Annotated in this window: 364 protein-coding genes, 15 pseudogenes, 1 riboswitch and 3 other annotated features (2 of these 383 running past the window's edge); of the genes and pseudogenes, 194 read left to right on the top strand and 185 right to left on the bottom strand. The window is 55.1% G+C overall.

Annotated elements, in window-relative coordinates; translation table 11 throughout:
- From ACP26L_RS18475 to ACP26L_RS18465, 3 genes are all read left to right on the top strand, one after another.
- Nucleotides 1-1,025, top strand: the end of a protein-coding gene (locus ACP26L_RS18475) for a rhamnogalacturonan lyase (RefSeq protein ID WP_426454729.1). The gene continues 1,249 nt to the left of window position 1, outside the view; only the last 1,025 of its 2,274 coding nucleotides appear in the window; its start codon lies beyond the left edge, outside the window; the stop codon is at nucleotides 1,023-1,025.
- Nucleotides 1,026-1,491: 466 nt separating this feature from the next.
- The gene (locus ACP26L_RS18470) at nucleotides 1,492-1,863 is read left to right on the top strand and encodes a VOC family protein (protein ID WP_426454727.1); all 372 of its coding nucleotides are present in this window, start codon (nucleotides 1,492-1,494) and stop codon (nucleotides 1,861-1,863) included.
- Between the two features lie 331 nt (nucleotides 1,864-2,194).
- The gene (locus ACP26L_RS18465) at nucleotides 2,195-3,427 is read left to right on the top strand and encodes a multidrug effflux MFS transporter (protein ID WP_426454725.1); all 1,233 of its coding nucleotides are present in this window, start codon (nucleotides 2,195-2,197) and stop codon (nucleotides 3,425-3,427) included.
- A 71-nt stretch (nucleotides 3,428-3,498) separates the two neighbouring features.
- Here the strand turns inward: ACP26L_RS18465 and ACP26L_RS18460 are convergent, their stop codons facing one another.
- Nucleotides 3,499-3,660 carry a hypothetical protein gene (locus ACP26L_RS18460; RefSeq protein WP_426454724.1) on the bottom strand — a complete coding sequence of 54 codons (162 nt, stop codon included), beginning with the start codon at nucleotides 3,658-3,660 and terminating at the stop codon, nucleotides 3,499-3,501.
- A gap of 267 nt (nucleotides 3,661-3,927) precedes the next feature.
- Here ACP26L_RS18460 and ACP26L_RS18455 point away from each other — a divergent pair, with 267 nt between their 5' ends.
- From ACP26L_RS18455 to ACP26L_RS18425, 7 genes and pseudogenes are all read left to right on the top strand, one after another.
- A complete protein-coding gene (locus tag ACP26L_RS18455; RefSeq protein WP_426454723.1) occupies nucleotides 3,928-4,092 on the top strand; it encodes a hypothetical protein in 165 nt (54 codons plus the stop codon).
- Nucleotides 4,093-4,541: 449 nt separating this feature from the next.
- Nucleotides 4,542-5,060 carry a cyclase family protein gene (locus ACP26L_RS18450; RefSeq protein WP_426454995.1) on the top strand — a complete coding sequence of 173 codons (519 nt, stop codon included), beginning with the start codon at nucleotides 4,542-4,544 and terminating at the stop codon, nucleotides 5,058-5,060.
- Between the two features lie 50 nt (nucleotides 5,061-5,110).
- Nucleotides 5,111-5,819 (top strand): annotated as a pseudogene (locus tag ACP26L_RS18445) (DNA alkylation repair protein).
- Nucleotides 5,820-5,891: 72 nt separating this feature from the next.
- Nucleotides 5,892-6,185 carry a hypothetical protein gene (locus ACP26L_RS18440; RefSeq protein ID WP_426454721.1) on the top strand — a complete coding sequence of 98 codons (294 nt, stop codon included), beginning with the start codon at nucleotides 5,892-5,894 and terminating at the stop codon, nucleotides 6,183-6,185.
- A 541-nt stretch (nucleotides 6,186-6,726) separates the two neighbouring features.
- Nucleotides 6,727-6,825 carry a YjcZ family sporulation protein gene (locus tag ACP26L_RS18435; protein ID WP_014651926.1) on the top strand — a complete coding sequence of 33 codons (99 nt, stop codon included), beginning with the start codon at nucleotides 6,727-6,729 and terminating at the stop codon, nucleotides 6,823-6,825.
- Nucleotides 6,826-7,001: 176 nt separating this feature from the next.
- The gene (locus ACP26L_RS18430; protein WP_426454719.1) at nucleotides 7,002-7,361 is read left to right on the top strand and encodes a carboxymuconolactone decarboxylase family protein; all 360 of its coding nucleotides are present in this window, start codon (nucleotides 7,002-7,004) and stop codon (nucleotides 7,359-7,361) included.
- 25 nt (nucleotides 7,362-7,386) lie between these two features.
- On the top strand, nucleotides 7,387-7,785 hold the full coding sequence (locus ACP26L_RS18425; protein WP_426454718.1) for a MerR family transcriptional regulator: 399 nt from the start codon (nucleotides 7,387-7,389) through the stop codon (nucleotides 7,783-7,785).
- Nucleotides 7,786-7,915: 130 nt separating this feature from the next.
- On the opposite strand, the gene ACP26L_RS18420 is transcribed toward ACP26L_RS18425, so the two are convergent.
- A complete protein-coding gene (locus tag ACP26L_RS18420; protein WP_426454717.1) occupies nucleotides 7,916-10,390 on the bottom strand; it encodes an S-layer homology domain-containing protein in 2,475 nt (824 codons plus the stop codon).
- A 354-nt stretch (nucleotides 10,391-10,744) separates the two neighbouring features.
- On the opposite strand from ACP26L_RS18420, the gene ACP26L_RS18415 reads away from it, so the two are divergent.
- From ACP26L_RS18415 to ACP26L_RS18380, 8 genes are all read left to right on the top strand, one after another.
- Entirely contained in the window at nucleotides 10,745-11,878 is a 1,134-nt protein-coding gene (locus ACP26L_RS18415) for an ABC transporter substrate-binding protein (RefSeq protein ID WP_426454716.1), read from the top strand.
- Nucleotides 11,879-11,950: 72 nt separating this feature from the next.
- Nucleotides 11,951-12,805, top strand: a complete 855-nt coding sequence (locus ACP26L_RS18410) for an ABC transporter permease (protein ID WP_426454715.1) — start codon at nucleotides 11,951-11,953, stop codon at nucleotides 12,803-12,805.
- Entirely contained in the window at nucleotides 12,802-13,608 is an 807-nt protein-coding gene (locus ACP26L_RS18405) for an ABC transporter permease (protein ID WP_426454713.1), read from the top strand. Before ACP26L_RS18410 ends, ACP26L_RS18405 begins: the two co-directional genes overlap by 4 nt.
- Entirely contained in the window at nucleotides 13,605-14,651 is a 1,047-nt protein-coding gene (locus ACP26L_RS18400) for an ABC transporter ATP-binding protein (RefSeq protein ID WP_426454711.1), read from the top strand. The genes ACP26L_RS18405 and ACP26L_RS18400 overlap by 4 nt, the downstream gene beginning before the upstream one ends.
- Nucleotides 14,652-15,461: a DeoR/GlpR family DNA-binding transcription regulator gene (locus ACP26L_RS18395; protein WP_426454709.1), complete on the top strand. Its 810-nt coding sequence runs from the start codon at nucleotides 14,652-14,654 to the stop codon at nucleotides 15,459-15,461.
- Nucleotides 15,458-15,601 carry a hypothetical protein gene (locus ACP26L_RS18390; protein ID WP_426454707.1) on the top strand — a complete coding sequence of 48 codons (144 nt, stop codon included), beginning with the start codon at nucleotides 15,458-15,460 and terminating at the stop codon, nucleotides 15,599-15,601. The genes ACP26L_RS18395 and ACP26L_RS18390 overlap by 4 nt, the downstream gene beginning before the upstream one ends.
- Nucleotides 15,602-15,607: 6 nt before the next feature.
- Nucleotides 15,608-16,453 carry a PHP domain-containing protein gene (locus ACP26L_RS18385; protein ID WP_426454705.1) on the top strand — a complete coding sequence of 282 codons (846 nt, stop codon included), beginning with the start codon at nucleotides 15,608-15,610 and terminating at the stop codon, nucleotides 16,451-16,453.
- Between the two features lie 130 nt (nucleotides 16,454-16,583).
- Nucleotides 16,584-17,045, top strand: coding sequence for a phage tail protein (locus ACP26L_RS18380; protein WP_426454703.1), 462 nt, complete (start codon nucleotides 16,584-16,586; stop codon nucleotides 17,043-17,045).
- Nucleotides 17,046-17,172: 127 nt separating this feature from the next.
- Here ACP26L_RS18380 and ACP26L_RS18375 read toward each other — a convergent pair whose 3' ends face one another.
- Nucleotides 17,173-18,123 carry a substrate-binding domain-containing protein gene (locus tag ACP26L_RS18375; protein ID WP_426454702.1) on the bottom strand — a complete coding sequence of 317 codons (951 nt, stop codon included), beginning with the start codon at nucleotides 18,121-18,123 and terminating at the stop codon, nucleotides 17,173-17,175.
- A gap of 283 nt (nucleotides 18,124-18,406) precedes the next feature.
- On the opposite strand from ACP26L_RS18375, the gene modA reads away from it, so the two are divergent.
- From modA to ACP26L_RS18350, 5 genes are all read left to right on the top strand, one after another.
- Entirely contained in the window at nucleotides 18,407-19,258 is an 852-nt protein-coding gene (gene modA / locus ACP26L_RS18370) for a molybdate ABC transporter substrate-binding protein (protein ID WP_426454700.1), read from the top strand.
- Between the two features lie 11 nt (nucleotides 19,259-19,269).
- The gene (gene modB / locus ACP26L_RS18365; protein ID WP_426454699.1) at nucleotides 19,270-19,932 is read left to right on the top strand and encodes a molybdate ABC transporter permease subunit; all 663 of its coding nucleotides are present in this window, start codon (nucleotides 19,270-19,272) and stop codon (nucleotides 19,930-19,932) included.
- Between the two features lie 132 nt (nucleotides 19,933-20,064).
- Nucleotides 20,065-20,649, top strand: a complete 585-nt coding sequence (locus ACP26L_RS18360) for a TetR/AcrR family transcriptional regulator (protein ID WP_426454698.1) — start codon at nucleotides 20,065-20,067, stop codon at nucleotides 20,647-20,649.
- A gap of 63 nt (nucleotides 20,650-20,712) precedes the next feature.
- On the top strand, nucleotides 20,713-22,101 hold the full coding sequence (locus ACP26L_RS18355) for an MFS transporter (protein ID WP_426454696.1): 1,389 nt from the start codon (nucleotides 20,713-20,715) through the stop codon (nucleotides 22,099-22,101).
- Nucleotides 22,102-22,108: 7 nt separating this feature from the next.
- Entirely contained in the window at nucleotides 22,109-22,432 is a 324-nt protein-coding gene (locus ACP26L_RS18350) for a luciferase family protein (RefSeq protein ID WP_426454694.1), read from the top strand.
- An 86-nt stretch (nucleotides 22,433-22,518) separates the two neighbouring features.
- Here ACP26L_RS18350 and ACP26L_RS18345 read toward each other — a convergent pair whose 3' ends face one another.
- On the bottom strand, nucleotides 22,519-23,013 hold the full coding sequence (locus ACP26L_RS18345; RefSeq protein ID WP_426454692.1) for a CBO0543 family protein: 495 nt from the start codon (nucleotides 23,011-23,013) through the stop codon (nucleotides 22,519-22,521).
- 255 nt (nucleotides 23,014-23,268) lie between these two features.
- Here ACP26L_RS18345 and ACP26L_RS18340 point away from each other — a divergent pair, with 255 nt between their 5' ends.
- Both ACP26L_RS18340 and ACP26L_RS18335 read left to right on the top strand, forming a co-directional pair.
- Nucleotides 23,269-24,588 carry an IS4 family transposase gene (locus ACP26L_RS18340; RefSeq protein WP_426454690.1) on the top strand — a complete coding sequence of 440 codons (1,320 nt, stop codon included), beginning with the start codon at nucleotides 23,269-23,271 and terminating at the stop codon, nucleotides 24,586-24,588.
- A gap of 436 nt (nucleotides 24,589-25,024) precedes the next feature.
- Nucleotides 25,025-26,881 (top strand): S-layer homology domain-containing protein, encoded by a 1,857-nt coding sequence (locus tag ACP26L_RS18335; protein ID WP_426454688.1) that lies wholly within the window; start codon nucleotides 25,025-25,027, stop codon nucleotides 26,879-26,881.
- A gap of 117 nt (nucleotides 26,882-26,998) precedes the next feature.
- On the opposite strand, the pseudogene ACP26L_RS18330 reads toward ACP26L_RS18335, so the two are convergent.
- Nucleotides 26,999-27,422: pseudogene (locus tag ACP26L_RS18330) on the bottom strand (WYL domain-containing protein); the annotation flags it as partial.
- A 237-nt stretch (nucleotides 27,423-27,659) separates the two neighbouring features.
- Between ACP26L_RS18330 and ACP26L_RS18325 the strand changes: the two are divergent.
- Both ACP26L_RS18325 and ACP26L_RS18320 read left to right on the top strand, forming a co-directional pair.
- Nucleotides 27,660-27,800: a DUF4236 domain-containing protein gene (locus ACP26L_RS18325; protein WP_426454687.1), complete on the top strand. Its 141-nt coding sequence runs from the start codon at nucleotides 27,660-27,662 to the stop codon at nucleotides 27,798-27,800.
- A gap of 302 nt (nucleotides 27,801-28,102) precedes the next feature.
- On the top strand, nucleotides 28,103-30,208 hold the full coding sequence (locus ACP26L_RS18320; protein WP_426454685.1) for a methyl-accepting chemotaxis protein: 2,106 nt from the start codon (nucleotides 28,103-28,105) through the stop codon (nucleotides 30,206-30,208).
- Nucleotides 30,209-31,001: 793 nt separating this feature from the next.
- Here the strand turns inward: ACP26L_RS18320 and ACP26L_RS18315 are convergent.
- Genes ACP26L_RS18315 through ACP26L_RS18305 form a run of 3 tightly spaced genes read right to left on the bottom strand, consistent with a single transcriptional unit; the run spans nucleotide 31,002 to nucleotide 34,347 of the window.
- Nucleotides 31,002-32,507 carry a glycoside hydrolase family 30 protein gene (locus tag ACP26L_RS18315; RefSeq protein WP_426454683.1) on the bottom strand — a complete coding sequence of 502 codons (1,506 nt, stop codon included), beginning with the start codon at nucleotides 32,505-32,507 and terminating at the stop codon, nucleotides 31,002-31,004.
- Nucleotides 32,508-32,557: 50 nt separating this feature from the next.
- Complete coding sequence (locus ACP26L_RS18310) at nucleotides 32,558-33,430, bottom strand: carbohydrate ABC transporter permease (protein ID WP_426454682.1); 873 nt, start codon at nucleotides 33,428-33,430, stop codon at nucleotides 32,558-32,560.
- A 59-nt stretch (nucleotides 33,431-33,489) separates the two neighbouring features.
- A complete protein-coding gene (locus ACP26L_RS18305; RefSeq protein ID WP_426454994.1) occupies nucleotides 33,490-34,347 on the bottom strand; it encodes an ABC transporter permease in 858 nt (285 codons plus the stop codon).
- Nucleotides 34,348-34,673: 326 nt separating this feature from the next.
- Here ACP26L_RS18305 and ACP26L_RS18300 point away from each other — a divergent pair, with 326 nt between their 5' ends.
- From ACP26L_RS18300 to ACP26L_RS18275, 6 genes are all read left to right on the top strand, one after another.
- The gene (locus tag ACP26L_RS18300; protein ID WP_426454680.1) at nucleotides 34,674-36,821 is read left to right on the top strand and encodes a sensor histidine kinase; all 2,148 of its coding nucleotides are present in this window, start codon (nucleotides 34,674-34,676) and stop codon (nucleotides 36,819-36,821) included.
- Entirely contained in the window at nucleotides 36,796-38,451 is a 1,656-nt protein-coding gene (locus ACP26L_RS18295) for a response regulator transcription factor (RefSeq protein ID WP_426454678.1), read from the top strand. Before ACP26L_RS18300 ends, ACP26L_RS18295 begins: the two co-directional genes overlap by 26 nt.
- A 166-nt stretch (nucleotides 38,452-38,617) precedes the next feature.
- Complete coding sequence (locus tag ACP26L_RS18290) at nucleotides 38,618-40,306, top strand: ABC transporter substrate-binding protein (protein ID WP_426454677.1); 1,689 nt, start codon at nucleotides 38,618-38,620, stop codon at nucleotides 40,304-40,306.
- Nucleotides 40,307-40,383: 77 nt separating this feature from the next.
- Nucleotides 40,384-40,659 (top strand): hypothetical protein, encoded by a 276-nt coding sequence (locus ACP26L_RS18285; protein WP_426454675.1) that lies wholly within the window; start codon nucleotides 40,384-40,386, stop codon nucleotides 40,657-40,659.
- Nucleotides 40,660-40,894: 235 nt separating this feature from the next.
- Nucleotides 40,895-43,366 (top strand): carbohydrate-binding protein, encoded by a 2,472-nt coding sequence (locus ACP26L_RS18280; RefSeq protein ID WP_426454673.1) that lies wholly within the window; start codon nucleotides 40,895-40,897, stop codon nucleotides 43,364-43,366.
- 152 nt (nucleotides 43,367-43,518) lie between these two features.
- The gene (locus ACP26L_RS18275) at nucleotides 43,519-44,301 is read left to right on the top strand and encodes a fibronectin type III domain-containing protein (protein ID WP_426454672.1); all 783 of its coding nucleotides are present in this window, start codon (nucleotides 43,519-43,521) and stop codon (nucleotides 44,299-44,301) included.
- A gap of 414 nt (nucleotides 44,302-44,715) precedes the next feature.
- On the opposite strand, the gene ACP26L_RS18270 is transcribed toward ACP26L_RS18275, so the two are convergent.
- Nucleotides 44,716-45,480 carry a DeoR/GlpR family DNA-binding transcription regulator gene (locus ACP26L_RS18270; protein WP_426454670.1) on the bottom strand — a complete coding sequence of 255 codons (765 nt, stop codon included), beginning with the start codon at nucleotides 45,478-45,480 and terminating at the stop codon, nucleotides 44,716-44,718.
- Between the two features lie 239 nt (nucleotides 45,481-45,719).
- Here ACP26L_RS18270 and ACP26L_RS18265 point away from each other — a divergent pair, with 239 nt between their 5' ends.
- The 7 genes from ACP26L_RS18265 (at nucleotide 45,720) to ACP26L_RS18235 (ending at nucleotide 50,865) form a co-directional block, all read left to right on the top strand.
- Nucleotides 45,720-46,763, top strand: coding sequence for an oxidoreductase (locus ACP26L_RS18265; protein ID WP_426454669.1), 1,044 nt, complete (start codon nucleotides 45,720-45,722; stop codon nucleotides 46,761-46,763).
- A 31-nt stretch (nucleotides 46,764-46,794) separates the two neighbouring features.
- A complete protein-coding gene (locus ACP26L_RS18260; protein ID WP_426454667.1) occupies nucleotides 46,795-47,271 on the top strand; it encodes a heme-degrading domain-containing protein in 477 nt (158 codons plus the stop codon).
- A 216-nt stretch (nucleotides 47,272-47,487) separates the two neighbouring features.
- Entirely contained in the window at nucleotides 47,488-47,697 is a 210-nt protein-coding gene (locus tag ACP26L_RS18255; protein WP_426454666.1) for a hypothetical protein, read from the top strand.
- 52 nt (nucleotides 47,698-47,749) lie between these two features.
- Nucleotides 47,750-48,025, top strand: coding sequence for a hypothetical protein (locus tag ACP26L_RS18250; protein WP_426454664.1), 276 nt, complete (start codon nucleotides 47,750-47,752; stop codon nucleotides 48,023-48,025).
- 337 nt (nucleotides 48,026-48,362) lie between these two features.
- Nucleotides 48,363-48,842 carry a PH domain-containing protein gene (locus ACP26L_RS18245; protein ID WP_426454662.1) on the top strand — a complete coding sequence of 160 codons (480 nt, stop codon included), beginning with the start codon at nucleotides 48,363-48,365 and terminating at the stop codon, nucleotides 48,840-48,842.
- Entirely contained in the window at nucleotides 48,835-50,370 is a 1,536-nt protein-coding gene (locus tag ACP26L_RS18240; protein WP_426454660.1) for a PH domain-containing protein, read from the top strand. The genes ACP26L_RS18245 and ACP26L_RS18240 overlap by 8 nt, the downstream gene beginning before the upstream one ends.
- Nucleotides 50,371-50,403: 33 nt before the next feature.
- On the top strand, nucleotides 50,404-50,865 hold the full coding sequence (locus tag ACP26L_RS18235; protein WP_426454658.1) for a hypothetical protein: 462 nt from the start codon (nucleotides 50,404-50,406) through the stop codon (nucleotides 50,863-50,865).
- Between the two features lie 660 nt (nucleotides 50,866-51,525).
- Here ACP26L_RS18235 and ACP26L_RS18230 read toward each other — a convergent pair.
- Nucleotides 51,526-52,362: pseudogene (locus ACP26L_RS18230) on the bottom strand (Rpn family recombination-promoting nuclease/putative transposase).
- Between the two features lie 1,275 nt (nucleotides 52,363-53,637).
- Here ACP26L_RS18230 and ACP26L_RS18225 point away from each other — a divergent pair.
- From ACP26L_RS18225 to ACP26L_RS18210, 4 genes are all read left to right on the top strand, one after another.
- Nucleotides 53,638-54,454, top strand: a protein-coding gene (locus ACP26L_RS18225; protein ID WP_426454656.1) for an IS5 family transposase whose coding sequence is annotated in 2 segments (ribosomal slippage) — nucleotides 53,638-54,036 and nucleotides 54,038-54,454 — 816 coding nt in all. Because the reading frame shifts where the segments join, the coding sequence is not laid out codon by codon here.
- The gene (locus tag ACP26L_RS18220; RefSeq protein WP_426454654.1) at nucleotides 54,375-54,944 is read left to right on the top strand and encodes a DUF3298 domain-containing protein; all 570 of its coding nucleotides are present in this window, start codon (nucleotides 54,375-54,377) and stop codon (nucleotides 54,942-54,944) included. Before ACP26L_RS18225 ends, ACP26L_RS18220 begins: the two co-directional genes overlap by 80 nt.
- Before the next feature lie 58 nt (nucleotides 54,945-55,002).
- Nucleotides 55,003-55,602 (top strand): TetR family transcriptional regulator C-terminal domain-containing protein, encoded by a 600-nt coding sequence (locus tag ACP26L_RS18215; RefSeq protein ID WP_426454652.1) that lies wholly within the window; start codon nucleotides 55,003-55,005, stop codon nucleotides 55,600-55,602.
- 65 nt (nucleotides 55,603-55,667) lie between these two features.
- Complete coding sequence (locus ACP26L_RS18210) at nucleotides 55,668-56,876, top strand: MFS transporter (protein WP_426454651.1); 1,209 nt, start codon at nucleotides 55,668-55,670, stop codon at nucleotides 56,874-56,876.
- 176 nt (nucleotides 56,877-57,052) lie between these two features.
- Here the strand turns inward: ACP26L_RS18210 and ACP26L_RS18205 are convergent, their stop codons facing one another.
- On the bottom strand, nucleotides 57,053-57,874 hold the full coding sequence (locus tag ACP26L_RS18205) for a helix-turn-helix domain-containing protein (RefSeq protein WP_426454649.1): 822 nt from the start codon (nucleotides 57,872-57,874) through the stop codon (nucleotides 57,053-57,055).
- A 122-nt stretch (nucleotides 57,875-57,996) separates the two neighbouring features.
- Here ACP26L_RS18205 and ACP26L_RS18200 point away from each other — a divergent pair, with 122 nt between their 5' ends.
- The 7 genes from ACP26L_RS18200 (at nucleotide 57,997) to ACP26L_RS18170 (ending at nucleotide 76,752) form a co-directional block, all read left to right on the top strand.
- On the top strand, nucleotides 57,997-59,283 hold the full coding sequence (locus ACP26L_RS18200) for a hypothetical protein (protein WP_426454647.1): 1,287 nt from the start codon (nucleotides 57,997-57,999) through the stop codon (nucleotides 59,281-59,283).
- A complete protein-coding gene (locus tag ACP26L_RS18195; RefSeq protein WP_426454646.1) occupies nucleotides 59,234-60,166 on the top strand; it encodes a sugar phosphate isomerase/epimerase family protein in 933 nt (310 codons plus the stop codon). The genes ACP26L_RS18200 and ACP26L_RS18195 overlap by 50 nt, the downstream gene beginning before the upstream one ends.
- Nucleotides 60,167-60,316: 150 nt before the next feature.
- Nucleotides 60,317-61,750: a dienelactone hydrolase family protein gene (locus ACP26L_RS18190; RefSeq protein ID WP_426454645.1), complete on the top strand. Its 1,434-nt coding sequence runs from the start codon at nucleotides 60,317-60,319 to the stop codon at nucleotides 61,748-61,750.
- 201 nt (nucleotides 61,751-61,951) lie between these two features.
- Complete coding sequence (locus tag ACP26L_RS18185; RefSeq protein WP_426454644.1) at nucleotides 61,952-68,398, top strand: amino acid adenylation domain-containing protein; 6,447 nt, start codon at nucleotides 61,952-61,954, stop codon at nucleotides 68,396-68,398.
- A 32-nt stretch (nucleotides 68,399-68,430) separates the two neighbouring features.
- A complete protein-coding gene (locus ACP26L_RS18180) occupies nucleotides 68,431-71,097 on the top strand; it encodes a type I polyketide synthase (RefSeq protein WP_426454642.1) in 2,667 nt (888 codons plus the stop codon).
- A complete protein-coding gene (locus ACP26L_RS18175; RefSeq protein WP_426454640.1) occupies nucleotides 71,097-75,848 on the top strand; it encodes an amino acid adenylation domain-containing protein in 4,752 nt (1,583 codons plus the stop codon). Before ACP26L_RS18180 ends, ACP26L_RS18175 begins: the two co-directional genes overlap by 1 nt.
- A 247-nt stretch (nucleotides 75,849-76,095) precedes the next feature.
- Nucleotides 76,096-76,752, top strand: coding sequence for a DUF4085 family protein (locus tag ACP26L_RS18170; protein WP_426454638.1), 657 nt, complete (start codon nucleotides 76,096-76,098; stop codon nucleotides 76,750-76,752).
- Nucleotides 76,753-77,079: 327 nt separating this feature from the next.
- Here ACP26L_RS18170 and ACP26L_RS18165 read toward each other — a convergent pair whose 3' ends face one another.
- Complete coding sequence (locus tag ACP26L_RS18165) at nucleotides 77,080-77,547, bottom strand: MarR family winged helix-turn-helix transcriptional regulator (protein ID WP_426454636.1); 468 nt, start codon at nucleotides 77,545-77,547, stop codon at nucleotides 77,080-77,082.
- Between the two features lie 643 nt (nucleotides 77,548-78,190).
- Between ACP26L_RS18165 and ACP26L_RS18160 the strand changes: the two genes are divergently transcribed.
- The 4 genes from ACP26L_RS18160 to ACP26L_RS18145 all read left to right on the top strand — a co-directional run bounded on the left by ACP26L_RS18160 (nucleotide 78,191) and on the right by ACP26L_RS18145 (nucleotide 81,902).
- Nucleotides 78,191-79,318, top strand: coding sequence for an acyl-CoA dehydrogenase family protein (locus tag ACP26L_RS18160; protein ID WP_426454635.1), 1,128 nt, complete (start codon nucleotides 78,191-78,193; stop codon nucleotides 79,316-79,318).
- A gap of 22 nt (nucleotides 79,319-79,340) precedes the next feature.
- The gene (locus ACP26L_RS18155) at nucleotides 79,341-80,159 is read left to right on the top strand and encodes a phosphate/phosphite/phosphonate ABC transporter substrate-binding protein (RefSeq protein ID WP_426454634.1); all 819 of its coding nucleotides are present in this window, start codon (nucleotides 79,341-79,343) and stop codon (nucleotides 80,157-80,159) included.
- Nucleotides 80,160-80,236: 77 nt separating this feature from the next.
- On the top strand, nucleotides 80,237-81,430 hold the full coding sequence (locus ACP26L_RS18150) for a cobalamin-independent methionine synthase II family protein (protein WP_426454632.1): 1,194 nt from the start codon (nucleotides 80,237-80,239) through the stop codon (nucleotides 81,428-81,430).
- Nucleotides 81,414-81,902 (top strand): hypothetical protein, encoded by a 489-nt coding sequence (locus ACP26L_RS18145; RefSeq protein WP_426454630.1) that lies wholly within the window; start codon nucleotides 81,414-81,416, stop codon nucleotides 81,900-81,902. Before ACP26L_RS18150 ends, ACP26L_RS18145 begins: the two co-directional genes overlap by 17 nt.
- A gap of 60 nt (nucleotides 81,903-81,962) precedes the next feature.
- Here ACP26L_RS18145 and ACP26L_RS18140 read toward each other — a convergent pair whose 3' ends face one another.
- Together ACP26L_RS18140 and ACP26L_RS18135 are read right to left on the bottom strand one after the other, a co-directional pair.
- The gene (locus ACP26L_RS18140) at nucleotides 81,963-82,820 is read right to left on the bottom strand and encodes a selenium metabolism-associated LysR family transcriptional regulator (RefSeq protein ID WP_426454629.1); all 858 of its coding nucleotides are present in this window, start codon (nucleotides 82,818-82,820) and stop codon (nucleotides 81,963-81,965) included.
- Nucleotides 82,821-82,959: 139 nt separating this feature from the next.
- Nucleotides 82,960-83,820 (bottom strand): SDR family NAD(P)-dependent oxidoreductase, encoded by an 861-nt coding sequence (locus tag ACP26L_RS18135; protein ID WP_426454627.1) that lies wholly within the window; start codon nucleotides 83,818-83,820, stop codon nucleotides 82,960-82,962.
- Between the two features lie 173 nt (nucleotides 83,821-83,993).
- On the opposite strand from ACP26L_RS18135, the gene ACP26L_RS18130 reads away from it, so the two are divergent.
- Nucleotides 83,994-84,500 carry a MerR family transcriptional regulator gene (locus ACP26L_RS18130; protein ID WP_426454625.1) on the top strand — a complete coding sequence of 169 codons (507 nt, stop codon included), beginning with the start codon at nucleotides 83,994-83,996 and terminating at the stop codon, nucleotides 84,498-84,500.
- Nucleotides 84,501-84,626: 126 nt separating this feature from the next.
- Here ACP26L_RS18130 and ACP26L_RS18125 read toward each other — a convergent pair whose 3' ends face one another.
- On the bottom strand, nucleotides 84,627-84,944 hold the full coding sequence (locus tag ACP26L_RS18125; protein WP_426454624.1) for a hypothetical protein: 318 nt from the start codon (nucleotides 84,942-84,944) through the stop codon (nucleotides 84,627-84,629).
- A 3-nt stretch (nucleotides 84,945-84,947) separates the two neighbouring features.
- Complete coding sequence (locus tag ACP26L_RS18120; RefSeq protein ID WP_426454622.1) at nucleotides 84,948-85,214, bottom strand: hypothetical protein; 267 nt, start codon at nucleotides 85,212-85,214, stop codon at nucleotides 84,948-84,950.
- Between the two features lie 157 nt (nucleotides 85,215-85,371).
- On the opposite strand from ACP26L_RS18120, the pseudogene ACP26L_RS18115 reads away from it, so the two are divergent.
- From ACP26L_RS18115 to ACP26L_RS18055, 13 genes and pseudogenes are all read left to right on the top strand, one after another.
- Nucleotides 85,372-87,647, top strand: a pseudogene (locus tag ACP26L_RS18115) (DEAD/DEAH box helicase).
- A gap of 336 nt (nucleotides 87,648-87,983) precedes the next feature.
- Nucleotides 87,984-88,607 carry a hypothetical protein gene (locus ACP26L_RS18110; RefSeq protein WP_426454621.1) on the top strand — a complete coding sequence of 208 codons (624 nt, stop codon included), beginning with the start codon at nucleotides 87,984-87,986 and terminating at the stop codon, nucleotides 88,605-88,607.
- A 225-nt stretch (nucleotides 88,608-88,832) separates the two neighbouring features.
- Nucleotides 88,833-89,456: a hypothetical protein gene (locus tag ACP26L_RS18105; RefSeq protein ID WP_426454619.1), complete on the top strand. Its 624-nt coding sequence runs from the start codon at nucleotides 88,833-88,835 to the stop codon at nucleotides 89,454-89,456.
- 16 nt (nucleotides 89,457-89,472) lie between these two features.
- Entirely contained in the window at nucleotides 89,473-90,249 is a 777-nt protein-coding gene (locus tag ACP26L_RS18100) for a hypothetical protein (protein WP_426454618.1), read from the top strand.
- A gap of 190 nt (nucleotides 90,250-90,439) precedes the next feature.
- On the top strand, nucleotides 90,440-91,042 hold the full coding sequence (locus ACP26L_RS18095; protein ID WP_426454616.1) for a hypothetical protein: 603 nt from the start codon (nucleotides 90,440-90,442) through the stop codon (nucleotides 91,040-91,042).
- A 666-nt stretch (nucleotides 91,043-91,708) separates the two neighbouring features.
- The gene (locus tag ACP26L_RS18090; RefSeq protein ID WP_426454614.1) at nucleotides 91,709-92,725 is read left to right on the top strand and encodes an FAD-dependent oxidoreductase; all 1,017 of its coding nucleotides are present in this window, start codon (nucleotides 91,709-91,711) and stop codon (nucleotides 92,723-92,725) included.
- Nucleotides 92,688-92,906 carry a hypothetical protein gene (locus ACP26L_RS18085; RefSeq protein ID WP_426454992.1) on the top strand — a complete coding sequence of 73 codons (219 nt, stop codon included), beginning with the start codon at nucleotides 92,688-92,690 and terminating at the stop codon, nucleotides 92,904-92,906. Before ACP26L_RS18090 ends, ACP26L_RS18085 begins: the two co-directional genes overlap by 38 nt.
- A gap of 69 nt (nucleotides 92,907-92,975) precedes the next feature.
- Entirely contained in the window at nucleotides 92,976-93,557 is a 582-nt protein-coding gene (locus ACP26L_RS18080; protein WP_426454612.1) for a TetR/AcrR family transcriptional regulator, read from the top strand.
- 69 nt (nucleotides 93,558-93,626) lie between these two features.
- Nucleotides 93,627-93,761: an NAD(P)H-dependent oxidoreductase gene (locus ACP26L_RS18075; RefSeq protein ID WP_426454610.1), complete on the top strand. Its 135-nt coding sequence runs from the start codon at nucleotides 93,627-93,629 to the stop codon at nucleotides 93,759-93,761.
- 60 nt (nucleotides 93,762-93,821) lie between these two features.
- The gene (locus tag ACP26L_RS18070; RefSeq protein ID WP_426454608.1) at nucleotides 93,822-95,471 is read left to right on the top strand and encodes a catalase; all 1,650 of its coding nucleotides are present in this window, start codon (nucleotides 93,822-93,824) and stop codon (nucleotides 95,469-95,471) included.
- Nucleotides 95,472-95,626: 155 nt separating this feature from the next.
- Nucleotides 95,627-95,864, top strand: a binding site (T-box leader).
- 59 nt (nucleotides 95,865-95,923) lie between these two features.
- On the top strand, nucleotides 95,924-97,096 hold the full coding sequence (locus tag ACP26L_RS18065) for an aminotransferase class I/II-fold pyridoxal phosphate-dependent enzyme (protein WP_426454606.1): 1,173 nt from the start codon (nucleotides 95,924-95,926) through the stop codon (nucleotides 97,094-97,096).
- Between the two features lie 281 nt (nucleotides 97,097-97,377).
- A pseudogene (locus ACP26L_RS18060) lies at nucleotides 97,378-97,727 on the top strand (YciI family protein).
- A 322-nt stretch (nucleotides 97,728-98,049) separates the two neighbouring features.
- Nucleotides 98,050-98,508: a hypothetical protein gene (locus ACP26L_RS18055; protein ID WP_426454604.1), complete on the top strand. Its 459-nt coding sequence runs from the start codon at nucleotides 98,050-98,052 to the stop codon at nucleotides 98,506-98,508.
- Between the two features lie 176 nt (nucleotides 98,509-98,684).
- Here the strand turns inward: ACP26L_RS18055 and ACP26L_RS18050 are convergent, their stop codons facing one another.
- Nucleotides 98,685-100,580 carry a carbohydrate-binding protein gene (locus ACP26L_RS18050; RefSeq protein ID WP_426454602.1) on the bottom strand — a complete coding sequence of 632 codons (1,896 nt, stop codon included), beginning with the start codon at nucleotides 100,578-100,580 and terminating at the stop codon, nucleotides 98,685-98,687.
- A gap of 447 nt (nucleotides 100,581-101,027) precedes the next feature.
- Between ACP26L_RS18050 and ACP26L_RS18045 the strand changes: the two genes are divergently transcribed.
- From ACP26L_RS18045 to ACP26L_RS18000, 10 genes are all read left to right on the top strand, one after another.
- Nucleotides 101,028-102,611, top strand: a complete 1,584-nt coding sequence (locus ACP26L_RS18045; RefSeq protein WP_426454600.1) for an extracellular solute-binding protein — start codon at nucleotides 101,028-101,030, stop codon at nucleotides 102,609-102,611.
- A 60-nt stretch (nucleotides 102,612-102,671) separates the two neighbouring features.
- Nucleotides 102,672-104,435, top strand: a complete 1,764-nt coding sequence (locus ACP26L_RS18040) for a sensor histidine kinase (RefSeq protein ID WP_426454598.1) — start codon at nucleotides 102,672-102,674, stop codon at nucleotides 104,433-104,435.
- Nucleotides 104,410-106,041: a response regulator transcription factor gene (locus ACP26L_RS18035; protein WP_426454596.1), complete on the top strand. Its 1,632-nt coding sequence runs from the start codon at nucleotides 104,410-104,412 to the stop codon at nucleotides 106,039-106,041. Before ACP26L_RS18040 ends, ACP26L_RS18035 begins: the two co-directional genes overlap by 26 nt.
- Before the next feature lie 21 nt (nucleotides 106,042-106,062).
- Nucleotides 106,063-107,667, top strand: coding sequence for a response regulator transcription factor (locus tag ACP26L_RS18030; RefSeq protein ID WP_426454595.1), 1,605 nt, complete (start codon nucleotides 106,063-106,065; stop codon nucleotides 107,665-107,667).
- Nucleotides 107,639-109,441, top strand: a complete 1,803-nt coding sequence (locus ACP26L_RS18025; RefSeq protein ID WP_426454593.1) for a cache domain-containing sensor histidine kinase — start codon at nucleotides 107,639-107,641, stop codon at nucleotides 109,439-109,441. Before ACP26L_RS18030 ends, ACP26L_RS18025 begins: the two co-directional genes overlap by 29 nt.
- A 2-nt stretch (nucleotides 109,442-109,443) precedes the next feature.
- Nucleotides 109,444-111,018: a response regulator transcription factor gene (locus tag ACP26L_RS18020; protein ID WP_426454591.1), complete on the top strand. Its 1,575-nt coding sequence runs from the start codon at nucleotides 109,444-109,446 to the stop codon at nucleotides 111,016-111,018.
- 98 nt (nucleotides 111,019-111,116) lie between these two features.
- Entirely contained in the window at nucleotides 111,117-112,766 is a 1,650-nt protein-coding gene (locus ACP26L_RS18015) for an ABC transporter substrate-binding protein (protein ID WP_426454589.1), read from the top strand.
- A gap of 105 nt (nucleotides 112,767-112,871) precedes the next feature.
- On the top strand, nucleotides 112,872-113,843 hold the full coding sequence (locus tag ACP26L_RS18010; protein ID WP_426454588.1) for an ABC transporter permease: 972 nt from the start codon (nucleotides 112,872-112,874) through the stop codon (nucleotides 113,841-113,843).
- A 13-nt stretch (nucleotides 113,844-113,856) separates the two neighbouring features.
- Nucleotides 113,857-114,759 (top strand): carbohydrate ABC transporter permease, encoded by a 903-nt coding sequence (locus ACP26L_RS18005; protein ID WP_426454586.1) that lies wholly within the window; start codon nucleotides 113,857-113,859, stop codon nucleotides 114,757-114,759.
- Nucleotides 114,760-114,816: 57 nt separating this feature from the next.
- Nucleotides 114,817-117,060 (top strand): endo-1,4-beta-xylanase, encoded by a 2,244-nt coding sequence (locus tag ACP26L_RS18000; RefSeq protein WP_426454584.1) that lies wholly within the window; start codon nucleotides 114,817-114,819, stop codon nucleotides 117,058-117,060.
- Nucleotides 117,061-117,239: 179 nt separating this feature from the next.
- Here the strand turns inward: ACP26L_RS18000 and ACP26L_RS17995 are convergent, their stop codons facing one another.
- Together ACP26L_RS17995 and ACP26L_RS17990 are read right to left on the bottom strand one after the other, a co-directional pair.
- Nucleotides 117,240-117,674: a MarR family winged helix-turn-helix transcriptional regulator gene (locus tag ACP26L_RS17995; protein WP_426454582.1), complete on the bottom strand. Its 435-nt coding sequence runs from the start codon at nucleotides 117,672-117,674 to the stop codon at nucleotides 117,240-117,242.
- Between the two features lie 6 nt (nucleotides 117,675-117,680).
- Complete coding sequence (locus ACP26L_RS17990) at nucleotides 117,681-118,637, bottom strand: quinone oxidoreductase family protein (protein ID WP_426454581.1); 957 nt, start codon at nucleotides 118,635-118,637, stop codon at nucleotides 117,681-117,683.
- A gap of 350 nt (nucleotides 118,638-118,987) precedes the next feature.
- Between ACP26L_RS17990 and ACP26L_RS17985 the strand changes: the two genes are divergently transcribed.
- Both ACP26L_RS17985 and ACP26L_RS17980 read left to right on the top strand, forming a co-directional pair.
- A complete protein-coding gene (locus ACP26L_RS17985; protein WP_426454579.1) occupies nucleotides 118,988-134,527 on the top strand; it encodes an amino acid adenylation domain-containing protein in 15,540 nt (5,179 codons plus the stop codon).
- 100 nt (nucleotides 134,528-134,627) lie between these two features.
- A complete protein-coding gene (locus tag ACP26L_RS17980; RefSeq protein WP_426454578.1) occupies nucleotides 134,628-146,738 on the top strand; it encodes an amino acid adenylation domain-containing protein in 12,111 nt (4,036 codons plus the stop codon).
- 152 nt (nucleotides 146,739-146,890) lie between these two features.
- Here ACP26L_RS17980 and ACP26L_RS17975 read toward each other — a convergent pair whose 3' ends face one another.
- Nucleotides 146,891-147,931, bottom strand: a complete 1,041-nt coding sequence (locus ACP26L_RS17975; protein WP_426454576.1) for a hypothetical protein — start codon at nucleotides 147,929-147,931, stop codon at nucleotides 146,891-146,893.
- A 427-nt stretch (nucleotides 147,932-148,358) separates the two neighbouring features.
- On the opposite strand from ACP26L_RS17975, the gene ACP26L_RS17970 reads away from it, so the two are divergent.
- The 6 genes from ACP26L_RS17970 to ACP26L_RS17945 all read left to right on the top strand — a co-directional run bounded on the left by ACP26L_RS17970 (nucleotide 148,359) and on the right by ACP26L_RS17945 (nucleotide 157,282).
- Nucleotides 148,359-150,068 (top strand): extracellular solute-binding protein, encoded by a 1,710-nt coding sequence (locus ACP26L_RS17970; RefSeq protein WP_426454575.1) that lies wholly within the window; start codon nucleotides 148,359-148,361, stop codon nucleotides 150,066-150,068.
- Between the two features lie 112 nt (nucleotides 150,069-150,180).
- Nucleotides 150,181-151,041: an ABC transporter permease gene (locus ACP26L_RS17965; RefSeq protein ID WP_426454990.1), complete on the top strand. Its 861-nt coding sequence runs from the start codon at nucleotides 150,181-150,183 to the stop codon at nucleotides 151,039-151,041.
- Nucleotides 151,042-151,056: 15 nt separating this feature from the next.
- Nucleotides 151,057-151,971, top strand: a complete 915-nt coding sequence (locus ACP26L_RS17960) for a carbohydrate ABC transporter permease (protein WP_426454573.1) — start codon at nucleotides 151,057-151,059, stop codon at nucleotides 151,969-151,971.
- Nucleotides 151,972-152,039: 68 nt separating this feature from the next.
- Nucleotides 152,040-153,797, top strand: a complete 1,758-nt coding sequence (locus ACP26L_RS17955) for a histidine kinase (RefSeq protein WP_426454571.1) — start codon at nucleotides 152,040-152,042, stop codon at nucleotides 153,795-153,797.
- Entirely contained in the window at nucleotides 153,790-155,394 is a 1,605-nt protein-coding gene (locus ACP26L_RS17950) for a response regulator transcription factor (protein ID WP_426454569.1), read from the top strand. The genes ACP26L_RS17955 and ACP26L_RS17950 overlap by 8 nt, the downstream gene beginning before the upstream one ends.
- 22 nt (nucleotides 155,395-155,416) lie before the next feature.
- On the top strand, nucleotides 155,417-157,282 hold the full coding sequence (locus tag ACP26L_RS17945) for a sugar-binding protein (RefSeq protein ID WP_426454567.1): 1,866 nt from the start codon (nucleotides 155,417-155,419) through the stop codon (nucleotides 157,280-157,282).
- A gap of 615 nt (nucleotides 157,283-157,897) precedes the next feature.
- Here ACP26L_RS17945 and ACP26L_RS17940 read toward each other — a convergent pair.
- Nucleotides 157,898-158,101 (bottom strand): annotated as a pseudogene (locus ACP26L_RS17940) (TetR-like C-terminal domain-containing protein); the annotation flags it as partial.
- Between the two features lie 150 nt (nucleotides 158,102-158,251).
- On the opposite strand from ACP26L_RS17940, the gene ACP26L_RS17935 reads away from it, so the two are divergent.
- The 34 genes and pseudogenes from ACP26L_RS17935 to ACP26L_RS17770 all read left to right on the top strand — a co-directional run bounded on the left by ACP26L_RS17935 (nucleotide 158,252) and on the right by ACP26L_RS17770 (nucleotide 222,099).
- Nucleotides 158,252-159,463: an efflux RND transporter periplasmic adaptor subunit gene (locus tag ACP26L_RS17935; protein WP_426454565.1), complete on the top strand. Its 1,212-nt coding sequence runs from the start codon at nucleotides 158,252-158,254 to the stop codon at nucleotides 159,461-159,463.
- Nucleotides 159,464-159,483: 20 nt separating this feature from the next.
- The gene (locus tag ACP26L_RS17930; protein ID WP_426454563.1) at nucleotides 159,484-160,104 is read left to right on the top strand and encodes a TetR/AcrR family transcriptional regulator; all 621 of its coding nucleotides are present in this window, start codon (nucleotides 159,484-159,486) and stop codon (nucleotides 160,102-160,104) included.
- A 19-nt stretch (nucleotides 160,105-160,123) separates the two neighbouring features.
- Nucleotides 160,124-163,246, top strand: a complete 3,123-nt coding sequence (locus tag ACP26L_RS17925) for an efflux RND transporter permease subunit (protein ID WP_426454561.1) — start codon at nucleotides 160,124-160,126, stop codon at nucleotides 163,244-163,246.
- A 153-nt stretch (nucleotides 163,247-163,399) separates the two neighbouring features.
- Nucleotides 163,400-164,245 carry an STM4015 family protein gene (locus ACP26L_RS17920; protein ID WP_426454559.1) on the top strand — a complete coding sequence of 282 codons (846 nt, stop codon included), beginning with the start codon at nucleotides 163,400-163,402 and terminating at the stop codon, nucleotides 164,243-164,245.
- Between the two features lie 2 nt (nucleotides 164,246-164,247).
- Entirely contained in the window at nucleotides 164,248-165,465 is a 1,218-nt protein-coding gene (locus ACP26L_RS17915; RefSeq protein ID WP_426454558.1) for an STM4014 family protein, read from the top strand.
- A gap of 19 nt (nucleotides 165,466-165,484) precedes the next feature.
- Nucleotides 165,485-166,270, top strand: a complete 786-nt coding sequence (locus ACP26L_RS17910) for an STM4013/SEN3800 family hydrolase (RefSeq protein WP_426454555.1) — start codon at nucleotides 165,485-165,487, stop codon at nucleotides 166,268-166,270.
- A 19-nt stretch (nucleotides 166,271-166,289) separates the two neighbouring features.
- Complete coding sequence (locus ACP26L_RS17905; protein WP_426454554.1) at nucleotides 166,290-167,666, top strand: STM4012 family radical SAM protein; 1,377 nt, start codon at nucleotides 166,290-166,292, stop codon at nucleotides 167,664-167,666.
- Nucleotides 167,663-168,520 carry an STM4011 family radical SAM protein gene (locus ACP26L_RS17900; protein ID WP_426454552.1) on the top strand — a complete coding sequence of 286 codons (858 nt, stop codon included), beginning with the start codon at nucleotides 167,663-167,665 and terminating at the stop codon, nucleotides 168,518-168,520. The genes ACP26L_RS17905 and ACP26L_RS17900 overlap by 4 nt, the downstream gene beginning before the upstream one ends.
- Before the next feature lie 15 nt (nucleotides 168,521-168,535).
- On the top strand, nucleotides 168,536-169,093 hold the full coding sequence (gene cysC, locus ACP26L_RS17895) for an adenylyl-sulfate kinase (protein WP_426454550.1): 558 nt from the start codon (nucleotides 168,536-168,538) through the stop codon (nucleotides 169,091-169,093).
- A 221-nt stretch (nucleotides 169,094-169,314) separates the two neighbouring features.
- Nucleotides 169,315-169,425 (top strand): annotated as a pseudogene (locus tag ACP26L_RS17890) (FAD-dependent oxidoreductase); the annotation flags it as partial.
- Nucleotides 169,426-169,588: 163 nt separating this feature from the next.
- A complete protein-coding gene (locus tag ACP26L_RS17885; RefSeq protein WP_426454548.1) occupies nucleotides 169,589-169,759 on the top strand; it encodes an SRPBCC domain-containing protein in 171 nt (56 codons plus the stop codon).
- 472 nt (nucleotides 169,760-170,231) lie between these two features.
- Nucleotides 170,232-172,547: a helix-turn-helix domain-containing protein gene (locus ACP26L_RS17880; RefSeq protein WP_426454547.1), complete on the top strand. Its 2,316-nt coding sequence runs from the start codon at nucleotides 170,232-170,234 to the stop codon at nucleotides 172,545-172,547.
- Nucleotides 172,548-172,879: 332 nt separating this feature from the next.
- On the top strand, nucleotides 172,880-173,734 hold the full coding sequence (locus tag ACP26L_RS17875) for an ABC transporter permease (RefSeq protein WP_426454546.1): 855 nt from the start codon (nucleotides 172,880-172,882) through the stop codon (nucleotides 173,732-173,734).
- A gap of 25 nt (nucleotides 173,735-173,759) precedes the next feature.
- The gene (locus ACP26L_RS17870) at nucleotides 173,760-174,689 is read left to right on the top strand and encodes a carbohydrate ABC transporter permease (protein WP_426454544.1); all 930 of its coding nucleotides are present in this window, start codon (nucleotides 173,760-173,762) and stop codon (nucleotides 174,687-174,689) included.
- Nucleotides 174,690-174,795: 106 nt separating this feature from the next.
- On the top strand, nucleotides 174,796-176,451 hold the full coding sequence (locus tag ACP26L_RS17865; protein ID WP_426454542.1) for an ABC transporter substrate-binding protein: 1,656 nt from the start codon (nucleotides 174,796-174,798) through the stop codon (nucleotides 176,449-176,451).
- A gap of 98 nt (nucleotides 176,452-176,549) precedes the next feature.
- Nucleotides 176,550-178,946 (top strand): glycoside hydrolase family 95 protein, encoded by a 2,397-nt coding sequence (locus ACP26L_RS17860; protein WP_426454540.1) that lies wholly within the window; start codon nucleotides 176,550-176,552, stop codon nucleotides 178,944-178,946.
- A gap of 455 nt (nucleotides 178,947-179,401) precedes the next feature.
- The gene (locus tag ACP26L_RS17855) at nucleotides 179,402-179,641 is read left to right on the top strand and encodes an acyl-CoA dehydrogenase family protein (RefSeq protein ID WP_426454538.1); all 240 of its coding nucleotides are present in this window, start codon (nucleotides 179,402-179,404) and stop codon (nucleotides 179,639-179,641) included.
- Nucleotides 179,601-179,849: a hypothetical protein gene (locus ACP26L_RS17850; protein ID WP_426454536.1), complete on the top strand. Its 249-nt coding sequence runs from the start codon at nucleotides 179,601-179,603 to the stop codon at nucleotides 179,847-179,849. The genes ACP26L_RS17855 and ACP26L_RS17850 overlap by 41 nt, the downstream gene beginning before the upstream one ends.
- A gap of 19 nt (nucleotides 179,850-179,868) precedes the next feature.
- The gene (locus tag ACP26L_RS17845; protein WP_426454535.1) at nucleotides 179,869-180,486 is read left to right on the top strand and encodes a hypothetical protein; all 618 of its coding nucleotides are present in this window, start codon (nucleotides 179,869-179,871) and stop codon (nucleotides 180,484-180,486) included.
- Between the two features lie 41 nt (nucleotides 180,487-180,527).
- Nucleotides 180,528-181,094, top strand: coding sequence for a hypothetical protein (locus tag ACP26L_RS17840; protein ID WP_426454533.1), 567 nt, complete (start codon nucleotides 180,528-180,530; stop codon nucleotides 181,092-181,094).
- Nucleotides 181,095-181,230: 136 nt separating this feature from the next.
- Nucleotides 181,231-181,761, top strand: a complete 531-nt coding sequence (locus ACP26L_RS17835) for a dihydrofolate reductase family protein (protein WP_426454531.1) — start codon at nucleotides 181,231-181,233, stop codon at nucleotides 181,759-181,761.
- Nucleotides 181,762-182,262: 501 nt separating this feature from the next.
- On the top strand, nucleotides 182,263-194,604 hold the full coding sequence (locus tag ACP26L_RS17830) for an amino acid adenylation domain-containing protein (RefSeq protein WP_426454529.1): 12,342 nt from the start codon (nucleotides 182,263-182,265) through the stop codon (nucleotides 194,602-194,604).
- 3 nt (nucleotides 194,605-194,607) lie between these two features.
- Nucleotides 194,608-199,029, top strand: coding sequence for a beta-ketoacyl synthase N-terminal-like domain-containing protein (locus ACP26L_RS17825; RefSeq protein ID WP_426454527.1), 4,422 nt, complete (start codon nucleotides 194,608-194,610; stop codon nucleotides 199,027-199,029).
- 41 nt (nucleotides 199,030-199,070) lie between these two features.
- The gene (locus ACP26L_RS17820) at nucleotides 199,071-212,852 is read left to right on the top strand and encodes an amino acid adenylation domain-containing protein (RefSeq protein WP_426454525.1); all 13,782 of its coding nucleotides are present in this window, start codon (nucleotides 199,071-199,073) and stop codon (nucleotides 212,850-212,852) included.
- A 307-nt stretch (nucleotides 212,853-213,159) separates the two neighbouring features.
- Complete coding sequence (locus ACP26L_RS17815) at nucleotides 213,160-213,972, top strand: DUF2262 domain-containing protein (protein ID WP_426454523.1); 813 nt, start codon at nucleotides 213,160-213,162, stop codon at nucleotides 213,970-213,972.
- A 24-nt stretch (nucleotides 213,973-213,996) separates the two neighbouring features.
- Nucleotides 213,997-214,506, top strand: a pseudogene (gene ribD, locus ACP26L_RS17810) (bifunctional diaminohydroxyphosphoribosylaminopyrimidine deaminase/5-amino-6-(5-phosphoribosylamino)uracil reductase RibD); the annotation flags it as partial.
- Between the two features lie 258 nt (nucleotides 214,507-214,764).
- Nucleotides 214,765-215,319: a MarR family winged helix-turn-helix transcriptional regulator gene (locus ACP26L_RS17805; RefSeq protein ID WP_426454521.1), complete on the top strand. Its 555-nt coding sequence runs from the start codon at nucleotides 214,765-214,767 to the stop codon at nucleotides 215,317-215,319.
- Nucleotides 215,320-215,406: 87 nt separating this feature from the next.
- The gene (locus ACP26L_RS17800; protein ID WP_426454520.1) at nucleotides 215,407-216,636 is read left to right on the top strand and encodes an MFS transporter; all 1,230 of its coding nucleotides are present in this window, start codon (nucleotides 215,407-215,409) and stop codon (nucleotides 216,634-216,636) included.
- A 367-nt stretch (nucleotides 216,637-217,003) separates the two neighbouring features.
- Entirely contained in the window at nucleotides 217,004-217,315 is a 312-nt protein-coding gene (locus tag ACP26L_RS17795) for a PadR family transcriptional regulator (RefSeq protein WP_426454518.1), read from the top strand.
- 42 nt (nucleotides 217,316-217,357) lie between these two features.
- Nucleotides 217,358-217,966 carry a DUF2812 domain-containing protein gene (locus ACP26L_RS17790; RefSeq protein ID WP_426454517.1) on the top strand — a complete coding sequence of 203 codons (609 nt, stop codon included), beginning with the start codon at nucleotides 217,358-217,360 and terminating at the stop codon, nucleotides 217,964-217,966.
- Between the two features lie 34 nt (nucleotides 217,967-218,000).
- Entirely contained in the window at nucleotides 218,001-218,426 is a 426-nt protein-coding gene (locus tag ACP26L_RS17785; protein WP_426454516.1) for a VOC family protein, read from the top strand.
- Complete coding sequence (locus ACP26L_RS17780; protein WP_426454515.1) at nucleotides 218,413-219,030, top strand: TetR/AcrR family transcriptional regulator; 618 nt, start codon at nucleotides 218,413-218,415, stop codon at nucleotides 219,028-219,030. Before ACP26L_RS17785 ends, ACP26L_RS17780 begins: the two co-directional genes overlap by 14 nt.
- 145 nt (nucleotides 219,031-219,175) lie before the next feature.
- Entirely contained in the window at nucleotides 219,176-219,598 is a 423-nt protein-coding gene (locus ACP26L_RS17775; RefSeq protein ID WP_426454514.1) for a tetratricopeptide repeat protein, read from the top strand.
- Between the two features lie 542 nt (nucleotides 219,599-220,140).
- Nucleotides 220,141-222,099 (top strand): hypothetical protein, encoded by a 1,959-nt coding sequence (locus tag ACP26L_RS17770; protein WP_426454512.1) that lies wholly within the window; start codon nucleotides 220,141-220,143, stop codon nucleotides 222,097-222,099.
- A gap of 62 nt (nucleotides 222,100-222,161) precedes the next feature.
- Here ACP26L_RS17770 and ACP26L_RS17765 read toward each other — a convergent pair whose 3' ends face one another.
- Entirely contained in the window at nucleotides 222,162-222,398 is a 237-nt protein-coding gene (locus ACP26L_RS17765) for a hypothetical protein (protein WP_426454510.1), read from the bottom strand.
- A gap of 22 nt (nucleotides 222,399-222,420) precedes the next feature.
- Entirely contained in the window at nucleotides 222,421-223,209 is a 789-nt protein-coding gene (locus tag ACP26L_RS17760) for an SDR family NAD(P)-dependent oxidoreductase (protein WP_426454509.1), read from the bottom strand.
- Nucleotides 223,210-223,438: 229 nt separating this feature from the next.
- On the opposite strand from ACP26L_RS17760, the gene ACP26L_RS17755 reads away from it, so the two are divergent.
- Entirely contained in the window at nucleotides 223,439-223,822 is a 384-nt protein-coding gene (locus ACP26L_RS17755; protein WP_426454508.1) for a MerR family transcriptional regulator, read from the top strand.
- 96 nt (nucleotides 223,823-223,918) lie between these two features.
- On the opposite strand, the gene ACP26L_RS17750 is transcribed toward ACP26L_RS17755, so the two are convergent.
- Nucleotides 223,919-224,770, bottom strand: coding sequence for an aldo/keto reductase (locus ACP26L_RS17750; RefSeq protein WP_426454507.1), 852 nt, complete (start codon nucleotides 224,768-224,770; stop codon nucleotides 223,919-223,921).
- Between the two features lie 173 nt (nucleotides 224,771-224,943).
- Between ACP26L_RS17750 and ACP26L_RS17745 the strand changes: the two genes are divergently transcribed.
- Complete coding sequence (locus tag ACP26L_RS17745) at nucleotides 224,944-225,393, top strand: MerR family transcriptional regulator (protein ID WP_426454506.1); 450 nt, start codon at nucleotides 224,944-224,946, stop codon at nucleotides 225,391-225,393.
- A gap of 202 nt (nucleotides 225,394-225,595) precedes the next feature.
- Complete coding sequence (locus tag ACP26L_RS17740) at nucleotides 225,596-226,138, top strand: stalk domain-containing protein (RefSeq protein ID WP_426454505.1); 543 nt, start codon at nucleotides 225,596-225,598, stop codon at nucleotides 226,136-226,138.
- A gap of 203 nt (nucleotides 226,139-226,341) precedes the next feature.
- Here ACP26L_RS17740 and ACP26L_RS17735 read toward each other — a convergent pair whose 3' ends face one another.
- Entirely contained in the window at nucleotides 226,342-226,980 is a 639-nt protein-coding gene (locus tag ACP26L_RS17735; RefSeq protein WP_426454504.1) for an AlkZ-related protein, read from the bottom strand.
- 260 nt (nucleotides 226,981-227,240) lie between these two features.
- On the opposite strand from ACP26L_RS17735, the gene ACP26L_RS17730 reads away from it, so the two are divergent.
- The gene (locus tag ACP26L_RS17730) at nucleotides 227,241-228,182 is read left to right on the top strand and encodes a YiiG family protein (protein ID WP_426454989.1); all 942 of its coding nucleotides are present in this window, start codon (nucleotides 227,241-227,243) and stop codon (nucleotides 228,180-228,182) included.
- 673 nt (nucleotides 228,183-228,855) lie between these two features.
- Here ACP26L_RS17730 and ACP26L_RS17725 read toward each other — a convergent pair.
- Nucleotides 228,856-229,092 carry a hypothetical protein gene (locus ACP26L_RS17725; RefSeq protein WP_426454502.1) on the bottom strand — a complete coding sequence of 79 codons (237 nt, stop codon included), beginning with the start codon at nucleotides 229,090-229,092 and terminating at the stop codon, nucleotides 228,856-228,858.
- A 50-nt stretch (nucleotides 229,093-229,142) separates the two neighbouring features.
- On the opposite strand from ACP26L_RS17725, the gene ACP26L_RS17720 reads away from it, so the two are divergent.
- The gene (locus ACP26L_RS17720; RefSeq protein WP_426454501.1) at nucleotides 229,143-230,336 is read left to right on the top strand and encodes a winged helix-turn-helix domain-containing protein; all 1,194 of its coding nucleotides are present in this window, start codon (nucleotides 229,143-229,145) and stop codon (nucleotides 230,334-230,336) included.
- Between the two features lie 1,069 nt (nucleotides 230,337-231,405).
- Nucleotides 231,406-232,794 (top strand): YebC/PmpR family DNA-binding transcriptional regulator, encoded by a 1,389-nt coding sequence (locus ACP26L_RS17715; RefSeq protein ID WP_426454499.1) that lies wholly within the window; start codon nucleotides 231,406-231,408, stop codon nucleotides 232,792-232,794.
- Nucleotides 232,795-232,986: 192 nt separating this feature from the next.
- Here the strand turns inward: ACP26L_RS17715 and ACP26L_RS17710 are convergent.
- A pseudogene (locus ACP26L_RS17710) lies at nucleotides 232,987-233,255 on the bottom strand (IS110 family transposase); the annotation flags it as partial.
- Between the two features lie 211 nt (nucleotides 233,256-233,466).
- Here ACP26L_RS17710 and ACP26L_RS17705 point away from each other — a divergent pair.
- Complete coding sequence (locus ACP26L_RS17705) at nucleotides 233,467-233,619, top strand: hypothetical protein (protein ID WP_426454497.1); 153 nt, start codon at nucleotides 233,467-233,469, stop codon at nucleotides 233,617-233,619.
- A gap of 374 nt (nucleotides 233,620-233,993) precedes the next feature.
- On the opposite strand, the gene ACP26L_RS17700 is transcribed toward ACP26L_RS17705, so the two are convergent.
- The 6 genes from ACP26L_RS17700 to ACP26L_RS17675 form a co-directional block, all read right to left on the bottom strand.
- Complete coding sequence (locus ACP26L_RS17700; protein WP_426454496.1) at nucleotides 233,994-235,715, bottom strand: recombinase family protein; 1,722 nt, start codon at nucleotides 235,713-235,715, stop codon at nucleotides 233,994-233,996.
- A 54-nt stretch (nucleotides 235,716-235,769) separates the two neighbouring features.
- Entirely contained in the window at nucleotides 235,770-236,237 is a 468-nt protein-coding gene (locus ACP26L_RS17695; protein WP_426454494.1) for a recombinase family protein, read from the bottom strand.
- Nucleotides 236,238-236,239: 2 nt separating this feature from the next.
- Nucleotides 236,240-236,407 (bottom strand): hypothetical protein, encoded by a 168-nt coding sequence (locus ACP26L_RS17690; protein ID WP_426454493.1) that lies wholly within the window; start codon nucleotides 236,405-236,407, stop codon nucleotides 236,240-236,242.
- Nucleotides 236,408-236,596: 189 nt separating this feature from the next.
- Complete coding sequence (locus ACP26L_RS17685; protein ID WP_426454491.1) at nucleotides 236,597-236,986, bottom strand: hypothetical protein; 390 nt, start codon at nucleotides 236,984-236,986, stop codon at nucleotides 236,597-236,599.
- A gap of 454 nt (nucleotides 236,987-237,440) precedes the next feature.
- Complete coding sequence (locus ACP26L_RS17680) at nucleotides 237,441-237,791, bottom strand: hypothetical protein (RefSeq protein WP_426454490.1); 351 nt, start codon at nucleotides 237,789-237,791, stop codon at nucleotides 237,441-237,443.
- Between the two features lie 13 nt (nucleotides 237,792-237,804).
- Nucleotides 237,805-238,182, bottom strand: coding sequence for a YgiT-type zinc finger protein (locus ACP26L_RS17675; RefSeq protein ID WP_426454488.1), 378 nt, complete (start codon nucleotides 238,180-238,182; stop codon nucleotides 237,805-237,807).
- A gap of 340 nt (nucleotides 238,183-238,522) precedes the next feature.
- Between ACP26L_RS17675 and ACP26L_RS17670 the strand changes: the two genes are divergently transcribed.
- The 10 genes from ACP26L_RS17670 to ACP26L_RS17625 all read left to right on the top strand — a co-directional run bounded on the left by ACP26L_RS17670 (nucleotide 238,523) and on the right by ACP26L_RS17625 (nucleotide 251,765).
- Nucleotides 238,523-239,041, top strand: a complete 519-nt coding sequence (locus tag ACP26L_RS17670; RefSeq protein ID WP_426454486.1) for a hypothetical protein — start codon at nucleotides 238,523-238,525, stop codon at nucleotides 239,039-239,041.
- Entirely contained in the window at nucleotides 239,028-239,783 is a 756-nt protein-coding gene (locus ACP26L_RS17665) for a hypothetical protein (RefSeq protein ID WP_426454484.1), read from the top strand. Before ACP26L_RS17670 ends, ACP26L_RS17665 begins: the two co-directional genes overlap by 14 nt.
- Before the next feature lie 852 nt (nucleotides 239,784-240,635).
- On the top strand, nucleotides 240,636-241,088 hold the full coding sequence (locus ACP26L_RS17660) for a hypothetical protein (RefSeq protein WP_426454482.1): 453 nt from the start codon (nucleotides 240,636-240,638) through the stop codon (nucleotides 241,086-241,088).
- 45 nt (nucleotides 241,089-241,133) lie between these two features.
- Nucleotides 241,134-241,475: a hypothetical protein gene (locus ACP26L_RS17655; RefSeq protein WP_426454481.1), complete on the top strand. Its 342-nt coding sequence runs from the start codon at nucleotides 241,134-241,136 to the stop codon at nucleotides 241,473-241,475.
- A 1,035-nt stretch (nucleotides 241,476-242,510) separates the two neighbouring features.
- The gene (locus ACP26L_RS17650) at nucleotides 242,511-242,882 is read left to right on the top strand and encodes a DUF6075 family protein (protein ID WP_426454479.1); all 372 of its coding nucleotides are present in this window, start codon (nucleotides 242,511-242,513) and stop codon (nucleotides 242,880-242,882) included.
- Nucleotides 242,883-243,180: 298 nt separating this feature from the next.
- Nucleotides 243,181-244,413 carry a DNA cytosine methyltransferase gene (locus ACP26L_RS17645; RefSeq protein WP_426454478.1) on the top strand — a complete coding sequence of 411 codons (1,233 nt, stop codon included), beginning with the start codon at nucleotides 243,181-243,183 and terminating at the stop codon, nucleotides 244,411-244,413.
- A gap of 146 nt (nucleotides 244,414-244,559) precedes the next feature.
- Nucleotides 244,560-246,038 carry an ATP-binding protein gene (locus tag ACP26L_RS17640; protein ID WP_426454476.1) on the top strand — a complete coding sequence of 493 codons (1,479 nt, stop codon included), beginning with the start codon at nucleotides 244,560-244,562 and terminating at the stop codon, nucleotides 246,036-246,038.
- The gene (locus tag ACP26L_RS17635; RefSeq protein ID WP_426454474.1) at nucleotides 246,031-248,736 is read left to right on the top strand and encodes a Z1 domain-containing protein; all 2,706 of its coding nucleotides are present in this window, start codon (nucleotides 246,031-246,033) and stop codon (nucleotides 248,734-248,736) included. Before ACP26L_RS17640 ends, ACP26L_RS17635 begins: the two co-directional genes overlap by 8 nt.
- The gene (locus tag ACP26L_RS17630; RefSeq protein ID WP_426454473.1) at nucleotides 248,736-249,683 is read left to right on the top strand and encodes a PD-(D/E)XK motif protein; all 948 of its coding nucleotides are present in this window, start codon (nucleotides 248,736-248,738) and stop codon (nucleotides 249,681-249,683) included. Before ACP26L_RS17635 ends, ACP26L_RS17630 begins: the two co-directional genes overlap by 1 nt.
- Complete coding sequence (locus ACP26L_RS17625) at nucleotides 249,684-251,765, top strand: AIPR family protein (RefSeq protein WP_426454471.1); 2,082 nt, start codon at nucleotides 249,684-249,686, stop codon at nucleotides 251,763-251,765.
- Nucleotides 251,766-252,403: 638 nt separating this feature from the next.
- On the opposite strand, the gene ACP26L_RS17620 is transcribed toward ACP26L_RS17625, so the two are convergent.
- From ACP26L_RS17620 to ACP26L_RS17575, 10 genes are all read right to left on the bottom strand, one after another.
- The gene (locus ACP26L_RS17620) at nucleotides 252,404-253,210 is read right to left on the bottom strand and encodes an SGNH/GDSL hydrolase family protein (RefSeq protein WP_426454469.1); all 807 of its coding nucleotides are present in this window, start codon (nucleotides 253,208-253,210) and stop codon (nucleotides 252,404-252,406) included.
- A gap of 269 nt (nucleotides 253,211-253,479) precedes the next feature.
- A complete protein-coding gene (locus ACP26L_RS17615; protein ID WP_426454467.1) occupies nucleotides 253,480-254,907 on the bottom strand; it encodes a DUF4179 domain-containing protein in 1,428 nt (475 codons plus the stop codon).
- 5 nt (nucleotides 254,908-254,912) lie between these two features.
- A complete protein-coding gene (locus tag ACP26L_RS17610) occupies nucleotides 254,913-255,431 on the bottom strand; it encodes a sigma-70 family RNA polymerase sigma factor (RefSeq protein WP_426454466.1) in 519 nt (172 codons plus the stop codon).
- Between the two features lie 205 nt (nucleotides 255,432-255,636).
- A complete protein-coding gene (locus ACP26L_RS17605) occupies nucleotides 255,637-255,819 on the bottom strand; it encodes a hypothetical protein (protein WP_426454464.1) in 183 nt (60 codons plus the stop codon).
- Nucleotides 255,820-256,045: 226 nt separating this feature from the next.
- A complete protein-coding gene (locus ACP26L_RS17600; protein ID WP_426454462.1) occupies nucleotides 256,046-256,735 on the bottom strand; it encodes a class I SAM-dependent methyltransferase in 690 nt (229 codons plus the stop codon).
- A gap of 174 nt (nucleotides 256,736-256,909) precedes the next feature.
- Entirely contained in the window at nucleotides 256,910-257,440 is a 531-nt protein-coding gene (locus ACP26L_RS17595) for a DUF420 domain-containing protein (RefSeq protein ID WP_426454460.1), read from the bottom strand.
- A 170-nt stretch (nucleotides 257,441-257,610) separates the two neighbouring features.
- Nucleotides 257,611-257,820, bottom strand: a complete 210-nt coding sequence (locus ACP26L_RS17590) for a CLC_0170 family protein (protein WP_426454458.1) — start codon at nucleotides 257,818-257,820, stop codon at nucleotides 257,611-257,613.
- A 34-nt stretch (nucleotides 257,821-257,854) separates the two neighbouring features.
- Nucleotides 257,855-259,084 carry a Ger(x)C family spore germination protein gene (locus tag ACP26L_RS17585; RefSeq protein ID WP_426454456.1) on the bottom strand — a complete coding sequence of 410 codons (1,230 nt, stop codon included), beginning with the start codon at nucleotides 259,082-259,084 and terminating at the stop codon, nucleotides 257,855-257,857.
- On the bottom strand, nucleotides 259,059-260,174 hold the full coding sequence (locus tag ACP26L_RS17580) for a GerAB/ArcD/ProY family transporter (protein WP_426454455.1): 1,116 nt from the start codon (nucleotides 260,172-260,174) through the stop codon (nucleotides 259,059-259,061). The genes ACP26L_RS17585 and ACP26L_RS17580 overlap by 26 nt, the downstream gene beginning before the upstream one ends.
- Entirely contained in the window at nucleotides 260,122-261,834 is a 1,713-nt protein-coding gene (locus ACP26L_RS17575) for a spore germination protein (RefSeq protein ID WP_426454453.1), read from the bottom strand. Before ACP26L_RS17575 ends, ACP26L_RS17580 begins: the two co-directional genes overlap by 53 nt.
- 230 nt (nucleotides 261,835-262,064) lie before the next feature.
- Here ACP26L_RS17575 and ACP26L_RS17570 point away from each other — a divergent pair.
- Nucleotides 262,065-262,271 (top strand): annotated as a pseudogene (locus ACP26L_RS17570) (diadenylate cyclase); the annotation flags it as partial.
- 145 nt (nucleotides 262,272-262,416) lie between these two features.
- Entirely contained in the window at nucleotides 262,417-262,590 is a 174-nt protein-coding gene (locus ACP26L_RS17565; RefSeq protein WP_426455257.1) for a hypothetical protein, read from the top strand.
- A 586-nt stretch (nucleotides 262,591-263,176) separates the two neighbouring features.
- Here ACP26L_RS17565 and ACP26L_RS17560 read toward each other — a convergent pair.
- The 3 genes from ACP26L_RS17560 to ACP26L_RS17550 all read right to left on the bottom strand — a co-directional run bounded on the left by ACP26L_RS17560 (nucleotide 263,177) and on the right by ACP26L_RS17550 (nucleotide 265,931).
- Nucleotides 263,177-263,332 carry a hypothetical protein gene (locus ACP26L_RS17560; RefSeq protein WP_426454451.1) on the bottom strand — a complete coding sequence of 52 codons (156 nt, stop codon included), beginning with the start codon at nucleotides 263,330-263,332 and terminating at the stop codon, nucleotides 263,177-263,179.
- A gap of 68 nt (nucleotides 263,333-263,400) precedes the next feature.
- Nucleotides 263,401-264,384, bottom strand: coding sequence for a carbohydrate kinase family protein (locus tag ACP26L_RS17555; RefSeq protein ID WP_426454450.1), 984 nt, complete (start codon nucleotides 264,382-264,384; stop codon nucleotides 263,401-263,403).
- 239 nt (nucleotides 264,385-264,623) lie between these two features.
- Complete coding sequence (locus ACP26L_RS17550; RefSeq protein WP_426454987.1) at nucleotides 264,624-265,931, bottom strand: ABC transporter substrate-binding protein; 1,308 nt, start codon at nucleotides 265,929-265,931, stop codon at nucleotides 264,624-264,626.
- A 381-nt stretch (nucleotides 265,932-266,312) separates the two neighbouring features.
- Between ACP26L_RS17550 and ACP26L_RS17545 the strand changes: the two genes are divergently transcribed.
- Complete coding sequence (locus tag ACP26L_RS17545; RefSeq protein ID WP_426454448.1) at nucleotides 266,313-266,774, top strand: c-type cytochrome; 462 nt, start codon at nucleotides 266,313-266,315, stop codon at nucleotides 266,772-266,774.
- 138 nt (nucleotides 266,775-266,912) lie between these two features.
- On the opposite strand, the gene ACP26L_RS17540 is transcribed toward ACP26L_RS17545, so the two are convergent.
- The 5 genes from ACP26L_RS17540 to ACP26L_RS17520 all read right to left on the bottom strand — a co-directional run bounded on the left by ACP26L_RS17540 (nucleotide 266,913) and on the right by ACP26L_RS17520 (nucleotide 273,202).
- Nucleotides 266,913-268,037 carry a carbohydrate ABC transporter permease gene (locus ACP26L_RS17540; protein ID WP_426454446.1) on the bottom strand — a complete coding sequence of 375 codons (1,125 nt, stop codon included), beginning with the start codon at nucleotides 268,035-268,037 and terminating at the stop codon, nucleotides 266,913-266,915.
- Nucleotides 268,037-269,158 (bottom strand): carbohydrate ABC transporter permease, encoded by a 1,122-nt coding sequence (locus tag ACP26L_RS17535; protein WP_426454444.1) that lies wholly within the window; start codon nucleotides 269,156-269,158, stop codon nucleotides 268,037-268,039. The genes ACP26L_RS17540 and ACP26L_RS17535 overlap by 1 nt, the downstream gene beginning before the upstream one ends.
- 12 nt (nucleotides 269,159-269,170) lie before the next feature.
- Entirely contained in the window at nucleotides 269,171-270,583 is a 1,413-nt protein-coding gene (locus tag ACP26L_RS17530; RefSeq protein WP_426454443.1) for an ABC transporter substrate-binding protein, read from the bottom strand.
- Nucleotides 270,584-271,118: 535 nt separating this feature from the next.
- Nucleotides 271,119-272,141 (bottom strand): LacI family DNA-binding transcriptional regulator, encoded by a 1,023-nt coding sequence (locus ACP26L_RS17525; protein ID WP_426454441.1) that lies wholly within the window; start codon nucleotides 272,139-272,141, stop codon nucleotides 271,119-271,121.
- Nucleotides 272,142-272,299: 158 nt separating this feature from the next.
- Nucleotides 272,300-273,202: an NAD(P)/FAD-dependent oxidoreductase gene (locus ACP26L_RS17520; protein WP_426454440.1), complete on the bottom strand. Its 903-nt coding sequence runs from the start codon at nucleotides 273,200-273,202 to the stop codon at nucleotides 272,300-272,302.
- Nucleotides 273,203-273,409: 207 nt separating this feature from the next.
- On the opposite strand from ACP26L_RS17520, the gene ACP26L_RS17515 reads away from it, so the two are divergent.
- Both ACP26L_RS17515 and ACP26L_RS17510 read left to right on the top strand, forming a co-directional pair.
- Complete coding sequence (locus ACP26L_RS17515; protein ID WP_426454439.1) at nucleotides 273,410-274,507, top strand: citrate/2-methylcitrate synthase; 1,098 nt, start codon at nucleotides 273,410-273,412, stop codon at nucleotides 274,505-274,507.
- A 268-nt stretch (nucleotides 274,508-274,775) separates the two neighbouring features.
- Nucleotides 274,776-274,922: pseudogene (locus tag ACP26L_RS17510) on the top strand (hypothetical protein); the annotation flags it as partial.
- Between the two features lie 1,135 nt (nucleotides 274,923-276,057).
- On the opposite strand, the gene ACP26L_RS17505 reads toward ACP26L_RS17510, so the two are convergent.
- Nucleotides 276,058-276,972, bottom strand: a complete 915-nt coding sequence (locus ACP26L_RS17505; protein ID WP_426454437.1) for a DUF4097 family beta strand repeat-containing protein — start codon at nucleotides 276,970-276,972, stop codon at nucleotides 276,058-276,060.
- 1,480 nt (nucleotides 276,973-278,452) lie between these two features.
- Here ACP26L_RS17505 and xerS point away from each other — a divergent pair.
- Nucleotides 278,453-279,532, top strand: a complete 1,080-nt coding sequence (xerS, locus tag ACP26L_RS17500) for a tyrosine recombinase XerS (protein ID WP_426454436.1) — start codon at nucleotides 278,453-278,455, stop codon at nucleotides 279,530-279,532.
- Nucleotides 279,533-280,807: 1,275 nt separating this feature from the next.
- Here the strand turns inward: xerS and ACP26L_RS17495 are convergent.
- On the bottom strand, nucleotides 280,808-282,202 hold the full coding sequence (locus ACP26L_RS17495) for a PASTA domain-containing protein (protein ID WP_426454434.1): 1,395 nt from the start codon (nucleotides 282,200-282,202) through the stop codon (nucleotides 280,808-280,810).
- A gap of 137 nt (nucleotides 282,203-282,339) precedes the next feature.
- On the bottom strand, nucleotides 282,340-283,875 hold the full coding sequence (locus ACP26L_RS17490; protein WP_426454433.1) for an NAD(P)H-hydrate dehydratase: 1,536 nt from the start codon (nucleotides 283,873-283,875) through the stop codon (nucleotides 282,340-282,342).
- A 359-nt stretch (nucleotides 283,876-284,234) separates the two neighbouring features.
- On the opposite strand from ACP26L_RS17490, the gene ACP26L_RS17485 reads away from it, so the two are divergent.
- Nucleotides 284,235-285,176 (top strand): aldo/keto reductase family protein, encoded by a 942-nt coding sequence (locus tag ACP26L_RS17485; RefSeq protein ID WP_426454431.1) that lies wholly within the window; start codon nucleotides 284,235-284,237, stop codon nucleotides 285,174-285,176.
- Nucleotides 285,177-285,330: 154 nt separating this feature from the next.
- Here the strand turns inward: ACP26L_RS17485 and ACP26L_RS17480 are convergent, their stop codons facing one another.
- The 13 genes from ACP26L_RS17480 to ACP26L_RS17420 all read right to left on the bottom strand — a co-directional run bounded on the left by ACP26L_RS17480 (nucleotide 285,331) and on the right by ACP26L_RS17420 (nucleotide 297,078).
- A complete protein-coding gene (locus ACP26L_RS17480; RefSeq protein WP_426454430.1) occupies nucleotides 285,331-285,480 on the bottom strand; it encodes a GNAT family N-acetyltransferase in 150 nt (49 codons plus the stop codon).
- Nucleotides 285,481-285,760: 280 nt separating this feature from the next.
- The gene (locus tag ACP26L_RS17475; RefSeq protein ID WP_426454428.1) at nucleotides 285,761-287,224 is read right to left on the bottom strand and encodes an amidase family protein; all 1,464 of its coding nucleotides are present in this window, start codon (nucleotides 287,222-287,224) and stop codon (nucleotides 285,761-285,763) included.
- A 132-nt stretch (nucleotides 287,225-287,356) separates the two neighbouring features.
- Complete coding sequence (locus tag ACP26L_RS17470; RefSeq protein ID WP_426454426.1) at nucleotides 287,357-287,839, bottom strand: hypothetical protein; 483 nt, start codon at nucleotides 287,837-287,839, stop codon at nucleotides 287,357-287,359.
- Between the two features lie 46 nt (nucleotides 287,840-287,885).
- Complete coding sequence (locus tag ACP26L_RS17465) at nucleotides 287,886-288,215, bottom strand: low molecular weight protein tyrosine phosphatase family protein (protein WP_426454986.1); 330 nt, start codon at nucleotides 288,213-288,215, stop codon at nucleotides 287,886-287,888.
- A gap of 16 nt (nucleotides 288,216-288,231) precedes the next feature.
- The gene (locus ACP26L_RS17460; RefSeq protein WP_426454425.1) at nucleotides 288,232-288,696 is read right to left on the bottom strand and encodes a hypothetical protein; all 465 of its coding nucleotides are present in this window, start codon (nucleotides 288,694-288,696) and stop codon (nucleotides 288,232-288,234) included.
- A gap of 46 nt (nucleotides 288,697-288,742) precedes the next feature.
- Nucleotides 288,743-289,051 (bottom strand): hypothetical protein, encoded by a 309-nt coding sequence (locus ACP26L_RS17455; protein WP_426454423.1) that lies wholly within the window; start codon nucleotides 289,049-289,051, stop codon nucleotides 288,743-288,745.
- A 372-nt stretch (nucleotides 289,052-289,423) separates the two neighbouring features.
- Nucleotides 289,424-289,750: a hypothetical protein gene (locus ACP26L_RS17450; RefSeq protein ID WP_426454421.1), complete on the bottom strand. Its 327-nt coding sequence runs from the start codon at nucleotides 289,748-289,750 to the stop codon at nucleotides 289,424-289,426.
- A gap of 137 nt (nucleotides 289,751-289,887) precedes the next feature.
- Nucleotides 289,888-290,052, bottom strand: coding sequence for a hypothetical protein (locus ACP26L_RS17445; RefSeq protein ID WP_426454420.1), 165 nt, complete (start codon nucleotides 290,050-290,052; stop codon nucleotides 289,888-289,890).
- A 187-nt stretch (nucleotides 290,053-290,239) separates the two neighbouring features.
- Nucleotides 290,240-291,079: a hypothetical protein gene (locus tag ACP26L_RS17440; RefSeq protein ID WP_426454418.1), complete on the bottom strand. Its 840-nt coding sequence runs from the start codon at nucleotides 291,077-291,079 to the stop codon at nucleotides 290,240-290,242.
- 451 nt (nucleotides 291,080-291,530) lie between these two features.
- Nucleotides 291,531-292,208, bottom strand: a complete 678-nt coding sequence (locus ACP26L_RS17435; protein ID WP_426454416.1) for an SOS response-associated peptidase — start codon at nucleotides 292,206-292,208, stop codon at nucleotides 291,531-291,533.
- Nucleotides 292,209-292,287: 79 nt separating this feature from the next.
- Nucleotides 292,288-295,401: a glycoside hydrolase family 2 TIM barrel-domain containing protein gene (locus ACP26L_RS17430; RefSeq protein ID WP_426454414.1), complete on the bottom strand. Its 3,114-nt coding sequence runs from the start codon at nucleotides 295,399-295,401 to the stop codon at nucleotides 292,288-292,290.
- Nucleotides 295,402-295,524: 123 nt separating this feature from the next.
- Nucleotides 295,525-296,196, bottom strand: a complete 672-nt coding sequence (rpiA, locus tag ACP26L_RS17425) for a ribose-5-phosphate isomerase RpiA (protein ID WP_426454412.1) — start codon at nucleotides 296,194-296,196, stop codon at nucleotides 295,525-295,527.
- 192 nt (nucleotides 296,197-296,388) lie between these two features.
- Nucleotides 296,389-297,078 (bottom strand): metal-dependent hydrolase, encoded by a 690-nt coding sequence (locus tag ACP26L_RS17420; RefSeq protein WP_426454410.1) that lies wholly within the window; start codon nucleotides 297,076-297,078, stop codon nucleotides 296,389-296,391.
- 346 nt (nucleotides 297,079-297,424) lie between these two features.
- Between ACP26L_RS17420 and ACP26L_RS17415 the strand changes: the two genes are divergently transcribed.
- Complete coding sequence (locus ACP26L_RS17415; protein ID WP_426454409.1) at nucleotides 297,425-299,059, top strand: glycosyltransferase; 1,635 nt, start codon at nucleotides 297,425-297,427, stop codon at nucleotides 299,057-299,059.
- A gap of 149 nt (nucleotides 299,060-299,208) precedes the next feature.
- Nucleotides 299,209-300,834 carry a glycosyltransferase gene (locus ACP26L_RS17410; protein ID WP_426454407.1) on the top strand — a complete coding sequence of 542 codons (1,626 nt, stop codon included), beginning with the start codon at nucleotides 299,209-299,211 and terminating at the stop codon, nucleotides 300,832-300,834.
- An 18-nt stretch (nucleotides 300,835-300,852) separates the two neighbouring features.
- On the opposite strand, the gene ACP26L_RS17405 is transcribed toward ACP26L_RS17410, so the two are convergent.
- Entirely contained in the window at nucleotides 300,853-301,662 is an 810-nt protein-coding gene (locus tag ACP26L_RS17405; protein WP_426454405.1) for a WcbI family polysaccharide biosynthesis putative acetyltransferase, read from the bottom strand.
- A gap of 254 nt (nucleotides 301,663-301,916) precedes the next feature.
- Here ACP26L_RS17405 and ACP26L_RS17400 point away from each other — a divergent pair, with 254 nt between their 5' ends.
- The 4 genes from ACP26L_RS17400 to ACP26L_RS17385 all read left to right on the top strand — a co-directional run bounded on the left by ACP26L_RS17400 (nucleotide 301,917) and on the right by ACP26L_RS17385 (nucleotide 304,678).
- On the top strand, nucleotides 301,917-302,543 hold the full coding sequence (locus ACP26L_RS17400) for an acetyltransferase (RefSeq protein WP_426454403.1): 627 nt from the start codon (nucleotides 301,917-301,919) through the stop codon (nucleotides 302,541-302,543).
- A 17-nt stretch (nucleotides 302,544-302,560) separates the two neighbouring features.
- On the top strand, nucleotides 302,561-303,685 hold the full coding sequence (locus ACP26L_RS17395) for a DegT/DnrJ/EryC1/StrS family aminotransferase (protein ID WP_426454402.1): 1,125 nt from the start codon (nucleotides 302,561-302,563) through the stop codon (nucleotides 303,683-303,685).
- 69 nt (nucleotides 303,686-303,754) lie between these two features.
- Nucleotides 303,755-303,940 carry a hypothetical protein gene (locus ACP26L_RS17390; RefSeq protein ID WP_426454400.1) on the top strand — a complete coding sequence of 62 codons (186 nt, stop codon included), beginning with the start codon at nucleotides 303,755-303,757 and terminating at the stop codon, nucleotides 303,938-303,940.
- A 117-nt stretch (nucleotides 303,941-304,057) separates the two neighbouring features.
- Nucleotides 304,058-304,678 carry a hypothetical protein gene (locus tag ACP26L_RS17385; RefSeq protein ID WP_426454398.1) on the top strand — a complete coding sequence of 207 codons (621 nt, stop codon included), beginning with the start codon at nucleotides 304,058-304,060 and terminating at the stop codon, nucleotides 304,676-304,678.
- A 38-nt stretch (nucleotides 304,679-304,716) separates the two neighbouring features.
- On the opposite strand, the gene ACP26L_RS17380 is transcribed toward ACP26L_RS17385, so the two are convergent.
- The 3 genes from ACP26L_RS17380 to ACP26L_RS17370 form a co-directional block, all read right to left on the bottom strand.
- The gene (locus tag ACP26L_RS17380; protein ID WP_426454396.1) at nucleotides 304,717-306,435 is read right to left on the bottom strand and encodes a glycosyltransferase; all 1,719 of its coding nucleotides are present in this window, start codon (nucleotides 306,433-306,435) and stop codon (nucleotides 304,717-304,719) included.
- A 310-nt stretch (nucleotides 306,436-306,745) separates the two neighbouring features.
- Entirely contained in the window at nucleotides 306,746-307,696 is a 951-nt protein-coding gene (locus ACP26L_RS17375) for a GDP-mannose 4,6-dehydratase (RefSeq protein ID WP_426454394.1), read from the bottom strand.
- A complete protein-coding gene (locus tag ACP26L_RS17370) occupies nucleotides 307,696-308,742 on the bottom strand; it encodes a mannose-1-phosphate guanylyltransferase (RefSeq protein WP_426454392.1) in 1,047 nt (348 codons plus the stop codon). The genes ACP26L_RS17375 and ACP26L_RS17370 overlap by 1 nt, the downstream gene beginning before the upstream one ends.
- A gap of 636 nt (nucleotides 308,743-309,378) precedes the next feature.
- Here ACP26L_RS17370 and ACP26L_RS17365 point away from each other — a divergent pair.
- Entirely contained in the window at nucleotides 309,379-310,449 is a 1,071-nt protein-coding gene (locus ACP26L_RS17365; RefSeq protein WP_426454390.1) for a glycosyltransferase family 4 protein, read from the top strand.
- 174 nt (nucleotides 310,450-310,623) lie between these two features.
- On the opposite strand, the gene ACP26L_RS17360 is transcribed toward ACP26L_RS17365, so the two are convergent.
- From ACP26L_RS17360 to ACP26L_RS17340, 5 genes are all read right to left on the bottom strand, one after another.
- Nucleotides 310,624-311,391 carry a metallophosphoesterase gene (locus ACP26L_RS17360; protein ID WP_426454388.1) on the bottom strand — a complete coding sequence of 256 codons (768 nt, stop codon included), beginning with the start codon at nucleotides 311,389-311,391 and terminating at the stop codon, nucleotides 310,624-310,626.
- A gap of 170 nt (nucleotides 311,392-311,561) precedes the next feature.
- Nucleotides 311,562-312,296 carry a sigma factor gene (locus tag ACP26L_RS17355; protein WP_426454387.1) on the bottom strand — a complete coding sequence of 245 codons (735 nt, stop codon included), beginning with the start codon at nucleotides 312,294-312,296 and terminating at the stop codon, nucleotides 311,562-311,564.
- Entirely contained in the window at nucleotides 312,293-312,610 is a 318-nt protein-coding gene (locus ACP26L_RS17350) for a ribose-5-phosphate isomerase A (protein WP_426454385.1), read from the bottom strand. The genes ACP26L_RS17355 and ACP26L_RS17350 overlap by 4 nt, the downstream gene beginning before the upstream one ends.
- 63 nt (nucleotides 312,611-312,673) lie before the next feature.
- Nucleotides 312,674-314,047 carry a sensor histidine kinase gene (locus ACP26L_RS17345; protein ID WP_426454383.1) on the bottom strand — a complete coding sequence of 458 codons (1,374 nt, stop codon included), beginning with the start codon at nucleotides 314,045-314,047 and terminating at the stop codon, nucleotides 312,674-312,676.
- A complete protein-coding gene (locus tag ACP26L_RS17340) occupies nucleotides 314,044-314,730 on the bottom strand; it encodes a response regulator transcription factor (RefSeq protein WP_426454381.1) in 687 nt (228 codons plus the stop codon). The genes ACP26L_RS17345 and ACP26L_RS17340 overlap by 4 nt, the downstream gene beginning before the upstream one ends.
- 217 nt (nucleotides 314,731-314,947) lie before the next feature.
- Between ACP26L_RS17340 and ACP26L_RS17335 the strand changes: the two genes are divergently transcribed.
- Nucleotides 314,948-315,361, top strand: a complete 414-nt coding sequence (locus ACP26L_RS17335; protein WP_426454379.1) for a DUF6223 family protein — start codon at nucleotides 314,948-314,950, stop codon at nucleotides 315,359-315,361.
- Nucleotides 315,362-315,679: 318 nt separating this feature from the next.
- On the opposite strand, the gene ACP26L_RS17330 is transcribed toward ACP26L_RS17335, so the two are convergent.
- The 9 genes from ACP26L_RS17330 to ACP26L_RS17290 form a co-directional block, all read right to left on the bottom strand.
- Entirely contained in the window at nucleotides 315,680-316,195 is a 516-nt protein-coding gene (locus tag ACP26L_RS17330; RefSeq protein ID WP_426454377.1) for an FtsW/RodA/SpoVE family cell cycle protein, read from the bottom strand.
- Nucleotides 316,196-316,249: 54 nt separating this feature from the next.
- Nucleotides 316,250-316,372, bottom strand: coding sequence for a hypothetical protein (locus ACP26L_RS17325; RefSeq protein WP_426454375.1), 123 nt, complete (start codon nucleotides 316,370-316,372; stop codon nucleotides 316,250-316,252).
- 7 nt (nucleotides 316,373-316,379) lie between these two features.
- Nucleotides 316,380-316,730, bottom strand: coding sequence for a hypothetical protein (locus tag ACP26L_RS17320; RefSeq protein WP_426454374.1), 351 nt, complete (start codon nucleotides 316,728-316,730; stop codon nucleotides 316,380-316,382).
- Complete coding sequence (locus tag ACP26L_RS17315) at nucleotides 316,715-316,993, bottom strand: permease prefix domain 1-containing protein (RefSeq protein ID WP_426454372.1); 279 nt, start codon at nucleotides 316,991-316,993, stop codon at nucleotides 316,715-316,717. The genes ACP26L_RS17320 and ACP26L_RS17315 overlap by 16 nt, the downstream gene beginning before the upstream one ends.
- Entirely contained in the window at nucleotides 316,990-317,325 is a 336-nt protein-coding gene (locus ACP26L_RS17310; protein ID WP_426454370.1) for a PadR family transcriptional regulator, read from the bottom strand. Before ACP26L_RS17310 ends, ACP26L_RS17315 begins: the two co-directional genes overlap by 4 nt.
- A gap of 294 nt (nucleotides 317,326-317,619) precedes the next feature.
- Nucleotides 317,620-318,081, bottom strand: a complete 462-nt coding sequence (locus ACP26L_RS17305; protein ID WP_426454368.1) for a hypothetical protein — start codon at nucleotides 318,079-318,081, stop codon at nucleotides 317,620-317,622.
- A gap of 16 nt (nucleotides 318,082-318,097) precedes the next feature.
- Nucleotides 318,098-318,580 carry a GNAT family N-acetyltransferase gene (locus tag ACP26L_RS17300; RefSeq protein WP_426454985.1) on the bottom strand — a complete coding sequence of 161 codons (483 nt, stop codon included), beginning with the start codon at nucleotides 318,578-318,580 and terminating at the stop codon, nucleotides 318,098-318,100.
- Between the two features lie 44 nt (nucleotides 318,581-318,624).
- On the bottom strand, nucleotides 318,625-319,371 hold the full coding sequence (locus ACP26L_RS17295) for a hypothetical protein (RefSeq protein ID WP_426454366.1): 747 nt from the start codon (nucleotides 319,369-319,371) through the stop codon (nucleotides 318,625-318,627).
- A 607-nt stretch (nucleotides 319,372-319,978) separates the two neighbouring features.
- The gene (locus ACP26L_RS17290) at nucleotides 319,979-320,293 is read right to left on the bottom strand and encodes a DUF1904 family protein (RefSeq protein ID WP_426454365.1); all 315 of its coding nucleotides are present in this window, start codon (nucleotides 320,291-320,293) and stop codon (nucleotides 319,979-319,981) included.
- A 309-nt stretch (nucleotides 320,294-320,602) separates the two neighbouring features.
- Between ACP26L_RS17290 and ACP26L_RS17285 the strand changes: the two genes are divergently transcribed.
- The 3 genes from ACP26L_RS17285 to ACP26L_RS17275 all read left to right on the top strand — a co-directional run bounded on the left by ACP26L_RS17285 (nucleotide 320,603) and on the right by ACP26L_RS17275 (nucleotide 323,761).
- Nucleotides 320,603-321,205, top strand: coding sequence for a nitroreductase family protein (locus tag ACP26L_RS17285; RefSeq protein ID WP_426454363.1), 603 nt, complete (start codon nucleotides 320,603-320,605; stop codon nucleotides 321,203-321,205).
- Nucleotides 321,206-321,394: 189 nt separating this feature from the next.
- A complete protein-coding gene (locus ACP26L_RS17280; RefSeq protein WP_426454361.1) occupies nucleotides 321,395-322,267 on the top strand; it encodes an aldose epimerase in 873 nt (290 codons plus the stop codon).
- A gap of 237 nt (nucleotides 322,268-322,504) precedes the next feature.
- Entirely contained in the window at nucleotides 322,505-323,761 is a 1,257-nt protein-coding gene (locus ACP26L_RS17275) for a DUF445 domain-containing protein (RefSeq protein ID WP_426454359.1), read from the top strand.
- A gap of 394 nt (nucleotides 323,762-324,155) precedes the next feature.
- Here the strand turns inward: ACP26L_RS17275 and ACP26L_RS17270 are convergent, their stop codons facing one another.
- A complete protein-coding gene (locus tag ACP26L_RS17270) occupies nucleotides 324,156-324,797 on the bottom strand; it encodes an NUDIX hydrolase (RefSeq protein WP_426454357.1) in 642 nt (213 codons plus the stop codon).
- 147 nt (nucleotides 324,798-324,944) lie between these two features.
- Between ACP26L_RS17270 and ACP26L_RS17265 the strand changes: the two genes are divergently transcribed.
- Nucleotides 324,945-325,202: a YpbS family protein gene (locus ACP26L_RS17265; RefSeq protein ID WP_426454355.1), complete on the top strand. Its 258-nt coding sequence runs from the start codon at nucleotides 324,945-324,947 to the stop codon at nucleotides 325,200-325,202.
- A 454-nt stretch (nucleotides 325,203-325,656) separates the two neighbouring features.
- Here the strand turns inward: ACP26L_RS17265 and ileS are convergent, their stop codons facing one another.
- Nucleotides 325,657-328,737: an isoleucine--tRNA ligase gene (gene ileS / locus ACP26L_RS17260; RefSeq protein ID WP_426454354.1), complete on the bottom strand. Its 3,081-nt coding sequence runs from the start codon at nucleotides 328,735-328,737 to the stop codon at nucleotides 325,657-325,659.
- 65 nt (nucleotides 328,738-328,802) lie between these two features.
- Nucleotides 328,803-329,057, bottom strand: a binding site (T-box leader).
- Nucleotides 329,058-329,180: 123 nt separating this feature from the next.
- On the bottom strand, nucleotides 329,181-330,038 hold the full coding sequence (locus tag ACP26L_RS17255) for an arylamine N-acetyltransferase family protein (RefSeq protein WP_426454352.1): 858 nt from the start codon (nucleotides 330,036-330,038) through the stop codon (nucleotides 329,181-329,183).
- A 225-nt stretch (nucleotides 330,039-330,263) separates the two neighbouring features.
- Here ACP26L_RS17255 and ACP26L_RS17250 point away from each other — a divergent pair, with 225 nt between their 5' ends.
- On the top strand, nucleotides 330,264-330,506 hold the full coding sequence (locus ACP26L_RS17250; RefSeq protein ID WP_426454351.1) for a hypothetical protein: 243 nt from the start codon (nucleotides 330,264-330,266) through the stop codon (nucleotides 330,504-330,506).
- Between the two features lie 91 nt (nucleotides 330,507-330,597).
- Here ACP26L_RS17250 and ACP26L_RS17245 read toward each other — a convergent pair whose 3' ends face one another.
- Together ACP26L_RS17245 and ACP26L_RS17240 are read right to left on the bottom strand one after the other, a co-directional pair.
- Nucleotides 330,598-331,353: a class I SAM-dependent methyltransferase gene (locus ACP26L_RS17245; RefSeq protein WP_426454349.1), complete on the bottom strand. Its 756-nt coding sequence runs from the start codon at nucleotides 331,351-331,353 to the stop codon at nucleotides 330,598-330,600.
- A gap of 366 nt (nucleotides 331,354-331,719) precedes the next feature.
- Nucleotides 331,720-333,135: an amino acid permease gene (locus ACP26L_RS17240; RefSeq protein ID WP_426454348.1), complete on the bottom strand. Its 1,416-nt coding sequence runs from the start codon at nucleotides 333,133-333,135 to the stop codon at nucleotides 331,720-331,722.
- A gap of 243 nt (nucleotides 333,136-333,378) precedes the next feature.
- Here ACP26L_RS17240 and ACP26L_RS17235 point away from each other — a divergent pair, with 243 nt between their 5' ends.
- The 3 genes from ACP26L_RS17235 (at nucleotide 333,379) to alr (ending at nucleotide 337,173) form a co-directional block, all read left to right on the top strand.
- Entirely contained in the window at nucleotides 333,379-334,623 is a 1,245-nt protein-coding gene (locus ACP26L_RS17235; RefSeq protein WP_426454346.1) for a PucR family transcriptional regulator, read from the top strand.
- A gap of 123 nt (nucleotides 334,624-334,746) precedes the next feature.
- Nucleotides 334,747-335,880, top strand: a complete 1,134-nt coding sequence (gene ald / locus ACP26L_RS17230; protein ID WP_426454344.1) for an alanine dehydrogenase — start codon at nucleotides 334,747-334,749, stop codon at nucleotides 335,878-335,880.
- 126 nt (nucleotides 335,881-336,006) lie between these two features.
- Nucleotides 336,007-337,173, top strand: a complete 1,167-nt coding sequence (gene alr, locus ACP26L_RS17225; RefSeq protein ID WP_426454343.1) for an alanine racemase — start codon at nucleotides 336,007-336,009, stop codon at nucleotides 337,171-337,173.
- A 1,053-nt stretch (nucleotides 337,174-338,226) separates the two neighbouring features.
- Here alr and ACP26L_RS17220 read toward each other — a convergent pair.
- The 4 genes from ACP26L_RS17220 to ACP26L_RS17205 form a co-directional block, all read right to left on the bottom strand.
- Entirely contained in the window at nucleotides 338,227-339,348 is a 1,122-nt protein-coding gene (locus ACP26L_RS17220) for an IS110 family transposase (RefSeq protein WP_426448395.1), read from the bottom strand.
- A gap of 346 nt (nucleotides 339,349-339,694) precedes the next feature.
- Entirely contained in the window at nucleotides 339,695-339,817 is a 123-nt protein-coding gene (locus ACP26L_RS17215; RefSeq protein ID WP_426454341.1) for a hypothetical protein, read from the bottom strand.
- Nucleotides 339,818-340,230: 413 nt separating this feature from the next.
- Nucleotides 340,231-340,950: a DsbA family oxidoreductase gene (locus tag ACP26L_RS17210; RefSeq protein WP_426454339.1), complete on the bottom strand. Its 720-nt coding sequence runs from the start codon at nucleotides 340,948-340,950 to the stop codon at nucleotides 340,231-340,233.
- A gap of 1 nt (nucleotide 340,951) precedes the next feature.
- Nucleotides 340,952-341,821: an SDR family oxidoreductase gene (locus ACP26L_RS17205; protein ID WP_426454337.1), complete on the bottom strand. Its 870-nt coding sequence runs from the start codon at nucleotides 341,819-341,821 to the stop codon at nucleotides 340,952-340,954.
- Nucleotides 341,822-342,200: 379 nt separating this feature from the next.
- On the opposite strand from ACP26L_RS17205, the gene ACP26L_RS17200 reads away from it, so the two are divergent.
- On the top strand, nucleotides 342,201-342,737 hold the full coding sequence (locus tag ACP26L_RS17200) for a CBO0543 family protein (RefSeq protein ID WP_426454335.1): 537 nt from the start codon (nucleotides 342,201-342,203) through the stop codon (nucleotides 342,735-342,737).
- A gap of 50 nt (nucleotides 342,738-342,787) precedes the next feature.
- Here the strand turns inward: ACP26L_RS17200 and ACP26L_RS17195 are convergent, their stop codons facing one another.
- Nucleotides 342,788-343,999, bottom strand: coding sequence for an MFS transporter (locus ACP26L_RS17195; RefSeq protein WP_426454333.1), 1,212 nt, complete (start codon nucleotides 343,997-343,999; stop codon nucleotides 342,788-342,790).
- Nucleotides 344,000-344,225: 226 nt separating this feature from the next.
- A complete protein-coding gene (locus ACP26L_RS17190) occupies nucleotides 344,226-344,804 on the bottom strand; it encodes a hypothetical protein (RefSeq protein ID WP_426454331.1) in 579 nt (192 codons plus the stop codon).
- Nucleotides 344,805-344,871: 67 nt separating this feature from the next.
- Between ACP26L_RS17190 and ACP26L_RS17185 the strand changes: the two genes are divergently transcribed.
- Nucleotides 344,872-345,438 (top strand): hypothetical protein, encoded by a 567-nt coding sequence (locus tag ACP26L_RS17185; protein WP_426454330.1) that lies wholly within the window; start codon nucleotides 344,872-344,874, stop codon nucleotides 345,436-345,438.
- A 75-nt stretch (nucleotides 345,439-345,513) separates the two neighbouring features.
- Here the strand turns inward: ACP26L_RS17185 and ACP26L_RS17180 are convergent, their stop codons facing one another.
- From ACP26L_RS17180 to ACP26L_RS17165, 4 genes are all read right to left on the bottom strand, one after another.
- Nucleotides 345,514-346,302: an SDR family NAD(P)-dependent oxidoreductase gene (locus ACP26L_RS17180; RefSeq protein ID WP_426454328.1), complete on the bottom strand. Its 789-nt coding sequence runs from the start codon at nucleotides 346,300-346,302 to the stop codon at nucleotides 345,514-345,516.
- A gap of 81 nt (nucleotides 346,303-346,383) precedes the next feature.
- Complete coding sequence (locus ACP26L_RS17175) at nucleotides 346,384-346,908, bottom strand: ADP-heptose synthase (protein ID WP_426454326.1); 525 nt, start codon at nucleotides 346,906-346,908, stop codon at nucleotides 346,384-346,386.
- A gap of 136 nt (nucleotides 346,909-347,044) precedes the next feature.
- Nucleotides 347,045-347,239 (bottom strand): hypothetical protein, encoded by a 195-nt coding sequence (locus ACP26L_RS17170; protein ID WP_426454324.1) that lies wholly within the window; start codon nucleotides 347,237-347,239, stop codon nucleotides 347,045-347,047.
- 25 nt (nucleotides 347,240-347,264) lie between these two features.
- Nucleotides 347,265-347,939, bottom strand: coding sequence for a SanA/YdcF family protein (locus ACP26L_RS17165; RefSeq protein WP_426454322.1), 675 nt, complete (start codon nucleotides 347,937-347,939; stop codon nucleotides 347,265-347,267).
- 168 nt (nucleotides 347,940-348,107) lie between these two features.
- On the opposite strand from ACP26L_RS17165, the gene ACP26L_RS17160 reads away from it, so the two are divergent.
- On the top strand, nucleotides 348,108-348,878 hold the full coding sequence (locus ACP26L_RS17160; protein ID WP_426454321.1) for a thioesterase II family protein: 771 nt from the start codon (nucleotides 348,108-348,110) through the stop codon (nucleotides 348,876-348,878).
- Nucleotides 348,879-349,083: 205 nt separating this feature from the next.
- On the opposite strand, the gene ACP26L_RS17155 is transcribed toward ACP26L_RS17160, so the two are convergent.
- The 5 genes from ACP26L_RS17155 to ACP26L_RS17135 form a co-directional block, all read right to left on the bottom strand.
- A complete protein-coding gene (locus ACP26L_RS17155; protein WP_426454319.1) occupies nucleotides 349,084-349,269 on the bottom strand; it encodes a hypothetical protein in 186 nt (61 codons plus the stop codon).
- Nucleotides 349,270-349,327: 58 nt separating this feature from the next.
- Complete coding sequence (locus ACP26L_RS17150) at nucleotides 349,328-350,311, bottom strand: AMP-binding protein (protein ID WP_426454318.1); 984 nt, start codon at nucleotides 350,309-350,311, stop codon at nucleotides 349,328-349,330.
- Between the two features lie 69 nt (nucleotides 350,312-350,380).
- Nucleotides 350,381-351,019, bottom strand: coding sequence for a hypothetical protein (locus ACP26L_RS17145; protein ID WP_426454316.1), 639 nt, complete (start codon nucleotides 351,017-351,019; stop codon nucleotides 350,381-350,383).
- Nucleotides 351,020-351,383: 364 nt separating this feature from the next.
- Entirely contained in the window at nucleotides 351,384-352,058 is a 675-nt protein-coding gene (locus ACP26L_RS17140) for a winged helix-turn-helix domain-containing protein (RefSeq protein ID WP_426454315.1), read from the bottom strand.
- A gap of 52 nt (nucleotides 352,059-352,110) precedes the next feature.
- Complete coding sequence (locus ACP26L_RS17135) at nucleotides 352,111-352,824, bottom strand: 4'-phosphopantetheinyl transferase family protein (protein ID WP_426454313.1); 714 nt, start codon at nucleotides 352,822-352,824, stop codon at nucleotides 352,111-352,113.
- A gap of 226 nt (nucleotides 352,825-353,050) precedes the next feature.
- Here ACP26L_RS17135 and ACP26L_RS17130 point away from each other — a divergent pair, with 226 nt between their 5' ends.
- Both ACP26L_RS17130 and ACP26L_RS17125 read left to right on the top strand, forming a co-directional pair.
- Nucleotides 353,051-353,986 (top strand): DMT family transporter, encoded by a 936-nt coding sequence (locus tag ACP26L_RS17130; protein ID WP_426454311.1) that lies wholly within the window; start codon nucleotides 353,051-353,053, stop codon nucleotides 353,984-353,986.
- Nucleotides 353,983-354,903, top strand: coding sequence for a DMT family transporter (locus tag ACP26L_RS17125; protein ID WP_426454310.1), 921 nt, complete (start codon nucleotides 353,983-353,985; stop codon nucleotides 354,901-354,903). Before ACP26L_RS17130 ends, ACP26L_RS17125 begins: the two co-directional genes overlap by 4 nt.
- Nucleotides 354,904-355,348: 445 nt before the next feature.
- Here the strand turns inward: ACP26L_RS17125 and ACP26L_RS17120 are convergent, their stop codons facing one another.
- A complete protein-coding gene (locus ACP26L_RS17120; protein WP_426454308.1) occupies nucleotides 355,349-356,194 on the bottom strand; it encodes a DegV family protein in 846 nt (281 codons plus the stop codon).
- A gap of 208 nt (nucleotides 356,195-356,402) precedes the next feature.
- Between ACP26L_RS17120 and ACP26L_RS17115 the strand changes: the two genes are divergently transcribed.
- Together ACP26L_RS17115 and ACP26L_RS17110 are read left to right on the top strand one after the other, a co-directional pair.
- The gene (locus ACP26L_RS17115) at nucleotides 356,403-356,882 is read left to right on the top strand and encodes a GAF domain-containing protein (protein ID WP_426454306.1); all 480 of its coding nucleotides are present in this window, start codon (nucleotides 356,403-356,405) and stop codon (nucleotides 356,880-356,882) included.
- A gap of 86 nt (nucleotides 356,883-356,968) precedes the next feature.
- A riboswitch (FMN riboswitch) is annotated at nucleotides 356,969-357,127 on the top strand.
- Nucleotides 357,128-357,262: 135 nt separating this feature from the next.
- Nucleotides 357,263-358,249, top strand: coding sequence for a DMT family transporter (locus ACP26L_RS17110; protein WP_426454304.1), 987 nt, complete (start codon nucleotides 357,263-357,265; stop codon nucleotides 358,247-358,249).
- 159 nt (nucleotides 358,250-358,408) lie between these two features.
- On the opposite strand, the gene ACP26L_RS17105 is transcribed toward ACP26L_RS17110, so the two are convergent.
- The 5 genes from ACP26L_RS17105 to ACP26L_RS17085 all read right to left on the bottom strand — a co-directional run bounded on the left by ACP26L_RS17105 (nucleotide 358,409) and on the right by ACP26L_RS17085 (nucleotide 362,501).
- Nucleotides 358,409-359,497: a YhgE/Pip domain-containing protein gene (locus ACP26L_RS17105; protein ID WP_426454302.1), complete on the bottom strand. Its 1,089-nt coding sequence runs from the start codon at nucleotides 359,495-359,497 to the stop codon at nucleotides 358,409-358,411.
- A 33-nt stretch (nucleotides 359,498-359,530) separates the two neighbouring features.
- Nucleotides 359,531-359,962, bottom strand: coding sequence for a MarR family winged helix-turn-helix transcriptional regulator (locus ACP26L_RS17100; RefSeq protein WP_426454300.1), 432 nt, complete (start codon nucleotides 359,960-359,962; stop codon nucleotides 359,531-359,533).
- 163 nt (nucleotides 359,963-360,125) lie between these two features.
- Nucleotides 360,126-360,971, bottom strand: a complete 846-nt coding sequence (locus ACP26L_RS17095) for an oxidoreductase (RefSeq protein WP_426454298.1) — start codon at nucleotides 360,969-360,971, stop codon at nucleotides 360,126-360,128.
- Nucleotides 360,972-361,088: 117 nt separating this feature from the next.
- Complete coding sequence (locus ACP26L_RS17090; RefSeq protein ID WP_426454296.1) at nucleotides 361,089-361,961, bottom strand: helix-turn-helix domain-containing protein; 873 nt, start codon at nucleotides 361,959-361,961, stop codon at nucleotides 361,089-361,091.
- Nucleotides 361,962-362,024: 63 nt separating this feature from the next.
- Nucleotides 362,025-362,501 carry a GNAT family N-acetyltransferase gene (locus ACP26L_RS17085; RefSeq protein WP_426454983.1) on the bottom strand — a complete coding sequence of 159 codons (477 nt, stop codon included), beginning with the start codon at nucleotides 362,499-362,501 and terminating at the stop codon, nucleotides 362,025-362,027.
- Nucleotides 362,502-363,028: 527 nt separating this feature from the next.
- Here ACP26L_RS17085 and ACP26L_RS17080 point away from each other — a divergent pair.
- Nucleotides 363,029-363,436: a DoxX family protein gene (locus ACP26L_RS17080; RefSeq protein WP_426454294.1), complete on the top strand. Its 408-nt coding sequence runs from the start codon at nucleotides 363,029-363,031 to the stop codon at nucleotides 363,434-363,436.
- 120 nt (nucleotides 363,437-363,556) lie between these two features.
- Here the strand turns inward: ACP26L_RS17080 and ACP26L_RS17075 are convergent, their stop codons facing one another.
- The 6 genes from ACP26L_RS17075 to ACP26L_RS17050 all read right to left on the bottom strand — a co-directional run bounded on the left by ACP26L_RS17075 (nucleotide 363,557) and on the right by ACP26L_RS17050 (nucleotide 369,527).
- A complete protein-coding gene (locus tag ACP26L_RS17075; RefSeq protein WP_426454292.1) occupies nucleotides 363,557-364,084 on the bottom strand; it encodes a hypothetical protein in 528 nt (175 codons plus the stop codon).
- Between the two features lie 23 nt (nucleotides 364,085-364,107).
- Complete coding sequence (locus ACP26L_RS17070; protein ID WP_426454291.1) at nucleotides 364,108-364,419, bottom strand: hypothetical protein; 312 nt, start codon at nucleotides 364,417-364,419, stop codon at nucleotides 364,108-364,110.
- Between the two features lie 121 nt (nucleotides 364,420-364,540).
- Nucleotides 364,541-366,844 (bottom strand): thiamine pyrophosphate-dependent enzyme, encoded by a 2,304-nt coding sequence (locus ACP26L_RS17065; protein WP_426454289.1) that lies wholly within the window; start codon nucleotides 366,842-366,844, stop codon nucleotides 364,541-364,543.
- A gap of 118 nt (nucleotides 366,845-366,962) precedes the next feature.
- The gene (locus ACP26L_RS17060) at nucleotides 366,963-367,976 is read right to left on the bottom strand and encodes a 2-oxoacid:acceptor oxidoreductase family protein (protein WP_426454287.1); all 1,014 of its coding nucleotides are present in this window, start codon (nucleotides 367,974-367,976) and stop codon (nucleotides 366,963-366,965) included.
- 604 nt (nucleotides 367,977-368,580) lie between these two features.
- A complete protein-coding gene (locus tag ACP26L_RS17055; protein WP_426454286.1) occupies nucleotides 368,581-368,784 on the bottom strand; it encodes a stalk domain-containing protein in 204 nt (67 codons plus the stop codon).
- Nucleotides 368,785-368,960: 176 nt separating this feature from the next.
- Nucleotides 368,961-369,527 (bottom strand): PadR family transcriptional regulator, encoded by a 567-nt coding sequence (locus ACP26L_RS17050; RefSeq protein WP_426454284.1) that lies wholly within the window; start codon nucleotides 369,525-369,527, stop codon nucleotides 368,961-368,963.
- 172 nt (nucleotides 369,528-369,699) lie between these two features.
- Between ACP26L_RS17050 and ACP26L_RS17045 the strand changes: the two genes are divergently transcribed.
- Nucleotides 369,700-370,311, top strand: coding sequence for a VC0807 family protein (locus tag ACP26L_RS17045; RefSeq protein WP_426454282.1), 612 nt, complete (start codon nucleotides 369,700-369,702; stop codon nucleotides 370,309-370,311).
- Between the two features lie 208 nt (nucleotides 370,312-370,519).
- Here the strand turns inward: ACP26L_RS17045 and ACP26L_RS17040 are convergent, their stop codons facing one another.
- From ACP26L_RS17040 to ACP26L_RS16965, 16 genes and pseudogenes are all read right to left on the bottom strand, one after another.
- Nucleotides 370,520-371,068 (bottom strand): chromate transporter, encoded by a 549-nt coding sequence (locus tag ACP26L_RS17040; RefSeq protein ID WP_426454281.1) that lies wholly within the window; start codon nucleotides 371,066-371,068, stop codon nucleotides 370,520-370,522.
- Nucleotides 371,069-371,127: 59 nt separating this feature from the next.
- Nucleotides 371,128-372,723 (bottom strand): gamma-glutamyltransferase, encoded by a 1,596-nt coding sequence (gene ggt / locus ACP26L_RS17035; protein WP_426454279.1) that lies wholly within the window; start codon nucleotides 372,721-372,723, stop codon nucleotides 371,128-371,130.
- A complete protein-coding gene (locus ACP26L_RS17030) occupies nucleotides 372,716-373,975 on the bottom strand; it encodes a pyridoxal-phosphate-dependent aminotransferase family protein (RefSeq protein WP_426454277.1) in 1,260 nt (419 codons plus the stop codon). The genes ggt and ACP26L_RS17030 overlap by 8 nt, the downstream gene beginning before the upstream one ends.
- The gene (locus tag ACP26L_RS17025; RefSeq protein WP_426454276.1) at nucleotides 373,959-375,287 is read right to left on the bottom strand and encodes a Zn-dependent hydrolase; all 1,329 of its coding nucleotides are present in this window, start codon (nucleotides 375,285-375,287) and stop codon (nucleotides 373,959-373,961) included. The genes ACP26L_RS17030 and ACP26L_RS17025 overlap by 17 nt, the downstream gene beginning before the upstream one ends.
- A 69-nt stretch (nucleotides 375,288-375,356) precedes the next feature.
- A complete protein-coding gene (gene allB, locus ACP26L_RS17020; RefSeq protein WP_426454274.1) occupies nucleotides 375,357-376,847 on the bottom strand; it encodes an allantoinase AllB in 1,491 nt (496 codons plus the stop codon).
- A gap of 133 nt (nucleotides 376,848-376,980) precedes the next feature.
- Nucleotides 376,981-377,346, bottom strand: a complete 366-nt coding sequence (gene uraH / locus ACP26L_RS17015; RefSeq protein ID WP_426454272.1) for a hydroxyisourate hydrolase — start codon at nucleotides 377,344-377,346, stop codon at nucleotides 376,981-376,983.
- Complete coding sequence (pucL, locus tag ACP26L_RS17010) at nucleotides 377,343-378,377, bottom strand: factor-independent urate hydroxylase (RefSeq protein WP_426454271.1); 1,035 nt, start codon at nucleotides 378,375-378,377, stop codon at nucleotides 377,343-377,345. Before pucL ends, uraH begins: the two co-directional genes overlap by 4 nt.
- A 143-nt stretch (nucleotides 378,378-378,520) precedes the next feature.
- Complete coding sequence (gene uraD, locus ACP26L_RS17005; protein ID WP_426454269.1) at nucleotides 378,521-379,027, bottom strand: 2-oxo-4-hydroxy-4-carboxy-5-ureidoimidazoline decarboxylase; 507 nt, start codon at nucleotides 379,025-379,027, stop codon at nucleotides 378,521-378,523.
- Nucleotides 379,024-380,328, bottom strand: coding sequence for an amidohydrolase family protein (locus ACP26L_RS17000; RefSeq protein ID WP_426454267.1), 1,305 nt, complete (start codon nucleotides 380,326-380,328; stop codon nucleotides 379,024-379,026). The genes uraD and ACP26L_RS17000 overlap by 4 nt, the downstream gene beginning before the upstream one ends.
- Before the next feature lie 94 nt (nucleotides 380,329-380,422).
- Entirely contained in the window at nucleotides 380,423-381,481 is a 1,059-nt protein-coding gene (locus ACP26L_RS16995; protein WP_426454266.1) for an ABC transporter substrate-binding protein, read from the bottom strand.
- Between the two features lie 95 nt (nucleotides 381,482-381,576).
- Nucleotides 381,577-382,313 (bottom strand): annotated as a pseudogene (wrbA, locus tag ACP26L_RS16990) (NAD(P)H:quinone oxidoreductase type IV).
- A gap of 100 nt (nucleotides 382,314-382,413) precedes the next feature.
- Entirely contained in the window at nucleotides 382,414-383,787 is a 1,374-nt protein-coding gene (locus tag ACP26L_RS16985) for an amidohydrolase family protein (protein WP_426454264.1), read from the bottom strand.
- Between the two features lie 60 nt (nucleotides 383,788-383,847).
- Nucleotides 383,848-384,765, bottom strand: coding sequence for an ABC transporter permease (locus tag ACP26L_RS16980; protein ID WP_426454262.1), 918 nt, complete (start codon nucleotides 384,763-384,765; stop codon nucleotides 383,848-383,850).
- Nucleotides 384,752-386,116: an FAD-binding oxidoreductase gene (locus ACP26L_RS16975; protein ID WP_426454261.1), complete on the bottom strand. Its 1,365-nt coding sequence runs from the start codon at nucleotides 386,114-386,116 to the stop codon at nucleotides 384,752-384,754. Before ACP26L_RS16975 ends, ACP26L_RS16980 begins: the two co-directional genes overlap by 14 nt.
- A 125-nt stretch (nucleotides 386,117-386,241) precedes the next feature.
- A complete protein-coding gene (locus ACP26L_RS16970; RefSeq protein WP_426454260.1) occupies nucleotides 386,242-387,108 on the bottom strand; it encodes an ABC transporter ATP-binding protein in 867 nt (288 codons plus the stop codon).
- The gene (locus tag ACP26L_RS16965) at nucleotides 387,105-387,980 is read right to left on the bottom strand and encodes a creatininase family protein (RefSeq protein WP_426454258.1); all 876 of its coding nucleotides are present in this window, start codon (nucleotides 387,978-387,980) and stop codon (nucleotides 387,105-387,107) included. Before ACP26L_RS16965 ends, ACP26L_RS16970 begins: the two co-directional genes overlap by 4 nt.
- A gap of 226 nt (nucleotides 387,981-388,206) precedes the next feature.
- Here ACP26L_RS16965 and ACP26L_RS16960 point away from each other — a divergent pair, with 226 nt between their 5' ends.
- Nucleotides 388,207-388,569 carry a response regulator gene (locus ACP26L_RS16960; RefSeq protein WP_426454257.1) on the top strand — a complete coding sequence of 121 codons (363 nt, stop codon included), beginning with the start codon at nucleotides 388,207-388,209 and terminating at the stop codon, nucleotides 388,567-388,569.
- A gap of 454 nt (nucleotides 388,570-389,023) precedes the next feature.
- Here ACP26L_RS16960 and ACP26L_RS16955 read toward each other — a convergent pair whose 3' ends face one another.
- From ACP26L_RS16955 to ACP26L_RS16925, 7 genes are all read right to left on the bottom strand, one after another.
- Entirely contained in the window at nucleotides 389,024-389,512 is a 489-nt protein-coding gene (locus tag ACP26L_RS16955; protein WP_426454256.1) for a (2Fe-2S)-binding protein, read from the bottom strand.
- A complete protein-coding gene (pucD, locus tag ACP26L_RS16950) occupies nucleotides 389,503-391,917 on the bottom strand; it encodes a xanthine dehydrogenase subunit D (RefSeq protein WP_426454255.1) in 2,415 nt (804 codons plus the stop codon). Before pucD ends, ACP26L_RS16955 begins: the two co-directional genes overlap by 10 nt.
- Nucleotides 391,904-392,887 carry an FAD binding domain-containing protein gene (locus ACP26L_RS16945; protein ID WP_426454253.1) on the bottom strand — a complete coding sequence of 328 codons (984 nt, stop codon included), beginning with the start codon at nucleotides 392,885-392,887 and terminating at the stop codon, nucleotides 391,904-391,906. Before ACP26L_RS16945 ends, pucD begins: the two co-directional genes overlap by 14 nt.
- Before the next feature lie 410 nt (nucleotides 392,888-393,297).
- Nucleotides 393,298-393,897: a nucleotidyltransferase family protein gene (locus ACP26L_RS16940; RefSeq protein ID WP_426454252.1), complete on the bottom strand. Its 600-nt coding sequence runs from the start codon at nucleotides 393,895-393,897 to the stop codon at nucleotides 393,298-393,300.
- A complete protein-coding gene (locus ACP26L_RS16935; RefSeq protein WP_426454250.1) occupies nucleotides 393,833-394,918 on the bottom strand; it encodes an XdhC family protein in 1,086 nt (361 codons plus the stop codon). The genes ACP26L_RS16940 and ACP26L_RS16935 overlap by 65 nt, the downstream gene beginning before the upstream one ends.
- A gap of 28 nt (nucleotides 394,919-394,946) precedes the next feature.
- The gene (locus tag ACP26L_RS16930; protein ID WP_426454249.1) at nucleotides 394,947-396,572 is read right to left on the bottom strand and encodes a PucR family transcriptional regulator; all 1,626 of its coding nucleotides are present in this window, start codon (nucleotides 396,570-396,572) and stop codon (nucleotides 394,947-394,949) included.
- Nucleotides 396,573-396,839: 267 nt separating this feature from the next.
- Nucleotides 396,840-398,573, bottom strand: coding sequence for an FAD-dependent oxidoreductase (locus ACP26L_RS16925; protein ID WP_426454247.1), 1,734 nt, complete (start codon nucleotides 398,571-398,573; stop codon nucleotides 396,840-396,842).
- A 203-nt stretch (nucleotides 398,574-398,776) separates the two neighbouring features.
- Between ACP26L_RS16925 and ACP26L_RS16920 the strand changes: the two genes are divergently transcribed.
- Nucleotides 398,777-398,908 (top strand): hypothetical protein, encoded by a 132-nt coding sequence (locus ACP26L_RS16920; RefSeq protein WP_426454245.1) that lies wholly within the window; start codon nucleotides 398,777-398,779, stop codon nucleotides 398,906-398,908.
- A 214-nt stretch (nucleotides 398,909-399,122) separates the two neighbouring features.
- On the opposite strand, the gene ACP26L_RS16915 is transcribed toward ACP26L_RS16920, so the two are convergent.
- From ACP26L_RS16915 to ACP26L_RS16895, 5 genes are all read right to left on the bottom strand, one after another.
- Nucleotides 399,123-399,302, bottom strand: coding sequence for a hypothetical protein (locus ACP26L_RS16915; RefSeq protein WP_426454244.1), 180 nt, complete (start codon nucleotides 399,300-399,302; stop codon nucleotides 399,123-399,125).
- Nucleotides 399,303-399,528: 226 nt separating this feature from the next.
- Nucleotides 399,529-401,106 (bottom strand): tetratricopeptide repeat protein, encoded by a 1,578-nt coding sequence (locus ACP26L_RS16910; RefSeq protein ID WP_426454242.1) that lies wholly within the window; start codon nucleotides 401,104-401,106, stop codon nucleotides 399,529-399,531.
- Between the two features lie 74 nt (nucleotides 401,107-401,180).
- Complete coding sequence (locus ACP26L_RS16905; protein WP_426454241.1) at nucleotides 401,181-401,585, bottom strand: MmcQ/YjbR family DNA-binding protein; 405 nt, start codon at nucleotides 401,583-401,585, stop codon at nucleotides 401,181-401,183.
- A gap of 65 nt (nucleotides 401,586-401,650) precedes the next feature.
- Entirely contained in the window at nucleotides 401,651-402,010 is a 360-nt protein-coding gene (locus ACP26L_RS16900) for an NIPSNAP family protein (RefSeq protein ID WP_426454239.1), read from the bottom strand.
- Nucleotides 402,011-402,205: 195 nt separating this feature from the next.
- Complete coding sequence (locus ACP26L_RS16895; RefSeq protein WP_426454237.1) at nucleotides 402,206-402,400, bottom strand: hypothetical protein; 195 nt, start codon at nucleotides 402,398-402,400, stop codon at nucleotides 402,206-402,208.
- Between the two features lie 321 nt (nucleotides 402,401-402,721).
- Here ACP26L_RS16895 and ACP26L_RS16890 point away from each other — a divergent pair, with 321 nt between their 5' ends.
- Nucleotides 402,722-403,084, top strand: coding sequence for a winged helix-turn-helix transcriptional regulator (locus ACP26L_RS16890; protein WP_426454236.1), 363 nt, complete (start codon nucleotides 402,722-402,724; stop codon nucleotides 403,082-403,084).
- 14 nt (nucleotides 403,085-403,098) lie between these two features.
- Here ACP26L_RS16890 and ACP26L_RS16885 read toward each other — a convergent pair whose 3' ends face one another.
- Together ACP26L_RS16885 and ACP26L_RS16880 are read right to left on the bottom strand one after the other, a co-directional pair.
- Nucleotides 403,099-404,499, bottom strand: coding sequence for a hypothetical protein (locus tag ACP26L_RS16885; protein WP_426454234.1), 1,401 nt, complete (start codon nucleotides 404,497-404,499; stop codon nucleotides 403,099-403,101).
- A 1,003-nt stretch (nucleotides 404,500-405,502) separates the two neighbouring features.
- Complete coding sequence (locus ACP26L_RS16880; protein ID WP_426454232.1) at nucleotides 405,503-407,290, bottom strand: PAS domain S-box protein; 1,788 nt, start codon at nucleotides 407,288-407,290, stop codon at nucleotides 405,503-405,505.
- Between the two features lie 171 nt (nucleotides 407,291-407,461).
- Between ACP26L_RS16880 and ACP26L_RS16875 the strand changes: the two genes are divergently transcribed.
- Both ACP26L_RS16875 and ACP26L_RS16870 read left to right on the top strand, forming a co-directional pair.
- A complete protein-coding gene (locus ACP26L_RS16875; RefSeq protein WP_426454231.1) occupies nucleotides 407,462-408,502 on the top strand; it encodes a hypothetical protein in 1,041 nt (346 codons plus the stop codon).
- Nucleotides 408,503-409,013: 511 nt separating this feature from the next.
- Nucleotides 409,014-410,333 carry an IS4 family transposase gene (locus ACP26L_RS16870; RefSeq protein WP_426454229.1) on the top strand — a complete coding sequence of 440 codons (1,320 nt, stop codon included), beginning with the start codon at nucleotides 409,014-409,016 and terminating at the stop codon, nucleotides 410,331-410,333.
- Nucleotides 410,334-410,540: 207 nt separating this feature from the next.
- Here the strand turns inward: ACP26L_RS16870 and ACP26L_RS16865 are convergent, their stop codons facing one another.
- Complete coding sequence (locus ACP26L_RS16865; RefSeq protein WP_426454227.1) at nucleotides 410,541-411,302, bottom strand: sugar phosphate isomerase/epimerase family protein; 762 nt, start codon at nucleotides 411,300-411,302, stop codon at nucleotides 410,541-410,543.
- A gap of 14 nt (nucleotides 411,303-411,316) precedes the next feature.
- A complete protein-coding gene (locus ACP26L_RS16860; protein ID WP_426454225.1) occupies nucleotides 411,317-412,480 on the bottom strand; it encodes a Gfo/Idh/MocA family protein in 1,164 nt (387 codons plus the stop codon).
- A 150-nt stretch (nucleotides 412,481-412,630) separates the two neighbouring features.
- Between ACP26L_RS16860 and ACP26L_RS16855 the strand changes: the two genes are divergently transcribed.
- A complete protein-coding gene (locus tag ACP26L_RS16855) occupies nucleotides 412,631-413,503 on the top strand; it encodes an AraC family transcriptional regulator (RefSeq protein WP_426454223.1) in 873 nt (290 codons plus the stop codon).
- A gap of 130 nt (nucleotides 413,504-413,633) precedes the next feature.
- On the opposite strand, the gene ACP26L_RS16850 is transcribed toward ACP26L_RS16855, so the two are convergent.
- The 3 genes from ACP26L_RS16850 to ACP26L_RS16840 form a co-directional block, all read right to left on the bottom strand.
- Entirely contained in the window at nucleotides 413,634-413,924 is a 291-nt protein-coding gene (locus ACP26L_RS16850; RefSeq protein WP_426454222.1) for a hypothetical protein, read from the bottom strand.
- 140 nt (nucleotides 413,925-414,064) lie between these two features.
- Nucleotides 414,065-414,589 carry a GNAT family N-acetyltransferase gene (locus ACP26L_RS16845; protein WP_426454220.1) on the bottom strand — a complete coding sequence of 175 codons (525 nt, stop codon included), beginning with the start codon at nucleotides 414,587-414,589 and terminating at the stop codon, nucleotides 414,065-414,067.
- Between the two features lie 154 nt (nucleotides 414,590-414,743).
- Nucleotides 414,744-415,322 carry a TetR/AcrR family transcriptional regulator gene (locus ACP26L_RS16840; RefSeq protein WP_426454219.1) on the bottom strand — a complete coding sequence of 193 codons (579 nt, stop codon included), beginning with the start codon at nucleotides 415,320-415,322 and terminating at the stop codon, nucleotides 414,744-414,746.
- 177 nt (nucleotides 415,323-415,499) lie between these two features.
- Here ACP26L_RS16840 and ACP26L_RS16835 point away from each other — a divergent pair, with 177 nt between their 5' ends.
- The 3 genes from ACP26L_RS16835 (at nucleotide 415,500) to ACP26L_RS16825 (ending at nucleotide 417,734) form a co-directional block, all read left to right on the top strand.
- Entirely contained in the window at nucleotides 415,500-416,726 is a 1,227-nt protein-coding gene (locus ACP26L_RS16835) for an MFS transporter (RefSeq protein ID WP_426454217.1), read from the top strand.
- 169 nt (nucleotides 416,727-416,895) lie between these two features.
- Entirely contained in the window at nucleotides 416,896-417,213 is a 318-nt protein-coding gene (locus tag ACP26L_RS16830) for a putative quinol monooxygenase (RefSeq protein ID WP_426454215.1), read from the top strand.
- Between the two features lie 281 nt (nucleotides 417,214-417,494).
- Nucleotides 417,495-417,734 carry an LLM class flavin-dependent oxidoreductase gene (locus ACP26L_RS16825; protein WP_426454213.1) on the top strand — a complete coding sequence of 80 codons (240 nt, stop codon included), beginning with the start codon at nucleotides 417,495-417,497 and terminating at the stop codon, nucleotides 417,732-417,734.
- Nucleotides 417,735-418,159: 425 nt separating this feature from the next.
- Here ACP26L_RS16825 and ACP26L_RS16820 read toward each other — a convergent pair whose 3' ends face one another.
- Complete coding sequence (locus tag ACP26L_RS16820; protein ID WP_426454212.1) at nucleotides 418,160-420,208, bottom strand: family 78 glycoside hydrolase catalytic domain; 2,049 nt, start codon at nucleotides 420,206-420,208, stop codon at nucleotides 418,160-418,162.
- Between the two features lie 293 nt (nucleotides 420,209-420,501).
- Here ACP26L_RS16820 and ACP26L_RS16815 point away from each other — a divergent pair, with 293 nt between their 5' ends.
- A complete protein-coding gene (locus ACP26L_RS16815; RefSeq protein WP_426454211.1) occupies nucleotides 420,502-421,389 on the top strand; it encodes an AraC family transcriptional regulator in 888 nt (295 codons plus the stop codon).
- 70 nt (nucleotides 421,390-421,459) lie between these two features.
- On the opposite strand, the gene ACP26L_RS16810 is transcribed toward ACP26L_RS16815, so the two are convergent.
- The 3 genes and pseudogenes from ACP26L_RS16810 to ACP26L_RS16800 all read right to left on the bottom strand — a co-directional run bounded on the left by ACP26L_RS16810 (nucleotide 421,460) and on the right by ACP26L_RS16800 (nucleotide 424,985).
- Nucleotides 421,460-422,755, bottom strand: coding sequence for an MFS transporter (locus ACP26L_RS16810; RefSeq protein ID WP_426454981.1), 1,296 nt, complete (start codon nucleotides 422,753-422,755; stop codon nucleotides 421,460-421,462).
- Nucleotides 422,756-422,862: 107 nt separating this feature from the next.
- Nucleotides 422,863-424,251, bottom strand: a pseudogene (locus tag ACP26L_RS16805) (PLP-dependent aminotransferase family protein).
- A gap of 80 nt (nucleotides 424,252-424,331) precedes the next feature.
- Nucleotides 424,332-424,985, bottom strand: coding sequence for a FusB/FusC family EF-G-binding protein (locus ACP26L_RS16800; protein ID WP_426454210.1), 654 nt, complete (start codon nucleotides 424,983-424,985; stop codon nucleotides 424,332-424,334).
- A gap of 341 nt (nucleotides 424,986-425,326) precedes the next feature.
- Here ACP26L_RS16800 and ACP26L_RS16795 point away from each other — a divergent pair, with 341 nt between their 5' ends.
- Genes ACP26L_RS16795 through ACP26L_RS16785 form a run of 3 tightly spaced genes read left to right on the top strand, consistent with a single transcriptional unit; the run spans nucleotide 425,327 to nucleotide 427,136 of the window.
- Nucleotides 425,327-426,310: an AraC family transcriptional regulator gene (locus ACP26L_RS16795; RefSeq protein WP_426454208.1), complete on the top strand. Its 984-nt coding sequence runs from the start codon at nucleotides 425,327-425,329 to the stop codon at nucleotides 426,308-426,310.
- A gap of 30 nt (nucleotides 426,311-426,340) precedes the next feature.
- The gene (locus ACP26L_RS16790) at nucleotides 426,341-426,712 is read left to right on the top strand and encodes a VOC family protein (protein ID WP_426454207.1); all 372 of its coding nucleotides are present in this window, start codon (nucleotides 426,341-426,343) and stop codon (nucleotides 426,710-426,712) included.
- 40 nt (nucleotides 426,713-426,752) lie between these two features.
- The gene (locus ACP26L_RS16785) at nucleotides 426,753-427,136 is read left to right on the top strand and encodes a VOC family protein (RefSeq protein ID WP_426454205.1); all 384 of its coding nucleotides are present in this window, start codon (nucleotides 426,753-426,755) and stop codon (nucleotides 427,134-427,136) included.
- A gap of 231 nt (nucleotides 427,137-427,367) precedes the next feature.
- On the opposite strand, the gene ACP26L_RS16780 is transcribed toward ACP26L_RS16785, so the two are convergent.
- The 7 genes from ACP26L_RS16780 to ACP26L_RS16750 form a co-directional block, all read right to left on the bottom strand.
- Nucleotides 427,368-427,589, bottom strand: coding sequence for a hypothetical protein (locus ACP26L_RS16780; protein WP_426454203.1), 222 nt, complete (start codon nucleotides 427,587-427,589; stop codon nucleotides 427,368-427,370).
- 102 nt (nucleotides 427,590-427,691) lie between these two features.
- The gene (locus ACP26L_RS16775) at nucleotides 427,692-428,093 is read right to left on the bottom strand and encodes a cache domain-containing protein (protein WP_426454201.1); all 402 of its coding nucleotides are present in this window, start codon (nucleotides 428,091-428,093) and stop codon (nucleotides 427,692-427,694) included.
- Between the two features lie 97 nt (nucleotides 428,094-428,190).
- A complete protein-coding gene (locus ACP26L_RS16770) occupies nucleotides 428,191-428,958 on the bottom strand; it encodes an ABC transporter ATP-binding protein (RefSeq protein ID WP_426454200.1) in 768 nt (255 codons plus the stop codon).
- A 98-nt stretch (nucleotides 428,959-429,056) separates the two neighbouring features.
- Complete coding sequence (locus ACP26L_RS16765) at nucleotides 429,057-429,887, bottom strand: ABC transporter permease (protein WP_426454198.1); 831 nt, start codon at nucleotides 429,885-429,887, stop codon at nucleotides 429,057-429,059.
- A gap of 1 nt (nucleotide 429,888) precedes the next feature.
- Entirely contained in the window at nucleotides 429,889-431,046 is a 1,158-nt protein-coding gene (locus ACP26L_RS16760) for an ABC transporter substrate-binding protein (protein ID WP_426454196.1), read from the bottom strand.
- 78 nt (nucleotides 431,047-431,124) lie between these two features.
- Complete coding sequence (locus ACP26L_RS16755; protein ID WP_013916896.1) at nucleotides 431,125-431,358, bottom strand: 4Fe-4S dicluster domain-containing protein; 234 nt, start codon at nucleotides 431,356-431,358, stop codon at nucleotides 431,125-431,127.
- Nucleotides 431,342-433,075, bottom strand: a complete 1,734-nt coding sequence (locus ACP26L_RS16750) for a fumarate reductase/succinate dehydrogenase flavoprotein subunit (protein ID WP_426454194.1) — start codon at nucleotides 433,073-433,075, stop codon at nucleotides 431,342-431,344. The genes ACP26L_RS16755 and ACP26L_RS16750 overlap by 17 nt, the downstream gene beginning before the upstream one ends.
- A 354-nt stretch (nucleotides 433,076-433,429) precedes the next feature.
- On the opposite strand from ACP26L_RS16750, the gene ACP26L_RS16745 reads away from it, so the two are divergent.
- On the top strand, nucleotides 433,430-434,647 hold the full coding sequence (locus ACP26L_RS16745) for a helix-turn-helix domain-containing protein (RefSeq protein ID WP_426454193.1): 1,218 nt from the start codon (nucleotides 433,430-433,432) through the stop codon (nucleotides 434,645-434,647).
- A gap of 76 nt (nucleotides 434,648-434,723) precedes the next feature.
- Here ACP26L_RS16745 and ACP26L_RS16740 read toward each other — a convergent pair whose 3' ends face one another.
- The 8 genes from ACP26L_RS16740 to ACP26L_RS16705 form a co-directional block, all read right to left on the bottom strand.
- A complete protein-coding gene (locus tag ACP26L_RS16740) occupies nucleotides 434,724-434,897 on the bottom strand; it encodes a hypothetical protein (protein WP_426454191.1) in 174 nt (57 codons plus the stop codon).
- Nucleotides 434,894-435,805 (bottom strand): ATP-grasp domain-containing protein, encoded by a 912-nt coding sequence (locus ACP26L_RS16735; RefSeq protein WP_426454189.1) that lies wholly within the window; start codon nucleotides 435,803-435,805, stop codon nucleotides 434,894-434,896. The genes ACP26L_RS16740 and ACP26L_RS16735 overlap by 4 nt, the downstream gene beginning before the upstream one ends.
- Before the next feature lie 34 nt (nucleotides 435,806-435,839).
- Complete coding sequence (locus ACP26L_RS16730; protein ID WP_426454187.1) at nucleotides 435,840-437,018, bottom strand: DUF4272 domain-containing protein; 1,179 nt, start codon at nucleotides 437,016-437,018, stop codon at nucleotides 435,840-435,842.
- A gap of 89 nt (nucleotides 437,019-437,107) precedes the next feature.
- Nucleotides 437,108-437,434: a hypothetical protein gene (locus ACP26L_RS16725; protein WP_426454980.1), complete on the bottom strand. Its 327-nt coding sequence runs from the start codon at nucleotides 437,432-437,434 to the stop codon at nucleotides 437,108-437,110.
- Nucleotides 437,435-437,439: 5 nt separating this feature from the next.
- Nucleotides 437,440-437,907, bottom strand: coding sequence for a DinB family protein (locus ACP26L_RS16720; RefSeq protein WP_426454186.1), 468 nt, complete (start codon nucleotides 437,905-437,907; stop codon nucleotides 437,440-437,442).
- A gap of 74 nt (nucleotides 437,908-437,981) precedes the next feature.
- Nucleotides 437,982-438,893 (bottom strand): ornithine carbamoyltransferase, encoded by a 912-nt coding sequence (locus ACP26L_RS16715; RefSeq protein ID WP_426454185.1) that lies wholly within the window; start codon nucleotides 438,891-438,893, stop codon nucleotides 437,982-437,984.
- 179 nt (nucleotides 438,894-439,072) lie between these two features.
- A complete protein-coding gene (locus ACP26L_RS16710; RefSeq protein ID WP_426454183.1) occupies nucleotides 439,073-439,585 on the bottom strand; it encodes a DinB family protein in 513 nt (170 codons plus the stop codon).
- Nucleotides 439,586-439,717: 132 nt separating this feature from the next.
- Nucleotides 439,718-440,260 carry a histidine phosphatase family protein gene (locus ACP26L_RS16705; RefSeq protein WP_426454978.1) on the bottom strand — a complete coding sequence of 181 codons (543 nt, stop codon included), beginning with the start codon at nucleotides 440,258-440,260 and terminating at the stop codon, nucleotides 439,718-439,720.
- Nucleotides 440,261-440,662: 402 nt separating this feature from the next.
- Here ACP26L_RS16705 and ACP26L_RS16700 point away from each other — a divergent pair, with 402 nt between their 5' ends.
- The 4 genes from ACP26L_RS16700 (at nucleotide 440,663) to sstT (ending at nucleotide 443,658) form a co-directional block, all read left to right on the top strand.
- Nucleotides 440,663-441,082 (top strand): MarR family winged helix-turn-helix transcriptional regulator, encoded by a 420-nt coding sequence (locus tag ACP26L_RS16700; protein WP_426454181.1) that lies wholly within the window; start codon nucleotides 440,663-440,665, stop codon nucleotides 441,080-441,082.
- A 27-nt stretch (nucleotides 441,083-441,109) separates the two neighbouring features.
- On the top strand, nucleotides 441,110-441,748 hold the full coding sequence (locus tag ACP26L_RS16695) for a nitroreductase family protein (protein ID WP_426454179.1): 639 nt from the start codon (nucleotides 441,110-441,112) through the stop codon (nucleotides 441,746-441,748).
- Nucleotides 441,749-441,782: 34 nt separating this feature from the next.
- Entirely contained in the window at nucleotides 441,783-442,079 is a 297-nt protein-coding gene (locus tag ACP26L_RS16690; RefSeq protein WP_426454177.1) for a putative quinol monooxygenase, read from the top strand.
- 358 nt (nucleotides 442,080-442,437) lie between these two features.
- The gene (sstT, locus tag ACP26L_RS16685; protein WP_426454175.1) at nucleotides 442,438-443,658 is read left to right on the top strand and encodes a serine/threonine transporter SstT; all 1,221 of its coding nucleotides are present in this window, start codon (nucleotides 442,438-442,440) and stop codon (nucleotides 443,656-443,658) included.
- Between the two features lie 389 nt (nucleotides 443,659-444,047).
- Here the strand turns inward: sstT and ACP26L_RS16680 are convergent, their stop codons facing one another.
- From ACP26L_RS16680 to ACP26L_RS16655, 6 genes are all read right to left on the bottom strand, one after another.
- Entirely contained in the window at nucleotides 444,048-444,320 is a 273-nt protein-coding gene (locus tag ACP26L_RS16680; protein WP_426454173.1) for a CPBP family intramembrane glutamic endopeptidase, read from the bottom strand.
- 144 nt (nucleotides 444,321-444,464) lie between these two features.
- Nucleotides 444,465-444,740, bottom strand: coding sequence for a hypothetical protein (locus ACP26L_RS16675; protein WP_426454171.1), 276 nt, complete (start codon nucleotides 444,738-444,740; stop codon nucleotides 444,465-444,467).
- Nucleotides 444,741-444,829: 89 nt separating this feature from the next.
- Nucleotides 444,830-445,021, bottom strand: coding sequence for a hypothetical protein (locus ACP26L_RS16670; protein ID WP_426454169.1), 192 nt, complete (start codon nucleotides 445,019-445,021; stop codon nucleotides 444,830-444,832).
- 221 nt (nucleotides 445,022-445,242) lie between these two features.
- On the bottom strand, nucleotides 445,243-446,280 hold the full coding sequence (locus ACP26L_RS16665; RefSeq protein ID WP_426454168.1) for an aminoglycoside phosphotransferase family protein: 1,038 nt from the start codon (nucleotides 446,278-446,280) through the stop codon (nucleotides 445,243-445,245).
- 238 nt (nucleotides 446,281-446,518) lie between these two features.
- A complete protein-coding gene (locus ACP26L_RS16660; protein WP_426454167.1) occupies nucleotides 446,519-448,120 on the bottom strand; it encodes a hypothetical protein in 1,602 nt (533 codons plus the stop codon).
- 214 nt (nucleotides 448,121-448,334) lie between these two features.
- Entirely contained in the window at nucleotides 448,335-448,814 is a 480-nt protein-coding gene (locus ACP26L_RS16655) for a DUF4982 domain-containing protein (protein ID WP_426454165.1), read from the bottom strand.
- Between the two features lie 183 nt (nucleotides 448,815-448,997).
- Here ACP26L_RS16655 and ACP26L_RS16650 point away from each other — a divergent pair, with 183 nt between their 5' ends.
- A complete protein-coding gene (locus tag ACP26L_RS16650) occupies nucleotides 448,998-449,558 on the top strand; it encodes a hypothetical protein (RefSeq protein WP_426454163.1) in 561 nt (186 codons plus the stop codon).
- Nucleotides 449,559-449,606: 48 nt separating this feature from the next.
- Here the strand turns inward: ACP26L_RS16650 and ACP26L_RS16645 are convergent, their stop codons facing one another.
- Nucleotides 449,607-450,776, bottom strand: a complete 1,170-nt coding sequence (locus ACP26L_RS16645) for a DUF4317 domain-containing protein (protein ID WP_426454162.1) — start codon at nucleotides 450,774-450,776, stop codon at nucleotides 449,607-449,609.
- Nucleotides 450,777-451,036: 260 nt separating this feature from the next.
- Between ACP26L_RS16645 and ACP26L_RS16640 the strand changes: the two genes are divergently transcribed.
- Both ACP26L_RS16640 and ACP26L_RS16635 read left to right on the top strand, forming a co-directional pair.
- Nucleotides 451,037-451,405: a hypothetical protein gene (locus ACP26L_RS16640; protein WP_426454161.1), complete on the top strand. Its 369-nt coding sequence runs from the start codon at nucleotides 451,037-451,039 to the stop codon at nucleotides 451,403-451,405.
- On the top strand, nucleotides 451,402-451,857 hold the full coding sequence (locus ACP26L_RS16635) for a methyl-accepting chemotaxis protein (protein WP_426454159.1): 456 nt from the start codon (nucleotides 451,402-451,404) through the stop codon (nucleotides 451,855-451,857). Before ACP26L_RS16640 ends, ACP26L_RS16635 begins: the two co-directional genes overlap by 4 nt.
- Before the next feature lie 152 nt (nucleotides 451,858-452,009).
- On the opposite strand, the gene ACP26L_RS16630 is transcribed toward ACP26L_RS16635, so the two are convergent.
- The 3 genes and pseudogenes from ACP26L_RS16630 to ACP26L_RS16620 form a co-directional block, all read right to left on the bottom strand.
- Complete coding sequence (locus ACP26L_RS16630; protein ID WP_426454157.1) at nucleotides 452,010-452,252, bottom strand: YciI family protein; 243 nt, start codon at nucleotides 452,250-452,252, stop codon at nucleotides 452,010-452,012.
- Between the two features lie 288 nt (nucleotides 452,253-452,540).
- Nucleotides 452,541-453,874 (bottom strand): annotated as a pseudogene (locus tag ACP26L_RS16625) (OmpL47-type beta-barrel domain-containing protein); the annotation flags it as partial.
- Complete coding sequence (locus tag ACP26L_RS16620; RefSeq protein WP_426454156.1) at nucleotides 453,816-454,046, bottom strand: hypothetical protein; 231 nt, start codon at nucleotides 454,044-454,046, stop codon at nucleotides 453,816-453,818. The pseudogene ACP26L_RS16625 and the gene ACP26L_RS16620, both read right to left, overlap by 59 nt.
- 511 nt (nucleotides 454,047-454,557) lie before the next feature.
- Here ACP26L_RS16620 and ACP26L_RS16615 point away from each other — a divergent pair.
- Entirely contained in the window at nucleotides 454,558-455,943 is a 1,386-nt protein-coding gene (locus tag ACP26L_RS16615; RefSeq protein ID WP_426454155.1) for a calcium-binding protein, read from the top strand.
- A 109-nt stretch (nucleotides 455,944-456,052) separates the two neighbouring features.
- Here the strand turns inward: ACP26L_RS16615 and ACP26L_RS16610 are convergent, their stop codons facing one another.
- Nucleotides 456,053-456,859, bottom strand: a complete 807-nt coding sequence (locus tag ACP26L_RS16610) for a class I SAM-dependent methyltransferase (protein ID WP_426454153.1) — start codon at nucleotides 456,857-456,859, stop codon at nucleotides 456,053-456,055.
- 65 nt (nucleotides 456,860-456,924) lie between these two features.
- Nucleotides 456,925-457,151, bottom strand: a binding site (T-box leader).
- 240 nt (nucleotides 457,152-457,391) lie between these two features.
- Here ACP26L_RS16610 and ACP26L_RS16605 point away from each other — a divergent pair.
- Nucleotides 457,392-457,550 carry a hypothetical protein gene (locus ACP26L_RS16605; protein ID WP_426454151.1) on the top strand — a complete coding sequence of 53 codons (159 nt, stop codon included), beginning with the start codon at nucleotides 457,392-457,394 and terminating at the stop codon, nucleotides 457,548-457,550.
- Nucleotides 457,551-457,869: 319 nt separating this feature from the next.
- On the opposite strand, the gene ACP26L_RS16600 is transcribed toward ACP26L_RS16605, so the two are convergent.
- The 3 genes from ACP26L_RS16600 to ACP26L_RS16590 are packed head-to-tail and all read right to left on the bottom strand — an operon-like array spanning nucleotide 457,870 to nucleotide 460,894.
- Entirely contained in the window at nucleotides 457,870-458,874 is a 1,005-nt protein-coding gene (locus ACP26L_RS16600; protein WP_426454149.1) for a tripartite tricarboxylate transporter substrate binding protein, read from the bottom strand.
- Between the two features lie 22 nt (nucleotides 458,875-458,896).
- The gene (locus ACP26L_RS16595; protein ID WP_426454147.1) at nucleotides 458,897-460,414 is read right to left on the bottom strand and encodes a tripartite tricarboxylate transporter permease; all 1,518 of its coding nucleotides are present in this window, start codon (nucleotides 460,412-460,414) and stop codon (nucleotides 458,897-458,899) included.
- A gap of 12 nt (nucleotides 460,415-460,426) precedes the next feature.
- Complete coding sequence (locus ACP26L_RS16590) at nucleotides 460,427-460,894, bottom strand: tripartite tricarboxylate transporter TctB family protein (protein ID WP_426454146.1); 468 nt, start codon at nucleotides 460,892-460,894, stop codon at nucleotides 460,427-460,429.
- 319 nt (nucleotides 460,895-461,213) lie between these two features.
- On the opposite strand from ACP26L_RS16590, the pseudogene ACP26L_RS16585 reads away from it, so the two are divergent.
- Nucleotides 461,214-461,373, top strand: a pseudogene (locus ACP26L_RS16585) (family 16 glycosylhydrolase); it runs 437 nt beyond the window's last position.

The following is a 461,373-nucleotide window of genomic DNA, read 5'->3' as shown; positions in this document are numbered from 1 at the left end:
CTTATTCCTGGGATGGATCGGCCCTGAACGAGCACTGGTTTGTGGACAGCGGCTGGTTAACGATGAATAACCCATTTGGTGACACGCTTCGTCTGGAAGATGGCCGCAGCGAGAGCTTCGGCGGCCTGGCCAAGCAGGGGGCGCATTCCTTAAGCGCAGCGGACGTGGACGGTGACGGCTGCCATGAAATCATCTATGGGGCGGCAACCATCGATCATGACGGAACCCTTCTGTACAGTTCCCGGGGGATGATGCCCCCTGAGAGCAAGACGCCTGGCAAAATGGCCAAGCTGGGTCACGGCGATGCCCTTCACGCAGCGAACATCGATCCGGATCGGCCGGGACTGGAGATTTTCATGGTTCACGAAAGCGGTGCCTGGGGACCCTACGGGTATACTCTTCGTGATGCGGCGACGGGCGAGGTATTGTACGGCGGCTTTGCGGAAGGGGACGTGGGGCGCGGTTTGATAGGGCAGGTGGATCCGACCCGCCGCGGTCTCCAAATGTGGTGCAGCGAAGAATACGAAGGCGATGAATCCTTCGGCCTGAGAACGGCCAAAGGGGAGAAGATAGCGAAGGGGATTCCGGGAACGAACATGAGCATTAAGTGGTCGGCCGACATGACCACCCAGATCATCAGCGGCCGGTTCGATGAACCAGTATCGATCGACGATTGGAACCGGGGCCGGCTGCTTACAGCGGAAGGAACCGTGTCCAACAACGGAACCAAGGGCAATCCGTGCCTTGTCGCAGATGTATTCGGAGATTGGAGGGAAGAGCTGCTGGTTCGAACGGCGGACAGCTCGGCGATTCGGATCTACCTGAGCACCGAAGTAACCGACCGCAAATTGTATACGCTCATGCACGATGCTCAGTATCGAACAGGGATTGCATGGCAGAACGTCGTATACAATCAGCCCTGCTATACCAGCTATTACTTTGCATCCGACATCGATTGGGCTCAAGTTCCGATTCCCCATCTGCATTTGCCCCGTGTAGACGCTATGGGTCATCATCGTAAGTGACTTTGAAGCTGCGATGGCAGCCGGACCGGCTGCCATGTTTGCTTTTACACGCCGTGGTGATTAAGAGTTTTTCTGTACCGGGCTTTTTCCCTGATCGCTCGGATTGTTAGAACGCGATGTCGTATGCTTTGGATTGTTTTTGTCAGGATTGGTTTTTGTGCTCATGTTGGTAGTTCACCTCCTGTCATCCTTCGTAAAAAGTATTTCTCAAAACCACAAACCTTATTAGAACCTGTTGGTCTGGCACTTGGGCTTAAAACTAGCGAATAGGGGGAATCACCAGTAAAAACTGCGTAAAGTTTACATAGTATTTAATATGTAAGCTATGCACCCTTTAATCATCAAACAACCGCATCCACCTGGCTGTTAGGTCACGGTGCTATTTGATGTTCTCGCTTCAAATCGGTTACAATCGCAGTAGGCTGTCGTCGATAGCCGGATCTCATTGCGTTGGAGGGAACTGAGGATGATGGAGAGCAAACCGGGCAAGGCAGCTTGGACGGATTTGACGATCGGCGGCACGGAGAACGTTCGTGATTTCTACAAGGCAGTTATAGGATGGACGCATCAGGATCTCAGCATGGGAGAGTACAGCGATTATGTCATGAGTACCGGTGAAGGCGAGCCGGCCGCCGGCATATGCCATCCGCGGGGCGGCAATGCGAAGCTTCCGCCGGTTTGGCTCGTTTATTTCGGCGTGGAGGATTTGGCCGCCAGCCTGGAGCAGTGCCGCACTAGGGGCGGCAAAGTACTGGCCGGGCCGAAAGGCCAGGGAAAAGGCAGCTACGCAGTAATCGAAGATCCGTCCGGTGCCGTCTGCGCGCTGAGCCAGGTTTAGTCGACGCTCCATTCCGCCTTCCGGCTGATTCAGATCGGCCGCCAGACCCAATCCTTATCCATCATATACCCGCATCCGCCTGACTTCCAGGTGGGTGCTTTTTGCGTTCACCTAACAAGCAGGTTAATGGTTAGAATTCCTTTCCATGCATTCTCATGATGGGGGAAGAGATAAGGAGCCGTATTGATAATAGGCAATTATTGATGATTTGTTGAGTAATCCACACTGCCCGAGGAATTGACTATTGCAGCCTGTTTGTTTCTGTTTACAATGATAAACATGTATTGATTACATAATCCATTCGTAGAGCACGCAATGAGGAGCTATCTAAATGAATGTAAAGACCCATAACCATCCTGTCCTGTTTGCCCTGGTGTTATCCGCCTTTTCTGCCTTAGGGCCATTTACGGTCGATATGTACCTTTCATCGCTTCCGCAGATGATGAATGATTTTGGTACGAATGCATCGATGATCCAGATGAGCTTAACTACCAGCTTGTTAGGATTAGGTTTAGGGCAGCTAGTCACAGGCCCGTTAAGCGATGTTTATGGCAGACGAAAACCTTTGTTCATCTCCATGGTTCTGTATTTGCTTGCTTCTATGGCTTGTGCCTTTTCGCCGAACATCGGTATTTTCATTGCCCTGCGCTTCCTCCAGGGATTCGTCGCTTCCGCAGGACTTGTCATCTCCCGTGCGATTGTTCGTGACCGGTACAGCGGAATAGAAATGGTCAAATTCATTGCACTACTGACGATGATCAGTAACGTCGCTCCTTTGATTTCACCTACTGCCGGAAGCGTGGTAACTACGTTCACTTCATGGATCGGCGTGTTTATCTTTTTAGGGTTTTTAGGGCTTTTTCTAACGTGTATGACCATCTGGGGGATGAAAGAAAGCTTGCCTGCAGATCGGCGTGTTCCGGGCAGCGTTATGGAAGTGGTAAGGAACTATGGCACCTTGCTGCGGGATCGGGGCTTTATGGGGTATGCTCTGGTCAATGGCATTTTGTTCTCTGGTGTATTCGCTTATGTTGCCGGCACTCCGTTTATTTATCAAACTATGTATGAGATCTCACCTCAACGGTTTTCGGTGCTGTTTGCCTTAAATGGCCTCGGTATTATTTTAGGATCACAGCTTGTCAAACAGCTGGCCGGACGGATGGACGAACGCCGTATATTTCGGATCGGACTGCTGTTGGCTTTTATCACCACTGCAGCCATCCTGGTTGTTGTTTTATCACATGGACCATTCCTTCCTTTGTTTATTTCGATCTTCTTGTTTGCCGTATCGATTGGAATCATCGGCCCCGTTTCATTTACATTGGCTATGGAGTCACAAGGGCATATTGCAGGGAGTGCAGCCGCCGTATTAGGCACTTTGCAATTTGGACTCGGAGCTGTGACTTCTCCCCTCGTAGGGATCGCAGGAGAAAACTCCGCACTGCCTTTCGGAATCACGATATTCATGACAAGTATACTGGCTGTCATCTCCTACTTAATCTTGGTTAGAAGGCCGGCTCCAGCTTCGCATTTAATCGAACAACGTAAGGGTGACCCATCTTAGGACAGGCGTAGACCAATGCTCAGGCATGGAATCCCCAAAACCCGCTTCAGTTCAATGACTGAAGCGGGTTTTTATATTCCTTGATTTTTGAGCCCCTTGAGGTAGAAAGGAACAAGATTACCGGACATACCGAGTGATATGCCGCATACCTTCATTCCATTCTGCAATGCTTTTGCCGCCAGAGCTTCACCAATCCCGCTTGAGGTCCCTGTAAACAAATAGTAGATCTTCATGGATTCTCCTCCTCCAATCAGGCTCTCTTAGCATTCAACCGTCCCAGGTTACATTCGCTCACCTAACTACAGGCACTGGGAGGCCTGCTGCAATACGTTTCCAATCTACTATAAGCTTGTTCCCATCAGGAATGGTTAACCCCACATCAATTGAACGTGAAACATTCGTAAAAGGGCACAGTAGACAGGGCTGAAACAGAAACGGGTTGGGCTGAGGTTCCGGCCATCTATACATATCAGGAGGACATTGGAGGGAGGGGAATTCTTATGGAAACCGAATTCGAACTGGATTTCTCTCAAGAAAAAGAACCCCAACCAGTGAATATAGTTGGGGTTCTTTACAATCCCTTTATTGGACCCATCCTCTATAGTAGCAAACGGAAGAAGCATCACTCCCACTGCCGTAAAACTGTTTTCTTATTAGAGGGATGAATCCTTTTCCAAGAGCGCCGCTATAATAAGCCATTGGCAAACAATAAGTTCCACTGTGTCTTTTCGTTATTTCTGCGTAACCGGATGCTGAAGCAGAACTAGAAATACTAAATGCAGCTATTGTGCAAAACACCAGAAACAAACCTTTTTTCATCAAGACTATTACCTCCATTAAAGGTTATAAATTCCAATTTTAATATACCATATGTATTTTAGTTATTTTACTAAATTACTGTAAATTATGAACATACTCAGCTCAGGCGATCTTCTACCACAGAGAGCAGATGTAGTAACTGCATCTATATTAACAAGTGAGTTGAGGGTGATATGATGATTATTAGATACGGCAGACACTCTGGTGGTATAATGGCTAAAAAATAACTAAGCATACTTCACGCTGCAGTGGTGTGGACAATGAACTTGCAGGAAGGGAGTCATCTGAGTTGAAAGTGATCGATTTGTCGCTGCAGATTTCGGACTGCATGCCTGTTTATCCTGGTGACCCCGAGGTAAAAGTCAAGGTAGCTCATACTTACGAGTGTCACACTTGGGAACTGCGGCAGCTTTCGATGGGTACCCATACCGGAACACACGTAGACGCGCCATCGCACATGCACCCCGGAGCTGCGACATTGGATGAGCTTCCATTGGAGAGATTTTTCGGAGCATCGCGCTTAGTACGGATGGAAGACCCGGCTTGGCCGGAAGGCCGGGGATTGTTTTTCGCCGAACCCGCAGGTCTGGAATGCTTTGACCGACTCGCTTTGCTGCGGCCAAAGTTCGTTGGCGGCGAATTGTCAGAAGAACTGGAGCGTGCGCTGCTGGGTATCGGAATGGTTACATATACGGGGCTGCAGGGTTTGGACCGTCTTCCCGCTGGAGTCGACTTTATGTTCTACGGATTTCCTTTACGCATCGTGTGCGGCGATGGGTCCCCGGTTCGTGCCGTCGCGGTGGTGGAGGCTTAACCCGGCCAGGCGGTTTCTTAACATTCCAAGTAGGAAAGGAAGTGTGATAAATGAATGTAGAAATGGTTATGCAGGAGCTCGAAGCTCTTGCCAAGGAACGACTCAAGAACATGTACATGTCCAATGGCGCGCGAGAGCCGCTATTCGGCGTAGCGACAGGCGAGATGAAGCCGATCTTCAAGAAAACCAAGCTCAATCAGTCTTTGGCGGAACAGCTTTATGCCACTGGAAATTACGACGCGATGTACTTTGCCGGCATCATTGCCGAACCGAACGCAATGACCGCGGTTGGATTATGATCGTTGGATGGACTCCGCGTATTTTTATATGCTGTCCGATTATGTGGTGGCTGTCACTTTGTCGGAAGCAGAGATTGCGCAAGAGGTTGCCGACAAGTGGATTGGAAGCGGCGAAGAGTTAAGAATGTCAGCAGGCTGGAGTTGTTATTGCTGGCTGTTGGGCAGCCGTCCGGACAGTGAATTTGTAGAAACCAAGCTCGCCAAGCTGCTTGAGCAAGCCGAAAATACGATTCACGATGCTCCTGAACGAACGAAATATGCCATGAATAACTTTATATACACAGTGGCGACTTCCTATTTGCCGCTCCATGATAAAGCAGTCGCAGCTGCGAAGGCAGTAGGCCCTGTAGAGATCAAAAAAGACAAGGGAAAAAGCAAGTTTCTAAACGCTTTCGAAAATATTCAAAAGGCAGAAGCCAGAGGGCAGCTTGGTTTCAAACGCAAACATGTAAGGTGTTAACCTAAAACAAGGAATAAGCTCTACGGAAAGAGAACACTATTTGCGTGTGAGATCGTACATAGGGGTGCTAATTTGATAACAGCAGAAGTGTATTCGATACAGAGTGATGTACCAACTGAAGAGGGAAAGGAAGAATTGGTTCGAATCTTTTGTAAAGCGGAAGAAGAAGATTTTGAAAGTTATGCTCTGAAAATCTACCAGGCTATCATGGAGCAAACCTCTTATGAGATCAAGTTGATTTATAGAGCCCATACATCCAGGCTTGTTATTTCAATTAAGACTGCTTATATTCAGTCATTAGAACCCAAGAATGTTCGGGAGTGCATTATCTACCAGTTCAAGCAGCTCATGAAACATAATGAGTGATAACGTATGACACTGGGTTTGCTCGAAACCCAACCCATAAAGAAAGCGCAATCAATATGAAATGAAAGCAATCTGACGCACAAAACGCACAAGCCCCAAATATATTCGAACATGGAACCATGACACAACGGCGGCCGGCCAGACGAACGGCGGCCGCTTCCCAGGATGGAGTTCGATAGGGCCTGAGCGCTGCACCGGCATCACGGGCATCAACATAGGTGAGCCCCACGCGCGGTAAGCGGCTGGAAGACCATCTTCCCGCGTGTAGGGATTTGGGGGATCGTTAGGGTAAGATGCGGCTTCGTTTATCATCAAAAAACACGGAAGAGACGGTGCTTACACAACCGTCCCTTCCAGAAGGCCTGCCTATGGGTTGCTGTGGACCGGCGGTGATCCGACAACACTACAATATATGAAAATCTAGTAAAAGCAGAATGTGCGAGAGACGGAGTACAAAGACACATTTTCAAGTACTGTCCAAACCGGACAAGCGGAGAATCCCATACACTGCAGTAAGCTAACCAGGAAGGAGGCGGCTGCTATGGGTTATGGTGCAGGTTGCGGCGGATTTACGAGTACAGGGGTTATCCTGGTACTTTTCATCCTGCTTGTCATTGTCTCTACTGCATTTGTCATCTAAGTAACTTAAAGGGCGCCCAAGTTGGGCGCCTTTTTACTACATACAGAAGCTGGTGCGCGCCATTTGTCTAACTACGAATCGTCCACATGAGAAGGAGGATGAAATAGGTCTTGCTTTAGAGCGCGCTCTAACGTTTAGAATGAGATTCAGTTACAACATAAGGAGCTGATGATCATATGAAAAATCGGTATGAATTTGGAATGGAAATGTTGAAGAAGGTGGACGGGCATGCAGGCGAAGCGGTTGTGGCCCCTTTGGGCGATCTAGGGAACATTCTCGTCGAATGGTTTGGCGATATTTACGGCCGCGAGAGGTTAACGCTGAGGGAACGGGAAATTGCAACGATAGCGATGTTGACGGTGTTGAATAGGGAGCCGCAGCTAAGGGTACATCTCGAGGCCGGATCAAACGTAGGGCTGACTCGGCAGGAAATGGAGGAGGTTATCATTCATTCGGTGCTTTACGGGGGATTCCCGACGGCCATTAACGCAATGAACTCCCTTAACAGCATGACTCTGCCGGGGGAAGCGAAATAACGCCGCATTCTGATATAATGATAGGATGAACACGACATATTCCATTCAAGAAGTAACGAAGTTGACCGGTCTATCAGCTCATACGCTGCGTTATTACGAGAGGGTCAGTCTCATCCGAGCCATTGGAAGAGAAAATAACGGCTACCGCTATTATTCCGAAAAGGACGTGGAATGGCTCCGGTTCCTCATCCGCCTGCGCGATACCGGTATGCCCATCCGCGACATGCTGCATTTCGCCAAGCTGCGCTACCTCGGAGACGAGACGGTCGCTGAGCGCAGACGGATGCTCGAGGACCATAAACAACAGATCCGGGAGCAGATCGACCAGCTTATCGTAAACTTAGAGGCCTTGAACGAGAAAACCGATTATTACAAAGCGTTGGAGCGGGAGATGGAAGAGCGGAGAGGAACAGAGCCGAACTGAATTTTCCTTTGAACTTGCGAAAAACGACAGCTGAATAAAGAAGAGACGATTCCGAAATTATGGAATCGTCTCTTCGTCTTATGCCGGTAAGTGCAGCACTCGAATAAAATAACGTTGATTGTAAAACGGATCAATCATTCAGAGTTACATAGCACCAGGACTTCTGGTCGGACGGCGTGAATAGCTGGATGCCAAAGCTTTGCAGGTTCCGCTTCGAATAATCGAAGGTTCCATCGGCATGCTTGGCGTGGGGCTCATAATGGAGCCGCATCCCATCGTCGATCCAGATTTTATCTTGGATTGCTTCGTCCTTCACGCTCCACTTCGCCTGATACTTGTCGTCTGTGTCGATAACGGCTTTTACTTTCAGCACGTCATTGGCTTTTGTGAGGTCCAATATCTTGTTGTCGCTGGTATTCTGGTATTTATTGCCGAATTGGTCGGTGGTTTGAATAAAGTATTTGAAGAAATTGCTCTCGTCTTTCGTGTCCAGGCCGTTAAAATCGCAGAATCGGAGGAACTCCCAAATCGTAGGCTGACCGGCCAGATAGTCCGAGCCTTTGATCTCTTCAACGGTTCCGTCCAGCTTGCGGATCTTGTAGTTGGTACTCAGACTGAAGCTAAGCACCGGATTTTTGACGGCTACCGCTCTTGCCACCGGTTCACCATAGACGACTTCGATCTTGGTTTTCTGCAGTGTCTTGATGCCGCCGGGGGTGTAGAAAGAAACATTGAGATCGAACAGATCGGACGAAGGCCCAATCCCGTAGGCTCTGTAGACGGGAATTCCATTTGAATTGATGCCGGGGGCTCCCAGGAGTACGCCATCTGTGGAAGCTGCTATTTGCTGCACCACGGATGCCGGATTACCGGAGTCATCCCGCACTACTTTCGATAGATCAATTCTGCGGTTTTTATTGTCGGTGGCGATGATGCTGACTTCTTTCCCGTAGTATGAATAATTGGCATTCACCGCGTCAATATCCGCTCGGCTGTCAATCAGCTTGCGTTCGGACAAGTACCGGCCGGCTGCGAAATGCGTTGAAAGCATGTCGACCTTGTACTCCAAGAGGGGATCAAGGTCCTTCCAATTGTGCACTTCCACATGGGCCGCGGCCGAAGCCAGCTCCTGGGAGGTATCCTGGTTGATGACGGCAGCCGATAGGGAATACTCAGAGCCTTCCGGGCCTACCGGAGTAAGATTGGATTTGATCATAAATTTGTAGAAGTCTCCGCTCTTTTCGATCGGGAGCTGCCACGTTTGCGTATGATTCGGGTCTGCAGCATTGGCGGAAGTCCGTTCTTCCCACGACCTATCGAACACTCCGCCTGCACTTTGCAGACTCGGCAGGCCGGACAGCCGCTCCAGCTTATAATGGATGGTGTAGCGGCTGGTATCCTGCGAGGACGGCGCTTTAAATACTTTACCGTACTGATCCTTGACCGTAAAAGTGAAGCCTTGCGGCTGCTCATTCTCTGCTAACAGGATCAAATCCTTGGAGCTGACCTCGATGCTTGCCGGAACCCGCATGGACGCTGCCTGAAACGTATGGCTTGCTGCCGCGTTCCCGGCTTGAGCGTAGGGCAGCTTCACCGCGATGGTGACGTCTCCCTCGGACTGCACTTCCTTGATGACAATCTTGCCGAGCCCGCCGTCGCTCTGTCCGATCACCGGGTTGTCGAGCACGATACCGCCCGCGGCGGCGGCCGCAATAAACCCGCTGCTGTATAAGGTTTCGATCTGACTAGGCGTAAACTCGTAATTGTCCGGACCCGTCACGATCAGGGGAATGACCGGCTGCTGTCCCGTAGTCGTGATTGTCCCATCGGCGTCGTAGTACGTATCCCCTGCACTTAGATGTACGCCATCGCCATCGATCTCAATCCCTGTAGGTGCCACCGGGATGCCGGCTGGCAGCGCAGGGGGCATAGCGCTTCCGCTGCCACTAACTGCCCCGCCAGCCGCAGCCTGCTTCGCGTTATAGCTGGTGAGCGCAAGCATAAGACGGGTGGCCTCGGTCCTGCCTCCGAAGCTTCCATTCGGCAGACCGTCCATAAGCTTCTTATCCATCGCATACGCAGCGTAACCGTTGGCCCAATCATCAACGGTGGGGTCGGCGATGGGGGCCGCGCTGTTGGCGTTGGTTTCCCACTTAAGCCCGCGGATGAAGAAGGCAGCCAGCTCTTGCCTGGTTACGGTACCCGATGGGTTGTAGTGTTTACCTTCCGCATCGACGCCGTTCGTGAGCCCGGCTGTTCTAAGCGCTTCAATGTAAGGCAGGGCATAGCCGTTGACCGGATCGTCCGCGCTTACATCGGCAAAGGAAGATTGCGAAAGCGATGGGTCGACAGGGAGCGAGAAAATGAGGGCCGCGACTTTGGCGAACTGGGCTCGGTTCATTAGGGCATCCACACCAAACACGTCATCCGTGGTCCCGTCAAACACGCCGTCGTGAAGCAGGGCGTCCAATTTACCTTTTACATCTTGCGGCAGGCTTTCGACATCCTTGAAATCGGACGAGGATTGCGCTGCGGCCGCCTCGGTTTGGCCCGATGTGGGGAAGACGACGGCTGTGCCTGCCAGAGAGAAGACCATAAGAATCATGGAACATATCGAGGATAACCGCTTCATTGCCGTGAACACCCTCCATCATACGAGATTCGAATTCATTTGCGACTGCGACCTAAGGAAAGACTGGACCTTCCGCCTCCTTTCCTGAACGATTCAGCATGAAACGCAAACAAGTATACCGAACCTTATGCCCATTCATGTAAGCGGTATCATTCATCTTCATAGGGGAATTGTACTCTTTCTGATACCGTCAGGAGGTCGGCTTTTACTTAAACTTCAAATGAATCTCAATCAGCGATAATAAATGGAGCATATGATGACTTAGACAACAAACGGCAGAAAATCACAACAAACCACAAAAGTAAAAAAATCGGAGGTAGCAAGAGAATGAACCGCAGAGCAATCAGCCTGATGGTAGTACCTGCGCTGCTCAGTGTGCTCACCGCATGCGGCGCGACGGATTCGAAGACGGCGGGCACTACGGCCACGCCTGCAGCATCGACGACCCCCGCAGCTGCGGAGGACGCCAACAAGACCTTGACGCTGGACCAAATTACGGAGAAAGCCAAGCAGGAAGGCAAGGTCGTAAGCGTGGGCATGCCTGATACTTGGGCGAATTGGAAAGACACTTGGAACGAGCTCTCAACCAAGTATGGGATCCAGCATACCGATACCGACATGTCGAGCGCCGAAGAGATCGCCAAGTTCGAAGCAGAGAAGGACAAGCCTACTGCGGATATCGGCGACGTGGGAATGGCCTTCACATCAGTTGCTGTCGAGAAGGGTGTAGTTCAACCGTACAAGCCCAGCACTTGGGACAAAATCCCGGAATGGGCGAAGGACAAAGACGGCAACTGGGTTGTCGGCTATCAAGGTACCATAGCGATCATGACGAATACGAAGCTGGTCAAGAATCCACCGAAAAGCTTCGACGATATTTTGAAAGGCGATTACAAAGTAGCCATCGGTGATGTAGCCAAAGCATCCCAGGCACAGACGGCTATTTTGGCAGCTGCGATGGCTTTTGGCGGCGACGAGAAGAACATTCAGCCGGGCATCGACTTCTTCGAGAAGCTGTCCAAACAGAAGCGCATTTCCTTATCTGAAGTCAAAGTAGCCAACTTCGAGAAGGGTGAAGTCGAGGTTGCACTCGTATGGGACTTCAATGCTCTCGGCTACAAAGACCAGCTGAAATCGAATGATTACGATATCCTCATCCCCAAAGAGGCCAGCGTCATTGGAGGCTATGCGACCATTATCAACAAATACGCTCCGCATCCGAACGCTGCGAAGCTGACAAGAGAATACATCCTTAGCGATGCCGGTCAGATTAACCTCGCCAAAGGCTTCGCCCGCCCGATCCGCGACGATGTCAAGCTCCCTGACGATGTAGCCAGTAAGATGATCCCTATCGATCAGTATAAAAACGCCCGGCCGATCAAGGACTTCAAAGCTTGGGACACCACCTCGAAAGCCATTCCTCAGATGTGGGAAGAAAAAGTACTGGTTAACTTAAATTAATGAACGTCAACCGGCAGTTACCTTCTCTCGCTGGAAGAAGGTAGCTGTTTTTTCTAAGGAGCTGTGCCGTTTATGAATCATCGACAAATAAGTCCAATCACATTGGTTATCGCGCTTCTACCACTCTTGTTACTGATTCTTTTGTTCGAGATGCTCCCGGCAGCCGCTATGATCCTGAACAGCTTTCGGTCAGACGACGGCACTGCCTTCACTTTGCAGCAGTATGTTACTGCTACCACGAATCCATTCTATGTGAAGGCGATTACGAACAGCCTCTTGATCTCGTTCTACTCCAGTACGGTCGGCATTGCCGCTTCCTTGCTGTTGGCCTACGCCATTGCGAGGTCGTCGGACACGACAAGAAACACCGTTCTTACGATTTCGAATATGACCTCTAACTTCGCCGGGCTGCCGCTTGCTTTCGCGTATATTATTTTGCTTGGAAATAACGGGGTTATTACGATTTTGCTGAAAACCTGGGGCTGGTCCGTATTCGAGGGGTTTGATCTCTACTCGTGGACGGGACTTGCGCTGGTCTACGTCTATTTTCAAGTGCCGCTGGGCGCGCTGCTGTTATATCCCTCCTTCTATGGCATCCACGAGCAGTGGAAGGAGGCCGCTTCCCTGCTCGGAGCCGGTCGTTTTTCGTTCTGGCGGCGAATTGCGCTCCCGATTCTGCTTCCGGGCATTGCCGGAACATTTACGATCTTGTTCGCCAATGCGATGGGGGCCTATGCGACGGCTTACGCCCTAGTGGGAGGGAATTATAATTTGCTTGCGATCCGCATCGGGGCTCTGGTTGCCGGTAACGTCGTAACTAGGCCAGCCTTAGGCTGTGCCCTTGCTGTGCTGCTCGGGGCCATGATGGTGCTTGCGATGTGGGCGAACGAGATGTTCATGCGCCGGGTAAGGAGGGATCTGCAATGAGGAGCAGCCGAAGGTGGCCGCATTTCATTTTACTTATCGCAATCATCTATTTATTCATACCGCTCCTGGCGACATTGCTTTATTCGATCTCGGGGCAATGGCAAACGACCGTGCTGCCCGAGACGTGGACTCTTAGGTGGTATGTCGATTTGTTTCATGATGCCCGGTTCGGACAGGCGCTGCTGCGCACGCTATGGATCTGCTTTGCCAGTATAGCGGTATGCCTGCTTGTCATGCTGCCTGCTGTGTTTGTGGTATCGGTTTATGCACCCCGCTGGGAGCGCCTGCTGCAAATGCTCGTTCTCCTTCCTTATGCGGTACCCGGGGTCGTCGCCGCCGTCGGATTAATCAAGCTGTATTCTTCGGGGCCTGTTGCCATATCCGGCACTGTATGGATCCTCATGGGCGCTTATTTTGTGGCTATTCTCCCATACATGTATCAGGGTATCCGTAACAGTCTGCGTACCGTGAATTCACTGGAGCTCATGGAGGCGGCTGAACTGCTTGGGGCGAATACGTCGACCGCCTTCCGGCGTATTATTCTACCTGCGATCCTGCCCGGTGTCAGTGTATCCGCATTGCTGTCCCTGTCGGTGCTGTTCGGGGAATTCGTACTCGCGAATCTGTTGATCGGAGGCCAATTCGAGACCATTCAAATTTACTTGTACCGCCGTTTGAACGAGAGCGGCCACTTGGCCAGTGCTGTCGTCATGGCATATTTTCTCATCATTTTGCTCCTGTCCGTGCTATGGATTCGCCTTAGTAAGCGACTGTTCGGAGCCAGCGGAGGGAACGTCTCGTGAGCTATTTACGTTTAGAGGGCATTTCACATCAGTTCAAAACAACAACAGTCCTGCACGAACTAAATCTCCATGTGGAGCAAGGGGAGCTGCTAACGCTGCTTGGAGCGAGCGGCTGCGGCAAAAGTACGCTGCTCCGGTGCATCTCCGGCCTGCTGCCGATGGAGCAGGGGGAAATCTACCTGGACCAGCGGCGCATAACCACTCTGATGCCCAAGCAGCGCGAGGTCGGGATGGTGTTTCAATCGTATGCCCTGTTCCCCAATATGACGGTCTATGAGAACATTGCGTTCGGCCTGCTCATGAAAAGAAAATCAAAAGCGGACATTCAGCGCCGGGTGGAAGAGATGGCGCGGATCGTCGGGCTGGAGGATCGGGCTGCATCGTATCCCTATGAGCTGTCCGGCGGCCAGCAGCAGCGGGTGGCGCTCGCCAGGTCTCTGGCGGTCGAGCCTAAGCTCATGCTGATGGATGAACCCTTCAGCGCGCTGGATGCCCAAATCCGGAAGCAGGTACGCTCCGAATTTCGCCGGATTCAGAGGGAGCTCGGGATGACGACGATTTTCGTAACGCATGATCAGGAGGAAGCGCTGACCCTCTCGGACCGCGTCTGCATCATGAGCAAGGGGCGTATCGTGCAGCTCGGCTCTCCAGAGCAGGTCTACACCCATCCGCAGAACGAATTCGTCGCTCGTTTCATCGGCCATTACAATATCCTGACCCCAGCGCAGCTGCATTCCTGGCGGGGCGGGGAAGCGAAGAGGGGCAGCCAATCGCTGGCCATCCGTCCCGAAGCGATTCGAATTTCTCCTGCGGCGGCCGAGGAGCCTACATCCCGCATAGATACTGATCTGCACACAGAGGGCCATATTGAGGAGCTGGCTGTACTTGGCAATATTATTCGATACACCGTACAGGTGAACGGTACTCCCGTAACCGTGGATACATTAAACGGGAGCCAGAGAACATGGCTGGAGACAGGCACCGCCGTCCATCTTCAGATTCATTTGGCGGACTGCCAGCCGCTGGAATTGGGTGACGCGTAAGTGTCCCTCCTAGCGGAAGAGCGGAAGCAGTATATCTTAGACTGGCTGGAGAGGGAAGGAAAAGCGATAGTCGTCGGGCTCGCGGCTCAATTGGAGGTCTCCACCGAGACGGTGCGGCGCGATATGGCCGCGCTGGAGAATGAAGGGAAGTTAAAACGGGTGTACTGCGGAGCGATCAAGCCGGCCTTTCACAACAGTGAAGCCCCTTATGAGCTGAGACAAAAGGTCCACCGTGCGGGCAAAGAAGCCATCGGCCGGGCTGCGGCGGAGCTTGTTGAAGACGGCAGCACCATTGCCATTGAAGCCGGAACGACCCCGCTTGAGCTCGCCAGAGCGATCCGGGGGAGAATGAGGCTGACCGTGCTCACGAACAGCCTGCCGGTCGCGGCAGGCCTCATGGAGCAGGGGGGCCAAGAACGATTTTCGGGCAAAGTGATTCTGCTCGGAGGAGAGCTAAAGCCGGAGCAGCAGGCGGTCAACGGTCCGATCTGTGAACAGATGGCCCGGCAGTTCCGTGTCGACCAAGCGTTCTTGTCGGTTGGCGGGATTTCCCTTACCCATGGCGTCACTGACTTCGACCCTAACGAGGCATCCATGTCACGCCCTTTCGCCGAAATCGCACAGGAGGTCATTGTCTTGGCCGACCATTCCAAGCTTGGCATCAATACGTTTGCCTATATCGTGCCGCTGGAGAAAGTCGATGTGATCGTCACGGATGCTCCGTGTCCTGCTGAGTGGGCGGGAGAGCTGGCCCGGAAACATGTTCAGTGGGTGCGAGCGATGGATAAAGAAGAGGAGGAATGGGTATGAAGGTTGATTTTCATTTCCACTTGGAGGAAGGGCCGTATTCCTTCGGCTGGCTGAAACGTACGGCACATGCAATTCAAGCAACATCGGCTGACAATGGCCAGCCTGCAGCGCTGCATACGAAGGAATGGCTGGATCACTAATTCCAAATGCTCCAAGTACGGCTTCAAACCGGTTGTTTCAGCAAGGAATGGCTGGACAGATATATCCGATTGGGATGTGCACGGGGCATTGAGCAATTCGGCGTAGTGGACCACTTATACCGGTTTAAGGAGTGCAGGGAATACTATGAGGGGCACATGCTGCTGGACGACAGTCCTTTGGGCCGACTGCAGCGTGCCTGGTTGGATCAGGTGTGTACGTATTCCATTCACGACTATTTGGAAGGCATGTACAAGGCGGCTTTGACCGTACCCGGGCTTGCTGTTGGGCTGGAAGTCGACTACTTCCCGGGTGGGGAAAAGCAGCTCGGGGCCTTGTTGGACCGTTGGCCGCTCGATTTTGTGATCGGTTCCGTGCATTTTCACCAAGGCTGGGGCTTCGATAACCCGGATGTGCAGCAGCGGTTTCAGGATTACGATTTGTCCGAACTCTACAAGAATCATTTTGCCGTCGTGAAGGGGGCCATTGCCAGCGGGTTGTTCGATATCATCGCCCATCGCGACAATCTGAAAGTATTCGGTTATCGCCCGGATGAAGCGGAATTACTTGGGAGCTACCGGGAGGTGGCGGCAGCATTGAAGGCTCATGACGCTGCGACGGAGATCAACACCGGATTGCTTTACCGCTACCCGGTTAAAGAAATGTGTCCCAGCCCGTCCTTCCTTCAGATTTTGTTCGAGCATGGCGTGCCCATCACCCTATCCTCGGATGCCCATTTTCCAGATGATATCGGCATGCATCTGAATACCGCGATGCAGGCTGCACAGCGAGCCGGGTATAAGAAAGTTGTGTATTATAAGGGCCGGGTCAGGCATACGATTCCATTGTGTTGACAAGACACCAAAAGGTGTCATATAATAAATCCGACACCAAAAAGTGTCGAATAGGATATGTCAGGGAAAACCATAGGGGACTTGGATTTTTGGATTTTCAGTACACGACAAGATACAAGGAGGAATGAACATGTCATCTATCGTTGATTTTAATCATGTGTCTGCGGTTGGTTTAGAGTCTTCACCCGCGGCAGAGGCGCTTGCCGGTTTACGCGCCAATGAAGCACGTTACTTTATGAACAAATACAAGCATCCATTTACGGTGGTACCAGCCGGTGAAAGTCAGGATACCCTTGATTATGTAAACCGGATACTGAAAGAACGTGATATTGAATTTGCGGCCAAACCTTTAGAAACATCGCGTTTTCAAGTGGAGAACATCCAATTTGCCTATGTCTTTTATGAGGACGGACTCTCGGTCAACGTCATGTATACAGTGGATGACCCTAAGAAGCGGGCCGTTGGCTTTAAGCTTTCCGAAGGGATGGAGGTACCGCAGGAATTAGAAGGGAAGTTTAAGTTTGCCAAGCAGAAGTCCGCACTAGCTGGAACCATTCGGGGCTCGTTTTTTGTGATTAAAGGAGAATATTAAGGTTGTAGGTCGCTCAATGAACGTAGGGGAAAAGGTAAAGGCCTCATCTTGCTTTCTTGGCAAGATGAGGTTTTTGGCGTTATAAACTCCACTGGGGGCGAAGCCACCAAGTGGGGTCTGGACGTGCTCAAGTTTCAAACAAAATTTCACCCGTACGGGATAAGTCATACCCAGAAATCGCCTGAAGCTCTTTTTTAAAAGCGTCGGACTGCAGGATTTGCCTAAGGGCAGGGAGCCAAGTCTGGTTCGCCGGGGTTTTAAGCATCACCAAATCATACCGCTCCCGGATCAAAGGTATGAAATCAATTTGTCCGACGATGGAGGCAGTTTTTTCAATTCCAACACCAACGTCGGCTTCGCCGGACGCTACTTTCGTTGCCACACCAAGATGATTGGTTTGTTCATTGTCATACCCATGAAGCTGTGCGGGTTTGATTCCGTGAAGACGAAGCTGCTCGTCCAGCAGTACTCTGGCGCCCGATCCTTTTTCCCGATTCACAAATCGCAGACCCGGGCGTCCTAGATCGGACCATTGTTTAAGTCCGAATGGATTTCCTTGTTTGACATACAAGCCTGCATTTCTGGACAGCAGATTCACTACTACATAGGATGATCCAACGAGCAGCTTTCGAATATAAGGGAGGTTGTATTCTCCGGTATCTCCATCCAAGAGGTGGGTGCTAACGATGTCAGACTCCCCTTTGTACATGGAAATTAAGCTGTCGAGACTGCCGACAAACGAACGCAAGGGCCGAATGCCGGGAATTCCCTTTTCCATGTGCTTCGCCAAAATATCCAAGCCAATGTCATGCCCGGTTATTACGATGGAGCGATTCGTACTAGTGGTGGTCGATGGTTGGATCTGTGCAGGCGAATGGGACTCTGTAGGATGATCCGGAATCACGACCATTCTGGCACGTTGTTTGTACGCCTCCAGATCCGTGGCATCGACTCGCATTTGCTTGCCGACCCGATAGGAAGGCAGCTCCCCTTTTTTGATCAGATCATAGACGGTGAGCTTTGATATTTTTAAGAGTTTGGCGAGTTCTTCCGTTGTATAAGACACGTCGTTGGACATAGTATAATCCTCCCGATCCATTGCAATTGCCGCTTGGAACTAAACCTAATTATAACACAATCGAACGAAATGAAGCCGGGAACGGTTACGATAACCCGCGATTATTCATGAAACTGTTCTAATTGACAAAAGAAAAGCCGCGAAGTTAATCGTTTATTGAATAAGAATGGCCTTATCTAATAAAGTTTAAATATAATTATGGAATTGTGTTTAACATGAAATTCCACTAAAATCATATTAGTTATATCAAAATATAATGAAACAACACTTCGGAGGGGGATTTATGCTTAAAAAACGAAAGATTAGCATGGTTTTGTTGATTGTTTTATCCTTGATGTTAGTATCAGCAGGCTGTGGTACGGCACCAAACTCGGCGACCAGCAGCAGCGCCGGTACGCAAGCTCCAAGATCTGATGCGTTAAGCCCTGCAGCGACGGAAAGTGTTGAATTGACGATATCTGCTGCAGCGAGCATGACGGATGCTCTTAAGGAAATTCAAACGGCATACGAAAAACAACATCCGAATATCAAATTGAATTTTAACTTCGGCGCATCCGGCGCACTGCAGCAGCAGATTGAGCAGGGAGCCCCCGCTGACTTGTTCCTTTCCGCGGCTGCCAAGAATATGAAAGCGCTCGTGGATAAACAACTCATCGATGCAAACCAACAAAAACATGTGTTGAGTAACGAGTTGGTCGCTGTCGTTGCGGCGGATGGAAAAGCATCGATAGCAGGCGCTGCGGATTTGTCCAAGCCTGATGTGAAGAACATAGCGATCGGCATTCCCGAGAGTGTACCGGCGGGAACCTATGCTAAAGAAGCGCTCACCAACACGAAGCTCTGGGATTCTCTACAGTCCAAGATGGTTCAGGGGAAAGATGTAAGGCAAGTTCTTCAATACGTAGAAACCGCAAATGCAGATGTGGGGTTCGTCTACAAAACCGACGCTTTAACCTCGCAACAAGTAAAAGTAGCCTTTACTGTAGATTCCACAACGTATACGCCAGTACAATACCCGATCGGAATTGTAAAGGCAACGAAGCACAGCAAAGAGGCTGAAGGATTTTACAGCTACTTGCAGTCCAAAGAAGCACTTGATATTTTTGTGAAATATGGATTCTCCGTCCTGAAGTGATAGAGTCTAGTATGAATTGGCGTGAATTTTGGACTCCGATCAAACTGTCGCTGCAAGTATCGATTCTATCCAGTCTAATCGTTGTCATCCTTGGTGTGGCGATAGCCTGGTGGATGTCCCGAGCATCGTTTAAAGGCAAAACGATTCTTGAAACAGCTTTTATGCTGCCGTTAGTGCTTCCGCCAACCGTGGTTGGATTTATACTGTTAGTCATACTTGGCCGAAAAAGCTGGTTTGGAAAATGGATGGAATGGCTTTTTGACGCACCGATCATATTCACCTGGTGGGCTGCCGTGATCGCATCGGTCGTGGTGGCCTTCCCGCTGGTATACCAGACGATGAAGGTTGGATTTTCTTCCGTAGACCAGGATATGGAAGGCGCCGCGCGCTCAACGGGAGCCAGTGAGTGGCAGGTCTTCAGGTACATAACACTTCCACTGACTTTTCGTTCACTCGTTACTGCCTATATTCTTGGATTTGCCCGCGGCCTTGGTGAATTCGGGGCGACGCTAATGATAGCGGGGAATATACCTGGAAAAACGCAGACCCTTCCTACTGCCATCTTCGTGGCGGTGGATGCGGGCAATACGACGATGGCGTGGGCATGGACGGGGGCTATAATTGGGATCTCATTTATCTTGCTGCTCCTTACGAGACAAAATACGAATCCATAATGAAAGTCGCTCCGAAGCGACTTTTTTATGTTCAACAAAGGGCTGTGACACTTCGTGCTTGACAGCGTGATTCCTATTGTGGATAATCAGATGTAAGTAAGTACTTACAAAACAAAGGGGCAGGAACGACTCGTGAACCAAGCGGTAAGCACCGGCGACAAACTGATACTGGCGGCGATCGATCTGATCGCGGAACAAGGGTACGACGGGACGACGACGAAGGAGATCGCCGCGGCGGCCGGAGTCAGCGAAGTGACGCTGTTTCGGCATTTCGGCAGCAAACAGGCGCTGCTCATTGCCTCGTTCGAACGGTACCATTACGCCGGCGAAATGACGAGGCTGTTCAACGAGCGGCTGGCGTGGGACGTGCGGACGGATTTGCTGTTAATCGGGCGGACGTACCATGCGATCATGAACCGCAACCGGAAGCTGCTCGATATAGCGCGTAAGGGCGGCAGCCGGCTGCCCGAGGAAGTGCAACAGCATGCTTCCCAGCATCCGGTCCAACTGAAGAAGCTGCTGACGGACTATTTCTCGACGCTTCTTGAACAAGGGAAAATCGCCCCGATCGATCCGGAAATTACGGCTATGTCATTCATGTGGATGAACTTGGGGGCTTTCAGCAGCAACCTGCTGGAGTCGTCTAATTCGAATGTTACGCTCGACACGTTTATCGAGCGGAGCGTTGATCTTTTTGCTAGGGCGCTTGCACCCTAGTTTTTTCTTGCCCCAAATGTTAGTAAGTACTTACGTACATTGAGATGAAAGGATGTTGTCCTTATGGAGATTTCATCCGAGGAACTCGCCGGTCGGCGCATGATGCGCGTCATGCTGTTCACCGCCGTCTTCAGCGCGATGAGCGTATTCACATTTAACATCGTGCTGCCGGAACTGAGAGCGGAATTCGGGATCGACTTATCGCAGGCCAGCTGGCTTTCCTCCGGCTATCTTCTCGTTTATGCGATCGGAAGCGTCATTTATGGAAAGCTGGCGAACCGATACCGCCTGAAAAATTTGCTGACGTTCGGGCTGATCGCGTTCGCCGTCGGCTCGCTGGTCGGCTTCGCGTCGACGGCGTTCTGGCAGGCGTTGGCCGGCCGTCTACTGCAGGCGGCCGGCGCGGCGGTCGTTCCGGCGGCGGCGATGCTCATTCCAATCCGTTACTTTCCGCCGGAGCGGCGCGGCGGGGCGATGAGCATGACTGCCGCCGGCTTGGCGCTCGGCACAGCGATCGGACCCGCCGTGGCCGCATTGGTGCTTGCTGCCCTGGAGTGGCGCTGGTTGTTCGTTCCGCCCGTCCTCGTATTGGCGTTGGTGCCGTTTTTCCGAAAATACGTGAACGACGATCCCGCACCGAATCCTGGGAAGATCGATTGGCCCGGCGCCGCGCTGCTGGCCGCGACGGTCACGTTCGCGCTGCTCGGCACGACGTATTTGTCGGGATGGCTGTTCGCGGCGGCGGCCCTGATGCTGTGCCTTCTCGCTTGGCGGCTTGCGACCGCGTCCGATCCGTTCGTACAGCCGGCGTTGTTCCGGAACCGGAGCTACTCGAGCGGTCTGGCGATGGTGGCCCTGATTTCCTGCATCGCGAGCGGTATGGCCTTATTGCCGCCCGTGCTGCTCGCCGACGTCTACGGCCTCGACTCCGGATGGATCGGCTTTGCGCTCGTGCCGGCTGCAGCCGCTTCGTCTGCACTGAGCCGCATGGGCGGGAAGCTGGCGGACCGGAAGGGGGACTCTAGCTTGTACACACTCGCATCCGGGCTGCTGATGCTCTGTTTCACGCTGCTCGCCGTGTTTTCCGGCGCGGCCCCCGTTTGGACGATTGCTTCGTTCCTGATTTTCGGCAGCGTTGGCCAGACCTTCCTCCAAGTCTCCTTCTCCATCTCGCTCTCCAAGACGCTGTCGAAAGAGCAAGCCGGCGTCGGCATGGGGCTGATGACGATGACGAATTTTATCGTCGGCGGCATGGCCGCGAGCGTCTACGGCTTGCTGCTCGATATGGATACGCACGGCTGGAATCCGCTCGCCGCCGGTAAGAACGCCGGGATGTTCGCCAATGTATTTGGGGGCTTCCTCATCCTTCACGCAGGATTGCTAGCGTATTACCGGATGCGGTTACGGCCGGGCCGGCTGACAAAGCGGCCGCTGCCGGCCGAAGGGAGGTGAAGGCGCCATGGCGATAACGAACGGAACAGAGCTGGTCGAAGCGGTTCGTCACTGGCCCGGCGTGTCGCTTCAGCCGCATCGCTTCGGCAGCACGGAATTCGTCGTGAACGGGAAGGAGATCGGACACATGCACGGCGTATCGCTCGTAGATCTGATGCTGTCGAAGGCTGCGCGCGACGAAGCGCTCAGGCTCGGCAAAGCGGCTCCGCACCATGTTCTCCCGGAATCGAACTGGGTATCGGTTCATCTGCGCACGGAAACGGACATCCGCTGCGCGCTCGAACTGCTTCGACTCAGGTATGACCAATTGGTTTCTTCGGAGAGAACGTGAGACGGTTCGGATACGCTAAGAAATAAAACGGGCGCCAATCTTAAAAGAAGAGAGGGGATAACTCAGCGCCTGTAACAAATGGGATATCAGTCGAAGAGGGAGATATCGAATACGGCCATCAGGAAAGAGGTATAGGCAATACTGAAGCACCAAGCCGCAATTGCCCTTGTTTGGTGGAGGCGAACAGCTAAAAACATTGCAAAATAGAATAGGAGGGACCAATACAAATTCCATCCATGCTCGTATTGGATGTGTCCACCTAAGTGCCATGTGTACTCGACTGCAGTGTAAACAGCAATCCAACCCAGGTAATAAAGCTGCTTATAATTGTTCTGCGGATAGAAATGCAGATAGAGTATGGTGGTCCCAGGAAGAAGGATCAACGTATCTAACATTTCAATAGCCTTATGGCTCAATAAGCTGTCCTCATAGGACCAGGGGAGTTTGTCTGCACAGAGCGTATTATAAAGGCCATTGACCATTGGGACGAATAGAAGGGTGGAATAATACACTTTCCATTTCCGAATGACCTTGGTTATTAGTGTAAGGAAAAGCAGGATCACGTTGGTTAATAAAATCACGGGTAAGCACTCCACTTTGGTTTTTGCTTACCAACAAAATGGATGCAGTACCGGCACAATTCCGATTTACAATCGACAAAAGGCTGCCTTCGGGCCAATGTCATTAAGTTAAAGCGTGTGCCCCATATTCAAAAGCAAGAGCAGGTTATCGAATAGATAGCCCGCTCTTTTTTGTACCCCAAAAGACAAATAAGCCTTGACAAGCAGTTGGAAATGTGTGGCGAAGCCCCTTGAAAAAACGAGGAGGTTTCGCCCATGCATGCTTACGCGAGTTCACTAAAAGAAACGCTGACAACTCTCATTCGAGAGATGTCAGCGGCACCAGCGCCTTATGTCAAAAACCCTGAAAAAGACTTTACCCGGAAGAAAAAGCTGTCCTTCGAAACGATGATGCAACTTCTGATCTCTATGGGCGGAAACAGCATATACAAGGAGCTCTTGGAATCGCAAGGTTATAACGTAAACACGGCAACAACTTCCGCTTTTGTCCAACAACGCAATAAAATTTTGCCGTCTGCTGTAGAATGCTTATTTCACAAATTCACTCAAACGTATAAGGATATTAAGGATTACCGCTGGTATCGATTACTTGCCATTGACGGTTCGGATTTACATATCGCAACGGATCCGGCTGAGAAGAACAGCTACTTTCAAAGTCAACCCAACACGAAAGGCTATAACCTTCTGCATTTGAACGCAGCGTACGACCTATGCAACAGACTTTACGTGGATGCTCTTGTCCAGCCAAAAAGGCTAATTAACGAGGGAAGGGCGCTAGCAACCATGGTTGATCGTTCACCCATCAAGAGCAAAACCATTGTGATTGCGGACAGAGGCTATGAAAGCTACAACAATTTCGCGCATATTGAACGTATTGGGTGGAACTACGTCATTCGGGTAAAGGATTTGGATTCCAGTGGTATTCTGTCTAGCTTACGTTTGCCCGCTAGCGGAGAGTTTGATCGGGACATTCATCTGACACTTACCAGAAAACAAACCAAAGCGTTCAAAGCTTATCCGGGGTACAAATTCCTTCCATCCAATTCCACATTTGATTTTTTGGATGCTCATGAGAACATGATTTACCCGCTATCTTTTCGGGTTGTTCGTTTCGTCCTGCCTGACGGCGCCTATGAAACCGTCATTACGAATCTTTCTGCCGCGGACTTCCCGCCCGATGAACTCAGGTCCCTTTATCGCATGCGATGGGGTATTGAAACCTCGTTTAGGGCATTAAAATACACGGTTGGTCTGACGAGTTTCCACGCAAAGAAGCAAGCGTTCATCACCCAAGAGATTTATGCAAGAATGATTCTCTACAACTTCGCTGAAATGATGACCTCGCACGTCGTCATTTCGCAAATGGATAAACGGCATCAATATCAAGTCAATTTCACGGTTGCCGTTCACGTTTGTAGACAATTCTTGCGCTCCGGAGGTGATGAACCCCCGCTCGATGTTGAAGCGCTGATTCGCAAAAACATTTTGCCGATTCGACCCATTCGCCCGGGACAAAAGAACACGCGCAAAATCCGCTATAAATCAGCTGTCAGCTTCGTCTACAGAGTAGCATAATTCGATTCATATGAACATTTTTTTAGCGGATCGTCATCCGTTTGTTTGCTGTACCATTTTTCAGTCTTGTAACAAAAGACAAACGGCACAGGGCTTTTCCCATGCCGTTTCAGATTCATTTTCCGATCTTGTCTTTGAGATTAACTTAATGACATTGGCCTTCGGGCAGCCTTTTTGACGTGTCACCAGCCATTCAAAAAAGGAAGAAATATTCCGCATTTCCAACATTATATTCATTTTTCGACATCATATGTCGATAAAACGATGATATGCTGCCTAACATCATTTTATTATAGGGAGGATAGCGCACTGGTAAGCTGACCGGGTACCCACAGGATGTTATTGATCCGGGGTGTGGTCGTATTACGAAGAACTAGGACAGTGAACTGACTCCGCGAATAGGGGATCGGCACTATAAATAGTGAAGGAGAACCGCATGAATATGTTTTTAAAGTGTAAAAAGCAAGTAAACACTCTGCTCACAGCAGCACTAATTCTTACTTCTGCATCAGCAGCTTATGCAGAAACAACTACATCTTCCGCAGCACCTACTAGCACTTCAATCATCCTTACAAGCAAAGGGAGTCCATCTTTAGAAGGAGAACCTGCTGTATTTATGGTGAGAGTATCTCCTCATACTTATGGTGAGTTAACAGGTACAGTGACATTTAAGGAAGGAGACACTGTATTAGGTACGGCTTCGATAAGTGGGGATCCAGGCCATTTTAATGAAGCATATTTCGCGGCAAAAGGCATGACGGTCGGAGACCATCAAATTACAGCTGAATATAGTGGGAATAGCATGTTCGGCCCTAGTGCATCGGAAGCCTTAACCCAAACCGTATCTACAGATGTGGCCCCGATTACAGCCAAACCAACTGTGACTACGGTAACCAGTTACAGTAACCCCTCCAAATTCGGGCAATCTGTAACCATTAGTGTGAGAACAGAAACAAATCCCCGGTTGTATGGAGAAATGGCTGGAGCGGTCATTCTTATGGATGGCGACACCGAATTAGCTACGCTTGCTCTGGAGCCGAAAGGTGTTTCTAACGGATACGCGATCGCCAATTTCCAAACAAGCGATCTAAGTGTCGGGGATCATCCGCTGACAGCTATATATTTCGGAGACAGAACCTATGGTTCGGCCAATAGTATCTCCGAGGTCTACGTTCATACTGTAGAAGGAGCTGCCGGTCAAACGACGGGTACGGTAACAGGCCGTGTCTATGGGGAAGTATCCGGGTGGGTCGATGGGGCTATTGTTACCATCGGCCAGAAGAAAACTACAACCAATGCGCTGGGCGAATTTACAATAAAGAGTGTTCCATCAGGAGCTCAGACCGTTACAGCGAGCGCTTATGGGTATGTTGACAGCTCCAAGAGTGTGACGGTACCTGCAGGTCAAAGCTTCGATGCCGGAACCATTGCGCTGTATGTTAACGGCAGCCAGCCGGTAACGAAGAAGAAGAAAAAAAGATCGTCAGGGGGTCCGGCTGCTGTTCCTACTGAAGTCACCCCTAAAGACACCAAGGCAGAAGAGGACAAGAAACCAGCAGAAGCTAAACCATCTAAACCGGAGCAAGCGGGCGAGTATCAGGATCCTAACGATATTTTTAGAAGTCGGGTTGTTAACGCGGACAGTAATGTTATCGCAGGTGTGGGGACTAGAACGGCTGACATCCTGAAAAAAGGTGCTGACCTTGTTACGCTGAAGTATGATGATACGGACCGGCACTGGTCTCTGCCTTCTGTTGAAAAACTAACGAAGCTTGGCGTTCTGAACGGTTACCCGGATGGAGGATTCGAGCCGGATGATCAGATCACACGTGCAGAATTTGCAGCGATGATCGACCGCGCTTTTGTTGACATGGCATCGCGAGAAGTAACCCTTCATGAGGAAGATTTCACAGGATTCCGTGATATTAACGATCATTGGTCTACCAATAACCTCAAAAAGCTTGTAGCTGTTGGCGTATTGACCGGTTATGAGGACGGTACGATCCGGCCTGAAAAAACCATTTCACGTCAGGAAATGGCCCTCATGATCACTCGTGTTCTAAATGCATATATCCTTTATCAAGATACATCGAAGGTTCCATTTACGGATTTGAATGGATCCTACGGTGCGGATGCAATCAAAAAGACGGCTGCTTTGGGCATCTTCGACGGCAAGACCGATCAGACGTTCGATCCGAACAGCGGAGCAACTCGTGCAGAAGCCATCGAAACCATTATTAAGACGTATAGCTTAAGTCCTTCGATCAAAGAAGCATTGCAGAATTTGAACTAACTCTTTGCTGTGGCAGCACAGGCAAAAAAACTCGTCCCTAGGGCCAACAAATACCTTGTTTGAAACAGGGTGTGTGGATGCTTTGTTCTTATGGTGGTAATTGTCCTTCTAAAAAATGTAGTGGTGCTTATACAAGAAAGGCTCCAGGGCGTGCTGCCGGCTTGCGAGCGCAGGAGATGCTTCTTGAGCTCGTCGCGCAGCAGATAGCCTTGAAGGGAGGGGATCTGCGTCTTCGCCATGACATCCACGAAGTCGTACAGATCCAGCAGCTCCTCTCCGTCAAGCCCCGCACCAAGTCGTCCTGCATGCGGTAGCGGTAGGGATGGGGGCCCGGCTCTCTGCGGATGAAGCCGACTTCCTCGAGGTATTTGAGGTCGGAGCGGATGGTTTTCTCATCCGGCTGGGGAAGCCTCGCGCGCAGGCTGCTGCTACAGTGGTGGAGCAGTTCCATCGCCGTGAGCGTCTGGCCGTTCAGGGCGCCGAGAAGCAGGGAGATGCGCTGGCTTTCGGATTCCTTCAGGGACTTGGTAAACATCAAAAACGTGCTTGACGTTGGTGGGATTCGCATTCCCGCACAGTTGCTATCACCAAGCAGTCTGCCACAAGGAAATAACGCTTCTGGCCCATAACAGGGCGTCTGCGCTTTCGTCCATCGAAGCGCGGGCGCCTTGTTTGCTTTTGTAAAGGACATGCCAATGCCTCATTTGCTAAAGTCATAAATTCAAATGATTAACAATTGATATATCCCTTATTATAGCTATATATCTTATGAGTAAACGTGGGAACAAAGGGACTTCGCTATAGTGTGAATTCACGTACAGGAAGTCGCTTAACCGCTTCTATTCCCGGAACTGGATTATCATATACAACGAGTGGTTCAACGAGAACTAGGGGTTACAATAGCCAGCATATCGTTTGAGAACCGAACTTGCTCGCCGTGAAAAAGAAATCCGGAAGCTTCAAGAACTCGAGAAAAATCACCTTGAGATGATCAAATCCATACATAGGAATGAGATCAACAGCTAGATTGGGAGTATATCCGCCAGGCTCCTCTACCGTTTCAAAAGGGTCAGATCGGACCAGCAGAAGCAGCTGCTCGACAAGCATTTGAAAATTACAAGCCAGGACTAATAACTAGCCACACGATATGAGAAATTGGCCTTATATTTCTTAGGGCTGAATCCGATATATTAATTCAGACCCTACATCAAGGAGGACATCATGATTTTTTTCAAACCGGTCATACTTCTAATGAATCGACTTCGATATCTTCAGAAGTTTGCTTTAATTGCTGGAATCTTAGCCATTCCCTTAGCCTTAATGGCTTGGAACCTGATTGGGAACAAAACTGATGAAGTAAACAAATTGCAGTTGCGTCAAAAAGGGGCCAAGTACGATTCGCTTCTAAAAGACGTCCTGCAAGATGTACAGCAGCATCGGGCCTTATCTGTTAGTGTATTAAATGGAGATGTCACTGCAAAAGCCAATATGCAGAAAAAACAAGAAGAGATCGAAAAGGATTTTGAAACCATAAAAAACTATGAAGTGGAGATCGAAGGTGCTCTAAATACTAAATCAACTTTAGAGTCCCTTTACACTGCATGGAAGTCTCTTGCTTCTGAGGTAAATGGATTGACAGCAGAACAGGCGACTGCCAAGCATATCAGTTATATAGCCGAACTTCTTAAATTCATGCAGCACGTAACCGATGATTCTAATCTTCTGTTAGCCAGATCTGTTCAGAATTATTATCTTATCGAAAATGTGACAAAGAATCTGCCACTCTTAACGGAACAGTTGGGGCAGATACGCGCAGTGGGTATGAATACAGCAGCAAAAAAGGCAATAACTGAACAGCAGATTTTCCAATTAATCGTCCTCACTAATTCAGCTTCAGACAAGCTACAATCAGTTAAACATGCAACGGAAGTACTGGAAATGAAGAATCCAGCTCTATTCGCGGAAATTAAGGAATCCTTTCAAGCTATGAATTCCGAAGTAAATCAAATGCTTGAATTTGTACAAACCAACTTTATCGCAAGTCCTCCTGTGAATGTAAATACAGACGCGTATTACAAAATGGCGACTTCCGTCATTGACAAAACATTTGAATTGTATGATAAGGAAAACAGCGCGATGGTTGCGGTCATAATGACACAGACAAATGATGAGCAGGTAATGAAAAGAAATCTGATTATCTTGCTTGTCGCTTTATTTGCCGTCATTTTGTATAGTTTTTTGGGCTTTTATTTCGCTATCCGTACTACAGTTAACCAGTTGACCTCGGCTACAAAGATCGTAGCTGATGGAGATTTGACCCAGACCCTATCTCTTCAAACCAAGGATGAAATGAGCAAAGTCGAAGCTTCGTTCAATGAGATGGTCTCCAACCTTCGACATCTGGTACAAGAGATAACGAAGAGTTCGGAACTCCTGGCATCTTCAAGTGAAGAACTTACCGCCAGCGCAGAGCAGACGGGACACACAACGGAACAAATCGTAATGACGGTTCAGGAAGTAGCCACCGGAACTAATGATCAGCTGCAGCAAGTAGAAGATATTACTTCGAAAATTACCAACCTTGCGTCAGGCGTACAGGGGATAGCTGAGGGCGGAGAGATAATCAATGCTTCCGTCGCCGAAACCCTTCAGAAGGCCGTGGAAGGCAGCCAGAATGTTCGATTGGCTATTCAGCAGATGGGTGCAATAAGCAGTAAATTTGAGGGTCTCTCCGAATCGGTTACGGTTCTTGGTCAACGTTCAGATGAGATTAGTGAAATCGTCAAAGTGATTACGAGTATATCTGCACAAACCAACCTTTTGGCATTAAACGCAGCAATTGAAGCCGCAAGAGCAGGAGAACAAGGCAGGGGCTTCGCTGTAGTTGCAGGTGAAGTAAGAAAACTTGCGGAACAGTCTTCCGAATCCGCTGCTCAAATCGCTAATTTAATTACCGCAATTCAAGATGTAACAAAGAGTACGGTATCGTCTATGGATGATACGGCTAAGGAAGTCGCTCAAGGTATTGGTGTTGTAAACGCTACCGAAGTTTCATTTGAAGATATCCAGAAGGCAGTAAATCAGGTGGTGCAGCAAACGAAAGAAGTGTCGGCGACAACACAAAAGATCTCTAATTCGGCTGAACAAGTAGCTGCGGCAGCAACACAAATTCATATGGTTGCAGAAGCAGCGGCTGCCGGGACCCAGAATATATCCGCTGCGACGGAGGAGCAATTAGCCTCTATGGAAGAAATCTCAGCATCTTCCTCCTCACTCTCACACATGGCGGAAGAACTTCAGTTGCTGGTGAAGAGATTTAAAGTTTAATTTTTAGGCTCCGGAAATGACCGGGGGCCTAGCGGCCTAATATATGGGTGGATTCGTACTGGGTATTTCCCTAGCATTTCCTAAGATTGGTTTAGCTATACACTGGTGAAAGCGCCGAGACTGCAGAAAGAGCACGATCGGAAATCGTGCAGGCGTCATAAGTGTCTCGAGGGTTCGAATCCCTCTCCCTCTGGTTACCGCGGCGAAAGCCGGGTGAATAAGTGTGTGGTGGAATGGCAGACACACTATCTTGAGGGGGAGTGGGTTTACGCCCGTTGAGGTTCGAGTCCTCTCAACCACATATCGAAGGCAGCTCTGCTGAGAGCCCCAGATGGGGCTCCTTCGCGTATATTAAGGTGCTTGAATGGGTTATCCTTAATGAAGTCAATGGAAAGCTCCTAGACGGCCAATGTGCGGGTTCTAACGACCCGCTACTGGCGAGGTAGGGGGAAATACCGGGAAGCTGCCCTCATTTGATTTTAATATAATTGATGCTGCCCGTTTAGATATCGTATAATGGAGATGGCATACGACAGCCTTTCTTTGCAACGTGGCCACCCTTCCGCAAGGTGGTCATACATAGCGCCTCACAAAACCTCCTGGATCAGGAGGTTTGATTTTTTTCTAGAGCTTTTTTAAAAAACCTACATTGGTAGGCGATGCAGAAAAAATAGAAGCAGGCTGCCGATGAGGCAGCCCTGTCTATGTGGGAGGGTCGGGGGCGCCCACTCCAATAGCCACCGCAACCTCATATCGTGAGCCGACAAGTTTATCCTCGAGTGCAGCCGCAGCCTCACTCCGCCTGCCACACCAGCGTCGCTGCGGCTTCGCCGTCCAGCGCGTACTCGACCGCCTGCCCATCGCAGGTGACCCGAAGCCGTTTGACCGTGTCCGTACGGTTGGACACGATTAGCACGCGGGATCCGTCCGGGTTCTCGAAGGCGGCGCTCTCCAGGTCGTCCTCGCAGGTATCGGATGCAATGCGCACGGCCCCGGTGTCGACGAACTTGGAGATATGGCCGAGGGTGTAGTAGTCGGCATTGTAGGTGACTTCGCCGGTTTCCTGGTGGACGGTGATCAGCCCGCGGCAGGTGGAGCGGCGGTTCAGGTGCTGGACGTAGTAGTAGTCCGGCCCGTTGTGTTCATCGAGCGCGACGTTCCACCAGATGACGGAGCGGCACCAGTGGCGCGGCAGGCGGATCACCTGCTTCATCTCCTCGAGGAAGCCGTCGCGCCAGTGCTTGACCGGGTTCCACTCGCCGCCCGAGCCCTCGGTGAACCAGATCCCCTTGTCCGGGTAGCGCTCGTGAATCTCGCTCATGACCGATTCCGTGCCGCCGTACCAGTGCCAGGCCGAACCCGCGACGTGCGGAGAGACCTCCGAATCGTCGTAGACCGCCTGCACGTAGTCTGCGCCGAGATCCCAGTTATGATCGAAGCAGTGAATCTGTGCATCAATCCCATACCTGCGGAAGGCGGGCACCAGGCTCGACTTGATGAACTGCGCTTCCTCCGGACCGGTAAAATACATCCCTGGCCAGCCGTTCGAGTCGTGCAGCGGCTCGTTCTGTATCGAGGTCGCATATACCGGAATACCTTCATCCCGGTACGCCAGGATGAACTTCGAGATGTACGCGGCGTAAGCATCGTAGTGCTCGGGGAGCAGCGTCCCGCGGATGCCGTCCTTCAGGCCGAGCTCGGAGCCGTTCGCCTTCATCCACGCGGGCGGGCTCCAGGTGGCGCAGGTGACGCGGATCCGGCCGGGATGCACGGCCAGCGACTCCTGCAGCACCGGCAGCACCCACCGCCGGTCATGCTCAATGGAGAAGCCGGGCAGGTCGGCCGGCTGAGGCTCATCCGCGTAGCTGTAAGGCCCGAGGACGAAGTCGCACGAGCCGATCGGCTGGCGCAGCAGGGACAGGCCGATGCCCTGCTCCTTGTCGAACAGCCGAAGGATCACTTCGCGGCGTGCCTCGGGTGTCAGCCGCTCCATGAGCAGGTAGGCGCTCGCTTCCGTGAAGGAAGCCCCGGCGCCGTCCATCACCTGGAAGCGCTGCGCAGGATCGACCGCGATCCGGCAGACCGGCACGCTCCTCTCGGCGCCCGCGCTAATGCTCCCCTCGGCCGATGCGGCGGACTCTGCCTGCTGACCGCGGACGGCTTCATTTTTCGCAGCATGAACCGATGCCTCTCCTCCAGCTTCTTCCCACGGAAGGGGGGGCTCCTCGCGAAGCCCGTATTCCATCCCCGTATTGTCCGCGTTTACTTTCGATGTCCAGATGCGTACCGGTGGTTTCATTGTCCTCTTCTCTCCTTTAGCTATAAGTAACTATTACCCGGATATACCGGCTATTCTTTCACAGCCCCAAGCACCATTCCCTTGACAAAGAACCGCTGCAGGAACGGATACACGAGCATGATCGGCAGGGCCCCGACGAAGATCTGGGCGGCCTTCAGCGTCCGCTGCGAGAAGTTCTGGAAATCCTCCACGCCGAGCGTCCGGAAATCCTGCTGCACGATAATCGTCTGCAGGTAAGAGGCGAGCGGGTAGTTGACCTTGTCCTTGATGTAGATCAGCCCGTCAAAGTAAGCGTTCCAGTGGCCGACCATCGTAAACAGCGAGATGGTGGCGATGGCGGGCAGCGAGATCGGGAGGAAGATTGACCAGAATGTACGGAAGTGTCCCGCACCGTCCATCAGAGCGGATTCTTCCAATTCGGCGGGCACGGTGCGGAAGAAGTTCAGAAGCAGGATGACGTTGTAGACCGACACGGCGCCAGGCAGGATAAGGGCCCAGAGCGTATCCATCAGGCCGAGCTTCGAGACCAGGATGTAGTTCGGGATAAGGCCGCCGTTAAACAGCATCGTGAACACGAAGTACCACAGATACACGGAGCGGCCCTTTAGTGCACGCGAGTCCTTCGACAGCGAATAGGCGGCGAGCAGCATCACGAACATCGAGAAGGCGGTGCCGAGCACGGTCCGCTGAACCGACACCCACAGCGACGAGGCGAACTGGGCGTTCATGACCGACTTCTGATAAGCATAGAGCGTGAACTCCTGCGGCCAAAATGTCACGAGGCCCGCCCCCGCCTTGGCGGCGGAGCTCAGTGAGACGGCGAGCAGGTGGAGCATCGGCAGAATGCAGAGCAGGGCGAGCAGCCCGAGCAGCACGTGGTTGAAGAGGCTGAAGAGCCGGTAACCGCGCGTTTTGTAGTACATGGGGGAGCCTCCTTTGGGTGGTTGCGTAACGGCTTCGCCGTAGTTTGAAGCTGTCGGGCTTAGAAGATCCGGTAGTTCGCCAGCTTGTAAGCGAGCCGGTACGAGAGAATGATAAGCACAAGCGAGACGACGGACTTGAACAGGCCGACGGCGGTGCCGAAGGAGAACTTGCCGGTGAGCAGCCCCTGCCGGTAGACGAACGTGTCGATAATGTCTCCCTGCTCATAGACGAGCGGATTGTACAGGTTAAAAATCTGATCGAAGTTTGCATTGAATACACCGCCCATAGCCAGCGTGGTGACCACGACGGTGATGGGGATCAGCGAGGGAAGCGTGATGTGCAGCGTCTGCTTCCAGCGTGAGGCGCCGTCGACTTCGGCCGCTTCGTATAGCGACGGGTTGATGCCGGTCAAGGCGGCCAGGAAGATGATGGCGCCGAAGCCGAAGTCCTTCCACACATCGCTGACAATCACGGTGAAGCGGAACCAGCTGCCGTCCCCGAGGAACAGGATCGGATTGATGCCGAGGCAGGTGCCGAGCCCCTTGTTAACGATCCCCTTGTCGCTCAGCATATCGATGAGAATGCCCGCCAAGGTCACCCAGGACAGAAAGTGCGGGAGATATACGAGTGTCTGGATACCCCGCTTGTAGGCGCTGCGCCTCACCTCGTTCAGGAGCAGGGCGAACAGGAAGGGCACGACGAGGTTCAGCACAATCTTCGAAACCGCAAAGATCAAAGTATTGCGCGTGACATTCAGGAACGTATCGTACCCGAACATGAACCTGAAGTGCTTCAGCCCGACCCAGTCGGAGCCGAAGAGGCCCTTGGCAGGCTTGAAATCCTGGAAGGCGATCAGGATGCCAGCCATGGGAATGTAGTTGAAAATGAAGACAAGCAGAACGGCCGGCAGCAGCATCAGGTGGAGGGTGAGGCCTCCGCTGCCCCTGCGCCTCTTGCGGGCAGACGTTGGGGCGGCCGCCGCAGGTTCCGCAGCCGGCGTGCCGGCGGGATGGGTGGGTAGTGTAGACACGGTCGTCACCTCGTTCGGGTTCGATGGTTGCTGCATTTCTCATTCTAGAGAGGGGAGGCGGCCGCGGATATAAAACGATGGCGAGGAGGATAGCAATCTGTTAGGCATTTTGGCTCGGGGGGCCCGCCAGGGAGGCGGAGGTGGTATGATGGGGAGGCGAAGGTAAGCGGTATCATACACACCAATGACAACAGCAAAGGGAGAGGGATCGCTTGGGAGTCCGGTTCAGTTTTTTTACCAAAATCAATCTGCTCATTCTGCTCCTGGCCCTGCCGGTGCTCGGGCTCTATACGTATTCCAGCCACGTGAGCACGGAGGTCGTGACGCGGGAGCTCAAGGGTGCCAGCGCCGGGCAGCTCAGCCTGCTGCTCGAACAGCTCGAGTCCCGCGTCGAACAGACGATGTTCTTCTCGCTGACGATGCTCCAGGACCCGACAGTGAAGCGGTTCAAGGGGATTGCGATGATCGATTCGCCCTATGATCTCATGGAGACGAAGCAGGCCATCCTGGACAAGCTCAACCTTCAGAATCTGCAGCGCGAGTGGGTGACGAATTATTCCGTCTTCACGACGGACAACCGGCAGGCGGTATCGAACGTCTCCGGTGTGGGATATGACCGGAAGCGGATCGACCGGGCGCATACGGGCCGCTGGGAATACAGGCCGGCGGGCGCTGCACTGGAGGGTCAGAGCGCCGGCGGGCCGTATGCCGGAGCTCCCGCAGCCGTCACAGCGGCGGCCGAGCGAGCGGTAGTGAGCACTGCTGCGGACGCTGCGCCGGCTGACCGTGCGGGTGCGACCACCGCTGCAGACTCCCCACCGGCCGAGCGAGCGGTAGTGACGACCGCCGTAGACTCCGCTCCGGCTGATCGCGCGGTCGCGACGTCCGCCGCCGGCCTCGCGCCGGAGACCGGCGGCTGGACGCTGCCAGGGAACACGGCCGGCCGCCCCGCGAATCCGGCTTCCTCCAGCGGCGGCAAGGGCGAGCCCGCCTTTTATTACTACACGCACGATCTCAGCGAATACCGGAAGAGCCCGGCGCTCGCCAACGTGATCATCGAAGCGAGCATCCCGGAGGGCAACATCCGGCGGATGCTTGACGAGTTCAAGAAGCAGGGACAGGGCGATCCGTTCTTTTTCCGTGAGGGGGAGGGCCTCATCGCCAACTCGACGGCCAACCGGGCCTTGATGGACGAGATGCTGGCCGGGCTGCGCGGGATGCCGCTTGGGAGCCGTTTGACCCAGACGCTGCGCATCGGCAGGGAGGATTATCTCGTGACAGTGCTGGAGTCGCCGGCGCTGGGCTGGTATCTCGTCGACTACGTGCCTTTGAAGCAGGTGCTCGCCCCGATCACATTGTCGCGCCGGCTGTTCTACACGTCGATCGGACTGCTTGCGGTGCTCTCGCTGGTCGCTTCCATGCTCTTGTACCGGAATGTACAGGTGCCGATCAAACGGCTCATTCACAGCGTGCAGAATGTGAAGCGTGGTAATTACGGCGTGCGGCTGGCTCCCATAGGCAGCTATGAATTCACGTATCTCTTCGATAAGTTCAATGAGATGTCAAGCCAGATCGAGGAGCTTATAGACAACGTCTACAAGCAGCAGCTGCGGGTCCGGGAGGCGGGGCTAAAGCAGCTTCAGTCGCAGATCAACCCCCATTTTCTGTACAACTGCCTCGGGTTCATCATCAATATGGCAGAGATGAAGCGCGGGGAAGCGGTCGTCACCATGGCCCACAACCTCAGCGATTATTACCGGTATACGACCCGGCTGGAGAAAATGACCGCAACCGTGGATGAAGAGCTTCGGCTGATCGGGAACTATCTGGAGATTCAGCGGCTGCGTACGCCGCGCATCGAATATGAGATCCAGGTGCCGCGGGAGCTTCGAAGCACCAAGATTCCGCGCCTGCTCCTCCAGCCGCTGGTGGAGAATGCGATCCTGCACGGCATCTCGAAGTCGCTGGACTCCGGACTGATCCGGGTGACGGGAGGCGCGGACGGCACTTCCCGCTGGATATCGGTGGAGGACGACGGTGCCGGACTGACGGACGAAGCGCGGGAGGCGCTGCAGCATGTGCTGGGGCAGGAGATGGGCGGGAGCCTGGGCTTCGGCCTGTGGAACGTGCACCAGCGGGCGGGCTACCACTGGAATGCGGAAGCGGGGCTCCGGCTTGAGTCCTCCGAGCTTGGCGGGCTTCGCGTGACCCTGCAGTGGTCCGAGCCGCAGCGTGAAGTGGGGCCAGAAGAACAGTCAGAAGAAAATAACAGAAGAAATGACAGAAAAGTGACAGTAGAAACGAAACAATCCATAGAGAGAGGAAGAACAGACCATGCTGCAGCTGCTTCTGGTAGATGACGAGGCCCATTGGGTAGACAACATGGCGGAGACGAAGCCCTGGCATGAGCTTGGCATCAGCACGGTGCACAAAGCTTACTCGGGTGCGGAAGCACTGGAGAAGATCGACCTGCATACGATCGATATTGTGATCACGGATCTGGTCATGCCAGGGATGACGGGCATTGAGCTCATCGGAAGGATTCAGGCGGAACGGCAGGGCATCAAATGCATCGTGCTCTCCGGCTACGCGGAATTCGAGTATGCCCAGCAGGCGATGAAGCTGCAGGCGTTCGACTACCTGCTGAAGCCGGTGCGGACGGAGGAGCTCATGGCCGCGGTCCGGAAGGCGGCTGAGGAGCTCCGCGAGGAATGGGAGGCGGTGGTCTCCCGGGAGCGGACGCTCTATGCCCTGCGGGAGAACCTGCCGCACATCCGCAGCAGGCTGCTGCTTCAGTTTCTCGCGGGCCGCATGCTGCCGGAAGGAACGTGGGCGGCGAAGGCGGAGGCATACCGTCTCGGCTTCCGGCACGGCGATGCTTGCGCCCTGCTGCTGATCCGCATGGAAGGCGCCTTCGCCTCCCTGGAGCGCGGAGAGCTGGAGCTCATGGAATATGCCGTGACAAACATCGCCGGGGAGCTGCTCCAGCCGGGCTTCGAGCTGTGGCCGTGCCGCGAGGAGCATGACTATCTGGTCGTACTCGTGCGTCCGGCGGTCGGCGGGGAAGAAGCGCGCGGCTTCATGCCGCAGCTCGAGCAGACCGCGCTGCGCATCCAGCAGAAAGTGAAGCTGTACCTGCGCGGGGACGTTTCGATCCTGATGAGCGGCGTGGGGCGCTTCCCGGTGGAGCTGCCGGCGATGTACGAGCAGGCGCTGTTCGCCTTCCGCCAGCGGGTGGGCGCCGAGCAGGGCATCCTCGCCATGGCCGGGGAGCGCACCGGCAGCCCGGCCGGTGTGCTGGCTGGACTCTACAGCCCGCCGACCCTGCTGCAGCTGCTCGAAGCGGGCCGCTGGGAGACGGCGGAGGAGAAGCTGGCCGCCTCCCTCGGCGAGCTGTCGGAGCGGTGGAGCACGTCGCTCGAGCACCTGCTCGAAGCCGGATACCACATTGCGGGAGCCTACACGCATATCGCGCACAAGAACGGCCGCCAGCTGCAGGAGATTATCGGTGGGCGCTTCCGGGAGCTCGCCGAAGGGCAGGTATTCCGCACCATCGCCCGTCTGCAGGAATGGTCGCTGGCCGTGCTCCGGTCGCTGCGGGACGAGTCGTCACAGGAAATCCGGGCCTCCCGCACCTCGGTGATTCGGCAGGTGCAGGATTATATCGATTCGCATCTCGGACAGGGTGTGTCGCTGCGGGAGATTTCGGATCATGTGCATGTCCACCCGACCCACCTGTCGAAGATCTACAAGCTGGAGACCGGCGAGGGAATTTCCGACTACATCTACCGTATCCGCATGGAGCGCTCGGATTACCTGCTGCTCCGTACGGACAAGAAGATCTATGAGATCGGAGCGGAGCTAGGGTACCCCAATGCGCATTATTTTATCAAGGTGTTCAAAAAGCGCTTCGGCCTCACCCCCCAGGAATACCGGGATGCGCACCGCAAAGCCTGGAGCGCGGAGGAGACCGCGACCGGCGTACACTAGTTTGAGACGGAGTCTGCGAGCGTAAATTCGGGTGCGGGAACGCCATACAAACGCATAATAAAGTGCTATGCCTCTCTTTACATTGCTATAGCTGGGGGCTTCCGCCCGCTGGTAGGATGAGGATGTGACACAGACACGTACAGGAATGAAAGGGGACCAGCATCCGATGAAATCCAACTATCTAACCGCCCTTAGAACAGGCCTTGCGGCCGCCATCGGCGTGACTTCGCTGCTCGCCGGCTGCAGCAGCCAGGGCGAAGCGCCGGAGAACACGCAGGCAGCCGCACCGCAGGGAGAAGTGAAGCCGCTGGGCAAGTTCGACCCGCCGATAGAGGTTACTGCGATTGCGAATGCGGATGAGCAGAAGTTTTTTGACGGGGATACGCTCCAGAACAACCCTCACACGCGTTGGGCGCTCGAGAAGTTCGGGATGAAGATCAACTATTCGATCCAGCCGGCGAGCGGCGACCAGCTGAAGCAGAAGCTGCAGCTCATGCTCGCCTCGGGGGAGAAGCTGCCGGACATCATCAATTACTACAACGATCCGGTCATGGTCGGCCAGCTCATCGATTCCGGCCAATTCATCGAGGTGGAGGAGCTTTACAACCAGTACGCGGGGAGGATCTACAAGGACCACGCGGAGCAGCACCCCGAGTTCTGGTACCCGTTCATGAAGGACGGCAAGAAGTACGGCATCCCGCTGCTCGAGTACCAGCGCAATAATGAGCCGGTACTGTGGCTGCGGGAAGACTGGATGAAGAAGCTGAATCTGCCCGCGCCGAAGACTCTGGTGGACCTCGAAGCGGTGATGGACAAGTTCAAGAACGAGAACCCGGATGGCATTCCGGCGGGCGAGGTTACGCCGCTGGTCATCGCTCTGAAGAACGGCGGACACGGCTGGATGGCGACCGTCGACTGGCTGTTCGGGGCTTACGGCAGCGTACACGAGCAGTGGAACAAGAAGAGCGACGGCACCCTGGAGTACGGCTCCGTCCATCCGGGTGCAAAGAAAGCGCTGGGCAAGCTGAGCGAGTGGATGGGCAAAGGCTACATCTCCAGGGACGCCGGCATGATGGAGGAGGTGAAGGCGTCCGAGCTCATCATCGCGGGCAAGTCAGGTGTCGTCGTCGGGCCGAACTGGATGCCGGACTGGCCGTTCCCGGATGTGTTGAAGAACGCGCCGCAGGCGGAGTGGAAAGCGTACCCGATCCCGGCGGGACCGGACGGGACGATCGGCACGCTCGGCGATGACGCGGGCTCGAACGGCGTCATTCTGATCAACAAGGACTTCAAGCACCCGGAAGCCTTCTGGCTGTACTACAACTACCTCCTCGATCATTATGCGAACCCTCAGTCGGGGGGCGAGTTTGAGCACGGCTTTGCCAAGGGCTACGACTGGGACATCCTTGACGGCCAGCCGACCAACGACAAGAGCAAGCTGCCGAAGGCGACAACGAATTTCAACTTCCTTACGGGTATCTCGCGCAACCCGGCCCGGATTCCATCCTTATACTTTGATACGCTCGTGAAGCTGGCGGAGGGCAAGGAAGCCGTAACGCCGTACGAGAAGCTGACGAAGCAGACGCGCAAGCCCGAGAACTGGCACGCGGCCAAGGTGGTGCTGGACCAGAAGGACATCCGCAAGCCGAACTACTTTAATGGGGCGCCAACGGAGACGATGCGGGAGAAGTGGGACCTGCTCATGCAATCGGAGCTCGAGACGTTCAACAAAATCATCTACGGCAAGGAATCCGAAGCGGCCTTCGACGCCTTCGTCGAGAAGTGGAAGAAGAACGGCGGTGACCAGATCACGAAGGAGGTCAATGAGTGGTACCGGTCCGTGAGCGGGAAGTAAGGAGGGCTGCGAGGAATGGATGGTCGCGGTGAAGGAACTACCCGTACGCGTACTCCCCGTCGAAGGAGGCGCTAAATATGTTCTCGCAGCCGCTGCACCGGCATCTGCAAGCAAGAGACATTGCCGTCTATGCGGTTCATCCCGGCTGGATCCGGACGGATATGGGCGGAGAGCAGGCGCCTGGGGATCCGGAGGCATCGGCCCCCGGCATTTCGGATCGTATCGAATGCAGGACGGTTCCGGCTCCGGGACGGTTTGTTTTATCGATTATCGAGGAGAAACCATGCCCATTTGACGCATCGGGCATTTTGACGACCTTGGCCAAGCCCAGCTTGGTTCAAGGTCTTTTTTAAAATACTGGAATTTATATCTCGCCAGAGCTCGATCCCGTAATCTTGTATTTCTTATAAACGCGCATCGTCCTATAAAGGACGGCGAAGCCGTTTATCTTGTTTTCCGTGCCGCCTCACAAGAAATACATAACAAAGTGTCATGCCATCCGCCACATTGTTATAGATGAATCGCTTTCATCTCGGTAGGATAAGGGGGAATCGATCTACAAGTCCAGCTACAGAAAAGGAGAACCCTATGCCAACCTATGCAGTCCGAACCTGGTTAGTTATCGCGCTTGCTACCGCCGTCGGCTGGTCGTCGTCAGCCGCGGCAGCCGTGAAGCCTGTCTCCGCATCCGCCACAGCCGAACGCAACACCGGCCAGCCGGTGGAAGTGTACATGACCACCTGGGACGGGGCCAAGCGATTGTCCCAAGAAGCCGGGGTGAGCTTCAGGCCTGACCGCAACCCTCACCCGTATACGATCCATGTCGACGAGTCCAGGACGTACCAGACGATGGACGGCTACGGAGCGTCGCTGACCGATTCCTCCGCCTATGTTATCTACCATCATCTCGATGAGAAGAAGCGCACGGAGTTGATGCGTCAGCTGTTTGACCCGGTTCAGGGGCTCGGCCTCAGCTACCTGCGGCTGCCCATGGGAGCGAGTGATTTTGCTCTCAACGATTATACGTATGATGACATGCCTGAGGGGCAGGTTGACCCCGATCTGGAGCACTTCTCCATTGAGCATGACCGGGCCTACATCCTGCCGGTGCTGAAGCAGGCGCTGAAGATCAACCCGCAGCTAAAGGTGATGGGAACGCCATGGAGCGCTCCGGCCTGGATGAAATCCACCGGCCGGCTGCAGAAGGGCAAGCTCCTGACCGAATACTATGGCGCCTACGCCCAGTACTTCGTGAAGTTCATCCGGGCTTATGCGGCCGAAGGCGTGCCGATCCACGCGGTGACGCTGCAGAATGAGCCGCAGTATGAGCCCAGCGGCTATCCCGGGATGACGATGGAGCCGGAGGATCAGGCGGAGTTCGTGAAGAACCACCTCGGTCCCGCTTTCCGGGAAGCGGGCATCAAGACGGAGATCATCGTCTGGGACCATAACTGGGATCATCCCGAGTATCCGATCGAGGTGCTGAACGATGAAGAGGCGAAGCCGTATATCGCCGGATCGGCGTTCCACAGCTACGGAGGAGCGGTAGAGAACCAGGCCCAGGTGCACGACGAGCATCCGGACAAGGGGATTTACTTTACGGAGAGCTCGGGAGTGACGGAGTACCCTGTCTTCGGCGACAATGTCAACTGGGACCTCTCGAACCTGCTCATCCGCTCCACGCGGTATTGGGCGAAGACGGTCCTCAAGTGGAATCTGGCGCTCGACGAGAACAACGGCCCGCTCAACGGAGGCTGCTCCACGTGCAGAGGGGTGGTCACCGTTACATCCGACGGCAGCGTGACGCTCAATGAAGAATATTATGCCTTCGGCCATGCCTCCAAGTTCGTTCAGCCGGGCGCAGTTCGCATCGCCTCGAACACGTTCGGTCCCGGCAGCCTCGAGACCGCAGCCTTCCGCAACCCCGACGGTTCCAAGGCGCTGATCGTCTTGAACGGCGCCGGCGAGGAGCGGGAATTCCAGGTGAGATGGGGGAATGCCAGCTATACATACAAGCTTCCGGCCAAAGCGGCGGCAACCTTCAAGTGGAACGGTCGGACCGGAGCCGGTACGGATGGTATCAATCCGTACAGCCGCGTGGAAGCGGAGGAAGCCGCCGAGCTTCGCGGCGTCAGGGCCGGCATCGCACGGGACACGGCAGGCGGCGGCTTGGTTGGCTCGGACAGCGGGGCCGGCGGTTATATCGCCTTTAAGGATGTGGAAGTGGTCAGCGGCACGGCCAGTGCGGACATCCGGTATGCATCCGCGCAGGATGTCCGGATCGAGCTGCGGCTCGGCAGCCCGAACGGAGCCTATGTCGGTGAGCTCGATACCGGGGCGACCGGAGGAGACCAGATGTGGGCCACGAAACGCATCCCTGTCGAAATCCCTCCGGGAACGCATAAGCTGTTCCTCGTGTTCAAGAGCCCGGTGAACCTGAACTGGTTTCAGTTCGGCTTCACCTCCGCCAAGGAGCTCCACAATTATGCGGCCCGGAATGGGAGCTTCGAGGATGGCGCTCCGGGTCCATGGCAGGGCTGGTCGCCTGAGGGCCAGGCGTCGGCGCAGAAGGTCGAGTCCGGGGATGCGCACAGCGGCGAATACAAACTGATCCACTGGTCCGCCGGGCCTTACATGCAGGGAACGTCCCGTACCATCGAGGTTCCGAACGGCACTTACCAGGCTTCCGTGTGGGTGAAAAAAGGGGACGGCATCGAAACGCGGCTCACCATCAGGAATTATGGCGGACCCGAGATGAGTGCAGAGGCGGGAAACGGGGGGATCTCATATTGGAAACAGCTCACCACGGGGCCGTTCCTGGTCACAAGCGGCAGAGTGGAGCTTGAACTGCACTCTGAAGCAGCCAAGAGTGAGTGGGCGGCCTTCGACGACGTCGAGCTGAAGCCCGTCCCCACGGCGGCACCCGCCGCTCCGACGGCTCACGGTGCCCCACCGGCTCCGCGGCAGGTCACAGCCAGCGTGGTTGGGGAAGGGCAGTCGATCCGGCTGAGCTGGGAAGGGGCAAAAGGAGCGGCGCATACAAAATCTACCGTTCCATAACGGAGGATTCGGACCGCAGGGACCCAAAGAGAGGAGGTGCGGAGCTTGCGCTTCACGATTACCAGGAGATTGGAGCGGTTCCGTCCGGAACAACCTGGTATGTCGACCAGGGTCTACGGGGCAAAACCCGCTACTATTACCGGGTCACGGCCGTGAACCCGTCCGGGGAATCCCAGGCATCGCAAGCGGTCAAGACGAACACCAGACCGGGGAACGACGAAGCGGCCCCTCCGGCTCCCGGAGGACTGACGGCTGAGGCCGGAGCCGAGCAGGTAACCCTGCGCTGGATGCCCAGCCTGGAGAGCGACTTCCTGAAGTACAGCGTCTACGTGGACGGGATCCGCAGGGCGTCGGTGGATCCCGTAACGGAGTCGCAGCTTACGCTGGAGGGGCTGACCCCTGGCCGGTCGTACAGCTTCACCGTGACTGCGGTGGACCGGAGCGGCAACGAGTCCGTGCACAGTGCTCCGGAAGCTGCCGTCCCGCAGGCTAAGCCGGTGCAGGTAGCGATCGAGAACGGCGGCTTCGAGCTGGGGGATTTCAGCGGCTGGAAGGAATGGCACCCCGAGGGACAGGCGGCCGCCCAGTTCATCGACTCGGACAGCCCAAGGGGAGCATATAAGCTCACCCACTGGGCCGGATCTGATTACCGGCAGTCGACTTACCGGACCTTGGAAGTACCGGATGGCCGATATAAGGTCCAGGTGTGGGCCCGCACGGGCGGCGGGCAGAATACCTTCCGTCTGGAAGTGAAGCCGTACGGCGGACCGGAGCTCGTGAAGGACATGAAGGGAGCGTCCGGCGGGAGCTGGACCCCCTACGTGATCGATGGAATCGAAGTAAGAGGAGGACGTCTCGAGATCGGCGTTTTCTCTGACGCCAAAGCTGGGAACTGGGCGGCGGTAGATGATTTCGAACTGTACCGTTACCCCTGAGTGGATGATGCTTTCACCGAGGCTGCCGGTCTAACCGGCGGCCTGTTTGGCGTCTCCCGGGTAAGAAGGCTGTCCGCCGTGAGGAGGGAGCAGAGCATAGCTGCAGGTGAGGGCCCAGTTCTGGTTCCTATGGTACGTGTGCAGCATGTAGAGATGGGAAGCGGACCACTGGCGTAAATATTATCTTGCCTGGGGCTCTCAGCAAAGGCACTTTCGATATGCGGTTGAGAGGACTCCCCCCCCCCTCAATATAGCGTGTCTGCCATTTCACCACAACCGCTTATTATGTAATGCGGCCACCTGATCCAAGTACGCCAGGGCTTATAGAAGCGCTATTAACCAATATTGCTCTCCTTGTTCAATATCCGTTTCAAGTCTTGATTGGTGTACTGATTATTGTTCAGATGATAGATTTCAAAGAGAAGTTGACGCAACTACCATTTCAATATCAAATTCGTTAAAAATTTTGACAAATGGTGCCTTCGGTTCGGCATCGGTTATAAGCATGTCGATCGCATCGAATGGACAAACGCGGTGAAAGAGATTTTTCTCGAATTTGGACGAATCTGCTAGCAGAATGACTTGGTTCGCACGCTTGATCATCTCTCGCTTCAAGTAGGCTTCCTCAACAGTTGGGGCGAATAAGCCTTCGGCAGTAATGCCGCATGTGCCCAGGAACAGCTTATCCACCCTGATTTCACTCAGCATCTCAATCGTACGAGGGCCAAAGGCGTAGCGGTGCCAGGTGTTGACGACACCGCCGAGCAGATGGGTTGTTGTCTGCGACTTGTCACAGAGTACGGCTGCGATGTCGATGGAATTAGTGACAACTACATTATCCGTAGTGGTCATGAACTCCGCTATATACTGTGTGGTCGTTCCGGTATCCAGCATCAAATAATCGCCGTCTTGGATGAGTGACGCTGCTGCGACAGCTATGGAACGTTTGTTTCCGGAATCAGTCAGTCGTTCCTTATAGCTGCTAATGTGCTTAGTCATGGAAGGCAAGATCGCGCCGCCACGCACGCGGACGATGAGGCCGTCCGTTTCCATTTTGACCATGTCGCGCCTGGCTGTATCATAAGAAACCTCGTATAATGCGCAAATCTCTTCCATGCTTATTTTTTGATTTATTTTCAAATAGTCCACGATCGACTTGATACGTTCCTCTTGATTCATCCTCTTGCCCACCTTATCTGCATTCTATTCCTCATTATACGCATTCGACTGATTTGAATACAAGTGTAATCCGAAAAACGCGCGGTTTATGCTTATTTTTTTATGCATATTAGTGCAAGTAATAAGTTATAAACTTGTTCTAGTAAGTAAATTAACTATCCATGTATTGAAAAGTTGCAAATCATCACTTATACTAGGGTTGCAAATGCGTTAGATAAATAGGAGAAGGAGAGAACGCTATGAACAAGGTTAAAGTGGGGATCGTCGGTTTTGGATTATCGGGACAGGTTTTTCACGCTCCAATTATTCAAGCTGTAGATGGAATGGAGATCGTGAAGGTAGTCTCCGGTAATCCGCAAAAGGTAAAACAGCAGCTGCCGGACACCGAGGTGGTCGGTACGATCGACGACCTGCTACTGGATGAGGCCATTGATCTTGTCGTTATCACGTCGCCGAATCAAACGCATTATCCGTATGCGAAGCAAGCGCTGCAAGCAGGCAAGCATGTTGTGGTAGAGAAGCCCTTCGTCATCCACTCGGAGGAGGCACGCGATCTGATTGAGACGGCAAGCCGGCACAAAAAGCTGCTCAGTGTCTATCAAAATCGGAGGTGGGACAACGACTTTCTTACTTTGAAGCAAACGATAGAATCCGGTGTTATGGGGGAGATTGCTCACTATGAGGCGCATTTTGACCGCTACCGTCCGCAAGTAACGGACAGATGGAGAGAGCAGGAAGGTCCGGGCTCCGGCATGCTGTATGATTTGGGCGCGCACTTGATTGACCAAGCGCTGCATCTGTTCGGAAAGCCGATCAGCGTATATGCCGATGTGTTCCCGCAGCGGGCAGGCTCCAAGGTCGACGATTATTTTCATCTCGTGCTCAATTACGACAAGATGCGGGTTATTCTACATAGCGGCTCGCTCGTTACCCAGCACAGTCCGAGGTTTCAAGTGCATGGCAGCCAAGGCAGCTTTATCAAATACGGACTGGATTCGCAGGAGGATATGCTTCGTCAAGGCGGCTTGCCAGGTCAGCCAGGCTGGGGCGCGGACAGAGAGGAATGGTACGGTGAGTTGACGTTAGCATCCTATGGGTCGATTCAAACGGAGAAGGTGAAGACGCTGCAAGGCGGCTATGAGCGGTTCTATCAGGGCATGTTTGCTGCCATTACGGATCATGCGCCTGTACCGGTTCAGGCTGAGGATGCCATGGATACGATGAAGGTCATCGAGTTAGCGATACAAAGTAATGCAGAGAAAAGAACAGTACCTTTCAGGTAATGGATGCTGCTGAAGAATAGGAGGTCAGACATTGAACGAGCTTTCAAGTTTGCTGGATGAATTGAAGCTTGAAGAAGAGAACATTCAGTTCGAGCATTTTAACAATCGCACGGCTTATGAATTAGGCACGGCGATGACGGACGAAGCTTATCGTAGAGGCTTACCGATTATCATCGACATTAGCAAGGTCGAGCAGCGCCTTTTTCACCATGCTTTGCCTGGCACCTCGAAGGACAACGAGGAATGGGTCCAGCGTAAGAACCGCGTTGTACGTCATTTTCTGCACAGTTCATTTTATATGGGGACGTATTATAAGCTGCACAATACCGATATTCTGCAAAAATCCGGTCTAGATCCGGCACAGTATGCCACCCACGGCGGCGCATTTCCAATTATTGTCCGCAATTCCGGCGTCGTAGGCACGGTTACCGTCTCCGGCTTGCCGCAAAGGGAAGATCATGAGTTCGTGGTCAGCATGCTTCGGCGGTTTTTGAATATGGAGCTGTAATTGAAAGCATACACCGATGGAGTGGGGATGTCCGCAGCACGAGAGGGCGCAGACTGGGTAACCCGCTTCGATTGGATCTGACCGGTGGCGCATGAAGAGTAGGTTCTGACCGACCACGTCGCTTACGATACCAAACGTTCTTCGCCGCCTAAAGGACCAATCCCCTATTTCGGTCAAGTAAGAAAAACATCTGAAAGCGGTAAAGGAGGACTTTTTATGGATAAAATTAATAGGATTGAACCCGCTAATGATAAAGAAATAGAATTCAATGAAAAGAATAATCCTGATATTAGTTTTTTTATGGAAATGATAAATGAACCGGATGAACTTCTCATTGGTAGATATCAATTTACTTATAAAGATCGCGTTCATTCTAACTCTGAAGCAAGAAGATTTATCAACTTTTTAAAATGCATTAATAATTGATACACAATAAATGGTGTGGTGTATTAAAAGACTGCAGACATTTGCACAAAAGATGGATTTTTATACATATGCATCGGATGGGCGATATAAGGTCCAGGTGTGGGCCCGCACGGGCGGCGGGCAGAATACCTTCCGTCTGGAAGTGAAGCCGTACGGCGGACCGGAGCTCGTGAAGGACATGAAGGGAGCATCCGGCGGGAGCTGGACCCCCTACGTGATCGATGGAATCAAAGTAAGGGGAGGACGTCTCGAGATCGGCGTCTTCTCTGATGCCAAAGCCGGGAACTGGGCGACGGTAGATGATTTCGAACTGTACCGTTACCCCTGAGGGGACGATGCTTTCACCGAGGCTGCCGGTCTAACCGGCGGCCTGTTTGGCGTCTCCCGGGTAAGAAGGGCTGTCCGCCGTGAGCAGGGAACAGAGCATTGCTGAAGGTGAGGGCTCAGTATTTATTTCCGGTTTCAGCACGAGGGTGATTACGAGCGCGACAACCGCGAAGTTCACGAGGAGGGCTCCATTACCACCACCTTCTAATTTTGATTCATTTCCAGTTTAAGCCATTTCGCAGCCCTCACTGCAGCATTACTAGGGCAAGAATGAAACCTTTTGAAGTGGGGAGGCGTATAGGAATTAACTGGTAAAATTAGCAAGGAGTGATGGTCTTTTGATATCCCATCTGCCTCAAAGGCTGCATCCCGACTCGGTGAAGGTTTCCCGGATCTCTGCCATTATTGTGAACTCTGTACTCATCACACTGTCCATTTTGTATTGTCTACTCGCTTACTTGTTTGGCTGGAGTTTCCTCCCCGGATGGATCGCCCTCGGCCTGTTTGCCCTAAGCTTCGTTCTCTTCGTATGTTTTGTGCCGAAAGCAGAGGTCCGCTGGTTCTCCTTTGACATTCGAGAGGAGGAACTTGAGCTTCAATCAGGAGCTCTGTTCATCAGTTCTGTTCTGGTTCCAATGATACGCGTGCAGCATGTAGAGATGGGAAGCGGTCCACTGATGCGCAAATACGACCTTGCGGAGGTCAAGATCGTAACAGCTGCTACAACGCATAAGATTAGCGGATTGAAACGGGAGGATGCAGAGCGGATCAAGCAGCAGATCAGCAGGCTGGCCAGGGTGGTGGAACCAGATGAATAACGAGAAGCAGCTGCATCCCGTATTCCTGCTCTTCACGTTCTATGAATGGATTAAGGGGCTCATTCCCATCATTGTGATTCTATATTTGCGAAGGGGTCAAGTTCTGGAGGATCTGTATGGATGGGGAATATTAGCCGCTTTGCTGCTAATTCTGCTTATTGGTTGGGGGGTACTCAGCTGGAAACGGTTCGTTTATATGCTTGAAGATGACCGTCTGGTCATCCGGCGCGGTGTACTACTGAAAGATGAGAAGAACCTTTATTTCGGCCGGATCCACTCGGTCAGCATGGAGCAGCCGTTGCTCCAGCGTCTTCTCGGCGTGGTGCAGGTTCGGATCGAGACACCGGGTGGGGGGCCAAAATCGGATGGGCTACTGCCAGCCGTGTCCTTGGAGGAGGCCCAGTTCCTGCAGCAGTGGCTTCGTCAGCGACAGCATGCAGCCCAGGGAACAGGTATGATAGGGACCTATGGTGCAGATGTTGCAGGGACCGCTCTGGCAGAAAAAGACCTGGGCAGAGAAGCAGGTGCAGAAGGGATATCTGCGCCGGAACATAGTCTGCCGCAAACAGCCCCGCTGCTGAAATTATCGTCGAGTGAGGTGGCCAAGGCCGCCTTCTCCTCCATGAATATCGGGATGGTTGTAGCCTTCACCGGCGGGGTATACTCGTTGCTGAACGACTTCCTGGAGGACAACATCTATGAACGGCTCTTCAAGGAGTCAGCGGCCCATCTTCATGGGGGATTCGCCATTCTAACGGCATCGAGTGTTCTGCTGCTGTTTGCCTGGCTGCTCTCCTCAGTGCTGTTCATTCTAAGGTTCGGGGAATTCACCGTTAGCCGGGACGGGGAGCAGCTCGTGGTTGCTCACGGCCTCCTCGAACGCAGGAAGACCGTGTTCTCTCCGAGGCGTGTGCAGGCTGTTATTGTAAAAGAAGGGTTGCTGCGCCAGCTGCTCGGATACGCTGAGATTGAGCTGCGTGTCATTGCATCATGCAAGCAGGAAAAGCTGGTGCTTCACCCCTGGGTGCGAACGAAGGACATTCCTGCGCTGCTCAGTGAGGTGGTTCCTCAGTTCACCGTGAAGCCGGTGACCGCAAGAGCCCCGCGGCAGGCCTTCCTTTATTACCTTCGCTTCAAAATGCTCGTTGTCACATTGATGTGTGCCGTGGCGATCTTGTACTTTCATTTGCCGGGCCTGTGGGCTCTAATACTATATCCGCTAACGTGGTTCTGGTCGCTGCATTGCTATAAGGACGCGGGAATGCACTTATCAGGAGGAGAACTGACGCTGCGCAGACGCTTACTGTCGCGAGAAACATGCTATGTACTACGGCCTCAGATCCTTACGGTGACAGCGAGCGGCAGCCTTGCACAGCGGAAGAGGAAGCTGCTGTCTCTGAGGGTGAACATCATGGGAGGACTTGGGGGGAGCTCCTTCGAGGTGCACTACCTGGATGAGGGGGACGTGCAGACCGCTTGGCGCTGGTTCAGCCGCAGTGGAACAGGATTTATTCAGCGCTCGCGGTAGAGGGAGGAGTTCGAACAGATTAAACATAGTGAGGTGATCATTGTGAGGTTTCACTTTAAATTAATCCATTTAGAAGGCACAGAACTTCCGGAGTTTATGATGTATAAGCCGAATGCAGGGGCTATCGAAGCCCCTGCATTCTTAAGTGTAGTAGAGTATTTGAAAGAAAGCTATGGCGAGAATGCTATCGGAGAGTGGAATTATACTGAGAGAGATAAGAAGGGAGAAGTCATCTTTAAAAACTATGCCGATGGAATGGTTGTAACCTTTAAAATTAGGAAGGAAAAGAGCCTAGAAGTGTGGATATCGGATAATTCTTATGCACTAGGTGATAAAGTTTGGTTCAAAGGATCAGAAGAATTGCGGGCTGAGTTCGTTCAGATCGTAGAAAAGTCGGGGGAGCTATACAAGGGTGTAAGAGAGTATGAGGTAAAGGTTCTTGCAACAGGGAAGGTAATCAAAAATGTACTCCCTGACCAGTTAAGGAAGGAATAAATAGGTATTCTAGATATGCTCTTTGTCACTTTGCGAGTGGGGCGGTCCTATTTCCAGGATCGTAAGGGTTACTGCTCCTATGACAATCGTTGCTGCGCAGAGAACTTATAATTTTGATTTCCGAAATACACATATATAATGTATGACACTAACCCCTAGCGGAAGCCGGGTAGGCATGGTCTCCTTGGGGCAGGGGGTAGTGGGATTCAATGAGATTGATAAACTCCTTGTTGGAAATCGTATAGGCTTCACAAGCGTCTCCAAGGATCAAATTCCTCTCTCCCTTTGGCCAGGCGTAAGCACCTTAAATGAGCGGTTGTGATGGAATGGCAGACACTTTAGGGGGGAGTGGGCTTTACGCGTGGAGATTCGAGTCCTCTGAACGAATATCGAATACAGTGATGAGGAACTGAAAGCAGCCGGTACGATGCTGCAGGAATGGCAGAAGCATCTTCCTGTGGCGGAGGACGAGACGAAGGGGAACACAAGGAAAGTCGAGGGGCGGTGTGATGCGTAATTCCTTATTGCATTCTAACAGCATCTTCTGGGTAAGGCTCTCTCAGCTTTAGTAACCATTAGTACTCCTCAACTGCCAATCAGGCTGGGAATGAGCAGTAACAAAGAAAAAGCTGCCAAGGAGTATTCCATGACAGCAGTTTGTTAATGGGCTTGAGGTAATTTTTTCAATTCTTCGATTGATATTCCTGTGAACTCTGAAATTGACTCTAAATCCATACCTTTTGCGAGCATTTTTGATGCAACCTCAAGCTTGCCCTTCTTTTCACCTTCTTCACGTGCACCCTCCATGGAAGAAGCCTCGTCATGCAGAGCCTTCTGTCTCATTTCATAAAGCCGGCGTGTCTCTGCGTCTTGACTAAGAAATTCTAGAACGGTCATCGCTTTGCCGAGTTCAGGTTCCTGCATTTTTAACACCTCCCAATTATCTGTATTGTCACTTTTGAGAAAAAGTAACCAGTTCAACAAACCGCCAGATGTGGTTATCTGTTGATACTGCAACTTTGAAAGTTCCAGAAAATGTATTTCAAGATCGTCGGTTAATGATATGCCTCTACGGTCTTCTCGTAAATGAAATACATTATGATATCTGTCGTTTGGCAGTATGGAGAAGTTAAGTATGTTGATGGTGACACACTTCTTCAGAGTCTTATATGGCTGTCCTTCTTCAAGTTGGCTAGCGTATTACTTACTCCAATAATATAATGTTCGCTTCTCATTGTCATAGCGGTTAAACAACTGCATTTCGATATTAATTAATTTGCCTTCAGCAGTTCTAGCTTGGATATCAAATATGGACTGCTTATCTTGAGGCGAGTCTTTATCCGTGTATGGGTTCATGAGTACAATTTCGGTAAGAGGCGGTTCTCCGGCTTCTTGGAAAGTACGGTTAAGAAATGCCAGCAGCACATCCTTATTCTCTTCACTTCCGAATATCCGTTTAAAAACAAAATCATTCTTTGGATCAAGTAAATCTTTCATGAAATCAATTCCAATTCTTATTCTATTATATCATGAGGCTTCAGAGAGATGCATTATTTGTCAGGCAAGAGCTGTTAGGTAATTATTATTATGGCATTTAAAAACTCCATAGATATTAATTTTGAATGTATAGGTTTGCCAACAAAACTTTATTGAAGGGATTGATTCTGGATACTTTTGAACTGTCAGTCAAAACATTTGGTTGACTTAACAGTATGGGGATTTTTCTTGTTGTCCAGCTTATGCGAGCCAAGATTTCTGATTCAGCATATCGATGATACCTGGATCCAAGTTATAGGTCTGCTTTTACGGTTGACAGTGAGTAGCAGCCTCGCTCATCGGCAGCTCTATCCTTTAAGGTGAGCATCATGGGGGAATGGGAAGGCAGTTCCTTCAAAGTGCACTGCTTGGATGAGGGGGATATTCTGGCCATATGGAGCTGGTTCAGCCTTAGTGGAGCAGGACCTCGCTGCGGCTTCACCGATCCGTAGCGAGGTCACACATTTGTATGGTAGGGCAGCCTTCATTCAGCCCGCGCCTCACCATCATAGTCATAAGTATAGCGACTACACTTGAGACTATGTTGGTATGATGGGCTAAATGTCTAGCATAAGGGACGTTTAAGTTTATATAGTCGCTATATGCCAACCCTTGAGTCTAATGGTTTTTTGGCACACTTTGAATCATAGTCGCTATTTAATGGGGAGTACTTTTGCAAGGCTGCAACCAGTACCAGAGAATTTTATTCCTGAGACTCCCACTGCTAAATCGTAAGCCGACATTTTCTGTATAAGTGAGATTCTTGGTGGTAGTCGAAATTGCATTTAGGCTAACCGTATTTCCCGCAAGTTCGGTACTGACTCATCAGCCCATCCGAAGACAGTGCATGTAGCATCTCGGGCTGGTAGATTTATCGCTCCAACCCGATAACGATAGGTGATCCCTATCGTTATTTCCGTTAAGTATAAAAGGACATCCTTTCATGAAGAAAGGAAAGGCTTCCGCACGAACGGTCAATAACATCATGGATTGCCTCTTGCCAATGCAGGCAGATGCACCTGACTTCTCACCGGTACTTACTAAAGCGAGTGACAGCTATGCAGGCGGACACTGGTTCTTACGGTAACAGTAGCCTCGCATAGTTGCAGCGGGAGCTAGTGTTTTATGATGGTGAACATCATGAGGGATTAGGGGGAGCAGCTCCTTCAAGGTCCTTGAGAAGACTAAGAGCTTATCCCGAAATAGTGGGTAATAAAGGGTACGAGGTGAGCGAAGATGCGAACAAAACCCTGGACCCTATCCGATGAATTTTGGGAAAAAATCAAAGATGAAATTCCGAAACGAAAACGAGATGCGAAACGCGAGTACCAGAGAAAGCCAGGCGGGGGCAGAAAACCGACCGAACCACGTAAGGTTCTGGAAGGGATTCTGTATGTCCTTCGCACCGGGTGTCAGAGGAACGCAGTTCCGCGCGAATATGGTTCGTCCAGCAGCCTGCATCGGCATTTTCAATTTTGGACAGAAGAAGGATTTTTTGAGCGAATCTGGGTACTCGGCCTACAAGAGTACGATGAGATGGAAGGAATCGGCTGGGAATGGCAAAGCATTGACGGCAGTTTAGTCAAAGCTCCTCTTGCGCTTGAAGCATCCGGGAACAACCCGACGGATCGGGGAAAAAAAGGGGACGAAACGAAGTGTACTCGTGGATCAAAATGGACTGCCACTAGCCGTAGTAATCGACGGGGCGAACCGGCATGACGTAAAGCTGCTGGAACAGTCGCTGGATGCTCTTGTCCTCAAACCGCAGCAAGACAAGGAGCAGTCGAGCTTGCATTTATGTGCCGATGCTGGTTATACCGGCAAGAAAGCCCGTCAGAATGTCATCGACCGTGGCTATATCCCGCACATACGATCCCGCGGGGAGGAAAAGCAAGAAAAGCAGGAGGGCAAGAGTCCCCGCCGATGGGTCGTTGAAGTGCTTTTCTCTTGGCTTAACCGCTTCCGGGAGTTGCTTGTTCGTTTTGAGAAAAAGGCGTGTAACTACCTTGCTTTACTTCATTTCGCCTGCTCGATTATTGTCTGGAGGAAATGATCAAGGTCCACTCCCGCTAATTTATTTCGGGATAAGTTCTTATACGGTAACCTCCAATGAACAGGGAAAATTGAGCTTGTACGTGGATCATTACCAGTATACGGGCGGGGCGCATGGTGGGATTGCCCGCCGCGGTTATACGTTCGATCTGAAGACAGGGAAGCTGCTCACGCTGAAGGCAGCCGCGGCGGATCACCCGGATTATGTCACTATCATCAACCGCACGATCCAGGAACAAATCAAGGATACGGATCTTCCTCTCATTACGCCGTTCGACACGATTAAGCCGGACCGCGATTATTATTTGAGCCATGAAGGCGTCGTAATCTATTTCCAGCCGTATGAATATACCGCCTATGCCGCCGGCATGCCGGAATTCAGGGACTACGAGGAACACGTCTGTATGTATTCACTTGATGGTGTGGCTGGTCTGAGCAGGGCCTTTTCGCATTTGATTGTCCCGCACTTTATAGGTTATAATACTGAATAATTGTTCAGTATTATTTTCATCTTGCAGAATCTGTCATCCAGAAAGTGGTGAAGTGCATTTGAATAAAAAGAAACAGCAAACGGAGCATACGAAGAAAAAGATCGCCGATGCGGCAAAAGCTTTATTTGCCCAAAAAGGCTATAAAGCAACATCCATTGAAAACATTGTGAAAGCTGCCGGGTGCAGTGCCGGTAACATTTATTACCATTTCAAGAACAAGGAAGGACTTTTTTTATACTTACTTGAAGATTGGAACAGGGAATGGGATGAGACATGGCTGGCCAAGGAAAAACTGTATCCTACAACGATCGAAAAATTATATGGCATGGCCGAATTCCTGGCGCTCGATCAACTGAGTCATCCGCTGACCAAGGCTGCCGATGAGTTTTTCAACAATGCCGAGAAAACCCCGGAAGTGGAGAAGCGAATCAACGAGATGGTCGAAGGGTACATCGCTTTTAATCAGCAGCTGCTGCAAAGGGGAATCGCTAACCATGAATTCGAAATCACCAATGTTTCTGGTCTCGCCATTATTCTTGATAGCCTGCTGCTCGGATTAAGTCAACACAGCCGGAGGATGGAACGGGAAGAAGCGCTGGCGGCATATCGGTTGGCTATGGATGTGTTTTTGCATGGCATTGTCAAGCCGGCTCAATAGCCCCTTTTTTTTTGCACATATTCTGAATAAAAATTCAGTATTCATTGATAATGGAGGATGTAAGAATGGCTTTATTGACAAAACAGCGGGGAGCCTTGCTGATACTCATGTTCAATCTGCTGCTGGTCTTCTCGGGGATCGGCCTTGTCATTCCCATCATGCCTAAGTTCATGGAGAGCCTGGGCATTACCGGGGGGACGGTCGGCTTGTTGGTAGCCGCCTTCTCGCTGACACAGTTTCTATGTTCGCCCTTGGCAGGCCGGTTGACTGATTCCTACGGAAGAAAAAGAATGATCGTCATCGGGCTGGTGGTGTTCGCCATTTCGGAGGGACTGTTTGGGTTAGCCAATTCATCCGTCCTGCTCTTTGCCTCAAGGCTGCTCGGCGGCATTAGTGCCGCGATGATTATGCCGGCTGTTATGGCTTATGCGGCAGACATCACAACGCCCGAAGAACGCGCGGTGGGGATGGGGTACATTACTGCGGCTATAACAACAGGCTTTATTATTGGGCCGGGCATTGGCGGTTATATTGCTGAGTTTGGCATCCGTGTACCCTTTTACGCTGCAGCGGCTGCGGGGATTCTGGCAGCATGTATTACGTTAGTGATCCTTAGGGAATCGCTCCCTTCCAAAGAGGAAGGATCTGATACTCCAACTAGCGAAGTTGAACGGAGAGGTCTACTTCAGCAATTGAGGTACGCCTATAAAGAGCCCTTTTTTTTAAGCTTGATCATCGTTTTTGTTATGTCGTTCGGGCTTGCTAATTTTGAAACGGTCTTTGCACTGTTTGTGGATCAAAAATTTGATTTTGAGCCGAAGGATATCGCTTTTATCATCACCTTCGGATCCATTGCCGGTGCGGTGGTTCAGCTCACGGCCTTCAGCTGGATCTTGAGGCGGTTTGGGGAGCAGCGCGTGATTTCCCTTTGTCTTTTCTTTGCGGGTTTGTTTATTTTGCTGACGCTTTTCGTTCATCAGTACTGGATGATTTTTGCCGTTACCTTTATTGTATTTTTGGCAGTCGATATCCTACGACCGGCCATCAGTACGCAAATGTCCATGGTGGCTAAGGATCAGCAGGGCTATGTTGCCGGCTTGAACTCTGCTTTTACGAGCCTTGGCAATATTGCAGGGCCTATTGCTGCTGGTTTTCTATTCGACCTGAATATCAACTATCCGTATACGCTGGCTTGTCTAGTCCTGTTGATGTGCTTCATTTTATCGGTTAAAGGCAAAAAGCGCAGCCTGCAGGATGCCCATGCGTCCTCTTGATGAGAAATGAAGGAATTCGAACATCCCAGACGATAGCGAAATAACGTAATGAAGCTGCCGGTCACATGACCTGCAGCTTTTATTGCGTTAACCGGCAGTTTAGTACAATAGCAGTTGTCATTGTAACCGCACAAAGATGCAATGCTGGAGTGGTAACAAGGTGGTTCAATGTCAGGCTAAAGATCGTCAGACTTTTTATACTTAAGTTTTGAGGGAGGAAAGCCGCGGGTCTGACTGAACTGCCGGCTAAAGAAAGATACATCCTTGTAGCCGAGCGCTTCAGAAACTTCCGATACGTTCATGCCATTGTAGCGCAGGAGATGCTCGGCTCGTTCCATTTTGGTCCGAATGATATATTGTTCCACCGTCAAACCCATAATTGCCTTGAATTTTATCGAAAAATAACGCGGGGAGAGTCCGGCGCTCTCCGCCATGGAATAGAGACTATGAACGGCACCGGGATGCTGCCGGACTCTATACGCAATGGTGCGAATAAGGGAGACGAGCGATTCACGTTCGGTCCCGGTGAGGAATGAATCCGTGTGCGATTCCTGTTCCCGCTGCAATTGGATGAGCATAAGGGAAAGCAGAAGCTTGGCTTCCTTCATGTAGTCCCCCCGTTGATCGAGCATGGTTTCCACATACCGATTCAGGTAAGTCTCAAACAGAAAGGTGTCTCTGACGATGGTATGCGGTTGCAAGGGAACCGCAGCGGGTACGGCGAATTGAAAGTGCAGGAACGTGACGGTTAGCGGTTGAAGCGGATTATGACCGGCTAGCGTCCCATCTCCAGGTCGAAACAGGAAACAGGTTCCCTTGCCGACCGTATAGGGGCGGCCGTTCAGTTCCATCCTTCCTTCGCCTCCCCATGCATACCATAAATCGAAATCCTCAAGGGGGTGACGGGAGGTGTCCCATTTCCAGGTAGGCTCGCAGGTGACTTTTCCGAAATTGTCGTCAAGCTGAAGATCTGTATACGAATCGAACAAAATGAACACCCCCTACGCCGATATGTGTTAAAGTGCAAATTTTTATCATTTAAGTGAATTCATTTTATCGTAGTTCTTCTCTAATATAAAGTCATCAATCGTTGTTAAACTACAAGAAATGAGGGCTCGATATGCTTCATCCGTTCATGGGGATTGAGGAGTGGGATAGAGCAGGGATATCTGTAGAGGAATCATCTCAACGGCTGCAGCGAATCGGTTATGTCGATCGACAGCTCATGCGAATGGAAGCCGGTCATATGACTGCCAGACCCGAATATGAAATAAAGGGTGCTCTTGCACGGATGTTATGGCAGGATGCCGAGTTCTACAACCAATTGCGAAATCGATGCAAGCAGTTAAGAATGGGCTTTGTCGCCTTTGAAAAGTGTCCAGACCCCGATCTGGAGTCGCTGATGACTCAAGCTCTGCAGTCGGAGAATACTCTCGCCCTATTGGTTGCACTGTTCAAGGTCGTTAAGCCTGCGCAGATCGCAGCCATTCAAGCGTATCTAAGGCTGGCGCAGCCGATCGTCGACGAACCAACGATTGGGCTTCTGCGGCACCAGCTCCTCGATAGGGAAGAGCAGATCTCCTGGGGACTTCAAGCATTGAAGGTGGTAACCGAAGCCGCGAGCGAGGAGGAGCGTCTTCAGGCAAGGAAGTGGGAGTCCTATCTTCAGGCTTTGCTTCGCGCAGCCGGAGGCATTCATGGGGAAGATCCGAAGCAAGCCGTCGCTATGGAAGTTGTAATGGACTCGAAGCCATTCGAATTACCGAGACAGAGCACTCGGGATCAGAGATTTCAAACAACGATGGTCAAGCTGCAGGGGATGCGTTTCGAGGACAGCGATCAAGGACGGTTTCTCCAGATGATGCTGCATCGGTATTTTGAAATGTCGCCCGCCGAGGCGATTGCTTATGTTCACTTTGCAAGCGAGGGCAAGCCGTGGGCTTTCTATCATGATACGGCGAGGCACATTTGGGATGAGGCGCGCCACGCTTGGTTTGGCGAAGCGGCTTTGCGGAGCAAGGGCTACGATGTGTATTCGTTCCGCAACTGGACGGGGTGGTACGATATGACTGCACAGTTATTCGTACAAGACGAGGCGTATACGCATTTGACCATCGCAATTGAGAAGGCGGCTATGAAATATCCGCCGGGTAAACGGGAGGAATGGGAATTTTGCAGGGATAGCGTAAGAGACCCCCTGATGACCACGTTTCAGGATTTCGATTGGGCCGATGAAGTGGTGCATGCGGGCTTCGGGCAGAGATGGATCATCGAAGCGGTGCACGGTGGCGATAGCCGTAAAGCGGCTGAGGCGGCTGAGGCAACCGTAACGAAACGGGCCGCTTTCATGAAACAGCATGAGTCAGGAGATTCGCCTCCGGATCATCGGTTTGCGGGAGGCTATTAATCGGATGAGAATGGGCGAAGAAAGCAGCCGGCAGCCTCGTCTAGAAGTACACCAATCTTGGTGGGCGATGGCGGGGCTTGGAGATGGCGACCGGGAATGGCCGCTCGAACACAAATTCGATTTGATTGCGGAAGCCGGTTTTACCGGAATACTGGGGAGGCTTCCCGAACCTCAAGATGCCAAGCGGTGGCGGTATCTGCTCGACCAATACGGGTTCAGCTTCGGCGTACATTCTTTTCCTGCAACCGTCCAGGATCTGACGGATGTGCTCGTTCGTGCTGCTGATTTTGGCGTTGATTATGTGAATGCGCAAGTCATGGATGCCTTCGTCATTGGGGAGGATGCCATCCGATTGCTTGACGGTTTGATTCGTACGGCGCAGCGGTCAGCGATCCCCTTTTATGTAGAAACCCACAGGGGGCGGATCACTCAGGATTTGATCCGGACGGCAGAGTATGTATCCAAGCTGCCGGATCTCCGGTTGACGATTGATATGTCTCATTATGTGCTGGGTGGTGAGATGGAAAGCTCGAATGAGAAAGCGGAGCGTTTGATCGATAGGTTACTGGAGAGGACGGCTTGCATTCATGGGCGCATATCCAATGGCCAGCAAATTCAAATCGATGTCGGGACGAGTGACTTGTACCACCCGATAACCGACAATTTCATGCGATGGTGGGAAAAGGGGATGAACCATTGGCTTCAGGCAGCGAAGCAGGGGGATGTCCTGCCATTCGTCTGCGAGCTTGGCCCGCCGGGTTATTCGATCGTGCACCCAGAGACGAAACGAGAGATTTCCGATCGGTGGCACCAGGCATTAGTACTCAAAGGGCTCGCGGAGCAAGCTTGGATGAATGCTCATCCCGACGATGATTGTAAGTGATTTGATTCAGGTTTTTTCTTTTTATGTAAAGTGGAGAGAGATTTCCCTTCAAATCTAACTTTCAAAAATTAATCCATATTAGGTCATGTTATCCAAATATGGATTTTTGGGTAAAAGTATAGAGAGAGAAAACATAGGAGGGAAATCGCTGTGAGATTACTAGAAATCCTGCTTGTCGGGGCGTGCTTGACCATGCTCTTACAGCTTGGCCGGTTATCTGTAGCAAGCAAGCTCACCCGCATGCTCACGGGTACGGCCGGCATTGCATTGCTGGCTCTCCATCTGGTGGTCGAGGGGTACCGCTGGCAGATGTTAGCCGTCTATATCACTGCGCTTATTTGCGCCGTGCTGCTGCTTCGTCCGGCTCTTGGGGTCAAAGTCACCCCGCTCAGGAAAACATGGAGATATGCTTTTGCCATAACGGCCGGATTGCTGGTGACTGCTTCCGCTGCTCTCGCGGCAATTCTGCCGGTTTTCGATCTGCCTAAACCGAACGGGCCTTATATGGTAGGGACGCGCACCCTGCATCTGACGGACGCCTCGCGCGAGGAGAAGCTGACCTCCGATCCGAAGGATAAAAGGGAGCTGATGGTGCAGCTGTGGTATCCGGCCCAGAACACGTCCAATGGGGACCGGGACATGCTGTTCCCAGAGGAAGACGGCGCGTTCGAAGCATATAAGCAGGCATTTGCCAAAGAGCTCAACCTACCGAAGTTTGCTCTCGACTATTGGAAGTATATCCGGGGAAATGCCTACAAGGACGCGGAGCTGCTGCCGTCCGGCAAGCCCTATCCGCTGCTGCTGATCGGCCACGGGATGGGCACCGGAAGAATTCTGCACTCCGCCCAGGCCGAGAACTTGGCCAGCAACGGCTATATCGTTGCGGTGATCGATCATACGTACAGCACGGTGGCCACCATCTTTCCAGATGGGAAAGTAACGGGCTTTGAGACGGATGTATCCGCCGGGGACTTGGAGGCGATCGGCCGGGAAGTCGGCGGGATCTGGAATCAGGATGCCGCCTTCCTGATACAGCATCTGGATAAGGTGAACGCGGGGGAATCCGGCAGTGAATTCCGCGGTCAAATCGACATGAACAACATTGGTGTCGTCGGGCATTCCTTCGGAGGGGCCGCAGCTTTCGAACTTGCGGTTACCAACCCCCGTATCAAAGCGGGAATCAATATGGACGGCACACTATATCCCTTGAAGAAGAATGCCAACCTGTCCAAGCCGTTTCTGTTTATGGAGTCGGAAGAAACGATCGAGAGCAAAAGAAAACATATCCATGAAGATATCATTCAAAATGAGGAACAGATGATCCAAACCACGCTCCAGCATGAAGGAAGCCGGATCTACATGAAAGGAACCGCCCACTATAACTTCACCGACTTCCAGCTGTTCTCCGACCTGCTGAAGGTCATGGGGCTGACAGGGGAGATCAACGGCAGGAGAGGGGAGTTCATCGTGAACCAATATGTGCTGGATTTTTTCAATAAAGAGCTGAAAGGAACCGGGGGGGAGCTCATCCAGGGGCCGAACCCGCGTTTTCCCGAGGTGAAATTCAATACGGAACTGTCATAAGGATAGCGGGCGAGAACGCCGCCGTCCGACAAAGGGGGAGCTGCTTGATCGCAGCTCCCCCTTTCTTTGTTCCGTCGTCTTCTCCGAAACAACCAGAAATAAAGGTCACAAAATGGTATTATATGATATAATACGATAGATTTTGTAATATACTACCGATGCTTATTTACTTATAAAAAATGAGAGGAGCAAACGAAATCTATGCTGGCAACGGAACAAATCCAGGCGGCCGAGCACGTTTTTTCCATGACCCATGCTCAGAAGCGGATCTGGTATGGAGAAACCATTCATTCGGATACAACGCTGCATTTATTAACGGTCCGTCTTGTATTCCGCGGCCGGATCGATGAGGGGAAGTTGGAAGCAGCGATTCAAAGCGTGGTGGACCGGCATGATGTGCTGCATACCCGGCTTCTGTCCTGCGATGGGGAAGAAGAGCCTGTTCTTGGCATCTTTGCAGCGGAACCCATCCCCGTGACCTCTATGGATTTCAGGGGGGCGGATGAGGGGGAATGGAAAGAGGCGCTGCGTCTGTTGGAGCAGCAGCCGATTCCGATACAAAGTCCCCGGCTGATCCGCACGGCGCTTCTGCGTGTGTCGGAGGAGGAGGCGCGCATCTGGATCGGCGCGCATCACCTGATCGTCGACGGCTTATCCTTGATCCTGATCGGGGATGAGATTCAGCAGGTGTACCTCCAATCGCTGGGCTATCCTGTACCCGGTTTGACTCCCGCACCTTCGTTCCTTGAGCAGGTTCAAAGCGAGGCGGCTTATATGAACAGCCCGCGCTTCGAGCGGGACCGTTCCTTCTGGCAGGAACAGTTCAACACGCCTCCCCCTGTGAGCCGGTTGAAGCCGAAGGGCTCCGTGAGCACGGATCTGAAGGCAGGCAACCTGCATCTTGCCCTGGAGCCGGCCCTCCGCCAGTCGATTTACGGTTTCTGCCAAGCCGAGGAAGTGTCTCCGGCCGTCCTTCTCATGGCCGTGATGTGCCTGTTCTTCTCACGAATGACGGGTGAGGAAGAGATCCTGCTCGGAACGTTCAACGGCAACCGGACCACCCGCGAAACGAAAAGGATGGTCGGGATGCTGGTCAGTACAACCCCTTTCCGCATGAAGGTGAGCGGTGCCGAATCCTTCCGCTCCTTCCTCCAACTGGTCAAGCGCCAACAGAATGAAACGTTCCGCCATCAGAAATATCCTTACAATTTTATTGTTCCGGAGCTGAGAGAGACGTTCGGTATTTCCGATCAGCCGCTTGAGGTTTTCATGAACTATCTACCCATCGCCTGGAGTATGCCTGACACCGAAGGGGCGGTGAGCTGCCAGATCGACCGGGGAACCTCTTGGCATCAGGCTAATGAGCTCACCCTGTTCGTCGATGATTATTTGTCATCCGAAGAAATCCTGTTTCAATACCACTATTGTGCCTCCAGATTTTCGGAAACGGAAATCGGCTTCTTCCACCAGCGGATGATCAGCCTGCTGAAGAGCGCGCTTCTCCAGCCCGAGCTTCCCGTGCAGCGTCTGAACATTCTTCCAGATAAAGAACGGATGATGATACTGGAGAAATTCAACACAGCCGCTTCCCCCTCTTCTTTACACCCCACCCTAGTACACAGCTTCGAGGAACAAGTGAAACAGGGACCTCAGCGGACTGCTGTTATTCACGAAGAAGAGAACTGGACTTATGAGCAGTTGAATGCTTGGGCAAACCGGATGGCCCGACTGCTCCTTCAGCATGGCGTGAAGCCGGAGGAGCGGGTGGGCATCTGGATGCACCGCAGCATCCCGCTGATCGCTTCGATCCTGGCTGTATGGAAGGCCGGCGGTGTCTATATTCCGCTGGACCCCGCCGCGCCTGACGAACGGGCGCTCGGGATCATCCGCGATGCGGGGATCAAGCTGCTGCTGACGGGCATAGAGCAGCGCAGGGTTATCGGCAGTACCGGGCTGAGCCCGGAGGTCAAGCTGCTCGTGGTGGAGGAGCTCAAGGAAGAGCTGGCTTCCTTTTCCGCCGGGAACCTGGAGGTCTATGCTCAGCCGGATGCACTCTCCTATATTATTTTTACTTCTGGTTCAACCGGCCGGCCGAAGGGAGCCATGCTGGAGCATCAGGGGACGATGAGTCACATTACGGCGATGGCGGGGGAGCTGGGGATAAACGAAGCCAGTGTGGTCGCGCAAAATGCCTCCCAGTGCTTTGATGTGTCGGTTTGGCAGATGTTCGCGGGCTTGTGCGCGGGGGGCCGGACGGTCATCTACAGCAGCGGCCTGCTGGAACAGCCGGAGCTGTTCCTGGAGCGGCTTGCAGCGGATGGTGTGACCATCCTGGAGCTCGTTCCTTCGTACCTCAGCGTGCTGCTTGAGACCCTGGAGAACCGGCACCGCCCGATGCCCTCGCTGTCCTACTTGATTCCCACCGGGGAAGCCCTGAAGCGGGACACCTTGCGGCGCTGGTTCGCGCTGTATCCGGATATTCCGGCAGTGAACGCTTACGGACCGACCGAAGCGTCGGATGATATTACCCTGCTGGTTCTTCGGGACACGCCGCCCCAGGAGACCGTTCCCATCGGAAGCCCTCTTCCCGGCACCCGCATCTATATCGTGGATGAAGCGGGAGAGCTGTGTCCAGTCGGCGTGAAGGGGGAGATCTGGGCAGCCGGCATAGGCGTAGGCCGCGGGTATCTCAATGATCCGAAGCGCACCGCCGCGGCATTCACGGAGGATCCTTTCCAGCCCGGCACGGGAGAGCGGCTGTACAAGACCGGAGATCTGGGAAGCTGGCAGTACGATGGAACGATCGAATTTTATGGAAGGAGGGACCATCAGGTCAAAATCCGCGGCTTCCGCATCGAGCTTGGCGAGATTGACAGTGTGTTTGTGAGCCATCCGGACGTTATCCAGGCGGTGACCCTGGATCTCGAGGACGGAACAGGCTCCAGGACCATGTGCGTCTATTACACAGCCAAAAAGAACCTGGAAGCAGAAGCGGCAAAAAGCTATCTGGCGGAACAGCTGCCCTATTACATGGTGCCGTCCTTCTTCATGCAGCTGGAAGAGCTGCCGCTTACGCCGAACGGCAAAATCGACCGTAAAGCACTGCCGCAGTCGGACAAACTGGCGGGACAGGCGTCCGATTATGCGGCCCCCCGCAATGACACCGAAGCCCGGCTTGCTGAGTTGTGGATGGAAACGCTGGGAGCGTCCCGTGTGGGTATCCACGACAATTTCTTCGAGCTCGGCGGCCACTCCCTGAAGGCCATCACCCTGCTGGCCCGGATACATAAGCTGTTCCATGTTGAGGTTACCCTGGCCGAGCTGTTCCGCTTGAAGACGGTGGAGAAGCTGGGGGCGCTGATTGATTCTTCTGGCATGAAGCGGTTTGAGGCGCTGGCTCCCGCTCCTCCGGCAAGCGATTATCCTTTGACCTCAGGGCAGCGACGGGTGCATCTCCTTCACCAGTTCCGTAATGCTGAGCTGAGCTATAACATGCCGGCCGTCTTGGAAGCGAAGGGGGAGCTGTCCGCAGAGCGGCTCCAGGAAGCTTTGATGGGTCTCATTGCCCGGCATGAGCCGCTGCGGACCCGTATTGCCCTGTCAGACGGCATTCCGGTGCAGCAGATAGCACAGGAGGTCCCCTTTGCACTCACTTACAGCAGCCTGGAGGGACAGAGCGAAGAACGCATTCGGGACATCATCCGCAGTTTCATCAGACCGTTCGATCTGGGAGAGGCGCCCCTGCTGCGCGCCGCACTGCTCCGGCTGGATGATGAGCGGCATCTGCTCCTGTTCGATCTGCATCATGCGATCTCCGACGGCGTGTCACTCGGTGTACTGGTCCAGGAGCTGGCCCGGCTCTACAAGGGGGAGAGGCTTCCTCCGCTTGACCTGCAGTATAAGGATTATGCCGTATGGCAGGAGCGGTTTGTGCGGTCGGAGGCCTGCAGGGAGCAGGAATCGTACTGGCTGGAGCAATTTCGCGTTCCTGTACCGCTGCTCGATTTGCCACTCGACTATCCGAGACCGCTGCTTCGCAATTATGCCGGGGGACGGGTGCATTTCCGGCTGGACCGCCCGCTGACCGCCCAAATCAACCGTCTCTGCAAGCTGACGGACACCACATTGTTCACGCTGCTGCTGGCTGCCTTCGGTCTGTTGCTCGCGAAGCTGAGCGGACAGGAGGAAGTGATGGTCGGCACGCCTATGGCCGGGCGGCGGCATGCGGATGTGCAGCGGATGCTCGGCATGTTCGTGAATACACTGCCTCTGCACCTGCTCCCCGCAGCGGGCGAATCCTTCGCCGGGTACCTCCGGCAGGTGAAGATGACCGTGCTCGGCGCCCTGGAGCATCAGGACTACCCGTTCGAGGAGCTCGTCGAAAAGGCATCGCCGCCAAGGGATATCTCCCGCCATCCCCTGTTCGATGTCATGTTCGTGCTGCAGAATATGGGAGCGCCGGAGCTTGCCCTGGAGGATGTGCTTCTGGCACCGTATCCCTTTGAATTCCCGACAGCCAAGTTTGATCTAACCTTGACCGCCATGGAGCAGGGGGATACGCTGGCATGCCATCTGGAATATGCTTCTGCACTGATCTCCCGGGAAACCGCGGAACGCTGGGCGGGCTTCTATGTGGAGCTGCTGCGTCAAATCACCGGAAGCCCGGGCATGGAGCTGCGCCGGTTTCATCTGCTGGATGGGGAGGAGCGGGGGCTGGTGGAGCGGCTGTTCCTGCAAGCCGCCGATCCCGGTCCCGCGGAAGCGGCGCAGACGATGCATGGACTCTTCGAGCAGCAGGCCGGTCGCACTCCGAACAAGACTGCGCTCGTATGCGGCGGGGAACGCGTCACCTACCGGGAATTGAATCGGCGTGCCGAGCGGCTGGCTGTGAAGCTGCGGGCCAGAGGTACAAGGCGCGAGGAAGTGGTCGCCCTGCTTGCCGACCGATCCATATCCCTGATCGCGGGGCTGCTCGCCGTGAATAAAGCGGGAGCCGCCTACCTTCCGCTTGATCCCGAATACCCGGAGGAGCGCATCCGCTACATGCTTGGGGACAGCGGCTGCCGGTGCGTGGTAACCCAGTCCGCCTACCTGGGAAAGGGCCTGGAAGGAATGGAGGTTGTGCTGCTCGATCAGGAGGACACCGCACTCTGGATGGAAGCAGAAGCTTTCCCTCCGTCGACACAAGCGGGAGACGCTGCAGCGCCCGGGAATCTGGCTTATGTGATCTATACGTCCGGCTCAACCGGCAAACCGAAAGGCGTCATGATTGAGCACCAGTCGGTGCACAATCTGCTTCGCGGCATGCTCAGGGAGATCCCGCTTGCCGAGCTGAACACCATCCTGTCCTTGACAACGGTTTCTTTCGATATTTTCGTGCTGGAGACGCTGCTGCCGCTGATGCTCGGATGCAAGGTTGTGCTTGCAATGAGGGAAGAGCAGCTAGATCCCGCACATCTGGCGGAACGCTGTCTGACAGAGGGGGTCGAGCTTCTGCAGGCAACCCCATCCCGGCTGCGGATGCTGCTGGGCACCAGCCGTATGGCAGAGCGATTTGCCTCCTTGCGGTGCGTGCTCTCCGGAGGGGAGCCCCTTGACGAACCGCTGCTGAGGCAGCTGAGAGAGGCTGCGCCGGCCGCACGATTATTCAATATGTATGGTCCGACGGAAACGACCGTCTGGTCTACAGTTCACGAGCTTACCGAGCTTACACCGGGCTCGCGCATTACGATCGGCAGACCGATCGCCTCCACCCGGGTACATATCGTGGATGGGGAGGGTCATCTTCAGCCGATCGGCGTGCCGGGCGAGCTGTGCATAGCCGGTGCCGGAGTGGCCCGGGGATACCTGAACCGACCGGCGTTAACCGGCGAACGGTTCCTTCCCGAGCCGGATGCGGGGGAGAGCGGCCCGGTAAGATCCCGGATGTACCGGACGGGGGACCGTGCGCGTTATCTGAGCGACGGAACGATCGAATATCTCGGCCGGCTGGATGATCAGGTCAAGATCCGCGGCTATCGGGTGGAGCCGGGCGAGGTTGCAGCCGTCCTGGCAAGCCATCCGCAGATCACTGCCGCTGTTGTGACCGATGGGATGGACCGCAAAGGAAACGGCGCTTATTTGGCAGCCTATTATGAATCGGCGGCAGGGGAGCTTCCTGTGGCTGAACTGAGGGAATATGTGGGAGAGCAGCTCCCATCCTATATGATCCCCTCCTATTTTGTACGAATGGAGGCCCTTCCCCTGACGCCGAGCGGTAAGGTGGACCGCCGGTCGCTGCCCGTGCCGGATGGGCCGGCGGCCTATAGCCTCCGGGAGACCGTGCCGCGCAGTGAAGCCGAACGGGCATTGATGGGCCTCTGGACCGAAATACTTGGCCTCAGCGAAGTAGGCCGGGATGACAATTTCTTCGAGCTGGGCGGCCATTCCCTGCATGCGGCCCAGCTTATGGAGAGGATCCGGCGCGAGGGGCATACGGACCTTACCTTAACCGACTTTTTCCGTTATCCGACGATTGCCGCATTGGCCAAGCAGCTGTCGGGCACCACTGCGCCCGATGACCGGGTAGCGGCGGCGGAAGAACGGGCGGGGGAGCGCAAGGCGCTGATGCTCAAGCAGCGGGAAGCCCGCAGCCGTTCGAGAAGATAAGAGCACCAGCCTGAGCAAAGGAGAATCCATGAATGAACAATGAAGATACACTGTGGGAGCAGGGCATTGCGGTCATCGGCATGTCCGGACGTTTTCCGGGCGCCTCGAATGTGGAGGAATACTGGCGTTTGCTGTGCGAGGGCAGACATGGCATCCGCTTTTTCACAGAGGAAGAGCTGAGCCGAAGCGGATTGCCGGGGGAACAGCTTACGGACCCCCGCTATGTGAAGGCCAAAGGAATGCTCGAGGAGCCGGAACTGTTCGATGCCTCCTTCTTCGGTATGACCCCCCGTGAAGCCGAATGGACCGATCCGCAGCAGCGCTTGTTTCTTGAATGCTCTTACGAAGCTTTGGAGTCTGCAGGCTGGGTGGCGGAGCGGTTCGGGGGCCGGGTCGGCGTGTTTGGCGGATGCTCGATGAGCACGTACCTGCTGAACCGCATCGCCCTTCAGCAGGGGATGCTCGGTCCGGATGCGGAGTCGCTCGTCTTGGGGTGCGACAAGGATTTCTTGACCAGCCGTACGGCCTATAAGCTGAATCTTCGGGGCCCGGCCGTCACCGTGCAGACCGCATGCTCGACCTCGCTCGTCGCGGTTCATCTGGCGTGCCAGTCGCTGCTCAGCGGGGAGTGCGATATGGCGCTGGCAGGTGGCAGCTCCATATCCTTTCCGAATCAGGCCGGCTACCATTACCGGGAAGGCATGATTCTCTCACCGGACGGCTTCTGCCGGACTTTCGACGACGGGGCGCAGGGCACCGTCCCTGGCAACGGTGTGGCTGTAGTGGCACTGAAGCGGCTCGAGCAGGCTGCGGCGGACGGTGACACGGTCTACGCGGTCATTCGCGGTTCGGCGGTCAACAATGACGGAGGATTGAAGGCGGGCTTTACTGCGCCTAGTCCCGAAGGCCAGGCGGAGGTAATCGCCGAGGCGCTGGCCTTGTCCGGCGTACACCCGGATACCCTATCCTACGTGGAAGCGCATGGAACGGCAACCCCCATAGGCGACCCGATCGAAATCGCAGGACTCACCAGGGCGTTCCGGCAGTGGACTGACCGCAGCGGATACTGCGCGATTGGCTCCGTCAAAAGCAATCTGGGTCATCTGGATTGCGCCGCAGGGGCGGCCGGCTTGATCAAGACGGTGCTGGCGCTCTACCATCGTCAGCTCCCCCCATCCCTGCATTATCAAAGGCCGAATCCACAGATCCGCTTCGAGGACAGCCCATTCTATGTCCAGACCCGCTTAGGCAGTTGGCCGGACAACGGGCAGCCGAGAAGGGCGGGAGTCAGCTCCTTCGGCATCGGAGCGACCAATGCGCATGTCATTCTGGAGGAAGCGCCTACGCTGAGCCGAGACCCTGCGATCCGGCCATGGCACGCGCTGCTGGTATCGGCCAAGTCGGAAATCGCCTTACTGGCGGCTTCCGACCAGTTGAAGGAGCATCTGGTCTCCCAGCTCTCGGAGCATGAGACGCTGGAAGAGATCGCCTACACCCTCCAGGTGGGGCGCAAGGGCTATCCTTACCGCCGAAGCATCGTATGCCGGAGCGGGGCGGAAGCCGTGCAACTGCTGACGACCCTGCCGCCATCCCAGCAGCCCGGAACGGCACAGGGGGAGCTTCGCAAATGGGCCTGGCTGTTCCTTCCTTGGCGGGAGTCCGATGACCAGGGCCTGATCGCACTGTACCGGTCAGAGCCCCTATATCGGCAGCACCTGGATTCCGCGCTGAGCTTGGCGGAGGAGGCCAGCGGCTTGGCGCTGAAGGAAACGGTGTTCAACCCGGCGCCGCACCGCTTCGACGGCCGGTCGCCCGCCTCGGCCAAGTCGGCCTGGATGCTTATTTCCATGTCGGCATCCTATAGTCTCGGGCTGGCCCTCCAGAGCATGGGGCTGCAGCCTGACTTCATGGGCGGGGAAGAGGAAGGCGAATGGGCGGCGGCCTGTCTGGCCGGACAGCTCACCTGGGAGGAAGCCGTCCGCCTAGCGCTCAATGGCCTGCTGCAGGCAGGCGGTCGGGCCCAGTCCGCTATTCTGCAGGTGGAACAAGCTGCTGCGGTACACGAGGGGGGACAAGCCCAAGGAATCCAAGTTCAGGAGGCTCTTCGGCAGCCGGATCTCCGGGTCATCGGCTTGGGCTCGTCTTTGTCCTTTGACAGGGGCGGGACGCAAGCTATCTTCTGCCATGACTGCCATACTTGGACGGCTGCCCTCGCCGCCGTATGGACGGAGGGGAGGGATCTGGATTGGCAGGTAAGGTACCAACACGAGAAGAGAAGGCGGGTGCCGCTGCCCACGTATCCCTTTGAACGGCAGGATTACAGCTTCCTCCCTCGTATGGAAGGAGGAGCAGGCAGTCCCCAGCCGATTCTGACGCCGGAGCCGAAATCCAGCCGTCCGGCTGCTGAAGGTGTGGAAGCCTCCGATTCCCGGGTGGAGCTTGAGCAGACGCTGGTCCGCTTTCATTCTGAGGTGCTCGGGCTGCCTGAAGAAGAGATTGCCCTGGACACGCCTTTCTATGAACTTGGTGCCGACTCCCTCTCAATGACCCAGATTATATCACGCATCCAGAAGGCGTACCCTTTCCCCTTACATGTCAAAGGGCTGTACGAAGCACAAACGATTTCCGAGCTGGCCGATTCCATTGAACTATCCGTTCTTGAACTGCTGGAACAAGCAGAGGAGAGGAGTCATGCGTGATGGGTAACCCCAAAGGGCTGGAAGAACGCAAAGCCCAATTATCCGACGAGCAGAGGGCGCAGCTTGGCAGGCTGCTCAAGGGCAAGAATCTCTTCAACGCCGAAGGTTCGCCGCTCCTCGCGCCTGCCAAAGAGCAATCCAAGCCGGCGAGAAGCCCGTTATCGTATTCCCAGCAGCGCCTCTGGTTCCTGCACTCCCTCGAGCCTCAATCGTCCGCGTATCATTTGATATACAGCATAAGGCTGTCCGGCCCGCTCCATAAAGGAGCATTGGCACAGAGCCTTCAGAATATCGTAATGCGCCATGACATCCTGCGTACGGTATTCAGGGATGAGCAAGGGGAGGCTTACCAGCAGGTACTGGGTTCAATCTCGATCCCTTTGGAGGAAGAAGACCTGCGGGATCTGCAGAAGAACGAACGGGAGGCATTCGTACAGGCATGCCTCCGGCGATGCAGCCGGCCTTTTGACCTGGAGCGGGGACCGCTGCTTCGGACCGTCCTGCTGGCTCTTTCGGAGGAGGAGCATCTGCTTCTTCTTGCCTTTCATCATCTCATTACAGATGGATGGTCCCATCACCGGTTCGGCCGGGAGCTGCTCCAATCCTATGAAGCCTGCTCCCGCGGAGAAGATTGGCTGCTTCCTCCTCTGATGATGCAGTATGCCGACTATGCCATATGGCAGCGCAAGCGGCATCAGGAAGAAGGCTTCCGCCAGGGACTTGCCTTTTGGAAGGAGAAGCTGGCCGGAGCTCCCGTGCTGCTGCCGCTTCCCACCGATTATCCGCGACCTGCCGAACAGCAGTACCGGGGCGGAAGGGTGGCCTTCTCGGTGGATCCCCCGTTAGCGGAGCGCCTTCGCCGATTGGCCAGCGGGGAACACGCCACCGTCTTCATGCTGCTGATGGCCGCTTTCCAGACTCTGCTGTACCGCTACTGCGGAGAAGAGGATCTCTGCGTCGGGACAACGATCTCCGGCAGGAATCACAAGGAGCTGGAGCCCTTGATCGGGTTCTTTGTCAATACGATTGTCTTCCGCGGACACATGGAGCCGGAGCTGCCGTTCCGGGAGCTGCTCCGGCAGGTCAAGGACTACGCGCATGCCGCCTACGTCCACCAGGACATCCCCTTTGAGCTGCTGGTGGATGAACTGGCCGTACCGCGCAGTCTCAGCCATACCCCGCTGTTTCAGGTGATGTTCACTCTGCAGAATACCCCTTCGGTTCCGCTCCAGCTGCCCGGTCTTTCAGCCGAACCGTTGGAGGTGGACACGGGAACCTCCAAATTCGATCTTACGCTGGAAATGGCCGAGGAGGCGGACGGGTGGCAGGGAACCCTGGAATTCAACCTCGATCTCTTCGATGAGTCGACGATACGGCGGATGGCGTCCCACTTCGGATGCCTGCTGTCCGGCATAGCTGATCATCCGGATACCGCGCTGAACGCCCTCCCGATGCTGTACGGAGAGGAGAGAGCTCATCTGCTGGAGGTCTGGAGCCGGACGGAGCCCGGCCAGGAAAGGAAGGATGCTGAACCGGCGGTTGGCAGGCTGGATCAGATGGTGGCCGTGCAGGCAGAAGCCCATCCCGAACAGCCTGCCGTCGTGGATACCAGCGGCCGTATCCTGGATTATGGGACGCTGGTCGGGCAGGCGGCGAGCTTGGCTGACCGGCTGCGTAAGCTGGGATTGCCGGAGGGGGGCATCGCAGCCGTATGCCTGGAGCGCTCGGCTGAGCTTGTCATCGCCCAGCTTGCGGTGCTGATGGCCGGAGGGGCTTATCTGCCTGTGGATGCGGCACTGCCGGATGAGAGAATCGCGTATATCCTTGCCGACTCTGAAGCCTCTTTGCTGCTGACGCAGGGAAGTCTCTTGGCCCGCTTGGCTTCCTTGAATAAGCATGCCAGATTGGTGGAGGTACCGCCAACCAGGGAAGACGGGCATGGGGCTGACAAGTCCAGCGTCCCCTTTACTTCCCAACAGGATGAGGAAGTGACCTCAACCGCTTATGTGATCTACACCTCCGGCACTACAGGAAAGCCGAAAGGCACCTTGATTCCGCACAGATCCATCGTGAATTTCCTGCAGTGGTACAGGGGGAAAGCGGACTTAGCTCCGGGGGACCGGGTTTGCTTTGCTTCCTCGATCGGCTTCGACCTTTCGGTCGCTGAAATATTCGGTACATTGGTTTCGGGTGCCTCACTGTACATTCCGCCCGATGACTGCCGGCTGGAGCCTGAACTGCTGAGGGACTGGATCATGGAGCAGGGCATCACCTTCGCCTTCCTTCCGACACCGCTAGCCGAGCAGCTCGTTTCGGTTCCGTGGCCTGCGTCAGCCCCGCTGAGGCGTTTGTTTACCGGAGGCGACAAATGGAGCATCAAGCTGCCCCCGGGTCTTCCTTTTCAGGTGTTTGATCTGTACGGCCCGACCGAATGCACCATTGCGGCAACCTGCCGCAGCCTCGAACCCGCCCTGGGTCCTGCGCACATCGGAAGGCCCATCTCCCACACCCGGATTTATATTGTGGATTCCATTATGAATCCTGTACCGATCGGTGTACCGGGTGAGCTGTTGATAGGCGGCCGGGGCGTGGGGGGCGGATATTTGCGCCAAGACAAGCTGACGCGGGAAAAATTTGTGCCGGATCCTTTTGAACCCTGGACCCATGAGTTCCTCTACCGCAGTGGGGACATGGCACGCTTTCTGCCGGACGGAAACATCCAATTTCTTGGAAGAAAGGATGACCAGGTGAAGATCCGCGGCTTTCGGATCGAGCTGGGCGAAATCGAGTCCGTACTGCTTGCCCAGGCCGGTATCAAAGAGGCGGCCGTCCTTGTCCGCGAGGACACGCCGGGCGATAAGCGCATCACGGCTTATCTGACAGCGGCATCGGCTGTTCAGCCGGATCCGGAGATCCTGCGGTTGAGGTTGAAGGAGGAGCTGCCTTCTTATATGGTGCCCACCGCTTTCATCGTGATGGACCGTCTGCCGCTGACCCCGGGCGGCAAGCTTGACCGGCGTGCTTTGCCCAAGCCGGTGATGCGTCCGGACTCTGATACCGAATGGGGCGAACCGCGCAATGACATCGAGCGGACCTTATGCCGGATCTGGGAAAAGCTGCTGGTGATGGACCGGGTCAGCATTCATCATAATTACTTTGAAGCCGGCGGCGATTCGATCAAGACCATGCTGCTGATATCCAGGGCGAGATCTGCGGGATTGGAGCTTACCCAGAAGCAGGTATTCCAGCATCAAACGATTGCCGAGCTGAGCAGGTTTGTAACCATCAGCCGGGAGGCACATCCCGCTTGCGGGAAGGCTGAAGATGGGGGAGCGGGAGTGGAAAGCGGGCACTCTCCGCTTCCGCACTATGATTTTCCATTAGCGCGGCTGAACCGGGCGGATCTCACTCTCCTTCCCGGCTCCGATCTGGATATCATTGAGGATGTATATCCGCTGACGCCGCTGCAGGAGTACATGCTGGATACGCTGCACCGGAGACCTGGCCCCGCGCAGTTTTTCGTCACGATGGTCATGCGCTTCAAGGATGAGCTGGACCGTGAGCGGATGTCTCAGGCTTGGCAGCTTGTCGGGAATCACTTTGGCATTACCAAGACGGCGATCCTCGATCTTGGACGGAAGGGGGCCGTGCAGTTAAAGCGCAAGCATGTCGAGATTCCCGTCCATTACTGCGATTGGCGGGGCTTGGATCCCGCAGGCCAGCAGGAGGAGCTTAGGCATTATCAGGAGCAAAAACTCCTCTCCAGCGACTTGACCTATATCGGGCGTCCGAGTACGTATGAGATCATGTTTGCCACCCTTGGCGAGAGCGATCACCAGCTTGTCATGAGCTGCTCGTACCTTCTGATGGATGGCTGGAGCCATTTTATCGTGCTGATCCATGTATTCCAATGCTATTACCAGCTGCTTCAAGGTGCCCCTTATGAACTGCCTCCGGTTCAGAATTACGGCAGCTATGCGGCATGGTTGCGCAGCAGAGATTTGAGCGCAGCCCAAGCCTATTGGTCGGCTGAGCTTGCCGGATTCCGCCGCGCAACGCCCCTGGTTCGGAACGCACCGATGAGCCGGGAGGGGAGGGGAGCAGGATTCGGGAAGCGGGAGATCCGGATCGGGCTCGATCGTCCGCAGGCCGTGCAGGAGTTTGCCGGGCGGTACAAAGTTACGCCGAACGTCTTATTCCAGCTGGCGTGGGCTCGGCTGCTGGCCCGCTATACCGGCGAGCGGGATGTCTTGTTCGGCGTCATGTCCTCCGGCAGGCAGCCCGAGTTCGAGGGAGCGGAAGAGCTGGTTGGACCGGCGATTAATACACTTCCGCTGCGGGTTCATCTTGGGGAAGGAGTGAGCGTGAGTGAGCTTCTCCAGCGGATTCAGGAAAAGCAGCTGCTGCTCACGCAATGGGACTATACACCGCTGAACAGCATCCGCGAATGGATCCATTACCCGGAGGGGCAGCCTCTGTTCGAATCCTATATGATTTTCCAAAACCTGCATTCGTTCTTTGAAACGACAAAGGGTGTGGAATCGATAACAAGGCTTCCGATCGAAAATGAATACCACAAGGCCTTGGCGATCTTCAACTCGGATACGCCGCTGCGGGTTGACGTGTGTGTCGATCCTGCGGGGTATCAAGTCTATATGACTTATCTTAAAGCCAGCTTCTGTGATGAGACTGTAGAACGGATGCTGGATGACCTCAAAGAAGAATTTCTTCGCATTCTTGCGCTGAATTAGCAGCTAAAGCCCCCACGCATAATTTTGGCGTGGGGGCTTTAGCTTCTCCAGCAGATGAGAACCGCAAATTCATGGATATTTACGAAGAAAGAGTTCCTCTATATATTAATCCTTTCAGCTCAATCCAGACAGGACGGCAGCCGGCCAGATGGTTCGACTGCCGTTTTCTCAACGAATAGGCAGTTTAACGCAACAAAACATATATACAAGCCGTATGTTTAGTGAGCGAACTAGATAGGAGGAACTAATGAGATATTTCACTAAAGAGTGGTATGAAGAAGCGCAGATAAGAAGTTTTTTGATTTTTCATGAAACGCAGAAAGAATGGGAAGCTGAGATTGCTTGGTATGAATCTGAAGGTTTGAACTATAAGGAAATTTGTAAGAACAACTTGGAGTCTAAAAGAGCTGATTTACTCAAATATCTCCCAGCACCCTTTCATCCCTATATTGAAGACGGAACGTTAAAATCAGAATTTCCTTCTGAAGAACTTAGAAAAATGGCTGACCAATGGCTATTGGAGTATGATGAGAAATCGAAAGAAAGAGGGACTGCATATCGAAACTACTATAACTCCATAAAAAGTTCACTTCCCGAGAATGTTATTGAATTGTATGAGAAGTCCTTACATGATGCACGAGTAACTTCAACGGAGAAGCACTTGAAAGACGAGTTCATCATGACATTAGATTGTAGAGGCGGTTATCATTATTTAACGGATATCAGGCTAACCTTTACAGGAGTACAGAAGATTCAACTTGCTAATGTAAGCTTAGGGAGTGGATGGCTTTATGATGAAGTTCACCTCACAGAAACAGGCTTTGAACTGCATGTGTTATTAGATGGTCCTTTAATGGAGTTTACAATCTCAGCAGAAAACGTGAAAATTGAGGTCATTTCATAATTCTAGGTTAAGCTACCAGAGAATATTACAATAATGACAGTTCTGGAAGATCAGTTAGTCCCCGATATGATAGAACAAAAAGATAACTACCCATCGTTAAGGTTCAAGGGATGGAGTCCGAGAAGTACAGGGGTTTATGTATGTTTAGAATGTGATACGGTCATTAATCAACCTATTTGATTGAACAGATACGTCCATGAAAGTAATGAAGAACGACAGCTAATAAACGTTGCATTACCTGGAGGGGGGCTTTTGCGTCGGAAAGCCAAAGCCCCCTCCGCTGTTTTGGCGGAAGGGGCCAGTTCCAAAAGAATAGCCGGGTCAAGCTTAATCTTTGAACGGGGGGGCCGCTGAAGGCCCTGTTTTTGTTCTTTCCGCCAGCTTAGTGATCGACTCCATGTCTTGATCGGTTAATTGATCAAGAAAATACTTACGTATTGCCATAGCCACAACAGGACGGGCTTCAGCCAATGCGGATTCACCGGCAGAAGTGATGATAACCTGAACTCCGCGATCTGTGTCTAACGGTTGCCTCGTCACAAGCCCGCGTTTCTCCATCCGCGTCAAATGATGTGACAACCGGCTCTTATCCCATTCCATCGAGTCGGCTAACTCCTGTTGACGAAGACTGCCGTTCCCCAAAAGGACTAACCGATCCAATACTCCATAATCACCTTCGGATAGTCCGGTGTGCTCGGACATCTCTTTTACTACGCGACCGAAGATGCTCTGAAAGGAGCCTTTCCACAAATGCCATATTCGCATTTCCTTTTCGTTTAACTCGTTCTTATCCATAGGATCATAATAACATGGTTGATATATCAACCACAATATGTTGTTATCATTTAAGGTTGATACGTAAATCAAAAGTTATATGGCGAATGCCGTATAGCAATGCAAAAGGAGAGTGTAACTATGCATGACCAACCAGTTGCCTTGGTCACCTGCGCCAACAAAGGAATCGGTCTTGAAATCGCGAAGGATCTCGCGGCGAAGCATGACCGAATTTCAACTACCGGGAGACGTTAGCAGTTCAATGGTGACTTAACAACCTCTATCAACCTATCATCTCGAAAGATGCATCTAGGTCCGATAGGAGTTAGAAGTGGACACAGTGCGGCGATTGGGGTGCAGGGGGAGCAGATTCAACCGCCCGTTGCTCTCCGGAATAACGTATAAATTACAAACGAAAGAGCATGCCGCGGCAGCTCCTTTTTTCTGTATTCGCCGGTGGATCCTGTAAGCCGTTATGCTATTTTTGGTTATTCCAATCCGTTATAAGGACCATGAAAAACTATCATTCCGAAGGAAGGTTATGGTATATTGGTCTAGATGGTTCTTGTCGAATCGTAGTTGTAAAGTCGCAGGCAGACCGGCTTTCCAGCTTTTTCGATATGTGCTGCAGAAATAATAATACCGGCCAAAGGAAGGGAACGTTATGATTCATGTTTATCAAAAAGGCAGGAATTTTGCAAAGTCTTACATAGAACCTTACACAGTTCTGACAGACAAGGAGTCGAGGTTTCCGGAGGAATCCTTTAAGGAGCTGGGGGAACAAGGCTTTTTAAAGCTCCTCATACCCGAAGAATACGGCGGATCCGGCAAAGGACTTGAGGAGCATGCCCATGCTTGTCTGGCATTCGCGGAGACCTGCTCCACTACGGCCCTTTGCTATATGATGCATAATGTTGCAGTGATGTGCTTGGTCACTCATGGAAGCGGCGACCTGAAGAAGAAGATCTTCACGGACATTATCGAAAACGGAAAGTTCTTGGCTTTGGCGTATAGTGAATTCGGGTCGGGCACCCACTTTTACATAACGGAAATGACGGCTGAGGTTGACGGGGAATACACAACGTTTAACGGAAAGAAGAGCATGGTGACGTCCGCCTCCTATGCGTCCTACTATCTTGTTCTTGCGCCGTCGATTGAGGAAGGAAAGATCAACAACTGGGTATTCCCGTTGGAATCCAAGGGGTTATCTTTTGAATTGTCAGAATGGCAGGGCCTAGGGATGAGAGGCAATTCGTCATGTCCCATGCATATCGATCATGTAACGCTGGATTCATCCCACCGCATCGGAGCGGAAGGCTCGGGGCAGGAGCAGGTATTCAATGTAGTCGCTCCATTCTTCATCACAGGGCTGGGTGCGATCTACAGCGGTACGGCCTTGCATATGTACGAGATCGCCGCCGGCCATGCTGCGAACCGGAAATATCCGGATGGAAGTACCTTGTCCAATATTGAAACCATCCAAGTTCATATAGGCAATATTTACAAGCAGGCATCTGCCGCCAAAGCAATCACGATGGAAGCGGCCAGAGCAGGCGCGAGCGGAGAAGCTGACGCACTTGCCAAGATTTTGGCAGCCCGAATCTTTGCCTCGGAAGCCGCCATCGAATGCGGAAGACTTGCCATGAGAGTTGGCGGAGGGAAGGCTTACAATAAGGCACTTCCGTTAGAGAGGCTGTTGAGAGACGCCTATGCGGGTCAAATTATGGCTCCTAGTGCGGACGTTCTTTCTGTTTGGCTTGGCAAAGCATTGACGGGTCAGATGATTCCATAAAGAAACAAGGGAGTGAGCTCGATTGAGTAATAATACAATAAAAGTCGGTGCAGTGATTTATGATCCGCGGGTTACGGTGATCTGGGGGATCATCGCTGATTTCTTCAAAGAAGAAGGGCTTGAAATCGAATGTGTCTACTATAAGGATTATGAGGGACAGGTTGACGGCTTGATGAACCGGGAGATTGACATCGCCTGGAATTCCCCGCTGGCATGGCTGGATACCTATATAAGGACCGATGGAACATGCCAAATGGGTTCCATGAGAGATACGGACAGAGACAGAAAGACGGTCTTCGTTGTTCGGAAAGACAGCGGCATTACCAATCTCGAAGGGCTGAGGGGCAAGACGATTGGTTTTGGAGCTATCGATTCTCCACAAGCAAGACTGATTCCGATCAACCACCTGCATAAGCATGGACTTGAGTATGGGGCGGACTATACCGAGAAGAGGTTTGATATCGGCGTTGGCCTCCATGGAGACCATGTTGGGGGAGAACTGGATGCCATGAGAGCATTGATGGCGGGAGAAGTTGACGCCTCTGTAACGCTGGATCTGAACTGGGAAGCTTGGAAGAAGGATGGTACCATTGATGAGAATCAATTGGTATGCCTGGATACAACGGATTGGTTTGACCACTGCATTTTCACAGCGCATCCTGACTTTTCAACGGAACGGTTCGTGGAATGGCAAAAGGTGCTTCATCGCATGGACTATACCAATGAAGCCCATCAGAAAATGATGGATATGGAAGGCTTGAAGGAATGGGTGGAAGGCAGAATCACGGGATTCCAGCAGCTTCGTGAAGCCAATGACTATCTGAAGTTCTTGAATAAGTAATCCTATTAAAAAGAGAAGCGTGGATATTTCCGCTACTTCTCTTTTCACTATTTTATTCACTTTGGGAGATCAAACACATGAAAAGGCCGTTGCCGTTATTTCCTACTTCCTTAATCGGAAGCATGCCAAGATCCAAAGAGGTGCTGAGCGCCCTAAGAATGATGAGAAGAGGAAGTATGGAACCAAGCCGCTTCAACGAGCTTATCGAGGCGGAAACTCACAAAGTCGTCAAGCTGCAGGAAGATTTGGGGATTGATATCATCACGAGCGGCGAGCTGGGACGGGATAATTATGTGTCCTTCGTTTCCGATAAGATCGGCGGCGTTCAAATGATGAGCATGAGTGAAATGCTCGATTATATTGACCACAAAAAGGCGTTCGAGGACATGCTGACCGCACTTGATGTTCCGGCCGTGAGCATTAAAAATGCGATTTGCGTGGGGAAGCTGCAGTACAAGGGGGAAATTGTAGCGGGTGAGCTGTTGACCCTGAAGAAGTTCACCGGCAAACCCGTTAAGATTACCTTGCCTGGCCCCTATCTGCTCACCCGGTCGATGTGGCTTCCTAATCTCTCCGGCCGGGTATATGGGAGCAAGGAAGAGCTGGGGCAGGATGTGATAAAGATCTTGAAGGAAGAGATAGACAACCTGGTAAGCATGGGGGTTGATGTGATTCAATTCGATGAACCGGTATTAACCGAGGTGGTGTTCACGGAGGGAAAGCCAAGATCATTTATGTGCGCGGCTCTCTCCGAGAGGAAGGATCCGAAAGAGGAGCTTGAATTCGCCGCTTCTCTGATAGGACAGATCATGGAGCATATCGACCGAACCAGGACGGTCGCTTCTCTACATGTCTGCAGAGGCAACTGGAGCAAGAATGAAAGTACCTTATTAACCGGACCCTATACCCCGCTGCTTGAGTTATTTGCCAAGGTGAATCCGGACCTGCTGACCCTTGAATTCTCCACGCCAAGGGCAGGGGAGCTGAACTCCTTGTTGGCCGACCCCAGGATTGCAGAGCATGCGGCGCTTGGTTTAGGCGTGATCAATCCGCGTACGGATGAGATTGAGACCGAAGACCCTATCGTTTCAAGAGTGCAGGAGGCCCTGACCTATCTTCCAAAGGAACGAGTATGGCTGAATCCGGATTGCGGCTTTGCTACCTTCTCCAACAGCCCTGTCAACGTACTGGAGACGATCTCGGGCAAAATACGCTTGTTAACGGAAACAGCTTCCATTCTAAGGAGCCAATATCATGAAGCGGGCAAATGATCAAATCCACTCCTTATACGAGTCCAAAAGGTTCGATATCAACTTTAGAGGAACATCGAATGATCTCTCTTCCGTGAAGATTTATACGAATAAGAACAGTTTTCAGATCGAAAAGCAAATCAGTTTTGACTCGGAATCCAAACCCATCAGCAGTCTGGAATACTTCGCAGGATCGGTGTTAAGCAGCATCCTCTTGACGTTTTTGGAGCAGTCGAAAAGAAGAGGCTCCATCATTGAAGAAATGGAAGGCGTTCTGAACCTTTCTCTCGAGAACCCTTTATCTTTGATTGGTGTTAAAGGGTATGATGAAGAACCGTTTATTTCCAACATGACAGTGACCGTTTTTTTATACGTGGATCTCGAGGACAAAGAATTTGATGATTTTTGCTTTGGCACGCTTGCCCATTCCCCGATTTACAATACACTTAAAAGATCAATGGAGCTCGATGTCATATTTAAGAAGCTGATATGAGGTCCTGCTCGAAACGAACAAAGACATAACCGGAAGGTCTGGCGTGGAACGATAACGTGGTCAGACTGGGGCCGCTGCCAACTGCACGAACGCCTCAATCAGAGCTTGGCAGGATGCGTCGCGCATGAATACCAGATAAAATTGCCGCTCGGCCGGCAGCTCGTGCACGACATGAACGCGGCCATGTTGGATCAGGCTTTCGGCATCCAGACTGGAGACGACAGCAAGTCCCATTCCGGCTTCGACCAGCTGTATGATCAGCCCGGTATCGCTTACCTCAGCGGCGCATTTCACTTTGTCCGGCATTACCCCCATGGAGGACATGGCCTGCTCGAAGGCGGCTCGCGTGCCGGAGCCGGTTTCCCTGAGAATGAACGGACACTCCGGTAAATCCCGGTCCGACCATTCGGGCCGGTTGGAGATGACGATCAGTCTGTCTGCCGTCATGGGGATGTAATGAGCTTCGGGATGTTCGGGTTTGGTTCCCACATAGGCGATATCCACCGAACCGCGATAGAGCGAATCCAGTATTTGCTGCGAATCCTCAACGCTGACGGACAATTCCACATGCGGGTAGGTGGAGTGAGCGTTCATCAGGATCCTGGGCAGCAGGTGCTTGGCGGGTATGGTGCTGGCACCGATGCGCAGAAGGCCCGATAATTGATTGCTGACGCTGTGGCAGGCATCCGACAGCTTTTTCCATATCGCAAGGATATTCTTTCCGCCTGCGTATACTTCACGTCCGGCTTCGGTCAGCTTGATCCCATTGTCTTCCCGCCGCAGCAATGTGACGCCGAGACCCGCCTGCAGTCGCGCGATCTGCTTGCTGACGCCAGGTTGGCTGATATTCATCGCATCGGCTGCAGCCGTAAAGCTCCCGAGATCGCAAACCTTGATGAAGGTTTCCAAGTATTTCATGTCCAATCCAATCACCTGCTTCAACATCTTTATAACGAATCATACCTCATACGAACAAACTTGCCAAACGGTACGCGTGACTTGCGGCCATCTGAAGTTTAAGCAATCTGACGCACAAATCAAAGGATTGAACGAATTACTACCTCTCACCTCGTTGTAGATATTCGTGTTCATAAATCGCTTGAATCCTATCCAGAACGTTCAGCGCCTGGTCTTTAAATTTTAATTCCGCGACCTGACCTTTCAGCAAAAACACGCCCGTCTTATTCCGGTGTTCCCCGACAGCCCCTTCATACAGCTTGCCCGCGCCATGAGTAGGTGGCGGGAAAAATAGCTTCATGAGTACTGCTACCAAGAGGGGGAGTCCGGATTGTTTCCCTTTTCGCAGCGTATTGTTGCCACCTGGGTCAACACTTCGGATCATAATGTCTTCCTTGGCAAGCTGCGGCGCAATGGCCTGCGTCCACAACGAAAGAGCCAGCTTCGAGGTGGCGTAAGGACCCATCAGCTTGCGGAAGGTTTTGGGACGTTCCAGGGTTTCGATCGAAAACTCTTTCGTAAATGTAAACGCCGATGATGAGGTATTGATCACTGTTTTTAAGCGACCGACTTTTAGGAGTTCCTTCAACTCTGTCAAAATAATATACGGAACTACCGTTAACAGTTCATAATGCTTCTCGCGTCCTTGTTTCGAATAGCTCAGTTCGGGAAAGGAACCTCCGGCGTTATTGAACAAAATATCAATCCGCTGCTCCCTGCTTTTGATCTCTTCCAAAGTACGTCTCAAGCTGTCATAATCGGCAAGATCCTCTGTTTTATACATTCGAAGCGATCCACTCTTGACCGCACTATGGATGTTAATATCGTCCGCCGGAAAGTCCGAACGGTTCAAAGCAGCCACCTGCCAGCCCTCCGCCAGTAATTTCCGGGTTAGTTCCAACCCGATTCCGGAGCTTGCTCCTGTAATGAATGCGATATGTTCACGCGGGTACTTGTTCATTGTGCCTCTCCTCCTGGTTAACGGCATCATTGCCCTGATAGAGCACATGCTATAACTTGAAGTCGACTCCAAGTCAAGGCGCAAAAACAATTTTTTTCCTCAGGAGTCAGAAGCTTGACTTGGAGTCAGCTCCAAGATGTATAATGCAGGAAACAAACTTCGGAGGGAACCGGATGAAGGAAGAACAACCCTTTACGATAAAGCAAACCGCCGAGCTAACCGGAATTACGGAGGATACCATCCGTTATTACGAGAAGATCGCGCTGCTGCCTCGTGCAGAGCGGAAGGACAACGGGCACCGCATTTACCGGAGGGAGGACATCCAAACGATCCGGCTGATCGCATGTCTAAAAAAAACGGGGATGCCGCTAGAGGAAATACGGCCTTTTTTGGCGGTCACCGCCGATACGGATCCTGCGGAATATCCCGAGCTGGTGGAACGCTTAAGGAGCCACCGGGAACAGATGGTCAGCCAAATCGCCTCGCTGCAGCAGGTTGTCGATTTTATCGACATGAAGTTAGAGGAGGGGAGATACCGGCAGGACTGCCCGGATGAAGATCTAGGCGGCCTACCAGAGAAAAGGAGGGGAGAACCGAAACCAAAACTTGTCTCACCTGTCGAGATGAGTTATTTTACCGGATCGGCCAAAGCGGGCAAGTCACCTGCCTCCGTAAGATAAGCTCTTAATAACGTATATTTCCTCGTACTAACACCCGTAGTTTTCAAAACAAAAGACCCGCAGCTTATCGCTGCGGGTTTCTTTGCCTTCGGAGATCGAAAGGAATCCGCTGATCTTGCGGCATGCTTAGTGTGCCGGCGAATAGTCCTCATCCAGGAGACTTGAAATGGCTTGAAACGCCTGCAGCCTGTTTTTCTCGGGCAGCACTATGCAGATGGGCAAGGTCTGGGTTGAGGGGCAGGTTCTGGTCGTTACCGGTTTTACGATGAGCTGTGAATTGCCGTCGAGCAGGCCTGCTGGAAGGGAGTCTCTATTCGATTCCAAGAACCCGGGATTCCACGATCCGGGAAAATAGATTTCCGGAAGCACGCCGCCGTTCACCATTTCGGTGACGCGGGTAACGGTAACATCGCCTACGCGGTAAATTTTGGGCCGCTCGTTCATTGGTTATCCGTCTCCTTGCATGGATTTGCGAATGCGTTGAACGTCAATTTCACAGATCTGTTTGGCGAAGAGAAGCAAAGTATTGTTATCAGGAAGGATGAACGAAAGCCGCTGGTGCATGCATTCGGAGGGGTCTCGAATTACGTGGTATGCCCTTAGCCAGGGAAGCACCAACAAAATGGGAGCGATCTGGGGTGTGCCCGAAGAGGGGCAGCTTCTGGTGAAGTAGGCGTAGGCCATAGCGAAGGAGAGGAATTTCTTTTTGTTCATTCCGGCAGACTGGAGTTCGTGCTTGGCGAACGCTTTACGCTTCTAGGTCCTATCAAAATTTTCGGAAGAACGTTCAACTAATAGGCAGACCACTTCCAATATGTGGTATTATCTAGATAGCGCGCGCGTATATCAACCGAGGAGGGATCTAATTCCAATGAATGTAGCCGATAAGTTGATGCAAAAATTCAAAGACCGCGCTGCCCAGTATAAGCTGAAAGTCTATCGGGACAAAGTGGAGCTCATAAGGAGACGGAATTTGGAAGCATGGGACGCTGGGCAGCTCCAAGCGGAATCCCTCCGGCTGCAAAAAGAAGCAAAAACGGGTACGCCCTTGGATGAGCTTCTTGTAGATGCTTATGCGCTAGTCTGCGAGGCAGCGAAGAGAAAGCTCGATTTACAGCCTTACGATGTCCAGATCATGGCTGCCATCGCCCTGCACGAGAGATTTGTGATCGAGCAGCATACCGGTGAAGGAAAAACGCTTTCTGCTGTTATGCCTGCTTATCTAAATGCGCTGACCGGCGAAGGCGTTCATGTGCTGACTTTTAACGATTACTTGGCACATCGAGATGCGGAGTGGATGGGCCCCATCTATCGTTTCCTCGGGTTAACGGTAAACTCGGTGCAAGCGGGTATGAGCCTGTCCGAGAAACGGGAAGCGTACGCCAAGGATATAACCTATGTGACGGCAAAAGAGGCGGGATTCGATTATTTGCGCGACACGATCGCCCTAAACGAGTCCGATACCGTGCATCGTCCTTTCCACTATGTCATCGTCGACGAAGCGGATTCACTGCTTCTCGACGAAGCGCGGCTGCCGCTAGTCATCTCGGGCGTGTCGGGCTCGTCCAGCGACGATCGCATTCGTTTTGCAGAAGCGGCTCGGCAGCTTAAGCAAGATGAACATTACGACTTCGATGAGTTCCAGCGGAACGTGTACTTGAATGAAGCAGGCTCAGCGAAAGCGGAGGCCCTGCTGGGATGCGGCAATTTGTACGATAGCCATAACAGTCATTTGTTAACATCCTTGAATTGCGCGCTGCATGTGGAATCGTTATTAAAAAAAGATGTCGATTACATCGTCCGGGACGGTAACATCGAGCTGATCGAAGAATATACCGGACGCGTGGCGGAGAACAGGTATTTGCCGGACGGGCTGCAAGCCGCGCTTGCGGCCAAAGAAGGACTGCAGTCGAATATCGGTGGGAAAATCCTCGGGATGATCACCCTCCAACACTTCATTAGCCTGTATCCGAAGATTTGCGGAATGACGGCTACTGCGCACGCTTCCGCAATGGAATTCAAAGAGATTTATGCGCTGGAGGTCGTGCAAATTCCGCCGAACCGGCCAAACCTACGGACCGACCACCCGCACCGCATTTATACCCATAAAGAGGCCAAGCTTAAAGCGCTTGTACACGAAATCTCGTCCGTTCATGCGACGGGACGCCCCATTCTCATTGGTACGTCAAGCGTCGAGGAGTCTGACATGCTGGCGGAGGCGCTAGCGGCTGCCGGCGTACCTTGCCATGTTCTGAATGCGAAAAACGACGCAGAAGAAGCCGAAATTATCGCAAAAGCGGGAGAAATAGGCGCCGTGACGGTGTCTACCAATATGGCGGGACGCGGTGTCGACATTCGGCTCGGCGGCGGCAACCCCACGCAGGCAGAAGTTGTCGCCAAGCTGGGCGGGTTGTACGTGATGGGTACGCATGTGAATGAAAGCGTGCGGATCGACGACCAACTGCGCGGGCGTTCTGGCCGCCAAGGCGACCCGGGAGATTCTGTATTTTTCATTAGCTTGGAGGACGAGCTGCTGCTTCGGTTCGGCATCCATAAAGCGATTCGCGCTCCCAGGCAGGAGGAGGCTCTCGAAGACCCGGTGCTCCGCAGCCAAATCGCGCATATTCAGCGTGTTATTATGGGCCAGAACTTCCAAATATGCCAAGAGTTGAACCGTTATTCGGATATGGTAGAGGATCAGAGGCGAATGTTGTACGCGGAGAGACTCGAAATTTTGAGAGGCGAGAAGCCTATGAGCCCTTCGGAGCAGCGGGTGCGTCTTTTCTATATCGACGAGTTCTGGGCTGACCATCTCGCATACGTTTCTTTCATTCGCGAAGGCATCCACTTGGAGAGCCTTGTCAGCGGCAATCCGATCGACAAATTCATGCACAAATCACCCAAGCATACGAGCAAATTCAAGCTAAAATAAATAGCGAGTCGGCCAATATGCTCGCAAGACTCGGAGATTCGGATGATCCGGCGGAGTGGGAAGCGTTCGGTCTGAAGAGCCCTACATCCACTCGGACTTATATTATCAACGATCAATACATCCAGAATAAGCGCAGCTCATGGACCCCAATGACTGTATTTGCCTTTGGGATACGCAAGATGTTGAGGCCAATATTCAAGCTGTCAAAATTTTGATGCAGCGCAGCTTTTACGAGATTTCCTCTCCCAATCTAGATTCAGAGTTTACGCCTATAGTAAAACTCGAATTACCCGCTTCTTCCACATTTTCCTAAAGTCATCATCCAATAGCTGAATCCAATTTAAGCTAAGCCAGCCCTTTTGGGTTGGCTTTTTGATTTGTATCCCGCTCCCGAAATACTCCCAGAACAGGCCTATTAATTAAGGAAAGCGGACCACCTGTTTAAAGTTTTCTTTATACAACCTGAATAGGTGATTCGTTCTGATTATCGCGATCCCCCCGTAGGATGGCAGTGCAATTCAAATTTTCCAGATAAAAGGAGATTGATGAACATGCCGGACATCAAACTGAATCTGTACAACAACACGGATCGCCCTTGGAGGTTTGCTCTGTTTCAAAAGTTCGCTAACGCGAACCAGTTTTTCGATAAGATCGAGCCGATCGCATGGCAAGTACTGCCTTTGAGCCCCGGACAGAAGCAAACCGCCACTTATCCCATTCTGACCTCGCTCGTTGTCGAAGAGCTTAACACTCCATACCCCTCGGAGATTAGGGAAACAAGCAGAGTCGTTGAATTTCACCAGAAATGGGAATTCAAAAAGGCGAATGCGGAGAGTACGGATCTCGCCTTGCTCAGTGAAAACAACTCGGATAATTCCGTCAGCTGCATCAACAACTTTAACAACACGGTTGACATTTCCCTTTTCAAAAACGGAGCGAAGCTGGTTACTAAAAAGGCAGTACAGCAAGGGGATAGTGCCTATTTTCTTCTCACTCCGAAGCTCTACGTTATTTATGCCAATGACATTCAAGTGGGAGAGGAAATCCGCTCCTCTGTCCAATCGAACATTACCGAAATCGATCTGACCGATACCACCGTTGCGGAGATCTCGCTGGATCTCGTGAACAAAACAAGTGGGCTGAAAAAATGGAATGTGGTTGAGCGCAACCTCTAGTCGGGTGTTGGTCGGCTTGAACCATGCCATGTCAAAATGATCCATTTCGAGTACCACTACCCAGCAACCGCTGAAGACCAATAGCTTACCTATGGGACTCTGAACCAGTCCATTTATCGGTTCGAGTCTCTAAAGACTTGACGGTTGTTGGAATATGGGAAAATGACCACTGCTCGAGTCAATTAAGTACATTCAAATTTTTAAGATAAAAGGAGATTAATGAACATGCCGGACATCAAACTGAATCTGTACAACAACACGGATCGCCCTTGGAGGTTTGCTCTGTTTCAAAAGTTCGCTAACGCGAACCAGTTTTTCGATAAGATCGAGCCTATCGCATGGCAAGTACTGCCTTTGAGCCCTGGACAGAAGCAAACCGCCACTTATCCCATTCTGACCTCGCTCGTTGTCGAAGAGCTTGACACTCCATACCGCTCGGAGATTAGGGAAACGAGCAGAGTCGTTGAATTTCACCAGAAATGGGAATTCAAAAAGGCGAACGCGGAGAGTACGGATCTCGCGCTGCTCAGTGAAAACAACTCGGATAATTCCGTCAGCTGCATCAATAACTTTAACAACACGGTTGACATTTCCCTTTTCAAAAACGGAGCGAAGCTGGTTACGAAAAAGGCAGTACAGCAAGGGGATAGTGCCTATTTTCTTCTCACGCCGAAGCTTTACGTTATTTATGCCAATGACATTCAAGTGGGAGAGGAGATCCGCTCCTCGGTCCAATCGAACATTACCGAAATCGATCTCACCGATACCACCGTTGCGGAGATCTCGCTTGACATGGTGAACAGAACCAGCGGACTGAAAAAATGGAATGTCGTTGAGCGTAACATCTAAATAGGGGTTGGTCGGCTTGAACCATGACAAAATGATTTACTTCGAGTGTCACTATCCGCTCTGGCCACCCGATGCACCGGATGAAAAAAAGTTGATCTATGCTGCACTGGTCACGGGGATGGTCAGTGAAGTGATCTCTAAGCAAAGCCCTTCTTCTGAGACCAAGATTCACCAAGTAAAGCAAGCGCAGCTCGGAGTTCCGATTCACTTCAGATGGCAGGATGATGAAATTCCTCAAGTTAGTATTCTTTGGACGAATGATCCAGATCTTGCAGCAGGGAGTGCCTTGACGATCAAAGACGGTTCAGAGTACTTCGCAAGAGAACTTACGCTGAACCAATCCATCTTTCGGGTTATAGCATCCACCCGTAATCTTCTTAGCTTCAGTAGTGAACTGGCAGCTGAAGCATGGGTACCAAGTGAGAATGGCGGGCCTGGCAGCAGTTTTATGGTAATCCCGGACCAGGAAAAAAGAACCATTACGGTAACCTATCTTTCCAAGGGCAAGCTCTATACCAAGCAGCAGAATGATCCATTCTCAATCCCCTTCTCGGGAGAGGAATACATCGAAGAATTGGCTTCACCTGCGACGCTGCCCATCCTTATTCCCATGGACGAGGTAAAGACCAACCGTTACCTGGGTATGTACGAGACCGATGAGGATGGAAAGCTCGCTTATTTCCATCAGCTTGATCTCAGTACATATGTCCTAGAGAAAACCGATAGTTCGACAGATACTTCATCAGACACTTCATCCGATAAATCATCCGATACTTCATCTGAAACTCCATGATTCATTCCCCAAAGTAGATGTAATTTCACGATTACCATCAAATGAATACAGTCAAATCCCCTCTCTTATGAGTAGGAGAGGGGTTCTTTATGCGAGATACACAGACAAGGCACGTGATAAGGGATACATCGTCAACAGTCTGTGACCGAAACGAGATCGTTGAAGCCCATGCTCTAAAGGAGGAATAAAAATGACAGTTTATTATTATCAGCTTGTTGCGGCTAACCATAACCAGACGGGTTATGCAGTCGCCAAAGAACTCGCTAAGCAGACATTGGCCCAATTCGGCGCGGTCCGTGGATCGGGCGTAGGGATTGGCCCCGGGTCTTGTTGTGCGGCTGTTGCTGTAGAGCCGTCACAGAATATTCCGGCAGCTCACCCCTTAACTGGGTTTGGAGGGGCTACTACACCACAGTATGGCAGCACTACTCTACCATATGGCGTGGTTTTTGGTAATTCGCAGCTGGCACAAGGCGGGTTGGATTTGGGGCCTCTCGGAGGTCATGCGGAACGAGCCACGCTCACGGCTGCAGGCAACTATCACTTGCAGCTGTATTTGCTGAATCAAAAGGACGCCATTCTTTATGTAGAGCTTACGCCTTGCAGCGATTGCCAAAAATGGCTAAGCGGTGGTGGAGGGGGAGTACCCAACCCGTTTAACTTTTCAACCAACCATTTGAACCTCCATGTGTGGTGGTCTTTCAACTACCCCGGCACTACGGGTGTTGACGAAATGAATCAATTTCATAACGATACTCTGCCAAATCAGCTTACTACGGCCAACAGCTGGTAACATGAACAAGCGGGGGAGGGAATTCCGTTAATAAATTCAGGGAATCACGGCCTAAATGGTTGCTATTTCCGTTATTACCCTATCTAAGAGCGCCTGATTTTTTAAGAGGTAGTTCTTAAATTCAGTTTTTATACCCAATTTATTCCTCTCGCTTTAATGCGAATATCTCATTATTTTGCATAAATAAGACTCCTTTCAAAGAATAATTTTAATATATTTACATTAATGGTATAATTTTGTTTAGTTTCTATTGTTATTGGGTAATGAGAACGGGTGAGATTATACTGGAGGTAACTTTGAAACCGACGCCAGAACGGGCTCTATATTAGAACCTTGGTTCTGAGATGAGATGGGATGATGAATTTTGGGATATTCCGGATATTTGATTACATTCATACTTAATTTCGTAGTAGCTTATTTTATCTACGGTGATTCCGGTTATGTTAAACCTTTAATGCACTCCATTATTATATTAGCCTTGGTAATTACCATCGATTTAACTATGAAGAACAAGAAGAAAAAAGATGATTATATGTAGCAGTCCAAATAATATGTAAGAGAGTTAAAAATAAGGCTCATCGGAGTTATCCTCCTATGGGTCTTTTTTTGTAGGCCAGACCAGATCGAGTAATGTAATCTCATATGAAAAGCGGAGGTGATCGAGGCGTGAAACATCAAGCGGATGCCCTTATCATTGGATTTGGCAAAGCCGGAAAAACACTGGCCCCTTTTCTCGCCAAGCAAGGACTTAAGGTTATCGTAGTGGAAAGGTGCCTGGTGCAGAATCAACCTGGGGTAACCGTTATAACAGGAAAGGCTTCTTTTGTATCTGCGCATCTGGTAAAGATAGAAACAGAGCAGGGCAGCATGCTTGTGGAAGCCGGCAGGATCTTCATCACCACAGGATCCGTGCCGGTCATCCCCGTCATACCAGACATTCAGAGCAGCAAGGTATATACAAGTGCCGAACTATTGGATCTCGCCACGCTTCCCGAACGGCTGGCCATTATCGGCGGCGGATATATCGGCCTTGAGTTTGCTTCGATCTTTGCTGGTTTTGGTACCGAAGTAATGATTCTCGAACAAGGTGAGCGTTTCCTGCCCAGAGAGGATCGAGATATAGCGGCAGAGGTTCAAAAGGTGCTTGAGCACAAAGGTATCCGAATTCAGCTGCAGACCGGTGTAACCCACATTGAGGACCACAGAGAAACAGGGCTTACCCTTCAATTATCCTCGGCCAACGGTTTGGAGGAATCGAAGGCTGATGCAGTGCTGATCGCAACGGGCAGAAAGGCCAATACGGATGAATTGAACCTTGAAGCGGCCGGCATCAACCGAACGGCACGCGGATTCATTCAGGTTGACGAGAAATTGCAGACGAATCAGCCGCACATCTGGGCACTCGGCGACGTGAACGGGGGACCACAATTTACGTATATCTCTCTGGATGATTATCGAATCGTGAGGGATCAATGGACCGGAAGCGGACAGCGGACCACACTGGACCGGAAGCTGGTACCTTATTCGGTATTCATTGATCCGCCGTTGTCTCATGTCGGATTAACAGAGAGCGAGGCGCTGAAACAAGGTTATCACGTCAAGGTTGCCCTAATTATCCGTAACCGCTTCAACACGGGCTCGCCAGCTGAAGCAGACCGAGGGCCTTCTGAAAGCTGTCGTTGATGCAAAAACGAAGCAGCTGCTTGGGTTCACCATGTTTGGCGTCGAATCCAGTGAAGTGGTGAATATCGTCTCGGTGTTCATGAAATCAGGTGAGCCCTTCACTGTACTCCGCGATACGATCTTTACCCATCCTTCTATGTCTGAGCTGCTTAATGATCTGCTAAATCTCATATCAGACTAAGCGGGGAACGCGAGCATATTCTTTACTGATCATTCCCGCAATGATATGATGGTGCAGGGGGGAGTTGCAATGGCCAGAAGCAAAGAATTCGAAGAAAACGTCGTCCTGGATAAGGCCATGAAGCTCTTCTGGGAGCAAGGCTACGAGAAAACGTCGATGAGTGATCTTGTCGAGTATATGGGTATTCATCGGAGAAGCATCTACGATACGTTCACAGACAAACGCACCTTGTTCTTCAAGGCATTGGAACGGTTTGAGAGCCGTACGGATGCGAGGCTGATGACAGGGGTGAAGCAAGCGCAGACCGCGAAGAAAGCCCTTCAGTTTATCTTTGATTACATGAGCAAGGGGGAGGAAGGAGCGCCTCCCGGATGCATGTTTGTCAATTCAGCCGTTGAGTTGGCGTGCCGGGATGAAGACGTGGATGCCAAGGCCGTCGGTGCTTTCGAGAAGGTAGAGAGGCTGCTTGTGGAGATCGTATCCTGGGGACAGCAAAACGGCGAATTCGATGATCGTTATGAAGCAGGGGAATTGGCGGAATATCTGCATAACGCGTTAACGGGGATAAGAGTGATGGCGCGAACCTCGGTTTCAAAGGAGAAGCTTGAGCGCATTTCAACAATGACGATGCGAATTCTGGAGAGAGAGTAAGTACCCAAATTTTTTTAAGATAGTTAGAACGATCATTCTCATATCGATCAAATTAGAGGAGCGAACGACATGAAAACATTGATTATTGCGGCTCATCCGGATTTGCAAAACTCCCGCATCAACCGGGCATTGGCCGATACCATGAGAGAGCAGCCGAATACGACGGTGCATGCACTGTATGAGCGATCGAATACCAAATTTTGAATGTTGTTTAAAATTATGGGTAAGATAGGGTTGACCATCTTTAAGGAGGCTGGCTTTAACTTGGCAGAGAACAAAGACAACAACGGCTCAACCAATAATCAGGTGAAGCGCGAAACGTTGACAACACGACAGGGTCATCCCGTATCGGATAACCAGAACATTCGTACCATCGGGAATCGGGGTCCGGCTACGCTTGAGAATTACCATTTTATTGAGAAAATTTCGCATTTCGACCGGGAAGAGATACCGGAGCGAGTCGTGCACGCCCGGGGAAGCGGGGCATTCGGCTATTTTGAAACCTACGGTAAGGTTGGGAATGAACCCGTCGAGAAGTATACGCGCGCCAAAGTATTCTCAGGCGCTGGGAAACGAACGCCGCTCATGGTGCGCTTCTCCACAGTGGCAGGCGGGAAAGATTCACCGGAAACGGTGAGAGACCCGCGCGGCTTCGCGGTGAAGATGTACACCGAGGACGGCAACTGGGATTTGGTGGGGAACAATCTCAAAATTTTCTTTATCCGCGATGCTATGAAATTCCCTGATATGATCCACGCCTTTAAAGCCGACCCTGCTTCGAACGTGTCGAATCCTCAGCGGATGTTTGACTTCGTCTCCCGTACGCCTGAGGCGACGCATATGATTACGTTCCTCTTCTCGCCATGGGGAATCCCTGCTACCTATCGCCACATGCAAGGGTCCGGGGTGAATACATATAAGTGGGTGAATGCCAAGGGCGAGGCTGTCCTGGTGAAATATCATTGGGAGCCGAAGCAGGGAATACGCAACCTCACGCAGGATGAGGCGGATGCGATTCAAGCGAAGAACGTAGGTCATGCGACACAGGATTTGTATGAAGCGATTGAGCGCGGGGATTATCCGGAATGGGAACTGTTCGTCCAAATCATGGAGGACGACTACCATCCTGAGCTCGATTTTGATCCGCTTGATGATACGAAGCTGTGGCCGGAGGATAAGTTTCCATGGCTGCCGGTTGGGCGGATGGTGCTGGACCGCAATCCGAAGGATTTTCATGCAGAGATTGAACAGGCTGCCTTCGGGACTGGGGTTCTTGTTGACGGAATGGACTTTTCGGATGATAAGATGCTGCAAGGCCGCACGTTTTCTTATTCCGACACTCAGCGGTACCGTGTGGGTGCCAACTACTTGCAGTTGCCTGTGAACGCGCCCAAGGCACCTGTTCGCACGAATCAGCACCGCGGCCAGATGGATTACCGCAATCCGCAAGAGTCCGGGGATAACCCGCATATCAACTACGAGCCATCAATGCTCGGCGGTCTGCAGGAAGCAAACACAGAAGGGCGCGCTCCACACCAGCCAACGTATAATGCGGCCGCGATGAGCGCACCCATTGACCGTCCGAACAACTATGGTCAGGCGGGCCATACTTACCGCAGCTTGGAGGATTGGGAGAGGGACGAATTAATCAAGAACTTATCTGAAGCGCTTGCGGTATGTGACAAGCGAATTCAAGATGCGATGATTGAGCACTTCTCCAAAGCTGACGAGGATTACGGCCGTCGTGTGAAGGAAGGCATTGAACAGAAAATGAAGGCATTGAAAGAGGCGGGCAAGGAATCCCTTGTACCCGGCCGTGAATCCGGTCAAACGAAATTTGGCCAAGGCTCACTGAATGCGAACGCAGCTGCACAAGATGCGGTGAAGAAAAGTCACGAAGCGGGTCCTTACTAAAACTTAACGCCGAACACCGCCAAATCAACCCCCGTTTCCTCGTCGTCTATAGAGGAAACGGGGGTTTTTAGTTACAGGTCGTAAGCCATTTCTATTTTATGGGTTGATTTCCAGCGAGGTTCCGCATATAATAGCAACTAACTTCATACGAACGACAAAATTCCGTGACGAGAAAGAGTACGTTCGGCGTCCGTTTCACAGAGAGTTGGGGCAGGTGAAAGCCAACATTCGGGCACGTACGGAAAGCCATCTCCGAGAAGCAGGCTGAAGTTCAGTAAGTGCTGCCGCATTTCCAGCGTTAACAGGAACGCGTATTGTTGGATACGTGAACGAAGTGCCGTTTCTTCGGAAGCGGAACTAGGGTGGTAACACGGGTAAAAACTCGTCCCTTGAGGGGACGGGTTTTTTTGTTTTTTCCGTGATCCCATCGAATTCTAAAGGAGGAAAGGGATATGTCTATTGAGGGGTTGTTGTCGCCGAAGGTCAGGAACATGCCGCCTTCGGGCATTCGCAAGTTTTTTGATTATACCGCAGGAATGACGGATGTGATTTCACTCGGGGTCGGGGAGCCGGATTTCGTGACGCCCCGGCACGTCAGGGATGCCTGTATCGCAGCGCTGGAGAAGGGGAGAACATCATATACGTCGAACGCCGGACTCCCCGAACTGCGGGAAGCGATAGCGGAATACGTGCACGGCAGCTTCGGGGTGGGGTACGAACCATCCAGCGAAACGATCGTAACCGTAGGCAGCAGCGAAGCGATCGACCTGGCGCTTCGGGCGTTGATCACGGAGGGGGATGAAGTGCTCGTGCCCTCCCCCTGTTATATCTCTTATTCACCGATTACGTCGCTCGGCGGCGGGAAGCCGGTCCCGGTCGAAACGTCTGACCGCGACCACTTCAAGCTGACGGCGGAAGCGTTGAAAGCTAGGCTGACGCCTCGTTCCAAGGTGCTCATGCTTTGTTATCCGAATAACCCGACCGGCGGCATCATGACATACGAGGATTGGCTGCCGATCGCCAAGCTGGCGGAAGAGCATAATCTGGCCGTGATTGCGGACGAAATCTATGCTGAGCTAACGTACGGCAGCCGGCATGTCAGCTTTGCGGCTCTGCCGGGAATGAAGGAACGCACGCTGCTGGTCGGCGGCTTATCCAAGGCGTTCGCCATGACGGGGTGGCGGATCGGATATGCATGCGGCCCGGAGGAACTGATCACCGCGGTGTTGAAAATTCACCAGTATACCGTCATGTGCGCCCCGATACTCGGTCAGATTGCCGCGCTCGAATCGTTCCGCAACGGAATGGAGGAGAAAGATCGGATGATCGAAAGCTACGATCGGCGGCGGCGGGCTTTCGTTAGCGGCCTGCGGCAGATCGGCCTGCCCTGCCATGAGCCGATGGGCTCCTTCTACGCATTCCCGTCCATCGCTCATACCGGCTTGAGCTCGGAACAGTTCACCCAAATGCTGCTCCATGAATCCAAGGTGGTGACGGTGCCCGGGCACATCTTCGGTCCCGGCGGGGAAGGCTTCATCCGCTGCTCCTATGCGTCCTCTCAAGGTCAGCTGGATGAAGCGCTGGAACGAATGGACGCGTTCCTACGCAGACGATTGTCCCTGTAACGCCGAAAAAAAGAGTACCTCCCCAAGCTATTGAATGTATGGTTACCACACCACACCACATTCAAACGAAGGAGGTACTCTTTTGTATTGAGAGCAATCGAAAAGAAATTAGAGGTCCCTTTAAAGGATATATTTAGAGCAGCAAGTTCACGGTTATTGGGGCAAGCTGCTTATGATAATCAGACGCGGCGATCTGACTTCATCGTACATCGTAACGGGAGAGTGGCCCCCTAATCAAAAACAGGAACCATAGGATGACTCAAAAATAAGGAGGAAGATTTATGCTATTTATGATTCTTGTCAAAGCTTCGAAGAATTCGGAAGCCGGAAAGCTCCCGAGCCCTGAATCATTGAAGCCATGACGAAGTACAATGAGGAGTTAGTAAAGGCAGGCGTGCGGGTTATGGCTAAAGGACTTCATCCCAGTTCAAATGGGATTCGCCTTTCGTGTCTGAATCCGGGGGAAAAGCCAATGGTCACGGATGGCCCTTTTACGGAATCGAAGGAATTAATTGCCGGGTTCATTCTGATTGATGTGAATTCGAGGGAAGAAGCCATCGAGTGGGCCATGAAAATGCCGGACCCGCAAGGAAATGGCGAAGGTCAGATTGAATTGCGTCAAGTATTCTAGGCAACGTCCATTGCCTTGTCACATCGATAATGACTGAATTTACCGGCCGCATCGGTCGATAAAAAAATGGAGTGCGTCGTCAACAGACGGATCAAAAGATGACATCGGAAGAGAGGGAGGAGGTGCGAAAGCAGCTCGAGGAAATGTAAGCGTAGTTTCCAGCAATTCCATATGTCTTGGTATGTGGCTGCCGTGATATGGTGAACTTGGCCGCGGCAATAACAAGGACTGGATTTTTGTATTGTAGACCCGGTCATCAGCTGCCCTATGAAGCTATGGAATCATTACTTCAGCAATCTATGAAAAGGGGATAAGGAACATCATGACTAGACTCATCGAGAAGATAAATCAGATTGTTGAAGAAACCACGATTTCTGTACCTAGAGAAGCTGTACGGGCTGCCATACCGTTTAGTTCAACGATAAGACAGACACTGCGCGATTATTACGAGGCGGTGGACGTTCACTTTTTTACAACCCTGATCTTGAAAGAGCATGCAGAACGATTGTCCAAAGATTTAATGTACAACCTAATCCGGTCTGATATTCCTCGATTGAATGGATTGACTTACGTAGAACTCGGGGACATCCTCGGGAGGCAGGACGCTGCTCTTCGTCTGATGGCGCTTGGAGAATACTTCGGTTTCTGGAGAATTGCCCATCCGAAGCGTATCATGCCTAACCTGAATTTGAGCCACTGGGATAGCCTGGCGAATCAGGGTATGGTCTGGATCGATACAAGCCGCTTCCCGAAATTGTCTGTGCCGGTCAGGGCAATGTAATCAAAGGGTTCAACCTCGCTGGGAATAGGGGTTGGGCCCTTTTGGCATGCATGCCTGCATCCAGAGAATAAGATAAAACAAAAACAGGGACGTTCGCCCCTGTTTTTGTTTGTAGAAAAAAATATGGAGTGCCTTCAGCTCGTGTTATTGAATTCGTGTGTTACTGAATTTGCCTATTATTGAAATTCGATATAATCCACATAGGCATCCCAAGTGCCGTTATCGGTGGTAAGGGTCAGCTTCACCTCTTGATTTCCAGTGGCATGGGGGATATCGGACAAGGTCTGAACAATCGGCGCCGTTCCGGTAAAATAAAAGGAACCGACGGCCGTGCCTCCGATGAGAAGGTCCACTCTCGCGGCTGCGGAGCCGTTCGAGGCACCCCGTACTGAAATGCTGTGGGTGGAGTTGGCAAAATACTGTGTTGAGGCAGCATAATCCCCATTGGCGTAAAGAACGACTCCCGAAAAAGGAGAACTGACCTTACCGGAATAGCTGCCGCCCAGGGTCATCGCCTCCGCTTCAACCCTTGTTCCGGCGGTATTGGGAGTAAACTGCCAGTAATCCATATTGAATAAATTGCCGGTCCCGGATCCGGTAAAAACAAAGAAGACCTTGTGAACACCCGCTGCGCCGCTCACGCCCGTTTCGATCTCCTTCCAGACCTGCGCTCCGCCGGTTGGACTGACGTTCAGCGTGCCGACCAGCGGCCCGGCTGCGCTGTCCAGACGTACTTCGATCTTGCCGCCTGCCGTAGAGGCTACATTAGCCTTCACCGTCTTGGCGCCTCCGGTGCCAAAGTCAGCGTTGCCGACAGCGATCCAGTCTCCATTATGGATATTCGTTACATTGAGATTCGCAACGGGGCCTCCGGCTGCTTGACTTTTTTCGGTTGTCACGCCGGCCTGCCACCCGATCGTTTCCGCTTCGACCCGGGTATACGGATTCAGGTTGGCGGTTTGGGGAACGCCCGCCATATTGCCCTGGACCTCCTGGATCGTTCCGTCCGCATTATGCACAAGCTTATTGATATGAGGAGAACGGTAGCCTTTTCCTTCTCCGAGCTGTGCCTTGCTGACCGTTTGGGCATGGTAGACAACGTACCACTGATTGTTGAAGTTGAACACCGCATGATGGTTGTTTCCGCCAACGCCGAAGAAGGTATATGGATTTTTCAGAAAATGCCCCTTGTAAGTAAACGGCCCCATAGGACTATTGCTCACCATGTAGCCGATCTCGCCTGCCGGATAATCGGCCGGGTGGGTACCGGAGAAGTTGATGCAGTACGAATAATAATATTTGCCGTTGTACTTATGAATTCCGGAATCTTCGAACATGTAAGGGGCATCGATGGTTACCGCACTTCCGGCAACACTGGTCATATCCGCTCCCAGTTTTAACACCCGGGCCGTTCTGGGATTGGCGACGGAGGCCGGGTCCGAGGTATTGGGGATACCCCCGCCGCTGTACAGATATCCTGTACCGTCATCATCCACCAGTACGGCCGGGTCAAAAAGCCAGGTAACGCCGGACATGCCCGGTGTACTAGAAGTGACCAGAGCTTTACCGAGCGGGTCGGTCCAAGGGCCGATCGGTGAGTCCGCAGTCAGCACGCCGATGCCGGATGCGCCATTAGCGAAATACAGGAAGAATTTATCCTTCCCGTTGATCGTTTTGTATGCCGCTGACGGTGCCCAGGAGAGGGAGGCCCACTTGGCAATACCGCTTCCGTTATTCGCATTGTTATACCCTGCGACTGGAATGGCTCCGTGATCGGTCCAGTTCACCATATCGGCGGAAGAGATGACCTGAATTTTATTCAGCGGGCTAAAATCATTCTCTTTGACCGTTCCGTCACCGTTGTATACATACGCGTCGCTGGACATATAAACGTAGACTCTGCCTTTATAGGTCAGGGCGAACGGATCGGCCCCCAATTTATGGTCCATCAGGGGATTGGAGTTACCTGGAATCTTAGCGAGAGGGCTGTTCGCAGCATGAACAGACAATCCCGGCAGCCCACTCAACAGTAAGGTGAGAACGAATACAAAAACGGTCAGTTTCCTGATCATAAACCTATTACCTCCATGTTCAGATAGTTACTTCGGAAAAGCCTCATCTTGGTTAACCTGTATCACCTCCTTTCAACAAGTACGGCGGCTTGCGGCCAATCTGAAACCGCTATCATCTTCACGAGCCGCAAATGCATCCGAATCGCTGCGGATGCTGAATTCTAACGCAACGAATCATATCACATTCCCTGCCGATGTACAGTTATTTTGAAATTATAGTAAAGAATGGGTAAGGAAATAAAGAAATGTGTATTGTCTTCCCCTCCGTAAGCTTGGATAATGAAAATGAAAAAGAACGGGCTGATGGCAGCGTACACACAAGGGGAAATGAGGTCATATCATTTGCAGATGCCAGCAAGGAGCATCGGTCATTATATACTTACCGCCATACTGTCCGTACTGATCCTATCTTCATGCGATGGCGGCAGCGGCGCGGAGACCAGCCCTATGTACAGGGCGGAGCCTGAAGGCGTGGAATCAGCAGCCCGAACCCAACCAGCGGTTGAAATCTCCTTTGTCGGAGCCGAGACGGACGGCTTGGAGGAGCTGCTCCGTCAACTGCCGGGCGAGACGCTGGGAGATAACCGGTGGACCCGGATCTATGAGCAGGAGCTCGGGATTAAAGTAAAGTACGATTGGACAGCCAAGGGGGACCTGTACCAAAAGAAGCTCGGCGTAGCAGTGGCGTCCGGGAATATTCCGGAGGTGGTCAAGGTGGATGCGCAGCAGCTCAGGCTGCTTACGAACAAGGGTTTAATCCAAGAGCTGTCCCAGGTGTATGAGCAATATGCTTCTCCGCTGACCAAAGACATCCTGAGCCAGGAGGGGACCGGCCCCTTCGATGCGGCAACGATCGATGGCAGATTAATGGCGATACCGGAGACGAACTCCTCGATCGACCGGGCCCAGCTGATCTGGATTCGCACGGATTGGCTGAACAGGCTTGGGCTGCAGCCGCCGCAAACGATCGATGATGTACTCGCTATTTCTAAAGCGTTTACAAATGAAGATCCCGACCGGAACGGCCGGCCGGATACCTTCGGACTTGCGGTAACCCAGAATCTATGGGACCCCGCAATGGGAGTCACAGGCTTCATGGCCGGCTATGGAGCGTTTCCGAATCTGTGGGTGACGAATTCATTCGGGGAGCTTGAATACGGGGGCATTCAGCCCGAGGTGAAAACCGCACTTCAGGAGCTTCAGAAGATGTACCGGAGCGGGCAAATCGACAGCGAATTTGGGATTAAGGACAGTACCAAAGTGGGGAAGCAGATCGCAGCCGGTAAGATCGGCATGCTGTATGGGGAGCAGTGGAGCTCGTTTGCCGTGCAGGGGAGCCGAGGTCACGACCCATCCGCAGAGTGGCAGGCGTTTCCCCTCGTGTCGGGGTCCGGAGAGCCGCCCCAAGTTCCACTCCGCTTCAGCACATGGCAGTTCTATGCGGTAAGGAAAGACGTGGCGCACCCCGAAGCCGTCGTCCGGATGTTCAATCTTCACTTGGAGAAGAATTGGGGACCATCGGCAGCGTACGAATCCTACTATATCTCTCCTCTTCCCGTATGGCAGCTGTCTCCGGTCACTCCCTATCCGGCCAGGAAAAACCTTGAAGCCTTTCAGCAGTTGGACAAGGCGCGCCGCACAGGAGACTTTTCCTTCCTGAAAGATGAAGCCAGGGCGATCAAGAAACGTCTGGACGCCTACGCATCCGGAGGCCCGGATAAGGAGTCCGGCTGGGGATGGGAGAAGATCTATGGTCCGAACGGTGCATATGGGATCATTGACCGGTATGAGCAGAATCACCAGCTTCGGCCGGATGGGTTTAATGGAGCCCTGACGGATACGATGATGGACAGGCAGCCGATCCTGAATGAGCTGCAGGATGAAGCTTTTATCCGAATCATTCTCGGCAGGCCGGTAGAAGAGTTTGACCGATTCGTGGAAGAATGGCGCCGCTTGGGCGGAGACCGGATGACCGAGGAGGTGAACCGGTGGCGTGCGGAGAAGGACAGAGAGCGCAAGGAAACGGACTAGGCCGCCGGCAGTCGCGCATCATGATATTATACCATCCTAACCGGTTACGGAGGCGTTTTGTTGATACCTATTCACTCAAGAACTCTGCGCAGCTCTATCTTTGCCCGGCTGCTCTTCACCTATGTCATCGTGATCGCGCCCATTCTTGCGCTGGGAGGATATCTTTACCAGTGGAGCTATACGAACGCCAGTGAAGAGTTATCCAGAACCTCCATCACACGGCTTTCCCACTATTTGCAGGATCTGAACCGCGAGATCAGCTGGATGGAGCTCCAGCAGTTCGATATCCTGGAAGATCCGGACCTCAATAAGCTTACGGTCACCTGGGAGAGAATGGATCCTGTGGAACGGAGGGACAGCCTGAATGATCTTCTGCAGCGGCTGACCTCCGTTAAGAATACCAGTGCTTATATCAAAGATATTAGCGTGCATATTCCATCCGTGGAGAAAACCGTCTCTGCCGTTCATGCGGTGGATGAGCTGGATCAGGAGCGATTCGGCTGGTTTCGTTCACTTCCAGGCAGAAACGAAAGCCGGCTGATCTGGTGGAAGGATTCCCTCCATCTCTGTGCGTTGAAGCAAAGAGGGAAGAAGGGCGAGGAGCCCTTGTTCGCGGTACAGATCGAATTGGATATGGAGAAGCTGAGAGAGTCCTTGCTTCAAATGAACATCAACCCGGAAAGCGGTACGTTTCTCGTCTCGGACAGAGCCCGATTCACCGTAACGAGCGGTCAGGAGGCCGCTCCTGTGGTCCAAAGCTATCTTCGGGAGGCAGGGGCAGCAAGCTCCGATACGTTGTATGTTCATTCCGAAGGCATGAAGTATCACATTGACCGTGTCTATTCGGATGCATTGGGATTGTCCGCGGCGGCCTATTTGCCGGAAGAAGCCCTCAGCAGACCGCTCAGCAGGTTCTATACTTGGGCGTGGCTGTTCGCCTTCACCTCTTTGGTGGCGGTCGCCATCTATTCCTTTTCCACCTACAGGTTTGTACATAAGCCCCTGCTGATTCTCTTGAAAAGCTTCAAACGAATGGAAGAAGGTGCCCTCGATATGCAGATTGAACACGAACCGAAGGATGAATTCGGATATCTGTATCACCGGTTCAACCAGATGCTGTTGAAGCTGCAGGCACTGATTGATCAGGATTATAAGCAGAAGCTGATGATGCAGAAGGCGGAGCTGAAGCAATTGCAATCCCAGATCAATCCGCATTTTCTCTACAATGGCTTTTTCATTCTCAACTCGCTCTCCCGAACCGGAGATATCGAGAGAATCGAACAATTCACCCATATGCTTGGGGAGTATTTCCGTTTCATTACCCGCAATGGGGAAGACCACGTATCGCTCTTGGAAGAGATCAGTCATTCCCGGATGTACACGGATATTCAGCAGTTTCGATTCAGCCGGCGCATCCGTGTACAGTTCGATGAGCTGCCGGTAGCCATGGAGCAGATCCGTGTCCCAAGGCTGATCCTGCAGCCGCTCATTGAAAATGCCTATGAGCACAGCCTGGAGGAAATGGATGAGGAAGGGTTCCTGCACGTTGGCTTTGAGTCGTATGGGAACGAGGCGAGAATCATCGTAGAAGATAACGGAGACCGCATAACTCCTGCAGAGATCGAGGCCTTGAAGCATCGTCTGGATCATACGTCAGAGAGCGAGATGACGGGGATGATCAATATTCACCGGAGGATTCACTTAACTTACGGAGAAGGCAGCGGCCTCTTCCTGTCACGGAACGGCATGAAGGGCTTGCGGGTCGAGATTCGGATCCTTCTCGGAGAGGAGGACCTGTATGTACCGGCTGCTGATTGTGGATGATGAAGAAATCATCACCGATGGACTCTACGAGGTGTTCCGCCAGCTCATACCGGATCACCTGGATGTTTGTAAAGCCTATTCGGCCAAAGAAGCACTTCATTGGCTGTCGCGCACCCGTATCGATATGGTATTGACGGACATTCGTATGCCCGGAATGACGGGCCTCGAATTATCCAAGTCTATCCAATCGTATTGGCCAAGGTGCAGGATCATCTTCCTTACCGGTTACAGTGATTTCGACTATGCCTACCAGGCAATTCAAATACCCCACGTCCGGTATTTGCTCAAGACGGAAGGTTATGACAAAGTGACCCAAACCGTTCAAGAGGTCATGCTGGAATTGGAACAAAGCAGCCAAATGAATGCCTTAGTCGAGCGCTCGCGCGATCAGCAGGATTCGTTTGAATTCATGGCGCAGGGAGGCTATGTCCGCCACCTGCTGCAGGAAAGCCATCTTATTGCCAAGCATCCGGAGGTGCTTGCCGGCCATTTCGACACATTTCACATCCCGCTGGATCCGAAGCTTCCCGTTGTGATGGCCCTTGGCCGCTTCGCGTATCCCGAAGGGAGCACGTATGCCCTAAGAAGCGGAATGATGGCTTCCGCCAGAATCATCTGGAGCTCCTTCCTGTCCGAGCATGTGCGCAGCATCGGAATACTGGACAAGCACGAGGATATGCTGTGGTTCATTCAGATGTCCGAGAGAAAGGAAGAGAAGTTCGGAGCGCACTTGATCCGTTACTTGGAGGGCACCCTCGAACTGATCCAGGAAGCCTGTGAGTCCTCCCTCGGGATCACGATATCCTTCACCCTAAGCGGTGCCTCCTGTGAATGGGAAGCCGTCACAGAGCAGTATGAACGACTCCGCCAGCTGCAGCAGATGAGGATCGGTGACGGGGCGGCCATGATCTTAACGGACCGGCGGGATCAGGTGGATCCCGTTCCGATCAAAGAGGGGACGCGAACCGGTCTTCAGGCGGAGCTTCTGGAATCCCACCTGGAAGCCGGCAGAGCGGAGGACTTCTTCCACTGCCTGGAGGAAGTGACAAGGGGCATGCTGCAGAAGAAGGGGGATGTACAAAAAACGATTGAAGCTTATTATTCGATCGCCCTCGTTCTGCTCTCCTGCATCAACCGCTGGAGGCTGCACGGTCAAATCGGCGATTACAGCAGGCTGATGCGTCTCGACGAGCACCCCTCCATGAAGGAGGGTTTTGACTATTTGCACAGCCTTGCCTGCCGTATATTCAACGTGAGGCAAATGGATGAAAGGGACCGCACGACCCATATCATCGACAGAATCTGCGGCTTTATTGCCGGGCACTTGCACGAAGATCTGTCCTTGGTCCGGCTGGCGGAAATCCATTTCTTCAACCCGTCTTACTTATCCAGGCTGTTCAAACAGGAGACAGGGATGAATCTGTCCGATTATATCGAGCAATGCCGAATCCGAAAGGCCAAGGAGCTTCTGGGGGATGGAGACCGCAAAATACGCGAAGTGGGCGTATCGGTCGGGTATGAGGCGGCGCATTCCTTTTCCCGCTTCTTCAAAAAGGCGACGGGCATGACCCCGCAGGAATACCGCGAAGCCCTGATAACCCAATAAAAGAAGAGGCAGGTGAAATGGATGTTTAAGGTTCTGGTGGTGGACGACGAACCGTTGATGCTCGAGGGCTGGAGAACCATGGTGGATTGGCAGGGCTGCGGCTACGAGCTTTGCGGAACCGCGACGGACGGGGAAGAAGCCCTGGCATCGATCCGGGCCGATGAACCGGATCTTGTCTTAACTGACGTCCGGATGCCGGTTCTCGACGGGCTCGGGTTGATCCGGGCCATGAGAGAGGAGCTGCGTGTCAGTATCCTAACGGTCATTGTGAGCGCCTACTCGGAATTCAACTACGCCCAGCAGGCCGTGCGCTACCAGGTGGACCGTTATGTGCTGAAACCGCTCGTACCGGAAGAAATTCACAGGCTGCTGCTGGAGCTGAAGGGGATGCTGGAGAAGCGACTACTCGAGAAAGAAAAGTCGCTGAGGGAGCAAACTGCTGCCGCGGCTGCATCGGTAGTCAGCCTGCTGAAACAGGGGGGGCCGACGGCAGCCGGGGCAGCAGCCCGGCTGCTCGGTGTCCGGGAAGAGACGCGCTGCGGTCTGGTGATCGCTGAAGCTTCGCAGGCAGATTCCGAGCGGGGGTATAACGGAAAGTCGCTGCTCCCCCGGGTACAGACCATGGCCGAGGCCGAAGTTTCAGACGGGCTGCAGCTCTTGGCATTCGAAGAAGCGCCGGGCCGCGCCGGCCTGCTTGTCTTGGATGACGGATCAAGCGGAGAGGCGTTCCAATCCCGGCTGACCGGGACGGCTGCCGTGCTGGCGGAGCAGCTTGAGCATGCTGCGGTTTACTGCAGCATGGCGGCGGCCGGACTTGCCGGCCTGCCGGAGCTGTACAGCCAGACGATGGTCACCCGCCGGCGGTCCATGCTCTGCGGCCTCAGAGCGGGTTTGCACCTATACCAGGAGCACCCGGCTGCCTCCGCCTTCCGTCTGGAGGATCTGACGAGATGTGCAGAGATCCTTCTGCATGCCGTAGACTCGGGGGACCTGGAAGGGGTCAGCTGCGCCGCAGACAGCCTGCTTCTTTTATTGGGGAGATCCGCAGCGCAGGAATGCTGGGTTCAGGCAGCGGTCAGACATCTGCACGGGGAGCTGCTCCGCCGGTATGCCGGATCCAGTGAGGCAGCCGCAGAGGGAGACGGCTGGCTGCGGCGGATGCTGGCCGGACCGGATGGCGACGCGGATGCTTGGTCCGCCGAGAGTCTGAAGCGGCTGTGGACCGAGACGGCCGGGCGGCTCGCAGGGAAGCAAGCGCCTTCCTTGGCCAGCCACAGCATAGCAGCAGAGGCGGTCGCCTACCTGAAGCGGCATTACCGCGAGAAAATCCAACTTCAGGATCTGGCCCGGCGCTTTCATCTCAGTCCCGTCTACTTCGGACAGCAGTTCAAACGGGAAACCGGTATGCGCTTCAACGAATTCCTCCATCGGCTGCGGATCGACGAAGCCCTCAAGCTGCTTCGCCTAACCGAACTGCGTGTCTCCGAAATCGCCCCCATGCTGGGCTACCACGATGCCGAGTACTTCACCCACAAATTTAAAGCGCTTACAGGTAAATCTCCGTCTCATTACAAATCACAATGCAGGGAGGATCGATATGCGGAATCCAAGCCGGATGTTCCATAAAGTCAACGACATCCCTCTCAAGTATAAATTTCTGCTGATCTACTTGTTCTGCGTGCTTATCCCGATCATTACGCTCAATCTCTTCTTCTATCAGCGCAATACCTCCGATATTCGGATCCGTGAGGAAGACAATCTCCGCAAGTCGATCGAAAGGGCTGCGGGGGAGCTGCTCGGCATGATGGATGAAAGCGTGGCACTCAGCCATTCGATCGCTAGCGACAACTCCATATACGAGGCACTCGATCGAACGTATGATACGGCGGTCGATTACTATGAAGAATATAACAGCTCCCTGCGGGGCAAGCTGACCCGCTATCAGTCCGCTTATCCCAATATTCTTGAAATCGGCATCTATGCGGATAACCCGACGATACAGACCGGTACGAACTACCATGTCATCGGTGCCGGGAGCGAGAATACCCCTTGGCTGGAGCGGCTGATGAACACAGATCGAAGCATCTCCTTCACGGCTTATCACGACAACCGCATCTTCAACCCCGGCAGGCGCATCAGCATCGTTTCCCGGATGAACAAGTTCCCCTCCTATGCGAAGTATGCCAAATATTTGAAGATCGACCTTAACGTGGACAAAGTGGACCGCATTCTGAATCGGGAGAGCGGAAGCCTTCAGCTTCAGCTTGTCGATGAACAGAACCGGGTGGTGGCCGCCAGCGCAGGCTTCGGGGCGCCGGGGGTGCAGATCCCCGCCCATCCGTCATTCCAGCCCGCTGACACGGGGTCCGGGTTAGTGATGGAGCAGCCCATAGCGAGCTTGAACTATGTGAAGGGGTGGAAGCTGGTCGGCTTCGCCGATACCCGGCGCATCGATGCGCTGCTGGCGGCCGCCCACCGCTCCATCTATTGGCTGGCCGCCGCAAGCACGGTGCTGCCCACGCTCCTGATCTGGATTATTCTCCGCTCCTATCATTACCGGGTCAAAAAGCTGTCCAAGCACATCGGAAGGGTACGCAACGAGAACTTCGACCTGATCGACATCCCGGAGGGACGCGATGAGATCGGCGCTCTCATCCGGAGCTTCAACGTCATGACCTGCAAAATCAACTCGCTCATCAACGAAGTATACAAGCTGGAAATCCGGCAGAAAAGTCATGAACTCGAACGGGTACGAACGGAACTGTCCATGCTGCAAAGCCAAATGAACCCCCATTTTCTGCTCAATACGCTGAACGCTTTGCTGGTCGTCTGCACGAAAAAAGGATATACCGACGTGGCTGAGATCATGAAGAACTTGTCCCTGCTCATGAGGCAGCTGCTCACCCGTGCGGACGACCTCGTTCCGCTGCAGGAAGAAATTCAGTTTACGACGATGTACCTGCAGATCGAGAAATTCCGCTTCGGCGAACTGTTCGATTACACCTTCGACATCGACCCGCGGGCGCTCACGCTGCGCATCCCGCGAATGAGCATTCAACCGCTCGTGGAGAATGCCTGCAAGCATGGGCTTCAGGCCCGAAAGGACAATCGTCAAATCAGGGTCGCAGCGAGGCTGACGGAGCGGGCGCTGGAAATCCGGGTCGTTGACAACGGGGTCGGCATGGAGGAAGCGAAGCTCAGAAGGCTGATGGAGGACATACGGTCCGACCGAAGGAAGGACGGCCATATCGGAATACGCAATGTATACCGGCGGCTGGGGCTGTTCTATCACGATCAGGCCTGCTTTCGGATGGTAAGCGATCCGGATACGGGAACGGAGGCGGGCTTTCATATTCCCCTCTCCAGGCTGAATGAGAAGGTATGGATGAAGGAGGCGTGAACGTGTATAAAGTGCTGCTGGTGGATGATGAGCCGTACGCCCTCGAGGGGCTTAGGATCATGGTGGAATGGGAGAAGCATGGCTTTCATATTGACGCCGTATACGGCAATGGGGTGGAGGCTCTTCATCATATCCTTAGAGATCCGCCCCAACTGGTCGTCACCGACATCCGCATGCCGGTGATGAACGGGATGGAGCTTATGGAAGAAACACGCCGGGAGGGCCTCAACTCCACCCTGTTCGTAATCATGAGCGGGCACAGCGATTTCGACTATGCGAGACGGGCAATGCGTTACGGCGTTTCGCATTACTTGACGAAGCCGCTTATCCCCTCGGAAGTGGAAGAGGTTCTGGCGCAGCTTGGTGCGGAGCTGCGTGAGAGGGAGAAGCAAAAGCACGTCAGAGTCCAGGCCGAAGGTTATGCGGTCAGCCGCTCGCTCTCGGTGCTGCTCTTCGGAAGCGAGCCGGCGGGGCGGCAGGAAGCGGCACGGACGCTGGCGAAGCTTGCGGGCCGAGCGTCCGAGTGGACTTATCTGCATGTCGAGACGGAGGAAGAAAGCTCGGGTAGAGCCCGGGAGGCCGCGAAGCGCCTTGCGGAGAGCACGGCCTGCTGCTGCCTGGTCGACTCGAACAGGGGCGCCTTCGGGCTCGTTTACGGTTCGCATGAACCCGGCGGCGTTCGGGCTTTCGCAGAGCGGCTGCATGAGATTGTGCAGTGCCCCTCATCCGGCGGGAGGGCAGGGGTGGCCGCAGGCTGCAGCGCAGGTCACCCCAACGACCTGCCGGCCTCTTTCAGCAGCGCGCTTGAGGCCGCACGGTTTTTGTACTACAGCCCTGCCGGTATCGTTCATTATGCCGACATTCAGGGCAGGACCCTCTCTTCCGACCCGGAGGTCCTGAAAGCGACGGATCCCATCATGGATGCAGTGGAGGGGGGGCACCCGGAGACCCTAGCCGCTGCGGTCAGGGAAGCTTTCCGCACGTTCCAAGAGCAGATGATCCTGCCTGAGCTCGTAGGCATGGTTACAACACAGGTGGTGCTTCGCTGCGCCATGCTCTATAAGGAGCTCGGCGGCAATGCCGATGAACTTCTTCATTCATCGGGCTTTGGAGCCTCGATGCGGTACGGCAGTCACATAGAGGAGTCGGCCCGCAGGCTGACCCGGTTCTGCCTGAACTGCCAATCGGCCGCATCCACGCTGTGGGAGAGGCAGACGGGGAGCACCCAGGCTCAGGTAGCCGACTTCCTGCGGAGCCATTACAGGAAGACGTTCACGATCAAAGAACTCGCAGACCGCTTCTACATCAACCCTGTCTACTTGGGCCAGTCGTTCTCCCGGAAGTACGGGGTGGGCATTTTGGATTATATTCATGACCTTCGCATCGAGGAAGCCCGGCGGCTGCTCAGAGAGACAAATGTGGCCTCGTATGTTATCGCTGAATCCCTTGGCTACTGCGGCTATCAGCATTTTCTCAAGCAGTTCGAGAAACGGCTTGGGATGAAGCCCGCCCATTACAGGCTTTTGTTTCGCAGAGAGGAACAGCTTCCTTCGGAGCCCTCCCCGCAGCATCTATAGTTAAGGGGGCATAGTGCTTTAATCTATTTATTTTGTAAACGAATACATTCCCACATAATAAAGGAGAAGCCAACACAATCCCGAAGGAGGAGAAAGGCATGGGGGGAGCAAGGAACTTGAGCGGCCGGATATCGCTTGTTCTGGCACTCAGTCTGGGGCTTGCCGGCTGTTCGGACAGCGGCAGCGACAACATCGCAGCAACAGATGGTACGAATGCGCTTAGCATTTCCGCTTTCATCAATACGCCGAATCAGGCGCCGACGGCGGACAACCGGATCTACAAAAAAATCGAGCAGGAGCTCGGAGTCAAGCTGAACATGGAATTCATCGTCGGGGACCTGCAGCAAAAGCTCGGTGTCATGATCGCGGGGGGCGACTACCCGGATCTCATTACGGCTGATCCCAAGCTCGTTTCGGCGGGTGCGGTCATTCCGCTGGAAGAACTGATCGACCAGCATGCGCCCAATCTCAAAAAGCACTTTGCCAAGGTTTGGAACAAAATGAAGGACTCCAAAGACGGGCATATCTATTGGCTGCCGAACTATGGAGTGATCACCGGGGAGTATCTTGCGAATTATTATTCCGGCCCGGCGTTCTGGATCCAAAAAGATATTCTAAAGGAAGCGGGCTACCCCACACCGAAGACCCTGGACGATTACATGAAGCTGATCCGTGATTATGCGAAGAAGCATCCGGCCATCGACGGCCAACCGACGATCGGGTTCACCACCCTCGCCTATGACTGGAGAACCTTTCCGCTGCTGAATGCGCCCGAGCATCTGACGGGACATCCGAACGACGGCGGCGTAGTCGTGGATAACGCCGTTGCGTCCGTCTTCGCTGACAAAGATATCGCCAAGCGGTATTACAAGGAGCTGAACGGCCTGTATAACGAAGGCCTGCTGGATAAGGAGGCTTTCGTCCAGAACTACGACCAGTATCTGGCGAAGCTGTCATCCGGACGCGTGCTCGGCATGTTCGACCAGCATTGGAACTTCCAGCCGGCGGAAGATACGCTGGTCTCGCAGAATAAGATCGGCAGAACCTATGTCGGGTTCCCGCTGGTCTATGACACAAGCATCAAGGATTACTATCTCGAACGCCCGGCGCCCAACCTAAACAACGGCTTCGGCATCAGCAAGGACGCCAAAGACCCCGTACGCATCATCAAATTCCTCGACGCGCTGATGGATGAGAAATACCAGAAGCTGCTCTCATGGGGGGAAGAGGGCGTCGACTACATGGTCGGCAAGGACGGGAAGTTCTACCGTACGCCGGAGCAGCGCAAGCAGCAGGAGGACCCGGCCTGGAAGCTTGCCAACCGTGCCGACGGGTTCTTCGGGGCCGCACCGAAGATGGAAGGCACCTTCAGCGACGGGAATGCGACAAGTGCGGGCAGCCAGCCGGAGGAGTTCTACCAATCCTTGAAGCCGGAGGATAAGGAGCTGCTCGATGCTTACGGGCACAAGACCTGGACGGACTTCTTCTCCCCGCCGCCTGAGAATCCGGTCTATTACCCGGCCTGGCAGATTGATCTGATCGACGGCTCCGATGCCTCGGTCGCCAATAAGCAGATGACCGATGCTTCGCTCAAATATTTGCCGAAGGCCATCATGTCCAGAACGGACCAATTCGACTCCGTATGGACCGAGTACGTCAATGCCTACAAGAAAATCAACGTGAAGGCTTACGAGGACCGCATCAACGAGCAGATTCAGTGGAGGATCAAGAACTGGTCTTCCAAGTAAACGGACGGCTTCGATCGAACGGTGGATAGCACCGGCATCCCTTCCTGTGCTTTCCGCCGCATTCGTCGAAAGCTCCATCCGCTAGAGAGACAGGAGGAGAGAACGATGGCGGGCATTCAAGAGATCGTGCCATCCAAGAAATCCGCAGCGGGCGCCGCCTCCCGGAGAGCGTCCTTGCTTTATCGTATGCGCGGGCAGAAGCAGCTGATGTGGATGTCGCTGCCCATCGTGGCTTATGTCATTTTATTCTCTTACTACCCCATATGGGGATGGACCATGGCCTTTCAGAACTACCGCCCGGCGAAGTCCTTCTCGGAGCAGGAATGGGTGGGCTTCAAGCATTTTGCCTTTCTGTTCAGCGACGCTACGTTCCTGAACGTGCTGCGTAATACGATCGCCATGAGCCTGATCAACATGGTTCTCGGTTTCGTTACGGCGATCGTGTTCGCCATCCTGCTTAATGAGATCAAACACAAGCTGTACAAGCGAACGATTCAGACCATATCGTACCTGCCGCACTTCCTGTCCTGGATTATTGTTACGGGCATTGTGGCCAACTCGCTGTCTGTGGACGGCGGCATTGTCAATGTGCTGCTCATGAAGCTCGGATGGATCGACGGACCGGTCATGTGGCTCAGCGAGCCCAGCTATTTTTGGGGTATCGTTGGCGCTTCCCATGTATGGAAGGAAGTCGGCTGGAATGCGATCATCTACCTGGCCGCCATTACTTCGATCGATCCGGCACAATATGAAGCGGCGGAGATCGACGGGGCGAACCGGTATCAGAAAATGCTGTATGTGACGCTGCCGGGCATCAAGTCGATCGTTGTCATTCTGCTCATTATGAATATGGGCTGGATCCTGGAAGCGGGCTTCGAGGTGCAGTACCTCTTGGGCAACGGCGTCGTTGTCGATTGGGCGCAGACGATCGACATCTTCGTGCTGAAGTACGGCCTGCAGGTCGGCAATTATTCGCTGGCTACCGCGGCAGGCATATTCAAGACGGTGGTCAGTATTTCTCTCATCTTTGCCGCCAATACGATCGCCAAGCGGCTCGGCGAAGACAGACTGATCTGAGGAGGACAATTCGATGAGAACCCGGTCGATCCGGATGGAGCCGCTGTTCTTTCATACGTTCAACGCGGTGGTCATGATCGTGATGGCGGTCGTTACGCTGTATCCGTTTCTGAATACGCTCGCGATTTCATTCAACGCCGGCAATGATACGATCCGTGGGGGAATCTATCTATGGCCCCGCGTCTGGACGGTTCAGAACTACGAGGCGGTTTTCGCGGGCGGTAATATCTTTCACGCCTTCTGGGTGTCCATCGCCCGCACGTTGATCGCCACCGTACTGAGCCTGTTCCTGACTTCCATGATTGCCTATACGATCAGCCGCAAGGAATATGTATTCCGCAAGCCGGTTACGATCATCATCGTGCTCACCATGTATTTCAATGCTGGACTGATTCCCTATTACTTCCTGATCAAAGACCTGCACCTGCTCAATCACTTTATGGTGTACATCATTCCCGGCCTGATCAGCGCATTCAATATGATCGTGATCCGAACGTATATCCAGACGCTGCCGGAAGGCCTGGTGGAATCCGCCAAGATGGATGGGGCGGGGGATTTCCGCACGTTCCTGTCGATCATTCTACCGCTCTGCCAGCCGGTGCTTGCGACCGTGGCATTGTTTGTGGCCGTCGGCCAGTGGAACTCGTGGTTCGATACGTTCCTCTTCGCCTCCTCCAAGCAGAATCTGAGCACGCTGCAGTATGAGCTCATGAAGCTGCTGTCTTCTTCCATGATCTCGAACAGCAGTGCGGCGGTCGCAAACGGGGCGGACCCGGGTGCCGCGCGCAATATGGTGACCCCTATGTCCATCCGGGCATCGATCACGATCGTGGCTTCCCTGCCGATTCTCGTAGTCTATCCTTTCCTGCAAAAGTACTTCGTACACGGGATGCAGATGGGCAGTGTAAAGGAATAGCGGTGTGACAGGTTTGTTGGAAGAAAAATACGCTTTGGAAGGTGTGTGATTTATTCTATGAATGTCAGACTCATCAGTAAGCGCTCCTTCTCCCTGATGCTGTCTGCCGTCCTTCTCGGTACGGCCGTCTTGTCTCTTGCGGCGATGCCGAAGCGGGCGCAGGCAGAGCCGGACTCCCAGGGCTTGTACGGCTCGCAGGCCGCGATCCAAGAAGATATTCCATCGCTGAAGGATGTATTCAGGGATGACTTCATGCTCGGATCCGCCTTTCTTGTATCTGAGATCGCCGACCCTAACGGGCCCGACGCCAAGCTGCTCAAGAAGCATTTTAACAGCCTGACGGCAGGCAATGAGCTGAAGTGGGACGCCACCGAGCCCCAGGACGGAACGTTTGACTTTACGCGTGCGGACCAAGCATTCCGGTTCGCTGTCGACCATGGGATGGCTTTCCGGGGACACACGCTGGTGTGGCACAGCCAGACACCGGATTGGGTGTTTCGCGGGGCGGACGGGAACCTGGCCAGCAAGGAAGTTCTCCTGCAGCGGATGAAACGGCACATCGAGACGGTGGTCGGGCGGTACAAGGGCCGTATTTATGCCTGGGACGTGGTGAACGAAGTCATTGATCCTTCGCAGCCGCAGGGTCTGCGGAACAGCTTATGGTACCAGATCGCAGGCGAGGAGTACATCGAGAAGGCATTCCAATATGCCCATGCCGCCGACCCGTCCGCCAAGCTGTTCATCAACGACTACAATACGCATGATCCGGTGAAGCGGCAGTATCTGCATGATTTGATCAAGCGGCTGAAGGAGAAAGGGGTTCCCGTTGACGGCGTGGGCCACCAGATGCACAACAGCATTCAGAATCCTTTCCCCCAGCAGATTGATGCGACGATCAGCGCCTTCAGGGATCTCGGCATCGAGCAGCAGATTACCGAGCTTGATATGAGCAGCTATGCCAATGACACGGATTCTTGGGAGACGTTCCCGCTGGATCTGCAGATCAGGCAGGCCCATCAATACAAGGATACCTTCGATGTGTTCAAGAAGCATAAAGACCAAATTACCGCCGTGATCTTCTGGGGCAAAGATGACGGGAATACATGGCTCCGCACATTCCCGACCGTGCGCAAGAACTGGCCGCTGCTCTTCGATGAGAACCTGCAGGCGAAATATGCGTATTGGGCTCTCGTCGACCCGGGCAAGGTGCCGGTTGAGATCAAGCATACCTCAGCCTCCAGGGCCGCCGGCTTGATAACCATTGACGGCAGGCTGGAGGATGCTTGGGTACGCGGTACCTCCGTACCTGTCCGGAAGAACGGCGAGATCAAAGCTGTTTTTACATCGCTGTGGGATCAGCGGCATCTGTATGTGACCATCGATGTATTCGATACGACGGTGAACGGCAATGATGCGGTAGAGGTATACATGGACCGTAATAATGGCAAAACGCCTGCTTACGAAGGGGACGATAAGAAGTACACATTCCGGCGCAGCGGGGCTAATCCGCACAAGCCGGCGAATTACAAGACGATCCGGACCGAAGAAGGGTACCGCATCGAAGCCTCGATCCCCATAGAGAACGCAGTGCTGGGCCAAGAGCTCGGGTTCGATATACGGATTGCCGACCGTTCCGGTAAGGACGTAGTGCTGAGCTCGTGGAGCGATACCACCGGATCGCAGGATACCGACACCTCCAAGTTCGGGGTCCTGAAGCTGAACGAAGGGCCGCGCTATGTATCGGCTAAGCAGGGAACGCCGGTTATTGACGGAAGGATCGATGCGGCCTGGAATGGGGCGGACCCCGCCCGGACCGATCGCTATGTCATCGGTTCGGCGGGATCGACAGCCAAGGTCCGGACCCTCTGGGACAATGAGCGCTTGTATGTATTGGCCGAGGTGAAGGATACGCTGCTGTCCAAACAAAGCGGCAATGCCTACGAGCAGGATTCCATTGAGATTTTCGTAGATTCGAACAATGCGAAGACGGACTTCTTTGAACCGGATGACGGGCAGTACCGGATCAACTTCGACAATGAACGTTCAGTCAACCCAGCTTCGCTGAGCGGAAACCTGGTCTCCGCAGCCAAACGGACGGAAGACGGCTATGTCGTCGAAGCTTCCATCGCATGGACCGGAGCTCCGCCGAAAGCAAACGAGCTCATCGGCTTCGATGTCCAGGTCAACAATGATGAAGACGGCGACGGGGACCGCGACAGCGTCACGATCTGGAACGATACCTCCGGCCAGTCCTATCAGAATACATCCGGTTACGGGCTGCTGAAGCTCGGTGATCGGTAGAAGAGCGAGATAAACGGCTTCGCCGTCCTTTAAAGGACGATGCGCGTGTATAAGAAATACATGAAGACAGGATCAGGCTCTGGTGAGATATAAATGCTAGTATTTCAAAAAACGGGTAACGGGCACATCAGTCCGTTGCCCGTTTTTTTGGGGACAGGGAACCCGAAAACTTGACAGTACTAGTCGAACTTTTGCAACGATTCGAATAAACGTCTTAAGTTCTTCAATAAGCCGTTTTTTTCCTCCAGGGTCCAATCGGCCAAACCTTCACGCATAATGCGCTCGCGGGTGAGGCTGATCATCGTATTGATTTCCTCCCCGTATCTCGTCAATTCTGACATACGAATACGGGAATCTGAACTTGATGGATACGTATGAACCAACCCGGCGGTCTCCAGCTTATCGATTTGCCGGCTAACGCTCGAATAGTTTTTCCCCATCATGGCAGCCAAATCACCAACACTCGTCGGTTGGAGATGCCCGATGCCAACTAAGACGCGAAAGGCTGCCGCCTCCAAATTAACGCCAGCATTGGCAATCATTTTCCTATCACGGTCTGGACGATTGATAAGAGAAACCAGATCGATCAGCGCTTTAAAAATCTCATTTTCCATTTCCTTTTACCTCACCTTTATAACTGGACGGGGCGTCAGCGGGGCATTCCAAGCCTCTTTGAGTTCTTCTAGAGCATACTCTTTTATCTCAATTTTTAGCTTTCCCCCAGCGGCCATTTCAAAAACTTCTTTGACTACGGACAGCATATCCGCTTTAGAAACACTCTTACCTCCGCTGCCAATGAGTTCGATTGTTGATGAGCGCAGAATTGATGAAGGTAAATCAATGCTTTCTTGGCCGGATGAAGTCCCGATGCTTACAAAACGAGTTGCGCGATCCGTATTCGTATTAGCAATAGCTGTCATGATGGCAAATGCGCTGTCGCCCCAAAGATAATCCAATACAACATCAACGCCATCGGCAACAACGGGCATTAGGGCGTTTTCAAACCTTGTTTGCCCGTTGTCGACGGTCATATCGAATGCAATAGCCTCATCGGCTTCAAGTGTTCCCAGCTTCGATTCATTGCGTCCCGTTACAATGATCTTCTTGGCCCCCAGGCCCTTAGCGATCTGAACTGCTAAACTTCCGGATGCACCAGTAGCTCCATTAATCAAGACGGTTTGGCCAGACTTGAAGCCGGCTCTAAATACCAATGCAGCCCATGAGGACATAGCCGGGTTGGCAATAGCGGCGGCAGTAAGATCATCAATACCATCTGGCAAACGGACCGTCAGCTTCTCGCCCACAATGGTTTGCTCAGCCAAACTGCCATAGGGTGCTGCAGGCAGCGCAAAGTAAACGCGGGTCCCGTCTTCCAAAGTTCCAACTCCGTCCATACCAGCTACAATTGGAAAGTTGCCATCAGATGAGTAGTGCATACCCATGGAACGGAACTTGCTAACCCGACTCAAGGCTGCTGCCGAAACGTTAATTAATACTTCTCCATCTGTCGCAACGGGGGAATCAAAATGGCCTATTACGGGGATTGCCCCTTTTTCCTTTACGATGGCTGCCCTCATTGTTATTATGCCCTTCTTTCGCTTTAGATTATGTGCATATTGCACATAAAATAAGTGTAACACAAATTGTGTGCAATATGCACATTTTTTTGTAAAGCCATATCCGAGCATTTTTTGGCGATGAAGTAGAGGTCTATTGCCACCGGAAAGAAAACCACAAGGAGGGAGACCCCCGAAAATTATTGATAAGACAAACCTAAATTCCTAATTTGTACACCTTGAAAAGAAAAGGAAACAAAAATACCATAAAATAGTATACATATACACCTATAACCATCAATTGAAAATAACGGCGAACAAGGACGACGAAGGCTGGCATTATATCTAAAACAAGGGAGTGCACGCTTCAAATGACCCGTTTGAAACGAAGAACGCTTTTTCCCCTAACCCATCCGCAGAGCCGAATTTGGTATACGGAAAATAAATACCCCCAGTCGAATTTGAATCTGATCGTGGTCAGCAGCGAGACCGAACAGGCCGTCCGGTTCGATGTCATGGAACAGGCCATCCGTAAGTTTATCCGGAGTCAGGACAGCCTGCGCATCCGGCTGATCCGGGTGGACGGTGAGATCAGGCAGTATATGGACGAAGAGACGGATCTGCAGCCGGTGGAACGAGTAAAGCTCGACCGCCCGGCCGGCGCCGAAGATCCGCTGAATGCTCTCGCATCCCGTAAGGAAGCGTTCCAGACGGACCTGTTTAACTGTGAACTGTTCAAAATTTATTTTTATGAAATCGGAGAGCGAAGGGGGTTTATAGCGAAATTTCATCACCTCATTGCGGACGGCTGGTCGGCCACTTTATTCCTTGACTTTATCTGGAATGAATATCTCCGCACTGCCGGCCAGGCGGCCCGTGAAGATCAGCTCCCTCAAGTACCTCAAGTTCCTCAAGCACTTCCAGTACCCGTCCCCCAAGGCTCTTACCTGCGGTATATGGAGAACGAACGAAGCTATATGAACTCCAGCCGGCAGGCAAAGAGCAGCAGCTTTTGGCTGAACACCTTCACGCCGCTGCCGGAGAAGCTCCCCGCTCCGAACGATTCCACCGCTGCGAGAAGAAGTTACTTTCTCCTCTCGGATGAGCAGGATGCGGGCATACGGAAATTCATTCAGGACAGCGATATTTCGATTCCCTCCTTTTTCATGACGGTCCTCTATATGTACCTCAGCCACGTGCAGCAGTGCACCGATCTTGTCTTGGGTACGCCCGTATTCAACCGGTCCAGCAGGGAAGAGCGGGCCATGTTCGGTATGTGTACGAGCACGATGCCAGTCAGACTCACAAGCGATGCCGACGTGCCTCTCCGCAGGCTGTTCAGCTCCGTTCACAAAGAACTGAGGCGCTGTTATTTTCACCAGAAATATCCCTATGATCTCCTGATTCCTTCGCTGAAGAAACATCATCCCGAACTGAATCAATTGTTCGAATATGGCCTTAATTTCTTGAACTACCGCTTCATTCCGGAGCTGAACGGAATCCCTATCGTGACCAACTGGCATCATACCGGAGAGCAAACCGAATCCCTGTCGTTACTGATCGGGGAGCGGCATGAGCGGAAGCTCATGGTTATGTACGACTACAAAACGGAGATGTTCACAGAGCAAGACATCATCCTAATGAATGAGCGCATTCAGTTCCTTATCGATCAGCTGCTTAAGAACGGTGAACTCCGGCTGAAGGATATCGATATCATGCACAAGGAAGAAAGAAAGCGGATTCTTCACGAATTTAATGAAACTTCCAAGCCTTATCCTTCAGACCAGACGGTGGTGTCTTTGTTCGAACAGCAGGTGGAGCGATCGCCGGATGCGACGGCTGCCGTATACCAGGACCGGAAGCTTACGTACCGGGAGCTCAATGCGAGGGCGAACCGGCTGGCTTGGAGGCTCAGAGCCGAAGGCGTGCGGGCCGGCAGCGTAGTTGCGCTCATGGCTCACCGCTCGCTGGATATGCTGGCCGGCCTGTATGGCATCTTGAAGGCCGGCGCAGCCTACCTGCCGCTCGATCCGGGCTATCCGCAGGAGCGCATCCGCTACATGCTGGAGGACAGCGGGGCCGGGCTGCTGCTCGGTTCGTCCGAGTCCCTGGACGGCGTCCCTTTCGAAGGGATCGTTCTGGACCTCAGCGATGAAGCGGATGACGGCCTGCCGGAAGGGAATCCGGAGCCGGCCGGCGGCCCGGGAGATCTCGCTTACGTGATCTATACCTCGGGGTCCACGGGAAGGCCGAAGGGAGTCATGATCGAGCATCAGGCCTTGGTCAACCGCTTGGCCTGGATGCAGAACCGCTACCCGCTGCAGGCCCATGACGTGATCCTGCAGAAGACGCCGCTTAGCTTCGACGTCTCCGTATGGGAGTTGTTCTGGTGGTCGCTCTACGGTGCGGGCGTGTGCCTCCTGGAGCCTGGCGGGGAGAAAGACCCGGCCGTGTTTACACAGACTATTGCTGCCCACGGCGTCACGGTGCTTCATTTTGTGCCTTCCATGTTGAATGCCTGGCTCGGGCATATGGAAACGGCGGGGAACCCGGCGGAGCTTGCCGGCGTCAAGCGGGTATTTGCGAGCGGCGAAGCGCTTAACAAGAGGCAGGTGGACCGGTTTTACCGCATCGCCGGCGAACACGGGACGGCCTTGGTGAATTTATATGGTCCGACCGAGGCTGCGGTGGATGTGACTTATTTTGACTGCACACCGGGACTGGAGCGAATTCCGATCGGACGGCCGATCGATAACACCCGGCTGTACATCGTAGATGAAGACCGGCAGCTGAGGCCAATCGGTGTTCCGGGAGAGCTCTGTATCGCCGGTGCGGGACTTGCACGCGGCTATCTGGGCCGGCCGGAGCTGACCCAAGAGAAATTCGTGGAGAATCCCTTCGAGCCCGGGGAGCGGATGTACCGGACGGGCGACCTGGCCAGGTGGCTGCCGGACGGGAATGTGGAGTATATCGGCCGGATGGATCACCAGGTCAAAATCCGCGGCTACCGCATCGAGCTCGGTGAAGTGGAAGCGCAGCTGCTTCAAGTGGAGGATGTCACGGAAGCGGTGGTGATCGCAAGAGAGGACAAGCTGGGCCAGAAGCAGCTCTGCGCGTATTACGTAGCGGCCCGGGAGCTTGCTTCAAGTGAAATCCGCAGCCGCCTGTCGGCTGTACTGCCGGGGCACATGATCCCTGCCCATCTGATCCAGCTGCCCGGCATGCCGTTAACCGTCAACGGCAAGCTCGACCGCAAAGCACTGCCTGCACCAGGCGGCCGCAGGCAGACCGGTGTGGAGTATGCGGCGCCCCGGACGCCGGAAGAGCATTTGCTCGTGTCGGTATGGAAGTCGGTCCTCGGAGCGGAGCGAATCGGAGTCAAGGACAGCTTCTTTGAACTGGGAGGGGATTCGATCCAATCCCTCCAAGTGATCTCCAAGCTGTATCCCGCCGGCTATAAGCTGGACATGAAGGATGTATTCCATTATCCGACACTGGAGCAGATGAGCACCAGATTAACGCCGGTTACCCGCCTGGCGGATCAGGGGGAAGTTACCGGCGGGATCCGCCCGACGCCTGTGATTGCAAGGTTCATGGAGCTGGCGAAGGAGTCCATTCATCACTATAACCAGAGCCTCTTCTTGTTCCGGCCGGAACGGTTCGAGGAAGCCGCGCTGCGGCTAACCCTGCAGGGGATCGTCACGCATCACGATGCCCTGCGCATGGTCATGAGGCAGGATGAGCAGGAGAATACGCTGTGGATTCGGGGCGCGGAGGAAGGAGAGCTCTTCCAGCTGGAGGTTATCGATTGCAGAGGGGAAGCGTCTGCAGGGAATAAGATCGAAGCGAAGGCAGCGGAACTGCAGAGCGGCTTCAACCTGAGCACCGGTCCGTTAATGAAGGTGGCGCTGTTCCGATGTGGGGATGGCGACCATTTGCTCATCGTTATTCATCATTTGGCGGTCGACGGGTACTCCTGGAGGATTGTGCTCGAGGATCTCGCCAAAGGGTACCAACAGGCTCTTCTCGGTGCGGAACCGGTACTGCCGCTCAAAACTGATTCGTTCCAGGTCTGGTCGGAGCAGCTTGCGGCCTATGCGGACTCTGAAGCTCTGCTGGAGGAGCTCATCTATTGGCAGGAGGTGGACCGCACTCCGGTTAGAGCACTGCCCAAGGATATGCAGCAGGCGGTCCCGCGGGTTCAAGACAGCGAAGCTCTCACGGTGGAGTGGTCGGTGGAAGAAACGGAGCTTCTGCTCAAAGAAGCGCAGCGGGCCTACAACACCGAAGTGAACGATCTGCTGTTAACGGCGCTGGGCATCGCTGTCGGGGAATGGAGCGGGCACCAGGAAGTCATGGTCGATCTGGAGGGACACGGCCGGGAAGCCCATCTTCAGGATACCGATATTTCCAGAACGGTAGGATGGTTCACGAGCATTTTCCCCGTCGTGCTCAGGAACGAAGCGGAGCTTCCCCTGTCGCAGCGGATCAAGAGGGTGAAGGAGCAGCTGCGAGGCGTACCGGGCAAGGGAGTGGGGTATGGGCTCCTGAGGTATTTATCAACGGACAAAGAGCAGCGGGGGTTATGTGCTAAACCGGAGATCAGCTTCAACTATCTGGGGCAGTTCGATCCGAATTTGCAACATCATGGGCTGAATCTCAAGGTATCGCCCTATGCCAGCGGCAGCCTGGTCGGCGGGAATGCCGAACGACCGTACACCCTGGATTTCCAGGGCGCGGTAGCTTCAGGCCGTCTGTCGCTGACGATCAGCTACAGCTCCAAGCAGTACCGCAGCACGTCGATTGGGCGCTTGGCCGAACGGCTGCAGACGGCACTTCGCGAAGTGCTCGACCACTGCATGGAGAGGGAGTACTCCGAACTCACACCGAGCGATCTGTTAATCAAGGATATGACGCTGGAAGAGGTAGAGGAGCTGACGGTACAGTACCGGCCTTATGGTGAACTCGAGAATGTGTACCCGTTGACCCCGATGCAAAAAGGCATGCTGTTCCATTCTCTCCTCGGCGGACAGCCCGGCGCCTATGTAGAGCAAGTCAGCCTCCAGCTGCAGGGAAGCCTCGATATCGAGCTCCTCCGCAGAAGCTGGATGGCGGTGACCCGGCGGCACGATGTGCTGAGAACGAACTTCTACGGCAGCGGAAGGGAAGAACCGGTGCAGCTGGTATTCCGGGCGAAGGAGATCCCCTTCCAGTATGAGGATATCCGCGGCATGAACGTGATCGAGCGGGCAGCGTATGCAGAGGATTGGATCGCCCGGGACCGGGCCAGAGGCTTCGAGCTCAGCAGGGATCCGTTGATGCGGGTCGCCGTTCTGCGCAAGGAAGACGCGGCGTATCAGATACTGTGGAGCCATCATCATATTCTTCTCGATGGCTGGTGTCTGCCTTTGATATTCCGCGAGCTCTTCTCTCTCTACGCTTGTTATCTCAAGGGAAACGAGCCTGAACTCCCTCCGGCCGTGCCGTATCGCCGGTATCTCTCGTGGCTGGAGCAGAGGGACGTGGAAGCGGCGGAGAAGTACTGGATGGCCTACCTAGAGGGATATGAGGGCTCGTCGTCCCTGCCGAAGCGGGCTGCCGATGAAGCGCAGCAGTCCGCTTACGATCCGAAAGTGTACAAAACCGGATTCGGCAGGGATTTGACGGAGCGGATGAATGGGACCGCCCGGCGTAACGGCGTGACCTTGAATACCCTTTTGCAAACCGCTTGGGCCGTGCTGCTGCAAATGTATACCGGGAGGCAGGATGTGGTCTTCGGGAGCGTGGTCTCGGGAAGACCGCCGGAAATTCCGGGGATCGAAGCGATAGTCGGTCTTTGTATCAATACGATCCCAGTCCGCATCGTGTGCCGGATGGAGGAAAGCTTCTCCGAAGCCATGCGCAGAACGCAGGAACAGGCTCTCGGTTCCGAGGCTTACCATGCTTATCCGCTGTACGAGATCCAGGCCAAGCTTCCGCAGAATGGGGCGCTGATCGACCACATTCTTGTCTTCGAGAACTACCCGCTGGCCGAAGGACTCAGCTCCTTGGGGGAACAGCTGGGTATCCATCTGACATTTGGAGACATCACGGTGCGGGAGCAAACCCATTACGATCTGAACCTCATCGTGCTTCCGGGCGAAGAGCTGACGGTCCAATTTCAATTCAACGGCAAGGTCTACGAGGAACAGGCTATAGAGAGAATGGCCGGACACCTGGTCCACATCCTGGAGCAAGTGGTGGACGACCCGCACCGGGCTGTCGGTGACCTTGAGCTGATGACGCAGCAGGAGATCCTCCTGCAGCAGGAATCCTTCAACAACACGGCAGCCCCTTATCCGAAGGAGAAGACCGTTCATGCGCTGTTCCGGGAGCAGGCGGAGAAGACGCCGGATGCCCTTGCGGTGGTCTCGGACGGGGAAGCCGCGACCTACCGCGAGTTGAACGAACAGTCGAATAGGTTGGCGCGGTTCCTTCAGAGCAAGGGCGTCGGACGGGAAAGTATCGTTGCTCTGCAGATGCCCCGTTCCCTGCGCTATATTCAGTTTGTGCTGGGGGTGCTTAAGGCGGGGGGTGCGATTCTGCCCATCGACCCGTCAACGCCGGCCGAGCGCATACGGCACATGCTGAGCGATAGCAGCCCTGCACTCGTAGTTACGGATCTTCCACTGACAGAAGCGATCCTTGGCGACGCAGAGGCAGTGACGGCAGAGGAAGCGATCTCCCGTTCGAGAACGCTGCCGTCAACGGATCTGGCTATAGGTGCCAGCTCAGGCTCGGGCGATGCCCTGTATGTGATCTATACGTCAGGATCGACGGGAACCCCGAAGGGGGTGCTGATCGAGCACCGGACCCTGATCAATTTGCTGCAGTGGCAGCAGGACAGCATCCCCGTGGAGGCAGGGGCTTCGAAGGTTCTTCAGTTCGCTGCGATGGGCTTCGATGTCTGCTACCAGGAGATATTCACGGCGCTTCTTGGAGGCGCCGAGCTGCATCTGGTCGGAGAAGACCGGAAGCGGCAGCCGGAGGAGTTCGCCCAAGCTGTTGTAAGCAGCGGCGTCGATATCGTCTTCCTTCCTACCGCTTATCTCAAATTTTTGGCTTCAGAGAAGCGGTATCTGAAGGCGCTGTCCCAAGGGCGGGTGCGGCACATCGTTGTGGCCGGAGAGCAGCTCGTGATTCATCCGAACCTGCGCGCTTACCTGCTGGAGCATGAAGTGACTTTGCATAATCATTACGGCCCATCCGAAACCCATGTGGTGACCTCCCACAGGATGCAGGGCAAGGACCCGCTTCTCCCGAACCTGCCGCCGATCGGCAAACCCATAGCCAACACCAGCCTCTTCATTATCGGCCGGAACGGGCGCCTGCTGCCTGCAGGAGCGGCAGGGGAGCTGTGCATCGGCGGAGCCGGTCTCGCACGCGGGTACGTCAACCGCGCCGAGCTGACGGCCGAGAAGTTTGTGAATCATCCGCTTCAGGCCGGTGAGCGCGTGTACCGTACAGGCGATTTGGCGCGGTGGCTGCCGGACGGCTCGCTGGAATACTTGGGCCGCATGGACCATCAAGTGAAGATCCGGGGATACCGGATTGAGCTTGGCGAGGTGGAAGCCCGGCTGCTGGACATCGCCCCTGTCACCGAAGCGGTAGTTTTGGCTTTGGACGATGAAGAAGGAGCGAAGTACCTGTGCGCGTATATTGTGGCGGAATCCGGGCTCACCTCGGGAGACATTAGAAGCGCGTTGGCGGAGGAACTGCCTGCCTATATGATCCCTTCCTTCATCGTACAGCTGGGCAGCCTGCCGCTGACGGTCAACGGCAAGGTGGACCGCAGGGCGCTGCCTAAGCCGGACCAAGCCGTTCGGAGCGAAGCGGTGTACGTGGCTCCGCGCAATGAGACCGAAGACCGGCTTGCGGACATCTGGAAGAGCGTATTGAAGCGCCAGGACATTGGAGTGAGGGACAACTTCTTTGAACTCGGAGGTCATTCCTTATCGGCGGCCAGCTTGACCGGACGCATCTACAAAGAATTGAACAGGGATCTCCCGCTAAGAGAGGTGTTCCGGTATCCGACCATTGAGGGCATGGCCCGGGTGATCGATGCTGCAAGCCGAAGCGGATATACCCCGATCCCCCTTGTGGAGGAGAGAGCGTACTATCCGGTTTCCTCCGCCCAGAAGCGCATCTATCTGGTCAGTCACCTGAATGGCGGCGGGCTGAGCTACAATATGCCGGGGGCTCTGCAGATTGACGGCCCATTGGACCGCCCCCGTGTCCAGGAAGCCTTCCAGCGGATGATCGCCCGCCATGAATCGCTGCGGACCGGATTCGAAATGTTGGACGGGGATGTCATAGCCCGGATCTATGAAGCGGTGCCCTTCTCCGTTGAACTCGTCCCGTTCATGGAGCAGGCGGAACCGGATCTTCTCCGCAGCTTCATCCGGCCGTTCGATCTGTCGCAGGCACCGCTGCTGAGAGCCAGGCTGATCGAGAAGGGGCCGGAGCAGCATCTGCTGCTCTTCGATATGCATCATATCGTCTCGGACGGCGTGTCGCTGAACCTTCTGGCCCGGGAGTTTATTCGGTGCTATCAGGGGCAAGAACTGCCGCCCCTCTCCGTTCAATACAAAGACTATGCGGTCTGGCAGCAGGAGCTGACCGCCCGGCCCGCGATGCAGCCGCACCGGCAGTACTGGATGGACCGTTTCCAGGACGGGGTTCCGGTCTTGGAGCTGCCGACGGACTATCCCCGTCCCCCTGCACAGAGCTTCGAAGGAGATACGGTGATCTTCCGGATCGGCCAAGGGCTGCTGCAAGGGCTGCAGGAGCTGGCCCGGGAGACGGGAACGACGCTGTACATGACGCTGCTCGCAGCCTTCAATGTGCTGCTGTTCAAATATTCAGGGCAGACGGATATCGTGGTAGGCAGCCCGGTGGCCGGCCGCGAGCATCCCGACGTGGATCCGCTCATCGGCATGTTCGTTAACACACTGGCGCTGCGTAACTATCCGGAAGGGGGCAAGACTTTCCGTGCCTTCCTCACCGAAGTAGGCGAGGGGGCGGTGGAAGCGTTCGTCCATCAAGCCTATCCGTTCGAAGAGCTGGTGGAACAGGTGCAGGTGCACAGGGATTTGAGCCGCAGCCCGTTATTCGATGTGATGCTCGTGCTTCAGAATATGGAGCAGGACGAATTGTCAGCTCCGGGACTGACCCTTAGCTCTTATGAGATCGATTCGCGGGTGGTCAAATTCGACCTGACCCTTACGCTGACGGAAGAGCGCGGTGGGCTGCAGGCCAGTCTCGCGTATGCCGTCCGGCTGTTGGAGCGGAAAACGGCGGAGCGGATGGCCACCCACTTTCTTGAGGTGCTGGGGTCTGTGGTGAGCGAGCCGGATCGGCTCCTGGGCGATATTCAGATCATGACGGCCCCGGAGCGGCATGACATTCTGGAAGGTTTCAACCGGACGGAGACCGGGTACCCGCGTGAGCACACGATCCATGCCTTGTTCGAAGAACAGGCGGCGCGGACACCGGATGCGATGGCCGTAACCGATGAGGAAGGCCGGCAGCTGACCTATGCCGAGCTGAATGCCAGGGCGAACCAGGTGGCGAACAAGCTTCGGGGCTGCGGCGTTCTGGCGGATACGATCGTTGGCCTGCTGACGGAGCGCTCACTCGATATGATGGCGGGGATCTTCGGTATTTTGAAGGCGGGAGGGGCTTACCTGCCGGTCGATCCGTCTTATCCGGCGGAGCGCATCCGCTACTTTCTGGAAGACAGCGGGACGAAGGTGCTGCTGACCGGGCAGCCGGCAGCTCAGGAAGCTGCTGCGTTTGACGGCATCGTACTTGATCTGAAGGGCGATGCTTTCAGCGATGAGCCCATGGACAATCTCGTGCCCGTCAGCGGACCGGACCATCTCGCCTACGTCATCTACACGTCCGGATCGACCGGACGGCCGAAGGGCGTCATGATCGAGCACCATTCGGTCATCAACCGGCTGCATTGGATGCAGAAGGAGTACGGGCTCGGCGAAGGAGATCTCGTGCTGCAAAAGACGCCGATCAGCTTCGATGTGTCGGTGTGGGAGCTGTTCTGGTGGTCTTGGTACGGTGCCGGCCTGTGCCTCCTGCCGCCAGGAGGAGAGAAGGACCCGGCCGTCATCGCGGCGGTCATTGCGCGGCAGCGGGTGACCACCATGCACTTCGTGCCGCCCATGCTGGGAGCGTTCCTGGATTATCTGGAAGCCCACCCGGATGAGGTGCCCGGCATGGCTTCCTTGAAGCAGGTGTTCACCAGCGGCCAGGCGCTGCCGAAGCAGCTGGTGGACCGGTTCTACGCCTGCCTTGGCGAAGACGGCATCCGGCTTATGAATTTGTACGGGCCCACCGAAGCGACGGTGGACGTCACTTCGTTCGACTGCATACCGGGGCTGGAACGCATCCCAATCGGCAAGCCGATTGACAATATCCGCCTGTATGTGGTGGATGAGAACCTCCATCTGCTTCCCGTGGGCATTCCCGGCGAGCTGTGCATAGCCGGGGTCGGCCTCGCCAGGGGATATCTGGGCCGGCCGGAGCTTACGGCGGAGAAGTTCGTAGACGATCCGTTCGCAGGGGAAGGACGGATGTATCGGACCGGCGATACGGCCAGATGGCTGCCGGATGGGAATGTGGAGTACCTCGGCCGGATGGACCACCAGGTCAAGATCCGGGGCAACCGGATCGAGCCGGGTGAGATTGAAGAAGCGCTGCTGCGCCATGAGCGAGTTCGGGAAGCGGCCGTGATCGACCGGACCGATGAAACCGGGACGAGCTATCTGGTTGCCTACGTTGCTGTCCAGGGCGAGATAGCGGGATATGAGCTTAGGGCCCATCTGGCCCGGAGCCTGCCGCAGTATATGATTCCTGCCTATTTTGTCACGATGGAACGCCTGCCGCTGACGCCAAACGGCAAGCTGGACCGGAGGGCGCTGCCGGTTCCCGATACGGCGGCGGCAAGGGAGGAAGCCTATGCGGCGCCCCAAAGCAGCACGGAGTGGAAGCTGGCCGCGCTCTGGAGCGAGGTGCTTGGAGCGGAGCAGGTAGGGACCCGGGACAATTTCTTCCAGATGGGCGGGGACTCGATTAAGCTCATTCGCCTGTCCAATCGGATTCATCAGGTGTTCGGGACGGAGGCCCGTCTGAAAGACTTGTATGCCTTCCAGACCATTGGCGAGTTTGCCCGCTGCATGGAGGAGCCCGGAACCGGCAGCGAGCCAGAGGAGATGGAGCTGGCGCGGGGGCTGGGGCTCATCGGAGCCCTTCAGGATCGGCTCCGGGATGAACCGGCGATGCAGCAGTATCTGCTGCAGGGAATCGAGGATTTCTACCCTCTGAGCAAAATCCAGCAGAGTATGGTCTACTACTCGAAGCTGAAGCCGAGTGAGCCGATCTATCACGACCAGTTCTTCTTCACCGCGCGGATTCACCGGTTGGATGCGGGATGGATCCGGCAAACGACCCTCACGCTGATGGGCAGGCATGCCATCCTCCGGACCGTGTTTGACACCGTCCGGTTCTCCGAGCCTCTTCAGCTGGTGTACAAGCAGGTGGAGCCGGATCTGTCGGTAGAGGACATCATGCACTTGTCCGTAGAGGCCCAGCGGCAGTATATCGAAGAGCGGCGGCATGCCGATCTGGCCGACAAGTACTTGACGGATGACCGGCTGCTGTGGAGGCTTCGGGTGTTCCGAATTGGAGCGGAGGAGGCGGTGATCCTGCTGTCCTTCCATCACGCAGCGCTTGACGGCTGGAGCGTGGCTGTGTTCCAGCAGGAGTTTATGGAACTGTACAACCGGCTCGCCGAGGCTCAGCAGGATGCCCTTCCGGAATCCTTCGAGCTGCCTCCGCTCCGCACCTCGTACAAGGAATACGTGGCGCTGAACGCTTACAAGCAAGCGGACGAAAAGACGGCGGAGTTCTGGAGAGCGTTCCTCGCCGGGAGCACGCGCGGCAAGCTGCCGTTCAATATGGCGCGCAAACCGCGCTCAAGCACGGCGCCAAGCGCCATGATTAATAAAACGGTGGACCCCGGGCTCGTACGCAGGCTGGAGGAGGGGGCCCGAGCTTATGGCTGCACCGTGAGAGACTTGTGTCTCGGCGCCCATCTTTACCTGCTGCGCATCATCACGACCGAGGCGGATATCGTGACGGGCGTCGTCTCCCATGATCGTCCGGCTGTGGACGACGGGGACCGTATGCTCGGCTGCTTCCTGAATTCGCTTCCGATGCGGATGCGCATCGGCAAGCGAGAGAGCAAGCAGGGGCTGCTCCGCCAGGTTGCGGATACCCTCTACCGGATGAAGGCCCATGAAGTGTTCCTTAGCGATATTGCGCGAATGACCGGAGAAAGGTCCGATCCGTCCCTTAACCCGATTTTTGACACGTTGTTCAACTATACGGACTTCCATGTGTTGAATTTCCGTGCGGCCGGCGACGGCATCCGCCCGGAGGAAGCGGCAGGGCTTGAAATGGAAAGTGCCGAGATGACCAACACGTTGCTGGATGTCGAAGTGCACCGGAGCAGCGGGCACATGAATGTGCAGATCAAGTATGCGCCGAGCTACTTCTATGACCAGGATATGGAGACGGTGTTCACGCTCTATGTACGGATTCTGGAGGAGCTGTGCGACGAGACGGATCCGGTTTTGGGCAGCGGGGCATTGATCCTGACGGAGAAGGAGACCCGGATGCTCCGCGAATGGAATGCTCCGGTGCACGAGCTTGCGGCAGCCTGCACGGAGGGCAAGACGCTGCACGGGCTGTTCGAGGAGCAGGCGGCGAGAACGCCGGACCATGCGGCAGTCCGGCATGGAGGCCGGACGCTGACCTATGCCCGGTTGGAGGCGGAGGCGAACCGGCTGGCGCGGCATTTGGCGCGGCAAGGCGTGCGCAGCGGGGATCATGTGGCCCTGGTGGCCGGGCGCGGAGCCGGCATGATCACCGGGATGCTCGCCATCCTCAAGGCAGGAGCGGCCTACGTGCCGGTAGACCCGGAATACCCGCCGGGCCGCAAGGCGTATATTCTGCAGAACGCGGAAGCGGCGGCGGTGCTGGCCGACCGCGCTTACCCGGATCTTGCGCATGAACGGGTCATCCTCATGCACGATGAGGGGATCGCCGGGGAAAGTGCCGAGCCGCTGAGGCTTGCGAAGGACAGCGGGGAGCTGGCCTATATCATCTACACCTCCGGCTCCACTGGCACGCCGAAGGGCGTGATGATCGAACACCGCAGCGCCGTCAACCTGGTCTCCTGGGTCAACCGGCGGTTCGCGGTCGGCGGGGAAGACCGCCTGCTGTTCATCACCTCGATGTGCTTCGACTTGTCCGTCTACGATATTTTCGGGATGCTCGCGGCCGGGGGAACCGTTGTCGTGGCGGAACGCGAGGAGGTGCTGGAGCCAGGCGCGCTGCTGAGGCTGATGGAAGCCGAGAACGTCACCTTCTGGGATTCGGTGCCGACGACGATGAACCATTTTATTCATCATCTGGAAGAAGGTCCGGCAGCGGCTTCGCTTCCGGCGGGATTGCGTCTGGTCTTCCTGAGCGGGGACTGGATTCCGGTGACGCTGCCCGGGCGGATCCGGCAGCTGTTCCCGCTGGCGGAAGTGATCTCGCTGGGGGGAGCGACGGAAGGGACCGTGTGGTCGAACTACTATCCGGTGGGGGAAGTCAGCCTTGATCAGAGCAGCATCCCGTACGGCCGGCCGATCGGGGGCAACGCCTTCTACATTCTGGACGACGACCGGGAGCCCGTGCCGTGGGGCGTGGTCGGCGAGCTGTATATCGGCGGCGTGGGCGTGGCCCGCGGCTATATGAACGACGAGGCGAAGACCGCGGCGGCGTTCCTCCCGGACCCGTTCCTGCCCGGAGGGGGGCGGATGTACAAGACCGGGGACCTCGGGAGGCTGCTGCCGGACGGGAACATGGAGTTCCTGGGCCGCAAGGACCATCAGGTGAAGATCCGCGGCTACCGGGTGGAGCTGGGCGAGATCGACAGCCGGCTGGCCCGGCACCCGGGGATCCGCGAAGCGGTGGTAGTGGACCGGCTGGACGGACGGGAGCAGCGGTACTTGTGCGCCTACATCGTCCCGTCAGGCGGGCTGACCGTGGCTGCGGTCCGGGACTATCTCGCGGCGGAGCTGCCGTCCTACATGGTGCCGGGAGCCTATGTGTTCCTGGAGGGACTGCCGCTGAACGCGAACGGCAAGGTAGACCGCAAGGCGCTGCCGGAGCCGGGTGAGCTCCAGGATAGCGGATTCAGCCACACTGCGCCTCGGACCCCGGAAGAGCTGAAGCTCGCAGAGATCTGGCAGGAGGTGCTCGGCTTGAAGCGGGTCGGCGTCTATGAGGACTTCTTTGAGATCGGGGGAGATTCGCTGGGAGCGGCCTCGATGGCAGGCAGGATTCAAAAGGAGATGGGGGTTGCGCTTCCGCTGCGCGAAATCTTCCGGCTGCCGACCATTGAGAAGCTGGCCGTTCTTGTTCAAGGCTCGCAGCAGGCCGGCTACGCAGGCATCCCCGTTCTGCCGAACCGGGAATATTATAGGGCGTCTGCTGCGCAGGAATGGATTTATACCCTGAGCACCATGTCGGGCGAAGGGGATGTCTATAACATGCCGCACGTGCTGGAAGTCTCGGGCCAGCTCGATGAGGAGCGGCTGCGTTCCACCTTCCTGAAGCTGATGGAACGTCACGAAACGCTGAGGACCGGGTTCGACATCCGGGAGGAGGACGTGGTGCAGCGTATATATCCGGAGGTGCCTTTCGAGATCGAGCGGCTCCCGTGGAAGCCGGATCAGCGGGAGATGCAGGTGGCGATCTCCCGTTTTATCCGCCCGTTCGATCTCTCGAAGCCGCCGCTGCTTCGCGTAGGGCTAGCCGATCAGCAGAACGGGAAGCACCTCATGATTGTGGACATGCACCATATCATTTCGGACGGCGTGTCCATGCAGATCGTCATGCGGGACTTCCTGCGGCTGTACGCGGGGGAAGAGCTTGCGCCGCTGCCGGTCCAGTATAAGGACTATGCCGCCTGGCAGCGGGAGAGGATGCAGAGCGAGCCTTACCTGCAGCAAAAAGCTTACTGGCTGAAGTCGCTCTCCGGCGAGCTCCGGGGAATAGAGCTTCCGATTGCTTACCCTAGGCCTTCACTGCGAAGCTACGAGGGGGCGCGGTACTCATTCGAGGTGGATTCCGAGGTAAGCGACGGGCTGCGGAGGCTAGCTGCAAGCAGCGGCAGCACGATGTTCATGACGCTCATGGCAGCCTATACGGTTCTGCTGTCCCACTACAGCGGCAGCGAAGATATTATACTGGGGACGCATGTGGCCGGAAGAATATCCGGGGAGCTGGAGGGGATGATCGGCATGTTCGTGGGCACGCTGGCCCTGCGGAATTATCCGCGCAAGGAGCTGACCTTCCGGGAATATGTCCATGAAGTAAGGGAGAATACGCTGGAGGCGTTCGAGAATCAGGAATATCCATTCCCCGAATTGGTAGAGAATCTCGGGATTCGCCGCGATCCGGGCCGTAATCCTTTGTTTGATTTCGTATTTGCTTTCGCCGAGATGGAGTCCGGGAATGCCGAGCTTGACGGCATATCGGTGAGGCCTTATGCCATGGAGCACACGACGACCAAGTTCGATCTGTCTTTAACGATGGAGCTTGATGACACCGGGCTCAGGGGAGCCTTTGAATACAGCACCGCCTTGTTCCCTATGAAATCGATCGAAGCTTTGACCAGAGATTATCTGGAGCTGCTCGCGGGCATCGCATCGAATCCGGACCGGCATTTGGCCGACCTCCAAGTCACTAGGTTTCAGAAAAAGACCGTCCTGCCGCTGGAAACCATCGAACTCATCTTTTAATCGTATAATCTTCACCCGCGGCTTCGTTTCCCAATGCCTGAAGTCCGGCAGCATCCCTACCATAATCCCATGATGTGATGGAAAGGACGTACCTATGTTTATGAGCCTGTTTGATCAAGAAGCCGCCTATTGGAATCAGAAGTTAGACGGCGGGGACCGTATCGTGTGTCTTCCTTATAACCGGACTTCCGGAAATCAGGACAGCCAGTTCCATACGGTTAACCTGACCCTGGAGGCCGCGCTCTCCAAGCGGATGATGCAAATCGCCGGCGGTTCTCCATTAGCCTTGTACATGATTCTGCTGTGCGGCGTGGAAGGGCTGCTGCACCACTACACGAATGAATCCAATCTGCTGCTTGGCGTTCCGGTCTTCCGTCAGCCGGACGATTCGGCGGAGAGCCTCAATTCTCTGGTCATTGTCAAAAACACGGTCACGGATCAAAGCACCCTCAAGACCTTGTTCTCCGGTATCAAGACAGCCGTTAGCGAAGCGATGGAGCATCAGAATATTCCCTTCTGGAACTATACCGAGCGGATCACCACGCGATCCGCTTCGGAGGGCAAACCCCTGATCCACACGATTGCGGGGTTCAAGCCCCTTCATACGATGGAATTCAGGGAACAGGCCGCATTCGATCTGCTGTTCTTCTTTGACCAGGGGGATCAGCAGGTGGTGCTGGACCTCACCTACAATGAGCAGCGGTACAGCCGGGAGGCTATGCTCCGGTTGGCCGCGCATCTGCAGGGGATGCTCTGCGCGCTGGTCAGCGCGCCGGATCTCGCGCTCGGGGACACGGTGCTCATCACGGAGGAAGAGAAATCCAGAATCTTATCCGAGTTCAACGATACGGCTGCGGGCTATCCGGGCGGGAAGACGATCCACAGGCTGTTCGAGGAGCAGGTGGAGCGGACGCCGGACAGTGCAGCGGTCCTGTGCGGGGACGAGCGGCTGACCTACAGGGAGCTGAACGAGAGGGCGAACCGCCTGGCGAGAAGGCTGCAGGCGGACGGTGTCCGCGCGGGAGAGCTTGTAGGGATCATGACCGAGCGTTCGCTGGAGATGGTCATTGGGGTCTATGCCATCCTGAAGGCCGGCGGCGCTTATGTGCCGATCGACCCGGACCATCCCCAAGAACGGATTAGGTACGTAGCGGAGGATTCGGGTATCGGGCTGCTGCTGACAACGGCCCGGGACAGCGATCGGGTGAACTTCGAAGGCCGGTGCCTGCTGATCGATGACGCTTCGTGCAGCATCGGGGATGGAGGCAATTTGGAGCCATCCTCCGGGCCGAGAGATCTCGCTTATGTCATGTATACCTCAGGGTCCACCGGGAACCCGAAGGGGGTTATGATCGAGCATCATTCCGTGGTCAACCGGATTCTCTGGGGACAGAGCCAGTATCCGCTGGGAAGCGGCGATGTCAGCCTGCTCAAAACCGCATTCACCTTCGATGTATCGGTGCCGGAGCTGTTCTGGTGGGGGATGGCCGGTTCTACGGTAAGCCTGCTGCCCCCTGGGGGAGAGAAGGATCCGGGACAGCTGGTGGAGGCGATCGCAAGCTCCGGGGTCACTACCGTTCATTTTGTCCCCTCGATGCTTCAGCTGTTTCTGGAATATGTGGAGCTGCTGCCCCCGGGGGAAGTGTCTGTGAAATTAAGCAGTCTGCGGTACGTGTTCGCCAGCGGGGAAGCTCTCACTCCGCATCAGGTATCCCGCTTCCAGCGTTTGATCGGATCGGTCCGTGGGGCTGCGATGATCAACCTCTACGGTCCGACGGAAGCGACGGTGGAGGTGGCCTGCTTTCCTTGCGAACAAGATCGGCCGTATCCGCTGATTCCCATCGGCAAACCGATAGCCAATACAGAGCTCTATATTGTGAAGGAAGGCACGGCCAAGCTGCAGCCTATAGGCGTAGCGGGCGAACTGTGCATAGCCGGAGTCTGCCTGGCACGCGGATACTGGAGACGGCCGGAGCTGACGGCGGAGAAGTTCGTGGACAACCCCTTCCGTGAGGGGGAGCAGATGTACCGGACGGGGGATCTGGCAAGATGGCTGCCGGACGGCAGTATCGAATATATGGGGCGGATCGATCATCAGGTGAAGATCCGGGGATACCGGATCGAGCTGGGGGAGATCGAAGCGCAGCTTCTGCGTCTGGAAGGCGTGCGGGAAGCCGTTGTCGTCGCCGGGGAGGACGAGACGGGGGACAAGCACCTGTGTGCCTATGTGGTCGTGAAGGCGACGCATGCCGCACGGGATTGGAGGGAAGAGCTTTCCCGGAAGCTGCCTGCCTACATGGTGCCTGCTTACATGGTACAGCTGGAGAAGCTGCCGCTGACTTCAAGCGGCAAGCTGGACCGCCGGGCGCTGCCGAAGCCGGAGAAAGTGGTGCAGAGCACCACCGAGTATGCTGCCCCCCGGACTCCGACCGAAGAGAGGCTTGCCGCAATCTGGAGGGAGGTCTTGCAGCTTCCGGATATTGGCGTGAAGCACAATTTCTTCGAACTGGGCGGGCATTCCCTATGGGCGGCGCGATTGGCAGGGAAAATATACAAAGAAATGAACGTCGTACTGCCGCTTCGGGAAATGTTCCGGTCACCGACCATTGAAAGCATGGCCCAAGCCATAGACGGGATGAAGCGTACCGATTATGTCGGCATTGAGCGTGCGGAGGAAAGAGAGAACTATCCCGTCTCCTCTGCGCAGAAGCGGATCTATCTCCTGAGCCAGCTGGATGGCGGCGAGCTGAGCTACAATATGCCGGGGGCTCTGGAGATCCGCGGTCCTTTGGACCGGACACGGGCCTATGAAGCCTTCCGGTCCTTGATCCGCCGCCATGAATCGCTTCGGACCCGCTTTGAAATGAAAGACGGCGAGATCGTCCAGCGGATTGAGGAAGAGGTGCCGTTCGAGCTCGAAACGATCCGGCTGGACGGGCGGGAGGCTGCCGAAGCCATTCGCGGGTTCATCCGTGCTTTCGACCTGGATCAGGCGCCGCTGCTGCGGGCAGGTCTTGTCGAACTGGGGCCGGATCATCATTTGCTGCTGTTCGATACCCATCATCTGATCTCGGACGGGGTATCCATGAACAATCTGACACACGAGTTCGCACGGCTGTATGAAGGAGAGGCGCTGGCGACCTTGTCTCTCCAGTATAAGGACTATGCCGTATGGCAGCAGGAGAAGACGGACAGCGGAAGGATCCGGGAACAGCAGGCGTACTGGCTGGATGTATTCAGCGGCGAGCTGCCGGTCCTTGAGCTGCCGGCCGACTACGCAAGACCGCTTGTACGGAGCTACCAAGGGGCTTCCCTGAGCTTTACGCTGGGGGAGGCACGAAGCGAAGCGCTGGCACAGCTTGCCCGGCACACAGGGACAACCCTGCATATGGTGCTGCTCGCAGCCTATACGGCATGGCTTGGCAAATACAGCGGAAAGGCAGATGTGATCGTCGGCACCCCGGTGGCCGGAAGGCTGCAGGCGGAGCTGGAGCCCCTTATCGGCATGTTCGTGGGCACGCTGGCGCTGCGGCAGTATCCGGCCGGAGACAAAAGCTTCGAGTCGTACCTGCAGGAGGTCAAGGAGGGGCTGCTGGGAGCCTACGAACATCAGGAGTTCCCGTTTGAACGATTGGTGGAGCAGCTGGACCTCCCGCGGGATCTGAGCCGTAATCCGCTGTTTGACACGATGTTCGTGCTGCACAATACGGGCCCGGCCCCGATGGCGATCGACGGACTGCAGGTATCCCCTTATGCACACGATTTCGCGGCAGCGAAATTCGACCTCACGATGAACGCGGAAGAGACGGAGGAGGGGCTGCGGTTCTGGATCGAATACGCCTCCGCGCTGTTCCAACGGGAGACGGTAGAGCGTATGGCGGGTCATTGGATAAGGCTGATCGACATGCTGCTGGAAGATCCGGGCAGAACGCTGTCCTCTCTGGAGCTGATGACTTCCGGGGAGCGCCGGCAGCTTCTAGAGGAGTTCAACGACACGGAGGCGGATTATCCGGCAGAGAAGACGATCCACGGCTTGTTCGAAGAACAGGCGGCGCGCACGCCGGACCGCGTGGCGGTACTCTTCGAAGGCCGGGCATGGACTTATGCCCAGCTGAACGCCAGAGCCAATCAGGTTGCCCATACTTTGCGGAACTATGGCGTCGGGCCGGATGCTGTTGTCGCAATCCGGACGGATCGTTCCTTCGAGATGATGGCCGGCATCTTCGGCATACTGAAGGCGGGAGGCGCCTACCTGCCGATCGATCCGGCGTATCCGGCAGAGCGGGTCCGCTACATGCTGGAGGACAGCAGGACGGGAGTGCTGCTGACCGAAGGGGCGGATGAAATCACAGCCACCACCGGGTTCACCGGCACCGTGCTGGATCTTCGGGATGAAGAGATCGCTAACCGGCCTGCGGACAATCCTGTACCCGTCAGCGGACCTGGGGATCTCGCCTACGTGATCTATACCTCCGGCTCCACCGGCAGACCGAAGGGGGTCATGATTGAGCATCATTCGGTGATCAACCGGATCCACTGGATGCAGAAGAGCTACAGGCTGGGCGGAGAGGACGTCATCCTCCAGAAAACGCCGATCTCCTTCGACGTATCGGTATGGGAATTGTTCTGGTGGTCGTGGTATGGTGCGAGCGTGTGCCTCCTGACGCCTGGCGGGGAGAAGGACCCCACCCTCATCCGGGAGACGGTCTCGAACTATGGCGTGACGACGATGCACTTCGTGCCTTCCATGCTGGGGGCGTTCCTGGAAGATCTGGAAGCGGCGGAAGGGGCATCGGCGCAGACCGCCAGTCTTAAGCAGGTGTTTGCCAGCGGCGAAGCCCTGCCGAGTCCTATGGTAGAGAGGTTCTTCGCCTGGTTCGGAGAGGACCGGGTGAAGCTGGTGAATCTGTACGGGCCGACGGAGGCGACCGTGGATGTCAGTTCATACGAATGTGCTCCGGGACTGGGACGCATCCCGATTGGCGCACCGATCGACAATACCCGGCTGTACGTGGTGGACGGGAAGCTGAACCTGCTTCCGATCGGCACACCGGGGGAGCTGTGTATCGCGGGGGCCGGCCTGGCCCGGGGATATGTGGGACAGCCGGAGCTGACGGCGGAGAAGTTCGTGGATGATCCGTTCACACCGGGCGAGCGGATGTACCGCACCGGCGATGTGGCCCGCCGGCTGCCGGATGGTCAGGTGGAGTATCTCGGCCGGATGGATCACCAGGTGAAGATTCGGGGCTACCGAATCGAATTGGGCGAAATTGAAAGAGCGCTTATGCATCATCCGGATGTGGCTGAGGCCGTTGTAGTGGACCGGATGGACCGGTCGGGGTCTGGGGCCAAATCCCTTTGCGCTTATGTAGTTTCCAGAAGGGAGCTGTCTGCTGCCGAGTGCAGAGAGCATCTGGCGAAGAGCCTGCCCGTGTATATGGTGCCCTCTTATTTTGTAGAGCTGGAGCGGATGCCGCTGACGCCGAACGGCAAACTGGACCGGAGGGCGCTGCCGGCGCCGGACATGGAGAGCGACGGCACGGGAACCTTCACGGCTCCTGCCCTGGGGAGGGAAGAGCAGCTGGCACACCTTTGGAGTGGAATCCTCGGCAAGGAAAAGGTAGGGGCAACCGATGATTTCTTCCTCTCCGGCGGAGATTCCATTACCCTGCTTCGGCTGGCCAGCCGAATTCAACGGGAGCTGGAGATTCCGGTCCAGCTGAAAGACCTGTATACGCACCGCACGATCCGCGAGTATGCCCGTTATTTGGATGAGGCAGGCACGAAACGCCAATCCGAAGAGCTGGAGAGCGGCCTGCGCCTGATCGAAGCGTTCCAGGAGACCCTGCGCGGCACCGCGGCGTTCCAGACGTATGCTTCTCAGGAGCTGGAAGACTTCTACCCGCTGAGCAAGATCCAGCAGAGCATGGTGTACTACTCGCTGATGAAGCCCGATCAGCCGATCTATCATGATCAATTCTTCTTTGCCGTCCGGCTGAGTCCTATGAGCAGCGAGATCTTCCTCAAAACGGTACGCAGGCTGATGGTCCGGCATGCCGTTCTCAGGACGGTTGTCGATACGGTGAACTTCAAGGAGCCGGTCCAGCTGGTCTACAAGCAGATCGAGCCGGATGCGGTCTTGGAGGACATCCGGCATCTATCGGTCGATGCGCAGAAGGTCCATATCGAAGCATGCAGGGGGGCGGATCTGCGCGATAAATATGTACAAGACCGCGGTTTGTTGTGGCGGCTCCGGCTGTTCCGGCTGGGCGATGAGGAGACCGTCATTCTTTTATCGTTCCATCATGCGGCTCTCGACGGATGGAGTGTAGCGGTGTTCCAGCAGGAATTCATGGAGCTGTACGCGGAGCTTGCGGCAGGAAGCGGATCCGTACCATCAGAGCGGGCCCCGCTCCGCAGCTCGTACAAACAATATGTGGCGCTGAATGCGTTCAGGCAGGCGGATGAGATGACGGGGGAATGGTGGAGGGAATTCCTGAAGGGCTATACACGGGGCAAGCTGCCGTTTAATATCGCCCGCAAGCCCATGGCGGGCACCGCATCCAGCGCCATCATCAAGAGAGCTTTGTCTCCTCTGTTGGCGAGCAGGCTGGAGGCGGCAGCGCGAACATACGGAATCACCTTAAGAGACCTTTGCCTAAGCGCACATCTGTACCTGCTGCGCATCGTGACCGCAGAGGAGGACATCGTAACGGGAGTGGTCTCGCACGATCGCCCTGCGGTAGAGGACGGGGACCGGATTCTCGGCTGCTTCCTGAACACGGTGCCGATGCGGCTGCAGGTCGGCAAGCAGGAAGACAAGAAGGGGCTGCTGCGGAGAGTCGCGGATACGGTCTACCGGATGAAGTCCGAGGAAGTGTTCCTGGGCGATATCGCCCGAATGATCGGCGAGCGTTCCGATCCGTCACTCAATCCGATATTCGATACGTTATTCAACTATACGGACTTCCATATCCTGGATTACGGTAAAGAGGGGAGCGGCATTCGTCCGGAACAAGCCGGCGGGCTTGAGCTGCACAACGCCGAAATGACCAACACGCTGCTGGATGTCGAGGTGCACCGGGCGGGGAGCCGGATGAGTGTCCAAATCAAGTACGCCCCGAACTACTTCTATGAACGTGACATGGAATTGGTGTTCGCCCTCTATGTCCGTATTCTGGAGGAACTGTGCAGCGGAGACCGCTCCGCACTGGACAGCCGGACATTCCTACCGGACGAAGCAAGAGCAGCGCTCCGCGAATGGAATGCTCCGGTGTACGAGCTTGCGGCTGCCTGCACGGAGGGCAAGACGCTGCACAGGCTGTTCGAGGAGCAGGCGGCGAGAACGCCGGACCATGCGGCGGTCCGGCATGGAGGCCGGACGCTGACCTATGCGCGGCTGGAGGCGGAGGCGAACCGGCTGGCGCGGCATTTGGCGCGGCAAGGCGTGCGCAGCGGGGATCATGTGGCCCTGGTGGCCGGGCGCGGAGCCGGCATGATCACCGGGATGCTCGCCATCCTCAAGGCGGGAGCGGCTTACGTGCCGGTGGACCCGGAGTACCCGCCGGGCCGCAAGGCGTACATTCTGCAGAACGCGGAAGCGGCAGCGGTGCTGGCCGACCGCGCTTACCCGGATCTGACGCATGAACGAGTCATCCTCATGCACGATGAGGGGATCGCCGGGGAAAGTCCCGAGCCGCTGATGCTTGCGAAGGACAGCGGGGAGCTGGCCTATATCATCTATACCTCCGGCTCCACAGGCACGCCGAAGGGCGTGATGATCGAGCACCGCAGCGCCGTCAACCTGGTCTCCTGGGTCAACCGGCGGTTTGCGGTCGGCGGGGAAGACCGCCTGCTGTTCATCACCTCGATGTGCTTCGACTTGTCCGTCTACGATATTTTCGGGATGCTCGCGGCCGGGGGAACCGTTGTCGTGGCGGAACGCGAGGAGGTGCTGGATCCGGGCGCGCTGCTGAGGCTGATGGAAGCCGAGGAGGTCACGTTCTGGGATTCGGTGCCGACGACGATGAACCATTTTATTCATCATCTGGAAGAAGGTCCGGCAGCGGCTTCGCTTCCGGCGGGATTGCGCCTGGTCTTCATGAGCGGCGACTGGATTCCGGTGACGCTGCCCGGGCGGATCCGGCAGCTGTTCCCGCAGGCGGAAGTGATCTCGCTGGGGGGAGCGACCGAGGCGACCGTATGGTCGAATTACTATCCGGTCCTGGAGGTCAGTGCCGACCGGAGCAGCGTCCCGTACGGCCGGCCGATCGGGGGCAACGCCTTCTACATTCTGGACGACGACCGGGAGCCCGTGCCGTGGGGCGTGGTCGGCGAGCTGTATATCGGCGGCGTGGGCGTGGCCCGCGGCTATATGAACGACGAGGCGAAGACCTCGGCGGCGTTCCTCCCGGACCCGTTCCTGCCTGGAGGGGGGCGGATGTACAAGACCGGGGACCTCGGGAGGCTGCTGCCGGACGGGAACATGGAGTTCCTGGGCCGCAAGGACCATCAGGTGAAGATCCGCGGCTACCGGGTGGAGCTGGGCGAGATCGACAGCCGGCTGGCCCGGCACCCGGGGATCCGCGAAGCGGTGGTGATGGACCGGCTGGATGGACGGGAGCAGCGGTACTTGTGCGCTTACATCGTCCCGTCGGGCGGGTTGACCGTGGCTGCGGTCCGGGAGTATCTCGCGGCGGAGCTGCCGTCCTACATGGTGCCGGGAGCTTATGTGTTCCTGGATGGACTGCCGCTGAACGCGAACGGCAAGGTAGACCGCAAGGCGCTGCCGGAGCCGGCTCTGGGGCAGGCCCATCCGTCCGAAGCGGAAGCCCCGGCTGACGCAACGGAACAGGGGCTGGCCGACTTGTGGGAGGACACCCTCGGGCAGGGAAGCATCGGGGTGAATGAATCCTTCTTCGAGCGGGGCGGGGATTCGCTGAGCGTCACGAGGCTGACTGCCCGTATACGTAACCATTTTAAGGTGGAAGTCCCCTTGCAGGAGGTGTTCCAGTCTCCGACGGTCCGGGAGCTGGCGAAGCTCATCCGAGCCAAGGAGGCTGAAGCGGCTGGGCAGCCTGCGGGCCTGTCCCTGATCTCGAAGGCACCCGAGAGGGAAGTTTATCCCCTTTCCTCGGCACAGAAGCGGATCTACCTCGTCAGCACTCTGGAAGGAGGGGAGATGAGCTACAATACGCCGGTGGTGCTTCAGCTGGATGGCCCCCTGGACCCCAGCCGGGTGCAGGAAGCCTTCCGCAGGCTGATCGCCCGTCATGAAACGCTGCGGACCGGCTTCGAGATGAAGAATGGAGAGATGATTCAGCGGATACGGGAAGAGACAGCCTTTGATGTGGAAACGGTCCGGCTGAATGAGGAAGAAGCGCCCGCGTATATCCAGGGATTCATGCGCCCCTTCAACCTGAAGCAGGCACCGCTCATGCGGGCGGGTCTCGTCGAGCTGGAGCCGCAGCGCCATCTGCTGCTGTTCGATATTCATCATATCGTGTCGGATGGCATATCCATGATCAACCTCGCCTATGAATTTACGAGGCTGTACGAAGGCGAGACGCTGCAGCCGCTGGCCCTCCAGTATAAGGACTATGCGGTATGGCAGCAGAGGGAGGCGGCCAGCGAGCGGTTGATGAAGCAGGAAGCCTACTGGCTGGAGGTGTTCCGCGGCGAGCTTCCGGTGCTCGAGCTGCCGGCTGACTATGCCAGACCGCCGGTACGCAGCTATGAAGGAGCCGCGGTGAGATTCACGCTGGGAGGAGACCGGAGCGAAGCGCTCCGGCAGCTGGCCTCCCGCACGGGCACCACGCTGTATATGGTGCTGCTTGCCGCTTATACCGCATGGCTTGGCAAATACACCGGCAGCGGGGAGATCGTCGTAGGTACGCCGGTGGCCAGTAGGCTGCAGGAGGAGCTGGAGCCCCTGGTCGGGATGTTCGTCGGTACGTTGGCGCTTCGCCAATATCCGGCGGCGGACAAGACGTTCGAGGCTTATTTGGAGGAAGTCAAGATCGGGCTGCTGCAAGCGTACGAGCACCAGGAGTATCCTTTCGAGGAGCTTGTGGAGAGACTTGCTCTTCCGAGGGACCTGAGCCGCAATCCGCTGTTCGACACGATGTTCATTATGAACAATATGGGGCACCAAGAGCTGGCCATCGAGGGAGTCCGGCTATCCCCTTATCCTCAGGAATTCGTGGCCGCCAAATTCGATTTGACTTTGAACGTGGAAGAGTCGGCCGAGGGTCTCCGGTTCACGCTGGAATATGCCACGGCGCTGTTCAAGCGGGAGACGGCGGAGCGAATGGCTGGACACTGGCTCCGGGTGATCGATCTGCTGCTCGAAGATCCGCAGCGCACGCTGTCTTCTCTGGAATTGATCACGGAAGTAGAGCGCAGGCGCCTGCTGGAGCAGTTCAACTGCACGGCAGCAGACTATGACCGGGAGAAAACCGTCCACGAACAGTTCGAGGAGCAGGCGAAGCGGACGCCGGAGAGCCTGGCTGTCGTGTGCGGCGGGGAGCGGCTGACCTACCGGGAGCTGAACGCAAGGGCGAACCGGCTGGCGCATCTCCTGCGCGGCAGGGGAGTGCAGCCCGATCAGATCGTAGGCTTATTGATGGAGCGGTCGGTGAACATGCCCGCCGCTATGCTGGCCGTGCTGAAAGCCGGGGGAGCCTATTGCCCGATCGATCCCGCTTTTCCGGAAGAAAGAATCGAAGCGATCCTGGAGGACAGCGAGGTCCGGCTGGTGGTAGCATCCGCTCCTGTGCGCGAGCTCGTTCCGGGGGATATCGAGGTTTGTGATATGGCGGGAGCTGGGCTGCAGCAGGATGATGCCGGCAATCCGGCGCAGATCAATCACAGCGGCCACCTGGCCTACGTCATCTACACCTCGGGTTCCACCGGGAAGCCTAAGGGAGTTATGCTGGAGCACCGGAGCGTGCATAACTTGATCCAGGGGATGAAGCGGCAGATCGGCTTCTATGAAGGCCAGCGGGTCCTGGCGGTCACCACGTATGGCTTCGACATCTTCGTTCTGGAGTGTCTCCTGACGCTCACCGCCGGGGGTGTGGTGGTTCTGGCGACGGAGGAGGAGCAGAATGAACCGCAGAGGCTGCTCCAGCTCATGGAGAAGGAGCGCGTGGAGCTCATGCAGACCACCCCGTCCCGGATGGGGCTGCTGCTGGGTGCAGGCCGCGGGAGGGGATGGGCCGGGGTGAAGCAGATCCTCCTCGGAGGCGAAGCGATGCCGGCGGGTTTGCCGGAGCAGATCCGAAGCCATACGCAGGCGAAGCTGTACAACTTGTACGGCCCGACAGAAACGACGGTCTGGTCCACGATGACGGAGCTCAGCGAGAGCGGCCGGGAGGTTGGCATCGGCAAGCCGATCATGAACACGCAGGTGTATATTGTGGACCCGTCCGGAGTCCAGCTGCGGCCGGTCGGCGTGACCGGGGAGCTGTGCATCGCAGGGGACGGGCTGGCCCGGGGCTATTGGCGGCGTCCGGAGCTGACGGCGGAGAAGTTCGTGGAGAATCCTTTCCTGCCGGGAGAGCGGATGTACCGGACAGGCGATCTGGCGAAGTGGCTGCCGGATGGCAGTATCGCGTATGCAGGACGCATCGACCACCAGGTGAAAATCCGGGGGTACCGGATCGAGCCGGGTGAGATTGAAGCGCAGCTGGCGGCGCTGGAAGGCATCAGGGAAGCCGTTGTGATGGCCCGGCCCGACCCGTCGGGACAGAACCAGCTGTGCGCTTACTATACGGGAGAGCTTGCGTATAGTGCAGGCGAAATACGGACAGCGCTGTCGCGGATGCTGCCATCCTACATGCTGCCTGCCTACGTGGTCCGGCTGGAGAGCATGCCGCTGAATGCGAACGGAAAAGTGGACCGCAGGGCGCTGCCTCTCCCGGACCTTGGCGTTTCGATGCTGGAGTATCAAGCACCGGAAAGCCCGATCGAGATCAGGGTAGCTGCCATTTGGCAAGAGCTTCTAGGGATTTCCAAAGTGGGCATGCTGGATCACTTGGCGGACATGGGCGTGAATTCCTTGAGCTATATGCGGGCCATTGTGGCGATGGAAGAGGAATTCGATTTCGAATTTCCCGATGAGGATATGATTCCAGGCAAATTCATGACTATCGCCGATGTGGCGGACTACGTGGAAGGCCGGATTTCGGTGACTCCGGGCACGAAGTAAGCGGAATGAACAGTCAAAAAAGACTATTCTCTAACGTCAGCATGTGACGGAGGGAATAGTCTTTTTTGCGCAGCGTACCGATAGACCGACTGAGCTCTGAGTCCATACGGCACTCGTACATGCCCGGCGATCGTGCCGGATCCACTCTCGGATTACGCCTGAACGGATGCGGGGGTGAGGGTCTTCAAATCTTCCAGCACCTCTCCCAGAATGTTCTTCTCGCATTCCGCAATCTTGCGGAGAAGAAGACTAATTCGATCCAGCAGACGGATGTTTTCGGTTAAGCCGAATTTCAGGAGCAGGTTTCTCAGAATGGAAGCGTCCTGAAGGATTTCCTCATACGCCTCAGCCCGCTCGGCACGAATCAAGCCGATCTCATGCATATACTGGAGTCTTTGAACCATCAGAAGCTTATGGTCGCCCATCACATGAAAGAAACGGAAGTCTCTGATGCCGCTGTCCGTCCGGATCTCCTCGATATGCTGGATCAAATGGTCATAGCATGCGATCCCATAGGCTAGAACCGGAGTGGACAGCCAGGTCGGTTCCCGGCGGGGGGTATAGGTGGACTCCAAATAATCGGATAGGGACTGCTTGACCCTCTCCGTATCAAAGGCATAGGAAACGTCGGTTCTGTAGCGGAACAGCTCGATGCCCTTCAATGGATTGAGCTCCTCCTTAAGATGAAGGATGGAATCCGTTAACTGGGCGTAAGAAACTTCGAAGATCCCGTACCGGTTGGCGCCGTCCGCATGTTTATGAAAATCGGCCATGTAAAATCGTTCCTGTTCCTCGTTAAATCCGAGGAGTAACGAATCATGCTGAGCATGTCTCAGCTGATAGAACGGGTAAGCAGGAATATAGTACATATCCACAAAGGCGTAGATATAATAGCCATTGAGCAAACTTTCCTTGAAAAACGAAACCAGGTCACCCTCTGATTCTTGGATTTGCTGTACGTTCGTGCGGCTAATTTCGATCCAGGGGCAGTCCTCTTGGGGGGTGGTGATGTGGGAGTAGTTAAGAAGGGTGTCTTTTCCGCTCAATCCCGTAATCAGTTCGGTTTGGATGTAATGGGAATAGATCCAGGGCTTGCAGCCGGGATGCCGCTGGGCAATGGAAAAAACATGCGATTGGTTGCTCCACGAGGTGATGATCGGCGGTTCCACGGGTAAGCTGACATGCATTTTCATTGGAATTCTCCTCTGAATGGATTGAGATGATAACGACTGAAGATTATCTTAAGAGTGAAATGGAGGTTGAATTGTACCATGAGCCGGAGATCACTGGAAATTATCGAAAGCGGGAGGGATCTAGGGAGGCGGGAAGAAGCTGGGCCTAAATTATGCCAGCCCAACACTCTAATTATACAAGCGGCAACTGATGAAAGTAAACAATCCGGCGCAGCTCAACCGGAACTCCGAGTCGGCTGGTGTCGCAGGACCAGAACCTATATTCATTAAGGGCTGCATAAGGGACGGCGAAGCTGTTTATTTTGTAACGCTTACATTTTTGTAAACATCGGGTAAGCAAGTAAAGACATGTACGTTGTTCCATCCGCTGTTTGACTTCATAATGAAATCGTAACCAAATGAAGGAAACGAAAAAGGGGGATAACCTATGAACAAAACATCGACTTCGACAAGGCTGCGGCGCGGACTTTCCGTCATGCTGTTCACTTCGTTGGTGCTCTCGGGCTGCACGGGCGGGGACGGATCTACGGCAGATGAAAACAGCGGCGGAGACGGCGGGAAGGCGGTTGCGAACGACGGACCGTTCGGCAAATACGAACCTCCGATTGAAGTGTCGTTCGTTCGGGACCTTAGTGACGTGGTGGAGAACAACGTACTCGGTGTATTGAAGAACGAAACGCTGGAGGATAACCGTTGGTCCCGTCTCTATGAAAAAGAGCTTGGCATCAAAATGAAATATGACTGGATCGTGAAGGGCAGTCCAACTTCGGATCAATACTTGCAGAAAATCAACGTAACGCTGGCATCGGGCGATTTGCCGGACTTTATACCCGTCAATGCAACGCAGCTGAAACAACTGGCAGATTCCGACCAGATCGAAGATGTGGAGGCCATTTACGAAAAATACGCTTCTCCGATGACCAAAGAGGTGTTGAAGCAGGAAGGCTCCAGTCCGTTCGATGCCGTAACGCTGGACGGAAAGCTCATGGCGATTCCTCAGGTCGAATCTTCGATCGAGCGGGCGATGTTCATCTGGATTCGTACGGATTGGCTCGAGAAGCTCGGCTTGCAGCCGCCGAAGACGACGGCAGACGTGCTGGCGATTTCGAAAGCGTTCGCGGAGAAGGACCCCGACGGCAACGGGCAGAAGGATTCGTTCGGACTTGGTGTTACCAAAGATCTATGGGGCGGGGCGATGGGACTGGAGGGCTTCATGGCCGGTTACAAGGCCTACCCGAACATCTGGATCGAGAACAGCTCCGGCAAGCTGGAGTTCGGCGGCATCCAGCCGGAAGTCCGGAAGGCGCTGCAGGCACTGCAAACCATGGCCAAGAACGGAGAGATCGACAAGGAGTTCGGCATCAAGGACGGAGGCAAAGTATCGGAGCAAATTTCCGCCGGCAAGATCGGCATGGAATACGGCGAGCAGTGGAACTCGATCTGGCCGCTCCAGCTGAACCGGGACAACGATCCGAAGGCCCAATGGCAGGCGTTCCCGATCGTCTCGGAATCCGGGGAAACGCCGAAGGTGCCGCTTAAATTCAGCACGACCCGGTTCTGGGCCGTGAAGAAAGGTGCCAAGCATCCCGAGGCGCTCGTGAAGCTGTTCAACATGCATCTCGAGAAAAACTGGGGCGAGACGGAAGAATTCAATACATACTTCGCGCCGCCGGAAGCGGAAAGCGTATGGCAGTTGTCGCCGGTGACGCCGTATCCGCTGAAGAAGAACGTGGAAGCGTTCCGCGCGATCGATGCGGCACGCAAAGCCGGCGATAAGTCGGCATTGAAGGGCGAGGCGAAGACGATTCAGGAGAAGCTGGACATGTTCGCGTCGGGCTCTAAGGAAGGCTTTGGGCTGTGGGGCTGGGAGCGGATCTACGGTAATCAGGGCTCCATGGGCGTCGTGGACCAGTACGACAAGAATAAACAATTCCTGATGGAGAAGTTCGTAGGTGCCCCGACGCCAACGATGGTCGAAAGGGATGCGACGCTCAAGAAGCTGCAGAACCAAGTGTTCGTGAACATTATTCTTGGTGAACCGATCGAAACGTTCGATAAATTCGTCAAAGACTGGAAGCAGCTTGGCGGCGATCAGATTACGCAGGAAGTCAACGAATGGTACGCATCGAAGAAGTAATGGCGCCAGGCAGGGGCTGGAACGGCTCTTTGGTCCTCTGCTGCCATTACTTGTAGAGGACGGAGGGATTGGGTTGGGTGTAAAAATAAGGAGAGAGCTGCCGCTGCATTTCATGCTTTTGCCGGGTTTGCTGTTCATCGTGATCTTCTCGTACATTCCGATGGCCGGGATTATGATCGCGTTTCAGAAGTTTATTCCCGCCAAAGGGCTGTTCGGGAATCAGAAGTGGATCGGATGGGACAATTTTGAGTACGTCTCGAGCTTGCCGAACTTCGGGCAGGTGTTATGGAACACGTTGTTTATCGCAAGCCTGAAGCTGATTCTCGGCTTGATCGTCCCGATCGTCTTTGCGGTGCTGCTCAACGAATTGAAGAATGAATTCGTGAAGCGATCAGTACAAACGACGATTTACCTGCCGTATTTCCTGTCCTGGGTTGTCCTTGGAGGCATTCTGATCGATATTTTATCGCCTTCGGGCGGGATTATGAACAGCTTCCTGAAAGCGATTGGACTTCCGGAAGTGTTTTTCCTCGGCGATAACCACTGGTTTCCGGGCACGCTCATCGTCTCCGATGTTTGGAAAAACTTCGGTTACGGTACGATCGTCTATTTGGCGGCCATCACGAATATCGATCCAGGGTTGTATGAAGCGGCTACGATCGACGGTGCGAACCGCTGGCACAAAATCTGGCATATCACCCTTCCGGGGATGCGAATGGTCATTGTCCTGCTCTCGGTGCTGAGCCTCGGGCAGCTGCTGAACGCAGGATTCGATCAAGTGTTCAACCTGTACAGCCCCCAGGTATACGAGAGCGGAGATATCCTCGATACGTTCGTCTACCGGATCGGCCTACTGGACGCGCAGTACGGTGTTGCGACGGCGGTTGGATTCTTCAAGTCGGTAGTCTCGTTGATCCTGATTTCAACTTCTTATTTCTTTGCCTACAAATTTGCGAAATACCGCATTTTCTAGAGAGGAGGGGGAGCAGTGGAGCGAACAACGGTCCAAAGGGGGTTGAACCCGGCTCTGCGGGGGCGGCGGTTTGAATGGTTCCCTGTCGTAAATACAACGTTTCTGATTCTTGTAGCCTTATTATGCATCCTGCCCCTGATTCATATTATCGCCGTGTCCTTCAGTTCGAGTGCCGCAGCGTCTGCCGGATATGTCAAGCTATGGCCGGTTGATTTTACGCTGGCGTCTTACGAGTATGCGGCAAGCCGGTCCGAATTTTGGCAATCCATGGTCGTGTCCCTAAAGCGGATTGCGATCGGCACACCACTGAATTTGTTGTTAACGATTATGGTCGCTTACCCGCTGTCCAAAGAGTCGGATGCCCTTAGATTCCGGCCGGTGTATGCGTGGACCTTCTTTCTCACTATGCTGTTCAACGGCGGGTTGATTCCCTGGTACATCACGGTCAAAGAGCTCGGCTTGCTCGATACGATCTGGGCGCTGGTTCTGCCCACGGCCGTCCCCGTGTTCAGTGTCGTCCTCCTGTTAAACTTCTTCAGAGAAGTGCCGAAGGAGTTGGAAGAAGCCGCTCTCATCGACGGCGCGAGCCACTGGACCACGCTGTGGCGTATCTATGTGCCGATCTCGAAGCCGGCGCTCGCAACGCTTGCACTTTTCTCGATGGTCGAGCATTGGAACAGCTGGTTCGACGGGCTGCTCATGATGGGCAACCCGGCCAACTATCCCCTGCAAAGTTATATCCAGACGATCGTCATTCAACAGAATTTGTCCAATATGTCCCGAGACGATATGCTGAACCTGGCGCTGATTTCCGACCGGACCTTGAAGGCATCGCAGATTTTCTTAGGCTCCCTGCCGATTATCTTGGCGTACCCGTTTCTCCAAAAATATTTTGTCAAAGGCATTGTGCTGGGCAGCGTGAAGGGATAGTGCGGGAAGTTGAGACAGACAAGTTCGTTGATTCCAAGCTATAATGTAGGAAAACTTCGGGGGCTGAGATGTTGTTCAACCATCAAGTCTTCTCGCTGCGGAATACGATATTTCTCCGCTTGATCGTTACGTTTCTTCTCATTTTGCTGCCCGTACTGTCGCTCGGTGTTTACCTGTACAACTGGCTGGTAGACACAGCCCGCGAGGATATTTCGAAGACGGCGGGTTCACAGATCGAATTCTATCTAACCGATCTCGAGAATCAAATCGAACGCATGAAGCTGCTGCAGTACAGTCTGCTCGAGGATGAGAATCTGAACACATTGGCCTTGACGTGGCAGACGCTGGGTACGATCGACCGGATGGAGCATATCAACTCTCTCGTGCAGCGGTTGTTTACGATCCAAAACAGCAGCATGTATATCAAAAATGTAAGCGTGCATATCGCGACGATCGGACGGTCGGTGTCGGCGTTGAATGGTGCGCTGCCGTTCGATGCGCAGCGCTATTACGGTATCCGCTCTGAATTCGGCCGGGGCTCTCAGGTTGTCGAGTGGAACGGGAGTTTATTTCTCAGCGCAGCCAAGCAAAGCGGAACGAGAGGCCGGGAACCGCTGTTCACGGTGGAGATCGAGCTCGACAATCAGAAATTGCAGGGAGCGCTCCACCAATTCGACACGTATGACGGCAGCGGGACGCTGCTGCTGCCCGGGCGCAGCGGGGTCGTGCTGACAAGCGGTACGGGGGCGGTCGCGCTGCAGGATTTCCCCGCGTTCTTACGCCAAGCCGAAGAGGCCCCATTATCCGATTCGCAAACCGTTACCCTCTCGGGAGAGAGGTACTACCTTGTCCGTGCAGGCTCCCCGAAGCTGGATTTCACCCTGTATCGCTTAATTCCCGAATGGGTCGTTCAGGAACCGATGGACCGGTTCTATACCTGGGCATGGCTCTTCTCGATTCTTGCGCTGTCGATGATCGCCGTGTACGCGTTGTCTACATACAAGTTCATCCACAGACCTCTTCTGACGCTCGTCAAAAGCTTCCGCCGGATGGAAAGCGGCGATTTGGATATTTTCCTCGAACGCGGGTCGAAAGACGAGTTCGGATACCTGTATGATCGGTTCAACCAGATGGTGGCGAATTTACGTTCGCTGATCGATCAAGCATACAAACAGAAAATCTTGGCTCAGCGCGCCGAACTCAAACAACTGCAATCTCAGATTAATCCGCACTTCTTGTATAACAGCTTCTTTATCCTGAGCACCATGGCGAAGACAGGCGATGTGGAGCGGGTCGAACAATTCACCCTGCTGCTGGGAAGCTACTTTCAATTTGTGACGCGCAGCGCATCGGATGAAATTACCTTGACGCAGGAGATTCGCCATGCGCGCATGTATACGGAAATTCAAGACCTTCGGTTCTCCCGAAGAATCGGAGTTCGCTTCGAACCGCTGCCGGAGGAGTTCGAAATGCTGATGGTCCCGAGACTGATCGTGCAGCCGATCATAGAGAATGCATTTGAGCACAGCTTGGAGCGCAAAGTACAGGACGGCCTCATCATCGTACGCTTCGAGACGGACGAAGAGGAAGTTCGGGTTATCGTAGAGGATAACGGTGACGGGCTTACGGAAGAAAAGCTGGCCCTGATCTCGCATGCTTTACACGATCGGGACGACAGGGCCGAGACGACCGGCATGATGAACATTCACCGCAGGGTCCGCATGACGTTCGGCAGCAACGGCGGATTGCAGGTGTCCCGCAGTGCTCTTGGAGGTCTCCAGGCAACACTCCGTCTGCCGAGAAGAAGGGGAGAAGTGGATGTATAGGTTACTGATCGTCGACGACGAGCAAATTATCACAGATGGTTTGTTCGATATTTTCAGCACTCTAGGTCTCGAGCTGGATATGTATAAAGCGTACTCGGGGCAAGAAGCTCTGCAATGGCTGCAGCGGACCCGCTTCGACATCGTTTTGTCCGACATTTCGATGCCGGGGATGGACGGTTTGGCGCTCATGGAGGTGATCCGGCAAAGCTGGCCGCGCTGTAAAGTGGTCTTTCTTACCGGTTATAACGACTTCGAGTACGTGTACCAGGCCATCCAGCACCCGGGCGTGAAATATATGCTGAAGAGCGAAGGGTACCCGAAGGTCATTGAGGCGGTAAAAGAGTCGATCAAGGAAGTTGAGGACGAACTGCGGATCCTCAGTCTTCTTCAGCAGTCCAGAACGCAATCCGATACCATCGAGACTTTGGCGCAAAGCAACTATTTCCGAAACTTCCTGTACGACGCTCCGGGCAACGAGTCCGTAGCGGAAGACTTCCGGAGGCTGAACATTCGGCTGAATCCGGAGGCGCCTGTGATCGTCGCACTAGGTTCCTTGACGCACTCGGGCGGGAAATCCTCTCGTACTTACAGACAGGAGCGGGCGCTCGCCGTTAAGATGCTGTCCGATACGTTCTTCGCCGGGCAGGCAGCGAGCGTCGGGTTTATTGATCGGTACGACGACTTGGTTTGGCTTGTACAGCCGTCATCTTCCCGGACTCACGAAGAGACCGTCCGTTTCCTGGAGGGAATGTTCGAGCTCATTCTGCAATCCTGCCTGGATTCATTGCAGATGACCGTAGCGGTGGCCCTCGCGGGCGAGCCTGCGAACTGGGATCGGATCCCTTCCGTATATGAGAAATTGAGAGAACAGCAGCATTACCGGGCGGGCGACGGGACGCGTATGATTCAGAGGGTGGATTTGTTCGCAGCCGATCCCATTCCTGATCTCCGGGAACGCACTCCGCGGGATAAAGCCGAGGCATTAACGGTGCACTTGGAAAGCGGCAGGAAAGAGGAATTCCTTGAATTATTTGATGAGCTTGCAGAGCCGGTCCGTACGGGAAGAGCCCGGGCCGCATACGTAACAGAGCTGTATTATACGATCGCGCTAATTCTGCTTTCGCATGTGAATCGTTGGGAGCTGCGTGAGAAGATTGGTGCGGACGTGCTCATGCAGGCGGAGCTCTATCCGACCTGGACCGAGCGTTTCACGCACTTGCGGGGTGCAGCGGAAGCGATCTTTTCGGCAAGGCAGCATGGAGAGCAGAACCGGGCGTCCGCAGCGATCGATAAAATATGCGCCTACATCGGGGAACATATCAGCGAGGATCTTTCCCTTGTTCGTTTGGCGGAAGTGATCCATTTTAACCCCTCGTATCTGTCCCGATTGTTTAAGCTGGAGCGAGGTATGAACTTATCCGAATATATTGAGGAAACGAGACTGGCGGCGGCGAAAGAGATGCTGCGGTCAGGCGAGCTGAAAATTGCGGAAGTGGGAGCGAAGATCGGTTATGAAGCGGCACATTCCTTCACCCGATTTTTTAAGAAATGGACCGGCTTAACGCCTCAGGATTATCGCGAAGGGGTACGTACTTGAAGATTGCGAGGAGGAGCATGTTATGGAACAAGGAAAAACGTTATGTCTGCACCCGATCATGATGAAGCTGGCTGCTGCAGCATTGATGTTCACGTCTTCGCTGGCCGTGTCGCCTGTCGTCTCTGCAGCCGCGGCGGGCGGTGAGCCTGCATTACAACACGATGGCCCCCCTTCGAAACCGCCAAAAGGACCTGGAAAAGTTCATGTAGACAAGAACGGATTCGATCCCCAGGGAAGAATGGTTGCCTATTTCGGCTCGCCGGTCATTGACGGTCAAGTGGATCATGAATGGAAGAAGGCGCCTGCGGTGGCCCCGAAGCACGGATCCGTCGATCCCGGCACTTCAGCGACGTTTAAAGCGTTATGGGATGATCGTGCGCTGTACATCCTGGCGGAAGTCAAAGATAATCACCTGTCCGTACAATCCGGAACGCCTTACATGCAGGATTCAGTGGAAATATTCCTGGACGAGAACAATGACAAGACACAGGAATATCAGGTGGATGATTTGCATATTCGCACAAACTATGAAAATGTGCTGACCGTGGACAACGGAGATGCCGAGCAATATTATACCGCAGCGACAAAAGTGGAAGGCGGGTATGTCGTTGAGGCCAGAATTGCTCTCGACTCCATACCGGAGAATGGAAAGGTGCTGGGCATCGAGCTGCAGATTAATGATGCCAAAGGACCTGAGCGAATCGGCAGCCTTAATTTGTTCGATTCATCCGGCAGCGCTTGGAAGGATACGAGTACATTCGGTGAAATTTTGCTTGCCGGCAAGACCAGAGGGGACGTTAGCGGACAGAACCCATATGATCTCCTCAATTTAATTCGGAGTTCGCTGCGACTGGAGTTTACGCTTTATAAGAATTCAAATATCGTAAAGGATGCGGTCTTTAAAGCAACTGAAAGCGCTCTCCTCACCGATAAAACCACGCAAGCCCGGCTGGATGAACAATATGCTGCTTTAAAGGATGCGATAGGTAAGCTGGAAATGACCGAAGAAGCGGCAAATGAGAAGTATTTCAAAGCCGTTCCGGATGCATACCGGATGGAGAGCAATAAACCGGGAACGATTGAAAGCCTGTCGTACTCAACACCGAATTTGACCCAGGGTACAGACGAGAAGAAGCTGAACGTTTATCTTCCGAATGGTTATGATGCCGCCGATCCGGGCAAGAAATATAATGTGCTTTATCTGATGCATGGCGGCGGCGAGAATGAGAATCTGATCTTTGGCGGACCCGGTCAGAGCAAAGAGTTAAAGAAAATCCTGGACCATATGATTGAAAAGGGTGACATTGAACCGCTTATTGTAGTAACGCCTTCCTTCTATGGCGGCAAAAATGAGCCCGCTCACTTCCACGAGGAACTAATCGAAGACATTGTTCCGTTAGTGGAAACCAAGTATCATACCTATGCCAAATCCGCAAGCTTGGAGGATATCAAAGCATCCAGAGCCCATCGGGCATTTGGAGGGTTCTCCATGGGGTCCGTTACGACTTGGTACACCTTGGTCCATTGCTTGGATTATATCAAGTATTATCTGCCGCTGAGCGGTGATAGCTGGGTCATGGGCCAAGCCGGCGGCGGCAGCAAGCCAGTGGAGACGGCGGAGTATCTTGCGGGTGCGGCAAGAGAATCCGGTTATACGCCCCAGGAATACTATATTTTCAGTGCCACAGGCAGCTTGGATATCGCGTACCCGAACTTGAAGCCTCAGATCGAGGCGATGAAACAAATCAAGGATACCTTCATCTATTCCTCCGATAGGAATAAAGGAAATTTCTACTTCATCGTAGCCGATGGGGGTACACATGCCTGGAATTGGGTGAACCAGTATATTTACGATATCCTGCCGGATTTATTTGTTAACGAAGAGTAACCGGAACACCATGGGTTGAGCACCCCTGCGGTGTGTCCCTCTACCGGGTCGTCGAGCGAATCTGGAACCGGCTGCCTGATGATAAACCTTTGTTTGTTGAATGCCTTAGATAAGACCCGGGCCGTAATGGCCGGGGTCTTATTCCTATGAGGCCTTAAAATGATCGGCTGGGGATTCATTCAAGGATGGTCTACCGGCCGGCCGAACGATCTCCCTTTGGCATCGGTTATAGCCAGGATGCACCTTCAATAAAGGGTAGGAATTGGAGGGCAAGCAACAACATCTATTATTCTTGGATCAATGCCATAGAACATCCAAAATGCTCCATTCCATCTATATCCTGAAACTTCACCGTACTCTACACGAGTTGGATAAAACCAGAACTGGTCTCCATTCAGCAGCCAGACATAGGTGAACTCATATAAACAGTCAACTACATAGGATACCTCAGGCTTTGGGGGAATGAATGCAGGTGGAGGAGATTGCGGTTGTCTCATGGGAACCAGCGGTTGCGGGATAAAAAACATTAAAATCCACTTCCTTTGTAAGAAGGTTATATTTAATCGCAGCTTATGCTATGTGGGTAAATAACCATTTGCATGTGCATGTGCCTAACTAACTCCGGCTGAACAATAAAGTGATCTGATTGGCTATATATTCAGAGCTAAAGTGAATGCCGTCTTTGATCCACCACAGAATAATTCCCAGGATTAATGCTGCTCTAATTTCGACTGACACATAATTGCCGGTTCCCTCCGTTAGCCTCTTCGTTATTCTCGTTTCAATCAGATTTTTCAAAAGCTGAAACAAACTCGCTTCAAAACTCTTGTGGTGGAACTCCCACTCCTATTCGTTCACAATTTTGCAGGATTGTCAGGCGGTGATCACAGTGGTAAGATTATGACTGATTAGTCAGTCACATCGAAATTGGGAGTGTGGATGAGCGTGGGTACTCCTCATGTTAAGCTGATGGGCGTTATATTATCTTCGGTACTGATGGCGGCCGGGTGCGGCGGCCCCAAAACCGAGCCATCTTCGAATGCTGCAGTGGATACTGCCTCCAAGGTGGTCCGAGCAGCGAATGTACAGAATATCACGTGGGAGGAACAGGCGGCGCTCGCCGGCGAAGTCACGCCGTTCCTAGAGCTCGACGTTACGTCCAAAGTCAGCGGTGACATTACCAAAGTGCTGAAACAACGGGGGGATGCCGTCACCAAAGACGAGACCATCCTGGAGGTCGAGAAGATCGATATGAACCGAGAGAAGGAGAAGGTGGATGCCGCCCTGATGAGCGCCACGGAGCAGCTCGACAAAGCCAGGAAGGATCTGGCCGACGCCAAGAAAGAAATCGATCTCTCCATTGCCAAAGCGGACCTCTCCCTGGCGGAACTCGAACGGGACTACGCCAAGCTCCGCAATCAATATGACGAAGGCCTCATCGAGAAGAACGAGCTCCGGTCCATGGAGACCCGCCTGGAGCAGGCCAAGCTCGACCTGGAGCTGCTGCACGACAAGAAGCGGACGCTGGAGACCAGCAATCCGCTCAGCCAGGCCGAGTACCAGCTCCGTTCGGCTCAGCTATCCCTGGAAGAATGGCAGCGGTCGATGACCTATTATGATGTCAAGTCGCCCATCAGCGGCGTGCTGACCTATATGCCCATGGAGGCAGGCATGACCCTTCAACCGGGCCTGCAGGTGGCCAAGGTCCAGCAGCAGGATAAAGTCAAGATCAAAGCGCAGCTTACGGAAGCCTATTGGCAGGCTGTCCAAGGGCAGGAGAAGATGAGCTTTGTTCAGCCGGGCGCCGGCGATGCGTTCGAAGGGAAGGTTGTCTATTTATCTTCCACGGCGGACCCGCAGACGAAGACCTTCGAGCTTCAGCTTCAGGCCGATAACCCGGAAGGCAAACTGAAGCCGGGAACCCGGGTGCAGCTGAACCTCACCCAATCGGCCGCTGCGCCTTCACTGGTCGTACCGCTCGAAACCGTGATGGAAGAGAACGGCTCCTCTTTTGTCTACATCGTCAAAGAGGATCATGTGGAGAAGCGTCCGGTACAGACCGGACGGGTGAAAAACAAGCTTCAGGAGATTGTCTCCGGCCTGGACGGCAGCGAGCGGATCGTCACGCAGGGACAGCTGCGTCTGAAGGACGGCGAGCGTGTGACCGTCGCTGGACAATAACACAAAAGAGGTACGGGAAAATGCCAAAAGACAATGAACTGACCAAGCAGAAGCTGCTCGATGCCGCACTAGAGATGTTCACGGAGAAGGGCTACCACGAAACGAAGGTGTCGGACATCGTCAAGCGGGCAGGTGTTGCGCAGGGCACGTTTTATCTCTACTTTCAATCCAAGGAGACCATCTTCACCTCCATTATTCAAAAAACCAACCAAGCGGTCCTCGAGCAGGTGGAGACGATCTTCTCCGATCAGGTGAGCCCGGACATGCCGAAGGAGGACCTGAAGGGGAAGCTGTTCGAGACGATCTCCAAATGCATGTCCCTGTACCGCAGCCACAGGGGGATCATGTATCTGCTTCGGGTGCACGGTGCGTCGCATTTCCCGGAGGCCGAGAAGGTGGCGGCGGATTGCGAGCGCAGCTTCCTCGAGATCATCATGAAGCTGTTCCGCAAGTTCAACCTGTTCCCGGACTATGACCCGTTCGAGTTCGAGGTGGCGGCCCAAGCCATTGACGGCCTGCTGAACGAAACCTGCATGAAGTATGTGATTCTGAAAGAATCGACCGAAGCGGATGTGGAGAAGATTGCCCGCGTCGTGACGGGGATGATCTATGACATGACGATCGGAAGAGAGAACGCCTAAAGCGGAGGGAAGAGCACTGATGATCGGCAAGGCACTGAGATACCGCAAAATTACGATGATGTTCATGCTGATCGCCACCGTTGTGGGAGCCGCTAACTTCATGGGTCTGCAGCAGCGGGAAAATCCCGAAATTACAGCGACCGTGGCCAGTGTCCGCACGCTGTACCCGGGAGCGTCTCCCGATAAGGTCGAGCAGCTCGTCACGAAGAAGCTCGAAGACAAGATCAGCGAGATGGATAACATTCTGAAGCTGACCTCCACGTCGCAGGAGAGCGTGTCCTCCATCGTGGTGGAGCTGGTCCCAGGCTCGGATGCGGAGCAGTCGTGGGACACCCTCCGGCAGAAGGTCCAGACTGCTGAGGCGGAGCTGCCCGATGACGCGGAGGCGCCTGTGATGAACACGAATCTGACGGAGATTTCCGAACAGATTCTGCATCTTGTCGTAGACAGTACGGATCAATTCGAAGCCCTGAGGCCCTTGACGGACAACTGGAAGGAGCAGCTGCAAACCGTCTCCGGCGTCTCCAGTGTGGAGGTCATCGGTCTGCCCGAGCGGCAGATCCGCGTGGAGCTGAATGCGGCGAAGCTCGAAACTTACAGGCTGCATTGGGGAACCTTGTCCCAGGCCCTTCAAAATTCCAGGGAACGCGTTCCGATCGGTACCGTGGATCAGGCCAATCAACGGCAGTATGTGCAGCTGACGGGAGAGTGGAGCTCGCCGGGCGAGGTCGCTGAAACCGTGATCTACCGCAGCCCGGCGGCCGGCTCGTCGCTGACGTTGAAGGATGTGGCGGAGGTGACACTGGCTCCCAAAAAGCTGGAGCAGCGCATCTTCTATAACGGCAAGCCGGCCATCGATCTCGTCATCAAGGCTCAAAAAGGGGGCGATATTCCGGATCTGCAGGACCGTATCGATGCGAAGATGGAGGCATTAAAGCCGCAGCTGCCCAGCGATGTGGAGCTGGTCTCCGCCTTTAACCAGAAACAGAATGTGCAGCATCTCTTCAGCGATCTGGGAAAAGAGCTGCTGATCGGCATTGCGGCTGTTATCGTCGTATGCTCGCTGGGCTTGACCCTCGGCACCTCCCTGCTCGTGTCCGCCGCGATTCCCTTGTCGATTCTGATTGGGCTGATCCCCATGAAGCTGTTCGGCGTGGATCTCAACCAGATCTCGATCGTGGCCCTGGTCATTGTGCTTGGGATCCTGGTCGACGATGCCATTGTGGTCAACGATAATATCGAACGCCGGCTTGAGCTCGGGGACTCGCCGGCGAAGGCCTCTTTGCTGGGGAGTAAGGAAGTAGGGGTTTCCATCTTGACGGCCACCGTTGCCACAGCGTCTGCTTTCTTCCCGCTGTACTTTCTGAAAGGCAATATCGGCGACTTCATCCGGCCCATCCCGCTCGTCATCACGAGCACCCTGCTGGTATCGATGATGATGTCACTGACCGTCGTACCGATTGTGCGGCAGTGGGAACAGGAGCGCAGACGCAAAAAGGGCAGCGCTGCCGAAGAGCAGAAGCGCCGGTCTCCGGGGCTTCTGGGACGTCAATTCCACCGTCTGAGCACGGTCTATGAGAACCAGCTCCGACGGATCATGCGCAAACCGCTGCTGACCGGCCTGATCGCCCTGGCTGTTGGCACATCGAGCTTTGCGCTGCTGCCGCTGCTCGGCGTGCAGTATTTCCCAACCGCCGAACGGGAGGAGTTGCTCGTCGATATCGAGCTGCCTACCGGAAGCACCTTTGCGGATACGTCGGATACCGCGGCGGCGATCGGAGCATGGATCGGGAAGCAGGCCGGCGTGAAGGAAGTTTCCGTCTATGCGGGACGTTCGGCGCCCAAATTTTATTATACGGAAATGGAGAGGTACGACAGCAGGACCGGCCAAATTCTGGCCATGATCGATCAGGAGCAGGTGAATACCAAGGACCTCGTATCGTCCTGGCGCAAAGAGCTGTCCGCTCTGTACCCTGACGTCCAGATTACTCCGCGCGAGCTGGAGAATGGACCGCCGGTCGGGGCGCCGATTGCGATTCGCCTCAGCGGAACGGATCTTACCGTACTTCAGAGGCTGTCGGCCGAGGTCCAGGCGCTGATCAAGGAAACGCCGGGAGCCGTAGATGTCAGTGACGACGTCGGCAGAGCGATTCCCACGGTGCAGATGGTGCTCGATAAGGACAAAGCGAACTACTTCGGCCTGACGGAGAAAGACCTCTCGGCCACGGTTCGCTTGGCCACCGAAGGCATCAAGGTATCGGATCTGCAGTACGGCAATGAGCTGATCGATATTACGCTCTTCAGCGAACAGGGGCTTGCCGACCCGGGAGCGAACCGGAATCTGCGCAATCTGCTCATTCCCTCGCAGAATGGCGGGCTGTATCCTCTGAAGGATTTTGTGCAGCTGGAATCTTCCGAAATAATCTCGAAAATCCTGCGCTACAATCAAATGCGCACGGTGACGGTACGCTCCTACACGGACGGTGTCCTGCCGGCCGATCTCATGAAGGTGCTCCTTCCGAAGCTTGACGCGCTATCGCTTCCGGACGGCTACACAGTCAGCGTGGGGGGAGAGAACGAGGAGAGGGACCAGTCGTTTGCGGCCATCGGCCAGCTGTCGATTGTGGTTCTCATGCTCATCTTCATTATTATTGCGATCCAGTTCTATTCCTTATCGACGCCGATCCTTATCCTCTCGACGGTGTATCTTGCCCTTGGCGGAGCCTTGATCGGCTTGTTCCTCACCGGTGCGCCGATTGGCTTCATGGCCCTGATGGGGGTGGTCAGCCTGTCCGGGATGGTCGTCCGCAACGGGATCGTCCTCATCGAGTTCGTGGAGCAGGCCCGCGAAGAGCACGGCCTGGATCTGAACGAAGCCATCATTGCGGCGGGCAAGGCCCGACTTCGTCCCATTCTTCTGACGGCCGCTACCGCCGTCAGCGGCTTGATGCCCATGGCGATTGCGGGCGGCAGCTTGTGGAGGCCGATGGCTGTCTCCATCATCAGCGGGTTGATCTATTCCACCATCCTGACGCTGGTTGTCGTGCCGTCTCTTTACCGCATCTTGGCCGGGTGGAAGCTGCGCCGGTCTGTACAGCGGGAAGCCCATGAACCAAGGGAATCGCACTCGCTAAGCATGTAATCCATAGTTAATCGAAACGACACACTCGTGCAGCCGTAACAGGGAGCCGTTTGCCACAGCAGACGGCTCTCTGCTGCTATATACATTTGAAACCCTAGCGAATGGATCTTATAATGAGTGGAAGGTTAGTATTCTTTTCCAGGAGGTTTTCGTATGTCCGAATGTAAACTATCTGTCGATTATGATCAATACGAGAATGGAGTCGAAATCGTAAGTTTAATAGAAGAGCTTGCAGGCAAGGAAGAGAGCTTACAGGTTGAAAGCCTTATCATCGGCGACTGGGGCGGCGCCTACGAGAATGATTCCAGTGAAATTGTCGAAGCGCTTGTTCGGTTGAAAGACCGCTTTCCACGGCTGCGCAGCTTGTTTATCGGCGACATGTCCTCTGAAGAATGCGAGGTCTCCTGGATTAATCAATCCAACCTGGGACCGATTCTATCCGCTTACCCCGAGCTAAGCTCACTCACGATTCAAGGAAGCACAGGTCTCAGCATCGATCCTGCCCACCATGACAAGCTGGAGGAGCTTACGATCATTTGCGGCGGGCTTGGAAAAGATGTTCTTACCAGCATTAGCGAAGGCAGTTTCAAAAACCTCAAGAAGCTGGAGCTTTATCTGGGGGTTGAAAACTATGGATTTGATGGGAGCCTCGAAGATATTCTCCCGCTGATCGAGCCGGGAAAATTCCCCCAGCTTACCTATCTCGGGCTCAAAGATAGTGAAATTCAAGATGAAATTGCTATTGCAGTAGCCAATGCACCTATTCTTGATGGATTACATACGCTGGATCTTTCCCTGGGTACGTTAACAGATGCTGGAGCTGAAGCACTTATTCAGAGTGAGAAGATAAAGAAGCTGCAGCATCTTGATTTAAGTCATCACTACATGTCGGATGACATGATGAATCGTTGGAAGCAGTCAGGCCTGAGCGTAGATATCAGCGATCAGCAGGAATGGGAGGATGACGAGGATTATCGCTATCCTTCATTAACGGAATAACAATGAAATCGATGATTGTGATTGGTAACTCCGGTAATAGAAGAACGATTGGACTGCAAGCGGCAAGAGCTCGGCTGGGGTTACCCCCGGCCCTTGTTTTGAATTACATCGATGTGCTGCAGGGAAAAGCATCCTTGCATTCGATTGCACACGGTCTGGGGAAAGCGATGGATGAACCTCCGTTGCTCCGGATCGACGCGCCAGGGGAGCATTTTGATGTGGAACGTGAGCTTATAGCACTTGGCGCCCCTGATGCGGCAAGCCTCCCAATAGATGAGCGATGGCTGTGGTATAACAAGAGCGTTGTTCAGCCTATCCCTGTTAGGGATACCCTTGGTTTGAAAGAAATCAAGGGCAAGCTGTATCATCCGTCCCAGTGGTTTCGCGGGTACTGCAGGCTGTTGTCTCGATTGGACAGGGAGGCCCAGCAGCTGTGGGATAGGCCGCGATGGATGAATGCTCCTGAGGATATAGCCGCGATGTTCGATAAGCGGTACACGCACCGGATCTTATCATCCGCTGGACTGCCGGTGCCCAGAAGATTAGCTTCTCCGGAAGCCATTCCGGATTACAATACACTGCGGGATGCTATGGTAAACAAGCGGATGCACCGTCTATTTATTAAGCTGGCATCGGGTTCCGGCGCATGCGGAGTCATGGCTTACCAAGTCAATCCCGCAACAGGGGCAGAATCGGCTGTGACTACGATCGGTGTGCAGAGCTATCAAACCAGACCTCCGTTATTTTATAACGTCAAAAAGCTGGTGAACTATACAGAACGCCATGTCATCCGCCAAATCATCAACTGGTTATTGGGACATGGCGCTCATGTAGAACAATGGATTCCGAAAGCGTCTTATAGGGATCGCGCTTTCGATATTCGGCAGCTTGTAGTAGCAGGCAAGGCTTGTCACAGTATTGCCAGGGCAAGCAGAACACCGATAACGAACCTGCATCTCGACAGCGACCGACTCAGCTTGGATGTGGTAGGCCTGCCTGGCGAGCTTCAGGCTGCCGTGCGGCAATGTGCCGAACAGACGTTAGCGGCATTTCCGCAATCCACCGTTGCAGGCATCGATGTATTATTGAGCAGCAAGTCCTATCGGCCTTATGTATTGGATGCCAATCCGTTCGGTGATTTGCTATATCATAGTCATTATGAAGGACATGACCCCTATGAATGGGAAATGAGAATGGCTTCACTCCCTTCGACTATCTAATTGGAAGGGGATCCCCACCATGTTTAACATGAATGAAATTGTTGGCAGTCATGATATTCTCATGATCACACTGGATACGCTGCGCTATGACGCCGCCGTTATGGAGGAAGACAACTGCCCGAATCTGTGCGGCAGCGGATCTTGGGAAAAGCGGCACACGCCGGGCAGCTTCACTTATGCGGCGCATCACGCTTTCTTCGGCGGATTTCTGCCAACCCCGGCTACGACCGATAAGTCAGAGCATGTTCGATTGTTTCATTCGAAGAATACGGGATTCAAGGTCCATCCCTATACATGGCAATTTGACACACCGGATATCGTGTCCGGATTGCAGGTAGAGGGCTACCGTACGATCTGTATTGGCGGAGTCATCTTTTTCACGAAAAAAGTTCCGCTGGCCAAAGTGCTTCCCGGCTATTTCCAGGAAAGCTATTGGAGAATGAACTTTGGGGTTACGAATCCGCGCTCAACCGAGCATCAGGTGAACCATGCCATCAAGCTGTTGCACAAGTATGAGAAGACAGAGCGTCTGTTTCTGTTTATGAATATTTCGGCGATTCACGGGCCGAATCATTATTTTGTGCCTGGTGCGAAGAAAGATTCGGTAGAGACGCAGCGCGCGGCACTCCGATATGTTGACGGTGAGCTTGGTCGATTATTTCAGGCCTTCAGAGAACGGGACCGGCCTGTATTTTGCATGGCGTTCTCGGATCACGGCACCGCCTTCGGGGAAGATGGCTACAACGGCCACAGGCTTGCCCATGAGGTCGTGTGGAACGTGCCTTATCGCGAATTTATTTTGTAAGGTGAGAGGAGGAGCCAGAGTGAGCCACACGGTCTACTCGAATTATTTGGACATCATCCGGAGCCCGGAGGCTCTGCGCAGCTGGAAGGACAACCTGACACTAGACCCTTACCGGTCTTATCTGTACTCTTATCCGCACAAAACCTCCTATCGGGAACTCGAGACGAAGCTGCCGCTTTCCGATCTGTGGAGCCAGGAGCTGGCAGATACGTTCTTTTTATATATGCATATCCCATTTTGCGGGGCTCGCTGCGGCTTTTGCAACCTATTCACATTACCTGACAAGAGAGCCGATGTACATGCCGAATATGTGGATGCTTTGGAAAGACAAGCTGCTCAATGGGCTCCGTTCCTTCAGAATAAGCCGGTTGCCCGATTTGCGATCGGAGGCGGAACGCCGACTTTGCTCGAACCCCTCCAGCTTGACCGGTTGTTTCATATTGCTCAACATGTGATTGGCGTGGATCCCGTTCAAGCTTCCATCTCGGTAGAGACATCTCCCGAGACGGTAACCTCCGAACGCCTGGCCATCTTAAAAAACAGACAGGTGGATCGGGTCAGCATGGGCATTCAAAGCTTCATCGAGTCGGAAGCGGAAGCGATCTATCGTCCGCAGAAGCCGCAGGAAGTCGAAAGAGCTCTGGAACAGCTCAAGCAGTACCGATTTCCGATCCTTAATTTGGATTTGATTTATGGCCTTCCCGGTCAAACCCTTGATTCATGGATGTATTCGCTGGATAAAGCGCTGTCTTATGAGCCCCAGGAGATCTTTATTTATCCGCTGTACACTCGTGAGCACACGATCGTAAAACCGGAGCAGATCAGGCAGAGCGGCGAGGATCAGAGGGTAAGGTTATACCGCGCGGCGCGGGATAGCTTGCTTGCACACGGGTATACCCAGTACTCGATGCGGAGATTTGCCAAAGCCGAAGCGGGCTCGGAGAAACCGCTGCTTCCATATGGCTGCCAGGAGGAAGGGATGATCGGACTCGGCTGTGGGGCACGATCTTACACAAGATCGGTCCATTATTCCTCACGATACAGCGTAGGGCGTGCCGCTACAGCAAGCATCATTGCCGACTATGTGGCTGCAGCCGATTACACCCATGCAGATTACGGCATTGTGCTAAGCAAGGATGACCAGCAGCGCCGCTTTATCCTGAAAGCACTGCTTCATACGGAAGGCTTGGCATTGAGCAGCTATGCGGAGAGGTTCGCCTCGTCCGCTCTCGTGGATTACTCCGAGTTGAATCTGCTCGTGCATACGGAGCTTGCTGCTGTTGAGCATGAGGTACTGCGGCTGACGGAAGAAGGGCTTATGTACTCCGACGCCATCGGAGATTGGTTCATCTCGCCGGATATCCGGGCCCGCATGGAAAGCTGTGTGCTCTCATGAAAGCGACGATTTATTTCCGCGGGAGCTTAAGCTCATGCAATTACGACTGCCCGTATTGTCCTTTTAGCAAGAACACGGACAGCCAAGAGACATTGGCTAAGGACCGGCTGCAGGTGCGGACCTTTGTCGACTGGATAAGGAATCAGGAGGGGAGCGGACATCGGCTGTCCGTGTTTTTTAACCCTTATGGTGAAGGACTTACGCATCGCTGGTACAGGGAAGCCTTGGTTCAGCTGTCGCATATGCACCACGTGGATAAAGTCGCAATCCAAACCAACTTATCCGCTAAGCTCGATTGGACGAGCGATTTGAATCCGGTAACGGCTGCATTCTGGGCAACCTACCATCCCGGGCAGACGGAGGAAGAGCGGTTTGTACGGCAATGCGCCAAGCTCTACGAACAATCCATCCCGTTCAGTGTAGGCTGTGTCGGTGTCAAGAGCGCGTTCCACTCCATTTCTTCCCTAAGGAAGGCATTACCTGAAGATGTGTATCTATGGGTGAACGCCTACAAAGATAAGCGAGATTACTATTCCGCAGAAGATACAGCGTTCTTGACCCGTGTGGACCCCTATTTTGAATTGAATGCCAAGGATTATGACAGTTTGGGCAAGCCGTGCCGGGCCGGGCTTAATGTGTTTTATGTCCAAGGAGACGGACGCGTCAAGCGCTGCTATAAGGATCGGCAGGTGATCGGGAATTTGTATAAAGAGGGGCTGGAAGGAATCTCTAGAGAAAGCCCGTGCCGTATGAAGCAATGTGATTGTTATATAGGCTATATCCATATGGAGGGGCAGCCGTTCGATCCTATTTACGGAGACCGCCTGCTTGAGAGGATCGCAATTCTATCGTAAAGGGGGACAGAGCCCTTGGTCGGGACGGCAATATGGTTAACAGGGCTTCCAAGCTCCGGTAAAACAACGACGGCCATAGCTATGACAGCGGCTCTTCAGGAAAGAGGCGTTCGGGTCGAATGCTTGGACGGCGATGAGCTTAGGCGCGAGGTAGGACGAGAGCTCGGGTTCGGTAAAGAAGATCGGCTCGAAAATATTCGCCGCGCCGTCTATATCAGCAAGCTGCTGAACCGCAATGGGGTGACGACGATCATCTCTATGATTGCACCCTATTTGGAAATGCGGAACTATGCACGAGCAGAGCTGGAGTCCTACGTCGAAGTGTATGTGCATTGTCCACTAACGGAATGTATACGCAGAGATGTGAAAGGCTTATATGCCAAAGCGAGAAAAGGGGAGATCGCAGGATTTACCGGTATCTCTGATGTCTATGAACCGCCGGTGCATCCGGAAATCACGATCCATACCCACACGAACAGCGTGGAGTCGAATGTGCGCCAGATTTTGGACTTCTTAGAAATGAATAAGGGAACGAGCCGTGACAAGGCCTCCTCCAGCAGGCGGCCGGGTTAGGCAAGAAACCGGAATCGAGTAGGAGGGGGCGCCTGGCCCCCGTCCTCTCACACCCACCGTATATACGGATCCGCTTACGGCGGTTCCAAAGCTTCCCAATAGGAAATCGGAAGGGCATTGTTTGTGTTTCGAGAAAAATATGATTAATGAATCATGTCACAGATCCACAACATTCTCCATCTTAGTTTATGAAGGAATAAACAGCGAAGGAAGCTGTGTGGATGAAACAGTTTGATGTAGCAATCATTGGTGGAGGTATTATGGGTTTGGTGTCATCAATTGAATTGGCCCAATCAGGCAAGTCCGTTGTCCTCTTCGAGAAGTCCAGCCAGCTTTCCATAATAACAGGAACAAACGTAACGGAAATCGAGCATGATAAGGCCGTTCGTAAAATAAAGTTTGCTGACGGCCAGGAGATGGGCATCACGCCCCACAGTGTGATCGGGTATTTGAAAAAGTAGGGGAATAGTTCCCTTCCAAAACAAGGAGGATTTCATGGATAACAATCTGAATCCATCGTTCGAAATTGCATTTACGCGTGTCTTCAATGCCCCTCGCGAACTCGTATTCAAAGCATGGACAGAGCTCGGGCATTTCGCGAAATGGTGGGGACCAAAGGGGGTCACCCTCGAAGTCGTAAAAATGCACGCTCGATCAGCCTCTTGAAATTATGAATATCATAACGCTAGAAGAAGACGAAGGTAAAACTGTTTTAATACTGAAAGGTTGCCCTGTGAACGCGGGTACTTTCGATAAACTTGCCGACTATCTTGTCTCCCTGAAGTAGAATGCGATAAAAAAGTTAAAATCTAATACTTATTTTTTGGTGCCTTAGGATCTCTCAACCAGCTGCTATTCGATAGAAAAGCCTAGTATTGGCTATTGGCACGTATTTTTATGGGTTATGACACAAGATATCTAAAGCAAATCTGGGGGCAGAGAAAGTGCTGTCCTATTTCGTCGTTTTATATGATTTTTTATTGGGCGGGAGGATTGTCTTTCGCGGCGCACTAATGGTATCGTATTCATAATCATGTGTAATCGAGCCGCAGAGGAATCCACTCTCCGTGAGGAAAGGCGGAGCGGGGATCCCTCTTGCCGCTTGATAGCGCTTTCTTTGTTTCCATAGGGGGGGCCTATGCAGCAAATCTGGTCGAACTTCTCGCCTGTTTTCCGTAAATTTCTCGTGTCGTATCTTATTATTCTTATCTTGCCGAACATAGCAGGATATGCCTCTTACCGGGCGTCGATCGATGTCGCGGAGTCAAGCTCCATCGAGAACAGCACCAAGACCTTGCGGCTTAGCAAGGAAATACTGGAGCGGCGCCTTCAAGAGGTAGAGGGGTTTACGAAGCAGCTCGCCATGAATCAGGATCTTAACCGCCTGATCGTCGATCCCAGACCGCTGGACGCCAATAACGTAGTCGGACTTGGGCGCATGCAGCGCAGCCTTACCCATTACAGCAGCACGAACGATTACCTGGCGAACTATTTCGTATATTTACAAAATTATAATGTCGTGATCACGCCTAGTACGCTGTTTTACCGGCCGGAGCATTATTATGAGCTTAATCAGATGGAGAATATGAGCTTCGCGGAATGGAATGACGCCATCCTGAAGAAGCCTCACCTTAACGAGATCATGCCGCTGCGCACGTATACCCGAAATGAGGGCAGTCCGTCGGTGAAAAGCGCGTCTGCGATCACCTTCCTGCAGTCTCTGCCCATTAACAGCTTCAACAATCCGCAAGCCACGGTTGCCGTCATCATCGATGAAGAGAAGATGGGCAGCATGTTTCAAAATACCGTGGAGCAATACGGGGGCTGGGCGATGGTTACCGATCCGGAAGGGGGGACCCTTATTTCCCAGGGGATTGACGAAGAGGGGATTGCGAGACTCGGGTCCGTTCCGACCGGTGCGGACGGCGACACGATGCGGTTCGAAGATGGGCAGTTTCTGATCTCGATCAAGTCGGAGCTCAACGGATGGCTCTATACCGCCGGCGTTCCCGAAGAAGCGATCATGGAGAAAGCGAACCGAATCAAACGGGTCACTATCATCCTGACAGGCGCCGCGTCAATTACGGGACTGCTTATCGGTCTGCTTCTCGCTTACCGTCACAGCGCACCGATTCATCGGCTGTTGACGGTATTTCGCGAATATGGCAGCTCAGGTGAGGAATCGGCCAGGAACGACCTGGATTTTCTTGCGGGCAATATTTCTAAGCTGATCACCAGCAGCAAACGGCTGGAGACGGAGCTTCAGGAGCAGCTTCCGCTGCTGCGGGACGCATTCATCAAGCGGCTGCTTGTCGGTGAGTTCTCCTCCGCCCGGGAAGTCGAAGCGGTCTCCTCCCAAACCGGTATCGAGGTCATAGGTGGTCAGGGGCATGTCGGCATCTTGAAAATAAACGGCTACGGCGGCCTTCAAAGCGGGGAAATCGTACAAGAGCTGAGTGTATGGCGTCTGCTCCTGAAGCAGATGCTCCAGGAAGCCTATGCGAACATCCTGATTACGGACTGGGGCACCGACAAAATCGCCGTGGTCTTTATGCAGGACGACGAAACGGACGGAGATGACGCTTACCCTGACGAGACGCCGCTTGGGAAGCTGCAGGATACGGCTTACGGGCAGTATCGGCTGTCCTTCAACATCGGCATGGGAGCGAAGTACACGGTGCTGTCCGATGTCAGCCGTTCCTTCAACGAAGCCCTACAGGCGCTGGATTACGGCACCTATATCGGAGCGGAAGGGGTGACCCGGTACGAGGATGCGGTACGCGAAACCGCCATGTATTATTATCCGCTCGATTCCGAGCAGCGTCTGCTCAATACGCTGAAGGCCGGCGAATGCGGGGAGAGCCAGCGCATTCTTGCGCAATTGTTCACGCGAAACTTCGAGGAGCGGGACCTGTCCTACGAGATGACGCAGCAGTTTATCATTGAACTGAAGGGTACATTCCTCAAGCTGACCGAGAAGAAGATCTTGCACAACGAAGTGCTGGCTGAGGAGATCAAGAACCGCATTGCGCAAATCCAGCCGACCGAAGGCGTTCTGCAGATCAGACGGACGTTCGAAGGCTTGGTCGAGAGTATTTGCAGCGACGTCGTGCGGAAGAAATCGGATATGAACGCCGTTACGGTGAAGGCCGTCATCGATTACATCAATGAGCAGTATTCCGATCAGGACCTTACGCTGTACCGCGTAGCCGAAAGGATCGGCAGACCGGAGAAATTCATCTCCCAGCTGTTCAAGGAGCATACCGGCGAGAACCTTTCGGAGTACGTCGAGCTCGTCAGGATGAACAAAGCGGCGGAGCTGCTGCTGGAGAACCGCCTGACGATCGACGAGATCGCCGTACAAGTGGGCTACAACAGTACACATTCGTTCCGCAGAGCCTTCAAGCGGGTGCGAGGCGTGTCGCCCAGCGCCTTCCGCCAGCTTAAGGAATAGGTACGCAGCGAAAAACCCATCCGGCCGGATGGGTTCGTTTCGTACGCCGAAAAAGCTGTCCTATCAACGTTTTTAAGGGTACATTTCCGGTTTTGTACGGATGGGGAAGAAGTGTACGCTTTACAGGTTTCGTGACGGTGACATAGGATTAGGCCAAGAAACCGTTATCATTTCGAGCGGATCGTTGCACAGGGTCCTGCTCTCAATCTGGGGGGGTTAATCTGAGTACAGCGATTACGAACGTCAAGAAGGCCAAATCCACAGGAAGAAGAACTTCATTACGTACGGCAGCGTTAAAGAGCCTGAAGCGCCACTGGCAGCTCTACCTGCTGGTGACCCCGCCGGTAGCTTACTTTATGATCTTCAAGTATCTGCCGATGGCTAACGCCGTGCTGGCCTTCAAGAACTACAACGTCATTAAAGGCATCTGGGGCAGCCCATGGGTTGGAATGAAATACTTCGACCTGTTCTTTCAGAATCCCGCGTTTAAGACCCTGATTGTGAATACGTTGTACATTTCGTTTTATCAGCTGGCCGTAAGCTTTCCGATTCCGATCATACTGGCGCTTGCACTCAACGAAGTGAAGAATGTGCGCTTCAAGAAGACGGTACAGATGGTGACCTACGCGCCTTACTTCATTTCAACGGTCGTTATGGTTTCAATCGTGATGCTGTTCCTGTCTCCGCGCCTTGGCATCGTCAATACGATCGCCAATGCGCTCGGCTTCGAATCCGTCAACTATCTGGGCGATCCTTCGCTATTCCGATCCGTCTACGTTTTCTCGGACGTGTGGCAGACGATGGGCTATTCCGCCGTCATTTACCTGGCCGCCTTGTCGGGCGTCGATCCGTCCCTGTATGAAGCGGCGAAGGTGGACGGGGCGTCCCGCTTCCAGAAGATCCTCAACGTTGATATACCCGGCATCATGCCGGCGGCGGTCATTATCCTTATTCTGAGTGTCGGCAGCATCATGGCCGTGGGCTTCGAGAAAATGTACCTGCTGCAGAATCCGCTGAACCTCTCGACGTCCGAAATCATTTCGACGTACGTGTACAAGATCGGGCTGCTGAACGCCAACTACAGCTTCGCGACGGCGGTCGGCCTGTTCAACTCCGTCATCAACCTGGTGCTGCTGCTCGTCGTGAATACGATCGCAAGACGCGTATCCAACACAAGCCTATGGTAGGGGCATACACAAGGGAGGGAAGATCATGCTAATCGCCAAAACACAGTCGGGTCATGCTGCAGGCTCCGTTAGGAGAGCCATTAGAGAATCGTTGGGAGACCGGATTTTCATTGCCTGCACCTACATTTTCCTGACCGTAGTGTTGATCGCCGTACTGTATCCGCTAGTGTACATTCTCAGCTCATCCATCAGCAGTCCGGCTGCAGTATCATCGGGCAAAGTGTGGCTGTGGCCGGTTGATCTGACCCTGGATGGCTATAAGGCGGTGTTCCGGAACGACCAGATCATCTCCGGCTATGCCAACTCGCTGTTCTACACCGTATTCGGCACGCTCATCAGTGTCTCTCTTACGATCATGATCGCTTACCCGCTGTCCAAAAAATCGTTCTTCGGCCGGAGTCCGCTGATGATCTTCGTCACGTTCACCATGCTGTTCTCCGGCGGGTTGATCCCGACCTATCTGGTCGTCAAGTCGTTGGGCATGATCGATACCCGGTGGGCGCTTCTGATCCCGAACGCAATCTGGGTATGGCAGGTCATCATCGCCCGGACGTTCTTCCAGACGACGATTCCCGACGAGTTATCCGAGGCTGCCGAAATCGACGGGTGCAGCGATATGAGATTCCTATTCAGCGTCATCGTTCCGCTTGCGAAACCGATTATCGCCGTACTCGCGCTGATGTATGCGGTAGGTCAATGGAACGCTTACTTCGACGCGCTGATCTATCTGAAATCGCAGTCGATCTATCCGCTCCAGCTGATTCTGCGCAGCATTCTGATTCTGAATAACGGAACGGGCAGCATCGACGCCGCCGAGATGGTGAAGCGTCAGCAGCTGGCGGAGCTGATGAAATATTCGCTTATCGTAGTGGCAAGCTTGCCGGTGCTCGTCATCTATCCGTTCGTACAGCGGTATTTCGTGCAGGGCATGCTGATCGGTTCGGTCAAAGGCTGACCGGACGGCGGCCAAGCCCGAGTTCACCATGCTAAGGGGGGATTTGTATGTAGCCGTCGTGTCTGTGTCGCTGTTCGATTAAAATAACAATAGGGGAGAGGTTATTTTGAGAAAAACATGGACGGTTATCGCTGCGGCGATTCTGATTCTCAGCATGGTTCTTGCCGGATGCTCATCGAATAATGGCGGCGGCAGCGCCGGCGGAGAGACGGACACGGCTTCTTCCGGGGAGAAAGTTACGATCAACGTATTTGCACAGCAAGCAAACGACGTCGATCTGAAAACGAACAAGTTCACGAAGCTGATGGAAGACAAGTTCAATATCCAGTTCAACTGGACGACGGTTCCGTTCGACGGTGCAGCCGAAAAGAGACAAATCTCACTTGCGTCGGGAGACTATCCTGACCTCTACCTGCTGATTCCTTGGGTAGACCGCTTCTCGCAGACCGATTTACTGAAGTTTGGACAACAAGGCCTTATCGTTCCGCTTAACAACTTGATCGATCAGTATGCGCCGAACATCAAGCGAATGCTGGAAAGCAACGAATATTACAAAGCAATGAACACCGCTCCCGATGGCAACATCTACGGCCTGACGGGACTAAACGAATGTTTCCACTGCTCGTACCCGAACAAGATGTGGCTGAACACGAAATGGCTGAAGCAGCTTGGTCTCTCCAAGCCGAAAACGCTGAAAGAGTTTAAGGCCGTACTCGAAGCATTTAAGACGAAGGACCCGAACGGCAACGGCAAAGCCGACGAAGTGCCGCTGAGCGGATCCATTGAGCCTTACGGCGTGCACATCATTCCATACCTGATGAACGGATTTATTTACGACGACGACAGAACCTATCTCATCATGAAGAACGGCAAGGTCGATACGGCGGCCAACAAGCCAGAGTGGAAGGAAGGACTTGCTTACGTAAAGTCGCTCTATGATGCTGGGCTCATCGATCCGGGCGCGTTCACGCAGAATGCGGAAGCGTTCAAGAAGATCGGCGACAACGCCGATGCACAGCTTCTTGGCGCCGGTGCCGGCATGCATCCCGCCCTCTTCGTCAATACGGCGACGGACGCTCCATACGGGAAGGATTACGACCCGGTGCCGCCACTGCAGGGACCGCATGCAAGTTATGCAACGTTTAACTATCCGATCGATCCGGGCGCATCCTTTGTTATCACGAACAAGGCAAGCAAGGAAGCGCAGATCACGGCTATCAAGATGCTGGATTACATCTACACGCAAGAGGGCACTATGAGAGCTTATCTTGGTGAAGAAGGCAAGAGCTGGCGCGGACCGCAGGAGGGAGACGTGGCCCTGAACGATAAGGTTCAGCCGCTCTATAAATCGATCCCGCTGGCATCTGGTGAAAAGCCGCGCAACGACAACTGGGGAGCACTCAGTCAGTACAATCATCACCGGGCGTACCGTGATGCCGAAATACAAGGCAAGGACATTTATGCGGCTGACGGATACGAGCGCCGGTTGTATGAAGCGACGCTTCTTATGGAGAACAAGGAGCCGGAAGAGATCTTCCCGCACTGGGCGCTGTGGGTGGACCCTGCCCATACGGACGAAGCAAGCATGATGCAGACCAACATCAAGGACTATATCGACCAGAACGCACTGCAGTTCGTAACGGGCACCAAGAGTCTGGACAAGGATTGGGATGCTTATGTGAAAGGTCTTGAGGATCTGAATATGAAGCGTTATCTTGAAATTATGCAGGCTTCCTACGATTCCTCGACGATCAACAAGTAACCACGGCCGTGCATGTTTCCAGCAGGCATCTCCATTCGGAAGAGGAGACGCCTGCATCTCTTGACGACATGCAGGAATACCGTACAAGGAGGCAAATCATGAAACTTCATTACGACAGGCCGGCCCACGTATGGACGGAGGCGCTTCCGATCGGTAACGGAAGGCTCGGTGCTATGATCTTCGGCGGGGTGGAGGACGAACGGCTCCAGCTGAACGAAGACACGCTGTGGTCGGGATTTCCGCGGGACTCGAACAATCCGGGAGCGAAGGAATGGCTTCCGCAGATTCGCAGGCTGATTGACGAAGAACGGTACCAGGAAGCCGACCGTGCGGCCAAGAACATGATGGGTGCCTACAGCCAGTCCTACATGCCGCTTGGCAATCTGCAAATTCATTTCGAGCACGGCGATCTTGCCGATCGCAGCCAGTATCGCAGGGAGCTGGACCTGGAGTCGGGCATGGTGCGGGTCTCCTATACGATCGGGGGCACTCGATTCACCAGGGAAGTGTTCGCTTCGCATCCCGATCAGGTCATTGCGGTACGCCTGACGGCAAGCGGCGAGGGCAAGCTTAACTTCCATGCGAGGCTGGACAGCCCGCTCCGTCATGCCGCTTCGGCGGAAGAGGGCGCATACGTTCTGCGCGGCATCGCACCGGAGCAGGTATGGCCGAATTATTACGCCAGCGGTCAGCCGATCGTATACGGGGATGCCGAGACCACCGAGGCGATGCGTTTCGAAGGACGCCTTGCCGCAACCTCCGAGGGCGGCACCATGACGGTCGATTCGGACGGGATACATATTATCGGGGCAGCCGCCGCGACCCTGATCTTCGGCGCCGCCACCAGCTTCAACGGCTTCGACCAGCTGCCGGGAAGCCAGGGCATCGACCCGGGACCGGTCGTCAAGCAGGTGATCGAGCGTGCGGTCGCCAGATCCTACGAAGAACAGCGCGAAGACCATATCGCCGATCACGGGCAGCTGTTCGGGCGTGTACAGCTCTCACTCGGCGGCGGTGCAGAGCGCGAGCATCTATCCACCGACAGGCGGATCGCTGCATTCGACGGACAGGATAACGGTCTGGTGGAGCTCCTGTTCCAGTACGGCCGCTATTTGTTGATCGCAAGCTCCCGTCCGGGAACGCAGCCGGCGAATCTGCAGGGTATCTGGAACAAGGAGACCCGTCCGCCGTGGAGCAGCAACTGGACAATCAATATTAACGCCCAGATGAACTATTGGCCTGCAGAGACGGCAAATCTAGGCGAGCTGCATGAGCCGCTGCTGACCTTCATCGGCAATCTGGCCAAGAACGGAGCCCGGACGGCGGAAACCAACTACGGTACGCGGGGCTGGACGGCTCATCATAATTCCGATATCTGGGCCATGTCCAATCCGGTAGGGGATTTCGGGCACGGCGACCCGGTGTGGGCGAGCTGGCCGATGGGCGGCGTGTGGCTGTGCCAGCATCTGTGGGAGCATTACACCTTCAGCCGCAGCACGGACTATCTGCACGAGAAGGCTTATCCGGTCATGAAGGAAGCAGCCCTGTTCTGTCTGGACTGGCTCCATGAGGATGGGGAAGGCCGGCTGGTGACGTCGCCGTCCACATCGCCTGAGCACAAGTTCCGTACCCCTGACGGAGGTCTTGCGGCCGTCAGCCGGGCGGCAACGATGGACCTGTCGCTGATCTGGGATCTGTTCACGAACCTGATCGAGGCCTCCGAAGCGCTTGGGACCGACGAGGCTTTCCGCGAGGCGCTTCGATCTGCACGGGAGCGGCTGCTCCCGCTGCAGATCGGGAAATACGGCCAGCTGCAGGAGTGGTCCAGGGATTTCGAGGACGAAGACGTTCACCACCGTCACGTCTCTCACCTGTTCGGTGTCTTCCCCGGCCGCCAACTGACCGAGCGGGAGACGCCCGAGCTGTTCGCCGCCGCACGCAAGTCGCTGGAACGGCGAGGAGATGAGGGAACAGGCTGGAGCCTGGGATGGAAAGTCGGCCTGTGGGCCCGTTTCCGCGACGGCAACCGGTCGCTTCGCCTTCTCTCCAATCTGCTCAAGCCGGTGCGCGAAGACGAGCCGGAGAATTACCATCGGGGCGGCGTATATCCCAACCTGTTTGACGCGCACCCGCCGTTCCAGATCGACGGCAATTTCGCGGCGACGGCAGGGATCGCAGAGATGCTGGTCCAGTCGCATCAGGACTGCATCGAGCTGCTGCCTGCGCTTCCGGACGCCTGGCCGCAGGGCCGTGTTACAGGGCTGCGTGCACGCGGCGGCTTTGAAGTGAGCCTGAGCTGGGAAGGCGGACGTCTCGCGGAAGCGGAGATCGTCTCGCTTCGCGGGGAGCCTTTGGCCATCCGCTCTTCGGAGAGCATGCAGGTAACCGAAGACCGCGAGGAACGGGAAGCTTCGGAGGCCGCCGGTGATGTATACCGGTTCCCGACGAAGGCCGGTTCGGTTTACCGCATTACACGTTCCATGAATAAAGCTTGACGTACGAGGCTGCCGGCTTGCCGGCGGCTTTTTGTATAACACGCGATAGCTTAGAGGAGGTGCCGGAGGACAAGAACATATATTGATTAAGGGCCGCTTAGTTGCGGTTTTTTCATTTTAAGGATACATGTTCGAAAATGACATTCCAATCGGCAGACCTCCTGCCTCCATAACAAGAAAAGAATTAACCATCAAAAGTGACGGGAAGGTATGGTGCTCGTTTCTGATCGGCGAACCGGGGTTCATTCACGTGAACGCCGAGACGGAACTAACCATTACCGCCCAACTGGCAGCAAGCGACCCCATCTTTCGTGTTTTGCGGGTTCATCCGGACATCGGTCTTCTAGCCATTGACTTCAGCCGACGGATCCGGATGAGGATCAGCTCACTGCTCTCGAACAGCAGTTGCTAAACCATGCTTCCGCGTTAGTTCCCTATCTGCAGAAGTTCGCACGATGATTGATGAAGAACGACGTATTCCTGATGAAGTGATTCATAACATTTCGGATGCGGGGCTGTTTAAGCTTGGCACACCGAAAGAGTACGGGGGCCATGATGTGAGTATCCGTGCCATGGTCGAGATTATCTCCGAGGTGGCTAAGGGGAATGGTTCTGTTGGCTGGGTCATTCAAATCATCAACGGAAATAACTTTAATGCATCACTATCCTTCCGGCGTATTAGATTCGATCTATAACCAGGTAGAGGAGTTACGCTTTTGTTCTGTACTACTGGCCAATAAAACGGTCGTGAAGAAAGTGGACGGAGGGTATTGGATAGAGGAAGGCTTCTGGGGGTTCGGTTCAGGTTCAAAGCATGCAACCCATGCTTTGTTAAACTTGCAGGACAGAAAGTTCATGCAGGAAGGCGGGGCTATGGGGATGATGCTGGCCGTCATTCCGTAATAGTCTGGAAATCAAGAATGTGTTCGTACCGGAAAAATGTGTCATCACCCAAGAAATGCATCAGGGAGGTGCGCTGCCTGCCCAGCCCAAGGGACGTGACAGATACAGACCTTACGCACAGCTTATTGTCAGCATCACTACGGGAATAAGCGCGATTCTCGGACTCGCCAGAGGAGCTGTCGAATATTTTGTTGAAAAAGCTCCTCACAAGGGAATTGCAATGACGGTTCATACTTCTCAAGCGGCCGTGGGTCATATTCAGTATAAAGTAGGACTTGCGGCTATGAAGGTCGAATCCGCTCATCTTCATATCAGTCGAACCATTGACAATCTGGAGCGCCACGTGCAAAACGCAGAACTATTAAGTTTAAAGGAAATGGCACAGCTGCAGACCGATATGACCTATGCAGCCATGTTGTGCTGGGAAGCCGTAGGTCTGCTAATGGCAGAGAGCAGAGGGAGTGTCATTGCCGATTCCAATCGCTTGTCTCAAATATTCCGGGACATTAGAGGCGGCTCCAATCATGCGTTGACTACAGCATCGACTGGACTAGAGCTATACGGAAGAGTATTGATGGGTTTGCCTCCACAGCATGTCATCATACTGGGTGCTGCAGCTTGGGGGAGGGACAAATGACTCTTTCCCCCTCCCTCCGTAAGCTGGTACTCACCATACACGTGATTACTACCATGGGATGGCTCGGCTCCGCAGCCGCTTATATCCCCATAGCCGCCTATGTCCTAAACAATCAAGATGCCGAAATGATACGATCCGCTATCCAAGTCATGTCCTTGGTTGCTAATCTGATTGTTGTCCCCGTGGCTTTTGCATCGCTGCTCACCGGAGTTGTATTATCACTTGGCACGAAGTGGGGGTTGTTCCGTCATTATTGGATCTTTCTTAAGCTTTTGTTTACCGTTATAGCCGTATTTATGTTGGTCGCATACATCCAAGAACTGAGCCATGCGGCATCCATAGCATCAAAAAGCACATTGTCGAGCACCGACATCAGTATTTTGAAGGATACGATTCATATCGTACACCCAAGTGGAGGATTGTTGATCGTGCTTGTGGCCACAGTCTTGTCAGTGTACAAACCTAAAGGTATGACCAGGTATGGATGGCGTAAGCAGCTGGAGAATAAAAGCAGTACCGAGCCTTATACAACACCGCGCTGGATAAAAATAGTTGGGTCCGCAGTTATCGTTTTGCTCCTGCTAATCGCTGCTGCGGCATTGAAGTAACATTCATTAAGGGCCGCAATCCATGAGAAACCGGGCATGCTGTTGGATGATAAAATGTAGACATAAAGGAGGCTGCATAGGGGACGTGTAATCCTGATGACGAATGTGCGAGAAAACCAGGAGGGGAGTCAGACGCATGGCAAAGATCGTTTTCGCATTGAACCAGTCTCTGGACGGGTTCGTCGACCACATGGCATTTCAGCCCGACACCGTGCTATTCCGTCATTTCATCGACGACGTGCGCGGCCTGGCGGGCATCTTGTACGGGCGCCGCATGTACGAGACCATGCGGTATTGGGACGAAGACCATTTGGAATGGGATGCACCGGAACGGGAATACGCAGCGGCGTGGCAAAGCAAACCGAAGTGGGTGGTGTCGAGGACGTTAAAGTCTGTCGGTCCAAACGCTTCTCTGATCGAAGGCGACCTCGCAGCGGCCATACGTGGGCTGAAGGCTCAGCATGAAGGGGAGATTGAAGTTGCCGGGCCCGAGTTGGCGCACAGTCTAACGGAGCTCGGTCTCGTTGATGAGTATCGACTCTATCTCCATCCAGTCGTGCTGGGTCACGGCAAGCCGCTCTTCGCCGGTCCGCGGCCGCCGCTGCGTCTCGTGGCAAGCGATCGAATTGGCGAGCAGGTGATCCGATTGACCTACGTTCCAGTTTAGTGGTCGGAGGACAAGAACATATATTCATTGAGGGCCGCATACGTTGCGGTTTTTTCTTTTTAAGGATACTTTGTCACAGAGCTTAAGCCTTAGGATCTCTCAACCGGCTGCTATTCGACAGAAAAGGTGTTGGCACGCATTTTTAGTCAGTTCTTGAATGCTTGGTAAGCGAGCAACTGCCGGGGAGACCCGACGGTTGCTTTTTTCACGAAAGGGTTGTGACAGGCAGGGGCGATCTTGCTCTGCGCCCCCGGTTTTTTTAGCAAATCTTTACAAAGGGAAAGATTGTAACTATCTCTCTATGATATATAATAGTTATAAATAGAAAAAAAGTGCAATATTTAGAAAAAATACAATGCTGTCCCCATAAATTTCTCATCATTTTGATGCTGCGAAATTTCTTCACGACAACCGTCAAGAAGTCACATAACATTGCACGTTTCAATTCATCAGGCAGCCAAGCTATGAAGAGAAATCGACCTGAACAAGGAGTGCAAACAGGTGAGCTTACATACCCCATCTTTTTATCCTTTAACCCATCCCCAACAGCGCATCTGGTTTACCGAGATTTTGCACCCCGGCCGCTGCATGTTTACTTTGGCCGCTATTTTGCCGCTCCCTGGAGAGGTCAATCCAGCTGTCGTGAAACAGGCGCTTGATCTGACGGCTCAAGACCATGAAGCCGTACGATTGCGCGTATCGTTGGTGGGCGGAGAGCCCAAACAGTCCGTATGCGAGATCCTAAAAGAGTACATTTATAAAGATTTCTCCGGCCAAGTAGACGGCGAAGAGAGGGCGAGAGAATGGACGGCGGGCCATGTAGGTACACCCATGGCTTTGTACGATGCTCAATTATATGAAGCTGCGATTGTGAAAGTCAGGGAGGATCTGCATTGGGTCGTTCTGACCATGCATCATTTGATCGCCGATGGCGCGGCGTTTGTCTTGTTTGTCTCCTGCTTTGCCGAGCATTACACGGCGCTGGTGAAACATAAGGTAATCGAGCGGAGAACCAGGCCCTCCTATCTTGATTATATTCAAGCGGAACGGGAATACGAGCGTTCGGAGCGGTACCTCAGAGACAGGGAATTTTGGCTGAAGGAGTTCAGCACGCTGCCCGAACGCACAAGCTTGCGGGCAAATTCCCCGATGCCTCCAAGTACTGCCGCTGCCAGGAAAAGCATGGTATTTGGCGATGACCTATTTCGAGAGGTCCAGTCGTATTGCAAGAAAAACGAGCTGGGCCTCTTTACGTTTTTTTTGGGCGTACTCTACCTGTTCATGCATAAATATTATCGTCAGCGCGACATCTCGATCGGCACGGCTTACGCCAATCGGACGACGAAGAAAGACAAAGAAACGATCGGCATGTATGTCAGCACCGTTCCGATTCGGCTTCAGGTGGACAGCGTAACGGACGTACGTTCGTTTTTGCGGGTCGTATCCAAAGAGCAGGCCGCGATCTTACGGCACCAGAGATATCCCTATAATCAAATGATTCAAGATATAAGGAACCTCCATAGCACGAGCCATCTTTTGAGCTTGTTTGACGTCTCCATTCAATATCGAACGTTAGCGAAATTCCCGATCGGCGGGGATCGTTTCATGACGATCGAACCTCTCTTTTGCGGCGACACTTTGAACGATTTCGATCTGCACGTGTTGGAACTGACCGATGAGGGGCAGCTTGCGCTGCTGCTTGATTACCATACGCAAGCTGTAGACGAGCAGGAAGCAAAGCGAATATTGGACAGTTACTACAGGTTGGTCGAACAGATTGTGGCTGCTCCCGACCTGAAGATCGCTGAGCTATCGCTGTTGAGCCCTGCGGAAGAACGGCTGCTTCTTTACGATTTCCAAGGCGCCGCTGCGGAATATCCTCGTCAGGCAACCGTACATGCCCTGTTCGAGGAACAGGCTGCCAAGACGCCGAAGCATACCGCGCTTGTTTCTGGGACGGAGCGATTGACGTATGCCGAGCTTAACGAACGAGCCAACCGGCTGGCGCGGATCCTGCGGAGAGAAGGCGTAGGACCGGGTCAGCGGATCGGGCTGTATGCGGAGAAATGCACGGAAACGATCGTTGGCATGCTTGGTGTGCTGAAAGCCGGAGGAGCTTTTGTGCCGATCGATCCACAATATCCGGATGAACGCAAACGATTTATGCTGGAAGACGCCGGAATTCGGCTTCTTTTGGTTAGTGGAAAAGCTGAGGGGCCCCTTGTATTCGAGGGCATAACGCTGGCTGTGGAACAAGCGCAAAACGCGGAAACGGACGGTTCGAATCTCGATCCGGTCGGGGGATCCGGCGATCTGGCTTATGTGCTGTATACATCGGGGACGACCGGCCAGCCGAAAGGGGTTATGATCGAACATAGGGGCCTATGCAATTTGCGGACGTATTTTCATGATGAATTGAAGATGAATGAGCAGGAGAGGGTGCTGCAATTCTCCAGCTTTTCTTTTGATGCGTCGATCTGGGAAATCCTTATGGCGCTATACTCCGGGGCTGCCTTATATATTCCTTCTTCTGCTGACATTTTGAATTACATGCGGTTTGAACGCTTTATCGACGAGCATGGGATTACTACAGCCGTGCTTCCTCCGACGTATGCCCATTATATAGAACCCGCGAATGTTCCTGGCTTGAAAAGGCTGATCACCGCAGGCTCGGCTCCTTCCGCTGCGCTGGCAGAGAAGTGGAAAGATCACGCTGCGTATTATAACGCCTACGGTCCTACCGAGAATACGATCTGTGCTTCTGTTTGGACCTACAGCATGGGTTTGGCGACGCTCAAGTCGGTCCCGATCGGCCGCCCCATTTGCAATCATCGCTGCTACATTTTAGATCAGGACGGCCAGCTGCTTCCGATCGGCGCGGTCGGCGAATTGTACCTGGCGGGCGCAGGCGTGGCCCGTGGGTATTGGAATCGTCCCGATCTGACGGCGGCGGCATTCATGTGCGACCCGTTTGTTCCAGGAGAACGGATGTACAGAACCGGAGATATGGCCAGATGGCTGCCGGACGGCAACATTGAATATCTGGACCGGATCGACCATCAAGTGAAAATCAGGGGTTATCGGATCGAATTAGGGGAAGTCGAATTTCATATTCTACAAGCGGGTTCGGTTCGCGAAGCAGCCGTTTTGGCCCAGGAAGATGCGTCCGGTCAGCAGCAGCTTGTCGCCTATATCGTTGCAGACGGTCAGCAGACGGCCGAAGACATGAGAACGAGGTTGGAGGGAGTGCTGCCTTCCTACATGGTCCCTTCTTTCTTTATTCAACTGGCGCGGATGCCGCTCACGCCGAATGGAAAGCTCGACCGCAGAGCGCTTCCCGTTCCCGGAAGGAGCCTCATGGGAACGGGGGATTATGCGGCGCCTCGAACGATGATCGAGCGCATGCTGGCGGAGGCTTGGCAGCAAGTATTGGATGTGCCGGCCATCGGGATTCATGACAGCTTTTTCGAACTGGGCGGCGATTCGATCAAATCGATTCAGATTTGCTCCAAATTGCTGCAGGCTGGCTACCGCCTGGAGGCCGGGGATTTCTTCCGTCATCCGACCATTGCGAAGCAGAGCGAGGTGGTGCAGGCATCCGCACGAATGGCCAGCCAAGAGGAAGTCAGCGGACCGATCACGTTAACGCCGATTTTGCGCTGGTTTTTCGAACGGGATTTGGCGGAGCCGCATCATTTCAATCAGTCGTTCCTGCTGCACCGGGCCGATGGATTCGATGAAAAGCTGCTGCGGCTCACAGCCCGGAAGCTTGTAACCCATCATGATGCGCTGCGTCTTGTTTTTTGGCAGACGGAGGAAGGCTGGCAGGGCCGAATTCGTGGAACGGAAGAAGGAGAAGCGTTCCATCTGGACGTCTTCGACCTTCGGAACGAAGCGGACTGCACAGCAGCTATGGAAGCGGCAGCGAATGCCATGCATCGGAGTATGGATCTGTCGCGCGGCCCCTATCTGAAGCTCGGGCTGTTTCATTGCACGGATGGCGATTCTCTTCTTATCATCATTCACCATTTGGCTGTGGATGGAGTGTCCTGGCGAATTTTGCTCGAAGACTTGGCAGCCGGGTATGAGCAGTGCAAACGAGACGAACCGATCTCCTTTCCTTATAAAACGGACTCGTTCCAAATATGGTCGGAACAATTGGAAAACTACACCAATCGATCGGAACTCGCAGAGGAACGAGCCTATTGGGAGCAGATCGCACATGCCGCGGTTCTTCCGATTCCGACGGATGATGTGCAGCATATGCCATTATGCCGGGATAGCGCTTACGTGGAAGTGCAATGGACGCAGCAGGAAACGGAGCGGCTGCTGAAGCTGGCACCTCGCGCTTACCGCACAGAAGCAAATGATTTGCTGCTTGCTGCGCTAGGTGCTTCCCTCCATGCCTGGAGCGGCTTGGAGCGCATAGGGGTGATGCTGGAAGGACACGGCCGGGAAGCAATCCTTGAGGAGGTCGATGTGACCCGTACGGTGGGATGGTTCACGAGCCAGTATCCCGTGCTGCTTGACATCCGCAGCGAGGACGATTGCCGGGCGCGCATCCGGAAGGTGAAGGAGAGGCTGCGCAGCATTCCCCGCAAAGGGATCGGTTATGGGCTGCTCCGCTATATGGCCGGCTCGTCCGAACGCGATCCGCTGGTCATGCCGGAGCCGGAAATTGGGTTTAACTATTTGGGCAGTTTCGACCAAGCTGCGCACCTGGCGACACTGATTCGCACTCATTCTATCGGAGACCCGGTGAGCGAGCAAGCGCCCCGCTTATTTAAGCTCGATATCAACGGTTGGATCATGCAGGGCGCATTAACGATGACCATCAGCTACAGCACCAAGCAGTACCGTGCGGAAACGATGGGACGGCTGGCCGATCTGCTGCATGCCAGTCTGCAAGAAGTGATTGCCCACTGCGCAGGACAGACCTATTCGGAAGTCACCCCGAGCGATCTGTTGATAGAGGGGGTGACCTTGGAGCAATTGGATCGCTTGAAGGAGCAATACCGTTCTGTGGGCGAGATCGAGGATGTGTACCCGCTCTCTCCCATGCAGCAAGGGATGTTGTTCCATCATTTGAAGAATCCGGTATCGCATGCGTATGTCGAGCAGGGCTTGTTCGATTTGCAGGGCAATGTGCAGATGGCGCTGTTCGAGCACAGTTTCCATACGCTTATCGAGCGCCATCCGGTTCTGCGCACTAATTTTTCCAACAGCTGGCTGGAGCATCCTGTGCAGATGGTATACCGGCAGCGGCGTGCCGAATTTTCGTACGCGGATTTACGGCAGCTAACGGATACCGAGCGTGACGCACAGATCGATGCATGGACTCAGGCCGATCGGGAGAAAGGGTTCGATCTGGAGCGCGGCAGCCTGATGCGCGTATCGGTTCTGCAAACCGGCGATGAGATGTATCGTGTGCTGTGGAGCTTCCATCATATTGTGATGGACGGCTGGTGCTTGTCGCTCATCATTCAAGAATTATTCAATATCTACCGGGAGGCATCGACAGATCGGCAGCAGCCGACGCTTCCAGAAGCGGCTCCTTATCGTGCCTATATCGAATGGCTGGGGAAACAAGATGATCAGGCCCATTCCCTCTTCTGGCAGGGGTATTTGTCCGGCTATGAGCAATTGACGAAGCTGCCCCAGACCCTTCCTGCTGAGAAGGCTGGCGTGTATAAGGCGGCTAAAAGGACGTTCGTACTTAGCCGGCAGCTGACCGAACAGATGCATCGGTCGGCCAAGCAGCATCAGGTGACGCTGCCTACGCTGATGCAGACGGCATGGGGCGTGATTTTGCAAAAGTACAACCACAGCAGCGACGTTGTATTCGGAAGCGTCGTCTCAGGGCGTTCGGCCAACCTGCCGGGAATCGACCGGATGATCGGCCTGTTCATCAATACGGTTCCGGTTCGTATTTGCTGCGAAGGGGATGCGGATTTTCTGGAGGTCCTGAAGAAGCAGCAAGAGCAGGCGCTCGCATGCCGCGGTCATGAAACGTATCCGCTGTATGCCATTCAAGCGGAGAGCACCCAAAAGCAAGCGCTTATCAGTCATATTCTTGTCTTTGAGAACTATCCGTTGGAACTTCGTCTGAAGCAGTATGACCCAGACGGCAGCGGGCTGATGTTAACGAATGCGGCGATGATCGAGCAGACCGATTACGATTTTAATTTATGCGTGACTCCTGGAGAAGAGATTCGCCTTGACTTTGAATACAACGCGTCCGTTTTCCAAGAGGAAAGCATGACGCAGTTTTACGGTCATCTGGAAACGATCTTGGAGCAGGTGACACGGAATCCGAGCATACGGCTCAATCAATTGCGCCTGGTAACGCTCGAAGAGCATGCGCTGTTGACTGAAACCTTCAATAATATGGGAGTTAGGGAAGGGATGGAATTCCCCGGCAAGCCGTTCCATCTGCTGTTCGAGGAGCAGGCGGAGCGAGTACCACAGGAGATTGCCGTGGTTTGCAGGGAGGGCAGACTTACGTACCGCGAGCTGGATGACCGGGCCAACAAGCTGGCTCGGGTACTGCGGGTGTCCGGTGTCGGCCGGGAGACGCTCGTCGCCATCATGGCGGACCGCACTGCCCTATTGGTTGTCAGCGTATTGGCTGTCTGGAAAGCTGGCGGCGCCTACGTGCCCATCGATCCCGACTACCCGGAGGAACGTATTCGTTTCATGCTGGAAGATTGCGGTGCAGCGGTATTGCTGACGCAGTCCCGTTATAGAGAGCGTAGTGCGGCGATGGCGTCCGGGGCGGTGCTCTATCTGGATGACGAGGCGCTGTATGATATCGCTTCCCGGGAAGCCGAGATCGTGCCGGTTGTCAATGACCCTGGCGATTTGGCTTACGTCATCTATACATCAGGAACGACAGGCCGGCCGAAAGGCGTAATGATCGAGCACAGAAATTTGGTCAATACGGCACAGGCTTACTATCGGGAATATCGGTTAGGGCAGTTTCCCGTTCGACTTCTACAGCTCGCGAGCTTTTCGTTTGACGTGTTTGCCGGCGATTTGGCCCGAACTCTTAGTCACGGCGGCGCCATGTGGATTTGTCCGCAGGAGGACCGCATTGATCTGGCCCGCCTGTATGATTGGATTCACACTTATGATATTACGATATTCGAATCCACGCCTGCGCTGCTCGTTCCTTTCATGGACTACGTGCATGAGCAGAAGCTCAATATTCGTTCTGTGAAATTGATCATTACCAGCTCCGATAGCTGTCAGGTGACCGATTACAGAAGCATGCAGGTGCGCTTTGGCGAACAAATTCGTATCATCAATGCCTACGGCGTGACGGAAGCGGCTATCGACTCGGGCTTCTACGACGAACCGTTGAAGAAGCTGCCCCCATCAGGTTATGTGCCGATTGGGAAGCCGCAATTGAACGCCCGCTTCTATATATTAGATCACGGCATGAAGCCGGTTCCGATCGGTGCCGTCGGGGAACTGTACGTTGGCGGAGCCGGGGTAGCGCGAGGATACCTGAACGCTCCGGAACTGTCCGCCAGGAAGTTTGTGCCTAGTCCCTTTGTGCCCGGCGAGAGGCTGTACGCGACAGGCGACCTGGCCCGCTGGATGGCCGACGGCAATGTGGACTTTATTGGCCGAGGCGACCAGCAGGTGAAAATTCACGGCTACCGCATTGAACTGGGCGAGTTGGAGTCGGCGATATGCCGCTTCGCTGGCGTACGGCAGGCAGCTGCCAGCGTACGCGAGGATCGGAACGGGCAGGCCTGCCTGTGCGGCTATGCAGTCTCCGATGAGGTGTTGGATGTGGCGGCTCTCCTTGCGTTTTTGCGGAAGTCGCTGCCGTCTTACATGGTGCCCGATCATCTCATGCAGATGGAGCGGCTGCCTTTAACCGTAACGGGGAAGGTGGATCGCCGTGCGCTGCCGATACCGGACAACCGTACTGCCTCGTCAGTGAACTACGAGGCTCCCCGCACACCGCTGGAAGCGGCGCTGGCCAAGGTGTGGCAGGCCGTCCTTGGCGTGGAGCAGATCGGCACTCGGGATCATTTTTTTGAACTAGGCGGAGATTCGATCAAATCGCTGCAAATTTCGTCAAGGCTGCTTCAACTTGGATACAGGCTGACGATTAAAGATTTGTTCATGTATCCGACCATCGCCGAACTTAGTCCGCATATCCGGCAGGCGAGCAGGACCGCCGAACAAGGCGAGGTGAAGGGGCGGGTGAAGGCGACTCCGATTGTTCGCTGGTTTTTCGAACAGGGGCATCGGGACGCCCATCATTATAATCAGGCGCAGATGTTTTATCGGCGGCAGCGATGGGTTGAGGCTGCTCTGCACAAGGCGGCGGCCGCTATCGTCAAGCATCACGATGCCCTTCGTCTCGCAATACGTAGGGTTGACGGCGGTTACGAACTATGGAATCGCAGTGTGAGCGACGGTCAGCTCTACAGCCTGGAAGTGATCGATCTCACGGAGGCAGCGGATGCCGGACAAGCCGTCGAGGCCGAGGCCAACTCCCTGCAAGCCAGCCTGTCGCTATATAACGGACCGCTTGTCAAGCTCGGGCTGTTCCGGTGCACAGAAGGCGACCATCTGCTGATCGTCATCCACCATGTGGCCGTCGACGGGGTATCTTGGCGTATCCTGTCCGAAGACCTTGCGGCTGGCTACGAGCAGGCTCTGCAGGGAGAGGAGATTCGTCTGCCGCTGAAGACGGACTCGATTCAGACATGGTCGGAATGGCTGTCCCGTTATGCGAACAGCCCGGAGCTCGAACGCGAGCGTACTTACTGGGAGAGGATCGAGCAATCGGCCGAATACGCCTTGCTGCCCGTCGCGAACCCTGTTCGCAGACTGCTTCTCAAGGATAGCAGGCTGCTGGCTGTTCAGTGGACTCAAGCGGAAACCGAACAGCTCTTGAAGCTGGCCTCCCGTGCGTACAATACGGAGGTGAACGATCTCTTGTTGACCGCCTTGGTGATGGCGGTTTACGGCTGGAGCGGACAGTCCAGCGTGCTCGTGAATTTGGAAGGCCATGGCCGGGAATCGTTGACGGATGATGTTGATGTCTCGCGGACGATCGGTTGGTTTACCGCTATGTATCCCGTTTTGCTGGAGCTTGACGCATCCGGTTGTACGGGCAGGTTAATCAAAACCGTGAAGGAAGAGCTGCGGCGTATTCCTCACAAGGGGATGGGCTACGGTGTGCTGCGGTACTTATCGGAGACCTGCGGGGAAGCCGCGCTCCGGGTGCAGCCGCAAATCAGCTTCAACTATATGGGACAGCTCGAAGAGGACTTGGCCATCAGCGGATTCGCGCGCTCACCTTATTCGGAAGGGCTGCACGTCAGCGAAAACGCCTACCTGGAACATCTGCTGGACATCAACGGCATGGTCTCCGCGGGCCGTCTGTGCATGTATATCCGGTACGGTGAAGCGGCGATCGCTCCAGCCTCAGCCGAACAATTGGCCGATCGGCTGCATGCCAGCCTTCGGGAAGTGATTACCCACTGCGTCTCGCAGGAAACACCCGCGCTGACGCCGAGCGACGTGCTGCTTGAGAACGTGAAGATCGAGCAGCTGGAACAATGGACGGCGCGGACATCGTCCGTCGGGCAGCTTGAGAATGTGTACGGCCTCACGCCGATGCAGAAGGGAATGTTGTTCCACAGCATCAAGGATCCCAAGCTGGGCGTTTATTTTGAACAGGCAACTTTCGATATAACGGGTCACTTCGACTTGGATATATTTAGGAAAAGTTTGGATTTGCTGGTCCAGCGCCATGAGGCACTCCGAACGAATGTGTTTACCGATTGGCACGAGGAGCCTGTGCAAGCGGTGTTTCGCAGCCGAAGCAGTGCGCTGTATAGCGAGAATCTGAGCATGATGCCGCCCGATTGGCAAGCGGCACATCTGGCCGATTTCATACGGCAGGACAAGCAGCGCGGATTCGATCTCGAACGGGATTCGCTGATGCGAGTGACGATTTTCCAGCTGGCCCCGGCCTCGTACCGATTGGTGTGGAGTTTCCATCATCTGTTGATGGATGGCTGGTGCATGTCGCTCATGACGAAAGAAGTATTCGATACTTATATAGCCTTGATCGAACAAACCCCGTTAGAACGAAGTCCTGTTACTCCATACAGCCGGTATTTGGATTGGCTGGGCCGTCAAGACCGCCGGGAAGCGCTGACGTACTGGGGGCACTATGTGCAGGATTACAGCCAGCAAACCGTACTTCCTGGTGCTAGACCGCAGCAGGAGGGGAGCGAGAAATACAGGCTGGCGAGGCTGGATTTCAGTCTGGGCCAGGAATTGACAAGCCGTATCGAACGTTCGGCCAGACAGCATCGGGTTACCGTCAATACATGGATTCACGCAGCATGGGGCGTCGTGCTGCAGAAGTATAACGGGAACCGCGATGTGATGTTCGGCAGCGTCGTATCGGGCCGCCCGGCGGAGATACCGGGGGTCGAGCGAATGATCGGGCTGTTTATTAACACCGTTCCCGTGCGCATTCGTGCGAATTCCGGCGATTCGTTCTCCCAGATTATGAGAAGAACGCAGGAGTCTGCCCTAGCTTCGCAACCGCATGAAATGTTCCCGCTCTATGAGATACAGTCGCTCACCGACCAGAAGCAGCATCTGCTCAGTCATCTCGTTGCTTTCGAAAATTATCCGATAGAACAGCAGCTGGAGCAAATCGGAAGCGGGCGGACTCGATATTTTACGGTGTCGAATGTGGAAACGACGGAACAAACCAATTACGACTTCAACTTGATTGTTGTGCCCGGCGCGGACATGCAGATCCGCTTCTCGTACAATGCGCTCGTATTCGACCGAGCTGGGGTGGAGCGCATTCGCGGACATTGGATCAAGGCGATAGAGCAGCTCGCAGCCGATGCGAATCTGTCTGTGGAAGCGCTGGAACTGGTTACCGAGCAGGAAAGAAAGCAAATCATGCTGGCGTTCAACGATACGGCTGCGGACTATCCCCGGGAAGCGAGCATTCAGGGGCTGTTCGAAGAACAGGCTCGCCGGAGGCCGGACCGGATCGCGGTCGTGTGGGGGAATGAGCGGCTCACGTACAGCGAGCTGAACGAACGGGCGAACCGATTGGCCCGGACGCTCTGCGCTCAAGGCGTGGCTGCGGAGGAAAGGGTCGGCCTTATCGCCGGACGCAGCATCCATAGCCTTGTCGGCATGCTGGCTATATTGAAAGCGGGCGGCGCCTATATGCCGATGGACCCGGGTCATCCACAGGAGCGCATTCGCTTTATGCTGGAAGATGCCGGAGTCAGGCTGATGCTGGCTCCCGGCGCTTGGCTGGACCGTGCGTGTATGGAATGCCGAACGCTTGCGCTGGACGACATGGGCTTCTACAGGAAAGAGGGAGTGGGAGTCCATCCGAGGCAGGCGGCTGGAGGCGGGCAGACCGGAGGGGACCGGCTGGCTTATGTGATGTACACCTCCGGTTCGACGGGCCATCCCAAAGGCGTCCTGACGACACACCGCAACGTGATTCGTCTGATCAGCAACACAGACGGATATGCCGATCTTGACGAGAATACCCGGCTGCTGCAAACCGGGGCGATGGTCTTTGACGCTTCGACGTTCGAGTTGTGGGGTACGCTGCTGAACGGCGGAACGCTGGTGCTGCCCCCGGACGATATTTTATTGGATGGCCATGCGCTGCGGCAAGCGATTCGGGCGCACCGGATCAACACCATGTGGTTGACCTCGCCGCTGTTTAACCAGCTGAGCATGGCGGGCGGCAAGCTGTTTGAGGGCGTGCGTACGCTGATCGTCGGGGGCGATGCGTTGTCCGTTTCCCATGTGAACCGTGTAGGGCGAGACCACCCGGGGCTGCGGATCGTGAATGGATACGGCCCGACAGAGAATACGACGTTCTCCACGGTATACGTGCTGGATGGGGAACAGCAGGGGGCGGTGCCCATTGGCCGGCCGATTGCGGGCACGGCTTATGTGGTGGACGCTTCGCTCAAGCTGGCGCCGATCGGCGTGTGGGGCGAGCTGCTTGTCGGCGGGGATGGCGTGGCGCGCGGGTATTTGAACAGGCCGGAACTGACGGAATCGGCGTTCATAGACAGCCCGTTTCGCCCAGGCGAGCGCTGCTATCGGACTGGCGATCTCGCCAGATGGCGGGAAGACGGGACGATCGAATTCGGAGGCCGAATTGACGGGCAGGTGAAGATTCGGGGCCACCGGATCGAGCCGGGCGAGATAGAGGCTTCGCTGCTGAAGCTTGCGGGCGTGCAGGAAGCGGTAGTCATCGTGAGGGAGGATGGGAGTCATGCCAAATCTTTGTGCGCTTATTTCGCAGCCGGACAGAAATTAAGCGCGGAGACCCTGCGAAGAGAGCTGTCTCAGAAGCTGCCGGGGTATATGCTCCCGTCGTATTTCGTCCAAGTGGAACGGATTCCGCTTACGCCTAACGGGAAGATAGACCGCCCTTCCTTGGAGAGGGTCCGCATCGAAGAGGAAGCAGAGGGAGCTGTCGCCGCGGAGAACGAGACGGAATTGGCCATTTCTACTATATGGAAGAAGGTGCTTGGAGTAGAGCGCGTCTTGCTGGATGTCAGCTTTTTTGATGCAGGTGGGGATTCCTTGCGTGCCATGCAAGTTCACCAATGGATTCGCGAGCAAGTGAACGAAGAGGTCACGATTGTGGATTTGTTCCGCTACCCGACCGTCCGGTTATTGGCGCAGCACTTGACGGGAACGCGGCGAGGAGCTGAAGAAACGCGGGCCTATGCGGAAATGACCGACCGGCGCATGCAAGACATGGAGCTGCAGAGGCAGCTTAGAATGAGAAGGAGGTAGCCGATGAACATCGATCACACGAGCAGGGAGCTGCGCGGGATCGCCATTATCGGAATGGCAGGAAGATTTCCAGGAGCGGTGAGTCTCGAACAATTTTGGGAAAACCTACAAGGCGGCACGGAGTCCATTACTTTTTTCGCGGAAAAGGAGCCCGGCAGGGTCAATGCCGCAGGCGTTTTGCCGGGATTTGCTGATTTTGACGCCGATTTCTTCGGCATGACTCCGCGTGAAGCGGAGATGACCGATCCGCAGCAGCGGATTTTTCTCGAGTGCGCTTACGAAGCCTTGGAATCCGCAGGCTACAGCGGGACGGCTTGCCCGGAACGAGTCGGCGTATATGGCAGCTGTACGGTTTCGGCCTATATGGATCAAGTCTTGAGTCATGAAGAGATGGTCGAGTCTATGGGCACGATGCAGGCGGTGATCGGCAATTTGCCGGACTTTCTTAGCACCCGCGTGTCGTATAAATTAAAATTGACCGGTCCGAGCGTTACGGTCCAAACCGCTTGTTCCAGCTCGCTGGTTGCGGTACATATGGCTTGCCAGTCGCTCTGGGCCTATGAATGCGATATGGCGATTGCTGGAGGCTTATCGGTCAAAGCGAAGCAGACGGAAGGCCTTCCTTATCAGGAAGGAAGCATTTTGTCCCCGGACGGTCACTGCCGGGCTTTCGATGCCGCCGCACAGGGGACGGTTTCGGGCAATGGGGGCGGCGTTGTACTGTTAAAGCGTTTGGCCGATGCGCTTGAAGATCGGGACCCGATTATGGCAGTCATCCGGGGGACAGCGGTCAATAACGATGGGGCAGAAAAGGTCGGTTTCACGGCTCCCAGCGTGCTGCGGCAGGCCGAAGTGATCAAGGAGGCACTCGCTATAGGGGACATTGACCCGGAAACCATAGGATATGTGGAAGCCCATGGAACGGGAACGGCCCTTGGCGATCCGATCGAGGTTGCGGCGCTAACCGAGGCTTACCGCGCTTACACTTCGGCAAGGCAGTACTGCGCCCTCGGCTCGGTCAAGACCAATATCGGGCATCTCGACAGCGGTGCCGGCATCGCCGGACTGATCAAAACCGTTCTTTCCATGCAAAATGGACTGATCCCGCCCAGCCTGCACTACACAGCGCCGAATCCAAAAATCAATTTTGCGGAGAGTCCCTTTTATGTCAACACGGAATTGGCGCAATGGCAGACCCGTGGGACTCGGCGCAGGGCTGGCGTCAGTTCCTTCGGTATGGGAGGAACGAATGCTCATGTGATTTTGGAAGAAGCGTCTTATGCAGAGCAGGACAGCGAGCACAGCGCTGCTCGGTCGGCATCGGGACTTAAGTCTGCTTATCTTTTGCCGTTATCGGCCAGATCTCCAAGAGCGCTTGGCCAAGCGGCCGCCAATCTGATTGACTATATGCGCTCTGAACCTGCAGCAGCGCTCAGAAATATCGCATATACACTTACGAAAAGAGAAGCATTCGCATGCAGGCTGACGGTCGTGGCGGGCGATGCCGATTCCGCTGTTCGCGAGCTTACGGAGGCGCTGCGCCGCCCCGCTGCGGCAGGAGAGGGCGATTCTCCCGCATCGGTAGCATTCTTGTTCTCAGGCGAGGGGAAGGCGATCGCGGCCGCGGGAAGGGCGCTGTACGAGCAGGGAGAGGAGATGCCGGTTTACCGCGAGACGCTGGTTCGCTGCGCTCGACTGTTCGAGCAGCATTTTCGCGCCGATTGGGGATCGTGGTTCTTTTCCCGGGAACAGGAGCGTGGCGCTGAGCTAGGCGGCGATACGCAGATGCAGTTGACTCGTTCGGCTTTGTTCGCCGTGGAGTATGCTCTGGCGAAACAATTCGAGGCGTGGGGGATTCGTCCCCAGGCCGTCATCGGCGACCGCATCGGCGAGTGTGCGGCTGCATGCTTGGCCGGGGTCATGTCGCTGGAAGGCGCGGCGCTGCTCGTATCGTCAGCAGGAAGCACGAATCATTGGGCTGACCGCATCCTTCTGCACGTGCCGCAAATTCCATTGCTGTCCGGTCAGACGGGGACGTGGCTGACCCACGAGCAGGCGCTTGACCTGAACTACTGGGTTCGCTGTGTGCATGAATCTCCCCGGCTCGCTGACGGTATTCGCCTGCTCGTGCAAGAAGAATCCTCCGTATGGGTACAGATGGGCCCCGAACAAGCGCATCGCTGGCTGAACGATCCGTCGTCACCTCAGTCCGCTCCCCCTTCGGCAGCCGTCATCCCCACGCTGCCGGACGAGAGCTCCAGCGGCTCTTCATTCGCGGGCGTTCTACAGGCTGTCGGCGAGCTGTGGCGGCTTCGGGCAGCGGATATCGATTGGTCTGCGTTTTATGCCGGACAGCCGCTGCATAAGGTCCGTCTGCCCACCTATCCGTTCGAGCGGAAAACGTATTATTTGCCGCGATGGTCAGGCGGTACTGCCGCTTCGGCTGGCGACGAGCCGCATCGTCAGCAGGAGCCTGCCGGATGGCTGTACACGTCGCTGTGGAAGCAGTCGCCTCTGCCTGCGGCCCTGCAAGTCCCGCAAACCGAGTCCGGCAAGCAGGAAACCTACGTGCTGCTGCAGGATCGCCAGGGGCTGGCCGACGCCATCGGCCATCGTCTGCGCGAAGCCGGGCACCGGGTGATGACGGTGCTGCAAGGCACAGCATACAGGCAAATCGAGGATGACGTCTATACGATCCATCCGCAGGAAGGGGATGCCTACGAGAGACTGTTCGCCGATCTTGCCGCTCGCGGCATATCCCCGAGCAAGGTGGTGCACTTGTGGAATATCGATCTGCTCAAGGCCCAGCCGATAACCGGTGCGGAGCGCCTGGAGCACGCGCTGCGGCATGGGATACACAGCCTGATGCTGTTGGTCCAAGCGATAGGGGTGACGGCCGCATCGCAGCCGCTGGAACTGATCGTATGGACCTGTAACTTGCACAGCATTGCCCACGAATCTCCAGTCATGCCCGAAAGAGCTGCATTACTAGGCGCGCTGCGCGTGATTCCGCATGAATACGGGCATATTCGGGCAAGAGCGATCGATATGGTGGAAGAGGATTTGGCTGGACACCGCTTCGAGCGGCTTGCCGATTTGGCGGCCAAAGAGATGAGCCAGACTTCGCCTCATTCTCTTACCGCCTATCGGGGCAGGCATCGGTTTATTCCATCGATGGAACAGATCGATCTGCCGACTGACCCTGTTCCACCGCCTGGGCTCCATCCCGGCGGCGTTACCTTGGTCGTTGGCGCGACCAGCGACATCGGTTTGCGAGTGTGCGAGGAAATCACGAAACAAGCGAGCCCTTCGCTTCTTCTTCTGGGAGACAGCTCCTTTCCAGCAGAAAGCGAGTGGGAGGCCTATCTGCGCAGCTCTAGTCAGGCTGACGGCACGGTAAGCGCGATTCGGCGAATCCGCAAGTTAAGAGAGGAAGGCGCGGCCCTGTTTTACGCAAGCGTCGACTTCAGCGATGAAACGGCGCTGCTGGAGGCGGTCGCGCGGGGAGAAGCAGAGCTTGGCCCGTTTCAAGCTGTTCTCTTCACTATGGAATCGCTTGATCCCGGCCTCATTCAATTGCAGCACCCGCAGCAAGCCAGCCGCGTGCTGGGCCCTCAGCTTGCAGGACTGATTCAGTTGACCGCTCTATTGGAAGAGCGTCCGCCCGTCCCGACTCTTCTATATTCCCGGACGTTCTCGCTCACGGGCGGGATCGGACAGATGAATCTTAGTGCGGCCAACTATAGCTCGGAGCTGTTTGCAAAATATTTGACTTCCATCGGCATTCCAGCCGTTTCCATTCATTGGGGAGTGTGGAAGGAGGACTCGTGGCTGGAGAAGCAGGGCAGCCTGCCGCCCGCTCTGCGGGAGCAGTTGGCAGGGTACCGCAGCGAATACGGCGTTTCCATGACGGAAAGCTATCAGATCATGCAGCGCGTCGCCGGGATGGCTGCCGGAGGCATCAGCCAGGTGATCGTATCCAAGCAGGATATCCATGAACTGCATCAGGAATGGTCAGGTGAGGGGGCGGTCGCGACTGAGGCCGGACATGCGGGCAGCGATACCGCCGAATCCGCCCAAGGACTCGTCGCACCTCGGACGCCTACGGAAGAGAGCATCGCTTCCATTTGGAAGTCATTGTTTGGCCTTGACCCTATCGGCGTCCAGCAGGACTTTTTCGATCTCGGGGGCGACTCGCTGATTTCCGTGCAGCTGGTTTTGCGTCTTCGCAAAGCGTTTTACGCCGATATTCCGATGGACCTTGTTTTCGAAGCGCCTACGATTGAAACACAGGCGGAGACGATTGAGGCGAATGAGGTCAAGCCGAACCATGAAGTAACGCCCGAAGAATTCGAACGGCTGCTCAACGAAATCGAGGGATTGTCTGAGGATGAGGTCAGCCGCCTCATTGCCAGCGAGGAGTAGATCCCCCCCGGATAGTACCTCCAAAGAAGGAGAGGATGCGGATGAAAAGCTTGACGGATCGCATTCACGCGTTAACCCCCGAGCAGCGAGCATTGCTGGAAAAAAAGGTAAAAGCTTTGCAGGCCGGTTCCGCACCAGCCCGTTCAAGCGGTGCGGTCATTCCCAGGCGCAATCATACAGGGCCGAGCCCGTTGTCTTACGATCAGGAGCGGCTCTGGTTCTTCTGCCGGATCCACCCGGAGTCGTATGCTTACAATGTCTATGGATCTGCGCGTATCAAAGGCAGCTTGAATCACGAAGCGCTGACGAACAGCATCAATGAGACGATCAAGCGCCATGAAGCATGGCGAACGGTTTTCGACCGCAACCTGCCGCTGCAAATCGTGCTGCCGGAACTTCACGTCGACGTACCTGTAGTCGATCTGCGGCAGGAGCCGGCGGAAACGAAGGAAGTGCTGGTGCAAAAGCTGGTGCAGGAAGAAGTGCAGCGGCTGTTCGATTTGTACGAGGGTCCGCTGGTTCGCTTCAAGCTGTTTCGTTTGTCGGAAGAGGAAATGAAACTGGTGTTGACTGTGCATCATATGGTCACAGACAAAATTACATTTACCATTTTTTACGATGAATTGGTGGCGCAGTATAACGCTTTTGTGAACGGACAAGAAGTCCGTCTCCCTGAGCCATCCATTCAGTATGCAGACTTTGCTGAGTGGCAGCGCAACGATTTGCAGGGAGAGAAGCGGGAGAAGCTGCTTAGCTTTTGGAAGGAGGAACTCCAGGGCTGCCAGTATACGCTCGATCTGCCAACGGATTTTCCGAGACCCCCATCCATGAGCTTCCGTGGATCGAGACTGGTGTTTCACACGCCGAAAGAAGTTGTACAGCGCCTTGCCGAGCTGGCCAAGCAAGAAAACGCTACGGTTTTCATGGCGCTTCTCACGGCTTTTACCATTTTGCTGTACCGCTATACAGGCCAGTCTGATATTCTGGTCGGCACGCCGATCGCCAATCGCAATCAGGTTGAGCTGGAGAGGGTGCTGGGGTATTTCCTTACCATGGGCACTCTGCGTTCCAGGCTGTCCGGGGAGATGACGGTAAGGGAGCTGCTTCAGCGCGTTCGCGAGACGGCGAAGGGTGTGTTCAACCATCAGGATCTGCCTGTCGGTTTATTGCTGGACGAACTGCGGATTCCGAACGACCCCAGCCGCAATCCACTGATTCAGGCCGTATTTTTATATATTGTAAAAGAAAAAATCGATCTGACCGGACTGGATATCCAGCCTGAGCTGATCGATGGCGAGACCGTGCGTTACGATATTACGCTGTGCGCCGCCGAGACCGATGATGGGCTCGATATGTTTATTGAATATCCGACCGATCTGTTTCGTGAGGAAACCATTGAACGGATGGCGGCTCATTGGAACCAGCTTCTCCATAGCATGGGTTCGGGTCCTCATCAGGCGCTGTCCGCACTGGACATGCTGACAGAGGAAGAGCGCGCGCGGATCGTGCACGACTGGAATCAGACGCAGGCTGACTATCCATCCGGCCGTACCCTGCATGAGCTGTTCGAGGAACAGGTCTGCAGGACACCGGATGCCGTTGCCGTGATTTGTGAGGAGAAGCAGTGGACTTACCGTATGCTCGATGAGCGTGCCAACCGGATCGCAGAGGCTTTGAAAGGGCTCAACGTACGCCCCGACCAAATTGTCGGGCTTCTGCTGAAGCGTTCCCTTGGAATGCTGGCAGCCATCTGGGGGGTTCTGAAGTCGGGGGCGGCTTACTGCCCGATTGATCCCGATCTTCCACAGGACCGGGTCCGGACTCTCATCGAAGACAGCGAGCTCCGGATTCTGTTGACGCAAGATGAGCTTACGGATGAGGCCTCCTATGATGAGGGCGTCCGGGTTATGTTCATGGATGATGAGGGGGTCATGCTGGAGAATGACATGTACAGGCACCTTGATGAAGGCGGGGACGAAACCGGACCGCAGCCTGTCCATTCAGCGGATAATCTGGCTTATCTCATCTACACCTCCGGTTCAACGGGCAGGCCGAAGGGGGTCATGGTGGAGCACCGCAGTGTCGTCAATTTCATCTATGGCATGCTGCGGGCCATCCCTTTTCGTGAACAGATGCGGGTTCTGTCTGTCACGACCTACGGGTTCGACCCCTTTGTATTGGAAAGCCTGCTGCCCTTGATAACCGGTGCGTCGGTTATCCTTGCCTCGGAACATGAGCGGCGTGATCCGGAGGCCTTAAGCGAGCTGATCATAAAGCAGCAAGTAGAGGTCATGCAGACGACCCCTGCCCGGATGCATCAGCTGCTGCAGGTGTCCGGGGACAGGAGTGTCCTCGCAGGGCTGAAACATCTGCTGCTTGGCGGGGAAGCCATGCCTGCCAGCCTGGCTGCAAAGATACGTGCTCTGACAGAAGCTGCAATCTACAACATGTACGGGCCAACGGAAACGACCGTCTGGTCGACCATGGCGGAGATCACTGACGTCCACAGCAAAGCAACCATCGGTACACCCATAGCGAACATGCAGATCTATATCATGGACCGGACGGAAGGTTCATCCCAGCTGCAGCCGATCGGGGTTCCCGGTGAGTTATGCATTGCTGGTTACGGGCTGGCCAGGGGCTATTTGCAGCGGCCGGAGCTGACAGCGGAGAAGTTCGTGCCGCATCCTTTTGAGCCGGGACAGAGACTATATCGTACGGGCGATTTGGCGAAATGGCTCCCGGATGGAACGATTGAGTATTTAGGCCGAACGGACCACCAGGTGAAGATACGCGGATATCGCATAGAGCTCGGCGAGATCGAAGCGCAAATGATGCGCATCGAAGCAGTGAAGGAAGCGGTTGTTATTGTCGGGGCGGACGCTTCCGGCAGCCGTCAGCTTTGCACGTACTTCACAGCGTCATCAGAGCTTGCCGGAAGCTACGTGAAAAAGCAGCTGGCGAGTAAGCTGCCTTCCTACATGATTCCGGCCTACTTGATACAGACAGAGCGCCTGCCGGTGAATGTGAACGGCAAGATCGACCGCAAAGCGCTGTCCTTTCCGCAGGGCGGCGGGATCAGCGAGGCGGAGTATGTGCCACCGCGGACAGCGGAGGAGCGGCTGCTGCTCTCCCTTTGGGAACTCGTGCTCGGAGCGAGCCGCGCGGGCATCAGGGATAACTTCTTCGATCTTGGCGGCGATTCGATTCACTCGATTCAGCTTTCTTCACGGCTTTACGAGGCGGGATACAGACTAAATATGCAGGATCTATTCGAGTATCCGACCGTGGCAGAGCTTGCCCCCCGGCTTCAGAGGGTGCAGCGGATGGCGGATCAGGGCGAGGTCACAGGTCCCGTGGAACGGACACCGGCGTGGCAATGGTTTTTGGAGCAGCGGTGGCCGGCCCCGCAGCGCTTCAGCCAATCGGTCGTGTTACATAAAGAAGAAGGCTTTGACGAGCAGGCGCTGCGGCGGGCCTTAGCGAAGCTGACCGAGCACCATGACGCGCTGCGCATCGTTTTTCGGCTGACGGAAGCGGGCCCTGTGGCCTACAATCGCAGCTTGCAGGAAGGCGATTCGTTTTCGCTTGAAGTGGTTCAGCTTCAGGGAAGCTCCGATCCGCTTGCAGCCTTTGCAGAGAAGGAGGAGGAAATTCGGGAGAGTATCGATCTTGCGAACGGCCCGCTGCTGAAAGCGGGGTTATTCCGCGCAGCCGATGGCGATCATCTGCTGCTCGTGATTCATCATTACGTTGTAGACGGTTATTCCTGGCGCATTCTCCTCGCTCACTTGGCCACCGCGTACGATTACGCTCTGCGTCAAGAGCCGATACGGCTGCCTTACAAAACGGATTCGTTTCAAGCGTGGGCCTCGAAATTGGCTGGCTATGCCAACACCCAAGAAGCACAGCAAGAATGCATATATTGGAAAGATATGGAACACCATACCATCCAACCGCTGCCTAAAGACGATGTGCGGCAAGATAGCGGTGCTGCCCAAGGCTCGGCGGTTGTCACGGTATGTTTGCCGAGCCAGGAAACGGAACTTTTGTTGAATCAGGCTAATCGTGCCTACGGCACGCAAGTTGACGATCTGCTGATCGCAGCTCTCCTGGCGGCTGTTCACGATTGGACCGGGATGTCCCGGGCGCTGATCAGGCTGGAAGACGATGGCAGACGATACGCCCCGACGGAGCTGGATACGTCGCTGACCGTAGGCTGGTTTACAAGCTTGTATCCGGTGGCGCTGCCAACCTATGGAGATGCAGCGGTCGATCAGCGGATTAAACATGTGAAGGAACATTTACGCAGAGTCCCCCGCCATGGGGCAGGATATGGCATTCTCCGTTATTTATCGGCCCCGTCCGAAGGAGCCGGCCTGCAAGCGGAGCCTGAGATCCTGTTTAGTTACTCGGGCGAGCTGGACCAAGCGCTGCCGGATCGTTCATTCCGGCTGTCTCCCTTCTACAGTCCCCAGGAGATCAGCCTTCATATGGCAGCGCATCATGCGTTAAACGTCGACGCCTCCGTTCGGAGCGGCATGCTGGAAGTATCGGCAGTGTACGACAGCCAACTTTTCCGCCAATCGACCGTCGAAGCATTGGCTGCCGGGATGCTGTCTCATTTGCGGGAGATCATTGCTCATTGCACAGCGTGCACGAGCATACAGCTGACGCCTAGCGATGTTTTGCTGCCGGGACTGCTTGTGGAAGATTTGGAACGGCTTGCACTGCGTACCGCTTCCATTGGCGAATTGGAAAACGTGTTTCCCCTTTCCCCTATGCAGCAAGGGATCCTGTTTCACACGCTGTTGCGCCCCCAATCGAATGCGTATTGCGAACAGTCAACTTTTGTGTTGAGAGGAAGTTTTGACATTCCGACGTTCGCGGAAAGCCTGGAAGCGTTGATGCAGCGGCACGAGGTACTGCGTACGAATTTTTATACAGACTGGTGGAAGGAACCCGTACAAGCGGTCTTTCGCCGGAAACGCAGCGACCTGCACGTGGAAGACGTACGGCACATGGCTGGGGACGAACAGGATGTTTATGTCCATCAGTTCATGCAAACCAATCGGGCCAGAGGCTTCAAGCTTGACCGCGAACCGCTTTTACGCGTCTCCATTTTGCGTACGGATGAGCACACGTACCGGTTTATTTGGAACTTTCACCATATTATTGTAGACGGCTGGTGCGTTTCTCAGTTGACGAATGAAGTTTTTGAGATTTATTTTGCGAAAATGGAACAGCGTCGGCCTGACCTCGAGGCGGTGGCACCTTACAGTCAGTATATCCAGTGGCTGGCGTCGCAGGACCGGGAGGCAGCGGCTCAGTACTGGAGCGGCTACTTGTCCGGTTATGAACGACGCATGCGGCTGCCCTCAAGCATGGCGCAGGAGAAGAATGAGGCTGAGGGATACGAGGCTCGCACGCTGTACAGCGACCTGGGCGCAGGACTGACGAAGCGGCTGGGGATCGTAGCCAAGCAGTACAAGGTGACGCTGAATACGCTGCTTCAGACCGTATGGGGGCTGCTGCTTCAGCGGTACAACTACAGCAGCGATGTGGTATTCGGAGCGGTCGTTTCCGGCAGACCGGCGGAAATTCCGGGCATTGAGCGGATGATCGGATTGTTCATTAACACCATCCCGGTACGGATGAAGTGCGAAGCGGAAGAAGTATTTACTAATGTGTTGAGACGGATGCAGGAGCAGGCTGTGGCTTCACATGCTTACGATACGTTCCCTCTCTATGAGATACAAAACTTGAGCGAACAGAAGCAGGAGCTTCTTCATCATCTCTTCATTTTCCAAAACTACCCGATGGAAGAGCGGATTCCATGGGATGATGCCAGAGTCGGCTTCCAGATTAGCAGCGTGGAGACGGAAGAGCAGACGAATTATAACTTTAATTTGGTTATCTACCCTGGCGATTCGCTGAAAATTTGTTATTCCTACAATGCTCTGGCGTACGATCCGGCCAGCATTCAGCGTATTCAGAGGCACTGGGTCCATCTGCTGGAGCAAGTCGCCGCTAACCCCGAGCGGAAGCTGAGCGAATTGGAAACGGTGACCGCCGAGGAACGGGCTCAGATCTTCGAAGTATTCAACGCTGTTTCCGCTTGCCCGGCGCTTGAGACGACCATTCACGGTCTGTTGGAAGAACAAGCTGAGCGTACGCCGGATCAGACGGCTGTCTTCTTCGAAGGGAAACGTCTGAGTTACCGGGAATTGAACGAGCGCTCGAACAGGTTGGCACGAACGCTGCGCAGCTGTGGAGTAAGCCGGGATGTGCCGGTCGGCTTGATGGCGGAGCGATCGCTTGAAATGATCGTCGGGATGTTTGCGATTCTGAAAGCAGGCGGCGCTTATGTGCCGATGGATCCGGAGTATCCGGCGGACCGTCTCCGTTATATGCTGGAAGACACGGAGGCCGCAATGCTGCTGACGCAAGCGAGTCTACGCGAACGCGTCGCAGCGGGCAGCTGCCGGACGATTCTGCTGGACGATCCCGATGCATATGCCGCTAACGGCTCAAACTTGGAGTCCGTTTCCAGTTCGGACGATCTGGCTTATGTCATCTACACCTCCGGCACGACAGGCGTGCCCAAAGGGGTCATGGTGGAGCATCGCGGATTGGTGAACTTAAAATCTTATTTTGCCGACACCATGCGGATCGGCGAGAACGACCGCGTGCTTTTGTTTGCCAGCCTTTCGTTCGATGCGGCCTGCTGGGAAATTTTCCAGTCCGTATTTTGCGGCGCAACCTTGTATGTGCCGGCATCCCCAACCCTGTTGAACTATGGGCTGTTCACCAGTTATGTGACGGAGCACCAGGTCACCGTAGCATCGCTTCCGCCGGCATATGCCATGCACTTGGAGCCTGAACAGCTGCCAAGCCTGCGAATTTTGCTTACAGCAGGAGCATCGTCGACGCGCGAGCTGGTGTATACGTGGAAAAATCGGGTAGCCTATTACAACGGCTACGGGCCAACGGAAAATTCGATTGCAACCTCGATTTGGCCGGTTCCGTCCGAGTATGAAGCAGACGGCATGATTTCCATTGGCAGGCCGGTGCCGGGCCATCGGGTGTGTATCACCGATCCGCAAGGGGGTCTGCTGCCGGTCGGTGTGCCTGGCGAACTGTGCGTGGCGGGTGTAGGTCTTGCCCGCGGGTATTGGAACCTGCCGGAGCTGACGGCAGAGAAGTTCGTAACCAGCCGATTTAGCGGCGAACGTATGTATCGAACAGGCGATCTGGCGAGATGGCTGCCGAACGGACGGCTCGAACACCTAGGCCGAATCGATCATCAGGTCAAAGTTCGAGGCTACCGGATCGAGCCGGAAGAGATTGAGGCGAAGCTGCTGCAGACGGAGGCGGTGCGGGAAGCGGTCGTTATGGCGATGGCAGACGAGAACGGCCACAGCCACCTGTGCGCCTACTACGTTGCCAGCCGCGAGCTTGCGGCCAGCGAACTGAGAAGTTCGCTTCGCGGGATGCTGCCAGACTATATGATTCCGTCTTATCTGATGCAAGTGGCGCAGATGCCTCTTACGCCGAACGGCAAGATCGACCGCAAGGCATTGCCCGATCCGGATCCAAGCAGCCTTGCTGCAACGACTTATATGTCGGCGCGCACGTCCATCGAGCACACGCTGGCTGCTGCTTGGCAAAGTGTGCTGGGGGTTCAAACCGTCGGCATTCACGATCATTTCTTCGACCTCGGCGGGGATTCGATCAAGTCCATGCAGGTTTCTTCCCGATTGCTGCAAGCCGGTTACAAGCTCGAGATGCGCGACTTGTTCGCTCATCCGACCATCGCCGAAGTAAGCGCATATGTGCAGAAAACCGATCAAGCGGCCGATCAAGGCGCGGTGACTGGAGACGTCCGGTTGACCCCGATTCAGCACTGGTTCTTCGCGCAAAACTTTACCGAACCGCACTACTTTAATCAAGCGGTTATGCTGCACCGTACGACAGGCTTCGAGGAAGGCGCGCTGCGCCAAGCGTTAGCGGCTATTGCGGCTCATCACGATGCGCTGCGCCTCGTATTCCGCCAAGCGGATTCCGGTTATCGGGCATGGGGACGGGATGTTCACGAGGGCGAGATGTTCCAGCTGGAGACCTTCGACTTTTGCGGTAAAACCACGGCCGATGCAGCCAAGGCGGTGGAGGAGAGAGCGGCCGAGTTGCAGGGCAGCTTTAATCTGGCGGAAGGTCCTTTGATGAAGCTGCGGTTGTTCCGTTATACGGACGGCGATCATCTGTTGATTGTGATCCATCATCTGGTTGTGGACGGAGTATCGTGGCGAATCCTGCTGGAGGATTTGACAGCGGCCTATGAGCAGGCTGCACAAGGAGAGGGAATTCGTCTCCCCCCCAAAACAGCTTCATTCCAGTCATGGGCCCGGATGTTGGCTGTGGAAGCGAAAAGTGCCGCTATGCAGCAGGAGCGAGCATACTGGCTGCGAATGGAACAAGCGGAGCGCACTTGGCTGCCTAAGGACTACTGTGCCGAGGACACTCAGGCCGTTTCTTGCCGCATGCAAGTTGCGGATAGCGATACGCTCACGGCCGTATGGCCCGAGCCGATGACCCAGCTGCTGCTGAAGCAGGCGAATCGCGCTTACCGCACCGAGGTCCATGATCTGCTCCTTGCTGCGCTCGGCATGGCGATTTATGCCTGGAGCGGTCTGGAACGGGTGCTTTTGAATGTAGAAGGGCACGGCCGCGAACCTTTGCATCAAGATCAGGATGTAACGCGCACCGTAGGCTGGTTCACAAGTCAGTATCCGGTGTGGCTCGTCTGCGAAGCGAATGAGACGACTTCGCAGCGGATTAAGCGGGTAAAGGAAGAGCTTCGCCGCATTCCTCGCAAAGGAGCAGGCTATGGCATGCTGCGCTATTTGTCCGAGCTGTGCGAACCCGGCCTCTTCTCGGCGGAGCCCGAAATCAGTTTCAATTATTTAGGCCAATTTGATCAAGATTTGCAGAGCGGGGCCATGCGGCTGTCCCCTTTTAGCACCGGTCCTTCCATGAGCGGTACAACGGTCATGAAGCATGTGCTGAATATCAACGGACTCATCGCGGACGGGTGTCTGACTATGGAAATTCAGTACAGCAGCGCGGCATTCCGCAGGGAAACGATAGAACGGTTCGCTGAGCTGCTGCAAGCGAGCTTGCAGGAGGTTATTATGCACTGCGCGGCCAAGGAGCAGCCGGAGCTGACGCCAAGCGATGTGAAGCTGAGCGGTGTGACGCTTGAGCAGTTCGCAGCGATTACCGAGCATGCAGCTTCCACTGGGGAGATTGAGCAAGTATACGGGCTGACCCCGATGCAGAAAGGGATGCTGTTCCATGATCTGATGGACCCGGATTCGGCCGCTTATTTCGAGCAGGCGACTTTCGATGTTGAGGGCAGCTTTCATGTCGATGTGTTCGCACAAAGCCTCGATCAGCTTGTACAGCGGCACGCCGTACTGCGTACCAATGTGTTCAGCTCGTGGGAGCAGGAGCCTGTACAGATCGTTTATCGGGATAAGCGGAGCGAGTTTTATTATGAAGATTTGCGCCGGCTTCCGAGCGAATTGCGTCGATCGTACGTGCAGAAATTCGCAAGCGAAGACAAGTCCAGAAGGTTCGACCTGGCTTCGGGCATGCTGATGCGCGTAGCGGTTCTGCAAACGGACGATGAAGCCTTCTCGGTGATTTGGAGCTTTCATCACATCATCATGGATGGATGGTGTCTATCGCTAATCAACAAGGAAGTGTTCGGTACTTATTTCGCCATCTTGAAGGGTCTCCCCGCACAATTGGCACCCGTCAGTCCGTTCAGCCGTTATATGGAGTGGTTGGAGCGTCAGGACTTCCTACAAGCGCGCGATTACTGGATCCGCTACTTGAACGGCTACGAAGGACAGACGCTGCTTCCTGGCAGGGTATTGGCCGACAAGCCAGCGGCGGGATATGAAGCCGGCAAGCGGGTCAGCTCGCTTGGCAAGAGTTTGAGCGCGAGCCTGAATCGTACAGCCAGGCAGTGTCAGGTAACGATCCATACGGTGATGCAGACGGCTTGGGGAATGGTTCTGCAGCGTTATAACAACAGCAGGGATGTTGTGTTCGGCAGCGTCGTATCCGGTCGTCCTGCCGAAATACCCGGTATCGAGACGATGATCGGACTGTTTATGAATACCGTTCCTGTGCGGGTGAAAAGCGAAACGGAGGACATCTTCTCCGAATTGCTGAAGCGAAATCAGCGGCAGGCGATCGATTCCCATGTTTACGATACGCATCCGCTGTATGAAATCCAGGCGCAGACGATCCAGAAGACGGAATTGATCGGACATCTGCTCATCTTCGAGAACTACCCGCTCGATCGAGAAATCGAAAGCAGCGTCGACCGTGAGGGAGACGGCTTTACCATTGTCAATGCGGAGATGACGGAGCAGACGAATTATGACTTTACGCTGACGATCATGCCAGATGAAGAGATTGTTATCGAGTTTGGCTATAATGCGCTTGTCTATGAGCGCGGGAATGTCGAGCAGATGCAGGGGCATTTCATTCGGGTGCTCGAGCAGATCGCAGAGCAGCCGGATATGCGCGTTGACGAGGTGACAATCGTCACCTCGCAGGAGCAAGAGCTGCTCCTTCAGGACTTTAATTCCACAGAGGTAGACTATCCGCACGAGAGGACCATCTCTGCTTTGTTCGAAGAGCAAGCCGCATGCAGGCCGAACCGGACAGCGGTAAGGTGCGCGGACGGAGAGCTGACCTATGGCGAGCTGAACGAGCACGCCAATCGACTTGCCCGCACGCTTCGTTCGTCAGGCATTCAGCCAGGCGACAGGGTAGGCCTCCTGACGGATCGCTCGCTGCAGATGATCATCGGCATCTATGCGATTCTCAAGGCTGGGGGCGCGTATGTGCCTATGGATCCGTCGTATCCGGACGGCCGCATCCGTTACATGCTGGAAGACTCGGGGGCCAAGCTGATTCTGGCACAGAGGCAGTGGCTGGCTCGCGTGCCGGTGGAGCAGGCTGGCATAGCCATAGACTTACATGCTGCCGAAAGTTACGCGGCTGACGTGGCGAATCTTCCGCCTTTGGCTGGACCGGGCGACCCGGCGTACGTTATGTATACATCGGGCTCTACAGGCAAGCCCAAAGGCGTCATGATTGAGCACCGCTCGGTGGTCAACCGCCTTTTCTGGATGCAGAAGCGTTATCAGCTCACGGAAGCGGATGTCATTTTGCAAAAAACAGCAATTACGTTCGATGTGTCGGTGTGGGAACTGTTCTGGTGGGCGATGGCAGGTTCCAGCGTATGTCTCTTGTCGGTCGGCGGGGAGAAGAGTCCGGAACGGATGGTCGAAACGATCGCGCAGTATGGCGTGACGACCGTACATTTCGTCCCCCCGATGCTTCGCGAATTTTTGGATTACGCAGACCAGCAGTCCGGCTCCCGGCTGGCGGAGCAGCTGGGGACGCTTCGATACGTGTTCGCAAGCGGTGACGTCCTGCGGCCGCAGCATGCGGCGCAGTTCCAGAAGACGCTGGCCTGGATCAACCGCGCACGGCTTATCAATCTTTACGGACCGACGGAAGCGACGGTGGATGTCTCGTACTTTGAGTGTGATCCGGATACCGCTTACTCCCTGATTCCGATTGGCAAGCCGATCGATAATACGCGGCTGTATATTATGAAGGAAGGCACTTTGCAGCTGCAGCCGCTTGGCGTTCCCGGGGAATTGTGCATCGCCGGGGCAGGGGTAGCCAGAGGGTACGTCAACCGCCCGGAACTGACGGCGGAGAAATTTATGGAAGACCCGTTTCGGACCGGAGAGCGGATGTACCGTTCAGGGGATTTGGCCCGCTGGCTGCCTGATGGGAACCTCGAGTACCTGGGGCGCATTGACCGTCAGGTGAAAATCCGCGGTTACCGGATCGAGCTCGGGGAAGTGGAGTGGCAGCTTCTGAACGAGGAGAACGTTTCGGAGGCAGTCGTCGTCGCCGGAGAAGATGACGGGGCAGGGCTGCAGCACTTGTGCGCTTACTATGTTGCGAAAACGGATATCAGCGCGAGTGAGCTGCGCAGCCGTTTGGCAGCGAAGGTGCCGAGTTACATGGTGCCGACGTACCTGATGCAGATAGAGCGGATGCCGCTAAGCGCCAATGGCAAGATTGATCGGAAGGCGCTGCCCGCTCCGCAAGGAGCCGTACGGACGGAGGCCGCTGTGATGCCGCGCACAAGGACAGAGTCGATGCTAGCGAGGATTTGGCAGGATATACTGGGACTGAACCGCGTTGGCGTAACAGATCATTTCTTTAATATAGGCGGTCATTCGCTCCGAGCCACTGCTTTGGTCACACAGATTCAAAGGGAGACCGGCATCGCCGTACCGCTGCGGATCGTGTTCGAGCGGCCGACGATCGAGACGTTGGCCGCCTGGATTCGCCATGAGGCGCAGGGAGAAGCCGAAGCTGCCACGGTCATTCCCTTAGCCGAGGAGCAACCTTACTATCCGCTGTCTTCTGCACAGAAACGCATGTATATTTTGAGTCAGTGGGCAGGCGGAGACATCGGCTATAACATGCCCAGCGCGATGCTGGTGGAGGGTCCGCTAAACCGGGTTCGGCTGGAAGAGGTGTTCCGCCAATTGATTGCGCGCCATGAGTCGCTGCGCACCGGATTTGAGATGTTGAACGGCGAACCGGTGCAAAAAATTTATGATGCTGCAGATTTTGCTATCTGCACGGTGCAAGCGAACGAAGAAGAGGCGCTGCACCGCTTGCGGCATTTCGTTCGGATGTTCGATCTGCGGAAGCCGCCGCTTCTGCGCGTAGAGTTGATCGAGCTGGAAGCTGAACGGCATATTTTACAATTCGATATGCACCATATTGTCTCGGACGGGGTTTCCATCGCACTCGTGATGGAGGAGTTGAACAAGTTGTACACCGGAGAGAGGCTGCCGCCGTTAGGGTTTCAATATAAAGATTATGCCGTTTGGCAGGCACAGCAGGAAGAGAGCAAGTTTTATCGGCAGCAAGAAGCTTACTGGCTCAATGTGCTGTCCGGGGAACTGCCGGTTCTGGAGCTGCCGACAGACTATCCGCGGCCAGAGGTGCGCTGCTTCGAAGGAAAGCGAGTCGCTTTCGAGTTCGATTCGGCTTTGACCGTGCAAGTGAAAGAACTGGCTGAAGAAAACGGCAGCACGCTGTTCATGGTACTGCTGGCAGCCTATACGGCACTGTTGGCCCATTATAGCGGGCAGGAGGATATCATCGTCGGAACGCCAGTAGCCGGCAGACAGATAAGCGGTCTGGAGACGATCGTCGGCATGTTCGTGAATACGTTGGCGTTGAGAAATTATCCGACCGAAGAAAAAACATTCCGCGCCTACTTGCAGGAAGTCAAGGAGAGCGCGCTTGGCGCTTACGAACATCAAGCATACCCGTTTGACGAACTGGTGGACAAGCTCGGCGCAGCCCAGCATGCCAACCGCAATCCGCTGTTCGACACGATGCTCGTGCTGCAAAATTATGAGCAGCAAACGCTGCAGATCGAAAAGCTGCGCTTTACGCCGTTGGAAAGCGAGCTTGCCATCGCAAGATTTGACCTGACGGTAACGGTGATGGAGGAGGAGGGGCGGATCGTCGGCAATATGGATTACAGCTCCAAACTGTTCCAAGAACGGACAGTCCGGAAGCTTGCCGACGATCTGTCGAACTTGCTTTCCATCGTCGCTGCAATGCCGGATATTCGACTGGGAGATATTCAACTTACCGAACCCGTTACGCCGGTAACGATCGATTTCTTGCTGTAGCGCATCGCCGCGGATTGTGCTTAGCCTAGTGACCGCCATCTTTCAGATGAAGAAGATCACTTGGCCAAGAAAGGCACACAAGAAGGCCCACCGTTTAACCCCGCCTGGCATTGGCCCAACAGCCAATGCCAAGGCGGTTCTTTTTATGGAATCCTGTTGGAGGACAAGAACATATATTCATTAAGGGCCGCACAAGTGCATGACAAGTCCTTAGCCGATGTTCTCCGACGATCTCATATCCATTTGCGTTTGTCTTCATATAGGTAAGCGAATAAGATATATTAAGATAAAAGAACGGAGGAATGAAATGGGAAAAGGAAAAGAAAAAGAAATACAGGAATTCAATTCACGTTTTGATGAAGAGATTGTTGAGATTGCGGGCGTTACAGAAGCTTGCGGTGTCGGAGCCGGTAAAGGAATGGGTCAAGTCATGTGGAACCCGTCCATTACTTTAATTGCGTGGAAACGGATAGGGGAAGATGAGCCACTTATACGTGATAGAACAATCTTGGAATGGCTTGTAAGCAATAGTGAACTATCAAAAGCAAAAGAGGTCCTTCAAGCAAACAGTCTGGTAAAGCTGAGAGTCCGAATTGGAGAAAAATCTCTTATGTTTATCGAAGTTCTTGATCCATCATACCAAGATAATGAATTGAAGGTGGTATTAGAGGAATCCTTCAAACCCGTTTTCTATCACGATGAGAAGTTAGGCCAATTCCAATTGGATAAGACGATTGATTTATTTGAAAAAGAAGTTCAATTCGATGGAGAAAGAGTGGAACTCCACTTTGAGTGGCAATCGGATGAGAACCAAATGAAGTTGGCACTTCAAACAGCCTATACGTTGTTTGGTGATCAGGAAGGGTGGAACAAGAGACTAAAAGCGTATGCGGCAGATGAATTGCTCGATTTGGCAAATGATTGGTTAGAGCAAGAAGACGAGCCTCAGTACGAAGAAATAACGGAAGAGATATTCATCAACTCGATTAAAATCTGGACCATCTCTGTGTATCCAGACGGCAGATTCACTGTTTATTATTCAGACGGAGACTTGTTCTGGGGGCATTCGATTTGTATTAACGGGAACATCAGCGGCGAGTTTGAATCAGCCCACATTTGAGACGGAAACGTAGAATTGGCATGAATGAGACTGGCTCTTGAGAATGCCAGGATGACCAAAGGACAAACCGATCCGAATCCGATGGTCTGGAGTGTGATCGTCAAGGATAGCCGGATTGCCGGCATAGGCGCTCACTTGAAGCCGGGAGAGCCCCATGCGGAGATTCATGCCCTGCGCATGGCCGGTGAACAGGCACTCGGGGCCGTAATTTATGTAAAGCTGGAGCCCTGTTCCCATCATGGGCGGACGGGCCCCTGTGCGGAGGCTATCATCGGGGCGGGAATTCGCTCCGTGATCGTCGCCGCATCCGACCCGAACCCGCTGGTGGCGGGCCGGGGGCTGCAGATGCTGCGGGAGGCAGGCATCGAGGTCATTACGGGGGTATGCGAAGAAGAGGCCGTACGCATGATCGAAGTGTTCAACCGGTATATCGTGAGCCGCCGGCCCTTTGTTACGCTTAAGTCCGCCATTTCCCTTGACGGTAAAATAGCCACGCGGGAGAGAGAGCAAGGGCTGCAGTCATGGCTGACGTCCTGAACCTAAAGGATGTCCGGTACGAACAGCTTGGAACGGATCTGAAAATCATCGGATATCCCGTTCGATAATACGGCGCGACAGGGCCACTTCGAACCGGAGCATGCCCTGTTTTGTAATTCAGCACGCCAAAGGACAAAAACATACTCACAATGAATGCCGCCGTCGTGCGAAGCGATAGCCATTAATACTTGCAAGAGCAAACAAAATAAGATATATTTACGTTTAGTTAGATAATCTAATTAAAAAGGTGATGTGATGGCAAAAAGAACGGCGATTGAGAACACCGTGGACCAGCAGCTGCCTAAATTAGGAATTGCCCCTTATTTAGACCTAATGGACCAAACCGCGACAAAGGACACGGATCGCAAATCAACTCACATGGGATTGCTGATGTTGTGGCTCAGTGACAATACCCTGGACTTGATGGACATGGATTTATCTGAATTCGGTATTACCGAGAGCAAGCTGGACTTGTTGCTGCTGCTTATGCTGCATGAGGACAGAGAGCATGTCACTCCCTCGGCAATCGCAGATCGACTTGGGATTCGTCGGGCTTCTGTAACGGCTTTGTTGGATTGGCTGGAAAAAAGAAAATGGATTGTTCGCGAACAGAGTGTCCAAGATCGTCGTATGATTCATGTCAGCATTACACGGGAAGGCCGGGACTTGGTCGGCAATGTACTACCGACCTTTTGGGCAACTTGCGCTTCACTGCTCAGTGACTTGGATGAGGAGGAGCGAACAGTGTTTGAGAAGATCTTGGTTAAGCTGAATGGAAGTATAGAGAAAAGGTTAGGGGTAGGGAGATAATTTTTTTATACATATAATTAGATAACCTAATTACTTTTATTAAGGAATTCTGCAACAGTTTAAAAATCTTATTAAAAGAGGTGCTTTATGTCACAAGCAGCGGGTTCAACAGTTTCGAAGAGTAGAAACTTTTCTCTCATGACGGCGATTTTATGCTGGTCTGGAATGATGGTCATGTCCAGCTTGTATGTAACCATTCCTTTGATATCTTTGTTTGCTGATTTCTTTAGCATTACACCTACACAGGCAGCGGCTGCGGGGAGTATTTTTTCTATGGGGTTCGCGATGGGATGTTTGATTTATGGAGCCTTATCGGATAAATACGGCCGCAAACAAGTGATTTTTATTGGGCTTCTTGCGTTGACGCTGATCTCTTTGCTGCTCGGCATGGTTGACAGCTTCTTCTGGATGGTCGTGCTGAGAGGAATGCAAGGCTTTGCGGCAGCCACTTTTTCTCCGGTTGCCCTGGCCTACGCGGTAGAAATGTTCCCCGCAGAAAAGCGGGTGACGACAATCGGGTTTATTAGCACAGGATTTTTGGTTGCCGGAATCATCGGGCAGGTTGTCAGTGCTTTAATTAGCGAGCAATATGGGTGGAACACGGTATTTTACCTTCTGGCAGGTGTGTATGCCATCACTGCGTTTCTAATTCTTCGCTTCCTTCCAAAAGGTGAAATTCAACAAGCACATGCGAATGTTTGGGAATCTTTAAAGCAAATCGGCGGTGTATTTTCGCAAAAAAACCTTGTTCTAAGCTACATTGTGGCAATGGTATTGCTCATGTCGTTTGTCAGCATGTACACCGTCTTGGGTAATTACTTAAGCGGTCCCGACTTTGGTTTGAATTCAGAAGAAATTCTTTATATCCGTTCTATTGGCGTTTTGGGCATGCTGGTTTCTCCTTTGTCCGGAAGATTATCGAAACACTTTGGCGTTCGTGCGGTTCTGCTTGGCGGACTCCTATTGGCGATTGCAGGTTTAGCCTTCTTGGGCATGATTTCAAACTTGCCTTTGTTGATTGTTATGAGTTTAATTTTTGTTACGGGCATTGCGCTCTCTGTTCCAGCGCTCGTTTCTCTAGTCGGTCAATTAGGAGGCAAAGCCCGCGGGATTGCGGTTTCAATGTACACATTCGTTCTATTTGCGGGAACAAGTATGGGCCCGGTTATTTCTATTCGTTTGATGGAAATGGGCAGCTACTTGTTGACCTTTCTTCTACTGGCGCTGAACCTCAGTATAGGCTTGCTTGCTGCATGGTTGATTCATCGGGAAACGCCTGAGGAACCACAAGTAACGACAAAAATGTTTTTTAAATAAAGTGAAGAATTATCGCCGATTAGCCACACGCTATGATAAATTGGCCTCTACGTTCAGTTTTTTTTGCGTCGAAGGCCGGTTTTAGAACAGCTGCCGCCCACTGGCGGAAGCTGGTGGGCGAGGTGTTTTCCGGCGTACGCCGGAGCGCGTTGAAGATCCCGTCCACTCCGGCTATGTCCATGTCGACCATACTCTGGGCCATGGCCTCTGTGTAGCGACAGCAGCCGAACGAACGGCTGCTTTTTTCTTTTCATTTTCTGTGCTAGAGTATTGCAATATTCAGTTCAACTGTATATAGTGTAACTATACAGTTATTCTATATAGCAAAGCGATATACATGGTGAAATACGTACATTGGAGGGCTAACATGGAAAGGGATAAGCGCCTGCCGTTGACCGAGACGGTCTACTACATTCTGCTGTCGGTGATCGAACCTGCGCACGGGTACCTTATTATGCAGAAGGTAGAGGAGCTTAGCGGAGGGCAAGTACGAATGGCCGCAGGAACACTTTATGGCGCGACGGAGAATTTGATCAAGCTGAAGTTCATTCAGCAAGTTGCCAGTGAGGACAGTCGGCGTAAGGTGTACGGTATAACCGAGAAGGGCCTGGAGATGCTTCGGCTTGACCGCGACCGCATGCAGCATATGATTAACGTTACCGCAAAGCTGATAACCTAACATTGAATGGGGGAGATCACTGTGAGGAAATACAAGGTGTTCATGAATCTCGAGAAAGAAGAACAGTGGCTAAGCGATTTGGCCCAGCAGGGGATTCGACTGGAGAAAAAGACGTGGCTCGGGTATAAATTCCGGCGAGATCTGCCGGAAGCGGCCACCATCAAGATGGACTACCGTACCTTCAAGCAGGCGTCGGATTTCGAGGATTATCGGGCTCTATTCGAAGATAGCGGCTGGGAGCATATCAGCGGTACGAAAAACTCCGGTTTTCAGTACTTCCGGAAAGCTGATAAGGAAGGAAGCAAGGAGATCTTCTCGGATGTCGATTCCAAGGCCATACGCTATAAGAGGCTGTCTGATCTGTGGGCACTGCTGGCATGCGTCTATGCCATTGTTATGTTCTCGCTGATCCGCAGCGAAAGCATCGACCCGGGCGCGATATTGAACCCGAAGCTGCTGTATTTCACACCAGGACTTTGGGAGCTGGAAGGGGAGGCATTTTGGAGGTCCTTTCTTTTTGAAACGCCCTTCGCCGTCTTCAGAGGTTTAATGTGGTTATTCCTACCGGTCGTCGTCATTGCAGCTTTGTATTGCGCCTTTAAGTTGAAGAACCAGTACAATCGTATGAAAGAAGATGATCTCCGTATATAATACTTGTTCTCATCGTTGAATAGAGCGGAGACTGATGACAGACAGGGTTGCAGACACCGCAGCCTTTTACATGAATTATTTTGGATTCGAACCGGTATTCGAGACGGATTGGTACGTTAGTCTACGAGCGGCCGGCGGCTCTCTTCCGTTTGAGCTGGCCATTCTCGACGCGAACCATTCAACAGTGCCCGCGGCTTACCGTGGAGGGGGTAAAGGCCTGCTGCTCAACCTGGAGGTTGACCGTGTCGACGAGGAATACGATCGTCTCATTCTTACGCACAAGCTGCCTCTCATCCAGGACATCCAGAGTGAAGAGTTTGGGCAGCGGCATTTTATCACCTGCGATCTGAATGGGGTATTGATCGACGTCATTACCATAATTCCTCCCGCAGGAGACTTCCGTGAACAGTACACAGAGGCCGTATGGGAGGCGACTTCGGATCATCATGAGGAGAAGTAAGGAGGAAGCCCACCAAACCATCCGCAGGCTGATGGAGGTGGCACGTAACCATTTCACCGAGTATGGGTACGCTGGCGCGGCGCTCGAATCGATCGTGCAGGAAGCGGACGTGACGCGGGGAGCCGTGTATCATCATTTTCGCAGCAAAAAGGAGCTGTTCCGTATTGTACTCGAAACGGTACAGCTGGAAGTTTCCGAACAAGTGGAGGACGCGGCATCCGGTGCGGATGAGGTCTGGGAGCAGCTTTATTTAGGCTGCAGGGCCTTCGTGCTGGCAGAGGTGGAACAGAGCCGAAAACGTATCCTGCTGATTGACGGCCCCGCTATCATGGGCTGGGATGTATGGAGGGTGATGGATGGGAAATACTCTATGCGTCTCCTGCGGGAACAGCTGGAGCTGATGCATGAACAGGGACATATTCCGGGCGAGTCCGCAGACGCCATGGCGCATTTCATTTCAGGAGCGCTTAACGAAACCTCCCTTTGGCTGGCAAGTCGCACGCCCGACGAGACAGATTTGGATAACAGCATGAACGTCATCCGGCTCTTCCTAGATGGGATCAGGGATCGGCAAAAACAGCAGACGCCAATGGATCATCCGTAGAGAGAGTTGCGGGAAGAGAAGGGGGCAAGGGCATACCGAGAAGAGGCAGCATTGTAATTCCTTCTCTAGGATTCCTAATGTCAACAAAAAAACGGTCATTAGCTAAAATTCATTTATCCAATCGAATAGAACAGGAGAGATCGCGTTGCAGCTCTCAGATTCCAATTATTCCGCAATTAATGCTCTATGTAAACAAGGCGATGATTTAGTGAAATCAGGTGATCTTGATGCCGCCAAGAAAAATTATATTGCCGCCCTCCGTTTATTGCCTGAAAATCATCAAGAATGGGAGGCCGCTACCTGGATATATGCAGCTATTGGGGATGTCCACTATCGCATGAAAAATTACGATAAGGCTTTCAAGTGCTTTTTTAATGCCGTACAGTGTCCGAGGGGGTTGGGTAATCCGTATATTCATCTTCGGCTGGGGCAGTTATATTACGAACAGGAAAACTTTGAAAAGGCAGCTGACGAGTTAACTCGGGCTTACATGGGCGCCGGTATTGAGATTTTTAGGGAAGACGACCCAAAGTATCTTGAGTTTTTGGGGACAAACATAGAGATTTGAAAATTCAGGTTACGCAACAGCTGCTGATTTCGCACAATGTCGGAGGACAAGAACATATATTCTTAACCGCAAATGACAAGAACATGCAGTCATTAGCTGGCCAGAGCGACCGGCTGCCTTCGCTGCGTTAACAGGTGGATCCTTTAATCGTTTCGAAAATACTTGATAGTTCACAAAGGCAGGAAAGTACGGGTACAATCTGGAATAAACATACAAAATCCAATGTCACTGCGACAACGACAGTATTTAATCTCAAGTTTCAATGGCGTGTTTAGTTAAACGAGGTCGGATAGTTTCAACCAAAACAGGAAGCTTAGTTGAACGACCGCAGCGAAGGCAGCCGGCCAAATCGACCGGTTGTCTTTCGCTGCGCTAACGGGAGTTTAACTTTTGCGCGCGGTGGCGGTGCCGGAGGACAAAACTGGTAATCAGGGTGTAATCGAAGCTTCGTTATCACATTGCAGACGAATACATAGGCACTGATATCGAGTAAAACCATCTGTGCTGGTTTTCATAGAAAGAATGGATAGGAGTGTGATCCGATGAATTGGAGAAGAGCAGCCATTGCGGCTGTGGTGGGAACACAAGTCATCGTGACAGGAACGGTCGGGGCATCGGCGGAAGAGGTAGCGGATGTTTGGAAGCCTGTGCCTAGCGTGCAGCCAGCCATTCAATTCGAGATGTTCCCTTCGGAGATACCTGAATCGGGTAGAGTGCCTGCAGTCATTCGGCTGCTGAGCAGCATTCCTTTTTATGACAAATACGAGGACTCTGGCGGTCAGCCCCAGGGCTATTTGGCTCCTCAGAAGGTACAGGTAGTCAAGGCGGGCATGCCTTGGTCGGAAGCAAATAATTGGTGGAAGGTACGCACTTGGCTCGGTGATAAGTGGATCCATGTTCCTTCAAACGCACTGGATGTAGATCCTCCGAAACAAATATCGCTGCTGGATAACACATTGATGTACGCCAATCCGACTACGAGTAAACCCTCAACGGGGACGCTTGCACCGCAGGATGTCGAAGTGGTGAGTGCGGCGAAAAGGTGGTTTGCTGCGGATACTTCCGATAACAGCGCGTTGACTTGGTTGCGGATCCGTACGACCTGGCTTGGCGATCAGTGGATTCGAATTCCGCTGAATCATATTGGAACGCTGCGGAGCATTGTGCCAGAGAAAGCTTATTTTTTGAACGAATCCGGCATACCGAGTGGCGAAGGAAAAATAACTGCTGAGTTCATATCACCATTCAACAGCACTGCCTACCGGGTAGAGACAGAGAACGGTGTTCAATGGGTATTTTCCCGAGGAGCGAGGATCGAATCGTCACAAGAAACACTGAAGCTGGATACGAGAACGACGCTTTTTGCACAGCCATATTCTTATGGGGAAGAGGTAGCGATTCTCCCGCCTCAGAGCGTCGAGGTGTTCGAACGAATTGATAACAATCCATATGGGAATACGACGGAGGAACCAAACTGGTATCATGTCCATACCTCGGCTGGAGATGGCTGGGTGAATAAACAGTTTGCCGATCCTATTGATGCCAAGCCAACGTCCGCGGCCATTCAATTGAACTCCAATGCGCAGCTGATGAGCTATCCGACCTCGGGTATATGGTATAAGTTCGCACAAGCGGCGCCACAGATTCTTCACCCGATTAGTTACTGGGATGATGCGTCAGGGAACCGTTGGTACCAAGTCGATTCTTATGTCGGTCTTGTCTGGCTGAAATTAAATCCATACACCGATCGCATTGTCGGTCAAGGATCTGACCCCGCTGTGGACATGTCATTTTTCACGTTGTTCTACAACAGTGCGAAAATCGATGGGGACGAGCTGAAGGTTCAGGACCGGCGAGTAGGATATATGCTCGATAACTCTTGGTATGTATCCATTCCTTTTCTATCCGAGGGTTTTCGTTATGATCAAAGCAAGTCAGGCGGCTGGACCACTTATCAGAGCAACAAGTTCAGTTATGGATTCCGTATTCAGCCGGGCTCACAGCAGGCAATAACGCTCTGGAACGGCAAAGAGGTTCGGGTGATGAGCTTAACCGCAGCGCCGCGGATCTCGTCCGATGGGGAGCTATATCTGAACGAAGCCGATATACGGACCCTATTCGGCTCTCTCATAGCTAAGGTTGATTCTTCTCTCACCTTCACCCTTCAGACGTACAATGTGACGGCTCTTGCCATTCCTTCATCGGTCGATACACACCAGATGGAGCTCAATGTAGCCTTCAGGGACAGTATACAGCAGCTCCCTGTCAATGCTGCACCAGAGCTAAGGCCCCGGCTGACGCTGGAGGAGCTCGGAGCTCCGCCGTCAGAGGCCGTCCAGGCTTACTCGGAATGGGTTGCACCTCTTCAGTGGGACATGGCTCTGTTCCAGTACAATGCGGTCAAGCAGCTGAAGGTCGGGCCGAACCAACTACGGGCCAGACTAGAGATCGGCGGCAGGATCCTATGGCAGCAGGATTTCACAGTTCAGCGACAAAACTAGTTAAGGATGGAAGCTAACCTGTCTCAGCCGGTTGAACAACAACCAAGGGCAGCTGTCCCTGGTTAGAGGTTATGAAACCAGAGCGACTTGTAATCAAGCATGCCGTGTTCCTCCATTTTCTGGCGACAGCAATATTCGAGAATCTGGAAGGCAAGATCAATGATAATTAGACCATAAAAGGGAGCAGACCACCGCGGTTTTGCTCCCTGTTTCATTGAAGTAAGGGCATCCGTTGGACTCAACGTTGAACCACACATTGCTGCTGCTAATCCTAAGCTTGCATCTTTAAATGTTGACATGTTTACCTTACGCCTTGAGCAATCAAATGTTCTGACCACCAGAGATTTCGATTCGCTGTGCATTAACCCAGCGATTGTGGGGATCGAGTAGACTGGCGACTGCGGGACCAATATCTTCAGGCACGCCGACACGACCAAGGGCAACCATCGAAGCAAACGCATTATTGTAAGCAGGCGTGTCACGCACAGCGCCGCCTAAAAAATCGGTTTCAATGGCACCAGGTGCAATGGTATTAACAGTGATACCCCGGTGGCCCAGCTCTTTTGCCATATAGATGGTTAGAATTTCTACTGCACCCTTAGCTGCAGAGTAAGCCGAGAAGCCGGGATAAGAGACTCGAGTAAGACCTGTTGAGAAGTTAACAATACGACCACCATCTGCAAGAAGCGGCAGCAGGGCTTGAGTCAAAAAAAATACGCCCTTGACATGCACATTGAACAGGCCGTCGAATTGAGCCTCTGTGGTTTCGGCAAAGCTTACCATTTCCCCATGACCGGCATTATTCACCAGATGATTGAAAGTGGAGTTACCCCAATTCGATTGCAAAATAGAACCAACCGTCTGAGCAAAGCCAGAGAAGCTGGATGTGTTTTCCATATCGAGTTGTAGAGCGACCGCTTTACACCCCAGAGCTTCGATCTCAGCAACGACTGATTTTGCTTCTTCTGCTCGGCTGCGATAGGTCAAAATGACATCACCGCCATGACGCGCAATACTAATGGCCGTATTACGACCAAGCCCCCGGCTGCCGCCAGTGACGATGGAAATCGTGGTCTGTGCAGCTTCTTGTTCTAAAATTTTCCCTTTCAACGTTATCCGTCCTTTCAAAAATGTTTTTTAATTACCTTGCCATCATAATTTATGAAGTTCGCTTTAAGTCAAGGGTTTTTTTGGAAAATAATAAGTGTATAATGGAACAGAAAACACCTTGTTTTAATCCTCGTTTTTTCTTTTTATGGCATGAAATCAGAAAATTCAATTAATAAAGTTGAAGAAACCATTTAAAGCGCACTTTAACAGGAGGCGATGAAAGTTTATTATGTTGACTATTAAAGAAGTTACTGAAATAACGGAAATAGCCGCACACACACTTCGATATTACGAAAAAGAGGGATTGCTCCCGCATGTTAAAAGAAACGAAAATGGAAAGCGTTTATACGACGAAGAAGATTTAAGCTGGATCCACTTTGTTACAGCGCTTCGGGCAACAGGAATGCCGATTGCTCAAATTCAGAAATACGTTTACTTATACAAAGAAGGGGACTCCACCATTTCAGAACGAAAATTGATGATGCTCCATCACAAAAAAGAAATAGAGAGAAGCATAGGGGATCTCTATTTTAACTTGGATAAAATAAATTATAAGCTTGCTCTTTATGATGTTTTAGAATCCCAGATTAAACGAACTAGTATTAAAATTTAGGCTCAATTTCCCAATTCAAGTAAAGAAAGGACAGAGGCGATCACCCTGTCCTTTCTCAATAGATAAACGCATGATGAGTTTACAGTTTCATCGAGGTTACAAATCGAATTTCCAGTTGCCCATCATTTTGGCAACTGCCGGATCGTGGTACGATAAGAAAAGACTTTCCTGCGTATCGAGAGTGGAAATTAGTTCGATGTCGTCCACGCTCAACTCAAAATCGAATATGTTGAAGTTTTCAACGATCCGTTCTTTCTTCACCGACTTCGGAATGACAACGACTCCACGCTGAACAAGCCAGCGAAGCACGACTTGGGCGACGGACTTGTTGTGTTTTCCTGCGATTGAGGCCAGAACTTCGTTCCCGAACAAGTTGTTACGTCCTTCAGCGAAAGGTGCCCACGACTGGTGCAGCACTCCCTGCTCTTTCATAAAAGCGGCACTCTCGATTTGCTGGTAGAACGGATGCGTTTCGACTTGATTGACGGCAGGCACGGTTTGGTTATGCACGATAAGGTCCATCAAACGGTCAGGCAGGAAATTGCTGACCCCAATCGCCTTGATTTGGCCTTCACGGTACAGTTCTTCCATCGCACGCCAAGCGCCGTAGTAATCGCCGAACGGCTGGTGAATAAGGTATAAATCCAGATAGTCGAGCTGGAGCTTCTTCAAAGATTTAGCAAACGCCAGCTTGGCACTCTCGTAGCCGGCATCCTGAACCCATAGCTTGGTTGTGATAAACAACTCCTCACGTGGGATACCGCTGCGCTTGATCGCGCGACCGACCGCTTCCTCATTCAGATAACCGGCGGCGGTATCGATTAGGCGATAACCAGCCATCAGCGCATCATATACGGCTTTCTCGCATTCATCTGCATCAGGAACTTGGTAAACACCAAAGCCAATGATCGGCATTTGCACACCATTGTTTAATGTGACGGTTTGCATTGTAATTCCTCCCAGTGTTGAAATGGATAACAGCAAACGGCGCTTATTCCCTTAATCGGGGACTGCGGCGGGAGTTCCACCTACGACTCATTTGCGTTACACTAAGCTTAGAACCTTCGTGTTACACGAAGTCAAGCTGCTTTCAAAAATTTATTTTCCTAGGAGGATTGCACATGCATACGGTCAAAGAAGCCTCCCTCATAACGGGACTCACCGAGCACGCAGTACGCTTTTACACGGATAAAGGTCTGGTGCCAAGTGTACAGCGTAATCAAAACAATATTCGAATGTTTGACGAAGAATCAATCAACTGGCTGCATGGCATCAAATGCCTCAAGCAATCCGGGATGCCTATTGAAGTTATTAAGAGGTATATAGATCTCTGTCTCGAGGGAGATTCGACCATTCCGCAACGTTACGCACTCATGATGGAGCACAAAGAAGACGCGCTCGCAAAGCTCGAAGAAGCCAAATTGCACGTTGCCCATTTGGAACAAAAAACCGCTCTATATCAGGCCATTATGGAGCACCGCACTTTAGATACGACCAATCCCGGCAACTGGGAAAAAATCAAGCATATGCATAGCGATGTATTTTACTCGCCCTCTGTTCAGAAGGCGTGAGAGGTCTACGTGAGTCACAACCACTCTGAAGAAAATACTCGGTTTAAGCTTCTGATTGGCTTAGCAATGATCAAGATTCACTTCAGCCTAGATGAAACTAACGGGAGACTATAGCTCCAGAATGACACGACGGCAGCCCGCCAGATGATCGGCTGCCGTATTCCATGAATGATGGGAATATAAAGAAACCTATAGAAAACAAGTGAACGGTGAAACCATGCAGCTCCTGGACGAACAGGGGAATGTAGTGACGCCGATTACCTTTGATGGAAGTACATATTTGCCGGCCAGGGCTATCGCGAGCTCGCTGGACGTTGCCGTTGACTACGATGAAGCCACCAAAAGTGTACCGTTCGGTGAAAAGGTGGAGGGCGTGCCTCTGAATGCCACACAGACCTTCACCAAGGCGATCAAGGATCCGAACCAGACGAAATACATGGGCAAGGACTATCAGGAAGTGATCAAGGACACGAGCAACAACGGCTCCAACTTCTCCCTGAAGCCGGAAAAGAAGTATCAGACGCTGTACCTGCAGGTCGCTGCACTGGGCACGGAAGTAAAGGTAAAGATCGAGGATGGTAACAGCCGTCTGCTCAAGCAGGAAACGGTGAGAGTAGAGGACGGATTGAGGACGATCGAAGCCAATGTGAACGGACAGGAAAGAGTGGTCGTATTCTACAAATATAAGAATAAGGAAGGCGTGAACGGAATATTTGTCCCGCTTACGACTTCGTATTATAAATAAATTCGTTTTTAAATAGCGCTTTCATCCCGGCATATTTAAAATGCCGGGATTTTTTCTACGGAATGACAAGCCAATGGCGCACAGTCGAACAGCCAACAGCCAGCCGGCCCGTGTCGGAACAGGAAATTGGATCGGAGGATTCAAATGGAGATGATTTATAGGAGTTGCATTGAACAGCTCCTATATGTTTTATTATCAGGGATTTAGGAATCAAGTTGAAATAATTTATTGAGAAATCCCAATGCCTCAACAGTGCATTTCCCTGTTAAGCAGTGCTTCAGTTCCTTCTTAGCAAGCTCCACACGAATATCAGATTGAAGTATGCCGACGTTCTCCATCCAATGGTCGGTTGACTCGAATGTAGTACTCTTCCACGCGCTATTCACATCTAAAATGATCCTACTTTCTTTGGCACCAGAAATAACAATATCCATAGTTTCTTGTAAGTCCAAAAGGGATCGTTCGAATGTCTTCTTCATTTCTTTGCCATGCATTCCCGCTTTTAATCTTAATGACCTAGTTTCGATGCCTTCTTCCTCTCTGATTTGTCGATAAAGCACTAAAGCATCCTTAGAAATCAGACCTTGTTGATAACGAACTAATTCGCGTGAAATGAGAACCAGTTTTTTCTTAATGAATTTACCGTAAGCCGCTGCGCCATCACTCGGAAGTCGTGTTCGCCAAAGCCAAGGATCAGTTTCAGTCCCCGTTAACCATTGCTCGCCAAAAGTGATTTCGTAAAGTGAGGGATGGTTTGGAATAAGTGGTGCCAGTGGCAAGATGCCCACTTCATTAATAAGCTGAACAGCCTCTTTATATGTGGAGATTTTTATTTGGATCATTCATATCCCTCCTACTAGATATTGGGTATGGAGAAGTTGCTTCCGATGAACACATGGCTAGAGATGATGCAAAAAAGGCAGGAATGTAAACACAATCCTGTTACAGATTTTGCTACTCAAGACTCCAGACCTATTCACCAAATCATTCTAGAATTCAATAGATATGTTTCACAATCAACATTAAGGTGCGGGGAAGAGGGATGTAATCGACCAGAAGATTCATTTGTTTTCAGACGTCATACTAAAGAAAAGCACAATAAATTACTTGTTCTGCCATTACATCCACCACGAATCAAGCGGCTGCAGGCGTTACACCGGGCGAGAGCAAAGAAATCGAGAAATACAATGCGTATGTGGGGCTCAATAACTTGTTAACGGGCCGGATCAATGAGGTTCTGGTCCATTATTTTGAGAAGTTCGGAGTTGATCAACAGCCTATAATCGAGAAGAACCTCAGCTTCATCATGCTCGGCGTTGCTGAACCTGAGCGGGCAGTTATTGATAAAGCGAACGGCTATACCCCAAGCCAACCTGCTTTTGCGAACGTGGATCCTGTAGTGAACAAATTGACACCGGTCATCAAAGATCTGTTGTCCGTCCTGGACGATATGAAAGCCTACTATGATAGTAAAGGCTACGTGGATGATGATTTCGCAAAAGGAAAACAGCTGCATACCAAGCTAGTAAGTGCCAATATCGCTTACGAGACTGTCGCCAAACAATACTTCATTGCAATGCAAAAATTGGGTAACGAGAAGCGTGAGGCTGAACTGCAAAAACTCAAGGATGCAGACCAGCAGATCCGGTATAATGCTCTGAAGTTCATGATCGATGCCGAGGCTACAGCCCTTGAAATGGATGAGCAGGGAATCACCGCCGGCAATGTGCTGGAGCTTGATATGACAAAGTTTAAAGCCAAATATGACATCATGACTGAAGATTTGAATGCGCTCATGACAATCGCAAAAGACAAGGAACGAATACAAAAAGAAGGGATAAACAGCTTCAGCATCGAGAACTTTGTTCATTCAGCCACCGAGGCAAAAGCGGCCGCTTCGAAAATCATTGAACGCATCAATAAGAAGAAACCTGTATCTGATTCTGACCTGAACGGCCAGTTCCTGCACAGTACGGATGGTACACCTGAGAATTTCAATTATCTGTTAAGTAAGGCAGTCGAACGATATAATGAAATAAATTAAGCATGTCGAACGATTGGAGCTTCGGAATCAAAATACGGAGTCCCGGTAACGAACAAACCTTATCCGCGTTCCCTTGCGGATAAGGTTTGTTGCGTCTTTCCGCTCTTCTTTGCGGCCTGCCCTATGAAGATCTGTTTCCTACTATGGGACGAAATCCCTAACCACATGGTTGTTGTGCGAACGGAGAACGCTAGCGCAATAACACCTGGAGGCTGCCATCATGTTCGGCAGTTTCTTTATGTTAAACGGAGAACGATAGTGTAATAACCAGGGAGCAGATCGCTGCGCGCGGCCGCTGCTCTCTGGTCGCGTTGATGTAACGGGCAGCATTCCTATTATGAGTAAATACGAAGTTTGAGAAATAAAAAGACTCCTTGATATGATGTTAATGGGTCCCTGAGCTGGCCAGCGAACGGATCCAAAAACAAACCAAGGACTTTCAGATGAATTCTACTCAAAATGAACGTATTGTAGTCTGAACCGCATGGGCGCCTGCAACCTGGGGGATCTGGCCAGAATGCCTGTCGAGAGGCTTCGTAAACGGTTTGACCAAATCGAGGAGATCACGCGAAATGCGGAACGTACATGTGTTGATGACCAACCTGTAGGATGACACGACATGTTCAGCTGGATTTGTTCGAGGATAACAGCACGAAGCGGGAGATCGGTTATGTTATGGACTCCATAAGGAATCGACTTGGTTCGAGAGCCATTTTCCGGAAGCTGCCGCGGTGATTGTCAGCTTCATTGCTTTAATGGGCAGCATTTTTGAATAGCTCTTGTTTTTATGCTCGAGATAATGGTAATATTTTACGGGAACATATGTTTGTTTTTCATTTCCCAACGGATAGGGGGGATAGCCGTGGTTGAAATCATTGAAAAAGAGCCATTTTCGGTTATTGGCATTCATTATCATGTGCTAACGGCTCCCGATTGTTTCGTTAAGGAGCGGATGTGTACATGATTCAATTGACGAACCGCCAGGCACGGCAATTTCTGCTATGGAAGCACGGGTTGTTGGGCGAATATCATTTCACCGGAAAGCAGGGAGTATTGGAGTTTGTGCGGCAGGTCGGCTGTATTCAATACGATCCCATCGATGTTTGCGGAAAAAACGCCGAACTGGTGCTGCAGTCGCGAATCAAAGGATTTACCAAGAACATGCTCGCGGAGTTGCTGTATCAAGATAGAGTCCTTGTCGATTATCCCGACAAGAATTTGGCCATTATCCCTGTCGAGGACTGGCCGTATTTTGAGCGGTACAGGGTGGCCGCCCGGCAGCATGCCAAGCGCTATCCCGAAATGGAAGCGTTGATAGAGCAAGTACGAGCTCACATCCAAAATCACGGTGCGCTAAGTTCGGATGATCTAAAATTGGATGGAAATTTCGCTTGGCGATCGGCGATCCACTGGAGCAGCGGAAACAATTCAACCCGGTCGGTGTTGGAGCAGATGTACTCGACAGGCGAGTTGATTATACATCACAAAAAAGGAACGCGTAAATATTACGATATCGCGAGGAAGTACATACAGCCAAATCTGTTGAATGCGCCGGAGCCGCTGGAGAGCGAGCTTGAGCATCACAAGTGGCGGGTACTGCGTCGAATCGGCGCTGTTGGCCTTTTATGGAATCGCGCATCCGATGCCTGGCTGAACATATGGGGATTGAAAGCGGAGCAGCGCAACGAGGCTTTCCGCCAACTGCTGCACGAAGCTCGCATTGTTGCAGTTGCCGTGGAACATATGAAGGATATACTATATTGCCGCGCGGAGGACTTGCCGCTTATTGAAACCGTACTGCAAAATCCTGCGCCCAAATGGCGCTGCGAGCTGATTGCCCCACTAGATAATTTCTTATGGGACAGAAAACTGATCAACGAATTGTTTGGATTCGATTACACCTGGGAGATTTACACACCTGCAATCAAACGGAAATTCGGCTATTATGTTCTGCCTCTACTATACGGAGAAAGCTTCATCGGACGAGCCGAGGTAATCGCGGAGCGAAAAGCCGGGACGCTCGTTGTTAAAAACATCTGGTACGAGAAAGACGTAAAGCCAACAAAGCAATTGCGAACAGCCTTGAACCATTGTTTTCAAAATTTTGCATCATTCAACGGATGCGAGACGATTTCGACAGATTCTATGAACTGATATTTCACTGGTATAACCTGGCCAATTGGCTGGTTGATCTTAGGGATCCATGTGGTGTTGGTAAACCCGGCAACAACTAAAAGGGAAATTGAGATCACTGTCAATCCAAGAGCGATTCAAGGATGCATTGGTTATTGCAAATGTCGTTAGCCGCGGCTATTACTACGAGCACAGTCGGCAGGCCGAAATCGTTCAGTGGATGAAAGTCATAATGAGTGACAGGGAATTTTGGGTTACCAACAGCGTTCGATTGCAAAATCGTATGGTTCGTTGGCAGGATATTCGCTTCCAATGCTTCCGTGTTCAAAAAGTGACGGGCGTAAGATCTTTGGCGACAAAATTGAAGTGGGAAACATAATGGCAAAAAAGGTCTACAGAACGTCCTTCTGTAGACCTTTTTTGCCGCATTAAGTGAAGTTGTAGCTCGCCGTTTCTCGCCGAATGTCCTTGTTGCTCATGACTCGCGCACGGTCCGTCATCACGGGGCGGAGCCGGCTCCCATAATATTTCCAAACACGTTAGTTTTACCATACTAGCGGCACCCAGACAGGCCAAGCAGCTGGTCAAAGCCGGGAAACGCGTGTCCGTTGTCCGTAATCAAAAGGAGGCAAGGCTATGCATGTCAGAGGATAAAAACATACGTACAATGAATGCCGCCTGTAGTGCGGTATTTTTGTTTTATGTAAGCAAGTTCTTGTCTTTAAACTAGGACAAGAACTTGCTTACATTACCAATCGAAGGTGTTCATGCCATCGCTTAGAAGGCGGTGCAGGATGCGCAGCAGCCGTCAACCTAAAAACCTAAAAAGGGGGTGGCGGGTACGTTTTCCTTTGCATGAAGTGGAGCAGACTAAAGCACTTTTAGCCAAGCCAGATATGACATCCGGTGAATATGGCGGTTCCGCTTTGCGCCAAGAAGCCGGTCGATAACTTTGCGAGGATAGACGGGTAAGCGGTCGTTTCAACCCTTGCCCGTAAACCTTGAATATGTATACAAGTCTATTATGGTACAATATGGATAGTGGATACGAAGCAGTCCGAATGCCAATTCGAAAGCGAGTGGGAACCGTATGAACCAGAAGTGGAACAAGATTAGAGCCATGATCGCATCCGATGATGTGGGCGCGAGTCTCGTCTATGAACGATTCGGTCGCGAAATCTATGTCGCGGCAAGACGGGGAGAAGCTGACCCGGAACTCCATCGCTCCCTAAATTTCGTTCTTGATCGTGCGAATTCCTATAACGTGCCGCAGGCGATTGTCGACCGCACCCTGGAAAAAGCCAGAGTCGGTGGCGAGGAAAGGTATGAAGAGATTCGCTATGAAGGCACCGGGCCTCATGGTTCGATGGTCATAGTCGAGGCGCTCACCCCCGATGCGAACCGTACGACCTCCGTCGTGCGCGACGTCTTCGAGAATAACGGAATCAGCTTGGACGAGAGAGATTCCGTAGCTTGCCTGTTCGACGCGATGGGGGTGATTGGCCAGTCCGGCTTAGACTTTGAAGACGTGTACAAGCTTCACATCGAAGAGCACGTCGATCAGTTCTATTTCATCGAAGAAGAGGATACGGTGATCTGTCTGTGCAATGCGGAGGCGTTCTCCGTTATGGAGGACGCGCTCCGGAACGCCGGCGTCTCGACGTTCACCCTTGTTGAACGGACGATGGAGCCGCAGGATTATATAACGCTTCCCGACGCTGCGAAAGCCCGGTTCGAGCAGATGATCCGGGTCCTCGAGGGACTGGAGGACGTGCTGCAAGTCTATCATAACGTGGACTTGGATGGGGAATATGAGGAAGAAGCGATCGAACCGCCGTATAGCCTGTCCGATGAAGAACGAGCGTTATTTAGCGCCATCAAGAACGCCATCGGGCAAGTAGACAGATATTCCTACGAAGGCTCCATGAGCATGAACGGTCGAGATACCGAATTAACGATGATTTTGGAAGGCGATATTCTTTTCAAACCCGAATTTTCTATGCGGTCCAAATCGTCTTTTCAATCGGGCGATATGGACGTGGAGCAAGAGACGATCGTGACGCAAGGAAAAGTCTTCTCAGCGAACCATGTAAATGGAGAGTCGGGCGAGTGGATGGTTAGCGACGATCTTGGCGACGGTGCGGCGCAGGTCAATTTGGCCGTGTATTTCTCCGCGGAGAATTTGGAGGCGGCCCAAGAGATCCACGTGTCGACGATAGGAGACGCGATTAACATCGCGATCCGCTTTAATGCGAATAAAGTCGACAGAATCGCGCAACAGCAGCATCGAACACCCTCCAGAACGGTTGCCGCGCAGCATCGCTTTAAGGTCGATACGGCAACCATGCTTCCGGTTTCCGTCGTGCTAGAGGTCGAATCCGATGACGGCGACGGGTTCGTAATCGTGGTGAACACATTCGCCTACGCCTACAACGAGACCGCAAAAGAAATCGTGCCTCCGATGCTTTCCGGCGCTTAGATCGACGAGCCGTTAGGAACACTGGCCGCGCGTCGCGCCCACTTAGCGCAGGAGTGGAAGCCTTCGACTCCTACATGGAAGGCACTGAATATTCCATTATCGATCCCCGTCGGCCGTAGGCAACTAAGCAAAAAAAGCCTAAGGTTCGCGGGCACGTTCCTGGATCAGGCTTCGACGGTATCGAACGAGCTACCGCATTTCGCGTTGGTTCCGGTCAGGAATAAAGCTTGCTTTAAGCAGGCCGTGACGTAATAAATTCACAATCCACTCGGCGTCCTTTACATCCTTCTTGCGGCCGGGAACGGCCCTCATGTGCTGCGCATTGACAACCAGAAATTCAATGTTCTCGGCCTCAAGCAAGTTGACGATAGGCTTACAAAACACACCGGTGCTCTCCATGGCCACGTGGTGCAGCGGTGCTCCTTGATCCAATCGATAAGTTCGAGAAGAAAGACCGTCATCCAACCCGCAAGCTCGTTCTATAAGAACTTCCATAAGACTCACCTTTCTTCGGCAAATTGAATTGAGGACTGGTGCAACAACCAGCAAAGGGTTAATCTATCCTGCGGGAGCGACATTCCGTGGTGCACCATGGTCGTCGGAGTCAGCCTAACAGTTGGGTTCGCAATACCATAGTTGAAGAATAGTATAAGGCAGGAAGTATAAATTTTCATGATTCCGTGGTGCCGCGTTCACGCGGCATGGATGGCTAACTGGCAGGATAACGTGGTGTTGTTTGAATTTACATCGCATAACCAAGGCGTTATTATTGCGCTGTGGGAGAACGTTGAAACGGGGATTGATAATGGATATTTGCTTTTATGACAATACAGAACTTGCAGCAAGCGACCAAAGTGTTGTTTTGATTGATAGAGTGTATTGCTTAAATTTCAACAAGTTTGTTGAAGACACATGGGAGCAACTTAAGCAAGTTTACTTGGTATTGCCACAATGTCTCGTAAAGAGCCATCAATGTTCTATGTGGTTTGGCGAGGAAGGGGTGTCAACATATTACCTATACGCTTCGGTTGAACCCTCAGGGTTACAAATTGTTGGAGAATTGTCAATGGAACAATGGGAGCAATGGGAATGTGCATTTCATGCTCAACTTTCCAGGTTCTCATTCCCATCATTTGAATGTTGAATTACTAAGCTAGACGGAGAACGTTAGCTCAATAACAATCAGGAGGAAGCTGCCGTCACACGATCGGCAGCTTCATTACGTTAACAGGGGAGCAGGATAGTTTAAGATCATTCGCGGTGAACCGTATCACAAATAAGTGGTGATTTTGATTTTGTTGCAAATAAAAAGCCCTGATCAATAAGGATGCGGGCATGTAAAACGTATGTATTGGATCCAGAGGATCCAACTCATTCTCTTGTAAGTGTACAATGAATGAAAAAGTTATGTTGTGTAGTTCCTTTTTTGAAGCTTCAATCTTTTCGATGGATGCGGCTAGCAACTTGCGGAATTCTAGCGGATCCAGAAGAGAGCTGAGTTCAATAAAGTCGTGAAGTTGTAAACGAATCAATTCTGTGCTAACAGATTCTAGTGGCATATCTTCGTTTCGCACAGATTCCGCATAATGCTGTTGTATACTCATTTTTATATTATGAATAGCATTTCTGAGTTCCGTAAGTCTATCCTTCGCTTCCTGGATAGTGTAGATCGACTCATCGTGGCTCTCAAGTGCAGATTGGACCTTTTTCTTCCGTGTTTCAAGATCGCGAAGCCGGGACTCTAAGGCTTGTATCTCACTTGGGTTCTGCTTTTCGGAGAATTTTTCTTTTAGTTGTAAATTGATTCGGTTTGTAATTTCGGCTATTATTGAATCAGATTGAAGTACACTCTTTAGTCGATCAAAAACCTGATTCTCAAGCCATTCAGCACAAATTGAGTTTGAACTACATATGGATTTCCCATGATTGTGATAAGCTCCGCAAACGTAATAACGTTTCTTTGTTCCATCCTTACGCCTCGAACCGTATGCACTAGTCATATATCCCCCACATTCAGGACATTTACTTAGTCCTGTAAGGGGGAAATTGCCAGTATACTGTCTTGGTACACCTGTAGATCGTTTTGCAAGAAGTATAGCGGCTTCGTCCCACATTGCTTCGTCGATTATTGCTTCGTGAACCCCTTTGCATATTATCGGGTTTGGGTTTTTCCCTTTCCTGCGGTTTTCCTCCCAACCGATGACTTGGTTGAAACGAACATAACCTTTATAAACCGGATTCCCAAGAACCCTGATAATCGAATCTGGAGAAAAAGGGTTTCCGTTTTTAGAGCGAAAGCCATTCTCGTTAACATAGTTGGAAATTTTCTTTGTACCCCAGTTTTCTAAAACGAATTTTTCGAAAATAATTCTTATGACCGTTGCTTCAGGGGGGTGAATAAATAACTGTTTATCCACACTCCGGTAACCAAGGACTTGTCCACCATTCCAAAAGCCTTCTTTTGCACGTTGAGTCATGCCGAGTTGGACATTTTCAGCCAAGTCTTCACGTTGATATTGGGCAACTGAGCTTAATATATTGAACTGTAAATTACCATGTGGGGTGCCATACTCACCTTCCTTAACACTAATGAAAAATGCACCTGCCTGACGAATTTGATCAACCAGTTTGAGAGAGTCTGCAAGTGAGCGACTTAGCCTAGAGACTTTAAATGTGATAATTGCCGCGAGTCTACCTTCTCTAACATCACGCATCATTCGGTTCAATTCACTTCGTTTTTTTGTATTTTTTGCACTTTTTCCCTCGTCAACATACACTTCGAAATTTACATCGGATCCGAAACGTCTTCTTGCCGCATCCAATGTGACCTCTTCTTGTGCTTCAAGCGAATAACCTTCATTAGCCTGCTTATCTGTAGAAACTCGAATGTATAAACCAACAACAAACTTTTTTCCATTCATTTTTTTAACCTCCCTTAGTTCGTAATACGAAAAGATGCTTCATTCCACATTCAATTATTGCTTCATGAACCCCTTTGCAAATAATCGGTTTTCGGTTTTTCTTTTGCTCTCTAATTCATCTCGTTGATACTTAACAATTGAGCTTAATATATTCATGTGTAAATTACCTTTGAAGGTGCCATACTCGCCTTCTTTTACACTAATGAAATCTGCACCTGCTTGATGAATTTGATCAATCAGTTTAAGTACGTCTGAAAATGATCGACTAAGCCTAGAAACTTTAAAGGTAATTACTGCCGCGAGTCTTCCTTTTTTAACATCACACATCATTCGGTCAAGTTCGGGTCGGTTTTTTGTTTCTTTTGAATCAACATACAGTTCATAGCCTACGTTAGATCCAAATCTTTTTTTTGCCACATCCAAGGTAACCTCTTCTTGTGCTTCGAGCGAAAAACCTTCGTTTACCTGCTTTCCGTTAGAAACCCGAAAGTATAAACCAACAAAATTCTTTTTCTCAATCATTTTTATTCCCCTTTATTAAGCGAATTGTTAGAAAAGCTGTTACGCATATCGTTTTTTTTTGTAATTGCTTGTAACAGCAAGTGAGCAATTAAGTCATAATTGTCGTTGATATAATCGGATGTCAACGTATTACCATGTTGCAAAGTTTTATTTTCCGTGATTTCCCCCATAGATTTTAACCTCCGTTATTTATTAAGATTAAGCACGGTTCTGCAGAACTGTTGTTCTTATATTTACACGGATAGGTTTTTGTGTAAATAGATTAGGTGTTCGAGGTTTCGTGCTTTACCGCATAAAAGCGAAGATTGGGGTTCTATACATTAGACAATAGTAATAGGTCCTGATAAGAGGCATGCAATTTATTTTGACTTAACAATTATAGCCCCCATAAAGAATGTACTATTATTGAAATTTTCCTTGTTAAAACTTGGGTTGCAAATTAGGAGGTTTAATCTTTTTTTGTTTTCCGGTATGAGATCACTTATCTTACCGACAAGGAAATACTTAAGGTTACTTTCCGACACATTCCCAGTCAGTGAGCCATTATGATAGTGTAAAACAAAGCTCTTATCATTGAGTATCGTGACTTCAGGGTAGGGAGATAAGTTAATGACTCCAAAAAAATCACCTCTATATTGCATCTCTTTTAGCAAAAACTCATCAGGTTTCAATGGTGTGGTAAAAAGAATTTTGTTAAAGATTTTGTTGGTGATTTGATTTAATTCGGGCCCATCCAGTTGAAAATCCAAAATTATGAGAATACTCTCACCCAAGCCTTCATTTGATACATACCTTACAATCGATGTCGAATAATAAATGTCACTCAAGAACCTCACGCCTTTCTCTATATAAAAGGATTAGTTTACATAGGATTTTGTAAATTATTTTTTACCGAAACGAAAAAGCACCTTACCCCGTTTATTTTTGGAGTAAGGTGCTTTTTTGTTTAGAAACGCTAAAACATTCGAAAAGCATAGTATCACCACTTTCTTCTCGGAAACAGTCTATAAGCTTAATTTTGTAATGACTATAGCACGTATTTTTTGGTTATTCAATCGCTTTCTTTACGACATTTAAGCGTAAATATGATGTCCATAAAAGATCTATATAACTTCAATATAACTTCAATATAAGTTGTAGAAAAGATCTACAAATGATCAATATATCTTAGAACTAGGTTTTTTTAAGGAAGACCTCATTAAATCATTTGCCACGCAAGTAATTTTCAATCAACTGTTTTGGAATGATGTCTAAGGTTTTTTGAACTCCGACGTTATAAATAATCAGTTTTAATGCATTCAATAACTCTTCATCATCATAGAGCAATTTGCCTGGACGTAGCATTTCCCATTTTTGGGGTAGGTAATACTTTGTCATTTCGTATTGCACGTCTTGACTTTCCAGCTTTAGATCTAATACCGGGGCATTCATTTGTAGTTCAAATTCCATTTGATATATTTGACGAAGCTCCTGCTCGGATAAATGAGAGATAAGAGTTCCTTCCTCCATTAACTTCCTTCTGAAATATTCTTCAAATTCTTGGGAATTATCCACTTAATGTCCCACCTTAAGTTTGTTGGTCTTTTGTTCTAGCCAAGAATTGCTCAAGTTCTTCTTTAGTTAGATCAGCAGGGGTCACACCTTTTGCATCACAGTAATCGGATAAAGACCTAACTTTCACTTTTATTCCCTTACTTGGAACTGCAAAAACCCCGTCTAAGAAGCCTTCATCAAAATACGAAATTTCGTTCAAGTCGCCTTTATAAGCAATCTTAAGAATTGATACAATGTCTGTAGTGCTGTCGAAAGACCTCCTATTGCATGCCTCACATATAAAATGTGGTGCATCATGAACAACTATTTTCTTTCCTCGAATCTCAAATTGAACGCTTCCAATTATGTGGCTTTTTATCGATCCACAAACGCATTGTGTGGTCTCTCTCACCTTATAACCTCCTTTTTTACCCGCGGAAATATACAGACTGTGTGTGCATTTGAGCATACTTTGCGAGATTCAAGAATTCTAGGTGTGTTCCGTTATAACTATTATATGGTGCGTATAGTATAAAGCAACGGCAAAGATTAAGAGACACTGCGGCGGATGGCTCGACTTTCTTCACTTGAGTTATTTCGATTTCGGGCTACGCCTCAAAATCAAAATAACTCAAGTGAAGTCGCTACATCAGTCCCGATGTTCATCGGGTGCGTGGTCGCTACGCTCTCCACCCTGACTTCGCTAAAGTCTCGCACATCCGCCGCATAAATCCAGAATGGAGGTGATGCAAATGGCAAAAAGCAAAACAGTTAAAGGCTTAACAGCAAAAGACAAAGAACTGATGACGCAAATGGCTCGCACTCATATTACTACTGCAGAACTTGCCAAGCGACATCTTGGCTACAACACAGATCGTTTCAAGCAGATGTGCGTTGCTCGCTTGATGACGAAGGAAACTTTAAATATCAATGGCAAATATACAACAGGTTATGTATTAACTCAAAAGGGCATCGATTTGATTCGCTCAGTAAATCCATCAATAAATCGTATTTATGGCGGTTCAAAAACTTACGCCAACCACGACTATGGATTAGCGGAGTTGTATTATAAATTTTACGATTACCGGAATAGCTGGCGTACTGAGTCCGACTTGGAGGGGAACAATCGTCCTGATGCCATAATCATAATTGATGGTGTAGAGACGGCTTTAGAATGTGTGACGTCAAATTATAAAGAGGCTGATATTATCGCTAAAGAACTGCATTGCCAATCAAAAGGATGGGAGTTGATCAAATATGCAATTAAGTAAGCTAACAGAGGTTAAAGTCCGAACAGATCTGGGTATCGATCCCCATATTGTTCTCGATTATGAATTGAAGTACCGACCTTATTTAGAATTAATGAAAGAGATATTTCACGGTTATATATCGTTTTATCATTTTGCAGAGTGTTTATCAAAATTATTAGGGACCACGCCAAGTGCGGCTAAATATGTTTATCGTAAAATGGTCTCGACAGATAAGATGGTTAATGGAAAATGGCTTAAAGAAAAACAGGTCGGTAAGTATAAGTTTGCCTATTTGAAATGGAAAGCAATTGTGTGTCTCACTAAAAGTAAAAATTATTGCGGAGATTATGATGAACCCTCAACTCGTCAAATTGTTCGCAGTTTATTATTAGGTGAACATCTTTTGAAATCCTTTTCGCCTGGGGAAAGTCTTAAGTACAGGAACATCTCTGTTGATATCATTGAAACACACCGTTCAACTGAACAAAAATATGCAAAAGTGATTGTTTTAGATATTACAAGTCGAAATTTCAAGGGATGGGAAACGGTTCTAGGGTTAATTCGGGACGAATATAAGGGGAAAATGAGAAGGGTAGATATCGATGTGCTCTGCTACTCACCAGGGCGGTTAAAAAGTTTGGAGAAGTGGTTAGATCATGATTGTATAAAGGAGTTCAAAGAAGATTACCGGGGCAAGATTTTTATAAAACCAGTCCTCTGTGATATTACAAAGTTTTTTAATGGCTCGGATCCAATCGTTTAATTCTTTTATGTATTAGACAAGGGATCAGGGTTAGACCCTATTGTAAGAATTAGGGGGAGTCAAATGTGGAAAAAGAAATGGGAAAATGCTACAATGAAGTAACGATAGTGTATACTGTAATTCGAATTTCCTAAAGCCATGTGCGTTGTTACCACCAAAAAAAAGTTTGGTAGGTGACAGTAGTCTATGGCTTTTTTTGTGTTGAATATAGGCAATACAGAAACAGTTTACTTCAAGGTGAAGGGAATACTTTATTTTCCATACGGATTGGGATTTGTAAATAAAATGCCATTGTAGATAAAAAATATGGAAGGACTGGTGTGCATGATGAAAATTCCAAATAGAATGCAGTCAAAAAAAGGATCTACAGGATCTAATTCTGAACTGGACACGAAAATTCCATCCATTGGTCTCAACGAAATAAATAATACAAAACGGGCTTTGCAAATTTTACATCAAACGCCGGAGGTGACTTCGTGGAGCATGAAATTTTCGTTAGGTATATTAACGAGTTGCAAACGTACTTGTTCGAGGATACAAAGTTACAAGATATAATCAAATCAGCCAAATTGAGTCACCGAAAAAATAGATTCCTTTCACTTTATGTCCTCAAAAATGAAAAAATATTTTATGAATTGTATTCAATGCAATCGGAGTATGGCTTGGAAGATATTTTTAGCAAGGTTTTGACCGCACTTTTTAACCAAGATCAGCATGCCAAACTTAAGCAACACTTCATTAGATGTCTTAATGTAAGGGAAGAGTTAGCCAAGGAATCTTCAACGCTATATCAAGTTAAGGAATTCAATAAGGACCTAGCAAATTTCGAAATATGGAGGCGGAAAGGGCAGTATGGGTAATCATGAGATTTTAAAAAAGGTAAAAGAACTTTTACTTGATGCTGATAGTTTAGTGAAGAAATTAACAGAAAACTTTGATCTCAATGAATCATTTGTCTATGATATTTATCAAATATCAAGAGATGAGATTGGCTTGAAAATCTGTATTAACCAAGAGTGCGTGGTTATTCCAAGTAGCGTTGACACTCAAGTTGTTTGTAAAAACGCCTTTAATATGCTGAAGACTGCGGAACTTATTCTTGAGCATGAAGAAGGCTTGCGAAAAACTCACCACCGGATGCTTTTAGAAAAAGTCTATACAATGGATCCGCTAATAAAGGAAGCCGCGGATACACTAGAGAGATTAGGTAAAGACCCCAAATTTGTCCTTCAGTATTATCAGAGAGAGGAAGAATTGAAAAGGCTTAAACGGCGAAGCGATATTCATGATCACGAGGAACAGTAAACAGTATAGGAGGAATACTAAAGATTTCTATTTTGGAGGTGCCTTATGCCAGTAAACTATTTTGGGAATCAACGAACCATTGCTTATAATCTCATTGTATTCATGAGATTAAAAGGGTGTTCGAGATTATCGCTTTCGAAGCTTTCAGGAATTGATCGCTCTGTAATTGACCAAATCTTAGGTGGAGAGAATACAAATGAATCGCTGTATAATTCACAAATTACCCAAATAAGTAAAACGTTCGAATTACCAAATGACTACTTCTTAAAAACACAAACTGATTTGATGCCACAACCCCCTTTAGCTCGTAAGAGGAATTCAATTGCTCAGGAGTATTTAGACGGATTAGATAATATCCTCGATATCTTTTCGATGTATGCGAAATAATTGAAGATGATTCGAAGAATTGAAAAGGAGAGCCGCAAATTCTGCTGGCTCTCCTTTTCAGTTTTTGATGCTTTGTTAATCACTCGTATCGTTATTAAATCGCCCCAATCTGACTAAGATATACAAAAACAAAAAAGAAAAAGAGCTTACCCCACCCAACCGCCAAGTTAGTGTATAGCAAGCTCTTCTCATCTAAGTTCTTATGTTTTCATAATATACGTTATGAGCAGAAAATATAATTGCTAAATCGGATTATGCAACTTGAGATAGATGAAAGAGAGATAGGCGTTGGGTTTGGTAAGTGTCCGAAGGAAGGAGACTTACTTTTTTCTAAAACTCAATAGTCTGTTTAAGAGCTTTCAGACGAAAAACCAAAAAACATCTGTGCTGAGGAGGATCACATAAAAATTAACCGTTCGCTTAACCAGCGAATTTACTGACCGTTAGATGGTGTCGTTCGGTTCCCAGATAGAAAATAAGTTTTCTTATCGGTGAGACCTGTCCCCGTTCTCGAAAGAGATAGGGGGGCGTCGTGATTGATCGTGGTGATCAGCTTGGTAATACGGGACCTGGGCAAGTAAGTTGAAAGGCTTAAAGCGACGAAACTGGAAACGGTTTGGGGTTAAATTCGACACGGATACAGCATGGGTGAAGGGGAATAGCATCATGTCTTCTTCCAGCCGTTCGATTAACCCCCCTCTTTGTAAAGTTATTGAATTGTTTTTCAAAACTTTACAAGGGGGGGGAGCGAGCCGTGTTCAACGGGATCCAAAGAATGGTTAATGGCTTCGCCGATGCAGAAAAAACTAAGAATGAAGCAACAAACAAATCGACGAAGAAGCCGAACACCAAATGACAAACGGCAAGCGAAGGGCAAAGCAAACAAACTCTAAAAATCAATAAATAAATACCTTGAGCATTATTCGACAGATTACATGCAGACGAACACTTGTTTTTATATTAAATTGCATGTATGTAACAAGATTGCATATAAGAGATAAGAACTGAAAACGCATAAATAAGGAGGTATTTTGTATGTATCAATTCTTAAACTACAAGCATGAAGACAGGTTCAATGATATTTGTAAAAGGGACAAAACACATTCTAATGATTATGAGAGGCAAGCTTTGTTTTTCATCATAGCTGGAAACGATTCGCTATTCAAAAACGTGGAACTACTATACGATTTTGAAGATAAATTCATAAAGCTTGAGGCTCTTGAGGAAGAATTTCTTACTGGTGGTACTCGTAGCTTGGTCTATTTAGCCTTCTCGCTTTATGGTTACGGTACATGCGGTGTTCGGCAATTGTTCACCCACCTTGATGATGTAAATAGTATACTCGCAATTGAGGCAATGAAATTTAGATTCCAAATCATAGACCAGTTGGACTATCGAGCATCATAACCACAATCTAGGCAAGCGACGCAGCTTGGTAGCACAGAAATATTTAAGGTCAGCTCTATTTATTGGTTTACACAGGGAACCCTTGTATATGCAGGGTTTCTTGTGTTATTGGACAGCTAATTCATACTTATTTTAAATATGGAGAAAAGAAGTGAAGTAGGGCAAGAAGAAAAATACCAAAAGGAAACCTATGTTTGCTTGAAAGATGAAACGAAACATGGTATTATTTCCGCTATTTCATATTTACCATAGACCTGGTATAATTTGATTTAACAAAACGATAGCGGGAGCAATATTGATGAAGTTTATAGATTTATTTGCAGGGGCGGGGGGGTTATCCGAGGGTTTTATTCGCCAAGGATTCGAACCAGTTGCACACGTTGAGATGGACTATTACGCCTCTCAGACACTCTTAACAAGAGCGGCGTACTATCATCTCCTTAATGAACATCAACTTGATAAGTACAACTCGTATCTGAAAAATGAAATCAGCAAGGATGAACTCCATTCCCTTTTGCCGGAAAGTATAAAAGAAACTGTAGTTAATATGGAAATCTCAGATGAAACGATAGATCACATTTTTGGTATCATTGATAAGAATTTAAGCAGGTTTGAGTCAGAAAAAGTGGATGTTCTTATCGGCGGTCCGCCTTGCCAAGCATATTCTTTGGTGGGGAGAGCACGGGACCCATATGGTAAGGAAAATGATATTAGGAACTACCTGTATAAGCAATACGTTAAATTCCTCCGAAAATACAATCCCGACATCTTTGTTTTTGAGAATGTACCGGGGATTTTAAGTGCTTCAAAAGGGGCACTTTTTGAAGATGTTAAAGACATAATGCGAGAAGCTGGTTATGAACTACAAGCAAAGGTACTGAATGCTTTTGACTATGGTGTGTTGCAACAGCGTAAGAGAGTCATATTAATTGGCTGGAATAGAGATTTAGATTACAAATATCCTGATTTTCAGACTGTTTTGCATAACTTTAGGGTCGAGGATTTGCTGTCAGATCTACCTCCGCTTCAACCAGGTGGAGAATCAAACTATTATGTTGCCCAACCTTCGGAATACCTCAGTTCTTTTGGATTGCGTCAAAACAGTGATATCCTTACACAGCATATAACACGGGTACACAATGAGAATGATCGCCGTATTTACAATCATGCAATAGACCTATGGAATAAAGAAGGTAAACGACTAAGATACACAGATTTACCTGCGGATCTAATTACGCACAAAAATCTTACCTCGTTCTTGGATAGGTTTAAAGTTGTTGGTTCGGATTTGCCTTTTTCACATACGGTTGTTTCGCATATTGCAAAAGATGGGCATTACTATATTCATCCTGACATAAAACAATTAAGATCTCTGTCAGTCAGGGAAGCCGCTAGGCTTCAATCCTTCCCTGACAATTTCTATTTTGAAGGTCCACGGACAGCAATTTTTACCCAGATCGGAAATGCCGTTCCCCCATTAATGGCGGAATCTATAGCTGAACGAGTAAAAGATATGTTAGAGAAAAAGTAGCTATCAGAGGGGCAAATCTGCCCCTCTTTTTCGTTGCCTATAGTCGACGAATTTTTATCCTTAAACGACAAGATCATGGTATATTATTACTATATAAGGGGTATTTGTTACCTACAAACGACTAGTAAATTCGGAGGCATCAAGACATGAAGAGGATAACTCTACCACCGTATGCTCCCTCATTATTCGAATCCATCCGTAGTATTGGTTATTCTCTTGAGTCAGCGATAGCTGATTTAATAGATAATAGTATTACTGCTGTAGCCTCAAATATTAACATAAGATTTTCGCCAAATGACCAACCCTATGTAGGAATACTTGATGATGGAATTGGAATGACATCTGACGAGTTAACTGAGGCGATGCGGCATGGTGGACTGAGGAGTCCTACAGCACAAAGATCTGAGAATGACTTGGGTAGATTTGGGTTGGGTTTAAAGACAGCTTCATTATCGCAATGTCGTCGTTTGACAGTAGCGAGTTTAAAGAACGGTGAACTTTCCGCAAGGTCATGGGATCTTGATGTAATTATCGATGCCGAAGAGTGGATCATGTTGGAACTTGATGATGATGAAATTATGGCATTGCCACTTATAGATGATCTATTACACCAGGAGTCCGGTACGTTAGTTATCTGGCAGGACCTTGATCGCATTAGTAGTGGTGAGGCTACAATTGAGAGAGCACTCGGGGATAAGATGGATACGACAAGGGAACACCTTTCACTTGTATTTCACCGTTACATCAACGGTGAACCGGGTATCAAAAAATTGAGAATTAAGTTAAATGGAAATCCACTTGAAGCAATAGACCCCTTTCTGGTTTCTCATCGAGCAACAGAACCAATGCCGGATGAAATCATACCAGTGGAAGGACATCTGGTAAAGGTAAAGCCTTACATTCTTCCTCATATCAGTAAGTTATCAAATAGTGAAAAAGCTTTGGCTGGTGGGGAGGAAGGGCTGAGAAAGAACCAAGGGTTTTATGTTTACAGAAACAAGCGTTTAATCATTTATGGGACATGGTTTAGGCTAATAAAGCAACAAGAACTGACTAAATTGGCTCGGGTCAAAGTTGACATTCCTAATACAATGGATCATTTGTGGACCATCGACATAAAAAAGTCTGTCGCCAGTCCACCTGAAACAGTAAGACATAGTTTGAAGCGAATTGTAGAACGTATCGCTGAGGGAAGTAGGAGGGTATATAAGTTCCGCGGCAGGAAAGTAAACGATGCGAGCTTAATTCATCTTTGGGAGCGTTTTAGAGGAAGGGAAGGAATATGGTATCAGATCAATCGAGAACACCCACTTATAGTTTCACTTTTAAACAAGATTGGGTCTGATGAAAAAGCTTGCCTAGAATTATTACTTAAATCAATTGAAGAGTTTTACCCATTCGATGCACTTTATGCTGATATGGCTTCGGATGAAACAATTAGGGTAGACCATGAAGATGAAGGAACATATGAAAACCTAAAGGCTCTTGCAAATATTCTTATACAATCGCTTGAATCAATTGAGGGCGGGGCAGAAAAGGTTATTAACCAATTGATAATTCTTGAACCATTTTGTAATTATCCGGATATCACGAAGCGAATTAGGGAGGAATTATTACATGGCTAGCGATAATGCCAATAACATAATCAATTCGGTATTGATGGCTTATGAAGCTTCTGTGCCTTCTGCTGATGAAATAAGAGACTTAGCTAGCAAGTTGAGGCTGGCATATAGTGTGAGTGATGAAGATTTTGAATATGCCATTAGGATCATACATTCGCGTAGACCACATACAATGGACCTCGGATCTGCCGTTGTGGCTGAGGATCATAAACCTTGGTATTTCGCTAATAAGCCTGATATCACTCCATACTACTGGGATAGGTATAGTAGATATCTTATTAAGCAAGGATGGACCCCAACTGTTACAAGACAACTTGATAGAGTTACAGATAAAATTATGGACTTGATGGAGAACCCCAAAAAAGAAGGTAAGTGGAAACGGAGAGGGCTGGTCATGGGGGATGTCCAGTCCGGGAAAACTTCGACTTACACAGCACTTTGCTGTAAGGGAGCCGATGCCGGTTATAAGTTGATTATCCTATTGACTGGTACACTTGAGAATTTACGTAAACAAACCCAGGAAAGATTAGATGCTGGATTTATAGGTCGCGATAGTTCCGGATTGCTGGCTCAACAAAAACAAAACAGGCTTATCGGGACTGGGTTAATCGATAGTAATCGATACCCTGGTGTGTTCACGTCGGTAAAAAATGATTTTAAGAGTGACCTAGCGACTCAGTTTGGCTTTAAGGTGGATGCCCATAACGAACCGATATTGGTTGTAGTGAAAAAGCATAAAAAAATTCTTGAAAACTTAGAGAACTGGCTACATGATCACAATGCAAACCCCGCTACTGGCTTAATTGATACACCTTTATTATTAATCGACGATGAAGCAGATAACGCATCAGTCGACACGACCCCTGAAGGTGAAAAACCTACCGCTATTAACAGTGGAATTAGATCGTTACTGAAACTTTTCACTCGATCAACGTATGTTGGATTTACAGCCACCCCTTTTGCCAATATCTTTATTGATCCAGATACTGAGCATAGTATGTTAGAGGATGATTTATTTCCTAGAGACTTTATATACTCATTAGATCCGCCTTCTAATTACATTGGTGCTGAAGCCATTTTCGGATATAAAGGTAAATATGCCTCTTGTCTCAAAACAATAGATGATGCAGACGATTGGATTCCAATGCCACATAAGTCTTCACATAGGGTTGAGGATTTAACGGAAAGTTTGGAATGGGCTATCTATTGTTTTATTCTGGCTAATACCATTCGTGATTTACGAAATGAAGGGGCAACACACCGATCAATGTTGGTTAACGTAAGCCGCTATACTGATGTTCAAGAGGATGTTGCTGAAAAAATAGATGATCAACTAAGAAAAGTCCAACAAGATATACGTAACTACAGTCAACTTCCTGCAAAAGAAGCTAGGCTGAATGGTACCATTTCAATGTTGGAGAGGGTTTGGAAAAAGGAATACTCAAATGCGGGGCCTACTTGGGATGAAGTTAGGGTACGTTTATTAAAAGCCAGTTTACCTATAAATGTCATGACGGTAAATCAGAGGCGTAAAAAGGGGAAGGCAACCCTTGATTATAAGTTACATAAAGATGATGGATTGCGAGTAATTGCAGTGGGTGGAAATAGCCTATCAAGGGGATTAACTCTTGAGGGGTTATGTGTAAGTTACTTCTATAGAAATTCCCAAGCATACGATACCTTAATGCAAATGGGTAGATGGTTTGGGTACCGTGAAGATTACGAGGATTTATGCAGAGTTTGGATGACAGATGAAGCTATCCAGTGGTACAAACATATTTCCTTATCAACTTCTGAATTGCGTGACGAGGTCAAAAAAATGGACTTTGATGGTTTAACGCCAATGGATTTTGGCTTAAAGGTCCGGGCACATCCAGACTCCGTAATTGTTTCGATAAGGAATCTAATTGTAACTGCAAGGAATAAGATGCGTACAGCAAAGACAGTTGAACGATTAGTTTCCTTAAGTGAACAAGGTCCTGAAACCCCACGACTTCATACTGATCCGGCGGTTATTAAAGCAAATGCAAAAGCGGTCGAACGATTTATAGTCAAGCTCAGGGAGAACGGTTTCGTAAATCAGGATTCAGAGTATGGCGAAGGAGTTATCTGGCGGGGAGTACCTAAAAAATATATTGTAGAACTACTTCAAGAGTTTAAAGTGCACTCTTTAAATTTTAACTTTCAAAGTGAGAATATTGCATCATTTTTGGAACGTACTGACGAGAGTAAGCTTCAAGTATGGGATATAGTGATACCGAGTGGTAGTATCGATGTCGAAAAGCCCTTTGCGGGAGTTAAGTATAGTGCCCAGAAAAGAACCGTTGTTTTGCGGGGAAGGGGAAAATTTATCGTTGTTGCTGGTGCTAGTGCAAGGGTGGGTTCACGTGGGGGTGAAAAGGAAGGAATACATCCAGAAGTAGTTGGAAAAATTCAGAAAGAACATAAGAATCCATCGGATAAAATGTATAGGGCAGTAAGACCACGCCCACTTCTTATTCTACACTTCATTGAAGCGATAAAAGGGTGGGTCAATGAAACTTCAGACCCAATGATTGCCCTAGGTCTGAGCTTTCCAAAGTTTGATGACTCAGGTCAAGAAAAGAAAGTAACCTACAAAGTTAATGTTGTAGAATGGAGAAACATGTTTGAGGAAGAACTCGATGATGATGCTGGTGAGGATGAGGAGTTGGGTGAATAGTGGCTAAAACAATCGACGAGCTTTGGGAAAGCCTACATCCAACGGGCGAGCCATTATATATTAGAATCGATGAGACACATCCACTAGATCTTTATATCGGCATCGATATGACGGGTGAGCGATTACTGATCTTGCTTTCGGAAAATGAACCACCTCAGTATCCACAAGGGCAGTCTATAACGATATCTGTTCTAAAAAGAAATGATGGTAAATGGTCAGTTGTTTTTAAATTAGTTCGTGCTGAGTTGAAAAAAATATTTAGTCAATTGTGCGAGGATTTAATTGAATCAAGCAGGGAATGTTTCGACACAACAAAGGGAGCATCTTTTCTTCTAAGCCGTTATATGAGATGGAAGAAGCTTTTGGAACGTGGCGTAATAAACACTCTTGATGAACAAAGTTTACGTGGGTTGGTGGGAGAGTTATTATTCCTTGAAAAGCTGATACCTCAATACGGTCAAATCAAAAGTATACAGTCTTGGCTTGGACCGTCAGGAGCAGATCAAGATTTTCGTTTAGCAGAAAAATGGTTTGAGGTTAAAACAATAAGACCTGGTGCTCAAAGTGTCTCAATTTCCTCTGTAGAGCAATTGTACTTACCGAATTATTCCGGCGAACTCGTAGTTGTTTTCTTAGATAAAGCAAGTCCTAATGAACATGGGTGTTTTAATCCATTAGAACTTGCTAATCGTTTACGTGAGCAAATCTCTGCAGACAAACAAGCTTTAGACCTTTTTGATAGTATTTTAGAGACATTTGGATTTGAACTTCTGGATGAATATAAGCAGTTTCACTTTGTGTTAAGGGGCTTACGTCATTACGAAGTACATGAGGGTTTTCCGATGATTAAGAGGGATGAAATTCATCCAGGTGTTTTAAACGTTAAATATGAAATAAGCCTTTCAAGCTTGTCATCTTTTGAAAAACTCATGTCGGGGGATTTTTAGATGGAGCTGACGGAGTTTCAAAAGGAATTTATCGAAAATGTCAAATCAACTGCCGCGGCAGAAGGTGACTTCGAAAAATCCGCTTTTGTAAATGAGTGTGCAAAAAAACTAATAGAGGCAGAAGAACTTGATGAGTTTGAGCCTTGTTATTACGAAGGCACTGGCCGAAGGAATAGAAGGCTAATGGTTCACGGATATTCTTTTGATGAAGTAGATGAATCGGTAAAACTCGTTATTTCAAATTATGTGGGAACGGAAGAACTCGAAACGCTTACGCAAACTGATCTAACCAAACTCTTTGAGCGACTTACCGCGTTTGCAGAAGAGGCAGTAAGAGGACAATTACATCCAGAGGTAGATGAAAGCTCGCCGTGCTTTGGATTGGCTTATGAGATCTATCGTAGACGGGAAGAGATACGATACTTTAAGTTTTATTTGGTCACTGACCAAATTTTAAGTAATAGGGTAAAAGATATCCCCGAGGGAAATATCTCGGGGATACGGATTGAATACAGTGTATGGGACATTGCAAGGTTTCATAGGGTACACGAATCGAAAGCAGGAAAAGACCCGCTTTTTATTGATTTCATGCAGTATACCGGAAAAGATGTCTATTGTCTTCGAGCCGGAGAGAAACAAGGTGAATATCAAGCTTATCTGTGTATGATTCCAGGCGAAGTGGTTGCTAAAATATATGATCGTTTCGGAAGTCGATTGCTTGAAGGAAATGTACGTTCCTTCCTAAGTACAAAGGTTAAGGTTAATAAAGGAATAAGATATACTATACTTAATGAGCCTGAAATGTTTTTTGCTTATAATAATGGTATTTCGGCTACAGCAACAGATGCGATATTTAATCAGACAGAACATGGTTTACAACTTGTGTCGGCAAGTGATTTACAGATAGTTAATGGTGGGCAGACTACTGCTTCACTACTTATGGCTACAATAAAGGACAAAGCAGATCTGTCTAATGTTTTCGTACAAATGAAACTGTCAGTTGTAAGTTCAACCACTGCTGATACGGTAATTCCACTGATTGCCCGATATGCGAATAGTCAAAATAACATTAACGATGCTGATTTCTTTGCGAACCATCCTTTCCACGTAAGAATTGAAGGATTCTCAAGAAGTAAGTTTGCACCAGCAGTCGGTGTAGCCCAATATGGGACGTATTGGTTTTATGAAAGAGCAAGGGGGCAGTACCTTAACGAACAATCTAAAATGACATCTTCAGAGAAAAAGAAGTTCGTACTTCAAAATCCCCGAAATCAGCTCATAACAAAAACAGATCTGGGTAAGTACCACTTTTCATGGGAAGGCTATCCTCACATAGTTAGCCTGGGACCACAGAAAAACTTTAAACACTATGCTGAATGGATAACAAAGAAGTGGAATGAATCGGACTTAGTGTTCAATGAAGATTTTTTTAGGAACTGCGTTACTTATGCAGTAATGTTCAAACGAACAGAAAAACTTGTGTCCGACCAACCATGGTATCAAAACAACTTCCGACCTAATATTGTTACCTACACAGTAGCAATGCTTTCTCACTTTATCCAGAGGGATTTCCCTGGTTTTGCTCTCGATCTGAAGGTAATATGGAATCGACAGGAAGTGCCGGATATAGTGGTGAAACAACTGGAGGTAATCTCTAAAGCGGTATTCGATGTGATCATGAATCCTGAAATGGGAATTCAGATTATAACAGAGTGGTGCAAAAAGCCAAGATGTTGGGATCGGATCAAGCTCTTAGACATTGAACCTGTACGAAGTTTTGAGACATGTTTAGTTAGCTTGTCTGAAGTAAAGAAAGTTGAGAAGCAATCAAGAAATCAACAGAAGGTTGATAATGGTATAGGTGCCCAAGTTAGGGTTGTAAACCTAGGTGCGGGCTATTGGGAAAGGCTAAGAAAGTTTGCCAAACAAAATAACTTGGTTTCAGTTGATGAGGATAAACTACTCAATTTGGCTAGCAAGATGTCTTCAGGCGTTATGCCTACTGATAAACAATGCTTGCGGCTATTAGTGATAAGTGACAGGCTAACTGAAGAAGGTTTTGTCTTGCAGGCTGTCGAATAATGTTGATTACAATGGCTTGAAAGGAGTCTTTATGTTCCTTTGTGAATGTGGTGGTGTACTCTTGGTAAAGAATGTGAGTAAATATCCAGAAGGACTAAGCTCCGATGAGAAAATGGAGTATATGCGTAAATGCACGGTCGAATGTGTCGATTGTAAAAAGATTTACGAAGACAAAAAGTATGATTAAGTAGAAAAGCACCTTGCCGAAGTTTCGGTAAGGTGCTTTTCAAATGTTAGTTCCCCAACTGATGTAAAACAGTTCGGAGATAGTTTAGAGCACCTCTTAAAATAATATCTTTCATTTCGACTTTTGTAATATCTATGGTATAGGTATCTAAGTTTCCCTCACCCATTGTATAGGTTGAAAGAAAAGATGTTTTTTCTGTAGGTACTATAACAATGTTGCTGTCTTTATTCTCCGGAAAGGTAAACATCCAGTAGATGCCTTCGTGGGCGAGCATATTTCTTACTGTGTTAAATAGAAATTACATGGCGAAGGCCAGACACTGATGAAATCAATGGGCTGTCAGCCGCGGTTTGCCGCATTAAATACATATGTATAAAATACGGGTTTTGTGAAGAAGTCATACTGTTTCGAAAAGCGCATCCCATTCTTCCGGATGCGCTTTTTTTCGCTTTTACCGCTTACCATAAACATAATCATTCAATATACTGCCCCAGATCGCATAACCTTTGTCATTCGGATGCACATTGTCCGGCAGCAGCTCGGCCAGCGTCAAGTTGGATTTTTTTATTTCGTCCAAGAACGGATGATAAATATCAAAATAAGTCCAGCCGTTTTGCTTGATGAATTCGCCGGCCTGATTCACATAATCTTCGTATGTAAGTCCAAGCTTGTTCGGGTACGGCTTGTTGATCGGATTTGCAGATGTCAATATGATTCGCGTGTTCGGCATCTGCGTCTGCATCTGTTTGACGATCTCCAGGATGTTGCTTTTGGTTTGTTCAATCGGTATGTTAGTTCCATAATCGTTGATCAGACACGTTTCAAAAAATACGAAATCCAAATTTTGCTTGGCGATCACGCTTACTTTATTTTCCTTAAGAATGCCGCTAGTCGAATAACCGCCGAATCCCGTATTCTCATAGCTGAGTCTGCCGGCGCCCAAATCCTTGGACAGCCGTTCATGCACCAAATAGGACCAGGTTTTGTCCGGTCCGGATGAGCCGGCGCCCACGGTGACACTGCTGCCCAGGGTGCCGAATATCACCTTCTGGCCCTGGGACGCTTTGACCAGTCCCTTTGTGAATTGATACAGCGATTCCTTCTCCCGCTTCGCCTTGATGAGCTCCTGCTGTCCCCATGCCGCTGCTGTTTGCTGTACTGCAGTCAGGGTCTGACTAGTCCCTGCGGTCTCTGTATGCCCTGCTGCTTGCCCGCTCGGATCAGCAGCCAGCAGAAGCATGAGAAGCCATGGTAACATTTCTTTATTTCTCTCCTTTCTCATTAAGCCTTCTTTATAATTAGAGGCGATCCCACTTGGTATAGTACAACAGTTCAGGTACTTCTTGCAAAATAATTCTACAAAACCCGACGTATTTGTTAATTATTGTAATTAAATCTTACAACTGTTTAAAAGTAACCGGAGCCCCGCAAAAACCATGCGGACCTCCCTCTTTATCCCATCCGATCTTAAACCCCGTTTATCCCCCCATGCGTCCCGTCCAAATCTCACTGTATCCGCAGCCGATCTCACTGTATTCGCAGCCGGTAAGCCCCTTCGATATAAGCAGGGTATTCATTCACGCGGAAGGTCAGCGGCTGAACATAGGAGGCCTCCGGCAAATAATAAAATAAGCTTTGGACGCCCCCGGTAAACATTCCCGTCACAGTTCCTGCGTTCGCTGTAACAGGTGATACCAGCTCATACTCGCTCCCCTGCGCATCCTGAAACCGCTGTCCCAGGATGTTGTATCCGACCATATGATCCTCTTCAGCCAATCCTTGCACCCTGAAGGTCAGCTTGGCGATTCCGCCTTCCTCCCTGCCCATGCCGCCGAAGGCCAGCTTGTCGTCCGGCGCACGCTGCAATTCGCCTGTATTCGTATCGACCACGATACTCATGTCCTCCTTCGCCAGCGCACGGAACATCCTTCCTTCCAGATATAAGTCCTTGGGCTTGGAGAAATACGTGCTTTCAAACCGGATCAGATCCCCGTCCGTGCCAGAACTTGTGCTGCCGATCTCCCGCCATTCCCCGCCTTCATCATCGGTAAGACGCATATCCACGGGGGAGAAAATCTGCTTCGTATTGGCTTCTTCATACTTCAGCAGCACCTCGGCCTGCAGCGGTGTGACCGTCGCCTTCACAATGGTAACCCGCTGACCTTCCACCTCGAAGGAGCGGTTGATCTCAAGCTCCTGCTTCTGCTCTGCGAACCGGCTGCGGTCAATCCCGAACTGGACTTCAACCTTCCTCGGTTCCCCGTCCGTCAACTTCGTGTTAGCAGCCGAAGCGCCGGGCATAGCCGTAAGCCCCATACGCAGCCGGATCGCCTCCGGCACAAGGACTCCCTGCGACATATGGATGTCGATTGTACCGCGCTGTACACCTTCTTCCTGTCGATCCTCCTCCAGCCCATAGGAATCCCCATAGTTGTAGCCGGCCTGAAGGGCAGCTCCCGATGAAGCATCCAACACTTCAGGTTCGCTCAAGGCCACCTTGTGTCCGCTCCCGCTTCGCGTCGAATAGAATACGACCACACGCCCCGCGTCCGCCAAGACACCATCTACCGTAAACGATAGGCCATCCTTCTCGACTACAGCCCCCACCGGCTGCAAAAACTCGTTGGCCACAGCCCTCTGTAAGCCCTGGTCCGAAGTTCGGCCAACCAGCGCCACGAAGGTGCGCAGGCCCGGCAGGTCGCCCAGTGCGGCAGCCAGTACCGGAGAGACCCGTACCGTCACACCAAGAAGCACAACCACCAGACAGACGGATGCCGCGATCCAGGCCAGGCCCTTCCGCCTTGCAGCCCGCACACGCTTCTCCTTTTTCGCGCGGTCGATCCCCTCCCGAATCTTCTCGTGCAGCGTTTCCTCGGGCGGGAGGGCCCAAGCCTGCGTCTGCTCACCCGCTCTCCTTAAAGCCTGCTCCACCTCAAGTGCTCCGTCCTCCTTCATCTCACTCAATCCTCCTCCTCTTCACCGATGGTCCGGCGCAGTTCCTTCAAGACTTTGTGCAGCCACGTCTTGACCGTTCCTTCCGGCCGCTTCAGCAGCCGGGCGATCTCCGTCAGCGTCAGGTCCCGATAGTATTTCAACAGAATGACATGCCGGAAGTGCGGTGGAAGCTCGCTAACCGCCTGCTCTATTCGAATCCGCTCCTCCGGAGCCTCTCGGAGGGCCGCGGGCGCTTCCGGGGTGCTGCCCACCAGGTGAACCCGCCGCCGACGCCTCTGCTCATCGATGCAGTAATGGATCAGAATCCGCGTCAGCCACGTATCAAAATAGCAGGGCTCCCTGAGCTTCGACAGCTTGAGAAACGCACGGCAGGTCACCTCCTGAATCGCTTCCAGCGCCTCCGACTCATTCTTCAAATAGGCAAAGGCAATGCGGTACAGCCGCTCCCTTTGACCGCTTACCAGCAAGAAGAACGCTTCCTCGTCGCCCCTCTGTGCGGCGCGAACCGTTTCGTGAGCGGTCATGCCTTCCCCTCCTTCTCACAGATTAGACGGGCAGATGGAGCAGACGGTTTTCATAAATGACAAAAAAAAGACACCGGACAGCCGCCGGTTGATGCTCCGGTGCTGCTCAGTGCCTTTTTCATGAGATGTGTCAGCGGTCAGTAGCCTATCGTACAGTTAGGCGGACCCGATACAGATCCAGCACCTGAAGCGTACAGTACACTGCCTATTCTTCCCGCTCCGACGCCTCCAACCCCTGCGTCCCGATAACGGCACACGAGCCGGGATACCCGTCATTCGCAATGGTTTCCTCCAGATGCTCGCGCATCTCCTCGTCACCGGGCAGATCGGCTGTCAGCTTTACCACCGGCGCATGAAATTCCACATGGCCCTTCGGCTGCTTCGTCATGATTATTGTACCCCCTTATGCGGTCGTATTTTCCACTTCCACCCTAGTATGGCATCTTCCGCACCAAGATAACCCGGGATTCCAACCGCTTCCTCAGACGAGGGTATGCTGACGTCTAAACAGCAAGGTCCGTCCCTTCCATCTGCTCCATGCAGCAAGCCGGCACTTCATGACCGATGAGTTGAACTCTAATTGCTCCCGGGGCACAAGGTCGCACAGACCGGCCTTACCGGCTCTCTTCGAGGGGACGATCCGCTCCGACGATCCACAGCGTACTGCAGAACGATTTGGTGATAACATCCATCTGCGCATACAGCTCTGCAGGAACGTCCGGATGCCGCACGCCGGTCATCGAGCGGATCGTCAGCCCCGTCTCGGTCAGTGCCCGGTGGAGCTCCACGGGGAGGAGCATATTGTAATTCGTCGTCTCCCCGTACAGCCTGCGGAAGGCGTCGTCGTGTGGCAGCGTCCGCGGCCCGAGGATGGCCGTGATGACACCGCCGCCGGGGCGGGTCACCCGCTTCATCTCCGCGAGCAGGGCCATCGGGCTGCGGACCCATTCCACGACCGTACAGGCGACGGTGTAATCAAAGCTCCCGCTCGCATAAGGGAGATTGCAGCCGTCCGCGAGCAGGATGTCCAGCCCATTTCCTCGGGCTGCCGCCGTCATAGCCGGCGACCAATCGACGCCGCTGGCCCGAAAGCCCATTGCGGCGAAGCGCCGGGTCCCTATGCCCGGCCCGCAGCCCACATCGAGCAGCCTGCGTCCCGCCGGGTCTCCGGCAAAGCCAAGCACGTAGGCCAGCAGCTGCTTCCGGCTGCCCCGCTCCCAGAGCGCTTCGTCCGAGAAGAATTCGCAGTAGTCGTCCCACCACGCTCCTCCGTACAGCGCGCCGTTATTCTCTTCCATTTTCATGCTCCCTGCCTCCTTTAATGGTCTGCATCCCGTTCTCCGTCCGCTTGTACGGCGGCTCATCAGCCACAAAAAAAGCACCCTCTCCCCCCCGAATGACCACAGCTGTGTGATCTCTCGATGAAGAACAGGGTGCAATGGCATGCCGCCATGCCTGATAGTCTCCAGGCGTACGGTTTAATAATAAGGGCGGATCATGAGGTAGACGATAACGCCCGTGAGACTGACATACAGCCAGAGCGGCATTGTCCAGCGGGCAATCCGCCGGTGCTTGTCCACCTGGTTCGTAATGCCGCGGGCAAACGTCAGCAGCGCCAGGGGCACGATGGCCGCCGCAAGGACGATGTGCGTGAGAAGAATAAAGTAGTACACGGGGCGGATCGCCCCCTGGCCGCCGTATGGAGTGGAAGGCGCCATCCCGTGATATGCGAGGTACGAGATCAGGAACAAGGCGGTCGTCGTGAACGCCGCATAGATAAATCGGCGGTGCCAGACGACGTTCTTCCGGAGGATGAGGAACAGGGCTGCAAGCAGGAAGACGAACGTGAAGGAATTCATCACGGCATTGAACAGCGGCAGGATCAGCAGATTAAATCCCTCGGCCGGGTCGATGTTCGGCAGGAAGAGGAGAAGGATGACCAGGGCGTTAATCCCGATCGACAGCCCCACAACCCAGGGCACATAGTTGAACGAAGAAGATGGCTTCATGAACGCAGCGGCTCCTTTGGGAGATGGAATGAATGCATTGTGCTTTGATCATAAGCAATCGCGCTCGGCGAAGTCAAGGCGGAGGGGCCGCCGGAAGCCCCGCCCCCGGTACGGCCGTGAACGTTCTGTGACCTTAGACCCGCCCCGCCGCACTCAAACTCCCCTCTCTGCTACAGCCACTGCTGGTACAGCCAATTCCCTGCCCATACACATAGACCGAGCAGCAGATTCGCCCAGCCAAGCCACTTGGCAACCTTCCGCTCCTTATCCATCCCGCCCTGCCGGTAGGCCCTGACATCCACAGTGAGCAGGAGAACGCCGCTCAGCAGCAGCAGGAAGGTAGTGAAATTCGCATACCCGATTGCAAGGCCCGAGCCCATAGCGTTCCCCCTCCTCTCCCAATCCCATCCATGGTTAGATAGCCTTCATCCCGACACGGCGGATATGCACGCGAACGTTGATTTCTACGGCAAGCTCCTGGTACAGCTTCTGCCAGCCTTCCTTTGTTTTGACGCTGCTGTTCCAGAAGCCAGGCTCCCTGGCGCGCACCTGCTCGCCGAACCCGAAGATGTCCGAGCGCTTTTCCTGCGTCATGGAGATCAGGTTCTGATAAGCCTCTTTGCTCTGCTGAGACATCTGCTCTTCAATCCGGCGAACCACCTCCGTGCTCAACTGGACGGTGTCGTTATACTTGCTGACAAGATTGCCTTCTAGCGCTACCGTGACGCGAATCACCGGCCGCCCGTTGTCGATCCGCACCTTGAAGACGGACTTGCGGCTGCGCCCCTGAAACATGAAGATCTCCTCGGTACCTGGTATACGAACGAATGTTTGTCCCCCCGCGATGCTGATCCCCATAATGCCCATATAGACCGGAACCTGAATCGGGTTCGTGCTGCCGACCATCCGGTCCCCGCGGAAATAAGCGAGGCCGCTGATCTGCACATTCTGCTCTTTCATCAGCTCCACGTAAGGCAGGTAGCCCTCCTTCCCCTTGGACGAGACGGCACTCCAGAAGATACCGAGAAAATCGTTCGGAAATCGCCCCATCTTCACCGACTGGTCCATCGTGGTCATCAGGTACAAGGTGGGCACACGCTCAAGCTGCGGAGAGGCGCGCATAACCCCGGCGGCTGGCCCCTGGGAGACGAACATCCAGTTCATGCGCCGGACCTCCGGATTGCGCCGAAAATAATCGTTCAAGTTCTGGATGCCCTTGCGGGCAAGCGCTTCGGAGATCACTATAATCCGTAAGTGGCCGAAGAAAAGGGGCGGCGACACCCGCTGCTGCAGCGAATTGATCGCGTCTCCGATGGTGTGGCCCACCGCATCGACCACCCAGACCGTCCGCTGGCCGCCCCCGCCGCCTCCGCCTTCACCCGGTCCCAGCGGAATCCGCCCCGGAACGGCAATCTGCACCGTGAGCCGCAGCAGTCCCGTTTCCTCGGCCTTGATCGCGCCCCGCTCGTGCGACGATTCCGTTTCCTTGCTCTCCTCCGAGGGGTCCGCGACATCCACTCCGATACCGAGTACGACCGCCCGCTCTTCGATCTCCTGGCGGTCCCAGCAGCCGGTAAGCAGCGGGAAGACGAGGAGAAAGACGAGCACCAGACTTCCTCTAGCTTTCTGACGGCCCGCTCTCATGCTTCTCCCCCCTTTGGCCCCGAATCTTCGCCACCACCAGCAGCAGCATCGGATACAGGATGGTCACGACAAGGCCGATCCGCCCGACTCCCTCGACAATCCGGTACATATGGATGATGTTATCCGGCAGCATTGCGAGCACGAACAGGAAGGGCATTATGAAGAACGAAAACAGCTTATGGTCCCGCAGCCGCAGCAGCCGTGCGACGGCCCGGATCGTAAGATAATAGCTCGAGAAGAGCGTCGTAAACACGGCCGTCACCCATACCGCCAGAAAAGCCGCATCGAGCCGCTCCAGAATATTGCCTGGAAGCGTGGTCGTCTTCGCCAGCTCCAAGGTCGGCCACAGCAGAAGTTTCGTTTCTTCAGGGCCAAAGACGGCAACGGCGGCGGTCACGATGCTGAGGTACAGCCCGCCGGCAATCCCCAGGCCCCAAAGGCTCGCCTTCATCGCCTTCTCCGGCCGGCGCATCGCCGGGATGATGATCGTATGCACGAACGATCCCTGCAGGAGCGCAGCGACGGTAACGATGCCGGCGAGCATTCCGGTCGGTTCATTGCCGGCCAAGGGGAGCAGATTCGTCTCTTCGGCATTCTTCAGGGAGAGTGCCACGATAAGGATGCCCGGGAACAGGATCAGCGGCAGGTAAAACTGGTGAATATACACGAACGTCGTCAGGTTGTTGCGGGCCGACAAGGTCGCGAGCAGCAGCATGACGATGACCGTAACCTCGAGCGGCGTCTTCCGCAGAACCGACGTGATGACCACCTCGCCGAATTCCCTGGCCGCCAGTGAAGTCAGCACGCCGAAGAAGCCGATGATAAGGCTGCTGCCGATCCAGGCCGGCCACCTGCCGAGCACCCGTTCGCTGTAGCCGATGATCGACTGGTTCGGGAACCGCATGCCGAGCTTCGTCACCGTCCACAGGCCGGTAAAAGCGAGCAGAATGCCAAGCAGCGTAACGAGCGGCGCCCCCGTATCTGCAGCCCGGACGGCGAACAGGGGCAGCGGGAGCACCCCGACGCCGACGATCGTGCTAATCAGTACGGAGGTCGCCTGAATGACCGTGATCTGTCTCGGATATTCCATCGTCTCCCCCCCATTTTTCGCTGCCCGCTTTGATCGGATCGAGCGTATTGTGGATCGGCTCATCCAGCTGGTCCTGCACCTTCGCTCCCACACGCACATGATCCGGCGTATGAAGCTGGGCCGGACGCCTCCACATCGACCACAGCGGCGCGCGCATCACAGTGTCCTTCATGCCCTCAAAGTTACCGGGGATGACGGGGCTGAGATAAGGGACGCCGAACGAGCGGAGCGACAGCATATGATTGGCGATGAGAATCAGCCCGATCATCACACCGTACAGGCCGAACATCCCGGCCAGGAACACGAGCGGAAAGCGCAGCAGGCGCAGGGCCAGCGCCGCATTGTAAGCCGGCGTCGCGAACGAACCGATCGTCGTCAGCGCAATCACGACGACCGTGATCGGCGAGACGAAGCCGGCGGCCACGGCAGCCTGCCCGATGACAAGGACGCCGACGATCGACAGTGCACCCCCGATCTGCTGGGGCAGGCGCAGCGTCGCTTCGCGCAGCACCTCCATCGACGCTTCCATGATGAGCACCTCGACGACCGACGGGAACGGGACGCCGGCCCGGCCGCCCGATACGGCGACGGCGAATTCCGTCGGGATGAGCTCCGGGTTGTAGGAGATGATCGCCACATACAGGCTCGGCGTGATAAGCGAGAACGCCAGCGCCAGCAGCCGGGCCAGGCGGATGAAGCTGACCATGACGAAGCGCTCCGAATAATCCTCGGTCGTCTGGTAGAACTGGCTGAACACGGTCGGGGCGATCAGGGCGAAGGGCGAGCCGTCCACCATGATGATCACCCGGCCTTCGAGCAGGTTCGCCACCGCCTTGTCCGGCCGTTCCGTATTCTGCAGCTGCGGGAAGGGCGAATAATGGTTGTCCTCGATGTACTGCTCAAGGTATCCGACATCCAGGATTCCGTCCGTATCGATCGCTCCGAGACGCCGGTGCACCTCCTCAACAAGCGCTTCATTGGCGATGCCGTCGAGGTAGCAGACCGCCACACGGGATTGGGTCACGCGCCCGATCTGGATCAGGGAGAGACGGAAGCTTGGCGTAGGCAGCCGATATCTCAGCAGCGCGATGTTCGTGTCGAGCTGCTCGATGAAGCCTTCCCGTGGACCGCGGATCACCTGCTCGGTCTCCGGCTGGGAGATCGAGCGCTTGGTGACGCCAGCCGTATTGAGCAGCAGCCCCTCGCCGAGCCCGTCCACGACAATGACCGTCTGCCCCCTCAGAATGCCGTCGAGCAGCGTCTGCAGCTCGGCCTCCGTCCTGCCGCTGCTATGATACAGCGCGTCGTGGAGAATGACCTCCTTCAGGCGGTGAAGCGGTATCTCCTTGCCTTCGAGCTGCGGCGGTAGGTACATCAGCGGCTTCATGATCTCGCCGTTCACGGCCGCTTGATTGGCCATATTCGAGAAGTAGATCACCGCCGCCGGGAACGAGCCGAAAATATGGAATCGGCGTACGATGAGATCTGCACTGCCGCCGAGCACCGACTTCACCTTCTTTACCGCTTCCTCGAGACGCGCGGGCACAGGTTCGCTGTGTTCCTCCCTGTTCCCGGCCGAAGACCGGTCCGCCCCCTTCGGTGCCGACCGCTCCGGCTGGGGACTTTGCCCTTTATGGTATTTTCTCCTGCTCCAGAACACAGAGGCCGCCTCCCTTCGGGTTACCCGGGCATGTCCACCCTACATTTGGAACTTAGTATGCCTCGCTGCCCTTGGATTTATGTGGGAATGAAGCGGTATGAAGTGCAATCCGCGAAGAAGAACCTACGGTGCGGGAGGGACGCAGGAAAAAAGCCTGCCAGGCAGAATCTGTGATGCGCCGGCTTCGTGGATATGATATTTTTGGAGTGAGGAACGCGTGTTCCCTCCTGACAAGACGCCGGGCTGCGATTGGGATGACGGAGATATCGGATGCCATGTCCGTTATCGTCTCCGAAGAGACGGGACAAGTCTCCCTGGCCATGAACGGCTGTGTGCTGCGGGACATCAAGGAAGATGCGCTGCTGGCAAAGCTGTTCGAAGAGCTTAAACCGAAGACGAAAGAGAAAAAAAGCAGCCCACTGTGGAAATGGAGGCGGTGGAATACAAATGTCGTGAAAGTGATTGCCTTGGTTCGGCGTGCTGCTGTGGGGTGTCGTCCGTTCATCGGATGCCTGCATGGTGTCAAGCACCTCCTGCAGTGTCATAAAGGAAGAAACTCTAGGCAAGGTTGCGATTCTAAGTATGACAAGGGACCAGTTCTACGTCGAGCTGGTGGAGCGGGAACGGGTTACGGTGACGCTGTCAGGCTGTGGCTCCGTCGTGAAGAAGGTCATGACCTCCGGCGGCGGCTCGGTAGAGGTTAACCTAACCTTACACAAGTCGTTAGGGGGTGCGCCGGGGTACAACGTGAAATAGCGGAACTCAGATTCGCTATGTGCTCCACCGAGATGGTGATCCGCAAAATACCGGAACTCGGATTAACCTGAGTTCCGCTATTCGTAGGGAAATACCGGGAAATGATCGAATAACGTATCTCAGTTCCGTTATCTTAAACATACTTGCTCTCTACGAAATGGAGATCATCACCACACCTAGAAACCGTCCGGCCATCTGCCGGCGGTTTTGTGCGTTAAAGAGGTGCGTGGCGCCGCCCGCAACCGCTCACCATGCCGCCCGCTTGGTGGTACCGCTACTTGAGGGTCGGGGGGATAGTGAACATACGTTCGATGGGCTGCTGAACGCACTTATGGCCTTGACCGAGAAGGTCGCCCATCTCCAGATTCTCCTTCACCGACAGCCTCGGAAAAATACACCGGCCTTCCGGCACAGGGACGATGCCCTCCCGCACGGTCACATGCGGCGGATGCGAAGCGATGCTCCTGCCGCCGGAGCACATGACATGAATGGAGACGGATTTCTTCCGCAGGTTGCGGGCAAAGAAGTAGTCGGACCGTCAGTTAAGAAGGGGGGAGGACAAGGCGCTTGTCCTTCCCTTTGTGCTCTATCTGACCTTCTGGCGCTGAGGCCGAAGCCAGAGCATAGCCAGCCCTCCGGCCGCCAGCAGTGCAAGCACATACCATCCATACTGTGTGACCGTGCGGGAGATTACATCGATCGAATCCCCGAAGACCGCAGCCTCCGTCTGGCGGCATGCCAAAGAACCGCTGTCCCTTCAGAGACAGCGGTTCCTTGAGCCGGATCATCCGATCGCTCGATATCGCTCGATTATAGATCGAGCAGCGGCCGCAGCAGCGGGTCCCGCCGGGCCAGTTCACCCAGCGCTGCGCAGCAGTTATCCGGGTGGCCGATCGTCCAGGCGGCCACCCGTGTGCCTGCGGCGACGGCGTCCCGGAGCGGGCTGCCTGCGGACAATGCGAGGACCGCGCCGGAGAAGAAAGCATCCCCTGCACCACTGGTGTCCACGACTTCTACCGGAACCACGGCCTGTGCCCCCGCTTCATCGGCATCCGCATCGTAGAAGACCGATCCGCCTGACCCCAGCGTCACGACCAGCCTTCCGATGGAACGGGACACGGCAAAGCTCCGAAGCCTCTCGATCTGCTCCTCCGCCGCCATCGCAGCCAGCGGACCGCAGCCGAACAGCCGCTCCGCTTCGAATTCATTGCAGACGAAGAGCGCCAGCCCTTCCAGCACCTCGGGATGCGCTGCGATGACGCTGAAGTTGCTCGGCAGACCGAACACCGGCTTCCCGAATCGGCTCGCCAGCTTGAGTATCGTCTTCGTAAGGCTCTCATTCAGATCGAGCACCAATACGATGTGACTGGAGGCGGAGACCAGGGCCTCGCCTCGCTCGCCGACAAGGCGCTCGAATGCCGCCAGATCCGGCATATCCGAGATCGATCCGGCAGGGATGCCGCGCTCATCGAGAACGGCCAGCCAGAAGCCCATGCCTTTCTCCGGCACCGCTGCAATATCTCCGGTATGGACCCCGCTCGCCCACAAATGCTCGGTGACCGCCCGGCCGTTCCCGTCCTCATTGACCGTGGTGACCAGCGATACCGGCACCCCGAGACGGCCTAAATTTTCCGCCACATTCCTTCCTACGCCGCCGTGCACGAACCGGACCGTGCCCAGATTGCGGCCGTCCGGCCGGTAGACGCCGTGGGCGAACCCCTTGCAGTCCAACAGCACGGTGCCGAAGACCGTAATCTTCCTGCTCGTAACGCTTGATCGTTTTGATCGTTCCATGATGGATAACCCTTTCTTTCTCTTCCTTTACGCTTCCTTTAGTCCTTCAGTCTGCCACCCAAGCATACCGGAAGCTCCCCCGTAATGACAATCCTCCGCGCCGAAGACGGCGGAGCGAGAGCTATTCGGTGACTATCTTCCTGCACGCACGCCAAAAAAGCAGGACAGCCGGCTGCATCACCGGACATCCCGCTTCCTTTTATCGTGAAATTTGGACCCTGAACCTCATCAGCAGCTTATTACTTCTTGTTCTTCGCCAGAATCGCATTGGCTTCCTTGCGGAACTTGGCGGCAGCGGCCTCAACGGTCAGCTTCTTATACAGAACCTGCTCGCTCGTATCCCTCAGCAGCTTCTCGATCTCTACCGCGCCCACCGGACTCGGCGGATCCATCGGGGAGGAATTGTTCTCCGCCCATGCGATGTAATCGAAGATCTTCGCTTCGTTCGGCGTAAGCAGCGGTTTCAGCGCTTCCTTAACCTTGGAGGACACCGGCACGCCTCGGTCGCCTTTGATCAGCTTGTTCGCTTCAACGTCATTGACGAAGAAGGAAATGAACTTCGCCGCTTCCGCTTTCTGCTTGGAGGAATTCGTCACCGCGAAGTACATGCTCGGCTTCAGGAACAGTCCCTTGTTCCCATTCGGTCCCGGGAGCGGGTGGAGTTCCAGCGGCGATTTGGACAGGTTCGCGACCGCCAGGTACTGGTTCGACCAGCCGTTGGTCCACAGCGCGTTGCCAAGGAGCACTTCGTCTTCCTCCGCAGTGCCCTTTTTCTGCGCTTCCTTGTCGAGCGGGAGCAGGTAGCCGGCGTCATACCACTTCTGGTACATCCTGAAGTAGTCGATGAACGGCTTGTCGTCAGCGTATCCGATCTGTGAACCATCCTCGCTGAACATGGTTTGCCCCAGTGTTCTCAGGTAATACGGGAAGAATACATCATGACGGAAGGCAAAGCCCCCGATCATCTTCCCGCTCGCCTTCGCTTTCTCCCCGATGGCCGTGAAGTCATCCCATGTCCAGTCCTTCGGCGGAGGAGTAACCCCAACCTTCTTCATTAGCTCCGGATCGTACATCGTCATCAGGGCATTCACGCCGAGGTTCATCGCCATGATCTTGCCGCCCACTTCCCCGCCAGTGAGCGAATTCGGGGAGATCGACGAGACGTCCATGGTTCCATCCTTCGTATAAGGTGTCAGATCGGCAAGCTGTCCGCGGCCCGCATACTGCGACAGATAAGAAATATCCATCTGTACAATATCCGGCAGCTGATTGGCGGCCGCCTGCGGCGCCAGCTTCTTCCAATAATCATCAAAGGTCGCATATTCGGCCTCGATCTTCACGTTCGGGTTCTTCTGCTGGTAGAGCTCGATGACCTTCAGCGTATAATCATGCCTTGCTTGTCCGCCCCACCAGGCAATGCGCAGCTTAACCGGTTCCCCGTCCGCTCCTCCTGCCGAAGCGGGAGCCGTATCTGCGGCGCCGGAAGAACAAGCCGCCGTCGTCAGCAGCATGGCAGCGGCAACCAGCATGGGAATTGCTTTGGGGATAGCCTTATTTTGTCTTTGTTTCATCTCTCTCTTTTCCTCTCCTATCTATGGAAACTCCTGACATCCTTATTATCCCTCGGCCTGCGGGATGAGGTAATGAAAATAGCCGTGTTTTTTGTTAAAAAAACAGAGGTTTATCGCAGAACCGTTAATCCGTTTTAACCTTGTTCGAGGGTGCACCATAATGACCGTGCTTTCACGGGATGACCTATAGGGGAGCCGAGGAAAATAAGCGATTCATTCATGCAAGCAAGTATATTGTCTACAAGAATAATTCGAGAGACTGCGAAAAGAAAATTTGAAGCCGGGTGCATTCTTGGCAATGTGTGGGCGCATATTAAAGACGGAAGAAAGCTCATAAGTCGGGGGGTGTAACCGAAGATGAAAAAGCAATGGACTTTGGCCGCTTGTTCTCTGGCCCTGCTCGCGGCACTGACCGCCTGCGGCGGAAACAATAATAACGCGGCGGGGAATACGCCGAACACGGGAACCAACACCGGCAAGCCCGAGAACACGGGCGGCACAACCGGTGGCACGGCTGGCGGTACGACCGGTGGCACGACCGAAGGAACGGCTGGCGGCACAACCGGCGGCGGAGCGGCCGCGGGTGGTACAGTGGACGCGCAGGCTGTCTATAAGTCGCGCTGTATTTCCTGCCATGGCGCGAACCTCGAAGGGGCGATGGGCGGCAACACAAACCTGACGAAGGTGGGTGCACGCCGCTCGAAGGAGCAGATCACCGCCCAGATCACCAACGGCGGCAACGGCATGATGGCGTTCCAAAACATTCTGTCGGCCGATGAGATCAACGCGCTGGCGGAATGGCTTGCGGCCAAGAAGTAAGCGGCCGCGGGCTCAGAAAAACCAGCTGCTCGGGCGCCATGCCCGGCTGGAAACAAAAAAAAACGGCTCTCCCTGTCCGTACGGACCGTGGAGAAGCCGTTTTTTTCTCATATCAACAGGAGCCTCTGCCCCCTCCTATTATCCCTTCACCGAGCCCCCGAGCAGCCCCCGGACAAAGTACTTCTGGAGTCCGAAAAAGACGGCCAGCGGCATCAGCATCGAGACGAAGGCGGCTGCGGTGAGCAGATGCCAGTCATTGCCCCTCGAACCGACCATATCGGCGATCCGCATGGAGAGCACCTGCACGTCCGGCTGGGAACCGATGAAGATCAGGGACACGAGATAATCGTTCCATACCCACAGGAACTGGAAGATCCCGATCGAAGCAATCGCCGGCACGGACAGCGGGAGTACGAGCTTCGTGAAGATCGTAAAGTTCGAAGCGCCGTCCATGAACGCCGACTCGAAGAGGTCCTTCGGCAGCTGGGAAATGTAGTTGAACATGAAGTAAGTAGCCAGCGGCAGGCCGAAGCCCGTGTGGGCGATCCAGATCCCGAGGAAGCTGCCGTTGAGCCCGAGGCCCGTAAAGTCCTTCATGATCGGGATCAAGGCCACCTGGATCGGCACCACCAGCAGCGCGATGACGATGACAAACAGTGTGCGTCTTCCGGGAAACTTCAGCCAGGCGAAGCCGTAAGCCGCGAAGGAGGCGATCAGCACCGGGATCACCGTGGAAGGCACCGCTACGGTGAAGGTGTTCAGGAACGCCCGGCTGAGGTCGGTGCCCTTCTCGGTCTGCGTACTGCCGTCGCCCATCGTGATGACATACTCCTTGCCGGTAAGAACGTTCTTGTAGTTCTCCAGCGTAAAATCCGCTCCGATCGTCCAGGAAGGTGTCTGCACATTCACGATGCGCGCCCGCCGGTTCTCCCAGATCAGCCTTCGTTCTCCGGCCATCACACCCGCCCTGAGCTGCTCGTCGGTATAAGCGGTGCCGAGCACTTCGATCGGACCGCGCAGGTCCGTATCCTTCGGAAGCGTAATCTGCTCGGCCACAGCCCAGTCTTGGTGCGGCAGCACTTTCCACCAGCCGGTCTGAAGAATGTCCGCCGCAGGGCGGAAGGAGGAGACGAGCAGACCGGCGGTCGGAATAAGCCAGAGGAGGCAGATGAACCCGAGCACGGTGTTGATGAGCCACTTGGAGCCATGTCGGGTCCCGCTCCGACTCCTGCGCCGCCCTGCCACTCGATTCGCTTCGGCCATTACAATCCCCCCTCCTTCCGGAACTGTCTGAGGTTAAACCAGAGCACCGGGATCACGGCGATCAGCAGAACGATCGCCAGCGTCGACCCGTACCCGAAGTTGCGGTACATGAAGAACTGCCGGTAGAACTGCGTCGCCACGACCTCCGTGTCGTACTGCCCGCCGGTCATGACCATGACGACGTCGAAGATTTTGAGCGTGAACACGATGATCGTCGTCGTTACGGCCAGCAGCGTGCTCGAGATATACGGGATCATGATGCGGAAGAAGATATGCACCTCACCCGCCCCGTCCACCCGTGCGGCTTCGAGCAGATCCTCGGGAATACCTTTAATCGCCGCGGAGAGGATCACCATCGCGAAGCCAGTCTGCATCCAGACCAGGATGGCGATCAGGAACAGGTTGTTCCACGGCTGCATCATCGACGTCCAAGCCATCGGTTCACCGCCGAAGTACACCACGACGGCATTCAGCAGGCCGATCTGCTCCTGCTCCGGCTGGTAGTAGTAGATGAACTTCCAGATCACGCCCGCCGCGACGAAGGAGATCGCCATCGGCATGAACACGATCGCTTTGGCCGTCCTCTCGAACGAGCTGCGGTCGGCGAGAATGGCGATGAGCAGGCCGAAGCCCACGCAGGCCGCCGTGCCTGCAATCACCCACAGCAGGTTGTTGCGCAACGCAACGAGCAGCAGCCGGTTCGTGAACACCGCCGCATAGTTGGCGAGGCCGACGAAGTTCTCGGAGCCGGCGTCGAGGAAGCTCAGGTAGAGCGTCCGCAGCGTCGGCAGCAGAAGCAGCCATCCGAGCAGCGCCACGGCCGGGCCGATGAAGACGTAGGGCTGCAGCTTCTGCCGGACCCGGTCGCCGTACTGCTCAACCACCCAGTTGAAAGAGAGGAAGAGCACGTAAATCCCCGATGCGCCCCACAGGACCGCGAGCAGCGCATAGAGAATCGGATGAAGCGCGGCTGTGCGAAAATACTGAAAGATCCCATAATGCACGGCTCCGTTCAGGAGCGGGACGCCGAGTGTGAGAAGCAGCAGCCGCCCGAAGGACGCGGCGGACAGCTGCTGCCCCGCGGATTGCTTTTTCGAAGAATCAGGAATGTCGGGCTTCATGGCTCCGCCCCTTTACTTTTTGTTCCAGCCGGCTTGAATCTCGTTCAGCGCGCCGTCCAGGTCTACCGTACCGCTCACGTAGTCGGTCATGCCCTTCCAGAACGTGCCGGCGCCCACCGAGCCCGGCATGAGGTCGGAGCCGTCGAATCGCAGCGTCTTCGCTTCCTGAACCAGCTTCGCCATCCGGCGGTCGACATCCGTGGAGTACCAGTCAAGCGAGGCATCGTTCATCGGCGCGATCACGCCGCCGGACTGCACCCAGGTCTTGATCGACTCGCCCTTCGAGAAGAACTGCAGCACCGCGCGCACTTCCGGACGGTCGTTGAACATCGCGTAGATATCGCCTGCGACCAGCACCGGATTGCCGTACTGCGGATCGATCGGCGGCAGGTAGAACCAGTCGTAGTCTACGCCGGCTTTCGCTGTATTAGGGAAGAAGCTGGTGATGAAGTTCCCCTGGCGGTGGAGCCAGGATTTCGCCGGATTGCTGAACATCGATTTCGGCGCATCGCCAAAGGAGGTGGTCACAATGGATTTGCGCCCGCCGTAGACGAACTCATCGTTCAGCCAGATCTCGCTCATCTTCTCGACGGCCTTCTTCACTTCCGGCGAAGTGAAGGGCAGTTCGCCTTTCACCCACTTGTCATAGTTCTCCGGCGTCGTCGTGCGCAGCATGATGTCCTCTATCCAGTCGGTCGCCGCCCAGCCCGTGGCCGCGCCGCTCTCGATCCCGATATTCCAGGCCTTGTCGCCATCCTTGGCGATCTGGCGGGAGAGCTCGATCATCTCGTCCCACGTCTGCGGCACCTTGTAGCCGGCCTCGTCGAACTGCTTCTTCGGATACCACACGAGGCTCTTCACGTTGCTCCGGTTCCAGATGCCCGCCATGATTCTGCCGCTCGGGCCGTCCATCGTTGCCATGTCGATCCAGGAGGCATTGTAATTCTTCTTGAGGGCATTCACGTCCATCACTTTGTTGACGTCAACGACCTTCCCCTTCTTCGCAAAAGATCCGAGCAGGCCCGGCTGCGGGAAGTCCGCGATATCCGGCGCATTGCCGCCGTCCACGCGGATGGAGATCGTCGCCTCGAATTCCTTCGAGCCTTCGTACTGGATATCGATCCCCGTCTTGCTCTCGAATTCCTTGATGCTCGTCTCGAATTTCACCTGGTCGGCGTCCGTGAACGGCCCGAACATGGTTACCTTGGTGCCCTTGAACTTACCGGCCAGTGCTTGATCGTATTCACTGCTTCCCGCGGCGGGCGCTGCGGCGGGTTGTTCGGTCTTGGCGGGAGCGGGGTCCGTCTTAGCCGGCGCGCTGGACGGTTCAGCGGGAGCATTGCCGCCACAGGCGGTCACGAGCATCGAGGAAGCGAGAAGCACGGAAACAGCGGATGCGCTTGGCTTACGGAATCGTTTGGACATAGGTTAAGTTCCCCTTTCCAATATGGAGGTAATGGACGGACAGGAATGAATGCGGTTTCATTTTCGTGTGTAATCATAATTAATGACATGAACTATGCAAAGGAACTCAGCAATGGGAATAATTTAATCAGATTAATTAATATAGTTAATTATTAGTCAAATAAATCTTTTTTGGCCATCCGGGTTTCGATCATCCCGTCATGCCCACTTGTTCCGCAACTGGAGAACCTGACCAGGGGGGCAATATTTAGGAGCAATACCCGGCGTCACCCTCTCATTCAATTATTCTAGTTCCCAAACAGGAGCCGCTCTCGCTTTATAAACGCAGTTCATGGATTCACCTGCCTCGGTGCGGATTCTTCACCTGGTAAGCTGACGCAGGCTGTTTTTTACAACAGCACGAAGGCAGCTCAGGCAGCTTGGATATGCCTATTTGAAAAGCTTTTCAAAGGAAACGATGAGAGGTCTGCCATTGATATAAACAGAAGAGGTTCCTCACTATGGGCAATCTTCCCTTCAGCGATGCTGCAGCCGTTTACCCTTGCGTTCCTATCCGGGGAGCTGCGGCGGAGGAACGGATCACAAGCCCGTGCGGCAGATACTCCCTAAGCGGCGTCACGCTCCCCTGCTCGATCAGCCGGTGCAGCTTCTCGACCCCCTTGTACCCCAGCTCATACACGGGCTGCGCTACCGTGGTCAGCTTGGGGATGGTCATCCCGGACATCCGGATGTTGTCGAACCCGACGACCGATACTTCTTCAGGCACCCGGGTCCTGCTCTCATACAGGTACGACAGAACCCCCATAGCGAACTCATCGGAAGCCGCGAAGACTGCCGTGGTCTCCGGATGCCGGCCGAACAGACGGCCTGCTGCGCTGTGCGCCTCATCGTACCAATGCTCCGCATAGATGACCCGGCTGTCCTCATGCGGCAGGCTGTGTTCGCGCAGCGCCCGCATGTAGCCCTGGTAGCGCGGCAGACCGGCGATCGGATCGCTGAGCGGCAGGGAGATCATACCGATCTGACGGTGGCCGAGGCCGATCAGATAAGATACGGCATCGTACGAGGCCGCTTCATCATTGATCTTCACCGAAGCGAGCTCGTATTCGAGGGAATGCGTCGACACGAGCACCACCGGCAGCCGGAACCGCTGGATCTCTGCATAGTAGTCCGGATAGACCGTTTCGGAAGTGAACAGAATCCCGTCGACCTGCTTCTCGTTAAAGTTCTCGAGATAAGAGATCAGGCGTTCTTTGTCCCGGTCCGTATTGCAGATCATGATGCTGTAGCCAAGCGACTTTGCAGCATCCTCCATTCCGCGGATGACCCCCGCATAGTAAGGATTACGAATGTCGGGAATGAGCACGCCGAGCGTATGCGATTTCTTGTAAATCAATCCGCGCGCAAAGGCATTCGGCTGGTACTGCAGCCTCTCGATCGCCTGCAGCACCTTCGTCCGTTTGCTCTCCACCACCGATTCCGGCGCGTTCATCACCCGTGATACGGTAGAGATCGATACCCCCGCCAATGCTGCAACGTCCCTGATGGTTGGTTTCATGTCATTCTTTCCTTGCAGATGAATTTGGGCAGCACGCTGTAAGTCGACTATACTGAAAACCTTTTCAAGATGCTTTGATTATAAATGATAGCGCTTTCCTGTGCAAGAAAAAATTATGTTCTCTACGTTGGAAGCATGCCATTGCCGCATCTCTGGAATTACCACCCAAAATCCAAATCCGTCAGGTATTGATTCACCCCCATGGCCGCCCTGCTGCCTTCCGCCGCCGCTATAATCTGCAGCGTCGGTCCGGAGACCGCCGCATCACCTGCCGCGAATACGCCAGGCACCGTCGTTCTTCCCGTGCTGTCCGTCAGGAGGCCTCCATGAGCGTTGATCCGGCAGCCGAGCCGGTAACCAAAAGGGGCGCCTTGAACCCACTGCGTTTTGACGAACCCGCCCTCTCTAAGTACGCTTGAACCGTCCGTGAACTTCAGTTCCTTCAGTTGCCCTTCCTCACCCTCAAGCCCGGCGATGCGCCCGAAATGGATCTGTATCCCCCTCGCCGCAAGCGCCCTAGCCTGCTCCGGCGTCATCCCATTCCAGCCGTTGGTGCAGACCAGGAGGTCACGGCTCCATTGAACGAGCAGCTTCGCCATTTGGAACAGATGCAGGCCGTCCGAGACGAGCACCAGCCCTTTATCACGCAGCTCCCATCCGTCACAATAAGGACAGTTGAATAGGCTCTGCCCATAGAACTCCCGGATGCCCGGGATCTCAGGGAGCACCTCCTTAAAGCCTGTCGCGAGCACCAGCGTGCGGGACATCACGGTGAAGCCATCCTCCGTAACCACCTTGAAGCCCGGTCCGCTCCGTTCCACTTGAATCACCCTGTCGGGAGCTCCCGTGACCGATGCGTATTTCTTTAGCTCCTGCTGTGCAAGTAGGCGGAGATCCGAAGGCCGGATTCCGTCCCTGGTGAGGAACCCGTGGGATTCCCGGGATACCGCATTGCGGGCCTTGTTATCGTCGAGCAGCACCACCGTCCGGCGCGCCCTGCCGAGCATCAACGCGGCATTCAATCCCGCAGGACCGCCGCCGATAATCGCTGCATCATACATGGCTGCTTGCTCCCTCCTTTACAAAAAGTGTCTCCGGAATATGCTTCAGAAACGTTTGGTTTTTAAGCCCATCCTGAAGATTGATAATCCATATTTATAACCTATATATAATATTTGATATTTTGTTTATCAAGATGGCATGTTATGATCTTTCCAAGAATTTACTAATCGATGGTTATGAAATGACACCCATTAGGAGGGCTGACCATGATCGCCAAAGGCTTGGAAGGCGTTACTGCCGCAGAAACGGGAATTTCCCACATCGACGGAGCAAAAGGACACCTGGTCTACCGAGGGCAGTGGGCCAAAGACCTTGCCCTGCATCACACGTTCGAAGAAGCAGCCTACCTGCTGTGGCACGGTACTTTGCCGACTCCCGACCAGCTTGCAGAGTTACACGAGGATCTGGTGCAGCAGCGCCGGCTCACACCCGAGCTTCGCCGCCTGCTCGATGCCCTTCCGCGCAGTACCCCTCTGATGAGTGCCCTTCAGTGCGCTGTCTCCTCCCTGGCCGGGGACGAATCCGCGTGGCCCCCTACCCGGTGGCAGGCACTGCAGCTTACCGCTCTGCTGCCGGTGATCACGGCATACCGGTATCATCAGCTCAGCGGCACCCCATGGGACGAAGAAAATCATGGAGAGATGGGTCACGCAGCCCACTACCTGTTTCTCCTGTTCGGCCGCCCGGCCACCCCGGCACAGATTCGCGCCATGAATGCCTACATGGTCCTGGCCATGGAGCATGGGCTGAATGCCTCCACTTTCGCAGCAAGAGTGGTCGCATCCACCGAGTCGGACATCTATTCCGCGGTGGGGGCCGCCATCGGCGCGATGAAAGGCCCGCTTCACGGAGGCGCCCCAACGGGAGTCATCCGGCTGCTCGATGCAATCGGTGCGCCGGACCAGGCGGAGCCTGTGCTCCGGGCCATGCTGGAACGCGGCGAGCGCCTCATGGGTTTCGGGCACCGCGTGTACAAAACCCGTGATCCGCGGGCGGAGGCGCTGCGTGACGTTTGTGCCGGCCTCGCAGGCGGGGACCCTTGGCTCGATCTCGCCGTGCATACCGAACGGACGGCCATCCGGCTGCTCGCCGAATACAAGCCGGGGCGGGAGCTCTACACGAACGTCGAGTTTTATGCCGCAGCGGTCATGCGAGCGGCTGGTATGCCGGCCAGCCTCTTCACGCCAACCTTCACTGCCGCCCGGATCGTCGGCTGGACCGCCCATGTGCTGGAGCAGGCAGCCGGCAACCGGATTTATCGCCCGCAGTCCCTGTATACGGGCGTCATGCCCTCCGCAACCTAGCAGGCTTTGCAGCGGGAGGCCGCATCACTGGTACATGGGGAAAACGGAAGAATACCAGCCGGTGAGGGAAACGCCGCGAATGCTGTGGTAACCGTCGCCCTTTCTTTTCTGCAGGCTGCACCCGTGCTCGCCAACGGGTGTGGATTCTCTAAGGCTGGGTAAGATCAACTCGGCGGCTCATATGTGCGCATAAAACGGACGGTAAGACTATCGAAACGGCGGGGACTTCGGAGAGCCACTCCATGACGGCAACTTCTGCGGTAACGGCCCGATCTTCGCCAACCGGACCGTTTCCCCGAAGATCCACGAGGTCAAGGCGTGCTGCCAGAACGTACGCTTCGAGGCCGTGAACCTGCGGGAAGGCCGGGTGAAAGTGCACAGTGCACAATGCGTTACTGTTCACGGATCTCGATGAGTTCCGCTGCGTGTAAATATCGGACCGCCGCTACACGGATCGGGCTGCATGATTGATCTTACGCAGCCATGCTGGTCGTCAGCTTTGGAGCAGTCTCCCCGTCCCCCTCTCCGTATTCTGGTCCTTCCCGTTGGGTATAAGCAGCAAGGCTCTAAAGCTCTTCCTAGCCGGCAACTCCCCGGTGTACATGGGCTCTCCCCTATTTTTCTTGTTTGATCGGTGTCAGGAGCAGATTCAAGTCCCCTTCTATCCAAGGTATTCACCGCTAAGTTCCGTCTATGCCAATCATTAAGATCCTTTGTGGCTGAGGAGCGCTAATGATTCCATATGTAGATATGCATGAAAACAAGTATATTTAAAACAAGTTTATACTAACCGAGGTTGTGTTCTGCCCCAGCGATAAAGGGATGCGAATATTCGGTTATCGAAGGAATCGGCGAAATGGCGGCTTTATGTGATGAGTATCATCATATAAGATGAAGCGGGTGGCGTAATCGTAGTCGTGGGCGAATTATGTGATACGGATCATCGGTTAATCGAAGAAATCTGCAGAATGGCGACTTTATGTGATGAGAATCATCACTAAAAATGAAGCGGGTGGCGTTTTCGTGGTCGTGGGTGAATTATGTGATACAGATCATCGGATAATCGAAGAAATCTGCAGAATGGCGGCTTTATGTGATGATAATCATCACATAAGATGAAGCGGGCGGTGGAATCGTGGCCATGGGCGAATTAGGTGATACAGATCATCGGATAATCGAAGAAATCTGCAGAATGGCGACTTTATGTGATGAGAATCATCACTTAGTATGAGGCCGACGCCGGCATGGTCGCCGTGTGCGTGGATGTGGAATTGCAAGAATCGCAACCAGTCAGTAAGATGCTCGGCGTTTTATGTTTACATAATTATAGTTATGTCGCTTTACTTTGAGCCAACTAAGTAATTCAAGTCATCCGTCCCGCCCCTTTTTTCTGCTTTTAACACCCGCTTGGCCTGCCTGCCGTTACACTCCCATCCAGATTCGGCGGCATTCTTTCCTTTGAGCTCTAGTTATAGAAATGAAATGACAACTAAAAAACCGTCATTCCGCACATTCATTGAGAATGCCGGCTTGACGGTTGGTACCTGCGTCTAGTTCTGGAGCAGTTTAAAATCCCCCGAAGTGGTTCGAACTTTTAAGTGAGCCTCGCCGGCTCCGAATACTCCCTTAATCCGCTCACCGTCCTCGCTTTTGTCCTGGTAAGTAATCCCTTGCCACTGGATCTCGCCGGTTCCGGAACCGCTGTTATAGTCCACAGCGAGGGAGCTCGGCTGGCGGGCAGACTCTACGATCACATCGCCGCTTCCCGTACTGAGATCTGCATTTTGTTGGAGAGCCTCCGTCTGGACCGTAATCGTACCCGAGCCGGTGGAACCATCCACCTCCGATTGTCCATTGACGAGAACCACATCACCGGTCCCCGCCTTGAACACCAGGTTTTCACCCTCAAACTCCTCAGAGCGGATATTTCCCGAAGTTGTGAGAAGCTTGAGCTGCGCAGCCTTAATTTTAGATGCTTCAATATCCCCGCTGCCCGCCTCCGCTTCCACTTTGGCCCCCTTCAGCTCGGCGAGCTCCAGATTCCCGCTCCGCGTACGGATGGCTACCGATTCCCAGGCTTTCTCCGGCAGCTCCACGATTAACTCCAAATGGGTCAAGTTGAGCCCCAGATGAATTTCGTCCGATTCAACCGCTTTTATATGAAGCTTCTCTCCCTCCGGCTTTACTTCGAGGCGGAGCCTTTCGGCATAGTCGGAACTGGCTCTGCCCTCTAGCCGTGTGCGAATTTCATCCGTACTGCCCGGGACTATACGCACGTCCGTGCTGCCCGAATCGACTTGAATGCTCTTAATGGAAGAAGCTTTCGTAGATTCTTCCATCCGGACCTCTTCCGTGTTCATTGAGAAGGAAACAGGGATAGAGGCCCAACCTTCTTTTGTCACCGCCATGGTCAGCAGCAGGAGCCCGACAGCCAGCAGCAACCCGCCTTTTACATTTCTTTTCATTGTCATGGTCTCCTCGGCATTATGGATTAATAACTCGATTCCCACATCTGCAATTTACTGTATATGAAGTGTAACACGAGTGCCGCACGAAACTCACCGGACCAATGCACGAAAGATAGCCAGACTTTAGTCGAGTTCCTTTCTGTCCATATTGCCGCAGATGTGCCAATAATATGATGAATGCTCAAATCCCGTCCCCCGGTGTGCGGACTTCCATTCCTACTTGGAGAGCGGGCGCGACAGGGGCTACCCCCTTTCCACGTTATGATGCAGTTGACGAAAGCATGAAAACAAGTATATTAATAAGAAGTGTTGATCTAAATGGTTTACTTGTTTTTTCAGGAGTATAAAGTACTTCTGACTCATGCGGCTTCCGATCAATCAAATATGCAGTGTTGATTCAGTTGGCAGCTGTATTCTACGACTACCGTTGGCAACTGTGAAAATCCATAGGCATGTCCTCCCCTTATGAATCCGGACCCCAGCGGCGTATTCTCTGCAAGAAAGGCTCAAAGAAGCTCGGGCTGCATATCGAATACGCAAGCATGGATAATCCTGCATTCATCAAATATCATTGCATAAACGTACAATTACTTATCTATATTCATTGCATATACTTAATACACTTACATACCCAGTGTGAATTCACGAATTTGCCTCAAGCTGATTGTTTGAACGCCAGCCCCTATACCCCCTATTCGCTTCAACCCTGACGCACAGACCATTGACTCGGACGCTAGCAGGAGCCTGCCAGGGTACAAAATGTCCTACCACAACCTTTCCAACTGCCCACTTTATTGTTAGTTTAGTAAGGTTGGATGTCCCGTCCCCATTCAACCTCATTTCCCAACTAATACTCGCTTGTCCCCTCGCCCTCCTCATACTTTGGATTGCCCCCTGGGCAGTTCTAGTACGGCAGCGACTGTCAGCGAGCAGGAAAGCTCGCGGATCCTCCGATGCCGGAAGCGCACCCTCTTACACTTGTTCATTCGGTACGGCAGCCGACTGACGGCATGTAGGAAACCTGCGGATCCTCCGCTGCCGGAAGCGCCCCCTCTTACTCCTGTTTTATTCGGCACGGCAGCCGACTGACGGCGTGCAGGAAACCTGCGGATCTTCCGCTGCCAGTAGCGGGCCCTCTTACTCCCGTTCATCCGCTACGGCAACGACTGAGGCCGGTAGGAAAGCTCGCGGATCTTCCGCTGCCAGCAGCGGCTCATGTCTACACCAGCTCAACGAGCTTCCTTTTTCCTGCTTATCCCACGCAGCCAGCCATTTGAGCCTAAGCATGAAATCCATTTCATTTTCATCTAGGTACCCAGGTTTTTCGATCCGTTACCCATCTGTCGACTTCTTTTCGTGATGACATAAAGCGCCGGATCCTATTTTCGATGCTGCGGACTTCTATGGTACAATAGAGGAAATCCTTTCCGGGTAATCGGATGTAAACGAGCTTTCTATCGAACGAGGTGATCGTGACATGAATATCATTAAGATCAAAGACCGCCAGGAGCTGGATAAGAAAGTCCCCTCCATGCCCTGGTACGTGGAGAAGTTTATCGGGTACAAGCTTCCGGATCTCTCCCCATCCTCCCTGCTCGAGTATGTGCGCGATTATGAGACGTTTTTCTCCTGGCTGCTTGCGGAGGGTCTGACTACGGCCTCATCCATACGCGAGATCCCTCTCGTTGATCTGGAGAGGCTGCATATGGATTCCATCGATAACTACAAAATGTTCCTCGCCACACGCAAGGAAAATGCCAACGGGCGGACAACCATCTCCCGCAAGCTTTCATCGCTGCGCTCGCTGTTCCATTATTTGAGCCAGATTGCCGAGGATGAAGAATTTTATCCGCTCTTAAAACGCAACGTGATGGCCAAGGTGGAGATCAAGCGCACCCATAAGCCCAAGGACACGGCGGCCAAGCTGGAAGGCAAGCTGCTGCAGGAGGTGGAGATTCTTGAATTTATCGAGTATATCAAAACCGGCTATCCCCAGGACGTCGCGAAGAACAAGCAGGCCCTATACTCGTATGAAATCAACAAGATCCGCGATGTGTGCATTGTCTCCCTCATCCTGAATTCGGGTCTTCGCGTATCCGAAGTCGTAAACCTCAACGTCGAAGACATTGATTTGAAAAAGAAACTCACCTACGTTTACCGCAAGGGTAAGAATGACGATACGTTCAAAACCCCGGTCTACTTCCGTCAGGAGGCGACCGAAGCGCTGACCGCTTACCTTGAGCTGCGTTCGATCCAGTACAAGGCGCCCAAACGGGAAAAAGCCCTGTTCCTCGCCGTCGCAAACGGCAAGAAAGAGGGCGAGCGGATGACCAAACGGGCGATCCAGGAGATGGTGATCAAGTACGCCAAGCGGTTCGGCAAGCCTTACCTGTCGGTGCATAAGCTGCGCCACTCATTCGCCACCGACTACTATCTGCGCAACGATCTGTATAAGACACAGGAGCAGCTCGGCCACGCTTCGCCGGAGACCACCCAGATCTACGCCCACCTAACCGACAAAACGATGGCCGAGGCGATCGACCGGACGGCGGATTGAGGATAGACCGGTGCCCGTGGATCTTAGCCCAATCGACATCATCCCCATGCTGACGCATGGGGATTTGTTTATGACTGGACCTGTGATTCCGTAGTTCGAAAGGTTGGACCGTCTCCTCTCCCTCCGCTCGTCCGTCCGAGTAACAACGAGACCGCTCGATTATCTAAGAAGCTGGTTTGACCACGGTCCAATGGGATCCGTCTGAAGTGCGACAGGCTTGCGCTCCTAATGGATGAAGGTTCCGATACGTCCCACCTTCACCTCATCCACAGTAGTAAACCCAAGAGTAACGGAGATGTTCACCGCGTCTATTTTCCGAAAAAGCTTCATTAGTGTACGGCAAGTACGGCTAGGTCGATCCTCCAGGCGGATCGTCTTTCCTATCGAGCCCATTCTTCCGTCAACAGCCAGGCCGGCAGAGGGAGTCACGATCCATTCATGCCATTCCACTGTATCGCTAGACAATATGTGTTAGTCCTGCCCCCAGAGCCAAGGCAGGTAGGCCTAGATGCGGAGCTTGGGGGAACATAATTACAGCGGTACAGGGCAGGGATGGAACCGAGGAACGTGCTGAACTGATAACTTTTAAGTGAGGTATCACGGGTGACGGCGAGTTTAAAACCAGCATAGGAGAACAAGGAAATAGCCGTACTCATTCGGGGAGTATTTTTAGCGAACATCTAGAACATCTAGGTGAAAGCTCAACCGAAAGGGCGAGATCGAGCCCTTGTTGAAAATAAAGGAACTGAGGTTCGCTATTCCTCCCTAGCAGCCCGATTTTCAGCGAATCGATGGGGGATAAGGCATTTGAGTTCCGCTAATCTCCGTGAAATCATGGGAAATAGCCATATAAGAGATCGTAGTTCCGTTATTCCAATTGACCGGAAGAGGCGCCCTTCAAACACTCCTGGGTACCGTGAAAGTCCGCCTAAGTAGTGAAAAATTACGGGGAGGAATCACTTGTTGCGTAATAAAAGTAAAGGATACCTCTCCTTATTCCGCTTAGTACCAGGGTAAGCGATACGGATCAGCACACATCTTCAGTACCAACGGAAGCGATACCGATTAGCACACAATTCCAGCACCGACGGAAGCAATCCAGCTCATCACATAACTCCAATATCAACGGAATCGAAACTGCTCATCACACCCCCAGCACAAAACAAGCAGATGCCTCTTTCCCTAATCCGCTTCCATCCGCATCCAGGCAGACCAAGAGCCCGGATCTCTCCGGGCTCTTGGTCTATGAAGCCAACGTCCTGCACGACTCTGCCCCTACGGCCCGCGGCTGACGTAGAAAATCACCTTCGTGCCTTGGGGAGCAGCTTCGCCGGGCTTCGGCATTTGGTCAAAGACGGTTCCGGCCGGCTCCTCGCTTGGCTTCCTGTAGTAGGCATATCCTAGTCCAGTGCCCTTAAATTTAGCCTCAGCATCGGACAACTGCAAGCCGATCAGATTCGGCGCTTCAAGCGGGCCTTCTCCAGTCGCCGGGGCCGCAGGCTCTTCCCCAGCTGCCCCTTCTTCCTCCTGCTCTGCAGTAGAGGAAGAAGGCGGAACTTTCGTTGGTTCCACCGCTCCCGGCGTTCCGTCAGTCTGCGGTGCCCGGGTCACTTCCGTGCCGTCTGCTGGTTCTTCCCCGTTAGGCAGCTTCGACGACGCCTCCTGCTTGCCTGGCATGCCGGGAAGCGACGGAGCCTCGTTGACGAGCCAGACGAACACCGCCGCGCCGGCGGTACATACGAGGGCTGCGCCCAGAAGCAGCTTCAGGCCGGTTTTCCACGCCCGCCCCTGCGGGCGATCCTCTTCTTCTTCTGCCTCGTCGTGAGCCGGCACTCGAGAAGCTGTCGGAGGAGCATAGCGCACGGGGGCCTCCCGGCGCAGCGGCGGCTCAAACCTCATCGTCGCGTCAAGAGGCATCTCCTCCTCATCCTCTTCGATGTCCTCTTCGATGACGTACGCAGCGTTGGAGGAAGGTGCCTCCGGCGACTTCACCAGGAGCCCGAGGTGCACCACCAGCGAGGAGAGCGTCTCCTGCCGGGCCGCCGTCCGCCGCAGCATGGCGATCAGCTCAGCCTGCTGCACCGCATTCAGGCTGCCCAGGGCTGAACGCAGCTTCCGTTCTCCCAGCGGGCCGAGATCCGGCTCCTCGGAGCGGGTCAGCAGCTGTAACAGCAGCCGCGCGAGCCCTTGAACTCCCCGCTCACGATCCTGCCCTTTATCCCAGTAGTTGATAATCTTGAGGCGCCCGTCGTCACACAGCCATACATTAGCCGCGTGAACGGCAAAGCCCGACACGCCTTCCTCCATCGAATCCTGCAGCCCCCGGCCGAGCTCGAATACGCCGCTGAGCACCTCCCGGTCCGTCAATGGATGGCGGGTCAGTGATTCGATCAGCGGTCTGCCTTCGAACGTCTTCAGGGCGGCGAAAAGATAAGGCTTTTCCATGCCCACATCAAGCATATGCAAAAATCGGTTGTCACTCAACGGAGCAACTTCCTGTAGTTTCGCCATGGCGGTCTGTCTTACCGAGTCATCGGCACTTTCAACTACATACAGAATCACGTCCCTGTGCAAAGCCAAATCTTTGCCGCGGTACAGCATGCCGCTGACCATGGGGAGGATTGGCCGTTCGAGCACATAACGCGAATGGATGGATCTTGGCTTTTCCATGCGTCCCCCTCCTTCTCACGCGAATTCCTTCTCAAACCATTCGTAACCGGATGCCGGTTTGGGAGGTTCCCGCGACAATTCTCGTCATTTCAAGCCATATATAGTTTACCACATTAATGATGTGTGTAGTTAATTGTTCACAAATGATCCGGGATGTCGCCCGCGGCTAAGGATGCTTCATGCGCCCGTCCTGCAGCAGCACGGTCACCGGCCGCGCCGTGAAGATAGGCGCCCAGCGCCGCCGCCTGTACAGCCGTGTACCCCTGACCCAGCAGGGAGCCGATGATCCCCGCCAGCACATCCCCGGTTCCTCCGGTGGCCATCCCCGGATTGCCGGTGGGGTTCAAGTACACTTCACCGGACGGAGCGGCCGTTACGGTCCGCGTGCCCTTCAGCACCACCACCACACCGCAGCGGGACGCATACTCTGCCGCCGCACGAACCCTGTCGCGCTGCACCTCCGAGGTCGTCCCCCCCAGCAGCCTGGACATTTCGCCCGGATGCGGGGTAAGCACAACCTCACCCTCGCGCTTCGGCCATGAAGCAGGGCCGCCCGCTTCTCCCATCATATTCAGCGCGTCGGCATCGAGAACCAGCGGACACCCTGTTTCTTCCCAAAGGGTACGGAGAAACGGACCGTCGCCTTCCCAGCGGCCTGCGCCGGGACCGAACACCAAGGCGTCCTTGCCGGCCGCCAGCTTCGCCAAGGCATGCGGGTCGACCGCGCCCCACTCCCCGGTACCGCCGTCCGCGAGGCCTCGCAGCATAGCTTCGGGCAGCCGGCCGGTCATCGCATCCACCAGCCGGTCGGGCAGCGCCCAGGTGACGAGCCCGCTGCCTGCCCGCAGGGCCGCCGTCGCCGACAGCAGGCCTGCACCGCTCATCGGGCGGCTGCCGGCCGCGACCAGCACGTGGCCGTAGGTGCCCTTGTGCGAGTCCGGCCTGCGGCGGCGGTACCGCGCATAGCCGAGCCGCTCGGAGAGCAGCGGCTCCTGCACGCGGAATGTCCGCACGCCCGCACGCTCAGCAGCCACCGCCGGGATCCCGATGCGCCGGACGACAACGTCACCCGCGCAGGCGGCGCCGGGATACTGCTCCAGCCCGATTTTGCTGTACGCCAAGGCCACGGTCAGTTCCGCGCGGATGCACGGATCGTGCACCTGCCCTGTATCTGCGTCGAGTCCGCTCGGAAGATCGACTGCAGCGACCGGCAGACCGGAGGCGTTCACCTGGGCAATCAGCTGAACGCTGGTGCCCCTTGGCGCACCGGTGCTGCCAGTCCCGAGCAGGGCATCGATAACGAGATCAAAGCCCGCCATATCCAGGCGCTCCCCCTCCGTGAACCGGCGGCCTTCCATGCCGAGCTTCACGGCGATCCGGTACTGCACTTCGGCCTCTCCCCGATACTGCGAGGGGTCGTCAGCGAACAGCAGATACGGCCTGTGGCCCTCCTGCTGCAGGTGGCGGGCGGCAACGATGCCGTCTCCGCCATTGTTTCCTTTGCCAACAAGAACGAGAATCCGCAGCGCCCGGCCGCAGCCTCCCCACCGGCATATTATCTCTTCAGCCACGGCCCGGCCGGCATTCTCCATGAGCACCAGTGCCGGAATCCCGATGGCATCTATCGCGTCGCGGTCGATTCGTCTCATCTGTTCTGCCGTCACGACGTACACGCTGACCCACTCCCTATCACTTCATTGTAGTCTAGTATAGCATATCTTTTGGGGAGGCTTCCTGTTATCACCATCACATTCTTAACATAATTTTTATTATGTAATCTTTACTTCCTGCCCCTTCGTGAGGTCAGGTCATTCCCACCTCTTACCCGAGGCCTCCTCCTCTGAAACAGGCCCTTCTTCCTATTCTTTACCGTATGGCTTACCCTGACGTAACTAAGTCACCCTAAGGTCAGTTCTTACTTCTACGGCCCGCTCGGCTTATAATGGAAGGCGAGTCATTCTTTTCTTCATTCTTTCAAGCCAGGCGCACCACCAAAAATGAAAGCCATTTCACAAAGGAGGAAGATGAATCCATGCAGTATCGCAAACTCGGCAGAAGCGGACTGAAGGTCAGCGAAATCAGTCTGGGCAGTTGGATGACGTACGGAGGCTATGTAGAAAATGAACGCGCGGTCCGTTCCATCGAACAGGCGTATGACCTGGGCATCAACTTTTTTGACACGGCGAATGTATACGAGCGCGGCGAAGCCGAAAAGCTGGTCGGCCGGGTGCTCGGCAGCTATCCCAGAGAATCTTACGTGCTCGCGACCAAAGTATTCGGCAACATGGGAGACGGCCCCAATGACCGCGGTCTCTCCCGCAAGCATATTACCGAGCAGTGCCATGCTTCGCTGAAGCGGCTTGGCACCGATTACGTTGACCTGTACTACTGTCACCGCTACGATCCCGAAACCCCGCTTGAGGAGACGCTCCGCGCCCTCGACGATCTCGTCACCCAAGGCAAGGTGCTGTATGTCGGCGTCAGCGAGTGGACTGCCGCCCAGATGGTCGAGGCACTGGGAATCGCTGACCGATATCTTCTTGACCGGATCATCGTCAACCAGCCGATCTACAACCTGTTCAACCGCTATATCGAAAAAGAGGTCATCCCGACCGGCACGGCCAAGGGCATCTCCCAGGTCGTCTTCTCGCCGCTGGCGCAGGGCCTGCTCACCGGCAAATACCGACTCGGCGAAGCCGTACCGGCAGACAGCCGCGCCGCCAGCAAAAACTGGGGCGAGGACCGCATCAACGAGAAGAAGCTGCGGCAGGTAGAACAGCTGACGGCGATCGCCGACGAGCTCGGCATCCAGGTCTCCCAGCTGGCGCTGGCGTGGGTGCTGCGCCAGGAGAATGTGGCCAGCGCGCTCGTCGGCGCCAGCCGCCCCGAGCAGGTCACCGAGAATGCGACCGCTTCCGGCATCTCCCTCTCCTCTGAAGTGCTTCAGCGGATCGAAGCCGTGCTGGAAGCATAATCTCTGTACACCAAAAACACCGCTCTCTGAGGGCCCTGCAAAAGGGCCTCATAAGGGCGGTGTTTTATGATGGTGCCTGAGGCTTGGCTGAGCCTAGATGATGAAATTCATCCTATCTTTGGCTCACCGCATCTCTCCCCCGCTACACCCCCTACTATGCGCTATAAAACTCGTGCTTCAAGATGCTCATCAGAATCCGGTCCAGGTATACGCCGTTCTTGTAGACTTCATCCCTCAGGACGCCTTCCCGGCGAAAGCTCACTTTCTCATAGCACCAGATGCACGCGGGATTATCCTCGTCCACGGTCGGAATCCCGAGCCCCGACTGCAGGGTCGCAGGGTCCGTCCCCTACCGGTAGCGGAGCTCCCAATCTTCCTCCATAATCCTTCTGAACCGAACACGATCACCGATCAGCTCGGCGTTTCACTCCTCCTCTAAGTTTCCTGACTTGCCTGCTTTATCATCTTCATAATAACAATGGCTCTGCAAGCCACGCAGCGATGCAGAACAGACAAGTCGCAACTCACCGCGCTGAACATAGCTGCTGTCCTTGTCTTTCGCTGCATCCACTGCCTGACGGCACTTACAGCCAGATCGGCCGGCGCCTCATCCCCCGCAGCTGCTCGAATGCATAAGCGATTCGGATGAGCTGGGGCTCCGCGTAAGCGCCCCCGGTGAAGGTGACGCCGACCGGCCGGCCGCCGGACACATACCCGCCGGGCACGGTCACCGATGGGTAGCCCGCCTTCGCCGCAATGCTGGCCCCCGCGGTTCCGGGGAAAACCAGCGCCTGGAGGCCATGCTCCCTCATCACCGCGTCGATGCCCTCCCTTCGGGAGAGCCGCAGATCCGTGAGCCGGTCCTCCAGGTACCGGGGCTCGGTCAGCATCCCGCTGGTATCTTCGGCGATAAGCAGGTTGTCCTGTCCATACCTCAGCGCCTCGTCATGATGCATCGTATTGAACAGGATGAGATCCTTGAGCGAGTGCACAGGCAGATGGGGGGCCAGCCGGCTCAAGTAGCGATTGATGCCGGCTTTGAATTCATGGCGGAACACGGTCGACTGGTACTGCGCCAGCTCCGCTGCGGACGGGATCTCCGCCGGATCGACGACCACCGCCCCGGCAGCCCGCATCGCCTCCAGATGTTCCTCGAATAAGGCCCCTTCATCATGCGGCAGCCGGTCATGAAACCTCCTCCGGGGCACGCCGATCCTCGCCCCTTCGAGTCCCCCGGCGTCGAGGAAGGGCGTGTAATCCCGGCAGACCCGGCCGATGCCGCTGGCAGTTGCCGGATCGTCCGCATCGGGCCCGGCCATGGCGCCGAGCAGGAGCGCCGCATCCTCCACGATGCGGGCCAGAGGCCCCGGCGTATCCTGGCTCATCGCCAGCGGGATGACGCCGCTGCGGGAGATCAGCCCCACCGTCGGCTTGATGCCGACGACCGAGCTGCACACCGCCGGGCTCAGGATCGAGCCCGACGTCTCGGTGCCAACGGCGGCAGCAGCCAGGGAAGCGGCCACTGCTGCGCCCGATCCGCTCGAGGAGCCGCCGCAGTTCAGCCGGCCGCAGCCGTACGGGTTCAGCACCTGCCCTCCGCGGGAGCTGTAGCCCCCGGGCATGCCCTGGGTCATGAAGTTCGCCCACTCGGTCATGTTCGTTTTGCCGAGAATGACCGCGCCGGCTTCCCGGAGCCGGGAGACCAGATGCGAATCGCGCGTGGCATAGTGACCGACCAGAGCGATCGATCCGGCACTCGTCATCATCCCGTCTCCCGTATCGATATTATCCTTGAGCAGCAGGGGAATGCCATGCAGTGGTCCTCTAGCTCCCTTCGCACGCCGTTCGGCGTCCAGTCCCTCCGCGATGGCCATCGCTTCCGGGTTTACTTCCAGAACCGCGTTCAGCATCGGTCCCTGTTTATCGTAAGCGGCAATCCGCAGCAGATAGCCCTCGGTCAGCCCGGCCGCGGTCAGCTCTCCCTTTTCCATCCTGCGCTGCAGCTCCGCAATCCCAATATCCTGCAGCCAGTCCGCGGTAGGGGTCATGTGTACTGCGCCTCCTTTTGCTTTCTTTCCCGGCAGGCCGGAGATATTCGTTTATTACCCCGCCGCAGCCCATCCGCTTACGGGATAGACGGAGGCTTCACATTTTTTTCCATACTGGATTTTTCAGGCATGTCAGATCCATCGCAGAAACCTCTTACGCTCCATGGTCACCCCATGCCGTGCCGACCATTCCTCCAGCCGCTTCAGCGCCTCTTCCTCCCTGTCGGCATAACGGAACATGTACGGCACAGGGACCACCCTCTTTCCTCTCGGCAGCAGACCGATGCCAACCGTATACCCAGCTGCAGCGTGCACGAACACACGACCCAGCTCCTCGGCACTCAACCGCCGGCCCCGGATAGACAGCCATCCTTCATGAAGCAGGAGCTCCTCCGGCTTTCGGAACCGCCGAAAGACCGCGATACCGATAATAAAGAGACACAAGAGGATCAGAGCCAGATGAGCATAAAAAAGCGGTCCGGCTCCGCCCTCACCAAGGTCCCTCATGACACTGCGGCCCATGACAAGCATAACCGCACACATGCAGAGGATCAGCTTGACCCGGGAAGGCTCTTTGATCTTCCACGGAACGCTCTGCCGACGCTGAACCTTCACCTGAACGGCACCCCCTTTTCATTTATGTCATGTATAGTTAATTTCATTAATTATATAGATCTACATAAACGGACACGCTGCTCTCAAGCAGACCGATCAACGCTTCGTCCATATAGCCGAATTCGTCCGGGATATCGAGGCAGATCAGCCTTTTGCCCTGCAGCGCCTGCGGGAACTTCTCCTTCAGTCTTCGTACGTGCTTCCGTTCCATGGTCAGAATCCAGTCGGCCCAACCGATCAGGCCCGCAGTCACCCGTATTCTCGCATTCTCTTCCGTACCCGCGGACCGGACTTCATTACCATTAACCCCATTAAATATTTTCTCCGCCGTAAGACTTCTCCAGCGGTTGCGGCTGCAAACAAACAAGATGTGAATCGTGTACAACTCCCTTTCATGTCTCGGTTGATTTTCTTGCAAAACCCTGCCAATAGGCGGCCGAAGCCCCCAAAAGCTCCTCCACCGTGATGCTTCGCGAGGACGGGGTCCACAGCGCCAGGTCACGGGTACGAATGACGAGTTCTCCCCCGCGCGAAGGGGATGCATAGGTTTCCGGAGGTAAATAACACACCACACTCACGGCGCCGTCTCTTTCGGAAGCTGCGTATACTTCGAGCTCCAAAGCCGCCAGCTCCTCAAGCTTCTCCACTCTCCGCTCGCTCCCCCACTCCTGAAAGTACAATTCCGTACAGCCGCGGAAACAGCCGCGGAGCTCACTCGTGCCCGGCTCCATCATTTCTACGATATACTCGCAGTCGATCACCCAGTGAATATCCCCATTCACCGGATCGGCTTCGAGACGAACCAGCGTCCCGTCATGGCAGCATTGAAATACTTTGACCTGTGCAGCGAGTTCCATCCTGCTGTCCTTCCTCCACTCCTTGCTCTAAAGCTCCCGATCTGTGTCAGGTATGAATCAGTCTGACATACCTTTCCATGCTAAGGAGCATCTCAACCTCGGGGTCTTCCGGGTCCCCTCTGCCGCTGTCCCTCCCCGATATAGGAATCCCATGAAAGTATGCCTTCTCCCTGTACCTTCGTACCAATTCATTGAATTCCACGGCTTCCGGATGCAGCAGCGGCTCCCCATGATACGAAACCACGCTGACGGTGAAAGCGGGAATAAGGATGTCCGCCCGGAGCCTGAACACAAAACTTTTGTCCCTGTAATGGCCCTGAAGATAGGACTCCAGCCCGCTCTCGATAGATCTCAAGCTTTCAACTACGTAAGCATCCGGGATCTTACCCCGTTTCAGGAGACGGTTAAACCCGTGAATATACCGTGTGTTGCAGGCATCCTCCTGCTGCGTCATCGAAGGATCGTTTGAGAATAACAGATTCGGTCTCGCGATGAGCTCTATGATTTCGTTGTATGCCCTTTGGGCATGCTTTTGCAGATACGGTAAAGAATCGATGCTGACTCCTCCTGTCCGGCGTGCTTCTGCGTTGTCTTTCCCCTGCAGGTCTACCCCATTATTCCGCAACGAACCTTCGCGGGCAAGGGAGAGAATCGGTATCAGCCGTTATGTCCACTCTTCCGGCCAATGCCCTGCAACGACGCAGCGGAAGGCACCACACCGCTCCCCCTACCCCCGGCGCACCAAAAGATCGCCCCGCAGGTCAAACGTCATCGGCGCCCCCTTGGCAGCCGGTTTCCAGCCGAGCGGAAGCGCTTGGCGGATGCAGCCCTCAACGTCCTTGGGCGTGACGATCCGCATCTCCGGCTGCACACCGAATGCCGTACCGGTGCTTCGACTGGAGGCCTCCGTCGGGGTCAGGACCTCCATCCGCTGCCCCTGCCCGCTTGTATGTTCCACGATGAGCAGAACGGAGCCGCTGCGGGGAGATAGAATCCAGCGGTACACCTCCCCGTCGACGGTAATCGTTCTTGACCCTTTTTTGCTGATGGCCACTGTCCAGCCCCTCCTTCTAAGTTAGCATCCTGTGCGCGCGTCATTAATTCACTTCACCCGGCCGCTCTCTTCCTTCCGACCGAAGCGGGTCCCGAGATCGATCTCATACCCGTAGGCGAAGGCCGCCACAGCAGAAGTTATTTTTTGATCTCCTCATAGATCTTCTTCAAATACGATGTAATCGTAATCAAGCTCATCAGAATGAAGCCGAGCATAATGAAAGTAACCGGCTCACCGGTGTAGATCGAGGCCGCAGCCAGCACGAACGCGAATATCACGTACCCTATATTTTGAATAACCATCGAATCCCTCCCCGCAGCCGTCATCTCAACCCGTCGTACAGCCGCATCTTATTCTATCTCTCTATGATACCAGAAATGGTTATTTGTGTTAAATACTACTCTGCTATAGGACATCCACGGCAAAAAGGGACAGCGCCACTGCCCCTATCTTTCATTCCATGCCTAAGTTTCCATCCTTCGCCATATCCTACTTGTACGCATTCGTCAAATATACCTTGGAGAACGGCCCCAGATCGTCGAACAAGGCGTCGACGAAAGCCGCCGGATCGATCAGCATCGTACCGCCCCCGAGATCCCGGTAGCCTTCGAAGCTCCAGCACCAAGGCGCATTGGCGGCATCGGCGCGGCCCGTGTCGCCCTTGAATGTCCCGTAGCTTGCCCACAGGTTCAGCGTCATGTTATTGCGCAGAGTCCAGATTGAGCTCTCCATCGGGATCAGGCCGAAGCTCATCCGCTTCGACTCTACGAAGTCGCTCATGTAGTTATCCCAATTGGCCGTGCCGGAGGCATTCATGTTGATCGACGAGCTGCCGGTGCCGCCCCAGTGGAAAATAAAACCCGTATCGCCCTCTGCCCCGGCGCTGTTGTACGCCTTAAGCGCGTGGCCGAAATCGTCTTCCGAATCCGTCAGCGGCGCGTCGTTCTGCGCGCTGTAGACACGGATATGCGTCCCTGTCGTATTCGCCTCCGTCGTGAATGTGCTGTCGTAGTAGACGGAGCTCATCCCCGGCTTGTACTGGATGGCCGTATTCACCGGCGCGAACATCCCGAGCTTGGCATGGCGCGGCATCAGGGCCAGCTCCAGCTCACCGAACGGCTGGGTGACTGTTGTGCCGTCCTTGCGCTTCACACCCGGCTTGCGCACTACAATCATGATGCCCTCCATATCATTCTCATGATCTCCGAAGGAGGTCTGCGGATCGTGGGTCGCATAGAAGAAATTGTATCCGATAAATCGGCTGCCGCAGGCGCTGACCCGGCCTCCACGTACGCTGTATCTCTGCCAGCAGAGAGTACGGCACAGCATGCTCCCAACAGGGCAGCCGCCAGCAGCAGGCCCTGGCGCAGCCGTAGATCCCGCCCTGCGGCGCTAGCCAACAAGCGGAGTGCTGCATGCCGGAATCGGGCGGTCAGCCGCACAGATTGCGATTCCCCGGTTGGAGCCGGCTCCCTCTCTCCATCCCGGTCCCCGCTTGCCGCTGCAGCCTTGATGCCCATCTCCCCCCTGCTCTCCATGCGCCTCTCCTCCGTTCTTCACTCCCCCTCCCGACGATTCAGAGAAAAAGGGCCCGATTATGCGCCACCTCACATAGTGCCATTCCACTATTCGAAGAATATTAACGAGGTGTAACGGTTTGATGAAGAAGAGTCATAGAAAAAAAAAGCGATACCCTGCGGGGTATCGCTTCCCTTCCTTGCCTTCCTTGCCTTTCTTGCCTTCCTTGAATCAGCCTATTATTTCAAGCTATCGTTTGAGCCTATCGCTTCATCCAGGCCATCCGTCCCGCGGCCGGCTCGATATCCTCGGCCCCCAGCTCCCCGTGCCCGGCTACCTCCGGGGAAACAGCATAAGCACGCATCCGCTCCGGCGAGTAGGGCTGCAGCAGGCTCTGCAGGAAATCCGTCTGCCCGTTGCGCAGCGGATCCAGCCAGTCATCCATCGCCGCATCGTCCAGGATGACTGGCATGCGCTCGTCGTACTCGAATACGAGCCGGTTGGCGCGGGTCATCATCACGGTGCAGGTGCGGTACTCCTTGCCGCGCGTGTCCTTCCAGATCTCGTACAGCCCCGCCATGCCGAACAGACCGCCGTCCTTCAACACCACGCGCAGGGGCTCGCGCTTCTTCTTCACCGTTTTCCAGACATAGAAGCCGTTGGAAGGAATAATGCAGCGCTGCTGCGCGAACAGCTTGCGGTAGGCCGGCTTCTCGTGAACGGCCGAGCTGTCCGCGTTCACCGCATCCTTGCCCCAGAACGGAACGAGCCCCCAGCGGTGTTCCTCCAGCATCCGTTCGCCCTTATGGGGCACGATGACGGAGACGGGCTGGGTCGGCGCGATGTTGTAGCGCGGGGTGTAGGAGAAGCGGACCTGACGGATGCCAAACCGCTCCGACACCTCCTGCAGCGGAGAGGAAAGACTGAATCGTTCGCACATGAAGAAGCACCTCACTTGTTTTACTTCCAGTATCTTCATGTGCGAAGATTTTATGCGCCCAAGTTTACGAGCACCGGCTTTAGAGCTGTGTTCCCTTCAAGCTGAAGCGGTAAGCGTACGTCCGGTTCGCGAACAGCGTGTACTCCGGATGGGTCTTGGCTCCCCAGCTGTCGTCGCCGCCTACACCCATCTGCCTGTAGTTGATGCGCAGCACGGTTTTGCCGCTCTGCGGCAGCTTGTAGACATGGTCGTGCTCCTCCAGCTCAGCCGGGGTGTAAGGCAGGGCGTTCAGCTCGAACTCCGGCGCGCCGGTAATGCGCAGACCGACGCCGGCGGCGTTCGTGACCGTCGCGTAGCGGACGCCAGTCTTGTTGCCGCACTCCTGCGGACGCAGGTACGGCACGAACTGGTCGGCTACGCGGCCCTGATACAGACCGATGCGCGCGCCGCTGCTGCGGTCCCAGTAGTTCTCGTGCGGGCCGCGGCCGTACCAGGACAGCTCGTCGAAGCTGCCGTCCAGGACAAGCATCGTCCCGATCTCCGGAATCTCCGGCAGCCCCTCTCCCGGTGCAAGCTCCAGGCCGACTTCCACCTCGCCGTCCGGCTTCACCTTATAGAGCACAGTGCAGGCCGTTCCTTCTCCTGCAGGAAGAGCGTACTCCGCCCGGATCACGGCGCTTGCGCCATGCAGCTCCGCAGCAAGACCCCTCAGCGTCCGCTCGGCACCGGCCGTGCGCCATACGGCGCTGCGCTCCTGCAGCTTGTTGCCCTTGTCATTGTCCGTGTAAGCGCGCCAGAAGTTCGGCGCGAGGCCTTCCTGCAGCAGCTCCGTCTCCTGATAGCGGTAGGACACCAGGCTTCCCGTCCGCTTGTCGAAGGCCGCCCGGAAGCCGCTGCCGGACACCGCAATCTCCTCGCCGGTCTCGTCGAGTGCCAGAGGCGCCGGCTTGTCGTCCGTCTTCGCAGAGGCACTGGCCGCTACCGGAAGCAGGAACTGGCCGAAGGCCACCTCATGACCGGCCTCCGCCCACTTCGTCGACTCGCGAAGCACCAGCGAGAGGTTGAGCAGGTACTCTTCTCCGCGTGCCGCTTCCTTCGGCAGCTCGAGGGGCACCGTCAGCTCGGCCGCTTCCAGCGGAGCCAGCTGCAGGGAGAGCTCCCCTTCCTGGACCGTCCGGCCGTTCTTCTGCACTTGGTACACGCAGCGGAACTCACCGAGATCCGTGAACAGGAACGCATTGTGCACCTTCACGCGGCCTTCCTGCAGGTTCACTGACTCGAAGCGCACGTTCTGGTAGCACGCCTTGACCTCATGGATTTTCGGAGATACGGTCCGGTCGGCGAAGATCAGGCCGTTACCGCAGAAGTTGCCGTCATGCAGCGGCTCACCGAAGTCCCCACCGTAAGCGAAGTACTCCGTGCCGTCCGCAGTCTTCGTCCGGATCGACTGGTCGATCCAGTCCCAGATGAACCCGCCCTGAAGCACGGGATATTTGTCGGTAAGGTCCGTGTACTTCTTCAGGTTGCCGCAGGAGTTGCCCATGGCATGGCTGTATTCGCACAGGATGAACGGCTTCTTCGGCCACTGCAGCGCATACTCCTCGACCCGGTCCGGCTTCGTGTACATGTGGCTTTCCATATCGGAAGCCGCTTCCGATGCCCGCCAGTGGAAGACGCCTTCGTAGTGCACGAGCCGCGAAGGATCCGCTTTCTTCAGGAAGTCGTGCATCCGGATGAAGTTATCTCCGCCGAACGATTCGTTCCCGAGCGACCAGATGATGACCGCCGGGTGGTTCTTGTCCCGCTGGAGCATGGAATTCGCCCGGTCGAGCACGGCACCGGTCCACTCCGGCTTGCTGCCGGGCACGGTATCCCCTTCCGTCGTCTGCCCGTATTCCCACGAGCCGTGGGTCTCCAGGTTCGTCTCGTCAATGACGTACAGGCCGTACTCGTCGCAGAGGTCGTACCACAGCGGGTGGTTCGGATAGTGCGAGGTCCGTACCGCATTGATGTTGTGCCGCTTCATGAGCAGGATATCCGCCAGCATGTCCTCTGCCGTTACGGAGCGCCCGCGGTCGCAGGAGAATTCATGACGGTTTACGCCCTTGAACACGATGCGCTTGCCGTTGATCTTCATCAGGCCGTCCTCGATCTCGAACTTGCGGAAGCCGACTCGGCACGAAACCGTCTCGAGCAGACCGCCGTTGTCACCGCGCAGGCTCAGGACCAGCGTGTACAGGTTCGGCTGCTCCGCGCTCCAGAGCAGCGGGGCGTTCACCTCGCCGGTGAGCTGCAGCGGCTTGGACGCCGAGCCGTCCACCGCATCCTGCCACCGGATCGGCTCGTTCCACAGCGGCTGCTGCGACGCGTCGTACAGCTGGGCTTCCAGGACCGCTTGGCCTTGATAGGCCGCGGCATAATTCACCAGCTCCGCGTCGATGACAAGCCGGGCGGATCCGTAACCGTCTTCCAGCTCCGGACGGGCGAAGAAGTCATAGATATGCACCGCAGGCGTCGAATACAGGTACACATCGCGGAAAATCCCGCTCATCCGCCAGAAATCCTGGTCCTCAAGCCAGCTTGCGTCGCACCAGCGGTACACCTCAACCGCCAGCCGGTTCTCACCCGGGATGAGGTAAGGCGTCACATCGAACTCCGCCGGAGTGAAGGTATCCTCGCTGTACCCGACGAGATCCCCGTTCACCCAGACGTAGAACGCCGACTCGACCCCTTGGAAGCTGAGGTACACCGGCTCGCCCTTCCACTCCTCCGGCACCTCGAAGGAACGCACGTACGAACCGACCGGATTGTATTTCGTCGGGGCGAACGGCGCTTTAAGCTCCTCCGTCTTCTCCCATGGGTAGCGGATGTTCGTGTACTGCGGGTAGTCATAGCCCTGCAGCTGCCAATGGGACGGCACCGGAATCGTGTCCCAGCCGCTGACGTCGTAAGCCGCACGATAGAAATCCTGAATCCGCTTCTCCGGATTTTCGGCGAAGCTGAATTTCCACTCTCCATTCAGGGACCGGTATCTTCTCGCTTCCGTCTTCCGGCCGGCCAGCGCTTCCTCCACCGTATCGAAAGGCATCAGGGAAGCATGCGCTTTCATCCGGTTGACCTCATATACATCAGGATTGTTGTTCCACTCCGGGTAGCCGTTCGCCGGCGGGGTATAATCCAATTTTTTTAACAAGCTCGACACCTCACAGTAATGGCATGAAAGGGGACTTTCTATTGTTAATCCCTTATGCCACCTATTGTATAAGATAAGTCCTTGGAAGGAAATGAGAAGATATGAACCCCGATAGGAAAATATTCATATGTAGTCCTGAATGGTTACCCTGCCGCCTGCACAGCCGGTAACCACCGTATGCGCCATCCGGACGAACAATCCGTTCTCCACAACGCCGGGGATCAGATTCAGACGGCGTTCGAGCTCCGCCGCGTCCGCAATGACGCCGAACCTGCAGTCGGCGATGAGATTGCCGTTATCCGTCCGGAAAAGCTCGCCGTCCTTCTCACGCAGCACCGGCTCCGTCCCAAGCTCCTTCAGACTGCGAAGCGTCAGATTCTCGGCGAACGGCACAATCTCAACCGGCAGCGGAAAAGCCCCCAGCCGCTCCACCCGCTTCGACTCGTCGACGATGACAATCATCCGGCGGCTGTGGTGTGCGAGGATTTTCTCACGGAGGAGCGCGCCCCCGCCACCTTTGATCAGATTGGCCTCGCCGTCTGCTTCGTCGGCTCCGTCGATCGTCACATCAATCGCCTCGATCTCGCTGAAGGACACCAGGGGGATGCCCCACTCCCGCGCCAGCTCCTCGGAATGGCGCGATGAAGCTACCGCGCGGAGCTTTAGCCCTTCCTTCACCCGCTCCGCGATCCGCCGGATGGCAAAATACGCCGTCGAGCCGGTTCCGAGCCCGACGATCATCCCGTCTTTGATATATTCCACAGCCTTCTCTGCCGCCGCCTGTTTGAGGTTCATGTCTTTATTTCCTCCTGTAGGATGTAATAGGATTAAGACGCAGCTCGAACTCGATCTCATGCCGGATAGGTATTCCTTCCTCGCTCAGCTTGCATCCACCTAGTCCAATATTTTTGTATTTACTTCGAGGTGCTGGGAAAGAGTTCCTTCTATAGAAAATTCTTATTTTTGTAAATCGCCGGCGCAGACTGTCTATGGCCTGAAGTAATACTGACTGTCGACGGTCAGATCCGTACCCCAATAAGGGGAATGACCGGTGATTGAGGCGTCTTTCGTTCTAACCATGAACTCCCACTGCCTGTTATTCGGATACGTCAGCAGCAAGTTCATTTCTTCACGCTGGTACTGCCGAAACAAAGCATGTTCGAGTTGAATTTTGGAATAGGACAAGAACCCCAGGTACAGAGCCGCAGCAAGGATTCCCGCAGGCAGCAGCCGCCTGCTGCTGGGACGGAGCACCGCAGGAATCAAGGCGATCAACAGCAGTACAAGTACAATGATTTCGCCGCTTCCGTCCACGAGACTGAACTCATACTCTTGTTCGATGATCGGGTACAGCAGAGCGGCGCCGTTGCCGATCCAGTCGATAAAGAGATGACTGCTTACGCCCAGCGAGAAGACCAACCAGGATTTCTTAAACGAGGCACCTTGGATGAAAGCGGAACAGACCAGGGCCGGAAGGAGTCCGAATACAGGTACAGCCAGGACCGAGTGACCCAGAATATCCCCAAAAAACTTGGTGCCATCCGGTGATAGTCCTGCGATTCCGCCCAATACAACCAGCTTGAAACGGTCCGTTAACGACGCATGGGGTCTGCTGCACATCCAATACACGAGAGCGGCACCCGCAATCCAATGCAGAAAGGCATGAAGTCCGGTCATCGTAAGCTCACTCCTCGGTCTGTCAGCTTGGTACGGGGTACACGATCGGGTACAAGGGTGCCTTCCCTAAGCTCGAACGTGCCCCCGGAACGGCGCTCCGTCTCTTTACGCCTCTCGCAGCCGTACAGGTCTTTTCCTTTGAACCTATTTTTGTTCACTGATATCACGGGCTGCCTCCTCTCTACAAATACTGTAAGCCGCCAAAGCGAAAATCACAACGAAGACGCCCTGCCAAGACTCATCTGCCCTTTCATTCTTCCCCTGTAGATCCGCCCGAACGGATGCATATCTCCTTCAATAAAATAGGATATTGATAGCATTCATTAGGAAAAGGATGTGACCTCACTTGGCCGCTCCACGTATATTTTGGCTATGCTCCCACGAAACATTGCGATATGAGGAAATCCCTCTATTCCTTGAGGCCGGTGCAGAAATCATCCCCAGCCTCGGGGACGCTGCCTTACTTCGATTCGATTCCCATTATGACAACGAGAGCCATCTGTTATATCCCCACTGGCGCAAGCACTGCACCATTCCGACCCCCGTGCTTGAGGAGATGCGGCATATTGATATCATTGGCAAACGCGGAAAGCTCAACCGAACAGAGGCAGAACTGTTCAATCGCTGGATCGATGTCATGTATATTGCAAGCTTTCCCGATATCGTCAACAACGTGATGGATTGGTTCCGGGGTTATCCGTTGTTTCGCGTATTCGGACATGGCGATTTCACCAACTATTCCCGGGTCATGGATTTCTACAAATTGGATAAGAACAAGTTCCATCAGCACAGCAAATATATTTGGTCCCCCATCCTAGCCAGCCTCGATCTGCCCGAGGATCCGCGAATTGTCAAGAATAAGCTGTACCTGAATGCGTTTGTTTCTCCGGAGCGGCTGGGCTCACAGTGGATCGGCAGGAGATCCCAGCCTTATATCAGCACAACGATCTCTTACATGGATGGGAACCATCCGGCCCGGGATATCTATGATCAATTCTCCAGGCATTTTAAGGATATTCCGTCTCTCGTCTTGGGGAAAAACGCCAAAAGCGCCTTGACCGGCGCCAATGATAACATAGCAGGCTATACGGATACGATCACATTCCACAGCAAAATTGCCTGCAGCCGCATGTTCATTTACCTTGGCTTTCATTCGAACTTCCATCTGCATTTTACTCCGATTGAAGCCATCAGCATGGGTGTACCGGTGCTGTTTCTGGAGCGCTCGGGTCTTGCTCAAGAGGCAAGAGATCATGGGATCAGCAATGCAGCGCTGCGCTCCATCGGTATGTACCGGGATGTTCATGAGCTGTCTCAAGCGGTTAAGGAAGCCTTCCATAACTTCGACTTTCTCGAAAACCTGACGTTAAACCAAAGCATTATTTTCGGGCGGGTGTTCAGCCGCACGAGAGCTCTGGCAGCGGCACGGTCTTTAGTCAACCGGGTTCAAGAGTATGTCGTTCAAAACCGTAAGGAACCCTATAAGGAGCCTGCCCTGATGAATGTCTCGCCCGGCACGTTGTTCAGAAAACCAACGATCAACCGGGATCTGCCCAAGGAACAGGGACAGATGGCCCGCTTCAGCCTGGAAACGATCCGCTCCCTGACCGGCAGACCGGTATACAGTGATAACGGGGATTTCATTGCTCGCCTCGCGGTGCCTGGTGTCGATTCGCCCGGTATGCTTCTGGCCGAATATATCGGATTCATGAAGCCGGGATTGTATGCCGTGTCCATGTATGTAAAGGCCTTCCAGCCCTCATCTCAGTCAGTAGGTTCATTCTCCATGGGCACGTGGATTCCTAACTTCGTACTGTATGCTACCCATCATATTGGATCCATTGGAGCAGGAGAGAACCTGATTACATTAATGGTCAACGTTTCGCCGGAAACCGCAGCAGCTACGAAGGAGCTTCGCTTCCACTGGGACGGCACCCACCCCATCGAAATCTCGCATTTATTTATACAAAAGCTTTCATAACTTTACCATTGCCTCGGCGCTATCTTAGACCGGGGCTTTTCGTACGTTCCACCCCAACCCGTGCAAACCGCCCGAACCATTCGTCCCACCAGCCAATATGATGTGAATAAGCCATACAGTTGAAGTCCATAGGAAGCGGGTGAGGAAGCATGCGGACACCAAGAATATACTGGATCTGCTCCCACGAAACGCTGCGTTATGAAGAGGTGCCTCTCCTGATCGAAGCCGGGGCTGAGGTCATCCCCTGTCTTGGCGATCCAACACTCGTCAAGTTTGACCAAAATTATGACAACGAAACGCACAAATACTACCCTCATTGGAGGAAGTATTGTACACTGCCCACCTATATTGCAGAGGAAATCAGGCGAATCGACATCATTGGCAAGCGGGGCAAGGTGACCTCCCGCGAGGCTGCGCTGATCAATCAGCATATCGACGTTCTCTATATCGCCAGTTTTCCGGATCTGGTCGCTAATGCCCTCGATTGGTTCAACGGTTATGTTATCTTTCGCGTATTCGGTCATGGCGATTTCAGCTCTTATACCAAGGCGATGGAGTTTCTGCGCATCGATAAAGCCAAGTTCGCCGCATCCAAAAAATATATCTGGTCCCCGATCCTGTACAGCTTGGATGAGCCCGAGGCCCCTGAGCTGGTCCGAAATAAGCTCTACCTGAACGCCTTCGTCTCGGAGGAACGGCTTGGATTCCGCTGGAGGGCCGGAAAGTCGGAGCCCTACCTGAGCACGGCCATCTCTTACCTGGATGGTGCCCATCCCGCACAGGATGTCTATTCCGAATTTGCATCCCGTTTTGAAGCGCTGCCGTATATTGTACTCGGCAAAAATCATACGAAGGGACAAACCGGCGGGCAGGTATCCGGGTATTTGGATTCCACCTCTTTTTATTCCAAAATCGCCTCCTCGCGAATGTTCATTTACATCGGATTTCATTCGTTCTATCACCTTCACTTCACACCGCTCGAAGCAATGTGTATGGGAGTTCCGGTATTGTTCTTGTATAGGTCCGGACTGACGAAGGAAGCCTTGGATCACAGCGTCAGCCTGGATCTCCTGAGAGAAACAGGGATGTGCGCCACGGTTCAGGAGCTTCAGCTTCGAGCCTCGGAGCTGTTCCACGATCTGGAGGCACTGGAAGACTTATCGCGAAGGCAGTATGCGCTGTTCCGTAAGGTATTCAGCCGGGCCTATGCGCTGGGGCAGCTAAAACGCTTTTACCGGCAAATCCAGAACGAATTACCTGAGAGAAGCGCCCCCTCCCCCCAGGCTCATCTTGTCCATGAGGAGATGAAGCCTCTCTATCGGAAACCGAGTATCAAAACAGATCTTCCCACCCATGCCGGACAATTCGCCGCCTTCAGTCTGGAGTCCGTTGGAGCGCTTACAGGCACCCCGGTTTATCATGATAACGAGACCTTTGCCTGCCGAAAAGCAGAGGCGGGGCGTGATGCCCCGGGCCTGCTCATTGCAGAATATATCCAATCCATGGTCACCGGCGTCTATGCTTTCTCGATCATCATTACCGCTTCGGAACGGTCTGACCGGCCGGTAGGAAGCTTCTCTATGGGCACCTGGGTGCCCGATTTCACACTGTACGCCATTCATCCTATCGAAGCGTTGGAACCGGGCGAACACTTAGTTACCCTTCATATTCATATTGATGACGATACCGCTCATGCCTTAAAAGAGCTCAGGTTTCAATGGGAGGGCCAAGCCTCTATCGAAGTCTCCGAGCTCTACGTCGAGAAGCTGACCTGATTTTGCGGGGAGCAGGGTTTACCTCTTTGTTTTGACATAATCAATATAGTAAGACATGTATTCCCCGAAGCAGACAGGATAACCATTCATAAACAGCTGATAGTCACTCGGGTTCTGGAACTGGATGTTCAAATGTTTCAGTACACTCGGGTAAATGGGATGCGTCTGGTCGCTTGCATAAGACTCGGAAACAATCGGGGCTATTTCGAGCGGCGATATTTCCAGCTGCTGAAGGACTTTCTGTGCCACGTACCAAGTCAAATAATATCTTGGATGATTATACGTATAGAACAGCCTTTCGACCCGAAACATCTTCTCAATATAATCGGCCACCTGGATATCTACGCCCGCTTCACGGCGCCTAAGCTCATACAGGGTGTTGGCCAGATTTGAATTCAGGAAGTCCGCGGAATAATAATTCTCGTCAGCCAGGATGGCCTGAATCTCCTGCTTGCTCGTTCCCCTCTCGAGTAATCTCGCGACATTGATATCCCCATAGGTAAAGCCGTCCGGATCCACAACAAACTGGGGAAAATAGCCGGTAAAATAGCAGTAGGTAAAACTGATCTTAATGCATTTTCGGGGCAGCAGGCTGAGCAGATAGTCCGTGGACAGCTTTTCGCCGAACTTGGTGCCCACCTTCTGGTAGATAAACAAATCACAATCGGTGAAATAGCTGTTGGGAAGACCACGCAGCCTGTCTGCATGATGAACCTGCGGAATCTCAAAGATCGTAAAGTGAGATAAAAACGTAGGAGATGACTTTAAATAATTTTGCAGGGGTGTGGTCTGACAATTCCCGTAAACGATACATTTTCTCTTCTTCATGGAGTCTTCCTCCTTCCCTATCAAACAGCGAAACTACTGCATTAAAAGAATATGCTGCTATGCAAGATTTGGAGACGGCGTTCGAATGAATATTGGCAGTTGACCAACCGCTCCTATCCGCCTAATTTCGGGAGGCTGGTTACCTGTTTATACCAACGTTCGTACCGGAACATACAATGAGATAGTCCTATTCAGATCCAGAGCACGGGTGAAAGGAGTGAAGCGCTCTGCTGAAAGCAAACCGAACGAAAGTCGTGGTTCTAGGTGCAGGCGGCCACGCCAAAGTGGTCATTGACATCCTGCGGGCGGATCCAAGAGTCGAACTCGTCGGCTGTATTGACAGGGACACCTCCCTCCGCCACGCTGCAGGCCTGCCGGTCCTCGGGGACGATTCTGTCCTTGCCGGCCTCTATGCTCAAGGCATCCGGCACGCTTTTGTCGCCATCGGCAGCAACCGCGTTCGGCAGCGGCTTGGCGAACAGCTCGAATCCCTCGGATTCCGGCTGGTTAACGCCATAAGCCCTTTCTCCTGGATCTCCGACTCCGCTCAATTGGAGGATGGCATTGCCGTCATGCCCGGCGCTGTCGTTAATGCGGAAGCGAAGATCGGCCGGCTGTCTATTATCAACACCGGCGCAACCGTCGATCATGAATGCAGCATCGGGGAAGCGTGTCATATTGCTCCAGGCAGTACCCTGTCGGGCAATGTTACGGTAGGCAGCGGTACCTTCCTTGGCACGGGCACACGCGTAATCGATGGCATGGAGATCGGACCTTGGGCCATGGTCGGTGCCGGTTCGGTCGTTATTCGATCCCTGCCGGGCCACTGTACCGCAGTGGGCGTGCCCTGCCGTGTCATTAAGCTGCGAACGGACGACTAGTATCGACTTGGGAGGTCATGTTGGTGGCAGGTAACTTTTACCCTATTGCTCTTCCCATCCTGAACGGGAATGAGAAGAAATACGTGATGGATTGTGTGGATACAACCTGGATCTCCTCCAATGGAGCCTATATCGAACGATTCGAGCACCTCTTTGCAGCATTCTGTCAAACCAAACATGCGATCGCCGTCAGCAACGGAACGACCGCCCTTCACTTGACCCTACTTGCGCATGGAGTCGGTCCCGGCGATGAAATCATCGTGCCGACGTTTACCTTTGTCGCGACAGCCAATGCCGTCGCTTACTGCGGAGCCACGCCGGTCTTCGTGGATTCGGAGCCCGAGACCTGGAACATCGATCCGCATGCGATAGAATCCAAGATTACGCCAAGAACCAAAGGCATTATTCCTGTACACTTGTACGGGCATCCGGCGGATATGGACCCGATTCTGGATATCGCTCAAAAGCACGGTCTCTTCGTCATCGAAGATGCGGCCGAGGCCCTTGGGGCCAAGTACAAGGGCCGTATGGTCGGATCCATCGCCCACAGCGCCACTTTCAGCTTATTCGGCAATAAGATTATCACCACCGGGGAGGGCGGCGTCGTTACCACGAACGATGATCAGTTCGCCGCCAAGATCAGACAGCTGAAGGGCCAAGGGATCGACCCCCAGCGCAAATACTGGTTCCCTGTCATTGGCTACAATTACCGGATGACGAATATTCAAGCGGCCATCGGATGCGGACAGATGGAGAATATCGATTGGCACATCGAACGCAGACTGAGTGCGGCCTCCGAGTATGTCAAGCATCTGGAAGGAGTCGCCTCCGTTCTACTCCCTACTGAGAAGGAATGGGCCAAGAATGTATTCTGGATGTACAGCGTAGTGCTCAAGGACGGCACGGAGCAGCAGCGTGATGAGGTCATGCGCCGGATGAGGGAAAGGGGCATCGAAACCAGACCCTTCTTCTACCCCATGCACATCCTCCCCCCTTACAAGCATCTGCAGCCGCCGGATGAATTCCCCGTCGCGAGCCGGATCGCGGCGACCGGCTTGAATGTTCCCTCCCATGGTGCGCTGCAAACCGGGGATATTGCATACATTTGCGAACAGCTCAAGGACATCCTTGCCGGCTTATAGCCTGACTTTCCCACTATCGACCAAGTTCCTTCAATGAACTTGGTCATCTTTGTATAAGGAGGGTCTGCGGTGATCAAGAACAAATCCACCTTGTCTGCCATTAGGTCAGCAGAGCATTATCTGAAACAGGCCCAAAGCTCCATTCATTCGGACTACGCAGAGCCGGCCGAGGATCAGCTGTCTGCCGCTCTTCTCATGATTACCAAAGCACTGAGGGCTCACGCTAAGCCCAAAGGCAGAAAACGAAGAGAGTGAGTGATCCCTGTGAACGAAAAGCAATACTGCGAGCGTAAAATCCGGTCCGCCATCTCCCTCCTCAGAAGAGCGGATCGGTTATACAGAGCAGGGAAGAGATCCCGCTCACGGGAACGCTTGATTCAAGCCTTGGGACGGGTAGGGGAAGCCTTATGGAGCTATAACAGGCTCAGGCGGGCCGGCCGGACCTCAGCTCCCTCCTCAGCACCAGGACCGGTCTCGTGTGAGCCTTCGAGCCCCCCTACGAATGCACAGGAAGCCCTCGAAGCAGCTGCCGTCTCTCCTCCCCTTCCTTCATGTCCTGTCATACAGGAAGGGACGACGATTACGTCCTACACCGACACGTACACGGATACTTATAATGCCAGCTACACGAGCTCTTACCAAAACAACAACTATGAAGTGCTGACCGAGGTCAATGACAACGAGAGCTCTCCAACGCCTGAACCCGCATCTCCCCGTTCCACGGGCGAGGATCTGCCGTCCGACCAGGTTACGGTTGGCGTTACCCTGCCTGGCCCCGATTCTCCTCTAACCATCGAATTCCTGCTGGGTGCGGACGGAACGATCCAAGTAATCAACGAGGGTCAACTCCGTCCCCTGCGCCGTACCGTGACCTTCGGGGTGCAGAAGGAGCCTTCGGAGTCCTCGAAGGGTGCGACAGATCAAGCTCCCGAAGCCGCCGTGATCTCCTTCACCCTCCCCGCTTTGACGGCGAAAAGAAACCCTACATCGTAAATAACCCGCTGATGCATAGCATCGCGGGTTATTTTTTATTAGTGGGCTTTCCCTACTTGCTCCAGCAGCTGCGTGTACTCGCCTGCGACGTTGGACCAAGTCCTCTGCAGGGTTTCCATAATCGCCGCCTGCTGCCTTGCCGCCAGGGCAGCCGGATGACGGTCCAGCTGAGCGATCGCGTTCACGATTTCGCTCACGGAATAGGGATCGAAGGTAATGAATGCATCCATATCCCGGATCACCTCCTGCGTAACCTCCAGCCGGCCCGCAGCCACCGGCGTGCCCATCGTCAGAGATTCGAGAATCGGGAACGGACAGCTGCCCTCGAAGAGGGTCGGTACGATGGTCCCTTTCGCATATTTGTACAATGCGGGGAGCTCGCCCGACGGCAATCGACCGATAAACCTGACGCTTGCGAGTAGTTCTGCGGGATAACGGCCAAGCTCATTGTACAGGTCGCTGTTCAATCCGTCCGGTATCAGTTGATCCGTTATCACAAGCTGCAATCCGGAGGGCGTGATCTTCTTGTAGGCGATGAATGCCTCTATGAGACGGCTGTGGTTCTTATGAAACCGGATGACCGAGGGGAAGACAATGTAATCGCCGGCGAGGCCGTACTTGATCCGAAACTCCGCTTCCGGAACAAGCCCCATGAAGCTGTATTCTTCCTGAGGAGAGGCAAGCCGGATGACCTGTGTCTTCGGCTCCTGCAAGCCCAGGTACTCCATCCCTTCTTTCCGCTTGATGAAATCGGAATTGAATACGACGGTCGCCGCTCTGTCCGCCATATAGTATACGATCCGTTCCATCCAATCGCAGAATTCCGGCGACTTCCGGAAATACAGGTCTTTAAAATGCAGATAGACCAGGTCGTGCAGACATAGAACATAAGGCCTTTGCAAATAGACCGCCAGCTCTAAGCCCACGTACGGCACAAGCCATACATGAACAGGAACCGTTTGATTGATCGTTTCCATGCTATCGGATTTCACCAGAAACAAACGTCCTGAATACTGCTCCAGCTGCCTCGCAAAAATGTGATTGTACTCGTTATAGTTCGTTCCCGTCGTCGTGATATAAACCTTCATCCGGTCCCAGGTGCTCAGCATTCCTTCGATCAGCCGGATACTGAACCTGCCGATGCCTTCGCCGTCAAGCGGCGTTACATGAGGAAATCCCATAAAAATACCGACACTGACTTCTCCGTTCGAAGGGTCGCTTGGATTCCGCAGATATTTAACCGGTCTTCTAGGCGGTTCATGCCCGGAGAGCAGTCCACGGCATTCCTCGGAAAGGATGAAAGACCGGATGAGATGAGATCGGGGAACGCCCCGCGTCAGATGCTCCAGATGACCCTGCATCTCGGCTTCCTCAGGCAGGCGGGATAACAATTCATAGTACAAGAAGTGCACGAAAAATAAATAACTGGAGGCGTAGGCCTGATTGATGATAGCTCCTATCGTATCCCGGTTGTTGCGCCCGGCCGATAATAACGGCCGTTCATACAACCGCTGCGCTTCCTCTGACAGCATCACGAGTTCGGCTATGTGCAGCTTGTCGGTGCCGGAGGCAAGCTGCTGAGACAATTCAGCAGCCTCCCCCTCATTCGCATCCCGATGAAGCACCTGCCTGTGCAGTTCACGAACGAAGCCTTCCCCATCCAGCAGCATGACCCGGTACAGCTTCTGAAGAATGGTATCCTGCTCATCCAACAGAGCGCCCTCCGGCGGTTGATAGCCTGCAATGGCTGCCGGCACGGGGGTTGTTTCTTGCCGCTTATTCCTTAGCCGGGCGCGCCTCCTCTTCTTGTAAAGGAGCTTCTTGAGCTTTTTGGCTCTGCGCAGCCTGAGCTTCCTCCGAAGCTTTTTCCCCTTCTGCCCCCATTTGGCCTTATGCCGTTTGCGCACAGGCTTAACAACCGTAGCTCGCAGTGAAGTGCGCTTTCTTCTGACGCGGGTTCTTTTACGGCGTTTTTTACGATCTGCAGGGGAGGTCACGCTGGAGGTTCTTCCTGCTGCCGCCAGTACGATTTTGGACATGGACGAGTCTTTCCTCCCTTCAACTCTGTTACACCCTGTCGCGCCAATAATTCAACAGATCCAGCATCGTCTGCTCGAAGGGGATTTCAGGCTTCCAGCCGGTTTTCTGATGGAACTTGGAGTAGTCACCGAGCAGAATCTCAACATCCGACGGCCGCAGGCGGGCCGGATCCTCCTGAACCTGTACCTCCACCTTGCTGTAGGACAGAAGCAGGTTCAGCATCTCTTCAATCGTCCAGCACGTGTTCGAAGCAATGTTATAGTCGTCTCCAGGGTCGCCCTTCTCCAGCGCCAGCCAGTAGCCTCTTACGATGTCACGGACATCGGTGAAGTCCCGCTTCGCCTGCAGATTGCCGACATGGATCACCGGAGGCTTGATTCCCTTCTCGATCTCAGCGATTTGTTTGGAGAAGTTCGATGTCACGAAGTTCTCTCCACGGCGGGGCCCGGTATGGTTGAAGGTCCGGGTGCGAACGACATGCAGCCCATAGCTTTTGTAATATTGATAGCCCAAATAATCCTGCGTGACCTTGCTGATCGCATAAGGGCTGAGAGGACGCAGCGGATTCGTTTCTTTGATCGGTACCTCATACGGTTCTACATGCCCATACTCTTCACTGGAGCAGGCGATCTGAATTTTGCTGTCGAGACCCAGACGCCGGACCGCTTCAAAGATATTCAGTTGTCCGGCCACATTGTTATGAATGGTGTCCATTGGAGAATTCCACGAGGTCGGAACAAAGCTTTGCGCTGCCAAATGGAAGATCAGGTCCGGCTTGACGTGCCCGATCACCGACTCCACGGAGAAGGGATCCCGGAGTTCGCACTCCACCAGATTCAGGTCATCGACGAGATGACTGATGTGATTCATTCTGCTGCGGTGCCGAATCGTTCCGTACACCTCAATGTTATTTTTCAACAAATACTCTGCCATATGGCTCCCGACAAATCCCGTGATTCCGGTAATCAATGCTTTCATTACGTTTCGCTTCCTCCTTTATTGGACTCCATGCGAGCGATCATCTGCTTAATGCTCTGCTCCTCGGATTTGTGGCAGATCAACAGCCCGTCGGGTGTTGAAACCACAATCAAATCCCGGACACCGATGACGGCGGCTCTCTGGTTTTCCACATAGAGAATGTTGTCAAACGCTTGCTCTGCAGCAATATCGCCCTGCACGATGTTGCCTTCCGGATCCGCACTAAAGATACGCTCCAAAGAGGTCCAAGCCCCTACGTCGTCCCAAACGAAGCTCACCGGAATGGTCAGAATCCGATCCACCTTCTCCAAAATCGCGTAATCAATCGAGATCTTGGGCAGGAGGGCATACTCCTCCGAAAGCTGCTCATACCGCTGGGTGATACTGTTCCAGAGGTCCGGCTGATGAATTCGCATATAATGCTCGATGGTCGAGGGCTTCCAAATAAAAATACCGCTGTTCCAATACACATTCGGATTCGTGATCAATTGCTGTGCCTTATGAACATCCGGCTTCTCAATAAAGGATTTCACCGGCTTGATTTCCTTGCCATTCACCAAAAATCCTTGGTCATGCGACTCCATATACCCATATCCCGTCTCCGGACGGGTAGGAACAATGCCGAGCGTTACCACTTGGCCGTCCTTCTCCGCCTCCTGCGCACCCGCGTACAGGGCCTCCATCAGCGCATGCTCATCCGGGATGTATTGATCCGAAGGAGTAATGACCAGCACTTCGTTCATCTTCCTGCGGAGAAAGTGAGACGCCGTCAAGGCCGTACATGCAGCCGTGTCCCGCTGTGCAGGCTCGACGATGATCTGATCCGCCGTCAGCTCCGGCAGCTGCTCCTTTACGAGCGGCAAATAATGCTTGCCGACGACCAGCAGCACATCCTCGGCAGGCAGGAAACGGCGAAAGCGGCGGTAGGTTTGCTGCAGCATCGTCTCCCTCTCCGAGGTCAGCTTAAGGAATTGCTTCGGCTTCGCCTCCACGCTTCTTGGCCAGAAGCGCGTTCCCTTCCCGCCGGCCATGATCACAATTTTCAATCCTGTCAACTCCTTTCTTCCATCGAGTAGAGATTCAGGCATAGTGCTGGGGGTTACTGCCCTATGGAACCTATTGACATGCCTTAGCCGGGGACAGAATATCCATCCCCTTATTTGGAAAATGGTGCATGCCTATAACAGGGACATCTGCTTCTGGTTTATTGTATGATGCCTTGCCCGCGGAGACAGGGATGTTCGTTCCATATCCAAAAAAAGGGCATAGGCAGAGTGGTTTCGTCTGGATATCCGACTATTTTCGGTCAGCACAGAGGCATTCGTCCATGATCTGCCTAGGACCTGTGCATATGGTGGAAGAGAGAGGCTTCCGCCCGACCGGCTGGGAGCAACGGAACTTAAGGAGGTTGCCTCATGCATCGACGCAGGCATCGGAATAGGAGCATAACCAAGAAGGCAGCGGCGAAACGAAAGGGGAAACGCAAGCTGGTACGCAAAACTTCGCTCTACGGCAAGCGGAGGAGGAAGGTAAGAAAAAAAGGCATACGTGCCTTACCTAGAAAGCGAAAGCTGAAACGAAGGCGGCTCAAAAAAGGCCGGAGAAGACGGTCGGCTGCTGCCTCCCCGTCCAGTCCGGCACTGCCCGCTGGGGTAAACCTCGTCGGATACACACGTGCCGAGATGGGACTCGGTGAAGGGGCGCGCTTCCTGGCAAGAGCTATGGATACGGTGGGCATCCCCTTTGGAGTCAACAACTTCGAACTTGGCAATTCGGCTAGAATGGGAGATGGGTCATGGGCTCACCGGGAGCAGACCGGCAATCCATACCGGGTCAATCTGATTCATATTAACGGTGATCAGATGCGGCTAGTCCGTGAACACTATGGTGAGGCGTTTTTCCGGGATCGTTACAATATCGGCTATTGGGCCTGGGAGCTGACCGATCTCCCCGAAGAATGGAATGACGGCTTCACTTGGCTGAACGAAATATGGACCCCTTCGCCATTCGTCCGGGACGCCATTGCCAAGAGCACCGCCTTACCGGTGCATTATGTTCCTTATGGCCTGCAGTTTGATTCGACCTATGATCGCACGGAATTACGAAGCCGGCTGGCCCTCCCGGGGCATTCGTTCCTGTTTCTCGTGATGTACGACGTCAACAGCACCGCCCTCAGGAAGAATCCGCAAGGCTCCATAGAAGCATTCAGGCAGGCATTCGCCCCTGGAGACCCGAATGTCGGCCTTGTCGTGAAGATCAATAATGCCCAAAGCAATCCCGCCGAGGTAGAGCAGCTTCGCGCCTCGTTAGCCCAGTATCCGAACATTTTCCTGATTGAGCAGACCTTGTCGAGAAGCGATGTCTATGCGCTGATTGACAGCTGTGACGTGTTCGTCTCGCTGCATCGCTCCGAAGGCTTCGGCTCGGTGATGGCCGAATCGATGTATCTGGGCAAGCCAGTCATCGGCACGCTGTGGTCCGGCAACACCTCGTTCATGAATCCGGAGAACTGCTGCGCCGTAGGATACACCCTTCAGGTGATCGGCGAGGGGGCCGGCCCCTACAAGGCTCATCAAGTCTGGGCGGAGCCGGATGTTGTCCAGGCGGCAGGCTATATGCAGCGGCTGGCAGCCGACGAGCCCTGGAGGCGGCAGGTTGCTTCCGCCGGGCAGCAAACCATACGTACGCTCCTCACTCCGGAAGCGTCCGGCCAAGCGATCCGCCAGCGTCTTACCGAGCTTGGGCTGCTGTAGTCAAACCGAACCTAGCGTGGAGTGGAGCGCTGGGTTCTTACGGTTTGGGTGAAATGTAAAAGCTTCAATCGGTCAGCAGCCCGGCTTAACAGGTACAAATGAAAACAGGAGCAGCTGCCTGCGGCATCTGCTCCATCATCCAAACGTTACGTGATGCGTTGTTTAATTCACTCCTCAGAGTTCATGCAGCGTAACTTCGCTGCGAATCAGGAACCGGGCGTTCATGCCCGCCTGGCCGATCCCTTTTGAGATATAAAACGGGCCGTGCGTCCCCTCGTGCATTCCCTTATAGATCCCCGCGGCTGCCAGCTTGCCTTTGTTAATAAAGCGGAACAGATAGGGCACGTTGAACTGCTTCCCGTGAAAGTGGCCGGCCATGAGGTAAGTATATCGGCGCTGAATATGAGGAATCAGATTGGGGTCATGGGCCAGGACCAGGACCGGCCGATTCGGATCGACGTGTTCGAATGCCTGATCCACCATGCTTTTCCTGCTGCTGAAATCATCGATCCCGACCATTTGAAAGTGATCCACGACGGTGGACTGATTCCTGAGGACCCCGATCCCCGTGCTTTCGAGAATCCGGATGAGCTCATGAAGAGCGGCCGGGTGCAAGCGGTGATCATGATTCCCGAGTACGGCAACCACCGGAATACCCGGTTCGGCAATCGCCTCGGCATACTGCTGCACCTTGGACAGATACCGGGATTTTTGTGTAAAGTCTCCCGTGAGCACAATGTAATCCGGTGCCTCCTTTTGAATCAGCCGGGTCAATCTTTCCGGAGCGATCCGGAGCTTCTCGACGTGCAGGTCGCTGATCTGAAGAACCCGGATGCCAAGCCCGCAACCGTGGCGAACCCGTTCCACCTTGAGCCATTGGGTCGGAAAGATCAGAAGGAAATAAATGGCTGCGGCGATTACGCATAGGATGAATAGGTTCATGGAGTAGTTCCTGCCCTTTTACAATAATGTTGTCACTAATCACTTCTTATGACGAGAGATCCGAATCATTCCCTTCAACCATTTTAAGTCAATCTCCCTCTTCTCCAACGAGCTGCATTGTCTTACATAACACATAACGGTTAGCGCGGCGCAACAGCTCCAATCACAATCTAGGTTGTTTTGTTTGTAAATAACCGGCATAACCAAACTGTCAGCCAAATTATTAGGAGATGCGGTATAGCCGAGACCAAGTGGACAGGATACCTTACACTTACAAATAACCACAATAACAAGGGCGCTATTTGAATCAGGGCCAGAAAAACAATTCCAAACGTGCTCCCAAGGATTAGCTTCCTATCCGTTTGTCTGGAGCGTGAGAAAGCCAGTAATCCCAGAAGGCACACACCGAATCCTAAACTAACGTAAGCCCAGAAATCTATTTCCGGAATATATGAACCTTTCTCGAATCCCATGAATGCCGTACCATAAAAACCTAGAAGATAAGCAAAAGCAACCAAGATTGAAAGCATCCCTGCACCTGCCATAACCAGCCGTATCTTCCGGTTAAAGCTCGAGATCACCATACCCCTCCCTCTCTCCCACCTACTTACTCTATGATTATGAATATTTTTATCATAATTGGACGATTTCGTCGATTGGTAAGTTGCACTTGTCCGTTCGAACAGCCGGAATCGTTTCCACAGCATTCTGCGGTAACTGCAGACCTGCCTCACCGTAATTCCATGTATCCAGCTGCGAAGCGGCCTGCTGCTGTCGTAACGATGTGCCGACTTCCAAATTTGGATATATACCTCGTTGACGATATCGCTCACGTCATTGGAATGGGCTAGCAAGGAGACCGTCCGGTAAACAGCTGCGCGAGAATGGTTCAGTCCCCGAATCATACATCCGCCGAATAGCGGTACTGCGACGGCGTCACGCCCTCCAGCTTCGACTTGTCGACAATGACGATCATCCGGCGGCTGTGGTGGGCGGGGACTTTCTCCCGGAGGAGCGCGCCTCCGCATCCCTTGATCAGTTTGGCTTCGCCATCCGCTACGTCGGCTCCGTCGATCGTTACATCGATCTCCTTGATCTCGCAGAAGGACACCAGGGGAATACCCCAATTCCACGCCAGATCCTCGGAGTGCTTCGATGACGCCGCTGCGCCGATGCTCAGCCCCTCCTTCACCCATTCGGCGATCCGCCGGATGGACAAACACGCCGTTCTTTTTACAAATGTTGTCCAGTTCCTGTTACACCAAATGGTCCGTTTGGGAACCTAGCCCTCCCCGTTAATTGGATTCACGCTTTGCTGCGGGCAAGGCAGCTGTACAGTAAACCGGGTCCCGCGATGAACCTCGCTTTGTACCGAAATCACGCCTTGATGAGCCTCGACAAATTCTTTGGCAATCGCAAGCCCAAGACCCATACCGCCCGTATGACGGGAACGTGATTCTTCAACTCGATAAAAACGGTCGAACAGGAAGGGAAGCCGCTCCGCTTCAATCCCTACTCCGGAATCCTCAATCGTGACTGACACATAACGCGACTTCTCGTGGGAACGTTCCGTGACTCGAATCGAAATCTTCCCGCCGGACGGGGTATATCGCATGGCATTGACCAACAAATTATAGAATACCTGCGTCATTCGGTTAGCATCAACGAGCGCATGCAATGGCTGTTCCGGATACGAGCGAATCATCTCGATATGTCGTTCCTCCGCTTCCGGCTTTAACATATCAAGGATCCGATCCAACAGGGGAACCAGATCGGTTGGGGATCGGTCCAGCCGCAGCCTGCCTGCTTCGGCCAGCGTCAACTGGTGGAGATCGTCGACCAGCTTGGACAAACGGATGACTTCATCCTGTATAGGCAATAAGGTTTCCGGAGGAATGTCCCGCCCTCCCTCTTGGATCATTTCCATATGACAATGAATAATGGAAAGCGGCGTCCTTAACTCATGCGCCACATCGGCTGTCAAGTTTTTTCGCACCTCTTCTGCACGAAACAACTGCTGCGCCATATGATTGAACGATTCCGTTACTTTCCCGAACTCATCTTTTGTTGTCACAGCAATGCGAAGGGGAAGCTCACCCGCTGCAATTTGATGAATGGCGGGAATGAGCCGGTTCAGGGGCTGCGTTATCTTCTTGGTTAACCATAAGCCGAGAAGCAGTGCCAGGAACCCGGTTACGAACGGCACCCGCAAAGCTGAGGTGCGCATGGAGTCCAGAATGTATTTTTTGATCCGATCATCTTCGGCCGTTTCCCACCTGTCGACATAGATCGTGCCTACGGTCGCTCCGTTTATCATGACGGTATTCCGTTTTCCTGTCCGTATCAACGACCCGGGATCGCCCGCTCCGCTATGGAACAAGAGGCTCCCGTCAGGGGACAATAGAGCGATCTCGCGCTGATCCGGACTTCGCCGCTCCCCTTCATATGAAGTTCTTATCCCCTCAATGCCTTCCCATGAATGTTGATGCTCCTTATAGTGGGTTTCAAACCGCTCTGTGGTTTTTTCTTTGAAGTAATCCTCAAATCGGTTCTTTAAGTAGCCCTGGGTTGCCCCGAAGTAGCCCGCCGTGACAAAAAGCACCAAAACCGCCATCGCGCCAAACAATTTATCCCCGATGCACCACCGTACCTTCATAGCCTGTCACCGAATCGATAACCGAATCCGAACACGGTTTGAACATAGTGGGGATTTGCCGGATCACGCTCAATCTTCTTTCGCAGGTTGCTGATGTGGGAATCAATCGTGCGCTCGTAGTTGATGAAATCATCTTGCATGACCGATTTCATCAGTTGGAGCCGGCTGAAGACAATACCGGGTTTGGCGGCCAAAGTTATCAGTAGTTTGAATTCCGTAGGCGTGAGAATAAGTTCCTCACCCTCCTTCATGACTTGGCATTTCGATTCGATAATCGTCAAGTCTCCCCTTACCATCGTATGAAGTTCTTCGGATTTGCCCTGGATGCGGCGTAAGATGGAACGTATCCTCGCCGCTAACTCTCTCAAGCTGCAGGGTTTTGTCATGTAATCATCGGCCCCGATCTCCAAACCGATAATTTTATCCGCCTCCTCCGTTTTTGCCGTCAGCATAATGATTCCATAAGACCCCATGTTTCGAAGTTCGCGGCAAACTTCAATACCGCTCATTCCCGGAAGCATCCAGTCCAAGACAACCAAAGCCGGACACTCCGTCTTTGCTGCAGTCAGCGCATCCTTGCCCGTCGTGGCCATCACAATCCGATATCCTTCATTTTGTAAATAGGAAGCCATCGCCTCCAGCATTTTCACTTCATCATCCACCAGAAGTAACGTTGTTTTCATCCATTTCCCGCTTCTTTCTGCTGTTTTTTACTCGTATTATAGCTTGATTTCTAAGCCAATGGATGATCGCCACGAAAAAAGGATACCTTCTCCACAAGTTCTTAACATGGTCTTGATAAACTGGGTTTGAGCATGGGGACGCGGCAGCAGGGTCTGCAAATAAAGAAAATCCAACCCATGATTGCAACGCAAAACAAGAATGAGGAGCTGTGAACACATGAAAAAAACGCTTCTGGTTTCATTCCTAATCCTTTGTACACTTCTTTTTGTACCAACTTTGGCCTTGGCCTCCGCTGGAGTGACTGACGGTACTATCGGATTCGGATTTACCTCCGGGCGACTCAGGGCCCTCTCGGCCGCGGCGGCGGGGCTGGTCAGCGTCGTCATCGGCGGGCTGTCACTGGCCCGCTCCGCCGGTCGTTTCGGCAGCGGCAGCGGCCGGGCCGGGGCTATCTCGGCCGCGGTGGCGGGGCTGGCCGGCATAGTCCTCGCCGGGATCCACCTGGCCAACACCACCGGCGGCTTCGGCACCGGCAGCGGGCGGGCCGGGGCCATTGTGGCCATCATGCTGGGGCTGACCGGCATGGTTCTCGCCGGGCTGACCCAGGCCCGCTCCCGCCGCGCAGGCTGACCCGGCCAAGGTCAAGATGTTATTGTTCCTGACCTCCCGGGGCTGATTTTGAATGCCCAAACCTAAGCTGGGGACGGAACATGAAGCACATTGGGAGTTTTACTCCCATATCCTGCTGAGTTGCTCAATGAAACAGGGAGCAGATGCGGCGTGCTGCTCCCTGTTAGCTCCCTGTTAAATGAAACATGAAGGGTTGATACCGATTCTCGAGCGATCGCCAGTTTCCCAAGAAATCTGTCTCCCAATTCAATCTGCAGAAGGGCGCGAATCACGGCATCCACCGGTTCACTCCTCACATTACGAATAGCTCCCCACTTTCTATGGCATAGCCCGCTCTGTCCGGTTCATTACGAGATCCTTACGCCTGTAAATTCCCAGAATGAGTCCGGCAGCAGCAAACTCGATGATCATATAGTCGTTGCTGGCACTCAAGAAAGGGATGGAAATCGAGATGATCGGAAGCCCTCCGAACGTCATTAGAAGACTGTACGTAAACTGAAAGCTGAGCATCCCTGCAAGACCCGCAGAGAGCAGCTTGCCGAAGGGGTCCTGTACTCGATAAACTGCCGACCAAAGCTGGGTAATGAGCATGCAGCCCAGGAAGATCACGATCAGGCCAAACCACCATCCGAAAGTGTAGATGAGATAAGCCAGGACTGCTTCTTGAGCATAGCCGGGAAGATGATGCTGTGCCGGTCCCAGCCCTTGTCCCCACCAGCCTGCGGCTTGGAGCCCTTCCTGTATTTTCACCATCTGATAAGATGCGTCTTTGGAGACAGATTCGGGATGCAAGAAGGCATTCATCCTGTTCAGGTACGGGCTGGGCCGGTCCATTACCGCTAATGCGAAGACACCCAGGATCAGCAGCAGGCCCCAGGTTTGAATAGCCTACTTCACGTGCGCTTTGGTGATGATGACCGAAACCATCGTGTAACCCGTAAAGTACATCCCAAGTCCAATGTACCAGTGCAGCTTCAAGAAAAACAGTACGGGCAGAAGAACGTAGAACACGGAGGTCTTAAGCCAAAACCACCCTTCCCTCCCGCCATACGCGAAGCTGTCCAGCTGCTGAGCAGACAAGCAGGAAGCTGACGATCAGCCAATCTAACAAAAAGGGACCCCAAATGACCACAGCGCTCTGGTAGAGGATATCCGCATTCACGTTCCAGACCAGCGCTGCGAGCAGCAGGGCAATCAGATAAATCTTCCCCGACCAGAGCTCCAACTTTCGGTAATCCCACCGGTAGATGAACAGCATGATGACAAACCCGATCCACGCGCCTTTGATTTTACCCTGAAAGAAACCGGCTGCCCCGCCTGCATCTACCGCATACATAGCTGCAGCGCCAAGCATCACAAAGAGCAGCACCGCACCGCTGCCAGAAGTACCCAGTTCAGTCTCGGCCGGTGAATCTTATGCAGTTCCCCTCCCACTTGCGCGGGATCTCCCATTTGCCTCAAAGCCCATGGGACAGCCTTCTCCTTGCTGCTCCCATCCGCCTCCTTTGTCAGGACAAGCTCCTCAATGTGGCTTATGAGCTCCTCTCTGATCTCCTGATGCACCTCACGTGCACGGACCTTCGAGCATACCTGGTTTAGATAGTCCTGCACTTCCTCGTACTCCCGAATCATATGGGGTCCTCCCCTAAGACTTGATCGACCGAACGGCGGAACAGAATCCATTCCGCTTTTTTTTCCTTGAGCTGTCCGCGCCCCTTGTCTGTGATCCTGTAATACTTGCGTCTTCGTCCCTCCACTTCCCGCCAATACGCCTCCACCCACAGCTGGCTCTCCATCTGATGAAGGATCGGGTACAGTGTGCCTTCCTTGAGTGCGAACGCCCCGCCGGAGCGGCGCTCAAGCTCTTTGATCAGCTCGTAGCCGTACAGGTCTTTTCCTTCGAGCAGGGTTAAAATCATGGTGACCGTGCTCCCTTTCAGCAGTTCTTTGTTCACCGGTGTCACTAGGGCGCCTCCTCTCCCTCGAATGGGTATACCTCGGCTAACCATACATCGGAATCCTATGTATAAGAAAAGAATACCACCATTTACCATTTATGTACATAAATAAATAAGCAGTCCGCCCGACCCCGCACCGGTTTTGAGCGCCTGCCTACTTAACTCTTGATCCATTCTGCTGCTGCCGGGTCATCATCTGCAGTTTGATGCGCCGCTTTTTGTCGTTCGTCACGGGGATTGGCATGGCTAGGCATGCTAAGCTTTCTTGCGGCAGGTATCCCCTTGTCAATGCTACGGCCTTCACGAACATCTCTCCTGCACAGGTAAGCCTCTCTCTCTGCCGTAAGCTTTGCTTGTCAGCACAAGGTCAGCCGCCTTAGCTTGAGCTTCACTAAGCCGGTCCTCTTTCAATGCACGGATGACCAAACTCTCCACTGCCAGCCAGCGCCTTCTGGAATATTCGGCCAGAAGTTCGTTCAGGAAAGCATCCGTGTAACGGTTCCCCTCCAAGGTGAGTTCAAGCTGAAAGTACCGCCAGATCAAGTGCTCCAGGACGCTATCGTCCAAGCTGCTCCTCTCTCTGAAGCAATAGATCAGCCGCAGCGACTCGACCTCCAGGAGATTGTGAATCTGCAGCTGTTCACTTAGCTCCAGAGCTTGAAGATGAGCCTCCACTTGATCAAACACAGACTCATCACCAGCTGGAGGGCGTGCCGAAGTGTTCAGTTTGTTAATCTTGGCTGCTGTATCCTGCAGATCCATCGCCAGCCCTCCCTGCCTACAGATCCTGCGGCCTGATCATCCGCTTCATCTTCCGGCCGCCGGTCACCTCGAACCCTTCCCGCTTATAAAATTCGAGCGAGCGGTCGAACGCCGGCAGCGGAGGCGTGCAGACCTCAAGCCGCTTCCAGCCGACGGCGGCGGCATAGGCGGCCGCGACATCGGTAAGCTGCCGGCCCAGCCCGTGCGAGCGGTAAGCCGCCCGGACGTACAGCTCCTGGATGATACCGAAGGCTCCGCCGGCATACAGCGAAGCACTCTCGTGCACAGAAATGAAACCGGCCGGCTCGCCGCTCTCATCCGATACGGCGAGCCACACGCGGTAAGCGCCCGAAGCCAGCAGGCTGGCACTCAGCTGCACGGATTCCCCCACCTCGAAGGCTGCAGCCGTCGTGCCTCCCGACCGCTCGATAATCTCCCCGATCAGCTCCTCGAAAAGGGCTGCAACCGCCCGGGCGTCTTCTTCCCCAGCTTGATGCATCGTAAACAATCGCTCCAACTCCTTTATCCCGTTAACCTTCTCGTTCAAGCATCCCGGCGTGGAAGTCCTCCCGCCCAGCCTACCCCCGCTTGTTCATCGGGCGGCATCAGCGGATTCACGCTCCACATGCCGGCCATTGCCAGTACATCTTCCTCCGTAGGCCGCCCGTCCCCCTTCCCTTCTTCCTCCTGAGATGCACGGTCCTCGAAGTGGAGGCCCAGTGACCGCTCCTCGGGCGTAGAGTCCCCGCAGTCCAGCACACCCGAGTCAGACTCGCCCACATAGCTGCAGCCGCGGACGAGCTTCCCTTCGGCCGCTTTTACCCACGCGTGATACTCCACCACCCGGTGGGTGGCGTAGTAATGGGCTTCGCCGAACCGCCGGCTGAGCTTCGTCAGAAGCGACGTCACGCTGTACGCCTCCTCCTGGCTGGAGCTCAGGTCGGGCAGCGACCAACCGGTTACGAGCGTCCACTCCCCGAGGGGCGGGGTCACGAAGACAGCGGAGAAGGCTGCCGCCAGGCGCAGGCCGCTGTTCCAATTGCAGGGGACGGGCTCCCGCAGGCCGAAGGCCTCCACCACGGCCCTGGTGTCGGTGGTCCGCACAGCATACCACTGGGCTTTGTACCCGAAGGGCTGCGGCCTGTCCGGTGTATCATCCACCGGGATGGCGTCCAGGGGCGGGGTGATTCGCAGTTTCGCGTCTTCCCGCTGCTTCTTTCTCTTGGAAGCCGCCAGCAGCAGCCCCGCTGCCACAGCCGACACCAGCAGCAGTACGATAAGATCGGTCACAGCATCCCATCCCTTCCCTTCGTTTCTGCACCCGTTTCATCCAGGCTCCGGAATCCATTGCACAAGGTATTCGAGAAAGGATGGGCATTTCCTTTTTTAGGAGCAGATCATGCCCGGAAGCCAAGCCAAAAAAAGGAGAAGCATCCGGCGCCTCCCCCTCTTTGACCACTGCCAACGTATCGTATGACCTTGACGAAACCCGAAATAACGGAACTGATGTTCGCTATGTACCTCTACGGCAGGACAGTCTGCGAAATAACGGAATTGAAGTTCGCTATAGTGATGCATGAGGCCGCTTTTCCGTCCATCCGGGCTGCATAAGGCATCGTAGTTCCTTTATCCGACGGGAAATTACGGGAAATCACCGAATAAAGAATCTGAGTTCCTTTATGTTGCAAAGTCACTATCTTTTGCACCCCGTCAGGCCGCTTTCATGCCCCCTGTCGGCTGAAGCCGAGGGCTGCATTAGGCTCTCCGCCCTTGACGCTGCCCTGCTTCCGGAGCAGCAGCACCCCGCAGCGCTCTCTGCCCCCAGCCCTTGAAGTCACTCACCTGAAGTCACTTCACCTGAAGCTGCTCATCTGAAGCTACTTCACCTGAAGCTCCTTCACTCCAGCGGCTGGCCTTCCTTATAATACAAGGCCCTGTTCAGCAACATGAAAAAAATGTGAACCCGCGAATGACCGTACTCCTCCAGCAGGGAGTGCAGCCTGGCGGCTACGTCGTTATGTATCGCCTGCTCACGCGGGAACATCAGGATCTCCACGGATAAAGGGCTGTTCAGAATCGGTTCTACGGGCAGCAGCTCGATTTTGACGATCTCCTTCGGAACCTTCACGATATGGGCGAATTCCTCCACCACAAGTGGAGCAAGCTGTTCGACATCCCCGCGGGGGAAGCCTTTGAAACGTAAATACGGCACGGATATCCCTTCATTTCTTCGGTGTTGGTATAGCGTGAAGTGGTACGGCCCGCTTCCATCGGACTTCTGGTGAAGCACCGCGGCAGGCAAACCCTCTCCCCATTCTACGCCTACTAGGTCCCTGACGCAACGCCGCGCAGGGATGGAAAGAATAGGAGCCCGCCAAATGGTTAGGCTAAACAGGAAGCTCTGCCAAGGAAAACCACTTAACCACATAAATCACTGCGGCATTCATGGCCCGCCGTTACCTCCCTCCAAGTTTGGGGTAAGGACAAGGGAACAACTATCCACCAGAAGGAGGAAATCCACATGAGCGCAAGTGACTTCCTGTCGGCTGTCCGCAGCCGGCGAACCATCTATAGCCTCAGCAAAGAGATTCAGGTATCCGAGGAGCGGATCCAGGAGATTGTCCGCGAAGCGGTGAAGCATACCCCTTCGGCCTTTAACTCCCAAAGCGCCAGAGTGCTGGTGCTGTTCGGGGAGCAGCATGACAAGCTGTGGGATCTCACGACGGAGATCCTGCGGGCGATTGTCCCGGCGGACAAGTTCGAGTCGACCGGGCAGCGTATGGGCGGCTTCCGCGCGGGGTACGGCACCATTCTCTATTTCGAGGACCAGGCCGCCGTCGAAGCGCTGCAGGCCCAGTTCCCTTCCTACGCGGAGCGCTTCCCGACCTGGTCGCAGCAGTCCAGCGGCATGCTGCAGTACGTCATCTGGACGGCACTGGAGCTCGAAGGACTCGGCGCTTCGCTGCAGCACTACAATCCACTGATCGACGAGAAGGTCCGCGCGGAATGGGGCATTCCGGAGACCTGGCAGCTCATTGCGCAGATGCCGTTCGGGCACCCGACGGCGCCACCGGGAGACAAGGAGTTCAAGCCGCTTGAGGAGCGGATCAAGGTTTCGCCCTAACGCACACCGGATCGCCGGATTCTGGAGCACGAGCACCCGGGGAGCTGCGGTTTGCAGCTCCTTTTGTACATAGCCTGCGGACTGCCGGCAGGAACGAATGAGCGGGATGGAAGACGCCGGGCAAACTATGGTAAGATCTAGGGGAAGAAAAAGGAATGGACAATGAAAACCCGAGAGGAGACCCCGGCGATGAAACCATACGACATCCGCTCTTATACCGATGGTTATGAAATTTATGAGGCTCTGGAGTCTTCCACCGAATCCTGGTTCAAGATCGCGCCCGAGCGCGGCGGCATCGTGATCTCCTACGGCACGGGAGGCGAAGAACTGCTTTACCTGGACAAGCCCACCTTCTATGACGAGAAGGCTAACATCCGCGGCGGCATTCCCGTCCTCTTCCCGATCTCCGGCCAGCTGGCCGAGGGAGCCTATGCCTGGAAGGGACAGGCCTACAAGATGAAAAACCACGGCGTCGCCCGCACTTCCTCCTGGACTGTGGAGAGCACGGACACGACCGACGGGGCGGCGATCACACTGACCCTCTCGAGCAATGAAGAGACGAGAAGCTCGTTTCCCTTCGACTTCCTGCTGCGCTTCACCTACCGCCTGAAGGATGGGCAGCTGACGGTCGACCAGGAATATCACAACCTGTCGGGCGAAGAAATGCCGATGTACCCCGGCTTTCATCCGTACTTCGCGGCAGACCGCAAGGCGATTGCATACGAGACGGACGCCACCCGGTACTTCGATTACAACGATCATCAAGAGAAGCCCTATGAAGGCCGCGTGATCGATCTCGACCAGCTGCCGGAGTCGGTCGTCTTCCTGGATGCGAAGCAGCGGGAAATTACGTTCTCCCCGAGAGAACAAACGGTGATCCACCTGACATACGGGGACGAGTTCCGGTATGTCGTGCTGTGGTCCGTGAGCGGCAAGGAATTCATCTGCGTCGAGCCCTGGATGGCCAAGACCGATGAGCTCAACCGGGGAGACGAGCTGACGTTCGTACCTGCGGGCGGCGTCCTGAAGACGACGCTGGCCATCGGGCGCAAGCAAGCCTGATCCAACTGCATATTTCCCGGAGACAAGGGAGCTCAGGAGACAATGATTGGTGTTTACAAGCCAAGAAGTCTCAAGGCTCCCTTCTCTTCGCGATGCAGTATGTCGAAAATGTCTGAAAAATCGAAAAACGGATCGAGTCCTGCGCTTCCCCGGGAAATGATTGTGCCGCCTTGGGAAATGAGCAGCCGCTCCGGGAAATGAACCTATTATCCATCCCATTAGCTGAGGTGCACCATCATGAAGAAAGTACAATCGAGACGTCTGGCGGGAGTCTCGCTGGCCGTCATGGCCGGCGGCCTAGCCGCTACCTTCCCCTTCCATACGACAAGCACGGTGGGACTGCTCCTCCACGGCGGCTTCGAAGCGGGGCTGGTCGGGGGCTTAGCCGACTGGTTCGCCGTTACGGCCCTCTTCCGCCATCCGCTCGGCATCCCGATCCCGCATACCCGCCTGCTGCCGAAGAACCGCGGGAAGGTCACGGATGCGCTCGTCTCGATGATCGAGACCCACCTGCTCAATAAGGAGAGCATCGAGGCGCGGATCGCCGGCTTCCGGCTCAGCGCCAAGGCGCTCGATATCGCGGCCGCCGAGATTCAGCGGGAGGAAGTGCAGGCTGCGATCTCCGGCGTGCTGAAGGATGCCGTACGGAGCTTCTCCTGGGATCCGTATCTGCCCTGGATGCAGGATGAACTGACCCGCCTCGCGGAGGGGGTCGATCCGAAGCCGCTGCTGAACTTGGCCGCCGATGAGATCTTGAACAGCCGCCACGACGAAACGGGGCTCGATTTTCTGCTCGGCAAGGCTGAACAGTGGGTGCTCCAGGCGGAGACGCGCAAGCTCTTCGGCAATATGTCCATCCGGGCGATCGAGCGCATCGAGCTGCAGGGCATGATGTCCTTCGCGGTGAACGCGTTCCTCGGCTTCGTGAACGAGGACAAGCTTGGCGGCATCCTGCAGAACCTGCTCCTGTCGAACATCGAGAGCCTGCGGACCGAAGGTCACCCGAACCGCGAGAAGCTGCTCGGGGCGATCCGCCGCGAGGTCGATGCGATGCGCGGCAGCGAAGGGCTGCTCGCCGCCCTGGAGGGCTGGAAGGCCAAGCTGATCGGCGCCCTCCTGACGCCGGATCGGCTCACCTCCGTGCTCGGCGGCCTGCAGGGCAAACTGCTCGAGGCGCTGGAGCGTCCGGACTTCGTCCCGCGCTATATTGTGCCGCTCGTGATGCGGTATGTCGACAAGCTGCGGGGGGACGAAGCGGCACTGGCCGCCTCGGACCGCTGGATCCGCGGCAAGGTGATGCATTACGTCGAAGAGAACCACTCCGTGATCGGGCGGCTGGTCCGCGAGAATGTCGACAAGCTCGATGATGAGACATTGATCGCCATGATCGAGGATAAGGCAGGCAACGACCTGCAGTGGATCCGGGTTAACGGCGCGATCTGCGGCTTCCTGATCGGCTTCGTCATCGAAGGCGTCCGCATGCTGATCGTGTAACATGGGGCCGCAAGGAGCCGGCAGGTTATGCGCGGGTTCTGCCGCTGTCATTCGGAACCGGAGGGCCTGAGTACAATGGGTTTGGACCCGCCCTGCTGCTTAACTTGGAAGGTTCAAGAGCGGGCAGCTGGGCATCGGAATCCGACAAGAAGGTTAGAGCTCGGCAGCTGCGCGGAAAAAGCCCGATGAAAACTAGGCAGGCGCCTCTGCAGCGGCATATCAAACGGATGGCGATGACATGTGGAGCAGCGGTCCCCCTGTCTTCGCCAAAGCGATATGCTTTGCTCGTCGTTCTCCCTGCTGGCCGTCAGTCAGCCCGCAAACGGAAGAATAAGCGGGCTGACGGCCGGCCACGGTGCCCTGATACCGGCTCTTGAAGTGATGTTTACTTGCCTCAATCCGCGGCGATGAGCCGTTCAACGGCGTCCAGCACAAGCCGGTAATACGCCGGCGTATGCGGGACCAGGCGCTCCGGCGTCACCGTCTGCACAGAGGGCACCAGCCGGACACCGGCCGCCGTCGCGCCCTGGAGCTCAGCCGACAGGGTCAGCCCTTCGGCCAGCCGGCGGAAGATCGCAAGCGGCATGCGGTACAAGCCTGTCACCTCATCCTCCTGCAGCCGGTAAGCATCCAGCGGCCGGCTGAGCGGGAGCAGAAAGATATGGCAGAACTCCCGGTCCATCCGCCCGCCCGGCAGCTCATCCTCTTCGGCGAAGATTCCGCAGGAAATGAGTGCATCGAAAGGAACCTCGACGCCGAGCTCCTCCTGCAGCTCTCGCACGCCGTCTTCTACGCTCTCGCCGGCCAGCAGATGCCCCGCACAGGAGATATCAAGCAGCCCCGGGAACGTATCCTTGCCGGGATGCCGTTCTTGAAAAAGAATGCTACCCTCCCCTGCCGGCTCCGCCTCATCCCAGATCCAGCACTGGAACGTACGATGCCACAGTCCCTTTGCATGCACCTCTTCCCGGGAGGCCGTGCCTATGGGATTCATTTCCTTATCATAAATGTCGAACAGTTCCTGCTGTACGCCCACGCGTATGCCTCCTGTCATTCGCTGCAGCGAACACGAGGTTCCCCTGCGTTGTCACCGCTGCAGGTCTGTAGTATGATGGTTGGTAAAGTTTTTGCGCTGTTTCATGAAATGAAGATGAGCGCAGCAAGCCCAAAGGAGCCAGTGATCATGAGTGTCCATGATGCCATTACAAAGCATACCCGCAAACAGAACGCCCACCTGGAGCAGTTCCTGAAGCTCGAGCAGCGGCGCGAGCAGGCCATTGACGAAGCCGTCCGCCTCTGCGCCGAAGGCAAGCCGTTCAGCGTGGAGGCGATCAACGCCATGACAGGTGAGATCAACGCCCACGCGACACAGGGCATCTCCCCTACGCGTGTCTTTGTCACGCCGGAAATGATCGAAGACTTCGTCCGCCGCTCGAAGTAAACAGCCTCCTCCCCTGCATCAGTCTTGCGCTTCAGCAGCCCGAGAAGGCTCCCCATGATGAATGGCCTGCGCAGTCCTCACTTCAACGGTGTAAGGACTGCGCCGCTTCATCCTAATCTAGCTAGGCCCCTTAACGAGTCTAGCTGTTATCTCACAACCTTGGCGGACTCGTCAACGCACTTATTTGTTTACATAACAATAATTATGTCCACTAAGTGCAGACCCGCGGGGTCACTCACCCCCCTGCCTTCCGCCGACCTGCTCCTCCTGTCCCGTGTTCCTACATCGCCAACCTGCTCCTGCTCTCCCCGTGCTCCTGCATCGCCGACCCGCTTCTGCTGTCCCCGTGTTCCTGCATCGCCGACCCGCTCCTGCTGTCCCCGTGTTCCTGCTTCTGTCTTCCCTCGCCTGCTTCCTTTCTGTCTTCCGCCGGCCGCTTTTTTCCCGCGCTTCTCTACTCGATCCGCAGCCGGAACCGATGCTCTCCGAAGACGATCTCTTCCATAACCGGTGATGCCGCATACCGCAGCTCGGCCAGCAGGACATTCTCCTCCAGCAGGTGGCGGAACCGGTCCAAAGCCTCCTTCAGCGGAGCTTCGACATCCAGGGTGAGGACCACCCTCTTCTCGATGGGCAGCTGCAGCCTCTTGCGGTAATCCTGAATGCCGCGGATCACCTCACGCACCAGGCCTTCCTGCTCCAGCTCCTCCGTGATCGCGGTATTCAGTGCCGCGTGGATCCCGTACCCCGACGCGGAGGCGAATCCGGCCTTGCCCCGCTTCTCCACCAGCAGTTCATCCAGCGTCAGACGAACGGATTCGCCGGCTATCTCCGCGTCCTGCCAGCCTCGTTCCACCGCCAGCTTCGCATCCGCTGCCGACAGTCCTTTCAGATGCTCCTGAATGGCGCCGACCCGCTTTCCGTACGTTTTACCGGCTGCCTTCAGGTTCAGCTTCAGCTGATATTCGACGAACGAGCCCTCACTGTGCTCCACCCGGATGGTCTTGACGTTGATTTCATCCTTGATGACGGCTTCGAACGCCTTCAGCTGAAATTCCCGGTCAAGCGAGACGATGAGCTCGGACAGCGGCTGCCGAGTCTTGATCCCCGACTCGCTGCGGATGTTCCGTGCCAGCTCAACGATCTGCCGGGCGGTTTCCATGTCGCTTTCGAGCCCTGTGTCGATCGTCCCCCCGTTCACCTTCGGATAGTCGGCCAGATGCACACTGTCTCCGCCGCCCAAGCTGCCAAATACGTCTTCAGCCAGAAGCGGGGTATATGGCGCGATCATCCGCGCCAGCACCAGCAGCACTTCGCGGAGCGTCTGGTAGGCGGATACTTTGTCCTCCGTCATGTCACTGCCCCAGAAGCGGTCGCGCGAGCGGCGGAGGTACCAGTTGCTGAGCTCATCGACAAAGGCTTCCATCTGCTTCGCCGGGTTCAGAAAATCATAGGATTCCAGCCCGTTCTCCACGCTCTGCAGGGTCGTATTCAGCCTGGACAGCACCCACCGGTCCAGCTCATTGCTGGAAACCCGCGGCGGATAGGCATCCGGGTCATAGCGGTCGATCGCGGCATAAAGCGTATAGAACGCATGCGTATTGTGGATCGTATCGATCACCTTGGACTTCGCCTCGGCCACAATGCTCTTCGAAAACCGCTTGCTGTTCCACGGCGCGCTGTCCGAGAGGAGCGCCCAGCGGAAGGCATCCGCGCCGAATTCTTCAATGATCTCCCACGGGTCCACCACATTCCCTTTGCTCTTCGACATCTTGAGGCCGTTCTCGTCGAGGACGTGACCCGTTGAGATGACCGCCTTGTACGGCAGCTGTCCGTTATACAGCGTGGATACGGCCATCAGGCTGTAGAACCAGCCCCGCGTCTGGTCAATGCCCTCGCAGATCATATCCGCAGGATACTGCTCACCGAACAGCTTGGAGTCGCCAAAGGGATAATGGTACTGGGCGAACGGCATCGAGCCGCTGTCGAACCACACGTCGATCACTTCCGGCGTCCGGTCCATAGTGCCCCCGCAGGAGCAGCGCAGGTGAACCTCGTCCACGTAAGGCTTATGCAGCTCCAGGCTGTCCGCGACAGGCGCGGTGGACCGCTCGCGCAGATCCTGCAGGCTGCCCGGCGCATACTCGGCTCCGCAATCCCGGCACTGCCAAATGTTGAGCGGCGTTCCCCAATACCGGTTCCGGCTGATGTTCCAGTCCACAAGCTCCTCCAGAAACTTGCCGAAGCGCCCTTCGCGGATATGGGAAGGATACCACTCCACTTTGCGGTTGTTCTCGATCAGCTGCTCCTTGACCGCCGTGGTCTTGATAAACCAGCTCTCCATCGCATAGTAGAGCAGGGGTGACTTGCAGCGCCAGCAGAAGGGATAGCTGTGCTGGTACCGCTCCTTGGCATACAGCAGACCGCGCTCCGCCAGGCTCTTCACGATATCCACATCGCAGTCCTTGACGAAGCGGCCGGCGAAATCGGTGACCGAATCGGTATACCGGCCCGCCAGGTTAACGACATTAACGAATTCCACACCATGCTGGCGGCACGTACGGTAATCGTCTTCCCCATGCGCCGGGGCGATGTGCACGATCCCGGTACCGCTCGTATCGCTGACGTAGTCCGCGTCGACGACGATATGCCCCCCGTTCACCTCGATATAGCCAAAAGGAGGCTCATAAGCCGTGCCCACGAACTCCGCTCCTTTATGAGTCGACAGAATCTCATAATCCTCTTGGAGCACCTGCTCCACAAGGCTGCCCGCCAGCACGTATACGCTGCCGTTTTGTCTGGCTTTGACATAGTCCAAATCCTTGTTCAGCGCGAGTGCCGCGTTGGCCGGGAGGGTCCAGGGGGTCGTCGTCCAGGCCAGGAAGATCACGTCTTCTTCCCTGCTTTTGAACTTCACCGTCGCACTCAGATCCTTGACCTCTTCGTAGCCCTGCGCCACTTCATGCGAGCTCAGCGTCGTCTGACAGTCGGGGCAGTAAGGGCTGACCCGGTGGCCTTTGTAGAGCAGTCCCTTCCGGTGGATCTCAGACAGCAGATGCCACACACTCTCGATATAAGGGTTGGTCAGCGTGACATAGGGATGCTCCATGTCGGTCCAATAAGCGATGGCTTCGGTCAGCTCCCTCCACTGCTTCTCGTATTCGAATACGCTGCTCTTGCATTTCTCGACGAATTCGGCGACGCCGTACTGCTCGATGGCTTGTTTGCCGGAGATGCCGAGCTGCTTCTCCACGCCCAGCTCCACGGGGAGGCCGTGGGTATCCCAGCCGGCTTTGCGGATGACACGGTACCCGGACATCGTTTTGTAACGGCCGATGAAATCCTTGATCACGCGCCCGAGCACGTGCCCGATATGCGGCTTGCCATTGGCGGTGGGCGGACCCTCGTAGAACACGAAGTTCGGCCTGCCTAACCGGTTATCGATGGAGCTTTGGAACGTACCGCGTTGCTTCCACTGCTCCAGGATCCGCAGCTCTCGGGTTCTTGCTTTTTCTTTCACGTCGACTTGTCTCATGGCGCTTCCTCACTCCACTCCCGTTGATTTGGACAAAGGCTGTAAAAACAAAAAAATCCCGCCCCCTAAGGGACGAGATTCCATCTCGCTCTACCACCCTTGTTCTGAAGCATCGGACGCACCGACCTTCAGCACACTTCCTGCGTACCATCATACGCGTCCCTTGTAACGGCGGGATCCCGGGTCGGCTTACTTCTGCTTCTTCAGCCTTCCTTCTCGGAGAGGATCTTCGGCTGAGTCTTGAACGTTGGCTTTCAGCGCAGGGCCAACTCTCTGGGGATCAAGGGATTCAGCGTACTCTTTCTCGTCATTGAATGTAGTCAGATCATTCAGTTATTTCCTTTTTACACCACTCTACTCCCATTGTCAAATAAATCTGCAAAAAATCCACTCGGGCTCCCCAGGCTCGAAGCACACCTTTTTGCCTGCACGGCCGGCCGGCTTCACAGCCCTTTGGACCGCTTCCACGCTTCGTGAATCCCATACACCCGCTTCCAGAGCTCCTCTCGCTCCAGGGCGCTGTAGTGCACCAGATGCTCGCCGAACACATCGCCCAGCACCTCCAGCCACTGCGCTTTGGTGCGGAGCTCCGTCTTCACTTCCCCCTCATGATCCCTCCGGCTCCAGATGCAGCCGCGCACCTCGTTCGCCCCCTCGGCGTGCCGGTGACGGACCAGGAACAGGTTGATCCACGGGGACTCCGGCGAGGTGGAGTAGTACACATGCTTGGGCTCGAACACGGTAAGGTCCTGCTCCACCTCGGGGGCCACATCCACGCCCGCGAAGGAAGCGGAAGGATCGTGCTCCAGCCTCCAGCCTCCGCCTGCCACCTGGGAATCCGTCACCCGGTAGCGCAGCGGTCCCTGCGGATACTCACCTGCGAGGAGCGGGAGCGGCTCCCAGGGCATATCCCCGAGCCCCGCATCCACGATCCAGCGCTGCTGCGGCTCCTCCGGCAGCGTGACCGTAAGGCCAAGGTGAAATGAATTGATCCGCGGCTCCTGCCCCAAGGGCTGAACGCCCGCCCGGTGCCGGGACACCTGATACCCGAGCGAGAGAAGCAGTGTACTGAACGCGCCGTTCAGGTGAAAGCAGTACCCGCTGCGGCCGGTGGTCATGAGCCTGACCGAAGAGGCGGGGTCGATGGAGGCCGGACGGCCGGCGACAATATCGACCGTCTGCCATGGGATTTTCTCCACGTGGGCCCGGTGAAGCTCAAACAGATAGGATAAGGTCGGCGGCTGTACTCCGGGAATCCCCAGCCTCGACAGGTAAGCGCGGATCTCGCCGCTGTTCAGCATCTAAGCTTCCCCCTCTTATTCGCCTCCCCATCTCCGGCATCGGATGCGGGAGCGGCAGGCATTTTCCACCATTGTATCACATGCACTCCCATTCCTTACCAGATTTCATCGAAGTCTCACCTCTTCTTCAGAAAAGCATCATAAATCGGGCTCGTCTACATACCTTTCCTAATGGCAGGTGGATTGATTGCCGCTTACTCTGTAGAATAAGGGGGGTGAGGTGAGATGGAGATGTCCGAGTCGAGGGCACTGAACACGGAGACAGAGCTGTTCGCCGCCTCTCTCTTCCAGCTCCGCGTCTCGGTATGGGAGCGAACGGCCGACGATATTCCGGTACGGGTCGAGGATGGGGGCATTATCGAACGGTTCACACCGGGCAGCGTGACGATTAACGGGGTTACCTATTCGCGAAGCGAATGCGAGTTCCGGGTCCGCGTGGGCGGCGTATCCTCGCTGGAGGATCAATAAGCCGATGAGACGGCTGCGTGCGCTATACGAACAAAGAAAAAAAAGCAGAAGCTGGCCGGGATTCGGCACCGCTTCTGCTTTTTTGGGTTGGTTATTTTACGGCCTTAATAATAAAGCGGGCGGCATTCGCCGGAATGCCCTGCGGGGTTCGGTACCGCTCCACATACTGCCTGAGCCGCTCGGCATCGCCGTCCCGCTTCCTGAAATCCGGGAGAATCGGCGTGTGGAGCAGGAGAAAGAGCAGATCCTCGTACTGCTCGTAATATTCTGCGGTGTCCGACTCCTCCCACTCGATCTTCGTGAAGCCGGCCTCGTGCAGCTCCCCCAAGCATCTGCGCAGGAGCGTTCCGGGAGCCGCTCCCCCGTGCTGTCCCCGCCCGAAGAAAGCCTTCAGGCTGCGTTTGTCCTCTTCCCCGACCTGCTGGGTCAGGAAGACGCCCCCCGGGGCAAGCACTCGGTAGACTTCCTTCGCAGAGAAAGGGGAGTGCCGGCACGTGACCAGGTCGAAGAAAGACTCCGGAAACTCCAGCTTGTTCGCATCCATCCGCACGAAACGGGCCGGGAGCTCCAGCGTCCGTTCCAGGCTGCGCTTCGCCTGTTCGATCATACCTGCGGATCGGTCAATCCCCACGAGCAGGCGCACGTTATCCGCGACCCGAAGCACGGCCTCCCCCCCGCCGGTCCCGATGTCCAGCATAAGGCAAGCCGGCCCCATATACCGTGCCGCATCCCCGTACAAGTCCGGAGGCTGGCCTTCCGTCCGGCACCGTACCCCGCTGAAATCCCAGCCGTTCCCTCTCCCTACCAAGTCATAAAAGGCATTCTCGTCCTCATTCTCTTTTGTCATGCTCAGAACCATCCCTTCCAAAGTGGTGAACAAATGAAAGAGCCAAGGGCTGTTCGGCCCCTCCTGCCGGCTCCCTTATGACCTTACGGCATAAAGAAACCCGGAGCGAACCCCCAAGCACCTTGGCTCATCCTGCGTGACCCATCCCCGCTCGGCTGAAACCGCCCGGCGCCTGTTCGAAGCAAGAGCTGCATGGTGCCGAAGGGCAGACTTCCCCCTCGGCGGCTGGCACGCGTGTTACCCAGCCCGGCAGCTAGCTACTTCGAACATGGCAGAGGATCATCCGCTTCACCTCATTCTGGAAAAGTTATCCTGATTATTCCGTCATTCGAGCCGCCGTGCAACGCGGTGCTTCACCGCTTCGGCTCACTTACTAACCGGATGCAGATTCGGATCCGCTGCAGCCGGAACGTCTGCCGCCGCCGTCCGGTGATACCCCTTTGCGTAATAGATGCCGGCCATGAGCACCAGGAACAGCGGACCCACCGCCAGGGCAATCCGCGTCTCGGGGAAATACCCCATGAGGCATACGACGAAGAACAGGAAGGCGAGACAGACATAGGAGGCCAGTGGGAACAACGGCATCCGGTAAAAGAGCCCTCCGATCTCCTGCTGCGGCAGCCTTCTGCGGAACCGGATCTGCGAGATGAGAATCATCGCCCACGTCCAGATCGCCCCGAAGGTGGAGATGCTGGTGACCCAGACGAACACTTTTTCCGGCACGATGTAGTTGAGCACGACGCCGGCCAGCAGGGCCGCCGCCGAAGCAAGGACCGCATAGCCCGGAACACCGCTGCCAGACAGCCGCCCGAAGCGGGATGGCGCTTCGCCTTGGCGCGCCAGGTTGAAGAGCATGCGCCCGGTGCTGAAGATGCCGCTGTTGCAGGAGGATAAGGCGGCCGTCAGGACGACGAAGTTGATGATGCCGGCGGCCGCCCCGATGCCCAGCTTCCCGAAGAGGAGCACGAACGGGCTGCCCTGCTGGCCGATCTCATTCCACGGATAGATGGACATGATCACGAACAGCGCGCCTACATAGAAGATAAGAATGCGCCAGAAGACAGTATCGATTGCTTTGGACAGCGTCTTGCGCGGGTTCTGCACCTCGCCGGCCGTGACGCCGATCATCTCGATGCCGAGATATGCGAAGAACACCATCTGCAGCGACATCAGGACCCCGCTTATCCCGTTAGGGAAGAAGCCCCCGTGCGACCAAAGATTGCTGATTCCCACAGCCACCCCTCCGCTGCCGAAGCCGAAGAGAATGACGCCAAGGCCCGTGACAATCATGAACACAATGGTGAGGATCTTGATCAGAGCGAACCAGAACTCGAATTCGCCGTACGCCTTGACGGCGATGAGATTGACGGCCGACATGATGATCAGCGCCGCCAGCGCCCATATCCAGCGCGGCGTACCTGGGAACCAGTACTCCATATAGATACCCACGGCCGTGATCTCGGCCATACAGGTGACGATCCACAGGAACCAGTAATTCCAGCCTGTGAGATAGCCGAATACCGGAGAGATGTACTCCCGGGCGTACCTTGCGAACGAGCCTGCGACCGGCTGGTGGATCGCCATCTCTCCCAGGGCCCGCATGATGAAGAACATCACCAGGCCCGCCAGGCCGTAAGCCAGCAGAATGCCGGGCCCCGCCAGCTTGATGGCCGAGGCTGAGCCGAGGAACAATCCCACCCCGATCGCCGCCCCGAGCGACATCAGCGTGATATGCCGCTGCTCCAGACCGCGCTGCAGCTCGGTTGTTTGGCCTTGTTTCATAGACTTCTCCTCCTTGAACTTGAGATGATTATGTAATCAATTGAAAGCGGTTACTCCCTGACGATATGGATATTACCACAGGCAGCCCCCCTCCTCTTTGTGGATTAACCAAAACATCAGCCGTGCTCTTTGTGTCAAATCACGAAGCTCCTGGAAGATAAGGATGTGCATCTACCCGAAATCCACTATAATACTAGAGTAAAAATCCAGACCCATTATACATACAAAGGTTGCTTGATCCGTATGCCCATTCCTTCTGAAGAACTATGGTACCAGCGGAGCTTCGACTCGCTGGAAGAACTGGCTGACGCGGTCAGCGAGGTGCTCCGCTGTCCGGTAACGATCGAAGACGCGAGCTTCCGCCTGCTCGCTTACAGCTCCCACACCCCGGGCACCGACCCGGCGCGCATCGCCACGATCATCTCCCGCAGGGTGCCGGACCACGTGCTCGCCTACCTGTGGAAGGAAGGCATCCTCACCCGACTCATGGAAAGTGACGATCCCGTGCGGATTCCCGGCATGGCCGAGATCGGCCTCGGACCGCGCGTGGCCGTGTCCATCCGCCAGAACGGCACCGTGCTTGGGCATATCTGGGTGATCGAAGAGAGCCGTTCTCTCACAGAGGAGGACCTTGAGCAGCTGCTGCGGGGCGTAGGAGCCGCCCGGACGAAGCTGCTCAAGCAGCAGACCCAGCGCCGGCGGGAGCAGGAGAGCCTGCAGGACTTCTTCTGGCAGCTGCTGACCGGACATCTCCGTTCCCACGCCGCGGCGGCCGAGAAGGCGGCCCGGCTGCAGGTCGCGCTCCCCCCTTCCTTTGCGGCGGCCATCCTGCAGTTCGAGCGGGAGCTGCCCGAGAAGCTCTCCGGCGAGATCCCCTACCTGCTGTCCGCCGCAGGACGCACCCGGTTCCCGCTGTTCGTTCTGCACCGCCATCAGCTGATTGTTCTCGCGGAATGCCGTGACACGCATGCTCTTCGCGAGCCGCAGGAAGCGCTGGCCCAGCTCGGCCGCCTGCTGCAGGAACGCAGTCCGCTGGGCCCGTATATCGCGGGCGGGGGACTTGTGTACGACGACTACAGCCTGCTCGAGCAAAGCTACCGCGAGGCACAGACCGTCCTCGGGCTCCGGTCCCGGTTTCCGCAGGAAACCTCCCATATGGTGTTCTATCGGGACCTCGGCTTCTACCGCTGGCTGCCGTTGTTCGACGAGCATAACGGAGCGGCCCGGTACAAGAACCCGAGCCTCGAGAAGCTGCGGGCCTATGACCGGGAGCATCACGGCTCCCTGCTCGAGACGCTCGAAGCCTATCTTTCGTGCGACAGTAACTTGAAGGAAGCCGCGGAGCGGCTCCACATTCATGCGAATTCGCTCGCTTACCGGCTGAAGCGGATCGCCGAGATCGGCGGAATCGATCTCGGCAGCATGGACCAGAAGGTCACCCTGTATCTAGATCTCAAGACCGAGAAGCTCCGTTCTCTCAAGGCATGACAGCTTTGTGTACAACACACAAACAGGACTTTCCAAATTCTCCGATCCTCACAATGCGTCTATAGCGGTTCCCCACTATACTGACCTTAAGTTCATTTCCACCCCTTAAGGAGGCCGCCAGCCATGATCATCGGAGTACCTAGAGAAATCAAGAACAACGAAAACCGTGTCGCTCTCACCCCTGCCGGGGTACTTGCCTTCGTAAAGGATGGACATGCCGTCCTGGTCGAAGAGGGAGCGGGGCTCGGCAGCTCTTTCACCGATAAGGACTATGTCTTGGCCGGTGCCGAGACCGTCCCAGGGGCCGCCGAGGTCTGGAGCCGTTCGGATATGGTCATGAAAGTGAAGGAGCCGCTGCCGCAGGAATACGGATATTTCCGGGAAGGTCTGGTGCTCTTCACCTATCTGCATCTGGCCGCGGAGCCGGCCTTAGCCCGCGCACTCGCCGAGAAGAAAGTCACGGCGATCGCTTACGAGACCGTGGAGGCGGGCCGCACGCTGCCGCTGCTCACCCCGATGAGCGAAGTCGCCGGCCGGATGTCCGCGCAGATCGGCGCCCAGTTCCTCGAGAAGTCCAAAGGCGGCCAGGGCATTCTGCTCGGCGGCGTGCCGGGCGTGAAGCCGGCGAAGGTGACGATTATCGGGGGCGGGGTCGTCGGCACGAACGCCGCCAAGATAGCGATGGGGCTGGGCGCCGACGTCACGATCATGGACCTCAGCCCGGAGCGGCTGCGGCTCCTGAGTGATATTTTCGGCTCCTCCGTGAAGACGCTCGTTTCGAACCCGTACACCATCGCCGAGGAAGTCGCAGCAAGCGATCTAGTGATCGGCGCAGTGCTGATCCCCGGAGCCCGGGCCCCGAAGCTCGTCACCGAAGAGATGGTGAAGACGATGAAAGCCGGCTCTGTCATCGTGGACGTGGCTATCGACCAGGGAGGGATCGTCGAGACAGCCGACCGCATGACGACACACGATGAGCCGACCTATGTGAAGCACGGCGTGCTGCACTATGCCGTCGCCAACATGCCGGGCGCTGTGCCCCGTACATCGACCATCGCCCTGACGAATGTGACCGTCCCTTACGCCCTGCAGATTGCGAAGCTCGGTGTATACGGGGCGATCAAGAGCAGCAGCCCGCTGCTCCACGGGGTTAATACCGCCGGAGGCTGCGTGACGTACGAGGCGGTGGCGAGGGACCTGGGCTTCGACTATGTGCCGGTGGAGAAGGCGCTGGAGCGGGAGCTTGCCGCCATTTGACCGATGGACAAATAAATCTCATGAACCATCCGCAGAGCATATATAACTAAGAGAACCTTCTTCAGCCCCCAGCCGGCAGGCCTGGGGGCTGAAGGGGTCTACCGCTGCATAGGAGGCAGGATCACCATGACCCTGGGGTATCGTGACACCTGGGCTGACATTTCGCTTGATGCGATCGAACACAACACAAGGGTAACCAAAGCGATGCTCGCTCCCTCCTGCCGCTTCATGGCTGTCGTGAAGGCGGACGGGTACGGTCACGGCGCCTCCGAGACGGCGGAAGCAGCCCTGCGGGGAGGCGCGGACCAGCTGGCCGTGGCTTTCCTCGATGAAGGGCTGCACCTTCGCCGGGCTGGCATTACGGCCCCGGTCCTGGTGCTGGGCTATACCCCGCCCCATGCGGTGGAAGCCGCCGTCCGCGCAGGGTTGACCCTCACCGTCTTCACCGAAGACGTGCTTGCGGAAGCGGTCGCCTGTACGCAGAGACTGGCGCTGCCCCTGCGCATCCACTTCAAGGTGGATACGGGCATGACACGCGTCGGCGTCACTTCGCCGGAGGAGCTGGTCCGGCTCGCCCGGCAGGCGGCCGCCTCCCGCTATGTGCAGGCGGAAGGGCTGTTTACGCATTTTGCCTGTGCAGACAGCCCGGACGACAGCTATACCCGCGAGCAGTTCGCCGCCTTCGAGGCCTTCCGTGCCGCCCTGCGGCAGAACGGCCTGCACTTGCCGCTGCACCACTGCTGCAACTCCGCCGCCACGCTGCGCTATCAGGGGCTGCACCTGGATCTGATCCGCTTCGGCATCTCCCTCTACGGGCTGCTTCCTTCCGGGGAGTGCCGCACGGGCGGAGAGCACCTGAGGCCGGCGATGTCGCTGCGCACCCGGATTGTCTCGCTGCGCCGCATCCCGCCGGGCCGCACGGTCAGCTATGGCGGCACCTTCACCGCGCCGCGCGAGACGCTCATTGCCACGCTGCCGGTGGGCTACGCCGACGGCCTCTCCCGGCGTCTCTCGAGCCGGGGGAGCGCCCTGGTCCGCGGGCAGCGAGCGCCCATCGCCGGGCGTGTCTGCATGGACCAGACGATGCTCGACGTCACGGATGTGCCGGGCGCCGCGGTCGGTGACATAGTCACGCTGTTCGGCAGCGCGGACGGAAGCGTGCTGCCCGTAGACGAAGTCGCCGAGCTGATGGACACGATCTCCTACGAGGCCGTCTGCCTCATCGGCAAGCGGGTGCCCCGTGTTTATTGGCGCGGCGGGCAGGTGGTGAAGACGCACAACGGGCTGCTGTAAGAGACAGCAGCCCGTTGTGCGTTTGGATGAAGCCGGCCGCGCGTCCGTCCGTCACAAGCGCAGCGGCGGCCCACAGAAACATAGCGGAATAGTGAGCTTCCATGAGAATCGCGATGGATGAATATTGAGGGTTGGTGTACCAAGAATGGGAGTGTTACCCGACACGAAGAAGGCAGGGCGCTCTCAAGTGCTGCTATCTACAATGCAAGTTTCACCTGAACACTTGGACAATGCAGCACGTGACTTCCGGCAGAAGGATGGGAGTTTAACCACACCGCTCCCGCGACTTCGCGTAGGCTCCATCCACAGCATGCAATAAGCATGATTTGGTCTGTTCCAGGTGTTCCCTGTACGCTTGATACACAAAATTCTTGACCTACCCTGCTTTGGCCTCTGCGGGACTGGCGCTTCACTCACAGAATAAAGGAACTCAGGTTCGCTATATTCTCCTATGGATAGACCCTTCGTAAAATAAAGGAACTGAAGTTCGCTATTTTAACGATGGGGGCTGTTTTTGAAGGAGACGGATGGCAATAAGATACCTGAGTTCCGCTGATATGAACGTAACCGAGCAACTCCCAGCACGTATCCCTGTTTTTTTGTACTCCAAACTAAGCCTGTCAAGGTGTTCTTTTTGACAGGCGGCTTCTTTCCTCCCATACTTGTTTACGGGTCTGACTATCAAGTCAGACCCTGCCTTACGGCGAGTAACGGGGTGCAGGGGGCGTGCTCCCTGCATAGTCTTTTTCCTGAGAACAGCGGGACATGTCTACATTCCTTGGCACGAGGGCAAAATGGTTCTTTGCGCCGGCTGGCAACCTGATATTCGTGGGTTCTCACATGTGATTACATACGACCAGAGAGTTTCCTGCTAACTATCAACGCACATAAAGCTCCTGTTCCCTTGCTTTGTGCAGCGGAACTACGCGGATTTCTCTCTGCCTAGCTTTGTACTTTGCCCCCGAGCCAAAGAATGTAACGCATCTTCCTCAAATCCGTTCTCTTACCACCTCCTTCTTCGTATTTTCAAACTTCTATTACAAGCACAAGCGATTATGCTGCCGCCCTTTGCTTCTGGACTTCCTTGGCTATAGCCCAGATAAATCCCAAGAGCTCCCTGGCCACGGCGGTAACGATGGTTCCTTTGTTCTTTCCCCTGAAGCTTAACCTATTAAATTTATGATGCAGTCTTTTATGCGCCTTCCAAGAGATCTCAATAATCTCCGAGCTTAGCTCCTTTTGCCTCTCTCGCAGGGCTCTTCTTACAGCGGGTTTGCTCCGATAGGTCCAGGCGGCTTCGACCAGTACCCGTCGGATATGCGCATTTCCGACTTTCGTGATTCGCCCTTGCCGGCGGCTGCCTCCGCTTGAACTTTCCGAAGGTACCAATCCGGAATAACTCATAAGCTGCGGCGCAAAAGCAAATCTTCCTGCGAGATCTCCGAGTTCGGCCGCAAGAGTAGTGGCCGTAACTAAAGCAATACCATGAAGTCCTTGCAGCGCCTGAATCATGGTAGCCTGGCACCCTGCCGAAGCCTGCCGTTCCATTTCCTTTTCGTATCGCCCAATCCGGTTTGCGGCCTCCCTGATGGTGTTGCGGTATTCTTGAAAGACTATATCCTCGCACGCATCCGTAAAGCGCAAGGTATCCAGCCAGTTCTCGTAGGCCGATGTCCATACCTTCGTGCCGCCCGGTGGATGAAGCTGGTGCCGAAGCAGGAACTTCGTTAGCCGCTGCTTGTGCCGATTCATATCCTGAACCGCATCCTCCCGGGCCCGAACCAAATCCCGCAGCGCTTCGTCCTCGGGCGTAGGTACGTAGATTTCGGTTAACTCTCTGGCCCTGTAGAGCTGCGCTAAACGTATGGCATCCCTTTTGTCGGTTTTAATGCGCTTGTTGCCATCCAATGCTTTGGGCGCAACGACGCTGCAATTGACAAAGAGTTCAAGGAACCAACGATACAGCTGAAACCCTGTAGGCCCGGCCTCATAGCAAACGTCGAGTTTGATCTCATCGTCCTTTGCAAGCTGCTTGACTAACTTTCGCACGGCCTCCTTGGTATGGGGAATCGTCCCCCAGAACCGCACGGGCTCATCTCGATTTTCCGTGGCTATGGCAACGGCAATTTTTTCCTTGGATACGTCTAACCCTACATACTTTGTGGACATACTCATTACTAACCGACTCCTTTTTGTTTGTAGCTCTGTTTTGGATTTGATTGGTGTATTCACTCCAAGTCATTTCCAACTTCAACCTACGTGATGCAAAGAGGTAGTCGGTTTCGTTCATTATAACTATTCGCTGAGAAATCACGGGAAATATCGCAATAAGGCATCTCAGTTCCGTTAACTTCATGAAGGTTCCGACCTTCCCGCTTGGTTGGAGGCCAGCGCCCGCACAATCAAGGTTCAACCCCGCTTGTAAGCACCCTTCCTGCCCGGATACAATCAAGGCAGCACTGGGAGCGGAGTCGGCGGTCAGATCGGCAGTCGTGAGCCACGTTGTTATCACGGCGCAGAATCACTCCATCGGCGAGCCGTATACCAGCTGTTCCAAGGGCAGCTGCTCCAAGTCCACATCCCAGCAGCCTGCGCTGCTTCCACACCCTGGCTGGCTGCGATGCTCCAGACGGTAACTGCCCATGCAGCTCTCATCCTCTGGCTGCTCAAGCTACTCTCACATCCGGCTGCCTACGCTGCTCCACATCCCAGCGGCCTGCGCTGCTTCCACACCCTGGCTGGCTGTGATGCTCCAGACGGTAACTGCCCATGCAGCTCTCATCCTCTGGCTGCTCAAGCTACTCTCACATCCGGCCGCCTGGGCTGCCCCACATCCCAGCGGCCTGCGCAGATCCATACCTCGGAGGCGGCACCGCGCCCCACTCTTTTCCATTGCGACTCCCGATCCATCCCACCGAGCCTTGCGTGAGTACCTTGCTTGCTGACGGTCGGCCAAACCCCTCGTAACCCACTTGGCGAGGGCTGACTTGTGCCATACCCTCGAAATTCCCAGCCGGTTCTGAGCGTCATAGCCAACCGACACCGCGCTTCAGCGAGTCACTGTTTATCCCCGCCCGGGCCGCAGTAACCGTCGGGCCCGCAGGCATCGCCGACACTAGCGTCACCGACGACCTGCAGCGGGGAAGCCTCGCTCCATGCCTTATTGAGCGTGTCCAGGAACACGCTTGACGGCTGGGCGCCGGAGACCGCATACTTGCGGTCTATGACGAAGAACGGCACACCCCGGACTCCCAGCTCCGAAGCTTCCTGCTCATCCCCGCGCACGTGCTTCGCGTACTCCCCGCTGCGGAGCACGGCGGCAGCCGCGGCGGCATCCAGCCCTACCTCAGCTGCCAGGGATGCGAGCACTTCATGGTCCCCGAGATGCTTGGACTCCGTGAAGTAGGCGCGGAACAAGCGCTCCGCCAGTTCATTACCCTTCCCCTGCTCCTTGGCATAATGAGTCAGCCGGTGGGCATCGAAGGTGTTCGTGAGAATCATATCGTCAAAGTTAAACGTGAGACCGGACGCCTTCGCTGCAGCTCCCACTCGCTGATTGTTTGCGATGGCCTGATCGCGGCTCATGCCGTATTTGATGGCAAGCATCTCATGCACATCATGGTCCACGTCCCGCTCGGAATGCGGGTCAAGCTCGAAGCTGCGGAAGACGACCTCGATCCGCTCCCGGTGCGGGAACTGCTCCAGCGCCGCCTCGAAATGCCGCTTGCCGATATAGCAGAACGGGCACATAAAATCCGACCAAATTTCGACCTTCATCTTACTCACTCCCTTTTAGAATATCCTCGACGGCAGAGCGAAGAGGCGTCAGTTCACCGATCAGATTCTTGAGATCCTGCGAAGTTCGGGAGGTTTCCCCTTCGGCGACGGCCTGGTTGATGCCGGCGACCAGGTGAACGACCGGCTCCGGAAGACCTGCGGCGGACAGAATCTTCGCCTGCTCGTCGTAGGACACCGCCTGGTGGGTGAACGGCTTCCCGGTGATCTCTGCGATCAGGGCGGCGAGCTCGTCATAGCTCCAGGTCGTGTCGGACACGAGGTTGTACGTCTTGTTCTCGTGGCCATCGCTTGTCAGCACGGCGGCAGCCGCGGCGGCCAAGTCCGAACGGAACGCCGTGTTGACCCGCCCGCTGCCCGTGTTGGTCACGAGCGCACCGTGAGCAAGCGATGCGGACAAGCCCGGGTTGACAAACACCTCCGTATACAGCGAGTTGCGCAGGAACGTGTAAGGGATGTTCGTCGTCCGGATCGCATGCTCCGTCGCCAGGTGCACGTGGGCCAGTGGGATGACGGATTCTTCCGCATACGCGAAGGAGGTATAAAGCAGGTGCCTTACGCCAGCGTCCCTGGCCGCCTTCACTACGTTCGCATGCTGCACGATGCGCAGCGTGTCATCCGTATCCGGGCTGGAGATGAAGAGCAGCTTGCCTGCGCCCTCAAAGGCTTTCACCAGGGAGGCCGGATCCGCATAATCGCCATGGCGTACTTCCACTCCGAGCGCCGTAAGCGAAGACGCCTTTTCCACATTGCGGACAACCGCTGTAATCTGATCCCCCGGTACGGTGCGGAGCAGCTGCCTGATGACAATACTTCCCAAGGCGCCTGTAGCGCCGGTAACAAAAATAGACATGAAGGTAACTTCCTTTCGGAATGAAATTAGATGTGATCCCCGATCCAAATACAAGGTACTCTGTCCTCATCAACCTGTACCAATTATAGTTACAGGGTTAGCCGCTTGTCAACCTGCCTCCCCGCTTCCCATCCCCTTCCTCATAGGATTTCCCAAAAAACCGACAATCCCACTTTCGAACCATCTTCGCTGGGACCGGAAGGACCATCATCCCTCGAGATCCGTGGGCAACCTGCATGGTTATACAACCAATGTAAAAGACTAGAGCGTAGCGTAGTATTTACCTACCCTGAACTGTGGGAGCTGCCGTATGTCCAGACATCAGATCAATGAACAGTTGGCCGAGCTTTTCCGGAAGCTTTTTGAAGTCCATATTTCTTTGGCAAAGCTATGGCTTTCCGAAATCTTTCTTCACTGGGATTGGTGGCTCTCTCTCGGCTTAACCGTCACTCCCTGGCTGGTGTGGCTGCCGCTTCGGCAAAAAGAGAGCACTTCCCGGCTGCTTCATGCCGGATTTTTTGTCCTAATCGTGACTTCATGGCTGGATTTCATGGGCCTGATGTTCGGCGCCTGGTATTATGGCGGCCTGCTCATCCCTACCATGCCCACTTACATCCCATATGATTTCTGCTTGTTCCCGGTGATCGTCATGCTGCTCCTCCAATACAAGCCCCAGATGCCCGTCTGGATCAAGGCGGCGGCATTCGGGCTGTTCTGTTCCTATGTCGGGGAGCCGCTGCTGCATCTCCTCGGCCTGTACTTCATAACTTGGTGGAAATATTCCTACTCCATCCCCATCTATACGCTGATCTATGGGGGAGCCCACTGGGTGAGCCGGCGTACCACCTTTCGTCCTCTCGAATCCCAGCCGGTGACTAAGAAGAAAACTCGGATACGAACAAGAACCCCCCGCTGAAAAAGCCGAGGGGTTCTTGTGCTGTCCTGAAGCATTCCTTATTTAAGACTCTATTCTGCAAGCTCGCGCCCTTTTGTCTCCTTGCCTAGGAAGAGCACGGCCAGCGCGCCCGCCACAATGGCGGCAAAGAAGAGAGCGAAGATGGTGGGGATGCCCACCGAGCGGGCGACCAGCATGCCGACAAGAAATGGGGCGATCACCCCGCCGATCCGTCCGAAGGAGGCGGCAAGTCCCACGCCTGTGGAGCGGACGGAGGTCGGGTACAGCTCCGGGGTGTAAGCATACAGTCCGCCCCAGGCGCCCAGGTTAAAGAAGGAGAGGCAGAAGCCGGCCGCCAGGAGCATGCCTTCCGTCTGTGCGTTGCCGAACCAGATGGCGCTGAGCGCGGTCAGGAGCAGGTAGGCCACGATCACGAATTTACGCCCGAACCTCTCAATGAAGTAAGCCGCTGTAAAATAACCCGGCAGCTGCGCGATCGTCATGAGCAGCACGTACTGGAAGCTCTTCACCAGCGTGAAGCCCTTGAGCATCATCACGCTTGGCAGCCACAGGAACATGCCGTAGTAGGAGAACACAACGGTAAACCATAGAATCCAGAGCATGATCGTCGAGCGGCGGTGTTCCGGAGCCCAGACCGAGGCGAACCGCTCGCCAAACGTAGTTCTCCCGGTGCGGGCGGTGAACCGCGGAGGCTCCTCGATGGCCCGGCGCAGATACAGCGCGTAGAGTGCCGGCACGGCACCGATGACAAAGCCGGCCTGCCACCCGTACTTCGGAATGACGAAGTACGCGATGAGCGCCGCGGCCAGCCAGCCTCCGGCCCAGAAGCTCTCGAGGAGCACGACGGCCCGTCCTCTCTCGCGGGCCGGCACCGACTCGGAGACGAGCGTAGACGCGACAGGCAGTTCCCCGCCGAGACCGATGCCGGCGATCAGGCGGAGAAAGCACAGCACAGCAAAACCGGTCGCCAGAGAGGACAATCCGCTGGCCGCCGAGAACAGCAGGAGCGTCCACATGAGCACAGGCTTACGGCCGTAGCGGTCGGCGAGCAGCCCAGCGAGCGCCGCGCCGATCACCATTCCGATCGAATTGATGCTCGTGAAGAATCCGACCTGCTGGGGTGACAAATGCCACTGGACGGCAACCGCCGCCGCAATAAATGAAATCAGACCGATGTCCATGGCATCGAACAGCCAGCTCAGTCCTGCTGAGAACAGGAGCTTCCGCTGTTTGGGATCCTGCAGTACCTCCAAGCGGCTCATAGATTCTCATCTCCTTTTCCTATTCCTTATCCATAACCAATGGCAGCAATGATTAAACTAGGCCATCTCGAATCTTAGGTGATATGAACTACCTGAAAAAGCAGTCATCCCGAGATTCACCGCCCGCGAGGCCCAAAGTACCGCTCACCATGCCGCAGCCCGCAGCTATACCCAGCTGGCGCTGAACGGCTCCCGGCGGCATAGCGCAGGCACTCGGCCAGCCATGCTACCCTTGCTCCACCAGCCGCTCCATATGCGAAAGGGTCAGCGCCAGCCGGCGGCCGATGTCCTCCACGCCCTCGGCGTCCCCTTCGTCCAGCTTCCCGGACGTTGTCATCCGCACGAGGCACCGGCCGGCAGCCGGCGGAATGCCGCCCGAAGCTCCCGGGAGCCACGGCGTCACCAGCTCGAATTCCATGCGGAAGGACTGCTCCCACTGCTCCGCGAGATAGGCTTCGATCTCTCCACGCCGCCCGGACACGGACAGAGGGAACTGCAGCTCCAGCTGCACACGTGCGCCGGGCGGTTCACCGGCCAGGTGCACCCTGCGCAGTTCGCCCGCGAAGTCGGCGAGGTCGCTGATCAGCGCCACCGCTGCCTCGCAGCGTCCCTCCCCGCGCCGCACCCGCAGCCGGAAGGTTCTCGAATAGGAAGCGAGGTCGACGAGATCCTCACGCCCTGTGACCAGAAATTCGCCTTCGGCGTCGAGATCATAGCAGGCGCCTTCGAGCACGGTTTTGAGATTATCGTAAATGGTCGGATCAAACACGGAAGCCACGTTCCTCTCTATATGTACGTTATGCATGGAATTCCCCGGGAATGGACAGGTTAGGTACCGTCCCTTACCCTTGCCCCCTAAAGGAGAATCCGCCATGAACCTACGCCGTACGCTGCTGCCGGCCCTGCTGCTCTTCGCACTGGCCGCCCCCTCTCCCGCCGCACTCCGTGCCGAGCCTCCCCCGCCGGGACGGATCGAGCTGCCCAAGGAGCAGATGAGCACCCCGCAGGAGCTGGCGGCCAAAGCCGACGTGGTCGTCCTCGGATCACTGGAGGAGGAAGCGAAGGCTTACCCGACCGGGCGCAGAGTCGGCGGCCATCCACTCCTCAATTATGTGCAGGTGCTGCGGATTCGAAGCGTTCTGCACGGCACCGCAGTGTCATCCGGCACACTGGAGCTCATCACCGACGGCTTTGACCCGCTGCCCCTGCCGCAGGATCCGCTGAATCTGAAGTATACCGGTCCCCTTGTCCGGGGCGACTATGTCATCTTCCTGCGCCGTGTCCCGCAGACAGAGCTGTATTTCATCGCGGGCGGCTGGCAGGGACTGTATCCGCTGCAGGGCGGCAGAATCGTGGCGCTGCAGAAGCAGGGCGGGTTCGCCGCTTACGGCGGGCTCACGGTAGAAGAGCTGAAGACGAAGCTGAAGCAGCGCCAGTGAGTATACGGCTTCGCCGTAAGCTGACCCTCCTCCTTCGGTCCAGCCGGAGGCAGCTCCTCAAGCAGCCGGCTGCATCTACGTGGCGGGAAGCTCACGCAGATCCGCAATGTCCCCCTGCTTGATCGCGCCGCTCTCAAGCCAGGCGGCCAGCCGTGCCGCCGCTTCCTGCGGCGTGTACAGGCTGCCCGCCTCCTTCAGCTTCACAAAACGGCCGGCATCCGGGAAGCGCCGCGGGTCCGTCCCGCGGATGGTCTCCTGCATGCCGGTATCCACGACGCCCGGAGCTACGGAAGCGATCCTGACGCTCCCCGGCCCCTCGCCCTGCTCCAGTGCGATGCAGCGGGTCATCATGTCAATGCCCGCCTTGGCGCTGCAGTACGCCGACCAGCCCGCATAAGGCTTGCGGCCCGCGCCCGAGGAGATGCTGATCACCCGCTTACCGGCCGGAGCCGGCCACTGCGAAGCCTGACGCAGGAAGGCGGAGGTCAGCAGCAGCGGAGCGGTAAGATTCACAAGCAGGTGCGCCTGCTGGGCCGACGGGTCCGCTTCCTCCGCGGGACCCATCGGATCCAGCACCCCGGCGTTGTTGATCAGCGTGATCTCATCGGCATTCCAAAGCCACGCGGCTTCCATCAGGAAAGCCTCGAATGCCGCCGCGGCGGTCACCGGCTCGCTGAGGTCGCAGAGGACTTCATCATACGTTTGGCCTGCGTACGGTCCGCCGGCCGCGGTCCGAGCTTCCTCCCCGAGACGCGGGCTCGGCGTCCGGTTGAAGCCGACAACCCGGTGCCCCTTGGCGAGCAGATGAGCGGCCAAGGCTTCTCCCAGCCCCCTCGATGTCCCTGTAATCAGATAGACTCCCATGTACATGTCCCCCTCTTTTGATGGATCACAGCGGAAAGCGCCGGAAACAAAAAAATCCCCATCATCGGGGACCCTTTTGGTCTAGGGCGTCATCCAATCGTCCGCGGAGATGCCCTGCTCCACGGCAAAATCGAAATCATATACATCGTATACTTGCACTGGAACTTCCGACTGGATAATTTTCTCCATAAGCTCGACCTGATCCGTGATAATCGGCGCCTGCTCCCGGATGGAGGCAAGAACCACTTCCGTCTCGATGGGATCGAACCCTTCGCCGTACTGCGCGTTCTCCATGGCGTTCACAATGACAAAGGTTACGTTATCGTTGATCGGCAGCGGAGGCGACAAGCGCCACGGGGCGGCCAGGGAGCGCTCGAGCTTCTTTCGGTTGAACGGATCATCGAAGAAGGCAATGAGCTCGCCGATCTTCGTCTTCACGTGAGCGTCATCTTCCGGATCCGGCATCACCGGTTCCTTGCTGCCTTTCATTTCGTATAGTTCCATAATGGTAGAATACGGAATGATATACTGTACAGGCTGGCTCGGCACCATCAGTTCGCCGTAGATGGCGACCAGCACCGCTTCAATCACAAATCGCCGGGACAAATTCATTCCCCCTATTCAATCTCTTCCGGTCTTGGTTGTCCGGCCTCTTTATTACATAACATAATTACTGCCAAAAGTCTACTTACCTTATAGAATTTAGGCATATAAACAAGGATACGAAATATATTTTATGACATTAATATTTAGTCAAGTTAATTTTATCCCTGCTGGCGGTGAGGGTTACGATCATGCAAAGGAATCGTACCTCCGGCCGGCTGTCACGGAGAGCGGACCGCTCATCCGGCGGGCCGATCACCGCAGCCTGCTTCGCACAGCCATCCCTTCGCTGCTCCTCGACCTGCTCCGCTTCTGCAGCATGCAGCACATTCATCTGTTTCCCCGCCTCCGGGTTCGGCTTACTTGTCGTTGGTCGCCCTGCCGTCCGAAGTGATCGGTATCGCTTCGCCCAGGAACTTCGGTTTCATCCCCAGCAGATGGATTCCCCAGAAGTCCTTATTGCGCGCGAGCACCTCCCGGGCCTCGTACTGCTTGATCCTTACGTAGCTCCTGCGGTCCGCCGCCACGCCATACGCTTCCATCCCCAGCTCCCGGGCGAGATAGACGGCCCGCTTCACATGGTACTCCTGGGTAACGACGATGGCGCTGCGGACCAGGAACACGTCCCTGGCCCGGTACATGCTGTCGTACGTATTGAACCCGGCATGGTCCATGAAGATATCCTCCTCCGGCACACCCGCTTGGAGAAGATAGTTCTTCATCGTATTGACTTCATCGTACTCTTTGCGGCCATGATCTCCGCTGACGAGAATTTTGGGCGCTTTGCCCGCCCGGTACAGCTCCAGGCCCGTATCCAGCCGGTCTCTCACAATATCCGAAACTCTGCCGTCCGGGTAGACGAGAGCCCCGAGCACGACGATCGCCTCAGCGGAGGGAACTTCCGGTTCCGGATACAGGTAAGGAGCCGCCTCCTTCTGAACGTGCCGGTCGACGAAGGCTATCGATCCACCGCCGAATATCAGCATCGAGGATAACAAGAGCAGCGCCCCTTTTTGCTTGAATGCTGTACGCACAGTGCCATCCCTCCCTCTTCCATTCTCGCACGGTCCCCCTCCCCGCTTCAAATGTTCACCAGCCGCCCCGCTTCATTAACTTATGGTTAATGTCATTGACGTTCGTCTTGGAATCTTTTAACATGGTAACCAGATTCCAACTCTAGCGAATGAGAAGGAGAACTCCCCATGACAATGGACTCCAAATGGATTGTTCGGACCTCTTCCACCGAGCGTCCGGTATTCCGATTGTTTACGCTCCCGTATGCCGGCGGCTCGGCTTCGATCTACCGAGAGTGGGCCAAGAGCCTGCCGCAGAGCATCGAAGTGTGCTCCATCCAGCTGCCCGGACGCGAATCCCGGCTGTTCGAGACGCCTTATATGACGCTCCAGCCGATGATGGAGAAGATCTGTGAGGTAATCCGCCCGCTGCTGGACATTCCCTATGCCTTATTCGGGCACAGCATGGGAGCCCTGATCGCCTACGAAACGGCACGCCGCCTGCAGTCCGAAGGGCATCCCCCGGTCCACCTGTTCGTCTCAGCCCAGAGCGCACCGCACCGGCGCAAGCCTGCGGAGGAGCTGCGGCACCTGCTCCCCGATGACCGCTTCATCGAGAAGCTCCGTTCGCTCGAATACACCCCCGAAGAGGTGCTGCGCAACCGCGAGCTGATGGAGCTCCTGCTGCCAATGCTGCGGGCGGACTTCAGCGTGTGCGATACATACCGGTTCACCCCCGGGGAGCAGCTGCAGTGCCCGGTGAGCGCCTTCGGCGGGGATGCGGATAAAGGGATTTCCCTTGAATCGCTGGAAGCTTGGGGCGAATGCACGGAAGACGGGTTCTCGCTGCGCATGGTGCAGGGCGACCACTTCTTCCTTCATCCGTATAAGGATGTGCTGACCGCGGACATTGCGGATAAGCTGCTGACTGCCGGCAGCCGCCCGTTGGCACCGATCTAGCCTTCGAGTGACACCCCGGAAGGGCCGAGGCGCGGTCTGCTGTACTCCTTCGATCCGATTGACATGAGTCAAGCACTGCCCGCACGACGGTCCGGCGGCATGCAGATGCCTCGTACCGCTGCGCTGTCCGGCACAGATCAGACTCTTCGGGGCTTGTTCGTATAGCGGTCAGGCTGCTCCAGCCTCCAAGCTTCTCCTCCCGCCCTCAAAGCAAAAGGACGCCCTCGCCGTCATTCACCGGCAGCAGCGTCCTTTTGCTTTGGATGCCCGTTCCTCCGTCACCGGGGGCGAATAAGCCGGCGGCGAGCGCGTACCGGCGCTTATGCAGCCCGGCCCGCCCCCTCTCTCCACCTGCCGGCTGGGCTGGTGCCGTTCCTGGCCCTCGCATCACTGCGCAGCCATCTCCCGAACCGCATCGGTCCATGACTCGCCGAATGCTCTTACCCCTATCAGCAGCCCTGCCTCCGCGCGGGCAGCTCAAGCCGCTTCCAGCGCTGTCCCCCCGCGAAGAGGTGACGCAGGGAAAGCCGGCCCTGCGCCAGCAGGGAAGCACAGGCTTCTTCCGGCAGGAATGCGGCCGTGATGCCGCCAAGGCCGAGATACCGGTGCAAGGCCGGCAGATCCTCTACGACGTCAGGGCTCAGCAGATGTACATCTGCTCCGGCCATCACAAACGGCAGCGCACTGCGCACGAAGGCGGCGCTTCCGCACGCTGTCGACCAAACGGCACTGTCGGAGGAGGTGATGCCGGAAGCGGCGATCTCATTCCGGCAGGCTTCATACAGCGTGCCATGCGAAAGGCGGGTCACCCGGGGCCCTAGAGATGAAGGCCTGCAGCAGACGACGGCCTCGTCGCCCGCCTCAACGGCCACCATCGCTTCGGGCGCCTCTCCCTCGAGCAGCAGCCCGTCATCCAGGATGAGCCACTCCATGCCGCCGGCCGCCTTATCGCTCAGGACAGCATCCCGCCGGCCTGGCGTGACCATTCCGACAGCGGCTCCGCTGAAGCCGCGGATGTCCGGCCCTTCCGTGAGGATGCCGGTGTCATCCAGAAGGCAGGCCGCACCGGATTTGAGGATGCCCAGCAGGCCGGTCAGGAGCGCCGGGGAGGGCTCCGCCGCCAATGCGACGAGCTGCCCCCGTCCGACGCCCCGTTCCGCGAGCCTGCGGGCCACCCGGTTGGCCTCAAGGTTCAGTTCTCGGTAGCGCAGCTCCATTCCGCGATAGACGACCGCCGGGAACAGCGGGACGGCTTCCGCCTGCTCCGCGAAGCTGCGGTGAACGCTGCGGCCTGTCCGGACTCCCTGACGCAGGAAAAGCCCTTCTGACCTGCCGCGCGTCTTCCCGCCGGGCGCCTGTGGACCTGTCCGCGGCTCCGCCAGGCAGGCGGCCGGGCCGGCCGGCGGGGCTCCTTGGTGTGCGAGCTTTTTCATCGATCGACTCCTCCCGAATTTCCGCGCGTCCTGCCCCTGCCCGGGTACAGGACCGCTCTCTTGGTATGATTATGCCAGAAGCAGGTAGGTCCTCTCCGGCTCCGGCTCCGGCAGCACCGGTTCCCGGAGCGGCTGGAGGGTGGAGAGAACAACGGGACGTGATGGAAATACGGGAGGCATGCCGTTCAGCGCCTGGCGGTACCCCCGCATGAAGTCTCCTGCCAGTTCACCCTGGGTCATCAAGGCTGCCGTCGGGCTGCTGAGCAGCAGCCGGTCCCCTTCCTCCATCCGGAAGAGAACGCCGAAGAGCCCTCTCTGGTTCCGGCCGGCCTCCAGAAGCCAGCGGCTTTCCGGCAGCAGCTTCTCCTCCTGAAGCTCCAGCGCGGTACAGGACAGATCAATCACGCGGAGCATCCATGCCGCCCCCTCCCTGATCCGGCTGCGGAGGACAGTTCGGCTATCGCTGAGTCCGTACTCCGGCTTCAGCGCCTCCCCCCTCTCGGCCAAGGCAGCCAGAACCGTCGCGGCCAGCTCCTCGGAGAAGCAGGCTCTGCTTCGCAGCAGACAGTACATGCGCCCGGCGCGAGGAAGCCGCCCCAGCAGGCATCGGAGATTCGGGTTCCCATCCCAGAGGCTCTCCTCCTCTGACGGGGATCCGGACGGGCAAGCAGCGCCCCCATTCCAGGCAAGATCAACCGGTTCGATCATCTTCTCCACTCTCCCGCTCCATCGCATCTTCTCTATGCTCTCTATAAGCCTGAATCTGCTCTGTATAAGCCTAGATATGCTCTGTATAAGCTCCGAAACGCTTTGTATTAGCCTGGAGGCACCCTTGCAAGCCTGGAGCAAAAAGAGCTCCTCCTCGCCCATCCCATCCTTCTCCATCGTCCTGCGCCGTTCGGCCGTAGGTTCGGCCGGTTTCACCGACCTGCGATCGTCAAGCCGCGGATCCTGGAGGCTGTTCCCGGGCACACCGCCTGTGTCCGCACCAAATAGCCCACCTTGTCAGATGACGGGAGCCGGCTGATTCATGTATATGCTGCAAGGATAAGGGTATGCGCCAAGACGATGGCTATCCCCTCACCTGAAGCCGGTAGCCGAGCCCTCTTACCGTCATGATCCGAATGCATCCGGACATCGCATGCACCTGCTCGCGAAGCCGCTTGATATGGACGTCCACCGTCCGCATGTCTCCTACGTAATCCGCCCCCCATATCTGTTCGATGAGCTGCTCGCGGGTGAAGATCCGATCCGGGTAGGAGGCCAGCTTGAACAGCAGGTCGAACTCCTTCGAACGGAGCGGGAGACAACGGTCCCCGCATTTCACCTCATACTCTCTTCGGTTAATCTCGGTTCTGCCGATCACAATGGTCTGCGACGAAGCGATCCGGGAGCGCCGCAGCAGGGCCCGGATCCGCAGGAGGAGCTCCAGCGGCTCGAAGGGCTTCAGCACATAATCGTCCGCCCCGGCCTTGAATGCCTTCACTTTGTAGGGCAGCTCCCCCTGCGCAGCGAGCACAAGCAGCGGCATGTCCGACGTGCGCCTGAGCTCCTCGCAGAGCCTCCAGCCTTCCTCGCCGGGCAGTCCTCCGTCGATCACCGCGAGATCAGCGTGCTGTCTGCGCATCACCTCAAGCGCTGCTGCCGCATCCGCAGCCCCTATGCAGGCCAAGCCTTCGCAGCCCAGGGTCATCCGGATCAGCTCCCGGGTCCGGGAGTCCTGATCCACGACCAGAATCCTCGCCACAGGCTTCCCCCCTTCCTATCTGCTGTGAGCGGACGAAAGGGGTCTCCAGGCCTTAGCTGGCGGAAATTCGGTAGCCGGCAAGCCAGACGTCAGCTTCCTCGCACTGCAGCGCACCGGGAGCGGGAGCCTCGGCGGAACACACGGCCAGCGGATGGCCGCTGCCCAGCATCCAGCGGTAGATCCGGCACGGCTGCCGGTGACCGTTCCACAGCACGTCCGATTCCCCGTCGGGATTCTCGACCGTAAAGCTGAGCGGGTCTGTGCTGAGCCCCGTGCCCAGGTGCTTGACGAAGCTTTCCTTGGCCGTCCAGTAGCGGAAGAACATCGCCTGCCGCTCCGTCTCCCCCGCGGACTTCAGCCGGTCCAGCTCCTCCGCGGTCAATACGGCGGCCGGCAGGGAGTCGTCGAACGGGGCTTCCCGCTCCACATCGGCGCCGACCGGACTGCTGCCAGCCGCACAGACAACCCAGCTCCCGGCATGGGATACGTTAAAATGAAACGAGGGAAAATCCGGCAGATAGGGCTTGCCGTATGAACTGCTTGCAAAAACGACCCTGCTTCGCGGAATGCCGAGAGCCTCGGAGACCATGGTGCGCGCGAGCAGCTCCCCGGTCAGGCTGCGCAGGGCATCCTGCCGGTGCCGGAAGCGGCCGAGCCTCTCCCGCTTCGTGTCCGGGACGAACGCCAGCAGCGAGGTATATAGTTCGTCTCCTTCCGGCGTCTGCGCCGAGAAGGACCCGAGATGAACTGCAGTGATTCGAAACATGCCGCATGATGTCCCCTTTCGCCGGTTCGTAACCCATGATACCAAATATCTGGGCCGTTTGGTTCATTTTTACAATAATATTACATATTAGATGATTACAGCTAATTGGGGGATTCCCGCCTTCCGGAAAATGGGGGTGTCCGCAGAGGACCGGCGTGCTATAATAGACGGATGTGAGCTGACCGGCTGTGTCACCTATCACCCAATCCGTAAGGAGAGATGCATCATGGCTTGGAAGCCGCTCCAGTCGCCCCTGATGCTGCTCGTGGCGGCCACCTGCCTCTGGGGAGGCAATTTCGTCGTGGGCAGGGCGATCGTACCCTTCGTCCCTCCACTGCTGCTCGCCGAGCTTCGCTGGACGCTGGCGCTGCTCGTCACACTCCCCTTCTGGGGAGGCGAATTCTGGCAGCACCGCAGCAGGCTGCTGATGTACTGGCGGCCGCTCCTGCTGCTTTCCCTGACCGGCATCGCCGGCTTCAACACCCTGCTCTATATCGCCGTGCAGTATACAAGCCCGATCAACGCCGCCTTGATGAACTCGGCCACGCCGATCCTCATCGTGCTGGTCACCCCGCTGATGCTTGGCGGCCGTCTGCGCTGGGGTGCGCTGCCCGCGATGGGCATCTCGATCGCCGGCGTCCTCTGGATCGTCACGCGCGGGAGCTGGGAAGCGCTCCTCGGCCTCTCCTTCAACCGGGGGGACCTGTGGATGGTGCTCGCCGTCGCCTGCTGGGCCGTGTATACGGTCGGGATGAAGAAGTACGCCGGCATCCTGCCGCCCCGCGCCCTCTTCGTCACGACGGTGCTGGCCGGATCGCTGATCCTGCTGCCGTTCGCCGCCGGAGAGTGGATGCTTCGCCAGCCCGTGATCGCCTGGAGCCCCGGCATCATCGCCGGCATCCTGTACATCGGCATACTCGCTTCGGTTGCGGCGCTTACCGCATGGAATGCCGCCGTGGCGGCCATCGGGCCTTCACGCTGCTCCGGCTTCCTGAACCTCATCCCGCTGTTCAGCGCGGTCTTCGCCATTCTGTTCACGGGCGAAGCCCTGCACGCGTACCATCTCATCGGCGCGCTGCTCATTCTGACCGGCGTATATTTCGTGAACCGCCATGCGGCTTCCGTTCCGCGCAGTCCATCGATAGGAGAATCCGCCTCATGACTACCCAGGCGCGTCCGCGCGTTCCTTTTTCGCTGCTGCTGCTCGTCGGCATTGTAGCGATTTCTTTTTCTTCCATATTTGTCCGTTGGTCAAATGCACCGGTCTCCGTCATCGCCATGTACCGGCTGCTGCTGACCACCCTGCTCATGCTGCCGTTCCTGCTCAAATACCGCAGCGAGCTCTCCCGGTTGTCCCTGCGCGACTGGGGCGGCCTGTTCTGGTCGGGCCTCGCCCTCGGCATCCACTTTCTGCTGTGGATGGGCTCCCTCCGTCTGACAACCGTGGCCTCTTCTACCGCCATCATTGCGCTTGAGCCGGTGTTCGTCCTGCTCGGCGCCGTGCTGTTCCTCGGCCAGAAGACCACGCCGCTGGCCGTGCTCAGCATGATGACCGCCATTGCCGGCGCCGTCCTCATCGGCTGGGGTGACTGGGGCACGACGACCGAGGCCCTGCTCGGCGATCTGCTGTCTCTGCTCGGTACGATCGCCGTTGCCGTACATATGATCCTGGGCAAAAAGCTCGTCGCCCGCGTCCCGTCATTCCTGTACAGCTTCTTCGTCTTCCTGGGCGCCGCCCTGGTGCTCGCCCTCTACAACGTCATCCTCGGGCATCCGTTCGGCGGCTATCCGGCGGCGGAGTGGGGCAACTTCCTGCTGCTGGCGATCGTGCCGACCCTCTTCGGCCACTACCTCTTCAACTGGCTGCTGAAGTATATGCGCCCCGAATCGGTGTCGATGAGCGTTCTCGGCGAGCCGCTCGGCTCCACCCTGCTCGCTTACCTGCTCCTTGGCGAATCGCTGACCTGGCTGCAGGCGGCCGCAGGCGCCGTCCTGCTGACCGGCGTGTGGATGTTCCTGCGGGCAGACGAGAAGCCGAAGAAGCAGCGTGTGAAGCTGCCGGAGACCCAAAGCGCTTAGCCGCTGCCTGATGTGCCAAATGCGCCGATCTCTCAAGGGGATAGGCGCTTTTTTATTTTGCTGCGCTGCATCCGCTTATTCGTGCATATCACTGGTCACAATCCAGTTACACTGTATACGGCGTCTCCATACACGCCGGCGAAGGCGATGGTGCCGGACCGATTTCCTCCACCGGCCTCCGGCTAACCTCCCCCAGGCTCCTCCCGGTAATGACGGATATCTCCGTGCAGCTCAATCTCCATTCCCGCCGCCCCTTTCCAGCTGACTCCCAGCCAGTATATCACTTCGCCTCCCTCTTGGTAAAAAATGCTGAAAGTCTCCGCCTCGATGGCAGCTTCAGGGCCGCCTGACCCACACGAAATGCCCCATAGTCAAAAAAACGGCTCCCTCCTGGGAACCGGTTTCAATGCGCTTATGATCTTGTCCTCATCCTGCTGTTGTGTACCTATGCATAGCTGACGACGATCCCGCCCTCGCCTGCATACGTGCCGATGACCGGCCCGACCTCCGCGATGAAGACCTCCCGGAACGGGTGCTTCGCGAGAATGCGGTCCAGAATGCCGCGCACCTCTTCCTCCGTGGTGCTGTGGGCGATCCCGAGCACCCTGCCGTCCGCAGGGCCGCCAAGCTCATCGAACTTGTCGATCAGCCGCGCCAGCGCGTTCTTTTTGCCGCGGACCTTCTCTACGACTTCGACGGTTCCTTCCAAGCTCGCCTGCATGAAGAGCTTGATGTTGAGCACAGAAGCAATCGCCCCCTTCGCCTGGTTGAGGCGCCCGCCCTTCACGAGATTCTCGAGCGTATCAAGATAAAAAAGCGTTCCGGAGCCTAAGGCAATCGCGTATGCTGCCGCCACCACGTCGTCAAACGGCTTGCCCGCCTGGATTTCCTGCCAGCAGCGGTAGGCGACCAGCGCCTGCCCGATGGAACCCGTGCGCGTATCGATCACTTCAATGCGCCGCCCGCTGTTTTCCTCGAGCACCATTTCTTTGGCCAGGACGGCATGCTGATACGTACTGCTGAGCCCTGAAGACAGCGCGATTACCAGGATATCGTCGCCAGGATATTGGTTGAAGGCCTCTACAAAATCTTGGGGACTCGGACTCGCTGTTTTGGGAAGAACGGAATTTGTTTTTATGTTGGAATAAAAGGCCTGCATGCCAAGGCGCAGATCGAATGGTTCGTTTCCGAACGTGACGTGCAGCGGAACGATGTGCAGCCCGCACTTTTCAGGCATGCCCTGAGGAAAATCGGCTCCGCCGTCCGTAATGATCCTGATGGTCAACCTCATCACTCATTTCTTAGATGTAGAGGGCTTTCACCCTGCTTCGATTATGACATGAGGCGTAAGGGGTGAACAACCACTTTTTGCCCTCCGGCCCGCCTGCAGCCCGCGTTCTTAACAGCTCTGTCAAAATCTTGCCAAGAACTTCATGAAAGGCCCGGCAAAATGCGTTACAATGGAGGGGTTCGACATTACCAGGAAAGAAGGAATCCCCATGTTTCAATCCCTGACCTACTCCGGCACGCGGGAAGAACAGTACGCGGCTTTGTGCTCGCAGCTCGCCGCGCTGGTCGCGGACGAAAGCTCCCGCATTGCCAACCTGGCCAACGTCTCGGCGCTCCTGAACCAGTTCCTCGGCCGCGTCAACTGGGTGGGCTTTTACCTCATAGAGAACAACGAGCTCGTGCTCGGGCCGTTCCAGGGCCTGCCGGCCTGCGTGCGGATCCCGCTCGGCAAGGGCGTCTGCGGCACCTCCGCCTCCCGCCGGGAAACCGTGCGCGTGGCCGACGTCCACGAGTTCCCGGGGCATATCGCCTGCGATGCGGCTTCGCAGTCGGAGATCGTCGTGCCGATCCTGAAGGACGGCGAGCTGCTCGGCGTGCTCGATATCGACAGCCCGGAGAAGAACCGGTTCGACGAAGAGGACCAGGCCGGTCTGGAAGCGTTCGTCCGGACCCTGGCGGCGGCGCTGTAAGCCCTTTTCTGAAAATTTTCTGAAAAAAGGCCCAATACCGTCTTGTCAGGTCGGCTTACCTGTGTTAGTATTCCATGTAATTGAATATGAACCTTCGGGGCAGGGTGCAATTCCCTACCGGCGGTGATGATACGTTCGTGTATCTCAGCCCGCGACTCCCGCGCTTCCGGCTTCGTGCCGGGGACGGGACTGACTTGGTGAGAACCCAAGGCCGACGGTGACAGTCCGGATGGGAGAAGGTGAAGAATGGCTTGTTCAAAAAATGAATTTTGAACAAGTTTATTCGTCGATGCCCCCACTGTGTTATCTGCAGCGGGGGCATTTACTTTCGAAAGGAAGGTTCAATTCAAACACCACATCATTCTTGGGAGGTTTTTGAATTGGCAAACGCAGTCAGCAGTCTCAGCAGCAAAAGCATGACCTGGAGCCGGACCCGCGGCTCGCTTGGCATCTGGTATGTGGCCCTCGGGGCCGTCCTGTGGGGGCTCGATCCCCTGTTCCGCATCCTGCTCCTCGAGAGCTTCACATCGGCCCAGATCGTCTTCATCGAGCATGTGCTGCTCGCTTTCGTCGCCGTCCCGCTGCTCCTCAAGCACCGCCGGTCGCTCGGCGGCAAATGGAGCTGGGGCGTGATCGGCGCCCTGCTCTTCATCTCCTGGGGCGGCTCGGCGATCGCCACGGTGCTCTTCACGGCCGCCTTCTCGCACGGCAATGCCAATGCGATCCTGCTGCTGCAGAAGCTGCAGCCCCTGTTTGCAATCATCCTGGCGCGCGTGCTTCTGAAGGAAGCCCTGCCGTCCCGGTTCTTCACGTACCTGGCCCTCGCACTGGCCGGTACTTATCTGCTCACCTTCGGCTTCGCCGCACCGCAGCTCGGCTGGACGGATCTCGGCACGGTCGCCTGCCTCTTCTCGATCCTCGCCGCCTCCCTCTGGGGCGGATCGACGGTGATGGGCAAATACCTGCTCGGCAAGGGGCTGGACTTCCCGGTCGTGACGTCCCTGCGCTTCCTGCTGGCGCTGCCCCTGCTGTCCGCCCTGCTGGCGGTCAGCGGAGACGCCTGGGCGGTGACCGGCAGTGCCGGCGCGCTGACCGTCATCGGTATCAACTTGCTCTTCCAGGCGTTCTTCCCGGGGCTGCTCAGCTTGCTCCTGTACTACAAGGGGCTGTCCAGCACGAAGGCATCCTACGCGACCCTCGCGGAGCTGTCCTTCCCGGCGGTCGGTATCCTCGTGAACTGGCTGGTGTTCCACCAGGCTCTCACCGCCGGCCAGCTCGTCGGCTTCGTCCTGATCTGGTCCACGCTGTGGTTCATGACCCGAAATCAGGAGCAGAATGAGCCGATCCAAGGCGCAGCGGCGGCCTAAGGGCCTGAACAAGCGCATCACAGCCACAGAGCTTCATTCAGCGGGCTCCGCCACCGTCGTGGCGGGGCCCTTTTTCTATACATATAAGAACGTCAAAAAGAGAGTCCCTCCTTTATTGGAAGAACTCTCTCTTTGGGTCTGCCAGTGGAATACCCCGGCTTAAGCCGCAGACTGTGCCGGGACAACCGCAGGCGCCTCCTTGATCCCCGCGATCCGAAGCACGCTGAGCCCCCAGGCGGTTAAGGTGATTAGAACAAGGGAAACCGCATATTCCGTTAAAGAACCTCCGCCATACACCAGATTCATCGCCCCCTGGACCCCATTGGGAACCGGGAGGAAAGCCCCCAGATGACGGTACAGCGGAGAGAGCATCGAAGCGGCGATAATGTTCCCAGCCGTCATGAGCTGGATCGGGATCAGGAAGATGTTAAAGAGCGGCCCCGCATTGCCGAAGAGCACGAAGGCGAGCTGTGTCACGGCGATGCATGCGGCAAATACGAGCATCTCAAAGCCCCACACCTGCCAGAAGCTTCCCTTTACGGTCAGGAACAGCTTGCAGATCACAGCCAGCACGAGCGGCACGATAACGGTGACCGCAGCGAGGATGATCTGCCGCCCAAAGAACAGCCGCCACCGGCCATACTGCCGCTTCAGGATCTGGGAGGCAAGATTGAACTGGATGTTCATCGTCATCACGGCAATATAAGGCAGGAAGCCAAGGATCATCGGCAGCATCGAGGTGGAGAAGTCCGAGACGCCGTTCATCTTCACAATCTCCGCCTGGATCGGAAGCGGCTTCGCATCCGGGACCACGACCGTGTTAAGCTGGGCCGTGAGTTTGCCCGCCATGCCCTCCATCACTGACTTCACCATCTCGGAATTGCGCTCATTGACATAATACGTCAGCTTCGCATGGCCGCGCTCCTTCGCCTCAGCCGATACATCGGCAGGGATGACGATCACCATATCCGTCTCCCCCTCATTCAGCTTCGCCAGCGCATCCCGGCGGGACGATTCGATCTCCGTCTGGAACGGTGCATGCTGAGACACATAATCCGCTAGGGCTGTCCCCTTCTGCGCATCCTCATTCACCAGACCGATATGAAGCCGGTCGATCCGCTCCGTCGCTCCGCTGTACCCCGTCATCCAGATGATTGTGAAGATCATCGGCACGAAGATCGCAAACACGAGGCCTACCCGGGTCGGTACCAATTGAAGCAGGGATTTTACAGTTGATTTCAATTCCATCCATCCTTTTCTCTCTCTGGCTGCCAAACTCTACTACTTTACCAAATTGCGGTTAATCTTGTTGATGATCCGAATCAATTCCTTGAACTCTTCCTGCGTTACGCCATCCAATGCCTGAACATACATTTGGTCGGAATAGGCCTGCAGGTCTGCACGCTTGCTGTCTGCTTCCTCCGTGAGACGGAGCACAAAAGCCCTGCGGTCGGCCGGATCCGGTTCCCGGCGCACCCAGCCTTTGCTCTCAAGCTTCTCGATAATCTTGCCGACCGTCGGCTGGTCTTTATACATCACTTCAGCCAGTTTCTTCTGGCTGATCCCGTCCCGCATACTGAGCTGCATCAGTGCCCCGAACTGCTCCGGCGTAAGATCGAGAGGCTTCATATGCGTGCTCATGACTCTCTTAATCAGTGAAGCCGTTGTATTCAGGATAAATCCGAGCGAATGTTCCTCATGATCGAACTGCATCCCGGTATCGCTGCCCCTTTCTAAATTAATATGTATACTTATTATATGTACACTTATTATTCTAGTCAACCCTCCTGATTCTTCCCTTTCTTACCTATTGCGAACAAAAATCGCCTATATGAAAAAAGACCAGGGGGGATGCCCTGGCCTTGCCGCGATTCGATTACTTCACATCATCATGATCCGTGCCTGTGATGACGTCGTACCATTGTTCGATTTCATTGTCCATCCTGTCTTTCTTTTCCTTGTAATAGGCCAGCGTATCCTTGCCGAGCGGCAGGTGAACGGGCGGATGCTCGGAGCCCGCCAGCGTCAGGATCGCTTGGGCCAATTTTTCGGGGTCGCCAGGCTGCTTCTTGTTCACCTGGGTTGCAAATCCCCGCATTTCGCCTACCGTCTCCGCATAATCGTCGATCACGTTCCCGGTTCGAATCAGGGAACTCGCATCAAGGAACTCCGTCCGGAAGAAGCCCGGTTCCACTGCGGTCGTGTAGATGCCAAGAGGGGCCAGCTCCTGAGCCATCGCTTCCGTGATTCCTTCGATCGCGAATTTCGTAGAACAGTACAAGCCCCATCCGGCGAGGCCGGTAAGTCCGCCAACCGACGAAAGATTGATGACGTGCCCCGAACGCTGCTTCCTCATCTGCGGAAGAACTGCGCGAATCACGTGCAGGCTGCCGAAGACGTTCACTTCGTAATTGTGTCTGACTTCCGCATCTGTCGCTTCTTCCACGGCGCTGAGCAGCCCGAAGCCCGCATTGTTGACGAGGACGTCGATGCGCCCGAAATGACGTACCGTTTCCTCCGCGGCTTCCTTCGCCTGATCTTCGTCCGTTACATCCAGCACCGTAACTAGCAAATTAGGAGGATGACCCAGCCGGGCAGCGAGCTGCTCCGGTTTGCTGCGGACCGCCGCCGCCACTTGATGTCCGGCTTGCAGCGCCGCTTGCACGATTTCCAGCCCGATTCCTCTCGATGCGCCTGTGACCAGCCATACTTTACTTTTCATTGTCCCTTCATCCCTTCTCATCTTCAGCGTAAGTGATCGGCCGATGAGTTAAGAATAACAGGACAATACGTTCCCCACTTTGCCGTACGGTTCAGTTTATTTGTCAATTCGGCTCAATTAGACGGATTGCTGCCTGATCGAGGAAGGCGGGAAGCCGAAATGCTTTTTGAACGTCTTGGAAAAGTGCGCGACGTTCTCGAAGCCTGTCGTAAAACATACGTCCGTGACCGACATCGACGATTTGGCGAGCAATTCCTTTGCTTTATCCAACCGCCGCTCGCGGATCCATTGGGACGGCGGAGTGTTGTACATCGTTTGAAATTCCCGTTTGAAGCTCGATACGCTTCGTCCCGACAAGTACGCCAAATCGTTAATCGATACCGGATTCATCCAATTTTCTTCCATAACCGCCGCAATGCTCGTATCGCTGCGCCGTTTCAGCTGCAGAATCTGGCACAAAAAATCCGAATCGGCATCGGCCACGTCGAACAAAAGCTCCAGCAGCTTGAGCCGGACCAGCTCGCTCTCAATCCTCTCCGGTTCGCTGAAATACGGCCTCAGCGAGTCCACGTACTTCTTCAACCGTTCCGTGACCGGCAGGATCGAAACCGGAACGTGCGCATGGGGTCGAAGCGGCGAAAGATTCGCTGTCTTCATATAGTCGGTCAGCAGGTCATCCTTTAGAAAAAACATCATATACTCGAGAAGCATATCATCCGGATCGCCGAACTTTTCGTACTGCACGGCAATGGCTTTATGGAGGAGTACCATCTGGCCCGGACGAACGGTAAACTGCTGTTCTCCGTACCGAATCATGTAATTGCCGCGGTTCACGACCAGCAAAAGATGGTCCTCCAAATACATGGAGCCTTGTTTATTCACGGTTAGCGTACAGGATTCGATAACCGACAGCCCTTTCAGCTTTAAAAACGACTGCGTCTGCGAGTCTGCCGTTAAGCTCTGCGGCACTTTGGGTGTTCGTTCATTCATGCGCGTAAAGCGGCCGTAGGCCGCCACCTCCTGTTTCATCGTATGGTGGAATGATAAGCCACTTCAACTTGTGCATTCTTTCCGGTAGAAGACCAGGGTAGCCCTCTCGTTCAGCCGCTTCTGCTCCCCCGTTCGGACAAATCCCATTTTCTCATACAGATAGCAATTGCGTTCCTCCTCCAGGAGTGTGGCCAGATGCCAGCAGGGAGCCTCGGAGTGCAGTTCCCAGACCCGCTCGATCGTTCTCTGCGCGAGCCCTCTGCCCTGGTATTCGGGGAGAATGAATATCGGCGAAATCCAATATTTCTCTTCCTCACGCCGCACGACACGTATAGCTCCGGCCGGCTGGCCATCCGACAAGATAAGATAATAGCGGCTCTGCGGTTGCCTGATCCGGGCCCTGACCTGCTCCACGGTCATGTTGGCCGGAGAGGTCTCATAGTCTTGATACTTCTCCAGCAGGGGGAGAAAGGCTCGGACCTGCATACTGAAAATACGTTCAGCGTCGGATTCGACGGCTTTTTGCAGGGAGATGTTCATGGGGAAGCCTCCTTTTTCATTCGCAGCGATTCCTGTCAGACGTATGGTTTCGCCTCTCATCACCTTCAAGAACCTCAGATGGCTTTCCTTGGTAAAATTCAGCGTAGACATCAAATAGGTCTCCAGATGATCTGCACTAATCGTCCCCGAGTAGGATTTGTCGGAATAAATGCTGATGTAATCGTACACGATGACTCCCTCCGTTCATCCCAGCCTCCGCACCTTCTCCTCGGTCACCTTCTTACGGACTTCATCCCAGAGCACGGTGATCTCGAATGCCCTGTCTTTTTATCCATATTTTAGCATGGGCGGCAGTGTAACACTATCTTAATCATTCGCCTTCCTCCCCCGGGTCAGCGCCAAGTACTTGGGATCATAGGCGCCCCTCCGCAGCAAAGCTCAACACCGCAAAGCAAAAGAAACCCAGACTGCCCCCATGCGGTAGAGTAAGAGTATACGGATTCGGCCGATGCACGATGGCAGCAGAGCGCCGCATCCACACCTATCGCGCAGAGGAGAAGTTTCCAATGAACAACAGCAAAATCAAACTCATCGCCTACTGGGTCACTACGATCTTGGGCCCGGCGAGCTTTGTGATCGGCGGTACCCTTCACGTGATGCGGCATCCACAGGCCGTCAGTGCCCTCGCTCACCTCGGTTATCCGGCCTATTTTGCCGTGATCCTCGGCGTCTTCAAGCTCCTGGGCGCCATGGCCGTCGTCCTCCCGGGCTTTCCGCGCTTGAAGGAGTGGGCTTACGCCGGCTTTACCTTCGCGCTCACCGGTGCGGCGGCATCGCATCTGCTCGCGGGAGACGGTCCCGCGGCGATCGCCGGCCCGCTGGTCTTCCTGGTGCTGGTTGCCGCCTCGTACCTGCTCCGCCCGCTGAGCCGCAGGCTTCCGGTCGGCAGCACCAACCGCGGTGTATCGCTTTAGCCCGTCAGCCGAAAGACCGGCCGATCCGGTAAGGCCGTCGCGTCCGCGATAGCCCCATCCGGCCTGTAAGCATAAGCAATTCCGGAATCCCGGTAACGATCAAAAAAGACCGCTGAACCCTCAACGGTCTTCCTTCATTGCGGTGACCAAACCAAGCTCCTCGCCGCCCTGGGACACGATCAGGGTGGCTACCTTTTGCAGACGGAGGTACTCGTTCTGCTTGAGATCGGTACGGAAGTAAGCATACATGTAAGCGGCGTTCATGAACGTCATCCCGGGATAACATACCAGATCGGTGTTCGTGAACGGGTTGTCGAGGATGATCTGCCATTCGCCGTCCCGCTCCTCTTCCGGGATCGAGGCGAGCACCGCGCTTTTGGTGATAAGGATGCCCTCGAACTCATCCCACACCAGGGCCCACGAAGGGCTGAAGACGCGCGGCTCTGGGAACAACCCCTTCGCCGTGTCGAGGAGGGCACGCATCCGCTCCGTCTCACCGTCTCCGAACGTCTTCAGCCGCTCCCGGAAGCCCTCGAGGAACAGCCGGAACGGCGTGAAGCCCCCCTCGGTCATCTCCCGGCGGAACGAGTCCAATGCCCCGGGCTCCCCCCAGACGGATTCATAGCTCCTATAAGGATTCTGCTCCATGTCCTGGCATCTCACTCCCCTCTCTACGATACGGTCTCCTGCGGGCCTTCGTCGGCCTGAACGGTCAAGACTCCCCCTGCGTCCATGTACACCCGGCGGGCCGGATCGTTCTTCAGCTTCACATTCATCAGCTTCGCGCGCTCCTCCCGGACGAGCAGCGTTTCCCAGCGGTCCGGCTCAGGGAAGCACTCCGCTTCAAGATAAGGTTCCCTCTCTTCAAGCGCCTCCTTCTCGCTGTTCCACAATTTCACGCCGTAGTAGACGAGGTCGTAGTGGTTTTTTTGCAGGCTCGCGGCGATCTCACCGGTCTCCTTGTGGCGCAGTATATACGGCATGGGCGTACCCCCTTTCTTATTCTTCTCCAATGCATCTCTCGGATAGACACCCTTCCAGCTCCTTCAAAAGAAAGGCGCAACCCCCTCGGTGGAGGAGATTGCGCCGTGGACTTGGCGTGCCCTAGAGGTCGGGATGCTCGTGCTTGGCCTTCAGTCGGTTCCAGCGGCGTTCCACTTCGTTCTCGAACGAGAGCAGCGCCTCCGCGTATTCCGGCTTGGTCATATGCTTGGTTTTGCCCATATTCTTCAGCCATTCGCCGACTGGGATCCGCTTGCTCTTCTCCTCCGGATTGTAGGTGATCGTCGTCACGCCGTTCTCGATCTCATAGAGCGGGAAGAAGCAGGAGTTCACCGCCTGGTCGATCAGGGTCTGCCCGATCTGCTCCTCGGAGAGCCAGTTCAGCGGACACGTGATGAGAATCTTGCCGTAGACGAGCCCCTCATTCTGCGCATAGTACTGGGCCTTGGCGGCTTTCTTCAGCAGGTCCTGCGGATTCGCTTCGCTGCCTGTGAACACGTAAGGAATGTTCGTCGACGCCATGATCTGCGGCGTATCCTTGTGGTGGAACAGCTTGCCGCCCTGGTGCTTGCCGACGTTGGACGTCGAGGTCCGGTGGCCGAGCGGCGTCGAGTACGACAGCTGCGCCCCTGTGTTCATGTACCCCTCGTTATCGTACTCCAGGATGACCATCTTGTGGTTGCGCAGTGCCGCGCCGATCGCCGGCCCCATCCCGATGTCCATGCCGCCGTCGCCGGTGATCATGACGAAGGTGAAGTCGTCCGGCAGGTTCAGGTGGTCGAGCTCGCCGCGACGCTTGCGCTCCCAGAACATCTCCACGACGCCGGACAGCGTAGCCGCCCCGCTCTGGAACAGGTTGTGGATATACGTCGCCTTATGCGAGGAGTACGGGTAGCCGGTAGTGACGACCATCGCACAGCCGGTGTGGAACAGCGCCACGATGTCGCCCTCGATGCCCTTGAAGAAGAGCTCGAGCCCGGAGAAAATCCCGCACCCCGGACAGGCGCCGTGCCCCGGAGCCAGCCGCTTCGGCTTCTTCGTCAGGCTGCGCAGCGGTGGAACCTTGACCTTGAGCTGGCCGGTGGCTTCATCCTTGTTCACCGTGATGAGCCCGGTCTTCAGGTCCTCGTAGCGCATCGGCTCGATGACACGCTCCGGCCGCTTCGTCGGATCGCCCGGCGTGTGGCCGTAGTAATCGAACGGCACGGCCACCCGGCCGGCATTCGCCGCCTCAATCGCCAGCCCGAAGAACGCGTGGCCGTCTTCGGCATAGAAGTCCTTGCCGCCAAGGCCGTACACGCGGGAAACGACCTGCGTATCCCGGTTGCCTTCGGTGAACAGCGCCGCCTTAATCTCAAGCGTCATATTGCCGCCATGGGCGCCGTAGGAATCCGCACGGTCGCCGATCGTCACGGCCTTGACGTTCTTCAGCACCTCGGCGATCTGCTTCGCCGGGAACGGACGGATCATGTTCGGCGCGATCGAGCCGGCCTTGATGCCTTGGGCCCGCAGCTGGTCCACGACATCCTTGATGATCTCCGAAGCGGAGTTCATCAGGAACACGGCCACCTCCGCGTCCTCCATCCGGTACAGGTCGAGGATCGGGTAGTCGCGGCCGGTCAGCACTTGGTACTCCTGCTGGATACGGTCGAACACCTCGCCTGCCTTATACATGGCCTGGGACTGCTGATAGCAGTTGTTGATATAATCCGGCTCGTTCATGTAAGGACCGACCGTGATCGGGTTGTTGCGGTCGAGCACGTGCGGGAACTGCTTCGGCTGCTCGCCGATGAACGCATGCACGTCCGACTTGTGCGCGAAGGTCTGCACCCGGCGTTTCTGGTGGGACGTGAAGTACCCGTCCGACGCCACGATGACCGGCAGGCGCACCTCCGGATCCTCCGCCAGCTTGATCGCCATGATGTTCATGTCGTAGACGGCCTGCGGGTCGCGGCACATGAGAATTGGCCAGCCCGTATTCAGAGCATAATACAGGTCGGAGTGGTCGCCGTGGATGTTGAGCGGACCGGATACCGAGCGGCAGACGAGGTTCATGACCATAGGGAACCGGGTGCCGGACTGCACGGGCATCTGCTCGAGCATATACAGGTAGCCGTTCGCCGAAGTGGCATTGAAGACGCGTCCGCCCGCCGTGGAGGCACCGTAGCAGATCCCCGCGGAGCCGTGCTCGCCGTCGGCCGGGATCAGCTTGATGTCATGCTGGCCGTTCGCTTTCATCAGATCGAGGAACTGGGCCACCTCGGTCGACGGGGAGATCGGAAAATACCCCATGACATGATAGTTGATCTGGTGAGCCGCGTAAGCTGCCATCTCGTTGCCGGACTCGTATACCATCCGCTGTTCGACCGTACCTGAACTGACCTCATTATTGATCTCGATTGCCATCGCTTCTCTTCACCTCTCCCGGATCTTCATACTCAAATAGAAAGGAGCGCGTATGCGGAACATCCCGCTTCTCGCGTTATTGACCAGCTGGAACGGTCTGACAGCAGGGCGCAGCCGCTCAGCCGGACTTTACTGCCAGGTTGAACCGGTGCGGAACGCGGTGGGCTTCCCCGTAGCCATCCGTTTCCCGGTTGGATGTAAGCGCTTCAGTCGGACAGGCCACCACACACTTCAGACAGCCCTTGCAGTACTGGTAGTCAATGCCCTGCAGGAACATCTGCGGACGGCCTTTCTTGTCGGCGGCCTCGTCCCACACGAAGCAGAAGTCGGGACAGGCCGTATCACAGGCGGCGCAGTGAATGCACTTTTCTTCGTCGAAGTGGGGCATCATTCCGCTGCGCGAGATGCTCAGGTCTTTCAGGATCGAGTTGCCCGGGTTGGACACCATCCCGCCGATCGCCTGCGTCTCATAGCCGTAGACTGGAATGTCCCACCGCTTCGGCATCGGCATCTCGAGTCCTTCAGGCAGCGCGAAGGTCTGGAACTGCACTTCATCGTATCCGCGCTGGAACGTCCGCAGGGCGGGCTCGACGGCACCGGGGTATTTTTTCTCCAGGGACTTGCGGATGATGCCTTTCATGTGTTCAAAATCAAGGAACTCACAGAGCCGGAACAGCCCGCCGAGCATGGCCATGTTGACCCGGTTCTTCTCTTCGAGCGCAATACCCGTGGCATCGACGACGGCGATCGTACCGCCGACCAGCTTCAGCTTCTCTTTCAGCTCCGCCGGGCTCTTGGACGAATTGACGAGCACGAGGCTGTCCTCGTACATTCCGCTGATGACATTCACGGTCTTCGACAGATTCTCGTGAAAGACGCCTACGACATGCGGCCGCTCTACGGGCGTCGTGTCCCGGATATTCGTGGTCATATCACAGAACCGGATATGTGCCTTAACGGGAGATCCCTTTTTCTCGGACCCGTAAGAAGAGAAGCTGACACCGTTAAACCCGCTTCCGACGACGCCCGCTTCGGCCAGCATTTTGCCTGCCAGGTTCGCGCCCAGGCCGCCGATGGACTCGAGACGGATTTCGAAGAAGCCGAGGTCGTTCTTTTTCGGTAGGACGCTCATGAGTTCAACTCCCCTCAATAGTTGGAAAATACTGAACTTTCCCACGAATTCAGTATATCAGCAAAAAAAACGTACGCATAGATGAATTATGCAAAAATAGGCCGAATGTAACCCTTTACATCCGAACATTGTGTTATAATAATTCGCCAAATGTGATATTTATTATGTTATTCGACGCACTGTACTGAACTATTGTATGACTTCCCGCGGAGCCGGATGTCTTATGGTATAAATTGAACTTCACGCTGCCCTTCCGGCTGTCCTCCCCCTTTATACTGAAGAGTTTTGTTCCTTAGGAGAGAGAAGCGGGACCGAGTACGACGGTACGAGGGAGGGACGGGTTTGGACCACTTTTAAAACGTGAAAACAAGTATATTTAAAACAAGTATATATTTTAAATTATCCGTTCGATGGCAGGCTCTTATGGAGTCCTTGGATAGGTTCAGAGGGGGCATTTTGTTTACATATTATATATTATGTATCTTGTAACTTGTTGAAAATAAATGCTCCCTCGTGCTCCGGCTGCAAGCCAAGTCATCTTGACCGATCTCCCCTGCAGCTCCCCGTCCCTGGACGCAGCATAGGCCGCCGTCAAGCCGGCAGCCTAAACCATGCAGATGATGTTACGGGATAGCCCCAGCCTTCCCGTCGCACCATCCCTACTGACGTCTTTACCGAGCGCCTCGGCAATGAACCGGAGCGGCACATAGGTCGTCCCGTTATTGAGAAACGGCTTGGCCTGCTCATCCAGCGGTTTGCTCTCCCCGTCGATCACAATCGCCTTGACATTGTAGAACACTTCAATCATACTGCCGCCTGCCGCGTATACATGCAAACAAGTATATTGCAGACAAGCATTAACCCACTACTTAACCGTGCATAAGCGAATGCGGTTTTCGAACACCCGCTCCCCTCCGAGCAGCAAAACAAAGGCAGCCGAACCATCGGCTGCCTTACACCCCTTTGCCCCGCAGATTCAGCAAGCTACTCTGGACCGGCGCTTTCTCCGTTCAGCCGGCGGATCCACTCCCGGCACCACTCCAAGTACTGGCGCTCGTGGCGGATCCCGAAGTCCAATACCGCGGCCGTTCCGTACAACGGGTCACTGCTCGTCTTGCCGGACAGCGCCTGCTCCAGCTCCGCCGATTTGTCCAGATAAGCCGCCAGCTTCGCTTCATGCTGCTGCTGAATCCGCTCGAGCTGCCGGATCATCTGCTCAGGCTCCACAAGCCATAAATTATAGGCCTTGAGGATAAAATCGTCGCGCAGGCTGAATTCCGTCTCGGCCGGTTCCAGGACCCACTCCGCAAGCGCCTCCCTTCCGGGGTCTGTCAGCTCATACACCTTCCTCGCCGGACGGTACGAAAGCTGTTCCACGCCCTGAAGCCGGATCAGCCCTTCCCCCTCCAGCTTGGACAGCTCGGGATAAACCTGGTTGCTTCCGACCTTCCAGAAGGGACCCAGTCTGCCGTTCATATGCTGCTTGATATCGTAACCGCTGAGAGGCTCACGTGCCAATAAGGAAAGCAGGGCATAGCGAATCGAGTTCATGGTGGCGCATCCTCTCTAAGCATAGTTCAACTTCGGACACTGTGTTTTGATCAGCACCGTTGACATAGGTTCATTTTAACATAAATAAAGATTGACATGCAAAGAATTTATATGTTAATTTGTACCTATATCATTCATAACACAATTTATTCCAAGTCGGGAGCTGAACGAAATGTCCAAACGCACCTATCTCCTTGTTACCCTGATCCTCAACGGCTTGCTGCCCTGGGGACTGTATGTATGGTTGTCCGCCCACATGAGCAGCATGGCCGCCCTGTCAATTGCCACCTTGGTACCGCTGGCGGACAATGCGGTCCAATTGATCCGGCACCGCAGGCTCGATGCCTTCGGTTCACTCATGCTCTTCACCCTGCTCCTTTCGCTGGCGCTGGTCTGGATGGGCGGGAGCGAGAAGATCCTGCTTGTCCGAGAGTCCCTGATCACGGCCGGCGTCGGACTTTTCTTCCTCGGCTCCCTGCTCTTCCCGCGGCCGCTCATCTATTACCTCGCCGTCCGGTTTGCGCCTAACAGTCCTTTTCCCGAGAACTGGCAGTATGCCTACTTCCGCGGTGTCATGAAGCGCATGACCCTGGTCTGGGGACTGATCCTGATGTCGGAAGCGGCGGTCCGCATCCTCATGGTGAATGAGCTGTCCATCGAAACGTATCTGGCCCTCTCCCATCTGGTGCTGTACGGGTTCATCGGCTCTGCTGTTGTATGGACGATGCTGTACCGCCGCCGCTGCGCCGCCAAGCTCGCGATGATCAAGCAGTCTTCGTGCTGAGACGGCGTTCTGGGGACATAGTTCAACCGATATTCTTGCGGGACGGCGGCAGGCACGTTTCTAAGCGCGGAAGGCCGAGCTGCTCCCCATTGCCAAAGAAGCACCTTCGTTCGCGGATTAGCGAAACGAAGGTGCTTCTTTGGCGTTACGAGATTCCTGGGGCGGATTGCCCCAGGCTCATGCTCGGGTGAAGCCCGGGCAGATGAACCTATCCCCGCAGGAAAAAGGCGCCGATGCCCAGCGACAGGAGGATGCCCCATACCGCGTTGATCTGCAGGTACTGCACCAGGATGAAGAAACCGGCCGCAATGGCGAACGGCAGGAACGAGACCGGCCCGGCCGAGGACTGAAACGCGTACTTGGCAAAGTCATAGGCAAGCATCGCCATCATGACGAAGATGACCGGCTGGATGCCGCGGATCATGCCCCTCACGTACGGGTTGCCCTCGAGCTTCAGCATGACGCCGGCCAGCGCGATCATCAGCAGTGCGGTAGGCAGCACGACCGCCGCCAGAGCGACCGCGCCGCCCATCCAGCCGGCCACCTTATAGCCGATGTAGGCGGCCAGCTTCGTCGCGATGGGTCCGGGAAGCGCATTGCCGAAGGCCAGCGCCCGCCCGAACTCCGCCGTGTCCATCCACTGGTTGCGGTTCACCACCTGATCCTCGTACAGCGGGATGATCGAAGGCCCCCCACCGTAGCCGAGCATAGTGGCCGTACCGAAGGAGAAAAACAGCTTCCATAGTGTTGCGAGCATAAATGAGTTACCGTCCTTTTGTTCTTAGTTGCTTGAGGCACCGGTGACGGACGGCACGGCTACCGTCCGATCGCGGCACCGTCCCCGCGAGGATCCGCCGCCCCGGTCCGCAGGCCGTCTTTTGCAATGCGGATGCCCTGCGCCTGGCCCATGATACCGTCCCATGCACCGAAGAGCTGGACGTTGTGTCCCCACGCCCGGAGGCGGTCCGCCTCTGCGCCGAATCCGCGGTCCTCGATCCGCAGCACATCGCTGTCCTCGCCCCACGTCCGGCCGTACACCCAGCGCGGCAGGTCCACCGCTTCCTGGATCGTACAACCGTAATCCACGACGCCGGTGATCAGCGACAGGGTGGTCTGTGGCTGGCCCTCCCCGCCCTGCGTACCCATGAGCAGCGAAGGCGAGCCGTCCTCCATCAGCATGCCGGGCATCAGGGTATGGAAAGTGCGCTTGCCGGGGGCCAGCGCGTTGACATGCGTCTCGTCAAGCGAGAAGAACGAGCCGCGGTTCTGCAGGAGGATCCCTGTGCCTTCCGGCATATAAGCCGATCCGAAGTCGAAATACAGGCTTTGGATAAATGATACCGCATTTCCGGCTTCATCCACAACCGCCGCATACGCGGTATCCTGGCCGGAGGCCGGCGACAAGTGCGGAGCGGCGATCGGCGGCAGCCGCTTAATGCCCGCGGCCAGCGTCTGTGCGTATTCCTTGCTCAGGAGCTGCTTCAGCGGAACCTTGGCGAACTCCGGATCGGTGAGGTACCTGTCGCGGTCACGGAACGCCCGCTTCACAACTTCCGCGGCGAGGTGATAGAACTCCGCCGAGTTCCGGCCGATGGCCGAGAGGTCCATGCCTTCCAGCATGTTCAGCATCATCAGGACGGAGAAGCCCTGCGAGTTCGGCGGCATCTGCAGCACCTCGCGGCCGCGGTAGGTCGTCGAGACCGGCTGAACCCAGGTGCTGCGATGTGCTGCAAAATCATCGGGGACGAGCGGCCCACCGTCCTTTTGCAGCCCGTCCGTGATCCCTTTCATGAGCGGGCCGGTGTAGAAAGCGTCCCGCCCCTCTTCCTGGAGCGTACGGAGCGCGGCGGCAAGATCCGGCTGCAGGAGCCGCTCCCCTTCGCCGAGCAGCCGGCCGCCGCTGAAGTACAGCGAGCGGAGCCCCGCATCCTGGCGCAGCCACGCCTCGTCCCGCTGCATCCAGCGGTGAAGATCCCGCGAGATCGGGAATCCTTCCTCCGCATAGCGGCGGGCGGGCTCCAGCACCTCGGCCCAGGGGAGCCGGCCCCCGCGCTGCCACACCTCCCACCAGGCATCGACCATCCCCGGCACCGTTACGGCGCTGAGCGGTCCGCGGTGCGGTATCGCGAACAAGCCCTGACGCGTAAAGGCGTCGATCGTGGCCCCGCGGCCCGCCCGGCCGCTGCCGTTCAAGCCGTCGACCTTGCCGGAGGCCGCGTCGTAGATCAGGAAGAACGCGTCTCCGCCGAGCCCGGTCATGTGCGGATAGACGACACCCAGTGCCGCACTGACGGCAACCGAAGCATCATAGGCGTTGCCGCCCTGCTGGAGGATCGCGGAGCCCACCGCGGAAGCCAGGTAATGGGGAGACGTGACCATCGAGCGGTAGCCCGCCGGCATTGCATTACGCATAGGAGGCCTCCTTCCCGTTCCGGTATACATCGAGCGCTGCCTGAACGCCTTCGCCGCGGGCCACGCTGACCCCGTGGCGGATGAGTACGGCTTCGAGGGCACCGAGCACATGAAGCACGTTCTTCTGGCGGGCCGAGAAGCCCATGGTGCCGATACGCCAGATTTTGCCTTTGAGGGGACCGAAGGAAGAAGCGATCTCGATCCCAAAATCCTCAAGAAGCATCGACCGGACCGATTCGCCGTCCACGCCTGCGGGCACCGGAATGCACGTGACGACAGGCAGCTTGCAGGCCGGACTGCCGTACAGCGACAGCCCCATCGCCTGAATGCCGGCTACGAGCGCCTGCTCGCACTGGCGGTGGCGGGCGAAGCGGGCCTCCATCCCTTCCTCGAGCAGAATCCGCAGCCCTTCCCGCAGCGCATACAGCATCGAAGTCGCTTCCGTATGGTGATTGAGCCGTGCCGGGCTCCAGTAATCCTGCAGCTGCGCGAGGTCGAAATAATTGCTGCGGATGACCCGGCCGGCCGGTTCCAAGGAAGGCGCTGCGGCAAGCTTCGGGTCGCGCAGGCCGCGCTCGATCCGTTTGCGCCGGAGCACCTTGGCCTCCACCCGCTCGTTGTAGGTGATCGGAGCGAGGCCCGAAGGCACCGAGAGACACTTCTGCGTACCGCCCATGACGGCGTCGAGCTTCCACTCGTCGGTCTCCACCGGCGTCCCGCCGATGGTGGCCACCGCGTCGACGACAAGCAGGATATCGAGCTCCCGGCAGGCCTCCCCAATCTCCTTCAAGGGCTGCATGCAGCCGGTGGACGTCTCGCCGTGCACCACGGCTGCGATCTTGGGCCGGTGCTGACGCAGATGCCGGATGATCTCTTCCGGGTCGAAGACGCTGCCCCATTCCTTTTCGATGAAGGAGACCTCGGCGCCGCAGCGCTCCGCGATCTCCATCAGCAGATAGCCGAAGCGGCCGTATACCGGCACGAACACCGTATCACCGGGCTCGATCAGGCTCGTCAGGACGGCTTCAATGCCGGAGCGGGACGTGCCGTCCACCGGATACGCCCACTGGTTCCCCGTAACGAACAGGGAGCGCAGCATCTCCATCGTCTCGTTCATGAGTCCGGTAAATTCGGGGTCGAACTGGCCCAGGACCGGGTAAGACATCGCCCGAAGCACCCGGGGATCGACTTCGACGGGACCCGGCGTCATGATGGTGCGCAGCGAGGGTGACAGGTCACCGTATGTTTTCATGCGGGGACTCCCCTTTCTCTATCTCTTCGTAAGCAAGCGTGTACAGCACATTGCACAGAACGGCAGCCCCGCGGGCCAGCTCCTCCGGCGACGTATATTCCTCCGGTGCGTGCGAGATGCCACCTCGGCTTGGAACGAAGAGCATCGCGGCAGGGCACAGCCCGCTGAACACCTGGGCGTCGTGGCCGGCTCCGCTGTACATCCGGCGGCTGCGAAGCCCGAGGCCCTTCGCGGCCGTCTCGACCGCTTCGCAGAGGCGTGCGTCCATGGGTGCGGGAAGCACGTTCATCCACTGCTCCCCGGCGAATTCCAGCCCCCGGGCGGCTGCCATTCCCTCGAACACGCCGTACAGCTCATCGCAGAACGCTTGGAGCGTATCGCCGTCCGGATGCCGCACATCCAGGGTGAACACCGCCTGGCCCGGGATCACGTTCGAGAGCCCTGGAGCGGCACGGATCGAGCCGGCGGTCGCTACCATCGCTTCCCCGTAGGCACGGGCCCGCCGCTCCGCCTCAAGGATCATCTCGCACGCGCCGGCGAGCGCATCCCGGCGCAGCCGCATCGGCGTCGTGCCGGCATGGTTGGCTTCTCCGCGCAGCGTGAAGGTCCAGCGCCGCTGCCCGGTAATACCGAGTACGACGCCGAGGTCGAGCCGCTCCTGCTCCAGCACGGCGCCCTGCTCGATATGCAGCTCCACGAAGGCGCCGATATCCGTGCGCCGGGCGCTGCGGTGCGTGCCGGGCCCGAAGCCGGCCGCCTGCATCGCCTCCGCCAGCGTTATGCCGCCTGCATCCGCCGCTTCGGGCGGGGCATCCGGCGCATAGCGGCCGGTCATGCTGCCCGAGCCCCAGTAAGTCAGCGGGAAGCGGCTGCCTTCCTCCTCGCAAAGCGAGACGGCTTCGAGCGTGCGCCTCGGCTGCCCGCACCGGCGGTGCAGCAGCTCGATGGCGGCAATCGCGGCCGCGATGCCGGCTGCTCCGTCATAGAGGCCGCCGCAGCGGACCGTATCGATGTGGGAGCCGGTCAGTACAGTGCCCTCCTCCTCCGAGGTCCCCTGCAGACGGCCGAACAAGCTTCCCGTCTCGTCATAATAGGCTGTCAGCCCGGCGCCTTCGATCTCCTGCCTTACCGCGGACTGGGCTTCCTGCCAAGCCGCACTGTACAAAGCCCTCGTATAACCACCGTCCGGATCGGCCCCGCACCGTCCGAATGCATCGAGCAGCGCGGTGATCCGGCCGGCCAGCTCCTGCAAGTCCCCGGGCCCGGCGGGCCGCCAAGCTCCCATCCCTTCCTGCGGCTGAAGTTTGGCCATGTGCTGTCCCTCCCGTTCCCTGTGTCGTCAACTTCACTTCCGTTCGGGTCCATCGAGTTGCAAGCCGGCCTAGTCCGCCTCACCGGTCCGCTCGTCCCGGGCTGCGGCCGCTTCAGCAGCCGCACCTGAAACGGCACCTGAAGCCGCATCTGCAGTCGTTTCTGCAGCCGCTTCGGAACCGCCGCGTACCTGCGGCCTGACCCATACCCCGGCCGGCTCGCCGGAGATCCCCTCCTCCGCCCGGTACACGACCCGTCCCCGCACCAGCGTCGCGGCCACCCGGCAGCCGAAGGCTCTGCCGGTATACGGGCTCTGCCGGTGGCGGTCCAGCAGCAGCTCCTCCGTGAGGATGTAGCCCTTCTCCAGATCAACCAGCGCCAGGTCGGCATCGAAGCCCTCGGCTATGCAGCCCTTGCGGCCGTAGAGACCGAACCGCCTCGCCGGACCCTCGGAGAGCACCGCGGCGATCCGCTCCAGCGGAATCCCGCGTTTCAGGTGGCCTTCATCCACGAGCAGCTCCAGCGAGCTCTGAGCACCCGAGATGCCGCCCCAGACCTCGAACCAGTCGGCGGAGAGCTTCAATTCCGGCGGGCAGGGCGAGTGGTCGGAGGCGACCAGATCGAGCCCTCCGTCCCGCAGCGCCTGCCACAAACCTTCCCGCTCGGATGGTCCGCGCAGCGGGGGCGCGCACTTCGCCCGCTTGCCGATCGTCTCCATGTCACCGGCTTCCAGCACAAGATAATGGGGGCAAGTCTCGACGGTGACGTCCAGCCCCCGGAGCTTCGCAGCGGCGATCAGGGCCACCGCAGCCGGCGAGGAGATGTGGACGAAATGCAGCGCGCAGCCCGTCTGCTCCGCATAGAACAGCGCCCGGGCCACCGCTTCGGTCTCCGCGATCACCGGGCGGGATGCCGCATAGTCCATCGCGCCCGTCTTGCCGGCTTCCACGCTGGCTGCGGCCAGCTTCGAGACGATCATCTCGCTCTCCGCGTGCAGCGCCAGCACGCCGCCCAGCGACGCAATCTCCCGCATACCCTCGAGCAGAGTAACGTCGTCCGCACGGGCAAAGACCTCCTCGCCTTCGCCGCCCGGCTCGGACATGAAAGCCTTGAAGCCGACGCAGCCCGCCTCCTGCAGGCCGCGCAGCTGCGCCCGGTTGCCCGGCACGAGACCGCCCCACAGGGCGAAATCCGTGTAGGACCGGCCCTGCGCCGCTTCCAGCTTGGCCTGCAGCGCGGGAAGGTTCACCGTAGGCGGCACGCCGTTCAGCGGCATGTCAATGCAGGTCGTGCAGCCGCCGGCCGCAAGCGCCGCCGACCCGCTGACGAAGCCTTCCCAGGCGCCGAGCCCCGGCTCATTCAGATGCACGTGGGCATCGATCATTCCCGGCATCACCACCCGGCCTGAGGCGTCAAGGACCTCGCAGTCTTCGTCCGCATCAAGCCGTTCGGCGACCGCGGCGATTTTCCCGTCCCTGATGCCGATCTCCGCAGCCCGGACACCGTCCGGCATCACCACCCGGCCGCCCCGGACGATCAGATCATAAGAAGTCAAGCCCATGCGTGATTCCTCCTTCTCCGCGGACCTCCAGCTGCCTTCAACGTACCCGGCATCTGGTATCCGGCCTGCTGTTCGCATTTGCCGGTCGCTCCATCATCCATCTTATCTATACCATTCCGTTCGGCTTTCGGCTCTAACTGCCCCGGTATGTGCTGTATCCGCCCGGAGCGGCAAGCAGCGGGACATGGTAGTGGGCCTGCGGGTCCCCTATGCCGAACCGCACCGGCACTTCCTCCAGGAACGGATAGGAGGCATCCCCTCCCGCTCCTTCACTGCGGAAGTACGCACCCGCCAGGAAGAGAAGCTCATACCTGCCTGCCTGCATCGCCTCTCCTGCGAGCAGCGGTTCATCCAGCCGCCCGTCATCGTTGGTCACGGCCGATTTCAGCAGCTCCCAAGCCCCACTCTCGGTCAGGCGCCGGAGCTCCACCCCCATCCCCCGGGCCGGGCGGCCGCAGGAGACATCGAGCACATGGGTCGTCAGTCTGCCGCTTCTCATGAGGTCGGCGCCTCCGAACGAACCGCCGATTCGGTCTCGATCGCCGCTGCCGCCTCGCTGTCCAATCCGCCTGCGGCGGCGGCCAGGTCCTCCTGCGTCATCGAGAAGCCCTGGAAGCCGTACGGCGGACGCGGCTCGGTGTAGACTCTGGCGTCGGAGCCGTCCACACTCTCCACCACCGTTTCCCAGGTCCGGTTGTTCGACTCGAAGCGCACCTCGGCCAGCTGCGGGAACCGTGCGAGAATACGCAGCCCGATCCGGTAGATGAGATGCTGGATCGACGGAGAGTTCGCTTCATGGAACACCGTGTGCGCAATATCCCGGATCTGCTCCGATGCGGCATAGCGGCCGTTCTTCGGATCGATCGCGTCGCTCTCGTCTTTGTACGTCCATCCGATGTTCAGCCAGATAAAAAGCGGCCGGTCCTGCGTCTCGGGCAGCGTCGTATACTCGTCACGGATAAAGCCGGCGAAGGAGCTGCCTTTGACCTTGATGAGCTGCAGGCCGGTCAGCAGGCTCTCCTGCTTCAGCACGGCAAGCCCGCCCTTCTCCGAGCGCTCAACCACGATGGAAGCCGACGTATGATCATTATGCGACCGGCGGAACACCAGCCCGCTCTCCCTCCAGCCTCCGTCCGGCGAGGCCACGCTCAGGCCGTCGAACGGCAGGCGGTCCGCTTCCAGCTCCACGGTGGTGATGTGCGCATATTTGCCCAGAAAGATCCCGGCGATGTGGTACAAAAATCCTTCGATAGTGCTGCCCTCATAGTCGGCGGCGTGGCGGATGATCAGATTTTTCATCGAATCGGTGGCCACGACCATCGAATTGTCCCCTTGGGTGAATGAGGGCAGGAAGGCTTCCCCCTTCACCGCCGCCTTCACATTCATCGCCAGGATGACATTCCCGTCACCCGTGAACGGCGACTCCGGGATGCGTGTGACTTCCGTCAGCGGTTCGGCGAAGGTGCGGTAGACGAGCACATCCCCTTTGCCGTAGTACATCGTGCGTCTGCCCGTTTCCGTTCTGCCCATGACAGCTCCTCCTCCATGTCTCTTTGCGGCTCTATACCCGGGGTTCGCCCCTCGCGATTCCCTTCGTTTTCCTCAGATGTTCGATTCCGGCGATGCGGGTGCCGTACGAATCCATCTTGAACAAATCTGCTTAGCTTATAGGCTCAGCCGTCCACCGTGTCCTCCAGCCGGAAGCGGGCGATCCGCGCCACTTCCCGCAGTGCCGTCTCCCGTTCCTCCTCGTGGTTGTTCCTGTGGCGCTCCTTCATGGCCGCGAGAATGGAATGCTTGTTATGCCCCCGGACGGCGAGGATAAAAGGAAACCCGAAGCGCTCCGTATAAGCGCTGTTCCAGAACGTGAATTGGGAAAACTCCTCCGCCGTGAGCTCGGTCAAACCGGCCCCCTGCTGCTCGCGCACCGAGGAATCGGTCATCTTCAGCCTTCCAGCGAGATCCGGATGCGCCCGCAGCAGCTCCAGCTGCTGCTCAGGCGCCGCCTGCTCTACTGCCGCGGTCATACAGTCATGCAGTGCGTCCAGGGACGCGAAGGGCGCCGAGGCATGTGCCCGCTTCGCCACCCAGGGCGAGTGCTCGAACACCCACCCGATGCTCCCCACAAAATCGTCCTCGTTCATGCCATTGAGTTCCTCCAGCGTATAGGCTTTCGTCATGATACGGCCTCCTCCTTCAAGCTTCCGCCCGTTACGAACTCCTCCATCAGCGCCGTAACCGGCGGCGACGTCACCGCCACGATCCGGCCCCGGCTGACCACATAACGGGGAAGGGGCTGCGTACGCAGCAGCTCGGCGCTGCCGGAACCCCTCAAGAGCACAAACGAGGCGGGCTTTCCTTCCTGCAGGCCGTATTCCCCTTCGATGCCGAGCACCCTGGCCCCCCTTACCGTGATCATCCGCACGAGCTCCTCCATCTCGGAGCTCCCCGTCATATGGGCGAGATGGGCCGCCATATGCGCTGCCTGCAGGAGGCTACCCGTGCCGAGCGGATAGAACGGCGAGCGGATGTCGTCATGGGCGAGGGCCACGTTCACGCCGCCCTGCCACAGCTCCCGGATGCGGGCGATCCCCCGCCCCTTCGGGTAAGGGTCGAAGCGGCCCTGCATCGCCGAGGAGATCAGCGGGCAGGAGACGATCTGGGTGCCGGAGCGGACGAGCAGGCCGAGCAGCTTCGCGAAGTAGGCATCCGGATAGTAAGCCGTGGCGTTGGCGTGGGCGGCGGTGACCTTCTCCCGCAGCCCGGTGCGCAGTGCGCGCTGCGCCGCCGCCTCCAGGAACCGGGAATGGGGATCGTCGAGCTCGTCGCAGAACACATGAACGAAGCAGCCGGTCTCCTCCGCCAGCCGGAGGACGATATCGAGCGAAGCGATGCCGTCCTCCCGCGTCGGCTCCCCGTGGGGGATGGCTCCGATCCCGTCGGCCCCGAGCTCCAGCGCCTGCCGCAGCCTCGCTTCGTTCGCCGGACAGGCAAGGATCCCATCCTGGGGGAAGGCGATGACCTGCAGACTCACATAAGGCTTTACCCGCTCCCTCAGCGCGAGCAGCGCCCGGAGTGCGGTGAGCCGGGGGTCGGAGATGTCGGCCATCGTCCGCACATGCAGGATGCCCAGCGGCACCTGCGTCCTCAGCACCGCCTCGGCCCGGCTGAGCACATCCTCTTCGGTCAAAAGCAGCTTGCGCTGCTGCCACAGCCGGATGCCCTCGAACAGCGTGCCGCTGACATTGTATGCCGGCTCGCCTGCGGTCAGCACGGTGTCCAGGTGGATGTGCGGCTCCACGAAGGGCGGAAGCGCCAAGTGTCCGCTCCCGTCGATTTCCTGGGCGCCCGCCGCTTCCTCCAGCTCGCCGGCAGGCCGGATGGCTGCGATATGCGAGCCCCGGACCCCAATATCCACGGGACTCAGACTCTCCCCGCCCGGCAGGCTTACATTGCGAAAGATAAGATCATATCCCTGCATTTCCGGCCTCCTTTGGTTTGTCTTCCTATGGGAACCCGGTCGCCGTCCCTCCCCCGTACCGATCTCCGGCCGGCCGCAGGTCGTCACGGCGCACTCACTTGTTCGGCAGATACTCCACCGTGAACGCCTGGGACGGATCGACATCCGCCTTCAGCAGACCGATGTCCACCAGCTGCTTTGCAAGTGCCTCCCAGCGCTCCTTGGTCATGTACCCCACACCTTTCGTCTCCGCGTCACCACCATAGACGAGCGGCTTTTGGGCCTCCGCGCCGTAATCCATATTCGCAATCGGCAGGTCGGGGTTCTTCGCCTGAATCGTAGGATGAATCTCCGAAGCGTGGTCCTTGTAGTACGCCCAGCCCTTGACGGTGGCTTCGACGAAGCCCCTTACGACCTCTGGATGCTCCTTCAGGAAGCTCTCGGTGGTGAACATGACATTGGCATAAGGGTTATAGCCGAAGTCCGCGTTGAGCAGCACCTCCGTCTCGATCCCCTGCTTTTGCATCGTGAACGGCTCCGAGGTGATATAGCACTGGATCGCCGCCGTCTTGTCATTCACGAAATTCGCAAGCGACCCCGTATATTTCAACTCCTGCACCGCATCCAGCTTGTAGGCCTTCTTCATGTATTCCCAGTAAGCGACACCGCTGCCGACATATACTTTATGGCCGTTCAGTCCCGCGATGTCCTTGATGTTCTGGTCCTTATGCACCATGATGCCCTGCGGGTTCTTCTGGAAGGCCGCCAGGATGGCCACCAGCGGAATCCCGTTCTGCCGGGCGAATAGAATCTCGTCCGCCTGCCCCATCCCGAACTGGGCTTTGCCCGAAGCGACGATCTGGGTCGCAGAGACGCCGGGGCCGCCCGGCTGGATCGTCATGTCAATGCCCGCATCCTTGTAAAAGCCCTTGGCCAGCGCCGCATAATTGCCGCCGTGCTCCGGCTCCGCGAACCAGTTCGTCACCTGGGTGACCGGCACCGCCTTCGTTCCGGCGGCCGGCGCCTCGCCGCTGCCGGGAGCTTCGGCGGCCGGCGCTTCCGCCGTCTTCGCCGTACAGCCGGTGAGAATGCTGAAGCCGAGCAGGAGCAGAGCAAGCGCAGAGGAGGCCGGGCGGCGTGCAGAGCGGGAACCGCGAAGTATCGGACTGTTCATGGGGGTTACCTCCGTTATCGTGTGGGTATGGTGCAGGCATTTCGCAGTCTTAACAAGAGCGAATTCAAGATCATCGGCGTCACGTGCGGACGCCCTTATGTAAGCGGCGTCAGCCCCCTCCGCTCCCGCCGGCTCCGGTTCCAGGGAGCCAGCGCTTCCGCGGCCCCCGCTACCCGTGCGCCGAGCCTCCGCGCCATCGTCAGCTCGCGGGCGTCCGGCTGCAAGGAGGAATCAGGCCCGGCGAGCGTGCTCGGCCCGTAAGGCGTGCCGCCGATTCCATCTGCCGTCAAGTACTCGGGATTCTCCGTGTAAGGCGAGCCGACGATGATCATTCCGAAGTGGAGCAGGGGAACCATCGCGGTCAGCAGGGCCGCTTCGTGGCCCGTATGGATCGAGCCGGCACTCGTCAGAAGCCCTGCCGGCTTGCCCTCCAGCCCGCCGGAGAGGTTCAGTGAACCGGCCCGCTCCAGGAAGAGCTTCATCTGCGCGGGCATCATGCCGTAATAGGTGGGAAACCCCCACACCACCCGTCCGCCCATTCGAGATCGGCCGCCGAGGCCAGGGGCACCCCGGCCTGTGCTTCCCGGCTCTCCCGGTACTTCCTGACCCGGTCTTCGATGTCAAACACACGGGTAAGTCCATCCTGCCCGGGGGCCGCTGCCTCACTGCCGGACAGGCCGCTCCGGTATGCTTCCGGCTCCAGTGCGTCATCGCCGATACGCAGCAGCCTGACCTCGGTTCCCGGCACGTCGGCAGCCCCCCGGGAGGCGACCTTCGCCATCTCGTAAACATGCCCGAAGGCGCTGTAATACACCACAGTGATGCGGGCCATTGGCGCTCTCTCCTTATTCCTTCACTCCCCCCGTCAAGAACGGTGGCAAGCCGCTTGCACGCCATGCAGCCAGAGCGGCTGGCCAGCATTCCGCGCCGGCTTAAACCGCACTGCTGCCTGCGACGCCTGCGGAGCGGCTCCCCTCCCGCCCTGCCGGGGCCAGCTGCGGAGTATCCCATACCCGCTGCTGCACCGAGGCATGGATCCATTCGCCGTGCCGGAGAACCCAGCGGCTGGCCGGCACCTCGGCGAAGAGCTCGTCGACTGACCGGGCGTCGAGCACGACGCCGTGGGCCGGCAGACCGGCTGCGGTTCCGTAATCGTCCAGCCCGAGGATACGTGCCGGAGTGACGGTAAGCATGCGCAGCACCGTCCGCAGATCCCCCGGAGCGCCCAGGTGGGCGGCATAGCCTGCGATCTGCCCGATCTGGAGCAGATCCCCCCGGCCGAACGGATGGAACGGATCCTGGATGTTATCGGATGCCGCCGCCAGGGGAATGCCGGCTTCGAGCAGCTCCCGGATGCGGGTCGTTCCGCGCCGGACCAGCCCCCGGTCTCCGCGTCCCTGCAGGTACAGGTTCACGGCCGGCAGCGTAACGGCCGAGAGCCCAGCCTCCGCCATCCACCGGATCGTCTGTCCGGCCGCCGCCTCATCCATCGCCGAGAGGGAGCAGAGGTGATCCGCCGTCACCTTTCCCTGCATGCCGTAGTCCACCGTACGACGGGCGATGTGGGCCACGGTGCGGACAGCGGGATCGTCGCTCTCGTCGGCATGCAGATCTACCCTCCTGCCGTATTTCTCGGCGAGCGAGAAGATCCAGTCGATATCCGCCTCCGGCTCCGGCGACAGGTGCGGGGCTCCTCCGATCCCGTCGAGGCCGAGGCGGAAGGCTTCGGCCAGCGCCTCTTCGGTCCCTGGATTACGCAGACCGTAAGGGAGCATCGGGAACAACTGAAGGTCAATGACCGCCTTCAGCTCCTCCCGCACCTCCAGCGCAGCCTCCACCGTCCGCATCGCCACCTCCCGGCCCGCCTTCAGGTTGAAATCCAGATGGCTCCGGATGCTCCTCGTTCCGTGCGAGAGAGCGGCCAGCGCCGAGCGCCTGATCCGGCTGCGGATCTCCTCCCGGCTGAAACCCGGTACCGCGGCTCCGTAATTGCGGACCGCTTCTTCGAGCGTGCCGGAGCAGTTGCCGACCTTCGCAAGCGAGTAGGCCTTGTCGAGATGCATATGGGCATCGACGAAGCCCGGTAGCAGGATGCGCCCCTCAAGGTCGAGCCGCACCGTCTCGCCGTCATGATGCGGCCGGCCGTTCAGCAGAGGCAGCTTCAGCGCCCCGGCGGCCGGCACGGCCCCTTCCGGCTGCGGTTTGACCGACGTCCACCGGCCTCCCGCCCCCTTCAGCTCGTAGAGCTTCGATTCGTCCAGCAGCGGCAGCCGCACATTGACCAGATGCAGATTCCAAGGCGCCATGGTATCCCTCCCCCGGATTAAGCCTTGCTCTATCTTCTCTTAGGATTCACGGCCTCCGCCTCAGTTCTCCGTGCGCATCTCGGATTCGTGCCACGAGCTCAGCATCCATCTGGAGAACAGATTCACGAGGAGGAAAAAGCCGATGCCGAGCAGCGAAGCCGACAGGCCGCAGGCGAACAGGTAAGGCGTCTGCAGCCGCGAGGCGGCCACTGTGATCGCGTAGCCGAGGCCTCCCTGGCCTCCGCCGATGCCGGCAATGTACTCGCCGACGATCGCCCCGATGACCGCGAGCGTACAGGAGATCTTGAGGCCGGCCACGATGTACGGCAGGGCCGCCGGAATGCGCAGTCTCCACATCGTCTGCAGCGGCGATGCATTGTAGAGGTAGAACAGGTTCTTCATGTTGTGGTCGGTGGAATTCAGCCCGATCAGCGTATTGGACAGCATCGGGAAGAATCCGATGAGAAAGGCGATGATGACGATCGCGTTCAGGCCTGCGCCGAACCAGATGACGATGATAGGAGCGATCGCGACGATCGGGATGGTCTGCAGGATGACCGCGTAAGGGTATACGCTCTTCTCGATCCACTTGGAGGAGGCGAGGAGGATCGCTCCCGCCACGCCGAACAGGATGCTGAGCAGGAACCCGGCGATCGCTTCGGTCATCGTGGTCGTCACCGACACCCAGAGCCCGCTCCTGTTCGCCAGGCCCGCCTCCACGATGTCCGAGGGTTTCGGCAGAATGTAGGGCGGGATGCCGAGCCCCTTCACGATGATCTCCCAGCCTCCGGCGGCAGCGACGAAGGCGGCCAGCGGGGGCAGCAGCTGGCGGAGTGTGCCCGGGAGCCTCCCAGCGGACCTGCCCTTCAGCGGACCGGTGCCGCGCCAGGCGTCTCCTGCAGCAGCCGCTTCACTGCCGTGTCCGGCAGCCGGATCTCCCGCTCCGGCGGGATGGAGCACGCTTTTATCCATGGCCATGGGCTGTTCCTCCTTCCTCCTCGTGCGGAGAGGCGGTCAGCTTGCCCGGATTGAGCAGCCCCTGCGGATCGTTCAGCCGCTTCCGTCGAAGCATCGAGCCCGCCTCCCCCCGCCCCCCGTCGGCCAGCACCCAAGTATGGGGATCGAAGATCCGGACGCCGATCTTCTCGAAGAAGGCGATGATCTCATAGAGCCGCTCCTCGCTCCTGTATTTCACCAGAGGCAGCGAGGAGAGGGCGGGTTCGCCGCCGCTGCGGATCCACTCGAAGTGCAGGAGCACCTCGCTGCCGAAGGCCGACTTGATCAGCCCCATCTGCTTCAGGTAATCTCCCGGGGAGAAGCCCGCCTGCAGGTACGTGACATTCGGATCGCCCTTCAGCGCCCACAGGGTCGTATGGTTCCACGTAAAATCGGACAGCCCGATCGTCTTCCGATACTGTGCCGCTTCGGTGACATGCCCGATCCCCCCGCCGAAGTCCTCGGCCAGCTTCTGCACGGCGCCGTATGTAACGTCCGCGGTCTCCAGCAGAACAGCCGCTTCTTCCGGCTGAAAGCGCGAAGCGATCGGGGTAAAGCAGACGGGAATCGGCCATTCCATCGGCGAGACAAGCCGTTTGGCGATGCTGCCGTCCCTGGTGAGCGCCTCACCGAACTGTACGGCCGCTCCCAGCTCCGGGAACTGCACGATGGACTGCATCCATTCGGTCCGGGGCGCGAGAGGAATCAAGAGCTCCGTCACGATGCCTGTCGTTCCGTAGTTGTGGATGTAATCGAAGAGCTCCTGTCCGCGCACGACAAGCCGCCGGGGCTCCGCTTCCATCGTATACACCGCCGCCTCCAGCACATTGCCGTCCCAGAGATTGCCCCACGTCACCGACCCGATGCCGCCCGAGCCCCCGCAGACGAACCCGCCGACGGTTGCTTTCATGAACGTGCTGGGGTAGATGCGCAGCTCCCAGCCCTCCTCCCGGGCCCTGCGCTCCAGGGTGCCGAGCTTCACCCCGCACTGGACCCGGGCGGTCCCCCCGCCAAGCTCCAGAATCCTGTCCATACGGCTCAAGTCGATCACCAGACCGCCCTGCAGCGGAACCGCCTGGCCGTAATTGCCTGTGCCGGCCCCACGCACCGTGACCGGAATGCTCCGCCGGTAAGCAAGCGAGAGCACCTTCACCAGCTCTTCCTCGTTCGACGGCAGCACCACCCCGTCCGCCAGCTTCTGCCGCAGCTTCGGCTCCAGCACCGGCGAATACCAGTAATAATCCTTCGAGAGCCGGGTCCGTGACTCCGCGTCAAGCAGCAGCCTCTCGTCCCCTACCAGGTCCAGCATGTCCTTCTCCCATCCGATCGCCATGTCCCTCACTCCTTCCTTGATCCGGCCGGAACCGGCAGCCACCTTGGAATGATCCTATGAAATGCTTCACTGCAAGCCGCGGTGGACAGATCCCGTGCAAGGATCGTTCCGCGCCCGGAAATCCTTCAATGCTTCAGGCAGGCCGACACGCTGCGGACCCAGTCGCTGAACTCCGGCTTCGTCCGGAATTCCTCGTCCCTCGGGAAGGGTGCCGCAATCGGGATTTCCGCCGCAATTTTGCCCGGCCGGGGAGTCATGACGACCACCCTTGTCGACAGGAAGACCGCTTCGAACACGTTATGTGTAACGAACAGGACCGTCATCTGCCGGTCCGCCTCCCAGATCTTGAGCAGCTCATCCTGCAGCGTCTGCCGCGTGATCTCGTCCAGCGCCCCGAACGGCTCATCCATCAGCAGAAGCTTCGGCCGTGTCGCCAGCGCGCGGGCTATGGATACCCGCATCTTCATGCCGCCCGAGAGCTGCCGGGGGAGGGCCTTCCCGTGATCCTTCAGCCCCACCAGCTCAAGGACCCGCTCCGCTTCCTCCCGCTGCTCCCGCTTGGGCACTCCCTTCAGCTGCAGAGGCAGCATCACGTTGTCCTCTACATTGGCCCAGGGCAGCAGCGTGTGATCCTGGAAAACAAACGCGATCTCGCTGCGCCGGCGGGCCTCCCTCGGCATCAGCCCCAGGATGCGCAGGCTTCCTCCCGTCGGCTCGCCGAGTCCGGCGATCAGCTTGAACACCGTGGACTTCCCGCAGCCCGAAGGCCCGACAAAGCAGAGAAACTCCCCTTCGGTGATGTGCAGGTCGACCTCCTGCAGGGCGGCCGTGCCGTTCCCGTAGATTTTCGACAAGCGGTTCATCGTCACGAGCGCCGGCGGCGCCGCTGACAAGGGCTCCTGCGCCGGCTCACCGCTCCTGCCCTTCTCTGTCGTATCCGGCTGCCCGATCGTCACATGAAGCGTAGTCGCTCCCGTTCCCCGGTACATCATGGACTCCCTCTCCTTCCTTCGGTGCCGGCCGGAGCCGCAGCTCCCTGACCCGGCTGAAAGCCCGTCTTCACGGCCGCAAAGTCGAAGCGCTGCATCTCGAGCAGCGCCTCGGCCAGGCGGATGCCGCCGAGCTCCAGAATCGCCCGCCCCTTCTCCGCCGAAGCGGCTGCCGCATCCCCCGCAATACCGCTCTCAGATAGATCGTCCATCACCCAGGCGAAGGCTTTGCTTCGGAAGAGCAGGGACGGAATCACCGGGAACTTCGGCAGCTCCGTTCCGGCCAGTTGGCGGTGCACCCAGCTCTCCTGCACGGCCAGCACCACCGAGGTTTCATAGTCTCCCGCATGAATGCCGGCCTTGCGTTCCTCCTCGGTTAGCCAGGCGTCTCCGAGCCCCAAGGCACCGGGGTCCAGCCGGAACACCATCATGTCCTCAGCGATCCGAATCTCGCGGGCCATCAGGTTCAGCAGATCCGCATTCCCGCCATGCGTATTGAACAGCACCAGGCGGCGGAAGCCGCTGCGGCTAAGTGAGGATGCGATGTCCGTCAGCACGCTCATCAGCGTTGGTGCCGAGAGGGAGATCGTCCCCGGGTGGCCGAGATGTTCGCTGCTTTTGCCATAGGGCAGCGGGGGGAGCAGCCAGATCTGGGCATTCGGAGGCAGCTCATCGAATGCATATGTTAGAAAAGCTTCCCCGATCAGGGTATCGGTGTATACCGGAAGATGAGGACCGTGCTGCTCCACCGCTCCCACCGGAAGCACGACGAGCGCCTCCTCCTTCGGAATGGCTTCGACCTCCAGCTTGGAGCAGCGGGGAAGAAAGCGGGAATCCCAGGCTGTGCCTTCGTTTCTGCCGAATCTCAAGTGCATCGCCTCCATTTGCTTTTATTGTATGGAGCCGGGCCCGCCGGGTCTATAGACCGGAGATGTTTTTGTAAGGATATATAACATAACCCTCCCCTTTTGTGCTTCGTGCACTTTGTCGCCTCCGTGCATAATTGCCGGATTTCGCTCCCATAATATGCAAGTGACATCAAAGGCACCTTCCCAGGACAATGGAACGGCGCCTCACTTGAAGATCCCGGGGGTATAAGGAATGGCAAAAATACTGGTGGTGGACGACGCGGCTTTTATGCGCATGACCTTAAAGGATATTCTGACCAAGGGCGGACATGAGGTCATCGGGGAAGCGGAGAACGGGGAGGTGGCCATCTCCAAATACGACGAATTGAAGCCGGATCTGGTAACCATGGATATCACCATGCCGGTGATGGAAGGGATCGACGCGCTGAAGGGGATTAAAGCGAAGCATCCCGGAGCGAAGGTCATCATGTGCTCCGCGATGGGGCAGCAGCATATGGTCGTCCAGGCTGTGACGGCCGGAGCGAAGGATTTTATCGTGAAGCCGTTCAATCCGGAGCGGGTGCTCGAAGCCGTGAATAAGGTTGTGTCGAGCTGACCGGCGGCCGGCGCCGCGCTTAGGTAATGTCTCGGCTTTTCTGTCCCTGCATCATAAATCCCCAATGATCTGCCTGAGATGATCTGCCCTGCATGAGGACCGGTTTGCCCTGCGGCCGGTCTTTTGGCGCTCCGCCCTAGCAGCAGAGTCAGCTGCGCACACCCCCCGCGCTCCTTGTATTGCGCCCCGGAGACGATGTTTAGGGGATACCGAGCGCTTCCCGGTCACCAAGCCATAAGCTGACCCGTATACGCGCAATCTCTCTCACGTGCCGGAGTACCGTTCTTCCTGAGCAGTGCCCAGGCCAGACTGGCTGCTCCCGCCGAATCAACACCTGGAAGAGCGCGCCGCTGGAGCCGCTGTCCGTCTAAGCAGCCATGAACGCTGGCCAGCAGACCGGCTTCGCCCCCTGGAGGGTACGGGACTTACCGCGCAGCGGTTCAAATGCCCCGGGTCATCGGCCGCTTCCCTGCCGCTGCCGGATTACGGCCTCCACGGCCCGGACGATGGGCCCGTAGCCCGTGCAGCGGCACAGATTGCCGGACAGGGCCTCTTCAATCTCTTCCCGGCAGGGCTCCGGATTCGAATCCAGCAGCCCCTTGACCGTCACGATCATGCCGGACGTACAGTAGCCGCACTGAAAGGCGCCTTCCTGCAGGAACGCCGACTGGATCTGCTCATCCGCCGGTCCGCTCAGCCCTTCGATCGTGGTGAGCTCCTTCCCTTCGCACTGGTATGCCATCAGGAGACAGGAGTTCACCGCCTCCCCGTCCACAAGCACCATACACGCACCGCACCGGCCCATATCGCAGGAGCGCTTCGTTCCCGTCAGACCCAGGTCTTCCCGGACGATGTCGAGTACCCGCCTGACAGGAGCCACCCCTTCGAGCTTCAGGCGCTCCCCGTTTACGGTGCACTGCCAGGATTGGATGTTCACCGCCATGTGCCTTCGCCTCCTTCTCTTTGTGCCTCCGCGGCCCCCAGCCCTTCGCTCCGCCCAGCGCTCTCCGGGTCGAACGGAAGAATGAGGGCTTCCTTCGAAACCGGCAGTTTGGTCACCCAGACGCCCACCGCCTGATGAACCGCCGCGACGATGGCCGGCGCCAGAGCAACCGTGCCTACTTCGCCGATCCCCCTGGGGCCGTACGGATCGCCCTCCGGCAGATCTTCTATGGCGTCCAGCGAGAAGCCTTCCGGCATATCCGCGATCGTCGGGACGAGATACGTATCGAGGTTGCGTGTCAGGTACACTCCGCCGTCCATCACCGCATCCTCGGACAAGGTGAAACCGATCGCCATGGAGCTGCCGCCCTCGATCTGGCCTGCGAAGCCCATGGGATTGACCACCGGCCCCGCCGCCACCGCATGGTGCTGCTTCAGCACCCGGATGCTGCCCGTCAGCGTATCGACCTCCACCTCGACGGCCACCCCGGTGTACGTGTAGAGGAAGTGCCCGCCCATCACCGCATCCGGCGTGGTCGGAAAATGAAACTGGCTCTCGGTCCGGATCGGCTGCGGCGACTGTGCGGCAAGCTCCAGATAGCTCAGGAGCGGACCGCCGGGCTTGGGGAGCCCCGCTTCGACAGCCGCTGCCGCTTCGGCGCCGCCCTCCGGTCCAGCCTCCCGCGCCGCCGACGGCAGATCGCCTTTGAGCCAGATGCCGCCCGGGCCGGTCGTGAGATGCTCCGCCGCCACTCCTGAGAGGGCCGACGCTCTGGCGAGCAGCTTCGCCGTGAAGCCGGGCTTCATCCGCTGCAGCGCCTGCCACATCATCGTCGTCGCCCGCGAAGCCGTGGACGAGCCGCTGTGCGGCACGCGCGCCGTGTCGCCGATGACCATCGACAGGTCGGACGGCGAGCAGCCAAAATGCTCCAGCAGCAGCATCTCCAGCGTCGCGAGCAGCCCCTGCCCGAACTCCTCGTAGCCGAAGGCGGCTTCGATCCGTCCGTCCGCGGTCAAGGTCAGGCGGCCGCCGCCGAAATCCGGCAGCCCGAAGCCGAGCCCCGAGCCGTGCATCGCGATCGAAGCCCCTATGCCCCGGCGAATCCAGGGTGCGCTCCCGGCCTCCGCTCCCCCGGCAAGCTCCCGCTCCCGCATGAGGCTGCAGCCTTCGATAGCCGACCAGACCTGCGAGGCGCCCTCCGTGGCGGCGATCCGCTGGCCGAGCGGTCCGGGATCGTCCGGCTCCCGCAGGTTGAGCCGCCGCAGCGCCCATGGGTCCATCCCGAGCTTCTCCGCCAGCCGGTCCATCTGCCCTTCGAGGGCGAAGATGACCTGGTTGCCGCCGAAGCCCCGGAACTCCCCGGAGATACCGTTGTTCGTATACACGCTATAGCCTTCCACCTTCACGTTTGGGATCCGGTAAGGGCCCATCGTATGCTCGGTGGCAAAGTTCAGCACGGCCGGTCCGAGCGTGGCATAGGCTCCGGTATCGGCCACGATCCGCACCTGATGGGCGAGCAGCCGCCCCGCTGCATCGGTGCCGGTGCGCATCGTAATCTTCATCGGATGCCGCTTGAGCCCGGCCCGGACCGAATCCCACCGGCTCTGGTGTAGACGGACCGGCCGGCCGCTCTTCAGGGCGAGCAGCGCCCCGAACGGCTGGATGTTCAGCTCATCCTTGCCGCCGAACGAGCCGCCGATCGGCGAAGAGACCACCCGGATGTCGTGCTCCGGCATCTCGAGGATGCGGGAGAGCTGCATCCGGTCCTTGAAGCCGTGCTGTGTAGGGGCATACACCGTCAAGCTGCCGTCCGGCTCCGGGACGAACAGACCGCCCTCGGTCTCCATATACGCGTGCATCTGGCGCGGCGTATTGTAGGTCTCCTCCACGATATGGGCACAGGCAGCGAACGCCTCCGCCGCGTCCCCGCGGCTGTAAGCCGTGCTGTGCAGCAGATTGCCTGCCGGATGCACCTGGGGGGAGCCGGGCAGCAGCGCCGCTTCCGGGTCATCCACGACCGGCAGCGGCTCGTAATCGACCTCGATCAGCGCAAGGGCGGCACGCGCCAGCTCCGGCGATGCGGCGGCCACGGCCGCCAGCGCATCGCCGATATAACGCACGCGGTCCTCGGCCAGCACCGGCTGATCCGGCATCGCGATCCCGAACCGGTTCATGCCCGGCACGTCGCGGTGCGTAATCACCGCCCCTACGCCGGGCAGCGACTCCGCCCGCTCCGTGCGGATCGCCAAGATCCGCGCATGGGGATGCTCGCTTCGAAGTATCGCCCCGTACAGCTCACCGGGCATGCGCAGGTCCGTCAAGTAAGCCAGCCTGCCCGTTACCTTCTCCGGTCCGTCGGGACGGGCGCGCCACCGGCCGCCTGCCGTTTCCTTATCCAGCCTCATTCGCCGTTCCCCCTCTCCCGTTCTTTGGCTCCTGCCCATATCCTGTGCCCCGGGTCTCCTTCGCCAGCCCGTTCCGCATCCCATTCCGCATCCCGTCCCACAGCCCTGCCGCCAGCACGTTGGCCGCCGCCAGCCGCCGATACTCCGCAGAGGCGAAGGCATCCGGGAAGGCCGGCCATTCCTCCTGCACACAGGCCTGCAGTCTTCGGACCAGCGCCGCATCCACGCCCCGGCCCTCGAGCTCAAGCTCGGTCCCGTGCAGCCTCCTCGCCGGCGAGGATCCGCCGCCTACGGCCACCCGCACGCCCTTCAGCGTGCCGTCTTCACGGACGGCTGCGGAGAGAGCGGCCGCCGCCAGTGACGGCACGAACGCTTCCCGGCGCCCGATCTTCCGATAGAACTCGATTCTCCGTTCTCCCGCTGCCAGGCTCACCGCCGCCGCTTCATCCGGCTCCAGCTCTACCGCCGTCAGCAGCCGGTCATCCGTCGCCCCTCCCGCGCGATCGTCAAGCCAATCGGCCAACCCCGCCCTCTCGGTTCCGGCGTCCCCATACCACTGCAGGACCGCCCCCTTCACGAGCAGCGCCGGGAGCGCATCGCCGATGCCCGAAGCCACATTGCCGCCGAGGGTCGCGAGCCGGCGGATGGACGGGGCCGCAATCGTGCGGCACGCCTCGGCCAGAAGGCCCCCTGCCTGCCGGCTGCGGCACGCCGAGAGGCGGACCAGCGCCCCTATGATAACCTGCCCTGCGCCGGTCCGGATTCCCTGGAGCTCCGGGACCGCTTCAAGCGAAATCAGGTGCGCCGGCGGAGAAGCCGCGCCCGCTTCCCACTGCGTCCGCAGCAGCGTCCCCCCTGCCGTGAACACGGCCGCTTCACCGAGATTGTGCTTCAGCTCCCACGCCTCGGACACCGTTACCGGCTGCCAGAGGCAGGGCGGCAGACTCCCTGCCGATTGGGTCGTATTCATACCGTGTCCCCTCCTGTTGTCATCTTGCTCCTCATGCGCTCCGGGCTTTCCCTATGCCCGGGTAGCCCGGGTAGTACAAATCCCTTCTCTAGAGAAGGGATTCGGATCATCGGCCGGGGCCTCCGCCCTGGATCACAGACGGCCCCGCGAGCCGAAAAGAGGCATCCCGGCACGAGTGCGGCCCGGGTTCACACTCCAGCCACCCGCACGCAGGGCTGCTGCGTTGCCTCATTCTATGATTCATCAGGCGTCGTTCAGCCCGCTTGGTGATTAGAACTATAGGGGGGCCGGGGTGAAAGGTCAATGCTCCTGACACCGTCTTCGTCCGAATCCCCAAACGCCCCTCTTATATTTGTGCAGGCTGCATAGTCTCCCTTGCATTCCCTTCCCCAGCGCTGACATCCGTGGATTCACCCATGCAGCCCGCTGAACGGCCGGGAATAAAAAAACCGGATCCGCTCGAGATCCTCCGGCGTATCCGCGTCATAGAACCGGCACTCCTCCGGTTCCTCTTCTATTCTCCCAAAAACATGGGGCTCCGACAGCAGCGCTCTTGCCCCCTGATCGCCGGTCAGCTTCTCGATCGATGAGAACATGGTGCGCGAGAGCAGCACCGGCGGCTTCGGCATCCCTTCGTGGCCGGCCGCGCAGTAATCCAGCTTCGGCTGCTCCCGGAAGGCGTCCAGCAGCCGGTCGATCATCGCCGCAGTGACCAGCGGCTGATCCGCGAGCAGCACGACGACCGCGTCGGGCAGCGTCCCGGCACAGGCGGCCCTAAGGCCCGCGCGCAGGGAATGCGACATGCCCATGCCCGCATCGCGGCAGGGCACCTGTACCGCCCTCCCCTGCCGCTCGGCTGCATAATAGGCGGGCGGCAGCCAATCGATGTCCGCGCCCGACCGCGTTACGACGCATACCCGGTCAAGCCGGGAACGAAGCGCCTCCTCAAGGGCGCAGCCGCCTAGCCTTCCAGAACCGACCAGCGGGATGGAAAGCTTGAAACCGCCCATTCTTGTACCTGCGCCGGCCCCGAGATAAATACCCGTTACTTTCACAGCCCCACCACTCCTCTGTCTTCGGTTCCGCCGATTTCCTCCGCACCTCAATCAGCTGTGCGGCGATGGATACAGCAATTTCTTCCGGCCCTACGGCACCGATCCCGAGCCCCACCGGGTAATGCAGCCATGCCGGGGCCGGATGGGCGCCAAGCAGGCGTTCGGTGCGGGAGGCGGAGCCCATGACGCCGACGTACTTGTACCGGTTCGGGAGCAGCAGCTCCAGCATCTTCGCATCATGCGGGTAATGATGGCTCATAATCAGCACATAATCCCGCGGGGTGAGCCGCAGCCGCTCCATAATCCGCTCCGGCTGTCCGATGACCCGGGAAGCCCTCGGGAAGCGCAGTGAGGTGCACAGCCCTTCGCGCCAGTCCGCGACAGTCACGCGAAAGCCGCTCTTCTGTGCGAGCTCCGCCACCGGAACCGCATCGTCCGAAGCGCCGAAGACCAGCAGCCGAGGCCGCGGCGCGTACGAGCTTACGAGGCGCACGACCCCATCCTCGGCCGTCAGGTCCGTCACATCTCCTGATGCGCCCGGGACCCCTTCGGTCAGCTTGTATTCCGCCTGCGTATAAGAGCTGACGAAGGAGCGCAGCACTCCCGCATCCTGCCCCCGGTCCAGCCTGCGCTTGACTTCAAGCAGCACATGCAGCAGCATGCCGTGCACCGGCTCGAGCAGCACGCGGATCATGCCTCCGCAGCCGACCGCCTCGCCCCACGAGAGATCGTCCGCAGGCCGCATGTCGTACTCCACCATCTCCGCCCCGCCGCTGCGAAGCAGCCCCTCCACCCGTTCGGCGAGATCCGACTCCAGGCAGCCCGGAGAGATGCTGCCGTAGCGCGATCCGTTCTCGAGCAGCAGCATGGAAGCCCCCGCCTTCCGGTACGCATGCCCTTCTACTTCCATGACCGTTGCCAGCACCGCGCGGTGCGGCGTCCGGAACAGCACCTCCACCAGTCCGTGCATTTCCATCTTTAGCGCCTCCCCTGGGTTCTTCGTATTAGAGGTTCCGCACTCCCGGCGGGCCTTCGGTCTGCAATCCGGTCTTCAGCATCTGCCTGAAGATGAAAACAAGCTTCAGGCGGAGAAGATCGCTGATATTCTTGAAGTCCACGCCGAGCAGCTCCCCGATCTTCTCCAGCCGGTAGGCCGCCGTGTTGCGGTGGATGTACAGCTGCTTCGCCGTTTCGCTGAGCTGTCCGTCGTTCTCGACGAAGGTCTCCAGCGTACGCAGCATCTCCTGCGAATAGTCCGGGTCCTTCGCCAGCAGCGGCCCCAGCACCTCGCGGCAGTAATGCTGCATTTTGCCGGAAGGCACATGCTGGAACAGGCAGGCCAGCTCCACCGTCTCGTACTGCACGACGTCCTCGGTCACCCCGAGCCGTGCAGCGAGCCGCAGCGTATCCTGGCATTCACGGTATGCATCCGACAGAGCCCCGGGCTCCCGCTTTTTGCTGCTCACGGCGATCCTGGGCCGGCAGCTCTCCGCCATGCCGCCGAGCACACTGCGCAGCGCGGCCGCCAGCAGGGCCTGCAGCCGCCCGCTGCCGGGGAACGATTCGGCCGGGAAGAGTGAGAGGATCCCCTCGCGAATGCAGAAGTGCACCACATTCCACTCCCTCATCTCCGGGTGGTACTGCATCTCCTCCCGCACATCGCGCAGCGCCTTCTCCCTCACACTGTCCGGTGTCCCCTCGGGCACCGTCGTCAGCACGCATTGATAACTCTCCGAGAACAGCCGGATGCCGAGCCGCTCCGCCCCGTCGGTCAGCGCCCCGATGGAACCGGTCCCTTTCAGATACCGGGCGAGCAGCGAGCCCAGGTCGGTTTGAACCGAATGATCCATGAATTCTTTATAGATGAAGCCCATATGATGGGAGATGATCTCCGCGGCCTGCAGGAACAAGCCCTCTTCCGCCTTCATCAGCGGGGTGTCGGGCGGACAAAAGATGGCATACCCGGCGCAGTCCTCCCGGTCCGTCAGCGGAATACGGTAATAGCGGCCCTCCTCAGTGTGGACCCACTGGCAGTGATCCTTCCAGGGCCAGCCGCCCAGCAGCTGCATCTCCGAAAAGGGCGTTGCGTTAAAGACGAGATGCCCTCTTGAGCCCACGACGGCCAGAGGATACCCAACAATGCCAAGGATGGTGTGAAAAAAGCTGCTGATATGATCCGGTCTCAGGGCAAACTGCATCAGCTTCTTCTGCTTGTCAAGCACATTGTGCAGCACCTTCGTGCTCTTCTGCATCTCAGCGTGGAACAATCCGTTCATTTGGTCCGAGAAGGTGAACTGAAAAGGAAGCTCGATGAGGGGGAAAGCCAGACGGTCGGCCTCTTCGAGGATCGGCTGCGGGACATCCGGCCAGAACCTTCCGAGCTTGATGCCAAGTCCTGCGGACCCCCGCTGGTTCAGCTTGCGCAGCAGAGAAATCGCGTCGGCGGGGCTGTCTTTCATAAGATAAGCGGTGGTGAACAGCATCTCGCCGTCCTTGATCCAGTCGGTGATATCCGGTGCATCCATGACGTTCACCGACTTCACAATGCGGTTCATACCGCTTCGGCCGGCCACGAGTTTCCCTTCGGACAGGGGATAGACGGACAGCGCTTGTTCGACAGTAAGATGCACAGCATTCCCTCCTCAGGCAGATGTTCGGACAGCTTACAGCCCTTCCGGACTTCATTTGTGTCACTATATATAACATTATAAAAGCCATTTAAGAAATTGGCAATGAGTTTATGTCATTATATATAACATATACCTATACATGCAGCAGGTAAATCCGAATGTTCACACGGATGTTCTTCATGCCATTTCCGTTTTATGAGCGGCAACGATAAAAAAAGGGAGGCAGGCTTCCGCCTGCTCTCCCTCGTCTGCTGCCATTCCCGTACCTTACCGGTATGCCTCTGTAATGATCATATAAAGAAGTCCGTTGGTTACCACTGTATCTTCCTGCCAGTGCTTGGCTGTTACGCCCGCCCCTTTGGGCGATGGCCATCCGTTCTGCTGCAGGAACAGCTCGATATCGGATCGGGCCAGCTTGGCCTTCGTCCTTATCGTCTCCGGGATGACGGGCTCCTGCTTGCGCGAGGCAAGAGCCGCTCCCTCCGCCCATGTCCACAGCGATGACGCCTCCGCCGGTTCATCCAGCCGATAGTCATTCTTGTACCCGCCGGAGATCACGGCCCGGTCCCGCAGCCACTTCACACCGGGGAACGCCCAGTGAGATCTCGTGTCGTCCTTGTATGGGGGAATCGGCGCCAGGCCCGCCCCCTTGTCATTGAGCCTCGCCTGAATCCGCGAGGCATGCACCTGCTTTGGATCATGCGCAAGATCCTGCAGCGTAAGGCCGCTGCGGTTCGCATAGGCAGCAGCCAGGCCCGCCCCCTCCGCAGCCGACATGCCGAGCGGCACGACACGGGCGCTGCCGTGGGCCAGCGAATCATAGCTCGCGCTGCGCGAGGCCACAAGCAGGTTCGTCCATCCCTTCGGAATCAGCGACCGCAGCGGCACGGCGAACTGGGCCGGGTTGCCGATGATCAGGTCCGGCCCCCACCGGCTCCGCTGAATATCCACAGGATAGGAACCGAAGGCTATCCGGTCGGGGAAGTCCCGGTTCTCCAGCACATCCTCCAATGTCAGCCTGTACTCGCCGACCAGGTGGCGGGTCTCCCGGATATACAGCGAGGAAGCCGTACGGGTGAGCTCCGCCTGCTTCAGCCCGGGCAGCGCATGCATAAACCGGATCACCGAAGGAAGCTCCCGCTTCCCCCGCTCCATCGCCGCCTTCCTCTGCTCGGGGTTCGTGCCGTCAACGCCGAGCAACTGCAGGGCATTTACCAGCACCCTGCCATCCTCCTGGCGGCCCAGGTTCAGCGCCCGCACCCGGATACCGTGATCCGCAGGGCGGTAGGCCTTCATCTGCGGATAGCCCCAGGCTGAGTAGGCATCCGCGCCGGTATTCGGATCGCCGTCCTGCCGCTGCACTTCCTGGACCTTCTTCCAGTCCACATTCTGCAGCTCGAATACCAGGGTGGCGCACATGGTTTCACGGGAGCCGCGAAAATCCTCCTGGCCGAAGGTGAATGCGGCTCCCGCATCATAAGCCGCGTCCGCATCGGCCGTGGCATCGATGTACATCCCGGCCGTGATGTACTCCGGCCCCTCGGAGCCGGTGACCTCCAGCGCGCGGACCTTGGCGTGTCCCGCGATAGGCCTGATATCCCCCGCCCGGAGCCGCACCGTCAGATTCGGCTCGGCGGCCAGCTTCGACCGGAACACTTCACCCGCCCGCTTCGTATCGAAGGATGTGCGCCTGCCGATGCTGCCGTAAAACTCCTCGAATATTCCTTTATTCAGAAGCCGGCCGTCCGGGCTCAGGTTCAAGTCGAGGGAATTCAGCTCCCCGAGGGTGAACAAACCGCCAATCTCCGCTTTTTCGTCGACCAGGAGCGTCCGCTGTCCTTCTCTCGCTGCCGCCAGCGCGGCGGCGATGCCTTCCGGCTCGCTCCCGATGACAACGACATCATAATGGATGCTTCCGGATGATTCCGCTGCGGCCCATCCGCGCCCGATCGCGAACATGCACAGCACCGTTAAGATCAGAAGCCGAACAGGCTGAATCACCGCCCACCTCCCTTGTTCCTTTCCCCTCAAGGTTCCCCTGCGTTCAGCCGCCTCATGCCAGGAAGCCAGTGGGACGCTTCCGGCTATAGACTTGGCTGTTTTCTTCTGGAAACGCCAAGCCCCGCATGGAAAAGAGGCCGCGGGAGAAACTATCCGCGACCGATGAATTACCGATACGATTGGAATATAGGAGGAGCCCTGCCATGTCCAGATCCAAATCCCGCCCAGCCGATTCAAAAAAGCAGCCTAATCTTCAGTCTAACGCCGACGTTACCGAGCGTCTGCTATCCCAGCCTGTGCCTCCGGAGGAAGCGCGGCATATGAACAACAATTAGAAGGGCCGATTGCAGCCTTATCGATTGCAGCCATATACAGAAGCCTGCCCTCCACACAGCAAACAATTACTTGCTCTGGAAGAACGGTCCGGTGGATTAGGTTTTACGCGCTGCCTTCCATTCGGTATGTACTCCGGCCGAAACTCTGCAGCTGTACATCCGTTCCCTTCTCCGTACCATGGCGAGCGATGATTGACATGACCCCCGGGGCCGGTTACGAATCGGACGATTGCCTCCTGCTTCTCGCTTCGCGAACCCACTGTTCCAGCCGTCTGAAGGCTTGCAGTGCGGCGGTCTCTGCCTGCTGCTCGTTCCCCGGGAGAATCCCGCCCCGCTCCCGAAGATAGGCCTCTATGAACTTTTCCTGCTTTTGTTTTTCATCCTCCGCTGTCATAGCCCCAAACTCCTTTTCCTAGTCATCTCTCAAATTACCTACTATCGTAACCTCCAGATGTTAAGAAAAGATGAGTTTGACCGTGGCATTTTCTGCCTGCGGCGGCATGGGGCCGGGCAGCGGCTGTTAGTACAGCGGCTACATGGATACGGTGCCGTCCGCTCCGGCACGGTGACCGCACGGATCCCCAGCAAGCAGTACCTGCAGACGCGTACAGCCCCTCCGCTTATTGCCCCTGCAGCAGCTTAAGCAGGGACAGGGCCTCTTCGTGCGCCGGATCAGCCGCCGCGGCTCTGCCCGCCCACTCCAGCGCGGCCTTTTCTTCCCCGGTTTCATAGCAGCAAACGGCCAATGCATACAGCGTCCCGGCATCGGGTTCACCGCTCTCCCCGGCACCCGCGGCAGTATCGAGCGCTTCATGATAATACTCGCGCGCATCCTCGAAGGCCCCCATCTCGAACAGGAGCGCGGCGCTCTCCGACGCGAGTCTGTCCTTTTCTCCCGGATGAACCGGGTAGTAGTCTTCCCACATGCGGCGGATGCCAAGGCGCAGATCTTCCTGCTCTTCGTCGCTGCTCTCCGGCAGGAGCTCCTTCAGCCGCCGCGCTCCCCGGAGGAACCATTCCGCATCATGGACTCCAAGCCGCCAGAACGCGAGCAGCTCCTGCATCCCAAGCTGGGATAGCCGGTCCTCGAACCCCAGCTTCAAACTGAAATAATCATCCGGTCCGAACCGGTCGATGCAGCGCCGATAGGCCAGCCGGGTCTGAATATAAGCAGCCGGCCGCGGCAGGTCTACCATACACCCGATGTTCAGATTCCTGTAGTGATGTTCCGGGAACAGGCACAGAGCGCCCCTGTCTTCATACACCTGCTGGATCGCATGGTAGTTGGCCGTCAGAGAGAAGCTTCCGTGGTGAACGATCCGGGGGGGCTCCGCAAAGACCATCGGCTCCAGCCGGTGGTCGCCTTTGTCCGCGGTGAGCAGCACCAGCCCTTCCCTGGACAAGCGGCCGAGCCGCTCCAAGCAGGAGAGCCCGATAACCGGGAACAGGATATGCGAATCCTCGAGCTCCTGCCGGTACGTCCGGATCACCCCACCGTAAGGGTAAGCCGCCACTTCGTATTCGGGCGCCCGGTGGTAGGTGTAGCTTGGGATTACGCTGCCAAGCCTCTCGGAGGCCCGATCGGTCTTCGTCCCTTCCGCGAACTGCAGAGCCACCCGGCACTCATACACGTCTCCTCCGCCGATATAGAGCAGCTCCTGCGGGATGCTGTCGAAGAAGTAATTCGCGATCAGGAACAGCGGCTGCCCCAGGCTCCCGGGCACGATCCGTTCGCCGGACTGCTCCAGCACCAGCTCGCTGTCCTTGACGGCATCGAAGAGGGCATAATCCAGCATGCCCTCTTCCACAAACGGGCGCAGTCCAGGATGCTCCCGCCAATAGGTGATATTGCGAGGCGCAAAGTCGCTCAGCACATAGCGCAGGTTCGGCAGCGGGAAGTCCGCTTGAGCCCTAAGCCGCTGCAGCTCTCGTAGCATGTGGAATGCCAGCCGTCCGGAGCCGGCACCAAGCTCAAGAACGGTTACCGGCTCGCTTACGTGCCCCTGCGCAGCGCGATCCTGCAGGAACCCGAAGACGATCTCGGCGTACGCGGAGGCGATCATCGGATTGTTCGTAATGTAATAGGGGACTTCCCCGTCCTGCCAGGCCCGGATACCCTGCTCATCATAATAAGACCGCTGCAGCTCCCACAACGGGGATTCGCTGAAGCGATAGCTGTTTTCGTCGTTAGTGGCCACTTGTTTTTACCTTCTTTTCCTTCATATGAATAAGAGCTGCCTCCTACCTACAGGTGCCTGTCTTTCCGATTTCCTTATACGGACCGCTCCGCTCTCAGGCTCTCTATGTATTTCTTTGACGCACGGGCCAGATAAGCGTCCCCAATCACCCCGGCGATCGTATCCCAACCCGCGCTCCGGTCCAGCCGGATGCCTACCCACCCGAGATGGCCGACGTACGGAGGCACGAAGTAGATCCCGGGATCCAATTCGACCAGGATCGGCTGCATGCCTGCCGCCGCCGCGCACCATAAGGCAATTCTACCGTCCTGATGGTGGTTGTTATGGTATTGGGCGAACGACTTTTTCCCGCCGACATAAAAGGTCGGGGCTCCATGGCTCGCCCGCTCGCTTGTTCCGGGGAAGCACAAGCAGTAGATACGGATCCGCTCCAGCAGCTCCCTCTGACCCTCCTCTTCCATGCGATCCTGATCTGTCATGGATCGAAGCCTCCTCATTCGGACGGAGATTAAGGGGTGCCTTCACCGCAGTCCATTCTGCTCACTTAGTCTCCAATAAAATACGACTGTTCACCCCGATGCTCTGCAGTACGGAAAAAATCGGCCCGGCTTAGAAAGATCTCCTCGATCTTCTCGACGATCGGCCCGCCGTTCTCCTCGGACTTCCGTTTGACCTCCACCCACTCCGGATCCTGCCGGAAAAGGCTCCATAACCGCTCCCGTTCGGCTTCATCCGTGAATCTCATCATATAATACAGCTTGTTCCGGCCGCCTGCATCCACCCAGAAATCGGTGACCTCCATCCCTAGGCGCTCAAAGATCCCCAGAGTATGGTTGGCAAAACGGGCCTGTATCGCATCCATCCGTCCTTCATGAATCGTATAGATCCGCAGTTCGTACAGCAATGGCAATCCCTCCCTATGTTTCATTAGATTTGACAAGCATGCAGCCCTTAAACGGGCCAGGTTTATACCGTTTCATGCTATAAGTGGAATGAAGTGAACAGCATGCGCAAGCTGCTCATGCCCCCCACTCGCCATAAATTCCCACTAAGATACCATATTTGCCCTCCTGCTATCAATAACAAAAATGGCAAGCAGCTACACCGGCTTGCGGAACAAATACAGACCAAAGCCGGGCGTATCCCGGCCCCAGGTCATATAGGTGCTGCGCCACCCGCGGCTGTGCTCCAGCGCCGAGGGCACGTCCGGGTCGTCCCGCTGCTCCAGGGCATAGTCCTCTACCGATTTGGCATACAGCCATTCGTACTCGTCCCATTCATCCTCGCTCGTCACCGACGCCCAGAGCGGATGGTATCCCGCCTTGCTCCTCTTGTCTTCTCTAGGCTCGCTACATTGTACGGGACCCCGTTCGGGCCGGCAAAGGAAAAAATCGGTTATACACAAAAAAGCCGGAAGGCGCCATGCGAGATGGCAGCCCCTCCAGCCGCGGCTCAGCCGTTCCTTGATACGGCGGACACGTTGATATTCCATGCGATCAGGCTTGCACCCTCTCTTTTCGCGCCCCCATCCTTGAAGCCCTCCAGGGACATTTGATATAATTCACATTATTCCAATGCACTTGCCTGATTTTATAGGCAGACGGGAGGGTTCGCTGTGATCACTTTCCGAAACACCGAATACCGGTGCGCCTCTGAGATTACCCTGGAATTGATCAGCGGGAAATGGAAGATCTTGATCCTGAGCTACCTGGCTGAGAACACCTTCCGCTTTCACGAGCTTCAGAAGCTCATGCCCGGCACCACCCAGAAGATGCTGACCGCGCAGCTGAGGGATCTGGAGAAAGACGGACTGATCGTACGCAAGGTCTATCCGGTAGCCCCTCCGAAGGTGGAATATTACCTGTCCGAATATGGAAGCCGTCTGATTCCCATGCTGAAGATGCTCTGTGAGTACGGAGCGGATTACATGGCGAACTTCGCCACTGACCCCGTCCGTAAGGAGGATCAGCACGCCTAATGGCGTAGTACCCATCAGGTGATCACAATTTTAGCCCCGTAACCTTTGCCCGAGCTCCCCGCCCCCTGCAGCCCATCGCCCTCTTCATGCAGCACGAACACATTCTCCGGATACAGCTTGCCGAGCAGAGCCCAGACCACCAGCGGATTGCCTCCGGCGGAGATGTGATGGGTACCGCTGTCGGCATGGACCAGACCTGGCTGAGCCAGCATAGCCGCCGCCGTCCGTTTCGTGCTCCCGCCGTCTTCGTGCAGCCTGTTCGATCCGCCCAGGTACATGTACCGGTGTCCCCGAAGAATCTGTCCGAGATCCACACGGTAGGCCTGGGGGCCGATCTGCAGCCGGTAGTGGAGCTGCACCCTGTCCGGTTCCCCGTCCACCGGGGCCACCTCCAGATGGGCTTCCCGTATTCCGCCCAGGCTTCCCTCATCCGGACTGCCATCTGCCCGGACTCCCGCCTCTGCCTGACTTCGCGGGGCCGAATAATAGTCAGGGTAGGCGTAGTCGAATACCGCGGATGTCCCTCCGCCTTCCGTGTACGGCACGGTCCGGACCGGATGCCACTCCAGCAGGAATCTCCGGCCGCCGGCAGGCGGCCTGCCCAGGCTGGCCGGCAGAATCGTGCCGTAACGGTACTGAAAGCCGTATCCCGCCGCGGATAATTCCGGAGCCAATCCACTCTGCGCATACCCGAGCAAGGAGGAGTGGGACGGTCTGCCCATCAGGATCTCCGAAAGAAAAGCAGCCCGTGCCTGCTCCGTGAACCGGAGCCCCTTCCCTTTCTCATTCCCCTTCCCCTTCACCCGGCGCTCAATTCCGATGGGAACCTCCTCCCAATTCTCATAGGGAAGGAGCAGGTCTCTGAGCAGCACCAGCTGATGAAGGTATTCGTTGAACAGCTGCATGACGGAAGGCCCCCCATTCGGCCCGGTCAGCATATTCGTAACGAGAGGCGTCCACAGGTGATGGTCGCACCGGCTGCGCAGCCGGAGCCCTCCCAGGATCGCCTTATCGAATCGCGGCCCCTCCCCGGCCTGCTCCCCCGCCCAGCGGGCCAGGGTATCCCCGATCCTCCGGGCCTGTTCAGCAAGCTCCGTCCGCGCCGGGTCGGCAAGCGCCAATGCATCCAGCTGCAGTACCGATTCCCTCCCCGAGAGGGCCAGGCTCGCCTTCACATTGTCCAGCAGGGGCTCGTAACCGGCCGATTCTCCAAGCTGCTCGACCACCGCGTCCAGCAGAACGGCCAGCTCACGAACCAGATCCCTCGCCAGATACACGCCTTCGGGCAGGTCCCAGTCCCATTCCCCGCCGGCCTGACGGGTCAAGACATGCCCCGGACCCGGCACGGGTTCAAGGTTGATCCGGGTTCCCCAGATCAGGCTGTACTCCCCAACCGTTAACCGGTAGTTTGACATCTACTTCCACCTCTCCTTCTGAACCCAGCGTATCAACCTTTTCCTTGATTGAAAAGTACGCACTTTTTTGTAGGGTCGTTACGCCGCGGTGCCGTAGGCACCAAAAAGTGACGGCCCCGTCTTGAAGCCGCCAGGCAGCAAAAGCATCCGGAACCGGCTGTACGGGAGACCCACGCGAACCCCTGCATGCGGTCTCACCTGTCTTGAGAGAGGGGATCCATGGATCAGGAACATTCGTGTCCGGCTGCCGCCAAAGCCGGACCGTTTGCCACGTCACAATAAGATAAACGGCTTCGCCGTCCTTTAAGATCTCAGCGTGCCAGTCCATCCTATTGGTACACGGGTAGGAATAGGTTTGGGGCTCCAACCGCTCTTGAAGTCGTGTCCCCATCAAAATTTTTTGCAGTGTAAGGTCACGTTTTCAAAGGCGGCCCGCAAACTTCCCACCCCATCCCTATTCCCTCTCTCATCAAGCCTCACGCGAAGGTTTATAAATTCAGTTATTTAACCTGATCTGGCAGGATCCCTATCTCACCGCAGTCCATACGGGATACGGGGAGTATGCCTGTCAGACAGGTGGTCTCAGCTGCAGCCGCTGCAGGCGGAGTTGATCAGCGACCTGCAGTTCGAGCCGGAGGGTATGCGGTACAGTCCCGGTGACCGATCGTTTCGGCACGCGTCGGAACGTTCATTTAATATAACGGAAGTGAGGTATCTTATCGAGGTATTTCCCGGCATTTCCCGGAAATTAGCGGAACTCAGATGCCTTATAAGGGGAAAATGGGCCCGGAAACCGCGCTAGCCCTACAATAGCGCATCTGAGTTCCTTTATTTCTGATAGGTACCATCGAAAAATGGGAATAACGCACCGTACTTCCTCTATTTGCATAGACAGCTTGCGACCAGCAAAATGAGCCCCGAAATTTAATAAATTCTATAATACCAAAAAAGCCTGCCAAAGGCAGGCTCACAGCAAACAGCTAGTTAGACAACACTCCATCTACTACACCGTTTCCATTACCGGAAGAATCACATGGACCGTCGTGCCCACATCCAGCCTGCTCGTCACCTCAAGACGGCCCCCGTGCGCTTCAATGATTTTCTTGGAGACCATGAGTCCAAGTCCGGTGCCTTTTTCCTTCGTGGAGTAGAACGGCTCTCCGAGTCTTGAGATCTGCTCCTCCGTGATGCCGCGCCCCTGATCCCGGATGAGCACTTGAACCTCTCGGCCTAGGGTCTCCACACCGATCGTCACTTCTCCTCCTTCCGGCATCACTTCAATGGCGTTCTTCAATAGGTTGACGAAGACCTGCTTGAGCTGGTTCCCCTCCCCCAGTACAGCGGGAACCTCGCCATACTTCGTCAGAATCTGGACATCCTGCATAATCGCCTGCGGGTTCACCAGCGTAAGGACAGACTGCAGCACGGCCGTAAGATCAAGCTTCACGTAAGAGGCGGACTGCGGCTTGGCGAGCACCAGCAGTTCATTCGTGATCGATTCGATCCGCTCCATCTCCTCTTGGAGAATAGCGAACATATACCCCCGCTCCCGGTTCTCATTCGATGACTCGAGCAGCTTCAGGAAGCCCTTGAGGGCGGTCAGCGGGTTGCGGATCTCATGGGCGACCGCCGCGGCCAGCTGGCCGGCAATATGCAGCTTCTCGCTCTTCAGCAGAAGCTTCTCCGTCTCCCTCTGCTCTGTCACGTCCTTCAGGACCATGTAGCTGCCGAGGACTTCCCCATGGATGAGGATCGGCACCACCGTACAGTGGGAGAAGAGCGGCGAGCCCTCCTTGCCGGTGAACAGCAGCTCCTTCGCGTCCGCCGTCCCCCCGGTCAATGCCCTCTCGATCATGTCCGATGCCAAGCCGATATCCACGGAAGACACCACATCCGCCAAAGTCTTCGTGACGAGCTCCTCCTTCGTGTATCCGAGAAGCTGCTCGCCTGCGGGGTTGCAGTCCACCATCCGTTTGCCGGCATCCAGGGTGTAGATCGCATCCGGATGATTGTAGAGCAGCGAGCGGAGGCGAAGCTGGCTGTCGAGGATCTGGTACTCGGCCTGCTTCCTCTCCCGGATATCCTTGGCGATCCCAAAGACCCCCACGATTTTGCCGTCGATGATGATCGGCATGTTGGTCACATGGCATGGCATCATCGTCCCGTCCTTACGCACAATAATATTCTCATATGCCTGTGGGACCCCGTTGGCAGCCTGCTGAAAGTGAAAGCAGGTCCGTTCGAGCGCGCTCTCGTGGATGAAGGGGAGAAACGACATCTCCAGCAGTTCCTGCGCACTGTACCCGCTCAGATGGGCGGTAGCCGGATTCACACTCAGAAAATGTCCTTCCAAATCCAGGGAGTACACGGCGTCAGGGTTCTGCAGGAACAGCGATTTGTAATGCTGCTCCCGCTGCTGGGCGATTTTCTTCCTGGCGGTAATGCTGCGGAAAAATACGGCAAGCCCTTCCCGGACCGGAACGGCCCGTACGTCGTACCAGCAGTCCATGGGCGCCGGATAGTATTCCTCGAACTCCGTAACCACCGAGTCCTGGACGGCTTTGCGAACATTCGTGAATAAGGAGCTGCTTACCGTATCGGGAAATACGTCCCACATCGTCCGGCCGATCAGCGACTCCCGTTCGCACAGGAGCATGTCGGCCGCCTGCTGGTTCACATAAGTGATTCTGCAATGCCGGTCCAGCGAGAAAAAGCCGTCTCTTGTCTGCTCCAGAATCTCCAGAGCATCCCATTGACCGGAGAGGCCGCTCTGCAAGTGTCTGTTTTCCATGGGGTCACCGTCCATCTTATTCAGCTGTGGAATCAGTTCTACATGCAGACGGCAAAATCCTTCCTTACACCGTCCTGCGTGCAACCCTGAGCTCACGTTTTCCGTCAAATGGGGTAATGGTAATGAAAAGCTGGTAAAGAGAATCATTCTAAGATGGAGGCGAGGATATCCATGAAAGCAGGAGCGGCAAAAGCGGCGGCGGTACGATGGATCGCGGAGCATGCCGGCCGGGACCAGGGGTTCCGCGGGGCTTACTTCAGCGGCTCGATCCTGGGGCTCGCGGACGAGGAAGAACTGCCGGCAGCCTCCGACGTCGATGTGGTCGTCGTCATTGAAGGGGGGGAGCCCCCGCTGAAGCCAGGCAAATTCCTCTATGACGGCGCCCTGATCGAAGGCACCTACCTATCCGCATCGCAGCTCGCCACGGCAGAGCAGGTGCTGGGCTCGTACCACCTGGCGGGCAGCTTCCGGCGAGATACGATCATCAGCGACCCGACGGGGGAGCTGCGGCGGCTGCAGCAGGAGGTGGCCGCACGCTTTGCGGAGCGTACCTGGGTGCGCCGCCGCTGCGGCGAGGCCCGCGGCCGGATCGAGTCCTGGCTGCAGGCTCTGGACCCCTCCGCTCCGCCGCATGACCTGTTCACCTCCTGGCTGTTCGCGACCGGCGTAACCACGCACGTACTTCTCGTGGCCGCCCTGCGCAACCCTACGGTGAGGCTGCGCTACCTCGCGGCCCGTGACGCGCTCACAGTCTACGGCCGTGACGGCATCTACGAGCAGCTGCTGGAGCTGCTCGGCTGTGCCGGCTGGAGCCCGGAGCGCACCCGGGGGCACCTGCGGGAGCTGGCCCGTACCTTCGATGCCGCGGCGGCGGCCGGCAGAACGCCGTTCTTCTTCAGCTCGGATATCTCGCCGGCCTCCCGTCCCATTGCCATCGACGGCAGCGAGGCGCTCATCCGGGCAGGGAACCACCGCGAGGCGGTCTTCTGGATCGGCGCCACCTTCGCCCGCTGCCACAAGATCCTGGCCGCAGACGCCCCGGAGCTTGGCGAACGGCTGGCTCCCGCGTTCCAGTCGCTGGTGGAAGACCTCGGCGTCGCGGAATGGAGCGCGATGTCGCGGCGGGTCGAAGCCGTGCTCGGCTTCCTGCCGGTGCTCTGGGAAACCGCCGAGGCCATCATGGATGCCCATCCGGAGATTACGGGAGAATAGCACGTCCCGGGCAAGGAACCGCCTCAGGGCAAGCTCCTTGCCTGGGGCAGGCTGGCCCGTAGGAGCAGCTGCCGAATACATCAAGCTTTGCTGCCTCCGTCAGCCTCTACGGACCGTGCTTGTCGGCAGCACCAGTCCCATGATCATACGCAGGGTCGTGGTTTTGCCCGCCCGTTCTGCCCGAGGTGACCGTAGATCTCCCCCGGCGCCACCTCCATTGACACCTCTTCCACGGCAGCCTTCTGCCGTTTTCCATCGCCGCTCCCTTCATCCTGTCCGATCCGCAGACCGCCTGCCGGGCAGGTCGTAACATCTCACCCGCCCGCCAAACCAAAGAGGCCGCCAAAAGGCCAATGTCATTAAGTTAAAGCGTGTGCCCCATATTCAAAAGCAAGAGCAGGTTATCGAATAGATAGCCCGCTCTTTTTTGTACCCCAAAAGACAAATAAGCCTTGACAAGCAGTTGGAAATGTGTGGCGAAGCCCCTTGAAAAAACGAGGAGGTTTCGCCCATGCATGCTTACGCGAGTTCACTAAAAGAAACGCTGACAACTCTCATTCGAGAGATGTCAGCGGCACCAGCGCCTTATGTCAAAAACCCTGAAAAAGACTTTACCCGGAAGAAAAAGCTGTCCTTCGAAACGATGATGCAACTTCTGATCTCTATGGGCGGAAACAGCATATACAAGGAGCTCTTGGAATCGCAAGGTTATAACGTAAACACGGCAACAACTTCCGCTTTTGTCCAACAACGCAATAAAATTTTGCCGTCTGCTGTAGAATGCTTATTTCACAAATTCACTCAAACGTATAAGGATATTAAGGATTACCGCGGGTATCGATTACTTGCCATTGACGGTTCGGATTTACATATCGCAACGGATCCGGCTGAGAAGAACAGCTACTTTCAAAGTCAACCCAACACGAAAGGCTATAACCTTCTGCATTTGAACGCGGCGTACGACCTATGCAACAGACTTTACGTGGATGCTCTTGTCCAGCCAAAAAGGCTAATTAACGAGGGAAGGGCACTAGCAACCATGGTTGATCGTTCACCCATCAAGAGCAAAACCATTGTGATTGCGGACAGAGGCTATGAAAGCTACAACAATTTCGCGCATATTGAACGTATTGGGTGGAACTACGTCATTCGGGTAAAGGATTTGGATTCCAGTGGTATTCTGTCTAGCTTACGTTTGCCCGCTAGCGGAGAGTTTGATCGGGACATTCATCTGACACTTACCAGAAAACAAACCAAAGCGTTCAAAGCTTATCCGGGGTACAAATTCCTTCCATCCAATTCCACATTTGATTTTTTGGATGCTCATGAGAACATGATTTACCCGCTATCTTTTCGGGTTGTTCGTTTCGTCCTGCCTGACGGCGCCTATGAAACCGTCATTACGAATCTTTCTGCCGCGGACTTCCCGCCCGATGAACTCAGGTCCCTTTATCGCATGCGATGGGGTATTGAAACCTCGTTTAGGGCATTAAAATACACGGTTGGTCTGACGAGTTTCCACGCAAAGAAGCAAGCGTTCATCACCCAAGAGATTTATGCAAGAATGATTCTCTACAACTTCGCTGAAATGATGACCTCGCACGTCGTCATTTCGCAAATGGATAAACGGCATCAATATCAAGTCAATTTCACGGTTGCCGTTCACGTTTGTAGACAATTCTTGCGCTCCGGAGGTGATGAACCCCCGCTCGATGTTGAAGCGCTGATTCGCAAAAACATTTTGCCGATTCGACCCATTCGCCCGGGACAAAAGAACACGCGCAAAATCCGCTATAAATCAGCTGTCAGCTTCGTCTACAGAGTAGCATAATTCGATTCATATGAACATTTTTTTAGCGGATCGTCATCCGTTTGTTTGCTGTACCATTTTTCAGTCTTGTAACAAAAGACAAACGGCACAGGGCTTTTCCCATGCCGTTTCAGATTCATTTTCCGATCTTGTCTTTGAGATTAACTTAATGACATTGGCCAAAAGGCAGCCCTTTTTTTGTTATTTAGACAAAGCCCACTTCATTATTTAAACAAATCCCACTTTCTTGAGGTTGTCATACGAGATCCGCAGGCTGTCGAACGCGTCCGTCGGCCCGTTATCCCGCTCGACCAGGTACCACTTCACCCCGGTCTCCTCGCAGGCCTGGAGGATCTCCGGCCAGTTCAGGTTGCCTTCCATCACTTCGGTCATGATCTGATTCTGATCGATGATCGTCATATCCTTGAGATGGATGGCTTCGATGCGGCCCTTCAGCTTGCGGATCCAGGCCGCCGGATCGGCGCCTCCCGCCTGCACCCAATACGTGTCGAGCGTGAACAGGAACGTCTCCGGGTTCGTCTCCTCCAGGAGTACATCCATCCCCAGCCGGCCGCCGTGCTTCTCGAACTCCCAGTGGTGGTTGTGGTAGCTGAACTTCAGCCCCTGCTTCCCGAGCTCCTCCGCGATGGCGTTGAACTGCTTGGCGAACGCCCCGTAGCCTTCGCTGCTTCGGAACTGCACCGGCAGTCCGCCGATCCCCGCGATGGAGCAGCCGAGAGCATGGTGGTCACGGACGACCCCATCCAGATCCTCGACAAACCTCTCGTAAGGGGTATGCGTGATGACGATCCCTAGCTCCAGGGAGCGGGCGATGGAGGCCAGCTCCCCCACGGGGATATGCCACAGTCCGGAGGCCTGAATCGTCGTATAGCCCATGGCTTTGATTCGCTGCAGCGTCTCGCGGAGGTCATCCGCCGTCTTGGTATATTCACGCACCGTATACAGCTGTGCGCCAGCAATTTTGGACATGTGCCGCTTCCCCCTTAGTGTGATCCCGCTACGTCTGCCACTTTTTGCTCGACCTGCTTGTTCACCTTGGAATTCGCAATCCGCTCCTGAAGCAGCTCGTAGAAATGATCGTGGTCAAAATTATTCAGATCCGCCCAGTCGTCCACCCAGGTCGAGTAGTGAATGGCATTGGAGATCAGGAGGCCGTGAATGCCTTCCTCGCCCGGGGCGAGGAGCTTCTCGCCGTGCAGAACAGCCTTCGTGAAGTTCTTCATGATGCCGATATGCTGCTCCCCGCCGTTGGAGGCCGCCGGCAGTTGGCAGATCCAGCTTTCCGGCTTTTTGAACAGCTCCGTGTTCACCCGGTTGTGCTCCCGCTCCGAGATCCGGTTCCGGTGGAAAGTAATCTGATTGTTCTCGACCACAATCTTGCCCATATCCCCCGAGATCTCGAGCCGGTTCGTCCCCGGCGCCTCCCCGGTGGAAGTGATATATACACCCGTTGCTCCGCTGTCATACTCCAGGTAAGCGGTCACATCGTCTTCTACTTCGATATTGTAATACTTGCCGAAGGAACAGAACGAACGGATCCGGGACGGCATGCCGAGCATCCATTGGAGCAGGTCGAGATTATGCGGATTCTGGTTGATGAGCGTACCGCCGCCCTCCCCCTTCCATGTGGAGCGCCAGGAGCCCGAATCATGGTAAGCCTGCGGCCGGTACCAGTCCGTCACGATCCAGACCACCCGCTTCATCGCGCCGAGCTCTCCGCTCTGCACAAGGTCGCGGACCTTCTGGAAGACGGGGTTGGTCCGCTGGTTGTACATGATGCCGAAGACCTTGCCCGAACGGGCCGCAGCTTCGTTCATCTCCAGCACCTGCCGGGTGTAGACGCCCGCAGGCTTCTCGACCAGCACATGCAGCCCGTGCTCGAAAGCTTCGATCGCCTGAGCCGGATGGTCGTAGTGCAGACCCGCGATCAGGACGGAGTCAATGAGACCGCTCTTGTACATGTCTGTGACATTCTCAAAGACCGCAACGCCGGGCAGGTGCTTCTGCGCCCACTCCCTGCGCGCCTCGCTTACATCGCATACGGCTCCAAGGGCGAGCCCCGGCACCTTGTTCTCCACATGAATGTGATGGCAGTGCGAAGACCCCATATTGCCGAGGCCGATGACGCCAAGTCTCACCTTTTCCATAACCTGCATCCTCCTCAAACCTTCTCTGCACCGTTACTGTACCACTTTCATTTGTACATGTTCATCGCTTTCATTGTTTGAAACTGTGAATATCTTGCGGTATGATGGAGAGAAGCTCAGCTAACCATCCGAAGAAACGGTGGAGATTCCATGGAACCCTTGAAGCGGTGGAACGGCCGCAACCACTATTACGCCGCGTCGGATGCGTCTTTTCATTATCACCATGCCCGCGATGAGAGACCCAACCCGCAGAGCTTTAAGCCCCACTACGAACAAGGCTTCGAAATCTACATGTTCCTCAGCGGCTCGGGCAGCTATACGGTCGAAGGCAGCCGCTACGAGCTGGAGCCCTGCTCCCTGCTCATAATGAACTCCAATGAGCTTCACGTGCTGAACATATCCGAGAATCAGCCGTATGAACGCATTGTCCTGCTGCTGAATGAGAATCTCCTCCCGCCTTTTATGCTGAACGGCGTGGATTTTTTCCGGACGATCAAGTTCCGCAAGCTCGGGGAGAACAACCAGATCCTTGCCGATACGGTGAGATCCAGCGGTCTCTTGGAGCTCTTCGGCAGGCTGCAGCGGCTTCTCGGGCCTGCAGGGCCCAGGAGCGCCGAGAATGAATTCGTCGCGAAGTGCGTGATCGTCGAGATTCTCTCCACGTTCAATGAACTGGCTGAGTCGGAACGGCCGCAGGCAAGCCGCAAGTCAGGCGGCAAAATACACGCGGTGCTGGAGTATATCAATGCGAACCTGGAAGAGGATCTGTCACTGGATCTGCTGGCCGAGACGTTCTACATCACCAAGTACCACCTGTGCCACACCTTTAAGGAAGCGACCGGCTACTCGGTCAACCAGTACATTACGTACAAACGGGTCCGCATGGCCGACGGGCTGATGCTCCAGGGCTTCTCCCCCACGCAGGCCTGCTTCATGTCCGGCTTCAACACTTATTCGAATTTCTTCAAGTCCTACCGCAGGCTCACCGGCAAATCGCCGAGGAACGGGAGGAATGGAGAGTAGAGGAATGAGGAGCAGGAAATTCCTTATAAGAAAAGCGCCTTCTTTATGATTTCGGGCTTCGATCCTTAGGATGACCCATCATAAAGAGGCGCTCTATTTTTTGGACCAAGTGCTTACAAGAACCACGCCGTCAGATCTTTGCGGCCGTGATCGAAACCAGATTCATATAGGTCCCGCCATCCGCATTGAGCAGCGCGATATTATCGCGTGCATGCTTGTTGTCGCACTGAAGCCACTCGTGCCACGCTTCCGAAAAGCAGTTCATTTCGCTTACCGATTGCACGCTGACATGCGGCGACTGCTCCCATAAGGTCCGCCACCAATCGCAGGTGTGCCAATGAAGCTCATCCTGAGCAGGCGGCAGGAACGGCCGCAGCGCCCCGGGGACGCCACCGTCATATTCCATCTTAAACCCCGGCACTGCGACGGCGAATAGGCCGCCGGCACCCGCATTCCTTTGCGCAGAGGCACATGCGCCGTTAATTCCTTGATGATGACTACCGAGCTTGGCCCCATCAGATGGGCTCTCAGGAAGTCAGCATCTTCCAAATAGGCGGTTACTCATCTAGGAACCTCCGATCTTTGTGTCAACGGATACTTCCAATAAAGCAGCTCTTCATCTTGGGTATCCAATTGAAATCCTAACTTCAGCAGCACATTCCTGGAGGCGGCATTGTCATGCCCGCATCTCGCTCTGATGAGCTGGACATCCTCGTGCTGCAAGGCCCATGCTAGTAAGGCTTGAGCGGCTTCGAAGCAGTACCCCTTGCGGCGGCGGCTGTCATTCGTTGCAAACCCGATTTCAATCCTGCCGTCCTCATCGGGGTCCCCTAAAAAGCCGATCCCTCCCACAATGTCCCCCGTATCTTGCTCTACCATGATCCAGGAGTCAAAGCCCCGGGTGCCGTTATTGCTGATCAGACGCTCCCGAAAGTAAGGTATCGCCTCCAAAAAATCGGGACCCGGCCATTCGCCATTGGTTGTGTAACCCAGAGCTTCTATCGCGCCGGTATCCTGCCGTGCTGCCGCTTGGATTAAATCCAGATCCAGTGTGACCAACATGAGCCGATTCGTATAAAGCTTCATGCCCTCCCCGCCCTTCTACACCGACCTGCCCTTTTATAGGAAATTACCTTCAGTATACCCGCGTCACCTTGCCCGATGGGTGTAGAGATCACTTATAGTTAAACTCTCCTGTCTTTGCGTCACAAAACCAGTTCCATTTATGGCTTGTTCAAATTCAAGCCGAACGGATTCCATCAAAGACTTGGGTTACCAGCTGCCTTATATAGTTGTCGTCAATGCTGTCCCCCGTAACCAACAAGCGGTAGAAGATGGGCCCGTAGATGAGATCCGTGCATAAGGCGGTATCGAGATCCTTCTTCAATTCTCCGCGCCGAATCCCCCGATCCAGAATACCATGAACCTCCAGCCGGCGGGGCTTGATGTAACGGCTCCGGTAGGCCTCTGCCAGTGCAGAATCCATCTGCCCCTCCCCTATGATCTCCAGGAAGATGGAACCCTCACGGCTTGCCATAAACCGGGCCATGTTCGTGGCATGTTCCAGCAGATCCTGGAATACGTGACCGGTATCGGGGACAGGCAGTCTTGCCGTTGCGGCGGATAAAAAACCGTCCATTACGACCGCAGCCTTGTTAGGCCACCATTTGTAGATCGTGGCTTTACTCACCTTGGCCCGGTCAGCGATTTTTTCAACGGTCACCGCTCCAAAGCCCATTTCCAACAATAATTCGTAGGAAACGGAAAGGATCGAGTGCTGCGTTTCCACATTGCGCGGACGTCCTCTTTTCGCCTGCATGTAATTGTGATTCCCCCCTGCTGCTATTCGTCTTCAGCGATATATAAACCATACGTTTAGTATACAAAACAGGAACGCGCAAGAAAAGCCTATTTACAAAACGATGCGTTCAGTATATTATTGGAACAGACAATTATGAAACCATACGTTCAGTATTTATTAGAGGAGGATCACAAAATGAAAAATGAACACGGGTATCCTACCGGTCGTATCTCCAGCTGGATGACGGTGCTGCTGGCAGCCGCATGCGGGCTTATCGTCGCCAATCTTTATTTCGCTCAAACGCTGGTTGGGCCGATCCGCGATGAATTCGGCCTCACCTCTGCCGCAGCCGGCTTCATAGTTACCGTAACTCAGATCGGATATGTAATCGGGCTGCTCTTCATCGTTCCGCTAAGCGACATCATTGAAAATCGGCGTCTCACGGTGACTATGCTGATGGTTGCCGTCGCTGCACTGCTGGCTGCAGCATACACCCATTCCGCCCCCCTCTTCTTCCTCGCATCCCTATTTATTGGAATCGGATCGGTTGTCGCTCAGATTCTGGTGCCCCTCGCCGCCTTCTTGGCTTCGGAGGAACAGCGCGGCCGCGTGGTCGGCAGTGTGATGAGCGGCCTTTTACTGGGAATTATGTTTGCCCGGCCACTGGCAAGCTTTATCACCAGTCTTTGGGACTGGAGAGCCATATTCGTTATCTCATCCGCGGCCGCCACTCTTCTGGCTGTGCTGCTGTGGTATGTTCTTCCAGAGCGCAAGCCGGCACCCATGTTACGCTACGGGCAGCTGGTTCTCTCCTTAGGGAGTATCCTGCATCGCACGCCGGTGCTTCGGCGTCGTGCCTTATACCAAGCTTTTTTATTTGGCGCCTTCAGCCTGTTCTGGACTGTCGTTCCCCTTCATTTGGCGGATACGTTCGGAATGTCTCAAGAAGGCATTGCATGGTTTGCACTGGTTGGTGTAGGCGGCGCCATCGCTGCGCCGATTGCCGGAAGATGGGCGGATCGGGGCTGGAGCAGGATGTTAACGGGGCTGGCCATGATTACAGCCTTCCTGTCTTTTTTGCTCATCCATTTGTTCTCAAGCTATTCTACACCCGCGCTCATCCTTCTCTTCATCTCCGCCATTACGCTGGACATGAGCGTGTCGGGCAATCTTGTCATCAGTCAACGTGCGATTTATTCGCTGGGAAGTGAGACCAAAGGCCGCCTGAACGGACTGTTCATGTCCATTTTCTTTATCGGGGGGGCCATCGGATCCTCTCTGGGCGGCTGGTCTTATGCCCAGGGGGGCTGGGGGCTCACTTCTCTCCTGGGAACCCTCCTGCCGCTCCTGGCGCTGATCTACTATCTCACCGAGTGGAGAACAACCCGGACACAAAGAACTCTCGACAAGACCACAGTGTAAATCAGGAATTGCATAGGCCAGTCCATCAGCAAAATCCCCTTGCTTCCGTAAGGGGATTTTGCTGAATTCATAGTGGACCTATATTGCCGTGTCGTACTTTTACAATACACGAAAATCCAGCTCTGATATCATAAGAGGTGATGTGAAATGTCACTGGGGGGATACAAGGATGCAGAAATTTTCGATGGTCGCCAAATTCACGGCCAAAACCGGGGCTGGCGAAGCCTTGGCCGGATTGCTGCTGGAAGCCGGCGCTTCCGTTCAAGCCATCCAAGCATGTGAAGTCTATATCGTGCACAGATCGGATACGGAAGAGGATACACTGTGGGTAACCGAGATTTGGACAAGCCCGGAGGCCCATGCCGAAGCCCTCGCCCTACCGGAAACCAGAGCAGCGATCGCCAAGGCGATGCCGTATATCGCCGGTGTCGAAGGGACGAGATTGCGGCCTCTTGGCGGCAAAGGCCTCTCCTTGCATGAATTGTAGACGGGATATCGAGTCTTCTTCCTTCGATACGCCCGCTTCATGAGATTCCTTGAATTGACATCGACATTTCATGTTGCTAAGGCTCCCCTCCCTCCCGAAACCGTTCGGCAGGGCTGGGAGTCTTTTTCGTTTCTCTGTCTACCAGAAAATGGCATACAATGAAAGAGGATGATTCGATGAGCGGAAATCCACAAAAGCACATGCATTTAGGAGCGTTGCTGTTCCATGTTGGCCACCATATAGCAGCATGGTGGCACCCTGAGACGGAGACCTCTGGAATCATGGATAGAGACTTCTATCGGAGGCTGGCGCAGACGGCGGAACGGGGGAAGTTTGACATGATCTTTCTGGCGGATGCGCTGGCCGTTACCGATCAGTTCGGCATAGATATTCAGCACTGCATCACAGTCAGACCCGAGCCCCTCACGCTGCTATCCTACTTGACTGCGATGACTGATCACATCGGTCTGGTGGCGACCGTCTCTACCACGTATCAGGAGCCTTACCATCTGGCACGGTAGTTTTCTTCACTGGACCAGTTTGCCCAGGTCTCCTCAAGGGAGACCGGTCATTTTTCAAGCAGGCGCCTCCGATACAGGACAGCATTTTGCAGCAAGAACGGCTGAAGTTGTTTTTTCCGCAAGCCAGACGCACCAAGAGGCCCAGCGGTTTTATACGGGCCTGTAGTCGCTGCTTCCTGCGTACGGACGGCAGGCGGGCGAATTAAAAATCATGCCGGGCATCCTTCCTATTATCGGCAGCACCTTGGCGGAGGCGAAGGAACAGGAAGCGTATCTGCAGGAGCTGGTACTGCCGCAGGTCGGCCTGAAAATGCTGGAGGTCCGGCTCCAAATAGACTTGACGGGTTACCCGCTGGACGGTCCCCTGCCTCAGCTTCCCGAGCTGGACTGTGATTTCGGCCGTTTTTGTACAACCTGCATTACTTTTATATCACCTTTACCCCAACAGGTACTCGAAGCTTGGCGCTGCCATTCTTATATTCAAACTGAAACTCCCCCGCAGGCATCCGGAAACGGAGTTTCACCTCCTTCAGCGAGTCAGGCAGTTTGGGAGAAAACTGGACCTGCGTCCAGCCCGGAGCCGCCGACTTAATACCGAACACTTCTTCGATTAAGATGGGGATGGGCGCACTGGCCCAGGGATGACATAAGCTCGTGTTCCATTTCAAATCCTTGGACCACGCTTCAAAGCAGGCCGTCGCCCCTTCCTTCACCATATTGCCCCAGGAATGCAGGTCTTCCGACGTGATCAAATCGTAAATGAGCTCCTGTTCTCCGGCGGCTGCAAGCGCTTGGAGTACGAAGTAAGCCATGTATACCCCGCAGCTGAGCCGTTTCTCGCGGATCAAATGCACGGCGGATGAAACCGCTTCCTCCGGCGACAGACCGAATAGCAGCGGTAACACATTGGCATGCAATGAAGCGTGCATCGAGCCTTCCGCATCGACGAACAATTTTCTCTCGGGATTGTAGAACTTGTGTATAAAGGCGGTGCGAAAACGGCTCGTCATCTCCTCTGCAGCTGGAGGCAAACCGAGCGCTTTCCGGATCTCCCGAACGGCTATCCGTGCTCCATAATAAAAAGCATTGATGACATTGTGGCAGCCTTGGATATTCCCCTTCTCCAATGAAAAGTCGTAACCGTCTCTCAGATTCTCGGGCCAATCCACCAAATTCCACTTGTCGTTGAAGGAATGGAGCAAGCTGTCCGGTCCTTGATAAGCTTCAAAATACTTCAACATCCGCTCTGCGATCGGATACATGGATTCCAGAAAAGCGCGGTCCCCGCTGAACTGATAATAGCGCAGCAGCTGCATCGGCCATTGAAAAGAGAAGTCGGCAATCTCCTGCATGTAATGTCCCGGTGCGACAGCTACTAATCCGGGGCATACCCTCGCGGACAAAAGCGCGAAGTCTTCAAGGGACTTTCGGAACATCCGCAAATCGCCGGATACATAGGAGTGTGCATGCGTAATAATGGTGTTATCCCCCAGGTACTGGCCTTTCTCTCGGGAGGGGCAATCCACATAGTTCTCCTGCGTACCCAATCGAACTCCATTCTTGCAGATGGACCAGATCGATTGTAAGAGGCAATCGGACGACTCGAATCTGCAGGCGTCCTCATCCAGCGGGTAATGGCGTACAATGGCAGCGAAGCTGTCCGGAAGCAGCTCCGTGTCCGGGCTTGCAAGCACCTCGACAAAACGGAATGCTTTGTAATCGTACAACTCCAGCTCTTCCTCTTCCCCCGATAGGGTCCAGGTATCTAAGTAGGTGCAGTTACACCTCATCTCGTAGCGCACTCTCCCGCTCGGAAGCAGCTCCTCCGCGCTGCGGATTTCAACCTTTTGGCCCGGTTCGCCTTTGGCTCGCATCGTGAATTGGCCGGTTAGCTCGCTTCCGAAATCGAGCAAATATCCGCCCTCGACCGAAGATACGCTCTGCGGCTTGATCCGGTACACGGACAGATTCGGAGTCGGCTGCAGAAACAGCCGATGGTCATCCGCCAGGTGCTCCCAAGCGGAAAGCCACGCCGAATCGTTAAACCCGGCCAGCTTCCACCCTTTCTCCTTCAGCCGGCTGTCGATATGTTCCTGAAACTGCGTGTTGTAGCCTATGATTGGAGAGGCACCATACTCCCGAGCGGTGCAGTATTTCCATGTTCGGTCCGTATGCACCAGACTCCTGCCTTCCGAGACCAGTTCTGCGATCAGCCCCTGCCGGTAATCGCAGCTGTTATAGGAACGGCTGATGAGGCCGTGGTAATATACATGGACCGCGATAACGTTCTCCCCCCGCTGAAGATAGGAGGCTACATCGAACCGGTTGTAATAATAATGGTAATGGTTCCCTTGGGCAGGTCCTTGTCCGACATAGCGGCCATTAACGTAAAGTTTATAGTAATCGTCTGCGGTGATGTCCACATGCGCTTCCTGTACCGCATCGCCCAGGCTAAATGATTTTCGGACGAGCATATGATGATTTTGAAGCTCCGCCTTGTGCTCCTGATCCCCTCCCTGCTGATCTTCTTTATGATATACGTCGATAGGTTTTAAGCCACAGAAGCGTTGATCTGTAATCCATGCAGCCATCCATTTCTTGTCCATAAGGCGATAGATCCCTTCTCTGAAAAGTGGGGTTGCCGTTATCATACACCGGCAGCACTTCGCAGAACTTGGGTTTATTACCGAAAACATTGGTGGATTTGACGCTTCTGCAGCGTACTTTTACAATGGAATTCATAACCGTTGGTCCGGGAGGGCAGCGAATGTTCAAATATGCCAAGGAGCATTTCTTAGAGAGTGAAGCCTTTCCATTCTCTGTACTGCCGTTCATGACATTACCATCCCGTCCGTACAAACCGCATTACCACGATTTCATCGAATTGGTTTACGTTGCGGACGGTAACGGGGAACACCTGTATAAAGGCAGATCGTTTCCTATATCCAAAGGGGACATCTTCGTGATCCCCCCGGGGATGGAACATGATTATCGCGTCCTAGGGGATGCCCCACTAGAAGTCTACAATGTCATGTTTCTGCCCTCGCTGCTGAACGACGAGCTGAAGAATCTCGCCGCGGTCAGCCCCTTCGTCGATTTCTTTTACCTTGAGCCCTTTCTAAGGCACGATGTGGATTTCAATTCCCATTTGAAGTTATCGCTGATCGAAGGTCAAGAGATCAAACAAAGAATTGAACGAATCCTTACTGAATTTCGATCCAAGTCCCTGGGCTATCAGATCTCCATCAAGGCCCTGTTGATTGAAATGCTTGTCTTTCTCAGCCGCTGCTACGATAACCGATTCATCGAACCTGCCTTCCACAGCAAAGCATCCCTCGCCATCCGGCAGCTGTGCGAATTCCTGGAGCATAACTACGAACAGCCGATCAGCTTGGAACAAGTGTGCCGGATGTGCGGCATGAGCCAGACGAAATTTACCACAGAGTTTAAGCAGGCTATGGGAAAAACGTTCACCGAATACCGGAATGAGATTCGCATTCACGCTTCTCTGAAGCCGCTTCGTGAAACGGAGGACAATATCATTACGATATCGGAAAGCGTGGGCATTCATGATTTGAGCCATTTTTACAAGCTGTTCAAACATCACATGAAGATGACGCCGCGGCAGTACCGGGTTAAATATCATAAGGGATAATGAGCACGGCAAAGAAGCCCCCAAACCATTCCGTTTGGAAGCTTCGGAAGCTGATCTGCCGGGTCAGCAATCAAGTACGAAGTCTAGGCCATATCACCAGTGGAATGAGTACTAAGGATAGGATCCCCCCAGCAAATGATAAGGTTGGAAAGCTGGATCCGGCCACAATCATGCCGGACAATGCTCCGCCGGCAGCCCCCGACAACGCAATCAGCACATCGACGGTACCTTGGGTTTTTGCCCGTGTGGAAGCTTCGGTTGAATCCACAATAAGTGCCGTCCCACTGATCAAACCCAGATTCCAGCCTAATCCAAGTAAAGAAAGAGCGGCTGTCAGAAGAACCATAGAATCTCCTGGCGCCAATGCGGCAAGTAAACCTGCCAGAAGCAGTGTAATTCCAGAGGCTATCGCCATGGCAGTACGCCCCAGCTTGTCGACAAGGATACCGGTAACCAGGGAGGGGAGATACATGGCACCGATATGAAAACCAATCACAAGACCTACCGCACCCAAGCCATGTCCATGATGGTTCATGTGAACGGGTGTCATCGTCATAACAGCTACCATCACGATTTGGGTAACAACCATAATCGCTGCACCAACGATAATGCCTCTTTTGTTCTCCTTATGTTCAGCTGTTCCCCCATGTCCTTGATCACCAGGTTCTTGCTTGGTCGCTTCTATCGTCCTGGCTATAACCAACGGATCCGGCCGAAGCAGGAGGAAAAGAACAACTCCTGCCAGGATATAGGCTGCTGCTGCCAAAATAAAAGGACCGGCAAGCGGCGGAACACCAATGGAAAGAGCGAAATTCCCCATGACGTTCACTAAATTGGGACCCGCCACGGCACCAAATGTTGTAAAAACCATGGTCATACTGATCGCAGTCGCCCGCTGTTTCCTATTCGCCAAGTCCGTACCTGCATAACGGGCCTGTAAATTTGTTGCAGACCCGGCACCATACACAAGCAGGGAAAGAAACAGCAGAACAACACTGTGGAGCACGGCGGCAATGATGACACCAAGTGCTCCAAGTCCACCGAGCATAAATCCCGTTGTTAAACCTGTACGACGTCCAAGACGTTGAGAAAGTCTCCCCACGAGTAAAGCTGCTCCAGCCGACCCTAGAGTAAGTAACGCTGAGGGAAGACCGGCAAACGTATCCGTACCGAGCATTTGCTGCGCAAGAAGTGCCCCCACAGTAACGCCTGCCGCTAACCCTGCACCGCCAAAAATTTGAGAAATACTTACCACGAGTAAGGTACGTCTGTATAACATGTTTAGCGTTTCTGTAGAAGGAATGCTGCTTTGTAACCAAGCCGATGAAACATCTTCCCCTTTTATCCCCTGTTTAGGCAACAAAATCCAACCCACCCTTATCATAACAAATATGATGTCTTGCCATCGCCAGCTTTTGAATCATAACACGCACAAAAAAACCATACAATATAATAATTGTATGGCAAACAATATCAAGTAAGATCGTTAAGTAACCGTTGAAGGATCGTTAATCCTTTCTCCAGCTCTTCGATCGTTTCCGGTGCACAGACAGCAATCCTTACGGCCCGCTCCGGGGAACAGTTCCCCACTACGAATCGATCCGCCGCATACACTTGTACCCCGTGCTGTGCGGCCAGCCTTTCGAACTCGGCACCGGTAACCCGGCCTGGTAACAGCAGCCAACGGAAGATGCCCGTTTCCCCCCCCAAACACGTATAGTCTGCCAGATAGCGGTTTACGATTTGGTTTCGGCGAATGGCTTGTTCCCGGTGGCCCTCAAGTAAGCGCTCGAATTGATTGGATACAATCGTGCGCGCGGCCAGTTCAGCAAATAACGGTGGAACGGATACATTTAAATTATACAGCGCCTTCGCAATGGGCTCCTTGAAGGGGCCTGGAACGGCCACGTAGGCCAGCCGCAATCCCGGCGCGAACGATTTGGATAAACTCGCAATGTAGATCGTCTGATCCGGCGCGAATGAAGCGATGGCCGGAGAAAGTTTTTCGCACAGGAGACTGTAAGACGCATCTTCAATAATGAACTGATTATACTTATTGGCAATTGCTGCAATCCTCTTGCGATTCTCAACAGACATCGTGCCGGCTGTCGGATTATGATAATCCGGAATTAAGTAAATGCCTTGAATACTGTCATTCTTACACGCATATTCCAAGGCAGACGGACTCATTTCACCGTTCTCTTACTTGATTGGTACGATTTGGATACTGAGCATCGCCGCAGCCGTTTTTAAGCCAGGGTAAGTATGAGCATCGGCACCAATGCGGTCTCCGGGCTTACATAGACTCGCAAGTGCGGCCGCAATCGCGTTTTGGCCCCCATTCGCCAATACAATGCGATCGGCTGTGGTTTCCAGGCCGCTTCTTCGGATTAGCTTCACAGCCGCATCCTTCTGCCAAAGGCTCTCCCCCGCCCGGCCATAACCAAACCATTTTTCAGAATTCGTCTCTTGCAGCATACTTTTCAGCTGGAGCAGCAGCGGCTCGAAGGAAGCATGATCCGGCAGGGTAGCTCCCATTTCGATTACATGCTCCGGCTTCGTATCTTGGAGTAAATACGCATTCGACATCGCGTCATACGATACGAATGTCCCGCTTCCGACGGAAGCACTTAACAAGCCCTTTACCTCACACAGTTTAAACGCTTTTGAAATCGTGCTCACATTCAAATCCAAATAATCGGCCAGTTCCCGCTGTGGGGGAAGTTTGGTTCCGGGGACCAACACTCCGTTTACAATATCCTGCTGCAGCTGCCCGGCAAGTGCTTTATAGACGGGTTTTTGGGTTCTATCCACCGACGGCTTCCAGCTCATGGGATAGTTATCAAAAGAATTCATCGGCATGATCCGCATCCTCTTATTCTATCAAGTAAGCAAAAAGAGGCGGCCCGAGCCGCCTCTTGACTTGCGTTGTGCTTCCGAATCTATCCGAGAACCGAGTGGATGAATGTTTCCAGTGAGGAAACATCCGTGATATTCTTGTTGCACTCCTGACCGTTCATGCACACATAGTTGCCGACCGATTTGTAATAGTCGGATGAAGCATGTGCCGGCCTTTTTTTGGATATGGCCGTAAACAAGACCAGTTCTTCATAGGTGCTGCATACGAAACAATAGCTTTTCTTATGGGTTGCCGTATATCTGCCTTCTACGCCGACAAATTGCCCGCCTGTATGATAGACAAGGAACATTTTTTGGGTCGATATATCGGTCCAGCTCAGATAGGATATACGCCGAAAGTCGATTTGCGTGAGATCGGGTAGCTTCAGCTTCTTATTTTTGGGGAAGAGCTTCCGTATCTGCTGCTCGGTAATCGGTGGAAATTCAATCCGGTACGGCTCGAGCGCCTGCATATAGTGTTGAATATCTTCCGCCGTTTTCAATTCCGAGATGGATTCCAGCGTCATTTTCCGGGTATCCGTTACATCCGGGAACAGCTCCGCCACCTTGGTTTGGGCGCTGTAACGGACGGACCCCACTATTTTCGGATCGCCGACCGATCGGAGTGCATGCAGCACGGAATCTGCCTGGTTTCGGATATAGTTATATTGATAGTTTCTAATAAATGGTTCGCACATGGACGTCAGCCCCTTATTTTATCTGTACTTGAAAATAAGGTGCAAAGCCAAAATATTAGAAAACGATAGCTGCTCATTCGGGCGACGTTGTGTGAATCTTAGGCCGTCCCATGCAAAGTATCGCCTCCCATTCAGGCTTTGCATGAGGCTTGTGCAATCCGGCAATCTCTGATTGCCATCAGGATCACCTCCCTTTCGCAGGAATGAGAATATTATAATCGTATCGGTGAAAAAAATAAAGGCTGCTTCCGGGATCTTTTTTCATGCAGGAAAATCGGTCTTCCGCGAGGAAATGGTCAGGAAGAAACCTTCCCATATCCTGCCAAGGAGCTCATCTCTCTATGACATCGACATCTGCTTCGACGCTTGAGAACATCCCGGTCCACCATACCGCAGCCGTGAACCGGGCGGTGGATTACATCAGGAGCCGCTTCCCTGCCACCCCGGCCCTGAATGAAGTGGCTGCCGCCGTCTCGGTGTCGCCTTACCACCTGCACCGCCTGTTCAAGGCGGTCACCGGGGAGACGCTCCACGGCTTCGCTTCCCGCGTCAAGCTTCAGCATGCCGTCCACCGGCTCGTATACTGGGGCTCGGCCAGCGCCACAGAGATCGCCTATGACTGCGGCTATTCTTCCATGGCCGTGTTCTCCCGAGCCTTCAAGGGAGCAGCCGGCGTATCCCCGACCGACTTCCGCACGGCCCATGTGCTGCAGAATAGCAAGATATGCAAAGCGGACCGCAGCCTCAGTCAAAGCTATTCCGGGCTGTGGGCGTATAATGAAGAAGGCGGGGACAGAGCGGGGGCTGCGAGACGGCTGAAGGTGGCGGTCCGGGAATTCGCTCCGGCCCACCTGATCTACCTGCGGCATTACGGCGAGTATGCTTATGCGCAGCCCCATCCGGTCCTTCAGAGGAGCTTCGCCCGGCTGAACCGTCTGGCGAATGCGATGGAGCTGTGGAGTGCCGCTGCCTTCCTGACGGGGACAGCGCACGGCCCGTGGACAAGGTTTGCGTTCCCGCTGCTGCCCGGCCCCTATGACGCCGGGCTTGCGGTTCCGGCGGCAGCGGGCGAGGCTATTCCCCGGCTGCCGGAGGAATTCGGCGTCCGGCCTTGGCCGGGTGGTACGTACGCGGTCGTCCACTTCGAAGGCCACCTGGCAGATGCGGACAACGTCGCAGGCGTCCTTCTTGAGGAATGGCTGCCGGACAGCGGCTACCTGTACGACGACAGGCCCGCTGCCGTAGTGACCTATAACAACCCTTACGGAGACCCGGAAGGCCGTTGGGTCGTCGACCTCTGCCTCCCGCTCCGGCTTCCGAGCTAACCGGGCTCAGCCCAGAAGGAGAACCACGGCATGATCAACCGGTTCAAAGAATACCGCCCCGTATTCCTGTCCGCCGACCGGGAGCGGTCGCTTGCCTACTATGCGATGCTCGGGTTCCAGTGCAACCACTACACGGGCTTCGTCGACCGGGACGGCCTGCGCTTTGCGGTTCACGACGCATCCGGCGCCGCAGGAGAGATCCGGCCGAACCACAGGGTGGACGGCCGGTCCTGGGATATGTACATCTGGGTCGAGGACGCCGATGCCCTGTATGCCGAGCTGTCAGCCAAAGGCGCGATGATCCACTATCCCCCGCACAGTCCCCGCGAATACCACATGCGGGAGTTCGCCATCCTGGATCCGGACGGCTATATCTTCGCCTTCGGCTCCCCGATCCGGTAGCCGCAGAGCGGCGGCGGACTCCCCCGAGGAGGAACGAGTCATGTCTACATTATCCGCCAGCCGTCTGCAGCGGCGTATTGGCAGCGTATTCATCCCGGTCCGGAACATCGAACGGGCCCGAGACTGGTACGTCCGGCTGCTCGGCATCACGGAGCCCTGCGAGATTCAGTTCGGCCACCTGTGCATCCTGCCGACCGTTGGCCCCGATCTCATCCTCGACACGATGCCGATGTGGGGCGGCCGGGATCCGGAAGGCGCTCCGCCGATCCGCACCCCCTCCGTCCTGCTGCCGACGGACGATCTGCAGGCGTCGTATGCCTTCATGCAGGAGCAGGACATCAAGCTCGTGACGGGCATCGAGCACGGGCACTGGTTCGTCATCGAAGATCCCGATGGGAACCGGCTGATGATCTGCGGGAAGTAGGCGGAGTCTGACAACGGCATGGAAGCAGTCAAGACATGGTAACAGGAAGGATGTTTCCAATCGGCCCTGATCCTATTAGGCTGCGCCGCCAGCTGCGGTGTGCATCACTTTTTTAGGCAGGACAAGAAAAAAGTCCAATCCTTTCCTCTCAAAAGAGGCACGGATTGGACTTCATTAGAAGATGATCAACAGGAGAAAAAGATCAACAGGCGTTTCCCGTGATTCAAAGAACTACACCTTAAACTTTACTACAAGAGACTGCAGATCTTCGGCAATGTTGGCCAGGCTAAGGGATGAAGCCGTTATTTCTTCCAAGGCCGCGAGCTGCTGCTCCGTTCCGGCGGAAGCCTCCATGGCGCCAGCCAGAACCGTTTGTGCGGTTTGTTCCATGTTCATGGTCGACTCCAGCACCCGGCCGGTTCCTTCAGAGACCTGGTTCAGCACACGGGTCATCTCGTGAACCTCGCCCGACTCCGACTCCGTACCAACCGTAATGGAGATCGCATCAAAAGTTTCCTTCGCCAGGCGTACCTGTACGGCCCCTTCCCCTACTTCCTACGTGGCGGACTGCATGGCCTGCGTGGCTGCCTTCGTGCCGCTGGCCCGGACACTCTTCTCATCCTTGAGGTTGGTCGCTACACGGGTATCTCCCAGGAACAAGGTAACCGCTCCGCCTGTAAACTTCGCCATGCTGTCGGCAAACTCATGGTTCCCATTGATGAGCGTATTCCCCTTGTACAGCTTCCCGTCCCTGACCGACCACTCCCCGGGATACTGCGCATCCAGCCAGCGGTAACCCAGGGAAGATACCACTTTCACGCAGTCCGTATAGATTTCCTTCATGCTGTCTGTAATTTGAATCCAGGAAGCGGCGATCATAATAAAAGACAGAACGGCAATAATGCCGATGACTTGTATGCTGATTTTGGACCGAATCGATAAGGAGCGAGGCTTCATGATGTTATTCCCCTTTGATGTAGGGTAATCTTGTTGACCTAGCCGTATTGTATCGATAGGTGTTCACCCAAGATGTAATCTACCTCACAGCGGGAGTTCACTTAGAATGATGCAGCGCCCTGCCCTGCAGCCTGGCCAGAATGTCCGCGCGGGCCGCGGCGAACTCCCCGCTCTCCCGGCGGCGGGGGCGCGGCAGTCCGACCGGCACAATGCCCTGCACCCGGCCGGGACGCGGCGTCAGCAGCACGATGCGGTCGGCCAGGTAGACCGCCTCCTCGACATCGTGCGTGACGAGCACGAAGGTGATCCGCTCCCGCGACCAAATCTCGAGCAGGTCATCCTGCAGCTTGTGCCGCAGCATGGCATCCAGCGCGGCGAATGGCTCATCCATTAGCAGCAGCCGCGGATTCAGGCAGAGCGAGCGGGCGATGGCGACCCGCTGACGCATGCCGCCGGAAAGCTGCTTCGGGTAGAAGTCCGCAGACTCCGCGAGCCCGAACAGCTCCAGGTACCGGGCGACCGTCTCCGCCTGCGCCCCTCCGCGGATGCCCTGCATCTGCAGGCCGAAGGCAATGTTCTGCCGCACCGTAAGCCAGGGAAACAGGGCATAATCCTGAAAAATAAACCCCCGCTCCGGCGACGTTCCCTTCACCGGGCGGCCTCCCGCCTCGATCGTCCCGCTCCGTGGTCTTTCCATCCCGGCGATCAGCTTGAGCAGCGTGCTCTTGCCGCACCCGGAGGGCCCGAGCAGGCACAGAAACTCGCCCTCCCGGATACCGAACGATACGTCACGGAGCACTTCCGTAAAGGAATGCCCGCCTTCGCCCCCGTAACCGTGTGAAACCCTGCCCACATCGATCTGCATCCTGCTCTTCCTCCTTTCCTGAACGGTTCGTCATACTTGCATTAGTATCGCCAGCCGGCCATGGTCCAGCTCGGCTTCTCCGCCTGCCAGCCGGCTCCTCACATCCACCGGAGCACCCGGTGCTGTATTACCCGCACGAGCGCGGAGGATCCAAACCCAAGCGCACCGATCGTGAACATGCCGATCATTGACTGTTTGTAATCCATCAGGTGATACGCCGACCAGGTTGAATAGCCGATGCCGAGCTGTCCTGACATCATCTCCGCCGTGATCACGCCCATCCACGAGGCCCCAATGCCGACCGACAGGCCCGTGAAAATCTCCGGTGCCATCGCCGGCAGATACACACGCCACAGCGCCCGGAGCGGACTGCAGCCCAGAATGCGGGCAGCCTGCACCAGGGACGGGGGCACGCGTTTGGCCGCGTCGCGCGAAGAGATCAGAATCGGGAAGAACGCCCCGATGTAGGTGATGAACAGGATGCTGCTCTCGATCGAGCGGAAGAGCAGCATCGCCACCGGCAGATAAGCGATGAGCGGAATCGGCCGGAACAGCTCCAGATTGGTGAACAGCGTGTCGCTGGCCGTGCGGGAGAGACCGCTCCACAGGCCGAGCGGCACGGCTGTCACGAGCCCGAGGGCAATGCCCACGAGCACCCGGTAGCAGCTTACGCCGACATCCTCATAATAGGCGGACTGGCCCAAGTTCTTGGTCCAGGCGGCAAGCACCTCCCCCGGCTTCGGCAGGTTGCCGAGCTGCAGCGGCCACGTGACGTTGGCCTGCACGGCCAGGTGCCACAGCACCAGGAAGCCGAGCACGGCCAGGATGCGCAGGGCGAAGGAGCGCCGCCGGCCGGGCAGTCCGGCCCTCCGCACAGCGACAGCTTCTGCGGGTGCGGCCAAGGCGGCCGAATCTTCATGGATCGCCATGCTACAGCTCCTTCCCCTGCAGCCATTCGCCGGCCTGCTCCCCATCCGTCAGGTAAGGACGTTTGAGAGAGTCCGCCGCTTCGCGAAGATAGCCCGCATCGACGAAGGAGCCGAGCTCCAGCTTCTTCTCGAGCTTGCCCAGGGAGCTCAGGAACTGGATGCTGCCGTTCAGCGTGTCCAGGTCCTTGTCGTAGATCGCCGCGTCGAAGCGGATGTTCTCGACCATCTTCCGGCATACTTCCGGCGGAAACTTGCTCTCCGCCTCGAAGATCTTCGCCGTCTCCTCCGGATGCTCCTTCGCGAACTGGTGCGCCTCCACGAGCGCCCGCAGGAAGGCCACGGTATAGGTCCGGTTCGCCTCGGCCCAGTCGCGGTTCGCCACGACCCCCGCCAGGTAATCGATCTTCGTCGCCTCGCCCGGCTGCAGAACGGTGCCGATCTCCTTATGGGCGATGAGGCTCGTGTACGGCTCCCATGTCGAATGGGCGGCCACCTTGTTCTGCTCGATGCTCTGCATGCCTACCGTCACCGACTGGTCCACGATCTTGACCTTGTCGACGAGGTTATGCTGCTTCAGCGTATCGAGCAGCATCCGGTGGGACGAGCTGCCGATCGGCGTCGATACCGTCTGGCCCGCCAAGTCCTCCACCCGCTTCACCTGGCTTCCCTTCGGCACGATGATCGCCTGGTTGCGGCCGAGCACCCCTTTGCCGTCGAAGGCCAGGAACACCGAGCGGTAGTTCGCCTGCGTAATGCCCATCACTCCGTTGAGCAGCGACGGCATGTCGCCGAGGAAGCTCAGCTGGATTTTGCCGCCGACCATCTGGTTGTTCAGAATCGAGCCGGCCGTTGCGTCGAACCACTTCACTTCGACTTCGTCCGAGGGAGCCAGCTCCTTCAGATGCTTCTCGTAGAGCCCCCGGTTCTTGATGATCAAGGCCCCCCAGGTCTGGGCGGTCGGCGACTGGTAGCCCACGGTTACGACGGCCTGCTTCCCGCCGGCAGCTGCCGGCTTCGCGGATGACACTACCCTCTCTGCGCTTCCTCCGCTGCCGCCCTGGGTACCGCAGCCGGTCAAGGCGGCGGTGACCGTCAGCGCCAGGGAGGCGAGCAGCAGCCTGCTGCGCTGCAGCAGAGTCCGCTTCGCGGACAACCTCATGACGATTTCCTCCTTTTTGGCATGTATGGTGTCAAGCTGGACTGTGTACCTTCCCGTTCTCCCTGTCCTTCCCTTGCTTTACCTTACGAGGTAAGGCAGGTTGACGCGCACGGCATCGACCGGGCAGTCGGTCTGGCACGGTGTGCAGTACCAGCATTCGTCGTACTTCATATACGCCTTGCCGTCCTTGTCGAGGGCCAGAATGCCCATCGGGCAGACCTGGACGCAGATGTCGCAGCCGATGCATTTGTCCCGGTCGATGATGACGCTCGCTTCCGAACGCTGACCTACCGCTTTAGCCGACATGTTCATGGGGTTTCACCTCCTCAAGTCTTGATTCAAGGACCGCTTCACGGTCCGCTTCCGTCAGGATGTACGGCGGCAGTTCTTTCGTGTACAGCTCGAGCTCTCCGCTGCCGCCCTTGTGCACAATGACCCGCTTCAGCCAGTTCGCATCGTCGCGCTCCGGATAGTCGAGGAAGTAGTGGTAGAAGCCCCACCGGCTCTCCTTGCGGAACATCGACGCCTTCGCCATCATCTCGGCGCAGTCCACGATGCTGTGAATCTCCATCGCCCGGCCGAGCTCGTGAGGGTCCCGGGCGCCCAGCAGCTGCAGGTCCACCTTGCGGAAATGCTCGATCTTCTCGAGCGCAATATCGAGCTTCGTCAGCGTCTTCGGCGGGAGCAGATAGTCGGTGACGATCCGGCGGATCTTGTACTCCACCTGCTGGTGCGGCACCCCGTCCGGCCGGGAGAGAGGCTGGAGCAGGCGCTCCCGCTCCGCTTCGATCTGCGCCGGATCCGGCTCGTATTCGGGCTGCCCGGCTGCAAAGGCCGCGGCATTCGTGCCGGCGATTTTACCGAAGGTAAGTGCACCGAGCAGGTATTGGTGCGGCACACAGGCCATATCGCCTGCTGCATACAGTCCGGCCATCGACGTCTCCGCCTCGTGGTTGACCAGCACCCCGGAAGCGCTGTGGCCGCTGCACAGCCCGACCTCCGAGAAGTTCAGCTCGACCATGTCGGTGCGGTAGTTTTTGCCCCGGCCCTCGTGGAAACGGTCGCGGCTCGGCCGCTCATTGTTGTGGAGGATCGACTCGATCTCCGAGATGATGTTGTCCTCCAGGTGGGTCAGCTTCAGGTAAAGCGGCCACTCGCCCTTGTTCTTCAGCTTCCACATGTTCATGATGAGCTCGCCGCTCCAGTAATCGCAGCCGGTTACCCGCTCCCCCTTGGCGTTCGCCGTGTAGCCGCCGAACGGTCCCGCCACATAGGCGCAGGCCGGTCCGTTATAATCCTTCATCGTCGGATTGATCTGGTAGCACTCGATGCCCGTGAGCTCCGCTCCCGCATGGTAAGCCATGGCGAAGCCCTCACCCGAATTCGTCGGATTCTCATACGTGCTGTAGAGGTAGCCGGAATCCGTCAGGCCCATGCGGCCCGCCGCGCCCGCGGTCATCACGACCGCCTTGGCCCGGACGATCACGAAGTCCCCCGTACGCACATCGAGCCCGAGCGCCCCGATGACCTGATTGCCTTTGGTCAGCAGCCGTGTGGCCATGACCCGGTTGACGACCCGGCAGCGCATCTGCTTCACCTTTTTGGCGAGAATGACCTTCAGGTCGCTAGCTTTGGGCATCGGGAGCACATACCGTCCTTTGCGGTGAACCCGGTGGACGTTGTAATAGCCGTTCTCATCCTTCTCAAAATCGACGCCCCACGAATCGAGCTCCTGCACAATGCTGAAGCACTCCGACGCCTGGCGGTACACAGCCCGCTGGTCGATGATGCCGTCGTTCGACTCCGTAATCTCAAGCGTATATTCCTCCGGTGTCGCTTTCCCCGGGATGACCGCATTGTTCAGGCCGTCCATGCCCATGGAGATCGCGCCGCTCCGCCGGATATCCGCCTTGTCGAGCACGAGCACCTGCAGCTCCGGATTCGCCTGTTTGGCCTTGATCGCCGCCATCGTACCGGCCGTGCCTCCACCGATGATGAGCACATCGGTCGTATATTCTCTGGTTTCCATGTTGGTTCATCCTCCTCTTGGCCTGCCTCGGCCTCTGCTGCTGCCGGGTCAACACCGCGCCGCTGACCCCCGCTTTCGGCGGTGATGTCATTCCGATTAAGCCGATGAAGCAGGTTGGCTATGCACGCAATGTATCACAGCCGCAGACCGGGGTTCCACCGCATGAGGAGCTGTGAGGAGGAATGCGGATGAGTGAGGAAACAGACCAATATTTTCCATTGTGTGGCTGCGAAGAAATACGTTCCCAAATGCCCGGTTCATTCTTGTCAGCCGGGCCGTAATGGGATAAAATCTATATCTAAGTATTATGATCGGATAATTATGAATTCAAGAAGCGGAAAGCGAGGTTTGGCTATGGACAAGACACAGAAGCATACGGTCTTCTCTCTACTGACACTCGGGCAGGCTGTGGAGCTGCTTGGCGTGAGCCGGGCAACGATCGACCGCTGGCGGCAGCACAAAGGACTGCCCTATATCAAAATCGGCCGCGACGTCTACTTCGACCGCGACGAGCTGCAGCTCTGGGTCCGGGAACAGTCTTCCGCCGGCCGTCCGGTTCTGGACACCCCGGTCCGTACGGACCCGCTTGCCGTGACGATCGGCTACCAGAGCGGCACGGCCCATATGTGGAGCTCCCTGATCATCAAGGGGCTCCGGCTGCTGGAGGAGGAGCTAAGCCTGCTCCGCCCCTTCCGGCCGGTTGAAGTCCGCTGGCGCGATGCGGCGAACGGCCTGGAGCTCGTGGAGGGGCTGATTGCCGGCGAGGTGCAGATTGCGGCCCTCGGCGATTACCCGATCGCCATGAGCACGGCGCTCGGCAGGGTGCTGCCGAAGTTCAGCCCCGTGCTGCTCGCCTTCGACGGCAAGGCCGAGCGGGGCCGCGGCATCTCTGTCGCCGTCCCCCGGCAGGCCCGGCTGCGCGACCTGTCGGATCTCGCGGAACGGACGATCGCCACCGTCCCCCACTCCAGCGCAGGCCACCGGCTGACGGGGCTGCTCACCTCGCTCGGCACTCCGCCTCGGCAGGTGATCCATCAAGATATGCCGGAGAGCCTGCGCGGCATCGCCTCCGAGCGGGTCGGCGCAAGCGTGATGTGGGAACCCTATCCGAGCCTGCTCGACTACTACGGCCAGGGACGGCTGCTGTTCGCGGAGGGGCTCGGCGACGACTATCTGACCGGCCTGGCGGCAGACCAGGCCTGGGTCCGAAGCCATGAGGACGTCACCGTCGCTTACCTGAAGGCCCATCTCCGGGCCCATGCGTTCCTGCGCAGCGAGCCGCTGAAGGCAGCCAAACTCGTCGCCCGGGCCGCAGACATCCCGGTGAAGGTGGCCGGCCAAGTCCTCTCCCGCGTCCGCTGGGACGCAGCCGTGTATACCCGGGACCTCGAGACGCTGCAGGGCTTCCTGGACGGCGCCCCTCTGCCCGCGCCGGGGATATCCCTCGAGCTGCTCCATCCGGGCCCGGCCTTCCGGGGCGAGTATCTCCAGGCCGCCGCCCGGCAGCTCCGCCTTCCGGCCATCGGGGATGGGCCGGTTCTGGGCGATTGGTCGAAGCGGGTGCTGCTGTAGGGAAGGGAGCCGGGATTACGAGCAAGCCAAAAAGCCAACCGGCTCACTTCTGCCGGTTGGCCTTCCTGTGTTTTCTTTACCGCTGTTCTTTGAAATGATATCCGCCATCCTGCGGAACGATCTCCACCTTCACGCCAGATGAAGTTAACCGGTCTACGGCCGCTGCAAAGTAGGGTTCCGACTTTAGTTCGTCCCTACCATTACCAACACAGGCACCGGATTCATCCTCGATCACGGCGTATTTTCTCATTGCCTCGCCCTTAGCTCCCTATAAAAATCATTCGCATCGCAATGAGCAGGCAGCCCGGAGACGCCACCGTCACCGATCTCGATAATAAGCCATTTCCCCTCGGCTATCCGCGCGATATCCATGGTGAAGAAAGGGCTTGGGATTCGCTCTGCAGCTTCTTGGAACCGTGTAAGATCCGGCAGCTCCTGCCCGCGGTATTCCAGTTCGTCCCAATAGGCGGCAGCGGTCAGCAAACGGTGATGCAGGAAAAACAGCCGGTATTCGTTCGCCAGCGGCATGCCGCTCTTCGGGTGGACGGCAGCCTGCTCAAGTAGGACGAACTCCCGGAACACCACCCCGCCGTTCAGATCCTCCCCTTGACGGCTTATGAAGTTGCCCAGCACACGTTCTACCTGACCGCGGTCCATCATATCCGGAATATAGCAGGCATCCTCCCATTCGTGCTTGCGGGATTTGACGAAATCCTTGATAAGTAGGGAGCGGATGCCTTGTTCCGCAAAAGTCTGCAGCCGCTCGTGCACCCTATCCAAGCCGTGCTCCAACTCATGGGCATCCACCCAGATGCTTCTCGGCGTTAAGTCTGATACCGCATCATACGAATAGGGAAAATAATGCCCCTGCCTATACGCCTCCGGGGAAGTCAGCAGGCGGATGTTCTTCCGGCGAAGCACGTCATCAAGAAGCCTGTACTTCTCCGGCTTCATCATCCAGCCCCGGTAGAGCGCCTGCTGTTCCTCTTCCTGGTCCGCCACTCTCCGGACCGCGGCCGTCCCACGTCCTAGCAGCAGCTCTTGCAGAGAGATCAGATCAACCTCGAAGCCCTGCCTCTTCGCTGCCTCGTATTCGTGTGCATACTCGCAGTCAACCGTCCTTGAATCCATCGGATCCGCACAGAACAGGATACGCATTCCTTTTGGCCTCCCCCGATTTCCTCCCATGCCCCTATGTATCCGTCGTCACCTCATCCCACTCCTGCTCCCGGTACCGGATCAGCCAGTTCAAGGCCCGGTGCCGCTCATACACGACCCCTGCGTCCAGCCCGCCCGGGGCCTGCTCGCCCTTCAGCCGGCAGTCCACGCACACCCAGTTGTACCGGTAGATGAGGTCCGCCGCATCGAGAATCTCGCTTTTGCTTCTCATGCGAGCCTCCTTCACGAAGCGTTTGCAGGTCTCCCGCTCCTGGAGCTGCGATACCACCTCCGGCACATCACAGACCCGGTCCGGATACTCCAGAAGGTCCACATACCCAAGGGCCCAGAGCAGCACCGTGTAAGCCTCATAGCCCCACGAGAATGCCGCAATGTCGCCATGCTCCGGGTCCTCATCCTCTAGAAAGTCTTTCTCCTTCGGCGTAAAGAATTCCTCCGCCCCATACTGCCGGATGACCCGGTTGACGAGCGACCGGGTATCCTTCGGGCTCTCCCCTGCGCCGTGGCAATCTCCCTTCAGCGCCGTAATGCATAAGGCAATCGCCCGCCTGGCCGTTTCTTCGACGCTGCGGACGCTCACTTCATCGTCCCCCGCCCGTACCGGTAGATGCGGGTTACAGCGGATGCCCTGCTCGGCGAGAATGCTCTCGCTCTGTTCCTTGCGCCTGCGCGCCGACTCGGTGACGACGAGGTCTCCATGCAGCAGACTCGTGTGAGCGGATACGGTGATATCGTCGACTTCACTTCTGCCGTCCAGGTCCATGATCAGGCGGCCCCTGCTGTCCAGCAGCTCCCGCGTCCCCATGAACACGATGCCGTCCAGCCGGCGAGCCAGCTCGAGCAGTTCCTCTCTGAACGGACCGGTGATGTCCTGTTCCGTCTCCACCCCGATCACCATGTTCAGCACGGAGATCTGGATCAGCAGCTTCTCCTGCAGCTGACGATTCTCGGCCGGCAGCCCCGCAAAAAAATTCCCCATCCCGTTCTTCATCTGCATGAATTCATCAGGCTGGGTTTGGCTGGTCATGAGGTTCAGCACATGGCGTGAGCTTCGGAACCATTTGCGGTTCACGATGGCAATCCGGGTGCCGCCCTCGTTGACCTCGACGGTATGCTTGGGATACAGCTCCCGCACCAGTCCGGCCACTTGGCCGAGATCCATCTGCGGGCTGTAGATGGCACAATTCTTCATGGTCCATAAGCTCCTTCAGTGAACATGTATGTATTAAAGCTATTCTATTTTACTGGAATCTTCCAGATTTGTCTGGGTTAAAGGCGCGATCATGAACGAGCATGACCACACGCCGCACACCGGCTTGCTTCGGGTGTACGCAGAGGTTTGCCGCAGTAGAGACACGCCTCACCGTACAGGGCGATCCGATGATGCATGATGGCATTGTGATGACAGCCGGCCGCTCCCGTCATTCTTTGATATTCCCTGGTAACCGGACGGAATCTCTCGGTCATCGTGATGCGGCCGAGCGGCAGGTTCTGCTCCATCCGAAACGCTTCATCCGCCTGAATGCATTGACCGAACAGCTTGTGAATCACCGCATACTCCTCTTCATCCAGCATGGCAGCCTCTTCCCCGCAGCGCCAGCACCACATGATCTTCACAAGACCTTCCCCAAAAAAACGTCCACCTGTTCCCTGTGATGGGCATCATGATGGATGAATACGCCCGTGAACCTGCCGTAGGTATACGCTTCGCCGTCAATCGTAAACCGGACCGACTCGTCATACACTTCAGCCAGCATGTCCAGCAGCTGCAGCCGTGTCTTGATCACCTCATCAATCAGCACGTCCCAATCCGTGTACTGTTCAGCCGACAATGCCGCCTGCCGGTTATGCTCCTCAATATTGACGAAAAAGAGCTCCGCCCCCTCGTTCATGCGAGGAATCATGATTTCCATGCTGTTCCGGTCCCAGTGCATGATATGCGTCAGCACTTCCCTCAGTGACCAGGCCCCCGGCGGGATGGGCTCCAGCCAGACATCCCGACCGGGATCACGGAGGTTGCTGACCCAAGGGACCCATTCGGCGAAGGCGTGGATAGCATCGTGCTTTGTCCGTGTTGTCATAGGCCATCTCCTTTTCCTGCGATTTACCATATGAAAACGATAACACATCGCCCGAATGAAGGCAAACAAATGTTCTAACCAAGCAAATGCAGCAAAAGAGCCTTCTGTACGTGCATCCGGTTCTCGGCCTGCCGGAAGATCAGGGAGCGTTCCGATTCAATCAGCTCCTCCTCGATTTCGAATCCCGGATGAATCGGCATGTCGTGAAGGAGGTAAGGGGAATACCCTTGGAGGTGGTCCCGGTTTACCTGGTACGGGAGCATGAGCTCGATTCTTCTTCGTTTCTCTTCCTGATACTGCGGATCATCATAGAACTCCATATCGATCCAGGTATCTGTATACACGTAGTGGGATCTCGATACCGCTTCGGACAAGTCACGAACCTGTTCCACCCAGCCGCTCCGGTAAGCGCGCTGCATCAGCTCCTCCTCCCACGACGGAGCGTTGATCATCGGAGTGACGAGCAGCAGCTTGACCCCCAAGGTAACGCAGCCCGCCACGAGCGAATTGGCCACGTTATTATGGATCCCGACATAGGTAAGCGTTATGCCCTCGAACGTACCGGATTGTTCATAGACTGTCATCAAGTCGGCGAGCGCCTGGCACGGATGGTACTTCTCGCAGCAGCCGTTAATCACCGGAACCTTCGAGTACGCAGCGAGCTCCTGAAGATCCGAGTGCTTTTTGAGCCGGGCCAGGATGGCTTCGCAGTTTCGAGAGGCATACCGTGCTTCATACCGGATCGGCGAAATCTTAAAATTGCTGGACTCCCAATCCATCGGTACGGCATAACCGCCAAGTTGATTGATGCCGGACTGGAAGGATAAGTTCGTGCGGGTGGATGTTTTCTGGAACAGCATCAGCAGCCCCTTTCGTTCGCAGGCATTGTAGAACGCTTTCGGATTGTTCTTGATCTCGATCCCCTTGCGGATGACCGACAGCAGCTCCTCCTGTCCGAACTCTTGCAAAGACAGCAAATGATTCAACGGACACACCTCTTTGTGTATTTTTATTCATAATAATGAATTAAAATACAATATAGTCCAACTGGTAACATGTGTCAATCCCTCCAATGAAAAAACGGAACCCCTCTCTACAAGAGAGCGGGCTCCGTCTCTGCTGCGGTGCTGCTTGAGAAATCTGCAAAGGAATCAGGGGTTCTCCTCTATCCTTCAGCATGGATTCCCAGCATCCCTTCGATCTCACGCAGCTGGCGAAGGTGATGGCGAAAGTGCATTCCGGCGAGCTCGAACCACTCCCCTGCGTTCAGCCAGCCGAAACCTCCATGCTTTACTTTGCGATTATGGGGGATCGCTCCGATTCTCTTCTCCCACGCACTCATGCTTTGAAGCACATCATCGAGTCCGCGCTCCAGGTCCTCCTTGCTGTGGGTGTTGCACGGCGTATTGCTCGGCCCTTCCGGAAGCCTGATCTTCACGGGCGGGAATTCCCCAAGCCCGAACAACTGCTCTCCGGCTTCCGACTTCCCCGTAGGCTGCTCCTCCGCAGCAAGTGTACACTGCTCCACCTGATGGAGGTACTCCAGTGTGGTCAGAATCAGGTGGTCGTACAATTGGCAGAGGGACCACACCCCTGGAGCAGGGATACAGCTTAGCTGCTCCGGCGTATATCTTTGCAGCTCGGTTCGATATGTATGAATCAGTTCCGGGTAACTCAAGTGAGTCCATCTCCTTTCTTCTCTATCATAAGGCACAGCGGAGGCTGTGATTTCTTATGAAATGCGGTCCGGTCAGATATCGAAGGATTCATAGGACTCGCATTCCTCCAAGTCCTCTTTTGGCTGACAGGCTCACGGATTCCATATTCGCTGAATCCCCGGAAGCCCCTCCGAAAAGGACAAGCGGTACACATCCGGATTCGTCAAAAGCTCCCACTCTTTGAAGCCCATTCGATGATCATAACATTTGAGAAGCAGCGAAATCAGGTTGCCATGCGAAACGATGACCGCCGAAGAGTATCGGCTGCTCCGAATTTCCGTTACGACCCCGAGGGCACGCTGCATAGCCGTTCTGCTGGATTCTCCGCCCTCGTAACACAAGTCCAAATCCACGTAGGTCTTGCTGAGCATCTCGCGCCATGCGGGCAGATTCCGGCTCGATAAGACCCGTTCTGCCAACCGGTCATCCACCTGGACGCCGATCCCCCGCTGCTCGGCAAATGGCCTGATGGTCGCGCAGGCTCGTTCAAATGGACTCGAGACGATGTAATCGACCTCTTTATCCATGAAAAACTCGGCCAGCTTCTCCGACTGCCTTATCCCTAGCTGCGTTAGCTTCGCATCGGGTTCCTGTCCTTCGGCCTGGGCATGCCGCACCACATAGATGTGTTTGATCATCGTGAAATCCTCGCCGCCCGAGCTCTTTGCACACTTTCTCTGTTAACGATGAACACCCTATCTCCTCCCATCATAATCCACGAGTCACGGCATGGTCCTTTTCCTTCCGCGGCGCCGAGGATTTCCCCGCAATATGGAGCTTTCGGCGGAGTATGTAATTTATTCCATAACCGATGGTCTCCTTCCTGCTTGAGGTGTGAGGGCCGGCGGATCTGCTGCAAACGATTGAAATGTAATAATAAAATACACAGTTGCAAAAAATAAACGGAGATGCTATATTAGTTGAGCTATCAATCATTGATGCATCAATAGATTTTGAACAACTTAAATAACCCCGATGATCTAAGGTACTCTATGACCGTTCATTCATGTTCCGTATTCACCCGGGAGGTCATCGTCATGACGCGTAACGGTTCCAAAGAAGAGCAGATCCTGTATCTGCTGAACGGACTCGGCAACAAAATCAGTCCCAAGTTCGAACGCTGCACGGGAATCAGCTCGTCCCGTCTTGAGATCCTGCACGAGCTGTGCCAGGTCGAGGAGATCAACCAATCCACGCTGCAGAAGCGCATCGACATTGACAGTGCCGCCATCACGCGCCACCTCAAGCAGCTTGAAGAGAGCGGCATGGTTACCCGGCGCAGGAATCCGGAAGATCAGCGCGTTACCTTTGTCCGCCTAACCGATGAGGGGCGGCAGAGGATTGGAGCGTACCAGATCGAGAAGGAGCATTTTATCCGCCAGATCCTGGATGGCTTCAGCGAAGAAGAAGTCCGTCTGCTGGCCGATATGCTCGAACGCATGCAGAGCAACATCTAACCCAGACTAAAGGAGCTTGTCCACATCATGAGCGAATTTCAAAAAACCAATGACTTCAAAGAGATTACATACGGACGCCGTTCCGTTAAGGCCTATGACCCGGAGGTCAAAATCAGCCGCGAGGAAATGACCGATATTCTGGCGGGTGCATCCCGCGCTCCCTCTTCGGTGAACGCGCAGCCTTGGCGTTTTGTCGTGATCGAGAGCCAGGAAGGCAAAGAGAAGCTGGCTCCTCTCGCCCGCTTCAACCAGACGCAGGTGCTCACTTCTTCCGCCGTTATTGCGGTGTTCGCCGACATGAACAACTCCCAGTACCTCGACGAAATCTACGGCAAAATGGTAGAGCTGGGTTACATGCCGCAGGATGTGAAGGACATGCAGCTCAAGGCGATCAAGAATTACTATGACCAGCTGCCGGCCGCGGACCTGCGCGACGTGAATTTCATCGATGCCGGTCTCGTATCCATGCAGCTCATGCTGGTAGCCCGGGCCCACGGCTATGATACGAACCCGATCGGCGGATACGAGAAGGACAAGATCGCCGAAGCCTTCGACCTGGACAAAGATCGTTACCTGCCGATCATGCTGATCAGCATCGGCAAAGCGGCCAAAGAAGGCTACCCGTCCTACCGTCTTCCTGTCGAGACCGTAACCACTTGGAAATAATTCCGATATCCATACCGAAAGGTTGATGACCATCATGATCATTATCCATGCTCATCTGCAGGTAAAACCCGACCAGGAAGAAGCCTTCCTGAACGCAGTCCAAGCCCTGATCCCCGCCTCCCGCGCCGAAGAAGGCAATGTGTCCTACGCCCTGATGAAAAGCACGGAGCAGGAGCACCTCTACACGATGGTAGAGCTGTGGAAGGATGAAGCCGCGATTGCCGCGCACAATGCAAGCGCCCATTTTAAGGCGTTCATCCAGCAGGCTCCTGCCTTCATGGCCGCACCGATGCAGGCGGACGTGTTCGCAGGAGAGCCTGTGAAGCGATAGAACGCTAGCTAAGCTGTGCGCCCATAGGCCCCCAAAAAAACCAGCCGGTTGATTGCTATGATCAGCCCTGCTGGTTTTTTTGTGTACCCGGCTGGAAGGATTTGACCTGCAGCCGAATAATCCCGGTCCCGGGTGTCTTACTCGCTGCCCGAGTAACCCGGTTACCAAAGCATTGCAGCCATGTCGGCCGCTTCAATTCGCATCCGTCGGCACAGGATTTTTTACAAAATATGTTCTTTTCCGAGTCCATTTGCTACCCAACGGACAATTAACGTGATAAACTATGTTACGATATAACTTGTCCTATTACGACTTGCTGGGCTCGGTTATATTTGAACATTGTTACCGGAGGGAATTCATGCAAACTTTGTTAAGCAAGTGGAATCAAGTAAGCCTGGTCAAGCGAATCCTGGCCGGCATTATCGCGGGGATCATCCTGGCTTTGGCGGTACCGGGGGCGTCGGGAATCTCCATCTTCGGTTCCTTATTCGTCAATGCCTTAAAGGCAGTCGCGCCGTTACTGGTCCTGCTTCTGGTCATGGCCGCCATCTCCAGGCATCAGAAGGGCCAGCAAACGAATATGAAATCAATCCTGGCCCTCTACGGAACCAGTACCTTCCTGGCGGGGCTGATCGCCGTCATCGCCAGCTTTGTATTTCCGGTAAGCCTGTCCCTTGTCAAGGGAACTCAGGATCTGGCACCGCCCCAAGGGATTGTGGAAGTGCTGAAGACCTTGCTGTTCCAGGTTGTCGACAATCCCGTAAGCGCCCTGTTGAACGCCAACTATATCGGGATTCTGACTTGGGCGATCCTGCTTGGCTTCGTCCTGCGGGGTGCCAATGACAGCACCAAGGATCTGCTTACGAACTTGGCGGATGGGGTCTCCCAAATTGTCAAATGGGTCATCAATCTGGCACCGCTCGGCATTATGGGACTCGTGTTCAACTCCATTACCGAGAGCGGTCTCTCTTCCCTGCTCGATTACGGCAAACTGCTTCTCGTACTGATCGGATGCATGCTGTTTATGGCGCTTGTCGTCAATCCGTTAATTGTCTACGTTAATATTCGCAGAAACCCCTATCCCCTGGTACTCACCTGCCTGAGGGAAAGCGGCATTACCGCCTTCTTTACCCGGAGTTCAGCGGCGAACATTCCAATCAACATGAGATTGTGCGAAAAATTAGGACTGGATTCGAATACTTACTCGGTTTCCATTCCCTTGGGCGCTACGATCAATATGGCGGGTGCCGCGGTGACGATTTCGGTCCTGACGCTCGCAACGGTTCACACGCTTGGCATCCAAGTGGATTTTGCCACAGCCTTCCTGCTCAGCGTTCTATCCGCCGTGGCTGCCGCAGGCGCTTCCGGCGTGGCCGGCGGGTCGCTCCTGCTTATTCCCTTGGCTTGCAGCATCTTCGGCATTCCGAATGATATTGCGATCCAGGTCGTTGGGGTAGGCTTCATCATCGGGGTACTGCAGGATTCGTTCGAAACCGCGCTGAATTCGTCCTCCGACGTGCTGTTCACAGCAACCGCAGAGTATGCGAAGCAGCGTAATGAAGGCAAGGCGGCTCTTTAGTAGGAGCAATGTGCACGGAACATTATTTGATGGTCATGCGCAGCTATACATTGAATAATAAAAGCCAATTCGGGTTAAGCTTGAATTGTGCCCCACTCCCATCCAATATACTTACCGTCCTTGTGACGTGCATATTTTTAACATTGTGAGGAGATGAGGGTATGATCAAAGTGAAGTGGAGAGGCCTCTTTATCGCAATTCCAGTAAAGTACATCCTAACAGCTGCAGCACTTTTGCCCTTCGTATTAGAGTACTTCAAGCAGCCATAGCCGATCGAGCGGGAGGGGGCGCCCCCAGCCCCCGTCCTCTCAAACCACCATACACGGCGGGCCCTTTCGCTTCCCAAGAGGAAGTCGGAAGGGCCTTATTGTTTTTCGAGACTCTGCCCGCTACGGCTTCATAAATAAGGCAATGAAGATCACGGCATCCTGCAGGAAATGGATGCACAGCGCCCAGAAAAAACCTTTGGTCTCGAGCATGGACTTAGCCAGGATCCAGCCGAGAAAAGCGGCCATCAGTACACCTGGAATCCCGCTCGGTGTTCCAAAGTAATGAACGATCCCAAAGGTAATGGCAGCCAATCCTTGGGCGGCATACGGTGAGTATCCCAAATGACTTACTACGGCCACAAAGGAATACCGGAAGATGATTTCCTCTGACAACGCATGCTCAGCTCCCGATTATACACTTCCCTTTCGAAAATCTCCAAAGCCAATGGCTGATTCCTTCGGATCCGCAGGAGAGTTGGCGCCGTCACAGTCACGACCAGGGTGATCAACAGGACAGGCAGCATGCTCCATCGCTTTTTATTCATTCCCCTGTTTCCAATTCGCATCGGTCAACATGTTGAGCGCATGCTGACACCATTCGCCGGTCATCCGTACGTATTTTTCTCCGTAGTCGGGCGTCAACAGCCAGAGCCGCGTTTGATGGTCTTCCTTTGGTTGTACCATCGCTTTGATTCCCGCCAGCATAGCCGACAGTCTTTGGCTCGCTTCCAGTTCTTCCTCCAGATACGATACCAAGTGAGGGATATGGCGTTCCTCGGAAACAAAGATGTTCATAAGCAGTTCATTTCGCATTACCGGTTGATTATGTTACATTATTTCATTATTGAAAAATGCGCAAAAAAGCCGTTATTAGATAACGACTTTTTCTTTTAGATCCAAGCTTAATAAATGTTGATTCTAGGAGGTGAACTTCCATCAGGATTATGCCCACCTGTGGTAATACTGCTACTTCCAGCAGATCCACCATCCGAAGACCCAGGACCATCTCCGCCCTCGGCTGGCGCATGATCCTTCAGACTAGCAGTGTTTTCCTCTTGAGTCGGAAGTAAGTTGCTGTTCTTAGTTCCTTTCATACAGTTATACCTCCTTAGTTCGAGAATTGGTGCAGTAACAGTGTTCGTATTACATTAATTAAAAATTCTTAAACATACTTGTATGCGACAAACATATGTCTGGAAAAAGCTGTCGGAAGACAAGAACATATATTTTTAAAAACCGATGCTTCTCTAAAGAAATAGAGCCTTTCTATTTCATTGTCAGAAGTATCGGCTGCCGTCATGTTGTAATGGAGCTATCATTCCTCGTTGTAACCAGATGGGACCATCAAGGGTATGGTCTTCATTTCATAGATTTTTTGGAGAGTATGGAAATGCTTCGTCTTCTCGTCATCAGCCTCTGCGTGGAGATACCCCTCCACAAGCCTGTACCCGAATAAGAGAAGGATGATCTCATAGACACAAGGATCGGCGATTCGGGACACATCCGCATACTCCGAAAAGCCTTGGTAATACACGGGGATGCATCGCTGGTAGTATTCGACCATGTGGTCGATATCCGGTTCATCCGCAATCAGGCTTGCGAGATCCTCGCCCAGGTAGCCCCATCCGCTGGTATCCCAATCGATGAGCGCGATATTCCCGTCAGCATAGATAAGGTTGGTTACCCAGAAGTCCCGGTGACATAGCACGAGGGGCAATTTTTCAATACGGGCGAATATCTCATCTGCTTGCTCATCGATTTCGATGAGCATTTGCCGCACGTGCAGCGGCAATTCGCAGTCCTCCGATCGTATATAATCGTAGACGACCGGCCATGACCGGTAATGCATATACGTAATCTTCATGAAATCCGCATGGCTCAGGTTGGTCAGACTCTGCAGCACGGCGGGTTGCTCCGCATACAACCTGCCTTGAAAGCGCCCTAACTCCAGCGCGGCCTTTTCATACATGTCACCAGTCAAGTCTAAACCAGTTACGCCATCGATATATTCCAGCCACAGATGGTATTCATCAACTTGGGCATTGAACTCGGCATGATAACATGTCGGCCAGCGGAGGGCTTCCGAGAAAGCCGCTCCCAAGTCAGACGAATAGAGATCATATTCCCGGCGCCATGAACCCGGATCGCCGTACCGCTCCCATTTCTTCTGGATTTTCAGTACGATACGGTAGGACAATAATTCGCTTTCCGCGGTTTCGGCGGTCCCCGATATCAGGTACACATTTCCCACGGTTCCGCCCTGTAACGGTACAGTCTGGTAGTCGGCCGCGATGATATCCTTCTTGAACCGTTGGTTTAAGGCATACATCAGCTTTTCAAGTTTGATATTCATTTATTCCTCCATTACTTCTTTGTCGATGCATCAGCGCGGCATACTCGTTATCATGTAGCGGGGCATAGATACTCATAAATTGAAAAAATGACAGCCGTTATACCAGCTGCTTAGATGATTATATCAGTTGTGATTCCTTATTTTAGGAAGACTTTCGTTATAACTAATCTGCCCGTTAGCCATCCATGCCCGCGCGAACGCGGCACCACGGAATCATGAAAGATTGAATGGCATGGAATCATTTGGCCTGTTTAGCCGGATCGGTTTTCTGAATATACCAATACGCCACGGGCATCTCAAAAGAACCTTTGGGATTGGTGACCCAGGTGAAGGCTGTCACCCGGTACAGCCCGGACTGCTCCGGCAGCTTCAGCTTTGTCTGGAAGCGGTCACCCTCGAATGGCGCCGATACCGGGTCGCCAAGCTTTACATACTCCACTCCCGCCTCACGTTCTATAACAAAAGTCAACCCGGTGCCATTGGTCATCTCCGCCGTTCCTGAGAAGGTCATGTCGGAGCCGGAGGTTTCCTGATACGCCTTAGCCGGCGACACCTCCCTGAGTCGGGTGGAGTTTCCGGAGCTGAAAGACGTGTTCTGGTCAACGATTGGCGCCAGCTCCCGCAGGGGCAGCTCCACCGAATACGTCGAGTCGAATAATATGCGGCTGCCCTGAGTCAATCGAAGACGGAGCCGGTTCGTCCCAAGCTCCAGCTGGATTGCCGTATCCTGTCTATACTTCGGGCCGCCTTCCACCGCATCGACCATGCCGCCTGCGCCAACCGGGGCGTAAACGAACTGCCCGTTAATCTCTCTTTCAAGTCCAAGGAAGGGAAGGTTCGAGGTTCCCTCCAAGAACTCGTCTACCCGGACAATATAATTGAAGTTATCCGTGCGCTGCTTGAGCCCATGATCCTCGACGATCAGCTTATGGTACGTAATGTTCTCCATATGTGTCTCCGGGCTCCACACCGACTCATACCCGAACAACGCCTTCAGGTCCGGCTCCCGAAGCAGCCATTTGCCGCCTCTCTTCACCGGTTCCTTCCAAATCTCCGTCTTTCCTGCCGCCGTCCCGAACCACATCAACTCCGGATGGTTATCGCCTTGCTTCAGAATAAATCCATCGGTCCCATTGTCAACTCGCAGTCTGCCGTCTTTCGTTTCTTGAACCGTATAACCCAGCTTGCCGGCAATCCATGACACATCCAGCATCGGCATATAATCGATCGTCCGGCCGACTTCCTGCCCGTTCCAGGTAATCTTCGGGTCTCCGATCAAAATAGAGTCCACCTGAACCGTGCCACTCTCCCGCACGACAAGCGGATTAGCGGTGAACCAGCCGGTATCGTTGGCGGCGGGCGTGAAGCGGATGCTCCGCTCCTTCTCGGACCATACGACACTTCCGAAAGCGGACAGATCGTTGAGCGTGATAACGGTTCTTCCGCCGATATTATACGAAGGAATCTTATGATCCCCGTAATAGGCGGAGATGTCCGTATACAGAACGTCCGCCAGCTTTGTTCCCAGCGGCTGGGATGCTGTCTGAACGGGCAGCGGATGGACCTCCTTCTTCCCGCTATAACGAATGACAATCTTCCTTTCCTGAGGCACCCATGCCACATCAAAACCGTATTCCCGCAGATCCTCCGCCGCAATCGCCGTGTAGCCATTCACATTATACGAAGGCACCTCGGCGCCATTCACGTACGCACGTATATCGGTAGATAAGACTTGCCCGGTCACCTCCCCTATTCCCATTGCCGAGACGGGCGGCTTGCTGCTTAAGACCAGAAGCGCAGCTATCCCGAGGACAGCGGCGGACAGACGGATGCTCTTCATTCGACTCATTCTCCTTTGATGTCGTTTTTTTTCTGAAAAAGGTTCATGGAAAGAGACGCTCGCAACCCCCTTTAGGTTGCAAGGAAGAACGCAGGGGTGGAATGAATTGGCTGCCCGGAAGCCATAACCGGCTTCCTTGTCATACCGGCTGGACGGAGTGATTGTGACATCCCCCTCAACCGGTTCGCCTATCCAGGTTCTCCCGTGAACCGGATCACCGTGTGACACATCCCCGGTACATATGCATCCAATGTGCGTCGTAAGACTCGCTTGAAGAGAGATCTCGATTATCTACCGCAAGGATCTCCGCCGGTCCGGTCACCTTGAATGTGACCTTGGAGCTGTCCCGGAACACCGGTGTTCCCTCGCTGTCCTGCGCCCGGACGGTGAACAGCTTTTGATAACCAGCCTTGGCTTCCAAACGGAAGTCCTCGAGGTCAAACCCAAGTTTCACAGCCGGCCCTGCTGTCTTCAATGTATAGCTGCATACCTCCTGCCCGCTGATCAAGCCCCGGACCGATATCGTTCCCGGCAGGTAAGGGAGATAGCCTGTAATCATGCGGTTCGGATAGGAAGCGGGTTTGTTCACATGAATCCGTTTATCGTTCAGCTCCACGGTGACTTCCTCACAATTCGTTGCGATCATATAGGGAATGACGGTCTTGTGAAACTGCGGGAAGTTCCAATGGCTCACATATCTTGGGGTATCCCAGTGTTTCCGTCTTCAAAAAACAGGAAGGGCTGAGCCCCAACGGATTCAGGAGGATTCATCATTCCTAAATGAGGACCCGCCGGCGGAAGAATAAGATGAAGGCCGGGAGCATAGCTATGAATATACCATTTCCAATGGGAGAGAATCGCTGCCAGGAGGGATGAGATGTCGATCGAACCGTTATTTACTGTGGAAGAAACCGCCCTGATGCTGAGCAAAGAACCCCGTCAAATCTATCAGTGGCTGGCACTGGGGGAGCTGAGAGGCTACCAGCGCAAAGGAAGAAAGAGCCGTTGGGAGATCCCGTCCTCCTCCATTAAGCCGCTGCTGCCCGGGAACCTAAGGGATAGAGACCGGTTGATCCTCGATCTGGTAGGGGAACTGAGAGGCATGGAAGAGGCCGCGGAGAGCAAGCTGCTGCAGGAGCTGATGGTTCGAATGGCGGACAAGCTTCAGCCGGAACCTGAAGACGAGGAGCGGAGCCGGCAAAAGAAACAGGCCTGCAGATCTGCAGGCCTGGTGACAGCGGATATTCCGGGCTGGGAGGTGCTGGCTCTCTACGAGCTCATAGACAAGCTGAGGTCGGGCCGGATGACCAAAGAGGCGGTTTACCCCATCCTCGCGGACAATGATTGGGTCGGCTGGTACGAGCATATTACCAACGAGCTGGTATGCACTCCCGTTCGGTTAGCTCAGGGAGAGCTCGAAGTCGTATCGAATGAATAGAGATTTCATTCTTCACGAACCATCGGGCGGTCTTGTGATCGCCCGCCCCTATTCAAACTGCAGCGTCTCCGTACTAAGCGTAAAGCCTTCGATGACGGCATCTTCATCCACCTCGATCAAGATGCAGCGTTTCCCATGATAATTCACCTGTCTTACATACCTCAAGTCCTGGGGGCTGACCGATATCGTCGCTACCTTCGTATCGATCTTGATCGACTTCGAGGTGAACTTCGGAATCACGCTGCTTGCTTTGAGTTCAAAGTTCCTATCATCGACGACCGTCTGGAAAGCCTGCTCCACCTTCTCCGACGTCACATCCTCCACGCCGCTGACCGTCAGCACACGTTCCAGATCTTTAAAGTCCAGCTTTGGAGGTTCTTCCTCCTCGTTCGTTTCGATGACCCTGTTGATTTCCTCGTACACCAGAGATAACGTAGCCGCGTCGAGCTGGTCTCCCGCCACTTCCTTCACGATTTCTTCGAAAATGAATCGCTCTTCCTGCGCCGTCACCGTCTTCTCCGCATTCAATACCCCTTCGATGAAGTGCGGGTTCAGTTCATTGGCTTTGCCTGCGCAGTACAGAATGTGGTTTATATCGGAGGCGTTGTCCGTCACGCTGGGGTAAAAGAATCCCTGCTCCGGCGCACTCAATTTGATGATGGGATCTACGATGTAATTGTACTTGAATTCCCTCTCGACATAATCGAATATCATCGATTTGCGCTGCTGCTCCGTGCTGTTCACGCTGCCCAGAATGAACGGATGCGCATACACCTCGTCCCGCTCGCTCACTTCGGCTTCATCGTTCCTGCTCTTGGTCGGCCGGAAGTACTCCCCGCGTACAAACGTGATCACCGTATCCCGTTCATACTTGGTATCCGCCAGCATTTTCTCCACCAGCAAGAGCATCAGGTTCATCCAGTCTTCCGTTTCGCTCGACAGTGCTTGATGAAGAAGAACCTTCGTCGGCTCCTCCGCATCCTCTTGAAATCTTAACTCGAACAGCTTCTGATCCAGCTCGCCGGTCAGCAGTTTCTTGAAATTGCCCATATAGAGTTCCTGCTTCTCTCGGTCCAGCATGCCGAACGGCAGACACTCGTAATGATAGATTTCGCTGCTTTCCTTTGTCACATATACATTAAGAATATCAAAAAGCTTAAGCAGATCATGGTCCAGCTTGAATTGTTTGCGAATGTGCGCGATTTCTTTTTTGTTCATAATCGGTTCGACAGCTCCTATGAAAGTGATGACCTTATTAGTATAAACGATAGGAGCGAATTTTGCTTTACACTGTGATCTCTATCATCTCCAGTGTCATGTAAAAAGAAGCGGCCCTCTGTAAATAAAAAGGATTCGAACAATACAAAATAAAGGAGAGCTCGCCCAAATTACCCAATCGGGATGATGAATAAGCACAGCGAGACGGCAAGAGAATCGTTCATTCATCTCATGCCATAACAAACTGGAGTGTTTATAAGGTGATCAACCGAGTCGAGTCCTTAGAAGCTCTTGCTGCCCTGATCCCTATAGTGAAAGCGGCGGTTCCTGCCGATCTTTCCATTGCAATATGTGATTTGGAGAAGTTTATTGCCTATTTTCCGGGGAAATCCATTGATCTACAGCTGAAGATAGGCCAGAGATTAAACCCGCAGGAGCCTCTGACCCTGGCGCTGCGTGAGAATAAGCCGTCGACCGCCGAAGTTCCGGCTCATTTTTATGGATTTGAGTTCATCGGGACAGCGACACCGCTCCACAGCAGCAAGGGGAGGTCATCGGGGGAATGGCAGTGCAGCTCCGCAGGTAAACCGATCTCAGGGACATTGCGGATCAAATCGCAGCTTCTTTGACAGAGGCTCATCAACGAATTGGCAGCATTGCCGAAGGGTCGAATTTATTATCCCGTTTCACCGAAAATCTTCTGACGCAATCCCAACAGGCCGGGGAAGAAGTAAAAAATACAGATGAAGTGCTTTCCATGATCAAAAGGGTCGCTGATCAGACCAATCTGTTGGGGATTAATGCGGCGATCGAGTCCGCCCATTTTGGGGATAAAGGGAGAGGCTTTGAAGTAGTGGCCAAAGAAATTCGAAAGTTATCGCAGGAAACTATGGCTTCAACCGAGTCGATCCGGGAAACCCTGGCCGACCTCCAAAAGGTGACAGCCGATATCGGAGCTTCCATAAGGCAAATCGCGGTGATTGGGCAGGAACAGGCCCATTCGACACAGCAAATTCCGGCTTTCATTGAACGGATTGAAGAAATGTCTCATAAACTGGATCAGTTTGCTAGACGACTGTAACCAGACACCGGAAGAAGCCCACCGGTCCCTGCTGTTTACAGAGCTTACCGCGGCACAGCATATAGGTATTACACCAGATCCTCGCAAATGGGGATTTTTTATTTTGTAAACTCATAAGCCGCGGATCTCCAAAATCCAGGTGTCATAAGACGTTATTTGGGCAGTGTTGCCAGCATGGGGTAAAATTCCGTTGTCATTATTCCTGCTATTACAGCGGGGTCTTCAGCGATGAGTATTGCAACTTGGGCTTCATCCTCAACTTCAATGATTCCAAGTCCATTTGGAGCTGCTGGATTTTTTAGAACGGGTCCGAACACCAGAGCAATCCCCTGACTTTGCTTGTCCGTCCAATAGGCAACGTGCTGCATCATGATGTTCCGTTCTTCTTCAGTCATGTCCTGACGAAAAGTGCTTCTCGGCGGTGTGGACCATAACATGAAGTGCCTTTTTTCCTGATTGCTAGATGCTTCTGACATTTGCGGTTCCCTCGACCTTCTTCATTTGTATTGTCCAATTTCACTGGACATTTTTAGTTTGTCATAAATTCTCTCCCGTATCCAATCTGCCTTACGATCCGGGTGATGGCAGGGCGATGGGTATTCGTCTACATAGTAAGAGCGCCTCGTTGATGGTGTCGGGTTTCCAACCCGTGTACAATCCCATCATCCCGAGGCGCTCTTTTTTTAACCATACCGATTTCTTAGGCTATACAGGTTGCTTAATACGGCCTCGTACACATAAGTTCCCGCTGCCCTTCCAACGATTGCTGTTACGGCCGATTGGGCGTCAGGTGTATGAGCCTCCAGATCCTGCGTATCAATCAAAACTCCGTTCTCGTAAAGTTTGTACTGAGTCGCGTTCGTACCCCACCACAGATTCATGTTCACGTTATAGCTGCCGTCTTTATCCCAGTTATCATGGGACAACACCGCTTGCCCCGGAGAGGCATCCGTTACGTTCACGGTCAGCGGAGCGCATGGCGTCGTGCCCAGCGAATTGATCAGTTCGCAGGTATAGACATAAGTGCCATTATTCTTGCCGGCGATGTCCGTCTTCACGGTCTGTGCGGACGGAGACTCGTCTGCCAGCGCTGTTTGGTTGATCAGCTTGCCATTCTCGTACAGCTTGAACCCAGTTCCGTTGTTTCCCCACCAGAGATTCATCGTAACCGTGTACTCCCCGTCTTTCAGACCCGTATCGTAGCCGTTGTTATCGGACAACACAGGTGTGCCAGGAGCGCTCTTCGCCAGAGGCGTCGCCTGGCTGAAACCACGAGGCCCACTTGATGAGAGCATCAGCCCCCTCAGCCGTAAATACGGTATTCCTGTTCGCACCCACTTGATTGCTGTACGTCGCCAAGAACTGGCGAGCCTTCGCTCCTTCATGCTCCTTCGCGAATTGTTCAGCCTGCTCCAGCAGACTAACGAGCAACGAGCTGCTGTGCAATCTCTTTCGCGTTCGGGTACTGAGATTCGGCAGCAAAACCACGCGTGAGTTCAACCAGGCTGTCGAAGGTGGCCGTAACCACGAAGCTGAAGCTGACGCTCTTCTCCCGGCCCGCCGCATTGTAGACCGCTCCGGTTACCTGATGCGGACCGGGCCCCAGCGTATAAGCCGGGACATTCAGCAGCACGCCGCTCGGCTTGTCTACGCCGGACGCTGTATCGGAAGCCGTGTAGGTGATCTCCACACGCTGATCGATCGTGTATTCGGTTTGCCCCTGGATGTCAACGGTTGGAGGAGCAAGATCGATCGGCACCGTCAACGACTGCTCCGTCTCCTTATTCCCTGCCGCGTCGACGCTCCAGTAGGTGACGGTATGCTCGCCCTCCTCGTTCAGGAGCAGCTGCGTACCTGTGAAGGTGTCCCCGCGATTGATCTGATAGTAGGTCGCTTCGACTACGGACTGTTCATCGACGGCGTTCAAGGTTACCTGCACCGCCGAAGTATACCAACCGTTATGCGACTCTCCTTCCACGGTCGCGGTCGTTTGCAGCGCCTCCTGATCCGACGTCTTGACCAAGGCGGATTTCACTCGGATCCGTATTCAAATAGCGCCAGCTTAAGAAGACTCCGTTATCGACCAACACCGCAACCAAGCCCCGGTTCAGATACTCCGCCTGACGGGCCGGCGTGCTGTCCGACGCTGCATAACCCGGAATCGGCGAGACGACCGCCGAGAAAGCCATAAGAAGAGTCAATAAAAATGCGCAAATCGATTTGCTGCGTGATACGGCTTTTGTACCCAATGAACTCACTCCCTCTACTATTCCAATCCCTTCGTGTTTAGGCAGCTCTTGATGTCAGTTAGGCCAGGCTTTCCTTGGGTTGCTCCCCCCCTTTCCCAGAGACGGTGTCTTTCCACCTGAGGCCATCTAACGGTGTCATGCCAAGGCTGATCCTCTTGGACTCTATCTATGATCGCGGAAACCTCTGTCGGTCGCTCCGATTTTATCATGCTCGGCCTTCATCCCAACATAATCACTTCATATGATTATGGGTGAAGCGCGCCAAAAAACCATAATCGCAAGAAAAGCTTAACCTCAATGAACACCGGCACACTGAGTCTTCCTGTCATTGTCTTCACTTTGCGCTTACTTGGAAATATAAACAAAATCTAACACAAAAGTCGGGGCCGTTATGCTACCCTTAAATGGATAGGCAAGCTTCCTATTCAATGCCGGAGAGGACGAGGATCGAATGGAACAAGAGAATCAGAAACCGCGCATGGTCTTTGGCACGAAGGGCAATGATGTGCTGACCGCTTCCAGGCCAGGAGGAGACCATATCATGGCTGGAGCGGGTGATGATTACCTGCTGGCGTGGAACAGCAGCAGCAATGTGCTTCACGGAGGAGACGGTAACGACTGGATCCAGGTAGATGGGTTCTCCAACGTCCTGTATGGCGAAAAAGGGGACGACGTTCTGAACGTCCGCAACGATCGGAGCCGGATACATGGCAATGAGGGGGATGATGAGTTTCATGTCAAAGGGTTTGATCATCTCGTGACCGGCGGACTAGGGAATGACGAGATGACTGTGACTGTGGACCGTTCCTCCGTCCAGGGCGGAGCCGGAGATGATCATATCCACTTCTCGAATTTAAGTGACGGAGGACCCAGTAACAGCTCCACCTTCGATCTCGGAGACGGACAGGACGAGCTGAGGCTGTATGGCTGGGACAACCAAGTCCTTGCAGGCAGCGGGGACGATACCATCTCCGTCTATTTCGTCACTCAGAGCCGAATTGACGGAGGCGCAGGCAGCGATACGATGATCGTGGAGGAGCATTGGAACCACGGCAATACGTTTATCGGCGGGTTCGGGGATGACCGAATCTATAACCATACGGATGAATCTGCTGTCGATCGCGGCTCCAACAACAATTACTACGGGGGCGGCGGCAATGATACCATCTACATTAACGGCGAAATAGAGACAGGCCTTGGGGGGACGGGGAACGATACGCTGCTTGCTCCCGAAACATCGATAATGAACCATGCCCTACTGAAGGGTGAGTCGGGCAATGATATCATCGGTTTTGAATACGGTTCGCGCGGCAAGTACAACCTGATCGACGGCGGAGATGGCGATGATACACTGACTGCCGTGGACCAGTACAACACGGTGACAGGAGGCGCGGGCAGCGATGAGCTGGTCGTGCGGCTTCAGGGCACTTCGGATAACACGCTGTCCGGCGGCAGAGGCTCGGACACGTATCGCGTCGGTGATGAGACCGGGCTGAATCTGATCCGGGAAGAGGGGCTGGCCAGGGAGACGGACCGAGTCATTTTCGAAGCGGTCGGCGCATCGGAAGTAACGGTGGGCCGCCAGGGGATCGACCTTCAGCTCTACAGCGAGACGGAGAAGCTGCTCGTCGAAGACTTTTGGGGCAAGGCAGGCAGCCGCGTAGAACAGTTCGAATTCTCCGACGGCACGGTATGGACAGACAAGCAGGTCGAGCTCCTGATCCAAGCCATGACGGCAAGCGGAACGTCAGCCGGGACAGCCGACGAGAAGACAGACGCTCCAGCGTCGACTGATCTGTCCCTGCTGCTTGCGGGCCAGGGGAATTCTCCTTTGTAATTGGGAGCCGTGTTCAGAAGGGACTGCTATTCCTCAGGAAGCCCTGGGGAATAGCAGTTTATTTGCTTTTTTACTATTTTGGCATCCTTGCTATATCTTTTTTGCCCAATCATTTCTTTCTGCCGATATACAATAAATGAGATGAGACTCCCAAGACGGATGGGTCCTTTGCGAGTTCAATAAGTAAGTTTATCAGCCTCTGAGACTCCCCCTTTTCTTCCCAAGTCTGCCTTTGTTCATTAGTTAACAACCCACCGATGCTGGAGGACCCAATCAAATCGACGGTTTCAAATCCTTGGCCCTCCATAAAGGCCTTTATCTCATGGATGTTGTAGTAGTATGCTCCTGTAAACCGACCCTGATCTGCGTGATTAAAAATCCCTCTATGGCGGAACTCATGAATGGAATCCATGGTGTCATGAGGCTTCCAGTGCTGCGGATATTGCAAGGAAGTTAGGGTCATTCTCATCCTGCTTTGAAAAGCGACAAAAATGACGCCTCCCTTTTTGGTAACACGAAACAACTCTCTCACAGCACGGATCCGTTCTTCTTCCCTTTGCAAATGGTAAAGGGGTCCTAACATCAAAGCAGCATCAAACCCCTCATTCGGCAATCCGTCCAAATGGACGGCATTTAACACATGAAAGCTGTTGAAGCGTTCCATTAAACCGAGCTCAAGCGCCTTCTCCTTTGCCATTTCAACCAGACGAGGTGTTAGATCAGAAAGCGTTACATCCAAACCCAGCTTCGCTAACTCCATTGAATATTTCCCGGGTCCTGCTCCATTATCTAATACTTTACCATGGGCAGGTAAATATGCTTTCATGTAATGCCAGTTAATAACAAACTCTAACGGTTCCCTATCCAGCCTGCCCCACTCGTCGAAACGGGAGTAATAATCAATCACGTCTTCCATCTGATAGCCCACTCCTTATAAATGGATTGGTTCCTTCAAAAGCAAAATAAAAAACCTACAGCCTGCAAAGAGGCGATAGGTTTTTCCTTCGCGGTACCACTCTTTTTGATTCGCTCGTTCAAGAATATATACGAACCATCTTAGAACCCATTGACGAGGTTAACCGTTAAGACCTACTGAATTCAGCCTTACCGCTCATGGGTAAGTTGGGGGAAGCTGCTGACTGTCTCGCACCGAAACGACAGTTCTCTGAACAATAGTTTCCCTTACTACTCCCATTCCTTGCGTTTAGCGCGTATTGAATTTTACCTAGTATATCGTTTCCATATAATTCCTGTCAATAGATCAAAATGCGCCCTTGGCAGCGATTGTCGCCTCCCCTTTCGTATGTTCTTAATTCAGGGAGCACACCCTGTAGAAGGTGAAGGGGGAGTCGGGCGTTGGCCAAGCAGTCCAAACGCCAATGCCGCTGTACCGAGCACCGTGGACACTCCGTCCCTCAGCACCCAAACTCGAATCAGGAGGACTCTTCATGAGCCGTAAAAACAAAGACCTGCCCGTTAATGCGCGAACCCGTGATTACAGCGATGACCGGATTGTAACCGACGTTGATCACCCGAACCTGAGCGCTTCCGACGATGCCATCGCGGCGATCAAGGGACACATCGAGAAGCAGGACGAGGAAGGATAAGAGCCATGGCCAAAAATAAAAACAAAACCCGCCCGGCCGCCGGCAATCCGAACACGCAGGGCAAGGTAAAAATCGTCGCGGTGGATGCGGGTGAACCGGATCGCCAGGAGAGCTGAGCCCAAGTTCGGTACGGTGACAGACCGGCCAAAACCGATATGATCTTCTGCAAAAGACCAAGAGGCCCGCAGCAGAGCTCGCAGCGGCGCCTCTTGGTTTACATAATGTTTCTTATGTTATTACCGAGAGCGGTGATGATCCCCTGTTGTACGTATTGTATCACCGACACTGCTGCCGGATCCGCACGCCAGCACAACATCGCTTACTTCCGTATCCCGTATTTTCCCGTAAGATCGGTCAAGTAGTTCGACTCGTTCCCCACCCATTCGCTGAACTTATCGGAATCCAGGTACGCCGGCTCCATCTTCAGGTTCTTCAGCTTCTCCAGAAAAGCCTCATCCTGCACCATCTTAGCGATCAGGGCATCCCACTTCGCGCGGATGGCATCGGGCGTTCCGGCCGGCAGGGACAACCCGGTCCACCACCGCACCGTGAGCCCCTTTACCTCCTGCTCCTCCGCCGTAGGCACACCCGGCAGGAACGGACTGCGCTGATCGGATACGACGGCGAGCAGCTTGATCTTGCCGGCCTGGGCGAGCGGGTACAGCTCCGCCACCGTATGCACGGCGAGCACGGCATGGCCGCCGGCAATCATCGGCGCGGACTCCGATGCGCCCTTGGTCGTCACCATCCGCGACTTCGAGAAGTCCCCGCCGATCACCTTCATCCACTCCGCCACCGCGAAGGAAGAGAAGCCCGACGGCCCCACGCTGGTCCAGGTAAGCTCCTCGGGATGGGCCTTGGCCCAGTCGGAGAAGGTCTTGAAATCGTTCCACGGCGCATCCGAACTGACGGCGAACGCCGGGGCATCCTCCACAATCTTCGAGACGAAGAGGTGGTCAGTGAGCGCCACCGGCGGTGCACTCATGCCCGCCGACAGCATGCTGGTGCTCGAATTGTTGTCCGCGAGCACCGTATATCCGTCCTTAGCCGCTCCCTTGAGCGCAGCCTGGGCACCGATGGCCCCGCCTCCGCCGGGTTTGTTCACCACGGTCACCGGCTGCCCCCATGCCTTGCCGGCATACTCCGCCACGGCTCTGGCGACCAGGTCCACCCCGCCGCCGGGCGAAAACGGCACAACGTATTCGATTCCCTTCTTGGGGTTATCGGCCGCGCTCTCCCCGCTGCCGCCCGATGAGGTGCAGGCGGACAGCAGAACACCCAGCAGCGCGGCTCCGGCCGCCGCAGCCTTCCATTTCCGTTTCATGGCGTAAGACGCCTCCTTCTGGCTATGCAATTTCTTCGAAGTCTCCCGCTTCCTCCGCGATCCGCTTTTGGGTCTGCTTCTTGAGCCGGATTGAGACGGTGAGCAGGAGGGCAGCCCCCGCAAGCAGGCCCGCCGACAGCGGCCGTTCCAGGAAGATCATCAGGCTGCCGCCCGACAGCGAGACCGACTGCAGGAACGACTGCTCGAAGAGCGGTCCGAGAATGAAGCCGAGGATGAAGGGCAGCACCGGCCATTGATACTTATGGAACAGATAGCCGAGTCCCCCGAACGCCAGCGCCACCCCCACGTCGAACAGCGAGCTGCGGATCGTATACGCCCCGATCGTGCTCAGCAGCAGGATCAGGGGGCCCATGATGCCATAAGGAATCCGCGTCATGCGCGCCCACAGCCCGACCAGCGGCAGATTCAGGATCAGGAGCATCGCGTTGCCGACGAACATGCTGGCGATCACCGTCCAGATGAACGGGCCGTTCTGCTCGAACAGCAGCGGTCCGGGCGCGAGGCCGTAGATCATCAGGCCCGCGAGCAGGACGGCCAGCGGCGGCGAGGAAGGGATGCCCAGCGAGAGCAGCGGAATGAAGCCCGCCGAGCTTGTAGCGTTATTCGCGGCCTCCGGTGCCGCAACGCCCTCCATCGCCCCTCTGCCGAACCGTTCCGGCGTCCGGGACACCTTTTTCTCCACATCATACGCCAGAAAAGCGGACACCGCCGCCGAACAGCCAGGCAGCAATCCCAGCACAAAGCCGACCACCCCGCCCCGCAGGAAGGACGGCGTGCAGCGCAGCAGCTCCCGCCGGTCCGGGTAGAGCCGGCCGAGCTTCGAGTTCGTGATCTGCGCCCGGCGCTCCTCCATCCCCTTGAACACCTCGGTTACGGCGAACAGCCCGATGATCACGCTGATCATCTCGAGCCCGCCGGTCAGCGAGGTGCTTCCATAGCTGAAGCGGGGCATCCCGCTCGTCGGGCCGAGACCTACGGCGGCCGCGAGGAAGCCTGCCGCCCCCATCGTCAGCGCCTTGGCCAGTGAGCGGCCGGACAGGTTCACGATGAGCGTCAGCGCGAGCAGCATCAGCGCCGTGTACTCCGGCGGGCCGAACGCCAGCGCCTTCTCCGCAAGCCACGGGGCGAACCCGACGAGCCCGAACAGGGCGAGCGTCCCCGCGGCGAAGGAGGCGATGGCTGCGATGCCGAGGGCAGGTCCGCCGCGCCCTTTGCGGGCCAGCGGGTACCCATCGAGGCAGGTCGGGATCGACGACACTTCGCCCGGGATGTTCATGAGAATCGCGGTCGTCGACCCGCCGTACATCGCGCCGTAGTAGATCCCGGCCAGCATGATCATCCCCTGCGTCGGCTCCAGCACGGTCGTCAGCGGCAGCAGAATGGCGATGGCCGAGGTAGGGCCGAGTCCCGGCAGAACGCCGACGAACGTGCCGACCAAGGCGCCGATGGCGGCCATCAGCAGATTGTCGAGTGTCAAAGCTTGGGCCAATCCCCCCAGCAGCAGGCTCCAGGCTTCCATGCCGCACCTCCTTTATAACCAGGCGAAGATCCCCGCAGGAAAGCTCATCTGCAGCCAGCCCACGAAGATCACCTGGAGTACGGCTGTGACGGCAGCCGACACCGGCAGACAAAAGACCCACCTGTATCCCCCAATCCAGCGCAGCAGCAGTGTCCCTGCGATCCACGTGCCGATCAGGTACCCGAGATAAGGAAGCGTCAGCGTATACAGGAACATGGCGGCATACACCAAAAGCATCTGTTTGCGCAGCGTCCCCTCCGGGAACACGGCCGCCCCCGGCGGTCTGCCGGCGCCCCTCAGCATCAGCCCTCCCAGTACGATGAGCAGCGCGCCAAGAAGGCCGGGAACCAGATGGTCACCCGCCCAAGCCTCTTTGCCGTAAGGGAACAGCCGCACCGCCTCCGCCAGGGACACCACCCCGAGGCCCATTGCAGCCAGTGCGCCGACCCGGTGTGCTCCAAGGCGCGAGAGCAGCTTCATACGCAGCCCCTCCTTCGTCGTCTCTTTTATGCAGGAAGATCATAGGGTCTCAGTGGCAGTATATGGGCGGGAGCCCGCAGGGGTTCCAGCGTTTCGACCTAAATACGAAGACCCTATCCGAAAAACCGTACGGTCCGCGGGAAACGAAAGCTGGTAAGATGGCATTGCGGAAGTCGCAGAGGAGGACAGCCATACAGATCGCATGACCGCCGCCAAACCAGCACTGGCAGAAAGGAGAGAAGGAAGACCGGCAGGTACAGGCCTGGAGGACAATCCATCGGGTATGGATGCATACCCAATCCAAAAGAGGAGGAAGCGCATGAATAAGAAAGCTTGTCTGTTCGTTTTAACCGCACTCATGCTGTTGTCCGGTCATCTTACATCCGCAAAGGCAGCATGGGAATTCTGGGAGCCGCTTACTTATTTCAACCCAAGCACCTGGCAAAAAGCGGACAACTATTCCAACGGCAGCATGTTCA

This window comes from Paenibacillus sp. S-38 (assembly GCF_049942825.1).
Lineage (GTDB): Bacteria > Bacillota > Bacilli > Paenibacillales > NBRC-103111 > Paenibacillus_G.
The sequence above is the reverse complement of the archived record's forward strand: the minus strand, read 5'-3'. Positions and strand labels throughout refer to the sequence as shown.

What these genes read in the sequence shown, in the direction of transcription:
- ACP26L_RS17540 (WP_426454446.1), bottom strand. Translation starts at nt 268,037, where the DNA reads ATGGCCGAAGCGAATCGAGTGGCAGGGCGGCGCAGGAGTCGGAGCGGG.
- allB (WP_426454274.1), bottom strand. Translation starts at nt 376,847, where the DNA reads ATGGGCTTGACTTCTTATGATCTGATCGTCCGGGGCGGCCGGGTGGTG.
- ald (WP_426454344.1), top strand. Translation starts at nt 334,747, where the DNA reads ATGATCATCGGAGTACCTAGAGAAATCAAGAACAACGAAAACCGTGTC.
- ACP26L_RS16730 (WP_426454187.1), bottom strand. Translation starts at nt 437,018, where the DNA reads ATGAAGAATTGTGCCATCTACAGCCCGCAGATGGATCTCGGCCAAGTG.
- ACP26L_RS17505 (WP_426454437.1), bottom strand. Translation starts at nt 276,972, where the DNA reads ATGAAAAGAAATGTAAAAGGCGGGTTGCTGCTGGCTGTCGGGCTCCTG.
- ACP26L_RS18425 (WP_426454718.1), top strand. Translation starts at nt 7,387, where the DNA reads ATGAACACGACATATTCCATTCAAGAAGTAACGAAGTTGACCGGTCTA.
- ACP26L_RS17795 (WP_426454518.1), top strand. Translation starts at nt 217,004, where the DNA reads ATGGAAAGGGATAAGCGCCTGCCGTTGACCGAGACGGTCTACTACATT.
- ACP26L_RS17150 (WP_426454318.1), bottom strand. Translation starts at nt 350,311, where the DNA reads ATGAAAAAGCTCGCACACCAAGGAGCCCCGCCGGCCGGCCCGGCCGCC.
- ACP26L_RS18000 (WP_426454584.1), top strand. Translation starts at nt 114,817, where the DNA reads ATGAATGTCAGACTCATCAGTAAGCGCTCCTTCTCCCTGATGCTGTCT.
- ACP26L_RS17195 (WP_426454333.1), bottom strand. Translation starts at nt 343,999, where the DNA reads ATGAGCCGCTTGGAGGTACTGCAGGATCCCAAACAGCGGAAGCTCCTG.
- ACP26L_RS17395 (WP_426454402.1), top strand. Translation starts at nt 302,561, where the DNA reads ATGTTGGTGGCAGGTAACTTTTACCCTATTGCTCTTCCCATCCTGAAC.
- ACP26L_RS17055 (WP_426454286.1), bottom strand. Translation starts at nt 368,784, where the DNA reads ATGATTGAAGTGTTCTACAATGTCAAGGCGATTGTGATCGACGGGGAG.
- ACP26L_RS17190 (WP_426454331.1), bottom strand. Translation starts at nt 344,804, where the DNA reads ATGCATAACGTACATATAGAGAGGAACGTGGCTTCCGTGTTTGATCCG.
- ACP26L_RS16955 (WP_426454256.1), bottom strand. Translation starts at nt 389,512, where the DNA reads ATGGCGGTGAACATCCAATCCTGGCAGTGCACCGTAAACGGGGAGCGC.
- ACP26L_RS18210 (WP_426454651.1), top strand. Translation starts at nt 55,668, where the DNA reads ATGGCTTTATTGACAAAACAGCGGGGAGCCTTGCTGATACTCATGTTC.
- ACP26L_RS16965 (WP_426454258.1), bottom strand. Translation starts at nt 387,980, where the DNA reads ATGCACTTGAGATTCGGCAGAAACGAAGGCACAGCCTGGGATTCCCGC.
- ACP26L_RS18145 (WP_426454630.1), top strand. Translation starts at nt 81,414, where the DNA reads ATGAAGCGGGCAAATGATCAAATCCACTCCTTATACGAGTCCAAAAGG.
- ACP26L_RS17095 (WP_426454298.1), bottom strand. Translation starts at nt 360,971, where the DNA reads ATGAAAAGTAAAGTATGGCTGGTCACAGGCGCATCGAGAGGAATCGGG.
- ACP26L_RS17160 (WP_426454321.1), top strand. Translation starts at nt 348,108, where the DNA reads ATGACAATGGACTCCAAATGGATTGTTCGGACCTCTTCCACCGAGCGT.
- ACP26L_RS18295 (WP_426454678.1), top strand. Translation starts at nt 36,796, where the DNA reads ATGCTGCAGCTGCTTCTGGTAGATGACGAGGCCCATTGGGTAGACAAC.
- ACP26L_RS17365 (WP_426454390.1), top strand. Translation starts at nt 309,379, where the DNA reads ATGGGACTCGGTGAAGGGGCGCGCTTCCTGGCAAGAGCTATGGATACG.
- ACP26L_RS18320 (WP_426454685.1), top strand. Translation starts at nt 28,103, where the DNA reads ATGATTTTTTTCAAACCGGTCATACTTCTAATGAATCGACTTCGATAT.
- ACP26L_RS18185 (WP_426454644.1), top strand. Translation starts at nt 61,952, where the DNA reads ATGCTGGCAACGGAACAAATCCAGGCGGCCGAGCACGTTTTTTCCATG.
- ACP26L_RS17990 (WP_426454581.1), bottom strand. Translation starts at nt 118,637, where the DNA reads ATGAGGGCAGCCATCGTAAAGGAAAAAGGGGCAATCCCCGTAATAGGC.
- ACP26L_RS17770 (WP_426454512.1), top strand. Translation starts at nt 220,141, where the DNA reads ATGAATTGGAGAAGAGCAGCCATTGCGGCTGTGGTGGGAACACAAGTC.
- ACP26L_RS16985 (WP_426454264.1), bottom strand. Translation starts at nt 383,787, where the DNA reads ATGGCGCCTTGGAATCTGCATCTGGTCAATGTGCGGCTGCCGCTGCTG.
- ACP26L_RS17635 (WP_426454474.1), top strand. Translation starts at nt 246,031, where the DNA reads ATGGCTAGCGATAATGCCAATAACATAATCAATTCGGTATTGATGGCT.
- ACP26L_RS18005 (WP_426454586.1), top strand. Translation starts at nt 113,857, where the DNA reads ATGAGAACCCGGTCGATCCGGATGGAGCCGCTGTTCTTTCATACGTTC.
- pucD (WP_426454255.1), bottom strand. Translation starts at nt 391,917, where the DNA reads ATGAGGCTGGATAAGGAAACGGCAGGCGGCCGGTGGCGCGCCCGTCCC.
- ACP26L_RS17065 (WP_426454289.1), bottom strand. Translation starts at nt 366,844, where the DNA reads ATGGCAATCGAGATCAATAATGAGGTCAGTTCAGGTACGGTCGAACAG.
- ACP26L_RS17785 (WP_426454516.1), top strand. Translation starts at nt 218,001, where the DNA reads ATGACAGACAGGGTTGCAGACACCGCAGCCTTTTACATGAATTATTTT.
- ACP26L_RS17000 (WP_426454267.1), bottom strand. Translation starts at nt 380,328, where the DNA reads ATGCAGGGATATGATCTTATCTTTCGCAATGTAAGCCTGCCGGGCGGG.
- ACP26L_RS17605 (WP_426454464.1), bottom strand. Translation starts at nt 255,819, where the DNA reads ATGACGAAGCAGCCGAAGGGCCATGTGGAATTTCATGCGCCGGTGGTA.
- ACP26L_RS16825 (WP_426454213.1), top strand. Translation starts at nt 417,495, where the DNA reads ATGGATAGAGACTTCTATCGGAGGCTGGCGCAGACGGCGGAACGGGGG.
- ACP26L_RS17965 (WP_426454990.1), top strand. Translation starts at nt 150,181, where the DNA reads ATGCTTTTGCCGGGTTTGCTGTTCATCGTGATCTTCTCGTACATTCCG.
- ACP26L_RS17655 (WP_426454481.1), top strand. Translation starts at nt 241,134, where the DNA reads ATGCCAGTAAACTATTTTGGGAATCAACGAACCATTGCTTATAATCTC.
- ACP26L_RS17080 (WP_426454294.1), top strand. Translation starts at nt 363,029, where the DNA reads ATGAACAACAGCAAAATCAAACTCATCGCCTACTGGGTCACTACGATC.
- ACP26L_RS18270 (WP_426454670.1), bottom strand. Translation starts at nt 45,480, where the DNA reads ATGAATCAAGAGGAACGTATCAAGTCGATCGTGGACTATTTGAAAATA.
- ACP26L_RS18110 (WP_426454621.1), top strand. Translation starts at nt 87,984, where the DNA reads ATGCCGGACATCAAACTGAATCTGTACAACAACACGGATCGCCCTTGG.
- ACP26L_RS17805 (WP_426454521.1), top strand. Translation starts at nt 214,765, where the DNA reads ATGGCAAAAAGAACGGCGATTGAGAACACCGTGGACCAGCAGCTGCCT.
- ACP26L_RS16615 (WP_426454155.1), top strand. Translation starts at nt 454,558, where the DNA reads ATGGAACAAGAGAATCAGAAACCGCGCATGGTCTTTGGCACGAAGGGC.
- ACP26L_RS17360 (WP_426454388.1), bottom strand. Translation starts at nt 311,391, where the DNA reads ATGAACCTATTCATCCTATGCGTAATCGCCGCAGCCATTTATTTCCTT.
- ACP26L_RS18200 (WP_426454647.1), top strand. Translation starts at nt 57,997, where the DNA reads ATGCTTCATCCGTTCATGGGGATTGAGGAGTGGGATAGAGCAGGGATA.
- ACP26L_RS17625 (WP_426454471.1), top strand. Translation starts at nt 249,684, where the DNA reads ATGGAGCTGACGGAGTTTCAAAAGGAATTTATCGAAAATGTCAAATCA.
- ACP26L_RS17485 (WP_426454431.1), top strand. Translation starts at nt 284,235, where the DNA reads ATGCAGTATCGCAAACTCGGCAGAAGCGGACTGAAGGTCAGCGAAATC.
- ACP26L_RS16885 (WP_426454234.1), bottom strand. Translation starts at nt 404,499, where the DNA reads ATGTCAAACTACCGGTTAACGGTTGGGGAGTACAGCCTGATCTGGGGA.
- ACP26L_RS18390 (WP_426454707.1), top strand. Translation starts at nt 15,458, where the DNA reads ATGAAGGTTGATTTTCATTTCCACTTGGAGGAAGGGCCGTATTCCTTC.
- ACP26L_RS17210 (WP_426454339.1), bottom strand. Translation starts at nt 340,950, where the DNA reads ATGAAGGTCGAAATTTGGTCGGATTTTATGTGCCCGTTCTGCTATATC.
- ACP26L_RS18025 (WP_426454593.1), top strand. Translation starts at nt 107,639, where the DNA reads ATGCGGAATCCAAGCCGGATGTTCCATAAAGTCAACGACATCCCTCTC.
- ACP26L_RS18305 (WP_426454994.1), bottom strand. Translation starts at nt 34,347, where the DNA reads ATGCTGCTGCCGGCCGTTCTGCTTGTCTTCATTTTCAACTACATTCCC.
- ACP26L_RS17860 (WP_426454540.1), top strand. Translation starts at nt 176,550, where the DNA reads ATGAAACTTCATTACGACAGGCCGGCCCACGTATGGACGGAGGCGCTT.
- ACP26L_RS18030 (WP_426454595.1), top strand. Translation starts at nt 106,063, where the DNA reads ATGTTTAAGGTTCTGGTGGTGGACGACGAACCGTTGATGCTCGAGGGC.
- ACP26L_RS17580 (WP_426454455.1), bottom strand. Translation starts at nt 260,174, where the DNA reads ATGGAATATCCGAGACAGATCACGGTCATTCAGGCGACCTCCGTACTG.
- ACP26L_RS16590 (WP_426454146.1), bottom strand. Translation starts at nt 460,894, where the DNA reads ATGAAGCTGCTCTCGCGCCTTGGAGCACACCGGGTCGGCGCACTGGCT.
- ACP26L_RS17720 (WP_426454501.1), top strand. Translation starts at nt 229,143, where the DNA reads ATGATTCAATTGACGAACCGCCAGGCACGGCAATTTCTGCTATGGAAG.
- ACP26L_RS18175 (WP_426454640.1), top strand. Translation starts at nt 71,097, where the DNA reads ATGGGTAACCCCAAAGGGCTGGAAGAACGCAAAGCCCAATTATCCGAC.
- uraH (WP_426454272.1), bottom strand. Translation starts at nt 377,346, where the DNA reads ATGAGAAGCGGCAGACTGACGACCCATGTGCTCGATGTCTCCTGCGGC.
- ACP26L_RS17885 (WP_426454548.1), top strand. Translation starts at nt 169,589, where the DNA reads ATGGATAACAATCTGAATCCATCGTTCGAAATTGCATTTACGCGTGTC.
- ACP26L_RS17545 (WP_426454448.1), top strand. Translation starts at nt 266,313, where the DNA reads ATGAAAAAGCAATGGACTTTGGCCGCTTGTTCTCTGGCCCTGCTCGCG.
- ACP26L_RS18435 (WP_014651926.1), top strand. Translation starts at nt 6,727, where the DNA reads ATGGGTTATGGTGCAGGTTGCGGCGGATTTACGAGTACAGGGGTTATC.
- ACP26L_RS17085 (WP_426454983.1), bottom strand. Translation starts at nt 362,501, where the DNA reads ATGAACATCTCCCTGCAAAAAGCCGTCGAATCCGACGCTGAACGTATT.
- ACP26L_RS16755 (WP_013916896.1), bottom strand. Translation starts at nt 431,358, where the DNA reads ATGAACATGTCGGCTAAAGCGGTAGGTCAGCGTTCGGAAGCGAGCGTC.
- ACP26L_RS18470 (WP_426454727.1), top strand. Translation starts at nt 1,492, where the DNA reads ATGATGGAGAGCAAACCGGGCAAGGCAGCTTGGACGGATTTGACGATC.
- ACP26L_RS18455 (WP_426454723.1), top strand. Translation starts at nt 3,928, where the DNA reads ATGGAAACCGAATTCGAACTGGATTTCTCTCAAGAAAAAGAACCCCAA.
- ACP26L_RS17820 (WP_426454525.1), top strand. Translation starts at nt 199,071, where the DNA reads ATGAAAAGCTTGACGGATCGCATTCACGCGTTAACCCCCGAGCAGCGA.
- ACP26L_RS18240 (WP_426454660.1), top strand. Translation starts at nt 48,835, where the DNA reads ATGAATAACGAGAAGCAGCTGCATCCCGTATTCCTGCTCTTCACGTTC.
- ileS (WP_426454354.1), bottom strand. Translation starts at nt 328,737, where the DNA reads ATGAGACAAGTCGACGTGAAAGAAAAAGCAAGAACCCGAGAGCTGCGG.
- ACP26L_RS18105 (WP_426454619.1), top strand. Translation starts at nt 88,833, where the DNA reads ATGCCGGACATCAAACTGAATCTGTACAACAACACGGATCGCCCTTGG.
- ACP26L_RS17660 (WP_426454482.1), top strand. Translation starts at nt 240,636, where the DNA reads ATGGGTAATCATGAGATTTTAAAAAAGGTAAAAGAACTTTTACTTGAT.
- ACP26L_RS17030 (WP_426454277.1), bottom strand. Translation starts at nt 373,975, where the DNA reads ATGAAAACATACGGTGACCTGTCACCCTCGCTGCGCACCATCATGACG.
- ACP26L_RS17515 (WP_426454439.1), top strand. Translation starts at nt 273,410, where the DNA reads ATGATCGCCAAAGGCTTGGAAGGCGTTACTGCCGCAGAAACGGGAATT.
- rpiA (WP_426454412.1), bottom strand. Translation starts at nt 296,196, where the DNA reads ATGAACCTCAAACAGGCGGCGGCAGAGAAGGCTGTGGAATATATCAAA.
- ACP26L_RS17040 (WP_426454281.1), bottom strand. Translation starts at nt 371,068, where the DNA reads ATGCTCGCAACACTATGGAAGCTGTTTTTCTCCTTCGGTACGGCCACT.
- ACP26L_RS18140 (WP_426454629.1), bottom strand. Translation starts at nt 82,820, where the DNA reads ATGAAATACTTGGAAACCTTCATCAAGGTTTGCGATCTCGGGAGCTTT.
- ACP26L_RS17980 (WP_426454578.1), top strand. Translation starts at nt 134,628, where the DNA reads ATGAGCCTGTTTGATCAAGAAGCCGCCTATTGGAATCAGAAGTTAGAC.
- ACP26L_RS17075 (WP_426454292.1), bottom strand. Translation starts at nt 364,084, where the DNA reads ATGGAGCAGAATCCTTATAGGAGCTATGAATCCGTCTGGGGGGAGCCC.
- ACP26L_RS17900 (WP_426454552.1), top strand. Translation starts at nt 167,663, where the DNA reads ATGAAAGCGACGATTTATTTCCGCGGGAGCTTAAGCTCATGCAATTAC.
- ACP26L_RS16995 (WP_426454266.1), bottom strand. Translation starts at nt 381,481, where the DNA reads ATGAACAGTCCGATACTTCGCGGTTCCCGCTCTGCACGCCGCCCGGCC.
- ACP26L_RS16650 (WP_426454163.1), top strand. Translation starts at nt 448,998, where the DNA reads ATGTCGATCGAACCGTTATTTACTGTGGAAGAAACCGCCCTGATGCTG.
- ACP26L_RS16675 (WP_426454171.1), bottom strand. Translation starts at nt 444,740, where the DNA reads ATGCGAAATGAACTGCTTATGAACATCTTTGTTTCCGAGGAACGCCAT.
- ACP26L_RS17135 (WP_426454313.1), bottom strand. Translation starts at nt 352,824, where the DNA reads ATGTTTCGAATCACTGCAGTTCATCTCGGGTCCTTCTCGGCGCAGACG.
- ACP26L_RS17245 (WP_426454349.1), bottom strand. Translation starts at nt 331,353, where the DNA reads ATGACAAAAGAGAATGAGGACGAGAATGCCTTTTATGACTTGGTAGGG.
- ACP26L_RS18460 (WP_426454724.1), bottom strand. Translation starts at nt 3,660, where the DNA reads ATGAAGATCTACTATTTGTTTACAGGGACCTCAAGCGGGATTGGTGAA.
- ACP26L_RS17650 (WP_426454479.1), top strand. Translation starts at nt 242,511, where the DNA reads ATGTATCAATTCTTAAACTACAAGCATGAAGACAGGTTCAATGATATT.
- ACP26L_RS17070 (WP_426454291.1), bottom strand. Translation starts at nt 364,419, where the DNA reads ATGCCGTATATACTGCGCCACAAGGAGACCGGTGAGATCGCCGCGAGC.
- ACP26L_RS17565 (WP_426455257.1), top strand. Translation starts at nt 262,417, where the DNA reads ATGACAAGGGACCAGTTCTACGTCGAGCTGGTGGAGCGGGAACGGGTT.
- ACP26L_RS17755 (WP_426454508.1), top strand. Translation starts at nt 223,439, where the DNA reads ATGTTGACTATTAAAGAAGTTACTGAAATAACGGAAATAGCCGCACAC.
- ACP26L_RS16880 (WP_426454232.1), bottom strand. Translation starts at nt 407,290, where the DNA reads ATGGAAAACAGACACTTGCAGAGCGGCCTCTCCGGTCAATGGGATGCT.
- ACP26L_RS18055 (WP_426454604.1), top strand. Translation starts at nt 98,050, where the DNA reads ATGACTAGACTCATCGAGAAGATAAATCAGATTGTTGAAGAAACCACG.
- ACP26L_RS16855 (WP_426454223.1), top strand. Translation starts at nt 412,631, where the DNA reads ATGGAACCCTTGAAGCGGTGGAACGGCCGCAACCACTATTACGCCGCG.
- ACP26L_RS16940 (WP_426454252.1), bottom strand. Translation starts at nt 393,897, where the DNA reads ATGGGCGGTTTCAAGCTTTCCATCCCGCTGGTCGGTTCTGGAAGGCTA.
- ACP26L_RS17125 (WP_426454310.1), top strand. Translation starts at nt 353,983, where the DNA reads ATGACTACCCAGGCGCGTCCGCGCGTTCCTTTTTCGCTGCTGCTGCTC.
- ACP26L_RS17025 (WP_426454276.1), bottom strand. Translation starts at nt 375,287, where the DNA reads ATGGCCAAACTTCAGCCGCAGGAAGGGATGGGAGCTTGGCGGCCCGCC.
- ACP26L_RS17115 (WP_426454306.1), top strand. Translation starts at nt 356,403, where the DNA reads ATGTTTCAATCCCTGACCTACTCCGGCACGCGGGAAGAACAGTACGCG.
- ACP26L_RS17300 (WP_426454985.1), bottom strand. Translation starts at nt 318,580, where the DNA reads ATGCATCAAGCTGGGGAAGAAGACGCCCGGGCGGTTGCAGCCCTTTTC.
- ACP26L_RS18250 (WP_426454664.1), top strand. Translation starts at nt 47,750, where the DNA reads ATGGATTTTTATACATATGCATCGGATGGGCGATATAAGGTCCAGGTG.
- ACP26L_RS17180 (WP_426454328.1), bottom strand. Translation starts at nt 346,302, where the DNA reads ATGGGAGTCTATCTGATTACAGGGACATCGAGGGGGCTGGGAGAAGCC.
- ACP26L_RS17355 (WP_426454387.1), bottom strand. Translation starts at nt 312,296, where the DNA reads ATGATTCGGGGACTGAACCATTCTCGCGCAGCTGTTTACCGGACGGTC.
- ACP26L_RS17130 (WP_426454311.1), top strand. Translation starts at nt 353,051, where the DNA reads ATGGCTTGGAAGCCGCTCCAGTCGCCCCTGATGCTGCTCGTGGCGGCC.
- ACP26L_RS17105 (WP_426454302.1), bottom strand. Translation starts at nt 359,497, where the DNA reads ATGGAATTGAAATCAACTGTAAAATCCCTGCTTCAATTGGTACCGACC.
- ACP26L_RS16665 (WP_426454168.1), bottom strand. Translation starts at nt 446,280, where the DNA reads ATGAATATCAAACTTGAAAAGCTGATGTATGCCTTAAACCAACGGTTC.
- ACP26L_RS16690 (WP_426454177.1), top strand. Translation starts at nt 441,783, where the DNA reads ATGATCATTATCCATGCTCATCTGCAGGTAAAACCCGACCAGGAAGAA.
- ACP26L_RS18420 (WP_426454717.1), bottom strand. Translation starts at nt 10,390, where the DNA reads ATGATTCTTATGGTCTTCTCTCTGGCAGGCACAGCCGTCGTCTTCCCC.
- ACP26L_RS18350 (WP_426454694.1), top strand. Translation starts at nt 22,109, where the DNA reads ATGGCGATAACGAACGGAACAGAGCTGGTCGAAGCGGTTCGTCACTGG.
- ACP26L_RS18165 (WP_426454636.1), bottom strand. Translation starts at nt 77,547, where the DNA reads ATGGATAAGAACGAGTTAAACGAAAAGGAAATGCGAATATGGCATTTG.
- ACP26L_RS16765 (WP_426454198.1), bottom strand. Translation starts at nt 429,887, where the DNA reads ATGGCGATCCATGAAGATTCGGCCGCCTTGGCCGCACCCGCAGAAGCT.
- modA (WP_426454700.1), top strand. Translation starts at nt 18,407, where the DNA reads ATGCTTAAAAAACGAAAGATTAGCATGGTTTTGTTGATTGTTTTATCC.
- ACP26L_RS17695 (WP_426454494.1), bottom strand. Translation starts at nt 236,237, where the DNA reads ATGATTGAGAAAAAGAATTTTGTTGGTTTATACTTTCGGGTTTCTAAC.
- ACP26L_RS18285 (WP_426454675.1), top strand. Translation starts at nt 40,384, where the DNA reads ATGTTCTCGCAGCCGCTGCACCGGCATCTGCAAGCAAGAGACATTGCC.
- ACP26L_RS17440 (WP_426454418.1), bottom strand. Translation starts at nt 291,079, where the DNA reads ATGCTGTGCCGTACTCTCTGCTGGCAGAGATACAGCGTACGTGGAGGC.
- ACP26L_RS16750 (WP_426454194.1), bottom strand. Translation starts at nt 433,075, where the DNA reads ATGGAAACCAGAGAATATACGACCGATGTGCTCATCATCGGTGGAGGC.
- ACP26L_RS18315 (WP_426454683.1), bottom strand. Translation starts at nt 32,507, where the DNA reads ATGAAACCACCGGTACGCATCTGGACATCGAAAGTAAACGCGGACAAT.
- ACP26L_RS16725 (WP_426454980.1), bottom strand. Translation starts at nt 437,434, where the DNA reads ATGTGGTGCTGGCGCTGCGGGGAAGAGGCTGCCATGCTGGATGAAGAG.
- ACP26L_RS16975 (WP_426454261.1), bottom strand. Translation starts at nt 386,116, where the DNA reads ATGGCGATCGGATGGGAGAAGGACATGCTGGACCTGGTAGGGGACGAG.
- ACP26L_RS17205 (WP_426454337.1), bottom strand. Translation starts at nt 341,821, where the DNA reads ATGTCTATTTTTGTTACCGGCGCTACAGGCGCCTTGGGAAGTATTGTC.
- ACP26L_RS17745 (WP_426454506.1), top strand. Translation starts at nt 224,944, where the DNA reads ATGCATACGGTCAAAGAAGCCTCCCTCATAACGGGACTCACCGAGCAC.
- ACP26L_RS17715 (WP_426454499.1), top strand. Translation starts at nt 231,406, where the DNA reads ATGAACCAGAAGTGGAACAAGATTAGAGCCATGATCGCATCCGATGAT.
- ACP26L_RS17120 (WP_426454308.1), bottom strand. Translation starts at nt 356,194, where the DNA reads ATGAGGTTGACCATCAGGATCATTACGGACGGCGGAGCCGATTTTCCT.
- ACP26L_RS16645 (WP_426454162.1), bottom strand. Translation starts at nt 450,776, where the DNA reads ATGAACAAAAAAGAAATCGCGCACATTCGCAAACAATTCAAGCTGGAC.
- ACP26L_RS17920 (WP_426454559.1), top strand. Translation starts at nt 163,400, where the DNA reads ATGTCCGAATGTAAACTATCTGTCGATTATGATCAATACGAGAATGGA.
- ACP26L_RS16960 (WP_426454257.1), top strand. Translation starts at nt 388,207, where the DNA reads ATGGCAAAAATACTGGTGGTGGACGACGCGGCTTTTATGCGCATGACC.
- ACP26L_RS16845 (WP_426454220.1), bottom strand. Translation starts at nt 414,589, where the DNA reads ATGAAGCTTTATACGAATCGGCTCATGTTGGTCACACTGGATCTGGAT.
- ACP26L_RS18290 (WP_426454677.1), top strand. Translation starts at nt 38,618, where the DNA reads ATGAAATCCAACTATCTAACCGCCCTTAGAACAGGCCTTGCGGCCGCC.
- ACP26L_RS16595 (WP_426454147.1), bottom strand. Translation starts at nt 460,414, where the DNA reads ATGGAAGCCTGGAGCCTGCTGCTGGGGGGATTGGCCCAAGCTTTGACA.
- ACP26L_RS17620 (WP_426454469.1), bottom strand. Translation starts at nt 253,210, where the DNA reads ATGTTACCATGGCTTCTCATGCTTCTGCTGGCTGCTGATCCGAGCGGG.
- ACP26L_RS18045 (WP_426454600.1), top strand. Translation starts at nt 101,028, where the DNA reads ATGTACAGGGCGGAGCCTGAAGGCGTGGAATCAGCAGCCCGAACCCAA.
- uraD (WP_426454269.1), bottom strand. Translation starts at nt 379,027, where the DNA reads ATGACGAAAGCCTATACGCTGGAGGAACTCAATGGCATGAACGAGGAC.
- ACP26L_RS18010 (WP_426454588.1), top strand. Translation starts at nt 112,872, where the DNA reads ATGGCGGGCATTCAAGAGATCGTGCCATCCAAGAAATCCGCAGCGGGC.
- ACP26L_RS17995 (WP_426454582.1), bottom strand. Translation starts at nt 117,674, where the DNA reads ATGGAAAATGAGATTTTTAAAGCGCTGATCGATCTGGTTTCTCTTATC.
- ACP26L_RS17765 (WP_426454510.1), bottom strand. Translation starts at nt 222,398, where the DNA reads ATGTCAACATTTAAAGATGCAAGCTTAGGATTAGCAGCAGCAATGTGT.
- ACP26L_RS18125 (WP_426454624.1), bottom strand. Translation starts at nt 84,944, where the DNA reads ATGAACGAGCGGCCCAAAATTTACCGCGTAGGCGATGTTACCGTTACC.
- ACP26L_RS17285 (WP_426454363.1), top strand. Translation starts at nt 320,603, where the DNA reads ATGAGCGCAAGTGACTTCCTGTCGGCTGTCCGCAGCCGGCGAACCATC.
- ACP26L_RS18195 (WP_426454646.1), top strand. Translation starts at nt 59,234, where the DNA reads ATGAGTCAGGAGATTCGCCTCCGGATCATCGGTTTGCGGGAGGCTATT.
- ACP26L_RS17705 (WP_426454497.1), top strand. Translation starts at nt 233,467, where the DNA reads ATGATTCCGTGGTGCCGCGTTCACGCGGCATGGATGGCTAACTGGCAG.
- ACP26L_RS17880 (WP_426454547.1), top strand. Translation starts at nt 170,232, where the DNA reads ATGCAGCAAATCTGGTCGAACTTCTCGCCTGTTTTCCGTAAATTTCTC.
- ACP26L_RS17495 (WP_426454434.1), bottom strand. Translation starts at nt 282,202, where the DNA reads ATGGAAAAGCCAAGATCCATCCATTCGCGTTATGTGCTCGAACGGCCA.
- ACP26L_RS17595 (WP_426454460.1), bottom strand. Translation starts at nt 257,440, where the DNA reads ATGAAGCCATCTTCTTCGTTCAACTATGTGCCCTGGGTTGTGGGGCTG.
- ACP26L_RS17280 (WP_426454361.1), top strand. Translation starts at nt 321,395, where the DNA reads ATGAAACCATACGACATCCGCTCTTATACCGATGGTTATGAAATTTAT.
- ACP26L_RS18410 (WP_426454715.1), top strand. Translation starts at nt 11,951, where the DNA reads ATGAATCATCGACAAATAAGTCCAATCACATTGGTTATCGCGCTTCTA.
- ACP26L_RS17215 (WP_426454341.1), bottom strand. Translation starts at nt 339,817, where the DNA reads ATGGGCAGTTACCGTCTGGAGCATCGCAGCCAGCCAGGGTGTGGAAGC.
- ACP26L_RS18120 (WP_426454622.1), bottom strand. Translation starts at nt 85,214, where the DNA reads ATGAACAAAAAGAAATTCCTCTCCTTCGCTATGGCCTACGCCTACTTC.
- ACP26L_RS17800 (WP_426454520.1), top strand. Translation starts at nt 215,407, where the DNA reads ATGTCACAAGCAGCGGGTTCAACAGTTTCGAAGAGTAGAAACTTTTCT.
- ACP26L_RS16920 (WP_426454245.1), top strand. Translation starts at nt 398,777, where the DNA reads ATGTCCAGATCCAAATCCCGCCCAGCCGATTCAAAAAAGCAGCCTAAT.
- ACP26L_RS17220 (WP_426448395.1), bottom strand. Translation starts at nt 339,348, where the DNA reads ATGAGTATGTCCACAAAGTATGTAGGGTTAGACGTATCCAAGGAAAAA.
- ACP26L_RS16720 (WP_426454186.1), bottom strand. Translation starts at nt 437,907, where the DNA reads ATGACAACACGGACAAAGCACGATGCTATCCACGCCTTCGCCGAATGG.
- ACP26L_RS17780 (WP_426454515.1), top strand. Translation starts at nt 218,413, where the DNA reads ATGAGGAGAAGTAAGGAGGAAGCCCACCAAACCATCCGCAGGCTGATG.
- ACP26L_RS16915 (WP_426454244.1), bottom strand. Translation starts at nt 399,302, where the DNA reads ATGACAGCGGAGGATGAAAAACAAAAGCAGGAAAAGTTCATAGAGGCC.
- ACP26L_RS17925 (WP_426454561.1), top strand. Translation starts at nt 160,124, where the DNA reads ATGATCGGCAAGGCACTGAGATACCGCAAAATTACGATGATGTTCATG.
- ACP26L_RS17435 (WP_426454416.1), bottom strand. Translation starts at nt 292,208, where the DNA reads ATGTGCGAACGATTCAGTCTTTCCTCTCCGCTGCAGGAGGTGTCGGAG.
- ACP26L_RS17330 (WP_426454377.1), bottom strand. Translation starts at nt 316,195, where the DNA reads ATGGACCGGCCCAGCCCGTACCTGAACAGGATGAATGCCTTCTTGCAT.
- ACP26L_RS16735 (WP_426454189.1), bottom strand. Translation starts at nt 435,805, where the DNA reads ATGCGTATCCTGTTCTGTGCGGATCCGATGGATTCAAGGACGGTTGAC.
- ACP26L_RS16760 (WP_426454196.1), bottom strand. Translation starts at nt 431,046, where the DNA reads ATGAGGTTGTCCGCGAAGCGGACTCTGCTGCAGCGCAGCAGGCTGCTG.
- ACP26L_RS17935 (WP_426454565.1), top strand. Translation starts at nt 158,252, where the DNA reads ATGGGCGTTATATTATCTTCGGTACTGATGGCGGCCGGGTGCGGCGGC.
- ACP26L_RS17955 (WP_426454571.1), top strand. Translation starts at nt 152,040, where the DNA reads ATGTTGTTCAACCATCAAGTCTTCTCGCTGCGGAATACGATATTTCTC.
- ACP26L_RS17915 (WP_426454558.1), top strand. Translation starts at nt 164,248, where the DNA reads ATGAAATCGATGATTGTGATTGGTAACTCCGGTAATAGAAGAACGATT.
- ACP26L_RS18380 (WP_426454703.1), top strand. Translation starts at nt 16,584, where the DNA reads ATGTCATCTATCGTTGATTTTAATCATGTGTCTGCGGTTGGTTTAGAG.
- ACP26L_RS17825 (WP_426454527.1), top strand. Translation starts at nt 194,608, where the DNA reads ATGAACATCGATCACACGAGCAGGGAGCTGCGCGGGATCGCCATTATC.
- ACP26L_RS17590 (WP_426454458.1), bottom strand. Translation starts at nt 257,820, where the DNA reads ATGGGCTCGGGCCTTGCAATCGGGTATGCGAATTTCACTACCTTCCTG.
- ACP26L_RS17735 (WP_426454504.1), bottom strand. Translation starts at nt 226,980, where the DNA reads ATGATCCAAATAAAAATCTCCACATATAAAGAGGCTGTTCAGCTTATT.
- ACP26L_RS16630 (WP_426454157.1), bottom strand. Translation starts at nt 452,252, where the DNA reads ATGACTGAAGAAGAACGGAACATCATGATGCAGCACGTTGCCTATTGG.
- ACP26L_RS18015 (WP_426454589.1), top strand. Translation starts at nt 111,117, where the DNA reads ATGGGGGGAGCAAGGAACTTGAGCGGCCGGATATCGCTTGTTCTGGCA.
- ACP26L_RS17240 (WP_426454348.1), bottom strand. Translation starts at nt 333,135, where the DNA reads ATGAAACAAGGCCAAACAACCGAGCTGCAGCGCGGTCTGGAGCAGCGG.
- ACP26L_RS16980 (WP_426454262.1), bottom strand. Translation starts at nt 384,765, where the DNA reads ATGGCCATGGATAAAAGCGTGCTCCATCCCGCCGGAGCGGGAGATCCG.
- ACP26L_RS18405 (WP_426454713.1), top strand. Translation starts at nt 12,802, where the DNA reads ATGAGGAGCAGCCGAAGGTGGCCGCATTTCATTTTACTTATCGCAATC.
- ACP26L_RS18075 (WP_426454610.1), top strand. Translation starts at nt 93,627, where the DNA reads ATGAAAACATTGATTATTGCGGCTCATCCGGATTTGCAAAACTCCCGC.
- ACP26L_RS18255 (WP_426454666.1), top strand. Translation starts at nt 47,488, where the DNA reads ATGGATAAAATTAATAGGATTGAACCCGCTAATGATAAAGAAATAGAA.
- ACP26L_RS17910 (WP_426454555.1), top strand. Translation starts at nt 165,485, where the DNA reads ATGTTTAACATGAATGAAATTGTTGGCAGTCATGATATTCTCATGATC.
- ACP26L_RS16770 (WP_426454200.1), bottom strand. Translation starts at nt 428,958, where the DNA reads ATGCAGATCGATGTGGGCAGGGTTTCACACGGTTACGGGGGCGAAGGC.
- ACP26L_RS18465 (WP_426454725.1), top strand. Translation starts at nt 2,195, where the DNA reads ATGAATGTAAAGACCCATAACCATCCTGTCCTGTTTGCCCTGGTGTTA.
- ACP26L_RS16935 (WP_426454250.1), bottom strand. Translation starts at nt 394,918, where the DNA reads ATGGAAATGCACGGACTGGTGGAGGTGCTGTTCCGGACGCCGCACCGC.
- ACP26L_RS17445 (WP_426454420.1), bottom strand. Translation starts at nt 290,052, where the DNA reads ATGGTTATTCAAAATATAGGGTACGTGATATTCGCGTTCGTGCTGGCT.
- ACP26L_RS17410 (WP_426454407.1), top strand. Translation starts at nt 299,209, where the DNA reads ATGCGGACACCAAGAATATACTGGATCTGCTCCCACGAAACGCTGCGT.
- ACP26L_RS17520 (WP_426454440.1), bottom strand. Translation starts at nt 273,202, where the DNA reads ATGTATGATGCAGCGATTATCGGCGGCGGTCCTGCGGGATTGAATGCC.
- alr (WP_426454343.1), top strand. Translation starts at nt 336,007, where the DNA reads ATGACCCTGGGGTATCGTGACACCTGGGCTGACATTTCGCTTGATGCG.
- ACP26L_RS18415 (WP_426454716.1), top strand. Translation starts at nt 10,745, where the DNA reads ATGAACCGCAGAGCAATCAGCCTGATGGTAGTACCTGCGCTGCTCAGT.
- ACP26L_RS18170 (WP_426454638.1), top strand. Translation starts at nt 76,096, where the DNA reads ATGAGATATTTCACTAAAGAGTGGTATGAAGAAGCGCAGATAAGAAGT.
- modB (WP_426454699.1), top strand. Translation starts at nt 19,270, where the DNA reads ATGAATTGGCGTGAATTTTGGACTCCGATCAAACTGTCGCTGCAAGTA.
- ACP26L_RS17930 (WP_426454563.1), top strand. Translation starts at nt 159,484, where the DNA reads ATGCCAAAAGACAATGAACTGACCAAGCAGAAGCTGCTCGATGCCGCA.
- ACP26L_RS18035 (WP_426454596.1), top strand. Translation starts at nt 104,410, where the DNA reads ATGTACCGGCTGCTGATTGTGGATGATGAAGAAATCATCACCGATGGA.
- ACP26L_RS17725 (WP_426454502.1), bottom strand. Translation starts at nt 229,092, where the DNA reads ATGAATGCCAATAACCGAAAATGGCTCTTTTTCAATGATTTCAACCAC.
- ACP26L_RS18335 (WP_426454688.1), top strand. Translation starts at nt 25,025, where the DNA reads ATGAATATGTTTTTAAAGTGTAAAAAGCAAGTAAACACTCTGCTCACA.
- ACP26L_RS17090 (WP_426454296.1), bottom strand. Translation starts at nt 361,961, where the DNA reads ATGAATGAACGAACACCCAAAGTGCCGCAGAGCTTAACGGCAGACTCG.
- ACP26L_RS17835 (WP_426454531.1), top strand. Translation starts at nt 181,231, where the DNA reads ATGGCAAAGATCGTTTTCGCATTGAACCAGTCTCTGGACGGGTTCGTC.
- ACP26L_RS17050 (WP_426454284.1), bottom strand. Translation starts at nt 369,527, where the DNA reads ATGAACTCGATTCGCTATGCCCTGCTTTCCTTATTGGCACGTGAGCCT.
- ACP26L_RS18310 (WP_426454682.1), bottom strand. Translation starts at nt 33,430, where the DNA reads ATGTACTACAAAACGCGCGGTTACCGGCTCTTCAGCCTCTTCAACCAC.
- ACP26L_RS18135 (WP_426454627.1), bottom strand. Translation starts at nt 83,820, where the DNA reads ATGAACAAGTACCCGCGTGAACATATCGCATTCATTACAGGAGCAAGC.
- xerS (WP_426454436.1), top strand. Translation starts at nt 278,453, where the DNA reads ATGAATATCATTAAGATCAAAGACCGCCAGGAGCTGGATAAGAAAGTC.
- ACP26L_RS17640 (WP_426454476.1), top strand. Translation starts at nt 244,560, where the DNA reads ATGAAGAGGATAACTCTACCACCGTATGCTCCCTCATTATTCGAATCC.
- ACP26L_RS16860 (WP_426454225.1), bottom strand. Translation starts at nt 412,480, where the DNA reads ATGGAAAAGGTGAGACTTGGCGTCATCGGCCTCGGCAATATGGGGTCT.
- ACP26L_RS17585 (WP_426454456.1), bottom strand. Translation starts at nt 259,084, where the DNA reads ATGAGAGCGGGCCGTCAGAAAGCTAGAGGAAGTCTGGTGCTCGTCTTT.
- ACP26L_RS17555 (WP_426454450.1), bottom strand. Translation starts at nt 264,384, where the DNA reads ATGGAACGATCAAAACGATCAAGCGTTACGAGCAGGAAGATTACGGTC.
- ACP26L_RS16600 (WP_426454149.1), bottom strand. Translation starts at nt 458,874, where the DNA reads ATGAAACGGAAATGGAAGGCTGCGGCGGCCGGAGCCGCGCTGCTGGGT.
- ACP26L_RS17275 (WP_426454359.1), top strand. Translation starts at nt 322,505, where the DNA reads ATGAAGAAAGTACAATCGAGACGTCTGGCGGGAGTCTCGCTGGCCGTC.
- ACP26L_RS17610 (WP_426454466.1), bottom strand. Translation starts at nt 255,431, where the DNA reads ATGACCGCTCACGAAACGGTTCGCGCCGCACAGAGGGGCGACGAGGAA.
- ACP26L_RS16745 (WP_426454193.1), top strand. Translation starts at nt 433,430, where the DNA reads ATGGACAAGACACAGAAGCATACGGTCTTCTCTCTACTGACACTCGGG.
- ACP26L_RS16785 (WP_426454205.1), top strand. Translation starts at nt 426,753, where the DNA reads ATGTCTACATTATCCGCCAGCCGTCTGCAGCGGCGTATTGGCAGCGTA.
- ACP26L_RS18065 (WP_426454606.1), top strand. Translation starts at nt 95,924, where the DNA reads ATGTCTATTGAGGGGTTGTTGTCGCCGAAGGTCAGGAACATGCCGCCT.
- ACP26L_RS16740 (WP_426454191.1), bottom strand. Translation starts at nt 434,897, where the DNA reads ATGAGAAAATACGCCGTGATCGAGGATGAATCCGGTGCCTGTGTTGGT.
- ACP26L_RS16970 (WP_426454260.1), bottom strand. Translation starts at nt 387,108, where the DNA reads ATGATGTACCGGGGAACGGGAGCGACTACGCTTCATGTGACGATCGGG.
- ACP26L_RS18430 (WP_426454719.1), top strand. Translation starts at nt 7,002, where the DNA reads ATGAAAAATCGGTATGAATTTGGAATGGAAATGTTGAAGAAGGTGGAC.
- ACP26L_RS18080 (WP_426454612.1), top strand. Translation starts at nt 92,976, where the DNA reads ATGGCCAGAAGCAAAGAATTCGAAGAAAACGTCGTCCTGGATAAGGCC.
- ACP26L_RS17250 (WP_426454351.1), top strand. Translation starts at nt 330,264, where the DNA reads ATGGAGATGTCCGAGTCGAGGGCACTGAACACGGAGACAGAGCTGTTC.
- ACP26L_RS17255 (WP_426454352.1), bottom strand. Translation starts at nt 330,038, where the DNA reads ATGCTGAACAGCGGCGAGATCCGCGCTTACCTGTCGAGGCTGGGGATT.
- ACP26L_RS17645 (WP_426454478.1), top strand. Translation starts at nt 243,181, where the DNA reads ATGAAGTTTATAGATTTATTTGCAGGGGCGGGGGGGTTATCCGAGGGT.
- ACP26L_RS17530 (WP_426454443.1), bottom strand. Translation starts at nt 270,583, where the DNA reads ATGTCCAAACGATTCCGTAAGCCAAGCGCATCCGCTGTTTCCGTGCTT.
- ACP26L_RS16620 (WP_426454156.1), bottom strand. Translation starts at nt 454,046, where the DNA reads ATGGCTTTCTCGGCGGTCGTCTCGCCGATTCCGGGTTATGCAGCGTCG.
- ACP26L_RS17170 (WP_426454324.1), bottom strand. Translation starts at nt 347,239, where the DNA reads ATGAATGTGCTGCATGCTGCAGAAGCGGAGCAGGTCGAGGAGCAGCGA.
- ACP26L_RS17265 (WP_426454355.1), top strand. Translation starts at nt 324,945, where the DNA reads ATGAGTGTCCATGATGCCATTACAAAGCATACCCGCAAACAGAACGCC.
- ACP26L_RS18095 (WP_426454616.1), top strand. Translation starts at nt 90,440, where the DNA reads ATGACAGTTTATTATTATCAGCTTGTTGCGGCTAACCATAACCAGACG.
- ACP26L_RS17815 (WP_426454523.1), top strand. Translation starts at nt 213,160, where the DNA reads ATGGGAAAAGGAAAAGAAAAAGAAATACAGGAATTCAATTCACGTTTT.
- ACP26L_RS18385 (WP_426454705.1), top strand. Translation starts at nt 15,608, where the DNA reads ATGCTCCAAGTACGGCTTCAAACCGGTTGTTTCAGCAAGGAATGGCTG.
- ACP26L_RS17100 (WP_426454300.1), bottom strand. Translation starts at nt 359,962, where the DNA reads ATGCAGTTCGATCATGAGGAACATTCGCTCGGATTTATCCTGAATACA.
- ACP26L_RS17870 (WP_426454544.1), top strand. Translation starts at nt 173,760, where the DNA reads ATGCTAATCGCCAAAACACAGTCGGGTCATGCTGCAGGCTCCGTTAGG.
- ACP26L_RS18265 (WP_426454669.1), top strand. Translation starts at nt 45,720, where the DNA reads ATGAACAAGGTTAAAGTGGGGATCGTCGGTTTTGGATTATCGGGACAG.
- ACP26L_RS18355 (WP_426454696.1), top strand. Translation starts at nt 20,713, where the DNA reads ATGGAGATTTCATCCGAGGAACTCGCCGGTCGGCGCATGATGCGCGTC.
- ACP26L_RS17185 (WP_426454330.1), top strand. Translation starts at nt 344,872, where the DNA reads ATGAACCTACGCCGTACGCTGCTGCCGGCCCTGCTGCTCTTCGCACTG.
- ACP26L_RS17600 (WP_426454462.1), bottom strand. Translation starts at nt 256,735, where the DNA reads ATGAAAATGGAAGAGAATAACGGCGCGCTGTACGGAGGAGCGTGGTGG.
- ACP26L_RS17850 (WP_426454536.1), top strand. Translation starts at nt 179,601, where the DNA reads ATGCATCACTATCCTTCCGGCGTATTAGATTCGATCTATAACCAGGTA.
- ACP26L_RS17945 (WP_426454567.1), top strand. Translation starts at nt 155,417, where the DNA reads ATGGAACAAGGAAAAACGTTATGTCTGCACCCGATCATGATGAAGCTG.
- ACP26L_RS17235 (WP_426454346.1), top strand. Translation starts at nt 333,379, where the DNA reads ATGCCCATTCCTTCTGAAGAACTATGGTACCAGCGGAGCTTCGACTCG.
- ACP26L_RS17790 (WP_426454517.1), top strand. Translation starts at nt 217,358, where the DNA reads ATGAATCTCGAGAAAGAAGAACAGTGGCTAAGCGATTTGGCCCAGCAG.
- ACP26L_RS17375 (WP_426454394.1), bottom strand. Translation starts at nt 307,696, where the DNA reads ATGAAAGCATTGATTACCGGAATCACGGGATTTGTCGGGAGCCATATG.
- ACP26L_RS17855 (WP_426454538.1), top strand. Translation starts at nt 179,402, where the DNA reads ATGATTGATGAAGAACGACGTATTCCTGATGAAGTGATTCATAACATT.
- ACP26L_RS18150 (WP_426454632.1), top strand. Translation starts at nt 80,237, where the DNA reads ATGAAAAGGCCGTTGCCGTTATTTCCTACTTCCTTAATCGGAAGCATG.
- ACP26L_RS17340 (WP_426454381.1), bottom strand. Translation starts at nt 314,730, where the DNA reads ATGAAAACAACGTTACTTCTGGTGGATGATGAAGTGAAAATGCTGGAG.
- ACP26L_RS16660 (WP_426454167.1), bottom strand. Translation starts at nt 448,120, where the DNA reads ATGAAGAGCATCCGTCTGTCCGCCGCTGTCCTCGGGATAGCTGCGCTT.
- ACP26L_RS16875 (WP_426454231.1), top strand. Translation starts at nt 407,462, where the DNA reads ATGAAAGCAGGAGCGGCAAAAGCGGCGGCGGTACGATGGATCGCGGAG.
- ACP26L_RS18340 (WP_426454690.1), top strand. Translation starts at nt 23,269, where the DNA reads ATGCATGCTTACGCGAGTTCACTAAAAGAAACGCTGACAACTCTCATT.
- ACP26L_RS17315 (WP_426454372.1), bottom strand. Translation starts at nt 316,993, where the DNA reads ATGATTCGGGAGTACGAGGAAGTGCAGGACTATCTAAACCAGGTATGC.
- ACP26L_RS16610 (WP_426454153.1), bottom strand. Translation starts at nt 456,859, where the DNA reads ATGGAAGACGTGATTGATTATTACTCCCGTTTCGACGAGTGGGGCAGG.
- ACP26L_RS17145 (WP_426454316.1), bottom strand. Translation starts at nt 351,019, where the DNA reads ATGATCGAACCGGTTGATCTTGCCTGGAATGGGGGCGCTGCTTGCCCG.
- ACP26L_RS16945 (WP_426454253.1), bottom strand. Translation starts at nt 392,887, where the DNA reads ATGAATACGACCCAATCGGCAGGGAGTCTGCCGCCCTGCCTCTGGCAG.
- ACP26L_RS17975 (WP_426454576.1), bottom strand. Translation starts at nt 147,931, where the DNA reads ATGAAAATGCATGTCAGCTTACCCGTGGAACCGCCGATCATCACCTCG.
- ACP26L_RS17970 (WP_426454575.1), top strand. Translation starts at nt 148,359, where the DNA reads ATGAACAAAACATCGACTTCGACAAGGCTGCGGCGCGGACTTTCCGTC.
- ACP26L_RS16830 (WP_426454215.1), top strand. Translation starts at nt 416,896, where the DNA reads ATGCAGAAATTTTCGATGGTCGCCAAATTCACGGCCAAAACCGGGGCT.
- ACP26L_RS16700 (WP_426454181.1), top strand. Translation starts at nt 440,663, where the DNA reads ATGACGCGTAACGGTTCCAAAGAAGAGCAGATCCTGTATCTGCTGAAC.
- ACP26L_RS17305 (WP_426454368.1), bottom strand. Translation starts at nt 318,081, where the DNA reads ATGGATCTGCAGGATACAGCAGCCAAGATTAACAAACTGAACACTTCG.
- ACP26L_RS16865 (WP_426454227.1), bottom strand. Translation starts at nt 411,302, where the DNA reads ATGTCCAAAATTGCTGGCGCACAGCTGTATACGGTGCGTGAATATACC.
- ACP26L_RS17525 (WP_426454441.1), bottom strand. Translation starts at nt 272,141, where the DNA reads ATGAAACCAACCATCAGGGACGTTGCAGCATTGGCGGGGGTATCGATC.
- ACP26L_RS17345 (WP_426454383.1), bottom strand. Translation starts at nt 314,047, where the DNA reads ATGAAGGTACGGTGGTGCATCGGGGATAAATTGTTTGGCGCGATGGCG.
- ACP26L_RS16775 (WP_426454201.1), bottom strand. Translation starts at nt 428,093, where the DNA reads ATGAAGCCTCGCTCCTTATCGATTCGGTCCAAAATCAGCATACAAGTC.
- ACP26L_RS17615 (WP_426454467.1), bottom strand. Translation starts at nt 254,907, where the DNA reads ATGAAGGAGGACGGAGCACTTGAGGTGGAGCAGGCTTTAAGGAGAGCG.
- ACP26L_RS17060 (WP_426454287.1), bottom strand. Translation starts at nt 367,976, where the DNA reads ATGAGCGTCCTACCGAAAAAGAACGACCTCGGCTTCTTCGAAATCCGT.
- ACP26L_RS18130 (WP_426454625.1), top strand. Translation starts at nt 83,994, where the DNA reads ATGAAGGAAGAACAACCCTTTACGATAAAGCAAACCGCCGAGCTAACC.
- ACP26L_RS16870 (WP_426454229.1), top strand. Translation starts at nt 409,014, where the DNA reads ATGCATGCTTACGCGAGTTCACTAAAAGAAACGCTGACAACTCTCATT.
- ACP26L_RS17670 (WP_426454486.1), top strand. Translation starts at nt 238,523, where the DNA reads ATGGCAAAAAGCAAAACAGTTAAAGGCTTAACAGCAAAAGACAAAGAA.
- ACP26L_RS18375 (WP_426454702.1), bottom strand. Translation starts at nt 18,123, where the DNA reads ATGTCCAACGACGTGTCTTATACAACGGAAGAACTCGCCAAACTCTTA.
- ACP26L_RS17665 (WP_426454484.1), top strand. Translation starts at nt 239,028, where the DNA reads ATGCAATTAAGTAAGCTAACAGAGGTTAAAGTCCGAACAGATCTGGGT.
- ACP26L_RS16800 (WP_426454210.1), bottom strand. Translation starts at nt 424,985, where the DNA reads ATGTGCGAACCATTTATTAGAAACTATCAATATAACTATATCCGAAAC.
- ACP26L_RS17335 (WP_426454379.1), top strand. Translation starts at nt 314,948, where the DNA reads ATGAAAAAAACGCTTCTGGTTTCATTCCTAATCCTTTGTACACTTCTT.
- ACP26L_RS16780 (WP_426454203.1), bottom strand. Translation starts at nt 427,589, where the DNA reads ATGACCCGTGTGCTGAACCAGGTCTCTGAAGGAACCGGCCGGGTGCTG.
- ACP26L_RS16790 (WP_426454207.1), top strand. Translation starts at nt 426,341, where the DNA reads ATGATCAACCGGTTCAAAGAATACCGCCCCGTATTCCTGTCCGCCGAC.
- ACP26L_RS18280 (WP_426454673.1), top strand. Translation starts at nt 40,895, where the DNA reads ATGCCAACCTATGCAGTCCGAACCTGGTTAGTTATCGCGCTTGCTACC.
- ACP26L_RS17690 (WP_426454493.1), bottom strand. Translation starts at nt 236,407, where the DNA reads ATGGGGGAAATCACGGAAAATAAAACTTTGCAACATGGTAATACGTTG.
- ACP26L_RS17045 (WP_426454282.1), top strand. Translation starts at nt 369,700, where the DNA reads ATGTCCAAACGCACCTATCTCCTTGTTACCCTGATCCTCAACGGCTTG.
- ACP26L_RS17750 (WP_426454507.1), bottom strand. Translation starts at nt 224,770, where the DNA reads ATGCAAACCGTCACATTAAACAATGGTGTGCAAATGCCGATCATTGGC.
- ACP26L_RS16815 (WP_426454211.1), top strand. Translation starts at nt 420,502, where the DNA reads ATGTTCAAATATGCCAAGGAGCATTTCTTAGAGAGTGAAGCCTTTCCA.
- ggt (WP_426454279.1), bottom strand. Translation starts at nt 372,723, where the DNA reads ATGCGTAATGCAATGCCGGCGGGCTACCGCTCGATGGTCACGTCTCCC.
- ACP26L_RS16835 (WP_426454217.1), top strand. Translation starts at nt 415,500, where the DNA reads ATGAAAAATGAACACGGGTATCCTACCGGTCGTATCTCCAGCTGGATG.
- ACP26L_RS17950 (WP_426454569.1), top strand. Translation starts at nt 153,790, where the DNA reads ATGTATAGGTTACTGATCGTCGACGACGAGCAAATTATCACAGATGGT.
- ACP26L_RS18160 (WP_426454635.1), top strand. Translation starts at nt 78,191, where the DNA reads ATGATTCATGTTTATCAAAAAGGCAGGAATTTTGCAAAGTCTTACATA.
- ACP26L_RS17405 (WP_426454405.1), bottom strand. Translation starts at nt 301,662, where the DNA reads ATGAAGAAGAGAAAATGTATCGTTTACGGGAATTGTCAGACCACACCC.
- ACP26L_RS17420 (WP_426454410.1), bottom strand. Translation starts at nt 297,078, where the DNA reads ATGACCGGACTTCATGCCTTTCTGCATTGGATTGCGGGTGCCGCTCTC.
- ACP26L_RS17475 (WP_426454428.1), bottom strand. Translation starts at nt 287,224, where the DNA reads ATGACCCCTACCGCGGACTGGCTGCAGGATATTGGGATTGCGGAGCTG.
- ACP26L_RS16795 (WP_426454208.1), top strand. Translation starts at nt 425,327, where the DNA reads ATGACATCGACATCTGCTTCGACGCTTGAGAACATCCCGGTCCACCAT.
- pucL (WP_426454271.1), bottom strand. Translation starts at nt 378,377, where the DNA reads ATGGGCAGAACGGAAACGGGCAGACGCACGATGTACTACGGCAAAGGG.
- ACP26L_RS17985 (WP_426454579.1), top strand. Translation starts at nt 118,988, where the DNA reads ATGACCCGTTTGAAACGAAGAACGCTTTTTCCCCTAACCCATCCGCAG.
- ACP26L_RS16670 (WP_426454169.1), bottom strand. Translation starts at nt 445,021, where the DNA reads ATGAAAGGAACTAAGAACAGCAACTTACTTCCGACTCAAGAGGAAAAC.
- ACP26L_RS16605 (WP_426454151.1), top strand. Translation starts at nt 457,392, where the DNA reads ATGAGCCGTAAAAACAAAGACCTGCCCGTTAATGCGCGAACCCGTGAT.
- ACP26L_RS16905 (WP_426454241.1), bottom strand. Translation starts at nt 401,585, where the DNA reads ATGACAGATCAGGATCGCATGGAAGAGGAGGGTCAGAGGGAGCTGCTG.
- ACP26L_RS16840 (WP_426454219.1), bottom strand. Translation starts at nt 415,322, where the DNA reads ATGCAGGCGAAAAGAGGACGTCCGCGCAATGTGGAAACGCAGCACTCG.
- sstT (WP_426454175.1), top strand. Translation starts at nt 442,438, where the DNA reads ATGCAAACTTTGTTAAGCAAGTGGAATCAAGTAAGCCTGGTCAAGCGA.
- ACP26L_RS17460 (WP_426454425.1), bottom strand. Translation starts at nt 288,696, where the DNA reads ATGGAACTCGCTGCACAGGTCAAAGTATTTCAATGCTGCCATGACGGG.
- ACP26L_RS17535 (WP_426454444.1), bottom strand. Translation starts at nt 269,158, where the DNA reads ATGAAGCCCGACATTCCTGATTCTTCGAAAAAGCAATCCGCGGGGCAG.
- ACP26L_RS17700 (WP_426454496.1), bottom strand. Translation starts at nt 235,715, where the DNA reads ATGAATGGAAAAAAGTTTGTTGTTGGTTTATACATTCGAGTTTCTACA.
- ACP26L_RS16695 (WP_426454179.1), top strand. Translation starts at nt 441,110, where the DNA reads ATGAGCGAATTTCAAAAAACCAATGACTTCAAAGAGATTACATACGGA.
- ACP26L_RS18050 (WP_426454602.1), bottom strand. Translation starts at nt 100,580, where the DNA reads ATGATCAGGAAACTGACCGTTTTTGTATTCGTTCTCACCTTACTGTTG.
- ACP26L_RS18180 (WP_426454642.1), top strand. Translation starts at nt 68,431, where the DNA reads ATGAACAATGAAGATACACTGTGGGAGCAGGGCATTGCGGTCATCGGC.
- ACP26L_RS16820 (WP_426454212.1), bottom strand. Translation starts at nt 420,208, where the DNA reads ATGCTCGTCCGAAAATCATTTAGCCTGGGCGATGCGGTACAGGAAGCG.